Annotated in this window: 426 protein-coding genes, 2 tRNA genes, 4 pseudogenes, 3 CRISPR repeat arrays and 1 riboswitch (1 of these 436 running past the window's edge); of the genes and pseudogenes, 177 read left to right on the plus strand and 255 right to left on the minus strand. The window is 72.5% G+C overall.

Annotated features, from left to right (window positions below; genetic code table 11):
- Nucleotides 1–52: 52 nt before the first annotated feature.
- On the plus strand, nucleotides 53–1099 hold the full coding sequence (locus tag QP090_RS00765; RefSeq protein ID WP_285936456.1) for an AraC family transcriptional regulator: 1047 nt from the start codon (nucleotides 53–55) through the stop codon (nucleotides 1097–1099).
- Here the strand turns inward: QP090_RS00765 and QP090_RS00770 are convergent.
- Nucleotides 1069–1635, minus strand: coding sequence for a VOC family protein (locus QP090_RS00770; RefSeq protein WP_285936457.1), 567 nt, complete (start codon nucleotides 1633–1635; stop codon nucleotides 1069–1071). The genes QP090_RS00765 and QP090_RS00770 overlap by 31 nt on opposite strands.
- Nucleotides 1551–2516, minus strand: coding sequence for an LLM class flavin-dependent oxidoreductase (locus QP090_RS37490; RefSeq protein WP_349666463.1), 966 nt, complete (start codon nucleotides 2514–2516; stop codon nucleotides 1551–1553). The genes QP090_RS00770 and QP090_RS37490 overlap by 85 nt, the downstream gene beginning before the upstream one ends.
- Between QP090_RS37490 and QP090_RS00780 the strand changes: the two genes are divergently transcribed.
- The gene (locus QP090_RS00780; protein WP_285936459.1) at nucleotides 2397–2726 is read left to right on the plus strand and encodes a hypothetical protein; all 330 of its coding nucleotides are present in this window, start codon (nucleotides 2397–2399) and stop codon (nucleotides 2724–2726) included. The two genes, QP090_RS37490 and QP090_RS00780, sit on opposite strands and share 120 nt — an antisense overlap.
- Nucleotides 2716–3027, plus strand: a complete 312-nt coding sequence (locus QP090_RS00785; RefSeq protein ID WP_285936460.1) for a nuclear transport factor 2 family protein — start codon at nucleotides 2716–2718, stop codon at nucleotides 3025–3027. Before QP090_RS00780 ends, QP090_RS00785 begins: the two co-directional genes overlap by 11 nt.
- Here QP090_RS00785 and QP090_RS00790 read toward each other — a convergent pair.
- Entirely contained in the window at nucleotides 3014–3760 is a 747-nt protein-coding gene (locus QP090_RS00790) for a glucose 1-dehydrogenase (protein ID WP_285936461.1), read from the minus strand. The genes QP090_RS00785 and QP090_RS00790 overlap by 14 nt on opposite strands.
- Nucleotides 3761–3875: 115 nt before the next feature.
- Nucleotides 3876–4505, minus strand: a complete 630-nt coding sequence (locus tag QP090_RS00795) for a serine hydrolase (protein WP_285936462.1) — start codon at nucleotides 4503–4505, stop codon at nucleotides 3876–3878.
- A 156-nt stretch (nucleotides 4506–4661) separates the two neighbouring features.
- On the opposite strand from QP090_RS00795, the gene QP090_RS00800 reads away from it, so the two are divergent.
- Nucleotides 4662–4735: transfer RNA gene (locus QP090_RS00800), tRNA-Pro, on the plus strand.
- Nucleotides 4736–5264: 529 nt separating this feature from the next.
- Nucleotides 5265–5516: a hypothetical protein gene (locus QP090_RS00805; RefSeq protein ID WP_285936463.1), complete on the plus strand. Its 252-nt coding sequence runs from the start codon at nucleotides 5265–5267 to the stop codon at nucleotides 5514–5516.
- 300 nt (nucleotides 5517–5816) lie between these two features.
- On the opposite strand, the gene QP090_RS00810 is transcribed toward QP090_RS00805, so the two are convergent.
- A complete protein-coding gene (locus QP090_RS00810; protein ID WP_285936464.1) occupies nucleotides 5817–6233 on the minus strand; it encodes a hypothetical protein in 417 nt (138 codons plus the stop codon).
- 630 nt (nucleotides 6234–6863) lie between these two features.
- Between QP090_RS00810 and QP090_RS00815 the strand changes: the two genes are divergently transcribed.
- The 7 genes from QP090_RS00815 (at nucleotide 6864) to QP090_RS00845 (ending at nucleotide 16225) form a co-directional block, all read left to right on the plus strand.
- Entirely contained in the window at nucleotides 6864–7862 is a 999-nt protein-coding gene (locus QP090_RS00815; RefSeq protein WP_285936465.1) for a hypothetical protein, read from the plus strand.
- Nucleotides 7859–9700, plus strand: coding sequence for a S9 family peptidase (locus QP090_RS00820; RefSeq protein WP_285936466.1), 1842 nt, complete (start codon nucleotides 7859–7861; stop codon nucleotides 9698–9700). Before QP090_RS00815 ends, QP090_RS00820 begins: the two co-directional genes overlap by 4 nt.
- A 54-nt stretch (nucleotides 9701–9754) precedes the next feature.
- Nucleotides 9755–11008 (plus strand): MFS transporter, encoded by a 1254-nt coding sequence (locus QP090_RS00825; RefSeq protein ID WP_285936467.1) that lies wholly within the window; start codon nucleotides 9755–9757, stop codon nucleotides 11006–11008.
- Between the two features lie 1483 nt (nucleotides 11009–12491).
- Entirely contained in the window at nucleotides 12492–13070 is a 579-nt protein-coding gene (locus QP090_RS00830) for a hypothetical protein (protein ID WP_285936468.1), read from the plus strand.
- A 260-nt stretch (nucleotides 13071–13330) separates the two neighbouring features.
- Entirely contained in the window at nucleotides 13331–13651 is a 321-nt protein-coding gene (locus QP090_RS00835; protein ID WP_285936469.1) for a hypothetical protein, read from the plus strand.
- Between the two features lie 81 nt (nucleotides 13652–13732).
- Entirely contained in the window at nucleotides 13733–15502 is a 1770-nt protein-coding gene (locus QP090_RS00840; RefSeq protein WP_285936470.1) for a relaxase/mobilization nuclease domain-containing protein, read from the plus strand.
- A gap of 267 nt (nucleotides 15503–15769) precedes the next feature.
- Entirely contained in the window at nucleotides 15770–16225 is a 456-nt protein-coding gene (locus tag QP090_RS00845; protein ID WP_285936471.1) for a hypothetical protein, read from the plus strand.
- Nucleotides 16226–16353: 128 nt separating this feature from the next.
- Nucleotides 16354–18577: a CRISPR direct-repeat array (repeat unit 29 nt; unit sequence GTTCTCCCCGCGCGAGCGGGGGTGGTCCG).
- A 32-nt stretch (nucleotides 18578–18609) separates the two neighbouring features.
- On the opposite strand, the gene QP090_RS00850 is transcribed toward QP090_RS00845, so the two are convergent.
- The 7 genes from QP090_RS00850 to QP090_RS00880 form a co-directional block, all read right to left on the minus strand.
- Nucleotides 18610–19074, minus strand: a complete 465-nt coding sequence (locus tag QP090_RS00850; protein ID WP_285936472.1) for an NUDIX hydrolase — start codon at nucleotides 19072–19074, stop codon at nucleotides 18610–18612.
- Nucleotides 19075–19081: 7 nt separating this feature from the next.
- Entirely contained in the window at nucleotides 19082–19687 is a 606-nt protein-coding gene (locus tag QP090_RS00855) for an AAA family ATPase (RefSeq protein WP_285936473.1), read from the minus strand.
- 23 nt (nucleotides 19688–19710) lie between these two features.
- Nucleotides 19711–20463, minus strand: a complete 753-nt coding sequence (locus QP090_RS00860; protein WP_285936474.1) for a hypothetical protein — start codon at nucleotides 20461–20463, stop codon at nucleotides 19711–19713.
- Nucleotides 20464–20520: 57 nt separating this feature from the next.
- Nucleotides 20521–21357, minus strand: coding sequence for a hypothetical protein (locus tag QP090_RS00865; protein WP_285936475.1), 837 nt, complete (start codon nucleotides 21355–21357; stop codon nucleotides 20521–20523).
- On the minus strand, nucleotides 21354–22331 hold the full coding sequence (locus tag QP090_RS00870) for a radical SAM protein (protein WP_285936476.1): 978 nt from the start codon (nucleotides 22329–22331) through the stop codon (nucleotides 21354–21356). Before QP090_RS00870 ends, QP090_RS00865 begins: the two co-directional genes overlap by 4 nt.
- A gap of 95 nt (nucleotides 22332–22426) precedes the next feature.
- A complete protein-coding gene (locus QP090_RS00875; RefSeq protein ID WP_285936477.1) occupies nucleotides 22427–22606 on the minus strand; it encodes a hypothetical protein in 180 nt (59 codons plus the stop codon).
- A complete protein-coding gene (locus tag QP090_RS00880; protein WP_285936478.1) occupies nucleotides 22599–23012 on the minus strand; it encodes an ATP-binding protein in 414 nt (137 codons plus the stop codon). Before QP090_RS00880 ends, QP090_RS00875 begins: the two co-directional genes overlap by 8 nt.
- Nucleotides 23013–23214: 202 nt before the next feature.
- On the opposite strand from QP090_RS00880, the gene QP090_RS00885 reads away from it, so the two are divergent.
- Entirely contained in the window at nucleotides 23215–24096 is an 882-nt protein-coding gene (locus tag QP090_RS00885; protein WP_285936479.1) for a helix-turn-helix domain-containing protein, read from the plus strand.
- A 1-nt stretch (nucleotide 24097) separates the two neighbouring features.
- On the opposite strand, the gene QP090_RS00890 is transcribed toward QP090_RS00885, so the two are convergent.
- Nucleotides 24098–24943 (minus strand): DUF6879 family protein, encoded by an 846-nt coding sequence (locus QP090_RS00890; protein WP_285936480.1) that lies wholly within the window; start codon nucleotides 24941–24943, stop codon nucleotides 24098–24100.
- A gap of 215 nt (nucleotides 24944–25158) precedes the next feature.
- On the opposite strand from QP090_RS00890, the gene QP090_RS00895 reads away from it, so the two are divergent.
- The 7 genes from QP090_RS00895 to QP090_RS00925 all read left to right on the plus strand — a co-directional run bounded on the left by QP090_RS00895 (nucleotide 25159) and on the right by QP090_RS00925 (nucleotide 31479).
- The gene (locus tag QP090_RS00895; RefSeq protein WP_285936481.1) at nucleotides 25159–25452 is read left to right on the plus strand and encodes a hypothetical protein; all 294 of its coding nucleotides are present in this window, start codon (nucleotides 25159–25161) and stop codon (nucleotides 25450–25452) included.
- A 101-nt stretch (nucleotides 25453–25553) separates the two neighbouring features.
- On the plus strand, nucleotides 25554–26429 hold the full coding sequence (locus QP090_RS00900; RefSeq protein WP_285936482.1) for a DUF2637 domain-containing protein: 876 nt from the start codon (nucleotides 25554–25556) through the stop codon (nucleotides 26427–26429).
- The gene (locus QP090_RS00905) at nucleotides 26429–28420 is read left to right on the plus strand and encodes a toprim domain-containing protein (protein ID WP_285936483.1); all 1992 of its coding nucleotides are present in this window, start codon (nucleotides 26429–26431) and stop codon (nucleotides 28418–28420) included. Before QP090_RS00900 ends, QP090_RS00905 begins: the two co-directional genes overlap by 1 nt.
- A gap of 27 nt (nucleotides 28421–28447) precedes the next feature.
- Nucleotides 28448–29338, plus strand: coding sequence for a hypothetical protein (locus tag QP090_RS00910; protein ID WP_285936484.1), 891 nt, complete (start codon nucleotides 28448–28450; stop codon nucleotides 29336–29338).
- Nucleotides 29339–29356: 18 nt separating this feature from the next.
- The gene (locus tag QP090_RS00915) at nucleotides 29357–29656 is read left to right on the plus strand and encodes a superinfection immunity protein (RefSeq protein WP_285936485.1); all 300 of its coding nucleotides are present in this window, start codon (nucleotides 29357–29359) and stop codon (nucleotides 29654–29656) included.
- 111 nt (nucleotides 29657–29767) lie between these two features.
- Nucleotides 29768–30301 (plus strand): hypothetical protein, encoded by a 534-nt coding sequence (locus tag QP090_RS00920; protein WP_285936486.1) that lies wholly within the window; start codon nucleotides 29768–29770, stop codon nucleotides 30299–30301.
- A gap of 387 nt (nucleotides 30302–30688) precedes the next feature.
- A protein-coding gene (locus QP090_RS00925; RefSeq protein WP_432763023.1) for an IS5 family transposase occupies nucleotides 30689–31479 on the plus strand; the annotation gives its coding sequence in 2 pieces (ribosomal slippage) (nucleotides 30689–31004 and nucleotides 31004–31479; 792 coding nt in all).
- A gap of 46 nt (nucleotides 31480–31525) precedes the next feature.
- Here QP090_RS00925 and QP090_RS00930 read toward each other — a convergent pair.
- Nucleotides 31526–32341, minus strand: coding sequence for a DUF3592 domain-containing protein (locus tag QP090_RS00930; protein ID WP_285936488.1), 816 nt, complete (start codon nucleotides 32339–32341; stop codon nucleotides 31526–31528).
- Between the two features lie 154 nt (nucleotides 32342–32495).
- Here QP090_RS00930 and QP090_RS00935 point away from each other — a divergent pair, with 154 nt between their 5' ends.
- A complete protein-coding gene (locus QP090_RS00935) occupies nucleotides 32496–32750 on the plus strand; it encodes a dihydrofolate reductase family protein (RefSeq protein ID WP_349666464.1) in 255 nt (84 codons plus the stop codon).
- 288 nt (nucleotides 32751–33038) lie between these two features.
- Here the strand turns inward: QP090_RS00935 and QP090_RS00940 are convergent, their stop codons facing one another.
- Complete coding sequence (locus QP090_RS00940) at nucleotides 33039–33449, minus strand: heavy metal-responsive transcriptional regulator (RefSeq protein WP_285936490.1); 411 nt, start codon at nucleotides 33447–33449, stop codon at nucleotides 33039–33041.
- A gap of 90 nt (nucleotides 33450–33539) precedes the next feature.
- On the opposite strand from QP090_RS00940, the gene QP090_RS00945 reads away from it, so the two are divergent.
- Nucleotides 33540–34559 carry an organomercurial lyase gene (locus QP090_RS00945; RefSeq protein ID WP_285936491.1) on the plus strand — a complete coding sequence of 340 codons (1020 nt, stop codon included), beginning with the start codon at nucleotides 33540–33542 and terminating at the stop codon, nucleotides 34557–34559.
- 312 nt (nucleotides 34560–34871) lie between these two features.
- Here QP090_RS00945 and QP090_RS00950 read toward each other — a convergent pair whose 3' ends face one another.
- Entirely contained in the window at nucleotides 34872–35210 is a 339-nt protein-coding gene (locus tag QP090_RS00950) for an ASCH domain-containing protein (protein WP_285936492.1), read from the minus strand.
- Nucleotides 35211–35303: 93 nt separating this feature from the next.
- Nucleotides 35304–35867, minus strand: a complete 564-nt coding sequence (locus QP090_RS00955; RefSeq protein ID WP_285936493.1) for a TetR/AcrR family transcriptional regulator — start codon at nucleotides 35865–35867, stop codon at nucleotides 35304–35306.
- An 88-nt stretch (nucleotides 35868–35955) separates the two neighbouring features.
- Between QP090_RS00955 and QP090_RS00960 the strand changes: the two genes are divergently transcribed.
- Nucleotides 35956–36342, plus strand: coding sequence for a nuclear transport factor 2 family protein (locus QP090_RS00960; RefSeq protein WP_285936494.1), 387 nt, complete (start codon nucleotides 35956–35958; stop codon nucleotides 36340–36342).
- Nucleotides 36343–36358: 16 nt separating this feature from the next.
- Nucleotides 36359–36577, plus strand: a complete 219-nt coding sequence (locus QP090_RS00965) for a hypothetical protein (RefSeq protein WP_285936495.1) — start codon at nucleotides 36359–36361, stop codon at nucleotides 36575–36577.
- Between the two features lie 74 nt (nucleotides 36578–36651).
- Here the strand turns inward: QP090_RS00965 and QP090_RS00970 are convergent, their stop codons facing one another.
- Nucleotides 36652–36783 carry a hypothetical protein gene (locus tag QP090_RS00970; protein ID WP_285936496.1) on the minus strand — a complete coding sequence of 44 codons (132 nt, stop codon included), beginning with the start codon at nucleotides 36781–36783 and terminating at the stop codon, nucleotides 36652–36654.
- A 33-nt stretch (nucleotides 36784–36816) separates the two neighbouring features.
- Between QP090_RS00970 and QP090_RS00975 the strand changes: the two genes are divergently transcribed.
- Nucleotides 36817–37482 (plus strand): tyrosine-type recombinase/integrase, encoded by a 666-nt coding sequence (locus QP090_RS00975; RefSeq protein ID WP_285936497.1) that lies wholly within the window; start codon nucleotides 36817–36819, stop codon nucleotides 37480–37482.
- Between the two features lie 958 nt (nucleotides 37483–38440).
- Here the strand turns inward: QP090_RS00975 and QP090_RS00980 are convergent.
- Together QP090_RS00980 and QP090_RS00985 are read right to left on the minus strand one after the other, a co-directional pair.
- Nucleotides 38441–38842, minus strand: coding sequence for an ATP-binding protein (locus QP090_RS00980; protein WP_285936498.1), 402 nt, complete (start codon nucleotides 38840–38842; stop codon nucleotides 38441–38443).
- Nucleotides 38839–39165: a hypothetical protein gene (locus QP090_RS00985; RefSeq protein WP_285936499.1), complete on the minus strand. Its 327-nt coding sequence runs from the start codon at nucleotides 39163–39165 to the stop codon at nucleotides 38839–38841. The genes QP090_RS00980 and QP090_RS00985 overlap by 4 nt, the downstream gene beginning before the upstream one ends.
- 198 nt (nucleotides 39166–39363) lie before the next feature.
- Here QP090_RS00985 and QP090_RS00990 point away from each other — a divergent pair, with 198 nt between their 5' ends.
- On the plus strand, nucleotides 39364–40170 hold the full coding sequence (locus QP090_RS00990; protein WP_285936500.1) for a helix-turn-helix domain-containing protein: 807 nt from the start codon (nucleotides 39364–39366) through the stop codon (nucleotides 40168–40170).
- Nucleotides 40171–40186: 16 nt separating this feature from the next.
- Entirely contained in the window at nucleotides 40187–40408 is a 222-nt protein-coding gene (locus QP090_RS00995; protein WP_285936501.1) for a DUF397 domain-containing protein, read from the plus strand.
- Between the two features lie 100 nt (nucleotides 40409–40508).
- On the opposite strand, the gene QP090_RS01000 is transcribed toward QP090_RS00995, so the two are convergent.
- The 11 genes from QP090_RS01000 to QP090_RS01050 form a co-directional block, all read right to left on the minus strand.
- Entirely contained in the window at nucleotides 40509–41996 is a 1488-nt protein-coding gene (locus tag QP090_RS01000) for a hypothetical protein (RefSeq protein WP_285936502.1), read from the minus strand.
- A 5-nt stretch (nucleotides 41997–42001) separates the two neighbouring features.
- Nucleotides 42002–42769, minus strand: a complete 768-nt coding sequence (locus QP090_RS01005) for a hypothetical protein (protein WP_285936503.1) — start codon at nucleotides 42767–42769, stop codon at nucleotides 42002–42004.
- A gap of 14 nt (nucleotides 42770–42783) precedes the next feature.
- Nucleotides 42784–43188, minus strand: coding sequence for a hypothetical protein (locus QP090_RS01010; protein ID WP_285936504.1), 405 nt, complete (start codon nucleotides 43186–43188; stop codon nucleotides 42784–42786).
- Nucleotides 43189–43215: 27 nt separating this feature from the next.
- Nucleotides 43216–43626 (minus strand): DUF4913 domain-containing protein, encoded by a 411-nt coding sequence (locus QP090_RS01015; RefSeq protein WP_285936505.1) that lies wholly within the window; start codon nucleotides 43624–43626, stop codon nucleotides 43216–43218.
- Between the two features lie 97 nt (nucleotides 43627–43723).
- Nucleotides 43724–45541: a type IV secretory system conjugative DNA transfer family protein gene (locus QP090_RS01020; RefSeq protein ID WP_285936506.1), complete on the minus strand. Its 1818-nt coding sequence runs from the start codon at nucleotides 45539–45541 to the stop codon at nucleotides 43724–43726.
- Complete coding sequence (locus QP090_RS01025) at nucleotides 45538–46986, minus strand: hypothetical protein (protein ID WP_285936507.1); 1449 nt, start codon at nucleotides 46984–46986, stop codon at nucleotides 45538–45540. The genes QP090_RS01020 and QP090_RS01025 overlap by 4 nt, the downstream gene beginning before the upstream one ends.
- Before the next feature lie 14 nt (nucleotides 46987–47000).
- A complete protein-coding gene (locus QP090_RS01030) occupies nucleotides 47001–48479 on the minus strand; it encodes an SCO6880 family protein (protein ID WP_285936508.1) in 1479 nt (492 codons plus the stop codon).
- A complete protein-coding gene (locus QP090_RS01035) occupies nucleotides 48466–49863 on the minus strand; it encodes a hypothetical protein (RefSeq protein WP_285936509.1) in 1398 nt (465 codons plus the stop codon). The genes QP090_RS01030 and QP090_RS01035 overlap by 14 nt, the downstream gene beginning before the upstream one ends.
- Nucleotides 49863–50603, minus strand: a complete 741-nt coding sequence (locus QP090_RS01040) for a DUF8175 domain-containg protein (RefSeq protein ID WP_490393310.1) — start codon at nucleotides 50601–50603, stop codon at nucleotides 49863–49865. Before QP090_RS01040 ends, QP090_RS01035 begins: the two co-directional genes overlap by 1 nt.
- Nucleotides 50600–50938, minus strand: a complete 339-nt coding sequence (locus tag QP090_RS01045; RefSeq protein ID WP_285936511.1) for a hypothetical protein — start codon at nucleotides 50936–50938, stop codon at nucleotides 50600–50602. Before QP090_RS01045 ends, QP090_RS01040 begins: the two co-directional genes overlap by 4 nt.
- A gap of 32 nt (nucleotides 50939–50970) precedes the next feature.
- On the minus strand, nucleotides 50971–51453 hold the full coding sequence (locus QP090_RS01050) for a hypothetical protein (RefSeq protein WP_285936512.1): 483 nt from the start codon (nucleotides 51451–51453) through the stop codon (nucleotides 50971–50973).
- 428 nt (nucleotides 51454–51881) lie between these two features.
- Here QP090_RS01050 and QP090_RS01055 point away from each other — a divergent pair, with 428 nt between their 5' ends.
- The 3 genes from QP090_RS01055 (at nucleotide 51882) to QP090_RS01065 (ending at nucleotide 53503) form a co-directional block, all read left to right on the plus strand.
- A complete protein-coding gene (locus tag QP090_RS01055) occupies nucleotides 51882–52178 on the plus strand; it encodes a helix-turn-helix domain-containing protein (protein WP_285936513.1) in 297 nt (98 codons plus the stop codon).
- A gap of 18 nt (nucleotides 52179–52196) precedes the next feature.
- Nucleotides 52197–53189, plus strand: coding sequence for a C40 family peptidase (locus QP090_RS01060; RefSeq protein WP_285936514.1), 993 nt, complete (start codon nucleotides 52197–52199; stop codon nucleotides 53187–53189).
- A gap of 92 nt (nucleotides 53190–53281) precedes the next feature.
- Complete coding sequence (locus QP090_RS01065; RefSeq protein ID WP_285936515.1) at nucleotides 53282–53503, plus strand: helix-turn-helix transcriptional regulator; 222 nt, start codon at nucleotides 53282–53284, stop codon at nucleotides 53501–53503.
- A gap of 123 nt (nucleotides 53504–53626) precedes the next feature.
- Nucleotides 53627–54326: a CRISPR direct-repeat array (repeat unit 29 nt; unit sequence CGGGCCACCCCCGCTCGCGCGGGGAGAAC).
- A 21-nt stretch (nucleotides 54327–54347) separates the two neighbouring features.
- Here QP090_RS01065 and cas2e read toward each other — a convergent pair.
- The 10 genes from cas2e to QP090_RS01115 all read right to left on the minus strand — a co-directional run bounded on the left by cas2e (nucleotide 54348) and on the right by QP090_RS01115 (nucleotide 67596).
- The gene (gene cas2e, locus QP090_RS01070; protein ID WP_285936517.1) at nucleotides 54348–54653 is read right to left on the minus strand and encodes a type I-E CRISPR-associated endoribonuclease Cas2e; all 306 of its coding nucleotides are present in this window, start codon (nucleotides 54651–54653) and stop codon (nucleotides 54348–54350) included.
- 10 nt (nucleotides 54654–54663) lie between these two features.
- Nucleotides 54664–55581, minus strand: coding sequence for a type I-E CRISPR-associated endonuclease Cas1e (gene cas1e, locus QP090_RS01075; RefSeq protein WP_285936518.1), 918 nt, complete (start codon nucleotides 55579–55581; stop codon nucleotides 54664–54666).
- A gap of 53 nt (nucleotides 55582–55634) precedes the next feature.
- Nucleotides 55635–56279 carry a type I-E CRISPR-associated protein Cas6/Cse3/CasE gene (cas6e, locus tag QP090_RS01080; protein ID WP_285936519.1) on the minus strand — a complete coding sequence of 215 codons (645 nt, stop codon included), beginning with the start codon at nucleotides 56277–56279 and terminating at the stop codon, nucleotides 55635–55637.
- The gene (gene cas5e / locus QP090_RS01085) at nucleotides 56276–57100 is read right to left on the minus strand and encodes a type I-E CRISPR-associated protein Cas5/CasD (RefSeq protein ID WP_285936520.1); all 825 of its coding nucleotides are present in this window, start codon (nucleotides 57098–57100) and stop codon (nucleotides 56276–56278) included. Before cas5e ends, cas6e begins: the two co-directional genes overlap by 4 nt.
- The gene (cas7e, locus tag QP090_RS01090) at nucleotides 57097–58296 is read right to left on the minus strand and encodes a type I-E CRISPR-associated protein Cas7/Cse4/CasC (protein ID WP_285936521.1); all 1200 of its coding nucleotides are present in this window, start codon (nucleotides 58294–58296) and stop codon (nucleotides 57097–57099) included. Before cas7e ends, cas5e begins: the two co-directional genes overlap by 4 nt.
- A 31-nt stretch (nucleotides 58297–58327) precedes the next feature.
- Nucleotides 58328–58909, minus strand: coding sequence for a type I-E CRISPR-associated protein Cse2/CasB (casB, locus tag QP090_RS01095; RefSeq protein ID WP_285936522.1), 582 nt, complete (start codon nucleotides 58907–58909; stop codon nucleotides 58328–58330).
- Between the two features lie 110 nt (nucleotides 58910–59019).
- On the minus strand, nucleotides 59020–60546 hold the full coding sequence (casA, locus tag QP090_RS01100) for a type I-E CRISPR-associated protein Cse1/CasA (protein WP_285936523.1): 1527 nt from the start codon (nucleotides 60544–60546) through the stop codon (nucleotides 59020–59022).
- Between the two features lie 281 nt (nucleotides 60547–60827).
- Nucleotides 60828–63656: a CRISPR-associated helicase Cas3' gene (gene cas3 / locus QP090_RS01105; RefSeq protein ID WP_285936524.1), complete on the minus strand. Its 2829-nt coding sequence runs from the start codon at nucleotides 63654–63656 to the stop codon at nucleotides 60828–60830.
- Nucleotides 63657–63839: 183 nt separating this feature from the next.
- A CRISPR array of direct repeats spans nucleotides 63840–65459; the repeat unit is 29 nt; unit sequence GTTCTCCCCGCGCGAGCGGGGGTGGTCCG.
- Nucleotides 65460–65769: 310 nt separating this feature from the next.
- Entirely contained in the window at nucleotides 65770–67116 is a 1347-nt protein-coding gene (locus QP090_RS01110; protein WP_285936525.1) for a tyrosine-type recombinase/integrase, read from the minus strand.
- A gap of 297 nt (nucleotides 67117–67413) precedes the next feature.
- A complete protein-coding gene (locus QP090_RS01115) occupies nucleotides 67414–67596 on the minus strand; it encodes a hypothetical protein (protein WP_285936526.1) in 183 nt (60 codons plus the stop codon).
- 104 nt (nucleotides 67597–67700) lie between these two features.
- Between QP090_RS01115 and QP090_RS01120 the strand changes: the two genes are divergently transcribed.
- On the plus strand, nucleotides 67701–68081 hold the full coding sequence (locus QP090_RS01120; protein WP_285936527.1) for an Imm32 family immunity protein: 381 nt from the start codon (nucleotides 67701–67703) through the stop codon (nucleotides 68079–68081).
- Here the strand turns inward: QP090_RS01120 and QP090_RS01125 are convergent.
- Nucleotides 68071–68679, minus strand: a pseudogene (locus tag QP090_RS01125) (transposase); the annotation flags it as partial. The gene QP090_RS01120 and the pseudogene QP090_RS01125 sit on opposite strands and share 11 nt — an antisense overlap.
- Nucleotides 68680–68741: 62 nt before the next feature.
- On the opposite strand from QP090_RS01125, the gene QP090_RS01130 reads away from it, so the two are divergent.
- The 4 genes from QP090_RS01130 to QP090_RS01140 all read left to right on the plus strand — a co-directional run bounded on the left by QP090_RS01130 (nucleotide 68742) and on the right by QP090_RS01140 (nucleotide 70497).
- The gene (locus QP090_RS01130; protein WP_329520252.1) at nucleotides 68742–68945 is read left to right on the plus strand and encodes a hypothetical protein; all 204 of its coding nucleotides are present in this window, start codon (nucleotides 68742–68744) and stop codon (nucleotides 68943–68945) included.
- A gap of 171 nt (nucleotides 68946–69116) precedes the next feature.
- Nucleotides 69117–69392, plus strand: a complete 276-nt coding sequence (locus tag QP090_RS37595; RefSeq protein ID WP_432763024.1) for a GIY-YIG nuclease family protein — start codon at nucleotides 69117–69119, stop codon at nucleotides 69390–69392.
- Between the two features lie 18 nt (nucleotides 69393–69410).
- A complete protein-coding gene (locus tag QP090_RS01135; protein WP_285936528.1) occupies nucleotides 69411–69533 on the plus strand; it encodes a hypothetical protein in 123 nt (40 codons plus the stop codon).
- Between the two features lie 622 nt (nucleotides 69534–70155).
- Nucleotides 70156–70497 (plus strand): hypothetical protein, encoded by a 342-nt coding sequence (locus QP090_RS01140; RefSeq protein ID WP_285936529.1) that lies wholly within the window; start codon nucleotides 70156–70158, stop codon nucleotides 70495–70497.
- 890 nt (nucleotides 70498–71387) lie between these two features.
- Here QP090_RS01140 and QP090_RS01145 read toward each other — a convergent pair.
- From QP090_RS01145 to QP090_RS01165, 5 genes are all read right to left on the minus strand, one after another.
- Nucleotides 71388–71723, minus strand: coding sequence for a helix-turn-helix domain-containing protein (locus tag QP090_RS01145; RefSeq protein WP_285936530.1), 336 nt, complete (start codon nucleotides 71721–71723; stop codon nucleotides 71388–71390).
- 141 nt (nucleotides 71724–71864) lie between these two features.
- On the minus strand, nucleotides 71865–72635 hold the full coding sequence (locus QP090_RS01150) for a sulfite exporter TauE/SafE family protein (protein ID WP_285936531.1): 771 nt from the start codon (nucleotides 72633–72635) through the stop codon (nucleotides 71865–71867).
- Nucleotides 72632–73237 carry a rhodanese-like domain-containing protein gene (locus QP090_RS01155; protein WP_285936532.1) on the minus strand — a complete coding sequence of 202 codons (606 nt, stop codon included), beginning with the start codon at nucleotides 73235–73237 and terminating at the stop codon, nucleotides 72632–72634. The genes QP090_RS01150 and QP090_RS01155 overlap by 4 nt, the downstream gene beginning before the upstream one ends.
- A gap of 46 nt (nucleotides 73238–73283) precedes the next feature.
- Complete coding sequence (locus tag QP090_RS01160) at nucleotides 73284–74654, minus strand: MBL fold metallo-hydrolase (RefSeq protein ID WP_285936533.1); 1371 nt, start codon at nucleotides 74652–74654, stop codon at nucleotides 73284–73286.
- A 159-nt stretch (nucleotides 74655–74813) separates the two neighbouring features.
- The gene (locus QP090_RS01165) at nucleotides 74814–75083 is read right to left on the minus strand and encodes a metal-sensitive transcriptional regulator (protein WP_285936534.1); all 270 of its coding nucleotides are present in this window, start codon (nucleotides 75081–75083) and stop codon (nucleotides 74814–74816) included.
- Nucleotides 75084–75369: 286 nt separating this feature from the next.
- Between QP090_RS01165 and QP090_RS01170 the strand changes: the two are divergent.
- Both QP090_RS01170 and QP090_RS01175 read left to right on the plus strand, forming a co-directional pair.
- Nucleotides 75370–75962, plus strand: a pseudogene (locus QP090_RS01170) (ATP-binding protein).
- Nucleotides 75963–76596: 634 nt separating this feature from the next.
- Nucleotides 76597–78528, plus strand: a complete 1932-nt coding sequence (locus tag QP090_RS01175) for a WD40 repeat domain-containing serine/threonine protein kinase (RefSeq protein WP_285936535.1) — start codon at nucleotides 76597–76599, stop codon at nucleotides 78526–78528.
- 190 nt (nucleotides 78529–78718) lie between these two features.
- On the opposite strand, the gene QP090_RS01180 is transcribed toward QP090_RS01175, so the two are convergent.
- The 4 genes from QP090_RS01180 to QP090_RS01195 form a co-directional block, all read right to left on the minus strand.
- Entirely contained in the window at nucleotides 78719–78919 is a 201-nt protein-coding gene (locus QP090_RS01180) for a hypothetical protein (protein WP_285936536.1), read from the minus strand.
- A 132-nt stretch (nucleotides 78920–79051) separates the two neighbouring features.
- Nucleotides 79052–80827 (minus strand): N-acyl-D-amino-acid deacylase family protein, encoded by a 1776-nt coding sequence (locus tag QP090_RS01185; protein ID WP_285936537.1) that lies wholly within the window; start codon nucleotides 80825–80827, stop codon nucleotides 79052–79054.
- Nucleotides 80828–81108: 281 nt separating this feature from the next.
- Complete coding sequence (locus QP090_RS01190; RefSeq protein WP_285936538.1) at nucleotides 81109–81780, minus strand: TetR/AcrR family transcriptional regulator; 672 nt, start codon at nucleotides 81778–81780, stop codon at nucleotides 81109–81111.
- Entirely contained in the window at nucleotides 81780–82055 is a 276-nt protein-coding gene (locus tag QP090_RS01195) for a hypothetical protein (protein ID WP_285936539.1), read from the minus strand. The genes QP090_RS01190 and QP090_RS01195 overlap by 1 nt, the downstream gene beginning before the upstream one ends.
- A gap of 383 nt (nucleotides 82056–82438) precedes the next feature.
- On the opposite strand from QP090_RS01195, the gene QP090_RS01200 reads away from it, so the two are divergent.
- The 3 genes and pseudogenes from QP090_RS01200 to QP090_RS01210 all read left to right on the plus strand — a co-directional run.
- Nucleotides 82439–82576, plus strand: coding sequence for a hypothetical protein (locus QP090_RS01200; RefSeq protein ID WP_285936540.1), 138 nt, complete (start codon nucleotides 82439–82441; stop codon nucleotides 82574–82576).
- Complete coding sequence (locus tag QP090_RS01205) at nucleotides 82573–83427, plus strand: SDR family NAD(P)-dependent oxidoreductase (RefSeq protein ID WP_285936541.1); 855 nt, start codon at nucleotides 82573–82575, stop codon at nucleotides 83425–83427. The genes QP090_RS01200 and QP090_RS01205 overlap by 4 nt, the downstream gene beginning before the upstream one ends.
- Nucleotides 83428–83596: 169 nt before the next feature.
- A pseudogene (locus QP090_RS01210) lies at nucleotides 83597–83941 on the plus strand (response regulator); the annotation flags it as partial.
- Here QP090_RS01210 and QP090_RS01215 read toward each other — a convergent pair.
- From QP090_RS01215 to QP090_RS01225, 3 genes are all read right to left on the minus strand, one after another.
- A complete protein-coding gene (locus QP090_RS01215) occupies nucleotides 83862–84023 on the minus strand; it encodes a hypothetical protein (protein ID WP_285936542.1) in 162 nt (53 codons plus the stop codon). The pseudogene QP090_RS01210 and the gene QP090_RS01215 sit on opposite strands and share 80 nt — an antisense overlap.
- Nucleotides 84020–84631, minus strand: coding sequence for a class I SAM-dependent methyltransferase (locus QP090_RS01220; protein WP_285936543.1), 612 nt, complete (start codon nucleotides 84629–84631; stop codon nucleotides 84020–84022). Before QP090_RS01220 ends, QP090_RS01215 begins: the two co-directional genes overlap by 4 nt.
- A gap of 298 nt (nucleotides 84632–84929) precedes the next feature.
- Entirely contained in the window at nucleotides 84930–85055 is a 126-nt protein-coding gene (locus tag QP090_RS01225; protein WP_285936544.1) for an SRPBCC family protein, read from the minus strand.
- A gap of 57 nt (nucleotides 85056–85112) precedes the next feature.
- Between QP090_RS01225 and QP090_RS01230 the strand changes: the two genes are divergently transcribed.
- From QP090_RS01230 to QP090_RS01270, 9 genes are all read left to right on the plus strand, one after another.
- Nucleotides 85113–85259 (plus strand): hypothetical protein, encoded by a 147-nt coding sequence (locus tag QP090_RS01230; protein WP_285936545.1) that lies wholly within the window; start codon nucleotides 85113–85115, stop codon nucleotides 85257–85259.
- Nucleotide 85260: 1 nt separating this feature from the next.
- Nucleotides 85261–87384, plus strand: coding sequence for a KedN5 family methylcobalamin-dependent radical SAM C-methyltransferase (locus tag QP090_RS01235; protein WP_285936546.1), 2124 nt, complete (start codon nucleotides 85261–85263; stop codon nucleotides 87382–87384).
- 7 nt (nucleotides 87385–87391) lie between these two features.
- Complete coding sequence (locus QP090_RS01240; protein ID WP_285936547.1) at nucleotides 87392–87886, plus strand: hypothetical protein; 495 nt, start codon at nucleotides 87392–87394, stop codon at nucleotides 87884–87886.
- A 155-nt stretch (nucleotides 87887–88041) separates the two neighbouring features.
- Nucleotides 88042–88491: an NUDIX domain-containing protein gene (locus QP090_RS01245; protein WP_285936548.1), complete on the plus strand. Its 450-nt coding sequence runs from the start codon at nucleotides 88042–88044 to the stop codon at nucleotides 88489–88491.
- A gap of 391 nt (nucleotides 88492–88882) precedes the next feature.
- Nucleotides 88883–89059 carry a hypothetical protein gene (locus tag QP090_RS01250; RefSeq protein ID WP_285936549.1) on the plus strand — a complete coding sequence of 59 codons (177 nt, stop codon included), beginning with the start codon at nucleotides 88883–88885 and terminating at the stop codon, nucleotides 89057–89059.
- A gap of 119 nt (nucleotides 89060–89178) precedes the next feature.
- Nucleotides 89179–90690, plus strand: coding sequence for an aKG-HExxH-type peptide beta-hydroxylase (locus QP090_RS01255; protein ID WP_285936550.1), 1512 nt, complete (start codon nucleotides 89179–89181; stop codon nucleotides 90688–90690).
- A 54-nt stretch (nucleotides 90691–90744) separates the two neighbouring features.
- Complete coding sequence (locus QP090_RS01260; RefSeq protein WP_285936551.1) at nucleotides 90745–91968, plus strand: aldo/keto reductase; 1224 nt, start codon at nucleotides 90745–90747, stop codon at nucleotides 91966–91968.
- A gap of 52 nt (nucleotides 91969–92020) precedes the next feature.
- Nucleotides 92021–92929 (plus strand): hypothetical protein, encoded by a 909-nt coding sequence (locus tag QP090_RS01265; protein WP_285936552.1) that lies wholly within the window; start codon nucleotides 92021–92023, stop codon nucleotides 92927–92929.
- An 18-nt stretch (nucleotides 92930–92947) separates the two neighbouring features.
- Nucleotides 92948–93670, plus strand: coding sequence for a hypothetical protein (locus QP090_RS01270; RefSeq protein ID WP_285936553.1), 723 nt, complete (start codon nucleotides 92948–92950; stop codon nucleotides 93668–93670).
- A gap of 86 nt (nucleotides 93671–93756) precedes the next feature.
- On the opposite strand, the gene QP090_RS01275 is transcribed toward QP090_RS01270, so the two are convergent.
- The gene (locus tag QP090_RS01275; RefSeq protein WP_285936554.1) at nucleotides 93757–94461 is read right to left on the minus strand and encodes an alpha/beta fold hydrolase; all 705 of its coding nucleotides are present in this window, start codon (nucleotides 94459–94461) and stop codon (nucleotides 93757–93759) included.
- 330 nt (nucleotides 94462–94791) lie between these two features.
- Between QP090_RS01275 and QP090_RS01280 the strand changes: the two genes are divergently transcribed.
- The 3 genes from QP090_RS01280 (at nucleotide 94792) to QP090_RS01290 (ending at nucleotide 99310) form a co-directional block, all read left to right on the plus strand.
- The gene (locus QP090_RS01280) at nucleotides 94792–97446 is read left to right on the plus strand and encodes a DUF4132 domain-containing protein (protein WP_490393313.1); all 2655 of its coding nucleotides are present in this window, start codon (nucleotides 94792–94794) and stop codon (nucleotides 97444–97446) included.
- 97 nt (nucleotides 97447–97543) lie between these two features.
- On the plus strand, nucleotides 97544–98500 hold the full coding sequence (locus QP090_RS01285; RefSeq protein ID WP_285936556.1) for a threonine ammonia-lyase: 957 nt from the start codon (nucleotides 97544–97546) through the stop codon (nucleotides 98498–98500).
- 303 nt (nucleotides 98501–98803) lie between these two features.
- Nucleotides 98804–99310, plus strand: a complete 507-nt coding sequence (locus QP090_RS01290; protein WP_285936557.1) for a GNAT family N-acetyltransferase — start codon at nucleotides 98804–98806, stop codon at nucleotides 99308–99310.
- Between the two features lie 8 nt (nucleotides 99311–99318).
- Here the strand turns inward: QP090_RS01290 and QP090_RS01295 are convergent, their stop codons facing one another.
- Nucleotides 99319–100881, minus strand: coding sequence for a class I adenylate-forming enzyme family protein (locus QP090_RS01295; protein ID WP_285936558.1), 1563 nt, complete (start codon nucleotides 100879–100881; stop codon nucleotides 99319–99321).
- 57 nt (nucleotides 100882–100938) lie between these two features.
- Nucleotides 100939–101742 (minus strand): SAM-dependent methyltransferase, encoded by an 804-nt coding sequence (locus QP090_RS01300; RefSeq protein WP_285936559.1) that lies wholly within the window; start codon nucleotides 101740–101742, stop codon nucleotides 100939–100941.
- A 170-nt stretch (nucleotides 101743–101912) separates the two neighbouring features.
- On the opposite strand from QP090_RS01300, the gene QP090_RS01305 reads away from it, so the two are divergent.
- Nucleotides 101913–105197: a S8 family serine peptidase gene (locus tag QP090_RS01305; protein ID WP_285936560.1), complete on the plus strand. Its 3285-nt coding sequence runs from the start codon at nucleotides 101913–101915 to the stop codon at nucleotides 105195–105197.
- Nucleotides 105198–105271: 74 nt separating this feature from the next.
- Here QP090_RS01305 and QP090_RS01310 read toward each other — a convergent pair whose 3' ends face one another.
- Both QP090_RS01310 and uppS read right to left on the minus strand, forming a co-directional pair.
- The gene (locus QP090_RS01310) at nucleotides 105272–106768 is read right to left on the minus strand and encodes an oxygenase MpaB family protein (RefSeq protein ID WP_285936561.1); all 1497 of its coding nucleotides are present in this window, start codon (nucleotides 106766–106768) and stop codon (nucleotides 105272–105274) included.
- Nucleotides 106769–106770: 2 nt separating this feature from the next.
- Nucleotides 106771–107490, minus strand: a complete 720-nt coding sequence (gene uppS, locus QP090_RS01315) for a polyprenyl diphosphate synthase (RefSeq protein WP_349666465.1) — start codon at nucleotides 107488–107490, stop codon at nucleotides 106771–106773.
- A 350-nt stretch (nucleotides 107491–107840) separates the two neighbouring features.
- Between uppS and QP090_RS01320 the strand changes: the two genes are divergently transcribed.
- Nucleotides 107841–108308: a hypothetical protein gene (locus QP090_RS01320; protein WP_285936563.1), complete on the plus strand. Its 468-nt coding sequence runs from the start codon at nucleotides 107841–107843 to the stop codon at nucleotides 108306–108308.
- A gap of 103 nt (nucleotides 108309–108411) precedes the next feature.
- On the opposite strand, the gene QP090_RS01325 is transcribed toward QP090_RS01320, so the two are convergent.
- Nucleotides 108412–109875 (minus strand): MFS transporter, encoded by a 1464-nt coding sequence (locus QP090_RS01325; RefSeq protein ID WP_285936564.1) that lies wholly within the window; start codon nucleotides 109873–109875, stop codon nucleotides 108412–108414.
- A 188-nt stretch (nucleotides 109876–110063) separates the two neighbouring features.
- Between QP090_RS01325 and QP090_RS01330 the strand changes: the two genes are divergently transcribed.
- Together QP090_RS01330 and QP090_RS01335 are read left to right on the plus strand one after the other, a co-directional pair.
- Nucleotides 110064–110516 carry a MarR family winged helix-turn-helix transcriptional regulator gene (locus tag QP090_RS01330; protein WP_285936565.1) on the plus strand — a complete coding sequence of 151 codons (453 nt, stop codon included), beginning with the start codon at nucleotides 110064–110066 and terminating at the stop codon, nucleotides 110514–110516.
- 130 nt (nucleotides 110517–110646) lie between these two features.
- Complete coding sequence (locus QP090_RS01335) at nucleotides 110647–111192, plus strand: RICIN domain-containing protein (protein ID WP_285936566.1); 546 nt, start codon at nucleotides 110647–110649, stop codon at nucleotides 111190–111192.
- Nucleotides 111193–111378: 186 nt separating this feature from the next.
- Here the strand turns inward: QP090_RS01335 and QP090_RS01340 are convergent, their stop codons facing one another.
- Nucleotides 111379–112896: a flavin-containing monooxygenase gene (locus QP090_RS01340; protein WP_285936567.1), complete on the minus strand. Its 1518-nt coding sequence runs from the start codon at nucleotides 112894–112896 to the stop codon at nucleotides 111379–111381.
- Nucleotides 112897–113108: 212 nt separating this feature from the next.
- Here QP090_RS01340 and QP090_RS01345 point away from each other — a divergent pair, with 212 nt between their 5' ends.
- Nucleotides 113109–114611: an MFS transporter gene (locus tag QP090_RS01345; RefSeq protein ID WP_285936568.1), complete on the plus strand. Its 1503-nt coding sequence runs from the start codon at nucleotides 113109–113111 to the stop codon at nucleotides 114609–114611.
- Nucleotides 114612–114687: 76 nt separating this feature from the next.
- On the opposite strand, the gene QP090_RS01350 is transcribed toward QP090_RS01345, so the two are convergent.
- Complete coding sequence (locus QP090_RS01350; RefSeq protein ID WP_285936569.1) at nucleotides 114688–116100, minus strand: phytoene desaturase family protein; 1413 nt, start codon at nucleotides 116098–116100, stop codon at nucleotides 114688–114690.
- 251 nt (nucleotides 116101–116351) lie between these two features.
- Nucleotides 116352–116900, minus strand: coding sequence for a P-loop nucleotide/nucleoside kinase family protein (locus QP090_RS01355; protein WP_285936570.1), 549 nt, complete (start codon nucleotides 116898–116900; stop codon nucleotides 116352–116354).
- A gap of 91 nt (nucleotides 116901–116991) precedes the next feature.
- Here QP090_RS01355 and QP090_RS01360 point away from each other — a divergent pair, with 91 nt between their 5' ends.
- Nucleotides 116992–118119, plus strand: a complete 1128-nt coding sequence (locus QP090_RS01360; RefSeq protein WP_285936571.1) for an MFS transporter — start codon at nucleotides 116992–116994, stop codon at nucleotides 118117–118119.
- Between the two features lie 8 nt (nucleotides 118120–118127).
- On the opposite strand, the gene QP090_RS01365 is transcribed toward QP090_RS01360, so the two are convergent.
- Nucleotides 118128–118844, minus strand: a complete 717-nt coding sequence (locus QP090_RS01365) for a hypothetical protein (protein ID WP_285936572.1) — start codon at nucleotides 118842–118844, stop codon at nucleotides 118128–118130.
- A gap of 168 nt (nucleotides 118845–119012) precedes the next feature.
- On the opposite strand from QP090_RS01365, the gene QP090_RS01370 reads away from it, so the two are divergent.
- From QP090_RS01370 to QP090_RS01380, 3 genes are all read left to right on the plus strand, one after another.
- Complete coding sequence (locus tag QP090_RS01370) at nucleotides 119013–120212, plus strand: sensor histidine kinase (protein ID WP_285936573.1); 1200 nt, start codon at nucleotides 119013–119015, stop codon at nucleotides 120210–120212.
- Nucleotides 120209–120880 carry a response regulator gene (locus tag QP090_RS01375; protein ID WP_285936574.1) on the plus strand — a complete coding sequence of 224 codons (672 nt, stop codon included), beginning with the start codon at nucleotides 120209–120211 and terminating at the stop codon, nucleotides 120878–120880. The genes QP090_RS01370 and QP090_RS01375 overlap by 4 nt, the downstream gene beginning before the upstream one ends.
- A 139-nt stretch (nucleotides 120881–121019) precedes the next feature.
- Nucleotides 121020–121415 carry a DUF2255 family protein gene (locus QP090_RS01380; RefSeq protein ID WP_285936575.1) on the plus strand — a complete coding sequence of 132 codons (396 nt, stop codon included), beginning with the start codon at nucleotides 121020–121022 and terminating at the stop codon, nucleotides 121413–121415.
- A 56-nt stretch (nucleotides 121416–121471) separates the two neighbouring features.
- On the opposite strand, the gene QP090_RS01385 is transcribed toward QP090_RS01380, so the two are convergent.
- Entirely contained in the window at nucleotides 121472–122248 is a 777-nt protein-coding gene (locus tag QP090_RS01385) for a class I SAM-dependent methyltransferase (RefSeq protein WP_285936577.1), read from the minus strand.
- A 101-nt stretch (nucleotides 122249–122349) separates the two neighbouring features.
- Here QP090_RS01385 and QP090_RS01390 point away from each other — a divergent pair, with 101 nt between their 5' ends.
- The 6 genes from QP090_RS01390 (at nucleotide 122350) to QP090_RS01415 (ending at nucleotide 128757) form a co-directional block, all read left to right on the plus strand.
- Nucleotides 122350–122589 (plus strand): hypothetical protein, encoded by a 240-nt coding sequence (locus QP090_RS01390; protein ID WP_285936578.1) that lies wholly within the window; start codon nucleotides 122350–122352, stop codon nucleotides 122587–122589.
- 18 nt (nucleotides 122590–122607) lie between these two features.
- The gene (locus QP090_RS01395; RefSeq protein WP_285936579.1) at nucleotides 122608–123573 is read left to right on the plus strand and encodes an RNA ligase family protein; all 966 of its coding nucleotides are present in this window, start codon (nucleotides 122608–122610) and stop codon (nucleotides 123571–123573) included.
- 42 nt (nucleotides 123574–123615) lie between these two features.
- Nucleotides 123616–124509: a phosphotransferase family protein gene (locus QP090_RS01400; RefSeq protein ID WP_285936580.1), complete on the plus strand. Its 894-nt coding sequence runs from the start codon at nucleotides 123616–123618 to the stop codon at nucleotides 124507–124509.
- A 304-nt stretch (nucleotides 124510–124813) separates the two neighbouring features.
- Nucleotides 124814–126094, plus strand: a complete 1281-nt coding sequence (locus QP090_RS01405; protein ID WP_285936581.1) for an ArsB/NhaD family transporter — start codon at nucleotides 124814–124816, stop codon at nucleotides 126092–126094.
- A gap of 761 nt (nucleotides 126095–126855) precedes the next feature.
- Nucleotides 126856–127806: an acyl-ACP desaturase gene (locus QP090_RS01410; RefSeq protein WP_285936583.1), complete on the plus strand. Its 951-nt coding sequence runs from the start codon at nucleotides 126856–126858 to the stop codon at nucleotides 127804–127806.
- A 99-nt stretch (nucleotides 127807–127905) separates the two neighbouring features.
- Complete coding sequence (locus QP090_RS01415; protein WP_285936584.1) at nucleotides 127906–128757, plus strand: DUF72 domain-containing protein; 852 nt, start codon at nucleotides 127906–127908, stop codon at nucleotides 128755–128757.
- 132 nt (nucleotides 128758–128889) lie between these two features.
- Here QP090_RS01415 and QP090_RS01420 read toward each other — a convergent pair whose 3' ends face one another.
- On the minus strand, nucleotides 128890–129321 hold the full coding sequence (locus tag QP090_RS01420) for a cold-shock protein (RefSeq protein ID WP_285936585.1): 432 nt from the start codon (nucleotides 129319–129321) through the stop codon (nucleotides 128890–128892).
- Between QP090_RS01420 and QP090_RS01425 the strand changes: the two genes are divergently transcribed.
- Nucleotides 129232–129438 carry a hypothetical protein gene (locus tag QP090_RS01425; RefSeq protein ID WP_285938634.1) on the plus strand — a complete coding sequence of 69 codons (207 nt, stop codon included), beginning with the start codon at nucleotides 129232–129234 and terminating at the stop codon, nucleotides 129436–129438. The genes QP090_RS01420 and QP090_RS01425 overlap by 90 nt on opposite strands.
- A 142-nt stretch (nucleotides 129439–129580) precedes the next feature.
- Here QP090_RS01425 and QP090_RS01430 read toward each other — a convergent pair whose 3' ends face one another.
- Nucleotides 129581–132652, minus strand: a complete 3072-nt coding sequence (locus QP090_RS01430) for an ATP-binding protein (RefSeq protein ID WP_285936586.1) — start codon at nucleotides 132650–132652, stop codon at nucleotides 129581–129583.
- 317 nt (nucleotides 132653–132969) lie between these two features.
- Between QP090_RS01430 and QP090_RS01435 the strand changes: the two genes are divergently transcribed.
- The 3 genes from QP090_RS01435 to QP090_RS01445 all read left to right on the plus strand — a co-directional run bounded on the left by QP090_RS01435 (nucleotide 132970) and on the right by QP090_RS01445 (nucleotide 136012).
- A complete protein-coding gene (locus QP090_RS01435) occupies nucleotides 132970–134169 on the plus strand; it encodes a cytochrome P450 (RefSeq protein WP_285936587.1) in 1200 nt (399 codons plus the stop codon).
- Complete coding sequence (locus QP090_RS01440) at nucleotides 134166–134999, plus strand: SAM-dependent methyltransferase (RefSeq protein WP_285936589.1); 834 nt, start codon at nucleotides 134166–134168, stop codon at nucleotides 134997–134999. The genes QP090_RS01435 and QP090_RS01440 overlap by 4 nt, the downstream gene beginning before the upstream one ends.
- 131 nt (nucleotides 135000–135130) lie before the next feature.
- Entirely contained in the window at nucleotides 135131–136012 is an 882-nt protein-coding gene (locus QP090_RS01445; protein WP_285936590.1) for a GNAT family N-acetyltransferase, read from the plus strand.
- A gap of 13 nt (nucleotides 136013–136025) precedes the next feature.
- On the opposite strand, the gene glpK (QP090_RS01450) is transcribed toward QP090_RS01445, so the two are convergent.
- A complete protein-coding gene (glpK, locus tag QP090_RS01450) occupies nucleotides 136026–137543 on the minus strand; it encodes a glycerol kinase GlpK (protein ID WP_285936591.1) in 1518 nt (505 codons plus the stop codon).
- Between the two features lie 30 nt (nucleotides 137544–137573).
- A complete protein-coding gene (locus QP090_RS01455; protein WP_285936592.1) occupies nucleotides 137574–138413 on the minus strand; it encodes an MIP/aquaporin family protein in 840 nt (279 codons plus the stop codon).
- A 283-nt stretch (nucleotides 138414–138696) separates the two neighbouring features.
- On the opposite strand from QP090_RS01455, the gene QP090_RS01460 reads away from it, so the two are divergent.
- Both QP090_RS01460 and glpK (QP090_RS01465) read left to right on the plus strand, forming a co-directional pair.
- Nucleotides 138697–139449 carry an IclR family transcriptional regulator gene (locus QP090_RS01460; protein WP_285936593.1) on the plus strand — a complete coding sequence of 251 codons (753 nt, stop codon included), beginning with the start codon at nucleotides 138697–138699 and terminating at the stop codon, nucleotides 139447–139449.
- Nucleotides 139450–139481: 32 nt separating this feature from the next.
- A complete protein-coding gene (gene glpK / locus QP090_RS01465) occupies nucleotides 139482–141017 on the plus strand; it encodes a glycerol kinase GlpK (RefSeq protein WP_285936594.1) in 1536 nt (511 codons plus the stop codon).
- A gap of 169 nt (nucleotides 141018–141186) precedes the next feature.
- Here glpK (QP090_RS01465) and QP090_RS01470 read toward each other — a convergent pair whose 3' ends face one another.
- On the minus strand, nucleotides 141187–142938 hold the full coding sequence (locus tag QP090_RS01470; RefSeq protein WP_285936595.1) for a glycerol-3-phosphate dehydrogenase/oxidase: 1752 nt from the start codon (nucleotides 142936–142938) through the stop codon (nucleotides 141187–141189).
- Nucleotides 142939–143028: 90 nt separating this feature from the next.
- Between QP090_RS01470 and QP090_RS01475 the strand changes: the two genes are divergently transcribed.
- The 10 genes from QP090_RS01475 (at nucleotide 143029) to QP090_RS01520 (ending at nucleotide 152358) form a co-directional block, all read left to right on the plus strand.
- Entirely contained in the window at nucleotides 143029–143796 is a 768-nt protein-coding gene (locus QP090_RS01475; protein WP_285936596.1) for an IclR family transcriptional regulator, read from the plus strand.
- A 162-nt stretch (nucleotides 143797–143958) separates the two neighbouring features.
- On the plus strand, nucleotides 143959–144783 hold the full coding sequence (locus QP090_RS01480; RefSeq protein WP_285936597.1) for an SAM-dependent methyltransferase: 825 nt from the start codon (nucleotides 143959–143961) through the stop codon (nucleotides 144781–144783).
- Between the two features lie 44 nt (nucleotides 144784–144827).
- Nucleotides 144828–145148 (plus strand): DUF397 domain-containing protein, encoded by a 321-nt coding sequence (locus tag QP090_RS01485; RefSeq protein ID WP_285936598.1) that lies wholly within the window; start codon nucleotides 144828–144830, stop codon nucleotides 145146–145148.
- Between the two features lie 154 nt (nucleotides 145149–145302).
- Nucleotides 145303–146154 (plus strand): helix-turn-helix domain-containing protein, encoded by an 852-nt coding sequence (locus tag QP090_RS01490; protein ID WP_285936599.1) that lies wholly within the window; start codon nucleotides 145303–145305, stop codon nucleotides 146152–146154.
- Nucleotides 146155–146156: 2 nt separating this feature from the next.
- A complete protein-coding gene (locus QP090_RS01495) occupies nucleotides 146157–146354 on the plus strand; it encodes a DUF397 domain-containing protein (protein ID WP_285936600.1) in 198 nt (65 codons plus the stop codon).
- A gap of 432 nt (nucleotides 146355–146786) precedes the next feature.
- Complete coding sequence (locus tag QP090_RS01500) at nucleotides 146787–147350, plus strand: ATP-binding protein (protein ID WP_285936601.1); 564 nt, start codon at nucleotides 146787–146789, stop codon at nucleotides 147348–147350.
- A gap of 67 nt (nucleotides 147351–147417) precedes the next feature.
- Complete coding sequence (locus QP090_RS01505; protein ID WP_285936602.1) at nucleotides 147418–148944, plus strand: FAD/NAD(P)-binding protein; 1527 nt, start codon at nucleotides 147418–147420, stop codon at nucleotides 148942–148944.
- 15 nt (nucleotides 148945–148959) lie between these two features.
- Entirely contained in the window at nucleotides 148960–149397 is a 438-nt protein-coding gene (locus tag QP090_RS01510; RefSeq protein ID WP_285936603.1) for a hypothetical protein, read from the plus strand.
- Nucleotides 149394–150674: an FHA domain-containing protein gene (locus QP090_RS01515; RefSeq protein ID WP_285936604.1), complete on the plus strand. Its 1281-nt coding sequence runs from the start codon at nucleotides 149394–149396 to the stop codon at nucleotides 150672–150674. The genes QP090_RS01510 and QP090_RS01515 overlap by 4 nt, the downstream gene beginning before the upstream one ends.
- Nucleotides 150675–150744: 70 nt before the next feature.
- The gene (locus tag QP090_RS01520) at nucleotides 150745–152358 is read left to right on the plus strand and encodes an MFS transporter (RefSeq protein ID WP_285936605.1); all 1614 of its coding nucleotides are present in this window, start codon (nucleotides 150745–150747) and stop codon (nucleotides 152356–152358) included.
- Between the two features lie 75 nt (nucleotides 152359–152433).
- On the opposite strand, the gene QP090_RS01525 is transcribed toward QP090_RS01520, so the two are convergent.
- Together QP090_RS01525 and QP090_RS01530 are read right to left on the minus strand one after the other, a co-directional pair.
- On the minus strand, nucleotides 152434–153702 hold the full coding sequence (locus QP090_RS01525) for an MFS transporter (protein WP_285936606.1): 1269 nt from the start codon (nucleotides 153700–153702) through the stop codon (nucleotides 152434–152436).
- Nucleotides 153699–154181, minus strand: coding sequence for a MarR family winged helix-turn-helix transcriptional regulator (locus tag QP090_RS01530; protein WP_285936607.1), 483 nt, complete (start codon nucleotides 154179–154181; stop codon nucleotides 153699–153701). Before QP090_RS01530 ends, QP090_RS01525 begins: the two co-directional genes overlap by 4 nt.
- Nucleotides 154182–154348: 167 nt before the next feature.
- Between QP090_RS01530 and QP090_RS01535 the strand changes: the two genes are divergently transcribed.
- On the plus strand, nucleotides 154349–155251 hold the full coding sequence (locus QP090_RS01535) for a universal stress protein (protein WP_285936608.1): 903 nt from the start codon (nucleotides 154349–154351) through the stop codon (nucleotides 155249–155251).
- Between the two features lie 99 nt (nucleotides 155252–155350).
- Complete coding sequence (locus QP090_RS01540) at nucleotides 155351–156127, plus strand: crotonase/enoyl-CoA hydratase family protein (protein WP_285936609.1); 777 nt, start codon at nucleotides 155351–155353, stop codon at nucleotides 156125–156127.
- A gap of 26 nt (nucleotides 156128–156153) precedes the next feature.
- On the opposite strand, the gene QP090_RS01545 is transcribed toward QP090_RS01540, so the two are convergent.
- From QP090_RS01545 to QP090_RS01555, 3 genes are all read right to left on the minus strand, one after another.
- Nucleotides 156154–156477, minus strand: a complete 324-nt coding sequence (locus QP090_RS01545) for a nuclear transport factor 2 family protein (protein ID WP_285936610.1) — start codon at nucleotides 156475–156477, stop codon at nucleotides 156154–156156.
- 77 nt (nucleotides 156478–156554) lie between these two features.
- Entirely contained in the window at nucleotides 156555–157505 is a 951-nt protein-coding gene (locus tag QP090_RS01550) for an NAD(P)-dependent oxidoreductase (protein WP_285936611.1), read from the minus strand.
- Nucleotides 157506–157668: 163 nt separating this feature from the next.
- Entirely contained in the window at nucleotides 157669–158256 is a 588-nt protein-coding gene (locus QP090_RS01555; protein ID WP_285936612.1) for a TetR/AcrR family transcriptional regulator, read from the minus strand.
- Nucleotides 158257–158307: 51 nt separating this feature from the next.
- Here QP090_RS01555 and QP090_RS01560 point away from each other — a divergent pair, with 51 nt between their 5' ends.
- The 3 genes from QP090_RS01560 to QP090_RS01570 all read left to right on the plus strand — a co-directional run bounded on the left by QP090_RS01560 (nucleotide 158308) and on the right by QP090_RS01570 (nucleotide 160069).
- Nucleotides 158308–158742, plus strand: coding sequence for an SRPBCC family protein (locus QP090_RS01560; RefSeq protein ID WP_285936613.1), 435 nt, complete (start codon nucleotides 158308–158310; stop codon nucleotides 158740–158742).
- 65 nt (nucleotides 158743–158807) lie between these two features.
- The gene (locus tag QP090_RS01565) at nucleotides 158808–159533 is read left to right on the plus strand and encodes a 2OG-Fe(II) oxygenase (RefSeq protein WP_285936614.1); all 726 of its coding nucleotides are present in this window, start codon (nucleotides 158808–158810) and stop codon (nucleotides 159531–159533) included.
- A gap of 8 nt (nucleotides 159534–159541) precedes the next feature.
- The gene (locus tag QP090_RS01570) at nucleotides 159542–160069 is read left to right on the plus strand and encodes a type 1 periplasmic-binding domain-containing protein (RefSeq protein WP_285936615.1); all 528 of its coding nucleotides are present in this window, start codon (nucleotides 159542–159544) and stop codon (nucleotides 160067–160069) included.
- A 37-nt stretch (nucleotides 160070–160106) separates the two neighbouring features.
- Here the strand turns inward: QP090_RS01570 and QP090_RS01575 are convergent, their stop codons facing one another.
- Entirely contained in the window at nucleotides 160107–161264 is a 1158-nt protein-coding gene (locus QP090_RS01575) for a DUF2637 domain-containing protein (protein WP_285936616.1), read from the minus strand.
- Nucleotides 161265–162106: 842 nt separating this feature from the next.
- Between QP090_RS01575 and QP090_RS01580 the strand changes: the two genes are divergently transcribed.
- Both QP090_RS01580 and QP090_RS01585 read left to right on the plus strand, forming a co-directional pair.
- On the plus strand, nucleotides 162107–162466 hold the full coding sequence (locus QP090_RS01580) for a histone-like nucleoid-structuring protein Lsr2 (RefSeq protein ID WP_285936617.1): 360 nt from the start codon (nucleotides 162107–162109) through the stop codon (nucleotides 162464–162466).
- Nucleotides 162467–162481: 15 nt separating this feature from the next.
- A complete protein-coding gene (locus tag QP090_RS01585; RefSeq protein WP_285936618.1) occupies nucleotides 162482–162811 on the plus strand; it encodes a histone-like nucleoid-structuring protein Lsr2 in 330 nt (109 codons plus the stop codon).
- A gap of 69 nt (nucleotides 162812–162880) precedes the next feature.
- Here the strand turns inward: QP090_RS01585 and QP090_RS01590 are convergent, their stop codons facing one another.
- From QP090_RS01590 to QP090_RS01600, 3 genes are all read right to left on the minus strand, one after another.
- Complete coding sequence (locus QP090_RS01590; protein WP_285936619.1) at nucleotides 162881–163768, minus strand: M56 family metallopeptidase; 888 nt, start codon at nucleotides 163766–163768, stop codon at nucleotides 162881–162883.
- On the minus strand, nucleotides 163765–164133 hold the full coding sequence (locus QP090_RS01595; RefSeq protein ID WP_285936620.1) for a BlaI/MecI/CopY family transcriptional regulator: 369 nt from the start codon (nucleotides 164131–164133) through the stop codon (nucleotides 163765–163767). Before QP090_RS01595 ends, QP090_RS01590 begins: the two co-directional genes overlap by 4 nt.
- Nucleotides 164134–164279: 146 nt before the next feature.
- Nucleotides 164280–165287 (minus strand): hypothetical protein, encoded by a 1008-nt coding sequence (locus QP090_RS01600; RefSeq protein WP_285936622.1) that lies wholly within the window; start codon nucleotides 165285–165287, stop codon nucleotides 164280–164282.
- Between the two features lie 176 nt (nucleotides 165288–165463).
- On the opposite strand from QP090_RS01600, the gene QP090_RS01605 reads away from it, so the two are divergent.
- Nucleotides 165464–166297 (plus strand): DMT family transporter, encoded by an 834-nt coding sequence (locus tag QP090_RS01605; protein WP_285936623.1) that lies wholly within the window; start codon nucleotides 165464–165466, stop codon nucleotides 166295–166297.
- Between the two features lie 5 nt (nucleotides 166298–166302).
- On the opposite strand, the gene QP090_RS01610 is transcribed toward QP090_RS01605, so the two are convergent.
- On the minus strand, nucleotides 166303–166653 hold the full coding sequence (locus QP090_RS01610) for a hypothetical protein (protein WP_285936624.1): 351 nt from the start codon (nucleotides 166651–166653) through the stop codon (nucleotides 166303–166305).
- Between the two features lie 54 nt (nucleotides 166654–166707).
- Between QP090_RS01610 and QP090_RS01615 the strand changes: the two genes are divergently transcribed.
- Both QP090_RS01615 and QP090_RS01620 read left to right on the plus strand, forming a co-directional pair.
- A complete protein-coding gene (locus tag QP090_RS01615) occupies nucleotides 166708–167337 on the plus strand; it encodes a hypothetical protein (protein WP_285936625.1) in 630 nt (209 codons plus the stop codon).
- Between the two features lie 9 nt (nucleotides 167338–167346).
- Nucleotides 167347–167898, plus strand: coding sequence for a hypothetical protein (locus QP090_RS01620; RefSeq protein ID WP_285936626.1), 552 nt, complete (start codon nucleotides 167347–167349; stop codon nucleotides 167896–167898).
- Nucleotides 167899–167909: 11 nt separating this feature from the next.
- On the opposite strand, the gene QP090_RS01625 is transcribed toward QP090_RS01620, so the two are convergent.
- From QP090_RS01625 to QP090_RS01640, 4 genes are read right to left on the minus strand one after another with little or no spacing between them, the layout of a single operon-like run.
- On the minus strand, nucleotides 167910–169322 hold the full coding sequence (locus QP090_RS01625) for a DUF4132 domain-containing protein (RefSeq protein WP_285936627.1): 1413 nt from the start codon (nucleotides 169320–169322) through the stop codon (nucleotides 167910–167912).
- A 35-nt stretch (nucleotides 169323–169357) separates the two neighbouring features.
- Nucleotides 169358–169747 carry a hypothetical protein gene (locus tag QP090_RS01630; protein WP_285936628.1) on the minus strand — a complete coding sequence of 130 codons (390 nt, stop codon included), beginning with the start codon at nucleotides 169745–169747 and terminating at the stop codon, nucleotides 169358–169360.
- Nucleotides 169748–169778: 31 nt separating this feature from the next.
- A complete protein-coding gene (locus QP090_RS01635; protein ID WP_285936629.1) occupies nucleotides 169779–171350 on the minus strand; it encodes an FAD-dependent monooxygenase in 1572 nt (523 codons plus the stop codon).
- A gap of 2 nt (nucleotides 171351–171352) precedes the next feature.
- The gene (locus QP090_RS01640) at nucleotides 171353–172315 is read right to left on the minus strand and encodes an MBL fold metallo-hydrolase (RefSeq protein ID WP_285936630.1); all 963 of its coding nucleotides are present in this window, start codon (nucleotides 172313–172315) and stop codon (nucleotides 171353–171355) included.
- 254 nt (nucleotides 172316–172569) lie between these two features.
- On the opposite strand from QP090_RS01640, the gene QP090_RS01645 reads away from it, so the two are divergent.
- The 4 genes from QP090_RS01645 to QP090_RS01660 are packed head-to-tail and all read left to right on the plus strand — an operon-like array spanning nucleotide 172570 to nucleotide 175837.
- Nucleotides 172570–173970, plus strand: a complete 1401-nt coding sequence (locus tag QP090_RS01645) for a hemolysin family protein (RefSeq protein WP_285936631.1) — start codon at nucleotides 172570–172572, stop codon at nucleotides 173968–173970.
- Nucleotides 173967–174986 carry a CNNM domain-containing protein gene (locus tag QP090_RS01650; protein WP_285936632.1) on the plus strand — a complete coding sequence of 340 codons (1020 nt, stop codon included), beginning with the start codon at nucleotides 173967–173969 and terminating at the stop codon, nucleotides 174984–174986. Before QP090_RS01645 ends, QP090_RS01650 begins: the two co-directional genes overlap by 4 nt.
- 58 nt (nucleotides 174987–175044) lie before the next feature.
- A complete protein-coding gene (locus tag QP090_RS01655) occupies nucleotides 175045–175278 on the plus strand; it encodes a helix-turn-helix domain-containing protein (RefSeq protein WP_285936633.1) in 234 nt (77 codons plus the stop codon).
- Between the two features lie 4 nt (nucleotides 175279–175282).
- Nucleotides 175283–175837, plus strand: coding sequence for a Clp protease N-terminal domain-containing protein (locus QP090_RS01660; RefSeq protein ID WP_285936634.1), 555 nt, complete (start codon nucleotides 175283–175285; stop codon nucleotides 175835–175837).
- A 93-nt stretch (nucleotides 175838–175930) separates the two neighbouring features.
- On the opposite strand, the gene QP090_RS01665 is transcribed toward QP090_RS01660, so the two are convergent.
- The 3 genes from QP090_RS01665 to QP090_RS01675 all read right to left on the minus strand — a co-directional run bounded on the left by QP090_RS01665 (nucleotide 175931) and on the right by QP090_RS01675 (nucleotide 180058).
- The gene (locus tag QP090_RS01665) at nucleotides 175931–176539 is read right to left on the minus strand and encodes a hypothetical protein (RefSeq protein WP_285936635.1); all 609 of its coding nucleotides are present in this window, start codon (nucleotides 176537–176539) and stop codon (nucleotides 175931–175933) included.
- Between the two features lie 48 nt (nucleotides 176540–176587).
- Nucleotides 176588–177430: an LLM class flavin-dependent oxidoreductase gene (locus QP090_RS01670; protein ID WP_285936636.1), complete on the minus strand. Its 843-nt coding sequence runs from the start codon at nucleotides 177428–177430 to the stop codon at nucleotides 176588–176590.
- 123 nt (nucleotides 177431–177553) lie between these two features.
- Nucleotides 177554–180058 (minus strand): DEAD/DEAH box helicase, encoded by a 2505-nt coding sequence (locus tag QP090_RS01675; protein WP_285936637.1) that lies wholly within the window; start codon nucleotides 180056–180058, stop codon nucleotides 177554–177556.
- 173 nt (nucleotides 180059–180231) lie between these two features.
- On the opposite strand from QP090_RS01675, the gene QP090_RS01680 reads away from it, so the two are divergent.
- The gene (locus QP090_RS01680) at nucleotides 180232–181110 is read left to right on the plus strand and encodes a hypothetical protein (RefSeq protein WP_285936639.1); all 879 of its coding nucleotides are present in this window, start codon (nucleotides 180232–180234) and stop codon (nucleotides 181108–181110) included.
- Between the two features lie 130 nt (nucleotides 181111–181240).
- Here the strand turns inward: QP090_RS01680 and gnd are convergent, their stop codons facing one another.
- Nucleotides 181241–182665: an NADP-dependent phosphogluconate dehydrogenase gene (gene gnd / locus QP090_RS01685; RefSeq protein WP_285936640.1), complete on the minus strand. Its 1425-nt coding sequence runs from the start codon at nucleotides 182663–182665 to the stop codon at nucleotides 181241–181243.
- Nucleotides 182666–182819: 154 nt separating this feature from the next.
- On the opposite strand from gnd, the gene QP090_RS01690 reads away from it, so the two are divergent.
- Complete coding sequence (locus tag QP090_RS01690; protein ID WP_285936641.1) at nucleotides 182820–183578, plus strand: HAD family hydrolase; 759 nt, start codon at nucleotides 182820–182822, stop codon at nucleotides 183576–183578.
- Entirely contained in the window at nucleotides 183571–185976 is a 2406-nt protein-coding gene (locus QP090_RS01695; protein WP_285936642.1) for a glycoside hydrolase family 65 protein, read from the plus strand. Before QP090_RS01690 ends, QP090_RS01695 begins: the two co-directional genes overlap by 8 nt.
- A 78-nt stretch (nucleotides 185977–186054) precedes the next feature.
- Here QP090_RS01695 and soxR read toward each other — a convergent pair whose 3' ends face one another.
- The 9 genes from soxR to QP090_RS01740 form a co-directional block, all read right to left on the minus strand.
- The gene (soxR, locus tag QP090_RS01700) at nucleotides 186055–186615 is read right to left on the minus strand and encodes a redox-sensitive transcriptional activator SoxR (RefSeq protein WP_285936643.1); all 561 of its coding nucleotides are present in this window, start codon (nucleotides 186613–186615) and stop codon (nucleotides 186055–186057) included.
- A 161-nt stretch (nucleotides 186616–186776) separates the two neighbouring features.
- Nucleotides 186777–187364 carry an HdeD family acid-resistance protein gene (locus QP090_RS01705; protein WP_285936644.1) on the minus strand — a complete coding sequence of 196 codons (588 nt, stop codon included), beginning with the start codon at nucleotides 187362–187364 and terminating at the stop codon, nucleotides 186777–186779.
- Nucleotides 187357–189906, minus strand: coding sequence for an ATP-dependent Clp protease ATP-binding subunit (locus tag QP090_RS01710; RefSeq protein ID WP_285936645.1), 2550 nt, complete (start codon nucleotides 189904–189906; stop codon nucleotides 187357–187359). Before QP090_RS01710 ends, QP090_RS01705 begins: the two co-directional genes overlap by 8 nt.
- A 142-nt stretch (nucleotides 189907–190048) precedes the next feature.
- The gene (locus QP090_RS01715; RefSeq protein WP_285936646.1) at nucleotides 190049–190621 is read right to left on the minus strand and encodes a DUF421 domain-containing protein; all 573 of its coding nucleotides are present in this window, start codon (nucleotides 190619–190621) and stop codon (nucleotides 190049–190051) included.
- A 155-nt stretch (nucleotides 190622–190776) separates the two neighbouring features.
- Nucleotides 190777–192594, minus strand: a complete 1818-nt coding sequence (locus QP090_RS01720; RefSeq protein ID WP_285936647.1) for a phosphoenolpyruvate carboxykinase (GTP) — start codon at nucleotides 192592–192594, stop codon at nucleotides 190777–190779.
- A 178-nt stretch (nucleotides 192595–192772) separates the two neighbouring features.
- On the minus strand, nucleotides 192773–193816 hold the full coding sequence (locus QP090_RS01725) for an ABC transporter ATP-binding protein (protein WP_285936648.1): 1044 nt from the start codon (nucleotides 193814–193816) through the stop codon (nucleotides 192773–192775).
- Nucleotides 193813–194574: a molybdate ABC transporter permease subunit gene (gene modB / locus QP090_RS01730; RefSeq protein WP_285938538.1), complete on the minus strand. Its 762-nt coding sequence runs from the start codon at nucleotides 194572–194574 to the stop codon at nucleotides 193813–193815. The genes QP090_RS01725 and modB overlap by 4 nt, the downstream gene beginning before the upstream one ends.
- A 107-nt stretch (nucleotides 194575–194681) precedes the next feature.
- Nucleotides 194682–195452 carry a molybdate ABC transporter substrate-binding protein gene (gene modA / locus QP090_RS01735; RefSeq protein ID WP_285938539.1) on the minus strand — a complete coding sequence of 257 codons (771 nt, stop codon included), beginning with the start codon at nucleotides 195450–195452 and terminating at the stop codon, nucleotides 194682–194684.
- Nucleotides 195453–195481: 29 nt separating this feature from the next.
- Nucleotides 195482–195889, minus strand: a complete 408-nt coding sequence (locus QP090_RS01740; protein WP_285936649.1) for a TOBE domain-containing protein — start codon at nucleotides 195887–195889, stop codon at nucleotides 195482–195484.
- Between the two features lie 178 nt (nucleotides 195890–196067).
- Here QP090_RS01740 and QP090_RS01745 point away from each other — a divergent pair, with 178 nt between their 5' ends.
- Together QP090_RS01745 and QP090_RS01750 are read left to right on the plus strand one after the other, a co-directional pair.
- Nucleotides 196068–197072 (plus strand): alpha/beta hydrolase, encoded by a 1005-nt coding sequence (locus QP090_RS01745; protein WP_285936650.1) that lies wholly within the window; start codon nucleotides 196068–196070, stop codon nucleotides 197070–197072.
- A gap of 116 nt (nucleotides 197073–197188) precedes the next feature.
- Nucleotides 197189–197860, plus strand: a complete 672-nt coding sequence (locus tag QP090_RS01750) for a hypothetical protein (RefSeq protein WP_285936651.1) — start codon at nucleotides 197189–197191, stop codon at nucleotides 197858–197860.
- Nucleotides 197861–197955: 95 nt separating this feature from the next.
- Here QP090_RS01750 and QP090_RS01755 read toward each other — a convergent pair whose 3' ends face one another.
- The 13 genes from QP090_RS01755 to QP090_RS01815 form a co-directional block, all read right to left on the minus strand.
- Nucleotides 197956–198159, minus strand: a complete 204-nt coding sequence (locus tag QP090_RS01755) for a hypothetical protein (protein ID WP_285936652.1) — start codon at nucleotides 198157–198159, stop codon at nucleotides 197956–197958.
- 150 nt (nucleotides 198160–198309) lie between these two features.
- Nucleotides 198310–199683, minus strand: a complete 1374-nt coding sequence (der, locus tag QP090_RS01760) for a ribosome biogenesis GTPase Der (protein WP_432763025.1) — start codon at nucleotides 199681–199683, stop codon at nucleotides 198310–198312.
- Nucleotides 199684–199844: 161 nt separating this feature from the next.
- Nucleotides 199845–200507: a (d)CMP kinase gene (cmk, locus tag QP090_RS01765; RefSeq protein WP_285936654.1), complete on the minus strand. Its 663-nt coding sequence runs from the start codon at nucleotides 200505–200507 to the stop codon at nucleotides 199845–199847.
- Nucleotides 200508–200702: 195 nt separating this feature from the next.
- On the minus strand, nucleotides 200703–201794 hold the full coding sequence (locus QP090_RS01770; protein WP_285936655.1) for a prephenate dehydrogenase: 1092 nt from the start codon (nucleotides 201792–201794) through the stop codon (nucleotides 200703–200705).
- 52 nt (nucleotides 201795–201846) lie between these two features.
- The gene (aroH, locus tag QP090_RS01775) at nucleotides 201847–202209 is read right to left on the minus strand and encodes a chorismate mutase (RefSeq protein WP_285936656.1); all 363 of its coding nucleotides are present in this window, start codon (nucleotides 202207–202209) and stop codon (nucleotides 201847–201849) included.
- A 115-nt stretch (nucleotides 202210–202324) separates the two neighbouring features.
- Nucleotides 202325–203056, minus strand: a complete 732-nt coding sequence (locus QP090_RS01780) for a pseudouridine synthase (RefSeq protein ID WP_285936657.1) — start codon at nucleotides 203054–203056, stop codon at nucleotides 202325–202327.
- Nucleotides 203053–203658: an SMC-Scp complex subunit ScpB gene (gene scpB / locus QP090_RS01785; RefSeq protein WP_285936658.1), complete on the minus strand. Its 606-nt coding sequence runs from the start codon at nucleotides 203656–203658 to the stop codon at nucleotides 203053–203055. Before scpB ends, QP090_RS01780 begins: the two co-directional genes overlap by 4 nt.
- A complete protein-coding gene (locus QP090_RS01790; RefSeq protein ID WP_285936659.1) occupies nucleotides 203651–204607 on the minus strand; it encodes a segregation and condensation protein A in 957 nt (318 codons plus the stop codon). Before QP090_RS01790 ends, scpB begins: the two co-directional genes overlap by 8 nt.
- 103 nt (nucleotides 204608–204710) lie before the next feature.
- Entirely contained in the window at nucleotides 204711–205577 is an 867-nt protein-coding gene (locus QP090_RS01795; RefSeq protein ID WP_329522485.1) for a ParA family protein, read from the minus strand.
- A 160-nt stretch (nucleotides 205578–205737) separates the two neighbouring features.
- Nucleotides 205738–206661: a site-specific tyrosine recombinase XerD gene (gene xerD / locus QP090_RS01800; RefSeq protein WP_285936660.1), complete on the minus strand. Its 924-nt coding sequence runs from the start codon at nucleotides 206659–206661 to the stop codon at nucleotides 205738–205740.
- A 265-nt stretch (nucleotides 206662–206926) separates the two neighbouring features.
- Nucleotides 206927–207595, minus strand: coding sequence for an NUDIX domain-containing protein (locus QP090_RS01805; RefSeq protein ID WP_285936661.1), 669 nt, complete (start codon nucleotides 207593–207595; stop codon nucleotides 206927–206929).
- Nucleotides 207592–209349, minus strand: a complete 1758-nt coding sequence (pyrG, locus tag QP090_RS01810; RefSeq protein ID WP_285936662.1) for a CTP synthase — start codon at nucleotides 209347–209349, stop codon at nucleotides 207592–207594. The genes QP090_RS01805 and pyrG overlap by 4 nt, the downstream gene beginning before the upstream one ends.
- Before the next feature lie 264 nt (nucleotides 209350–209613).
- On the minus strand, nucleotides 209614–211338 hold the full coding sequence (locus tag QP090_RS01815) for a coiled-coil domain-containing protein (RefSeq protein WP_285936663.1): 1725 nt from the start codon (nucleotides 211336–211338) through the stop codon (nucleotides 209614–209616).
- A gap of 271 nt (nucleotides 211339–211609) precedes the next feature.
- Here QP090_RS01815 and pip point away from each other — a divergent pair, with 271 nt between their 5' ends.
- The 9 genes from pip (at nucleotide 211610) to ehuA (ending at nucleotide 219687) form a co-directional block, all read left to right on the plus strand.
- Nucleotides 211610–212584 carry a prolyl aminopeptidase gene (gene pip / locus QP090_RS01820; protein WP_285936664.1) on the plus strand — a complete coding sequence of 325 codons (975 nt, stop codon included), beginning with the start codon at nucleotides 211610–211612 and terminating at the stop codon, nucleotides 212582–212584.
- 555 nt (nucleotides 212585–213139) lie between these two features.
- Nucleotides 213140–213679: a diaminobutyrate acetyltransferase gene (gene ectA / locus QP090_RS01825; protein WP_285936665.1), complete on the plus strand. Its 540-nt coding sequence runs from the start codon at nucleotides 213140–213142 to the stop codon at nucleotides 213677–213679.
- 60 nt (nucleotides 213680–213739) lie between these two features.
- A complete protein-coding gene (ectB, locus tag QP090_RS01830; RefSeq protein WP_285936666.1) occupies nucleotides 213740–215002 on the plus strand; it encodes a diaminobutyrate--2-oxoglutarate transaminase in 1263 nt (420 codons plus the stop codon).
- Between the two features lie 43 nt (nucleotides 215003–215045).
- Nucleotides 215046–215441, plus strand: a complete 396-nt coding sequence (locus tag QP090_RS01835) for an ectoine synthase (RefSeq protein ID WP_285936667.1) — start codon at nucleotides 215046–215048, stop codon at nucleotides 215439–215441.
- Nucleotides 215438–216346 (plus strand): ectoine hydroxylase, encoded by a 909-nt coding sequence (gene thpD / locus QP090_RS01840; RefSeq protein ID WP_285936668.1) that lies wholly within the window; start codon nucleotides 215438–215440, stop codon nucleotides 216344–216346. Before QP090_RS01835 ends, thpD begins: the two co-directional genes overlap by 4 nt.
- Nucleotides 216347–216474: 128 nt before the next feature.
- A complete protein-coding gene (gene ehuB / locus QP090_RS01845) occupies nucleotides 216475–217368 on the plus strand; it encodes an ectoine/hydroxyectoine ABC transporter substrate-binding protein EhuB (RefSeq protein WP_285936669.1) in 894 nt (297 codons plus the stop codon).
- 6 nt (nucleotides 217369–217374) lie between these two features.
- Nucleotides 217375–218091, plus strand: coding sequence for an ectoine/hydroxyectoine ABC transporter permease subunit EhuC (gene ehuC / locus QP090_RS01850; protein ID WP_285936670.1), 717 nt, complete (start codon nucleotides 217375–217377; stop codon nucleotides 218089–218091).
- Complete coding sequence (gene ehuD, locus QP090_RS01855) at nucleotides 218091–218777, plus strand: ectoine/hydroxyectoine ABC transporter permease subunit EhuD (protein ID WP_285936671.1); 687 nt, start codon at nucleotides 218091–218093, stop codon at nucleotides 218775–218777. The genes ehuC and ehuD overlap by 1 nt, the downstream gene beginning before the upstream one ends.
- Nucleotides 218764–219687, plus strand: coding sequence for an ectoine/hydroxyectoine ABC transporter ATP-binding protein EhuA (ehuA, locus tag QP090_RS01860; RefSeq protein ID WP_285936672.1), 924 nt, complete (start codon nucleotides 218764–218766; stop codon nucleotides 219685–219687). The genes ehuD and ehuA overlap by 14 nt, the downstream gene beginning before the upstream one ends.
- 61 nt (nucleotides 219688–219748) lie before the next feature.
- On the opposite strand, the gene QP090_RS01865 is transcribed toward ehuA, so the two are convergent.
- A complete protein-coding gene (locus tag QP090_RS01865) occupies nucleotides 219749–220402 on the minus strand; it encodes an HD domain-containing protein (protein WP_285936673.1) in 654 nt (217 codons plus the stop codon).
- Between the two features lie 105 nt (nucleotides 220403–220507).
- Here QP090_RS01865 and QP090_RS01870 point away from each other — a divergent pair, with 105 nt between their 5' ends.
- The 5 genes from QP090_RS01870 (at nucleotide 220508) to QP090_RS01890 (ending at nucleotide 227377) form a co-directional block, all read left to right on the plus strand.
- The gene (locus tag QP090_RS01870) at nucleotides 220508–221509 is read left to right on the plus strand and encodes a GlxA family transcriptional regulator (RefSeq protein ID WP_285936674.1); all 1002 of its coding nucleotides are present in this window, start codon (nucleotides 220508–220510) and stop codon (nucleotides 221507–221509) included.
- A gap of 122 nt (nucleotides 221510–221631) precedes the next feature.
- Nucleotides 221632–222801: a thiolase family protein gene (locus QP090_RS01875; RefSeq protein WP_285936675.1), complete on the plus strand. Its 1170-nt coding sequence runs from the start codon at nucleotides 221632–221634 to the stop codon at nucleotides 222799–222801.
- Entirely contained in the window at nucleotides 222801–223220 is a 420-nt protein-coding gene (locus QP090_RS01880) for a Zn-ribbon domain-containing OB-fold protein (protein WP_285938542.1), read from the plus strand. Before QP090_RS01875 ends, QP090_RS01880 begins: the two co-directional genes overlap by 1 nt.
- A gap of 2 nt (nucleotides 223221–223222) precedes the next feature.
- Entirely contained in the window at nucleotides 223223–224371 is a 1149-nt protein-coding gene (locus QP090_RS01885; protein WP_285936676.1) for an NAD(P)H-dependent flavin oxidoreductase, read from the plus strand.
- 105 nt (nucleotides 224372–224476) lie between these two features.
- Nucleotides 224477–227377, plus strand: coding sequence for a hypothetical protein (locus tag QP090_RS01890; protein WP_285936677.1), 2901 nt, complete (start codon nucleotides 224477–224479; stop codon nucleotides 227375–227377).
- Here QP090_RS01890 and QP090_RS01895 read toward each other — a convergent pair.
- A complete protein-coding gene (locus tag QP090_RS01895) occupies nucleotides 227367–228254 on the minus strand; it encodes a Vgb family protein (RefSeq protein ID WP_285936678.1) in 888 nt (295 codons plus the stop codon). The two genes, QP090_RS01890 and QP090_RS01895, sit on opposite strands and share 11 nt — an antisense overlap.
- 97 nt (nucleotides 228255–228351) lie before the next feature.
- A complete protein-coding gene (locus QP090_RS01900; protein ID WP_285936679.1) occupies nucleotides 228352–228753 on the minus strand; it encodes an ATP-binding protein in 402 nt (133 codons plus the stop codon).
- 147 nt (nucleotides 228754–228900) lie between these two features.
- Here QP090_RS01900 and QP090_RS01905 point away from each other — a divergent pair, with 147 nt between their 5' ends.
- The 3 genes from QP090_RS01905 (at nucleotide 228901) to QP090_RS01915 (ending at nucleotide 230528) form a co-directional block, all read left to right on the plus strand.
- The gene (locus tag QP090_RS01905; protein ID WP_285936680.1) at nucleotides 228901–229755 is read left to right on the plus strand and encodes a DUF5753 domain-containing protein; all 855 of its coding nucleotides are present in this window, start codon (nucleotides 228901–228903) and stop codon (nucleotides 229753–229755) included.
- Entirely contained in the window at nucleotides 229752–229952 is a 201-nt protein-coding gene (locus QP090_RS01910; protein WP_285936681.1) for a DUF397 domain-containing protein, read from the plus strand. The genes QP090_RS01905 and QP090_RS01910 overlap by 4 nt, the downstream gene beginning before the upstream one ends.
- 141 nt (nucleotides 229953–230093) lie before the next feature.
- Complete coding sequence (locus tag QP090_RS01915; protein ID WP_285936682.1) at nucleotides 230094–230528, plus strand: ester cyclase; 435 nt, start codon at nucleotides 230094–230096, stop codon at nucleotides 230526–230528.
- A gap of 4 nt (nucleotides 230529–230532) precedes the next feature.
- Here QP090_RS01915 and QP090_RS01920 read toward each other — a convergent pair whose 3' ends face one another.
- From QP090_RS01920 to QP090_RS01960, 9 genes are all read right to left on the minus strand, one after another.
- Nucleotides 230533–231789, minus strand: coding sequence for an MFS transporter (locus tag QP090_RS01920; protein WP_285936683.1), 1257 nt, complete (start codon nucleotides 231787–231789; stop codon nucleotides 230533–230535).
- Nucleotides 231786–232319 carry a GNAT family N-acetyltransferase gene (locus tag QP090_RS01925; protein WP_285936684.1) on the minus strand — a complete coding sequence of 178 codons (534 nt, stop codon included), beginning with the start codon at nucleotides 232317–232319 and terminating at the stop codon, nucleotides 231786–231788. The genes QP090_RS01920 and QP090_RS01925 overlap by 4 nt, the downstream gene beginning before the upstream one ends.
- A gap of 136 nt (nucleotides 232320–232455) precedes the next feature.
- On the minus strand, nucleotides 232456–232881 hold the full coding sequence (locus QP090_RS01930) for a peptidase inhibitor family I36 protein (protein ID WP_285936685.1): 426 nt from the start codon (nucleotides 232879–232881) through the stop codon (nucleotides 232456–232458).
- Nucleotides 232882–232886: 5 nt separating this feature from the next.
- Entirely contained in the window at nucleotides 232887–233282 is a 396-nt protein-coding gene (locus QP090_RS01935) for a peptidase inhibitor family I36 protein (protein WP_285936686.1), read from the minus strand.
- Nucleotides 233283–233388: 106 nt separating this feature from the next.
- Nucleotides 233389–234444 carry an SGNH/GDSL hydrolase family protein gene (locus QP090_RS01940; protein ID WP_285936687.1) on the minus strand — a complete coding sequence of 352 codons (1056 nt, stop codon included), beginning with the start codon at nucleotides 234442–234444 and terminating at the stop codon, nucleotides 233389–233391.
- Nucleotides 234445–234600: 156 nt separating this feature from the next.
- Nucleotides 234601–235164 carry a hypothetical protein gene (locus QP090_RS01945; RefSeq protein ID WP_285936688.1) on the minus strand — a complete coding sequence of 188 codons (564 nt, stop codon included), beginning with the start codon at nucleotides 235162–235164 and terminating at the stop codon, nucleotides 234601–234603.
- Between the two features lie 76 nt (nucleotides 235165–235240).
- Nucleotides 235241–235741, minus strand: a complete 501-nt coding sequence (locus tag QP090_RS01950; RefSeq protein WP_285936689.1) for a GNAT family N-acetyltransferase — start codon at nucleotides 235739–235741, stop codon at nucleotides 235241–235243.
- Between the two features lie 59 nt (nucleotides 235742–235800).
- On the minus strand, nucleotides 235801–237918 hold the full coding sequence (gene uvrB, locus QP090_RS01955; RefSeq protein WP_285936690.1) for an excinuclease ABC subunit UvrB: 2118 nt from the start codon (nucleotides 237916–237918) through the stop codon (nucleotides 235801–235803).
- Between the two features lie 101 nt (nucleotides 237919–238019).
- Nucleotides 238020–239198, minus strand: a complete 1179-nt coding sequence (locus QP090_RS01960) for a sensor histidine kinase (RefSeq protein WP_285936691.1) — start codon at nucleotides 239196–239198, stop codon at nucleotides 238020–238022.
- A gap of 194 nt (nucleotides 239199–239392) precedes the next feature.
- Between QP090_RS01960 and QP090_RS01965 the strand changes: the two genes are divergently transcribed.
- The 3 genes from QP090_RS01965 to QP090_RS01975 are packed head-to-tail and all read left to right on the plus strand — an operon-like array spanning nucleotide 239393 to nucleotide 242090.
- A complete protein-coding gene (locus QP090_RS01965; protein WP_285936692.1) occupies nucleotides 239393–240406 on the plus strand; it encodes a hypothetical protein in 1014 nt (337 codons plus the stop codon).
- A complete protein-coding gene (locus QP090_RS01970; protein WP_285936693.1) occupies nucleotides 240406–241110 on the plus strand; it encodes a hypothetical protein in 705 nt (234 codons plus the stop codon). Before QP090_RS01965 ends, QP090_RS01970 begins: the two co-directional genes overlap by 1 nt.
- Complete coding sequence (locus QP090_RS01975) at nucleotides 241107–242090, plus strand: inositol monophosphatase family protein (RefSeq protein ID WP_285936694.1); 984 nt, start codon at nucleotides 241107–241109, stop codon at nucleotides 242088–242090. The genes QP090_RS01970 and QP090_RS01975 overlap by 4 nt, the downstream gene beginning before the upstream one ends.
- Here QP090_RS01975 and QP090_RS01980 read toward each other — a convergent pair.
- The gene (locus QP090_RS01980) at nucleotides 242080–243303 is read right to left on the minus strand and encodes an ArsB/NhaD family transporter (RefSeq protein WP_285936695.1); all 1224 of its coding nucleotides are present in this window, start codon (nucleotides 243301–243303) and stop codon (nucleotides 242080–242082) included. The genes QP090_RS01975 and QP090_RS01980 overlap by 11 nt on opposite strands.
- 89 nt (nucleotides 243304–243392) lie before the next feature.
- Here QP090_RS01980 and QP090_RS01985 point away from each other — a divergent pair, with 89 nt between their 5' ends.
- A complete protein-coding gene (locus QP090_RS01985) occupies nucleotides 243393–249326 on the plus strand; it encodes a WD40 domain-containing protein (RefSeq protein WP_285936696.1) in 5934 nt (1977 codons plus the stop codon).
- A 72-nt stretch (nucleotides 249327–249398) separates the two neighbouring features.
- Here QP090_RS01985 and coaE read toward each other — a convergent pair whose 3' ends face one another.
- The 6 genes from coaE to polA form a co-directional block, all read right to left on the minus strand.
- Nucleotides 249399–250001, minus strand: coding sequence for a dephospho-CoA kinase (gene coaE, locus QP090_RS01990; protein WP_285936697.1), 603 nt, complete (start codon nucleotides 249999–250001; stop codon nucleotides 249399–249401).
- A 13-nt stretch (nucleotides 250002–250014) separates the two neighbouring features.
- Nucleotides 250015–250536: a GNAT family N-acetyltransferase gene (locus tag QP090_RS01995; protein ID WP_285936698.1), complete on the minus strand. Its 522-nt coding sequence runs from the start codon at nucleotides 250534–250536 to the stop codon at nucleotides 250015–250017.
- Nucleotides 250537–250591: 55 nt separating this feature from the next.
- The gene (locus tag QP090_RS02000; RefSeq protein ID WP_285936699.1) at nucleotides 250592–252553 is read right to left on the minus strand and encodes an endonuclease/exonuclease/phosphatase family protein; all 1962 of its coding nucleotides are present in this window, start codon (nucleotides 252551–252553) and stop codon (nucleotides 250592–250594) included.
- 168 nt (nucleotides 252554–252721) lie between these two features.
- Nucleotides 252722–254224: a 30S ribosomal protein S1 gene (gene rpsA / locus QP090_RS02005; protein ID WP_285936700.1), complete on the minus strand. Its 1503-nt coding sequence runs from the start codon at nucleotides 254222–254224 to the stop codon at nucleotides 252722–252724.
- A gap of 238 nt (nucleotides 254225–254462) precedes the next feature.
- A complete protein-coding gene (locus QP090_RS02010; protein ID WP_285936701.1) occupies nucleotides 254463–255617 on the minus strand; it encodes a polysaccharide deacetylase family protein in 1155 nt (384 codons plus the stop codon).
- A gap of 411 nt (nucleotides 255618–256028) precedes the next feature.
- Nucleotides 256029–258725 carry a DNA polymerase I gene (gene polA / locus QP090_RS02015; protein ID WP_285936702.1) on the minus strand — a complete coding sequence of 899 codons (2697 nt, stop codon included), beginning with the start codon at nucleotides 258723–258725 and terminating at the stop codon, nucleotides 256029–256031.
- Between the two features lie 44 nt (nucleotides 258726–258769).
- Here polA and QP090_RS02020 point away from each other — a divergent pair, with 44 nt between their 5' ends.
- Entirely contained in the window at nucleotides 258770–259189 is a 420-nt protein-coding gene (locus tag QP090_RS02020) for a PaaI family thioesterase (protein ID WP_285936703.1), read from the plus strand.
- A 247-nt stretch (nucleotides 259190–259436) separates the two neighbouring features.
- Entirely contained in the window at nucleotides 259437–259979 is a 543-nt protein-coding gene (locus tag QP090_RS02025; RefSeq protein WP_285936704.1) for a DUF4352 domain-containing protein, read from the plus strand.
- 73 nt (nucleotides 259980–260052) lie between these two features.
- On the opposite strand, the gene QP090_RS02030 is transcribed toward QP090_RS02025, so the two are convergent.
- From QP090_RS02030 to QP090_RS02055, 6 genes are all read right to left on the minus strand, one after another.
- Nucleotides 260053–260859 (minus strand): ABC transporter ATP-binding protein, encoded by an 807-nt coding sequence (locus tag QP090_RS02030; RefSeq protein ID WP_285936705.1) that lies wholly within the window; start codon nucleotides 260857–260859, stop codon nucleotides 260053–260055.
- Nucleotides 260849–261589 carry an ABC transporter ATP-binding protein gene (locus QP090_RS02035; RefSeq protein ID WP_285938543.1) on the minus strand — a complete coding sequence of 247 codons (741 nt, stop codon included), beginning with the start codon at nucleotides 261587–261589 and terminating at the stop codon, nucleotides 260849–260851. Before QP090_RS02035 ends, QP090_RS02030 begins: the two co-directional genes overlap by 11 nt.
- Nucleotides 261590–261636: 47 nt before the next feature.
- Complete coding sequence (locus QP090_RS02040) at nucleotides 261637–262788, minus strand: branched-chain amino acid ABC transporter permease (protein WP_285936706.1); 1152 nt, start codon at nucleotides 262786–262788, stop codon at nucleotides 261637–261639.
- Nucleotides 262785–263753: a branched-chain amino acid ABC transporter permease gene (locus tag QP090_RS02045; RefSeq protein ID WP_285936707.1), complete on the minus strand. Its 969-nt coding sequence runs from the start codon at nucleotides 263751–263753 to the stop codon at nucleotides 262785–262787. Before QP090_RS02045 ends, QP090_RS02040 begins: the two co-directional genes overlap by 4 nt.
- Before the next feature lie 123 nt (nucleotides 263754–263876).
- Nucleotides 263877–265052 carry a branched-chain amino acid ABC transporter substrate-binding protein gene (locus QP090_RS02050; RefSeq protein WP_285936708.1) on the minus strand — a complete coding sequence of 392 codons (1176 nt, stop codon included), beginning with the start codon at nucleotides 265050–265052 and terminating at the stop codon, nucleotides 263877–263879.
- Between the two features lie 329 nt (nucleotides 265053–265381).
- Nucleotides 265382–265972 (minus strand): ANTAR domain-containing response regulator, encoded by a 591-nt coding sequence (locus QP090_RS02055; RefSeq protein ID WP_285936709.1) that lies wholly within the window; start codon nucleotides 265970–265972, stop codon nucleotides 265382–265384.
- Between the two features lie 124 nt (nucleotides 265973–266096).
- Here QP090_RS02055 and QP090_RS02060 point away from each other — a divergent pair.
- The 3 genes and pseudogenes from QP090_RS02060 (at nucleotide 266097) to QP090_RS02065 (ending at nucleotide 267064) form a co-directional block, all read left to right on the plus strand.
- Nucleotides 266097–266170, plus strand: a tRNA-Leu gene (locus QP090_RS02060).
- Nucleotides 266171–266279: 109 nt separating this feature from the next.
- Nucleotides 266280–266351, plus strand: a pseudogene (locus QP090_RS37600) (hypothetical protein); the annotation flags it as partial.
- Nucleotides 266352–266437: 86 nt separating this feature from the next.
- Nucleotides 266438–267064, plus strand: a complete 627-nt coding sequence (locus QP090_RS02065) for a helix-turn-helix domain-containing protein (RefSeq protein ID WP_432763033.1) — start codon at nucleotides 266438–266440, stop codon at nucleotides 267062–267064.
- A gap of 132 nt (nucleotides 267065–267196) precedes the next feature.
- Here QP090_RS02065 and pyk read toward each other — a convergent pair whose 3' ends face one another.
- Nucleotides 267197–268630, minus strand: coding sequence for a pyruvate kinase (pyk, locus tag QP090_RS02070; RefSeq protein ID WP_285936710.1), 1434 nt, complete (start codon nucleotides 268628–268630; stop codon nucleotides 267197–267199).
- Nucleotides 268631–268738: 108 nt separating this feature from the next.
- On the minus strand, nucleotides 268739–269293 hold the full coding sequence (locus tag QP090_RS02075) for a type 1 glutamine amidotransferase domain-containing protein (RefSeq protein WP_285936711.1): 555 nt from the start codon (nucleotides 269291–269293) through the stop codon (nucleotides 268739–268741).
- A 69-nt stretch (nucleotides 269294–269362) separates the two neighbouring features.
- Between QP090_RS02075 and QP090_RS02080 the strand changes: the two genes are divergently transcribed.
- The gene (locus tag QP090_RS02080; protein WP_285936712.1) at nucleotides 269363–270073 is read left to right on the plus strand and encodes a DUF6597 domain-containing transcriptional factor; all 711 of its coding nucleotides are present in this window, start codon (nucleotides 269363–269365) and stop codon (nucleotides 270071–270073) included.
- A gap of 60 nt (nucleotides 270074–270133) precedes the next feature.
- Here the strand turns inward: QP090_RS02080 and QP090_RS02085 are convergent, their stop codons facing one another.
- Nucleotides 270134–270403, minus strand: coding sequence for a metal-sensitive transcriptional regulator (locus QP090_RS02085; protein WP_285936713.1), 270 nt, complete (start codon nucleotides 270401–270403; stop codon nucleotides 270134–270136).
- 59 nt (nucleotides 270404–270462) lie between these two features.
- Between QP090_RS02085 and QP090_RS02090 the strand changes: the two genes are divergently transcribed.
- On the plus strand, nucleotides 270463–271899 hold the full coding sequence (locus tag QP090_RS02090) for a pyridoxal phosphate-dependent decarboxylase family protein (protein ID WP_285936715.1): 1437 nt from the start codon (nucleotides 270463–270465) through the stop codon (nucleotides 271897–271899).
- A gap of 130 nt (nucleotides 271900–272029) precedes the next feature.
- On the opposite strand, the gene QP090_RS02095 is transcribed toward QP090_RS02090, so the two are convergent.
- From QP090_RS02095 to gltB, 4 genes are all read right to left on the minus strand, one after another.
- Nucleotides 272030–272923, minus strand: coding sequence for a hypothetical protein (locus QP090_RS02095; RefSeq protein WP_285936716.1), 894 nt, complete (start codon nucleotides 272921–272923; stop codon nucleotides 272030–272032).
- Nucleotides 272924–273020: 97 nt separating this feature from the next.
- On the minus strand, nucleotides 273021–273596 hold the full coding sequence (locus tag QP090_RS02100; protein ID WP_285936717.1) for a GNAT family N-acetyltransferase: 576 nt from the start codon (nucleotides 273594–273596) through the stop codon (nucleotides 273021–273023).
- A 109-nt stretch (nucleotides 273597–273705) separates the two neighbouring features.
- Nucleotides 273706–275169 carry a glutamate synthase subunit beta gene (locus tag QP090_RS02105; protein WP_285936718.1) on the minus strand — a complete coding sequence of 488 codons (1464 nt, stop codon included), beginning with the start codon at nucleotides 275167–275169 and terminating at the stop codon, nucleotides 273706–273708.
- Nucleotides 275170–275184: 15 nt separating this feature from the next.
- Nucleotides 275185–279741: a glutamate synthase large subunit gene (gene gltB / locus QP090_RS02110; RefSeq protein ID WP_285936719.1), complete on the minus strand. Its 4557-nt coding sequence runs from the start codon at nucleotides 279739–279741 to the stop codon at nucleotides 275185–275187.
- A 102-nt stretch (nucleotides 279742–279843) separates the two neighbouring features.
- Between gltB and QP090_RS02115 the strand changes: the two genes are divergently transcribed.
- Nucleotides 279844–280017 carry a hypothetical protein gene (locus QP090_RS02115; protein WP_285936720.1) on the plus strand — a complete coding sequence of 58 codons (174 nt, stop codon included), beginning with the start codon at nucleotides 279844–279846 and terminating at the stop codon, nucleotides 280015–280017.
- 135 nt (nucleotides 280018–280152) lie between these two features.
- On the opposite strand, the gene QP090_RS02120 is transcribed toward QP090_RS02115, so the two are convergent.
- The 16 genes from QP090_RS02120 to QP090_RS02195 form a co-directional block, all read right to left on the minus strand.
- Nucleotides 280153–281391, minus strand: coding sequence for a hypothetical protein (locus tag QP090_RS02120; RefSeq protein ID WP_285936721.1), 1239 nt, complete (start codon nucleotides 281389–281391; stop codon nucleotides 280153–280155).
- 73 nt (nucleotides 281392–281464) lie between these two features.
- Complete coding sequence (locus QP090_RS02125; protein WP_285936722.1) at nucleotides 281465–282271, minus strand: hypothetical protein; 807 nt, start codon at nucleotides 282269–282271, stop codon at nucleotides 281465–281467.
- 69 nt (nucleotides 282272–282340) lie between these two features.
- Nucleotides 282341–283042, minus strand: a complete 702-nt coding sequence (locus QP090_RS02130) for a VIT1/CCC1 transporter family protein (RefSeq protein ID WP_285936723.1) — start codon at nucleotides 283040–283042, stop codon at nucleotides 282341–282343.
- A 10-nt stretch (nucleotides 283043–283052) separates the two neighbouring features.
- On the minus strand, nucleotides 283053–284417 hold the full coding sequence (lgt, locus tag QP090_RS02135) for a prolipoprotein diacylglyceryl transferase (RefSeq protein WP_285936724.1): 1365 nt from the start codon (nucleotides 284415–284417) through the stop codon (nucleotides 283053–283055).
- Nucleotides 284418–284477: 60 nt separating this feature from the next.
- Nucleotides 284478–285266: a DsbA family protein gene (locus QP090_RS02140; RefSeq protein WP_285936725.1), complete on the minus strand. Its 789-nt coding sequence runs from the start codon at nucleotides 285264–285266 to the stop codon at nucleotides 284478–284480.
- A gap of 188 nt (nucleotides 285267–285454) precedes the next feature.
- Nucleotides 285455–286231 (minus strand): DsbA family protein, encoded by a 777-nt coding sequence (locus QP090_RS02145; RefSeq protein ID WP_285936726.1) that lies wholly within the window; start codon nucleotides 286229–286231, stop codon nucleotides 285455–285457.
- A 70-nt stretch (nucleotides 286232–286301) separates the two neighbouring features.
- Nucleotides 286302–286796: a vitamin K epoxide reductase family protein gene (locus QP090_RS02150; protein ID WP_285936727.1), complete on the minus strand. Its 495-nt coding sequence runs from the start codon at nucleotides 286794–286796 to the stop codon at nucleotides 286302–286304.
- 202 nt (nucleotides 286797–286998) lie between these two features.
- Entirely contained in the window at nucleotides 286999–287811 is an 813-nt protein-coding gene (gene trpA, locus QP090_RS02155; protein ID WP_285936728.1) for a tryptophan synthase subunit alpha, read from the minus strand.
- Complete coding sequence (gene trpB, locus QP090_RS02160; protein WP_285936729.1) at nucleotides 287808–289046, minus strand: tryptophan synthase subunit beta; 1239 nt, start codon at nucleotides 289044–289046, stop codon at nucleotides 287808–287810. Before trpB ends, trpA begins: the two co-directional genes overlap by 4 nt.
- Before the next feature lie 186 nt (nucleotides 289047–289232).
- A complete protein-coding gene (gene trpC / locus QP090_RS02165; protein WP_285936730.1) occupies nucleotides 289233–290054 on the minus strand; it encodes an indole-3-glycerol phosphate synthase TrpC in 822 nt (273 codons plus the stop codon).
- Nucleotides 290055–290188: 134 nt separating this feature from the next.
- Complete coding sequence (locus QP090_RS02170) at nucleotides 290189–290731, minus strand: DUF2752 domain-containing protein (protein WP_285936731.1); 543 nt, start codon at nucleotides 290729–290731, stop codon at nucleotides 290189–290191.
- Between the two features lie 36 nt (nucleotides 290732–290767).
- Nucleotides 290768–291430: a winged helix-turn-helix transcriptional regulator gene (locus QP090_RS02175; RefSeq protein WP_285936732.1), complete on the minus strand. Its 663-nt coding sequence runs from the start codon at nucleotides 291428–291430 to the stop codon at nucleotides 290768–290770.
- Nucleotides 291427–292062, minus strand: a complete 636-nt coding sequence (locus QP090_RS02180; protein WP_285936733.1) for a Trp biosynthesis-associated membrane protein — start codon at nucleotides 292060–292062, stop codon at nucleotides 291427–291429. Before QP090_RS02180 ends, QP090_RS02175 begins: the two co-directional genes overlap by 4 nt.
- Nucleotides 292063–292065: 3 nt before the next feature.
- Nucleotides 292066–292455 (minus strand): phosphoribosyl-AMP cyclohydrolase, encoded by a 390-nt coding sequence (gene hisI / locus QP090_RS02185; protein WP_285936734.1) that lies wholly within the window; start codon nucleotides 292453–292455, stop codon nucleotides 292066–292068.
- Nucleotides 292456–292599: 144 nt separating this feature from the next.
- Nucleotides 292600–292806, minus strand: a complete 207-nt coding sequence (locus QP090_RS02190) for a cold-shock protein (protein ID WP_018657218.1) — start codon at nucleotides 292804–292806, stop codon at nucleotides 292600–292602.
- A 254-nt stretch (nucleotides 292807–293060) separates the two neighbouring features.
- Nucleotides 293061–293756 carry a TIGR03085 family metal-binding protein gene (locus tag QP090_RS02195; protein WP_285936736.1) on the minus strand — a complete coding sequence of 232 codons (696 nt, stop codon included), beginning with the start codon at nucleotides 293754–293756 and terminating at the stop codon, nucleotides 293061–293063.
- 170 nt (nucleotides 293757–293926) lie between these two features.
- Here QP090_RS02195 and QP090_RS02200 point away from each other — a divergent pair, with 170 nt between their 5' ends.
- From QP090_RS02200 to QP090_RS02210, 3 genes are all read left to right on the plus strand, one after another.
- Nucleotides 293927–295903: an ABC transporter ATP-binding protein gene (locus QP090_RS02200; RefSeq protein ID WP_285936737.1), complete on the plus strand. Its 1977-nt coding sequence runs from the start codon at nucleotides 293927–293929 to the stop codon at nucleotides 295901–295903.
- On the plus strand, nucleotides 295900–297687 hold the full coding sequence (locus tag QP090_RS02205) for an ABC transporter ATP-binding protein (protein ID WP_285936738.1): 1788 nt from the start codon (nucleotides 295900–295902) through the stop codon (nucleotides 297685–297687). Before QP090_RS02200 ends, QP090_RS02205 begins: the two co-directional genes overlap by 4 nt.
- Nucleotides 297688–297811: 124 nt before the next feature.
- Nucleotides 297812–299068 (plus strand): hypothetical protein, encoded by a 1257-nt coding sequence (locus tag QP090_RS02210; protein ID WP_285936739.1) that lies wholly within the window; start codon nucleotides 297812–297814, stop codon nucleotides 299066–299068.
- On the opposite strand, the gene QP090_RS02215 is transcribed toward QP090_RS02210, so the two are convergent.
- Nucleotides 299058–300308 (minus strand): FAD-dependent monooxygenase, encoded by a 1251-nt coding sequence (locus tag QP090_RS02215; protein ID WP_285936740.1) that lies wholly within the window; start codon nucleotides 300306–300308, stop codon nucleotides 299058–299060. The genes QP090_RS02210 and QP090_RS02215 overlap by 11 nt on opposite strands.
- Before the next feature lie 114 nt (nucleotides 300309–300422).
- Between QP090_RS02215 and QP090_RS02220 the strand changes: the two genes are divergently transcribed.
- The 5 genes from QP090_RS02220 (at nucleotide 300423) to QP090_RS02240 (ending at nucleotide 305784) form a co-directional block, all read left to right on the plus strand.
- Nucleotides 300423–300995 carry a TetR/AcrR family transcriptional regulator gene (locus QP090_RS02220; protein ID WP_285936741.1) on the plus strand — a complete coding sequence of 191 codons (573 nt, stop codon included), beginning with the start codon at nucleotides 300423–300425 and terminating at the stop codon, nucleotides 300993–300995.
- A 102-nt stretch (nucleotides 300996–301097) separates the two neighbouring features.
- The gene (locus QP090_RS02225) at nucleotides 301098–301430 is read left to right on the plus strand and encodes a hypothetical protein (RefSeq protein WP_285936742.1); all 333 of its coding nucleotides are present in this window, start codon (nucleotides 301098–301100) and stop codon (nucleotides 301428–301430) included.
- Nucleotides 301431–301468: 38 nt separating this feature from the next.
- A complete protein-coding gene (locus QP090_RS02230) occupies nucleotides 301469–302647 on the plus strand; it encodes a winged helix DNA-binding domain-containing protein (protein ID WP_285936743.1) in 1179 nt (392 codons plus the stop codon).
- Nucleotides 302648–302664: 17 nt separating this feature from the next.
- Nucleotides 302665–303822, plus strand: coding sequence for an acyl-CoA dehydrogenase family protein (locus QP090_RS02235; protein ID WP_285936744.1), 1158 nt, complete (start codon nucleotides 302665–302667; stop codon nucleotides 303820–303822).
- A 90-nt stretch (nucleotides 303823–303912) separates the two neighbouring features.
- The gene (locus QP090_RS02240; RefSeq protein WP_285936745.1) at nucleotides 303913–305784 is read left to right on the plus strand and encodes an APC family permease; all 1872 of its coding nucleotides are present in this window, start codon (nucleotides 303913–303915) and stop codon (nucleotides 305782–305784) included.
- 57 nt (nucleotides 305785–305841) lie between these two features.
- Here QP090_RS02240 and QP090_RS02245 read toward each other — a convergent pair whose 3' ends face one another.
- Entirely contained in the window at nucleotides 305842–306366 is a 525-nt protein-coding gene (locus QP090_RS02245; RefSeq protein WP_285936746.1) for a hypothetical protein, read from the minus strand.
- A 506-nt stretch (nucleotides 306367–306872) separates the two neighbouring features.
- Here QP090_RS02245 and QP090_RS02250 point away from each other — a divergent pair.
- Nucleotides 306873–308135, plus strand: coding sequence for a YeeE/YedE family protein (locus QP090_RS02250; RefSeq protein ID WP_285936747.1), 1263 nt, complete (start codon nucleotides 306873–306875; stop codon nucleotides 308133–308135).
- Nucleotides 308136–308245: 110 nt separating this feature from the next.
- On the opposite strand, the gene QP090_RS02255 is transcribed toward QP090_RS02250, so the two are convergent.
- From QP090_RS02255 to QP090_RS02295, 9 genes are all read right to left on the minus strand, one after another.
- On the minus strand, nucleotides 308246–309091 hold the full coding sequence (locus QP090_RS02255) for an ATP-grasp domain-containing protein (RefSeq protein ID WP_285936748.1): 846 nt from the start codon (nucleotides 309089–309091) through the stop codon (nucleotides 308246–308248).
- A gap of 9 nt (nucleotides 309092–309100) precedes the next feature.
- Complete coding sequence (gene hisF / locus QP090_RS02260; protein WP_285936749.1) at nucleotides 309101–309865, minus strand: imidazole glycerol phosphate synthase subunit HisF; 765 nt, start codon at nucleotides 309863–309865, stop codon at nucleotides 309101–309103.
- Nucleotides 309862–310581: a bifunctional 1-(5-phosphoribosyl)-5-((5-phosphoribosylamino)methylideneamino)imidazole-4-carboxamide isomerase/phosphoribosylanthranilate isomerase PriA gene (gene priA / locus QP090_RS02265; protein ID WP_285936750.1), complete on the minus strand. Its 720-nt coding sequence runs from the start codon at nucleotides 310579–310581 to the stop codon at nucleotides 309862–309864. Before priA ends, hisF begins: the two co-directional genes overlap by 4 nt.
- Nucleotides 310582–310633: 52 nt before the next feature.
- Complete coding sequence (gene hisH, locus QP090_RS02270) at nucleotides 310634–311275, minus strand: imidazole glycerol phosphate synthase subunit HisH (protein WP_285936751.1); 642 nt, start codon at nucleotides 311273–311275, stop codon at nucleotides 310634–310636.
- Nucleotides 311272–311442, minus strand: coding sequence for a hypothetical protein (locus QP090_RS02275; RefSeq protein WP_285936752.1), 171 nt, complete (start codon nucleotides 311440–311442; stop codon nucleotides 311272–311274). The genes hisH and QP090_RS02275 overlap by 4 nt, the downstream gene beginning before the upstream one ends.
- Before the next feature lie 2 nt (nucleotides 311443–311444).
- Nucleotides 311445–312038 carry an imidazoleglycerol-phosphate dehydratase HisB gene (gene hisB, locus QP090_RS02280; protein ID WP_285936753.1) on the minus strand — a complete coding sequence of 198 codons (594 nt, stop codon included), beginning with the start codon at nucleotides 312036–312038 and terminating at the stop codon, nucleotides 311445–311447.
- Nucleotides 312035–313138, minus strand: a complete 1104-nt coding sequence (locus QP090_RS02285; RefSeq protein ID WP_285936754.1) for a histidinol-phosphate transaminase — start codon at nucleotides 313136–313138, stop codon at nucleotides 312035–312037. Before QP090_RS02285 ends, hisB begins: the two co-directional genes overlap by 4 nt.
- On the minus strand, nucleotides 313135–314442 hold the full coding sequence (gene hisD, locus QP090_RS02290; protein ID WP_285936755.1) for a histidinol dehydrogenase: 1308 nt from the start codon (nucleotides 314440–314442) through the stop codon (nucleotides 313135–313137). The genes QP090_RS02285 and hisD overlap by 4 nt, the downstream gene beginning before the upstream one ends.
- 101 nt (nucleotides 314443–314543) lie before the next feature.
- A complete protein-coding gene (locus tag QP090_RS02295) occupies nucleotides 314544–315356 on the minus strand; it encodes a PhzF family phenazine biosynthesis protein (RefSeq protein WP_285936756.1) in 813 nt (270 codons plus the stop codon).
- 351 nt (nucleotides 315357–315707) lie between these two features.
- Here QP090_RS02295 and QP090_RS02300 point away from each other — a divergent pair, with 351 nt between their 5' ends.
- Both QP090_RS02300 and ybaK read left to right on the plus strand, forming a co-directional pair.
- Nucleotides 315708–316418 carry an LON peptidase substrate-binding domain-containing protein gene (locus tag QP090_RS02300; RefSeq protein WP_285936758.1) on the plus strand — a complete coding sequence of 237 codons (711 nt, stop codon included), beginning with the start codon at nucleotides 315708–315710 and terminating at the stop codon, nucleotides 316416–316418.
- Nucleotides 316419–316505: 87 nt separating this feature from the next.
- A complete protein-coding gene (gene ybaK / locus QP090_RS02305; protein ID WP_285936759.1) occupies nucleotides 316506–317018 on the plus strand; it encodes a Cys-tRNA(Pro) deacylase in 513 nt (170 codons plus the stop codon).
- Here ybaK and QP090_RS02310 read toward each other — a convergent pair.
- Nucleotides 316902–317504 (minus strand): hypothetical protein, encoded by a 603-nt coding sequence (locus QP090_RS02310; protein WP_285936760.1) that lies wholly within the window; start codon nucleotides 317502–317504, stop codon nucleotides 316902–316904. The two genes, ybaK and QP090_RS02310, sit on opposite strands and share 117 nt — an antisense overlap.
- Nucleotides 317505–317703: 199 nt before the next feature.
- Here QP090_RS02310 and QP090_RS02315 point away from each other — a divergent pair, with 199 nt between their 5' ends.
- Nucleotides 317704–318402, plus strand: a complete 699-nt coding sequence (locus tag QP090_RS02315) for a DUF6882 domain-containing protein (protein ID WP_285936761.1) — start codon at nucleotides 317704–317706, stop codon at nucleotides 318400–318402.
- A 34-nt stretch (nucleotides 318403–318436) separates the two neighbouring features.
- Here the strand turns inward: QP090_RS02315 and dnaE are convergent, their stop codons facing one another.
- Nucleotides 318437–321967, minus strand: coding sequence for a DNA polymerase III subunit alpha (gene dnaE / locus QP090_RS02320; protein WP_285936762.1), 3531 nt, complete (start codon nucleotides 321965–321967; stop codon nucleotides 318437–318439).
- Nucleotides 321968–322413: 446 nt separating this feature from the next.
- Here dnaE and QP090_RS02325 point away from each other — a divergent pair, with 446 nt between their 5' ends.
- Genes QP090_RS02325 through QP090_RS02335 form a run of 3 tightly spaced genes read left to right on the plus strand, consistent with a single transcriptional unit; the run spans nucleotide 322414 to nucleotide 323917 of the window.
- Entirely contained in the window at nucleotides 322414–322785 is a 372-nt protein-coding gene (locus QP090_RS02325; protein ID WP_285936763.1) for a chorismate mutase, read from the plus strand.
- 53 nt (nucleotides 322786–322838) lie between these two features.
- Nucleotides 322839–323606 (plus strand): AzlC family ABC transporter permease, encoded by a 768-nt coding sequence (locus QP090_RS02330; RefSeq protein WP_285936764.1) that lies wholly within the window; start codon nucleotides 322839–322841, stop codon nucleotides 323604–323606.
- On the plus strand, nucleotides 323603–323917 hold the full coding sequence (locus QP090_RS02335; RefSeq protein WP_285936765.1) for an AzlD domain-containing protein: 315 nt from the start codon (nucleotides 323603–323605) through the stop codon (nucleotides 323915–323917). The genes QP090_RS02330 and QP090_RS02335 overlap by 4 nt, the downstream gene beginning before the upstream one ends.
- A gap of 99 nt (nucleotides 323918–324016) precedes the next feature.
- On the opposite strand, the gene QP090_RS02340 is transcribed toward QP090_RS02335, so the two are convergent.
- The 3 genes from QP090_RS02340 to QP090_RS02350 are packed head-to-tail and all read right to left on the minus strand — an operon-like array spanning nucleotide 324017 to nucleotide 326135.
- Nucleotides 324017–324946, minus strand: coding sequence for an RluA family pseudouridine synthase (locus QP090_RS02340; protein WP_285936766.1), 930 nt, complete (start codon nucleotides 324944–324946; stop codon nucleotides 324017–324019).
- Nucleotides 324946–325773, minus strand: coding sequence for a signal peptidase II (locus QP090_RS02345; protein WP_285936767.1), 828 nt, complete (start codon nucleotides 325771–325773; stop codon nucleotides 324946–324948). The genes QP090_RS02340 and QP090_RS02345 overlap by 1 nt, the downstream gene beginning before the upstream one ends.
- Nucleotides 325746–326135, minus strand: coding sequence for a TraR/DksA family transcriptional regulator (locus QP090_RS02350; RefSeq protein ID WP_285938544.1), 390 nt, complete (start codon nucleotides 326133–326135; stop codon nucleotides 325746–325748). The genes QP090_RS02345 and QP090_RS02350 overlap by 28 nt, the downstream gene beginning before the upstream one ends.
- An 828-nt stretch (nucleotides 326136–326963) precedes the next feature.
- Between QP090_RS02350 and ileS the strand changes: the two genes are divergently transcribed.
- Together ileS and QP090_RS02360 are read left to right on the plus strand one after the other, a co-directional pair.
- A complete protein-coding gene (gene ileS, locus QP090_RS02355; protein WP_285936768.1) occupies nucleotides 326964–330146 on the plus strand; it encodes an isoleucine--tRNA ligase in 3183 nt (1060 codons plus the stop codon).
- A gap of 88 nt (nucleotides 330147–330234) precedes the next feature.
- Nucleotides 330235–331023, plus strand: a complete 789-nt coding sequence (locus QP090_RS02360; protein WP_349666467.1) for a DUF1707 SHOCT-like domain-containing protein — start codon at nucleotides 330235–330237, stop codon at nucleotides 331021–331023.
- Nucleotides 331024–331130: 107 nt separating this feature from the next.
- On the opposite strand, the gene QP090_RS02365 is transcribed toward QP090_RS02360, so the two are convergent.
- The 19 genes from QP090_RS02365 to mraZ form a co-directional block, all read right to left on the minus strand.
- A complete protein-coding gene (locus tag QP090_RS02365; RefSeq protein WP_285936769.1) occupies nucleotides 331131–332810 on the minus strand; it encodes a hypothetical protein in 1680 nt (559 codons plus the stop codon).
- Nucleotides 332811–332961: 151 nt separating this feature from the next.
- Nucleotides 332962–333927 (minus strand): DivIVA domain-containing protein, encoded by a 966-nt coding sequence (locus QP090_RS02370; RefSeq protein WP_285936770.1) that lies wholly within the window; start codon nucleotides 333925–333927, stop codon nucleotides 332962–332964.
- 49 nt (nucleotides 333928–333976) lie between these two features.
- Nucleotides 333977–334261 carry a YggT family protein gene (locus tag QP090_RS02375; RefSeq protein ID WP_285938546.1) on the minus strand — a complete coding sequence of 95 codons (285 nt, stop codon included), beginning with the start codon at nucleotides 334259–334261 and terminating at the stop codon, nucleotides 333977–333979.
- 21 nt (nucleotides 334262–334282) lie between these two features.
- On the minus strand, nucleotides 334283–334819 hold the full coding sequence (locus QP090_RS02380) for a cell division protein SepF (protein ID WP_285936771.1): 537 nt from the start codon (nucleotides 334817–334819) through the stop codon (nucleotides 334283–334285).
- 105 nt (nucleotides 334820–334924) lie between these two features.
- Nucleotides 334925–335674: a YggS family pyridoxal phosphate-dependent enzyme gene (locus tag QP090_RS02385; RefSeq protein WP_285936772.1), complete on the minus strand. Its 750-nt coding sequence runs from the start codon at nucleotides 335672–335674 to the stop codon at nucleotides 334925–334927.
- A complete protein-coding gene (gene pgeF / locus QP090_RS02390; protein ID WP_285936773.1) occupies nucleotides 335674–336402 on the minus strand; it encodes a peptidoglycan editing factor PgeF in 729 nt (242 codons plus the stop codon). The genes QP090_RS02385 and pgeF overlap by 1 nt, the downstream gene beginning before the upstream one ends.
- Nucleotides 336399–337883 carry a cell division protein FtsZ gene (gene ftsZ / locus QP090_RS02395; RefSeq protein WP_285936774.1) on the minus strand — a complete coding sequence of 495 codons (1485 nt, stop codon included), beginning with the start codon at nucleotides 337881–337883 and terminating at the stop codon, nucleotides 336399–336401. The genes pgeF and ftsZ overlap by 4 nt, the downstream gene beginning before the upstream one ends.
- Before the next feature lie 495 nt (nucleotides 337884–338378).
- Nucleotides 338379–339152: a cell division protein FtsQ/DivIB gene (locus QP090_RS02400; RefSeq protein WP_285936775.1), complete on the minus strand. Its 774-nt coding sequence runs from the start codon at nucleotides 339150–339152 to the stop codon at nucleotides 338379–338381.
- A gap of 55 nt (nucleotides 339153–339207) precedes the next feature.
- Nucleotides 339208–340605 carry a UDP-N-acetylmuramate--L-alanine ligase gene (gene murC, locus QP090_RS02405; protein ID WP_285936776.1) on the minus strand — a complete coding sequence of 466 codons (1398 nt, stop codon included), beginning with the start codon at nucleotides 340603–340605 and terminating at the stop codon, nucleotides 339208–339210.
- Nucleotides 340606–340678: 73 nt separating this feature from the next.
- Entirely contained in the window at nucleotides 340679–341770 is a 1092-nt protein-coding gene (gene murG, locus QP090_RS02410; RefSeq protein ID WP_285936777.1) for an undecaprenyldiphospho-muramoylpentapeptide beta-N-acetylglucosaminyltransferase, read from the minus strand.
- Nucleotides 341771–341885: 115 nt separating this feature from the next.
- On the minus strand, nucleotides 341886–343145 hold the full coding sequence (ftsW, locus tag QP090_RS02415; protein WP_285936778.1) for a putative lipid II flippase FtsW: 1260 nt from the start codon (nucleotides 343143–343145) through the stop codon (nucleotides 341886–341888).
- A 2-nt stretch (nucleotides 343146–343147) separates the two neighbouring features.
- Complete coding sequence (gene murD / locus QP090_RS02420) at nucleotides 343148–344626, minus strand: UDP-N-acetylmuramoyl-L-alanine--D-glutamate ligase (RefSeq protein ID WP_285936779.1); 1479 nt, start codon at nucleotides 344624–344626, stop codon at nucleotides 343148–343150.
- A complete protein-coding gene (gene mraY / locus QP090_RS02425) occupies nucleotides 344608–345669 on the minus strand; it encodes a phospho-N-acetylmuramoyl-pentapeptide-transferase (protein ID WP_285936780.1) in 1062 nt (353 codons plus the stop codon). The genes murD and mraY overlap by 19 nt, the downstream gene beginning before the upstream one ends.
- A complete protein-coding gene (locus tag QP090_RS02430) occupies nucleotides 345666–347090 on the minus strand; it encodes a UDP-N-acetylmuramoyl-tripeptide--D-alanyl-D-alanine ligase (RefSeq protein WP_285936781.1) in 1425 nt (474 codons plus the stop codon). Before QP090_RS02430 ends, mraY begins: the two co-directional genes overlap by 4 nt.
- Entirely contained in the window at nucleotides 347087–348628 is a 1542-nt protein-coding gene (locus QP090_RS02435) for a UDP-N-acetylmuramoyl-L-alanyl-D-glutamate--2,6-diaminopimelate ligase (protein ID WP_285936782.1), read from the minus strand. Before QP090_RS02435 ends, QP090_RS02430 begins: the two co-directional genes overlap by 4 nt.
- An 81-nt stretch (nucleotides 348629–348709) precedes the next feature.
- Nucleotides 348710–351025, minus strand: a complete 2316-nt coding sequence (locus tag QP090_RS02440; protein ID WP_285936783.1) for a peptidoglycan D,D-transpeptidase FtsI family protein — start codon at nucleotides 351023–351025, stop codon at nucleotides 348710–348712.
- A gap of 22 nt (nucleotides 351026–351047) precedes the next feature.
- Nucleotides 351048–351911, minus strand: a complete 864-nt coding sequence (gene ftsL / locus QP090_RS02445; protein WP_285936784.1) for a cell division protein FtsL — start codon at nucleotides 351909–351911, stop codon at nucleotides 351048–351050.
- Nucleotides 351908–352885: a 16S rRNA (cytosine(1402)-N(4))-methyltransferase RsmH gene (gene rsmH / locus QP090_RS02450; protein WP_285936785.1), complete on the minus strand. Its 978-nt coding sequence runs from the start codon at nucleotides 352883–352885 to the stop codon at nucleotides 351908–351910. Before rsmH ends, ftsL begins: the two co-directional genes overlap by 4 nt.
- A 245-nt stretch (nucleotides 352886–353130) precedes the next feature.
- On the minus strand, nucleotides 353131–353562 hold the full coding sequence (mraZ, locus tag QP090_RS02455; RefSeq protein ID WP_285936786.1) for a division/cell wall cluster transcriptional repressor MraZ: 432 nt from the start codon (nucleotides 353560–353562) through the stop codon (nucleotides 353131–353133).
- A gap of 503 nt (nucleotides 353563–354065) precedes the next feature.
- On the opposite strand from mraZ, the gene QP090_RS02460 reads away from it, so the two are divergent.
- From QP090_RS02460 to QP090_RS02470, 3 genes are all read left to right on the plus strand, one after another.
- The gene (locus QP090_RS02460) at nucleotides 354066–355070 is read left to right on the plus strand and encodes an AAA family ATPase (RefSeq protein WP_432763026.1); all 1005 of its coding nucleotides are present in this window, start codon (nucleotides 354066–354068) and stop codon (nucleotides 355068–355070) included.
- Between the two features lie 72 nt (nucleotides 355071–355142).
- Complete coding sequence (locus tag QP090_RS02465; RefSeq protein WP_285936788.1) at nucleotides 355143–356540, plus strand: DUF58 domain-containing protein; 1398 nt, start codon at nucleotides 355143–355145, stop codon at nucleotides 356538–356540.
- Nucleotides 356537–359080 carry a transglutaminase TgpA family protein gene (locus QP090_RS02470; protein WP_285936789.1) on the plus strand — a complete coding sequence of 848 codons (2544 nt, stop codon included), beginning with the start codon at nucleotides 356537–356539 and terminating at the stop codon, nucleotides 359078–359080. The genes QP090_RS02465 and QP090_RS02470 overlap by 4 nt, the downstream gene beginning before the upstream one ends.
- Before the next feature lie 132 nt (nucleotides 359081–359212).
- On the opposite strand, the gene QP090_RS02475 is transcribed toward QP090_RS02470, so the two are convergent.
- From QP090_RS02475 to QP090_RS02500, 6 genes are all read right to left on the minus strand, one after another.
- A complete protein-coding gene (locus tag QP090_RS02475) occupies nucleotides 359213–359581 on the minus strand; it encodes an SCO2097 family morphological protein (protein ID WP_432763005.1) in 369 nt (122 codons plus the stop codon).
- Nucleotides 359582–359755: 174 nt separating this feature from the next.
- Nucleotides 359756–361009 (minus strand): DNA polymerase IV, encoded by a 1254-nt coding sequence (locus tag QP090_RS02480; RefSeq protein WP_285936790.1) that lies wholly within the window; start codon nucleotides 361007–361009, stop codon nucleotides 359756–359758.
- Nucleotides 361010–361022: 13 nt separating this feature from the next.
- Entirely contained in the window at nucleotides 361023–361790 is a 768-nt protein-coding gene (locus tag QP090_RS02485; RefSeq protein WP_285936791.1) for a methyltransferase domain-containing protein, read from the minus strand.
- A 50-nt stretch (nucleotides 361791–361840) separates the two neighbouring features.
- A complete protein-coding gene (nusB, locus tag QP090_RS02490) occupies nucleotides 361841–362257 on the minus strand; it encodes a transcription antitermination factor NusB (protein WP_285936792.1) in 417 nt (138 codons plus the stop codon).
- A 169-nt stretch (nucleotides 362258–362426) separates the two neighbouring features.
- Nucleotides 362427–362984 (minus strand): elongation factor P, encoded by a 558-nt coding sequence (gene efp / locus QP090_RS02495; protein ID WP_285936793.1) that lies wholly within the window; start codon nucleotides 362982–362984, stop codon nucleotides 362427–362429.
- 35 nt (nucleotides 362985–363019) lie between these two features.
- Nucleotides 363020–364099 carry a M24 family metallopeptidase gene (locus QP090_RS02500; RefSeq protein ID WP_285936794.1) on the minus strand — a complete coding sequence of 360 codons (1080 nt, stop codon included), beginning with the start codon at nucleotides 364097–364099 and terminating at the stop codon, nucleotides 363020–363022.
- Between the two features lie 175 nt (nucleotides 364100–364274).
- On the opposite strand from QP090_RS02500, the gene QP090_RS02505 reads away from it, so the two are divergent.
- Nucleotides 364275–365768, plus strand: coding sequence for a flavin monoamine oxidase family protein (locus QP090_RS02505; protein ID WP_285936795.1), 1494 nt, complete (start codon nucleotides 364275–364277; stop codon nucleotides 365766–365768).
- 87 nt (nucleotides 365769–365855) lie between these two features.
- On the opposite strand, the gene QP090_RS02510 is transcribed toward QP090_RS02505, so the two are convergent.
- A complete protein-coding gene (locus QP090_RS02510) occupies nucleotides 365856–366902 on the minus strand; it encodes an LLM class F420-dependent oxidoreductase (RefSeq protein WP_285936796.1) in 1047 nt (348 codons plus the stop codon).
- Between the two features lie 65 nt (nucleotides 366903–366967).
- On the minus strand, nucleotides 366968–367633 hold the full coding sequence (locus QP090_RS02515) for an enoyl-CoA hydratase-related protein (protein ID WP_285936797.1): 666 nt from the start codon (nucleotides 367631–367633) through the stop codon (nucleotides 366968–366970).
- Nucleotides 367634–367768: 135 nt separating this feature from the next.
- On the opposite strand from QP090_RS02515, the gene QP090_RS02520 reads away from it, so the two are divergent.
- Nucleotides 367769–368344 (plus strand): TetR/AcrR family transcriptional regulator, encoded by a 576-nt coding sequence (locus tag QP090_RS02520; protein WP_285936798.1) that lies wholly within the window; start codon nucleotides 367769–367771, stop codon nucleotides 368342–368344.
- A 30-nt stretch (nucleotides 368345–368374) separates the two neighbouring features.
- On the opposite strand, the gene aroQ is transcribed toward QP090_RS02520, so the two are convergent.
- The 9 genes from aroQ to QP090_RS02565 all read right to left on the minus strand — a co-directional run bounded on the left by aroQ (nucleotide 368375) and on the right by QP090_RS02565 (nucleotide 379919).
- Complete coding sequence (gene aroQ / locus QP090_RS02525; protein WP_285936799.1) at nucleotides 368375–368830, minus strand: type II 3-dehydroquinate dehydratase; 456 nt, start codon at nucleotides 368828–368830, stop codon at nucleotides 368375–368377.
- Complete coding sequence (gene aroB, locus QP090_RS02530; protein ID WP_285936800.1) at nucleotides 368827–369903, minus strand: 3-dehydroquinate synthase; 1077 nt, start codon at nucleotides 369901–369903, stop codon at nucleotides 368827–368829. Before aroB ends, aroQ begins: the two co-directional genes overlap by 4 nt.
- Nucleotides 369900–370403: a shikimate kinase gene (locus QP090_RS02535; protein WP_285936801.1), complete on the minus strand. Its 504-nt coding sequence runs from the start codon at nucleotides 370401–370403 to the stop codon at nucleotides 369900–369902. The genes aroB and QP090_RS02535 overlap by 4 nt, the downstream gene beginning before the upstream one ends.
- Nucleotides 370404–370417: 14 nt before the next feature.
- Nucleotides 370418–371596, minus strand: a complete 1179-nt coding sequence (gene aroC, locus QP090_RS02540; protein WP_285936802.1) for a chorismate synthase — start codon at nucleotides 371594–371596, stop codon at nucleotides 370418–370420.
- Nucleotides 371597–371666: 70 nt separating this feature from the next.
- Nucleotides 371667–374006, minus strand: a complete 2340-nt coding sequence (locus QP090_RS02545; protein ID WP_285936803.1) for a hypothetical protein — start codon at nucleotides 374004–374006, stop codon at nucleotides 371667–371669.
- A 101-nt stretch (nucleotides 374007–374107) separates the two neighbouring features.
- A complete protein-coding gene (locus tag QP090_RS02550) occupies nucleotides 374108–374728 on the minus strand; it encodes a nitroreductase family protein (RefSeq protein ID WP_285936804.1) in 621 nt (206 codons plus the stop codon).
- 17 nt (nucleotides 374729–374745) lie between these two features.
- On the minus strand, nucleotides 374746–375660 hold the full coding sequence (locus tag QP090_RS02555) for a sulfotransferase (RefSeq protein WP_285936805.1): 915 nt from the start codon (nucleotides 375658–375660) through the stop codon (nucleotides 374746–374748).
- Nucleotides 375657–376931: a DegT/DnrJ/EryC1/StrS family aminotransferase gene (locus QP090_RS02560; protein WP_285936806.1), complete on the minus strand. Its 1275-nt coding sequence runs from the start codon at nucleotides 376929–376931 to the stop codon at nucleotides 375657–375659. The genes QP090_RS02555 and QP090_RS02560 overlap by 4 nt, the downstream gene beginning before the upstream one ends.
- Nucleotides 376932–376964: 33 nt before the next feature.
- A complete protein-coding gene (locus QP090_RS02565; RefSeq protein WP_285936807.1) occupies nucleotides 376965–379919 on the minus strand; it encodes a type 2 lanthipeptide synthetase LanM family protein in 2955 nt (984 codons plus the stop codon).
- A gap of 390 nt (nucleotides 379920–380309) precedes the next feature.
- On the opposite strand from QP090_RS02565, the gene QP090_RS02570 reads away from it, so the two are divergent.
- A complete protein-coding gene (locus QP090_RS02570) occupies nucleotides 380310–381182 on the plus strand; it encodes a family 3 encapsulin nanocompartment shell protein (RefSeq protein WP_285936808.1) in 873 nt (290 codons plus the stop codon).
- A 450-nt stretch (nucleotides 381183–381632) separates the two neighbouring features.
- Here the strand turns inward: QP090_RS02570 and QP090_RS02575 are convergent, their stop codons facing one another.
- From QP090_RS02575 to QP090_RS02620, 10 genes are all read right to left on the minus strand, one after another.
- Nucleotides 381633–383177 (minus strand): MFS transporter, encoded by a 1545-nt coding sequence (locus QP090_RS02575; protein ID WP_285936809.1) that lies wholly within the window; start codon nucleotides 383175–383177, stop codon nucleotides 381633–381635.
- Nucleotides 383174–384808, minus strand: a complete 1635-nt coding sequence (locus tag QP090_RS02580; RefSeq protein ID WP_285936810.1) for an AMP-binding protein — start codon at nucleotides 384806–384808, stop codon at nucleotides 383174–383176. The genes QP090_RS02575 and QP090_RS02580 overlap by 4 nt, the downstream gene beginning before the upstream one ends.
- Before the next feature lie 87 nt (nucleotides 384809–384895).
- Entirely contained in the window at nucleotides 384896–387871 is a 2976-nt protein-coding gene (locus QP090_RS02585; protein WP_285938548.1) for a glycine--tRNA ligase, read from the minus strand.
- A 40-nt stretch (nucleotides 387872–387911) separates the two neighbouring features.
- Nucleotides 387912–388742, minus strand: coding sequence for a phytanoyl-CoA dioxygenase family protein (locus QP090_RS02590; RefSeq protein WP_285936811.1), 831 nt, complete (start codon nucleotides 388740–388742; stop codon nucleotides 387912–387914).
- A gap of 41 nt (nucleotides 388743–388783) precedes the next feature.
- Nucleotides 388784–389389, minus strand: coding sequence for a prepilin peptidase (locus QP090_RS02595; protein ID WP_285936812.1), 606 nt, complete (start codon nucleotides 389387–389389; stop codon nucleotides 388784–388786).
- A 90-nt stretch (nucleotides 389390–389479) separates the two neighbouring features.
- Nucleotides 389480–390175 (minus strand): SseB family protein, encoded by a 696-nt coding sequence (locus QP090_RS02600; protein WP_285936813.1) that lies wholly within the window; start codon nucleotides 390173–390175, stop codon nucleotides 389480–389482.
- A gap of 58 nt (nucleotides 390176–390233) precedes the next feature.
- A complete protein-coding gene (bar, locus tag QP090_RS02605) occupies nucleotides 390234–391340 on the minus strand; it encodes a barbiturase (RefSeq protein WP_285936814.1) in 1107 nt (368 codons plus the stop codon).
- Between the two features lie 88 nt (nucleotides 391341–391428).
- Nucleotides 391429–392379, minus strand: a complete 951-nt coding sequence (locus QP090_RS02610) for a carbamate kinase (protein WP_285936815.1) — start codon at nucleotides 392377–392379, stop codon at nucleotides 391429–391431.
- Nucleotides 392380–392452: 73 nt separating this feature from the next.
- On the minus strand, nucleotides 392453–393625 hold the full coding sequence (locus QP090_RS02615) for a pyridoxal phosphate-dependent aminotransferase (RefSeq protein ID WP_285936816.1): 1173 nt from the start codon (nucleotides 393623–393625) through the stop codon (nucleotides 392453–392455).
- Between the two features lie 124 nt (nucleotides 393626–393749).
- Complete coding sequence (locus QP090_RS02620; protein WP_285936817.1) at nucleotides 393750–395237, minus strand: MFS transporter; 1488 nt, start codon at nucleotides 395235–395237, stop codon at nucleotides 393750–393752.
- A gap of 62 nt (nucleotides 395238–395299) precedes the next feature.
- Here QP090_RS02620 and QP090_RS02625 point away from each other — a divergent pair, with 62 nt between their 5' ends.
- Nucleotides 395300–396292, plus strand: a complete 993-nt coding sequence (locus QP090_RS02625; RefSeq protein WP_285936818.1) for a helix-turn-helix transcriptional regulator — start codon at nucleotides 395300–395302, stop codon at nucleotides 396290–396292.
- 22 nt (nucleotides 396293–396314) lie between these two features.
- Here QP090_RS02625 and QP090_RS02630 read toward each other — a convergent pair whose 3' ends face one another.
- The 8 genes from QP090_RS02630 to QP090_RS02665 all read right to left on the minus strand — a co-directional run bounded on the left by QP090_RS02630 (nucleotide 396315) and on the right by QP090_RS02665 (nucleotide 405183).
- Nucleotides 396315–396920, minus strand: coding sequence for a response regulator transcription factor (locus QP090_RS02630; protein WP_285936819.1), 606 nt, complete (start codon nucleotides 396918–396920; stop codon nucleotides 396315–396317).
- The gene (locus tag QP090_RS02635; RefSeq protein ID WP_285936820.1) at nucleotides 396917–398140 is read right to left on the minus strand and encodes a sensor histidine kinase; all 1224 of its coding nucleotides are present in this window, start codon (nucleotides 398138–398140) and stop codon (nucleotides 396917–396919) included. The genes QP090_RS02630 and QP090_RS02635 overlap by 4 nt, the downstream gene beginning before the upstream one ends.
- 65 nt (nucleotides 398141–398205) lie before the next feature.
- Complete coding sequence (locus tag QP090_RS02640) at nucleotides 398206–399033, minus strand: ABC transporter permease (RefSeq protein ID WP_285936821.1); 828 nt, start codon at nucleotides 399031–399033, stop codon at nucleotides 398206–398208.
- A complete protein-coding gene (locus QP090_RS02645; RefSeq protein WP_285936822.1) occupies nucleotides 399030–399959 on the minus strand; it encodes an ABC transporter ATP-binding protein in 930 nt (309 codons plus the stop codon). Before QP090_RS02645 ends, QP090_RS02640 begins: the two co-directional genes overlap by 4 nt.
- A gap of 185 nt (nucleotides 399960–400144) precedes the next feature.
- Entirely contained in the window at nucleotides 400145–401488 is a 1344-nt protein-coding gene (locus QP090_RS02650) for an APC family permease (protein ID WP_285936823.1), read from the minus strand.
- Nucleotides 401489–401623: 135 nt separating this feature from the next.
- Nucleotides 401624–402952, minus strand: coding sequence for a helix-turn-helix domain-containing protein (locus QP090_RS02655; RefSeq protein ID WP_285936824.1), 1329 nt, complete (start codon nucleotides 402950–402952; stop codon nucleotides 401624–401626).
- A 91-nt stretch (nucleotides 402953–403043) separates the two neighbouring features.
- The gene (locus QP090_RS02660) at nucleotides 403044–404132 is read right to left on the minus strand and encodes a dihydrodipicolinate synthase family protein (RefSeq protein WP_285936825.1); all 1089 of its coding nucleotides are present in this window, start codon (nucleotides 404130–404132) and stop codon (nucleotides 403044–403046) included.
- A gap of 28 nt (nucleotides 404133–404160) precedes the next feature.
- Nucleotides 404161–405183 carry an NAD-dependent epimerase/dehydratase family protein gene (locus QP090_RS02665; protein ID WP_285936826.1) on the minus strand — a complete coding sequence of 341 codons (1023 nt, stop codon included), beginning with the start codon at nucleotides 405181–405183 and terminating at the stop codon, nucleotides 404161–404163.
- A gap of 151 nt (nucleotides 405184–405334) precedes the next feature.
- Between QP090_RS02665 and QP090_RS02670 the strand changes: the two genes are divergently transcribed.
- Nucleotides 405335–406711 carry an MFS transporter gene (locus QP090_RS02670; RefSeq protein ID WP_285936827.1) on the plus strand — a complete coding sequence of 459 codons (1377 nt, stop codon included), beginning with the start codon at nucleotides 405335–405337 and terminating at the stop codon, nucleotides 406709–406711.
- Between the two features lie 71 nt (nucleotides 406712–406782).
- On the opposite strand, the gene QP090_RS02675 is transcribed toward QP090_RS02670, so the two are convergent.
- Nucleotides 406783–408180 (minus strand): acyl-CoA synthetase, encoded by a 1398-nt coding sequence (locus tag QP090_RS02675; protein ID WP_285936828.1) that lies wholly within the window; start codon nucleotides 408178–408180, stop codon nucleotides 406783–406785.
- Between the two features lie 52 nt (nucleotides 408181–408232).
- On the opposite strand from QP090_RS02675, the gene QP090_RS02680 reads away from it, so the two are divergent.
- Nucleotides 408233–408799 (plus strand): uridine kinase family protein, encoded by a 567-nt coding sequence (locus tag QP090_RS02680; RefSeq protein ID WP_285938549.1) that lies wholly within the window; start codon nucleotides 408233–408235, stop codon nucleotides 408797–408799.
- 52 nt (nucleotides 408800–408851) lie between these two features.
- Nucleotides 408852–409211 (plus strand): nuclear transport factor 2 family protein, encoded by a 360-nt coding sequence (locus QP090_RS02685; protein WP_285936829.1) that lies wholly within the window; start codon nucleotides 408852–408854, stop codon nucleotides 409209–409211.
- Between the two features lie 132 nt (nucleotides 409212–409343).
- Here QP090_RS02685 and QP090_RS02690 read toward each other — a convergent pair whose 3' ends face one another.
- Complete coding sequence (locus tag QP090_RS02690) at nucleotides 409344–409778, minus strand: ATP-binding protein (protein WP_285936830.1); 435 nt, start codon at nucleotides 409776–409778, stop codon at nucleotides 409344–409346.
- Between the two features lie 96 nt (nucleotides 409779–409874).
- Between QP090_RS02690 and QP090_RS02695 the strand changes: the two genes are divergently transcribed.
- The 4 genes from QP090_RS02695 (at nucleotide 409875) to QP090_RS02710 (ending at nucleotide 412073) form a co-directional block, all read left to right on the plus strand.
- Complete coding sequence (locus QP090_RS02695) at nucleotides 409875–410690, plus strand: Scr1 family TA system antitoxin-like transcriptional regulator (RefSeq protein ID WP_285936831.1); 816 nt, start codon at nucleotides 409875–409877, stop codon at nucleotides 410688–410690.
- Complete coding sequence (locus QP090_RS02700) at nucleotides 410687–410884, plus strand: DUF397 domain-containing protein (RefSeq protein ID WP_285936832.1); 198 nt, start codon at nucleotides 410687–410689, stop codon at nucleotides 410882–410884. The genes QP090_RS02695 and QP090_RS02700 overlap by 4 nt, the downstream gene beginning before the upstream one ends.
- Before the next feature lie 184 nt (nucleotides 410885–411068).
- Nucleotides 411069–411701: a cysteine hydrolase family protein gene (locus tag QP090_RS02705; RefSeq protein WP_285936833.1), complete on the plus strand. Its 633-nt coding sequence runs from the start codon at nucleotides 411069–411071 to the stop codon at nucleotides 411699–411701.
- Between the two features lie 6 nt (nucleotides 411702–411707).
- Nucleotides 411708–412073 carry a hypothetical protein gene (locus QP090_RS02710; protein ID WP_285936834.1) on the plus strand — a complete coding sequence of 122 codons (366 nt, stop codon included), beginning with the start codon at nucleotides 411708–411710 and terminating at the stop codon, nucleotides 412071–412073.
- 174 nt (nucleotides 412074–412247) lie between these two features.
- Here the strand turns inward: QP090_RS02710 and QP090_RS02715 are convergent, their stop codons facing one another.
- The 3 genes from QP090_RS02715 to QP090_RS02725 are packed head-to-tail and all read right to left on the minus strand — an operon-like array spanning nucleotide 412248 to nucleotide 416763.
- Complete coding sequence (locus QP090_RS02715; protein WP_285936835.1) at nucleotides 412248–412913, minus strand: class I SAM-dependent methyltransferase; 666 nt, start codon at nucleotides 412911–412913, stop codon at nucleotides 412248–412250.
- Nucleotides 412914–412924: 11 nt separating this feature from the next.
- Entirely contained in the window at nucleotides 412925–414724 is a 1800-nt protein-coding gene (locus tag QP090_RS02720) for a hydantoinase B/oxoprolinase family protein (RefSeq protein ID WP_285936836.1), read from the minus strand.
- Entirely contained in the window at nucleotides 414721–416763 is a 2043-nt protein-coding gene (locus tag QP090_RS02725) for a hydantoinase/oxoprolinase family protein (protein WP_285936837.1), read from the minus strand. Before QP090_RS02725 ends, QP090_RS02720 begins: the two co-directional genes overlap by 4 nt.
- 138 nt (nucleotides 416764–416901) lie before the next feature.
- Between QP090_RS02725 and QP090_RS02730 the strand changes: the two genes are divergently transcribed.
- From QP090_RS02730 to QP090_RS02740, 3 genes are all read left to right on the plus strand, one after another.
- Entirely contained in the window at nucleotides 416902–417276 is a 375-nt protein-coding gene (locus QP090_RS02730) for an FKBP-type peptidyl-prolyl cis-trans isomerase (protein WP_285936838.1), read from the plus strand.
- 111 nt (nucleotides 417277–417387) lie between these two features.
- Nucleotides 417388–418359: an ABC transporter ATP-binding protein gene (locus QP090_RS02735; protein WP_285936839.1), complete on the plus strand. Its 972-nt coding sequence runs from the start codon at nucleotides 417388–417390 to the stop codon at nucleotides 418357–418359.
- Nucleotides 418356–419174, plus strand: coding sequence for an ABC transporter permease (locus tag QP090_RS02740; RefSeq protein WP_285936840.1), 819 nt, complete (start codon nucleotides 418356–418358; stop codon nucleotides 419172–419174). The genes QP090_RS02735 and QP090_RS02740 overlap by 4 nt, the downstream gene beginning before the upstream one ends.
- A gap of 46 nt (nucleotides 419175–419220) precedes the next feature.
- Here QP090_RS02740 and QP090_RS02745 read toward each other — a convergent pair whose 3' ends face one another.
- Together QP090_RS02745 and QP090_RS02750 are read right to left on the minus strand one after the other, a co-directional pair.
- Complete coding sequence (locus QP090_RS02745) at nucleotides 419221–420135, minus strand: carbon-nitrogen hydrolase family protein (protein ID WP_285936841.1); 915 nt, start codon at nucleotides 420133–420135, stop codon at nucleotides 419221–419223.
- A complete protein-coding gene (locus QP090_RS02750; RefSeq protein WP_285936842.1) occupies nucleotides 420132–420860 on the minus strand; it encodes an SRPBCC family protein in 729 nt (242 codons plus the stop codon). The genes QP090_RS02745 and QP090_RS02750 overlap by 4 nt, the downstream gene beginning before the upstream one ends.
- A gap of 218 nt (nucleotides 420861–421078) precedes the next feature.
- On the opposite strand from QP090_RS02750, the gene QP090_RS02755 reads away from it, so the two are divergent.
- Nucleotides 421079–421933, plus strand: coding sequence for a polysaccharide deacetylase family protein (locus tag QP090_RS02755; protein WP_285936843.1), 855 nt, complete (start codon nucleotides 421079–421081; stop codon nucleotides 421931–421933).
- A 5-nt stretch (nucleotides 421934–421938) separates the two neighbouring features.
- Nucleotides 421939–422313, plus strand: coding sequence for a YqhG/Tai3 family protein (locus tag QP090_RS02760; protein ID WP_285936844.1), 375 nt, complete (start codon nucleotides 421939–421941; stop codon nucleotides 422311–422313).
- Here the strand turns inward: QP090_RS02760 and cutA are convergent.
- The 5 genes from cutA to QP090_RS02785 form a co-directional block, all read right to left on the minus strand.
- A complete protein-coding gene (cutA, locus tag QP090_RS02765; protein ID WP_285936845.1) occupies nucleotides 422300–424711 on the minus strand; it encodes an aerobic carbon-monoxide dehydrogenase large subunit in 2412 nt (803 codons plus the stop codon). The two genes, QP090_RS02760 and cutA, sit on opposite strands and share 14 nt — an antisense overlap.
- A complete protein-coding gene (locus tag QP090_RS02770) occupies nucleotides 424708–425241 on the minus strand; it encodes a (2Fe-2S)-binding protein (RefSeq protein WP_285936846.1) in 534 nt (177 codons plus the stop codon). Before QP090_RS02770 ends, cutA begins: the two co-directional genes overlap by 4 nt.
- Nucleotides 425238–426158 carry an FAD binding domain-containing protein gene (locus tag QP090_RS02775; protein WP_285936847.1) on the minus strand — a complete coding sequence of 307 codons (921 nt, stop codon included), beginning with the start codon at nucleotides 426156–426158 and terminating at the stop codon, nucleotides 425238–425240. The genes QP090_RS02770 and QP090_RS02775 overlap by 4 nt, the downstream gene beginning before the upstream one ends.
- A 7-nt stretch (nucleotides 426159–426165) precedes the next feature.
- A complete protein-coding gene (locus QP090_RS02780) occupies nucleotides 426166–427626 on the minus strand; it encodes a uracil-xanthine permease family protein (RefSeq protein ID WP_285936848.1) in 1461 nt (486 codons plus the stop codon).
- Between the two features lie 169 nt (nucleotides 427627–427795).
- Entirely contained in the window at nucleotides 427796–429640 is a 1845-nt protein-coding gene (locus tag QP090_RS02785; protein ID WP_285936849.1) for a PucR family transcriptional regulator, read from the minus strand.
- 221 nt (nucleotides 429641–429861) lie between these two features.
- Between QP090_RS02785 and QP090_RS02790 the strand changes: the two genes are divergently transcribed.
- From QP090_RS02790 to QP090_RS02805, 4 genes are all read left to right on the plus strand, one after another.
- Nucleotides 429862–430797, plus strand: coding sequence for an oxamate carbamoyltransferase subunit AllH family protein (locus tag QP090_RS02790; RefSeq protein ID WP_285936850.1), 936 nt, complete (start codon nucleotides 429862–429864; stop codon nucleotides 430795–430797).
- Nucleotides 430798–430920: 123 nt separating this feature from the next.
- Nucleotides 430921–432447 carry an AllF/FdrA family protein gene (locus QP090_RS02795; protein WP_490393311.1) on the plus strand — a complete coding sequence of 509 codons (1527 nt, stop codon included), beginning with the start codon at nucleotides 430921–430923 and terminating at the stop codon, nucleotides 432445–432447.
- Nucleotides 432448–433878 (plus strand): YlbE family protein, encoded by a 1431-nt coding sequence (locus QP090_RS02800; RefSeq protein ID WP_285936852.1) that lies wholly within the window; start codon nucleotides 432448–432450, stop codon nucleotides 433876–433878.
- Nucleotides 433879–433939: 61 nt separating this feature from the next.
- Complete coding sequence (locus tag QP090_RS02805; protein ID WP_285936853.1) at nucleotides 433940–435175, plus strand: DUF6986 family protein; 1236 nt, start codon at nucleotides 433940–433942, stop codon at nucleotides 435173–435175.
- A gap of 34 nt (nucleotides 435176–435209) precedes the next feature.
- Here QP090_RS02805 and QP090_RS02810 read toward each other — a convergent pair whose 3' ends face one another.
- Genes QP090_RS02810 through QP090_RS02825 form a run of 4 tightly spaced genes read right to left on the minus strand, consistent with a single transcriptional unit; the run spans nucleotide 435210 to nucleotide 439049 of the window.
- A complete protein-coding gene (locus QP090_RS02810) occupies nucleotides 435210–435803 on the minus strand; it encodes a nucleotidyltransferase family protein (RefSeq protein ID WP_285936854.1) in 594 nt (197 codons plus the stop codon).
- A 39-nt stretch (nucleotides 435804–435842) separates the two neighbouring features.
- Complete coding sequence (locus QP090_RS02815; protein ID WP_285936855.1) at nucleotides 435843–437030, minus strand: XdhC family protein; 1188 nt, start codon at nucleotides 437028–437030, stop codon at nucleotides 435843–435845.
- A complete protein-coding gene (locus QP090_RS02820) occupies nucleotides 437011–438156 on the minus strand; it encodes a vWA domain-containing protein (RefSeq protein WP_349666468.1) in 1146 nt (381 codons plus the stop codon). The genes QP090_RS02815 and QP090_RS02820 overlap by 20 nt, the downstream gene beginning before the upstream one ends.
- 2 nt (nucleotides 438157–438158) lie before the next feature.
- Nucleotides 438159–439049: an AAA family ATPase gene (locus QP090_RS02825; RefSeq protein ID WP_285936856.1), complete on the minus strand. Its 891-nt coding sequence runs from the start codon at nucleotides 439047–439049 to the stop codon at nucleotides 438159–438161.
- Nucleotides 439050–439177: 128 nt separating this feature from the next.
- On the opposite strand from QP090_RS02825, the gene QP090_RS02830 reads away from it, so the two are divergent.
- The 5 genes from QP090_RS02830 (at nucleotide 439178) to QP090_RS02845 (ending at nucleotide 442513) form a co-directional block, all read left to right on the plus strand.
- On the plus strand, nucleotides 439178–440542 hold the full coding sequence (locus QP090_RS02830; protein WP_285936857.1) for a sulfite oxidase: 1365 nt from the start codon (nucleotides 439178–439180) through the stop codon (nucleotides 440540–440542).
- Between the two features lie 10 nt (nucleotides 440543–440552).
- Nucleotides 440553–440699 carry a hypothetical protein gene (locus tag QP090_RS37500; protein ID WP_349666469.1) on the plus strand — a complete coding sequence of 49 codons (147 nt, stop codon included), beginning with the start codon at nucleotides 440553–440555 and terminating at the stop codon, nucleotides 440697–440699.
- Nucleotides 440700–440843 (plus strand): hypothetical protein, encoded by a 144-nt coding sequence (locus QP090_RS37505; RefSeq protein WP_349666470.1) that lies wholly within the window; start codon nucleotides 440700–440702, stop codon nucleotides 440841–440843. It begins immediately after the preceding gene.
- 1 nt (nucleotide 440844) lies between these two features.
- Nucleotides 440845–441486 (plus strand): hypothetical protein, encoded by a 642-nt coding sequence (locus QP090_RS02840; protein WP_285936858.1) that lies wholly within the window; start codon nucleotides 440845–440847, stop codon nucleotides 441484–441486.
- 97 nt (nucleotides 441487–441583) lie between these two features.
- Nucleotides 441584–442513, plus strand: coding sequence for a D-alanyl-D-alanine carboxypeptidase family protein (locus tag QP090_RS02845; protein ID WP_285936859.1), 930 nt, complete (start codon nucleotides 441584–441586; stop codon nucleotides 442511–442513).
- 77 nt (nucleotides 442514–442590) lie between these two features.
- Here QP090_RS02845 and QP090_RS02850 read toward each other — a convergent pair whose 3' ends face one another.
- The 6 genes from QP090_RS02850 to QP090_RS02875 all read right to left on the minus strand — a co-directional run bounded on the left by QP090_RS02850 (nucleotide 442591) and on the right by QP090_RS02875 (nucleotide 447194).
- The gene (locus QP090_RS02850; protein WP_285936860.1) at nucleotides 442591–443052 is read right to left on the minus strand and encodes a PH domain-containing protein; all 462 of its coding nucleotides are present in this window, start codon (nucleotides 443050–443052) and stop codon (nucleotides 442591–442593) included.
- Nucleotides 443045–443920, minus strand: coding sequence for an ATP phosphoribosyltransferase (gene hisG, locus QP090_RS02855; protein ID WP_285936861.1), 876 nt, complete (start codon nucleotides 443918–443920; stop codon nucleotides 443045–443047). Before hisG ends, QP090_RS02850 begins: the two co-directional genes overlap by 8 nt.
- A gap of 329 nt (nucleotides 443921–444249) precedes the next feature.
- A complete protein-coding gene (gene ribH, locus QP090_RS02860) occupies nucleotides 444250–444726 on the minus strand; it encodes a 6,7-dimethyl-8-ribityllumazine synthase (protein WP_285936862.1) in 477 nt (158 codons plus the stop codon).
- Entirely contained in the window at nucleotides 444726–445952 is a 1227-nt protein-coding gene (locus QP090_RS02865; RefSeq protein WP_285936863.1) for a bifunctional 3,4-dihydroxy-2-butanone-4-phosphate synthase/GTP cyclohydrolase II, read from the minus strand. The genes ribH and QP090_RS02865 overlap by 1 nt, the downstream gene beginning before the upstream one ends.
- Entirely contained in the window at nucleotides 445949–446596 is a 648-nt protein-coding gene (locus QP090_RS02870; protein WP_285936864.1) for a nicotinamide mononucleotide transporter family protein, read from the minus strand. Before QP090_RS02870 ends, QP090_RS02865 begins: the two co-directional genes overlap by 4 nt.
- Nucleotides 446583–447194 (minus strand): riboflavin synthase, encoded by a 612-nt coding sequence (locus QP090_RS02875; RefSeq protein ID WP_285936865.1) that lies wholly within the window; start codon nucleotides 447192–447194, stop codon nucleotides 446583–446585. Before QP090_RS02875 ends, QP090_RS02870 begins: the two co-directional genes overlap by 14 nt.
- An 81-nt stretch (nucleotides 447195–447275) precedes the next feature.
- Nucleotides 447276–447406, minus strand: a riboswitch (FMN riboswitch).
- 339 nt (nucleotides 447407–447745) lie between these two features.
- Between QP090_RS02875 and QP090_RS02880 the strand changes: the two genes are divergently transcribed.
- Nucleotides 447746–448186, plus strand: a complete 441-nt coding sequence (locus QP090_RS02880; protein ID WP_285936866.1) for a hypothetical protein — start codon at nucleotides 447746–447748, stop codon at nucleotides 448184–448186.
- Here the strand turns inward: QP090_RS02880 and QP090_RS02885 are convergent.
- From QP090_RS02885 to fmt, 5 genes are all read right to left on the minus strand, one after another.
- Nucleotides 448177–448839, minus strand: coding sequence for an HAD-IA family hydrolase (locus QP090_RS02885; RefSeq protein WP_285936867.1), 663 nt, complete (start codon nucleotides 448837–448839; stop codon nucleotides 448177–448179). The genes QP090_RS02880 and QP090_RS02885 overlap by 10 nt on opposite strands.
- Nucleotides 448836–449507, minus strand: coding sequence for a ribulose-phosphate 3-epimerase (gene rpe, locus QP090_RS02890; RefSeq protein WP_285936868.1), 672 nt, complete (start codon nucleotides 449505–449507; stop codon nucleotides 448836–448838). The genes QP090_RS02885 and rpe overlap by 4 nt, the downstream gene beginning before the upstream one ends.
- A 12-nt stretch (nucleotides 449508–449519) precedes the next feature.
- Nucleotides 449520–450536 (minus strand): phosphatase PAP2 family protein, encoded by a 1017-nt coding sequence (locus tag QP090_RS02895; protein WP_285936869.1) that lies wholly within the window; start codon nucleotides 450534–450536, stop codon nucleotides 449520–449522.
- A 149-nt stretch (nucleotides 450537–450685) separates the two neighbouring features.
- Nucleotides 450686–452104: an RsmB/NOP family class I SAM-dependent RNA methyltransferase gene (locus QP090_RS02900; protein ID WP_285936870.1), complete on the minus strand. Its 1419-nt coding sequence runs from the start codon at nucleotides 452102–452104 to the stop codon at nucleotides 450686–450688.
- On the minus strand, nucleotides 452104–452407 hold the 3' portion of the coding sequence (gene fmt, locus QP090_RS02905; protein ID WP_285936871.1) for a methionyl-tRNA formyltransferase. Its footprint extends 662 nt past the window's final position; the window shows 304 of its 966 coding nt (coding positions 663–966); its start codon lies beyond the right edge, outside the window — the gene reads right to left on this strand; the stop codon is at nucleotides 452104–452106. Before fmt ends, QP090_RS02900 begins: the two co-directional genes overlap by 1 nt.

Consider the following 452407-nt stretch of genomic DNA (forward strand, 5'->3'; position numbering starts at 1 on the left):
CGCCAGCCGGGGTGAATGGCGACACCGGACCGTCTGTTGATAATTTCGGACCATGCCGCCGGAATCGCAGCAGCCTCCCCCGCCCTGGGAGTTCCGGCGCGGCCCCGCCGCCGCCGCGATCCTGCTCCGGACCGGCGCGGCGCACGGGCTCTCCGCCGAAGCGTGCCTGCGCGGGTCCGGGCTGAGGCCCGGCGACCTGGGCGGGGACGCGGGCGCGATCGAGGCGCGGCAGGAGCTGGCGATCGTCCGGAACCTGCTGGCGGAACTGGGAGACCGGCCCGGCCTCGGCTGCGAGGCGGGTGCGCTGCACACCCTCGGCACCACCGGCGTCCTCGGCTACGCCCTGCTCTCCAGCCCGACGCTCCGCGCGGCGATCGGCCTCGCGCTGCGCTACCTGGCGTTGAGCCCGTCGTTCCTGCGGCCCGCGCTGCGCGAGGACGGCGGGCGGGCCCGGATCCTGCTCGACGACCGCGACCTCCCCGGCGACGTCCGCGCCTTCCTCGTCGAACGCGACCTCGCCGCGATCGGCGGGCTGCTGCCGGTGCTGTTCGCCGGGCGGCTCCCCGCCGCGTCGGCCGAGCTCGAGGTGCGGGTGCCGGCCAGCCCGCAGCTCCGCGCGGCGGTCCCCGTCGCGCGGATCCGGTTCGACCGGCCGCGCAACGTGGTGACGTTCCCCGGCGTGCTGCTCGACGAGCCGCTGCCCGCCGCGGACCCGGACATCGCCCGGGTCTGCCGGGATCAGTGCCGCGAGCTGCTGGACCGCCGCGGCGGGCGGCAGGGCTCCGCCGCGGCCGTCCGCGGGCGGCTGCTGGCCCGCGCCGCGGCGCCGCCCGGCATGGCCGAGATCGCCGCCGAGCTGGGCGTCACGCCGCGCACCCTGCACCGGCGGCTGGCCCGCGAAGGCGCCTCGTTCCGCGCCCTCCGCGACGAGGTGCGCCGTACCCTCGCCGCCGAGCTGCTGGTCACGACCGGGCTGACCGTCGGGCAGGTGGCCCGCCGGCTCGGCTACGCCGAGACCGCCGCGTTCACCCACGCGTTCTCCCGCTGGCACGGCGTCCCGCCCAGCCGCTACCGGGACTCGGCCGCCAGGCGCCCCTGAGCCGACGGCGCGACCGGCCCGGCCGTGTCCGCGGCGGTCACGGGCGGGCCCGCCCGGTCACGTCTGCGGAGAAAGGGCCGCCAGCGGTTCGGTGCCGGACCAGTCGTGGCCCCAGTAGCCGTCGGCGGTGATCTCCTCGGCGGTGTAGTGCGCCTCGTCGACGAGCATGCCCTCGGTGCCGTACTCGATGTCCCAGCCGCCTGGGTGCGCACGGAGAACGAGACCATCTTGTCGTTGGTGTGCCGGCCGAGCGTGGAGGAGATGGAGAAGCCCCGCTCGCGCACCCGGTCCAGCGCCGTCTCGACCGCGTCGAGGCCGTCCACCTCGACCATGAGGTGCACCAGGCCCGGGTCGCCCGCGTAGGGCGCGGGGCACACCGCCAGGCTGTGGTGCCGCTGGTTCACCCCCATGAACCTGACCCCGCGGGGTGGCGCCGCCCGGTCGCCGCCGCTCAGCCGGATCGCGCCGCGCGGCAGGAACCCGAGGACCTCGGTGTAGAAGGAGACCGTCTCCTCCATCCGGGTCGTGGGCAGCACCAGGTGGCCCATCCCCTGGGCGCCGGTGACGAACCGCTGTCCCCGGCCGGTGCGGACGGGCGATGGTCCAGGATCGGTCCGAAGAACACCTCGACCGGGGTCCCGGCCGGATCGTCGAACGCGATCGCCTGCTCCACGCCGCGCTCGGCGGCCTCGGTCTCGAGCGCGCCGGCGTCCCGGCCGCCGCGCTCGGCCTCGTCCCGCATGGTCTGGACGAGGCGGCGCAGGTCGTCGCCCGCGACGCCGAGCGGCTGGAGCCCGTCGCCGAGCCGCCCGGCCCGGCGCGCCGCGGCGGGCGAGTGCCCGCCGATGAGAACGGGGTGAGGTAGGTCGGGTTGGTCAGCCCCGCCTCGCGCGGCGCGGACCCGTCGATCACCTTGGCGAACGGGACGGCCCGGTGGCCCGGCACGAACGCGTCCCTGACGATGACGTCCTTGCCGCCGGTCCCGCGCAGCCCGACCACGTCCCACGAGTCCTCGACGATCTCGTAGTCCGAGCGCGGCAGGATCAGGTGCAGCGAGACCGGCGGCTGCACCGCCTCGCCCCCGGCGTCGCCGAGGAACCCGCCAAGGAAGATCCAGTCGCAGTGGTCGGTGCCGGAGGAGAACTGCCAGCGCCCGTTGAGGACGTAGCCGCCGCCGACCGGCCGCGCGACGCCCATCGGCGCGTACGGGGACGCGATCCAGGTGTCGGCGTCGCCGCCCCAGACCTCCTCCTGCACGCGCGGGTCGGCGAAGGCCATCTCCCACGGGTGCACGCCGATGATGCCCGCCACCCAACCGGTCGCACCGTCCGGGCTCGCGATCTTCATGACGGTCTCGGCGAACTCGCGGGTGGCATTCGTGCCCGCCGTACCGGGCGGGCTGGAGCAGCCGGATCACGCCGGCCTCGCGCAGCACCTCGGCCGCCTGGTCGTCACCCCCCCCGGGGACGTCGAGCACAGGCTGGAGGCCGTCCGCGCGGCGGGCGCCACCGTGGCGAGCGCCGGCCTGGCGTCCCGCTCGCCCGACCACTACCTCGAACAGCTGGAGGCGCCGCGCATGCTGGACGACGAGGCCGGACTGGCCTTCGGGAGCACCGATGACGGCTGACGACGACCGCCTGGCGTCCGTCGAGGCTCGGCTGCGCGCACTGGAGGACGAGCTGGCGATCACCCGGCCGGTCTGTCGTACGGGCCGACGGTCGACGGCGGCGACGCCGACGGCGTGGCCTCCCTCTGGGATCTACGACGTCGACGAGCTACTCATGACCGGGCGCGGGGAGATCGCCGCGATCGTCGGGTCGACCGCCCACCAGCGCCAGATCGCCGGCGGCTGCGCGCACCTGGTCGGCGCCCCGCACGTCACGGTCACCGGCGACGCGTCCGTCCTCCGCCCGGTCACCCGGTGGTGAGGCCGCCGTCCACGGCGAACTCGGTGCCGGTGATGTAGGAGGACGCGGACGAGACCAGGAAGAGCACCAGCCCCGCCACGTCGTCCGGCACCCCGGCCCGCTTGAGCGGGATCCGCTCGAGGCGTCCCTCGCCGCGCTCGCGGTTCGCCTCCGCCACCATCGGCGTGTCGACCGCGCCGGGATGCACCGAGTTCACCCGGATCCCGTCGCCGGCCAGGTCCAGCGCCGACGACCTGGTCAGCCCGCGCAGCCCGAACTTCGACGAGCCGTACGCCGCATGCCCCGCGATGCCGCGCAGCCCGGCGGTCGAGGAGATGTTCACGACCGCCCCGCCGCCCGCCGCGCGCAGCGCCGGGACGACCGCCCGGATCCCGAGGAACGGTCCCATCAGATTGACCCGGAGGATCCGCTCGAACCGCTCCTCGGTCTCCTCGTCGACGGGCGCGGTCCGCCAGATCCCGGCGTTGTTGACCAGGGCGTCGATCCGGCCGAACGCCTGCAGCGCCCGCCGCACCACCTCGTCCCACCCCGCCGCCGATGTGACGTCGTGCCGGACGAACAGCGCGGCCTCCCCGATCGACGCGGCCGTCTCGCCCCCCTCCCCTTCCAGCAGGTCGGTGAGGACGACGCGGGCCCCGGCCGCGGCGAGCAGCCGGGCCTCCGCCGCGCCCTGCCCCCGGGCGGCCCCGGTGACGATGGCGACCTTGCCGTCCAGGCGGAGTTCAGGGGTCATGGCTGCTCCTCAGCGTCGATTCCGGATCAAGGAAATCACCCACCGGACCAACCGGGCCAGAACCAAGCCTCCACCCCGACACGTTCGCAACCGCCAGGTTCCAGCACACCGCCGCCTACCCCGCGGCCCGGTGGACCTGCCGAGTGAGGGTGGTCAACCGGGCCGACGCCGTTCGGAACGACGTCCCCGCCGGATGCAGCGTCAGCACCACCACGATCCGGTCGCCGACCACCCCGCTGGTGTGCAGCACCGGCCGCCCCAGCCCGAGCCCCGGCGCCGCACGCCCGTCCGGCTCCTCCCCGAATCCCGCCCACCCCTGCTTCACCGCCCACGGCCGCCCGAGCGCCCGCGGGATCCCGAACGTCTGGTCGAACCCGTCGCTCCCGCACGGCGTGGCCCTCTCCAGATGCCCCATGACGAGCTCCCGGTCCCGCTCGGACGCCTCGTCCAGCACATACCGATACATGCGCACCACGTCGGCCGCACTGACCGCCGTATACCCCCAGAACCCCGGCCATTCCGCCGGAGGCGGCGCGGTCTCGGCCAACCCCGCCCGCGCCACCATCCGCTCGATGATCTCCCCCTGCCCACCCCGCCGCCACAGCTCGCTGGCCGCCGCGTCATCACTGGACCGCAGCATCGGCCCGAGCAACCCCTCGTCCCGCCCCGACCGCAGATGATCCAGCGCGATCAGGACCTTCACCACCGACGCCGACCGGAACCGCCGACGCTCCCGATACCCCACCAGCGTCTCCCCGGCCCCGCGATCAAAGACCGCATACCCCGCCGACACCCCCTCCACCGGCCTCACCGCCATCCCCACCGGACCTCCAGCCACCAAACCCTGTGCGTACGACCCCGCAGACTGCGCTAGAGTAATCACGCCTGCTGCGGCAGGCACCGGGACGTAGCGCAGTTTGGTAGCGCACTTGACTGGGGGTCAAGGGGTCGTGGGTTCAAATCCCGCCGTCCCGACCGGGTAAGCGCAGGTCAGAGGCCAGTTCTCCATCACGGGGAGCTGGCCTTTCGCTTGTTCGTTAGTCGTTCGTTAGTGGACGAACCCCCGCCACCCGGCCTCCAGAAGGTTCACACAGGACGCCACGACATACACAGGCCCAAGATCCACTCGCCATGTGTTCCAACTCCCAGGCCCGGGCACCCTGCTGCATACCCCCACGACATCAGGCCACACCACCACCAAAGGGCCAGTTTCAACACAAGCCAGCGCAACCGCCGTCCCCGTGCTCACAGCCTCATGCTGACCGCCACTCAGCCAGAGCTACACGCAGGGCAACATCAAAGCGACACTCGTCGGGCAAGGACAGTCCGCGCAAGCCCAGAGTCATCGACGACGACCCGCACATCTCCGCGACCTGGTTCCGCACCCACCGGTGGGCCCCAGCCCGCGACGCAGCCTGGCTCGATTTCAAGCCTCGCATCCACGACCTCCGGCACGCCCACGCCTCGTGGCTCCTGACTTGAGGCGCGGACCTTCAGGTGGCAGGTGGTCAAGGAACGCCTTGGGCACCTCAAGCTCGCGACCACGGGGAAGTACCTCCACAGCCTTCCGACAGCCGATGAGACCGCCCTCTCTGCATTGGGCAAGATCCGTAGCGCTCCGATGGCGAAGGAGCAGGGGGACGACTCCGCAGATCGAGTGGCCGCCAACGCCGAGATCTCCCGGCTGCGTGCCATCATCGCGGATCTGACGATCGCGCAGCACGTCGACCAGGGGCGGAACCTACGCCCCGCGTAATCGACCGAGAGCGCATAAGGGCCAAGGTCGAAGCAGGTCCCGTACCAGGTGTCGCGATCAGCGAGGGGCCGGTTCCAAGTTCACAGGAACCGGCCCCTCGATCTGAGGTGATCCACGAAGTGGTACTCGCTTCGCGGGCCAGTCATGCGTGTAGGCCCTGGTTCCAGCAGTTTCTCTTCCCCACCGTAGTCAGACCGACCGACTTGTCGACCGGCTCGGAAGTGCCCGGCAGCGCATCGCCCGACCTCCGGCGGATGAGTGACAGCACGAGTCGCATCCTTCCCCTTCGGTCAGGTCAGGTCAGGTCAGTGTGGACGCGGAGAAGCCCAATATTCTTGGGCAGAGGACGCTGATCGCCTGACGTACGGAGAGCATGTTGATCGGACAGCGGAGTAGTGGGCGCGGTCCGTCGGCTTCAACGACGTGGGTCGGGCCGTAGGGCCAGGGCCCCGCCAGCAGTGTGGTCAGCCGGTCGCTGGGCCAGAGCCGGATCGTCTCATGCACGACGTCGGCGTCTTCACCAGGCGCGGCAAGCCAGATGATGGTCGGGTCCTCGGCGGTGTGGTGGGTGCTGGCTGTCCTGGCCAGATGTTCGAGGTGCTCGATGGCCTCCTCCAAGCTCGCGGCTGTTTGGAGACGCGAGGTAAGGGGCCCGATCAGTTTGTGGTCGAGCTCGCCGGCGAACAAGCGGTCGAGGTCGGTCTCCGTCGTGATCACCCGGACAGGGGCGGTGGACATCAGGGTCTCGACCAGGACCGCTCGCAGGACGCCGTCGGTACCGGGTCCGATGAATCCTGTTCCCTGTGGGTGTCGGAAGGTTTCCGCGAGCGGTTCTCTGGTCGCCTCTGTCTCGCTCTTGGGCGGGAGCGTGCCGGAGCGGCGGACTGATCTACCGATCCCCCGGCACCCGTCGCGTCCGCGTATGCGGTCCCGGCCCCTCAGGGACGAGACCGGCCTCGGCGTGACCACCAGTAGCGCGAGGACCCTTGCGGAGGCGCGGAGCCTTCGAGAGGCGCCGCGCCTTGGCGCCTGGAGATTCGGTGCGGTCGCGTGTGATCGGTCGGTCATAGCGCCCCCTGGTTCTACGTTGATCGGCGATCAAGATCAAACCGGGAGAACGACTCGGAGCAGGTGAGCGAAACTCATCATGACGAGAAGTGATCGATTCAACGCGAGCCAAGCTCCGCGCCCTGACGCCCCGAAAGCCCGATGGCGTAGCCGAATCGCCTCCAATCCAGTTCCCTGAGGGCAGCGGTGGTGACTTCCGCTCACTGTTACGAAACGCTCACCTAGGGCATGTCACTGTCCGGACTTGAATCGCTACGCTGTGCGTCTGGAGGTGGTTTGGTGAGTGATCCAGCCGAGCAGGTGGCGAGGCGGCTACTGGAAGGCATCGTGCCGGACCACTCCCTCGCCTCCTACTTGCAACTGACGGCACACGGTGCCTGCCTGCGCGAAGAGGCGGCGGACCTGTTGGGAGGTGCTGAGCAAGTGGACGCCTTGCTGGGTGCGGAGTTGGCATATCTGAAGCCCGCCGGGGCCGGGTTGCCACCTTGTGTGGTGCCGGCGCCTCCTGACCTGGCATTGCAGGGCACTCTGGCCGGTCTGTCGCGTCGGTTGGTGGCCGAGCAGGAACGGGTGCTGGACGGGCAGCGGCGGATGGCTGAGACGCCTCCGTCGGCTGGAGCGTCCGCGGACGGGCATGTGGACCGGCTGGTGCGAATCCTCACGGATCGCTCGGAGATCAGCGAAACCGCACGTGGACTGCTCAGCGCGGTCCGGCGGGACTGGCTGACGCTGGAGAACCACATGGTCGAGAGGCCGCTGGACGAATCGGCCGCGATGCCGCCCCCGCCATCGCTCGACGACCGGGTCAGGTGCCGGACGATCTACGAGGCCGCCTGCACGGAGAGTCCACTCGGGGCCCGGCTCATCGAGATCAACGCTCGGGCAGGGGAGGAGGCCCGGTTCGTTCCGAGGATCGGGATGAAGGCGAAGATCGCCGACGAGGCGATCGCGATGGTCCCGCTGACACCGACGGGAGCCTCAGGCGCACTGCTGATCCGGTCGTCGGTCATCGTCGGAGCACTGCGCGAGTACTTCGAACTGCTCTGGGAACGCGCGATCCCCATCGGCGCCGCACATGCCGGGACACCCTTGTCGCCCGTCCAGACGGTGATCCTCAACCTACTCGCCCAGGGCATATCGGACGAGTCCATCGCGCGACAGGTCAGTATGGCCGTTCCGACGGTGCGGCGGCACATCGGAGTCATCCGCGAACACCTCGGGGCGGAGACCCGTTTCGCGGCCGGAGCCGCCGCTGTCCGGCGCGGCTGGGTCAAGTGACCAGCGAGAACACGGAGAGCAGAACTGTGCACGAGTATCCGGACTTCGTCCCCCGCCAGCGCTTTCAGCCCACCCTCGCGCTCTCACCCGACGCGCAGACGGTCGCCTACTCCAGCAATGCCGGGGGGAACTTCGACCTGTGGGTCGTCCCGAGTGCCGGCGGTGAAGCACGACAGGTGACCCGCCTCACCGATCAGACGGTGCGGAGGATCGCGTGGGCGCCGGCCGGGAAGAGTCTGGTGTTCGCCGCCGACCGTGAGGGAGACGAGCAGTATCGGCTCTACCGGGTCGGACTCGATGACGAGACTCCAACAGAACTCGCACCGGGCCCGGACTGCCAGCGGGTACTGGCCTTCGATCCTTTCGACGAGTCCGGCCGTTTCTTGGTCTACGCCGCCAACGATCGTGATCTGACCGTTCAGGACCTCCTCGTACGTGACCTGAGCGACGACGTCGAACGCCGGATCGTCCCGCCGCAAGGCGTGATATTCGAACCGGCGGGGATCTCTCCGGACGGCCGCTGGGTCCTGACCGCGGGATTCCGTACCAACAGCGATATCGCCGCATACCTGGTCGACCTCACCGACCCGGATTCGACCGCCGTCTGCGTGACGGCCGAGCACGGGCGGGGCCTTTTCATCCCCGGCCCCTGGGCGCCGGACTCGACCGGGTTCTATCTGCGCACCGATGTGTGGGGCGAGTTCACCTGCGCCGCCCGCTACTCACTGCTCGAAGGCGCCCTGGAGCCGGTCGCCCAGCACGACTGGGACGTCGAGCACGTCGATGCGGCGGGCGAGACACTCCTCTGGTCGGTCAACGAGGGCGGACGATCCATTCTGCACGCCCGCAGGCGGGACGCCGATCTTGCGTTCCCCGCACTCCCCCAGGGCGTGATCACCAGCGTCGCCCTCGCTGCCTCCGGCGACCTAATCGTCGTGCTGATCGACTCAGCCACCCGTCCCAGCGAGATCGGGGTCCTCGGCCCTGCCGCGGGCTTTCGGTACCTCACCGACGCCACACCGGCCGCGTTCCACGTCGTCGACCCTGTGGAACCCGAGGTGATCACCTATCCGGCGTCCGGCGGACGCCAGGTCCCCGCGCTGTTCTACCGCCCCAGGACACCGGGCCCGCATCCTGTCCTGCTGTCGATTCACGGCGGCCCGGAACGGCAGGAACGCCCGGTTTACGTGTGCTCCGGCCTCTACCAGTACCTGCTCGCCCAAGGCATCGCGATTTTCGCGCCCAACATCGCCGGTTCCACCGGCTACGGGATCACCCATCAGAGCCTCATCCACCGCGACTGGGGCGGCATCGACCTGGACGACCTCGGCCATGCCCTCCGCCACCTCCACACCGACCCCGGCATCGACGCCGACCGCATCGCCGTCATGGGCGGTTCCTACGGAGGATTCGCCGCCCTGTCCTGCCTGGCCCGCCTACCTCACTCGTGGATCGCCGGCGTCTCCCTGTGCGGGCCGACCAATCTCGTCACCCTCGCCCGCGCCTGCCCACCCACCTGGAAGGCCTACGTCGCCGCAGTTCTCGGAGACCCCGACGCCGACACCGCCCACCTCACAGAGAACTCGCCCATCACCCACGCCGACGTGGTCAGCACACCTCTGTTCATCCTCCAAGGCGCCCGCGACCCCCGCGTACCGAAAACCGAATCCGACCACTTCGTCACCCGCCTCCGTGACCGGGGCGTCGACGCGCGCTACGACGTCTACCCCGACGAGGGCCACGGATTCACCAACCGGAACAACGAACTCAAGGCATACGGAGACATCGCCCAGTTCTTGAGTGGCCACCTATCTCTCAATAGCGCCGAGCGGCCATAGATATCAACTTCGCCAGTCGGTAATCAAGTGCGCTCAACGAATAGGTGATAATTGATGCCTGGCGCCACATCCCCCTGGCCGTTGCTCAAGGACCCAACGGTCGCGCCACTGTTCCTCGCGCGCCTCGTCTCGTGCGCCGGCGTGGGGTTCGGGCAAATTGCGCTCGCCTGGGGCGTCATGGACATGGGGTACGGTGCACGCGGTCTATCGATCGTCCTGGCCTGCAACTCGATCCCTGCCCTGCTCATCATCTTCGGCGGGATCGCCGGTGACCGCTTCCCAAGACACCAAGTCCTCGTGGTGGCAGAGATCATCGCGTTCACGGCATGGCTTGTCCTGGGCATATCATTCGCTACGAACCAGGCGCCTTTCTCCTTCATCTGTGTCCTCGCCACCATTGCAGGTATCGCTCTGGCGATATTCCTCCCGACCATCCGTGGAATTATCGCCGATCTCCTCCCGAGCGAGAATCGCCCAGCCGGCAATGCCCTGATCGACCAGACCCAATCAGCCGGTCTCCTCATCGGTCTGCTCACATCCGGACTGCTGGTAGCGACCGCCGGCCCCGGCTGGGCTGCCTCCGCACGGGGAATTCTCTGCGGCATCGGAGCCATCCTCCTCAGCCGACTCAACACACAACGTCCGCAGCAGACCACCGGGCTCCAACGAGAGCTTTGCGAAGGATGGCAAGAATTTCTGACGTATCCCTGGGTCTGGATCATGACCCTGCATTACACCGCCGTCACCATCGCCCTGGTCTGCTACCTGAAGATCGCCGGCCCCCTGTACACATCTCATGGAAACGGCGGCGCATGGGCTTGGGGGGTCATCAACTCCTGCGAAGCACTAGGAGCCCTCTTAGGGGGACTGGTCGGTGCGCTCTGGAGGCCATCTCGCGCGATCTTCATAGCCGCGTTCACCCTAGTGTTCGCGTCGCTCCCCATGTTGTTGATGGGAAGCGGTTCACCATGGCCGCTCCTAGCACTGATCACCGTCATCTCCGGGGTGTCTCAGGCCATCTACTACGTCTTCTGGACAACCACACTCCAAGAGACATTTCCATCAGAAGTCCTGGCTCGCGTGAACGGATGGAACATCATCGCCAGCTGTGTACTCATGCCTGTCACCCTGCTGACGGCCGGCCCGCTGGTAAAATCATTCGGCCCGGAGATAGTCGCCCTCACCTCCGGCTGCCTCATCATCATCGCCACACTGACGACACTTATATTCCTACGCTCGACTCTCCGCACCCCGACCGCACCCAAGACTTATCGAGAGCAACTGCAATCGCTCTCCTCATCTCCCTGATGTCACCACATTCACGTTCTTGATGCTGTGCGGTCACTGGGCGGACCTGGCGTGGACGCCGGAGACAGCGCTCACCCGCAGGCTCGGACTGAGATCAGCAAATTCGGGTTTGCTACCATCACCCTCGTAACACCCCCTACGAACATTAGGCCGAGAACACCTGAGACTTGCTCGGCGACCCGTGCAAATCAGCCTTTTCACATGCGGAAATGTTCGAAATCAGCGACTTCATGAATCCGAGCCTATAGATCCAGGAAATTCCATCGTTTACTCTGTTCGCGTGCAGCCAATCTGGCTCAATCTCCGTGAATAGGCAGCGGTCTGCAGCAGGTAGCCGATGCCATTTACTCATAGGCGACGCGAACGTGAAGCATGCGCGGTGCCTCAGGGCGGTAGCTGGGCTGCAGCATCAGGATCTGGCCACGTGCGGGCGAGGTAGATCTGATCTATGAGGCCAACAAGGCGACGCAGGTGTTTCTTGGCTTCCCAAGGAAGGCAAGTGATCGCTTCCTCTAGCACGTCCCGGGGATAGTCTCCGCAGCAGGCCAGCTCCCCACAGTGGTCAGCCGACTTGGTAAGCCCAGACCTGGCCAGACGTTCCCAGTCACGTAGCGCTCGACCGATGGTGCCGGGAGACAGCCTGCGGTGTTCGACCTCTGTGATGGCTATCAGGACCCTTGCCGGCACCCCGTGAACATGATGAAGAGCTGCATGATGGGACGTACAGAGAGCCGAATCCGACCGGACGTTCATCGGCCGTCTACGCGGCATCGGCCCTTCGTGAAGTGATCATCCACCAGATTGTGGCATACGACCACTCCCGTGCCTACTGCCCGATCGACACAATTCCTGAGAACGAACCAGATCCCGCTCAGGCAGGATGAAAGACGCGTTTGCGCAGGAGCGGGGGACCCCGATCTGCCTAACACCTGGCACCTGGGAGCGAGCACCGACTACCGGATCGAACTCGCTGCCCGCAGGGTCCTAGTCATCGGCACAGCCGAGATCCTCAACGGCTGAGACGTGTCTGTCGACGTGCTCAACGAGGCGATGCTCAAGCACGGGCCAGACGATCCGACGTGGCGGAACGTCGAACTGACCGGCCCCCCTGGCCGAGCGTTCTAGCGGCGGTCGGCGAGGCTCCACGCACGGTGGCGGGGCCTCCACCAGGCGCCCAGCGACAACGTTGCTGACTCTCATCGACATCACGGTCTCCACAGCAACGGCAATCGTCGCTCGAACCAGCGCACAACGTTCCTGCGTCTCGCGGTCACAGCCAGCCGTTGGTCTCTCGCTGGCATGTGAGGGCGGAATGGAATTTCAGACACGCCGCTGGTGACGGTGGCGTCAGCTTAGGTGCGCGTACAGTATGGAGCGCAAACAGCCTTAGACAACGCCAGACGTCGCCAGAAGCTGTTCGGAGTTGCGAGAGAAGGGAGACCACACATGGTCAGACTGCAGGTTGAACCCGGAGGGCGTCCACATGGACGATCGTCAGACAGGCATCGACGAGAACGTAGAGCGGGTTGCCGCTGAACTGCGCGAGAGCGTTCGCGCGCTGAATCACTTGACCGCTGGTCCGCCTGGGTTGACGCGGCCCAGCACGGTGTACACGGCCCTGGGGAGCCTGACCGAGGCGGCCTACGGTCTTGCTCAGGCCTCTGAGCAGTTCGACCGCTTTCTCGATGCGGAGCTTTCGGCGGGAAGGCTCGGGCACGACCGCGGCGAGAAGGACCTGGTGCCGGCCATGCTGCGCGCGCATGACGCGTTGGCCGAAGCTGGGGAGCGGACGTCCGAACTCAGCAATTCCTTCGCGCGTGCCCAGGTCGCGCTCAACGCCATCCGCCCACGCACAGCCGACGCGGACGTGGCTTCACAGATCTCCAGGGAGGTTGAAGCGGCGGCAGTCGATCAGCCCCGTCCCACCGTCACCGAGGCACCGGCGGCCGGGGCGGACTTCCCGGTCGGGATCGATGACGCTCTCCGAGCCGGCCGAGTAGGGCAGGACTCTCCGGACAAGCACCCAGACCAGCGGTCCCAGGGATCCCGCCGCACTCCCTGAACTGTCGACGGTCCCTTGACCCGCGCTGGCTGGAGCTTCCTCACCGGAGCTCCGCTGGCGCGGGGCAAGAAATGGAAATCGTGTGCTTATGCCGCCGGACCGGGGCGCGTGTCCAGCGGTGCGGGTGGGATCGGGCGCGATCTGGAAGGGGGCCTGTGGCCGGAACCGGTGGGAGCGAAGCAGGTCGGGCGGGGAGAGGCACGCGGCGGAATCGCCGAGCGCATCATGTCTCTCGGCGGGGCCGTGCAGTGAGGTTCGCATTGTCAGACGAGGAGTATGCGATCGTGTCCGCTGCTGCGGAGCGGGAGTACCTGGCCAACGGCGCGTATGCGGCGTTGGTGGTGCTGGCTGCTGCGCGTGGTTCGGCGAGGCCTGAGCATGCGGTGCTGCGGGAACTGCTCGCTTCGGTGATGCATGCGTCGGGGCAGGTTCGGCGGATCGGGGTGAACCTCAACCAGTCCGTGGCCGCCTTGCACTCGGGTGAACTGTCGGCCCGGCTGGAGTGGTACGCGAGCGCCGCTGCCCGGAGCGTGGCCAAACTCGACGATCTCGCGGACGAGGTGCGGGCGCGCCTTGGGTGACGGGTTCGCATGGGCGTTCGCCTACCTGCACTCCGCTGCGTCGGTGGTTGGTTGATCGGGAAGGTGTTGCGGGGCGTCCGAGTGCAGGGGCTCGTCCGCTACCTGTACGGGCCCGGGGACACCGGCGAGCACCGCGATCCGCACATCGTTGCGGGGTTCTGGACCCCTGCAGAGCTGGAGCCTGCCCTGCTGGAGGACGGTCGGCGGGACTTCCGCAGGCTGGACGGGCTGCTGAGTCAGCCATTGGCGTTGCTCGGAGACCGGAACTACCGCAAGCCCGTCTGGCATCTACCGGTGCGCGCCGCACCCGAGGACCCGATCCTGACCGATGGCCAGTGGGCCGAGATCGCGCGGGAGATCATGGCGCGAACCGGCCTGGCCGCCGACGGAGACGACGACGCCGTCCGGTGGATCGCGGTCCGCCACGCCGACGACCACATCCACGTCGTAGCCACGCTCGCCCGCACCGACGGTGTCCGCCCGGAGATTTGGAACGACGGCTATCGGGTCCGTGACGCCTGCCGCGCGGTCGAGGAGCGGTACGGGCTTCGGCGGACGGCGCCGGCCGACCGGACGGCGGCCCGGCGCCCCAAGCGTGGGGAGAACGAGAAGGCCCACCGGTACGGGCGGGACGAAGCACCGCGGACGATCCTTCGGCGCCACGTCCAGACCGCAGCCGCCGGTGCTCGGACCGAGGAAGGGTTCTTCACCGGCCTCAAAGCGGAAGGGGCCCTGGTCCGCCGGCGCTACAGCTCGCATGATCCGTCCGAGGTCACCGGTTACGCCGTCGCGCTGGCGGACGACCTGAACCCTGCCGGGGAGCCGGTCTGGTTCGGCGGCGGGAACCTCGCGGCCGATCTCACCTTGCCGAAACTGCGTCGCCGGTGGGCCCCGCCATCCACGCATAGCTCCAGCAGCCGTCCGGTTTCTGGACGGCACTTGTCCGGCACGTCCGCTCGCGCGTATCTGCGGACGGTCGTCCGGGAGGCGGCGGACGGGTCACGGACGGCGGACGAGTTTCTCGGACGGCTGGAAGCGGCAGGCATCCTGGTCCGCCGTCGCTTCAGCCACATCGATCCCGAACAGCTCACCGGCTACGCCGTCGCGCTGCCCGACCAGCCCGAGTCCGACCACACTGCCCTCTGGTACGGCGGAGGCCGCCTGGCCCCCAACCTCACACTGCCCCGACTTCACCAACGCTGGAACACCGACCCGTCCAGCACAAGCGAAGCAGACCTTACCTCCGAGGAACGCCAAGCGTTCTACGACGACGCCGCCCGCGCGGCCTCGTTCGCCACCGCGCAGATCCGCCGCCACACGGTGACCGACCCGCACGCCGCCCAAGACGCCTGCTGGGCCGCATCCGACCTCCTGCACGTCGCAGCCAAAGCGACCGGCAATCCGCATCTGCGACGCGCCGCCGACGCCTACGACCGCGCCGCCCGCGCCCCCTACGGCCGCACTCCCCAGCCCACCCCCGCCGGGAACGGCTTGCGCACCAGCGCCAGGCTCCTGGCCATCGCCGGACGCATCACCACCCCCGCCACCGCGGCGACCATGGTCCTTGTCACCACCCTGATCACCCTGCTCGAAACCATCGCCCAACACCACGCCACCCACCAACGACAACCACAACAAGCCGCCACCCGCACAGCCGCCCGTCACCTGAGCGACCTCACCCAGGCCCCGGCGGGCACCCCAACCTGGCTCTCCAACCCCGCACAGGCCCCCAGCCCGATGCAGCTCGCGATGGCGGACTTCCCGGCCCCATGGGCCCCCGCGCACACGACCAGCACTGCGCGGACAACAGGCCCCAAACCCGGCACAGCGCCAAGGCGTAAGCCCGGCTGAGCAACCGCTCCATCGCCAGCACATTCGGACGTCGACCACTCCGAAGAACCGACGGCCACCCATCAAGGATCTGGGCCGCGTTGCCCCCCCGGTAGCAGCCTCGTGGCTCGCTGAGCTTCACATCCTCACAAGATGAGGCGTCCACCAGGCGCGTCCACTGAACGACTCTCATCCATCAACTAAAGTTTGTGGTCCGGCATTGTGTTGCCCGGCCGAGGGCACCTATCGGCGTGAGCAGCCGTATCTCAGAGAATCGGGTGGACGAGCATGACATCGATTGCAGAGGTCCCGCCCTCCGCCGCACTGGCGGACAAGGTCGAATGGCTGATCCAGAACATGTGGCCAGCCGGCGCCCCCGCAGCACGCAGCAACCTGGAGGCCGCAGCCGCCATCGCCGACACCACCGGCGAGGACATCTCCTCCACCACCATCTGGAAACTCCGCACCGGCCGCCAGGACAACCCCCAGATGAAGACCCTCACCGCCCTGGCCACCTTCTTCCACATCCCCTTCGGCTATTTCGGCTTCCCCACCGAAGCCACCCCGATCGAAGAAGACCTGACCTTCACGGCCCTACGCCACCACGTCCAGAACGGGACCGTCCGCCACGACGTACTGCGAGCCCTCCTCGACCTCACCCCACACACCCGCGCCATCGTCGACGAGATGATCCTCTCTGCCGCCCGATCCGACCAGGCACCTCGCACCCCACCTGGCGACTGAGACATCCATATATCCGCCACCAACAAAACCACCCGAGCACGTAGGCTCAACCCGTGCCACACCACCACGAACCAATCCGGCCAGGTCTCAAAACGGTAACGCACCTCTAAAGCTGCAGGTCGCGAAGTGTTCTCCCCGCGCGAGCGGGGGTGGTCCGTTCTACGAGTCGGCGGTGCTCGGGGCTGACCCGTTCTCCCCGCGCGAGCGGGGGTGGTCCCCGTGGGAGAACTTGGCCGGGTCGTTGAAGGCGGTTCTCCCCGCGCGAGCGGGGGTGGTCCGAAGGACCACGCCGCTCGCGCGTGGCGGCTACGGTTCTCCCCGCGCGAGCGGGGGTGGTCCGAGAAAGGGCATGTCGTGGGTCTCATCATCTTCGTTCTCCCCGCGCGAGCGGGGGTGGTCCGTACGGGGACATTGTCAGGCGAATGGAGGCGGAGTTCTCCCCGCGCGAGCGGGGGTGGTCCGATGATCCCGGACATGATGTCCTGTGAGGCCACGTTCTCCCCGCGCGAGCGGGGGTGGTCCGTCCACCAACATGTTGTAGAACTCCGTGAGAACGTTCTCCCCGCGCGAGCGGGGGTGGTCCGGTCGGCGCCGAGTCGCTCGGCGAGACGGCCGGGTTCTCCCCGCGCGAGCGGGGGTGGTCCGCTGGGCGCCGGGACGGGACGGTCAACGCCCGGGTTCTCCCCGCGCGAGCGGGGGTGGTCCGTCGGCGTCCGCGATCGCCTTCGGGACCGGGCCGTTCTCCCCGCGCGAGCGGGGGTGGTCCGCGGCGGGGACCGACCTGGTGCCGGTCCGCGCCGTTCTCCCCGCGCGAGCGGGGGTGGTCCGCGCGCAGGCGCGCGCGAGGCTAGCGGAGCGTCGTTCTCCCCGCGCGAGCGGGGGTGGTCCGGCTGTGGCGCGGTCGAAGGGTGAAGAGGGCATGTTCTCCCCGCGCGAGCGGGGGTGGTCCGTGGATATCGAGGGGCCATAGCTCAGTTGGCAGGTTCTCCCCGCGCGAGCGGGGGTGGTCCGCCTTGTTTGCGGCGGCGGCCTTCGCGCCGCCCGTTCTCCCCGCGCGAGCGGGGGTGGTCCGCTCACGATGCGCACGTCCACGGTCATGTCGTTGTTCTCCCCGCGCGAGCGGGGGTGGTCCGACCGAGCAGCAGGCCGGCGTGGACGAAGAGGAGTTCTCCCCGCGCGAGCGGGGGTGGTCCGATCACCTGCGAGGCGGACCAGACACCGTTCGCGTTCTCCCCGCGCGAGCGGGGGTGGTCCGCGGCAGGCCGTCGCCTACGAGGTGCTCAGGTCGTTCTCCCCGCGCGAGCGGGGGTGGTCCGGATGTGCTCGCGGCGCAGCGCGCGGCGGTCGAGTTCTCCCCGCGCGAGCGGGGGTGGTCCGCCCCACCTGACCGTCCTGAGAGCCGTCCTCATGTTCTCCCCGCGCGAGCGGGGGTGGTCCGGGAGCAACTGATCATGGGTGGGTTCCTCGACCGTTCTCCCCGCGCGAGCGGGGGTGGTCCGGCCGAGGAGACGGCGTTTAGCAACACGAGGTAGTTCTCCCCGCGCGAGCGGGGGTGGTCCGTTCGGGCATCCCCGGCGGGATGGGCGCTCCTGGTTCTCCCCGCGCGAGCGGGGGTGGTCCGACGCGGCGCCCGCGCACGGGGACGATGCCGCGGTTCTCCCCGCGCGAGCGGGGGTGGTCCGGCACTGGATCGCCTGGAGGACTGCGGGTTAGGGTTCTCCCCGCGCGAGCGGGGGTGGTCCGAGTTCATCCGCGCGCACGGCACTCTCTACCTCGTTCTCCCCGCGCGAGCGGAGGTGGTCCGCTCGGGCAGGAACACGAGATTCGGCCGTTCCCATTCTCCCCGCGCGAGCGGGGGTGGTCCGTGGCGTTCGTTGGCGGACTCGTCGTTCTCGCCGTTCTCCCCGCGCGAGCGGGGGTGGTCCGCTAGTGCTCCCGGATCTGCCCGAGCTGGAGGAGTTCTCCCCGCGCGAGCGGGGGTGGTCCGGTCATCCGGGGCACGGTGGACCGGACCCGGGAGTTCTCCCCGCGCGAGCGGGGGTGGTCCGAGGCGCGCGCAGGAATGCGAGAGCGTTTCGCGGTTCTCCCCGCGCGAGCGGGGGTGGTCCGGCGCGCGGGGAGGACCCGCCCTCCTACCGCCGGTTCTCCCCGCGCGAGCGGGGGTGGTCCGCGTAGCGATCACCGGAGGTGCAGGGCGTGGTGTTCTCCCCGCGCGAGCGGGGGTGGTCCGGGTAGGGAGTGTGGCGCGGGTCGTGTTCTCGGGTTCTCCCCACGCGAGCGGGGGTGGTCCGGGCCGTCGGAGTGCCACCCCGGAGCGGCTCCAGTTCTCCCCGCGCGAGCGGGGGCGGTCCGCTCTTCATTTTGGGTCTCTAGGAAAGGGACCGTTAGCGCCAGCCGACTGTGCTGAACGGGACACCCCGGCGGTAAGCCGCCAGCCCTTCCACGGTGTAGGGATAGGTGCCCTCTGGGAGAGCCTCAAGCGGGAACCATCCGATCGCCGAGCACTTGTGCGGCTCGGCGTTGTAGGGCTCACCCTTCCACTGCCGTGCGGCGAAGAACACTCCCACCCGGGCGTCGCCGAGACGGTTGCGGTAGTGGATCAGATGGGCGAACCCGAGGTCGGACTCAGCGATGTGGACGCCGATCTCTTCCCGTCCCTCACGGACAGCGGCGTGGGTGATCGTCTCGTCGGCTTCGAGCTTGCCGCTGGGCAAGTTCCAGCAGCCGTCGGCGTACCCGGTCCCCTCGCGCTGGGCGAGCAGCACCTTGCCGTCGCGGACCAGGATCAGCAGGGCGTCCACGATCGAGGTGTACGGAGCCGGCTTGGCCTGTGCGTTGGCTGGGGTCATAGGCCGGTCAGGTTAGCGTGCTGATCAGGCCCTCCGTCGCCAGACGCGCAGAAATCCACTCGACGCGGGCCGCGGTTTTTCGTCCCGGGGGAATGACGATCGGGTTGAGCCCTGCGGCTTTCAGTTCGGCGCGTAGCAGTTCGTCGAGCTCGTCTTGCTGGTCGGCGACCTTGTCTCTGAAGCGGTCGCCGTGCTGGCGGGGGTTGAAGGTGTCGACGGGGTAGAAGACCGCGTCGTACAGGTGTGAGGTGGCGCGGCAGAGGTTGGTCATGGCCTCCAGGACGTCCCTGTCTTTGGGGGGCAGGAGCATCCGGGCGTAGGCGACGACATTGATCAGGGTCTTGTCGCAGATGAGAAGGTGGTGGTGGCGGGCGGCGCGGAGCTGCGCGGTGAGCTGCGCGCCAAGCGCATCCAGCTCGGCCACGACGTCGAAGGTGCCGACGTGGTGGAGAACGATCTCCTCCATGAACGGGCTGATGCGCGCGGGTTCACCAGTGCAGGTGACGTGGATGCCGCGTTCGCGGTAGTGGCTGGTGAGGGCGTGGACGAGCGTGGTCTTGCCGGTGGCGTGCGTTCCTTCGACGGCGATGACCGTGCAGTCGCGTATCGACACAGGGCCTCACAGGGGGCGCGGGCTCACAGGAGCGCTTGGAAGGTGGGGGACTTCGGCCAGTCGATGCCGTGGCCGGTGAGCTGGTCGTGCAGGATGCGGTTGACATTGACAGTGCCGGTCCAGTGCAGACGACCGGTTGCGCGTGCGGCGACGTAGGCGGCCGATAGTCCGTGACGCAGATTCAGCACGGTGATGCGTTCGCGCGCTTCGGGGTCCTGGTCGCCGAGCCATCCGTCGCGGTGCAGGGCGGTCATGGACTGCCGGGCCAACTCGGGCTGGGTGACGTCGAGGGCCAGTTCGCCGCAGACGTCCACCAAGCGGCGGCTGGTCCCGGCCAGCACATTGCCGACGTCGTAGCGGGAGTCCACCACCGTTCGTTTCGCCAGGGCGGGGGTGTTCTTGCGGTCGTGCCAGCGCTCCCGTAGTGCCTGGACCGACGCGAGTGGCCGCTCGCTGGCGTTGCGCAGAATCGCTAGATCGCTGGAGACCTGGTGCCCGATGATGAGGTCGGCCTTCTCCAGCATCGTCGTGATCGCCTGGTCCGCCGAGTGGATCAGCTCCTGTGTCTGCCCGGGACCGGATACGTAGAAGCTGGTGAACGCGAACTCCTCCGGCGGTGGGCTGGGCGTCTTCGGCAGGTGCAGCCAAGTGATCGACCAGCAGAACGGAACGTTGCCATCCGGGATTCGGTAGTTCTTGGTCCACTCCACGTCCAGCGAGGCGGCCAGTAGGTGACCGTCTCGCTGGACGGTAGCGGGCGTGCGGTAGGTGATCACGTCAGGGCACCTTGTTGGAGGAGCGGGGCTTCATCGGGAGGAACACCGGTTCTTCGTTCATGGGGACGCCATCGAGTGAAACCGCTGAGTGGGGAAGCAGTCTCCCGCGTTGGTCTCAAGCACCACTCCGACATCGAGGTCCTGCGGCCACTCGTACAGCCCCAGGTGCCGCGCGGCGATCAGTGCGGAGGCGAGGGCACGTTCGACCGCGCACACGGCGAGCCATTCCAGCGTCACACGCCGGTGGCCGCACTGTCCGGTGAGCGTGTCCAGGGTGAGATGCGGCTTGATGGTCCGCGAGAAGTACCCGAGCGTCAGCCCCGCGGCCTTGGCCTGTCGCTGAAGGTGTTCAGTGTCTGTGCTGCTGAGGCCGTCGCCGGGAAGGTCGTGGGCGGCGTCAACGAAGGTGGTTTCACCGCGCAGGCGACCGCTGCGGTGCGGCCACTCGGCGATGAGGGCGTGGACGCCCCGCCCGAACTCGTTGTCGCCCCGCGGCGCGTCCGGACGCACGGCGGTGCTCGCCGCCCGGAGCACGTCCAGGTCGGGCAGGAGTCCGTAACCGATCAAGAACTGCGCGAGCCGCCGAGCGCGCAACAGGTCCAGGTCCGCGAGGCGCACCAGCTCGGCGGTCTCGTCAGGGGTGAGCGCGGCCAGCGCGCGGAATCCGAGCTTCATGCGATTGCTGGCGTTCTCGGCCTTGCTGCGGTGCAGCCGCAGGTACACGACGGCATAGGAGACGGGAACGGAGCGGCCGTCGCTGTCGCGGGCGCTGCAGGTCGCCGTTGACGTCAGCAAGCGCCGCTTCGTGCGCGACGTCTGCCCGGACCCGTAGGGGTCCTCGGGCCAGCACATGTTGGTGAACCCGCCGTTCGGCACGTCCGCGGGCTCGATCATCGGTCGCCCCTCGCGCAGGTCATGATGCTGTCACCGAGGTACTTGCGGACGTGGTTCTCCTTGTAGGGGTACCGCTGCCAGATGTCGGTGATCGGTTCGTGGAACACGTTGCCCAGCGGCATCCACAGGTCCGGCTGGTTGTAGACGGGCCAGGCGCGGGTGACGCCGTTGGGCTCGATGACGAGCATGTGCCCCTCGGTCTCGGCGGTCCAGGGCGTCATCCGCACCGCGGGGGTCCATGCGTGGGTGGTGCGCAGTTCCATGAGCCGGGCGAAGTGGTCGCGGGCCTCTTCCACGGTGATGAACTCGTTCTCGGGCAAGTCGAGGGCGTTGCCCTTGCGCAGGGGGAGGATCAGCTTGAGCTTGCCCACGTCCAGGACGTCGGCGATCTGCAGCAGGTAAGGCAGGCCGTGAAGGACGGAGCGCAGCGCCACCGTGGAGAAGGAGATCGGGATGCCTGCCTCACGGAAGGCGTTGACGCCGGTCATGACCTTGTCGTAGTCGCCGCGGACGCGCTGGAAGGTCGAGCGCGGTCCGTCGAAGCCGATGTTGGCGAAGGCGATCTTCCCGGCGAGCTTGGGCGCGACGTCCACGCCGCGGGTCGCGTTGGTCGGCAGGCCGATGATGAAGCCGTCGGTGAAGATCTCGACGATGTCGGTCAGGTCGCGGCGAAGGAGCGGTTCGCCGCCGGACAGGAACACGCGCTGGACGCCGGCGAGATTGCTCGCGGCGCTCTCTAGGTCGGCCAGCGTCGGGTCGCGCATCTGCATCGTCTCGGAGCAGAAGTTGCAGTCGAAGTCGCATCGCTTGGTGATCTGGAGGATGACCGACATCGGCGCGGTGGCCTGGTCGACGAGAGCGGCGAGGTCGGCGTCCGGGGAGAGCGTGAAGTGGTGGCCGTCGGTGAAGCGGATGGGGCCGGTGTGCTCGGCGGTGTTGCGTGCGGGGATGGGAGGCATTCCAAGCGTCGTCATCAGGGCACTCCAAGGTGTGGTGGCCTCCGGGCGGCGGCGGGGTGTAGGGACCGGCGAGGTGTAGCCGGCCGCCGCCCGGTGGATTCCGTGGGGACCTACTCCTCCTCGTTGAGTTCTTCGATGTTGAGCTCGGCCATGGCGCGGATGACCTTGATGGCGTCGGGCAATAGGCCCTGCTGCGCCATCGCCTGCTCGTAGGCGCCGTGCGCGACGTCCAGCGCGGCATGGACGGGTATCGGGGGTGGGTCGTTGATGTGGGCACACTGTTCAGGCATGAGGCACCTCCAGCACCGCGAACACCCACTTGCCCGTGCCTGCCGGCCGCCAGCCGTAGTGGGCCGCCAGCTCATCCACGATGAGCAATCCGCGTCCGTCCTCTGCTTGCAGGTCCAGTGGCCTGCGGCGCGGCGGCTCAGGAGCTGGATCCCAGACCTCGATCGTCAGGGTGCCGATGACTTCCTCGCAGATCCGGACCTTGAAGGCGCGGTGCTTCCGGGCGTTGATCGCGTTGGTGACCAACTCCGAGATCACCAGGAGGAAGTTGCCGGCCTGCTCCTCGCTGAGGCCCCAGGTGATGAGGGCGCGGGCGGCGGCGTGGCGCGCGATGCCGGCCGCCGCGGGCGTCGACAGAAACTCGCGCTCCATCAGGAACTCTTGAGTCTCTTGCGCTGCTGCGGTCATCGGTGGCTCCCACATCGCAACCCGGGGCGTCCTGCCGCCACCTGAAGGCGGAGCGAACGTCTGTGTCACCTGACACTGACGCCGAGTGGGCCGGGCGGGCTACAGGTTTGACTGTCTTTGACTCCGCCTGCTCGCAGCCGCGGTCAAAGACCGTCAAAGGTCCGCAGCGCTACATGGCCGATACGTCAGGATCGATCACACGATGCCGTCTTCACCGTCCTCTTCAGCGCAGGCAGCCCGCGAGCGCCTGGGCGAGCAGCTCCGTGAGATGCGTGCTGCCGAGCGGATCAGCGGGGTGGACTTCGCGCGCCGAGCTGGGTGGCGTGATTCCTCGCTCGTCAGCCGCACTGAGCGGGGGCAACGCCCCATCACCGTCGAGACCGTCCGCTTGTGGTGCCGGGTCTGCGAGGTTCCCGACCATCGGATGGCCGAGCTCCTGGCTGAACAGGCCAGCGTCGCGCGCATGTGGGTCTCGCTGCGCGAGCATCATGACCTCGGCCTCGACGCGCGGCAGAAGGCCACGGTCGGCGACCTGTACTCGCGTATCGACGCCGAGTTCAGCTACCAGACCAAGGTGCTTCCGGGTCTGTTGCAGACCAAGGACTACATGACCGAGATGCTGCGCGGGGTACGCCGAGACCGCAGGCTGGAGCTGGACGATGTTGCCGACGCGGTCGCCACCCGCATGGATCGGCAGCGGAACCTGCACCGGCCCGGCGTCCGGTTCTGGTTCCTGTTGGAGGAGACGGTGCTGCGGTACCTGTACTGCGCTCCTGCTGTACACCGCGCGCAGTTGGAGTACCTGATGGGGGCGATGCGGTTGCCGTCGGTGTATGCCGTGGCGATCATCCCGATGAACTCCGGCCGGCGGGGAATCCGAGCGCGGGAGTCGTTCGAGATCGACACCTTCCCCAATGGCTCCGTCGAGGCTCAGGTGGAGTTGCTGTCAGGGCTGTTGACTCTCACTCATCCCGAGGACGTCGCGCTGTACCGGCGGGCGTGGGACGACCTGTTCGGCCTCGCCGTCATCGGCAAGGAGGCCAGGGCGTTGATCCGATCGGCCCTGGCCGCCCTCGACGGCTGACCTACTCGGGCTTGAACTCGGCGTGTGGAGTCGCCCGGTTCCACGCCGTCTCGAAGGACCCGGCGATATCGCGGGCGACGCGCGGGTCGGAGTTGAAGGAGTAGACGCGCGGGTTGGAGTCGTCGCCACGCTGGAAGTTCCATCGGATGACACGGTCGTCGAACACCCAGCAGTCAGCGGCGGGCACCAGCAGGTCTGCGGCCTGGTCGCGCCACAGCCATCGGATGTCCTCGCCCACCGCGATATTCGCGTGAGTGACCGCGTGCTCCCACTTCATGTACTCCGACATCGGCCGGGAGATGATGCGGACACGCCGCCAGCGAACCCCGCGGCGGGTGGCCTCACGAACGATGTCCCCGAACTCTTCGAGATCGTGATCGACGACGGCGATGTCCCCGGACTCGCGCCACTCCTCGAAACGGGCGGCCTCGGTGACGTCGTAGGCGTCCCTGCATTCGAAGCGGATCACCGACCGCTCAGCGGCGGCGGCCAGAGCGGCGAAGTCATGGGGGCCGGCGCCCTCCCGGCCTTGCTCGTACTCATCGTCGATCGCCTCGCGGATCGCGGGGAACAGCCGGTCAGGCACCCATACGTCGGTCTCGTCCTCGCCCTTGCCCACGTCCTCGCTGAGACGCTGGGTCGTGCCCGGATCGGCCACCGCCTTTCCTCGGACGTAGAGGCCGCCGGGAGTTCGCCACACGGCAGGGCACTCCGCCTTGTCGGAGTCAGGGTCTCCACCGACGAAGTCCACCTCGGAAGGATCGATGTGGTTCTGATCCATGGCGTGGGTCCTCTCTCGTAACGGCGCTTCCACTAGGAACCTCACGCGGGGCTCGGTCGCGGTCAATGTACTCGGGAGCCCCGGCCGGTATCTCGGATATACGACCGGGCACACAGAGCGCAGCCATGACTTCCCAGGCCAGTATCCGCCTCACTTCGACACTCCCTGAAGAATCTCGACACGCCGTGCGTTGACTTTAATTGATCACAGCCCAAACGTGATGCATCATCTACTCATAGCCTTTAGTTGATGCACTCAGAGCTGACGGCATCGGGGGAACGATGGGGAAGTTGGTCACGACTGCACAGGATGACCTGGTCGTACGTCGAGCGCACCTGCTGCGGTTGCGGTTCGAGCTGGTGCGGCTCGGGGTCGCGGTCCGGGTGCGCAGAGCACGTCAGGGACGATTGCGGTTGCGGATACGCCACTCGGGGTGGTCGGAGACGGTTCTGTGCGCGGGCGCCGATGACGCGTTCGCCTTCGTGACGGCTCACGGCCGCCTGCTCGGTCCGGCTGAGGATGCCCGCGTGGTCGCCCGGTTGCTGGTGTGGATGGCTGAGCGGCGTCAGCGATGAGCTGGCCTCATCGCCTGCACTCCCCCGCTGCCGGGTCCGGTGCGCCCGGTGGGCTTGAAACGGCTCTCGTCGGAACGGCGGTCACGGGCTCGGCTCGGACAGTGGGAGTGGTTGCGGGGACGGTCGCTCCGCTGGTCGTGGGGTTGGCGGTGCTGGGCGGGCTCGGGTCGTTCGCGACGGTGCGGGGCATGGCCGGCCCCTACTTCGGCGATCTGGCGTGGATCGTCCCAGTCGGTATGGACCTGGGGATTCTCGTGCTGCTCACCTGGGACCTGCTGATGGAGTACCTCGGCCTGCCATGGCCGGTACTGCGGTGGGTGGCCTGGGCGTACATCGCCGGCACCGTGATGGTCAACGTCGCCGCCGCACAGGGCGACCTAGCGGGCAGCGTGATGCACGCGGCCATGCCCGTCCTGTTCGTCACCGTCGTCGAAGGCGTCCGGCATCTGATCCGTTGGTGGGCTGGGCTCGCGGCCGGCGACCGGGTCGAACGTGTCCCGCGGATGCGCTGGATCCTCGCGCCGCTCTCCAGCCTGTCGCTCTGGCGCCGCATGGTCCTCTGGCACGTGACGTCCTACCAGCAGGGACTGGAGCTGGAGCAGCGTCACCTGATGGCCGTCTCCCGCCTCCAAGAGGAACACGGCCGGTGGCGCTGGCGCTGGCGCGCGTCCCTCGCCGAGCGCCTCGCCCTGCGCCTGCCACCCGGCGGGGCCAACGCGCCCCGCGACCAAGGCTCCGTCCCGGACCGCGCCGACAGCAGGGACAGCGAAGAACGGAACGCCGAGTCGTCCCATGCCCGTCAGGACGAGTTGATGGCCGCCGCGCGCAGCCTCCTCGACGAGGCCGACCGGGAAGGGGTACGGCTCAGCCGGGACCGTCTCGGCAAGCGTCTGCGTGAACTCGGCTTCACGGTCGGCAACGGTCGGCTCGCCGAGATCAACAGCGCCCTCCGTAGGGAACCCACGGAGAGCAACTGATGACGACACCGTCCGCACCGGACGAGGAAGCACGCCAGGCCGAAGAGCGGCAGCGTCGAGCCGAGATCCTTCACGGCATCTCCGAACACGAGCTCGGCCGCCTGCACGCTGGGGATCTTCCCTGGGAGCAATGGCTTGCGAGCGCGCATCGGCACGGGCACCTCGGGTTCGCGAACACGTTGTTGATCGGTGCGCAAAGGCCGTCCGCCACCGACGTCCGCTCGTACGAGGAGTGGAAAGCGCAGGGCCGCCAGGTGGCGCGGGGTGAGACGGGGATGCGGATTCTCTCGCGTGGTGGGATGCCCCGACCGGTGTTCGATATCGCTCAGACCAGCAGGTCCTCTCAAGGTCCGGCGGCCTCGCTGACACCTGCTCAGGTAATGAAGCAACTTCACCGCCTTGCCGCGGGCCTTGAGCTCTACGTCGATCGTGACCAGAGCTGGACGTACACCGGTCGCCCGGAACGACGAATCGTCATCCCCGCCGAACTCGACGACGAGCAAGCCACGACCCTGCTCGCTCACCAGCTCGCGCACATCCTCCGACGCGGCGACCGGCCGGACCCGGCCGGCGAGGAACCGACCGCCTGTCACGGTGTGCGGCGCGTACGAGCCGACTCGATCGCCTACCTGGTCCTGGCCCACCTAGGGATGGACACTTCGCACCTGTCGTTCCCGCCCGTCCAAGGGTGGGCCGGCACGGACCCACGCGCGAATCCGCAGGCTGCACTCAAGACGGTCTGCGAGGACGTCCTGTCCGTGGCCGGCCGGACACGCCGACATTTGGACACCTTGCCGTCGGCCAGCGAGCCCAGCCGAGCAGGCGGTGAACCGAACGTCGTCCAGCTCAGCCCCGGTTCGAGCGACTCGACCAGCCCTTCGGTTGATGCCTTGCTAGCGGTTCACCTGGACGCTCACGCGTTCTACGAAGAGCACCTGCCCGGAAGCTGGGCGCCTTCCTATCTTGCAGAGCGAGGTTTCACCGTTGATATCCAAGCGCTCTGGCAACTCGGGTACGCGCCGCAGGACCGGCACTCGCTCATAGATCACCTGCGCGGGCTGGGGCACTCGGACGAGACCGTCATCGCGGCGGGACTGGCCAGGCGAGGCCGAGATGGTGAGCCGTACGACGTCTTCCGCGATCGGATCCTGTTTCCGCTCAGGAATCCGGACGGGGCGGTCGTCGGGTTCATCGGCCGGAGACCCGACGAGGGTCCTGGTCCCAAATACCTCAACAGCCCGGAGACGTCCGTCTTCCGCAAGAGCGAGCTGCTGTTCGGGCTGTACGAGGGCCGCGGCCGTCTCGCTCGCGGCTCCCGCCCGATCATCGTCGAAGGACCGCTCGACGCGATCGCGGTCGACCTCGCCGCACCGGGCAACCCCGTGGCCGTCGCCTTGTGCGGGACGGCGATCACCACCGCCCACCTCGACTCCCTCGCCCGTCATACCGATCTGAACACGGCGGGCGTCGTCCTCGCTCTGGACGGCGACCACGCGGGCGAAACCGCGACACTACGCGCCTGGACGACGTTGGCCCAGGTCACCGGACCGGTCGAGGTGTTGTGTCTCTCCAGTGACGTAGACCTGGCCGACATCCTCCACGACCAAGGGTGTGCGGGCGTATGCGAAGCGCTACATTTGATGGTTCCGCTTGCGGACCTGGTGGTCGACGCGAGCATCGAGCGGTCCGGGGGGACGCTTGAGTTCGCCGAACATCGGTTGGCGGCGGTCCGCGCGGCGACCTCGCTGATAGCTCGGATGCGAGCACCGCAGATCGCCAGGCAGGTCGCCCGCGTCGCGACCCGCACCGGCCTGGACACCACGACCGTGACCGCCGCGCTCGCCTCCGCCATCAGCCCCGACATGGCAAGCGACCCCACAACCGCCGCCGAGGACTTCCCCTTACCGCCGCTCGCCGGCCCGACCCTCGACCCTGCCGGCACCCGCACCCCCCATCGCGCGAACCAACCCCAACAGCAGCGCAGACGATGACAAGATCACTTTGACCCGGAGACCGGCATGACCACCGAGCAGCATCCTGACCCCATCGCCGAGGGATTCACCCACAGCGGCCAGCGGATGGTCCAGATCGTGGCGCTGGCGGCAGTGGTCCAACAGACCTGCACCCAGTACAAGGACCGGTTGAGGGCGGCGAGGGAAACACGCGAGGCCGAAGCCGAACAAGCAGCAACACGGGACCTCAAAGCGGCGTTCGAGGAAGCCCGCTCCCGCTGGGCGCCGGCCCACGACCGCCAGTGGCTCCGCGACGCGGACCTCCTTCACGTCGCGCAGGCCTGGGGCGCGGCCGTCCCCTATGCCGCCGACCACACCTCGGCGGCCTCGGTCGTGGCCAAATGCGAAGAACGGCTCCGCGGTCTTCACCCGCACGCGATGAGCCACTACGACCGATTCCGAGAACACGGCCAAGACCCGCTCAGCGCCATGAGCAACGCGGGAACTTACTTCACCCGGAACCCGAATGTACGGACCGGCGACCCGGCACCCCGCCGCCCAGAACTGCCGGAAGGAACCGAACCCAACTGGCCCGCCACCATCCACACACCAGACCGCACTGAGCCAGAAGAAGCCCGGCAGGAACAGCGCGCCCGAAAGATCATCGACGAGCTCGGTGAACGCCTCCGCATCCAAGGACGAGACGTCGACCCAACCCAGATGCGCACCGTCCTGGAGGTCACCACCAACCTCCCCGACCACATCATCACCAAGGCGACTGGCCCGACCGTCCGCCCCTATCCGAGGCCATCGCCCCAGGCCGGTCCGGCAGCCGAAGACTTCCCGCACACCATCGACCAGGCCCTGGCGATGGCAGCCAAACAACCCTTCGAAGAAGCCTCCACCAGGAAATCACCGCCCCAGTCACAAGACCGGAACCGGCGCCGCAACCGCTAAAGCGGCAGGAGACAACCCATGGAAACGATCACTTCAACCCCGTACTTCCCACTTCTCCTCGTCGGAGCCCTGGTCGGCATCGCCGTGCTTCCGACCTTCATCGCCATCGTCCGAGGCGTGGACGAGATCATGCTGATCATCCTGTTCAACGTTCTCGCCTGCGCCACCGTCCTCGGCTGGCCCATCGCCCTGGTCATGGCCATCAAATGGCCCCGGCGCCGAGACTACGAAACACCTCCGCCTCGCCATCCCCGCCCGCCACGAATTCAATCCACTCCGCCGCACGAATACTGGTGGACACAAGAACGCCAACAATAGATTCAGGAGTTCTTCCTCCACGCGTTAACCACCATCATGCTCGGGGCGAGCACGAGACCGGGTGTGGCCACACAGGCGTGAGCTGCGATCATTTGGGAGATCTTGGTCCCCATGGCGAACTGGCAGGACCGCGCACACACGGCAGCACCCTTGCCGGCCGGGCTGATCACCGGCGCCGGTCTCACGATCCTCCTTGGCGCAACCGTCCTGACCATAGGCGGACCACTGCGCACCGCGCTGCTGATGACCGTCGCGATCGGACTGTTCACGGCGGTCGTGGTGACAACGACCAGGAGCTGGACCGAACACCGCGAGCGCGCCGTGGCGGGCGCGCACCATCGTGCGCAACGCATCGCGATGGCACAGGCTCTGCGCACCGGACAACCACCCGACAACCCGGCACTCGACGCCCCCCTTTTGGCCCTCATCGAACACCACCAACAACAGCGTCACCGAATGCGCCGCTGGCGCCCCCTCGCTCTCACCTTGTTCATCGTTTGGCTGGGAACGGTTCTCTACCTAGGACTCTTCGGCTGGGCATCGCTGACCCCATTCCTCGCCACACTCCTAACCGTCGTCTCGATCAGTCGCCGCCAGCGCAACAGAGAACGCCATCTCGAACAGCGGCTCCACTCACGCGCCTAAAGATTGTGTCTCGCGTGGGTGGTCTGTGGACTGCGGGATAACCCGGGACCGTGTCGTCAAATCTTGCGCTCCGGTTGGTGCCGGACGAGTTGTGAGAGCTGGTCGAGCCGTTGGTTCCGGGGTTCGTGCCGCGTCGTCAGGGTGGCGGAACGGCCGGTCGGCCGGGACGGCTCCCCGGGGCGCTGACCTGAACCACATTCCCGAATGCGACACATGCCCACTATTTGTGGATTGTCTGGGTGAGGCTGCCAGCCGTGGTGATCGCGTTGGAGAATTTGGCATCTAGAGTGCTTAGAGCTCGTAACACGATCTTGTTGATGTGGGCTGGTTGGGCGTTACCGGTGTGACGATTCGGCCGTTCGTGATGGTGTGGGTACTCGACCGTGGATTGTGGACGATGAGTTGTGGGCGTTGATCGAGCCGTTGTTGCCACCGTGGCCGGAGCGGTCTCCGGGGCCTCGGCCGGTGTCGGACCGGCTCTGTCTGCAGGGCATTCTGTTCGTCCTCTACAACGACATAGCCTGGCAACTTCTGCCGTTGGAGCTGGGCTTCGGCTCTGGACAGACGTGCTGGCGTCGCCTGGACCGGTGGCAGAAAGCAGGGGCTTTCGACCGGCTGCACCGGGTCCTGCTCGCCGAGCTGAACGCGGCCGGCAAGCTCGACTGGTCACGGGCCTGCGTGGATGGTTCTCACATCCGCGCGAAAAAGGGGGCGCCGACACCGGTCTGTCGCCGGTCGACCGGCGGAAGACAGGCAGCAAGCACCATCTGATCTGCGACGGACGCGGCACCCCACTGAAGGTCATCACGACCGCGGCGAACGTCAACGACGTCACCCAGACCCTCGCCCTGGTCGACGGCATCCCGCCCGTCACAGGGCGCCCCGGCCACCCCCGGCGCCGACCTGAATCCCTGCTCGGTGACAAGGGCTACGACTCCAACACCCACCGCGACGCACTGCGGAACCGACGCATCCTGCCTGTCATCTCACGCAAGGGATCCCCGAACATCAAGGGCATCGGCAAGCTCCGCTACGTCGTCGAGCAGACCTTCGCCCTGCTCCACCAGTTCAAGCGGCTCGCGGTGCGCTGGGAACGCCGCACCGAACTCCACGACGCCTTCGTCTCCCTCGCCTGCAGCCTGATCTGCTTCAGGCGCCTCAAGCAGTGCCGGTCATGAGCGGTGGTACCAGTTCAAGAAGTGCTCGGCACGCGCGCGTACGGAGTCAGGCACGCAACGCGATGAAGAGCTGGTACCCGGTGACCCCAAGCCCGCCGCAGGCCATACCGAGGCCCACGACTGCCATCAGCGCCATCATGACCTGGCCGTACAGGGACTGGCGGGCGGAGGCGCGGCTGGGGTTGCGCGGGTCGTAACTGAGCTCCAGTTGCTGCCCGCCAGTCGGCTCCCGGTAGAAGTGCAGCCCGCCGTCCTGGTCCACATACCGGTACACCTTGGTTTTGTCGGTGTAGTGGTCGAGTTCGGCCATCACCGTGATTCCGTGCTTGGGGAGGCGCAGCGCGTCGTACAGGCCTCGTCCCAGCGCCAGGGCCATGAATGCCCCCGCGCACGCGAAGAGTTGAAAGAACGGCAGCGCGATCGCCCATGCCGGCTCACGGAGCACCGCCACTGCCACATCGATCACCGCGAAGACCGCGATCACGGCGACAACGAGATCGCGCTTCGAGGGCCTTCGGGGGTGCCCAGCAGGCACTTCGGTGATCAGATCTTCGCCGTCGACGCGTGGTCCTTCGGCCGCTCTCTCGGGCAGGCGGGCCCCCAGGGCGGCGCAGAACGCGGTCACGGCAGCGGCGCTGGCATCGTGAACCGCGTACACGGCAGGAGGGCGGTCGGCCTCTGCAGTCGTCAGTACGACCTCGAACGAGCGGTCGAGGCTGCGGACCGCTTCGATGGCGTCCAGTGGAATTCGTGCCACGCGCCCGTCCTGTTCCCACTGCACGTAGTCGAGTCCGTCTCCGAAGCGGGCGGTGGCACTGCTGCCGCGCAGCACAAGGGATGGGAGGGCAGGCGTCGTCGTCATGTGCATATGACGGCTGAGATCAACAAACGGTTGCCCACCGTCGTGGCAGGCGCACGCCACAGCCTTGGGGCAGAAGGCGGCTCCACTCAGCACTGGGGCATCTTGCTCCCTGGCACCACCGGGCCACGGCGATGATCCAGAAGCAAAGTCACGCATGCTGAAGGCCAAGCCGGGGGGTGAGCTGCAGGTGCACGGGAGCGGCGCCCTGGTCCGGTGGCTGCTGGCCAACGATCTGGTCGATGAGATGACTCTGATCGTGATCCCGGTGATCGTTGGCCTGGGCGCGAGACTGTTCCCGGAGACCGGTCCGGATCTTGCGCTCGACCTGGTCGAGTCGCGGGTCGACTCCAGGGGCGTGACGATCCAGGTCTACCGGCCGGCCGGTCGCCCGCGGTATGCAACGGCTTGAGGTCCCTGACCACCGAACCACGCTGTCTTGACACCGCAGGAGATGATCTTCAGATGCAGTACCTGGTTTCCGTGATCGATGACAAGAGCGATCCCGGCAGCACGGACAGGCGGCCTGCCATCAGCGCGTTCAACGAACGACTTATCGCACCGCCGAGACCGCCTACCTGACCCGCCGCCGCGATCAACTGCGATAGCACCCGCCGATCCCGACCAAAACCCCGCGCAGCAGCGCCGACCCCGGGGCGCCCTGCCGATGCATTCCGCAACCTGTCGGGGTACCGGTAGGTCAGGTACTCGCAGCGGGGGCGGTGAGGATGGTGCATACCTCACCGCTTCCGCAGTTCGCCGGGTCCGTGGCGGCAGCCCGGCGTTTGAGTGCTCGCAGAGCGTCCCGGGCTTGGCCGAGTTCGACCAGGCGCTGCTCGACCTGGGCCAGGTGCTGGTCAATGAGGTCGGTGACATGCGCGCACGGCGCTTGACCGCCGTCGCGGATCGCCAGGACGCCGCGGATCTCGGCGAGGCTGAGCCCGGCGGCCTGGGCGTCGCGGATGAACGCCAGCCGCAGAACGGCTTCCTCGGGGTAGTGGCGGTAGCCACCGGAGGTGCGGGGCGGCTCCGGGAGCAGGCCGGCGTCCTCGTAGAACCGGATGGTCTTGGCCGTCACCCCGGCCTGGGCGGCGAGCACTCCGATGCGCATCCTTGAAGCCTACACTGGACCTTCCAGTGCACTGGAAGCTTTATCTTTCCAGAGGAAGCACCCGAACGCTGCCCGCCGGAGGAGACGATCGTGCTGGAACTGACCGTGCTGACCGTGCCGGACTGCCCGAGCGAGCCCGTCCTGGTCGACCGGCTGACCCAGGCCCTGGACGGCCGCCCGGACGCGCCGATCATCCGGCGGGTGGTCGAGACCGAGGCGGATGCCGCCCGCTGGGGGATGCGCGGCTCCCCGACCCTGCTGATCAACGGGGTCGATGTGTTCGCCGCCCCGAACACCCCGACCAGCGTGTCCTGCCGCCTCTATCGGGATGAGACCGGGTCGACCGGCGGCGCCCCCTCGATCGCCGCGCTCGGTGAGGCGCTCCGGCACGCTGCGCAGACCCCGATCCCCGCGGCGCTCGCGCAGGCGGCCGGCCGGTCCGGGCTTGGTCGCGTCGCCCCCGTCGAAGGAGGACTGCGGGCGGTCCACCAGCGGGTGCTGCGAGCCTTCACCGAGACCGGCCGGCCACCTGCGCAGGCCGACCTCGACGAGGCCGCCGCCCCGTACGGCACGAGCGGCGCCGAGGTGATGGCACAGCTGCACACCGCCGACTTCCTGCGCCTGGACGCCGCGGGCGCGCTCACCGCGGCCTACCCGTTCTCCCCGACCCCAACGGCGCACCGAGTGCAGATCAGCGGCGGCCCCGAGGTGTTCTCGATGTGCGCGATCGACGCGCTCGGCATCGCCGCCATGGTCGGCCAGGACGTCACGATCCGCACCACCGAACCCGGAACCGGCACGCCGATCACCGTGACCGTGCCCGCCGATGGCCAGACTGTGGTGTGGGAGCCCGCTGACGCGGTGGTCTTCTACGGGCAGCAGCAGGCCGACTGCGGCGACTGCTGCTCGGCCGGACCATCGGGTGAGGCGGCCGCGCCGTCGGTGGCCGCGGACGTCTGCTGCGGCTACATCAACTTCTTCACCAGCACCGACGCCGCCCAGGCCTGGGTGGACGACCACCCCGAGATCTCCGGCCGACTCCTGCGCCAGCGAGAAGCGTGGGAGATCGGCGTGCACATCTTCAGCCCTCTCCTGAAACCGACCCCCTGACCAAATCGACAATCAGGGATTGTCGCACCGGTATCGGCCGGGCGACGCGATTCTCGTGGCGGGACAGGAGGCTGCTGGTCGAGTCGGCCCCCAGCGTCGTCGCCGACCTGGCCCGCCGGATCGAACTGATCACGTTCACCGTTGTTGGGAGGGCAGACCAAGTATGAGAGAAAGGGACAGCCATGTCGCTGACCAGGACGATCACACAGCCCCGCCCAGCGCGCCGCACGGCCACGATGGGTGTGCTCCGGAGCTGACGATGGCCCGACGCGATGCGCGGGCCATACGTCGTGGTGGCAGGTCGATGGTGTCTCAGGCGGTGGCGGGCTGGAGGAGTTCGATCTCGACGGCCAGCACATCGAGGGCTTCCTTCTCGGGGCCGTAGATGCGGCGAATGTTGGCCAGTTGCTGTTCGCGGGGGCTGTCGGGGTTGACGTTGGCCGCTCCTTCGACGTCGAGCATCTCCTCGAAGCTGGCGTAGCGGGCCACCCGCTTGACGCGGGTGAAGGCGTCGTCGCGGCCGCAGACGAACCCGATGTGGTCGCCGGCCTTCATGTTCGCGGTCCTGGCCGCAGCCGCCGAGTTCGAGGTGGAACTGCGCGCCGAGCGCCAGACCGAGGGGATCGCCGCCACCAGGCGCCGCGAGGCCACCGGCGTCATGCTGCCCGGCAAGAAGAAGACCGGCCGACCCCGCGTCATCTGCCGTCCGGTGGCACCCCCCTGTAGGCATCCCGGCCGCGCGGGTCACGGGGCGATGACGCATTCGGCCAGTTCCCGCGCGGCGGCCGCTGGGTCGGTGCCGGGGCGGGTCGCCCCGGCGGCGAGGGTGCCGTCGATGAGGAGCAAGAGCTGGTCGGCGCCGCGCTCGGGCCGTGGGTGCCCAAGCGCGACCAGTTCGCGCTCCAGGAGGTCGTGAACGAGCCGCCGGTAGTCGCGGGTGATCTCGTGCGCAGGGTGGTCAGGGTCGGTCAGGGCGAGGTCGGCAGCCAGGTAGCGACAGCCGTGGAACCCGGGCGTCGCAGTGATCTCGCCGAGCCGGTCGAACACGGCCAGCAGACGCTCGCGCGGGTTGTCGCCGGCGGCGTCCATGGTGCGCCGGTAGTCGGCGGCGTCGTCGCCGGCGGCGGATCTGAGGACTTCGACGATCAGGCCGTCCTTACCGCCGAAGTGCTCGTACAGCGATCGCCTGGCCACGTTCGCCGCCTTGAGTAGCGCGTCCACGCCGACATTCACGCCCTGGCTGTAGATCAGCTGGTGAGCGGCCTCCAGTAGTCGCTCTCGCGGGCCCGGTTGTGTGCGAACGCTCATGAAGGCCAGGCTCCCATGGATTGACTAGTAGATCAACCGGTCGATATACATGTGCAGACCGATCGATCTATCTACATCTGGAGGGGTTGTGCCTTTCCGTACCACCGCCGAGGTCATCGACCGCTTCAACCGCGCCTTCGTCGACCGCGACCGCGACCTTCTCACGGACCTGATCGCCGAGGACTGTGTGATGGAGTCCGTCCAGCCGGCCCCCACCGGGGAACGCGTCACAGGCCGCCAGGCCTGCCTGGACTGGTGGAGCGTGCTCGTGGACGACCGCACCAGCCAGTTCGAACCGCAGGAGGTCGTGGTCGCGGGGGAACGGGCGACGCTCCGCTGGAACTACCGCTACGGCCCCGGTCCCTCGGACTGGGTCAGCGGAGTGAACCTCATGCACGTGCGCGACGGCCAGATCATCGAGGCTCTCGGCTACAGCAAGACCGCCAGCGAAGTCCCGCTGGCCACCGACAACTGAAGGACAGGATCCCCTCATGCGCAGTTACCACGTCAACAGCGGGGCCGGGATCCCCGGTCTGTCGATCAAGGATCATCCCGACCTCCAGCCCGGTCCCGGACAGATGCTCGTCGCGGTGCGCGCCGCGTCCCTCAGCTACCGCGAGCTGATGATCCTGCGCGGCGACTACGTGCTCCCGGTGAAACCGGATGTGGTGCCGGTCTCCGATGGGGCCGGCAAGCTCATCGTCGGCTGATTCACCCCCCTGCCCCGGCCCACCCGGGGCAGGCTCCCTCCCCCGGGCGAACGCCATCACTGCCCCTTTCGCGCCTACTTGATCTGCTCTCCTACCTCTCCCGCGTCCGCCAGTTCCTCGCCTGGCTCCCGGCCGCCGAGCTGTCCGGCGACCCGTTCACCGACGCCGGCGCCCGCGACGGCGCCGCCCGCGACTACCGCACCCACCTGCTCACCGTCGCCAACCGCAAGCCCTCCACGGTGAACGCCCACCTGACCGCGATCGACGACCTGTTCCGCCGCGCCGGGATCGGGCCCGCCGCCGCCAAGCGCCAAGACCGGCCGAGCGCCGCACCGCGCGCCCTGGACGGCCGGGACCTCACCCGCTACCTGCGCGCCTGCGAACGCGCCGCACTCCGCGACCGCGCGATCGCCTTCACCGAGATGTACGCCGGAACCCGCGGCGGCGAGACCGTCGCCCTGGACCTCGACGACCTGCGCCTGTCGGCGAAAAAGGGCACCGTGATCGTCCGGTTCGGCAAGGGCGGCCGCTACCGCGAGATCCCCGCCCACCCCAAACTCCTGACCGTCCTGCAGCAGTGGCTAACCCTCCGCGCGACCTGGCCCGGCTCCCTCGACAGCAACGCGCTGTTCCTCAACCACCACGGCGGCCGCCTGTCGGTGCGCGGCGCCTACGCCATCCTCGTGGCGATCGCCGACCACGCCGACCTGGACATCGGCGTCGACGCCGCCTTCACCCCGCACGCCCTGCGGCACACCGCCGGGACCACGATGGTGCGCGCAGGCACCGACATCGTCATCGTCGCCGAAATCCTCGGCCAGTCCCTGGAGACCACCCGCCGCTACAGCCTGCCCACCCAGCAGGACAAGGAACAGGCCGTCCTCCACATCCCCGTCGACGAGTAGCCACCGCGACGTCCCCACTGACGTTTACGCGACCGACTGCTGACGCTGAAGCGACCGATGCACTGACATCCCGCGCTCAGAACCGCTGACGCTCAGGCGACCGACGACAGCTGTCACCGGTGGGCGCGGTCGGTCGGGGTGGTGCGGCGGCGGCCGGTGCGATGCGGCGGAGCTTGGCGTGGACAGCCTGGATCGCGGCGCGGGCCGTGGCGGAGGTCTGGGCGTCGGCGGCGTCTCGGCGGGCTGCGGCCTCGGCGACGCGGGCGGCGGCCTGGGCGCGGACGGCGGCGACGAGATGCTGGTGGCTGGGTGCGGTGACCGGGGGCCCTCGGCGAGCCATGCGGGGAGCGGTCCCGGACCCATCCTGCGACGTGATGGAGGCCGCCCGGCGAGAATGCGTACAGCCACGGGTCGTCGCTGGGGCTTGTGGTTCAGCGAGTACAGGACGTCCCCCGGGGTCCATCCGGCATCCCACCACGGGCTGAGGATGTGCCATTGGTGCCTGGCAGTCAGCCGTGACAGCGTTCGGTCAGCGCGCATGGCGGCGGCAAGCGGGGCGGCGGCTCTTCGCCGCCGGCACCCACAGCGCGGAAGGCGCGTCAACGACCTCGACGTGCAGGCCGGGACCGTGGGTCGCCGTCGGGGAGAGGCGGCGTTCGTCCGGTCCCGGCCTGGGCCGGTCGGGCATAGCACCGGGGGATGCCGGCGTGGACGTGGGGGAGGTCCACGATGCCCGACGTGTGATCACTGCCCTGACTCGCCAGGCAGCAGTTTCCAGATGCTGATCGTCATGGTCTCGATGGCGACGGGTTGGGAAGGGTGCGGACGTACTCGCGAGCGTCATGTCGTTGAGCCCCGGAGCGATCGGGTGGGGTGGGGCCGCGAGATGGAGCTCCCGGTCGAGTCGGTCTTGGGCTCGGCGTGCGGACGGTGCCGTGGTTGTTCGCCAGGCCCGGAGTCAGATTGCGGGGAGGCTGAACCAGAAGCGCAGTCCAGGGCCGGGGGTTAGGCGCTGGAACCCGTAGTCGGTGGCCAGTGTCTCGATGAGGAGCAGACCTCGGCCATCAAGGGCTGTCTCGTTGTCGGGGGCATCGCTGTGCCTCCGCACGTGGGGGACGGTGGCGGCGCCTTCGTCGATGACGTCGATGTGCAGGTGGCTTCCGTCGGTGGTGGCCCTGACTTCGATCTTGGTGCTGGTGGTGTGCTTGATCGCGTTGCTGAGCGCCTCTGTGAGCAGCAGCGCCGCGTCTGTTTGGGCAGGGTGGGCGGATCCGATCAGGTCGTTGAGCCATCGGCGTGCGGCTTTGGCTTCGGAGGGGTCGGCGGCGAAGACGCGCGAGCCCAGGTGCTGCGCGGTCATCGGGTGATGATGTCGATGAGGCGGAGGGCGGCGCCGACCACGTCATCGGTCGAGTGCCAGTGCCCTCCGTGCCAGGCATAGAGCCACCGTCTGTTGCTCTCGGCCGCTCCGACGGCGATCCGCGTCCGCGGTCGCTTGATCATGGGGACCAGCAGTACGGCTTCCGAGCGACCGGGGTGCAGCAGCAGCGAGGTGTGGCTGCGGGCACCCAAGGCCAAGGCGAGCGCGCCGAGGTACTCGAACCGGATGAGATGTGGGCTGCGCTGTTGGACGTTCAGGCGTTGGCGGTCGGGATTGTGGAGTTGGATCAGTTGGGGTTCCATCACCGGGCCTCCTCGGGCAGATTTCGGACACGCTGCGTAGGCGAGTCGCTACACTGCTGACTTTGGACCGGTCATGGTTCAAAGTAAAGGCTCTAGATTGAACTAGTTCTTTAGAACTTGTTCAGTGGCGGCGACGAAAGGGGATGTTCCATGGCGAATAGGGTGAGCCCGACGGTGCGGCGGAGGCGTCTCGCGGGGGTGCTGGCGCGACTGCGGGCCGACTCCGGCTTGACCCGCGAACAGGTCGCCGACTACGTCGGTATCGGCGCCGTCACCATCACCCGGATCGAGAGTTGCAAGACCCCCGCCAAGCCCGCCGACGTGGCGATGATGGGCAAGCTCTACGAGCTGGGTGAAGAGGAGACCGAGGCGCTGGTGGCTCTCGCCCGCCAGGCGCGCAAGCGGGGTTGGTGGCAGCAGTACGGCGATGCGTTCCCGGCCTGGTTCGAGGTGTACGTCGGCCTGGAGGAAGAGGCGTCGAAGATCCGTTCGTGGCAGCCCGAACTGGTTCCCGGCCTGCTCCAGTCCCCCGGATATGCCCGAGCGCTGATCCTGGCGGAGCCGGAGGTCCCTGTCGAAGAGGAGATCGAGCGGCGGCTCGCGGTCAGGGCCAAGCGGCAGGACCTCTTGAGCGCCGTGGATGCTCCGCAGATGCACGTGGTCGTGAGCGAGGGCGCGCTCCGGCAGAAGATCGGAGGGCCCGAAGTGATGCGGGAGCAGTTGCGACGGCTGGGTGCCGCTTGCGATCAGGACTCGATGGCGATCCAGGTCCTGCCGTTCGACGCCGGCGCGCATCCGGCCATGCAGAGCGGGTTCCACCTGCTGTCGTTCGTCGAGCCGGATCCGACGGTCGCACACATCGCATATCGGACGGGCGGCCTATATTTGGAGCAGCCATCCGAAGTAGACGTCTACGAGGATCTTTTCGACCGGTTGTGCGCGAAGGCGCTCGACGCTGAAGCGTCCCGCACGCTGATCGAAAGGATCGCCGCTGAGATGTCCTGATCACGGAGGACACCTGGTGGATCTCGACCCGCACGAGCCTGCGCCGACAGCCTGGCGTAAGAGCAGCCACAGTGGCCAAGGCGACGCCGACTGTGTCGAGGTCGCCGAGACCGGATGGCACGTCGCAGTCCGCGACAGCAAAGCCCCACAGGGTGCGAAGCTGTTCCTATCTCGCCGGCAGTGGTCGGACCTGCTCACCGCGATCCGCTCCAGTACTGGGAGCGGCGAGGGTAGGTGACTCAGCGCGCGAGCCCCTCGCTCGGCCACACCTTCGCCCAGGTGCTGGTGCGGAGCTCAGAGGCCGCGATCTGACCGGTTGATCCGGCGGGGCCTGCCGCTCATATTCCGGCCGGCTTCCCGCTCTTTGGCATGCGGTTGGACCGTGCGGTGGTGGGAGACAGCGCATCGATCGCCGGTGTGGTCGCAAGGGATTCCGCCATCGGGGCAGGGAAGTCGGTCGCGGCCAGGCTGCCTGGGTGTTGTTGGGCGGGTGTCGTGTTGCGGTGGAGCAGAAGTGCGATCTCCTGCTCGACGGTTCCGTTCTTCGCGCTGATGGTTTGGGCGACTTCTCCAAGGGTGGTGATCGTGTGTCGGCTTTGGACCGTCAGAGCGTTGTACAGGGTGAGGAGTTCACGGACTCGGGCGGACGAGCGCAGGGAGGATTGGTTGGGCGGGCTTCTACGTAGGACGTCGAGGACGGCGATGTCGTTGACGGCGGTGCGGTGGTGGTCGGCGATGGTGGCGTAGGTGTCGATGGCCTTGAGGGCGGCGGCGCTGATGTGGGTGATGTCGGTGATGGTGGGGGCGAGAAGTTCAGGTGGGGTGAGCCGGTAGGAGGCCCGGGGGCCTGGGGTCCAGTCGGGGGCTTGGTAGACGAGGCGTCCGAGGCGGACGACGAGGTCGGAGGTGTCCAGGACGGGGCCGGTGGCGGGGGTGCCGTACTGGCCGGTGAAAGCGGTCCAGCGCCGGGAGATCGTTCTCCATTTGGCGCCGGTTCTCCGAGTGGTGATCGCGGCTCGGTCGAGCGCGTCGGCGTGGTCATGTTCGTTCAGGTCGCGCATGCGTAGGGCCAGCTGTTTGATGATGCGGACGCTGATATCGCAGGTGATGGCGGCGGATCTGGACAGGTAGCGCCACGTCGATACCGAGCTGGAGGCGGTGACGCCGGGATCGCTGAGGCGTTGCAGGGTGGTGCGGATGCCGTGGATGAGGTCCTCGCCGACGGCGGGTGGAGTGCGTTCGGGAACGCGTTGGAGAGAGATAGCGGAGACCGGGGCGTGATCGTTTCGCCGACCGAAGGTGTGGGAGAGGAGCGCGGCTTGGACGAGGGGCGCGGCGGCTGTCGAGTGGGGGGCGTCCATGTGTCGGGCGACGTATGCGGCGGTCGCGGTGTGGTCGCTGAGCATGTGAAGCAGGGATCGGGCGGTGTCGGTAGCGGCCATGACGGCGGCGTCGGGCGTGGCGGTGGCGGTGGTGAGGAGGTCCAGGCCGCAGCCGAGCGCGATGGAGCCGGCACGGAGGTGTTCGGCCAGGGGCGCGGTGGGTGGTTCGCTTTCTGCTGGGGTACCGAGGGCGCGTTGGGCTTGTCTGACCAGGATGCTTGTTCGGCGGGCGGCGTCCCGTACGCCAGTTCCTTCGGTGTACGGGACGCCGAATCCGATGGAGATCCGGTCGGTGTAGCGGGCCAACACGCCCGTGAGCCGGGCTAGTTCGGCGGATGTGTCGGCTTGGCGCGCTTGCGCTGGGGCGTCGGGCGCTTGGAGTGCGCGTCTGACTTCGTTCAGGTGGTCGGCGGCGATCGAGGCCATGTCTCCGAAGGTGGCCATGGACGCTACCGGAGGTCGTCGCGGAGCCGGCCGACGTGCAGGGCTGCTTGGAGGCACGCGAGCTGGTCGTCGGGGTCGCCGGCGAGCTCGGCGGCGCGGACCAGATTCCGGGCCGCATTGGCGGCCAGGTCGTGGAGGGCGTCGGCGGTCGGCGTCGCGTCGGTGACCTGTGGCGACGTGCCTCGCAGAATCGGTGCCTGGGTGAGGGCCTGGCGGGCTTGTGTCGCGTGTTCCTCGGCCATGCCCCAGGCGATGAACCCGTCGGGTGTGCGGTCGGCGAAGGCGGTGATGACGCGTTCGGCGTAGGCGAGATCGTTGAGGGTCTCGTTGAGGATTTCGGCGAACCAGGTGCCGCGTACGTCCTCGTGTTCCGGCTCGGTGTTGCTGGTCATGGCGTTCTCCTGTGTGTGGATGTGCGGATCCGGACCACGCGCGGTGGACGGCCCGACACGGGGCCTATGCGGTGCGGTGCGGCGCGGGCCCTGTTGGCGGAGGGCTGTTCCTCGCGCTTGTGGGCCGAGCTGGTGGTGGACGTGCACGGCGATCTCGTCGGCGTAGAGCTCGTGGCCGGTGGCGACGGCTTCGGCGAAGTCGATGCCCTGAGCCGTCGCGAGGTGCTCCATGTCGCAGAGCAGTCCGCTGATCAGCGCCTTGGTGTATGAGGCATCGCCGTCCAGGGCCGACATCTCGTTGCGGAACACGTCCTGCTCATACGCGCGGAGCGCGTGCGCGGCATTGTCGACGTGCAGCGCGTTGGGGCAGGTGTCGCGCATCTCGCTTCCTCAGCTCAGCTCAGCGCGGTGTGGACGTGGCCGACATGCTGGGCGGCGGCGAGGCAGGCGATGCGGTCGGCAGGGTCGGTGACCTTGTTGACCGTGCCGAGCAGGGCCCGGGTCACCGCGGTGACGAGTTCGTCGACCCGTCTGGCGAACTCGCGGTGGTCGTCGCCGGCGGGCGGATCAGCTCCGTCGGGATAGGACACCGAGGGTGCTTGGGAGAACGCCCACCAGGCGTCGGTCGCCTCTGCCAGCGCTGTGGCATAGGCCGGATAGGACTCGTCCGGCGCGATCTGCGTCAGCAGCAGGATGGCCCGCTCGATCAGCTCAAGGCCGACGAGCGTGGCCGTGATCATCGCGGGCAGCGAATCGGCCGTCTGGAGCTGCCTGGTGACATAGGCGATGTGATCGTTCATGGAAATCCTCCACGGGTGGGTGTGAGTTCAGGAGCCGGCCAGCCAGCCGGTCGGCAATGGAGCGACCGCCGCTTTGTGCGGGTCCAAATGCTCGGCTTCGGTGCATTGGTAGAAGGGTCCACGAGGGCCGAGCAGGATGGGGAGTTGGTGGTCGAGGTGGTCTCGGTACCAGAGGCTGATGCCGGTGGCGCCTTGTAGGCGCATCGCCTCCCACGAGTACCAGAGGGAGGTGAGGCGAGAGATGGCTTCGGCGTGCCGCCACCATTGCGCACACCAGCGGAATTCACCACCGAGGGTGCGCCGGTACATCGGGATGAAGTGGCAGGTCAGCCACGCGTCGATGGTCGGGTAGCGAGGTTTGGGCTGATCGGGTGCGGTGCCCTGAGAGGCATTGTTGCCCGGCACGTTCTGCTGGTCCTGCTGTATCTCGGTCGACATGCTTCTCCTTGGTCAGGGTGTTCAAGGGTGACTCCTTTCTTTGCTGCGTGGATACGGGTTCGATCGCGCTCAGGTCCGATAGGCGCAGCGGATCAGGTCATGGTTCTTCCTTGTGCACGTCGATGGTCCGAGGCCGGTCGTGGTGGCGGCGGGCGCCGTCGGCGATTTGTGTCTCGGCGGCTTTGATGGCGCGGTTGATGGCTGCGGTGTGGGGTCCGCGGTACCAGGGGCGGAGGTGGATGAGGGCGGGTTTGGTGCCGGTGGCCAGGAGGAGTGCGGTGCCGGTGGGGAGGGCGCGGATGTCTGCGGCTTCGAGGATTTCTTGGCGGCGTAGGGAGATTTGTTCGCTGGTGCGGCCGTCGGCGTGGGTGAGGGATCGGACGGGGACGTCGTGTTGTCCGGTGAGGGTGGCCAGGTCGCGGGTGAGGCGGGGTGAGTCGATGCCGGCGCCGATGATTTTGCGGGTGGCGGCGCCCCAGAGGGCGGCCATGCCGGGTTCGCCCCAGACGGTGATGCCTTGTTCGTAGGACTGGAGGATGGTGACGGGGATGATGCCGCGTGAGCCGAGGTGGGAGTAGAGCTGGGGGAGGTCGGCGATGCGGCAGATGTTGGCGGCCTCGTCGAGGGCGACGACCAGGGGCGGGTCGAGGCGTCCGCCGGCTTGTTCGGCGTGATGTTCGGCGGCGCGCATGGTGGTGTCGGTGAGCGCGGCGATCAGCGGCGCGGCGGCCGACAGCGACTTGGACAGTAGGTAGAGGGTGTCGCGGGAGGTCGCGAACGCGCCGGGGTCGAATACGGGCAGGTTCTTGTTCGGGGTGACCCAGGTGAGGATTTCCTGGTCGCGGAGGCATTTCGCGGCGGTGCGGGCGGTCTGGTAGATCCCGTCGCGGGTCTCGACGGCGCCGTTCTGGGTGCCTTTCAGCGATGAGGCCATGAGGTCGAATCCGGCGTCGTGCAGGAGTTCGATGGGGGTGGGGACGGCGGGTTCGTCGAGCCATCCGGCGACGTGGTGCAGGGATCGGGCGGAGGTCGCGGCGGCGAGGAGGAGGGCACAGAGCAGGTCTTGGGCGGCGGGTCCCCATAGGTCTTTCTTTTGTCCGTCGTCGACGGTGAGGACGAAGTGTCCGGCGAGGCGGTGGGCTTCTTCGACGGTGCGTAGTTCGGCGAGGGGGTTCCACCACCATTCCTGTGGTTGGTAGGTGATGTGTTGCGGGTCGAACAGCCAGATCCGTCCGCCTGTTCGTTTGGCGCGCAGGGTCGCGATCGCCGACCAGAGATCGGCTTTGTTGCTGGTGGCGATGACGGGGCCGGGTGCTGACAGGACGTGCGGGATGCTCTGGGTGGTGGTCTTGCCCGACCGCGGCGCCATGAACGCCACCACCGTGTCCTCCCACGAGGCGAACAGCGTCTCCCCGCCCTGCCGGCCCCGCTGGAAGGCCTCGCCCAGCACCAAGCCGACGTCATCGGGCGCGAGCCGATTTGGCTTTGTGTCGTGCAGCGAGCGGCGCAAGGCGACCGCCTTGCTTGCCGATGCTGCTGGCTTGAGGGCGTCCAAACCTGGGTTGTCGGCAAGGGCCGCTATGGGGTCTCCGGGCTGAAGGAGGTGGGACGCCGTGCGCAGCCATACCGTCCACACGACCCCGACCAGCCCACACACGAGAACGAGCAGCACGAACATGACGAGCGGTGTGGAGGTGCCCGGCCACAGCGCATGAGTTTGTCGGCGTGCGAGGGCCACCGCGAAGTCGGTCCCGAAGACCATGACGTGCCCGCCTGCCACGAACGCTGCGATTCGGGCGGCGGCCCAGACGATCCAGAGGAGGCCGATCGGCGCCCAGCAGCCGGCCAGGATCATCCATCCGCCGGTCGCGCCGGTGTGCCAGATCGACGGGCGGGGCCCCAGCGCCCGGGTCATGTGTCGCCTCTGATGGCCTGGTCGGTGTCGTAGAGCCGTTTCTCCGCCCCGACCAGCGACAGCTCGACCGGGATCCCGAGACGTTCACCGGTCTTGATCAGGTACTTGCCGCGTCCGGGATGGCGGATGCCGGGCTGCCAGGAGTCCGGCGCGGACCAGGAGGTGACCAGGTGCTGCTCGGGTCCGGTGAGCGGGGTGATCTCGTGGACGCGGACTAGCTCGCGCGGTGGCAGCCCGGCCAGCACGGTGATCGCCGAACGGTCGGCGAAACCCCGGGCCTTGGCGCGATCCTCCTCGGTGGCCATGGCGTCCAGGTCGGCGAGCGAGTGCGTGACCATGATCGAGGCCATGCCCTTGGCGCGGTTGAGGCGGGTGAGCGCGTCGGCGTGCTCGACCAGCCCGGGTGCTCCGCGCAACGCCCGCCAGAGTTCGTCCATCACCCCGAGGTAGGAGCGGCGCGGGCCGGCATGGAGGTCGGCGAGCGCGGCGGCGGCGTCGACCATCCCGAAGGCGTACGCCCAGGTGCACAACATGGCCGCGGTGAGCAGCTTGTCCCCTGCCGCTCGTACGCGGGAGATGTCGACGCTGATCGCGGGCGCGTCCAGGTCGAGAGGCCGGGTGGTGGGGGCGTCGAAGACGCCTGCCAGGGATCCGTTGCACAACAGGTCCAGAGTGAAGACCAGCTCGCTGGTCCGGTCCCGGTAGGTGTCGACCGCGTCGGTTCTGGCCGCCGACCGAAGCTCGGCGGGTCCTTCCTCCAGCACCCGCAGGACGTCGGGGACCGTCGGCTCGTGCTCCAGCCGTCGGTCCAAAAGATCGACCGCGCGGCCGAGTACGACCTCCTCGGCGTTGGTGATCCGGGACTCGCGGACGAGCGTGCACAGCGCCATGAGCAGTGCCAGCCGCCGTCCCCGCACCTCCCACCGCAGAGCCTCGCCGCGGACGCCGGTCTGTGTGCGCAGGACGTGGCCGAGCGGCCCGGCGTCGAGCGGGTTGATCCGGTCGACACCGCGGCCGACGCGGATGACCTGTCCGCCCAGATAGTCGACCAGCATCGTGTAGTCCGGCTTGGTGTCTCCCAGCACGATCGGCGTCGTTCCGGTCGCGACGGCACCGGTCACCAGGCGTTTGACCAGGGTGGACTTTCCCGTTCCGGGCTGCCCGAGAACGAACATCCCCGGATTGGTCACCAGCCCCGCGCGCATCCACGCCAGCGGGTCCAGGCACACGACCTCGCCCCAGAGTTGGTGACGGCCGATCGGTGTCCCCACCGTGGGCGTTCCCGATCCCGCGGTGAACGGGTACAGACCGCAGGCCTGCATCGTGGTCGCCTGGAACTCCGGAGACGGCTCAACGTGCATCGCCCGCCCGCCGCCCGGCTGTTTCCAGCCCCACGCGGGCGCCAACGCCTCCGACATCGCCTCGGCTTCGACACTTCGGATCATGGTCAGGTCCTCGTTCAGTGGATGAGGCGGTGGGCGAGTTCGGGTGGGCAGATTCCGCACGGGAGGGTGGTGGCGAAGCCGGTGGCCTGCCCGCCCCAGAGGCGACGGAGTCGGATCTTTGCCGACTCGGCAGCGGCCTCCACGTGCGCCGTGGCGCGGTCGAGGTGGGCGGGATCGGTGACGGTGACGGTCGCGTAGAGCGAGATGAGGCAGACCCCGGCGCCCATGGCCTCTTCGGCGGCAGCCTGGCGGGCGCGGGCGGAGTCCCAGGTGTCGCGCGCTGTCTCGTCGCGTCCGGTACGGCGCCGGAACTGGGCTCGGAACGCCGCGGCGTTCACCTCCTGCTGGAGAGTGCGGCTTGCCGCAGCGGCGGGCAGCACCCGGTACTGCAACGTGACGCGTTTGGGGAACGGCCCGGGGGCGACAAGGCGGGCCAACACGTCCGAGCGGACGTTCTGACGTGGCGGTTCGTGCCAGGCCCAGGACACGCTGGTGCCGCCGTCGTGCTCGTAGTGGCCGGTGTGCTCGGTCGCGGCGACGGGGCCCGCGTCGCACCAGCCGAGAATCTCCTCGGAGCCGTGCTGGGCGAGCAGCCGGTCGACCTCGCCACGGGCGTGCGGGTCGAACGCGGTACGGACCGTTCCGGCGATCTCCGCAGGGCTCGCCCGCCCCAGCACCATCACCCCGCAGCCGGCCAGGGAGGAGGACAGCCCGTCCAGGGTGCGCCCGAGGTCGCCGACCGCGTCCATCAAACCCTTGGGCGACGAGGGTGACAGCCGGGGGGCGAAGGTGATGGAGACCCGGGTGTCGACGTCGGCTGCCGCCGCGGGTGCGCTGCTCACCAGCTCTTTGATGATCTGAACGGCGGCGCGGGGCGCGGTGGGGACCAGGGCCCGGCCTACCGTGTCGGCCAACGTCGAGCCAGGATCTGGCGCGGTGTCCACCGTGACGGTCACCCAGCGGACCATCGGGAGGTGGCCGAGGGAGGCGAGCCATCCGCCCCAGGACGCGACCCACGAGTCTGCGTCGGTGCGGTCGGCGAGCCAGGTCGATGCGGGGACGACTCGCATGGTCGCGGTGAGCAGCCCGGTGCGGCGGTCCCACACGATTCCGTACCGGCCGCCGTAGCCGTCCTCGGCGCTGAGCAGCGTCAGCGGGGCCAGCACCCCGGGGAGCTGGAAAGCACGCGGGTGGTCGACCACCACCCCGGCGCGGTACTGGTGACGGTGCAGCCGACTCCCCCACCACCAGCGGCATCGCGCCAACAGCAGCCGCGCCACCGGTACCCCGCCAACACGCACCAGGCCCAACGCTGCAGCGATCAGTGCGGGCGGGAGGAGATACAGCAGCGCTTCCGGTACCAGCGCGGCGGACGCGATCACCACCATCGCCGTGCCGAGGGCGATGAACGTGGCCGTGGTGTCCATTCCCAGCAGGCCGATGCCATGCCGGCGACGCCACCCTCCGTAGGTGCGGACTTCATGCCCCACCACCGCCACCTCCTCCTGCGTCGGTGGCGCCGGTCGGGCCGCCGGCCTCGCCGGTGCCGCTGGGTTTGTTCAGCCACCGGATCATGTCCGGGCCTCGGCGACGTTCTCGGTTCCATGTCTGGACCATGGCCGGGCCGACCGGCTCGCCGCTTCCGCCCTGCTGGCCGTTAGGAGAGCCCGCGTCGCCGCCGTCGCCTCGTCCGGCGGGGTGGTCACCGCCCGCAGGCTGATCACTCCCGCTGGGAGCGCCGTGCTCGTCAGACGAGGGGGTCGGAGCGGTGGGCTGGTCTGTTGCGGAGGCGTCCGGGGCACCGTGCGCGGGCTGTGCTCCGGACGGCCCTTCACCGTGGGCGCCTTGCCCGAGTTGCTGGTTCAGGAAGTCGGCGTGCTCCCCGGCCGAGTTGCCTTGGCCTCCGCCGGACCCACCGCCTGCGCCGAAGGAACGCAGAGCACCGAGCGCGGTCGCCCCACCCAGGACCGCGGACAGGATGCCGGCGCCGTTGCTGGACTCGGGGCCCCCGGTGGTCCAGTCGAAGAACTTCAACAGCACCGGAAAGGCGATGAGGCTGATCAGCATCATCGCGAACCCCATCAGGACGGCCTGGAGGTCCTTGCCGTCACCGATGAGCACGAACGCGGTCGCGTACACCGCCGCGGCCGCCGCCTTGTAGAAGATCAGGGCCAGCCCCCAGCCGGTGACCTTCTTGAACCACGGCCGGGTCGCCGAGGTGATCATGCCCGCCGCGGCCAGCGGGAGCACCCCGGCGAGGATGATCAACGCGGCCTGGCGGAACAGCAGCAGGATCGCCTGGACGATGCCAATGAGCAGGGCGGCCAGGCTCATGATGACCACGACCCCGGCGGGTATCCCGCTGGGCAGAGTGACGATCTTGCTCATGCGGTCGGCGAAGTCGCCCTGGGAGGCGGCCTCCAGCACCCATTCGGACCAGGTATCGCCCCACTGCAGCAACTGATCGGGCAGCAGGACCCCGATCGCGGTGACCGTCGCCAGCACCACCAGTCCCCCGCCAGCGTCGATCAGCGGATCGGCCTTGCGTGCCAGCGTCATCTTCCCGGCCACGATCAGCAACGCCATCATCGCGACAGCGATCGTGATCGGCTGCATGAGCTGGTGCATCAGGCCGACCGCGGACTCGTTCTCCAGGTCCGGCGACGGCGACTTCACCCACCAGGAGGCGGTGTTCGACACGAACCAGCCCACCGCGGACTGGAACGCCTTGGCCATCTCATCCAGGACGTTCCCGCCGATCATGGCGGGGATATCGGGCATCGGCGGCCCGAACGGGTGACCATCGCCCTTGTCCACGTTCTGCACGCACTGCGGATCCAGCACCGACGCGCACGGCGCCGGCCGGAGCAACGTCATCAGCGGCCCCCTTGGGGGAAGCGGATGAAGCCGTCCAGCGACTCGACCGGATAGGCCGAACCGCCCCAGCCGCCACCCAGCGGCGCGACCGCCCGCCAGTCGCCCTCGCGCCACTGCACCCCGATCCTGGTGGCGGCGCGAACGGTCGAATCGCTGTCGCCGGGACCGGCCGACACCAGATCCAAGTTCGCGGTGTCGGGGGTGTAGCCGAGCCAGCGGAATCCCTCGATCACCACCGATGCCCGCTCGGGCACCGGGGCGGGTTCACGCTGCTGGTCGTAGACGCTTCGGGTGGAGGCCAGCAGCGCGTCGACGCCAGGCCCGACGACCTGTTCATTGATCGTCGGCTCGGACACCCCCGAACCCCACAGCGCATTCGCCCGCACACTGATGTGGATCGCGGCCAGCAGCGCCCCACGCGGTGTGCGGGAGAACCCCAACGCCAACCCATTGCGCGTGTCATGCGGCCCCTCTTCAGCCGAGCGCGGCAGTCGCACCCCCTGGTAGTCGTCCCAGATCAAACCGTCCAGGGACAGCGTCGGAGCGGGCTGTAGCTGAGAGACAGGCTGAACGGGGAGCCGGATAGGGGCCGACCTCATCCGGTCAGTGGCCGTACACCCGCCGGTGTGCAAGGCCGCATACACCAGGACGCCGCCCGCCAGAGCCACGACCGCGACGCGCCTGGTCTTCGGCGACCCCATGCCGCGAAGGTTGAGAGGGCCCATGCGCCGGTTCCTCATTTGAAGAACACCCCCACGATCGGAGCGGCGGTGGCAGCCAGGCTCAGCCCGCCCAGCGCCCACGGGACTCCGGTGGCGCCGTCGGCGGCGAACGCTGAGCGGTTCTTACGGCCGATCGCCATCTGCCCGGCGCAGATGAGCAAGCCCGCGAGACCGCAGATGACCACGCCCCATTTGCCCCACGAGAGCAGGACGTCCATCTTCGTATCGAGGCCGGGCGGAGGAGAAGGCGGCGGATCAGGGATCTTCACCGGCGGCGAAGTGTCGTGCGGGAAGGACATTGGCAGGGCCTGCAAGCGTGGGAACGAGAGTGAACCGAGCGAATTGATCGGCATGACGCCTCCATCGATAGTGAGGGGGTTGTTCGTCAGTGGCAGGGGCGGCAGTGGGCCAGCTCCCAGACGGTCTCCAGCACCTCGCGAACCTTTCGCGGCAACGGGACGGTCGCCGGGTCGTCGATGAGGCGCAACTCGGGGACGAACGGCATCCGAACGACCCCGCACACCCGGTCATGCAGCAGCCCGAACCGCGCCGCCGCGTCCTTGGGCTCAGGGCCGGCACCGTCCGCGACGATGACCAGCGCGGCGATGTGTCCATCGCCCTGACCGCGCGCGGCGTCGATCGCGGTCACGGCGCGGGTCGCGTGCCAGGCAGCCGACACGGTGTTTCGGGCGACCAGCACCACCGGCCCCTCGGCTCGCACATATGGACGGCCCTCGCGCAGCAGCCCGGCCACCGCACCCATGTCCCGCGCCGGACACATCAGCCGCGCCAGCGTGCTGACCCCCGCGCCACCGTGCGCGCCGACCAGCACCGTCCCGCCCGACCGCCCGTCACCACGGCCGTGCATCGGGGGCGGCTGTTGGGCAGGTCGGCCCGTTGGTGGTCCGCCGGCCCACGCAAGGTCACGGCGCTGCCCGCCCGGCATGGTGCCCGGACGTCCAAGGCCCCCGCTCGGTGACGACCCGTCCGAGCTCCCGGTGAACTGGTTCCGCAACGCTCTGCCCGGATCTCCGGGCATTGGGGCCGGCATGACCCTGGTCGATCCGTCCGGCATGGCGTGTTTCGGATTGTGTGGTCTGTGGTGTGGAAACACCGCGAACCCCCGATCTGCTGCTGTGAGTGGTGTGGCGATCACCGTACGTGGCATAATTACGGAGCGCAAGCATCGTCAAAGATGTTGGGCGCGTGTCATGAACTCGAAGAACGTGCTTCCGCCGCACCCGTTCGCCACACTGAGAGGGACCTACCGTGACCCACACCCCAGGAGCCGGCACCATGACCGAGCAGCCCACCGGACGCGACCCCGACGTGCTCACCACGGCCGAACTCGCGACCAGGCTCGGTCTGTCGGCCCAGACCGTCCGCCGGATGGCCAACGCCGGGCAACTGCCCGCGCTCAAGACCGGCAAGGACTTCCGCTACTCCTGGGAAGCGGTCCGCCAAGTGCTGCGGCAGCCCCACCACGAACCGGGGACGCCCACCGATGACCTGCAAGACCAACCGAAGAGGGGCGCCGGCTACCGCGCCCAACGCCGCGCCCGCACCGGCGCCGAAACCACCGACCAGAAGTAACCACCCCGGACGGCCTGCATGCTGAAGGCCGTCGCCTGCACGAGTGCCGCCGCTCTCACGCTCCCGCTGGCGCTGCTCTTCCCAGTGGCCGCCGGATCCAACTCATCAGAAACCACCGCGGCGGCGGGCGCGCCGACCGTGTCCGCAAAGAACGAGATTCCGTCCGACTACCTGCGCTGGTACCAGGACGCCGCACAGACCTGCCCTGGCCTGCCATGGAACGTGCTGGCCGCGATCGGCAGCGTCGAATCCGACCACGGCCGCTCCCAACTGCCTGGCATCCACTCCGGCGTGAACTCAGCCGGGGCCGGCGGCCCGATGCAGTTCTTGGCCGCAACCTGGGCGACCTACGGCATCGATGGTGACCACGACGGCCGCGCCGACCGCTACAACCCCGCCGACGCCATCTACGGCGCCGCCCACTACCTGTGCGCCAACGGCGCAGGCGAGGGCGGCAAGCGCCTCTACAACGCGATCTTCCGCTACAACCACGCCGACTGGTACGTCCGGAAAGTCCTAGCCCAAGCCGCCAAGTACGCCGCCGCCAAAGCCGCCGATGTGGTCGCCACCGGCCACGCCGGCACCGCCGTCCGCGCCGCGCTGCATTGGCTAGGCACCCCCTACTCGTGGGGAGGCGGCGGACCTGCCGGACCCAGCTATGGCACCGCCCAAGGCTCCGGCATCAAGGGCTTCGACTGCTCCGGGCTGACCCAACACGCCTGGGCCAAGGCTGGCATCCGCCTCCCACGCATCGCCGCCGACCAGTTCAACGCCGGACCCCACATCCCCCGCTCGCGCCTGCAACCAGGGGACCTCGTCTTCTTTGCCACCACACCGGCCAACCCGCACACCATCCACCACGTCGGGATCTACCTCCCCCAAGGCCGCATGATCCACGCACCACACACCGGCGACGTCGTCCGCATCTCCCGCTTCGCCGGCAACCCCTACCGCGAACGCGAATATGCAGGCGCCACCCGCCCAGGCCCACTTCAGACCCATCAGACCTAGCCATCCCGCAGGCCCGCCCGTCCCCCACGGCCACCGACGAACTCGAATCAGCGACCCATCACACGCGCCAGGAGACACAGCCCGTGCAATCCATGAAGTACACCAACCTCGCCGAACTCCCCACCGTCGTCGACATCAAGACCGCAGCCAGTGCCCTCGGCCTCTCCCGCACATACGCATACGAACTCGCCAAGAACAACCAATTCCCATGCCGCATCATCCGCATCGGCTCCACCTACCGGGTGCCCACAGCCGACCTCCTGAGCCTGCTCGGCGTCGACCGGCTCCGCATGGATCACGCGAACACCGAATAGCCGAACCTCCGGGGGCCGTGGCACTCGCCACGGCCCCCTCATCACACCCAACCGATGATCCTCCGACACACCCCGCACGCGCGGGGAGAATGGAGCGAGCTGCACCCGGAACTCGGCGTTGAACGGGCCACCCCCGCTCGCGCGGGGAGAACGGACCGGGCTGGGGACGGATCACGCCGCGTGCCGGGCCACCCCCGCTCGCGCGGGGAGAACGAGGTCGACGGCCGCGGGGAGGCCAAGGATTTCGGGCCACCCCCGCTAGCGCGGGGAGAACGATGGTCATGCTCGGGTCCCTCCTAGATAGGGAGGGCCACCCCCGCTCGCGCGGGGAGAACGGCTGGGGGTCCTCAGGAGGCCCGGCCGGGGGCGGGCCACCCCCGCTCGCGCGGGGAGAACTCCTCGGCCAGCATCGCCTCGTAGAGCTCGACCGGGCCACCCCCGCTCGCGCGGGGAGAACTCCCCGCTCGCGGTGTACTCCTGGGCTACGGCCGGGCCACCCCCGCTCGCGCGGGGAGAACTTCGAGCTTGATGCTTTCCATGGTTTTGCTCCCGGGCCACCCCCGCTCGCGCGGGGAGAACCCAGAATCCCCTTAAAAGCTCTTCGACTGTTTCGGGCCACCCCCGCTCGCGCGGGGAGAACCAGCTCGGCTTACAGAAAGGGCAGCGGCGGTTCGGGCCACCCCCGCTCGCGCGGGGAGAACCGCCGCCTACGTCGCCAAGCACGGCCGCGAACCGGGCCACCCCCGCTCGCGCGGGGAGAACGGTCGTCCTCCCTCATTCATCCGCCACTCGAACGGGCCACCCCCGCTCGCGCGGGGAGAACACTTCGCGACCTGCAGTGTTGTCAGGGGTTTACTGTTTCGTTATCTGGTTCGGTGGGGTTGAGGGCGATGAGGGTGAGGCCGTCGAAGTCGATGGGTGTGCGGCGGCGGTGGCCGGCAGTGTGGAGTGTGAAGCCTTGTTCGTTGGCGTCGGGATGCAGGAGGAGGGCGGCTCCGTCGCCGATGGATGCGGCGATGGTGGTCCAGAGTTCGGTGCGGACGCGTGCGGAGAGGGTGCCGACGTAGAGGCCGGGCATGGGCTCGATCATCCAGCGGGTGAGGGCGCCGCGTAGGTGGTCGGGGATCGCAGTGGTGGCGATGACGGTCATGGTCGCCATGTCACTCGTGTCCGTAGTTGGTGCCGCCTGCGAGGCGCCCGAAGTCGGGGTCCCACAGGTCGACGAGTTCTTCGGCGGCTTCCTCGGCGTCCTCTTGGCGGGTGCCATCGTCGGGATCCAGAAGAGTTTGGATGTCGGCGACGATGCGCGGCAGCAGGCGGAACAGGCGCAGGCCGTCGCGGAACGAACGGCGGGCCTGGCCGTCGGGGTCGGTGGAGTCGTGGAGGGCGAAGGCCAGCGGGAGGGTGAGTTCGGCCTTGTAGAGATCGGCGATGTCATAGACGAAGGAATGCGAGGTGCCGGTGTGGACGAACCCGAGGCCGGGGGTGCAGCCGATGGCGTTGATCGCGGCGTGGGCTATGCCGTAGAGGCAGGTGTTGGCGGCTGAGAGGGCCCGGTTGACGGGGTCCTGCGCGTCCCAGTCGTCGGGGGCGTAGGAGCGTTTGAAAGGGCGTACACCGTTCTGCTCGGCGAGCATCCGGTACAGCGCTTTCATGCGCTGCCCTTCCAGGCCGCGCAACTGGGCGATGCCGGCGTCAGCCGGGACGGTGTCGCCGAACCGCTGGCGGTACATGCGCCGTGCGACGGCGGCGCGCTGGGTATCGTCGCTCCACGCGCGAACCTGGGTCTCCAGCCACCGGGTGGGCAGGGAGTCTGCGACGGACGCGGCATAGCAGCGGACTCCGCCGGCCCCGGTGCAGATGACGGTGGTGCCATGCCGTGCGAGGGTCGACAACGCGCGGGTGGTGATCGACACGCCTGGACCGAGCAATAGGCAGCCGAGGGCCGCGGTGGGCAGGGCGACGCGGTGAACGTCGTCGCCGAGCTCGAAACGGGCTGTGACGCCGGTGTCGTCCTGCACGATGCGCGCGATGTCGATGTAGAGGAACGACAGCGAATCGCCGATACGGGGCAGCATCGCGGCAGTAGGCGCGGCCAAGCGCTGGCGAGCGTTACGGGGAGATCTAGTGCTCATGATGCGGGGGCGATGGTGAGGAGCCCGCAGCCGAACGATTTGCCGCGGCCGATGCCCGTGCGGATCCGTTCGAGGAGCATCTTGGGGTCGGTGACAGTGGCGGTGCCGTCGAAGCGGGTGCGGGCGTGGGTGAGGCGGGTGTTGTCGCCGCGCTTGCCGGTGACCTGGCCCAGCGGGCTGCTGTACATGCTGTGCAGGACGAGCCCGGCGGTGTCGGCCTGGCGCTGCCACCACTGGTCGGCGTCGGCGCCGTTCAGGGGGACGACCTGTTTGGGGCGTCCGGCTGTGGTGTTCTTGCCCAGCTTGCGGGTGGCGTTAGCGGTGATCCGGTAGTGGACGTTGGCGCCTTCGCGTAGGCCGTCCAGGAGGGGGGTCAGGTTCTTGGTGCGGGCCGCGCCGTAGGCATCGGGCAGGTGCTGGAGGGCGGGTTCGATGGTGCTCTGGACCAGGATGGTGAATCCGGCGGGCTGCTCTTCCAGCCGGAACAGGGCGGCGGCCTGACGGCGGGCTTCGGGCCCGAGGTCGTCGGGGAACAGGCTCATGATGCGCTGGTGCAGTTTGACGACGTCACGAAGGTCGCCGTGCACGGCGCGGTGTCGGGGGTCGGGGGCGATCTGGGTGATCCACAGGTCGGTGCTCATGCTGGTCCGCTTCCGATGGACGGATCGGGGTTCAGGTGCCGGTTGAGACGCTTGAGGTAGTCGATGCCCAAGCCCGCGCACTGTTCGGCGGGCAGGTTCAGGTGCCGGCGGTAGACGGGACGGGTCCGGTATTGCCGGTTGTGCGGTGAGAAGGAGACCGGGTCGTCCTGGGCCTCGGTGTAGACCTGGTCGGAACCTGTGGTGTTCGGGTCCTCGGGCCAGGCGTCGGCGGTGAACGGGGTGTCCGCACGGAACTCGACGGTGACGATCTGGTCCCGGGTCGGTGCCTGACGTGCGAGAGGCAGGTCGATCAGGCCGGTGGCCGGGTCGTCGTGAAGTGCGGCCAGCAGCAGAGGGGCATTGGGTGGGCAGGATCGGCGGCCCAGGTAGGGCGGCCAGACCGGGGCGCGCAGGGCGTCGGCGCAGGTGTCCAACAGGTCGGGACGTGGCGCGGTGACGGCGACGGCGAACGCGGCGTCCTGAAGGTAGAAGCGGTTGGAGACCAGGGTGGCGGTGTCGGCGGAGCGGCGTTTGCCTTCTGCGGTGATGACGGTGAGCGGGCGGGGCATTCCTCCGCCGACCGTGTGGAAGTCGCGCAGCAGGGTTCCGGGGCGGTCGATCCGCACCGTGAAGCGCAGCTCGGCCAGTTCGCCCAGAGGCTGGTCGCGGTGGCGCCCCAGGGCCGCGGCGATCATCCCGATGAGGCCGGACCGGGTGGGCGCCCGGGAGGTGTCGCGCTGGTTGAAGCGCGAGCGTTCTCCCCAGGACTGGAGCGGAGCGCTGAGGTGCAGCAACAGCCCTGTGGTGGACGGGGCGGTCACACCGTTTCCTTCACCGCGAGCGCACTGTCGAGGGCTCCGTCGATCAGCTCGTCGAAGGACTTGACGCGGTCCCCGAGGCCGTCGGTGTCGGCGGTGGACAGCGTCGACAGCGTCGCGTGGGCGCTGTGGCGCAGCCCGCCGGTCCCCAGCAGAGTCTGTGCGGCGGCGGCGTAGGTGCTGAGCGCCTTGACCGAGGGGTCGCTGTGGCCGCCGGAGTGGTCGGCGCGGACGGGCTTCTCGAAGGCCGCCGCATGGGAGAGCGGACGGTCGGTCCGGACGGCCAGGTGTGCCAGGTGGGGGATGGTGTTGGGGGCTGTGGAGTTCTTCTTGGCGTGCGGAAGTGACAGCAGTCCGGCCCGGATCAACGCGGCGGCCAGTTCGCGGGTGTCGGCGAGGTCGCCGCCAAGGTTGGTGTGCAGGTCGCGCAGGTCCAGGACGATGTAGCGGTAGAGCACTCCGGCGCTGTGTTCGGCCTGGCCCATGTGGGCGCTGCCGGTGGTGTCTCCCCAGGAGTCGGTGACGTCGTCGACCGCGCTGAAGTAGTCGATCTCGGTGTCGGTGGCGTGGGTGGTGAAGGAGTGGGCGACCTGGACGGCGCCGTCGACCTTGGCCTCGTCGACCTGGGCGAGCATCCGGCCGAACAGGCTGATGATCCCGTTGCGGCTGCGCAGCACCGCGTCGACCTCGGCGCCGGGGATGACGGAGTGCTTGCGCTCGAACTTGGCGGGGTCCTTGGCCTGTTCGAGAACGTCCCGGTGCGTGATGGCCAGTTCAGCGAGTTCGGCGATGCCGGTACTGGGGATGTAGATCATCGCAGCCGTGGCCCAGGCGTCCGAGAGGCCATTGGACGGCTCGTCCGCGTCCTTCTTCTTTTTCGGTGCTTCGGCGCCGACGCTGCTGGCGATCGCCGTGTGGCGTCCGGCGCGTTCGGCGAGGTCGGCCGGCCAGTCGTGCGCGTTCACCAGGTGATCGGCCAGATACTCGGGCAGGCGCCGGGTGCGCAGGGCGTTCTGGCCGAGGGCCTGCTGTAGGTGCAGGCGCATGGCGCGCTTCCAGCACTGGCTGCTAACCCGGGTGCGCTCCCGGTCTCCCCACTTCACGGTCTTGATCGCGTTGTTGTCGTCGCGGTTCAGGTTCGCGAACGGGACGGGCTGGATGATGTGCGCTTCGAGGTAGCGGCCGGGGATCGTGGTCATGGGTTGCTCCTGTGAACGAGTCTGGAATTGGCTATTCGGAGTCGTGCTCTTCGCCGTCTGCGGCTTGTGCGGCCTCACGTTCGGCTGCGTACCGGGTCCGATAAAAGGACTGCAACCAGCGGCGCGTGACCTGGTCGCGGTAGTCCTCCCAGTCGCACAGGTCCAGCAGCAATTGCGCCCAGTCCACCGCCGACGGGCGGTCGGACAAGACCCGGACCGCCGAGGGCAGATGACGGTGCACGCCGTCGACGCTCTGCCGGGTGAGCAGGCTCAGACGTGCCTCAACTGCTTGTTCGCGCAGCACGCGGCCGACGCCCTCGGCAAGACAGGTACCGAAATTGCGCTGCGAGGGGCCACCGGCGCCGCGCGCTTGGGGCGGTAGTGAGGCGATCATCGCCGCGACCGCGTAGTAGGCGCGCTCGCTGCTGTCGCGACCTCGCGGTACCCGCCAGGCGATGGCTTGGTGCATCCGCTGGCATCGGTCCATCGGGCGGCCCAGTCCGCTGCGGAGAGCGGCGCGTTTGCCGGGATCTTCGCACAACCGCAGAACGTCGGTGACGAAGTCCTGGGCATGGTCATATCTGGTCTTGGACGGTTGTTCCTGAGTGGTCATGAGGTCCTGCCGAGAGGGATCGGATGTGCTGAAAGCAGGTCCCGGCGCACCGAGATCAGGCATGTGCGCTGGAGGATCGGTCCTTGGCGGGAGGGGAGGCCGTGGGCAGGTCAGTCCTTGCCCTTGGGCTTACGGCGACCGCCGTACAACTCCACCCGGGCGTGCTCGATCGCGCGGGCGCTGCGAACGTCGCGGACATGGTCCTGCGTGACCTGGTCGAACGTGGTGCTGGCCGCGTTCAGGAACGGCTGCCACGGATTCAGGTACTCCTGCCGGCGCATCCGGCCCCAGAAGATCTCCTCCGCAGCCGGCCAGTAGCCGGCGGCGGCATGCTCCGACCACGCGCACGGGCCGAGCTTGGTGTCGGTGACCGCGGCCCACGCCCGTTTGACGGCGAGGTCGAGCCGCCGCCCGTACAGCTCCCCGGCGTTACGCAGATCACCGATGCGCCGGGCCGCGGCGGGATCGTCGTCCCAGATCCGGAAGAACAGCGGCGGGGTGGTGGCCGAGACGAACTGGACGTCCTTGGTCTTGCCGTCCTGCTCGAAACCCAGCGCCCGCACCTTGAACGTCCCGAGATCGTCGATGGTCTCGAACACCTCGGGGCGTCGGGCGTGTTGCGGCTGGGCGGTACCGGTGGTGTCCAGTTGCAGGAGTCCGTCCAGGTCACGCCAGAGCGCGCGCCCTGCGTCGGCCGGACGCGAGTAGGGGTTCCCCTGCTTGCTGATCTGTTGGATCACGTAGGCATCGTGGGTCGAGGGCTGCTTGTGGCGGCGTCCCCAGGTGACATAGGCGTCGGTGACGTGGGCGCCGGTGGCATCGGGGACGAGCAGCAGCGCGTGCTGCCAGCCGCCGGTCAACCGGGAACACGGCCCGGGATACGCCTCGGGTTGCCTGGGCGGCGCCAACGGGTCGGGGAGGTCGGGCAGCTCCCACGGACATAGGTCGTCCTGGGGCTGCAACCCCGGCGGCGGGAGCGTCAGACCGGCCAGCAGCGTCTCTAGTAGCGAGTCGCCCTCAGGATGGTAAGACAGGCTCGATCGCAGCGGCCCCGCCGACACGTCCGCCGCGGTCGTGTCCGCGTGGGTGCGTGTCCCGCATCGACCCGAAGGCCCGTAGTACAGCCAGACGAGCAACGCGGCGAGGGCGTCGGCTGCCGGGATCGGTACCGGTGTGGCATCCCAGTGATGGCCGAACCAGACGGCGTTATTGCCGGCCGGTCGGCCCACGGCGACCTTGTTCACCCCGGCGCTCTTGGGACACACCTCGGGATCGGCCAGCCGCGGGTCCTGGAGGAACGGACGGTCAGGGTCGAAGAGATCGAACCTGCCGGTCAGACCTTCGAAATAGCCGCCGACCGCGTCGGGGTCCAGAGGCGCACCTTGAAGGTCTTCCCGGCGGTCCCGCCAGTCGTCCTCCCCCGCGTCCAATCCTGTGATCCGCGCCGTCATCGCGTACAGCAGGCGGTAGGTGGCCGATAGCGCGGGCGGTGGCGTGATGGTCAGCGCCTGGATCTCGTGCGCGTGGATGAGCAGGTCCTTCAAACCGACCTTTGAAGGACGTTCGGGATCCGGATCCTTCCAGCGGACCTCGGCCCACCGCTCGGTGGCCAGATCGAAACTGGGTCGCTGCACCATGGAACCTCCCCTTCTCCGATGAGATGACCGACCGGTAACCTGATCACCGGCGGCGAAAGTCGTCTCGAATGCGTCCGCTCCCCTGAAGCAGACGGCCCGGCACGACGACGGGCGCCGCCAACGATGTTGAGAAATCCCTGTTCAGCGGGGGTGAGCCGCCTGTCTGGGGCAGGAATGCGTGGCTCAGAGAACAAGTCCCTGCGAAAGCGGGGGTGTGCCGAGACTCCCGGAACGACGCGTCCGGGGGTCTCGGTTTTCAAAATGTAGCAAGCCTGTATGGGCTAGAGCACGTGAAATCCACGAACGGAGTCGTATTGGACCGGTCCTGACCGCATACGGCCATACCAGTGCCCATCGGAGCCACGCCTCATCGGCAGCAGCCTCCACTCGCCGAGCACCGAATTCCTTGTCCAAGCGTCGGGCAGATCCAGAAACTCGGCATCGCCGCCGGTCCATGTCCCCGGCACCGGGATCATGTGCCGGGCGATCAGCCGGGCCTCGACAGAGGTCACCCGTGATCCACCGTTCAGCCCGGGGACGGGGATCTTGCCCTCTTCATCCAGCGTCCAGCGGCCCGACTCCTGCTCGTAGGCGCACACCAGCCGCGCCGAGTCCGCCCCGAGACGGGTGGTGATCAGCGCTGTGCCGACCTCGGCCTGAGCGTTGCTGAGCTTCCACAGGTCGTCGCGCAGAGGAGTGCTGTGGGGCGGCTTGATCGCCACCAGGCCTGAGAGTGCCCCCTCGGCCGCCTCGGCGGCCAGCCGCTCGTCGTCCGCCGCCCGGATCCGCGCCGCGGTGGGTTCCTCCGGAGAGGCCACCTGGGCGAAGTCATCGGCGTAGACGGCGTCCACAAGTTCCTGTACGGCGCCGGGGATCTGGATCGGCTTCCCGTCCCGCTCCTGAAGAAGCCGGCTCGTGCGGTGCAAAAGCGACTCGTCGTAGACCTCACCCCACTCCGTCGGCACCGTGAAAGCGCCCTCGGCGTTCACCGGGTCCAGAATCACGATCTGGGGATCGGCGCCGACCCAGCCGGGGCGCCGTTCGAGGTGCCGGTCTCCCCGCTTGTCACGGTGCCGCTGGCACCTGCCCGATCGCTGCAACAGCAGCGCCATCGGCGCCAGGTCCGTGATGAGAAGGTCGAAGTCCAGGTCCAGTGACTGTTCGATGATCTGTGTGGAAACCAGAACCGTGCGGGGACGAGCACCGTCCTTACCGAAATCGGTTTCGCAGCGATCGGTGATCTCGGCTCGGTCACCGGCCCGGAACCTCGAATGCAGCAATCGCAGAGCAGGCGGCTCCGCACCGGACTCTTTCAACCTGCCGAACCACTCGGCCAGCCCTCGATACGTTTCCTGCGCTTCGCCCACGGTGGTGCAGCACACCAGGACACAACCTCGGTCACCGTTCACGACCGGCGCCAGCAACTCCCGGATGATCGAGGACCGATGGCCTGGATGCTGAATATCTGGGCCACGGCGCACCGGCAGGACCTCGAATCCGAGTTGCCGTTCCCGTTCGCTCAGCACCTCCCGCGGTTCACTGACCTCTCCGGAGACCGCGTCGGCGAAAAGCCATCCCGGATAGCAAGGCCGCAGCTCCGCCGATGTCTCGTGGCCACCTCCGCGCAGATACGCCTCCACCAGAGACCGTGCGGACGAACCCGTGAGCGTGGCCGACAACAGCACCACCGGGGCCTTCAGCGCCCCCAGCCACTCCAACAGCCGCAGCAGCAGGGAATGCATCCAGGCGTCATAGGAGTGGGCCTCGTCGATGACCACGACCTTGCCCGCCAGCGCCAGTAATCGCAGAACGTTGTACTTCACCGGCAGGACACCCGTCAGGCCCTGGTCGATGGTGAAGGTGCTCAGCGGAGCCAGCAGCCCACGTCGGCTCGCGTGCAACCACTGCGTCGCCTCCAGCGAGGCGCCCTTGGTGGTGACCACCCTGTCGCCATCGGCGGCCGAAGCCGCCGCGTTGCCGGCCGCGTCCGAAGACAACCACGCCATGCTGTGCACACGAGTCAATGCGGCGTCCTCCAGCAAGGCCCGCCCGGCGAACGCCGATACCCGCTTGTGTATCGCATCCGTCGTCGCCATCGTCGGCAAGCAGAAACCAAGCCCGCCCACCCCGCACGCGCGAGCCAACACAGACGCCGCGTGCAAGGCGACCTCGGTCTTGCCGTCCCCCGGCGGCGCGGTCACCAGCAGCAGCCCCGGCCCCTGCACCAACTCCGGCAATCCGCTGACGACCGAGGACTGCAACGCATTGGGCTCGAGATCGAAGAGCTCCTGGAACGTACGTTCGGCGAACACCGCACGCCCGAGCCCAGCGTCCCGCACCGTCTGCGGGGCATCGGCCACCGCACGCTCCCAATGCGCACGCACCTCCACTGGCGAAGCGCCCCACCCCTGAGCCGGGATCCGGGCAGAGATGAACTCCTCCTGGCTCGCCAGCCAGTCCGCGACGATCACGATCCCGATCACCACGACCGCGACCGGCACATCAAGACGCTCGCGCAGCGGCTCGTGGGCGCCGGTCAGATCCTCAAGCACTCGCGCGTGGGCCCGGCACTGCTCCTCCCACACGCCATCGCCCACCCCTTCCCGCGCCCGAGGATTCTTCAGTTCCTGGCGTCTCAACGCGGCACAGAAACGCCCGTGATGCCCCCCGAGAAGCTGAGCGATCTGATGACCCACATCGCGCCGGGCCGTCTCGCCGGCCGGATAACCCAGCGCCCTGAAGATCTCGACCAGCACCCACTGCGACACCTCGTCATGCCGCAACCCCCGGACCGGGCCGGAGTCCCCGTACTCCGGAGACTCAGTCACCAACTTCCGGTGAAGGTCCTCGACCAGCACCTGGAACGACGGCGACACCTTCCCGATGTCATGCAGGCCGGCCCAGAAACAGACCAGCCTCCTCATGTCGGCCAACGGCGGCCCATCACCGCCACCAGGCCGAAGCACGGCGATCCCCTCGACCCACACGTCCCACAACGCACCAGCGATCGCGGCGGTATCGACCAGGTGGCAGATCAGTGGATAAGGAGCGGGCAGCCCGTTCTGCTTACCCCACAAGCGGGCATCAGCAGCCGGCGGCTGAGGTGACACGTGACCATCAGACGACATTGGGCATGCTCCAAGACGGTTCCGATCTGTGACGACGCCACTACATCACCCGCCACCGACAAAACCGCCCCCAGCACGTAGGCTCGACCCGTGCCACACCACCACGAACCGATCCAGCCAGGTCTCAAAACGGTAACGCACCTCTAGAGTCGCAGGTCGCGAAGTGTTCTCCCCGCGCGAGCGGGGGTGGTCCGTTCGGGTCGCCTGCGTGGTCCCGGGTGGGGGCGTTCTCCCCGCGCGAGCGGGGGTGGTCCGACGAAGACGGCGAAGGCGACGGCTGTGCGGGCGTTCTCCCCGCGCGAGCGGGGGTGGTCCGACGTAGAGAAAGTCCTCATTCAGTCCCGTGACGTTCTCCCCGCGCGAGCGGGGGTGGTCCGACCGCCGCGCTGGCCGCGCTGACCGACCTGTCGTTCTCCCCGCGCGAGCGGGGGTGGTCCGGGCAAGGGCACCGTCATGACGCCGGGCCGGGTGTTCTCCCCGCGCGAGCGGGGGTGGTCCGGCTTCATCGGCCTCACGCTGAGCCTGTTCGAGGTTCTCCCCGCGCGAGCGGGGGTGGTCCGTTGAGACTGATTACCTCTTTCTCGGTGCCGAGGTTCTCCCCGCGCGAGCGGGGGTGGTCCGTCGATGCGCGCCGTATCGAGGTCCTGATCGCGGTTCTCCCCGCGCGAGCGGGGGTGGTCCGAACTCCTCAACGCCAACCAGCGAGCGCACTGGGTTCTCCCCGCGCGAGCGGGGGTGGTCCGCCCCAACCGAGGAACCGTTCGTCTTGGCCGCCGTTCTCCCCGCGCGAGCGGGGGTGGTCCGAGACTGAGACAGAGGCCGGGAGTTCGCGCTCCGTTCTCCCCGCGCGAGCGGGGGTGGTCCGATCGGAAGCTACGCGAAGTCGATCGTCGCCGCGTTCTCCCCGCGCGAGCGGGGGTGGTCCGTCGTGGGAGGCGTCGACCGCGGCGTGGTATTCGTTCTCCCCGCGCGAGCGGGGGTGGTCCGGTGCGACCGGGGGTTCACTGGGTCGCGTCGGCGTTCTCCCCGCGCGAGCGGGGGTGGTCCGCACGAGGTCCTGGCGGCCGCCGTCGCGGTCGCGTGTTCTCCCCGCGCGAGCGGGGGTGGTCCGCTGTACAGCCTCATGTGTTCTCTGGGCAACGGGTTCTCCCCGCGCGAGCGGGGGTGGTCCGTCGGTGCGCTGGCTCGGCTCAAAGAGTGCATCGTTCTCCCCGCGCGAGCGGGGGTGGTCCACCAGGGTCAGCACGGGCGTCACGTCGGCGCCGGTTCTCCCCGCGCGAGCGGGGGTGGTCCGCCGGACACGTCCGCTCGTCGAGCTTGGCCAACGTTCTCCCCGCGCGAGCGGGGGTGGTCCGTCCTTGTAGGCCGCGGCCCAGTCCACGGCCGCGTTCTCCCCGCGCGAGCGGGGGTGGTCCGGTCAATCATGAACTGGACACCGGCAAATACGTGTTCTCCCCGCGCGAGCGGGGGCGGTCCGTCCTGGGAGCGCAGCGCCACCGAAGTGGCGGGGTTCTCCCCGCGCGAGCGGGGGGTGGTCCAAGGGCAGACATCGGAGGCGCCTTGTCGCCATCGTGTTCTCCCCGCGCGAGCGGGGGTGGTCCGCTCTGCGACCACGCGTCCGTGGGCGTGTTGCTGTTCTCCCCGCGCGAGCGGGGGTGGTCCGGGTGTCGCCGTGGCCGAGAAGCATGAACGCCGGTTCTCCCCGCGCGAGCGGGGGTGGTCCGACCGGGAAGGGAACCTGACGTTGCGCTACATGGTTCTCCCCGCGCGAGCGGGGGTGGTCTGAGGTTTCCCCCGTTCCACGGCCAACTCAGGTCACGTGGCCGTGAAACGGGGGAAGCTCAGATTGCCGTCGATCTTGTTGCGTAATCTGCGGCGCGGCGCCACGACGCCGCACCTGAAAGCCAGCGCCAAGGTGAAGCACGGTGAGGCCATGCCGCGGCACGTCGGCATGGCCACCGCCAGCGACCATTTCGGAGGTGGGAGAGCCTGAGCAGGCCTCCCCACGACTCGCGCGGGCCTTACAGACCCCGCTATCGTCCCCTGGCCAGGTCAGACTCAGGAGGAGGAGGCTCCGTACAGAGCGCTCCATAGGTCAGTTCTTCGAGCGTTCACGACTGCGGATCTTGTTGAAGGCGTTGAGGGCCGTGTCGTCGGCGTCGTCGAGGGTGTGGAGGTATCGCTCGGTGGTGGAGATCGAGCCGTGACCGAGGCGCTCCTTGACCACCTGGAGATCGGCCCCGCCGGCCAGGAGCCATGATGCGTGGGCGTGGCGGAGGTCATGAATGCGGACTTCGATGTCGAGGTCGGCTTGTTGGAGCGCGGGTTTCCAGATCTGGTTGCGGAACCAGTTGGCCGGGATGTGTCCGTCGGTGTCCCTGATGCGGGGCTGGCGGGGCTGGTCCTTCCCACCGGCTCGCCGGTGGGCGCGATAGGCGGCTACGGCCTGCCTGCAATGTGTGCATCGGCACTTCGCCGCGTTGTAGGCGCTGAGTGTGCCATGACGGTAGCGGTGCCCTTTCTCGTTCTCTTCGGTCCAGCCCAGGGTCTCTGTGACGGCGTCGATGTAGGGGTGACGCTTGGAGGGGGTGTCGGGCCGGTAGACGAATAGAAGATCGTCCCGGCCTAGTTTTGCTGAGTCGAAGTGCTCCTGAAGTTTGTCGGCGATCTGCGTGCTGAGCTTGAAGCGCCTCCACTCCTTGTCCTTGGGGTAGTCCTTGACCAGGAAGCGTCGGCCCTCGGGGTGGAACTTGGGATTGAGTTCCACCACGACCCTGCTGACGGTCAGGATCCGGGCCTTGACCTTGAGGTCTCCCGCCCGCAACTCGGTGAGCTCGCCCCAGCGCAGACCGGTCTCGATGGCGGTCTCGACAAGGAGCTTGGCGTCCGCGTCTGGCAGCGCTCGGTACAGCTCGTCGAACTGGTCCGGATTGATGATCTCCAGCGGCTTGACCGGAACGGTAGGCGTCCGGACGCCCTTGCACGGATGGATGTACGTGACCTGATCGTTCAGCGCCGTGGAGAAGATCGCGCTGAGCACCACCTTGTTGTACCTGATGGTCGCCGGGGAGACCCCGGCCTGCTTCATGCACTTGATCCATACTCGGATGTGTTCGGGAAGGATGTCCATCATCCGCATCGACCCGAACTCGGGCATGACGTGCTTGTAGATCGAGTAGTGATAGCTCTGCATCGTTGTGGGTTCGACCTCGTGGTTAGGCAGCCACGTCTCCTCGACGTACTTCCTGAAGGTCTGCCGGCCTCGCTTGAGGTTCAGATCCCTCCCCTTGCCGGCCTCCGCCTCGGCTCGCTGCCAGGCCTTGTCGGCCTCCTTCTTGGACGAGAAGGTGCCCGCCGACGCGATCCGCCCCTTGAGGTCTTCGTAGCAGGCCGTGTAGCGAGGCTTCCCCTTGCCGTTCACCCGCTTGAACGAGTAGCCCATCACCACTCCCCCGAGTGATCGTTTGTTAGTGGCTCGTTAGTGGACTCCGCCTCACTAGGTGGCATCCAACACCACCTCACATCACACAGACTATGCCTCTGACCTGCATCTTTGCATTGATCACCAGAGTCTGTCGAGGGTGAAGTGAACGCCCATAATCCACTGGGGGTCAAGGGGTCGTGGGTTCAAATCCCGCCGTCCCGACCGGGTAAGCGCAGGTCAGAAGGGCTTCGGAGATCATTCCGGAGCCCTTTTTCGATCTTGGAAGTCGATGGGGAGCCGAACGGGGAGCCACCGTCACGCGACTGTCGCGGACTTCTGGGTCTTCCTCTTCGTCGGCTCGGCCTTGCTCGCGCCGAACACGGTGTTGATCGCCTCGGCGCCCTTGGTGATCACCGGCCTGAGCTGGTGCCGGTAGACCTCTTCGGTGACCGCCGTCCCGGAGTGCCCGCACAGATCGGCGATGTTCTCGATCGGCACTCCGCTGTCACTCAGACCGCGTTTGAGATCTGCTGTGAAGCCGTAGGACTGGCAGGGCGATCCGCCTTGGTGATCAGTAGGATCGGCAGGTAGGAGGGCATGTGATGTTGCAGGTTCTGTACAGCGGGGAAACCAGGGAGCTTGAGCTCTCCGGGACGCGTCGAGGGCTCCTGGCGTTCGGGCAGCTGCTGCGGGGGAAGGCTGGAAGCTGTGATCTCTCGGAGAACCGGCACCCCTCTCCCTACGAAAGGTCGCTGTCCGAGATCGCGTTCCGGGAGGATCCGGAGCGCGACACCGCTTCGATCGTCACGGAGGACAGGATCCTGAGGATCCAGGGAGGGCGGGAAGCTCTCAACCTCCTCGCCGACAACATCGAAGACTTCGCCTCCGAGGCAGATGCAAGCGATCATTGCCACGTCGACTCCCCGACCTGCGACCACATCGCGCCAGAGTCGGCCCCTCTGGTGATTGCGTTCATGAGGTGAGCGGAGAGCTCTCGGCTGCACGGCGGTCACAGGCCTCAGTGCGAGAGAGTGATCGTGGGCCTGGTCTGGTTGCCGGTCGGCCTCGGGTGAGGCGGCGGACCATGATGCCGATCATCGCCCAGCGGATCATCGTCTCCGAGTGGGCGGGGCTGGTCTCATAGTCCCTGGCGAGGCGCCGGTGGGCGGTAAGTCACGAGAAGGTGCGCTCCACCGCCCACCGCTTGGGCAGGACCTGGAAGCCGCGCTGGTCAGGATCCTTGCGGACGATCTCCAGCTCACGGCCGAGGATCTGGGCGGTCCAGTCGACCAGACGGCCGGCGAAGCCCTGGTCGGCCCAGACCTTCCGGACCCCGGGGTGGTCGAGCCTGGTCCACAGCAACGGCCGCTTCGCGCCGTCGCGGTCCTGGATGCTCGCCGCGACGACGTGGACGGCCAAGAGCAGGCCGAGGGTGTCGGTGACCATGAACCTCTTGCGGCCCTTCACCTTCTTACCCGCGTCGAAGCCCCTGGTGGCAGCGGGGACGGTATCGGCGGTGCGGACGGACTGCGAGTCGATCAAACCCGCGCTGGGCTCCGCGTCGCGACCGTCAGCTTTACGGCGCCCTCAGCGAACTGGGCTATCCGCAGGTCTCGGCTCGTGAGCAGATCATCCCGAGCCGCGTGCCCACTGACGCGAAGGCGAACGCGCTGGAGATCGGCCCTGAGCGGACCGTCATCGAGATCACGCACGTGGGCGTGACAGCCGAAGGACGGGCGGTCAAGGTGACCATCGCCGTTGCCCCCGTCCACTACCTGACTGCCGGGTACGAGCTCCGCTCACCTGACACCCGGAGGTCGCAAACCGATGATCACGCGTCGCGTTGAGGAGCGCGCCCGGACGCCCGCCGCGATGGCCGAGCTGCCCGCGTTCGTGTACGAACTAATCTCGCTGCACGACTCCAGAGGGATCGTATGCCTAGAAATATTCCAAAAGGCTTATAAAGAGTACTGCAAACTAAGCGAACGCGATGATGTGCTCCGCCGACGCCTCCAGGCATTCCGGGCAGAACTTTAGGCAAAACATGTGCGAAAGGCGTCAACTCCCCCACGCGACCTAGCTCTCAACACCTTCGCAGGCGCATCCGTTACCACTACCGCGGCAATGCCTACGGATCCACACTCCGGCTCTCGCTCGGATGCCTGCTGGGGCTGGAACTGCGGCGAGTCGGAAGCGGTACGCGACTAACCTTCGCCCAGATGGGAGAAGCCACTCTCACGGAGTGGATGCACGAACACGCCCAGGTCTGCTGGATCAAGCACCCCGAGCCATAAACAGTCGAGTCAGCACAGATGACACAGCTGAACCTGCCGCTGAATCTCGACCAGAACCGTCACAACGCCTTCCATACTCAGCTCGCGGCGCTGCGTGCTGAAGTACGCCAGCGAGCACGCGGGTTGCCCATCACCAGGTGAGAGGCCCGACTAAGCCCGCTCGCCGATCATGGCTACGGCACCCCGCCCCCAAGTTAGTCCGAGACCGTTCACCTTGATCACCTCCAGGCTCTCTCCCTTCGGCGAGGCGACACCAGCAGGCGAAGCGCCCCCAGCAAGGGATTAGCCTCTTGTGGTCAGAGTACAACCTTGCACGCCAGGGACAGTGTCGATCCTGCCCTACGCCGTGATAGGCACCTAGTGAATCATCTAAGGACTCAGCTAGCAGGGACACCGGGAGCGGCGAATGTCGCACAATGTGCGCCCACATTTCCGAGACGGGAAATGGGTTAGGGGCTACCGAAGAAGGAACCCAGGCCGGCAATCAAACGTCCCCGGGCCAGGCGATGGCGACGACATCGTATTGCGCCTTGCTATTATCATCGTCGCACTGGTCGTGGCAGTCCCAAGTTTGGGCTTCACAGTCAAGTATCTATCGTCGAAATCAACAAAAGGGTCCCAGGCTCAGACACCCACCAATGCACTATCAGTAGCGGCTAGGAATAACTTCAATCGAGCCGAAGCCGCATTGACAACACACCACCTCAGGACGAAACTCTCAGTGCGATTCGACAGTGACTGCGCGAGACATTCAGAAGGTGAGATGCATGAATACTTCCGATCCAACCCATGCAAGTACCTGGCACGGGCATACATGCAAATCGGAGAAGGAGGTCAAAATCTGGCACTCGCGGCACTCTCGTGGGTGGAAATGCCTAATGTCGATTTGGCTTCCAACTTGAACCATCTTGTCGACGTAGATGTCGGCAATATAATCGAGCTTTCGCGCGAGACAAAGAAATTCGAAAAAATAATCTATGACGAACGCACCTATATATCTGGAATCAAGGGCACCTTCGTCTGGAGCGTTGAAGTGAAACCCGTTTTTCAAACAGTATCCGACTCTCTGATTAATCAGATCATCACAGATACTAGACAATCTTAGCGGTCAATAATTCGGCCCGCACGCGCAGCTGGCTCGCAGGCCGGAATTTGAGGCCTGGCTCGAAGCTAGCCGATGCAGGCAGGCGGGTATCGCCCGTCTGCCACATCCAGGCTACGGGCGCGCCCCAACGCAAATCGAACCGTCCACCTTGAGGACCACACGGGGACCACACGCGATGCGTCGCGGCGAACACAACCCTGGTCACAGCACTTCACACACACGTTCGAGAGTTGCTTTGAGGTGCACATACCATTTCCCCCGCAGTCCTGGGGGCCAAGGGGGCGTGGGTTCAAATCCCGCCGTCCCGACCGGGTAAGCGCAGGTCAAAGGCCAATTCTCCATCACGGGGAGCTGGCCTTTCGCTTGTTCGTTAGTCGTTCGTTAGTGGACGAACCCCCGCCACCCGGCCGCCAGAAGGTTCACACCGGACGCCACGACATCGACAGGCCCAAGATCCACCCGCCATGTGTTCCAGCTCCCAGGACCGGGCACCCCGCTACGCGCCCCACCGAATCACGCCACGCCACCACCAACCGGCCACTTTCAACACAAGCCAGCACAACCGCCGATCCCGGCGCTCACAGCCCCCAATGCTGACTTGCCCCTCAGCCAGAGCCACACGCTCAACTGCGCTCACCCCACAGGGACCCGGGTCCAAAGCGCCGCCACCTCGCCCGTCCAGAGCAAGCCGGACAACGCCCGATCAGCGTCAGCAGCCAACATTGCTGTTGTCGCAGGCGATCAGCGCGGGGGCGATGACGAGACCACATGCACGACGCAGAGCTTCTCGAAGCCATCCAGGGCGCGCGAAAACGTACGCAAGGATGGCGGCCGTCGAGGGGCCGTGCGTGGCACACGGCCCCTCTCGGTGACATGGCCTGCCCAGGTGCTCAGGAGATCTGGCTACGCACCTGGTTCGCCTCGAGCAGGTTCAGAAGTCCGGCTGTTGGAACGCGATAGACGGTGCCGATTCGGATGACACGGCAGGGAAATTTGTTTCGCTTGGCGAGGTCGTAGGCGCATGTTCGGGAGAGGCCCAGTGCTCTGGCCGCCGTCATGATGCTGACGACGGTGGGAGTTCGGCGAGATCGGTGTACTTCATGGTTGCACGATCGTGTCTCCAGACTTATGGGCGGCGAGAAGCTGGCGAGTTCAAGCTGGATGTGGAACTCGAGATCAGGCTGCCGTCGATCGCGGGCGCCACTGACGCCCGCGACTGAGCTCACGACAATTCCACGTGATCGCCGTCCGCCTTCAACGTGATCCTCCGTAGTCGCAGTTCGTCCGACCGCACCGAGCCGCGGTGCTCATTCCGGAAGGCTGTGCCCGGAGCGCGGGGTGCTCGTGGTCGTGCGTCGGGACGTGGGTCAGGTGAAGGCGCCGGCGGCGGTGATGGGGGCCAGGATCAGGATGGTCCAGGCGAACCAGCGCCGCACCCGGTCGGCGTCCAGTCGTCCGGCGAGCTTGCCTGCGGCCAGGGAGGCGAGCAGCGCCGCGCCGGCGAAGGCGAGCATGATCGTCCAGTCCAACTCCGCGGCGGTGCCGGCATGCCCAGCGAAGGCGGCGATGGAGTTGATGACGATGATGACCAGGGAGGTGGCGACCGCTTCGGCGGCGGGCAGGCCCAGGAGCAGGGTGAGGGCGGGGACGACGGCGAAGCCGCCGCCGACGCCCAGCAGTCCGGTCAGCAGTCCGATACCGGCTCCGGTGGCCAGGGCGCGGGGCAGGCAGCGGCGGCGGTTGACACGGCCGCCGGTGGCCCGGCAGGCGCCGCCGGTGCTCTCGCCGCCGCGAAGCATCCGCATGGCGATGACGATCATGACCAGTGCGAAGGCCGGAAGCAGTAGCCGGTCGGGTAGGCCGCGGCCCACTGCCGCACCGGCCAGTGCCGCCGGCACGCCACCGGTGGCGAAGACCACGGTGACGGGCCAGCGCACCTGTCCTTTTCCGAGCCGTGGGACCAGGGCGCCGAGGCTGGAGACGGTGACCACAACCAGCGCGGTAGGAATGGCCACCGTCATCGGCTGCCCGGCCCCGTAGACCAGCACCGGTACGGCCAGGACCGATCCGCCGGCGCCCAGCAGGCCCAGGGTGGCACCGACGATGAGCGCGCCCGCGAGCACCAGGGCGAGGGTCATGCCCGCTCCTGGCTCTCACCGCCGGTACCGCGGGAGCGGAGCTTGGCCAGGGAGTGGTCGAGGTCGAAGCGCGGGCCGCGGTTGTAGGGGAGTTTGGCCAGTGCCATGCCCATGGCACAGGTGTCGGTGACGGCGGCGAAGGCCAGCCCGGCGCCGATCGCACCGGCCAGGAAACGGGCCCGTGGCCAGCGGAGGCTGGCGGCGATGGAGGACGCGACGATGCCGCCGGCGACCAGGCGGACCTGGCGCTCAAGTCCCCACCGCGGCCTGCCGTCGAGGCGGGTGGTGGGGCCGGCCGCGGCGGTCCAGGCGTTCATTCCGCCGGCCAGGATCTGCGCCTGGTCCAGTCCGGCGCCGGTGAGGACGCCGTATGCGCGGGTGGCGCGGCCGCCGGTCTGGCACACCAGCAGGATCGGGCCGGCCGCGGCAGCGGTGATGCGCTGCGGGTGGGTCTCGATCTGGTCCAGGGACAGGTTGAGGGCGCCGGGGATGTGAACGGCGGCGTATTCGGCGGGGGTGCGGACGTCCACGACCTGAATGGCGGGGTCGCCGTGCAGGAGGGCCTGTGCGGCGGATACATCGAGGTTGGGAGTGGAGGTCATCAAAGGGGTCCTTCGCGTGAGAGGTGGTCAAGATTCAAGATTTTGGTCAGGTGGCTGCCGCGGTGGACCGCAGGTCGGCCACGCCGGCGCCGGTCAGCACGATCGGCCTGTAGCCGGCTCGCAGCAGCAGGCTGGCGGCGATGGCGGCGCGGCGGCCCGAACCGCAGGCCACCAGCACGGGCCGGGCGGGGTCGAGTCCGGCGGGAATGCCGTTGGTGACCAGGTCGGGCAGGAAGCGGTGGACCGCGCCGGGGTAGGGGGTGGCGCGCTGCTCGCTGGGCATCCGCACATCCAGTAGTTGGGCGGCGGGCTCGGCGAGCCGGGCGGCGAACTCGGACAGTTCCAGCAGTTCGAACCCCTTGGTCGCGGCCGGCCCGGGATCGTTGATGACGCCCTGGACGCTGTCGATGCCGATCTGGGCGAGCTGGGTGACCGCCTGGCGTACCTGCGCACCGGGCGCGGTCTCATCTGCCTCGCCCTCGGTGTCAGCGCCGGTCCCGGCGACGAGGATGATCGGTGCCTGATAGGGCAGCAGCCAGCCCGCCCAGCTGCCGAAGTCGTCGGCCAGCTCGATACCGAGCGAGCCGGGCAGCATCCCGGCGGCCTGCTCGGCCCGGGGGCGGATGTCGACCAGGTGCGCGCCATCGGGCGCCTGGCCGGGGCCGATCAGCGGTGGGGCGGCGGCGGGCTGGGGCGGTGCGCCCAGGGTGTTGGCCGGTCCCATGTGCTGGTAGAAGGCGGGGATCGGCATCGGCTCGGCCAGCAGCCGGTCGGCGAACTGTTCGGCGTCGTCTATGGCCAGCAGCGGATTGCCGGTGTTCTCGGCGGCGATGGTGGAGGTGTAGCGTCCCGCGCCGCTGGAGGTGCAGAACGACCCCTGGCCATGGGTGGGCAGCAGCTCCACATGACCGGGGAGCCCGGCCAGGCGGCGCAGTGAGCGGTGCTGGTGCCGGGCCAGAGTACGGGCGCGTTCGGGCCCGAGCAGGTCGGGCCGCCCGGCTGAGGACACCAGCAGGCTGCCGCCGGAGAACACCGCGGCCGGCTCGCCCTCGATCAGCACCAGGTAGGAGGTGTGCTCGGGCGTGTGGCCGGGGGTGTGGATCGGGCGCAGCGACAGTCCTCGCCCGCCGGAGATGTCCTCCAGGTGGAAGGCCGGGGTGTGCCGGTAGGCGGGGGCCGCGGCGGCGGGCAGCACGAGCTCGGCGCCGCTGCGCAGCGCGGCCTGCGGGCCACCGGAGACGTAGTCGTTGTGCAGGTGGGTCTCGGCCACGAACCGCAGCTCGACATCGCGCTGGGCCGCGGCCTCCAGGAACCGGTCGATGTCGCGCTGCGGGTCGACCAGCACCCCCTGCCCCTGGTGGATCAGCAGGTAGCTCTGGTCCCCCAGCCCTGGGGTCCGGAACGAAACGATCTCCATGATTCACCTTTCCTCAATACCCGGGGGGGTATGTGCCGGTCATGGCTCCGCCCTGGCCGGTAGCCCCGGCAGGGCTTGGCGGTGGCGGAGGTGTCAGATCAGGTGTGAGCGCCGGGACCGGGCCCTCGGACCCGCCCCGGAAGGGTCACGACCGCGAGGTCAGGACAGGGCCAGGAACAGGCGTTCCAGGTCGGCGATGTCCATCGGCGGCTCCTCGCCGCGCTGCTGGGCGGCCTGGCAGTGCTGCAGCCCGCTGGCCACGAGCTTGAACCCGGCCCGGTCCAGGGCCTTGGAGACCGCCGCCAGCTGGGTGAGCACCTTGGTGCAGTCCTCGCCCGCCTCGATCATCGCGACCACGCCACCGAGCTGGCCCTGGGCCCGGCGCAGCCGCACCAGCGCATCACCGGCCAGCTCCTGATTCATCTGCATGCTTCCCCCTAATCACCCACAACATACCCCCTGGGGTATGTGACCAGGCAAATTGATGTGTCTGGTCACACATCACCCACCACCGCGCAGCGGGTCCACTCCGGCGGTGACTTCCGGGGGCACCGAGGCGGAGGTCACCTCCCTGTCGGCACCCCGGCACCCCGGCACCCACCATGGACATCCGCCCCCTCTTATCAAGCAGGGCGAGACAGGACGATCGACACGGTCGACGACGATCCTCGCGGACCAGGCCGCCATGACTGAGCGACAAGATGGCGGGTGACCGATGAGCAGCCAGAGCGAGCGGCCGGCCAGGCCCAAGCGCCGCTCGTTCACCGCGGCCTACAAGGCTGGGGCCAACCCCAACATCCTGCCCGCCGCCGTTTACACCCTGGCCAAATGCGAATGGATCAGGCATGGGCATCCGCTCTGCCTGATCGGTGACTCGGGCACCGGCAAGTCCCACCTGCTTATCGCGCTGGGCACCGAGGCCGCCATGGTCGGCTTCCGGGTCAAGTACGTGCTGGCCGCCAAGCTGGTCAACGAACGGGTCGAGGCCGCCGACGAACCCCAGCTCAACAGACCATCACCCGCTACGGCCGCGTCGACCTGCCCTGCATCGGGGAGCTGGGCTACATGGAGCTCGACAAACGCGGCGCCGACCTGCTCTTCCAGGTACTCACCGAACGCGCGGAGAGGGCCAGCGTCGCGATCGCCTCCAACGAGAGCTTCGGCGGCTGGACCAACACCTTTACCGACCCCCGTCTCTGCGGCGCCATCGTCGACCGTCTCACCTTCAACGCCACGATCATCGACACCGGCAATGATTCTTTCCGGATGGCCCAGACCCGAGCCCGCCAAGCCACCGAACTCGCCTGACTGAAGGATCCAAACGATGGCCCCGCTCCTCCGGCCCGACCGACGACCCGGCCGGACGGGTCAGCGCTCCACCAGCGCCCCCGCGCCCCTCAGCCTCCCGCGCACGTTCCGCGACCGGTAGGCACCAGCGATCCGTCAGGGTGCCGCCCGACCGTCCAAGGTGCCCGCCGGCTGCTCCCCATCGCGCGAGGGGAGACGCAACAGCTCCAAGCCTTTGGATTCCCCCCACCCGGGCATCCCTACTGGACAGCTGAGACGCTGGCCAGGATGGCGCTTCGGTATCCGAACTCGACCTCACGCCGTGGGCTACGGCGGATTCTGTTCCGCCGGCGGTTTCCAGTCGGCTGTGCTCTCCCCAGTGTTCGTGGGCCTAGACCAATCCGATTCCAGCTCCCGCCGCATCGAACTGGGCGTGCGGTCCTTCCGCACCCAGCTCACCGACGCCGGTCACCGCCGGTATTCGGCTTCTCCCGCCCAGGGCTCGCCAGGTCTGGGCGGGACGACGATTCCAGACAACTGATACCGCGACCTGGCGGTTCCGGGCACCGCCGGGGTCACAATCGGGCCGTGACGGTACCGGACAATGTGATCGATGTGGTTGTGTTCGGCTGTGATGCAGGGTGTTGGGAAAGTCGTGATCGGCCGATACCGGCTGGTGGAGATGCTGGGCGAGGGCGGGATGGGCGCCGTCTGGCGCGCGCACGATGAGCGGATGCGCCGGGACGTGGCGCTCAAGCAGCTCAAGCTCCCCCTGAGCCTGGACGCCGACTTGCGTGAACAGCTGGTGGCGCGGATGGCGCGGGAGGCGCGGTCGATCGGGATGCTCAAGCACCCCGGCGTCGTGACCGTTTATGACCAGTTCCACGATGAGGACGATCTGCCCTGGATCGTGATGGAGCTGGTGGAGGGCAGTTCCCTGGCCGCCGTCATCAGCGACGAGGGTCCGCTGGACGAGGTGTGGGCCGCCCGGATCGGCGAGCAGGTCGCCGCAGCGCTGGCCGCCGCGCACCGGGCGGGGATCGTGCACCGGGACATCAAGCCCGCCAATATCCTGATCGAAGGCCGGCGGGCTGTGGTCACCGACTTCGGGATCGCCGCCGTCCCCGGAGAGGTCACCCTCACTGCCACCGGCGCCCTGGTGGGCACCCCGGCCTATCTGTCGCCTGAACAGGTCAACGACCGCCAGGCCACCTCCGCCTCTGACATCTGGTCCCTGGGCGCCACCCTGTACGCCGCCGTCGAAGGCCGTCCCGCCTTTAGCGGCGGCACCCTCGGGGCGCTGCTTCTGGCCGTTTCCCAGGGTGAACCCGCCCCCACCCAGCGCGCTCAGCGCCTGGCATCCATTCTGCGCGACCTGCTGAACCGTGATCCCGAGCGGCGTCCCACCGCCGAGGCCGCCGCCACCGCTCTCGCCGCATTGGCCGCGCCGCAACCGGCCACCCCGCAACCAGTTGCCGCTGCATCAGCCGGCACCGCACCAGACCTGGCGAGCCTCGCCCTCGTAACACCTTTCCCCCAGCCCTCGCGCCGCGCCTTCCTGGTCACGACGAGCACCGCCGCTCTCGCGCTGGCCGTCCCCGTCGGCTACCTCCTCACTCGCGACCGGCGGGCTGAACGGCCCCGCGGGAACCACACTCCCGCCCCCGCTGGCCCAGCCTCTCTCGGTCGTCCCCTCACCGGTCACAGCGGGCCAGTCAGCGGGGTGGCCTTCAGCCCGGACGGCAGGACTCTGGCCACCGCGAGCGATGACCAGACGGTACGGCTCTGGGACGTGGCCACCCGCACGCCCCACCACCAGGCCCTCACCGGCCACAGCGGCGCCGTTCGCGCGCTGGCGTTCAGCCCCGACGGCAAGATCCTGGCCACCGGGGGCGACGACAAGACGGTGCGGCTTTGGGACATGGTCACCCGCGCCCCTCTCGGCAAGCCCCTCCCCGACCACTTCGATTCCGTCTGGTCGGTGGCGTTCGGCCCCGACGGCAAGACCTTGGCCACCGGAGACGGCGACGGGACGGTGTGGCTGTGGAATCTGGACACCCGCAAGCACCACGACGTGCCCCTCGTGCACAGCAACGGCGTCGGCGCATTGGCGTTCAGCCCGGACGGCAAGACCTTGGTCGCCGCGAGCACCCAGGTGATGATGTGGGACGTGGCGATCCGTAGGCCCGTCTACCAGCCGCTCAAGGGCGACAGCCACGGTGTCGGTGCGGTGGCGTTCCACCCGGACGGCAAGATCTTGGCCACCGCAAGCCACTTCCAGGCGGCGCGGCTGTGGAACACGCGCACCCGCAAGCCCATCGGTGACCCCCTCGTGGACAGAGGCGCCGCCGGCGCGGTGGCCTTCAGCTCCAATGGCAAGGTCTTGGCCACCGCGAGCGATGACGAAACGGTGCGGCTGTGGGATGTGGCCGCCCGAAGGCCCCTCACCCGGCCCCTCACCGGCCACACCAACACCGTCGAGGCGCTGGCGTTCAGTCCCGACGGCAGGACCCTCGTCAGCGCAAGCGCCGACCACACCGTGCGGCTGTGGGACGTGGCACTCGTGAACCAGAGCGCACCAGTCTGATGGTGCACCGAAGCCCGCCGTCGGCCCCGGACTCGTGGGGTAACGCCGGTCCGCCTCGGTGAGGTGACCGGCGGCGACGGCACCCACTACCGCGGGAACCTGGCCTACGACCTGGTCAAGACAGCCGTCAATCGCCTGGCACTGGCCCAGGCCGAGGAACTTCACATGGCCGCAGCTCGGTGAGGTCGCCTCACCGCAGGCCGGCTTCGATGTCGCTCTCCACCAGCAGCTTGGAATCGGCGCCGGGGAGCGCTCGGTAGAGCTGATCGAACTGCTCGGGGGTGATGATGTCCAGCGGCTTCTCCGGGACGGTGGGAGTCCGCACGCCCTTGCCGGGATGGAGGTAGCTGACCTGGTCGTTGAGCGCGGTCGTGAAGATCGCGCTGAGCACCACCTTGTTGTACCTGATGGTGGCCGACGAGACGCCGTTCTCACCTGCATGTTCACAGTCGATCGCGTGATCTGTCCAGGATGATGTGAACGATCATCATTCAGGGGGTTGATACCCGGCCGGATCCTCTGCCTACGCGACGGTGGCCGGGTCGACCCGGCCCCTCGCCTCGCCGGCGCGAAGAAAGCGGCCGGTGCGACGCTGGCCGAGGCCGCCTGCCGCGGTGCCCTGGCCGAAAGCGTACTGTCCGGCGACCAGGACCGCGGTCACGGCATGGTCGTTGCGGTTGACCATCCGCGACAGGTTCCCGAACGGTTCGAACGGGTCCTCGGCGTAGGCGTCGAGGGAGTCGTCCAGGCGGGCAGGGTCGATGACGACCAGGTCGGCGCGGTCTCCTTGGCGCAGCCGGCCTGCGTCCAGGGCGAACCAGTCGGCCAGTTCCCCGGTCAGCCGGTGGACGGCGTGTTCGAGGGCCATGAAGGGGCGGCCCGCCTGCTCGGCGTCGTGGACGCGGCGCAGGAAGCGCAGACCGACGTTGTAGAACGCCATGTTGCGCAGATGGGCACCCGCGTCCGAGAAACCGATCTGAACCCCCGAGTGTGCCGCCACCTTGTCCAGACGCTCGGGCCGGTGGTTGGAGATCGTGGTGCGCCAGCGGATCGAGGTGCCATGCTCCAGGACGAGGTCCAGGTAGGCGTCGACCGGGTGCTGGTCACCGCGTTCCACCGCGACCTGTCCGAAGGACTTGCCGACCAGCGAGGGGTCGGGGCAGGCGACGATCTCGGCATCGTTCAGGTCCCGATGCCAGACCCGGGGGGTGAACCGCTTGGCATAGTCGCGCTTGAACCACTGGCGGTAGCCGGGGTCGCGGAGCAACTCGTCGCGTTCGGCCTGCTCCCGCAGGTGCAGCGCGGCGGCGCCGGCGCCCAGCTCCTCGAAGATCACCAGGTCGATGCCGTCGGCGTACACCTCGAACGGCACCGGCAGGTGTTGCCAGCGGAAGTCACCGCCGAGGAGGTTCACCGCGCTGGCCGCCGGCGGCATGAGGTGGATGACCGCGGGGTTCGACTTGACGTCCGCAGCGGACAGCAGACTCGTCTTGAGCGGTTTGCGTACGGTTCCGATGCTGCCGAGCAGGAATCGTCCGATGTCGCTGGGCGACCCCACGTCCGGCGCAGCCTGCAGGATGCGGCCCCGGGCCCGCAACAGCCGTGTGAGCCGGCGCATCTCGTTGCTCTTGGCGTAGGTGGAGGGCAGGGTTCGCGACCGGCACCGTTCCCCGTCGAGTTTGTCGAACAGCAGCCGTTGTGCCGACATCCCCACGAAGCCTGCGTCCAGTGCTTCTCGGAGCATCTCCACCATGCGCCCGAGTTCTGCGGGAAGGGGCCGCACGTCGTGCCGGGTCGCGCGGGCCAGACCCATCACCGCGGCGCGGATGTCGGAGTGCCCGATGAAGGCCGCGACGTTGGGTCCCAGCGGTAGCTCCTCCAGCGCCTCGGCGTACTCCGCGGCGTTCGACCAGGACCGTCGCCTGGAGAGCATGTCGATGACATGCCGGCGCGGGATGGCCTCGACGCGTCCGAACAGGTCCCCCGCGTCCTCGGGGGTGACGTGGACCGTGGAGAGCGAGCAGGAGCCGAGCAGGACGGTCGTCACCCCGTGCCGCAGGCTCTCGCTCAGTTCCGGAGCGGCGAGGATCTCGGCGTCGTAGTGGGTGTGGATGTCCACGAGCCCGGGCAGGACCCACTGTCCGGAGGCGTCGATCACCCGCGGGCAGCCGTCCTCGTCCAGCGGCTCCGAGCTGACCGTGCCGACCTTGCCGGCGACGATACCCACGTGGCGCACCGCGGAGGGGGCTCCCGTCCCGTCGAACCATCGGCCGCCCCGCACCACGACGTCGTACTTCATGTGTCCTCCTCGGTTTGCCATCCTGCTCTTGTTCGGGTCAGCCACGGGCCGTGTACGCGGTGCCCCGGGGCAAGCGCGTCCTGACCGGGTCATGGGTGTCTGAGGGCGGCATACGACGGTGCGCTCCGGTCGGAGTCCGCGATCTAAAACGACACCGGGCAGGCGCCCCCCGCGGCGTCCTTTGGTGGGACGGTGCGAGCCGAGTTCGACGGTGAACGCTGCCCCGATCCGATCGCGCCGGCTCGGCCCAGTCGACACCGCTCGCCCCGAACCTGATCGTCTCAAGGGTCATCGGGCGGCTCCGCGGGTGTGGTGCCTGCGGCATCGTTCGGGACGGTGCCGTAGATCGTGCGCAGCCAGACCGTCGTCAGCGCTTGGATGTGCTGTTCCCTGGAGAGCCGGCCACCAAGGACGACATGCTCCAACGCTCGGTCATTGAGGTCGAGCAACACGATGGCCAGTGCAGTGGCGTCCGCTCCTTCCGGGGCGTTGCCGGCCTCACGCTCGGCCCGGATCATGTTCGCCACCGGCTCCACGAAGGACTGCCGGTCCGCCCCCCAGAGGCTTCTGACCGTCTCGTCGATCGCGCGCGTCTCCAGTACGGCCCGATAGATGTGGCGGTGCTCGTCCACCGCCTCGAAGAGGCGGCGGATCACGGTCTCGATACGCCACTCGGGGCTGCCCTCCCGGCCCACGAGCACGGCCGCGGCGGACTGGATGTCGTCGTACAGCTCCCCCGCCAGCGAGGCCACAGCGTGGACCTTGTTCTCGAAGTAGAAGTAGAAGGCGGACCTGGTCACACCTGCTCGGCGGGCGATGTCCGCGATGTTGACCGCCTCCAGACCGTTCTCCTGGAGGTGCTCCTTCAACGAGGCCAGCAGCGCCTCACGCCGCTGCTCCCCGCGGCCTGGTGGCCTCCGGTCGAGCCTGTCCGCCCGGTCCGCGGCGACCATCAGACCCGGCCCACCAGGACCGGCGCCCCGGGCCTGGCCGCGCGGTACCTCCCGCACGGCGGCTCCTTCGTGCGCAGCTCGTGCTCGTAGACGAAGTAGTCCCCCCGTCGGGTGTGACGCGGCGAGTCCACCCTGTGCGCGGTGAACCGCCGTTCGTCGGCGGTGATCATCGTCTCCAACTCCTCGGTCGGCGGAAGCCCGCAGAACCCCGCGCGGTACGCCGCGACCAGGCGGGCCTGATACTCGACCAGCGGGCATGAGCTGGGCGAAGCCAACAAAAGCAAGATCGTCGATATCCGGCCTGAAGATCCGTTTGTAAAGCCGGATGTGGTCGTTCGGTGCGCTGATGGTGGGGCCCGTCGCGTCGATGTGGACGTGTCGATTGCAGCAAGCGCTACGCACTGCTACGCCCGCTTGTTTTGCCGAAGGCCCAATTACCTCCGATTCGACCGGGGTCTCGAAGCACAGGTCTGGCGCGCCGCGGTCGCCGAGCATCTTTCCGGTGGTCAGCCCACTGATTCCAGCGCCGATCACTGCGGTGATGGGAAGCGGCACGGAGCCTCTTTTGCGTGCAATCTATGACGAAGGTGACAGTCGTCACGGTAACGGCTATTTTTGACGCACGTCAATTAATGTCGACGTGCGTTAGGAGATCACGATGGGTGACCTGCGCAACGCGGTGATGGTCGGCGGAGCGTCCGGGCTCGGCCGGGACGGCGCCCAGGCCCTGGCCGCGAACGGGCGCGCCGACCCCGACCCCGACCTGCACGCCCACGTGACGCAGGCGTTCGCATGAGTGCCCCGCGATTCGCCGGCGCCTCCGCGATCGTGACGGGAGGGGGTTCCGGCATCGGCGCGGCAATCGGCAAGGCGCTGGTCGAGGCCGGGGCCCACGTCGTGCTCGGCGACCTCGACGAGCAGGCCGCCAAGGCCGTCGCGGCTGAACTGGCCGGTCCCGGAACCGCCCGCGGCGTCGCGCTCGACGTGACCGACGCCGCAGCGGTACGGCGGCTCGTCGAAGAGGTGGCCGCCCAGCACGGCGGGCTGGACCTGATGTTCAACAACGCGGGAATCTTCATCGGCGGCGAGACAGAGCAGATCTCGCCGGCACAGTGGAACGCGATCATCGACGTCAACATCCGGGGTGTCGTCCACGGGGTCACCGCTGCTTACCCGCTGATGATCCAGCAGGGGAGAGGCCACATCGTGAACACCGCGTCGATGGGCGGCCTCATGGCGGCCGGCCTCCTCACCGGCTACGCGATGACCAAGCACGCGGTCGTCGGCTTGTCGCTGGCACTGCGGTCCGAGGCCGCCGCGCACGGCGTCGCCGTGACCGCCATCTGTCCCGCCGCGGTGGACACCCCGATCCTCGACAAAGGCGCGATCGGCCGGTTCCACGGCCGCGACTACTTCCTCAAGGGCCAAGGGGTGCGGCGACCGCTCGCCCCGGACGTGCTCGCACGCCGGACGCTCGACGCCGTCGCCGAAGGCCGCGCGCTGCTCGTGACCCCGCGCGCCGCTCACATCGCGTGGCTGATCGGGCGGCTGGCCCCTGGTCTCGTACAGCGCATGTCGATCCGCTTCGTCGCCCGGCAACGGTCCATGCAGGCGGCACGCGCGGCTCTCCCGCAAGAGAACCCCTGAGCGGCCGATGGGTTGGGTCAGTCGAGTCGACACAGAGAACTCGCAGGTCAGAGCCATGGTGATTCATGTCCCCTTATCCCCCTCCTCAGCTACTCGTCAGCCGGTACGGGCCACGCGCGCAGCCGGTGACGCACCGACCGGGCCTGGCGCTGCGGCAGGAGGTCAGGGCCTGCGCGTCGTGGTCATCGAGCCCGGCTTCGACACCGCTCTGGAACTTCTGAGCATCGACACCTACGACATCGCCGTCCTCGACCGCGACATCCCCGGACCGTCCGGTGACGAGATCGCCGAACACATCGTCGCCTCCGGCAGCGGCATGCCGATCCTCATGCTCACCGCAGCCGACCGGCTCGACGACAAGGCCACCGGTTTCGAACTCGGCGCCGACGACTACCTCACAAAACCCTTCGAACTGCAAGAGCTCGTCATGCGGCTCAGAGCACTCGACCGCCGGCGTGCGTACAGCAGGCCACCGATGCGGGAGATCGCAGGAACAGCAGCCGGGCCGCCGCGTCCACGCCCACAGCGTCGATCACCCCCGCGACATCGCCGTCACGCGTCTCGGTGGCGGCCAGCAGGCGTTCGACGTCCTTCATCGCCCTCCCCCCTCCCGGACTCCGACGTAGAGCCCACGGCCGGACCGGAAGGCGTCATGGGCGGTGTACTCGGCCTTCAGGCCGGCCCGGCGGAAGGCCGCCGCGTAGTCCTCCGGACGGAACAGCGTCAGGCGCTGGACGTGGACGAAGCTCCTGATGCCGTCCTGTCCGGCCACGGTGTAATGCGTCTCCTGGCGGGCGGCGCCGCCGTCCCGGGTCGACAGCGAGACCCGGGAGATCGTCCGGCCTCCGCCGCGGACGACGTCGTCGGCTATGTGGCCGTCAAGGAACCGGCCGGGCGTCCACCACGGTTCGACGACGAGGACGCCGCCCGGCGTCAGGTGCGCGGCCATCCGTTCGAGCGCCGCGTCCAGTTCGGCGGCCGTGGACATGTAGCCGACCGCGCTGTACAGGCAGCACATGGCGTCGAAGGCGCGGCCGAGCGCGAAGCCGCGCATGTCGCCGGCGTGCACCGGCACGCCGGGCAGTTTGCGGGACGCGACGGCGCGCATTCCCGCCGCGAGGTCGAGCCCGGCCACCTCGCCGAACAGCGCCCGCAGCGCCACCAGGTGCTCGCCGGTGCCGCAGGCGACGTCGAGCAACGACACCGCGTCCGGACGGCGCGCGCACCAGCGCCGCGACCGCCGCCGCCTCGGCGGCGTAGTCCTTGCCCAGGCCGCGGTAGACGAGGGCGTAGATCTCACTCATCGCCATGCCGTAGGCGGCGTTGTCAGCGGCTTCGAGGGTGGTGCCGTCCGGCATGGTGGCCCTCCGCGTCACTGTCGCACGTCCCTGCCAGGCTAAGTGGTCACTTTATTTTTGCCTAGCACCGGTGACATGGACGTGACCGCCGCAGCCGCCACATCCTTCCCCGCAGTGGTCATGAGCGGGGAAGACCCATCGCGTTCAGCCCATGGCCTGGGCGTACTCGTCCCTGAGTTCGGCCTCGCGGTCCCAGACCGACCAGCCGACCTCGCGGCCGTCGAGGTGCACCTCCAGCACGTCCAGGACGGCGTGCCAAGCGGAGCCCATCGCGGCGGCCTGCCTCGGCTACGTCCAGTCGCGGGTCGGACGGGCGACCAGGAACTGATGGATCTGCGCTTCTCGCTCCGCGAGCCGCGCGCCTACCAGTCCACGCCGGACGAGATCATCGGGCTCGCGCGCGCCCACGGCATGACGCCGCGCCGGCGGTTCGGGCTGGGCGTCTGGCAGTGGTACTCGTTCGGCCGGGACTGACATGGACGCGCGACCGCCCAGGAAGATCGCCCTCGTCCAGCAGGGGATCTGGGAGACGCCGCTCGAATCGATGCCGCTCGCCTGCGGCTACCTGAAGGCGGCGGCGCTGGCCGACGACCGGATCCGCCGCAAGGCCGACCTGCGGATCTTCAACTTCAAGGGCGGCGCGACCGCGCCCAGCATGGCCTTCGAGCTGTTCCGGGACGGTCCGCCGGACGTCCTGGCCTGCTCGGTGCTCGGCTGGAACCAGCGCACCTTCGGGGCGCTCGCCGAGACGTTCAAGCAGCTCGCCCCCGGCGGCTGGGCCGTCTTCGGCGGGACGCACGTCGCCCATCAGGCCGAGCGGGTGTTCGCGCTGTGCCCCGGCGTGGACGTGGTGGTGAACTGCGAGGGCGAGTTCGCCTTCCGGGATCTGCTGACGGCCAGGCTGGACGGCGTGCCGCCCACCGAGCTGGGGCACGTGACCGGGATCTCCTACCGGGACCGGACGGGCGCCGTCCGCACCACGCCGGAACGCCCCCGGATCGACGACCTCGAGCTGATCCCGTCGCCGTTCCTGACCGGGGCGATCGACCTGACCGACGCCGACGGCCGGTTCCGGTACGACGTGGCGCTGATGGAGTCCAATCGGGGCTGCCCCTACAAGTGCGCCTTCTGCTTCTGGGGCGGCGCGGTCGGGCAGAAGGTGCGGGCGTTCTCGCGGGAGCGGCTGCGCGCCGAACTGGAGCTGTTCGCCGGGCACAAGGTGCACACCATCGTCCTGTGCGACGCCAACTTCGGGATGCTGCGGAGCGACCTCGACTTCGTGGAGGACATGATCGAGGTACGCGACCGGTTCGGCTACCCGCGCGCGCTGGAGACGTCCTGGGCGAAGAACAAGTCGAAGCTCTTCTACGAGATCGTCCGGCGGATGAAGCGGGCCGGGCTGAAGAGCTCGTTCACCCTGGCGCTTCAGACCCTCGACGACGAGACGCTGGGGCACATGGACCGGCGCAATATGAAGGTCAACGAGTGGGAGGAGCTCACCTCCTGGCTCGGCGACGAGGGCATCGACTGCTACGCCGAGCTGATCTGGGGCGCGCCGGGCGAGACGCCCGAGTCGTTCATGGCGGGCTACGACCGGCTCGCCGACAGGGTGACGCGGATCGCCGTCTACCCGATGCTGCTGCTGCCGAACACCCGGTACAGCGAACGGAAGGCCGACTACGGGATCGTGTCGGTCCGCGGTGACCGGGACGACTTCGAGTACGTCCTGGCGACCGGCTGGGTGAGCTTCGCCGAGAACCAGCGGATGCACCGCTTCCTGTTCTGGGCGCGGGTCGTCGCCGAGATGGCGGTGCTGCGGCACGTCTGGCACGGGTTGCGGCGGCTCGCCGGGATCCGGCAGTCCGCGGTGCTGAAGAGCCTGGACTCCTGGTTCGGAGAGGCCGACGACCCGTCCGCCGAACCGATGCGGGAGGCGATGCGCAGCGCGGTGTTCGGCGCGGGGGACTTCGGCGCCGGAGTCGCGTTCCTCTACACCGACCCCGCGGCCAAGCGGCTGCTGCGCCGATGGTGGACGGAGCGGATGACGCCGCTGCTGCCGCCGGAGGCGGCGCCGGTCATCGAGGATGATGTTCCGCTACGACCTGCTGACGATGCCGCTGGTGGGCGACGACGCCGCGCAGGCGGAGGGGACCGTCGCCGTGCGCGGCGAGGTCTACCACGTGCGGCGCGGCGTGCGGCTCGCCCACGACGTGCCGGCGATCACCGCCGCGCTGCGGGCCGGGGCGACTCCGGATCCGCTGCCCGGCCCCGTCACCATCGACCTGTACTACCGGGCGCACGCGGAGACCGCGGTCAACTCCACCAACCACGAGATCATCGTCCATTACCTCGGAATGCCCCTGGCGGAGATCACCGAGAACGCCGCGGCGGACGCCGGCGACTCGTATCGCTGAGCCTGCGCCATCGGCCGCGTCCGCGGATCAGTACACCAGGATCGTCCTGCCGAGAAGGGGCGGAAATCCGTCCTGACCAGGGAAGTGTCACTTCCCGACCCGGCCGGCCTCACCCCCGCAAACCGGTCCCGAGAACTACGCTAAGTGGTGTTCAGTCGACTTATCGTCATCACCCTCGGAGGTGACCGTTCGATGTCCATCACCACTCGCTGGATCGGCGGCTTGACCGCGGCCACGGCCACGGCCGCGGCCGCTGCACTCGCCGTCCCCACCGCCGCCCTCGCCGCACCCGCCGCGCCCGCGACGGCCGCGACGACGGCCACCGCGTCCGCGACGACGGCCGCGGCGGCCCGGGCGCGGGTCCGCGTGACCGGCGCGTCCATCAGGGGCACCACGCTCCGCGTGACCGGCACCGTCTTCTGCTCGTCCCGGAGCCACTGGGTCAGGCTCGTCGTCATCGCCCAGCAGCCCGGCGGCCCCACCGTCGGGTGGAGGCCCCTCAAGTCGCGCGGTGAGACCCGGGTCCGTTGCGACCGCCATTTCCACACATGGTCGACCCTCCACTCCTCCCGGGCCCCTGGCGCGAGGGGCAACTGGCGGCACGGAAGGAGGGTCCACGTGACCGGCACGCTGCTGGTCCCCGGCGACACGTTCCACTTCTCCGGCGAGGCCACCCCGAGGCACTGACCCTCACCGCACCCGTGCGGCCGCTCCCCGGACCCGCCAGTTCCTGACCCCCTGCCGCACCACGGCAGGCGCCCCCCGCCTCCACTCCACCTCCCCGCCGACGGGCCACCCTGCGGCCGGCGGTTCCAGCCCGGCTCCTCGGATACCGTGCGCGGATGAGCGCGACCATCAACGTCAGGGTCACCGGCGTCGTCGTTGAGGACGACGCGATCCTGCTGCTCGATCAGGACACCGGCTGCGGCCGGTCCTGGTCGCTGCCGGGCGGGAAGGTCGAGCCCGGCGAGCCCCTCGCCGACGCCCTGGTCCGGGAGGTGCGCGAAGAGACCGGTTTGGCCGTCGAGGTGGGACGGCTGCTGTACATCTGCGACCATCTGCCCGGCGACGGGACCCACGTCGTGCACATCACCTTCGAGGCCCGGCGGGTCGGCGGCACTATCGGCGACGTCGTGGCGGACGCGGACACCCGCCCGATCCGGGGCGTTGAGATGGTGAGGCTGGCCGACCTGCCCGCCCTGGGGTTCAGCGACCGGTTCGCCGGCCTGGCCGCGGACGGGTGGCCGGGCGCCGGATCCTACATGGGGCCCAAGACCAACATAGGGCTGTGAGGAAGCTCGACGCCCAGGACGATCGGCCTTCTCTGCCTCTCCACTTCCGGACGGCTCGAGAGACCGCTTCTTTCAATAACAGGACTCTCCCGGCCAGCCCGCATTGGCTCGGGGTGATGTCCCGGTGGCGCCCCGTTGCTTGACATTGGCGCTCAACGGGTGAGCGTGGCGGTGTGGGTCCGGGAAAAGACAGGGGCGCAGGCCGACCGGCGTCCTCGGCAATCCTTGATTCGGTATTTCGCGATCAAGAGCGAGCTTGATCGGCTCGATCACAACGGATATACCATCGTTGACACCGCGGGAATCCCAATGTTAAAACTAGTTCCGTCAAGGCCTTCCGAGCAGTTTGTTCAAATCGGAAGTACTCGTTACAGGAACGGAGATTATTTCCATGCCGAACCCGGCCGATGACCGCCCCGAACAGGTGAACACGGCGCTGGACAAGTTGCGTGACCGCGCCAGCCTGACGGACGAAGAGCTGCGCGCCCTGCAAACACACATCGACGAGCTCGAATCGCGTATCTCCACGAGCTCGCACCATCACGACCTCCATGCCGTGGAGGACTAGCAAGACCGTCCGCAAAGCAAACGCGGTGCATGTCGTTCGAGTTGAGGTGACCTCCCGAGCCGTCTCGTCATTCGTGAGGTCACCTCGCACCCCTGGTCAGGTCACATGAAGGGCGAGCCATGAGTGCGGAGATCGCCGATGGGGGCACGAGCGGGCCTACCGACAAGCTCGACGCCCTGCTCGCGCAACATCCTTTTGGAAATGCCGACTACATCACCCGTCAACTGCACATCTGCTACATGCGCCGGCTCGGCAAGATCTCGCCACGCCTGCCGTCGGCCGGAACGTTGCTCGACGCCCTGAACCGGGCCGGTCCTGCACAGCGACATCGGGTGATCGGTGACACCGTCGTTCGCTGTGCGGTCAACCATGCCCTGCGGCAGGTCGAGGCCGGCACTCCGTATGGCATGCCCCTCCAGCAGTGCGGAGAACTGTTCGAAGAGGCGGCCGACCATCTGGCCGACGGGAAGCCGGTCCTCCTTCGGTCGGCGCCCGCGAGTCGACTGAGTCCCGACCTCGAGCAGACGTTCGTCTGGAGCGATCTGCGCGGCGACGACCGCTTCTCCCGAGCATTCCGGGATCTCGTCGACGACAACTACGGTGAGCGTCCCTGCACCCTCGAAGAAGATGAGCAAGCGGTTCTGGCACAAGCGGTTCGCATCCTTCAGGACACCGTTCCAATGGTGTCGCGAAGCACACTGCGACACACCCACCTTGTCGCCATCTTTCCCGAAGACGGGCCCTTCGCCAGGGTCAACTCGAGTTCCGAGTTCAAACTCAGCGGCACAGTATTCCTGAACCGGAAGCTGCTTTCCAATCCCTGGAGAGTGGCCGAGCATTTGTTGCATGAAACGCTACATCAGCAAATGTACGACTTCCGGCACGGGCACACTCTGCTCGTCGAAGACGTGCACCGCGAAGATGCGCCTACATTCTGTTCGCTGTGGAACCTGCCGGACAAGAACAACTGGAATATCTACCGCGGTCTTGCGGCGTTCCATGTCTACGTCCACCTCGGCCTCTTCTTCACCTTGGCCGAGGAGCGCTCCGCCCACCTCCAAAAGATTCACGGCCCGCCCGCGGGAATAACCGGCCGGCGGAAGGCGACGACCCGGGCCCACTACCTGGCGGAGCAGATCAGGGCGGTGTGCTGGGACGAAATGGGAGAGGCCGGCAAGGAGTACGTCGAGTGGTTCGACTCCGTCCTGACGGTATTCGATCCGGCTCCGCCTCCGAGCGACTCCTACGTGCACCTTCTGCTGGATCGCTACGAGCGGGAGGCACGCTCGGTCGAGCGGCTGAGCGCGTGCGGCCCCGACCTGTCCGACCACCTGTCGGAGCTCGCCAGGATGGAGATCGCGGGTGCGAGGTCCGCGCTTGCCGCGATCGAAGCGGGAGAGGCCCTCCAGCGGCTCGATGACGCCACGGCGGAGCTCTTCGATGCGGAGGGGCGTCTTCCGATCAGCGAATCCAGGACCCGGTTCACCGGCATCCGCTCCGTCGTGGCCGGCGCGATCCTCCAGGCCTCGCACGACGGCTACACGCTGTCGGAGTCACGGGTGCCGGACGCGATCGTCCGCCAGATGGTCGAGACCTCGAGTCAGCGCCTGAAGCCGCTGCTCGACGCTTGAAGCCGCTGCTCGGCGTGCCGGCGTTGGCCTGGTCGAGAAGGGAGGGCAGGCGCCATGTCCACTTCACGGAGACCCCGACGATCCCGGCACCCGACGCTGAACTCCGTCCTCGAGAAGCTCCAGCACGGCGTCGACCTCACTGAGGGCGAGCTGTCGCTGCTGAAGGGTCAGCTCGACGACCTGGAGCATCGCGCCCAAGACCAGGCCGTACGGCGAGCCGAAGCCCACGGGCCTGCTCCGGCAGCAGATCCTGATGTCAGGGACGCCTACAGCGAACGGCTCGCCGGTCACGCAACTCCTGAAGGAACCACAGAGTTCGCGTCCCGCTTCGGTGCGGGGACCGTCGATTTCTATCGACCGGCGCAAGGGCTGTCGCTGTCGACCATCGGAATCGGCACCCACCTCGGCGCAGCGGACGAGGAGACCGACGCGATGTACGCCGGTGCCGTCCGGGCAGCACTGCGCACGGGCGCCAACCTGATCGATACCTCTCTCACCTACCGCCGGCAGAGGTCGGAACGCGCGACCGCCACCGGCCTACGCCGGTTCATCGACAACGACGGCGGCGACCGCGAACAGGTCGTCGTCTGCACGAAAGGCGGATACCCGCTTTCCGAGTGCGTCACTCCGGGCGCACTCGAGCCGACGGAGGTGGCGGGCGGCGTTCATTCCATCGCTCCGGCGTTCCTCGCCGACCAGATCAGGCGCAGCCGGCAGAACCTGGGACTGGAGACCATAGACGTCTACTACCTGCACAATCCGGAGACCCAGCTCAAGCACGTCGGCGGCTCCGAGTTCATGAGACGCATTCGGGCGGCGTTCCACCAACTGGAATGCGCAGTCTCCGATGGTTCGATCCGCTACTACGGCACGGCGACGTGGGACGGGTACCGCAGCGGTCTGCTGTCATTGCCCGCGCTGGTGGCGGCCGCCCGTGAGGTCGGCGGAGACGGCCATCACCTCCGGTTCCTCCAACTCCCCCTGAACCTCGGGATGCAGGAGGCGCTGACCCACCCGGCGGAGGGCGGCGGCAGCGTGCTGAAGCTCGCCGCTGAGTCCGGCATCACCGTGATCGTCAGCGCCTCGCTGCTCCAGGGCCGCCTCGCACGGGACCTGACCGCGGATACTCCGCCGTCCCGGTCCGGCCTCCGGACCGACGCCCAGCGCGCGATCCAGTTCGCGCGATCTCGCGCCGGCGTGACGTCCGCGCTGGTCGGAATGCGAAGCGTGGCGCACGTGGCCGAGAACCTCGCGCTGGCGCGGGACACAGCCGGATGAGTGCGATGACGAGCGTCCAGTGCGGCTCGGGCGGGACCAGATGCGAGTCCTGGTGACGCCCTCCGACATGGCACGGCTCGCCATCGTCCTCGATCTCGAGTCCTCACGGACCCAGGTCATTCAGGTCCGGCCGCAGTTCGTGGACCCCACCGTCACGGACCGCCCTCCGTGCCGCCCGTTCGGGGTGACGTGGAGTCCTGAGGAGCTGTTCATCGCCAACAACCGGCAGCTACTGATATTCGACCACGCTCTGAACTACGTGCGGTCGTCCACCGTCCGCCTACAGATCAACATTCATCAGCTCGCCTTCGGCAAGGGACGGGTGTGGGCTGTCAGCCCGTGGACCAACTCCCTGATCGGAGCCCCGACGGGTGCCGGCGTCGAGGCCATCGAGTTCGACCTCTCCCGCAACGTCCTGGTCCCCTATCGCCGGCGTGAGGGCCGCCCATCCGCGGATGAACATCACTTCAACTCCATACTCTGGGCGGACGGGCATCTGTTCGTCGCAGCGCACGCATTCGGAGAAGGCAGCTTCATCAACCGCTACGACGCGGAGACACTGCGGTTTCAGAAGACACTTCACGGAGCAGGCCATTCGATTCACGGATTGGCCCGCCATGAGGGCGAGCTGTTCTGGGTCAGCACCATGACCCAGGAGATCCGCTCCGACCGCGGATACCGCCTGTTCTTGCACAGGCCGGGCTACCCTCGTGGGTTCGCCATGACGGCAGAGTACTTCGTCGTCGCGATATCCCAGTGCCGGGGACGCGGCCGCCGTCATGCGGGCAACTCCTGGATACAAGTCATCGACCGCAGGCAGGGCCGCACGGTGCACGAGACCGAGCTGCGCGACACGGGCGGCATCAATGACCTCCGCCTACTGAGCGAATACGACTACGCGCACCGCGTCCCCCCATTCCCGCTCCTCGCCTTCCCGACAGCACAACCGTCCAGCGGATGATCGGTCAGGGAAAGGGCAATGACCATTATTGAGCCTCCGGAGCTGACTGAGATCCGCGCCTGGTGGAAGCGAGGCATCAGCGTGTGCGACCACTCGCGCGCCTTCACGATCGCCGGAAGCCGGTGCGACCAGACCATGCCCCGAGGGATGGACAACCCGTACTGGGAGATCGTCCGCAACCTGCCGTCCATCAAGACGGACTGGTACGGCGTCACCCCCTACAGCCGCCCCGACCAGCTCAGCGTGGGCCATCGCGGGCGCCTCACCAAGCGGTTCTCCTGGTCGATCCCCTCGCCGGGCGACGTCGCGTGGCTGGAGCAGATCCTTGACGGCCGCGGCGTCGTCGAGATCGGCGCCGGAGCCGGCTATTGGGCATGGCAGGCTCGGCAGGCTCGGATCGACGTCGTCGCCTACGAACCGCAGGAACCGGCGGACAACCATGACGTGCACGGACGGGTGTACACCGAGCTTCGGCGCGGCGGGCACGAGGCTGCGGCGCTCCACCCGGACCGGGCGCTGCTGATCTGCTGGCCGACCAACGACGCGCCCTGGGCATCGGAGGCGCTCGCCGCCTACGCGGGCGACACGCTGATCTACATCGGCGAAGGGCCAGGGGGCTGCTGTGCGGACGACGGCTTCTTCGAGAAGATCGACGGTGGTTGGACCGAGGTGGACACCAGCACGCATCACGTCAGCTGGTGGGGAGTTCACTGCGGTATGACCGCTTATCGCCGTGGGTGAGTTGGATGCGGGTCGGGGAGTGGCGTCCCGCCCGGCTGGAGGAACCGGGCGGGACGGATGTGCGGCGGCGCGGGGCGCCGCGCCTGTCACCCGGCGGTGAGGGTCTCCGCCGCCTGGGCGATGACGGCGGCCACGGCGGCCGGGTTGGAGACATAGACCGCGTGGCTTCCCGGGGTCTCGGTGACGGTCGATCCGGCCCGCTCGGACATGGCGCGCTGGGCAGGCGGCGGGATCATCCGGTCGTCGGTGGCGACCAGGTACCAGGACGGCTTGGTCTGCCAGGCCGGTGCGGAGACCACGCCCCCCAGCGCGTCGACACCCCACGGAACCTGCGAGTCGGCCATGAACGCCGCCTGTGCTTCAGGCAGATCCGCTGCGAACGCCGCGGCGAATTCGTCCCGGTCCAGGAACAGGAACCCGCTGTTGGGCGGCAGGATCGGCGGGACCGGTGCGCCGGGCGGCGGGTCGGCGATCAGCGAGTTGACCGACTCGCCCTTGTCGGGCGCGAAGGCCGCGATGTAGGCCAGCGCGGCCACGCCCGGGTGGTTTCCGGCCTCGGTGATCACGACGCCGCCGTAGGAGTGCCCGACCAGAACGGCCGGGCCGTCCAGGCCGTCGAGGACCTGGTGGGTCGCGGCGACGTCGCCGGCCAGCGACAGGGTCGGGTTCTGCACGACGGACACCCGGTACCCGTCGGCGGTCAGGCGGTCGTAGACCCCCTGCCAGCCAGAGCCATCGACGAACCCGCCGTGGACCAGCACGACGTTCTTCACTTCCGGACCTGCGTTCACGGTGGTGCCTCCTTCGCCCGAGTTCGGGCCCCGGGCTCCATGGGAGATGGCCGGAACGCTAGACCGGCCGAAGATGCATCGATTACATCAAATGACGTAGTCCGAGCGGCGGGCCGCATCTGCATCCCGACGGTGCGGGCACTCTGGAACATCGGCGGCCTCGCGATGCTGGTGGCGGTGAGCATGGCGCGGGTGGGCCGGATCGGGAGGCCGTCGGGTCGCGGCTGGTTGTCGGTGGGTCGGTCTAGGGTGACCCGCATGCACGGTCAGCCCCCCGCCATTGGCGACGAGAACGTTCTGGTGATTCCCGATGAGCTGCGCGGGGAACTCATGCCCAGACGCGGTGGAACGCCGCCGATTCAGCTCCCTGAATTGGACCGGTCGGCTGCCGAGCAGGTGAGAGCGCTACTGGAACGGGCGAAATCCGATGTTGAGGAGAAGCTCGCCCATCCCCGCAGCGATCCTCACGCGGTGAAGGCGGCGCGGGGATATCTGGCCGGAGAACCTGATCCGCTGGGAGCCGCGGTCGTCGCATACGCCGTCCTCCAGCGGCGAACCGGCGAGGGTGACGGCAGGGACGCCACCTGGTTGTGGATCGATGCCTGGACCGCTGAGCATGGGCTGGCCTTCGCCGCCTGCGCATGCGCGGAGGTGGACGGACTGGCCCTCCCCTGGGGCGATAAGGGCGCCGAGCACGGGGTGCAGGCCGATAAGTGGAGCAGCGAGGACGCCTACTGGGCGACCGGTCCGGCCGGGAAGCGGATGCGGTCGTTGCTCGCGGTCGCCGACGAGGCCGACTACGCCGAGGCCGTCGAGCGGCTGGCCGGCCATCGCCGGACGCCGCAGCAGCGCCGGGTGGTCTCGTTCCTGGTGCCGACGCGGCAGGACTGGGTGGACGAGTGCTGCGCCGAGCCGCCCGCACACGCCGCTTATCACTCCCATGGGGCGGAGCTGCTCCTGTGCTCGCTCGGTTCCATGAAGCACGTGGCCCGGCTCCGCGGCCGGGGCGCGGCCCGGTTCGACGACCATGAGCGGCGGGTGGGCGTTCTGCTCACCGCGGTGGACGGGGTCGGTCCGGGAATCGCCCCGCTCCTGGCGGACGCGGTGGACGACGCACACGAACTGACCGATCACGGCTATCGCCGCTATCTCGTCGGAGCGGGCCTCGACGAGGCGGCGCGCGCGGCGATCTTCCAGGTGCTGGCCGTGCTTCCCACCGACGAGGCGTTCCGGATCGTGTCCGAGCGGCTCATGATGCCGAGGGCGTTGCCCGCGCTGGTCACGATGCTGGAGCGGTTCCCGGCGCGTGGCCTGCGCCTGCTCGCGGAGTCGGCCGCCAGCGGGGACGACCGGGCGAGACTCTCGGCGCTCCTGGTGGCCGGGCATCTGCGGGCGCGGCCCGAACTGGCCGAGCGGCTGCCGGAACTGGGCGAGCACGTCCGGGCGGCGGTCGAGGCCGCCCAGGCGTCCCGGGTGGCGGAGGCGGACGCGGACGCGGTCCCCAAGGGGCTTCGCAAGGGCGGCAAGCAGGAGGCTCCGCCTTGGGCTCCGACGGCGGTGCTCCCGCAGATCCTGCTGCGGGGACGAGAACGGGCGCTGCCGGACGCGGCGGTCACGCATCTGCTGGAGGCCCTGGGCAAGGCGAGCCCGAAACGCGCCGCGTCCGCCGCGGTCGGTGCCGCGCTCGGCGAGCTCGACCCGGGCTCGCTGGCGGAGTTCGGCTGGGCGCTGTTCGAGCAGTGGCGCGCTTCGGGCGAGGAGACGCGCATGGGCTGGGCGCAGCTACGCTGGACCGGCGACGACGAGACGATGCGGCGGCTGGGCGCGCTGGCGCGGTCCTGGACCGGGCAGGACGGGATCAAGGTGCCGTTGAACGGGCTGGAGGTGCTCGCCGGGACCGCGTCCGACGTCGCCATCCTGCAACTCCAGCTGGTCGCGGACAAGGCCCGGCCGAAGAGGTTGAAGAACAAGGCCGGCAAGCTCCTCGCCCAGGCCGCCCAGGCGCGGGGGCTGACCATGGACGAGCTCGGCGACCGGATGGTGCCCGACTTCGGCCTGGACTCAGCGCCGGCCACCGGGGAGGCGGCTGGCATGACGCTCGACTACGGCCCGCGCGCCTTCCGGGTGAGCTTCGACGAGCAGCTGCGGCCGGTGGTGATCGACGACGCGGGCAAGCTCCGCAAGGCGCTGCCGAAGCCCGGCGTCAAGGACGACCCGGAGCTGGCCCCCGCCGCCCACCGTGCGTTCGGCGGGTTGAAGAAGGACGTGCGCGCGGTCGCCGCCGACCAGATCCGGCGGATGGAGCGCGCCATGGTCGCCGAGCGGCGGTGGGCTCCGGCGGAGTTCCAGCGGCTGTTCGTCGACCATCCGCTGATGTGGCACCTCGTCCGGCGGCTCGTCTGGCTGCACCGGGAGGGCGGGAAGGACACCGCGTTCCGGTTGGCGGAGGACCGCACCTTCGCCGACGTGGACGACGAGGTCTGGACCCTGCCCGATTCCGGCGCAGTCCAGATCGCCCATCCCCTGCACCTGGGCGACGGACTCCAGGTATGGGGCGAGACACTCGCCGACTACGAGATCCTCCAGCCGTTCCCGCAGGTCGGCAGGCCCATCGACGCGTTCACCGAGCAGGAGCGCACCAGCGGCAGGCTGGACCGGTTCGCCGACGTCGAGGTCGGCGTCGGCGGTCTGCTGCGGCTGTTGCAGAGCGGGGACTGGAAGGGCCTCGCCGGAGGAGACAACGGCGTCAAGGACGAGCTCGTCCGGCAAGCACCGGGCGGTCGCGTGATCATCCTCACGGTGAACCCCGGCATCGCGCCCTGGGCACCGGCGGCCGATGACAAGCAGACCCTCACGGCCGTCCGGATCGCCGCATCCGAAGCGGACCGTCCCGGTGCCCCGAAGGTCGGCTTCGGCGACCTCGACGCCATCACCGCCTCGGAGCTGCTGTTCACCTTGACCTCTCTCGCGCCTCCCGCCTTGTGAAGGCCGCCGGTGCCCGTTTGATGGGCAGTGCCTGATGTTCTGATAGGCGGCACCTGCCGCCTCCCCCATCCGCACCCGCTGGAACGGTGGCAACGGCATGTCCGACAGCTTCGTCGACGTCGGCCGGATCGAGAAGGCCGCGGCTCTCATCGACCCCGTCTTCCGCGACACCCCGCAGTTCCCGGCGCCCCGGCTCGGCGACGAACTGGGCTTCGAGGCGTTGCTGAAGGTCGAGACGATCAACCCGATCCGCTGCTTCAAGGGCCGCGGCACCGACTTCCTCGTCCGGACGAGCGACCCCGGCGAGGTCCTGGTGTGCGCCTCGGCCGGGAACCTCGGCCAGGGACTCGCCTTCGCCGCGAGCGGGCGGGGGCTCACGGCCAAGATCTTCGCCGCCGGCTCCGTCAACCCGCGGAAGCTCTCGGCGATGCGCAGGTTCGGCGCGAGCGTCGGCCTCGTCGACGGCGACTTCGACGCGGCCAGGGACCGTGCCGCCGAGGAGGCCGCCCGGCACGGCTGGAAGCTGGTGGAGGACGGCAGCGACCCCCCGCTGGCCGAGGGGGCCGGCACGATCGCCGTCGAGCTGACCCGCGCCGGCGCCCGGCCGGTCGACCACGTCCTGGTGCCGACCGGCAACGGTTCCCTGGCCTGCGGGGTGGCCGCCTGGTTCAAGGCCGTCTCGCCGTCCACCAAGGTCATCGCGGTCGGCGCGGCCGGGGCGCCCGCGATGGAGCACGCCTGGCGCACCGGCGACACCACTCCCGGCGGGCCGACCACGACCCTCGCCGAGGGCCTGGCCGCCCGGGTGCCCGCGGCCCGCGCGGTACGGGCGATGCGGAGCACCGTCGATGACTTCGTCCTGGTCGATGACGGTCAGCTCGTCGAGGCCGTCCGGCTGCTGGTGCGCACGACCGGCCTGGTGGCCGAGCCGTCCGGCGCCGCCGCCGTCGCCGCCGCCGTCGCTCTGCGCCGCGACCTCGCGGGCGCCAACGTGGCCATGGTGATCACCGGTGCGAACATCGCCCCCGGCCTGCTCCCCGGCCTGCCCGACTGAACGCCTCGGAGTGGGCGATGATGGAGGCCCCATGGATGCCCCGGTCGACGTCGTCGCGGCCAACCCGCGCCGCTCGCGCGCCCGGCGCCGGCTCTCGAGCCTCCGGCACGGCGGCGGACCCTCCCGCCATGGAGAGGCTGCTATGATCTTGGCAGCTGCCAGAGCCTCCTGGGTCGGATAGAGACCGATCCCGGGAGGCTTTTCCGCGTTCGGCCGGCGCCACCCGTTCTGCGAGCGCGCCCGCCGAGCGGCCCCCGCGCAATCTCCCGGCGGCCCCGGTTCCGCGACCCGCGAAGGAATCCCATGCCCGAACTGTCCGTTCGTCCTGCCCACGATGCCGATCGTTCCGTGATGGAGCGCCTGTGGTTGATGTTCCAGCACGACATGTCCGAGTTTCGCGGCCTGCTCCCCTTCCCGGACGGGACGTTCCGCAGCGAACGGCTTCAGGCTGCGCTGCACGACACCGACTGGGCCGCGTACCTGCTGACGAGCGCGGAGCGGCCCGTCGGGTTCGCCCTCGTCCGCGGCCTCACCGGCGGCAGACGGGTGCTGAGTTCCTTCTTCGTCGTGCGCGGTGCGCGCAGGACCGGGATCGGGCTGCGCGCCGCCCAGGAGGTGATCGCCGGACATCCGGGTCGGTGGGAGATCGCCTTTCAGGACGACAACGCGACCGCTGTGCGCTTCTGGCGCCGCGTCGCCACGGCGGTCGCTCCGGACGCTTGGACCGAGGAACGCCGGCCGGTGCCGACGCGGCCTCAACTGCCGCCCGACGTATGGATCTCGTTCGAGGTATCGGGCATCCGGCCCTGACCCCGTTGTCAGAGGCCCGGCAGGTGGCGTTCCTTCAGCAGGGCCTTGTGGATCTTGCCGACCGGCGTCAGCGGGACCTCGGCGGTGATGACGAGCTGCCGGGGGACCTTGTAGTCGGCCAGCCGGTCCCGGCAGTGGTCGATGAGCTCCTCCGCGGTGGGCGGCTCGGCGCCCGGGTGCGGCACCACGTAGAATCGGCCGATCTCGCCGAGCACCCCGTCCGGCACGCCGATTCCGGCGGCCATCGCGACCTTCGGATGCGCGGTCAGCACGTTCTCGGTCTCCACCGGGTAGACGTTGAAGCCTCCCTGGATGTACATCTCCTTCTTCCGGCCGCGTAGCACCAGATGCCCGTCCGGCTCCATGGCGACCATGTCCCCGGTGGCCAGCCAACCGTCCGGCAGGAAGACCTCGGCGGTCTCGGCCGGCATGTCCCAGTAGCCGGAGGCCGCGCAGTCGCCGCGGACCTGGAGTTCGCCGACCTCCCCCGGCGGCAGGACGGTCCCGTCCGGTCCGGCCACCCGGGCCTCGAAGCCGCCGATGACCACGCCCAGGGTGCGGGAGATCGTCTCCGGGTCGTCGTCCGGCCGCGACAGCACGCACGCCCCCGAGGACTCCGACAGCCCGTACAGCCCGTACAGCGGGGCCCCGGGGAACGCGCGCCGGATCGCCTCGGCCAGCGCCGGCTCCACGTTGGACCCGCCCGCCAGGCAGAGCCGCACGGACGAGAGGTCGTAGCCCGGGAAGTCGTCGCGGCCGAGCATCAGCACGTACATCGTCGGCACGGCGCTCAGGAAGGTCACCCGATGGCGCTCGATCGCGCGCAGTGCCGCCTGCGGGCCGAACGCGGGCAGCAGCGCCACTGATCCGCCGCTGACCAGCGCGGCCATGATGGTGCAGGTGATGCCGCCAACGTGGTTGAACGGGAGGTGCCCGAGCTGCACGTCGTCGTCGCGCATCGCGAAGTGCTCCGCCTGCGCCGTCGCCGACGCCAGGATGCTCCGATGGGTGATCACCGCGCCTCTGGGGCGTCCCGTCGTCCCCGAGGTGTAGAGGATCATCAGCGGATCGTCCGGCGCCACCTCCCCGCGCGCCGCCGCCAGCGCCGCGGGGTCCGCCGGAGCCGCGGTCAGCTCGCCGAACGGCGTGCTGCCCGGGAAGCCCGTGCCGAAGAACACGTAGTCGCCCACGTCGGGTGCCTGAGACCGGAACCCCTCGAAGAACGCCGCGAAGTCGAAGCCGGGGACGGCACCGACGCTGATGACCATCCGGGCACCGCTCTGGCCGAGCATGTGGGACAGCTCCCGCTCCCGGTAGCGCACGTTGAGCGGGACGACCACGGCGCCGATCCGCGCCGCGCCGAAGAACGCGGCCAGCCACTGCGGCGTGTTGAGCGCCAGCAGCCCGATCCGGTCGCCGCGCCCGATCCCGCGGCCCAGCAGCCCGGCCGCGACCCGGTCGGTCAGCTCGTCGAACTCGGCGAACGTGATGGTGTCGTCGCCGTCGTGCAGGAACGCCTTGTCCCGCGCCGCCGCGTCCTCGAGCGCGGCCCCGATCGTCCTCGCCCGCATGTCGCCTCCCACGCCGATTGCCTCACGACCATTGATCGGGAGCCGTCCGCCGATGCCTCAGGACTTGCGGCCGACGCCCGCGTAGAACCAGATCGGCAGGGCCTCTTGCATGCTGACCGGACGCTCGGGGCGCCACAGCGGGGCCCACACCAGACCGGGATCGAGCAACTCGAAGTCGCCGAACAGGGCGGTCACCTGCTCGCGGGTGCGTGCCGTGCCGGGCGCGGACGTCTGCTTGTAGACCTCCACGACCTTGGCGACCACGTCGGGAACGCCGTCGGCCGAGGCATGGGTCAGCGTCAGGTGGCTGCCGGGCGCCAGCGCGTCGCGCAGCTCGGCCATGATCGCCGTCGGATCGTCCGCATCGGGGACGAAGTGCAGGGTCGCCACCAGCAGCAGCGCCACCGGCCTGCTGAAGTCCAGCGATCGGCGGACCTCGGGATGGTCGAGGATCTCCCGGGGACGACGCAGGTCGGCCTGGACCATCCTGGTGCCCGCCGAGTCGGCGAGCAGCGCCCGTCCGTGCGCGACCACCTGCCCGTCGTAGTCGACGTAGACCACCCGGGCGTCGGGGTTCACCGACTGCGCGATCTGGTGCACGTTCTGCTGGGTGGGCAGGCCGGTGCCGATGTCCAGGAACTGGTCGATGCCCTGCTCGGCCAGGTACCGCACCGCACGTCCGAGGAAGGCCCGGTTCTCTTTGATCAGCGTCACCAGGGTGCCGTCGGCCACGATCGCCTCTTCGGCGCGTGCACGGTCGGCCTCGTAGTGGTCCTTACCGCCGAGATAGTAATCGTACATCCGGGCAATATTCGGGACACCCGGATCGAATTCCCCCAGTCGAGGCCGCTCGCCTGACACCGTTTCTCCTCACCGCCGCGCACGCATTACCCCTACGCCTACAGGCTATGCCGTCCAGCGATCCTTTTTCATTCCGGCATGAGCCGCCTTCCGGCGCGGAAAATGCAACCGCAGTGGGGGCTTTGGACAAGAGGTAGCGACGGATCTTCATTACTCCCCCACGGAGTGAGATGAAAGTGAAGCGAAGGGTGACGGTCACGGCCGTCGCCGTCCTGGCCGGTGCGGGAGTTCACGTCCTGCCCCCAGCCGAGGCGCAGCAGCAGGGCACGCGAACCGGGACCGCCGGCGTCGACGAGGTGACGCTCGTGACCGGGGACGTCGTGCGGGTGCGAGGGGGCGGTCCGGCGCCCTCCGTGCTGGGGATCCGCCCCGGTAAGGGGCGTGAGCGGACGACATTCCAGAAGATGCTGGTCGGCGGGCACCGCTACGTCATCCCGTCCGACGCGGCGCCGCTGGTCGGGCGGGGCCGGCTCGACCGGCGGCTCTTCGATCTCGGGCTGCTGACCCGCGAGGGGTACGGCGACGCCCGCCGCGGGGACATCCCGGTGATCGTCGAGCGGGGCGGGAAGCGCACGGCGATCGCGGGGGCCACGAAGGTCACCGGCCTGCCGGCGCTCGGCATGGAGGCCCTGCGGGTCGACAAGAAGAACGCCGGAACGGCCTGGACCTCGCTCACGGCGGCGGGCCTGCGCGCCGGCGGAGCGGTCACCCGCGTGTGGCTCGACGGCAAGCGCCGGGCACGGCTCGACAAGAGCGTGAAGCAGATCGGCGCCCCCGCCGCGTGGGCGAAGGGATGGGACGGCAAGGGCAGTACCGTCGCCGTCCTGGACTCCGGATACGACACGGGCCACCCCGATCTCAAGGGCGTCGTCGTCCAGTCGCGGGGATTCACCGGCCAGGGCGCGGGCGACGTCCAGGACAGGTTCGGCCACGGCACCCACGTGGCATCGATCGTGGCGGGATCGGGGACGGCGTCGGCGGGCCGCTTCCGCGGAGTGGCGCCCGGCGCGAAGGTCGCGGCGGGCAAGGTCATCGACGACTCCGGATCCGGGTACGACTCGTGGATCCTCGCCGGGATGGAGTGGGCGGCCACCGAGGTCAAGGCCAGGGTCGTCAACATGAGCCTGGGCGGCCCCGACTCGCAGGGCGGCGATCCGCTGGAGCAGGCGGTCGACACGCTCACGGCCCGTACCGGCGCGCTCTTCGTCGTCAGCGCGGGCAACGACGGTCCGGGCGAGCGCACCCTGGGATCCCCGGGCACCGCGGACGCCGCGCTCACCGTGGGCGCGGTGGACAGGGACGACTCCCTGGCGGAGTTCTCCAGCCGCGGGCCGCGGCTGGGCGACTACGCGGTCAAGCCCGACATCACCGCGCCCGGAGTGGGGATCGTCGCGGCGCGGGCGAAGGACACCGTTCTCGACGAGCCCTACGACGACAACTACGTGCGGGCCTCGGGCACGTCCATGGCCGCACCCCACGTCGCGGGCGCGGCCGCGATCGTCGCCGCGCAGCATCCGGACTGGCCGGCGGCGCGGCTGAAGGCGGCGCTCATGAACACGGCCGGACCCACCAAGGGGGCGTCCGCCTTCCGGCAAGGCGCCGGACGCGTCGACGTCGCCCGCGCCGTCGGCCAGTCCGTGGTGAGCACCGAGGGCACGCTGTCGGAGGTCCAGCGCTACCCGCACGCCGAGACCACGTACCGCACGATCACCTACGAGAACTCCGGTGACCGGCCGGCGGAGCTGACGCTCCAGGTGGACGCGCCCGGCAAGGTGTTCCGCCTGGACCGCCCGACCGTGACCGTGCCCGCCAAGGGCCGGGCCGACGTGCGGCTCGCCATCGGCGGACCGGACGCGCCCAAGGGCGCTCACAGCGGCACGGTCGTCGCCACCTCCGGCACGACTGCCGTCCGCACGGTGGTCGGCGCCTACCTCGAGCCAAAGGCCCACGACGTCACCTTCAAGGCGATCGACCACGACGGTCAGGACACCGGTGAGCTTCTCACCGTCCAGGACCAGGACTCCCCGTACAACGAGTTCGTCATCTCCGACGGAACGACCAAGTACCGCTTCCCCGAGGGCCGCTACAACGTCTTCGGCAGTATCGCGACGGCGGTCAAACCCGATGGGTGCCGCGACAGCACACTCGCGCACCAGCCCATCGCGTTGACCCGGGATCGGTCGGTGGTGCTCGACTCGCGCGCCGCCGTGAAGCCGGTCAGTGTGACGCTCGACGATCCCTCTGCGGAGATGGACGAGGTCTACGATCTCGGCTTCGGGTATGCCGGCGGCGCCGTCAAGTACGAGTACAACCCGGAGAGCAACTGCCCCCTCTCGCACCGCTACCTGCTGCCCGTCAAGCAGAGCGGCCTCGCCTATTTCAGCCACACGGTCTGGGAGAGAAAGGGCTCGACGGACGAGACGCCCAGCCCCTACCAGTACGCCGTCTACGACTACCGGCGCGGTGAGTTCCCGGCCGACCCCTCGTACAGCGCGCGTGCGGCCGACATGACGACGGTCCGGGCCACCGTGCGCGGGCTCGCCGCCGAGTCGGCCGCGAGCCTCGCCATCGGCGCGGCGTTCCCCGAGCTCGCCTCCCCCTGGATGGTGGGGAGCCGCGTGCACGCCCCCGGCACGATCACGCTTCACCTCACGCGCAATCCCGACTTCCGATGGTGGTCGATCCTGGAGGGGCTGGGCTCGGATGACGAACACGCCGGGACGTTCACCGGTTACGCCCCCATGACCCTCGCCGGTCCCTCTCACCGTGTCACGTTCGGATCGGCGGTCATCGGGCCGGCGTTGCACGATCCGGTCTTCGGCGGGGACGGACAGACCCCGAACGCCGAACGGACCGGGGACGTCGTGCACTACGCGCCGGCCGGCTTCTTCAGCGAGTCGGGTCACGGCGGCTTCGGAGACGAGGCCGCCGCCAAGGGCGGCCTCGAGCTGAAGTCGGGCGGGAAGGTCATCAAGACCGCCCCGTTCGAGTCGTACGACCTGACCGCCGCCGTTCCCCCTGGCGAGGCGGAGTACGAGCTGACCGCCGACGCCCAGCGGGACGTCCCGAACGCCAAACTGTCCACCAGGGTGACGGCCACTTGGAAGTTCCGGTCCGGTCACGCGGCGCAGAGCACATCGTTGCCGCTGCGCGCCGTCCGCTTCGCGCCGCAGGGACTCGACGACCTCAATCGGGCGGCCGCGGGCGAGCCGACCGTCGTCTCGCTGTGGACCGACAGCAATGACGGCTCCCCCACCGGGGACGTGACCGCGGAGGCGTCCTTCGACCGCGGCCGCACCTGGCGGAAGGTCCCGGTGAAGCGCTCCGGCGACCGCCGGACTCTGACGATCACCGGGACGCAGCCGGGGACGGTCTCCCTGCGGGCCGCCGCGACGGGCCCGTCCGGCTCCACGGTCACCCAGACCGTCCTCGACGCCTACGCGGTGGGCCGCTGACGGACGCCGGCGTCCCCTCCGGTTGCCGGAGGGGACGCCGGACGGCGGCCGCGCGCCGATGGGCGGCGGGCCGGTCAGGACTGGGCGAGCAGGGCGTCGTAGGCGTTGGAGGGCCGCTGCCCTGACATGAAGGCCAGGAACTCGCGGACGAACTCGCCGCGCGAGTAGCGGCCGCCGGCGTCCGGGTCGGCGCCGGCCAGGTCGCGCTCGAAGGCCCTGCGGAACAGCGTCCGGTACTCGGCGGCGTCGATGGACTGGTCGCCGTCGGAGTCGGCGACGTCGAACAGCACCTCGGCGACCTTGATCAGCGCGGGTCCGGCCAGGGACGCGGCGGTCGCGGCGTACTCCTGGCGGGTGATGCGGCCGTCGCCGTCGGCGTCCAGCGCCCCCAGCAGTTCGCGCCACCAGTCGGCGTAGGCGTCGTAGAGCCGCGTCTCGTCGCGTTCGCCCAGGTCGAGCCGGGTGGCGATCTCCCGGGCCATGGCGGCCAGGTCGGGCCAGTCCAGGTGGCCGTCCCCCGTCTGGTCCAGCACCTCGGCGAAGAAGCGATCGGCCGATCGGGCCGCCGGACCGCCGGAGCCGGCGTCCTCAGGGTCGGGGGTGAGCAGGCGGAACAGGGCCGCGGCCTGGGACCTGCGGCGGTTCAGCGCCGCCAGCGCGCCGGCGGCGGCGCCGGACCCCTGCCCCGGGGCGGGGTCCAGGATGCCCATCAGCGTGTCCGTCCGGGTCCAGGACTGCGGGAGCAGGCGCGTCGCCACGCCGGAGCCGAGATGGACGCCGCGGCTCAGCGCCTGCGCGCCGGGCAGGTCGCCCAGCCCCGCCTGCCGGCGGAAGGACTCCGGCAGGGACGCCATGATGACCGCGGCGGCCACCGGTCCGGCCACGGTGCGTCCCACCGCCCAGACCGCGGGTCGGCCGCGCAGCAGCGGCGGCGGGGGCACCTGGGCGAACAGCCGGAAGAGGATGACGCGGATCGCCTCGGTGTTCTCCAGCCCCCGGGCGAGCATGTCGTCGAAGTAGGGCCAGAACTGGCGCAGCGTGAGCGGCAGGTGGTCGGCGTCGCCCTCCAGCAGCGCCAGGAACGCCCGGAACTCGGCGTACAGCTGTTCCATCGTGGGTCCGTCCAGGGACTCGCCGCTCAGCCGGGACATCGTGAGCGTCGATTCGAACAGCGTGGCCACCACCCATGCGCGCGCCTCGGGGTCCATCGCGTTGTACGGGCGGCCCTGGGCGTCGTCGCCGGAGATGCGCGCGTGCATGCGGTTGAGCCTGGAGACCTCCCGGTCGCGGACTCCGGTATCGGCGTCCAGGATCCGCTGCGTGCTGGTCAGGGTGTTGCGCAGCCGCCGCCACGGATGCGCCACGAAGGTGGAGTTGTCGAGCAGTGCGGCACCGATCTGCGGGTGCGCCGCCTCCAGTACCGTCGCCCGGACCACCGCCAGGCCCCAGCGGGCATCGTTGCAGTACCCGTGCAGCAGTGAGTGCGGCCCGAGAAGGGCGCTGTCAGGGGTGGCCGGTTCGCCGGAGGCGGCGGTGGCATGTGAGCCGGCGGTGGCTGTCGTGTCGCTCATCGCTATCCCTCGTCCGTGGTGGCCGGCACCGTGACGTCGCCGAAGCGGCGCCTGCGCTGCCGGTAGGCGGTCAGGCACTCCCAGAAGTGCGCCGCCCGGAAGTCGGGCCACAGCACCTCCGGGAAGACCCATTCGGCGTAGGCCACCTGCCAGAGCATGAAGTTGGAGATGCGCTGCTCTCCCGAGGTGCGGATGACCAGGTCCACATCAGGGGTGTCGGGGTGCGGCAGGTGGCCGGCGAAGTTGGCCTCGGTGACGTCCTCGGCCGGGACCCGGTCGCGGATGAGGGACCGGGCGGCCTCGACGATGTCGCGGCGTCCCCCGTGGTCGAACGCCACCGTGAGCGTCATCCGCTTGTTGTCGCGGGTCAGTTCCATCAGATCGGTGATGTCGCGCGTCAGCGTCGGCGGGATCCTGGGGTCGCCGACGCCCAGGAACCGGCAGCGGATCCCCCGCGCGTGCAGCGCCAGGGCGTGCTTGCGCAGCGTCCGCCGCACCAGCCACATGAGGTGGTCGACCTCGTCGCAGGGACGGCGCCAGTTCTCCGTGGAGAAGGCGTACAGGCTCAGCCATTGGACCCCGCCCGCATGGGCCGCCTCGATCACGTCGATCACGGCGGCTTCCGCCGCCTGGTGCCCGGCCGACCGAGGCAACGACCGTTGTGCCGCCCACCGGCCGTTCCCGTCCATCACGCACGCCACATGACACGGCACACTCGACACAGTCGCACGACCTCCACCACTGGCTGCGGACCGCCCGTCCTGGCCCGCAGAACCCCCGATACACGACGCTCCCCGGCCCCCGGCGCCGAGGAGCTCGCGCGCCGGGGGCCGGGACTCCGGTACGGACAATGCCCTCACATCAAGATCGTTACTCTATGAAGTAAAATAGATCCGAAAAGTGAGATCCTGGTGGTCAAATCGGAGCCTGGACGGTCAAGTCCGTGCCATCCGCGCGGAGGTACGGCCCGTGCGTGGAGTATCAGGCGGCGACGTTGTTGTGTGCCCCAGAGGCCCTTACGATTCGCCTACGATCCGCACCCGCCGGATTCCGCACCGGGAAGGAACCACCGATGACGACGGACGGCTCGGCCGCCAGGATCCCGCACGCGGATGTGCTCCGGGAGGTCGCGCGGCTGGGAGGGATGATCGATGAGGATTTCGAGCCGGATGACCGGCGGGTGCCCACACCGCTGGGAGATCGGCCCGTCCCATCGCCGATCCAGGCGCTCCTGTCGGTCGTATGGCCGGAGGGGCGGGTCCGGCCGCCGCGCCGCGGTGCGCGCTTTGTGACCTATGAGGACGGCGACGCGTACGAAGTCACGTTCCCCCAGCTCGTGGACGGGGATCCCGTGGCGCCGGACCGCGCCTGCTTCATCATCGCGTTCAACGAGTCGACGCAGTACCACTGGGTCATCGATCTTGACGATGCGCACCCTGACGACCCCTGGGTGCACCAGGTGGACCACGACTTCCATGACGCGGAGTTCGATGGCCCCGAGCGGCTGTCCCAGATGCTCGCCGCCCTCCAGATCCCCTGACCGGGCTCGCGCAGGAGTCGATGGGCCGCGGTCGCCATGACCGAGGGGGTCCGGTCGTCGCCGTGGGCGGTCCCTCGGTCATGGCGGAGCCGGGCCGGAGCCGTCAGTTGTCGATCCTGGCCTGCTCGGGCACGGGCGCGGTGGCCGCCCCGGCGGCCTGCCGGGCGCCGGCGACCTTGCGGGCGGCCGGGATGACGGCGGCGATCAGGGCGGAGACGAGGGCGATGCCGCAGCCGATCATCAGGCCGGCGCGGAAGCCGTCCTCGGAGGTGAGGGCGTGGCCGCCCATCGTGATGGTCATCTGGGACAGGACCACGCCGATGACGGCGGCGCCGACCGAGGTGCCCAGCGACCGCATGAGGGCGTTGAAGCCGTTGGCGGCGGCGGTCTCCGACAGCGGGACGGAGCTCATGATCAGGGCGGGCATCGCGCCGTAGGCGAGGCCCACCCCGCTGTTGATGATCATGATGGAGAGCATCAGGCCCCACGCGGAGCCCATCAGCGCCAGCGCCGCGCCGTAGCCGGCGGCCAGCACCAGGACACCGCTGATCAGGGTGAACTTCGGGCCGCGGACGTTGGTGAGCTTCCCGCCGAGCGGGGAGACGAGCATCATCATGACGCCGCCAGGCGCCATCCACAGGCCCGCCGCGAACATCGACTGGCCCAGGCCGTAGCCGGTGGCCTTGGGGAACATCAGCAGCTGCGGCACGATCAGCATCGAGGCGTACATGCCGAAGCCGACGAAGATCGACGCGAGGTTGGTGAGCAGCACCCGGGGGCGGGCCGTGGTGCGCAGGTCGACGATCGGTTCGCGGCTGCGCACCTCCCACCCGCCCCAGGCCAGCAGCACCACGACGGCGGCGGCGAACAGGCCGAGCGTGGTCGCCGAGGACCATCCCCAGTCGGCGCCCTTGGAGACCGCCAGCAGCAGGCAGACCAGGCCGACGCCGAGGCCGATCGCGCCGGGCGCGTCGAAACGCTGGCCCTTGGCGCTCGGCGGCACGCTCGGGATCATGAACCAGATGAGGGTCGCGACCGCCGCGGCGAGCACGGCCGATCCCCAGAACAGCACGCGCCAGCTCGCGTACTCGGCGATCGCCGCGGCGATCGGCAGGCCAAGGCCGCCCCCGATGCCCATGGAGGCGCTGACCAGCGCGATGGACGAGCTGAGCTTCTCCTGCGGGACCACGTCGCGCAGCAGCGCGATGCCGAGCGGCACCATGCCCATGCCCATGCCCTGCATGCCGCGTCCGATGATCATGGGGACGACCGAGGACGACAGGGCGCACACCACCGAGCCCACCACCAGCGGCACCGAGCACGCCAGGAGCATCGGGCGCTTGCCCACCAGGTCGCCCAGGCGGCCGAAGACCGGCACGCAGACGGCCGCCACCAGCAGGGTGACGGTGATCACCCAGGTGGCGTTGGACGGCGTGGTGTGCAGGATCCGCGGCAGCTCCGCGAGGAGCGGGGTGACCAGCGTCTGCATGATCGCTGCCGTGATGCCGGCCAGGGCCAGCGTGGTGACCACGCCGCCGGCTCGGGCCGTGGTCTGTGGGGCGTCCATAGGACTCCTCGGCTATCTGTCTCGGTGAAGGGCGGCTCAGGGCATGCGTCGGAATCGACCATGTGCATGGCACATGCGAGATGCAGCGTACACATACTGTGGCCGGCGCATATCATCCTGGGAGGACGGGCCGGGCCCAGGACGTCGGGCACCGGCGCGAGGGCGGCGAGGCGGGAGGCGGAAGTCACATGGTCGGGTTCGAGCCCCTACACGAGGTCGAGTACGAGCAGATGCTGCTCAGCCGGCACGAACTCCTGCACCACCGGCATCACATGCTGGAGCGCAGCGCCTACGTGCTGCTCAGCCGCATCCGCGTCCAAGGTCCAATGTCGATCGGGGAACTGAGCGACGCCTTCGGCCTCGACGCGTCCACCCTCAACCGGCAGACCGCCGCGGCGATGCGCGGCGGCCTCGTGGACCGCATCCCCGACCCCGGCGGGGGCATCGCCCGCAAGTTCCGCATCACCGACAAGGGCGCGCGCATGCTCGACGATGAACGCGAGAGCGTCATCAGCGGCCTGGGCAAGGTCATGGCCGACTGGTCGGACGACGACATCGCCGCGTTCGCGTCCTATCTGAGGCGCTTCAACACCGACATCGAACGCCTCGCCGGACGCCCCTGGCCCCGCCCCTCGGCCTGAGCGCGGATCGTCCCGGTACACCTCCATGCGGTTCACCTGCCGAAAGCAGACACAGTGTCACCGTGTCATTACTATTCGCATTGAAGGTGTTCACCTTCCCCACGAACGGAGAAGTCCAGTGCGAGTTCACATGGCACGTTCGACCGTCGTCATCAGCGCCCTGCTCGCCGCCCAGGCGGCCCTGCCGGGCGCCGGTGCCCACGCCCGGGAACTCCCCTTGACCGCCGCTGCCCCCGCGGCCGCCCCTCTCCCTCCCAAGGGCATCTACCTGCTCGGCAACTACAACAGCAGCCTGTGCCTGTCGGTCCCCGACCGGCTGGCCGAAGGGGCCAAGACCGCCCAGACGCCCTGCTCCGCCCCCGCCCCTGACCCGAGGTGGACGCTCACTCCCGTGGCGCCGGCCGGCAACTACACCATCACCAACGTGGTCAGCAAGAAGTGCCTCGCCGTCCCCGCTCCTCCCGCCGGAGCGCCCGCGATCCAGCAGACCTGCGGCAACTACGCCTCGCAGGTGTGGACCCTGCTTCCCGAGGGCCCCGGTGGCCGGCTTCGGAACCTGGCCAGCAAGCTGAACCTCTCCGTCGCCGGAGCCAGCCGCGCCCCCGGCGCCCCGGTGATCCAGACGCCTCCCTCCTCCGACCCGAGCCAGGTCTGGACCTTCAGGCCCGCAGCCTGAGGAGCCGGCGCGGCCTCGTGCCTGCAACCGCCCCGCTCAAGTGCCGGTCACCTGGGTGAGGTCGACGCCGCGAGCGCCGGGTCCGGGCACTGGGCGGCGTAGATGGGCCGGCGCCCGGCGGGCAGGATGGCCCGCCGGGCGCCGGAGCACACCCGCGCCAGGCGGACACCTGCTCGCCGGTGGGAGTCATGGCGTCCTCTCAGCGGGTGCGGAGTAGCTGTAGTCGTCCAGCGGGAAGGTGCGGCTGGCGCGAACGGCCTGCGCGGCACTGGTGGGACGCAGGTAGGGCGTGTCGCCGTGGTGGTCGTAGTAGTAGCTGTTGGCGGTGGCGCAGTCGCCGGTGGACCAGAGCGATCGGGACAGCCGTTGCCGCATCCGCTCGGTCCAGCGCTCGGTGGGCTCCGACCTCACCTCCACGGCGGTGGCGCCCCTGCGGCGGGCCTCGGCGAGGACGCGGACGATGTGCTCCGAGGTGGTCTCGACGAGCTGGTGCCATGTGCCGCCGACCCAGCCGTACGGGCCGAACATCATGAAGTGGTTCGGCAGACCGGGGATGCTGACGCCCTCGTACGAGACGAGCCGGTTGCCCGCGTAGAACGTGGCGAGGTCGAACCCGTCCCGGCCGCGCACCGGGGTGCGGCGGAAGTTCTCCGGGTCGCTGGCCAGGCGGAACCCGGTCGCCAGCACGATCGCGTCGACCTCGCGCTCGCGCCCGTCCCCGGTGCGGACGCCGCCGGGGGTGATGCGGTCGATCGGGTCGGTGATGAGCGAGACGTTCGGCCGGTTGAACGTCCGGAGGTAGGTGTTGGACACCGACGGGCGCTTGCAGCCGAGGCCGTATCCGGGGGTCAGCCTGCGCCGGGTGTCGGGGTCCTTGACCTGGGTCCGATACCAGACCGACCTGGCCAGCCGCGCGGCGCCGTGCGCGACGAACGGCCTGCGCTGGTGCCCGACCACCAGGTCGATGAGCACCAGCTCCACACCGCGGGCGGCCACCCGCCGGACCGCGTCCTGGACGCGCGGGGCGCGCTGGAACAGCCGCCGCAGCGGGCGCGGGACCGCCGCGTCGGGCTTGGGCCCGACCCAGATCGGCGTGCGCTGGTAGACGTCGAGCCGTCCGACCCGCGAGGCGATCTCAGGGATGAGCTGGACCGCGCTCGCGCCGGTGCCGACGACCGCGACCCGCTTGCCGGTCAGGTCGTAGTCCGCGTCCCAGCGGGAGGAGCGCAGCAGCGTCCCCTTGAAGCCGTCCACGCCGTCGATGTCGACCGGTTTCGGGTCCACGAACGCCCCGATCGCGCTGACCACGAACCGGGCGGTCACCTCGCCGCCGCCGGCGAGCCGGAGCCGCCACAGGTGCCCGTCCTCGTCCCAGACCCGTGCGGCGACCTCGCTGTTCAGCCGCACGTGCGGGCGGACGCCGTGGCGGTCGGCGAGGCGGTCCACGTACCGCTTGACCTCGGCGCCCGGCGCGAACACCCGGCTCCAGCGCGGATTGAGCTCGAAACTGAACTGGTACGCCTGCGCGGGCACGTCCACGCCGATCCCGGGATAGGTGTTGTCGCGCCACGTCCCGCCGATGTCCCCGGCCCGTTCCAGAACGACGTAGTCGTCGATGCCGGCCCGCCGCAGCGCGATGCCCATCCCGATCCCGCTCAGCCCCGCACCGATGATCGCGACTTCGGCGTCCGGCGTTCCGGTCATGAGCGGCCTCCCGACCTGTTGGACACAACGTCCAATATTTGCGGTGCGCACCGGACGCCGTCAAGACGTGACGCCGGCCGGGCCGGATCCGCCTCGGGTTCCGGGGTCGCGGGCGGCGGCCGGCGGCGCGCCGACCCGGGCGAACGACCGGCGCTCGCCGAGGCATAGGCTGGTGCCTCCCTCCCTTGACCGATGCTCGTCGGGGAGGATCCATGGAGGGCAGGCGCTGGGCGGTGCTGGCGGTCCTGTCGGCCAGCCTTCTGATCATCGCGATGGACGCGACGATCCTGAACGTGGCGTTCCCGTCGCTGGTGGCCGATCTGCGGCCGAGCGCGATCGAGCAGCTGTGGATCGTGGACGCCTACGCGCTGGCGCTGTCCGGGCTGCTGATCACGGCGGGCGCGCTGGGCGACCGCTGGGGCCGCAGGCGGCTGCTGATCGTGGGGTTCGCGGTGTTCGCCGCGGCGTCGCTGCTGGCGACGGTGGCCACCGCTCCATGGCTGGTCATCGCGGCCCGGGCGCTGCTGGGGGTCGGCGGGGCAGCGATCATGCCCTCGACCCTGTCGATCCTGCGGGTGGTGTTCACCGATCCCCGGGAGCGGGCGCTGGCCTTCGGGGTCTGGACGGCGGTGATCGGCGCGGGGATGGCGCTCGGCCCGATGGTGGGCGGGCTGCTGGTGCAGTGGCGCGGCTGGCATGCGGCGTTCCTGGTCAACGTCCCGTTCGCCGCGGTCTCGATCGTGTTCGGACTGTGGCTGCTGCCGGAGTCCCGCCATCCGCGCGAAGGCTCCTGGGACTGGTGGGGCGTGGCGCTGTCACTGGCCGGGATGGTCTCCTTCGTCGCCGGCGTCAAGCTCGTCTTCGGCCACGATCTGGCGACCGGGCTGCTCCTCCTGGGCGCTGGGGCACTGCTGCTGGCGCTGTTCACACGCCGTCAGCTCCGCATCCCGTATCCGCTGCTCCAGGTGCGGCTCTTCGCCGACCGCGCCTTCTCGGTGGCCGCCGCGACGGTGTCCCTGGGCCTCATGGGGCTGGTGGCGGTGCTGTTCCTGTTCAGCCAGTGGTTCCAGTACGTGCACGGCCACCGGCCCTTCAGCGCCGGGGTGATGCTGCTGCCCGCCCCGATCGCCCTGCTGGCGGCCCCGCTGTTCACGACCCGGCTGCTCGACCGGTTCGCGGTCCGCAAGGTGCTGGGCTCGGCCATGTTCGTGGCCGCGGCCGGACTGGCGCTGCCGGGCGCGGCCCTCGTGGCGGGCGGGCTCACCTATCCCTGGATCGCCGCGTGCCTGGCGCTCAACGGCGCCGGACTCGGCGTGGCGGCGACCATCGCGTCGTCCACACTGATGTCGACCTCGCCCGCATCGGAGTCCGGCGGTGCCGCCGCCGTCGACGAGACCGCCTACGAACTCGGCGGGGCCTTCGGCGTGGCCGCGCTCGGCAGCCTGGCCGTCGCCCTCTACCGGGACCGGCTGCCGCCGCTGCCGGTCTCGGCCGCCGACAGCGGCCTGATCCGCGGCTCCATCGGCGAGGCCGCCACCGTGGCCGACCGGCTCGGCGGGACGGCGGGCGGGCGCGTCCTCGCCGCCGCCGGCGACGCGTTCACCTCCGCCACCGGCCTGACCAGTGTCGCGGGGGCCGTCCTCACCGCCATCGCCGGACTCATCGCCTGGCGGCTGCTCCCCGAAGGCTTCCGGCTCCTGGACGATCCGCACTGAGCCCGTCCCGTTCCAAGGCGAGCCCGCGGAATGGGCCTCCACGGACACCTCGCCCCTGGCCGCCGTCCGCCCCCCTTCAGCGCAGGGCGCGGAGCGCGGCGCGGGCCGCGTTGTATCCGCACATGCCGTGGGCTCCGGCCCCGGGCGGCGTGGCCGCCGAGCAGAGGTAGATGCCGGGAGCGCCCGTCGCATAGGGGTCGAAGCCCGGACGGGGGCGGAACACCAACTGCGCTGGGTCGTTCGCACCGGTGAGGATGTCCCCGCCGACGTAGTTCGCGTTGTGGCGGGCCATGTCGGTCGCGGAGCGCACGTACGTCGCCTGGATGCGGTCGCGGAAGCCCGGGGCGAACCGTTCGATCTGCGTGATGAGCGCCTCGGTCGCGTCGCCGGTGTAGCCCGCTGGCACGTGCGCGTAGGCGTAGAGCGGGTGCACGTCCCCGGCCGACCTCGTCCCGTCCGCGAGGTACTGCTGTCCGACCAGCACGAAGGGACGCTCGGGCATCCGCCCCGCGTTCACCCGCTTCTCGGCGGCGGCCATCTCCTCGAAACCGCCGCCGAGATGGACGGTCCCGGCGCGCCGGGACGGCTCGTGCGTCCAGGGCACCCCCCCGGCCACCGCGAAGTCGACCTTGAAGGCTCCGGGACCGTGGCGGAACCGCCGGTAGGCGCGCTGGACGCGGCGCGGCATCCGGTGCCCGGCGATCCGCAGAGCCGCTCGGGGCGAGGTGTCGAGCATGACGACGTCGACGCGTCCGAGCTCGTCGACCGACCCCACCGTGCGTCCGGTCTCGAAGGTGACGCCGTGCTCGCGGGCCCGGGCCAGGATCGCGTCGCGGATCGCCGCCGACCCGCCTTCGGCCGCCGGCCACCCGTAGGCGTGCGCCGCCGTCGTGAGCGCCACGCCGATGGCGGACGACATCAGGGTGCCGAACGGGCGGAGGGCGTGAGCCGCCACCCCGCCGAAGAGCGCCCGCGCCTGCGGCGTCCGCCAGCGGTGGGCCAGCACGGCGGCGGGGAGCACGGCATGCGCGCCGAAGCGGGCCAGGCTCAGCGGATGCCGGGGGACGTGCACCATGGGCCGGAGGAACTCCTCGCTGATGGCGTCGAAGCGCTCGGTGAGCGGACCGAAGACGCCTCGCCATGCCGCCTCGTCCTGGCCGAGCGCGGACGCCGTCTCGTCGACCGACCGCCACAGCGTCGCGCCCCGGCCGCCGTCCAGCGGGTGGGTGAACTCGGCATCGGCCCACCGGTAGGCCAGCCCCGCCCCGGTGAGGTCGAACCGGTCGACGAAGGCGGAGCCGAGCAGCAGCGGGTGGAAGCCGGCGCACTCGTCGTGGGTCAGTCCCGGAAGGGTGAGCTCACCCGATCGGAGCCCGCCGCCGAGGGTGTCCGCCGCCTCGATCACCCTCACCCGCACTCCCCCGGCGGCGAGGGTGAGGGCGGCGGCGAGTCCGTTGGGCCCGCTGCCGACCACGACCGCGCTGGTCACCGGGCCACCGCCTCGGACCGCCCGGTGCGGGCCCCGAACGGCTCGACCGGTTCGTCGAGCGAGAAGACCGCAGTGTTGGAGGACAACGCATTCCATCCGAGCGGGAAGGCCGGCAAGGCGGCCATCTGGACGGGGACCGTGCGGCCCCCAGCGATGAGGATAGGGGTCCTGCCGGACGTACCCGTGCGCACGGGCCGGGCCTCGCGGAGGGGCCGTCAGGTCCGCCATGCTCCGGTGCCGGCGGCGCGGGCTCAGCCGCCGGCGAAGGCGACGATCTCCGCCAGGTCCGGCCGGTAGCCGTCACCGGTGTCGACGGTCAGGGCGGGGACGTCCAGGGAGATCGGGACGAAGGAGTCGGTCGAGCGCCGTCCGGCACTGATCGCCTCGAGCAGCTCCCGGTCTCCGTGCGCGGCCCGGTGGGCGTCGTCGGCCACGCGCCGGGCGATGCGGTCGTGGGCGACGGCGGCCGGGACCGCGCAGCGGATGACGCGGAGGTCGGCGACCCCGGCGAGGGGTTCCAGGTTCGGACGCCAGAGCCGGTCCTGGTAGGCGGCCTCGGCGACCACGGTCACCCCGGCCTTCAGCAGCGCGGTCAGGACGTCGAAGAAGACCACGAGGGTCGGCCGGTTGAGCGGGTCGTCCCCGGCCGGGTCGAATCCGGGTGCGGCCAGCACCATGCCCTGCTTGATCTCGTCGCGGACGACCGCGGGGCAGCCGAGCGCCTGCGCGAGCCGGTGGGCAAGGGTGGTCTTGCCGGTTCCGGGTGGTCCGCTCACCACGATCAGGGTCGGCTTGGTCATGAGGCAGTGTGGCAGTTCAGGACCGTCGGTGGCGCGTGGCACGATGCTGCTCGTTCGGCGACCGGGGGTGGAGGGTGCGGGTTTGAGGTCGTTGCCGCGGCCTGTGAAGGCGCTGCTGTGGGTGCGGGTCCTCAACCAGCTCGGGGCGTACGCCCTGGCGTTCTTGGCGGTGCTGGCCGGTCCGGACCGGGCGGCGGTGACGCTGGCGGTCTTCGGGGTGGCCGCGCTGATCTCGCGGTGGGCCGGGGGCCTGCTGCTGGATCGGCTGTCGCCCCGGACGTTGATCGCGTCGGGGTTGACCGCCACCGGCGCCGCGCTGCTGGTCCTGGCCGTCGCCCGGACCCCGGCGCAGGTGGTGGTCGCGGTCGCGCTGGTCGGGCTGGCCTTCGAGGTCTACGAACCGGCGTCCCAGGAGCTGCTGGCCCGCCTCACCGAGGGCGACCGGCGCCAGGACGCCTATGCGCTGCTGGGCACGTCCCTGGTCGCGGCGGGTGCGGGCGGAGGACTCCTCGCCGCGATGTTGCTTCCGCTGGGCGTGCGGTGGCTGATGGTCGTGGACGGGGCGACCTGCGTGGTGGCGGCGGTCGTCGCGCTGGCGTTCCTGGGACGGGAGGCCGCCCAGGTGACCGCGGAAGGCCGGGCGCCGGGACGCTGGCGTCCTCCGGTGCTGCTGCTGAGGCTGACGGTGGCGGGCACCGCGTTCGCCTACGGCTACCTGGCCGTCCTGATGTTCATGCCGTTCGTGCTGTTGCAGCGGGGCGCCCCGGCCTGGCTGCCCGGCGTGACCCTGACCGGGTCGGCGCTGCTGGTGCCGCTGGTCGCCCGGCTGGCCCGCAAGCCGGTGACCGCCCTGCCGCACACGGTGGTCCTGGCCGTGGGCACGGCGCTGTTGGGCGTCCTGGTCCTGGCGATGGTGCTCGGCCACGGTGTCGGGCTCACCGTGGCGTCCTACCTGGCCTGGGTGGCGGTGAACGGTGTGCTGCTCGGCCGGTGGCAGGCGATGATCGCCGACATCGCGCCGGCGGCCGACCGGCCCCGCTGGTTCGCCTTCCACGGCTCGTCCTGGGGCATCGCCCAGCCCGCCGTCCCCGCCGTCGCGGCCGTGGCCGCCGGCATCGCCGGAGGCACCGGTGCCGCCGCGTTCGCGACCGCCGCCGTGGCCTTCCTCGCCGTGCCCCTCCTGCTGGCCACCGTCCCCCGGGCCGTCTCCTCTGAGTGATCAGCCGGTCAGCCCAGCGACGAGACGGCTCCGAGGACGGCCGCCAGCGCGGTGGCCGCCGCGAAGAGGGCCACTGATCGCCGGGTGGGGCGGGGGCCGTCGAGCAGGATCTTGAGGCCGAGGGGCGCGAGCGCCGCGCACAGCCCGGCCGTGGCGATGATCGACAGTGGGGTGGTGCCCTTCAGCACTCCCAGGGGGAGGGCCGAGGTCGGCGCCAGGGCGAGGCAGCGCGGCCACCCGAGGACGCCGGCGCGGAATGCGCCCGCGGCCAGCACCGCCCAGCCGAGCATGATCGTGAACGAGGCGTACTGGAAGATGTGGAATCCCTGGTAGGAGTCGGCGACCGCGGCGGTGGCCGCCGACAGGCCCTGGGCGTCGACGAGCCCGAAGGCCAGATGGTCGACGCCCGCGTGGAAGGTGCGTGCGAACAGGCCGACCAGGGCGAGTGTGCCGCCGGACGCCGCCCAGGCCGGCCGGACCGCGCCGATCCGGACGGCGAGGGCGGCGACGGCGGGGAACAGGACGACGGTGCCCGCGGCGAAGGCGCTGTAGGAGACGGTCATCAAGGTCGGATGCTCGTCGTAGGCGGCGAGCTGGTCGGGGAAGAAGAAGTGGAATCGGGCGCGCAGCAGCACTCCGGCGAGAAGCAGGGCGGGTCCGAGGATCAAGGAGGTCCCGGCGAGCCAGCGGCCGGGGAACGCGTACGCGTCATTTCCTGAGGTCATGGCCATACGGTGCCGGGTGCGCGCCGCTCGGCGAATCGGCCCGGCGTGGACATTCGCCGGTCCCCCCTGGGCGGACCCGGCCCGGCGGATCGGCGTCCGCCGTCGGCCCCAGGGATGATCCACAGTGGTCTGATGCGGCTGGTGACCTGTGCGGTTAGCGTGTGGCCCGTGGATGAACCCGGCTTTGAGACCTGGCGGCTGCGCCGTGCGCACCTGCGTGCCGTCGACGGTGCGGGGGCGGTCGCGCTGGCCCTGCTGGACGTGGTGGTCGCCGGGAACATGCTCAAGGACCGTCCGGGGTCGACGCCGGCGCTCGCGGCGTCCTGCGCGACCGCGCTGGTCCTCGCGGTGATCGTGGCGGCGCGCAGGTCCGGGCCGGGACGCGCGCTGCAAAGCGCGGTGGTCGTCTCGGTCGTCGCGGCGGCGGCCGGTGTCGTGTGGGATCCGTTCCTGGCGCTCGCGCTGACGCTGTACCTGGTCACGGTGGTGCGGCCCGCGCACCGCTCGGCCCGTGCGCTGGGGGTGTGCCTGGCCGCCGCGACGGCGGCCATCTGGATCGGGCAGATCGTGCATCCTCGGTTCGGTCCGCTGCCGGCGGCCGGGTGGACGGCGGCCGCCTGGGGGTCGCTGGCGGGCTCCTGGGTGATCGGCCGTCAGGTACGGGGCCGCAGGTGCGACGCTGCGCGGCTTGCCGCGCAGCGGGCCCATCAGATCGTCGTCGACGAGCGGCTGCGGATCGCCCGCGAGCTGCACGACGTGGTCACGCACGGGATGGGGCTGATCGCGGTCAAGGCCGGGGTCGCCAACCATGTCGCCGCCGTCCGGCCCGACGAGGCGCGGGAGGCGCTGCGCGTGATCGAGGCCACCAGCCGCGGGGCGCTCACCGAGATGCGCCGCCTGCTGGACGTTCTGCGCCGGGACACCGGCCATGACGGCGATCTGACCCCGCCGGGCCTGGCCGGGCTCGCCGAGCTGGCCGGGCTCGCGTCGGCGTCCGGTGTCCGGGTCGAGCTCGCGGTCACCGGCGATCACGATCTTCCCGAGGGGCTCCAGCTCGCCACCTACCGCATCGTGCAGGAGGCTCTCACCAACGTGGTCAAGCACGCCGCCCCCACTCGATGCCGCGCCACGGTGCGGGTGACCTCGGACCAGGTGGGCATCGAGGTGGCCGACGACGGCCCGCACCACGCGCCCGCGCCCGCACCCGCGCCGGTGGACTCCGGTGGGCACGGGCTCGTCGGGATGCGGGAGCGCGTCGCCATGTACGGCGGACGGTTCACGGCCGGGCCGCGCCCCGAGGGCGGGTTCGCCGTGGCGGCCGTCCTGCCGTACGGCCCCGTCCGGCCCCCCGGGAAGGACGGCCTGTGACCGGGCCGGTGCGGGTGCTGGTCGCGGACGACCAGGCCCTGCTGCGCGGCAGCTTCCGCGCGCTCATCGAGACCGCCCCCGGCCTCACCGCCGTCGGCGAGGCCGCCACCGGCGCCGAGACCGTCGAGCTCGCCCGGACCCTGCGGCCCGATGTCGTCCTCATGGACGTGCGCATGCCCCGCATGGACGGGATCGAGGCCACCCGCCAGATCAGCCGGACTCCGGAAACGGCGGACGTGCGGGTCCTCATCCTCACCATGTTCGACCTGGACGCCTACGTCTTCTCCGCCCTGCACGCCGGTGCCGCCGGCTTCCTGCTCAAGGACACGCCGCCCGCCGACCTCCTCGCCGCCGTCCACACCATCGCGGCCGGGGAGTCCCTGCTGGCCCCCACCGTGACCCGCCGCCTCATCGCCGAGTTCACCCGCCACCCGCGCCCCGGGCGGCCGGTGCCGCGCCGCCTCGAACACGTCACTGAGCGGGAGCGCCAGGTCCTCACGCTGATCGCGCGCGGCCTGTCCAACACCGAGATCGCCGAGCACCTGCACCTCAGCCTCGCCACCGTGAAGACCTACGTGGGCCGGCTGCTCGGCAAACTCCAGGCCCGCGACCGCGCCCAGCTAGTCATCGTCGCCTACGAGACCGGCCTGATCACCGCCGCCCGCTGATCACCGCCGAGCCGGCCTCGAGGCCCGCTTGGCGAAAACGGGCGCGGAGGATGGCCGCCATTGACCGAGTATCGGCCGCCTTCGGGTACCCCCTGACGCAATGCACACCACGACGACGACAGGTGAGGGAGACGTGCCGATGACAGCGCCGACGACGGACTGGACGAGCGACGAGCTCGCCAGGATCGAGAACACCGACGAACTGGAGATCGCGCCGATGCTGGACGACGGCTCGCTGCGGCACCCGACGACGATCTGGGTCGTCCGTGCGGGCGACGACCTGTACGTCCGGTCCGCGAACGGGACGGACGGCGCCTGGTACCGCGGCGCCCAGGAGCGCCACGAGGGCCGTATCGAGGCGGGCGGCGTCGGCAAGGAGGTCACCTTCGTCAACGCCGACGGCGACGCCGATCTCAACGACCGGCTCGACGCGGAGTACCGCGCCAAGTACCGGGGGTACGACCCGCGCTATGTCGATCCGATGACCACTCCCGAAACACGCGCGGCGACGCTCCGGCTCGTGCCGCTCTCCTAGCTGGTGCCGCGTCACGCAACGTTCGCCCGGGCGGCTTGTCGGTGAGGGCAGGCGCGCTATGCACGGGTGGCCTCGAAGGTCCACACGTCGTCTGCCGCTGTTGGTGCGGTACCTGCTCGATAGCCGCCGTGGACGCTGACATTCGCGAAGCCCGCCTGGTGCAGCATGGCTGTGAACTCGGCCAGCCCGAACCACAGGAGGGAGAAGATCTGAAGCTCGGTGCGTGTCAGGGTGCCGTCCCTCCAGGCTTCGTAGCGAAGCCAGCGGGTGGTGCGCTGGGCCACCGGGTCCACGTGCGTGCGCCAGGTGGTGAGGGTGACGAGATCGGTGCCACTCCACTGGTGGGGGACCGGTCCGTTGTCGGGGGCTGTGCCCGCGGACGGCGGTTCGATGTCGACGATCAGCCGGCCTGCTGGAGCCAGGTTCTCGTGTATGGCGGTGAGCGCGGTCTGCGCGCTTTCACGGTCGGGAAGCAGGGCGAAGGACCCGGTGGGGATCACGATCGCTTCGAAGGCGCCGGGGTCGTGGTGCGTGGTCATGTCACCCTCGAAGACATCGGCCTTCACACCTCGCTGGGCACAGTTGACGCGGCACTGTTCCAGCATGGAGACCGACGTGTCGTAGCCGCGCACGGTCAGGCCCTGTTCGAGCAGGGGGATCAGGATTCGGCCGGTGCCCACGGCGGGTTCCAGGATGGGGCCGGACACGTTCCGCAGGCGGTCGGCGTAGAACTCGACGTCTCCGAACGAGGTGCCGATCGGCTTGTCGAGTTCGTAAAACAGGGTTGCCAGCGGTCCGTAGCGCCAGGCGGTGTCGTCGAAGCCGGTGTCCATGTGTTCCTTCGGTGACGCTTCAGGCAGACAAGAGTGCTCTGTTCAGTATCTTGTGGGCCTACTGCTGTAGCGCCGTCCGGGAAACCAGCGAGTATGCGGGCATGGCCGCACCGTGGAAGACCTCCCGTGATCCGGACTGCACGGCCAAGAAGGCCCGCGTCGAACACCTCTACGCGATCGCCGATGGTGAGGTCATACCCGAGGACGGTAAGCCCAACGCCGTCTTCTGCATGGATGAGTTCGGCCCGCTCAATCTGATGCCTCACCCGCCCACGAACCGCGTCGACGCCGGGGCCCCTGCCCCGGGTTGGGGTTCCGCACCCCACGACAAGATCATGTGATCCGGGTACCGTGATCGCGTGCGCTTCCGCCCCTTCCCCAAACTCGGTGAACACCCGCCCGCGCACGCGCCGGGCGGGACCTACAGGGCGCTGGAGAAGATCCACGGCGCGCAGTTGGTGCTCGGCCTGCCGGCCGGGGGCGACCGCCGCGGCCTGCGCGTCGGGAAGCGGAAAGCGTGGCTGGGGGACGACGAGCCGTTCTTCGGCTGGCAGTTGCTCCGCGTCGAACTGGCCGAGGCCGCGCACGAGATGCGGCGGCAGGTCGGCCCGGAGTCGCTCGGCGGGAGGGATCTGGTCGCCTACTGCGAGCTGTTCGGCGGCGGCTACCCGCACCCGGACGTGCCCGCCCGGCGGGTGCACGCCCCCGTGCAGACCGGGGTCTGGTACTCCCCCGGCGCGCACGTCGCCGCCTTCGCGATCCTGCTCGCCGAGCCCGGAGCGGCGGACGGTGAGCTGCTGGCCCCGTCGGAGACGGCCGGGATCGCCGCGCGCTCGGGGCTCCTGAGCCCGCCGGTCGTCGGCACCGGCACGCGGGCCGCGATGTCGGCGCTGCCGGTACGGCGTCCGACGGCGGTCCCGGCGGCGCTCGGCCTGCCGCCGGTCGAGGGCAACATCGCCGAGGGCCACGTCCTGTGGCCGGACAGGCGCAGCACTTTGTCCTCGCTCGCCGCCTCCAAGTACAAGATCCCGGAGATGGCCGAGAGCCGGTTCGACGAGTCGGCGCCGCACGATCCCGGCCGGGTCATGGCGGCGCCGGACCTGCTCGGGCTGGTGCCGTCGCTGGTGAACCCCGCCAGGATCGCCAGCGCCGCCTCCAAGACCGGCCGTCATGATCGTGCGGCCCTGCTGGAGGAGGTGGTGCTGGACGTCCTCGCCGACCTGGAGTCCGCGCTGCCCGCCACGATCAAGGCGCTGCGCCCCGAGGAGCTCGACGCGCTGATCCGCCGCATCGACGCCCAGGCCCTCACCGTCGACCAGGGCTGAAATCGACTTGGCCGAAGTGGTGGCCCCGGGGAGACTGGCGCGGTGATCTCTTCATCAGTGCAGGTCGGTGACGTCGGCTTCTGGGGTCCGCACGTCGCCGGGATCCTGGAACGGCACGGCCTGCCGGACGCCGCGCCGGTGGCGGGCTTCAACCCGACCTATCCGACGTTCCTCTGCGGGGACGTCGTGGTGAAGCTGTTCGGCGGCTCGCCGAACTGGCGTGAGGCGCACAGCGCCGAGCGAGCGGCGCTGGACCGGCTCTCCACCGAGCCGGAGATCCTCACGCCCGGCCTGCTGGGCTGGGGGAGCCTGTCCGGCGAGTCGTGGCCCTACCTGATCAGCGGGCTGGTCCCGGGCGTCGCCTGGCATCACGCCGGGCTCTCCGCGCCGGAGCGGCTCTCGGCCGCCGCCGAGCTCGGCGGGCAGGTCCGGCGCGTGCACGCGCTGCCCCCGCCGGACGGCCTGCCGCGCCCGGACCTGCGCGGCCTCGATCTGACGGCGGCCCTGGTGCGAAGCTCGCTCCCGCCGCACCTCGTCGCACAGGCGGACGACTTCGTCGAAGGGATCGGGATCGGCGTTCCCGTCTTCGTCCACGCCGACCTGGTCGCCGCCCATGCGTTCGTGCGGGACGGCCGGCTGACCGGCGTCATCGACTGGGGCGACGCGGTGGCGGCCGACCCCTATCTGGAACTGGCCCAGATCCACCGCGACACCTTCGACTGCGACAAGGCGCTGCTGCGGGCCTTCCTGGACGCCTACAACTGGCCGGACGACGCCGGCTTCCCCCGCCGTGCGCTGGCGTTCGCCCTCTTCCGGCAGGCCCACGGGCTGACCCAGCACCACTCGATCGACGTCTTCGTGCCCGTCGCGGCCCGCTTCCCGCTCCAGGACATCGCCACGCTCGACGACCTGGCGACCGAGCTCTTCGGCGTCTGAGCCCCTCGGGTCGCGCGTTCCGTCGAGGCGCGGCCGTCGGCGGGGACCGCGCAGCCGGTGTCCCCACGCCCCGGGATGCCGTTAGAGTCGTGGACTGGTGAGCCGGGAAGTCTGGTCGGCGTGTCCCTACCCGACCGACTCCGAAAGACGGCGACACGCCGATGGCGAGCCCCCTCACCGCCCTCGCGGCCCCCCCTTTCCCTGCCGTGCCGTTCGCCGGCGGCATGCGCGCGGGCCGGGCCGGCGTGCGCGGGACGGGTCCGGCCGGCGGCGCCCCGCCCGTCCCCTCCGACCGGGAGACTCCTTGACCGCCGCGTCCGCTGTCGCCATCTTCGTCGTCGCCTACATCCTCATCGCGTCCGAGCGGATACCGCGGACCGCCGTCGCGCTGGGCGGCGCCGCGCTGATGATGCTGCTGCACATCACCGACGCGCGGAAGGCGTTCTTCTCCGAGGAGACCGGCGTCGACTGGAACGTCGTCTTCCTGCTGCTCGGCATGATGGTGATCGTCTCGGTGCTGCGGCAGACCGGGGTCTTCGAGTACGCGGCGATCTGGGCCGCCAAGCGCGCCCGCGGCAGGCCCTACCGGCTGATGGTCATGCTGGTGGCCATCACCGCGCTGGCGTCGGCGCTGCTGGACAACGTCACCACCGTGCTGCTGATCGCCCCGGTCACGTTCCTGGTCTGCGAACGCCTGAACCTCAAGGTCGTGCCGTTCCTGATCGCCGAGGTGATGGCGTCCAACATCGGCGGCACCGCCACCCTGGTCGGCGACCCGCCCAACATCATCATCGCCGGCCGGGGCGGCCTGACGTTCAACGACTTCCTGGTCCACCTCGCGCCGCTGATCGTGCTGCTGATGGTGGTGTTCTGCGCGCTGTGCCGGTGGCTGTTCCGCTCGGCGTTCGACTACGATCCGCGCCGCGTCGCCGAGGTGATGGCGCTCGACGAGCGCGCGGCCATCACCGACCGGCGGCTGCTGTGGCAGGGCCTCGGCGTGCTCGGCGTCGTGGTGGCCGCGTTCGTGCTGCACCCGGTGCTGCACTACGAGCCCTCCGTCGTGGCGCTGCTCGGCGCCGGGCTGCTGGTCGCCGCCACCAAGGTCACCACCGAGGACGCGCTGCGCGAGGTCGAGTGGCCCACCCTGGTGTTCTTCGCCGGGCTGTTCGTCATGGTCGGCGGCCTGGTCGAGACCGGCGTCATCGGCGGCATCTCGCGGGCCGCCGCGGACGCCACCGAGGGCAGGCCCGGCTTCGCCGCCATGCTGCTGCTCGGCGCGTCCGCCGGGCTGTCGGCGATCGTGGACAACATCCCCTACGTCGCCACGATGAGCCCCATCGTCGCCGACCTGGTCCACCAGCAGGGCGCGGGCGGCGGCCACGTCCTGTGGTGGGCCCTGGCGCTCGGCGCCGACCTCGGCGGCAACGCCACCGCCGTCGGCGCCAGCGCGAACGTCGTCGTCCTCGGCATCGCCGCCCGCAACGGCCACCCCATCAGCTTCTGGCACTTCACCAAGTACGGCCTCGTCGTCACCGTGGTCACCGTCGCCCTGTGCGTCCCCTACCTGTGGCTGCGCTACCTGTGAGCCCGGACGGCGACTGGGCACCTCGTCTCAGGGCCTTTCCCTCGATCACGAGAAATGCTCACCCTAAGTAGATTATTGATTGCTGTGCGTAATTTTGGGTAAGTGTGCGGCAGAGCTCTCACGGTGGGAGCCGACGCATCTCACACGATCGGGAACCCTCGCCATGAACGTGACATGGACGTCCGCCCTCGCTTCCGGCGCCCTCCTGGCCTGCGGCGCGGTCCTGGCCGCCGCCCCCGCCCAGGCGGCCCCACTCCGCCCGGACATCTCCGCCGGCACCTGCCATGAGGGATCGGTCCTCTATTTCCAAGTGGGGTCGAAGGGATATCGCGAGTTCAAGTGCATCAACGGCAGGACGCAGGCGACCGGCCGGTACCTTCCGACTTCCAGTGTCGGCACCGGGCTGCCTTGCAGTCCTGAAGGCGCAGGGGCGATCAAGCCCGCTCCGGGGATCAGTTTCAGGGCCTGGGTGTGCGAGCAGGGCACGTGGGCGCCCAAGTCGTGACCCCGAGGACCGCCCACCCTCCCCGCGACCGGTCCGCGCGGACCGGTCACCGGTTCGGATTCGCCTGCGGGGTTGTCAGTCGAATGACAAAGCGCGGGGCCCGAGACGAACAATAACGACAAGAGCGGCGCGAACGGCATTACTACGATGAGCGCCCGAGGGTACGTTGCCCGCGCAACCTCCGGAGTGGACGGCCGCATCCGCGATCGTCCGCTCACCGTGCCCCCGCCTCGTCGTCCAGAATGAAGGGTCGGGCATGTCGATCGCGCCTGTTTCCAAGTCCGAGCTGGAGCTGTTCCTGGAGCTCGAGCCGACGGTCGAGAGGGAAGTGAACCGGCACGTCTCGATGGCCGAGGAATGGTTCCCGCACCAGTACGTCCCGTACAGCGAGGGCCGTACCTACTCGGGCGTCATCGACGGCGAGGACTGGGAGCCCGGCGACTCGAAGGTGTCGCCGGAGTCCCGGGAGGCGCTGCTGGTCAACCTGCTGACCGAGGACAACCTGCCGGGGTACCACTTCGCGCTGCGGAGCGTGTTCGGGCAGGACGGCGCGTACGGCTACTGGACCAACCGGTGGACCGCCGAGGAGAACAAGCACGGCATCGTGATCCGCGACTACCTGACGGTGACGCGGGCCATCGACCCCGTCGCGCTGGAGCGCGCCCGGATGAAGCACCTCCAGGTCGGCTACGCGATGCCGCACGGCCAGGACATGCTGCGCGGCGCCACCTACGTCGCCTTCCAGGAGCTGGCGACCCGGGTCTCGCACCGCAACACCGGCAAGGCGTCCGGCGATCCGCTGTGCGAGCGGATGATGGCGCGGGTCGCCAAGGACGAGAACCTGCACATGATCTTCTACCGCAACTTCATCGGCGCCGCGTTCGAGGTGGACCCGAGCCGGGCCGTCCGCGCCGTCGCCGACGTGGTGACCACGTTCGAGATGCCGGGCAACACCATCGACGGGTTCATGCGCAAGTCCGTCGCGATCGCCAACGCCGGCATCTACGACCTGCGGCTGCACCACGACGAGGTGCTCCAGCCCATCCTGCGCACGTGGGGCGTCTTCGAGCTCACCGGCCTGGACGCCGAGGCCGAGCAGGCGCGCGAGAGGCTCGCCGCGTTCCTGGACGGCCTCGGCCGGGCCGCGGCCAAGTTCGAGGAGCGCCGCGCCGAACGCCTCGCCCGCAAGGCCGCCCGGCAGGGCTGACCAGCAGGGCTGACCGGGCCGGTCGCGGGACGGCCGGTCCGGGTGGCGGTGCCGCGGCCGTTTCGTGAGGTCCGGGCATCCTTCGGTAGCGTCGCGGTCATGCGGCTTCATGTGGGATGCGCGATGTGGACGCACGCGCCATGGCAGGGGCGCTACCTGCCCCATCCGCTCCCTCCCCGGGAGCGCCTGCGGTCCTATGCGACCTGGTGCAACGCGGTCGAGGGGAACACGACCTTCTACGCGACGCCGGCCAGGAGCGCGGTGGAGTCGTGGGCGGCGCAGACCGCGTCCGACTTCCGGTTCGTGGTCAAGCTGCCCAAGACGATCACGCATGAGCGGCGCCTGGGAGACGTCGGGGAGGAGCTCGGGGCGTTCCTGGCGGCGATCGAGCCGCTCGGGCCGCGGGCCGGCGCGCTCTGGGTGCAGCTCCCCGGCTCGTTCGGGCCGGGCGACCTCGGGGTGCTGGCGGGCTTCCTCCGGCGGCTCCCCCGGTCGTACCGGTACGCCGTCGAGGTCCGCCATCGGGCGTTCTTCGACGACGCCCGGTCGGAGCGGCTCCTCGAGCGGGTGCTCGGCGGCGCGGGCGCCGAGTGGGTCCCGTTCGACACCACCACCCTCTTCCAGAGCCCTCCGACCACCGACGCCGAGCGGGACGCGTGGACGAAGAAGCCGCGGGTGCCGCGCCGGTCGCTCGCGCTCACCGACCGGCCGATCGTCCGCTATCTCGGCCGGGACGACACCGCGCGCACGGTCGAGGGGTGGCGGCACTGGGCCGGCACGGTCGCCGAATGGCTGCGCGAGGGCCGTTCACCGACCGTTTTCATCCATACCCCCGACAATGCCGAGGCGCTGGCGCTCGCCCGCCGCTTTCACGGCGACGTGCGGGCACTGGTGCCCGGGATCGACCCGCTGCCGGAGCCGGAGCCGACCGAGCCGCCGACGCTCTTCTGACCTCGCGCCGGGCGGCCTGCCATTCAGCGGGCCATTCACGGCGGCTGGAAATGCGCCGACCACCGAACGGCCCGGACGGAGCAGGCGCGGGCGGAACAGCCGGGCTGGAACGGCCACGGGTGGAACGGTAGGTCAGCCTTCGACCCAGCCGTGCTTCTTGGCGACGGCGAGGATCTCCGTGCGGAGCCGGACGATCTGGGCGGCGGTCAGCTCGGGACCCGCCTCGAGCATGAGTTCGGTGAACTCCTGCCTGAACTCGGAGGCGGAGAGCACGTCGCACATGCCGTCGTCGAGCGGCGGGACACCGAGGACGACGTCCTTGTCGACCTCACGCGCGGCGGCCGGCTCGCCCGCCGGCTCCTTGTTCGACACGTGCACGGCGAACGCCTTCAGCCCGCGGCTGCTCTCGGTCACCTCGAACTCGACCGGGGTTCCCGGGGCGAACAAGGATTTATCGTCACAGAGTTCATTGGCGTGAACGAATACATCGTCGCCATCACCTTCCTGCACGATGAACCCATAACCGCGGACATCATCGAACCGGAGAATTCTTCCCAACCGCATACCAAAGAACCTCTCATGCCACACAACCACTCCAGAATGATCCGCTATCGTATACAAGGAACTGACGCCTCGGCAAGCCGGCCCGAAAAGCCGGAGCCTTCCGTTCAATCCCGGTGATCTCGGCATCCTGGCGGGCTCTTTCCCCTACCTCCATACCGGACCACTCGCAGCTCTCGACCGGCGGAACGGCGTCCACGCCCTATTTCTGCGGCCCGGCGGCGAGCATCCACATCGGTGCGCGCCGTCCTGCGGGGCCGGGTCAGCCTCCCAGCTCGCGCAGGGCGTCCCGGGCGCGCCGCTCATCCTCGGGGCGGTCGAGTTCGCCGAACGCGTCGGCGCACCACTCGAGCTGCGTACGGGCGTCCTGGACGCGGCCGAGCGCGCGGTAGCTGCCGGCGAGGCGCATGCGGCAGGCGGCTTCGGCGGCGACGGCCTCCTGCGAGGTGAAGAGCGTCGCGGCGCGGTGCAGGCGTTCGGCGGCCCGCTCGTGCTCCCCGAGCCCTTGGTGGGCGCAGCCCCACTGCTCGTGGAAGTAGGCGGTGCCGAGGGTGTGCCCGATGCTCTCGGTCAGCCGCAGGCCCTCCTCGCACAGCGGCGGTAGCCGGTCGTAGCGGCCCGCCGCCAGTAGCGCGCGCACCAGGGAGTAGAGCGCGACCCCCTGGTAGGCCGGTTCCTCCAGGGTGCGGGCGGTGGCGAAGGCGTCCTCGCCCGCCTCGACGGCCTCGGCGTGCCGGCCCGCCTGGCTGAGGACCAGGCCGAGGACGCGGAGGCTGCCGAACGCCACATGCGCGTCGCCCGTCTCGCGGGCGATCTCCAGGGCGGCGGCGGCGTCGCGTTCGGCGGTGTCGAGCCGGCCAAGGACCTGGGCGCTGTAGGCGCGCAGGCTGAGGGCACGGGCCAGGTTGCGGCGACTCTGCACCGAGTCGGACGGACCGGAGCGAAGCGAGGACCGCCCGACGACCCGACGGGGGTCTGGGGGTCGCCCCCCAGGAGAGCCCAAGTCGGACGGACCGGAGCGAAGCGAGGACCGCCCGACGACCCGACGGGAGTCGGGGGGGCGCCCCCCAGATGAGCCCGAGTCGGACGGGGACCAGTCGGTGATGCACTCGTCGATCATCGGTAGCGCGGTGGCGGGGCGGCCGCGGTCGGCGGCGATGACCTGGGCGGCCCGGAGCCGGGCGTAGGCGGCGGCGTCGGTGTCGCCCTCGCGGGCGGCGGACGCCATGACCGCGCGCCAGAGGTGCTCGGCCTCCCGGTGGTGGTGCTGGAGGTGCAGGTGCGAGGCCATCCGCGTGACCAGGCCGGTGGCCAGGCGGAACCGGCCGGCGGCGCACGCGGTCTCGACGATGGTGCGGAGGTTGGCCAGCTCGCTGTCGAGCCACGCGGCCGGGTCGGGCGCGATGAGCCGCGCTACCAGGTCGTCGACGATCACCGAGCGGGGCTCCAGCCGCTCGGGCGCGGGGAAGTACGGGTCGCGCGGGATGAGGGCGTCGGCGGCGTCGACGAGTTCGAGCCATCCGGCCGTCAGCCGCTCCAGCGCGGGCTCGGCCTGCGCGTCCTCGGCGAGCCGCTCGCCCGCGTAGTCGCGCAGCAGGTCGTGCAGCCGGTAGCGGGGCTGCCCGGTCCGGTCGACGCCGGCGGCGACGAGCAGGCTGCGGTCGACGAGGCCGTCGACGATGTCGGCGGCGGGCCGCTCGGCGAGAAGGATCTCGACGACCCAGGGCGCGACGTCGTGCGGCCCGGCCAGCGCCAGCATCCGGAAGGTGCGGCGGGACCGCGCGTCCAGGGCCCGGTAGCTGGCCTCGATGTGGGCCCGCACCGCGGTCGTCCCGGCGACCAGGTGGTCGAGCCGGCGGCCCTCCTCCAGCAGCAGCCCGGCCATGTGCGCCAGCGGCCAGGCGGGACGGGCGGCCAGCCGCGCCCCCACCATCCGCAGCGCCAGCGGGAACCCGTCGCACGCGGCGACCACCTGGCCGGCCGCGGCCCGGTCGGCCTCGACCCGGGACCGGCCGATGATCCGGCCGAGCATGCGCAGGCCCTCGGCGGGCGGGAGCCGTTCCAGGTCGGTCAGGTGGGCGCCGTCCACACTGGGGGACCGGATCCGGCTGGTGATGATGATCGTGCAGCCCGGGGTGCCGGGCAGCAGGGGCCGCACCTGGTCGGGCGAGGCCGCGTCGTCGGCGACGACGAGGATCCTCCTGCCCGCCAGCCGCGAGCGGTACAGCGCGGCGCGCTCGTCGAGGCTGTCGGGGATGTCTGCGGGGGCGACGCCGATGGCACGCAGGACCTCGTTGAGGACGGCGGCGGGATCGCGCGGCGACGAGGACGCCCCGGCGAGCTGCACGTAGAACTGGCCGTCGGGATAGGAGCCGGCGACGGCGTGCGCGACGTGCAGGGCGAGCGTCGTCTTGCCCAGGCCGGGCGCGCCGCTGATGTGCGCGATCGGCGGGGCGGCGGCGCCGGGACGGGCCAGCAGGTCCCGGAGCCGCGCGCCCTCTGTGCCGCGTCCGGTGAAGTCGCGGAGGTCGGGCGGGAGCTGCTGGGCCAGCGGCGGCGCGGCGGCCCGCACCGCCGTTTCCGCCGCGGAATGCGGCGGCGGCCCGGGCCGTTCGGCCAATTCGGCGTCGTCGACTTTGACGCGGTGCCACATCCGCTGCAAATCCGGCCCGGGTTCGGTCCCGGTCTCCTGGACGAGAATGTCGCGCGCGTCGTCGTAGGTCTTCAGCGCCTCGGCCTTGTTCCCCGAGCGGTACAGGCTCAGCATGAGCCGCGTCCACAGATGCTCGTTGAGGGGTTCGTCGGTCAGCCACGAACGGATCTCGGAGACCAGGCCGCGGGCGCCGCCGAGGCCGAGCCGGAGGTCGGCGAGCGCCTCGCGCGCGGCCCGGCGTTCGTCCAGCAGGCCCGCGGCGACGCCCGACAGGGCGGGGGTCGCGGGGAGGTCCGCCAGCGGCGGGTCCCCCCACGTCCCGAGTGCGCGCCCGTACATCTCGGCCGCGAGCTCGCGGTCGCCCCGGCCGCCCGCCTCCTGCGCCTGGCGGGCCAGGTCGCGGAAGGTCAGCAGGTCGAGGGCGTCGCCGTCGAGGAGCCGCAGCCGGTAGCCGCCGTGGCCGCGCGGCAGCCGGTCGTGGGTGAGGATCCGGCGCACCCCGCTGACGCATGTCTTGACCGCGCCGGTGCCGTCGGGGGCCGCCTCGGGGTGCCAGAGCAGCTCCTTGATCCGCTCGGTGCCGAGCGGGCCGTCCATCTTGAGCGCCAGAACGCAGATCGCCGCGCGGATCAGCGGTTGCGAGACCGTGATGGGCGTCCCTTCGTCGGTGTGCGTTTCCAATCGCCCGAGAACCCGTAACTCCACTGCTCTCCCCCTTGAGCCGCCCGTGCTCTGATCATTCCGAAATCGCGCGGGAGGGGAAGAGGATCGGGAAGCGCGCGAGACCGGATGTGGCCATTGGTCAGGGAGAGTCAAGACGCACTTTGCCCACTACCTGCATGATCATCGCCGGGGCGGCGCGGGCGGGGCGCCGGGCGGGTGCCGCCGGTGCGCCGCGCGGGCCGCGCGCTGACCTTGCGCTCACCTTCGGCCCCTAGCGTCGGCGGCACCACCGGCGTCGCGTCCACCGTGGGCCGGTCCCTTCGTGAGAGGTGAGGATGACCACGACGCTCCCCCCGTCCATGGGCGACTTCGGCCGCACCCGCTTCGAGCTCGACCCGGCGTTCGGGCGGCTGCGGCGTGACGGACCGGTCGCCCGGGTCCGGCTCCCGGACGGGGGGCTCGGCTGGCTGGTGACGGGCTGGGAGGAGGCCCGGCGGGTGCTGGCCGACCCGGCCTTCAGCCGGGAGCTGGCGGTCGGCCGGTCGACCGGGGCGCAGCGCCGCGAGACGTTCATCACCGACATCGACCCGCCCGAGCACACCCGCGTCCGCCGCAAGGCCGTGCGGGCGTTCACGCACCGCCGGGTGCAGCTGCTGCGCCCCCGGGTCGAGGAGATCGTCGACGAGCTGCTCACCGCGATGATCGAGGCGGGGCCGCCGGCCGACCTGGCCGCGGCGTTCTCGCTGCCGCTCCCGGTGACGGTCATCTGCGAGCTGCTCGGCGTCCCGGCGGAGGACCGGATGCGGTTCCAGGGCTGGTCGGACGCGTTCCTGTCGGTCAGCGCGTACACCCCCGAGGAGGTCCGGACCGCGCACGCCGCGCTGGACGCCTATCTGACCGCGCTCATCGAGGAGCGCCGCGCCGCACCCGCGGACGACCTGCTGTCGGCGCTGGTGCACGTCCGCGACGAGGAGGGCGGGCTCACCGAGGACGAGCTGGTCAACCTCGGGGTGGGGCTGCTGATCGCGGGCTACGAGACCACCGCGAGCCAGATCACCAACCTCACCTACACGCTGCTCACGCGCGAGGAGCACTGGCGGCGGCTGCGCGCCGACCCCGGTCTGGTGCCGACCGCGCTGGAGGAGCTGCTCCGCTTCGTCCCGCTCGGCTCCGACACAGGCATGCCGCGGATCGCGGCCCGCGACGTGGAGCTCGGCGGCATGGTGATCGGCGCGGGCGACACCGTCCTGGTCGCCAGGCCCGCGGCCAACCGCGACGAGAAGGTCTTCGACGACCCCGAGGCCCTCGTCCTGGACCGCACCGACAATCCGCACCTGGCGTTCGGGCACGGCATCCACCACTGCCTGGGCGCGCACCTGGCCCGCCTCGAACTCCAGACGGCGATCGGCGCGGTCCTGCGCCGCCTGCCCACCCTGCGGCTGGCGGTGCCGCCGGACGAGTTGCGCTGGAAGACCGGACTGAGCGTCCGCGGGCTGAACGAGCTGCCGGTGACCTGGACCCGCGAGAACGCATGAACGCGTCCGTCCCGGTCCACCGGCCGCCGCCGCTGTGGGCGGGCCGGCGGCGGGCCCTCTTCACCGAGGCCAACGCGGCGCGGATACAGAACTACCTGCTCGGAGGCAAGGACAACTACGCGGTCGACCGCGACCTCGCCGAGCGGATCCTCGCGGTCCAGCCGCACTGGGCCAACGCGGCGCGGGCCGGCCGGGCGTTCACCGACCGGGCCGTGCGGGCGCTGCTCGCCCGGGGCGTCCGCCAGTTCATCGACGTCGGCTGCGGCCTGCCCCTGCTGGAGAGCGCCGAGCACGGGATCGCGACGCGTCACGCCCCGTCCGCGCGCGTCGTGTACGTCGACCACGACCCGATGGTGCTCGCGCACGCGCGGGCGCTGCTGTCCCAGGACGCCGAGGTCGCGGTCATCGACGCCGATCTGCGCAGGAGGGGCGCGCTGCTCGGCGGCGCCTTCGGCTGCGGCCTGCTCGACGAGCGCGAGCCGATCGCGGTGCTGCTCACCTCGGTCCTGCACTTCCTCACCGAGGCCGACCGGCCGCACGACCTCCTCGCCGAGATCCGGGACGTGGTCGCCCCGGGCAGCGCGCTGGTGATCTCGCACGCCACGGCCGACTTCTCCCCCGAGCCGTCGCGCGAGGCGGCCCGGCTGTTCAGCGAGGCGTCCTCCTGCCCGCTGGTCCTGCGCGGCGAGCAGGAGATCGGACGCTACTTCGGCGACTTCGAGCTGGCCGATCCCGGGCTGGTGCCGACCACCCTGTGGCGCCCGAAGGGGCCGGCCAGAGGCGCGCACCAGGCGCTGATGTACGCGGGCGTGGGCATCCGGGCGTCCTGACGGACGGAGCCGGACCCCTTCGCCCCGGGGCGGGAGGACGCGCCGGCGGCGGACCGGACGCGCGGCCCCGGGGTTGCGGGCGCCAGGGCGGGCGATTAGGTTCGCCGGGCCGTCCAGCCTCCGGAGACACCATGTCGCTTCGCATCACCCCGCTGATCGACCCGGAGCGGGCCCTGTCCTGGCACCGACTGGCGTGGCTGGCCTCCGCGTCCGGCGGGGCCCCGGCGGGGGCGGCGTTCCTGCGGCTGTTCACCACGCCCGGCCAGCGGCACCTGGCCGAGCTCCAGCTCGACGTCCATCCGGCCGAACGGCGCGCCGGGGTGGGTTCAGGACTCCTGGAGCGGGCGGTGACGGCCGCCCGCGACGACGGCCGCCGCTGCGTCATCGCGCAGGCGGACCCGGGCTCCCCAGGGCAGGGGTTCCTGGCGGCCCGCGGGTTCCGCGAAGTCCTGACGCTGGTCCACTCCCGGCTGCCGCTGGCCGAGGCCGATCCCGCCGCCCTCACCGCGATCGCCGGCCGCCCGCACGCCGGCTACCGGCTGACCGAGTGGGACGGCACGGTCCCGGACGATCGTGCCGCCGCCTTCGCCGCCTCCCGCTCCGCCATGGACGACATGCCGGTGGGCGACACCGACTACGGCACCGTGGACTGGGACGTCGACCGCGTCCGCGCCGCCGGGGAGGCCATCGCCCGGCGCGGGGACCTGCTGCACACCATCGCCGTCGTCGACGAGTCCGACGGCGCCCTCGCCGGGTTCACCGAGCTGGTCGTCCCCGGGAACGGGACGAGCGACGGCCAGCACTACGGCACGGGCGTCCTCCCGGGGCACCGCGGCCGTGGCCTCGGCCTCTGGATGAAGGCCGCGTCGATCCTGCACGCCCGCCGCAGGCATCCGCGCCTGAGCGGGCTGCTGACCGACACCGCCGAGGAGAACGCACCCATGCTGGCCATCAACGGCGCCCTTGGCTACGTCCTGACGCACACCGTCGTCCAGTACCAGCTCGACCTCTAACCCGGGTCCCGGGTCAGGGGACGTCGACCCAGTCGAGGGTGCGGGTCACCGCCTTCTTCCAGCCGGCGTAACCGGTGGTGCGCTGCTCGTCGTTCCAGGCCGGGGACCAGCGCTTGTCCTCGTTCCAGTTCCGCCGCAGTTCGTCGGTCGACGTCCAGAAACCGACGGCGAGGCCGGCGGCGTAAGCGGCGCCGAGCGCGGTGGTCTCGGCGACCACCGGCTTGGACACCGGAACACCCAGGATGTCGGCCTGCATCTGCATGCACAGCTCGTTGGCCGTGACCCCGCCGTCCACCCGCAGCACATCCAACGCCACCCCCGAATCCTCCCGCATCGCCTCCACGACATCCCGCGACTGGTAACAGATCGCCTCCAACGTCGCACGCGCGACATGCGCATTGGTGTTGAAACGAGACAGCCCGACGATCGCGCCCCGCGCATCCGACCGCCAGTACGGAGCGAACAACCCGGAAAACGCGGGCACGAAGTACACGCCCCCGTTGTCGGCGACCTGCGCCGCCAGTGACTCGCTCTGCGCGGCACCGGAGATGATCCCGAGCTGATCGCGCAGCCACTGCACCGCCGACCCCGTCACCGCGATCGACCCCTCCAACGCATACACCGGCGCCTGATCACCGAACTTGTAGCAGACCGTCGTCAACAGGCCGCTCTTGGAGCGCACCAGCTCCGTACCGGTGTTGAGGAGGAGGAAGTTGCCGGTGCCGTAGGTGTTCTTGGCCTCTCCCGGCGAAAAGCACACCTGCCCCACCGTCGCCGCCTGCTGATCCCCCAAGATCCCGCTCAACGCCACCTCACCCCGCAACGGACCATCGGACCTCGTGACGCCATACAGCTCCGAGGTCGAAGACGGCCTGATCTCCGGGAGCATCCGGCGCGGGATACCGAAGAACGACAGCAACTCGTCGTCCCAGTCCAGGGTCTCCAGATCCATCAGCATCGTGCGGCTGGCATTGGTCGGATCGGTGACGTGCACCCCGCCGTCGGTCCCGCCGGTCAGGTTCCACAACACCCAGGTGTCCATGTTCCCGAACACCGCCTCACCGCTCTCGGCGGCCTCCCGCACCCCCTCGACATTCTCCAGAATCCACTGGATCTTCCCCCCGGAGAAATACGTCGCGGGCGGGAGCCCGGCCTTCCGGCGGATGACGTCGCCGCGGCCGTCGCGGTCGAGTTCAGCCGCGATGCTGTCGGTACGGGTGTCCTGCCACACGATCGCGTTGTAATACGGACGCCCAGTAACCCGATTCCACACCAGAGTGGTCTCACGCTGATTGGTGATCCCGAGCGCCACGAGATCAGAATGGCCCAGATTCGCCTTGTTCAGCGCAGTCTCGATCACCGCGCGGGTCCGCTCCCAGATCTCGGTGGGGTTGTGCTCGACCCACCCCGCCCGCGGCAGGACCTGCTCATGCTCCAACTGATGCCGCGCCACCTCGTTCCCGCCATGATCGAAGATCATGAACCGGGTGCTCGTGGTGCCCTGATCGATCGCGCCGACGAAATCGGCCATGCGTGTCACCTCGTCCTCTCGGGCGTGCGGTCAGGCGGTCTTGAGGTCGGCCGCGGGCTCGGTCCCGGGCTTGGCGGGGACGGCGTCGCCGGGCTCCTCGTCCGGCAGCCAGCGGCCGATGAGCGCCTGGTAGAGCCCGGCGCCGAGCACGCCGCCGACCAGCGGGCCAAGGATCGGCACCCAGAAGTACAGATCGCCGTACTGGTCCCGCCACGCGCCACCGTAACCGGTGAAGAACGAGGCCAGCCGGGGCCCGAAGTCGCGCGCCGGGTTGATCGCGTAGCCCGCGTCGGTGCCCCAGGCCATCCCGATCGCCACCACGGTCAGCCCGATGAACAGCGGCGCCAGGTTCGCCGCGGGCGGGGAGTTGCGCAGGTCGGTGAGGGCCAGGACCAGGAAGAGCAGGATCGCGGTGCCGATCACCTGGTCGCGGAAGGCGCCCCAGGTGTGCACCGGCAGCTCACCATTGCCCGGCAGGGTCGAGAACACGCCCTGCGTCTTCACGGTATGGCCCGGGTCGACCTTGGCCAGCACCTCGGTGTAGTTCCACCGCACCAACAGCGCCGCAACGAACGCCCCCAGCGTCTGCGCCAGCATGAACGGCGCCACCTTGCGCCAGGAGAAGCCCTTGAACACCGCGAGCGCGAGGGTGACCGCCGGGTTGAGGTGCGCCCCGCTGATCCGTCCCGCCACGTAGACGCCGAGGGTGACGCCGAGGCCCCACCCCCAGGCGATGCTGTCGTGGTCGCCGATGTCCCCCGCCGCGACCTGCGCCACGACGCCCACACCGAACAGGATCAGGATCATCGTCCCGGCGAATTCGGCGGCCAGTTCGGCCGCCGGCCCGGGGATCTTCCGTCGCTCCGTCACGCTTCCTCCTCGAGGGGTGGTGTCCGGCGCGCGCGCCGGAGGGCCCGCCGCGAGCCAGACGTGACCCACCTCACGGCTGCCCCGGACGGTAAATCGCCACAGAACGCCGGTCAAGGAACAAGTGCCGACAATGTCGAATGGTGGTTCGTGTGAGCAGAAGGTAGTACCCTCCACCGCTGTGTCCCCCCTCACACTCGGCCGCGCCGGGCCGCGCGGACAGGAGCGTTCGCCGCCCAGAAGCCGACATTGTCGAACCGATGTCGGCGTGGTTACCCTGACCGGCGTGCCTGGACCAGTGCAGTCGATCGAACGGGCCGCCGCCATCCTGCGGCTGCTCGCCCGCGGCTCGGGCCGGCTCGGGGTCGGCGAGATCGCCGGTTCGCTCGGCCTGGCGCGCGGCACCGCGCACGGCATCCTGCGCACGCTCCAGCGGGTCGGCTTCGTCGAGCAGGACGCGGCCACCGGCAAATACCAGCTCGGCGCGGCGCTGCTGCACCTCGGCACCAGCTACCTCGACGTCAACGAGCTGCGCTCCCGGGCGATCAACTGGGCCGACGCGCTCGCCGCGCGCAGCGGCGAGGCGGTCCGGATCGGCACCCCCCTCGACGGCCAGGTCCTGGTCGTCCACCACGTGTTCCGGCCGGACGACACGTTGCAGACCCTCGACGTCGGCACCCTCATGCCGCTGCACGCCACCGCGCTCGGCAAGGTGCTGCTCGCCTACGACGCCGGCGCCGTCGCCGAGCTGATCCCGTTCAGCCGCCGTACGATCACCTCGCCGCGGGCGCTCGCCCGCGCGCTGGCCGAGGTCCGGGAGACCGGATGGGCCGCCGAGGTGGAGGAGTTCACCGTCGGCGAGGCCGGCCTGGCCGCGCCGATCCGCGGCTACGGCGGGCTGGTCGTCGGGGCCATGGGCGTCTCGGGCGCCGTCGAGCGCCTGTGCGACGCGCAGGGCCGGCCCCGTTCACAACTCATGACCTACGTGCGCGACGCCGCGCGCGCGGTCTCCCGCGACCTCGGAGCCTCCCGTTGGTGAGGCCCGCACGACGCCTGCGGAAGTAGGGACCCATGGCAGAGCGCTACGTGATGGCCCTGGACCAGGGCACGACATCGACGCGGTGCATCCTGTTCGACCGGAACGGCCGGCTCGTGTCGGTCACCCAGCGCGAGCACAAGCAGCACTTCCCGAGGCCCGGCTGGGTCGAGCACGACGCCATGGAGATCTGGCGCAACCTGGAGCGGATCGCGCCGGAGTCCATCGCCCAGGCGGGCGCCACCCCGGACCAGGTGGCCGCGCTCGGCATCGCCAACCAGCGCGAGACCACCGTGCTGTGGGACCGCCACACCGGCCGGCCGATCGGCCGCGCCATCGTGTGGCAGGACACCCGCACCGACACGCTCGTCGACGAGCTGTCGCGCGCGCCGCTGGCCGAGACCATCCACGAGCGCTGCGGCATCCCGCTGGCCACCTACTTCTCCGCCCCGCGGATCCGCTGGCTGCTCGACCACACCCCCGGCCTGCGCGAGCGCGCCGAGCGCGGCGACGTGCTGTTCGGGACGATGGAGAGCTGGCTGATCTGGAACCTGACCGGCGGCCCGGCCGGCGGCAGCCATGTCACCGACGTGACCAACGCCAGCCGGACGCTGCTGATGGACCTCACCACGCTCGACTGGGACCAGGGCCTGCTCGACTTCTTCGGTGTGCCGCGCGCGATGCTGCCCGAGATCTGGCCGTCCACCGCGGTGTACGGCGCGGCCACGCACGTGCTGCCCGGTGTCCGCATCGCGGCGGCGCTCGGCGACCAGCAGGCGGCGCTGTTCGGGCAGACCTGCTTCGCCCCCGGCGAGGCCAAGTGCACCTACGGGACGGGCAGCTTTCTGCTCCTCAACACCGGGACCGCGCCGGTCCGCTCGACGCACGGCCTGCTGACCACCGTCGGCTACAAGATCGACAACGAGCCGGCCGTGTACGCCCTGGAGGGCTCGATCGCCATCACCGGTGCGCTGGTCCAGTGGTTCCGGGACGGGCTCGGCATCATCGGCAGCGCCCCCGAGATCGAGACGCTCGCCCGCACCGTCGACGACAACGGCGGCTGCTACATCGTGCCCGCCTTCTCCGGGCTGTTCGCGCCGCACTGGCGCAGCGAGGCGCGCGGCATCATCGTCGGGCTGACCTCCTACATCACCAAGGGGCACCTGGCCCGCGCGGTGCTGGAGGCGACCGGCTGGCAGACCCGCGAGGTGGTGGACGCGATGAACGCCGACTCGGGACTGGCTCTCAAGGCGCTCAAGGTGGACGGCGGGATGACCGCCGACAACCTGCTCATGCAGTTCATCGCCGACGTCCTCAACGTGCCGGTGGTGCGCCCGATGGCCGCCGAGACCGTGTCGCTCGGCGCCGCCTACGCGGCGGGGCTGGCCGTCGGCTACTGGCCCGACCTGGAGGGGCTGCGCCGCAACTGGCACCGGGCGGGCCAGTGGCAACCGGCTATGGACCCCGTGCACCGCGCCAATGAGTACGACAACTGGCGGCGGGCCGTCGAGCGCACCTTCGACTGGATCCGGCCCTCCCGGCAGCACTCCCCGGAGGGCACCGGCGCCTAGGCCGTGTTTCAAAGCCCGGCCCGGCGTCCTCGCCTAGGGCTCGGACACCGACCGTGCTTGGGCGAGCGCGACATCGCTCCGCGATCTGACCGGTGGGGCTCGCCTCCGGCTTCGCCCCACCGGCCAGGCAACGCGCTCGCGCGACGACCGAGGCAATTTGAGACAGGACCTAGGCGATCTTCTCCGGACGTCCCGTCCTGCCCGCGTCCCCGGCGGCCCGGGGATCCTTGCGGGCGCGCAGCCACACGTTCGCGGCGGCGAGGTCGTCGGGCTGCTCCTGCGCCTCGCGCTCGGCCTCGACCAGCCGGACGTAGGTGGCGGCCTCGCGGGCGGTCCGCTCCGCGTCCCAGCCGAGTACCGGGGCCATCAAGGAGGCCGCCACCACGGCGGACTCGGTGCCCCGGTCCCTGGACTCGATCGAGATCCGGGTCCGCCGCGCCAGCACGTCCTCGACGTCGCGCGCGCCCTCGTGGGTCGCGGCGTACACGACCTCCGCCCGCAGGTAGCCGTCGCCGCTCGGCAGCGGCTCGGCGAGGGACGGGTCGGCCGCGATGAGGTCCAGCACCTCGTCCACCAGCGTCCCGTACCGGCGCAGGAGCTGCGCGACGCGGCGGACGGGCAGCCCGGCGGCCAGCGCCAGCGCGGACCGGCGGTTCCACAGCGCCCGGTACCCGTCCGCGCCGACGAGCGGCACGTCCTCGGTCACCGACGCCGGGACCGCCGCGCCGTCCAGGCCGCGGACGGCCTCGTCGACGGCGTCCTCGGCCATCACCCGGTAGGTGGTGTACTTGCCGCCCGCGATGACGACCAGGCCGGGCACCGGCGTCCCCACCAGGTGCTCGCGGGACAGCTTGGCGGTCTGGTCGGACGCGCCGGACAGCAGCGGGCGCAGCCCCGCGTAGACGCCCTCGACGTCGTCCTTGGCGAGCGGCTCGGCCAGCACCCGGTTCGCGTGCTCCAGCAGGTAGTCGATGTCGGCGGCGGTGGCCGCGGGGTGGTCCTTGTCGAGGTCCCAGTCGGTGTCGGTGGTGCCCACGATCCAGTGCCGGCCCCACGGGATGACGAACAGCACGCTCCGCTCGGTGCGCAGGATCAGCCCGCTGGAGGAGTCGATCCGGTCCCGCGGGACGAGCAGGTGAACGCCCTTGGACGCGCGGACGCGCACGCTGCTCGCGTCGGCCAGCGCCTGCGTCTCGTCCGTCCAGACACCGGTCGCGGCGACGACCTGCCGGGCCCGCACCTCGATCTCGGCGCCGGTCTCCTGGTCGGCCACGACCGCGCCGGTGACGCGCTCGCCGTCGCGCAGGTAGCGGACGACCTTGGCCCGGTTGGCGACCAGGGCGCCGTAGGAGGCGGCGGTGCGCACCAGCGACATGGTGTGCCGGGCGTCGTCGACCTGCGCGTCCCAGTACTGGACCGCCCCGACAAGCGCGCCCGGCTTGAGGCCGGGCGCGACCTTCAGCGCGCGCCGCTTGGTGAGGTGGCGGTGGTGGGGCAGGCCGCGCGAGGCGCGCCCGGCGGCGCCCATCGTGTCGTACAGCAGGACGCCCGCGCCCACGTACGGGCGCTCCCAGACGCGGTGGCTGAGCGGGTAGAGGAACGGGACGGGGCGGACCAGGTGCGGCGCGAGCCGCCGGACCATCAGGCCGCGCTCGCGCAGCGCCTCGTGCACAAGGCCGAAGTCGAGCATCTCCAGGTAGCGCAGGCCGCCGTGGATGAGCTTGCTGGCCCGGCTGGACGTGCCCGCCGCCCAGTCCCTGGCCTCGACCAGGCCGACGCTCAGCCCCCGGGTCGCCGCGTCCAGGGCAGCGCCGGCCCCGACCACCCCGCCGCCGACGACCAGCACGTCGACCTCCCCGCCCGCCGCCAGCTCCCGCAGCGCGCGCGACCGCGCGGCGGGTGAGAGTTCTACCGCTTTCACGGACCAGCTCCTCGTGACGGAGTGACGACCTGACTGCGATTCGGAATGCCGTACGACAATGTCGAACAATGTACACGCTAGGCTGAAGGGGTGCCAGGGAGAATCCAGTCGGTCGAGCGGGCCGCGACGATCCTGCGACTGCTGGCCTCCGGCCCCCGGCAGCTCGGCGTCGTGGAACTCGCCGACGCGTTGCGGCTGCCCAAGGCCACGGTGCACGGCATCCTTCAGACGCTCCAGCACGTCGGGTTCGTCGAGCAGGACCGGGCCGGCGGCAAGTACCGCCTCGGCGCCACCCTGCTGCACCTCGGCAACAGCTACCTCGACGTCAATGAGCTGCGCACCCGGGCGCTCAACTGGGCCGACTCGCTGGCCTCGCGGGCCAGGGAGAGCGTGCGGATCGGATCGCTGCACGAGGGCCGGGTGCTGGTCGTGCACCACGTCTTCCGCCCCGACGACAGCCTCCAGACCCTCGACGTCGGGGCGCTGCTGCCGATCCACGCGTCCGCGCTGGGCAAGGCGCTGCTGGCCTTCGACCTCCAGGCCGACACGCTGCTGGCCGACCTCGACACCAAGACCTACACCCGCCACACCATCGCCGCCAAGGACGACCTGGTCGCCGACCTCGACCTGGTCCGCGCCCGCGGCTGGGCCTGCGACATCGAGGAGCTGATCGAGGGCGAGGCCGCGATCGCGGCGCCGATCCGCGACGACCGCACCGTGGTGGTCGGCGCGATCGGCGTCTCCGGCGCCATCGAGCGGGTCTGCGATCCGGCCGGGCTGCCGCGCACCGACCTGGTGGCGGCCGTCCGGGACGCGGCCCGCGCGGTGTCCCGCGATCTGGGCGCCCGCCGCTGGTGATCCCGGCCGCGTTCGACATTGTCGACCCGGTTGCGAAATCCAGGCCCCCGGCTGAACCCGCCCGATCCTCCGCCCGACAGCCGGACAGTCCGGTTCATGATTCATAAACTCTGCTGCACAGGTTGCCCGCGCACCACCCCCGCGACGAGGCGAGGACGCTACATGAGCGAACCGGAGAACGTCCCGCCGGACGTCGATCTGGACAAGGCGAGCCCGGCCCGGCTGTACGACTACTTCCTGGGCGGCAAGGACAACTACCCCATCGACCGCGAGGCCGCCGAGCGGATCCGCGCGGTGGTGCCCGAACTGGAGGACATCGCCTGGGCCAACCGCGGATTCCTCCAGCGGGCCGTGCACCGGCTCGCCGCCCTGGGGATCCGGCAGTTCATCGACGTCGGGGCCGGGCTGCCGACGCAGAACAACACCCATCAGGTCGCCCAGGCCGTCGACCCCGCCGCGCGGGTGCTGTACGCCGACAACGACCCGATGGTGCTCGCGCACGCCCGTGCGCTGCTCGCCGGCTCCCCCGACACCGCGGCCATCACCGCCGACCTCCGCGAACCCGAGGAGCTCCTCGGGCAGCCCGCCGTCCGCGAGCTCATCGACTTCACCCAGCCGGTCGCGCTGCTGCTGGTGGCGGTCCTGCACTTCATCGGCGACGAGGACGACCCGCGGGGGCTGATCGGCCGCTACCTGGACGCACTGCCCCCCGGCAGCTACCTGGCGCTCTCGCACGGCACCGCCGACCACCAGGCGCCGCAGGCGCTCAGGGCGATCGACGGCGTCTACTCCAAGGCCACCGCGAACGCCTTCTTCCGCACCCGGGACGAGATCACCGGATTCTTCGACGGCCTCGAGCTCCTGCCCCCGCACGAGGGCTCCGCCCCCGGGGTGGCCTTCTCCGGGGACTGGGGCGCCGACAACCCCGAGAGCTCCGACAACGACGGTTCCCGCTGGGTGTACTGCGGTGTCGCGAGGGTGCCCTGAACCGTCCAGGCCGTAACGTCGTACGGCCACGAGAGGAGACCCTGATGACCGAAGACCCCAAGGCCCGGGGCGTGCCCGCGCGCAAGCCCACCGTCCAGGAGCTGGGCCTCGACCCGGACGCCCTGCACTGGCGGCGGTCCGCTGCCGGGACGGCGGACGGCGGCACGGCGCCCGATCCCACCTCACCCGATCCCACGGCGTCCGGCGTCGAGGCGTCCGGCGTCGAGGTCGCGTTCGCCGGCGCGTGGGTGCTGCTGCGCACCAGCGGCGATCCCGGCGCGCTGATCTCGGTGTTCGACCACCACGAGTGGGACTGCTTCCTCGCCGGGGTGAAGGCGGAGGAGTTCGACCGCGCCGCGTCCTGACCCGTCCGACCCCGCCCGTCCATCCCCGCCCGTCCGTTCTTGGTCCCTTGCTTCCGCACCATTCGGAACGCCCGACCGGGCCACTGGAATTTGTGATTCACAAATTGGGAGGCGATATGCTGGCCAGAGCGCGCTGTCAAGAGGGAGGTGACGCGTGACCGAGGACGCCCCCGGATCCACCATCGCCAAGCGGCGGCTGTCCCGCCTGCTCACCGAACTGCGCCTCGACGCCGGATACACCGCCAACCAGGTCTGCGACCGGCTCAACTGGGGACGCGGCAAGGTCGGCCGGTTCGAGGCCAACCAGTGGGTCCGCCCCGAGCTCAGCGACATCCGCGACATCGCCCGGCTCTACGGCCAGGTCGACGGCGACCTCGCCGAGCTGGAGAACCTCGCCGGGCTGGCCCGGCGGCGGGCCTGGTGGCGCGACCACTCCGAGGTGTTCAGCAACGAGTTCTGCGGGTTCGAGGCCGACGCCTCGGCCATCCGCGTGCTGATGCCGCTCGTCCTGCCCGGACTGCTCCAGACGCCGGCCTACATCCAGTGCCTGATGGCCTCGGGCACGCGGCCGGCCGAGTGGCAGAGCCAGGCCCGGGAGGCGCGGCTGCGGCGGCAGGCGATCCTGAACCGCGACGACGGCACCGCGCCCACCCTGACGGCGCTGATCACCGAGGCGTCGCTGATGTACCGGTGGGGCACTCCGGCCGACCGGCGCGCGCAGGTCGCGCACCTGGCCGAGATGAGCCGGCGGTCCAACATCGAACTGCGGCTGCTGCGCTTCGACAACGGGCCGCACCCGGGCATGTCGACGCTGGTCAACATCTTCGACTTCCCCGGGAACGAGCCCGCGATGGTCTATCTGGAGAACGACGCGGCCATCCAGGAGATCAACGAGCCCAAGAGCGTGGAGGACTATGTAAGGATCTTCAGCCGCGTTCGCGAGGCGGCGCTCTCACCCGAAGCCACCACCGACTACCTCGAAGAACAGACCAACAAGCTGGAGTAGACATGGACCCGTCTCAGGCAAGGTGGTTCAAGGCCACGTCCAGCACCGGCAGCAACGGCGGCTGCGTCGAAGTCGCCGACCTCGGCTCCGCCACGGGACTCCGTGACAGCAGGACGCCCGAGGCCGGTGCGCACGTCATCGACCGCGGCGCCTTCCGTGCCTTCCTCTCCGATGTGAAGGCCGGACGCTACGACCGCTAGCTGAGTCGCCGGACCACCCACCGGACGATCCCCCGGGGCTGCATCCCCGGGGGATCGTCATGTGCGGCCCGTCTCAGGCGTGCCCCACCGTACAGGGACACCCTGACAGACATCCGGCCTCTGACGACAGATGCGGTCAAGACCCCCAAGACTGTGCATTTCGTACCACTTTGCCCGCTCCGGTGCGCATTACCGCTGCATCGCGGGCACCTTTCTGCCCGAAGAGCTTGTTCCGTCCCGCCATGGCTCTTAATCTGTGAATCGCAGATAGCGAGTCACGAACCTTGGATGCACATGTCGCGAATGAGGACCGGCGGGCCCGCGCTCGGCCCGTCCGGCGCCGGGGCCCTGCTCCGGCGTCCACCCGGAGCCGCCTGACCGATGTGCGGAACCCCCCACCCTTCCAGTCCCGTCACGGTCAGGAGCAGCACGATGGCTGTGGTTCCCATCGAACGGCCCATGCGCATGCCCTGCCCGTCCGCCCTCGGTCCCCGCAGCGACGACCGGCGCCGGCTGCGCGCCACGCTCGAACTGGAGGCGCTGGCCTCGTCGGTGCCCGCCGCGCGCCACTTCGTCGGCGCGACGCTGCGCGGCTGGCGGCTGGCGGAACTCGCGGACGACGCGACGCTGGTGGTCACCGAGATCGTGACCAACGCCTACCAGGCCCTGATGGAGGCCACCGGGGAACCACTCCCGGTCCTGACCGGCGCCCACCCGGCGCCCGCGGGCGGGCATGCGGCGACCGGCGGTCGCGGGGGCGCCGCCGGGCCGCGCCCGCCTGTGATCACGATGCGGCTCGGGCTGGCCGGGGCGGTGCTGTCGATCGAGGTCGAGGACGGCATCGCGGCACTCCCCCGGCGGTCGGACGCCGGCGACTACGACGAGAACGGGCGCGGCCTGCTCCTGGTCGGCGCCCTGGCCGACCGGTGGGGCTGCCGCCGCGCCGAGCGGCATCCCGGCAAGGTCGTCTGGGCCGAGCTGCCTCTTCCGTCCTGAAAATCGTTCCCATCGTGGGATAAAGTGTCGTCCGCTCTGCTCGAAGTCACGCTTGGGGGACGTCGCTGTGCCCGATGCCCGGCCCTTGGGTGATCTCTCGCCCGAACTGCTCGGATCGTCGGTCTGGCCCGACCGGGCCGTGCTGGAGGCGGGCATTCCCGTCTACGACGTACCGCTGGTGTCGGTCGGCGGCGGGCTCGGCTCGTTCACCCTGGTCGACGCGCTCCGGATTCAGGGCGCGCCGGCGTCGTCCCTCCGGGTGCTGTCCAATCTCGACACGCCGTGGCAGACGTGGGCCTACCTCAGCCGGGTCTCGCAGCTCCCGCCCCGCGAGCGGATCCGCTCCGATGCGGGCGCGCGGCCCGACAACATCTGGGGCTTCCCGTCGTACGCCCTGCACGAAGCGTGGCGGGACCGGTCTCCCCGGCTGCTGTTCCAGGTGCTGACCGAGCCCGTCCTCACCGACTTCTTCAGCCCGCGCGCCGAGACGGTGTTCGCCACCCTCGAACGCGAGGCGGCGCGGATCTCCTACGCCGCGATGCTCGCCAAGGGGCAGGTGCGGATGGTGCGCCGCCGGGCCGGCGACGGCTACTTCACCATCCTCACCCCGCCGGCGGGCGCGACGCCGACCAAGCGGATCGCGATCCGCTCGCGGTTCGTGCACCTGGCGGTCGGCTACCCCGGGCTGCGGTTCCTGCCCGACCTCCAGGAGTTCCGCGAGACCCACAACGACTACCACCGCGTGGTCAACGCCTACGAACCGCACGAGCACGTGTACGAGTTCCTCAAGTCGCGGCCCGGCGTGGTGGTGGTGCGGGGCGCCGGGATCGTGGCGTCCCGGGTGCTGCACCGGCTGATGGACGACCGCGAGCGGTACGGGTCGCAGACGCAGATCGTGCACATGTTCCGCACGTTCGTGTCAGGGGCGCACGGGCCGGGTCCGTGGATGCGGCGCCGGGGCGGCGACGGCTGGGCCTACCAGGCGTTCACCCTGCCCAAGTCCGCGTTCGGCGGGCAGCTCAAGGCGCGGATCAGGCGGGCGGACGGCGCCGGACGGGCCGAGCTCATGAAGGTCATCGGCGGTACCACCACACCCCGGCTGCGGCCGTGGCAGGCGCAGATGCGGGCCGGGCGGGAGGGCGGCTGGTACCACCCGGTCCAGGCCGTCGTGGACCGGGTCGAGCCCACCCCGGACGGCCGGCTGGCCAGCCTCACCAGCAGCGACGACGGCACCCGCGCCCGGCACGTCTCCGACTTCGTCATCGACTGCACCGGGCTGGAGGCCGGCGTGCCCGAGCACCGGGTGCTGGCCGACCTGCTGGAGCACGGCGGCGCCCGGCGCAACGGCGCGGGCCGCCTCATGGTCGGCGAGAACTTCGCGGTGACCGGAACGGAGAACGGTGACGGGGTGCTCTACGCGTCGGGCGCGGCCACGGCGGGCAACCACTTCCCGGCGGTCGACAGCTTCCTCGGCCTCCAGACCGCCGCGCTGGACATCGCCGCCGACCTCGCCGGGCGCGGGTTCTGCGCGCGGCTCGGCCCGCTCAGGTCGACCGGGCAGTGGCTCCGGTGGGCCTCCGGCCGTCCCGTCTGACCAAGGAGACGCACCGTGATCCCCACCCTCGCCGGACGGTTGCAGACGCGGGTCCTCGTGCTGGCCACCGTCGGCGTGCTGCTGACCGCGGTGATCGTCCCGGTGCTGCCGGGCACCGCGGGCCCGCTCTCCGGGACGTACCGGACGGCCTACCTGATCCTCCTCGCGGTCGCCGTGGCGGGGCTCGGCTGGGAGCTGCTCTACCACCTGCTGATGCAGTTCCGGTGGGACAAGGACTGGCCGACGCTGTTCGGGCTGGTGACCGTCGTCCCCGAGGGCCTGCTGATGTGGTTCCTGCTCGACGCCGGGCTGGTGCCCAGGGTCCACGGGGTGGCCTTGTCCACGTACGCGACCATGCTCGGTTTCGTGTGGATCGGGCAGTGGCTGTTCGTGAACGGCCCGATCCGGGTGGTCCTCGTCCAGTGGCGGCTGCGCGGCGGGCGGGTGCTGTGAACCGGGCGGAGGGACGCCTGGTACTGCCGCTGCCCGGCGACGGCCTGGTCGCGCACGAGGCCGGGTTGTCGCTGGTGTGCGCAGTACCCGGCGCGTCCACGGCCCACCTGGTCGACGGGTTGCTCGACGCGCTGGCCGAGGTCGCGGCGGCGGACGGCGACGGCGAGCGGGCCGGCCGGCTGCTGGTCCGCCGGGCGGCGCGGATCCTCGCGGCCGAGCGCGGCAGCCGGCCGCTGGCGTGCGCGGTCGCCGGGCCGGCCGGGCACGGCGCGGTCGCGGTGCTGGCCAGTGGTGCCGCGACGGCGCGGGTCGTGCCGGTACGGGACGCGGAGATCCGGATCGGCGGCGATCCGGGCGCGTCGGCGGACCGGATCGTCGGCGGGCCGGTGGCCGAACTGGAGCTGATGCTGCCGGGTGCCGGGCCGGCCGATCCGCGGCTGCGGCTCGGATCGGGGGTGGTCCGGGGCGGCGGGCTGCGCGAGGTGACCGTCCGAGAACCGGAGGCGACGCCGCGGGCCGAGCCGCGGAACGGGCCGCGGAAGGAGCCGCGCGCGGAACCGCATGCGAAGCCCCGTACGGGTCCTCGTGCGGAGCCGCTGCGCACCCGGATCGACCTCGTCCGGCCTGAGCCGCCGCCCGCCCCCTCGCCGCCCGCCCCCTCGCCGCCCGCCCCCTCGCCGCCCGCCCCCTCGCCGCCCGCGCCTTCGCCGGCCGCGGTGGACGGGCCGGGTGCGGAAGAGGGGACCGAGAGTCCGGACGAGCCGGTCAGCCTGATCCGGCAGCGTCCCAAACGCCGGGCGAGCGGACCGCGGGTCCTCGGCGTCAACTGCAAGAACCACCACTTCAACGACCCGCGTGCGGCGTACTGCGCGGTCTGCGGGATCTCGATGCTCCAGATGACGCTCGCCCCCTTCCACGGGCCGAGACCGCCGCTCGGCGTCCTGCTGTTCGACGACGGGCACACCATCCCGCTCGACGACGACCAGCTCATCGGACGCGAGCCCGCGCGCGCGCAGGAGGTGACCGGGGGGCGGGCGCGTCCGGTCCGGCTGACCGACCGGGACGGGTCGATCTCGCGGAGGCACGTGCTCGTCGCGCTCCAGGAGTGGCGGGTGAAGGTGGTCGACCTCGGCTCGGTCAACGGCACCGCGCTCAAGAAACCCGGTGAGCAGGAGTTCCAGCGGCTGCCCCCCGAGTCCGCCGTGGTGCTGCCGCCGGGCTCGACGGTGCGGGTCGGACGGTCGCGCACGTTCCGGTTCGAGTCCAACCGGGAGTGACCCCGATCCGCACGTTCACCCGATGACACGGCCGCGGTCCTCCCCGAGCCCACCCCCCGAAAGGATTCACATGCGAACACGGTCCGTGGGCGGAATCGACTTCGCCCATCCGCTGGCCTTCTGGTCCGGCTTCATCGCCTGCGTCGCCGGTGTGGTCCTGCACCTGCCGATGTACCTGGACGCCGCCGACATGCATTACCACATGGCGGACATGCCGATGGACGCCCCGATGATCACCGGGATGGCGCTGATCGTGGTGGGCCTCGCGGCCACCACGTACGGGCTGGTCCCGCGCGATCTGAAGGCGGCCCGGCAGGCGGGCGAGGTGCGGATCCGCGGAGCGTGGGACGCGCGGATCCGGCCCGCGCACATCGGCCTGATCCTGGTGATGACGACCGCGGTGACCATCGACGCGATGAAGCCGATCACGCTGTCGTTCGTCGCGCCCGGGATGGGCAAGGAGTACGGGCTCAAGTCGGCCCTGAACCCCGGCGGGGACCTCCCGGTCGCGCTGCTGCCGTTCTTCGGGCTCACCGGGACGGTGATCGGCTCGTTCCTGTGGGGATGGCTGGGCGACCGGATCGGGCGCCGGTCCTCCATCCTGCTCGCCGGGGTGCTGTTCGTGACCACCGCGGTCTGCGGCGCGATGCCGTCCTTCGCGTGGAACCTGGCGATGTGCCTGCTGATGGGGCTCGCCGCCGGCGGGATGCTGCCGATCACCTTCTCGCTGCTGGCCGAGATGATCCCGGGCCGGCACCGGGGCTGGGTGATGGTGCTGATCGGCGGCGACCTGGCGCTGGCGTACGTGCTCACCAGCTGGCTGTCGTCCTCGCTGGTCCCGCACTACTCGTGGCGGATCCTGTGGCTGGTCGGGATGCCCTCCGGGGTGCTGCTCATCCTGCTGAACCGGTGGATCCCCGAGTCGCCGCGCTTCCTGCTCGCGCACGGCCGGGAGGCCGAGGCCCGGGAGATCATGGTGCGGTACGGCGCGGCGGAGGCGGCGACCGCCGAGGTCGAGGTGGAGGAACGGCCCGCGGCGCACGGCGGCGGATTCGGCCCGCTGTTCCGCGGGCGGTTCGCCGGGCTGAGCACCGCGGTGGTGGTCCTCGGGCTCGGCATCGGGCTGGTCACCTACGGGTTCCAGCTGTGGATCCCGTCCAACCTCCAGAAGCTCGGGCTGGCGCAGCAGACCGCCGACCGGGCGCTGCGGGACTCGGCGCTGCTCGGGCTTCCGCTGGTCCTCATCGCCGCCGCGCTGTACGGGCTGTGGAGCGCGAAGAAGACCATCATCCTGCTGACCGCGCTGGTCGCGGCGGCGCTGACGGCGTTCTCGGTGGCGGGCGACTCGCTCGCGGAGAACCGCGCCTGGCTGTACGTCCTGCTCGCCGGGCCGATCGTCGGGACCGCCACGATCGGCGCCGTCCTGGCCGCCTACAGCTCGGAGGTCTACCCGACCCGGATCCGGTCCCGCGGGTCGGGGCTGTCCGCGGGGGTCGGCAAGCTCGGCGGTGTGGTGGTCACGATCGTGCTGGTCGCCGGGGCCACGGTCCCGTCCATCGGGACGACCGCGCTGCTCGGCGCGATCCCGCTGGCCCTCGCCGTCATCGTGGTGATCCTGTTCGGCGTGGAGACCCGGGACCGGGCGCCGGACGGCGGCGGGGCGCCGGCGGTCGCGGACGCCTGAGCCAGGCCGGGCGGCGGCGGGGACGGGGAGCGGCGCGGGGCCGGGTGCGGGGACGCGGCCGGGCGGGGCGGCGGGTCAGGAGGGGGATCCGCCGCCCGCCTCGGCCGCCTCCGCGACCTCCGCGCCGGGGTCTCCGTCTGCCGCCCGTCCGTCCGTCTCGGCCTGCCTGCGCTCGGCCCGGGCGAGGTCGTGGTGCCCGGTGCGCAGGATCACCACGCCCGCCAGGATCGCGGCGGCGCCGACGGCGAACGGGACGTGCACGTTGGTGTGCTCGGCGAGCCGGCCGGCCGCGTACGGGGCCAGGCCGCCGCCGATGAAGCGGACGAAGCCGTAGGCGGCCGAGGCGATGGGACGTTCCACCGGCGCGACCATCATCACCGCCTGCGTGGTCACGGTGTTGTTGACGCCGATGAACACCCCGGCGACGATCACGGCCAGGATCAGCGTGGTCTGCGAGTCGGTGAAGATCGCGATGACCAGCACGTCCAGGGCGAACAGCACCAGGTTGCCGTACAGGGTGCGGGCGAGCCCGAACCGGCGTTGCAGCCACGGCGCGCCGAACACCGAGAAGACCGCGACGAGCAGCCCCCAGCAGGTGAAGACCAGGCCGAGCTGCATGGCCTCCAGGTGCATGGGGAACGGCGCGTACCCGAGCACGGTGAAGAAGCCCCAGTTGTAGCAGAGCGCGGTGAGGCTCATGATGAGCAGGCCGCGGTGCCGTAGCGCCTTGAGCGGGTCGGCCAGCGAGGTCTTGGCGGCGGGCCGCGGCTGCGGCTTGACGAGCACGAGGGTGGCGGCGAGCGCGATCGCCATGAGCACGGCGACGCCGTAGAACGGGCCGCGCCAGCTGATCTCGCCGAGGGCGCCGCCGAGCAGCGGGCCGACGGCGATGCCGAGGCCGAGCGCGGCCTCGTACAGGATGATGGCGCCGGCGAACCCGCCGCTGGCCGAGGCGACGATGACGGCCAGCGAGGTCGCGATGAACAGCGCGTTGCCGAGCCCCCAGCCGGCCCGGAAGCCGACGATGCCGCCGATGCTGCCCGAGGTCCCGGCCAGCGCGCTGAACACCACGATCAGCACCAGCCCGGCGACCAGGGTGCGCTTGGCGCCGATCCGGCTGGACACCCAGCCGGTCACCAGCATCGCGACCGCGGTGACCACCAGGTAGCTGGTGAACAGCAGCGTCACCTGGCTCGGCGAGGCGTCCAGGTCGGCCGAGATCGCGGGCAGGATCGGGTCGACCAGCCCGATGCCCATGAACGAGATCACGCACGCGAACGCGACCGCCCACACGGCCTTGGGCTGGCGGAAGGGGCTCTGCGCCGCCCCGGGGGTCTGGTTCATCCATCGCTCCTGGAGGTCGGGGGGTCCGCGGGCGGTCTCGCCCCCGGGCCGTGGGTGAGGCCGGTGAGCCGGTTCAGCGCCGGCAGTGCGGCGGCGATGGCCTCGCGGTCGCCGGCCGGCAGTCCGGCCAGCAGTGCGGCCAGGTCCCGGGCCTGGGCGGCGCGGCGGCCCGCCAGCTCCGCGCGGCCGGCCGTGGTGACGCGGACGACCACGGCGCGGCCGTCGGCGGGCAGCGGGCCGCGTTCGGCGAGCCCCTCCCGTTCCAGCCGGGACACGAGCTGGGTCATGGCCGGTTGGGTGACGCCCTCGAACACGGCCAGCTCGGTCACCCGTCGGGGGCCGAACCGCTCCAGGGTCGCCAGGGTGGACACTGCCGTCATCGACCGGTCGCGGGGAAGCGCGAGGGAGCGCATCAGCGAGACCACCCGGCCGAGGCCCGCGGCCAGCTCCAGCTCGTCGATCTCCGGCGATTGATCCATAAGTTCCTTATATCAGCGACTTGTATAAGTTGCCTATGCTTCATCCGTAGACAATCCAGAACGCCCCGACGCATCCCTGCACGTCCCTGCACGTCCCTGACCGCCGGCGGTCTTTCTTTGTCCGCCGCTGAGTTTTCGGTCGGCCCCGCCCGGCTAGGACTGCCCAGGTGGGAGACCCGATGGAGGCCGAGGGCCCGGACGGCGCGCCCGCGCCGGTGACGGTGGGGACCGACGGCTCCCCCGAGGCCGACGAGGCCGTCGCGTGGGCGGCCGACGAGGCGGCGCGATGGCGCCGCCCGCTTCGGATCGTGTTCGCGCTGGACACCTGGCCGTTCAACGACGAGTACGCCTCGCCCGAGCTGAAGGCCGAGGCGGCCGGGCTGGGGCAGGAGGAGCTGAGGCTGGCGCGTCGCGTCGCGCAGGCCAGGCAGCCGGACGTCCCGGTGACCTCCGCGGTCCTGCACGGCGCCCCGCTCCACGTGCTGCAACTCGAGGCGGAGCGGGCCTCCACCCTGGTCGTCGGGCACAAGGGGGCGGGCGGGTTCGGCGGGATGCTGGTCGGCTCGACCGCCGCCTTCCTCGCCGGCCGGACGGCGGGCCCGCTCGTCGTCGTCCGCGGCGTCCACGACGGGGCCGCCGGGACCGGGCACGACGAGGTCCTCGCCGGGACCGACCTGTCGGACGCCTCGCTCGACGCCCTGCGGTACGCCGCCGAGGCCGCCGCGCAGCGCGGGGCGCGGCTGCGCGTCGTGCACGCCTACCGGGTCCCGCCCGCGCTCGTCCGGATCGTGTCGCCGCTGGACCTGGCGGGCGTGGAGGAGCGCGCGCGGGCCGCGCTGAAGGCGGCGTGCGCCCCCGTCCGGACGCGGCACCCCGACCTCGCGGTGACCGAGACGGTCGTCCGCGACCATCCGGTGAGCGCGCTCTCGGCCGCCTCGGCGACCGCCGACCTGGTCGTGCTCGGCTCGCGCGGCCGCGGCACCATCACCGCGGCGCTGCTGGGCTCGGTCGGCCACGGCGTGCTGCGCCACGGCGGCTGCCCCGTCGCCATCATCGGCGCCCGCCCCTGACGCCCCCCTCCCTCACGGCCTTCCTCAAAGCCGCCGCGTCGGCGTCGACACCGGTGGGTAGGGTGCGTCGACGCCCCCGACGCGAGGAGAGCGAACGCGATGAGCACCGAGACGGTCCTGGTCCAGCGCGACGGCCCGGTCACCCTGGTCGGCATCGACCGTCCCGAGCGCCGCAACGCCGTCGACGGCCCGACCGCCGCCGCGCTCGCGGACGCCTTCCGCGCGTTCGACGCCGACCCGGACGCGGCGGTGGCCGTCCTGTACGGGACGGGCGGGACGTTCTGCGCGGGCGCCGACCTCCGGGCCCTCGGCACCGACCGGGGCAACCGGGCCGCGCCGGACGGCGACGGCCCGATGGGGCCGACCCGGATGCGGCTGTCCAAGCCGGTGATCGCGGCGGTCGAGGGCCACGCGGTGGCGGGCGGCCTGGAGCTGGCGATCTGGGCCGACCTGCGGGTCGCGGCGCAGGACGCGGTGTTCGGGGTCTTCTGCCGCCGGTGGGGCGTCCCGCTGATCGACGGCGGCACGGTGCGGCTGCCCCGGCTGATCGGGGAGAGCCGCGCGATGGACCTCATCCTCACCGGCCGCCCCGTGGACGCCGACGAGGCGCACCGGATCGGCCTCGCCAACCGGGTCGTGCCGACCGGGCGGGCGGTGGAGGCTGCGCGGGAGCTCGCCGCGCACCTCGCCGCGTTCCCCCAGACGTGCCTGCGCGAGGACCGCGCCTCAGTGCTGGACCAGCACGCTCTGGACGAGGGCGGCGCGCTGGCGTCGGAGTTCCGGCACGGCGAGATCTCGCTCGCCGCGGGCGCCCTCGACGGGGCGGCGCGCTTCGCCTCCGGCGCGGGCCGGCACGGCTCGTTCGACCGGTCCTGACGCCGGCGCCCCCGCCCCCGCCCGCGTCACCGCTCGAACGCCTCGGCGACCGCGAGGCTGTCCTCGTACATGTGGTGCCGTGTGAGCAGGCCGTTCTCGACGGTGAGGTGTAGCGCGAACGTCATGGCGAACTCCCTGCCTGTGGTCGTGACGTGCTGCGTGCTCGTCCCGGTCAGGACGGCGTCGGACCCGTCGACCAGGATCTCGCCGACCGTCACCGCGCCCTTGCCGGGCGGGCAGACGTCGCCGAAGACGCGGTGGTGCGCGGCGACCTCCTCGGGGTCGCCGCCCGCGCTGACGCGGAGGAACTCCTCGACGACGGCCCTGGTGGCTACGGCGCCGGTGGGCACGTCCGGCTGTGGCGGGGAGCCAGGCGGCGCGAGCGCGCTCGCGCACGGCGCTCGGGCCGGTCGGGCACGGGCCGGCCTCAGGGGACCAGGTTGCGGAGCGGCTCCCCTGAGGCCAGGCGGCGGGTGTTGTCGGCGGCGATGTCCACGCAGCGGTCCATGGTCTCGGCGGTGAGCCAGGCGACGTGCGGGAGCGCCACCACGTTGTCGAGCCCGAGCAGCGGGTTGGCCGGGTCGATGGGCTCGGCGGCGAACACGTCCAGCCCGGCGGCGCCGAGCCGGGTGCGCAGCGCCTCCACCAGCGCCGGCTCGTCGACGACCCCGCCGCGCGAGGTGTTGACCAGCACCGCGCCGGGCCTCATCAGCGCGAGCCGCCGCGCGTCGATGAGCCGTTCGGTGGACGCCGTCAGCGGCAGGTGCAGCGAGACGATGTCGGACTCGGCGAGCAGCGCGTCCAGCGGGCGCCAGCCGGGGTCGGCGGCGGACCCGGACGGGCTGTGCCAGACCACCGCGGCGCCGAGCGCGACCAGCGGCGCCTCCAGCCGCCGCGCGATGGCGCCGTGGCCGACCAGGCCAACCGTCCGCCCGCCGATCTCGCCGACCCGCTCGGGCAGCGTGGTGTCGATCGGCCAGCCCGCGCCGCGCCGGGTGGCGGCGTCGAGCGGCACCACCCGGCGCAGCGCGGCCAGCATCAGCGTGAGCGCCGCCTCGGCGACGGCGGGCGCGTTGGCGCCGGGCATGTTGGCGACCGCGATCCCGGCGGCGCGGGCCCGGTCCAGGTCGATGGTGTTCACCCCGGATCCGAGCTTCTGGATCAGCCCGAGCCGCGGGGCGCGGGCCAGGTCGGCTGCGGTGATCGGGCGCAGCACGTGCCAGAGCGCGTCGGTCTCGGGCAGCAGCGCGGCGAAGCGCTCCTCGTCGTGCTCGGCGCACCACCGCACGTCGAGTCCGTCCAGGCGGGGCTCGAGGCGGGCGCGCAGGACGTCGGTGGGCGCGAAGTGGAACAGCACCCTCGGCGCGGCGGTCACCACTGCCCCCAGGGTCCGAGCCCGGCGGTGCGCCCGCACCCGTCGCTTTCTCGTTCGAACACACCTGAACCTAACATTCGGTTCGTTTCGGCCAGGGCGTCGGCCGTCGGGATGGGCGCGGCGCCGACCGGCAGTACCCCTGGAGCCCCCGGAGCCGTCTTCAGACTCACGGGAAGGCGAGATCGATGAACTCGTCCACCATCCAGTCGACCTCGGCGCGCTCGCCCGTGGCCAGCAGGTCGAGCAGCGCTCCGCGCGCGAAGGCCAGCAGCGCACGTGCGCGGGCCCGGGCGCGCGGATCCCCGGGCGGCAGCCCGCGGGCGACCAGCTCGGTGCCGGGCTCCAGCCAGGTATCCACGATCCCGTCCAGCAGCGGCGCGGCGCCGGACCGCCCGGCGAGCGCCGCGCCGTACAGCTCGAAGAACAGCCGTTCGTGCGGGGCGAGGGCGGGGTCGCTGAGCAGCCGCCAGAAGGCGCGGGCCACGTCGGCCGGCTCGGTCGCCTCACCTGCCTCGCCCGCCACCTCCTCCTCCAGCCGGGCCAGCGCCGTCCGCTGCCGCCGCTCGACGGCCCGCACGACCTCGACCAGCAGCCGCTCCTTGGAGCCGAAGTGGTAGATCAGCATGCGGTGGCTGGTGCCCGCGCCCGCGGCGATGCCGCGCAGGCTGCGGTCGCCGACGCCCGCCTCGGCCAGGTGCTCGACCACCCGCTCCAGCAGCGCCGCCTTCGCCTCGGGCCGGGTCGATTCGATCATGTACCGTATGGTACATGTACCACACGGTACAGACTGACGGAGGAGGGCGGGATGCAGGAGATCGAGGTGACCGCGCGCTCGGCGGCGGACCCCGGCGCGGTGTACCGGCTGCTGCTCGACGGGGCGCGCTGGCCCGAGTGCTCCCCGCTCGGCTCGTTCGAGCTGGAACGGCCCGGCGAGACCGAGCGCGAGGGCATCGGCGCGATCCGCGTGTTCACCACCGGGACGGTCAAGAGCCGCGAGCAGGTCGTCGAGGCCGTCCCCGGGCGGCGGTTCGGGTACGTGCTGCTGTCCGGCCTGCCACTGGTGGGCTATCGCGCCGACCTCCTCCTCACCCCCGACGGCGACGGCACCGTCATCTCCTGGCGCTCCCGGTTCCGGCCCAGGTACACCGGCACCGGCTGGCTCTTCCGGCTGTTCCTCGGCGGCGTCATCCGGCGGCTCGTCGCCGGGCTCGCCGCGACCGCGGGCGCCCCGCGAACGTGACGTCGGATTTCCGCCAAGCGTTCGCGGCCCGTCCGGTGTTCTCCAGGGAGACGGAAGGAGACACCATGACCACCGTGATGGCGGCCGACCCGGGCGAGCGGGTCGAGGGGGCCGACTGGGCCGCGCTCGCAGGCGAGGTGAACGAGCACGGGTGCGCGCTCACGCCCCCGGTCCTCACCCCGGACGAGTGCCGTGAGATCGCCGCGCTCTACGACGACGCGGGGCGGTTCCGCTCGACGGTCGACATGGCCCGCCACCGGTTCGGGCAGGGCCAGTACCGCTACTTCGCCCGCCCGTTCCCCGAGCCGGTCCAGCGGCTGCGGGAGGCGTTCTACCCGCGCCTGCTGCCGATCGCCCGCGACTGGGCGGCCAAGCTCGGACGCCCCGCGCCGTGGCCGGACACCCTCGCCGAATGGCTGGAGATGTGCCACGCCGCCGGGCAGGCCAGGCCGACCCCGATCCTGCTGCGCTACGGCGCGGGCGACTGGAACGCACTGCACCGCGACCTGTACGGCGAGCTGGTGTTCCCGCTCCAGGTGGTGATCGGCCTGGACGTCCCGCGCGCCGACTACACCGGCGGCGAGTTCCTGCTGGTCGAGCAGCGTCCACGAGCCCAGTCGCGGGGCACGGTCACGGCCCTGGAGCAGGGCCGCGGGCTCGTCTTCACCACCCGGGACCGCCCGGTGCGCTCGACGCGCGGATGGTCGGCGGCACCGGTCCGGCACGGCGTCAGCACGGTCCGGTCCGGGCGGCGGCGCACCCTGGGCCTCGTCCTGCACGACGCGTCCTGAGGAGGGACATGCCCTCGAGAACACCGCTGGTCCGGCACGCCGGGACCGGCACGGGGCCGGCGCCCGAACCGCACACCGCCGCCGAGCTCGCCACGCTGCTCGAGCTGCTCGCCGGACGGCGGCGTCCCCGTATGGAGGCCGTCACCATCGGCCACGGCCGCGACGCGGCGTCCCGCGGCGCGGCGGACGCCTTCGGCGACGCGTGGCACGCCCGGGGCGGGCACGTCCTGGCCGTGGTCGACTGGCCGGAGACCGCCGCGTCGTGGCTACGGCCCGCGCGGCGGTTCTGCGCGGGCGAGCCCGACGCGTGGGTGGTGGCGGGCGCCGCGCCGGGCTGGGCCCAGATGAGCCGCCGCCTGCGGCACAGCACCGCGTGGGACCCGGACCGCACCTACGGGTTCGCGTCCCTGGGCCTCGCCGCGCTGGTGACGCTCGCGGGACCCGGCACGCTGGACGGGCTGCGCGGCGCCGCGGCGGACGGCGGAACCTGGCGGATCGGCGGCGGTCTCATCGTGCACCGCCCGAACCCCGGCTGATCCGGCCCGAGGCGGTGCCGCCCGCCGGCGCCCTCCTTCACACCCGCCAGGAGGTGACCAGGTCGTCGAGCGCCGCCTGGTCGTAGACGATCCCGCGGGAGGCGAGCTCCTGGGCGACCAGCTCGCCGTCGCCGTCGTGCCGGGCGAGCAGCCGGTACACCGCGTACGGGAACCAGTGGTTGTCGCTGATCCGCCGGATCTCGGCCTCGTCGCAGCGGTAGCCGTCGGCGGTGACGTCGGCGAGCGTGGCGGCGACGTCGCCCTGGTGCCGCTCGAGGATCTCGATCACGATGGCGCGCAGGTTCTCGGGGCTGATCTCGCGCAGCGCCGAGGAGACCGGCTCGTCCAGCGCGGTGGCGCCCAGGCCGCCGTGGCCGTTGAGCCCGGACGCCGCCGCCGCGGCGACGACCGCGGGCCCGGGGGCCGGCGCGACAGGCGCGGGAGCCGAGGCGGCCGGAACGGGCTCGGGCTCGGGCGGCGCGGCGGGCGCCGCGGGAGCGGCCTGGGCCGCTTGGGCGGCCTTGGCGGCGGCCCGCGACTTGGCCCGCGCGGTCCCGGCGGCGGCCTCGGCCAGCGACTGGGCGGCGGCGCCGTTCAGCCGTCCGGACTCGATCGCCTTGTCGGGACGGAGCGGCACCTGCGGGAACGGCCCGGTGGACCGCAGCGGCATCAGCGTGACCTGGTGCAGCGTCACCGGCGGCGCGATGGCGCGCTGCTCGGCGACATCCTCCTTCGCCTCGGCCTCCTCGTCCATCGACACGTAGCGGTGCAGGGTGCGCAGCAGGACGAACAGGCCGAGCATCGACACGATCGGCGGCACCGCGGCCGTCGCCTGGTAGGAGAACTGCCGCTGGCCGACGTGCCCGACATTGAAGATGAGGCTCGCGGTCCAGCCGGCGAGCGCGATGGTCAGCGGCAGGCAGAAGTCCAGCCAGCTGAGCAGGTGCTTGCGGCGCAGCACGAAGGCGTCGATCGCCAGCAGGAACAGGCCGAGCTCGCCGACGATGATGAACAGGTCGACCAGGAGGGGGAACGACTCGGCCTTCCAGCCCCTGAGGCCGTGTTCGAGCGCCCAGTGGTACAGCCCGGCGTAGGACTGGGCGAAGCCACCCGCCGTAGCGGTCAGAACCGCGGTGGCCATGAGCGCGATGGCGCCCCAGCGGGTTATCGCCTGTGCCCGGTTCGCGACGGTCATACGGGGTTGCTCCCAGAGTCTGAATTCGTATGGTCGGCGGATTAGCAGACGAGACTATCGATTCTTCCGCTCTCGGGTGACGAGAATGCTGGAGAGAGCGGTGTGACCGCCTCCAAGCCGCCGAAGGGTGGGTTCACCCGGCCTGGTCGCGGGCGCGCCGCCGGTGGTGACGGACCGGAATCGGATCGATACGGCATCGGCATCCGATTCGGCCCTCGCCGCCGACGCACCGCACGACGGGCCGCGCCGGGCGGTTCGATGGGCCCGGCGGCGGGCCGGCGCTGCTGACATCGCGTCAAACAGTAGTCCGGCACAATCCGGAGAGGGGATCCGGCGGTATCGCCCGCCCTCCGGCCGCGCCGGGCGTCCCGGATTACCGGGCCGCTGCGCCTGACGCAACAACCGATTGTGCCGCACATAGTTCTGTCCCCGCGACCGCAAGTCGGCGGGCCCGCTTCTCTCCGGCGGGCGGCTCAATGCCCGCCGCGTCCGCCCGGCCGGCCCGCCCCGGCGCGGCAACGGCGGGAAACCGGAACACGGCACCGCGAAAACGTCGCCACCGGCATCGGAGCCTGACATCGGGCAGGCGAACCCGAAACGGTTCATACTCGAACACCTTCACCGATGCGGGCGGCGGCGGCGCCGTCCGCCGTCAATTTCGCGCGCCGCGGCGCGCCCCGCGGACTTCGCCCGGGAACGCGCCGGGCGCCCGCGCACGGCGGGACGCGCGGAACGCATGGGCGGGGACGGGCCGGCCGCGCCGCCCCATGGCCTCACCAGCGCCCGGAATCCGCTACGGTCAAGGTCGCCGCGTTGGCCACGGGAAGGAAGACACAGTACACATGGCCGAGAAGGTCATTCGCGTGGACGACATCGACGGCTCCGAAGCGAGCGATGTCGCAAAGCGAGACTTCGAAGTCTTGGGTCGGACGTTCACGATCGACTTGAGCGATGACAACCACAAGCGTCTACATGAGATGCTCGACACTCTGGCGCCGTTCATCGAGAACGCCGCCGAGGTGAAGCCCGCCGGGAAGGGCCGTAAGTCCGGCCGAACGGCGAAGATCAAGGGCTACACCAACGGCGACGTCCGGGAGTGGGCATTGAACGAAGGCGTCGAACTCTCCGAACGTGGCAAGATATCCGATGAGGTCTATGCTGCATTCATCGAGACCCATCCGGACGCCAAGCCGGACGCATAGCTAGGGAGTCCCCGCATGGCACAGAAGGTCGAAGTCCTACTCGTCGACGACATCGACGGTGGAGAAGCTGATGAGACGGTCAGTTTTTCCCTCGATGGCACCACTTACGAGATCGATCTGAGCAAGAAGAACGCCGCCAAGCTCCGTGAGGGACTCGGCCCGTTCGTGTCCAGCGCGCGCAAGGCCCGCAAGACCCCCGCCCGGGGCGCCCGGGGCGCGCGCACGACCAACAGCCGCGAGCGCTCGGCCGAGATCCGCGAGTGGGCCAAGAACCACGGCATCAAGGTCAATGAGCGCGGGCGCATTCCCGCCCATGTGATCGAGCAGTACGACGCCGCGCACTAGCGGGAACAGGGGATACCCCTGGACGGAGGGGCCTGGTGGGTCGTCCACCCGGCCCCTTCGCGCGCCCGCTCACAGGAACGGGAAGGTCAGCCCGAGGGCCTTGTCGATCTGAAGGGCGGTCGAGGCCAGCACGCTGGTGACCAGGCCCGCGCAGACCACCACGACCGGTCCGGAGACCGTGTTCTTGGGGGGCGGCTCCCCGAGCAGGGCCTGGACCCGCTGCACGACGCCCGAGCCCGTGACCCCGGCGAACGGGCCGTACGCCGGGAACTCCCCCGGCGGGCGGGTGAGCGCCACCCGCGCGATGGTGCGCGCCACCAGGCCGCGGTCGCCGACGCACTCGGCGGTGTCCTCGTCGGCCCAGCGCTCGACGGCGAAGCGCAGCCGCTCGTCCAGCCGGCCGAGCGGCAGCACCGCCGCGGCGAGCGACCCCGCGGCCAGGTAGCGGTGGTGGGAGTGCCGCAGGTGCGAGCGCTCGTGCTGGAAGACCACGCGCAGCTCCTCGGGTGTGAGCATCGCCAGCAGCCCGCGCGACACCACCACCCCGCCGCCGCGTCCGGGCACCGCCAGGGCGATCGGGGCGTCGGTGTCCAGCGGGCGCCGCGTCGCCGCCCGTGCCGAGCGCAGGTCAGCCGTCCAGCCGGCCACCAGCCGCCAGACCAGCACCGCGCCGCCGGCGGCGAGGGTCAGCGCGGGCAGCCCCACCGCGCTCGGCAGCGGCCGGTCGTCGCCGAACAGCGCCCATTCGGGCAGCCAGGTGGTGAAGCCGGGCGCGAGGCCGGCCAGGTAGTTGACGCCGACGAACACCACCGTGCCCGCGACGGCCAGCACCGTGGTCACCGCGACGGTCACCAGCAGCCGGGCCGACCAGGCCGGATGCAGCGGCGGCGCCGCGTGCCCGAGCGCGGTCGCGAGGGCCAAAGTCACGGCGGCCGGCAGGAACGTGATCCAGTTCATGCGCCCGGTCCCAGGCCGTCCCGCCCGAGGATCGACCGCAGCAGCCGTTCCTCCTCGCTGCTGAGCGTCTGGACGAACCGGCTCAGCACGCCGGACGGGTCGCTGGCGTAGCGGAGGTGGTCGTGCATCCGGTCGGCGACCAGGCGGGACTCGTCGACCGCGAGCCGGTAGGTGAAGAAGCGGCCCTGCCGCTCGCGGGTGACCAGCCGCTTGTCGTACAGGCGGAAGAGCACCGTGTTGACGGTGGTGTAGGCGGGCTCGCCGTCGAGGCGGGCGCGGATCTCGGCGGGGGACAGATGGCCGTCCGCCGCGGCCAGCGCGGCCAGGACCTCGGCCTCCAGTTGGCCGAGCTGTCGTCGAACCACAGGAGCAGCCTTCGCTGATTCGGGGACGGCGGACGCCGATGGGTGCACCACCCTACCCGGACCCTCTATTACAACCGTAGTAGAACGGCCGCCGGCAGCCGTGACCCGCCATCTGTGCGCGCCGTCCGCGGCGGTGGGCCGGCCGGTCAGTCGGCGGCGAGCTCCAGGTCGTGGCCCGCGCGCACGGCGCCGGCGACGCGGTCGCGCAGGGCCGTCTCGGCGCGGCGGGCGTCGTCGGCCAGGCCCTGGATCTCGGCGCCGGCCAGATCGTCCCCCGCGGTCCCGGCCAGCAGCTCGCGGTAGCGGGCGTTCTGCTCGGGCAGCCGTTGCAGGACGAGCGACTCGTGGAAGGCGTCGTCGGCCTCGCGCGCCCGCTGCGCGTACGCCTCCAGCGCCTCGATCCGCCGGGTGACCGAGCGGACCGACGTCTCCAGGGCGCGGTCCTGCGGTCTCAGCAGGGCGCGGACGGCCGGGGTGAGCCGTTCGGGCTGCTGCGCGCGGCGTTCCCGGCGCAGCCGCGTGTGCTCGGCCAGCGCCCGCGCGATCGCCCACTCCTCGCGCGGCAGCACCACGGTGTTGTTGACGCCGTCGAGCAGGCCGGCGGCCTGCGCCTCGGAGCCGAGGACGCTCTCGACCGCGCGCTGCGCCCGGACCAGGAGGCGGGTGGCGGGCCGGTCGAAGTCGCCGGGCAGCAGGTAGCGGCCGTGGTGCTCGCGGGCGGCGCGGGCCGGGGCGGGCTCGCCCATGTGCCGCAGCGCCCCGATCCCCCAGCCGGTGAAGCCGGCGGCGGCCAGCAGCGCGGCGGCCTCGACCTGGCCGAGCAGCAGCAGCGCGATCTGCACCGCCGGGGTGAGCATCATCGTCAGCACCGGCAGCCTGCCCCACCGCAGGACGCCGCCCATCAGGTCCTCCTCGTCGAGCGACGCGGCGAAGAACACCCTGATCCAGCCGCCGGGGAGCACGCCGTAGAAGAACGCGAACGTCGGGACCCAGACGAGGCGTCCGGCGAGCGCGGCGGCGCCGAGGGCGGGCGGGGACGGCGGCGGCAGGCAGGCCGCCACCAGCCCTTCGGGGGGCCGGCCTTCGAGCAGCTCGCGGTCGCCTGCGGGGAGTTCGGGGTCGAGGACGAAACGGGGGTGGTCCTGGTCGTTCACACGTGCCCTCCCACCTGTCGGGGTGTACGCCGGCCCGTGACTCCGTCCCTATCACGGCGGACGGGACCGGCTCCAGGGACGTCACGAACTCCGGTCAAGGGACCGGTCGCGGAACGTCCTTTCGAGTTCGCCTAAATCCATGGACGTCCCGCCCGGTTTCAGGTGAAGTGCCGGACATGACCGTCGCACTCGCCGTGATCCTCGCCGGAGTCCTGCACGCCACCTGGAACGCCATCGCGAAGGGCGCCGCCGACCACGCCGTGTCGTTCGCGGTGATCGCGCTGACGCAGACGCTGCTGACCCTGCCCGTGCTGCCGTTCACCGGCCTGCCCGACGCGGGCGCGTGGCCGTGGCTGACGGCGTCGATCGTCGTGCACGTGGTCTACATGGGGCTGCTGCTGAAGTCGTACGAGCTGGGCGACTTCAGCCAGGTCTACCCGCTCGCCCGGGGCAGCGCGCCTCTGGTGGTCGCGCTGGTGGCGGCGACGCTCTTCGGCGAGCGGCTGTCGTGGCCGCAGTTCGCCGGCGTGGCGGCGGTCTGCGGCGGGCTCGGCGTGCTGGCCTTCGCGGCGGGCGGACGGCGCGACCCGCGCGCGATCACCGCGGCGCTGCTGACCGGCGCGTCGATCGCGGCGTACACGGTGCTGGACGGGGTCGGGGTCCGCGAGGCCGGGGGCGCGCTGCCGTACACGACGCTGCTGTTCGCGGTGCAGGCCCCGATCACCGTCGCGATCGTCGCGGCGATGCGCGGCCGGCGGCTGGTCACCGCGCTGGACCGGCGCCAGTGGCTGCTCGGCCTCGGCGGCGGGGTGTTCGCGATGGCGGGGTACGGGATCGTGCTGTGGGCGCAGACCCGCGGGACGCTGGCGTCGGTGGCGGCGCTGCGCGAGACCGGGGTGATCTCGGGCGCGGTCATCGGGGCGGTGTTCTTCTCCGAGCGGCTCGGCGCCCGCCGCGTCGCCGCCGCCTGTGTCGTCGCCGCGGGCGTCGTCCTCATCACCGCGCACTGAACGGGTCAGCCGCTCGAGGTGCAGCCGTATTGCAGCAGTCTTCCCTCCACCCGCACGGGGTGGCCGGCGGGAAGGGGTGTTCCCTCCAGCGCGGGGATGTCATCGGCGGCGTCCGCGCGGATGAGGCCGCCGCGTTCCTCGCCCTCACGCAGATCGCGCGTCTGGGCGAGGTGTCCGTCCTGGTAGACGCGGAGTTCGAGGACGTCGGCGCCGTACTCGGCTGCGGCGTCCTCGGCGGCGATCTCGGCCAGGGCGCGCGCGAGGTCGTCCGGCGCGTTCAGCACGTAGGAGCGGCTGACCATGTCGCCGTTGTTGTTGACCATGTCCGCCCGGTGCAGGAAGTAGAAGCTGTACATGCCCGGGGACCATAGCGGCCCCGTCCGTCGGTGCCGGATGGCATGATCCCCGCCATGGCAGCCGAGAAGACCGAGACGGTCCCGTCCGACGAGCTGGAGCGGTGGGCGCGAGCGGGACGGCCCGGAGCCGCGCGCAGGCTCGGGCACCGCCTCTGCGTGCAGGTGGACGCGACGATCCTGATCAGCCCCGACACGACGCCGGACGGCGAGCGCTGGCTCCGGCGGGCGCTGGATCTGGACCCCCACGACGGCCTCGCGGCGGTGCTCCTCGGCGGGCTGCTGCACCGGCAGTGCGATACGGCCATGCGGGACGGCGTGTGGCTCGAGGAGCCCGGCGACGACGACGAGCAGGCGGCGCTCTGGCTGGCCGCGCTGCGCGAGCGGTGGACGGAGGCCGAGCAGTGGTACCAGCACGCCCTGGCGCTGGAACCCGGCGACGGGGCCGCCGCGGCGGGGCTGGCCCACATGCTCACCGACCGGCTGACGGCCCTGGAGGACTACCGTTCGGAGTTCATCGGCGATGACGTGTTCGGGGCCGACGACATGCTCGACGCGAGGATCCTCTTCGAGGACGCGGGCGAGGACGCCGAGGCCGCCGTGCGGGACGAGGCGGCGCATTGGGCCCGGCGCGCGCTGCTGGCCTTCGCGCTCGGCGACGCCGCGGGCGGGGCCGCGCGGCAGTAGCTGCGCGTCGTGGAGTTCGCGCCGCAGGACTACTGGTCGGCGGTCCAGGCCGTGACGTCCCCCCTGGCGGGCGTCGATCTGGAGCCGGCGGAGCGCGCGTGCCGGGAGGCGGCCGAGGCCGGGGACCCGGAGGCCGTCTACAGCCTGGCCCTGATCCTGGACGCCACCGGACGGGAGGCCGAGGCCGACGACTGGCTGGCGCGTCCCGCCGCACGCCCCGTCCCGGCCGAGCTGGTGGCTGAGGGTGGCGACGGTCCCGAACACGTGTCGCTGCCCGCGCTGCGCCTGGCCAAGCGGCTCAGCGGGCAGGCGGCACGCCGCTGGGCGACCCGCGCGGTCCTGCTCGCGAAGGACCGGATGCTCTACCGCTGCATGGATCGCTACACCAAGCTGCTGGACGGCCCGGACGACGGCGCCGACGTCCGCGCCGAACTGGAGCGCTGGCTCGCCGCCGGGCACTCCGAGGCGGGTTTCGCGCTGATGCTCCTGCACCGGGTGCAGGGCCGTCCCGAGGAGGCCGAGCGCTGCCGCGTGCGGGCCGTGGAGCTGCGCGGGGAGTGACCGCCCATCGGTCAGCGGCGGCGGAGCTGGGCGGTGATCGTGGGGTCGGTGATCGCCGCGTCGTCGGCGAGCAGCAGCGCCTTCGACAGGATCAGCGAGAGCCTCCGGTCGCCGTCGGACGGCAGGAACCCGGGGTCGTCGCGGCTCCGGGAGGCGACCACGCACAGGTACGTGTCGTCGGGCCGCATCCGGATGTTCCCCGAACCGAGGTGGATGTCGTAGGTGCGCAACGTCCCGCGCACCCGCAGGAACCGGTCGGTCAGCTCCATCCGGTCGGCGGCGCGCAGCCCCGGCAGCAGCCCGGCGAGGACCTCGCGGCGGCGTTCGGCGGTCTCGGTCAGGTCGCCGAACGCCGCCGCCCGCCACGCTCCGGCCGGACGGCGCTCGGCGCCCGTGTCGCTCCAGCCGGGGTCGGCCGCCACCGAGCACGCGGCGACCCACGTCTCGACGTCCCGCATGGCGTCGGAGAAGACGCGCGGTGGGACGGTCTCGAGGTCCACGTGGTGCCAGTCGGCGTCCTCTCGCCGGTAGAAGCGGACCTGGTCGGTGGCGAAGTGGCCGTCCTCGATCTCGTCGACGTAGAAGCGGGCCTGCCAGCCGCCGTCGGCGAACGCGCCGGAGAGCTCGTCGCGTTCGATCCACGACTCGGCGCGGCCGTCGGAGGTCCAGGCCCAGCGGCCGGCACGGACCAGCGGCCCCAGCGCCGGCTCGCTCAGCAGGTGGGCGGCGAAGCGGTTGGAGTACGAGCGGGTCTCGCGCTCGGCCGGTGCGATCAGGTGCACGGACCGGAACACCTGGTCGAACGGCTGCCTGGCCGGGTCGGCGCCCAGCGCGGCACGCCAAGCGCGGACCTCGTCCGACCCGGCGTCGACCGGGTGCCAGAGCCGCGCCGTCGCCCCGCCGGCCAGGGCCACGCGAGTGCCGTCGACGGTGGTCAGCGCCCAGCCGTCGCCGTCCCGTGCGGGAAGCCCGGTGAGGGTGGCCCCCTCCCCTGTCTCGACCTCCCAGACGAGCCCGCAGGCGACCGCGGCGGACAGCGGATGCGCCAGGATCTCGTCCCGCCACCGCGCGAGCGGCCAGCGGTGACCGGCCGGCAGCATCGCCTCGAAGGCGGCCCGCTCCCTGTTTAGGGCCGCGGTCACATGCCGGACGAGGAAGTCCCAGTCGAACGGACCGCAGCGAAGCGAGGACCGCCCGACGACCCGACGGGGGTCTGGGGGTCGCCCCCCAGGAGAATCGGAGTCGAACGGACCGCAGCGAAGCGAGGACCGCCCGACGGGTCGACCGGGGTCCGGCGGTCGCTCGGCGGTGGTGGAGTGGTTGACGGTCACGGTGCCAGGTGGGGCGACGGTGATGGTGGCGGTGACGCCGTCGCCGAGGTCGCGGTCGAGTCGGCCGGTGCGGTCGAGGCCGAAGGTGGGCATGGAGCGCCGCGGGGCCGGGACCGGTTCGCGCGGTGTCATCCGCCGACCAGCTGGACGAGCTTGATGAAGACCACGTCGGGGTCGCCGGCCAGGTCGATCTCGTCGTCGAGCCCGTCGAGCTGGCAGCCCCCGACCAGGACGAAGAAGCCGTTGCGGGTGAAGGCGCGGCAGGCGGCCTCGGCATGCGGCTCCCATGCGACCGGCCCGGTGCGCGGCAGGCCGCGCCGCAGTGCCCGTTCGGCCGCGGGCGGCTCGACCAGGGGGCTGACGTCGGCGGTGCGGCCCGCGTTGAACCGCGCGACCTCCTCTCTGACCCGCAGCGTGATCAGCTCGCGCAGGGTGAGGCGGGTGGGGACGTCCGGGAGGCCCATCGTCTCCCGTGCCGGGGACGCCCCCCGCTGGTCGCTGATCGTCAAGGTGCCCATGGACGGAGACGGTAGAGGACGCCTCCGACACTCAGCCAGTGGGTCCGGTGGAACCGAGCGCGGTGCGGAGGGCGGCGGTCACCGCGTCCGGCGCCGGGCCGGGCAGGATCGCGGCCAGGTGCGCGTCGGGCCTGATCAGCCAGCCCTCGCCGGGCCGCAGGCCGATCGCCGAGGCCAGTTCGCCCGACGGGTCGAGGTCGGACGCGTTCAGGACGTTCAGCGGCACGTCGGCGGCGGGGGCGAACCCGCCGGACGCGAGGAGGAGGGTGAAGCCGTCGCGCAGCAGCCGCCGCAGCCGGGTGACACCGAGGCGGCCCGGGACCCGCAGCGGCGCGTCCGGGACGATCACACCGGGGGCGGCCGGCATGAGCGCGCCCCTGGCCGGGCGGCCGGTGGGCGGGCGGGTGGGCTCGGGGGTGGTCAGCGGCGACGCGGTGTACCAGAACGGCTCGGCGAAGCGTCCGGAGTCGATGTCGCCGGCGGCGGCGGGGTCGGCGGCGGCCCGTTCCAGCACGGTCCGCCGCCGGGCCCGCTCGGCCCCGGTCCGCGGCACGAGGAACCGCATCGTCGCCGCCGTGACCTCCAGGTTCTCCAGCGCCGCCGCGTGCCGTTCGGCGTGGTAGGACTCCAGCAGCGCGGGCGGCGCCCAGCCGCGCAGCACGAACGCGATCTTCCAGGCGGCGTTCTCGGCGTCGGCCACCCCGGAGTTGAGGCCGCGCGCGCCGAACGGGGCGAACAGGTGGGCGGCGTCGCCCGCGAGCAGCACCCGGCCGGTGCGCATCCGCTCGGCGACGCGGGAGTGGAAGCGGTAGACCGAGCTCCAGTCCGTCTGGTACGGGCGGTTCCCGATGACCTGCCGGATCCGCCGGTCGAGGCCGCCGTCGGCGCGCTCGTCGGCGAGGGAGAAGCCGGGCGGCACCTGCCAGTCGATGCGGTACCGCGAGCCGGGGCAGGGGTGGATCAGCACCTGCCGGCCCGGGTTCCAGGGCGGGTCGAAGTAGAAGCGGCGCTCGTGCTCCCAGCCGGGCAGGTCGGCGCGGAGGTCGACGATCAGGAACCGGTCGTCGAAGCTCTCCCCCGGGAAGCGGACGCCGAGCGCGCCGCGGATGCCGGGCCGCGCCCCCGAGCACGCGACCACGTACGACGCACGGTATGTCTCGCCCGTCCGGCAGCGCACCGTGACGCCGTCGACGTCCTGGGCCAGTCCGGTGACCTCGCGGCCCCGGCGGACCTCGATGAGGGGGTTGGCGGCGACGCGCTCGTCGAGGATCTCCTCGGTGCGGGTCTGGGAGAGGTTGACGCACGGCGGCAGCGTGCCGGGGCCCGCGAACCGCCACGAGAACAGCTCGCGCTCGCGGTGGTAGGTGCGGGCGGTGGTCCAGGCCAGGCCCTCGTCGGCGATGGCGTGCGCGCCGACGGCGGCCCAGATGTCCAGGACGTCGCGCTGCTGGCAGATCGACCGGGATCCGACCGGGTCGCGGGCCGGGAGCTGTTCCAGCACGAGTACCCGCACGCCCCAGCGGGCCAGCAGCAGCGCGGCGGTCTGCCCGACCGGGCCAGCGCCGATCACCACGACCGGCGCGGCGGTCCTCGCCCCGTCCATGCTCAGTCCTGCAACTCGGCCCAGACCCGCCGGTCGCGTTCGGCGGTCCAGATCCGGGGCCGTTCGACGCCGTCGAGCTCGTCCCAGAGGCGGGAGACGTCGAACGGCAGGCAGTGCTCGAAGATGGGCCAGCCGCCGTAGCCGGGGGCGAGCGCGGCGTGCACGGCGGCGAAGGCGTCCTTGAGCGCGCCGCCCCGCGCGCGGACGCCGCGCACCTCGCGGATCATCACCTCGAGGAAGTCGCGGGTCTGCGCGACGGCGGCGCCGACCGCGTCCCGCCCGTGCGCGACGGCGCCGCGCCCGCCGACGAGGGTCTCGGCGCCGAACGCGCCGACGCGGTCGAGCGTCCCGGCGGCCCAGTCGCGGTGGAAGGCGTCGCCGGTGTAGAGGGCGGCCTCGGTCTCCACCAGGTCGCCGGCGAACAGCACCCGGTGCCGGGGCAGCCAGGCCACGATGTCGCCCTCGGTGTGGCCGCGCCCGCAGTAGGCCAGGTCGAGGTCGCCGCGGTCGCCGCCGAGGTCGATGGTGAGGGTGTCGGAGAACGTCAGGGTCGGCCGGGTCAGGCCGGGGATCGTCTCGGGCCGCTTGAACAGCCGGGGCATCCGCGCGTGCTCGGACTCCCAGTCCTGCGCACCGCGCTCCTCGACGAGCGCCCGGGTCCGGTCGTGCGCGATGATCACCGGGGCGCCGAACGCGCTCGCGCCGAGGGTCCGTACCGCGTGGTAGTGCGACAGCACCAGGTAGCGGATCGGCTTGTCGGTGTGCGCGCGCAGCACCGCCAGCCAGTCGCGGGCCGCCGCCGGGGTCGCCAGCGCCTCGAAGCAGACCAGGAAGTCCTCGCCCTCGACGGCCCCGATGTTCGGGTCGCCCTCGGCGGTGAGCGCGTAGACCCCGTCGGCGAGGACCTCCAGGGTCTTCGGCTTGTCGGCCAGGTCGGCGGACGACGCGAACGGTCTGGACATCATCGTCCCCCTTGATCGTGGACGCGGCGGCGCCGCCGTCCCCTCCCATTGGAGCATCGCCGGGCGGGACGATCCAGGTCTGGCGCGGGCGCGCAGGCTCTCCCGGGTTCCGGGGTAGGAAGGATCTTGGGTGGGAAGGTAGGGAGCGCACCCGTGCGCGCGGCGGGACCGCGCGGAAGGAGAATCGTGCCCGGGGACACCCCGAACGACCATCGCGGCGCCCGGACGACCGCCGGGCCGCGACCGCGGTGAACGCGGTGCTGGGCCTGGTGGCCGTCCTGCTGCTGACCGCCGCGACCGGCTACTTCGTCGCGCAGGAGTTCGCCTTCGTCACCGCCGACCGGCTCGCCCTGGACGAGCAGGCCCGGGGCGGCGACCGCGGCGCCGCCCGCGCGGTGCGGGTGATGGAGCGGTTGTCGTTCATGCTGTCGGGCGCGCAGCTCGGCATCACCGTGACGGCCCTGGTGGTGGGGTTCATCGCCAAGCCCGCACTGGCCGACCTGATCGCCCCGCCGCTGCGCGCGGCCGGGGTGCCGGGCGGCGCGGCGGGCGGGATCGCGGTCACGCTCGGGTTCGCGCTGGCCACCGTCGTCCAGATGGTGTTCGGCGAGCTGTTCCCCAAGAACCTGGCGCTGGTCAAGGCCGAGTCGATGGCCCGCGCGCTGGCCTCGTCCACGCTGGTGTACATGACGGTGACCGCGCCGCTGATCAGGATGTTCGACGCGTCGGCGAACCGGCTGCTGCGGGCCGCCGGGATCGAGCCGGTGGAGGAGCTGCACCACGGCGCGACGCTGGAGGAGCTCGGGCTCATCATCGGCGAGTCCGGCGAGGAGCTCCAGGCCGGGCACGCCGACCTGCTGGAGCGGGCGCTGGTGTTCTCCGAGCGCACCGCCGAGGAGGTGATGGTGCCGCGCGTCGACGTGGTGACGGTCGCCGCCGACTCCCCCGCGAGCGCGCTGAGCGAGGTCATCACCGCGAGCGGCCACTCCCGGTACCCGGTGGTCGGCGCGGGCGTCGACGACGTGATCGGCGTGGTCGGGCTGGACGAGCTGGTGCTGCTCACCCCCGAGGTGGCCGAGAGCACCCTGGTGCGGGAGATCGCCCGGACGGCGACGCTGCTGCCGTCCACGCTGCCGCTGCCGGACGTGGTGGCGCGGCTCCAGTCCGGCGGGGTGCCGCTGGCCCTGGTGGTGGACGAGTACGGCGGCTTCGCCGGACTCGTCACCTGGGAGGACGTCGCCGAGGAGCTGGTCGGTGAGATCACCGACGAGAACGAGGCGGGCGAGGACCTGGCGATCCGCCGGGGCGAGTGGTGGACCACCGACGCGGGGCTGCGGATGGACGAGGTCGCGCACGAGACCGGGATCTCGCTCCCCGAGGGCGACTACGAGACGGTGGCCGGGCTGCTGCTCCAGCGGCTCGGCCGGGTCGCCGAGCCGGGCGACGTGGTCGCGGTGGACCTGGCCCCGGCCCGGCTGGACGAGCCGGCGCGCAGGGCCGTGGTGGAGGTGCTGTCGGTGCACCGGCACGTGCCCGAGCTGATCAGGATCCGCACCGTCGAGGACGACGAGCCGGACGGCGACGGCTCCAGCGGGAGCGGCTCCGGCGGGAGCGGCTCTGCCGGGAGCGGCTCCGGCGGCGCGGGGAACGGGAGGTGAACCTGTCGGTGGGGGCGCCGCTCACGCTGGCGCTGCTGGCGGGCAACGGATTCTTCGTCGCCTCGGAGTTCGCGCTGGTGGCGGCCAAGCGGCCCCGGCTGGAGCGGGCCGCCGCCGAGGGCAGCCGGGCGGCGGCGTCCGCGGTGGCCGGGATCGGCGAGCTGTCGCTGATGCTGGCCGGGGCGCAGCTCGGCATCACGATGTGCTCGCTCGGCCTCGGCCTGGTCTCCGAGCCGGTGATCGCCGAGACGCTGGCGCCGGCGTTCCACGCGGTCGGGCTGCCCGGCGCCGGGGCGCACGCGGTGGCCTTCGTGCTGGCGCTGGCGCTGGTGACGTTCCTGCACATGGTGGTCGGGGAGATGGCGCCCAAGTCGTGGGCGATCGCCCGGCCGGAGCGGTCGGCGATGATCCTGGCGCCGCCGTTCCGCGCGTTCACCGCCGTCGTCCGGCCCCTGCTGGCGGCGCTGAACTCGACCACCAACCTGCTGCTGCGCATGGTGGGGGTGCATCCGCGCGACTCGGCCCAGGTGTCGCGGACCCCTGAGCAGCTCCGGCTGCTCGCGGTGGAGTCGCGGCGGCTCGGGCTGATCGAGGAGACCGATCTCAACCTGCTCACCGCCGCGCTGGACGCGCCGCGCGCGCCGCTCGCCGATCTGGTGATCCCGCTCGGCGACATCGTCTCGGTCGCGGCGTCGGCGACCCCGCAGGAGGTGATCGACACCGCCGCGCGGACCGGCCGCACCCGGATGATGCTGCGCGGTCCCGGGAACGGCGGCCCGGCGCGGATGGTGCACGTCCGGGACGCCTACCTGGCCCGCGCCCGGGACCGCCGGACGCCGGCCGGGGCGCTCGCGCACCCGGTCCCGACGCTGCCGATCGGCGCGCCGGTCGGCGACGCGGTGACGACGCTGCGCGCCCACCACAGCCATCTCGGCCTGGTGCAGGGCACCGACGGCCGTCCCGCCGGACTGATCAGCCTGGACGACCTGCTGACCACCCTACTCACCCCGGCCTGACCACCCATTGGCGTCAACCATTGTTGACACGCTCGCCGTGTCAACTTATATTGACACCATGAGCGATGGAGTGACGCTCGCCCAGGAGGCGGGCAGCCAGGATCCCGCGGTCGGACTGCGGGCCGTGCGGGCGCTGCGGGAGCTGGCCGAGCGGCTGGAGGCCCTCCAGGTCGCCCGCGCCCGCGACCGGGGCTGGTCCTGGCAGGAGATCGCGGTCTGCCTCGGTGTGAGCAGGCAGGCCGTCCACAAGAAGCACGGCGGCGGCCGGCGGATCCTCAAGAAGGAGCGGTAGCGCGATGTTCGAACGCTTCACCACCGACGCCCGGAACGCGGTCACCGGTGCCCAGCACGTGTCCCGCGAGCTCGGCGACCGGCACATCGGCACCGAGCACGTCCTGCTCGCACTGCTGGAGGGCTCCGGTCCGGCCGCCCGCGCGCTGAGCGGCCGGGGCGTGGACGCCGCCGGGCTGCGCGTCCACCTGGCCCGTACCCGGGGGCGCGGCGGCGACCCGCTCGACCCCGCGGCACTGAAGGCCATCGGCATCGACCTGGAGGCCGTGCGGGAGGCCGCCGAGGACAGCTTCGGCGAGGGCGCGCTCGACACCCCCGCCGGGTCCCGTCCCGGACGCAAGGGCCACACGCCCTTCACCCCCGACGCCAAGAAGTCGCTGGAGCTGAGCCTGCGGCACGCGCTCCGGCTCAAGCACCGGCATATCGGCAGCGGGCACGTCCTGCTCGGGCTGCTGCACGACCCTGGCTTCCTGTCCGTCCGGCTGCTGGCCGAGGCGGGCGTGGACGTGGCCGGGCTCCGCGCCGACGTCACCCGGCTGACCACCGCCAACGCCGCCTGACCCGCCCCTCCCCCGCGCCGGACCGGGCGGCCCCGGGCATGCTCGGGGCCGCGTGGTGCCGCGAAATCACTCGGGGAGGGGGAGCTCCCGCGGTCATCCGCCGAGCTGCCGGGTGAGGGCCGCGACGCACGCGCCCCTCCGGCCGGGGTCGCCGGGGAAGCGCCGGCGGCATTCCGGGCCGATCCAGCCGGGTGCCTGCGCGGGCGGACGGGCCGCGGTCTCGCGCGGCGGATGCTGCCGGGGCCGGGGAGCACGGGACACCGGACGGTGCCGCGGGCGGTGACGCGGCTGGGCCCGGCTCGCCGGCGGCGAGCGGCGCCCGGTAGCGGGCACCCGGGTGGGCGCCCTCGTGGACGGGACGGCCCGCGCCGGGGCGTTCCCTCGCGCCGGTCCCGAGCCGGCCGGCACCGGGCCGGCCGGCATCGGGCGAACCCGCCGGGGCGCGGCCGTCGGCCCTCGCTGCTCCGGCGACGCGGTCGCCTCGGCGACGCTCGGGGTGGCGGCGGGAGGCACCGGCGCGGTCCGGGACGCCGCCCAGCTCACGCCCAGACCGAAGGCCCCGGCGACCAGTGTCAGGCCGGTTCCGAGCAGGAGCCTGCGGCCCCTGCGGCGCCCGGCCGGTCTGGGAGCGGAACGCAGGTAGCCGGCCGGCGGGAGGCCGCGAGGATCGGACGCTCCGTCGTCATCACCGTCCGTGCGCATCCGGGCACGATATGGCATCGGCCCGCGCGCCCGGGCCAACTCGCGCCATCAGCGCCCGGCGAGTCGCTCAACGACCGGGGCGAGGCGCCCGGCGAACGCCGACGGGACCGTGACGTAGGAGATGCCCAGCTCATCGCGCCTGCGCTCCAGCCGGTCGGCCATCTCCCGGGGCGTCCCGGCCAGCAGCGCGATCGAGCCGGCCTCCGCCAGCTCCGCGAAGCCGACGCCCATCCGGGCGGCCAGCCAGTCCGGCACCTCGTCGCCGACCACGTGCACGCTGGTGCACAGCTCGACCCGGCCGAACCGCTCGCCCGCCGCGTCCCGGACGGTCCGCACCAGCCGGGCCAGGCCGGCCTCGCCGGTGAGCGGCGGGACGCCGAAGGCGACCGTGTCGGCGCGGGCGGCGGCGAGTTCGAGCATCCGGGGCCGGGACGCGGCGACGAGCACGCGCGGCGGGCGCCCCGTCCCGGCGAAGGCCCCCGGCGGCGGGGCGGCGACCGCGTCGATCACCCGCCCCACCCGGGCGACGCGCTCGGCGGCGCCGCCGTACGGGACGCCGAGCAGCTCGGCGTCGGCCTCGCCGCCCGGCCGCCCGGCGCCGACGCCGAGCTCGAAGCGGTCGCCGGTGGCGAAGGCGAGCGAGGCGGCCTCCCAGGCCACCAGGTTCACCGGGCGGGCCGCGGCGGACAGCACGAAGGTGCCGACGCGCAGCGTGGTCGTGGCGGCGGCAGCGGCGGCGAGCGCGATCGCGGGCGCCGGGGTCGCGACGGTGTCGGCGGTGAGGAACGTGGCGTAGCCGAGGTCCTCGGCATGGCGGGCGAGCGCGGCCCAGGCGGCGCCGTCGCGGGCGCCGCCGGCCATCACCCCGAAACGGAACGGGCGGTCGGACATGGGGACCTCCTTGTCGGGGACTCCATTTGAGTGAGTACTCACTCATTTGTCAAGCCGGACCCGCGCCGGGCACCGCCCGGAGGCGGCACGGCGGGGATCGGGAGGGGAGCCGGGGAACGCGGGTCAGAGCCGGTCGACCGCGACCACCCGCACGAGGGCCTCGCCCGCCTGGTCGGAGCCGGCCAGGTCGACCTCGGCCCGGATCCCCCAGTCGTGGTCGCCCGCCGGGTCGTCGAAGACCTGCCGGACCCGCCACAGCGCGTCCTCGGGGACCTCCTCGATCTGGAGCAGCTTCGGGCCGCGCGCGTCGGGGCCGGTGAACAGCTCGTCGTGCTCGGCGAAGTAGCCCTCCATCGCCTCCCGCCAGCCGTCCGCGCCGAGCTCGGGGTCGAGCTCGCCGAGGTCCCAGTAGCGGCCGAGCGCGGCCAGCTCGACGCGGCGGAACAGCGCGTTGCGCACCAGGACGCGGAAGGCGCGCCCGTTGGCGGTGACCCGGGTGACCCGCTCCTCGATGACCGCGTCCGGGTCGTCGGAGGGGTGCGCGAGCTGCTCCCACTCGTCCAGCAGGCTGGAGTCGACCTGCCGGACCAGCTCGCCGAGCCACTCGATCATGTCGATCAGGTCGTCGGTCTTGATCGACTCGGGCACCGTCTGGCCGAGCGCCTTGTAGGCCCCCGACAGGTAGCGCAGCACCAGGCCCTCACCGCGGGCCAGCTCGTAGTAGCCGATGTACTCGACGAACGTCATCGCCCGCTCGTACATGTCGCGGACGATCGACTTGGGCCGCAGCGGGTGGTCGCCGACCCACGGGTGCCCGGCCCGGTAGATCTCGTACGCGGCGTCCAGCTCCTCCTCCAGCGGCTTGGGGTAGTCGACGTCCTGGAGCAGCTCCATCCGCTCCTCGTACTCGATCCCCTCGGACTTCATCTCCTGGACGGCCTCGCCGCGCGCCTTGTTGAGCTGGGCCGCCAGGATCTGCCGCGGGTCGTCCAGCGTCGCCTCGATCACCGACAGCACGTCCAGCGCGTACGAGGGCGAGGACGGGTCGAGGATCTCGAAGGTGGCCAGCGCGAAGGTGGACAGCGGCTGGTTGAGCGCGAAGTCCTCCTGGAGGTCGACGGTGATCCGCGCGTACCGGCCCTGCTCGTCGGGCTCGTCCATCGTCTCCACCACGCCGCCGGCCAGCAGCGACCGGTAGATGGCGATGGCCCGGGAGATGTGCCGGCGACGCGCGGCCGGCTCCTCGTGGTTGTCGGTGAGCAGCCGCTTCAGCGCCTGGTAGGCGTTGCCCGGCCGGGCGATCACCGACAGCAGCATCGCGTGGCTGACGGTGAACCGGGACCGCAGCATCTCGGGCTCGGCGGTCTGGAGCTTGACGAAGGTCTCCTCGTCCCAGCCGACGAACCCCTCGGGCGCCTTCTTGCGCTGGACCTTGCGCCGCTTCTTCGGGTCGTCGCCCGCCTTGGCGAGCGCCTTCTCGTTCTCGACCACGTGCTCGGGGGCCTGCGCCACCACGAACCCCACCGTGTCGTACCCGGCGCGGCCCGCCCGCCCGGCGATCTGGTGGAACTCGCGCGCCCGCAGCCGCCGCACCCGGTGCCCGTCGTACTTGCTCAGCGCGGTGAACACCACGGTGCGGATCGGCACGTTGACGCCGACTCCGAGCGTGTCGGTACCGCAGATGACCTTCAGCAGCCCGGCCTGCGCCAGCCGCTCGACCAGCCGCCGGTACTTGGGCAGCATCCCCGCGTGGTGCACGCCGATGCCGTGCCGGACGAACCGGGACAGGTTGCGGCCGAACTTGGTGGTGAACCGGAACCCGCCGATCAGCTCGGCGATCCGCGCCTTCTCCTCCTTGGTGCACACGTTGATGCTCATCAGCGCCTGCGCCCGCTCGATCGCCGCCGCCTGGGTGAAGTGCACCAGGTAGATCGGCGCCTTCCGCTCGGCCAGCAGCTCCTCGATCGTCTCGTGCAGCGGGGTGACCCGGTAATCGTAGATCAGCGGGACGGGCCGTTCGGCCGAGGTCACCAGCGCCGTCGGACGCCCCGTCCGGCGGGTCAGGTCCTTCTGGAAGAAGCCGACGTCGCCGAGCGTCGCCGACATCAGCAGGAACTGCGCCCGCGGCAGCTCCAGCAGCGGGATCTGCCACGCCCACCCCCGCTCGGGCTCGGCGTAGAAGTGGAACTCGTCCATCACCACCACGCCGACGTCGCTGTCGGCGCCGTCGCGCAGCGCCATGCTCGCCAGCACCTCGGCGGTGCAGCACACGATCGGCGCATCGGCGTTGACGCTGGCGTCGCCGGTCATCATTCCGACGTTCTCGCGGCCGAACATGTCGCACAGGTCGAAGAACTTCTCCGACACCAGCGCCTTGATCGGCGCGGTGTAGAACCCGACCTGGTCCTTGCCGAGCGCGGCGAACAGCGCCCCGGCCGCCACCAGGCTCTTGCCCGACCCGGTCGGCGTCGAGAGGATCACGTTGGCGCCCGACACCACCTCGATGAGCGCCTCCTCCTGCGCGGGGTACAGCGTGATGCCGCGGCCGGTCACCCACCGTTCGAACGCCTCGAACAGCGAATCGGGGCCGACGTCGTCACCGGAGGGAAGCTCATCGATAAGGCTCACCCCTCCATCCTGCCCGTGTTCGCCGGGTGCGTGGACCAGGGAGCCCCCGACGCCCAGAGACCGCTCCGGATGACCGCGCGGCCGGACCTGGCCGGGCCCGGGAAGGGCAGCGCCTTATGTCCTTTCTGTCGGCTATAAGTACGACACCGAATTGATCACCTGGAAGGACCCGCATGGCCGCTGACGACGACCGCGACGCCCACCCGTCCCAGAACGGCCACGCCTGGGCGCCGCCCGACCCCGCCGAGCAGCCCGCGGTTCGGCCCGCGCGGCCCGACGGACGGCCCGTGCACGACGCACAGCCCGGATGGCCGCCCATGGACGGCGCACAGCCCGGGTGGCCGCCCATGGCGGGCGCCGTACCGCCCGCGCCGGCGACGTCGGCCGCGCGCTCCCCCGGGCTGCTCATCGGCCTGTCGGCCGCGGGCTCCGTGCTGATGGCGGGCGTGCTGCTCACGGGCGCGATCGTGCTGTATCCGGGTGAGGCGCCGCCCCTCCGCCCGGCGGCGGCCCCTCCGTCGCCGTCGCCGTTGGCGCCGCCGATCAACGAGCCGAGGCGCACGCTGGAGCCACCGCGGGCCGTCTCCGGCTACGAACGGCAGACCGGCAAGAAGGACCGCCGGGCCGCCGCGGAGCTGCGCGCGACGATCGAGGACGTGGAGGTGCCGGGCCAGGAGGTGAGGACCTTCGGCGCGGCCGGCGCCAAAGCGATCAAGTCGGAGCTCTACTCGAACGGCGCGGGCCGGACGCTGCACCTGCTCGGGCTCGACTTCGTCGCGCTCGGCCGGACCGGGGTGGGCGGCTTCTACGATCCGCCCTCCGATGTCGACCAGATGCTCGGCGTCTTCGGCGCCACCACTCCCGTCGACCGCCCGGCCGGGCGGTACGGCGGCGTGCTGCGCTGTAGCAAGGGGCTCCAGCAGGGCAGGCAGTGGGCCGCGGTCTGCATCTGGTCGGACCGCTCGGTGATGGGCATCGTGATCGCCCCGCTGCTGCCGCCGGACCGGCTCGCCCCGATCGCACTGCGGCTCCGCGAGGCCGCCGAGCACTGAGCGCCCCGCGCCGGAACCGGACCTCCGGCCGGCACGAACTGCTCGCCGGATCGAGGGGCGGCCCGGCTCACCCTGTCGCCCGCGCGGACCGCCCCGTCCCGCCCCGTCCTGTCGGCCCGGCCGGGCCGGGTTAGGCCTCGACTTCGGTGCGGTCGCCGCCCCAGAGGGTGTGGAAGGAGCCGTCGCGGTCGACGCGGCGGTAGGTGTGGGCGCCGAAGAAGTCGCGCTGGCCCTGGGTGAGCGCGGCGGGCAGCCGGCCGGCGCGCAGCGAGTCGTAGTAGGCGAGCGCGGTGGAGAACCCCGGAACGGGGATGCCGAGCCGGGCGGCGGTGGCGACCACGTTCCGCCAGGCGTCCTGGGCATCGGCGAGGGCCTCGGCGAAGTGCGCGTCGGTCAGCAGCGTCGGCGTGGACGGGTCGGCCTCGTAGGCGGCGCGGATCCGGTCGAGGAAGCGGGCCCTGATGATGCAGCCGCCGCGCCAGATGACGGCCATCGCGCCGGCGTCGATGTTCCAGCCGTACTCGGCGCTCCCCGCCTGGATCTGGTGGAACCCCTGTGCGTAGGCGACGATCTTGGACGCGTACAGCGCCCGCTCGACCTGGTCGGCGAAGCCCGGCTCGGCCGCCGTGGCGCGCTCCGGGCCGGGCAGCCCCTGGGCCGCCTCGCGCAGGTCGGCGTGGCCGGACACGGACCGGGCGAAGACCGCCTCGGCGATGCCGCCGACCGGGACGCCGAGGTCCAGCGCCGTCTGCACCGTCCAGCGGCCGGTGCCCTTCTGCTCGGCCTGGTCCAGCACGACGTCCACGAACGGCTTGCCGGTCGCGGCATCGGTGTGCGCGAGCACCTCGGCGGTGATCTCGATGAGGTACGACTCGAGCCGGCCGGTGTTCCAGGTGGTGAAGACGTCGGCGATCTCGGCGGGGGCCAGGCCCGCGCCGTGCCTGAGCAGGTCGTAGGACTCGGCGATGAGCTGCATGTCGGCGTACTCGATGCCGTTGTGCACCATCTTGACGAAGTGCCCGGCGCCGTCCGGCCCGACGTGGGTGCAGCAGGGCGTGCCGTCGACCTTGGCCGCGATGTCCTCCAGCAGCGGCCCGAGGGCCCGGTAGGACTCGGCGGAGCCGCCCGGCATGATGCTCGGCCCGTTCAGCGCGCCCTCCTCACCGCCCGAGATGCCGGCGCCGACGAAGTGGATGCCCTGGTCGCGGAGCGCGGCCTCGCGGCGGCGGGTGTCGGCGAAGTGCGCGTTGCCGCCGTCGACGATCATGTCGCCGCGGTCCAGCAGCGGCGCGAACTCCTCGATCACCGCGTCGGTCGGCGCGCCCGCCTTCACCATGATCACCAGCCGGCGGGGCCGTTCCAGCGACGCCACGAACGCCTCGGCCGTCTCCGCGGGCAGGAAGGTGCCCTCGTGGCCGAACTCCTCCACCAGGGCCTTGGTGCGGGCCGCGGTGCGGTTGTGCACGGCGACGGGATGCCCGTGCCGGGCCAGGTTCCGGGCCAGGTTCCGGCCCATGACCGCCAGCCCGGTGACCCCTATGCGCGCCTTGTCCATTGGATCTCCTCCTCGTGTACGCCGTACCCAGCTTCTTCGCCGGTCAGCGCCCGGCTGTTGGTTGAACTGGGGGGCGCATGTACTTGTTCCGGAAGGGAACGGACCTCCATGGTGGAGATCGGACAACGAAGTCGATCACACCCGGGGGGACGCGATGCTTGGACTGCCGGACGGGGCCACGGCCTGCCTGTTCGATCTCGACGGGGTGCTGACCCGTACCGCCGCGGTGCACGCCGCCGCCTGGAAGAAGATGTTCGACGGCTTCCTGCGTGACCGGGCGGACCGCGAGGGCGTCCCGTTCGTCCCGTTCGACCCGGTCAAGGACTACGGGCGGTACGTCGACGGCAAGCGCCGCGAGGACGGCACCCGCTCGTTCCTGGAGTCGCGCGGCATCACGCTGCCCCCGGGCGGCCCGGACGATCCACCGGAGGCCGAGACCGTGCGCGGGCTCGGCGGTCGCAAGAACCGGCTGGTCCTGAAGATCATCCAGGACCGCGGCGTGGACATGTACGAGGGCTCGATCGGCTACGTGCGGGCCGCCCGGGAAGCCGGGCTGAAGACCGCGGTGGTGTCCTCCAGCGCCAACACCGTCCAGGTGCTGGAGACCGTCGGCATCACCGGGCTGTTCGACGCCCGCGTGGACGGCGTGGTGGCGGCCGAGCGGAGCCTGCCCGGCAAGCCCGCCCCGGACATGTTCCTGGCGGGCGCCCGTGAGCTGGGCGTCCCCGCCGCCGCGGCCGTCGTCTTCGAGGACGCCCTCGCGGGCGTCGAGGCGGGCCGAGCGGGCGGCTTCGCGTATGTGGTGGGCGTCAACAGGGTCGACGGGGACCATGCCGCCGCGCTCGCCGAGCACGGCGCGGACGTGGTGGTGGCCGACCTCTCCGAACTGCTTGGGGGATCAGAAGGTGAGTGAAGCAGAGAGTCCGGCCCCGAGCGACCGGCCCGTCTACCAGGTCGAACCGTGGTGCGTGCGGGAGCCGGAGCTGCGGCTCGACCGGCTGGCGCAGAGCGAGTCGGTGTTCGCGCTGTCCAACGGGCACCTCGGGCTGCGCGGCAACCTCGACGAGGGCGAGCCGCACGGGCTGCCCGGCAGCTACCTGAACTCGTTCTACGAGCTGCGCCCGCTGCCGCACGCCGAGTCCGCCTACGGGCTGCCCGAATCAGGCCAGACCGTCATCAACGTGACCAACGGCAAGCTGATCCGGCTGCTGGTCGACGACGAGCCGCTCGACGTCCGCTACGGCCGGGTGCACCACCACGAGCGCGTCCTGGACTTCCAGGACGGGACGCTGACCCGGACCGTCGAGTGGACCTCGCCCGCCGACCGCAGGGTGAAGGTGACCTCGGAGCGGATGGTCTCGCTCACCCAGCGCGCGATCGCGGCGATCTGCTACGACGTCGAGCCGGTCGACCAGCCGATCCGGGTGGTCGTGCAGTCCGAGCTGGTCGCCAACGAGGAGCTGCCGCACCTCGGCAAGGACCCCAGGGTCTCGGCGACGCTGGAGTCCCCGCTGGTCAGCGAGGAGAACGTGGCCAACGGCACCAAGGTGCTGCTGCTGCACCGCACCCGCAACAGCGGGCTGCGGATGGCGGCCGGGATGTCGCACCACATCGAGGGCCCGGAATCGCTGGCGGTCGACACCGAGAGCTCCGACGACGTCGGCCGGCTGACCGTCGCGACCCGGCTGGAGCCCGGCCAGCGGCTGCGGATCGTGAAGTACCTGGCCTACGGCTGGTCCAGCCAGCGGTCCCGCCCCGCGATGCACGACCAGGTGGTGGGGGCGCTCGCGGGCGCCCGGCAGACCGGCTGGGACGGGCTGCTGGAGGAGCAGCGCCAGTACCTCGACGACTTCTGGTGCGGCGCCGACGTCGAGGTCGACGGCGACGCCGAGGTGCAGCAGGCGGTGCGGTTCGGGCTGTTCCACATCCTCCAGGCCGGTGCCCGCGCGGAACGCCGCATGATCCCGGCCAAGGGCCTCACCGGGCCCGGCTACGACGGGCACACGTTCTGGGACACCGAGACGTTCGTCCTGCCGGTGCTCACCTTCACCCAGCCCGACGCCGCCGCCGACGCGCTGGCGTGGCGGCACATGACGCTGCCGCTGGCCCGCGAGCGCGCCACGCAGCTCGGGCTGGCCGGCGCCGCGTTCCCCTGGCGGACGATCCGCGGGCAGGAGTGCTCGGGCTACTGGCCGGCCGGCACCGCGGCGTTCCACATCAACTCCGACATCTCCGACGCCGTGGTCCGGTACGTGGACGCCACCGAGGACATCCGGTTCGAGCGCGAGGTCGGCCTGGAGATCCTGGTGGAGACCGCGCGGCTGTGGCGCGGCCTCGGCCACCACGACGTCGAGGGCGTCTTCCGCATCGACGGCGTGACCGGGCCCGACGAGTACAGCGCGGTGGGCGACAACAACGTCTACACCAACCTGATGGCGCGCCGGAACCTCCAGGAGGCCGCGGCGATGGCGATGCGCCACCCCGACCTCGCCGAGCGGCTGGAGGTGACCACCGAGGAGGCCGCGTCGTGGCGGGACGCGGCGGCGGGGATGCTGATCCCCTACGACGAGCGGATGGAGGTACACCCGCAGAACGAGGGGTTCACCAACCACGCCCGCTGGGACTTCGCGGCGACCAAGCCCGAGCACTACCCGCTGCTGCTGAACTACCCGTACTTCGACCTGTACCGCAAGCAGGTCGTCAAGCAGGCCGATCTGGTGCTGGCGCTGCACCTGTGCGGGGAGGCGTTCACCGCCGAGCAGAAGGCCCGCAACTTCGAGTACTACGAGTCGCTGACGGTGCGCGACTCCTCGCTGTCGGCGCAGACCCAGGCGGTGGTCGCCGCCGAGGTGGGGCAGCTCGAGCTGGCGCACGACTACCTCGGCGAGACCGCGCTCCTGGACCTGCACGACATCAACGGCAACACCCGCGACGGGCTGCACATCGCCTCGATGGCCGGGGGGTGGAGCGGCCTGGTCGCCGGGTTCGGCGGCATGCGGGCGGGCGGCGGGCGGCTGCGGTTCGCGCCGCGGCTGCCCGGCGGGATCACCCGGCTGGCCTTCCGGCTCCGCTACCGCGGCAACCGGGTGAAGGTCACCGTGACCGCCGAGTCGGCGGTCTACGAGCTGCTGGACGGGCCGGGCCTGGAGCTCCGGCACCACGGGGAGGAGTTCATGCTGGCCGACAAGCCGGTCGAGCTGCCAATCCCGCAGCCGACCAGCGGGCCGCCGCTGTCCCAGCCGGCCGGCCGCGAACCGGCGCCGCGCCGCATCGACCCGCATGGCGGCGACGCCCGCCACCGCTCCCGCTGACCCGTCCCGAGGCCCCGCCGCGGGCCCCCGCCGCGTCATGGCGGCGGCCCGGTGCGCGGACCCGACGGGCGAGCGGGGTCAGCCTGGTGCGCCGCAGTCAATGTCGCAGGCGAGGGCCTGCGACTCGGTGGCGGTGGCGGTGGCGGCGACGGGGACGGGGGCCGGGCCCGATCGGCCGAGCGCGCGGTTGACCAGCAGCCGGCGCGGGCCGGGGCCCTCGTCGCCGAGCCGGTCGTAGGGGTTGGCGAGCGCGCACTTGCTGATGGACAGGCAGCCGCACCCGATGCAGTCGGTGAGGCTGTCGCGCAGGCGTTCGAGCTGGGCGATGCGGTCGTCCAGGGCGCTGCGCCAGTTCTCCGACAGGTGCGCCCAGTCCTGCACGGTCGGGGTCCGCTCCTCGGGAAGGGCGTCCAGCGCCTCCCGGATCTCGCTCAGCGGGATACCGACCCGCTGCGAGACCCGGATGAACGAGACGCGGCGCAGGGTGTCGCGGGTGAAGCGGCGCTGGTTGCCCACCGTCCGCCGGCTGCTGATCAGTCCCTTGGACTCGTAGAAGTGCAGCGCGGACACCGCAACGCCGCTCCGCTCGGCGAGCTGGCCCACGGTCAGTTCGTGAACGCGATGCTCCAGGCGTGTCATAGGGGCATCCTATTCACACCTCAACTCTCATTGAGGTTTCGGGGTGCGGACGGAGCCTCTGACCGTGCCCCGGAATACCCCGGGAACCGTCCCCCGGACCACCCCGGGAGCCGTCCCCGGGACCTCCCCAGGACGGGGCGTCCCGGGGACGGACCCGGCGGTCAGGAGTGGGTCGGCGTGGCGCCGCCCATCCCCCGCTCGGCCTCGCGCCGGCGGTCGCCGCCCAGCCGGCGCAGCCGGAACGCGGCGCCGATCAGCACCGCGCCGAACAGGATCGAGAAGAGGCCGATCAGCCAGACGACGGCGAGGGCGCCCGACACCGGCCAGGCGAACAGCAGCACGCCGAACACGACCGAGATCACGCCGGTGACCGCGTACAGCCACTCGCCGTGGACCTCCTTGCGCAGCGCGATCGCCGCGATGATCTCCATCACGCCGGTGATCACCGCCCAGGCGGCGATCAGCATCAGCAGCGCCAGGCCGGTGATGCCCGGCCACACCAGCGCCGCGATACCGAGCACGACGCCCGCCACGCCGGACACCGCGCGCCAGGCACGGGACGCGCCGGGACCGCCGCGGACCGCCTCCGCCAGCGCCATCACCCCGTCCACCAGCGCATACGCGCCGAACAGGACGACCAGGGCCAGCACCGTGATACCCGGCCAGACCCAGGCGACGACGCCGAACAGCACGGCGAACGCGCCGCGCAGCGCCAGCACCCACCAGTGCCGGGTGATCTGATCAAACATCACTGCCTCCCGAGGACTCGTCGGCGCCGCCGCCCGTGGCGGCGCCGCTGCGGACATCGATCTCCAGCACGTCCCCGGACCGGTCGGCGACGACGGTGTCGCCCTCGTCGATCCGGCCGTCCAGCAGCATGCGGGAGAGCCTGTTGTCCAGCTCCCGCTGGATGGTGCGGCGCAGCGGGCGGGCGCCGAACTCGGGCCGGTGGCCCTTCTCGGCGAGCCAGTCCTTGGCCGCCTCGCTGACCTCCAGGCCGACGTCCTGGCCGTGCAGCCGGCGCCTGGTCCGGTCCAGCAGCAGGTCGACGATCCGGCGGAGCTGCTCGCGGTCCAGCCGGGTGAAGATGATCGTCTCGTCGATCCGGTTGAGCAGTTCGGGCCGCAGCGTGTGCAGCAGCAGGTCCATGACCTCCTCGCGCAGCTCGGGGCTGTCGCCGCCGGACTCCAGGATCATCTGCGCGCCGATGTTGCTGGTCATGATGATCACGCAGTTGCCGAAGTCGACGGTGCGGCCCTGCCCGTCGGTGAGGCGTCCGTCGTCCAGCATCTGGAGCAGGATGTTCATCACGTCCGGGTGGGCCTTCTCGATCTCGTCGAGCAGCACCACCGAGTGCGGGCGGCGGCGCACGGCCTCGGTGAGGTGGCCGGCCTCCTCGTAGCCGACATATCCGGGCGGGGCCCCGATGAGGCGGCTGACGGTGTGCTTCTCCTGGAACTCGCTCATGTCGATGCGGATCATGTGGTCGGTGCCGCCGAACAGCACGTCGGCCAGCACCCGGGCGAGCTCGGTCTTGCCGACGCCGGTCGGGCCGAGGAACAGGAAGCTGCCCTGCGGCCGGTCCGGGTCGGCGAGGCCCGCGCGGGCGCGGCGCACGGCCTCGGCGACCGCGTCGACCGCCTCGTCCTGGCCGACGACCCGCTCGTGCAGGTGCTCCTCCAGCCGCAGCAGCCGGTCGCGCTCCTCCTCGGTGAGCTGGGCGACCGGGATGCCGGTGCGCCGCGACACCACCTCGGCGACGTCGACCGCGGTCACCTCCGGGACGTCGTCGTGGCCGCCACGGGCCGACTCCAGCTCGGGCCGGAGCCGCTCGATCTCCTCGCGGATCGCGCCGGCGCGGGCGAAGTCCTCGCTCGCGACCGCCTGGTCCTTGTCGCGGTGCAGGCCCTCCAGGCGCTGCTCCAGCTCGCGGGCGTCGTCGGCGGGCGACAGCGAGCGCAGCCGCACCCGGGCGGCGGCCTGGTCCATCAGGTCGATCGCCTTGTCGGGCAGGAACCGGTCGGAGACGTAGCGGTCGGACATGCGCGCCGCGGCGTCGACGGCGTCGTCGGTGATGCGGAGCTGGTGGTGCGCCTCGTAGGTGTCGCGCAGCCCGGCGAGGATCTCCACGGTGTCCTCGACGCTCGGCTCGGGCACCAGCACGGGCTGGAAGCGCCGTTCGAGCGCGGCGTCCTTCTCGATGTTCTTGCGGTACTCGTCGATCGTGGTGGCCGCGACGACGTGCAGCTCGCCGCGGGCCAGCGCGGGCTTGAGGATGTTGGCGGCGTCCATGCCGCCCTCGGCGGACCCGGCGCCGACCAGGGTGTGCACCTCGTCGATGAAGATGATCAGCTCGTCGGAGTGCGCGCGGATCTCGTCCACGACCTTCTTGACCCGCTCCTCGAACTCACCGCGGTACTTGGACCCGGCGACCATGCCGGTCAGGTCCAGCGCGACGACCCGCTTCTCCTTGAGCGGCTCGGGGACGGCGCCGTTGACGATCCGCTGGGCGATGCCCTCGACGATCGCGGTCTTGCCGACGCCCGGCTCGCCGATCAGGCACGGGTTGTTCTTGGTGCGGCGGGTCAGCACCTCGATGGCCTGCTCGATCACCTCCTCGCGGCCGACGACCGGGTCCAGCCGGCCGTCCCTGGCCTCCTCGTTGAGGTCGCGGCCGTACTCGTCCAGCGTCGGGGTCTCGCTCTGGCCGCCGCCGCGGGCCGGGCCGGACGCCACGCCGGGCTGGTCGGGGCGGCGCAGCACCGCCTCCTGGATCTCGTTCGCGGACACGCCCTGCGCGGCCAGCAGCCGGGAGGCCGCCGAGTCCTGGTTGGCGGCCAGGGCGAGCAGCACGTGCTCGGGCCCGATGTAACTGGCCTCCAGCGCCCGCGACACGCGCTGCGCGTCCAGCAGCGCCCGCTTGGCGGCCGGGGTGAGGGTGGACGGCGTCTCCCCCGGCCCCCGGTCGCTCGCCAGGTCGGCGATCCGGGCCAGCAGCCCGTCGGGCTCGGCGCCGGCCGCGCTCAGCAGGCCCCGCGCCGGGTCGGTCTGCGCGGCGGCGCCGAGCAGGTCGACCACGTCCAGGTCGGGGGCGCCGCGCTCGCCGGCGCGGTGCAGCGCCTGGCCGAGCAGCTCGCGGCCGGTCTCGCTCAGCAGGCGGCCGATGTCGACCCGCTCGACGCCGCCCGAGCGGGGCGGCCACGATTCCGGGGCGCCGAACATGCGCCCCTTCAGGTACTCGAATCCGCGGAACGGGTCGTCGAACATCGAGCCGAACGGCGTGCTGGCCACAATGGTCCCCCCGAGGTCGGTCCGTCCCCCGGCGTCGCGGCCCGGAGAACCTCTACCCCACTGCTAGCCGCGCGCCGCTCCCGGCAAGACCACGACCACCCCCAAACTGGGCAAATTTCCCCCAGATTGGGGCATCCACGGGTCAGTCGCGGCGGGCGGCGAGGGCCTCGAGGTGCCGCTCGATCCGGTCCAGCCGGTCCCGCAGGTCGGTGATGTCGCCGTACGAGGCGGACTGCTCCAGGCGGGTCAGCCGCACCAGCAGGGCGCCGCCGGGTTCGAGGGTGACCAGCCGGGTGTCGTTGACGTGGTCGCCGCCCTGCTCCTGGATGGCCTGGTCGACGTTCTCCTGGAGCATCCCGAGGCGGGTCAGCACCTTGTGGTCGTACTCGCCGTCCCGCGCCAGGACGCTCGGCCGGCCGCGCACCACCCGGCCGAGCGCGGGCATCCACGCGGCCACCCGGACGGTGATCGAGTTGGCCGCGACCAGCACCGCGGCGCCGAGGACGCCGCCCCACAGCGAGTTGTCCGGGCCGATGATCGCGTTCTGCACGACGTTGGAGAGCAGCAGCATGACCACGAAGTCGAACCCGTTGAGCTGGGCGAGCTCCCGCTTGCCCGCCAGCCGCAGCAGCACCACCATCGCCAGGAAGACCCCGACCGTGCGGACGATCTTCTCGTCGACCGGGATGCCCATCGAGAACAGGTCATGCCACATCGCCCGCACCTCACCGTCGCGTCGCCGCCGTCACCGCGGCGGCCGAACCCGCCGCCGCACGCCGACACAGTGCCAGTCCCGGGCCGGAACGGCGGCGGGACCACGCCGCGCACGGCGTGGTCCCGCTGTCGTCCCTGCGGCCCGTGGCCCCCGGGTCAGTGCCCCAGGCGGTTCACCAGGGCGTTGTACTCGTCCCACAGCTCGCTCGGCAGGTGGTCGCCGAAGGTGTCGAAGTGGCCGGGTACCAGGGCGGCCTCCTGCTTCCACACCTCGGTGTCGACCGACAGCAGCGTGTCCAGGTCGGCCGGGGCGATCTCCAGGCCGTCGGTGTCCAGCGCCGCCTTGGTCGGCAGCTGCCCGATCGGGGACTTGACCGCGTCGGCCTGCCCGTTCAGGCGCTCGACGATCCACTTGAGCACGCGGCTGTTCTCGCCGAAGCCGGGCCAGATGAACTTGCCGTCGGCGTTCTTGCGGAACCAGTTGACGTAGTAGATCCGCGGCAGCTTCTCCGCGTCGGTGGACCTGCCGATCTTCAGCCAGTGGCCGAAGTAGTCGCCCATGTTGTAGCCGCAGAACGGCAGCATCGCGAACGGGTCGCGGCGCAGCTCGCCGACCGTGCCCTCGGCCGCCGCGGTCTTCTCCGAGGCGATGTTGGCGCCGAGGAACACGCCCTGCTGCCAGTCGAACGACTCGGTGACCAGCGGCACCGCGCTGGCCCGGCGCCCCCCGAACAGGATCGCCGAGATCGGCACGCCCCGGGGGTCCTCCCACTCGGGCGCGATGATCGGGCACTGCCCGGCCGGGGTGGTGAACCGGGCGTTCGGGTGCGCGGCGGGGGTGCCGGTCCCGGGCGTCCAGTCGTTGCCCTTCCAGTCGGTCAGGTGCGCCGGCGCCTCGTCGGTCAGGCCCTCCCACCACACGTCGCCGTCGTCGGTGAGCGCGACGTTGGTGAAGATGCTGTTGCCCCACAGCGTCTTGACCGCGTTGGCGTTGGTGCTCTCGCCGGTGCCGGGCGCGACGCCGAAGAAGCCGGCCTCGGGGTTGATCGCGTAGAGCCGGCCGTCCTCGCCGAACCGCATCCACGCGATGTCGTCGCCGATCGTCTCGACCTTCCAGCCCGGGATGGTCGGCTCCAGCATCGCCAGGTTGGTCTTGCCGCACGCGGACGGGAACGCCGCGGCCACGTAGCGGGTCTCGCCCTCCGGCGGGGTCAGCTTCAGGATGAGCATGTGCTCGGCCATCCAGCCCTCGTCACGGGCCATGGTCGAGGCGATGCGCAGCGCGTAGCACTTCTTGCCCAGCAGGGCGTTGCCGCCGTAGCCGGACCCGTAGGACCAGATCTCCCTGGTCTCGGGGAAGTGGGTGATGTACTTGGTGGAGTTGCACGGCCACGGCACGTCGGCCCGGCCCTGCTCCAGCGGGGCACCGACCGAGTGCACGGCCTTGACGAACGAGCCGCGCTCCTCGATCAGCCGCAGCGCGCCCGCGCCCATCCGGGTCATGATCTTCATCGAGACCGCGACGTAGGCCGAGTCGGTGATCTCCACGCCGAGCTGCGAGATCGAGCCGCCGAGCGGGCCCATGCAGAACGGCACCACGTACATGGTGCGGCCCTTCATGCAGCCCTCGAACAGCTCGCCGAGGGTCGTCCGCATCTCGGCGGGCGCGACCCAGTTGTTGGTCGGCCCGGCGTCCTCGGACTTCTCCGAGCAGATGAACGTCCGGTCCTCGACCCGCGCGACGTCGGTCGGGTCGGAGGCGGCGTAGAAGCTGTTGGGGCGCTTGGCGGGGTCGAGCCGTTTGAACGTGCCCTGCTCGACCAGGAGGCCGGTGAGGCGCTCCCATTCGGCGTCCGAGCCGTCACACCACTCGACGCGGTCGGGCTGGGTCAGCTCGGCGATCCCACGCACCCAGTCAGTCAGGTCGGTGTGACTGGTCGGGGCCTGGTCGAGGCCGGGGATCCGGTTGGACACGGGGCAACTCCTTCAGCGATTCGCAGGATCTTTGCATGATGAACAAGACCGTGCGTTTTTGCCATTTGGTCTGGACCAATCGCGCCCTCTTTTGGGCCTTCCCGAAGGGTTTTGTGATTGATATCACTTGGATACCGGGCCCTGACCCCGGACACGGCCCATCCGGGCCCGCAGCCTTTCAAGCTGGGTAAACATGCGTCTCGGTGGCCTTGACAGCTGCCCATACCAGGCTGCCCTCCGCCAATCCGAGCTCCGCCACCGCTCCCGGCGTCACATCGGCGGACGCCGCGAAGGGCGGCCCGTCCAACTGGACCCGGACCCGATCCCCCTGCCGTTCGATCGCTGCCACCCGGGCCCGCCACAGATTGCGCGGGCTGCCGTCGGGCCGGGTCCGGTACAGCGCGACCGCCGATGGCGCGAAGGCCAGGAAAACGTCACCAGTCAGAGAGTCCACGGTGTCGAGCTTGCCGGCGCCGTCCTCGATCGCGACGGTCCCGCCGTCGGCCCGGCCCCGGTACAGGTTCAGCCCGACCAGGCGCGCGACGTAGTCGGTGCGCGGACGGCGGGCGACCTCGGCGGGCGTGCCCCGCTGCACCAACCGTCCCCGCTCCAGCACCACCAACCGGTCGGCGAGCACCATCGCGTCCAGCGGATCATGCGTCACCAGCACGGCCGCGCCCTCGAACCCGGCGAGGTGGCGGCGCAGCGCGGCGCGGATCTCCAGCCGGGTGTGCGCGTCCAGCGCCGCGAGCGGCTCGTCGAGCAGCAGCAGCCCCGGCCGCACCGCGAGCGCGCGGGCCAGCGCGACCCGCTGCGCCTGCCCGCCCGACAGCGCCCGCGGACGGGACGCGGCGTGCCCGGCGAGGCCGACCCGGTCCAGCCACTCGGCGGCGATGCGGCGCGCGTCGCGGCGGCCCGTCCCCTGGCAGCGCGGCCCGAAGGCGACGTTGTCGAGCGCGCTGAGATGCGGGAAGAGCAGGTAGTCCTGGAACACCATGCCGATCCCGCGCCGCTCGGCCGGCAGCGGGCGCAGATCGGCGCCGTCCACCCGGATGTGCCCGCCCGCCATCGCGACCAGGCCCGCCAGGGCGCGCAGCGCGGTGCTCTTGCCCGCGCCGTTCGGCCCGAGCAGCGCCACCACCTCGCCGGGGGCCGCAGCGAGTTCGAGGTCGAGGTCGAACGCGCCGCGCCGCACCACCAGCCGCGCGTCCAGCCCGCTCACGAGGCGCTCACCCACCGGTCGCGGAGCGCGGCGAGCACCACCACCGAGACGGCGAGCAGCACCAGGCTGAGCACGATGGCGGCCTGCGGGTCGGTCTCCAGCGCGAGGTAGACGGCCAGCGGCATGGTCTGCGTCCGGCCCGGGAAGTTGCCCGCGAACGTGATCGTCGCGCCGAACTCGCCGAGCGCGCGGGCCCAGCACAGGATCGCCCCGGCCGCGACGCCCGGCGCGACCAGCGGCAGGGTGACCCGGCGGAAGATCGTCCAGCGGGTCGCGCCGAGCGTGGCGGCGGCCTCCTCGAACCGCAGGTCGGCGGCGCGGAGCGCGCCCTCGACGCTGATCACCAGGAACGGCATCGCCACGAACGTCTCGGCCAGCACCACACCCGCCGTGGTGAACGGCAGCGTCAGGCCGAACGCCGAGTCCAGCCATCCGCCGACCAGGCCGCGGCGCCCGAGCACCAGCAGCAGCGCCACGCCGCCGACCACCGGCGGCAGCACCAGCGGGACGGTGACCAGTGCCCGCACCACCCGCGCGCCGGGGAACGGGACGCGTGCCAGCAGCCACGCCAGCGGCACCCCGAGCAGCAGGCACAGCACGGTCGCCAGGGTGGCGCTCACCAGTGACAGCCTCAGCGCCTCCAGCACCTGCGGCTCGGCCAGCCGCGTCCCGAGGGTCGACCAGGGGGCGCGCACCAGCAGGCCCACGAGAGGCAGCACCAGGAACGCCAGGCCCGCCAGAGCGGGCAGGAGCAGCATCCACGGCGGGCGTCCCGGCAGCCGGTCGGCGCCCGCACCGGCGCGCCGCTCCCGCCGCTCGGGCCGCTCCCCCCGCTCAGGGCGGCCCGGACGGCCCGGCCACCGGCTCACGGCGACTCGAAGCCCGCCCCAGTCAGCACCGTCCGCCCCTGCTGGGACAGCACCAGCCGGACGAACTCCCCGGCCGGCCCCGGCTGGGGCGCCTTGGCGAGCGCGGCGATCGGATAGTCGTTGATCGCCTTGGCCGACTCGGCAAACTCGATGCCCTTGACCTGCGGCGACGCGGCCTTCACATCGCTGCGGTAGACCAGGCCGGCGTCGGCCTCGCCGAGCCTGACCTTGGTGAGCACCGCCTTGACATCCTGCTCCTGCGACACCGGGCGGATCGTGACGCCGGCCGCGGCGGCGGCCTTCTTGGCGGCGGCCCCGCACGGGACCTGTTCGGCGCACAGCACCACCTTGAGCGTGGGCCCGGTCAGGTCCGGCAGCCCGTGGATCTTGCCGGGGTCGTCCTTGGGGACGGCGATGACCAGGCGGTTGCGCGCGAACACCCGGGGCGGCCCGGACGCGGCGCCGTCATCGGTCACCGGCTTCATCGTGGCCGGACTCGCGGCGGCGAACACGTCGGCGGGGGCGCCCTCGGTGATCTGCTTGGCGAGGGTGGAGCTGCCGCCGAAGTTGAACCTGACCTTCAGCCCCGGGTGCGAGCCCTCGAACGCCGCGCCGAGGGCGGTGAAGGTCTCGGTGAGGGACGCGGCGGCGAACACGGTCAGGGTCCTGCCGCCCGATGCCGGCGACGCCTCGCCGTCGCCGGTGTCGCCGCAACCGGTCACGGACGCCAGGGACAGTGCGGTGACGGCCACCGCGATGCGCTTCAGCACGGTTCTCCTCTGGGGGGCGGGGGGGATCACCCGGGATCGGACACCTCGACGACGACGTTGGTGGACTTCACGACCGCCTCGGCGACCACGCCGACCTCCAGCCCGAGCTCGTCGGCGGCCTCCCGGCTCATCAGCGACACCACCCGGAACGGGCCGGCCTGGATCTCCACCTGGGCCATCACCCCGTCGCGGACCACGTCGGTCACGATGCCGCGCATCCGGTTGCGCGCGGAGGAGAACCGTTCGGCCTGGTCGGACGCGGCGCCGGCGCGCGCCTGGGCGCGGACGAAGGCGGCGAGGTCGGCCCCGGGGACGCGGCGGTGCCCGTGCCCGTCGCGGGCGGCGGTGAGCCGTCCGCCGTCCACCCAGCGGCGGACGGTGTCGGCGCTGACCCCGAGCAGGGCCGCGGCCTCACTGATCCTGAACGTCGTCACGGAGCAGAAGCATAGACCTTCGCAGATTCGAGGCACACACCGCCATCCGTCCCAGATTTGCTAGGCATAACGGCCCGACACCCTGGCGAACACGGCAACAGAATCAGGTTCGGTTCAGCCCTTCCGGTCCCGCCGGACCGATGCCACCATCGTGGGAGGACGACCGGAAGGCGGAACCGTGACCCGAGCACAGCCGACGACGACCCTGGTGATCGACCGGCGCGGAACCGCGAGCCTGCGCTCGCGCGCCGTCTCGGCGGGCGTCCGCCGGCTCGTCCGGCCGCGGCTGACCAAGGTCGCCGGACTGCCGATCGACGAGCGGGCGCTGCGTCGCGCCGCCGCCCTCGACAGGCTGGCCGCGCGGGCCCGCCCGGCCCGCGGCACCCACTGCGAGAAGGTGCGCTTCGACGGCTTCGGCGCCGAATGGGTGCACGGCCCGGGGGTGCCGCCCGGACGCGGCAAGGTCATCCTCTACCTGCACGGCGGGGGCTGGATCTGCTGCGGCCTGAACACCCACCGCCGGATGGTCTCGCGGTTCAGCGCCGCCGCGGGCGTGCCGGCCCTCTCGGTCGACTACCGGATGATCCCCGCCGTCCCGTTCGAGAAGGAGGTCGACGACTGCGTCACCGCCTACCGCTGGCTGCTGGAGGAGCGGGGGATCCCGGCCGGGAACATCGTGGTGATGGGCGACTCGGCGGGCGGCCACCTCACCTTCGCGACCGCGCTGCGCGCCCGGGACGAAGGGCTCCCGCTGCCGGCCGCGCTGGTCGCCCTGTCCCCCATGCTCGACATGGACCTCACCGCCAAGCTCGCGCACGCCAACATGGCACTGGACCCGTCCGCGCCGGGCCCGCTGCTGGAACGCCTCGTCGAGGGCTTCCTCGGCCATCTCGACCTCGCCGACCCGGCGATCTCACCGGTCCGCGCCGACCTGGGCGGCCTGCCCCCGGTGCTGCTCACCGCCGGCTCGACCGAGCTGCTCTACTGCGACTCCGAGCTGATGGCGCGGCGGCTGGCCGAGGCCGGCGTGCCCACCACCCTCCAGGTCTGGGACCGCCAGATCCACGTCTTCCAGATGTTCGGCCCCCTGCTGCCGGAGTCCCGCGCGGCCATCGACGAACTGGGCGCGTTCGTCCGCGGCGCCTACCCGCCCGCCTCCGGCCAGGCCGCCGTGGACGACTGACCCCAGGCGAATTCATTACTCATGCCCCATTCCTCCTGATGTGTGCTTGGAGCGATCCGCTCCGGGTAAAGGGGACTCCAAAACGGCGACACGTTCGCCGGGCGGGAGGACCGATCATGACTGGGAGCAGGCGAGTACCGCGTACCCGGGGCGCCGTCAGCGGGACCCTGCTGGTGCTGCTCGGGCTGTGGGGCGGGCTGCTGCCCTTCGCCGGGCCCTACTTCGGCTTCGGCTTCGCCCCCGACCGGACCTGGGTCTACGACACCGACCGCCTCCAGCTCAGCGTGGCCCCCGCGGTCGCGGCCGGGCTGGGCGGGCTGATCGTGCTGTTCGCCGCCGGCCGCGCGCTCGCGATGCTCGGCGCGTGGGCGGCAGTGCTCGGCGGCGTCTGGTTCGTGGTCGGCGGCCCCGTGGCCACCCTCTGGGACGTGCCCGGTGTCGGCGGCCCGCTCGGCACCGGAGAGGAACGGCATCTGGCCGAGCAGCTCTCCGGCTTCGCCGGGCTCGGCGTCGTCGTGGTGTTCTTCGGCGCGCTCGCGCTCGGGCGCTTCAGCGTCGCCGGCGCACCGGAGCCGGAGGGGTACCACACGGGCCCGTGGGAGGAACGCCCGCCCGGAGACGCCGCGCGCCCGTCCGGTACCACCCAGCCGATCGCCCCGGTGCACGGACGGTACGGGCGCACCTCACAGCAGGACCCGCAGCCGGGCGGTCCCTTCGGGACGCCGCCCGGCACGAGCGGGCCGCCCGACCAGCGTGTGGCGGGCGAGCACGGCGGCCAGCACCGGTGACCGCGCAACTCCTCGGCGGCCTCTGACGGCCTCTGACGGCCACGGCGGCCCCGACAGCTCGGCCGGGGGCGTCCAAGCGGCTCGCCCGCGGCGGCCTATCGGTTCCGGCCGCGCATGTTCCGGACGCTCTTGGTGGTCTCGTAGCTGCCCTTCTCGTCGTCCAGGCGGACGTCGTCGCGGTCGGTGAACATCGCGACGAAGCCGATCAGCAGGCCCACGCCGCCGATCCACGGCTCGCGCCAGACGAAGCTGAGGGCCAGGCAGGCCACCGCAGCGGAGATGAACAGCAAGAGCTTCACGTCGCACCCCTCGACCCGGACCGTCCGTGCACTCGTTGCTCGGGCAACAAGCAAGCGATAGCTTATAACCATCGCCGTGGACAGCATCCTGACATGCGGCGGCCCGCCCGGGAAAGACTCCCGGACGGGCCGTCCACCGCGACGCCGCGGCTACTTGCGCTTGCCGCGCTTCTCGCGGATCTTCATCGTGATGTCCAGCGGAGTGCCCTCGAAGCCGAAGTCCTCGCGGAGCCGCCGCTCGATGAACCGCCGGTAGCCCTCCTCCAGGAACCCGGAGGTGAACAGCACGAACCGCGGCGGACGCACCCCCGCCTGGGTGGCGAACAGCACCCGCGGCTGCTTGCCACCGCGCACCGGGTGCGGATGCGAGTTGACCAGGTCGGCGAAGAACTGGTTGAGCTTGGCGGTCGGCACCCGGTGGCCCCAGCCGTCCAGGGCCGTCTCCAGGCCCGGCACCAGCTTCTCCATGTGCCGCCCGGTCTTGGCCGAGATGTTGACCCGCGGCGCCCACCGCGCGTTGTGGAGCTGCCGGTCGATCTCGCGGTCGAGGTAGTGCCGGCGCTCCTCGTCGAGCAGGTCCCACTTGTTGTAGGCCATCACCAGCGCCCGGCCCGAGTCGATCACCATCGAGATGATCCGCAGGTCCTGCTCGGCCAGCGGCTCGTCGGCGTCGACCAGCACCACCGCGACCTCGGCGCGCTCCAGCGCCGACTGGGTGCGCAGCGTCGCGTAGAAGTCGGCGCCCTGGTTCTCGCGGTGCCGCCGCCGGATCCCGGCGGTGTCGATGAACCGCCAGACCTTGCCGCCGAGCTCGATCTCCTCGTCGACCGGGTCGCGGGTGGTGCCCGCGACCGAGTCGACCACCGCGCGGTTCTCCCCCGCGAGCTTGTTGAGCAGGCTCGACTTGCCGACGTTGGGCCGGCCGAGCAGCGCCACCCGGCGAGGACCGCCCACCTCGCCGAACGTCTCGGGCGGCGCCTCCACCGGCAGCGCCTCCAGCACCGCGTCGAGCAGGTCGCCGCTGCCGCGGCCGTGCAGCGCGCTGACCGGGTGCGGCTCGCCGATGCCGAGCGACCACAGCCCGGCCGCGTCGGCCTCGGTGCCGGCGTCGTCGACCTTGTTGGCCACCAGCACCACCGGCTTGCCCGAGCGCCGCAGGATCTCCACCACGGCCTCGTCGACATCGGTGGCGCCCACGGTCGCGTCGACCACGAACATCACCACCTCCGCCAGGTCGACCGCCAGCCGCGCCTGCTCGGCGATGGCCGCGGCCAGCCCGGTGGCCTCGGGCAGCCAGCCGCCGGTGTCGACCACCGTGAACCGCCGCCCGCTCCAGTCGGCGTCGTAGGCGACCCGGTCCCGGGTCACCCCCGGCACGTCCTCCACGACCGCCTCACGGCGGCCGAGGATCCGGTTGACCAGCGTCGACTTGCCCACGTTGGGCCGTCCCACCACCGCCACCACCGGCGCCGGCGGCAGGTCCCGCTCCAGGCCGTCCGCGTCGTCGAACGCGCCGGCCGCCATCTCGATCTCGTTTTCGCTCACGTGTTCCCCGCGTGCTTCCGGGGCGCTTTCAGGCGCCGTCTTCCCTCGTCGCTCGTCGCTCGCTCGTCAGTCCAGACGACGCCGCGCCCCTCCAGCCCGCTCGAGCCCGGCACGCCCCGGCTCGGGGACGGCCCGCATGCTCACGTCCGCTCTTTCGCGAGGCGGACGACCGCCTCGACGACCTCGCCGAGCCCGAGCTCGGTCGAGTCGATCTCGTGCGCGTCCGCGGCCTTGGCCAGCGGCGACGCCGTCCGGGTCGAGTCGAGCCGGTCGCGGCGCGCCTGCTCGGTGCGGGTCACGGTGACCGTGACGCCCGGGTCGGCGGCCAGGTCCTTGGCCCGCCGCTGGGCGCGCGTCTCCTCGCTGGCGGTCAGGTAGACCTTGACCGGGGCGCCGGGCACGACGACGGTGCCGATGTCGCGGCCCTCGACCACGATGCCGCCGGCACCGATGATCTCGCGCTGGAGCTCGACCAGCCGGGCCCGGACCGCCGGGACGGAGCTGACCGCGCTGACCGCGTTGGTGACCTCGCGGGTGCGGATCGGCTCGGCCACGTCGGTGCCGTCGACCGTGATCGTGGGGCCGTCGGGGTCGGTGCCGGAGGCGATGACCGGCTCGGCGGCGCGGGCGGCGACCGCCTCGGCGTCCTCGACCGCGACATCCTGCCGCAGCATCCACCAGGTCATGGCCCGGTACATGGCGCCGGTGTCGAGGTACCGCAGTCCGAGCGCGCGGGCCACGCCCTTGGACGCGCTGGACTTGCCCGACCCGGAGGGGCCGTCCATGGCGATGACGAGCGTCACGATCGCTTTTCCCTTCGCATGTTCGAATGCCCGCGAACCGGCCGGCGGGCGCGCGGGCCCGCGGCCCCGGACGCGCCGGTGACCGCGTGTCCCCCGATACGAGCCCCAACGTGCCAGGTTACCGGCCCCCGGCCACCGCCACGGCCGAACGACCCCAAGATCACCGGTACCGGACGGGGCCGGGCCGGGCCCGGCTCAGCCGGGGACCGACCAGCCGCGGGCGCGCAGCTCGCCGGCGAGCCGCTCGGCCGCCGCGGGCTCGACCGCCAGCTCCAGCACGCCGAGCGGGCGGCCGGGCGAGTGCTCGATCGTCACGTCCTCGATGTTGACCCCGGCGATGCCCGCCGCCTGGAAGATCATCGCCAGCTCGCCGGGACGGTCCGGGATGACCACCGGGACCACCGCGTAGGGCGACGGGTCGCCGCCGTGCTTGCCGGGGATCCGCGAGTGCCCGGCGTTGCCGCGCAGCAGCAGGTCGGCGACGTGGGTCGCGGCCTCCTCGCTGCCGTCGCGCAGCAGCGACGCCGCGACCGCGAGGTCGGTGGCGACGGCCTCCAGCACGTCGGCGACCGGCTCGGAGTTGGCCGACAGGATGCCGATCCACAGCCGGGGGTCGCTGGCGGCGATCCGGGTGACGTCCCGGACGCCCTGCCCGGCCAGGCCGAGCGCGACGTCGCCGGCACCGGTCAGCCGGGCCGCGACGGCGGCCGAGACCACGTGCGGGCCGTGCGAGACGAGCGCGACGGCCCGGTCGTGCTCGCCGGCCTCGACCACGGCGGGCTCGGCCCCGCAGGCCCGCGCGAGCGCGGTGACCGCGGTGACCGCGGCGTCCGACGTCTCGGCGGCCGGGCACAGCGCCCAGGGCCGGCCGAGGAACAGATCGGGACGGGCCGCGGCGGGTCCCGACCGCTCGCTGCCGGCGAGGGGGTGGCCCGCGACGAACGTGGCGAGGTCGCAGCCGAGACCGGCCGCCTGCTCGAGCGGCAACGCCTTGACGCTGGCGACGTCGGTGTAGACGGCGGCGAGACGGCGCTTCTGCGCGTCCAGCAGGGTGACGGCGACGGCGGCGGGAGGGACGGCCAGCACAGCCAGGTCGGCGGGAGTCCCCGGGCCGCCGTCCGGCAGCGCCTCACCCGCGCCGAGCTCGACCGCCAGCCGCAGCGCGGCCTCATCGCGGTCGCTCAGCAGCACCTCGGCGCCGCGCTCGCGCATGGCCAGCGCGATCGAGGTCCCGATCAGCCCGGTCCCGACGACGATGATCCGCCCTGGAATGCCCTGTTCAGCCACCCGGCAAGCCTAGGGCCTGTCTCAAAGTGCCGCAGCCGCCGCGCGGGTCCCGCTACTGGGCGATGTCGATACGCAGCGCGGTCGCGCCGCGCAGGTAGACGTGCTGGACGTCCGCGCGCGGCAGGTCGGTCTCGATGTGGGCCATCAGCCGGATCACCCGGGGCAGCGCGTGCGGCACGGCGATCTCGCTCGCGCACAGCAGCGGCACCTCGTGGAAGCCGAGCTTGCGGGCGGCCAGCGCCGGGAACTCCGCCGTCAGATCGGGGGTGGCGGTGAACAGCACGCTGATCACGTCGTCGGTGGTCAGCCCGTTGCGGCCCATCACCTCGCTGACCAGCTCGGTCGTCGCCGCCAGGATCTGCTCCCGGTCGTCGGCCTCAGTCTGGGTCGCTCCCCGTACCGCACGTACCGCCACTGTCGTCCCTCCCACGCTCTCCGACCACACCGAAACGGCCCGCCGGTCAGGTCCCCCGGCGGGCCGGTGCCCTACAGGCCGTGCCCTACAAGCCGTGCCTCTACAGGCGGTGCCTCTACAGTCCCACCGCCTTGTACAGCGCGCCGATCTCCTTCACGTTCAGCGCACGCATGCCGCCCGGCTTCAGCGACGCGAGCTTGATCGGCCCGAACTGGATCCGGGCGAGCTGCTGCACCGGGAAGCCGACCTCCTTGAGCAGCCGCCGCACGATGTGCTTGCGGCCCTCGTGCAGGGTGATCTCCACCAGCACCCGGCGGCCGACCTGATCGAAGATCTTGAAGTCGTCGGCCTTGGCAGGGCCGTCCTCCAGCTCCACGCCCATCCGCAGCCGGCGGCTGAGGTCGCGCGGGATCGGGCCGTGCACCTCGGCCAGGTAGGTCTTGAACACGCCGTAGCTCGGGTGGGTGAGCCGGTGCGCGAGCTCACCGTCGTTGGTGAGCAGGATCAGGCCCTCGGTGTCGGTGTCGAGGCGGCCGACGTGGAACAGCCGCTCGGGCACGTCCACGAAGTCGGCGAGGGACTTGCGGCCCCGCTCGTCGGACATGGTGCTGACCACGCCGAGCGGCTTGTTGATCGCGTAGTAGCGCATCTCGGAGCGGGTCTCGACCCGCTGGCCGTCCACGTGGATCACGGCGGTCTGCGGATCGACCCGCTCGCCGAACCGGAAGATGGTGTTGCCGTTCACCGTGACCCGGCCCTCGCCGATCAGTTCCTCGCAGTGCCGGCGGCTGCCGATCCCGGCCTCGGCCAGGACCTTCTGGAGCCGTACGCCCTCTTTGTCGTTCACTTTTCCTCGATGATGTCGTCGGGCAGGTCGTCGGGCAGGTAGGGGGCGAGGTCGGGCAGCTCGTCCAGGTCGCGCAGCCCCAGCCGCTCCAGGAAGTACCCGGTGGTGCGGTAGAGGTGCGCCTGTGACTCGGGGTCCTGGCCGGCGTCCTCGATGAGGCCGCGCAGCGTCAGGGTGCGCATCACCCCGTCGCTGTTGACCCCGCGGACCGCCGAGACCCTGGCCCGGCTCACCGGCTGGCGGTAGGCCACCACGGCGAGCGTCTCCAGCGCGGCCTGGGTCAGCCGCGCCTGCTGGCCGTCGGTGACGAACCGCTCCACCACCGGGGCGCAGACGTCCCGAGTGTAGAACCGCCAGCCACCGGCGACCTCCCTCAGATCAAACCCCCGGCCCTGCCCGGTGTATTCCTCGGCCAGCTCGCGCAGGGTGGCGGCCACCTCGCGGCGGGGCCGGTCGAGCAGTTGGGCGAGGGTGATCTCGGCCACCGGCTCGTCCACCACGAGCAGGATCGCCTCGATCGAGGCGCGCAGCCCGGGGCCCTCGTCCTGCGGGACGTCCGCCTCCGTCCGGACGGGCTCGTCCTCGCCGGGTCGTTCAGTCATCGTCCTCGTCTTCCTGCGGGTCGCGGCGCGGCTCGCGCTCGCCCGTGCCCTCGTAGTCGTCGCCGACCTCGATGTCGCCGTCGTCGGTGCCGGTCCAGGTGATGTGCAGCTCGCCGAGGGGCTCGGGCTGCTCGAACACGACGGCCTGCTCGCGGTAGAGCTCCAGCAGCGCCAGGAACCGCGCGACGACCTCGTAGGTGCCCTCGGCGTCCGCGGCCAGCACCCGGAAGGTGGTCACCCGCAGCCGGCGCAGCCGCTCGATCACCAGGGCGGCCTGCTCCTTGACGCTGGCCTTCGGCTGGTACATGTGCTCGACCGACACCGACGGCGGCTCCCGCGGCGTGAACGCCTTGCCGGCCAGCCGGGCGAACTCCTCGGGGCCGAGGCCGAGCAGCACCTCGGGCAGCAGCCCGGCGAACCGCGGCTCCATCGGCACGATGCGGGGGAACCGGCGGCCCTGCTCGGCCATCCGCCCGGCGAGGTACTGCGCGACCTCCTTGTAGGCGCGGTACTGGAGCAGCCGCGCGAACAGCAGGTCGCGGGCCTCCAGCAGCGCCAGGTCGTCCTCGTCGTCGACCTCGCCGGACGGCAGCAGCCGCGCCGCCTTGAGGTCGAGCAGCGTCGCGGCGACCAGCAGGAAGTGGCTGGCCTGGTCGAGGTCCCATTCCTTGCCGTAGGAGCGGATGTGCGCGATGAAGTCGTCGGTGACCTTGTGCAGCGACACCTCGGTGATGTCGAGCTTGTGCTTGGAGATCAGCCCCAGCAGCAGGTCGAACGGGCCCTCGAAGTTGTCGAGGTGGACCCGGAAGCCGCGGCCCTCCTCGGCGCCGGGCTCCTCGGCGCCGGGCTCGCCGCCGGACGGGGTCCCGGCCCCGGGCGGGGCCTGGTCCGCGTCACTCTCGCCGGCGGAGGACGTCCCCCGTCCCGCCTCATCGGGCACTGTGCTCACCGGCCACATGGTCCCACGTCCCGGGGCCGCTCGCACCGCGCGCGATCACATCGCGTGACGTCCCCGGCGGGGCGGGGCGGTCGCCGCGGCGGCGGGACGGGCCTCAGTCGCCCGTGCTCCAGCGGCCGAGAACCTCGCGGGCCAGACCACGGTAGGCGTTGGCGCCCATCGAGTTGGGGTCGAAGTAGGTGATCGGCTCGCCCGCGACGGTCGCGTCCGGGAACCGCACGGTGCGGTTGATCACGGTGTGGAAGACCTTGTCGCCGAACGCCTCGACGATGCGGCCGAGGACCTCGCGGGTGTGCAGCGTGCGCGAGTCGTACATGGTGCCGAGGACGCCGTCGATGGTCAGCTCGGGGTTGATCCGCCCCTGCACCTTCTCGATGGTCTCCATCAGCAGCGCGACGCCGCGCATCGCGAAGTACTCGCACTCCAGCGGGATCAGCACGCCCTCGCTGGCGGCCAGCGCGTTGACGGTGAGCAGGCCGAGTGAGGGCTGGCAGTCGATCAGGATGTAGTCGAAGTGCGGGATGGCCGACTTGAGCGCGCCCGCCAGGATGTACTCGCGGCCCACCTCGTGGACGAGCTGGACCTCCGCGCCGGACAGGTCGATGTTGCTCGGCAGCAGCTCCATGCCCTCGACGCCGGTCTCGATGACCACGTCCTCCCACTCGGTGTCGCGCTCGAGGAGGAGGTTGTGAATGGTCATGTCGAGCTGGCGCGGGTCGCCCTTGCCGAGCCCGACCGACAGGGCGCCCTGCGGGTCGAAGTCGACCAGCAGCACCTTGCGGCCGTACTCGGCCAGCGCCGCGCCCAGGTTGATCGTCGTGGTGGTCTTGCCGACCCCGCCCTTCTGATTGCAGATCGACACGATCCGCGCCGGTCCGTGCTCGGCGAGCTGTTCGGGCTCGGGGAACACCGGCACGGGTCGCCGAGTCGGCCCGAGGGCCCGACTCGGATCGGTCTCTATGGTGGCAGAGGACAGAAGGACTCCCTCTGCAGCCTTAGTGCTGGTCACCAGATCCCTCCCCGGCGGCCCGAAAATGCCATCCAGTGGGGGGACTCTATGGCTTGACACCTTGCGTCTCAAGCCGACGCGCGCCGATGGTCGCGATTTGTCGGAGCCCCGGTCAACCCCGTGCCCGTGGATGCGAGGTCGCGTAAACCTCGCGCAGCAACTGGACCGTCACCAGAGTGTAGACCTGCGTGGTCGTCACCGACGCGTGCCCGAGCAGCTCCTGCACGACCCGCACGTCGGCGCCGCCGTCGAGCAGGTGGGTGGCGAACGAGTGCCGCAGCGTGTGCGGCGAGACGTCCGACAGCTTGGCCCGCTCGGCGGCGGCCCGCAGCACCATCCAGGCGCCCTGCCGGGACAGCCGCCCGCCGCGCGCGTTGAGGAACAGCGCGGGGCCGCCCCGCCCGGCCCGGCCGAGCTCGGGACGGGCCCGCACCAGGTACGCCTGGACGGCGTGCCGGGCGTAGTCGCCGATCGGCACCACCCGGGTCTTGCCGCCCTTGCCGGACACGCGGGCGAACCCGTCGCCCAGGTCGAGGTCGTCGACGTCGAGGCCGACCGCCTCGGAGATCCGGGCCCCCGACCCGTACAGCAGCTCCAGCAGCGCGCGGTCGCGCAGGCCGCGCGCGGTGTCGGAGCCTGCGCCGGCCTCGCCCGCCGGGCCGGCCGCGGCGGCCAGGAGCCGTTCGACCTCGTCGAGTGAGATGGCCTTCGGGAGCCGCCGCGGCGGGGTGGGGGGCTTGACCTCGCGGGCCGGGTCGGCGGGGGCCATCCCCTCGCGCAGCGCGAAGCGGTGCAGCCCCCGGACGGCGACCAGCGCCCGCGCCGCCGAGCCCGCCGACAGCGGCGGGTGGTCGGCGTCGCCCTCCCGCAGGCCCATCAGGAACGCCCGCACGTCGTCCTCGGTGATCTCGCCGATCGCGGCGCGGCCCCGCCCGTCCAGGATCTCGACGTAGCGGCGCAGGTCGCGGCGGTAGGACGTGAGGGTGTTGGCGGCCAGGCCGCGCTCGACGGCGAGGTGCCCGAGGTAGGTGCGCACGGCGGAGTCGAGCGCGGGCCCCGGGCCGGTGTCGCGGGCGGGGGGCGGTGCGGCGCTCCGGCGGGTCGGGCGCGGGGTCAGTGCGGCACCTCTTCCGGACGGGCGGCGGAGTGGGACGTGCCCATCATGCCCGTTCCGGAGCCGGCGGGAGTGGCCATCGGCGACCCGGCCCCGTACCCGCTCCGCACCCGCTCCGCCGCGGACACCGGAACGCCCCCTGCGGTCGGCAGGGGGCGTGCTCGGGTAGGGCGCTCCGGGCGCCCGGTCACCCCTCCGGCGCGTCCACGGGCCGCAGGTCGCGAAAGCCCCGGGCGCGGGCAACGTGCGCGGCCAGGATCCCGGTGACGGCGATCATGTTGTGGATCTCGCCGGCCAGGACCTTGCCGACCGCCTCGTCGAGCGGGACCCACACGACCGGCATGTCGGCCTCCTCGTGGACCCGCTCGAAGTCGATCTCGGCCGCGGGCACCTCGGTCAGGTCCCGGGCCAGGAAGATCCGGACGCGCTCGTCGGACATGCCCGACGACGGGAACACGTCGGCGAGGGTGTCCCACCGTCCGGCCCGGTAGCCCGCCTCCTCCAGCAGCTCGCGTTCGGCGAGCCGCTGGAGCGGCTCGCCCGCGACGTCGCGCAGCCCGGCGGGCGCCTCCCACAGCAGCCGGCCGACGGGGTGCCGGTACTGGCGCAGCAGCAGGACGCGGTCGTCGCCGTCGAGCGCGAGGACGCCGACCGACCCGAGATGCTCGATCACATCGCGGCCGACGACCTCGGTGCCGGCGCCGCGCGGCATCCGCACCCGGTCGCGCCGGACGTTGAACACGTGCCCCTCGAACACGGTGCTCCCGGCCACGACCTCCCACCGCTCGGGCCGGTCGCGGACGTCGCCGGGGCCGAGCGGCCGGCCCCCGTCCGGGTCGCGCCCGGGGTCGCTCACGGGGCGGTCACCGGGCCGGTGCCGCCGGCGGTCCGGCTCGCGGTGCCCCGGTGCGTCTCGGCGTACTCGATCGCGGCGGCGGCCAGCCCGGTGAACAGCGGGTGCGGACGGGTCGGGCGGGACAGGAACTCGGGGTGCGCCTGCGTGCCCACGAAGAACGGGTGGACCTCGGCCGGCAGCTCGACGTACTCCACCAGCCGGCCGTCGGGCGACAGCCCGCTGAACCGCAGGCCCGCCTTCTCCAGCTGCTCGCGGTAGGAGTTGTTGACCTCGTAGCGGTGCCGGTGCCGCTCGGACACCTTGGGCTCGCCGTACAGCCCGCGGACCACCGAGCCCTCGGCGAGGTCGGCCGGGTAGAGGCCGAGCCGCATGGTGCCGCCCATGTCGCGCTCGCCGGCGACCACGTCGACCTGGTCGGCCATGGTGGCGACCACGGGGTGCCCGGTGGTGGCGTCGAACTCGCTGCTGCCCGCGTCGGCGAGGCCGCCGAGGGACCGGGCCGCCTCGATGACCATGCACTGGAGGCCGAGGCAGATGCCGAGCAGCGGGATCAGGTTCTCGCGGGCGTACCGGATCGCGCCGAGCTTGCCCTCGATGCCGCGGACCCCGAACCCGCCGGGGATGAGCACCCCGTCGACGCCGTCGAGCTCGCGCCGGGCGCCCTCCTCGGTCGCGCAGCGGTCGCTGGCGACCCAGCGGATGTTGACCTTGGCGTCGTTGCCGAACCCGCCGTGCCGCAGCGCCTCGGTGACCGACAGGTAGGCGTCGGGCAGGTCGATGTACTTGCCGACCAGCGCGATGGTGACCTCGCGGGCGGGCCGGTGCACGTGCCGCAGCAGCTCGTCCCAGGCGCCCCAGTCGACGTCGCGGAAGGGCAGGCCGAGGCGGCGCACCACGTAGGCGTCCAGGCCCTCGGCGTGCAGCACCTTCGGGATGTCGTAGATGCTGGCGGCGTCGACGGCCGAGACCACGGCCTCGCGGTCGACGTCGCACATCAGGCTGATCTTGTGCTTGAGCCCGTCGGTGATCGGCCGGTCCGAGCGGCACACGATCGCGTCGGGCTGGATGCCGATGGACCGCAGCGCGGCCACCGAGTGCTGCGTCGGCTTGGTCTTCAGCTCGCCGGACGGGCCGATGTAGGGCAGCAGCGACACGTGCAGGAAGAAGCAGTTGTCGCGGCCGATCTCGTGCCGGATCTGCCGGACCGCCTCCAGGAACGGCAGCGACTCGATGTCGCCGACCGTGCCGCCGACCTCGGTGATGACGATGTCGACCTCGGCGTCGGCGTCGCCGTCCTGGGCCGGGGCCCCGCCGGCTCCGCTCGGGTAGGGCGCGGCCATGCCGCGGATCCGGTCCTTGATCTCGTTGGTGATGTGCGGGATGACCTGGACGGTGTCGCCGAGGTACTCGCCGCGCCGTTCCTTGGCGATCACGCCGGAGTAGATCTGGCCGGTGGTGACGTTGGCCGAGCCGTGCAGCCGGGTGTCGAGGAACCGCTCGTAGTGCCCGATGTCGAGGTCGGTCTCGGCCCCGTCGTCGGTGACGAAGACCTCGCCGTGCTGGAACGGGTTCATCGTGCCGGGGTCGACGTTGAGATAGGGGTCGAGCTTCTGCATCGTGACCCGCAGCCCGCGCAGGGTGAGCAGCCGGCCCAGGCTGGACGCCGTCAGTCCCTTGCCGAGGCTGGAGGCGACACCGCCGGTGACGAAGAGATGCTTGGTAGGACGTGATCTACCAGTGGCTGCCGAAGGCAAGTAGGACTCCCGTGGTCGTTGCGAGGCGGACGTTAACCGCACTGTCCACGGGCCACCAGGATAACAGCCGCGTGGTGATGCCCCGTCCGGGTCGTGCGCCTCCCGGGGGCGCCGATCCGCCCGGTCGGACTCCGGGCGGTCCGCCGCGCCGCCGAACCGGCCGCCGCCGCGCGCGGCACGCCGTCGATCCGGATACCGTCCGGGCCGCCCCGCGGGCCCCCGCCCGGGCCGGTGCGGCCGGGCGGAGGGCCCGCGGGGCGCCGGTCAGAGCCTGGGGGCCGTCGCGGTGGGCATGATGGTGCGGAGCTGCCGGGTGAGCTCGTCGATGAGCGAGCGCGCCTGGTCGGCGGCGGTACGGGCGGCGTCGCGCTCCTGCGACAGCTCGGCGATCGCGGCGCGCTGCTCGGTGACCGCCTGCGCGAGCTGGTCGACCCACTGGTCGCGCTCGGAGAGCTTCTCGGCGACCGCGTCGCGCTCGGCGGCCATCTGCCGCACCCCGGCGGCGGCCTTGTCGCGCTCGCGGCCGGCCTGGTCGGCGCGGCCCCGGGCCAGGGTCAGCTCGGACTCGGCCCGCGCCTGCGCCTGGACGGCGACCTCGCGGCCCCGCTCGGCCGCCTCGCGGGCCCGGTCGGCCGCCTCGCGGCCCTGCGCGCTGCCGTCGCGCTCGCGCTCGGCCTTCTTGGCGGCCTCCAGCGACTGCGCGGCGGTGTCGAGCGCCTGCTGGCGCTCGTTCTCGGCCTCCTTGGCTCGGCGCTCGGCGTCCTGGCCCCGGCGGTCGGAGTCCTGCGCCCGCCGTTCGGCCTCCTGGGCGCGCCGCTCCAGCTCCTGCGCGCGGCGCTCGGCGGCGTCGGCGCGGCGGCGGGTGTCGTCGGACTCCTTGCCCGCGGCGGCCACGGCGTGCTGGAGGTTCTGCGCGGTCATCTCGGCGTCGGTGACCTTGGCGCGCAGCCCGGCCAGCTCGCCGTGCGCGGTCTCCAGCGCGCGGGACAGCTCGCCGGCCTGCTCGGCCATCCGGTCGCGCTCGCCCTCGACGTTCCGGCGGGCGCCGACGGCGTCCTCGACGGCGCGCAGCGCGTCGTCGCGGGCCTCGCTCATCGCGTCGCGCTGGGTGATGGCCTGCCGGACGGTCGCCTCGGCCTCGGAGATGCGGCGCTCGACCTGCTCGACCTGCGCCTGCGCCTGCTCCATCTGCGCGCGGGCCTGGTCGGCCTGGCCGCGGGCCTGGTCGGCCTGCACCCGGGCCTGCTCGGCCTGCCCGCGGGCCTGGTCGGCCTGGACGCGTCCCTGCTGGGCCTGGTTCCACGCGGCGGCGGCGTCGCGCTGCGCGGTCTCCTTCTCGGCCTGCACGGCGGCGATCTGCTGGACGGCGTCGTTCTGCACCTCGGCGGTGCGGCGCTCGGCCTCGGCGACCTGGCGCTCGGCCTCGACGGCGCGGCGGTCGGCCTGCTCGGCCTGGCCGCGGGCGCGCTGCACCTCGCCCCACGCCCCGGCGGCGTCGCGCTGGGCCGACTCCTTCTCGGCCTGGAGGGCCGAGTACTGCGCGGCGGCCTCGTTCTGCGCCTCGCCGATGCGGCGCTCGGCCTCGACCGCGCGGCGGTCGGCCTGCTCGGCCTGGCCGCGGGCGCGCTGCACCTCGCCCCACGCGGCGGCGGCGTCGCGCTGAGCGGCCTCCTTCTCCGCGTGGACCGTGGCGACCTGGGACGCGGCGTCGGTCTGCGCCTCGCTGACCTTGCGCTCGCCGGCGGCGAGCGCGTCGCCGATCAGGTCGGCCATCTGGCGCAGCCGCTCGACGATGTCCCAGGGCTGGGCCTCGGGCTGGTCGCCCTCGGGACGGGTGGCCTCACCCGGCCCCTTGGCCATCTGGATCGGCTGCTGCGCGGCAGAAACGGGCACGTCGGGCTTGGGGCCGGCGTCCCGGCCCATCGGGGGCCAGGGCGAACCGGCGTCCTGGACGCCGCGCGAACCACCCGATCCGTTCAGTTCGCTCACTTGTCTCCTCGCCTGGCGGCCCGAAGCCGCGTTCGCGGGGCTGGCACGGTCATCGTGTTCGCTTCACTCCTCGCCTCGCGGCTCGTCGCTTCGCTCACGAAGGCACTCTAGTGCCGACGCGTAGAGCGTTTGCCCAGTTTGGGGTTTAGTTTCGCGACCCTCATCTCGTGTTCGCGCACTTGGGAGCCAGGTTCACCCCCGCTGCGGAGCGCCCGGCCGCGATGATCGTCACAGCCTCCCCGGGACGCCCCGGGTGAAACAATCACAGCTCATGGAGCTTCGCACCCTGTATCCGCCGATCGAGCCGCACGAATCCGGGCTGCTCGACGTCGGCGACGGCAATCAGATCCACTGGGAGGTCTGCGGGAACCCCGACGGGAAGCCCGCCGTGTTCCTGCACGGAGGGCCCGGTGGCGGCAGCAGTCCCGAACATCGCAGGCAGTTCGATCCGGAGGCCTACCGGATCGTACTGTTCGACCAGCGCAACTGCGGGCGGAGTATTCCGCACGCGAAGGACCCGGGCGTGTCGCTGGAGGACAACACCACCTGGCACCTGGTCGCCGACATGGAGCGGCTGCGCGAGCATCTTGGCATCGAGCGATGGCTGGTGTACGGGGGCTCGTGGGGCAGCACGCTGTCGCTGGCGTACGCGCAGGCGCATCCGGACCGGGTGAGCGAGCTGGTGCTGCGCGGCATCTTCATGCTGCGGCCGTTCGAGCTGTACTGGTTCTACCAGGAGGGCGCCTCGCTGGTCTTCCCCGACCTGTGGGAGCGGTACGTGGAGCCGATCCCCGAGGACGAGCGCGAGAACCTCATCGAGGCGTTCCACGAGCGGCTGAACTCCCCCGACCGCGAGGTCCGGGTCGCGGCGGCCCGTGCCTGGTCGACCTGGGAGGGGTCGACGATCACGCTGCGGCCGAATGCCGAGCTGGCGGACGGGTTCGGCGAGCCCGACTACGCGGTGGCGTTCGCCCGGATCGAGAACCACTACTTCGTCCACGGCGGGTTCTTCGAGGAGGACCAGCTCCTGCGGGACGTGGACGCGATCCGGCACATCCCCGCGGTCATCGTGCAGGGCCGCTACGACATGTGCACTCCGGCCGCCACGGCCTGGGACCTGCACCGGGCCTGGCCCGAGGCGGAGTTCCACATCGTCGACGACGCGGGGCACGCCTTCGACGAGCCGGGGACGCTGCACCACCTGATCGAGGCCACCGACCGGTTCGCCGGCCGCCCGCGGTCCTGAGACGTCCTCCGCCCCCGGGGCCCGGCGCCGCCGGGTCCTGGGGTCCGGGGGACCGGGGGGCCCAAGGGTCTGACCGAAAACCCGCTGAACCTTTCCTAAGGGATAGCTGACACTTACCTGTAGGCGGGTCCATTCACCCCTTGCGCGACGGCGCCGCTGCAAATCAGACCGGTGCCCGCCGGGCCGCTCCGCCGCCCGTCCGACCCCCGCCATACCCCGCGACCTCGTCGGACACAGCGTGACGCCCGTCGCCCTCGAGTCGTTGTCCGTTAAATTGTGTGATTCACATCACACAAACGAGACACAAAAAGTCTCGCCAATCGATGACAAATCACTAAAGTGACCCCCAAACTGGGCCGCAGGACACTTGCGGATTATTCCGGCAATCACCCCTGCGTATCCGCCGGAACGGCGGCATCGGCGGCCCCTTCCAGGGTGCGGACATGAACCCGGATTTAGTAAGCGAACTGTCATACCCGCTGCCTGGGCCCTCAAACATTCCGCAGATAACAATCGATACCGGACTCTCAGGCAAGTTCGCTAAGTTGCCTGGACATGGCCACGCAACCCCTGGAATCCAAGACCCGGCGGGACGAACCGACGACCGGCGTGCAACTCCAGGAGCCGAGCCTCAAGGACGGCCCCGAGCTCTGGCGGCTCGCCCGCGACTCACAGGTGCTGGACGTCAATTCGCCGTACAGCTACACGCTGTGGTGCCGCGACTTCGCCGACACCTCGGTGGTCGCACGCGACGGCGGCAGGCCCTGCGGGTTCATCACCGGCTACGTCCGCCCGGCCAGCCCTGACACGTTCTTCGTGTGGCAGGTCGCGGTGGACGTCGAGCATCGCGGCCAGGGCCTGGCCCGCCGGATGCTGGACCGGCTCGGCGACCGGCTGGCCGCCCGCGGCCACCGGTTCATGGAGGCGACAGTGACGCCCGGCAACGCCGCGTCCACCGCCATGTTCGCCTCGTTCGCCCGCGACCGGGGGTGCGAGCTCGCGCGCTCCCCCCTGTTCGGCTCCGAGCTGCTCGACGGGCACGAGCCCGAGGTGCTGTTCCGCATCGGGCCACTGCCCGCGCCAGCCGGGGACTAGAGAGCGCACCGCTCCACCGCCATCCACCTCGTTCCCACCCCAACCTGCCGGAGGCAGACCATGGACGTTTTCGCTCGCCTGGAATCGGAAGTCCGCGGCTACTGTAGGGGCTGGCCCACCGTGTTCAGCACCGCGCGCGGCAGCCACATCACCGATGAGGACGGCCGCACCTACCTCGACTTCTTCGCCGGGGCCGGCACCCTCAACTACGGGCACAACAACCCGCAGCTGAAACGCCGGCTGATGGAGTACCTGGAGCGCGACGCGATCGTCCACGGCCTGGACATGTACACCACGGCCAAGCGCGAGTTCCTGGACCGCTTCAACGAGACGGTGCTGGCCCCGCGCGACCTGGACTACAAGATCCAGTTCCCGGGCCCGGCGGGCAACAACTCGGTGGAGGCCGCACTCAAGCTGGCCCGCAAGTACACCGGCCGGGAGAGCGTGGTCAGCTTCACCAACGCCTTCCACGGCATGACGCTCGGCGCCCTCGCGGTGACCGGGAACTCGATGAAGCGGAACGGCGCCGGAGTCCCGCTCGGGCACGGCGTGGCGATGCCCTACGACGACTACCTCGACGGCCGCACCCCGGACTTCCTGCTGCTGGACACCATGCTGGACGACAGCGGCAGCGGCCTGGACAAGCCCGCCGCGGTGATCGTCGAGACGGTGCAGGGCGAGGGCGGCATCAACGTGGCCACCCCCGAGTGGCTGCGCGGCCTGGCCGACTTGTGCCGCCGGCACGACATCCTGCTCATCGTCGACGACGTGCAGATGGGCTGCGGGCGCACCGGCGCGTTCTTCAGCTTCGAGGACGCCGGGATCACGCCGGACATCGTGTGCCTGTCCAAGTCGCTGAGCGGGTACGGCCTGCCGCTCGCGGTCACGCTGATGAAGCGCGAGCTGGACGTGTGGGAGCCCGGCGAGCACAACGGCACCTTCCGCGGCTTCAACCCCGCGTTCGTCACCTCCGTCGCCGCCCTGGACGACTACTGGACGGGCGAGGGCATGGAGAAGCAGACCCTGGCCAAGGGCGAGCAGATCGAGCGCGGGCTGAACGAGATCGCGGTCGCCCACGCCGGCGCCGTCGAGGGGGTCCGCGGCCGGGGCATGGCCTGGGGCCTGGTGATGAAGGACGCGGAGACGGCGCCCCTGGTGTGCGCCGAGGCGTTCTCCCGCGGCCTGCTCATGGAGACCTCCGGCCCCGAGAGCGAGGTGGTCAAGCTGCTGCCGCCGCTGACCACCTCCGAGGCCGACCTGAACCGGGGCCTGGAGATCATCGCCGAGTCGGTGGACACGGTCCGCGAGTCCGTCACCGTCTGACCGGCCCCGCGACCGGTACGGAAAGCAGCGAAAGAGGAGTTCCATGATCGTTCGTTCCCTCAACGAGATCGTCGGCACCGAGCGCGACGTGCAGGCCGAGACGTGGTGCAGCCGCCGGCTGGTGCTGGCCAAGGAGGGAGTCGGTTTCTCGCTGCACGACACGGTGCTGTACGCGGGGACCTCCACCGAGATGTGGTACGCCAACCACATCGAGGCCGTGTACTGCATCGAGGGCGAGGGCGAGCTGGTCGACCGGGACACCGGCGAGAAGCACCGGATCGAGCCGGGCGTCATGTACCTGCTGAACGGGCACGAGCACCACACCCTGCACGCGCACACCGACGTGCGCACGGTCTGCGTCTTCAACCCGCCCTGCACCGGCAGGGAGGTCCATGACGAGAACGGGGTCTATCCGCTGCTCACCGAGGAGGACGCATGAGCATCATCGAGTCGCACCCGACTCTCGGAGACGCCTATCCCACCCGCAAGTCGGCCGAGGCCGCACTGCTGTACCGCCAGGACCCGGTCGTGGTCGGCGGCCCGCAGGACGGCCCGATCGACGGCGCCACGCTCGAGGCGTTCGAATCCAACGGCTTCCTGTCGGTCGACCAGCTGCTCGCGCCGGAGGAGGTCGAGGACTACCGCGCCGAGCTGCGCCGGCTGTCCTGCGACCCGGACGTCCTGGCCGACGAGCGCACGGTGACCGAGCGGGGCTCGGACGAGGTCCGGTCCATCTTCGAGGTGCACGCGCTCAGCGAGGTCTTCGCCGAGCTGGTCCGGGACCCCCGCGTGGTCGGCCGGGCCCGGCAGATCCTCGGCTCGGACGTCTACGTCCACCAGAGCCGGGTGAATTACAAGCCGGGCTTCACCGGCAAGGACTTCTACTGGCACTCCGACTTCGAGACCTGGCACGCCGAGGACGGCATGCCGCGGATGCGCGCGGTGAGCATCTCGATCGCCCTCACCGAGAACTTCGTCCACAATGGCGGGCTCATGATCATGCCCGGGTCGCACAAGACGTTCGTGGCGTGCGTCGGCGAGACTCCCTCCGATCACTACAAGGACTCGCTGCGGGGTCAGGAGATCGGCACGCCCGATCCCAACAGCCTGTCGATCCTGGCCGACAAGCACGGCATCGAGCTCTTCACCGGCACCGCCGGCTCGGCGACCATGTTCGACTGCAACTGCATGCACGGATCCAACGGGAACATCACCCCGTTCCCCCGGTCCAACATCTTCATCGTGTTCAACAGCGTGGAGAACGCCTGCATCGAGCCGTTCTCGGCGCCGGCTCCGCGGCCCTCGTTCATCGGCGCCCGCGATTTCGCCCCGATTAGCCCCTGAGACCCTGTTCGGCCCTGAGGTTTCTGGCCATACTTACCGACCACCCGTAATCGACCATCTCGACCCCGCGCCCGCGGGGGGCTCCCGGCCCCCGCGGGCGCGGCGGCACCCTCCACAGGAGTTCAACGATGACTTCCTCGAGACGTGACTTCCTCCGCACCACCGTCCTGCTGTCCGCCGCCGTGCCGCTCGTCGCGGCCGGCTGCTCCACGACGGATCCCGATACGGAGAAGGCGGGCGGCGGGACCCTGGCCCGGGCCACCAAGGACAAGAAGATCGTCGTCGGCTTCGCCCCGGAGCCGCCGTACGGCTTCAAGGACAAGTCCGGCAAGCTCACCGGCGAGGCGCCCGAGCTGGCCCGTGCGGTCTTCAAGGAACTCGGCATCGACAACGTCGAGGGAGTCCAGGTCGACTTCGGCGGCCTGGTCGGGGGGCTGAAGGCCAAGCGGTTCGACGTGATCGCGGCCGGCATGTTCATCACGCCCGAGCGCTGCGCGGAAGTGGCGTTCGCCGACCCCGAGTACGTGGCCAAGAGCGCCTTCCTGGTGCCCAAGGGCAACCCGAAGGGCCTGCTCAAGGCGGAGGACCCGGGGAAGAAGGGGGCCAAGGTCGGCGTCCTCACCGGCGCGGTCGAGGGCGGCTACGCCGAGAAGCTCGGGGTCAAGAAGGACGACATCAAGACCTTCGACAGCCCGGCCAACGCGTTCGAGGGCCTGAAGGCCAAGCGGATCGACGCCATCTGGCTGACCCGCATCTCGCTGGCCGACCTGATGTCCAAGCACCAGGGCGAGGCCTACGAGGTCACCGAGCCGTTCGTCCCGGTGATCGGCGGCAAGGAGCAGTTCGGCGCCGGCGCGTTCGCGTTCCGCAAGGGCGACGCGGACCTGCTCAAGGCGTTCAATGATCAGCTCACCAAGCTCAAGCAGGCCAACGGCCTGCTGCCGATCATCCAGCCGTTCGGGTTCAGCCAGGCCGAGATCCCCGGACCGGGCGACACCTCGGCCAAGTTCTGCGCGGGCTGATCCGCGGTGTTCGATGTCCTCGACAGCCATGAGGAGCTGCTGAAGGGCGCGTGGATCACCATCCAGCTGACGGTCGGCGGCAGCCTGCTGGCCTTGGTGCTGGCGGTGCTGTTCGGGATGGCGGGCGTCTCGTCCAGCCGCTGGGTCCGTGGGCTCAACCGGGTGTACGTGGAGTTCTTCCGCGGCACCGCCACGCTGGTGCTGCTGTACTGGTTCTTCTACGCGCTGCCCCTGGTCGGATTCAAGTTCGCGCCGATGTTCACCGCGATCATGGCCCTCGGGCTCAACGTCGGCGCCTACGGCGCCGAGGTCGTGCGCGGGGCGATCATCTCGGTGCCGAAGGCGCAGTACGAGGCGACGATCGCGCTCAACCTCACCCCGACGCAGCGGATGATCCGGGTGATCCTCCCGCAGGCCGTGTCGCTGATGCTGCCGCCGTTCGGGAACCTGCTCATCGAGCTGATGAAGGGAACGGCGGTGGTGTCGCTGATCACCATCGGCGACCTGACCTTCCGCGGCAAGGAGATCCAGCAGAGCACCGGCGAGACCGCGTGGACCTTCTTCTGGATCCTGGTGTTCTACTTCGTGATCGCGCAGGTGCTTCAGTTGTTCGTCCGCTTCGCCGAACGCCGGGTCGACCGGATGCTGGGCCGCCGGCCTTCGCGTGACACCTCGCTGGCCACGGTCTCGGCCAGCGCCGCCGGGACGGGGGTGGGTGGCTGATGGAGTGGGACTGGCAGTACTCCGGCGACATCATGCCCGACCTGCTGGACGGGCTGAAGTACACGATCATCGCGACCCTGCTCGGCTACGTCATCGCGCTGGTGCTCGGGCTGGTCTGGACGCTGCTGCGGCGGGCGCCCAACCCGGTCGTCCGCCAGACGGTGCGGTGGGTCACCGAGTTCATCCGCTGCACCCCGCTGATCCCGCAGCTGTTCTTCTTCTACTTCGTGATCCTGCCGCAGGTGGCGCCGGCACTGCACACGGTGCTGCCGTTCATCGACTTCCAGGAGCCGATCGCGGCGGGTGTGATCGCCCTCGGCGTGCACTACTCGACCTACACCGCCGAGGTGTACCGGGCGGGCATCGCCGACGTCCCGCGCGGGCAGTGGGAGGCGTGCACCGCGCTGAACCTGCCCCGCTCCCGGGTGTGGACGGACGTGATCCTGCCGCAGGCGATCCGCAAGGTCATCCCGACGCTCGGGAACTATCTCATCGCGATGTTCAAGGACTCGCCGATGCTGCTGGCGATCCAGGTGGTCGAACTGCTCAACGCCTCCTTCCAGGTCGGCGCCAAGAGCCTGAAGTACCTGGAGCCGATCACCATCGTCGGCGTGCTGTTCGTGATCGTCAGCGTCATTTCCTCGATTCTCGTCCGTCGCCTGGAGAGGCGCTATGCCACAGTCTGACACCGCCCCCGAATCCTCCGAGCCCAAGGACGAGGCCCCCGCCCCGTCCCTGGAGAAGGCCACCGGCCGCACCGGCGCCGACGGCGTCCCGGCCGGCAAGGACCCCAAGCCGATCGACGCGGCGCCGCTGCCCAAGGGCGGTGCGCCGGGCATCACCTTCGAGAAGGTGGTGAAGCGGTTCGGCAGCAACGTGGTGCTCCGCGAGCTCGACTTCACCGTGGCGCCCGGCGAGCGGGTCACGCTCATCGGGCCGAGCGGGTCGGGCAAGACCACGATCCTCCGCCTGCTGATGACGCTGGAGACGCTGAACGAGGGCGTCATCTGGATCGGCGACCAGACGCTGTGGCACATGGACCGCGGCGGGAAGCGCGTCGCGGCCAACCAGAAGCACCTGCACGAGATGCGCAAGCAGGTCGGCATGGTGTTCCAGCAGTTCAACCTGTTCCCCAACATGAACGTGCTGCGCAACCTCACCGAGGGACCGCGGCGGGTGCTCGGGGTCTCGCAGGACGAGGCGGTCGAGCGGGCCCGCGAACTGCTGGAGCTGGTCGGCCTCGCCGACAAGCTCAACGCCCATCCGACCCAGCTGTCGGGCGGGCAGCAGCAGCGGGTCGCGGTCGCGCGGGCGCTGGCGATGCAGCCCAAGGTCCTGCTGCTGGACGAGGTCACCTCGGCGCTCGACCCCGAGCTCGTCGTCGGCGTGCAGGACCTGCTGCGCGACATCGCCAACGCCAGCGACATCACGCTGCTGTGCGTCACCCACGAGATGAACTTCGCCAGGGACATCTCCAACCGGGTCCTGATGTTCGACCAGGGCCAGATCGTCGAGGAGGGCCCGCCGGAACAGATCTTCGGCGAGCCGTCCGAGCAGCGCACCCGCGACTTCCTCCAGGCGGTCCTGGCCTCCTGACCGCACGGTGCGCGCCGCGCCGCCTCCCCGTCACCTCGGGGAGGCGGCGCGTCGTCGTCGGTCAGGCCACGCCGGGCCACGCGGCGGCGATCACCCGCCGCCACTCCGGCACCGGGGTGCCCGGGTGGGCCTGGCCCAGCAGTCCGGACGGGAAGGTGAACAGCGGCGCCTTGGCCGGGTTCCGGACGGCCTGGTCGACGATCGCCTCGGTGAGCAGCTCACCGCAGCCCAGCCGGGGGAACGCCGCGTGCACCCGTTCGGCGAACCCCTCCGGCAGGTGGCGGGCGCCGAGGCCGGTGACGTCGGCCCCGGCTCCGGCGTGGGTGAGGGCGATCTCCGGCCGCATCCGGGACGCGATCCCGTTGCTGGTGTGCAGGGCGATGGCCTCCCAGACGGTCCGCACCCGGTCGGCGGGCAGTCCGAGCTCGGTGAGGAACTCCCCGGCGGCGTCGGCGCCGTCCACCTCGAAGCGCTGCTCGCGGTCGCCGCGGCCGGTCAGCCCGACGTCGTGCAGGATGCAGGCGAGGTAGAGCAGTTCGTCGTCGTAGTCGGTGCCGGGGCGCAGCCCGAGTCCCTCGCCCACGGCGCGCCCGAACAGGTACGTGCGCACGCTGTGGTTGGCCAGCGTGGGCGACTCGATCTCGAAGACGAGCGCGTCCGCCTGCCTGGCGGCGTCGGTGTCGGGAATGCCGAACTCGGCGAAGTGGTCGGCCACGGCGGGCCTCCTTCTGGTCGGGACTGGCGGGCTCGCCTCGATCCTCCGGCGGGCGCGGACCGTCCGGCCAGTGGCCGGGACGCCGATGTCCGCTATGTTCTGGCCATGCACGTCGTCGCCGTCCTCGCCCTCGACGGGGTGGTGCCGTTCGATCTGGCGGTGCCCGGCCAGGTCTTCGGGTCGGCCGTCACCCCCGGGGGCGCCCCGCTCTACGAGACGCGGGTGTGCTGCGGGCCGTCCGGCGCGGCGACAGCGGCGATGTTCGGGGCGATGCGGGTGGAGTCCCGCTGGGGCCTGGACGAGCTGCGCGCGGCCGACACGATCGTGGTCCCCGGGCACGACCCGTTCCTGCCCGATCCGCCCCCCGAGGTCCTGGACGCGCTGCGCGCGGCGTCCGCCCGCGGCGCCCGGATCGCCTCGATCTGCGTCGGCGCGTTCGTGCTCGCCGCGGCGGGCCTGCTGGACGGGCGCCGCGCCACCACGCACTGGATACACGCGGCGGCGCTCGCCCGCCGCCATCCGGCCGTCGAGGTCGATCCGGCGGTGCTGTTCCTGGACGACGGGCCGCTGCTCACCTCGGCGGGCGTCGCGGCCGGGATCGACCTGTGCCTGCACCTGGTGCGCCGCGACCACGGTTCGGCGACGGCCGCGCGGACGGCCCGGTACATCGTGATGCCGCCGCAGCGCGACGGCGGGCAGGCGCAGTTCATCCGGCACGAGGACCCGCGCGACGTCGGGGCGGCGCTCCAGCCGACGCTGGCCTGGCTGGAGGCCAACCTGCACCGGCCGCTGACGCTCGGCGACATCGCCGGGCAGGCGGCCACGAGCGTCCGCACGCTGACCCGCCGGTTCCACGACCAGGCGGGTACCACGCCGCTGCGGTGGCTGTCGCGGGCGCGCGTCCACCGCGCCCAGCACCTGCTGGAGACCACCGGCCTGCCGGTCGAGCGGGTCGCCGCCGAGGCCGGGTTCGGCTCGCCGGTGACGCTGCGGGCGCACTTCGCCCGCACGGTCGGTGTCTCCCCGCAGGCGTACCGGGCCGCGTTCCGGGCGCGTCCGGACTCTGCTCCGCACACCCCTCCGGACTCCGCTCCGGACCCGCTCTGAACGCCGTCCCCGCCGCTTCCGGCGTGATCACCGGCACCGGGCCAGCCCTAGAGAAACCGAACGGCGCTCGGTAGCGTGGCGGGGACGGCACCGCGGGAGGGACGCGCACGTGAGGTTGATCCATGGGTGACGGGGCGGCCATCGCCGGCCTCGGCATGACCGAGCTCGGCAAGGTGTACGGGCGCAGCCCGCGCCGGCTGGCGGCCGACGCCGTACGGCTCGCGGTCGCCGACGCCGGCCTCGCGCTCGGCGACCTGGACGGCCTGCTGGTCAGCCACGGCCTCGGCGGCTCCCCCGGGATCGAACTGGCCGACACCCTCGGCCTGCGCGACCTGCGGCTGCTCACCCACATGAACGCGTTCGGCGCCACCGCGGGCGCGATGGTCTCCTACGCGGCGATGTCGGTGCTCAGCGGCGCCGCGTCCACGGTCGCGTGCGTGTTCTCCGACGCGCCGCTCAAGCCGAGGCAGTCGGCCGGATCGGCCTACCAGCGGGACGCGCCCGAGTGGTATGGGTTCGGCGGCATGACGGCCGCGCTCGGGTTCCGCAGCGTCAACGCCTTCTACGCGCTGGCCGCGCAGCGGCACATGGCCCGCTACGGCACCACCAGCGAGCAGCTCGGCGCGATCGCGGTCAGCACCCGGGAGTGGGCGGCGCGCAACCCGCTGGCCCAGATGCGCGATCCGATCAGCCTCGCCGACCACCAGGCGTCCCGCTGGGTCGCCGAGCCGCTGCACCTGCTCGACTGCTGCCTGGTCTCCAACGGCGCCGTCGCGGTCGTGGTGACCGGCGCCGCCCGCGCCCGCGACCTCGCCCGCCCCCCGGTGCACCTGTGGGGCTGGGGGCAGGGCCATCCCGGGCACCGCAAGGAGCGCGGCAGCGAGTTCGGCCTCACCACCGGCGCGGTCTCGTCCGGGCGGAGCGCGATGACGATGGCCGGGGTGACCGCGGCCGACGTCGACGTGTGCGAGCTCTACGACTGCTACACCTACACGGTCCTGGTGTCGCTGGAGGACTACGGCTTCTGCGCCAAGGGCGAGGGCGGCGCGTTCGCCGCGTCCGGCGCGCTCGGGCCCGGCGGGACGCTGCCCACCAACACCGGCGGCGGGCAGCTCTCGGGCTACTACATGTGGGGCATGACGCCGCTGTCGGAGGCGGTGGTCCAGGCGCGCGGGGACGGCGGGGAGCGTCAGGCCGTCGCCAACGACGTCATCCTGGTCAGCGGGAACGGCGGCATCCTGGACCACCACGCCACGCTGATCGTCAGCCCGCACGAGAGGGGCACCGCGTGATGGACATCGGCGTGCTGCGCCGCGACGGCCGCACCGACCCGTTCTTCGACGGCACCGCCGCCGGGCGGCTGGTCGTCCGGCGGTGCGCGGCGTGCGACCGCTGGCTCGCGCCGGACGCCGGGGGCTGCCCCGGCTGCGGCGACGAGGACCCGGGCTGGGCTGAGGCGTCCGGCGCGGCGACCCTGGTCACCTGGACGGTCACGCACGGCCGCCCCGCCGGGGACGGCACCGTCCCGCCCCCGGCCGTGCTCGCGCTGGTGGAGCTGGCCGAGGGGCCCTGGCTGCACGCCCGCCTGGACGCCGCCGACCCGGCGGCCCTGCGCGGGCGGCTGCGCGAGGGCCTGCCGCTGACGGCGGTGTTCGTGCCCACCGAGCAGGGCGAGGCGCACCTTCTCTTCCGGCCCGAGCAAGGGGACTGACCATGCGCACCGACATCTGCGACACCCTCGGGATCGAGTTCCCGCTCTTCGCCTTCAGCCACTGCCGCGACGTGGTCGCCGCCGTCACCAACGCCGGCGGCCTCGGCGTGCTCGGCGCCGTCGCCTACACCCCGGACCGGCTCGAGGAGGAGCTGCGCTGGATCGACGACCACGTGGGCGGGCGCCCGTACGGGGTCGACGTCCTGGTTCCCGCCAAGATCGACGAGTCGGCCGAGCGGGCCGGCCGCGGCGAGGGCGGCCTCGACACGATGCTCGCCGCCGTCCCCGAGGAGCACTGGCGGTTCCTGTTCGGCCTGTTCGAGAAGTACGGGGTGCCGCTGCCCGACTTCGAGAAGGCCAAGCGGGCCGGATCCGGCCGCGGCGGCACCCAGGTGACCAGGGAGGGCGCCGCCGAGCTGATCGAGGTGTCCCTCGCGCACCCGATCGGGCTCATCGCCAGCGCGCTCGGCACGCCGCCGCCGCTCATGGTGGAGAAGGCCAAGGACGCCGGCGTCCCGGTCGCCGCGCTGGTCGGCACCGCCGAGCACGCCCACCGCCAGGTCGCCGCGGGCGTCGACCTGATCGTCGCGCAGGGCGGCGAGGCCGGCGGGCACACCGGCGAGATCTCCACCATGGTCCTGGTCCCCGAGGTCGTCGACACCGTCGCGCCCGTGCCGGTGCTCGCCGCCGGCGGCATCGGCACCGGCCGGCAGATGGCCGCCGCGATGGCGCTCGGCGCCTCCGGCGTCTGGTGCGGCTCAGTCTGGCTCACCACCGAGGAGGCCGAGACCGCGCCCGCGGTCAAGGAGAAGCTCCTGGCCGCCACCTCCCGCGACACGATCCGGTCGCGGTCGCGCACCGGCAAGCCGGCCCGGCAGCTCGTCTCGAAGTGGACGCAGGAGTGGGAGGGGCCCGGCAGCCCCGGCGCGCTCGGCATGCCGCTCCAGATGATCATCTCGCAGGGTGCAATGATGCAGATCGACAAAATGGCCGATTCCGGCAACCCGGGGGCCCGTGAGCTGGCCAACTACTTCGTCGGCCAGATCGTCGGGCAGATGAACACCGTCAAGCCCGCCCGCCAGGTCGTCTACGACATCATGACGGAGTTCGCCGAGGCCATCGGCCGCCTGAACGCCCTCACCGAGGGCTGATCCCGCGCCCGCGGCTGTGGAACTTGACATGTTCGGACCGCCGATCGGGTCCTAGGCTCCCGGATAGCGACACCCGACCCGTCCCCGGCGACAGGTACCCCAGCAGTGAGCAATCCCAGCCCCGACGACCCCGGACGCGGCCTCTTCGCGCTCTTCGACTGGCTCACCAGCCGGATGCCCTGGCGCCTGAACGCCCGCCCGTTCCCGGTGATCGTCCTGGACGCCGAGGCCGGCGCCGGGCCCGCGGTCCCCGAGGCGTTCGTCGAGGAGCTCAAGCACGCCGCGGCCGAGATGGCGCTGCCCGTGGTGTCCCCCGTGCTCACCGACAGCGAGGGCGACGGCGACGCCGCCGAGCTCACCGCGGCGATCGCGCTCATCGACCGCCTGTCCCAGCCGCTGACCTGGAGCAACACCCGATCGCAGTTCGGCCGGTTCCGGTTCCCCCGCGCCGACCTCGTCCAGTCCTTCCAGGCCGCCGCCCGCCAGGACGGCGAGAACGACCCGCCCTACCGCCGCTCCCCCGTCTCCGCGGTCGCCGTCTGGAACGAGCGCGCCGGGCTCTTCCGCTGGCCCGGCGACACCCTGCGCGCCCCCGCCTGGTGGTCCACCGTCGGCGGCTCCCTCCTCGCGGTCGTCGCCGTCCTCGCCGGCGGCATCGCCGACCAGACCAACCGCAAGCCGCTGATCACGGCCGCGGCGCTGGTCATCGCGCTGCTCCTATTGCTGGTCGGACTCACCACCCGCCGGCTCTGGCTGCCGGTGCTGTCCCGCCTCGGCTGGGGCAGCCGGTACCGCTGGTTCGCCAGCACCTCGTTCTTCGCCGTCCTCGGCGACGGCGACGAGGACGGCGACGACCTCGGCTTCGAGGGCCGCATGCACCGCGTGTTCGACCGGCTGACCAAGCCGGACGCGGCCCGGTTCCTCCTCCAGATGAAGACCTTCGCGCTGCTGGAGGACATGCGGCACAACCACCGCCGCTTCGCGCCCAGCCTGCGCGGCTTCAAGCGGCCCGCGCCGCCGGTGGTGTTCCTGTCCGGCGTCGGCAGCCGCAACGGCGGCGTCCACGTGCTGTCGTCCATGAGCGACATCCGCGCCCGGCGCAGCGAGTTCCCGCCCCTGGTCGTCATCGCCACCATGGCCCCCGGGCACGGCGGCGCGCTCGGCGGCCCCGCCGGCGCCGGCGACCCTCCCAAGGACCGCTACGAGCAGTGGCGCTCGTCGCTCGGCACCGCGCAGAGCCCCAGCGAGGCGGTCCCCCTCCCGTGGCTGCTGCGCATCCCCGTCGGCGGGGACCCCCGGGCGGAGCGGTCCGGCGACGACGCCCCCGCCTTCCTCGTCCGGCGCCGTCCCCGCTGGACGTGGCTGTGGTCCTGGCGCAGCCTCGTCACCGCAGCCGCCCTCGGCGCCGTCGCCGCGACCTACGCCCAGGTGCATCTGCGCTCGACCTACTGCCACGTCGACCTCGCCTTCAACCGCAATACCGACACCCGCCTGCGCGGCACCGGCACCGACCGCGAATGCATCGGCGTCTCCACCGACGGCACCCGGTTCGAGCGGACGCACGACAGTGTCACGCTGGCAGGCGAGCGCCGGCTCCCGAACCCGAACAACAAGGGCGCCGGCCTCACCCTCGCCGACCTGCAACGCAAGATCCACGAGGAGAACGAGAGGATCCTGAAGCGGCCGGACCCGTACGTGACGCTGATCTATGCGGGCGTGCTGGCCGCGCCGGAAGGACAGGACGACCGGACCGTCAGCAGCATCGAGGAACTCGCGGGCGCCTACCTGTCGCAGATGCGCAACAACGACCAAGGCGCCAACAAGATCGACAACCCCCTGAAGGTGCGGCTCCTGCCCGCCAACACCGGCCAGGACATGAAGTACGCCGTCCCGATGGCCGACCTCATCCTCCGCCTGGCCCGCAACGACCCGACCGTCGTCGGCGTCGTCGGGATCGGCCGCAACACCAGGAACTCCGAGACTGCGATCAACGATCTCGTCGGCAAGGGCCTGCCCGTCGTCAACACCGTCAACTCCTCCGACGCGCTCCCCCGGCAGGGGCTCCCCTTCTACGGCCTCGCCGCCACCAACCAGGACGAGGCCGCCGCGACCACCCGGGTACCGAAAGGCGACCGGGCCGGACGCGCCCTCATCGTCCGCCGCAAGCCCGGCCCGTCGGGGGACCTCTACAGCAAACAGATCGCCGACGACGCCATCGAGGCGCTCAAGCTCGATCCCCAGCGCGACGACGACGTGGTCGACTACACCGACGACAGCGACATCGGCAACATCGTCCAGGGCAAGTGCACCGGCGCCCGCACCGCACCGTACGGCCTGGTGTACTTCGCCGGCCGGGCCGAGGACCTCCCCGGCCTGATGAACGGCCTCGTCCTCGGCGAATGCGCCGGCGGGAAGAAGAAGCTGAGCATCCTGGCGGGCGACGACGTGACCAAGATCAGGTTCGGCAACAGCACCGACGACAACCAGGTAGAACTGCCCCCAAACGTCACCGTGTACCACACCGCGTTCGTGTACCTGCCCACGCTGCTCACCGCGAAGACGAGCCGCGTGAACGCGTTCTTCAAGCTGACCGACTCGCTGCTGGGCATCGGCGGCAGCAAGGTGAGGGAGGACGAGCCGCTCCTGGCGGACGGCCAGATGGCCCTCGGATACGACGCGGTCGTCGCCCTGAGCCAGGCCGCGCAGAACGCCTTCAGCGCGCTGCGTCCCGGCAAGGGCGGGGGCGACCCGATCCCCGGCAGCAGCCGCGTCACCTCCGGCTCGGTACTGCTGGAGCTGCGCCGCCTGCGCGTGCCCCTGGCCGCCACCGGCGACATCGACTTCAACGGCTACCCCGACCCCGGCCACCAGGGGCTGACGCTCCTCAAGGTCGCGCCCGACAAGAAGGGGACGCCGGAACGCACCCTGGTCTGCGGCAAGATCAACGGCGATCGGCGCATCCCCGGCCTGAAGCCGTGCCCGACCTGGGCCGAGGTCATGAAGTGAGGCGGGCCGCCGTCCCGATCTCCAGGGCCGTCCAGACCGCGCCGTCCGGACCCGCCGCGATGCCGTGCGGCTCCGAGGACGGCGTCGGGAGGTCATAGCCGGTGACCTCGCCGCTCAGGGTGACGCGGCCGATCCGGTTCCCGCCCCACTCGGTGAACCAGCAGGCGCCGTCCGGACCCGCCGCGATCGCATGGGGCTTGGCGCCACGGTCGGGAAGCGGGAACTCCCGGATCTCGCCGTCCACGGTGATCCGGCCGACCTGCCCCGCCCCGATCTCGACGAACCACAGGGCGTCGTCGGCGCCGCGGGCGATACCCACCGGGGCGGCGCCGCCGGTCGGCAGCGGGTGCAGCACGACGTCGCCGCCCACGCTGATGCGGCCGATCGCGTTCGCCTGGTTGAGGGTGAACCACAGCGCCCCGTCCGCGCCCGCCGCGATCATCGAGGGGTAGCCGCCCGCGACCGGCAACGGGAACTCGGTGAACTCGCCGCCGGTCGTGACGCGGCCGATCCGGTCGGTGTTCATCTCGGTGAACCACAGTGCGCCGTCCGGGCCCGCCGCGATGCCGTACGGTCCGCTGCCGGGCGTCGGAACCGCGAACCCGGTGACGTCGCCGCCCGTGCTGATCCGGCCGAGGTGGTGGTCGCCGGTGCGCGCGAACCACAGCGCCCCGTCAGGGCCGGGCGTGATGACGGTCGGCGAGCATCCGGGCGGGCCCGCCGGATAGCGGTCGAGCCCGCCGTCGACGGCGAGACGCACGATCTCGCCGCTCTTGTGCAAGGTGAGCCACAGCGCCCCGTCGGCCCCGGCCGCGATGCCGTACGGCTCGCCTCCCACCGGGAACTCTTGGACGGACGGCTGGCCGGTGCGCTGCATGGGAAGTGCCTCTCGGACGTCGGGTCTGTGATCTCTCTACCAGAGACCGCCGTCACCCTGCTGCGTGCCCGTGCCGGACGCAACTCCTTTTCCGTGCTCAGCACGGCGGCGGACCGGGGAACCGCATCCACACCGTCGTCCGCTGCCCGTCCGGCCGTATCCCCCAGCCCAGCGTGAGCGCCTCGATGATCCGCAGGCCCCGGCCGTCCTCGGACATCGGATCGTCGCGCGGGCACGGCCGCGCCCCGCCCGCGCCGTCGTCGGTCACCTCCGCGAGAACGTCGCCGCCCGCCGTCGCGAACGTCACCGTGACCTTCCCGCCGCGCCCCGACGCCGTGTGCTCGATGCCGTTGGTGAACGCCTCGTTCACGCACGTCTGGACGTCGTCGAGCGAGGGATGCCCCGCACCGAGCGCGTCCCGCGCGAACATCCGGACCTGCGCCGCAGACCGCTCCACCCCCGGAAGCGTGAGCGACGCGATCACCTCACTGGATGCCATCAGTGTCCCTTCGCCGAGGGACCCAGGTTCATCGCAGCGCGCGAGCGGGACAACACGTTCCGTGGCCTGCGCGAATTCCAGAAACTGGAATTTCAGCGTTGGCCTTTCACCCGCCCACCCGACTGCGGGGCGTGACAGTCTGACCACATGCCGGAAGCATCCCCCTCCACCGTCCGCCTCCGCAAGATCGGCAGAACGCTCCGAACGATCAGGGAGGAATCGGACCACACCCTCAAGACCGCGGGCCGCCTCCGCGAACGGTCCAGCTCCTCCCTGAGCCTGATCGAGAACGGCAACCAGCCCCTCCGCCTCCGCGACCTGGCCTTCATCCTCGACCGCTACGCCGTCCCCACCGACCTCCGCGCCGCCCTGCTGACCCTCGCCGAACAAGAACACCAAAGCGGCTGGTGGGACACGTTCAAGGACGTGGTCACCCACGGAGGTCGGGACCGCGCGACCCTAGAGGATTGCGCCTCACTCATCGTCTCGACCGAGACCACCTTCATCCCGGGCCTCCTTCAAACAGAAGAATACGCATCGGCGGTGATTCGCGGCATCAGGACTTCGCATTCACCGAGCACCCTGAACCGCTATGTGGAATTTCGCCTGGCAAGGCAAGGAATTCTGCGACGGGCTGAACCGGCGACCTTCAACGTCATCATCGACGAGGCGGCCCTCCGCCGGGTGCGGGGCGGACGTCACGTCATGCGCGCCCAACTCAGAAGGCTGCTCAACGATTCGGAGCAAGACCATGTGTCGATCCACGTCTCGCCACTGACGGCCGAGGCCGGCCCGGACTACGCTGGGGAGTTCCAGCTTACGGACATAGGATCACCTCCGATCCTCAGTGTGGTGCGCGCCGATCACCTGACCAGCCAATGGACCGAAGAGGATGATGCAGCGACCACTCAGTACCGGGAAGTATTCGAGCAGATTCGTTCATCAACGCTACCCGAGTCAGCCTCACAAGACCTGATCCACCGAATAGTGTCAGAGCTATGAAGGATGTGGAGCGGGTCGATGTCGTATGGCGCAAGAGCAGTCGAACCGGTTCTCAGGGCAACGACTGCGTCGAGGTGGCGCGGCCTCACCACATGGTGGCCGTGCGCGATTCCAAGGATCCGGACGGCCCCGTCCTCTCCTTCGGCCCGCGGGCTTGGCGGGAGTTCGTGAGCGGCGTCAAGGCGCAGAGCCTCTAGCCTGCCGCAAGGCCCGGCGACGCGCCGGCGTCACGATCCGAGGGGCTGCCTCGTCATCACTACCGAGACGCCGGTTCCCCATGCCAGGCGTCCCGTTGTGGGCGTCCATGACCGCACCGGCTCGACCTCGGGAGAGACGCAATGTCCACAGCCCAGGAAGCACGCAACAAGGAGACGTACCACCACTTCCACAGCGCCGTGAACAGCGGCGATCTGGAGGTCATCTCGAAGGCGATCGACGAGTTCATCCACCCGGACGGACGGTTCCACACGGCGGAGCGGACCGGCGTGGCCGCGGTGCCGGCGCAGAAGCGCATCTGGGAGACCCTCCTGCGCGCGTTCCCCGACATCCACGTCACGGTCGAGGACCTGATCGCCGAGGGAGACAAGATCGTCGCCCGGCAGACGGTCACCGGGACCAACTCCGGTGAGTACCGGGGCATGCCCCCGACCGGCACGTCCGTCACCTACAACGAGATCTTCATCGCCCGCTTCGCCGATGGCCGGATCACCGACTTCTGGGGAGTCGTCGACCTCTACTCGCAGCTACGGCAGCTCGGCCACATCCAGGCGTAGTCCCTCACCGGGCCCCTGCTGGTCGGCGCTGTCGGCCGCTTCGTGCCGTGACCGTGAGGGTGACGGCGGTCATCACCGACAGGAGGGCCCAGGCCGGGGTGAAGCTGTGGGTGAGGTCCTTGAGCAGGCCGAGGACGGGCGGCGCCAGAATGACGGCGATCTGGGTGACGGCCATGGCCAGACCGAGGGTGGCCCCGGTCCTGCCCGGTGGCGCCGACTCGGCCACGTAGGCGACCCAGGGCCCGTACCAGCCGATCCCGAAGAACCCGAGCCAGATGAACAGCAGGCAGGCCGCCGCGGGCGAATGCCCGAGGGGCGTCATCAGTGCGATCATCCCTGCGATCACGGCGGCCATGCAGGCCATGACGCAGGTGTAGCGCCCGGACCCGCGGCGGTCGCTCCAGGCGGCCAGGCAGACGCGGCCGGCGGCGCCCGCCCCCTGGACCGCCACGAGGACGAGGGCCGCGGGCCCGGCGCCCAGGGACGTGGTGTCGTGGAGGTACAGCACGGTCAGCACGCCCACGCCGCTGTGCACCGAGACCAGGCTCGTCCCGGACAGCAGGATCTTCACCATGGACGGTTCCCGGAGCATCCGCGCCCAGGTGCCGAGCCGCGCCGCCGGCGAGGCGTGCGGCTCGGTCCCGTGCGGAGCGCCAGGGGCGGGCGGACGGCGGTAGAAGGTGATGAAGACGGCCGCTCCCGCGAGCGCGACGAGCCCGCCCACCACGAGCGTCGCCCGCCAGCCGAAGGCGTCGGCGAGGAAGGGCAGCGCGGCAGCGGCCAGCACGCCGCCCAGCGGCAGGCCCGCCTGGCGGATGCCCATCGCCAGCCCCCGCTGGGACGCGTCGAACCAGGACGCCACCGACTTGCTCCCGCCGGGCTGGACGGTGCTGTATCCGGCGCCGACGATCAGCAGGACGAGGAGCAGGGCCGCGTACCCCGGCGCCGCGCTTCCCAGGAGCAGGGCGGCGGCGACCACGCAGGCGCCCGTCCCGACGACCCAGCGTTCGCTGTGGCGGTCCAGCAGTTCCCCGGCCACCAGCAGCCCGGCCAAGGGGACCGTCTGGGCCGCCGAGAGCAGCAGCCCGAGCTGGGCCGTGCTCAGGTCCAGGTCGCGCTGAAGGTGGACGCCCATCGCCCCGATGCCCTGCACGAAGAAGCCGGAGGCGGCCTGGGTGAAGGTGGCGATGCCGAGGATGACCCACCGGTACCGCTCAGGGGTGACGCGGCCGACCTCCTGGCCGGGCCGGACGTCCGTCACGGGCGCCAGTACAGCGCGGGGTCGGGGTGGTCGTCGAAGCCGAGTTCGCGGTAGAGCGGTTCGCCGCCGGTGGAGGCGTACAGGTCCACCCGGACGACGTCGCGTCCGCGAAACCAGTCGAGCAGGCCCTGCATGACGGCGCGGCTGTATCCGCGCCGCCGGTACTCCGGGGCGGTGACGACGCCGATCACGTGCCCGATCCGGCCGTTCCGCGAGTGCGGGCCGGGGAACCACTGCTCGATGGTGCCGATGCCGCAGGCGGCGAGGCCGTCGTCGCCGTCCACGACGAGGATCTGCGCGTCGTCGTCGGTCAGCTTCTGCTTCAGAACCCGGCCGAGGGCGTCCCGCCAGTCGTCGCCTGCCGAGGAGGGGTTGAAGAACTCGCCGCCGAGGGTCTCGAACAGCATCGCCCGCAGCCGGACGAGCTCCGGGACGTCGTCCTCCGCCGCCTGCCGCACCCGCCAGGCATGGGAACCCTCCGGCGGACGCGGGCTCGGGGCGGACGGGCCGGTCAATGGTCGATTCGACATGGCCGGATTATTGCAAGAAGTTCGCAACTACGACAAGTTCGCATCAACCTCTCTCCGTCGGAGGCCAGACCAACGTCCGGCTCATCGAGCCGCCCCCCGGGCGCGGGTGCGCCGGGGGGCGAGCCATGACAGCCGGTCAGTTCACCCACTTGTGGGAGCGCATGAGCTGGCCCTCCCACACCGAGTTCCGCTGGCCTGCGCTGAGCGTCCCCCAGTAGTAGGTCTCGTTGTAGTTGTTGAGGGAGTAGATCCGGACCTTGCTGTACGCGCCGGTGTATCCGTTGTTCCAGTACGAGGCCACCAGGAAGGGCAGCCCGTTCATCCGGCACTGGACGTCGCCGCCCTGCCAGTCCGGGTCGTCCCCGTCCCAGGCGCACTTGGTGCCGGTGCCGTCCTTGTTGCTCCAGACGCAGAAGTCGCCCTTGGCGCACGAGCCCTGCCACGCCGCCGCGGCCTGGTGCTGAGCCGCGGCCGCGGGGGCGGCCATGGCGGAGGCGGGGGCGGCGACGACCGCGAGGCCCGCGACCACCGCGCCGGTGAGGCCGATACGAGTCCGGTTCATCGTCGTCACATGTCCACCCAGTGGTGCGAACGGAATTCGAGGTCGACGTTGTAGACCTTGGCCGTCGGCGGAAGGGGGTCGAGCACCCGGCCGGAGTAGTTGGCGTACTTGTAGAACTGGACCTGGTCGTAGCTGCCGACGCGGCCGTGGTTCATCAGCGACTTAACCTTGAAGCCGTACGGCTTGCACTGAACGGCACCGGCCTGCCAGTCCGGGTCGTCCCCGTCCCAGGCGCACATCGTGCCGGTGGCGTTCGCGCCGCTCCAGACGCACACGTCCCCGAGCTTGCAGTCGGCGGCCGAGGACGTCCCCACGTCCGCCAGGGCCGCCGCGGGCGCCAGGACCACCGCCGCCGCCCCTGCGGCGGCGAGACCGGCGATCCCGATCCGGATTCTGTTCATGAGAAACCCCGTCTCCATCGTCGCCCGGGATCTTCCGGGCCGACGTGGGAGACGCTAGAGCCGCGGGTTATCGTTCTCTTATCGATGCGTTATCCGGGCGGCGGGGTCAGCGGGGCTCGGCGAGGGGGCGGCCGGGGCCCTTCTTGATCTGCGCTATGAACAGGCCCGCGAGCGCCTCGTGGCCCTTGACGGTCGGGTGGAAGCTGCGCGGCTCGGCCGCCAGCGCCGACAGGCTCACCGCCAGCCCGTTCATGTACGGGTCGGTGCTGCCGACCTCGTGCCCGGCGAACGCGCTGTAGGCGTCGACGAACTCCACGCTGCCCGCGCCGTGGGCGGCGGCGATCCGCTCGTCCGCCTCGGCGGCGGTCTCCCGGACCAGCTCCCCCAGGTCGTGCGTCCGCGCGTTCAGCCAGCGCTGATCGGCCACGGTGATGTTGTCGCCGTCCACGCCGGACACCTCGGAGAACGCGCGCGGGTACGCCATCATGATCACCCGGGCGCGGGGGGCGCGCCGGGTGATCTCGGTGACCAGGTCGGGCAGCGTCTGGCGAAGCGTCGCCATCCGGGTCGCGATGTCGGGGCCCTGGCCCTGGCAGCCCTTGCTCCACGGCAGCTTCACCACGCAGCCGGCCAGGATCTTGGAGAACCCGATGTCGTTGCCGCCGATGCTGATCGTCACCAGGCTGGTCCCGGCGCCCAGCCGGCCGAGCTGCGGCGGCTCGCCGCCCTTGCCCTTCAGGACGTCGCCGGTGGTCGCGCCCGAGCAGGCCCAGAACGACCCGCCGCCCGCGAACCCGAACGCCGTGGAGACCTGGTGGTAGTACGCCTTGGACGTGCGGTGGCAGCGGTCCAGCGGGTTCTGGTCGGCGGCGCCGGCCTCGGCGCCGACCCCCGAGGAGTAGGAGTCGCCGAGCGCCACGTACGCACCGCGCGTGGCCGCCGCGACCGGGTCGACCGGCCGCCCGGCGGGCTCGGCCGGGTCGGCGTGCGGCTCGCGGGCCGGCTTCCGGCAGCCGCCGCCGAACACCTCGCAACGCGTCGCGGGCATCGCCACCAGCGTCCCGACCACCAGGACCAGCAGGAGCACGAGCACCGCGAGGGCCGACCCCCGTTCACCGAGACGCGCGCGCACCCGTCCCGGCCATGACCGCGGGCTCGCCATCGCCCCTCCCCCTCGTTCGTCCCCTGACGACGGACGTCTCCGGAGCGTCCCGGGTTCCCGCCTTTACATTGTAGATCACAAACTCGGGGGCGGGACGGGCCGGGGAGCCGTCGTCCGAAAGGACCACGATACTGGCGGGCCACGACCGCACGACGCCTAGCAGAGCGTGCGCTTCACCCTGCTCCGGAGCTGCGGAACGCTGGAGTACACACGGCGCGGATCCGGTGAGGCAGAGGCGCTGGGCCCGTCCTGCGCGCTGCTCCCCCGGGCGGTGGACTGCGGGTCCGGCATGCGCTCATGGCCCAGGTAGACCTGACCGTTCCCTTTGAGGAGCCCGGGCCAGAACGGCGGCCCAATGTCGCTTCCACTGCCTTTGAACGTCGTGTGGAGCTGGTAGCTCTGATCTGGGCGGAACACCGCCATCGACCGGCCGGGGGGCCGGTTCTTCAGCAGCGGCCCGACCAGGATCTCGGCGTAGTTCCCCCGCACCTGCGGCGCGTCCATGACGAACGCAACCTCTGAGCCGTCCTCGCGGGAGTGGAGGATGAACCTCAGCGGAGGGTGCCCGTCGCACCATGCGGCCACGATGAGGGGCCGCCCGGCGCCGTCCAGCGTCATCCCGGCGTCGCCGTAGACAAGAGGGCTGCACGCCGTCACTGCCCCCGCGCCGCCCAGCAGCAGCGCCGCCGCCGTCACCCTGCTCCACGCCCGTCGTCCCATGCCCGTACGACGCCGCGCCCTGCGGACGGGTTCGTGGCCACCGCCGGAAGAGCGCCGCGGGGCGTCCGGAACGGTGTCAGCGGGCGGTGGGGGCCCACATGACCAGGCGCGGGCCGAGGTCGTGCAGGCCCGCGTCGATCTCGGCCGCCCACAGCGCCCGCAGCCCGGGGCCCCAGCGCTCGCGGGGCAGCTCGGCGAAGCCGCGCCGGGCGTACCAGGGGGCGTTCCACGGGACGTCCCGGAAGGTCAGCAGGCTGACCCCGGGCGACCCGGCCTCGGCCGCCCGCGCCCGCACCGCGCCGAGCAGCCGGCCGCCGATCCCCCGGCGCACGTGGTCGGCGTGCACGGAGATCTGCTCCAGGTGGACGGCCCCGTCGAGCTCGTCGACGACGGTGTAGGCCAGCGGGGGATCGCCGGCGACGAGGATCTCGGCGCCCCGCTCCGCCATCTGCTCCACCACGGTCGGGCCGGGCGGGAACACGATGCCGAGGGGGGCGAACAGCCCGTCAGCGGACTCCTCGATCGCCGGCAGGAGGGGAAGGTCGCCGACCGCCGCCGGCCGCGGCTCCAGGTCCATGGCGCGATGGTACGCCGCGCCGCGTCCGCCCACGACCGTATTCCGGGAGGCGGCGCCGGTCACCTGACGCCGGCCTCCTTCATGTCGCGGAGCTCGCGCTTGAGCTCCTTGATCTCGTCGCGGAGCCGGGCGGCCAGCTCGAACTGGAGGTCGACGGCGGCCTGGTGCATCTGCTCGCTCATCGACTCGATCAGCGCCTCCAGCTCCTCGCGGGGGCGCTCGCCGACCAGATCAGCGGCGTGCCGGCCGGCCTCGCGGGCGCGGGAGCCGAGGCCGGGGACGGGGGCCTTGCCGCGGCTCTGCTGCCGCCCGCCGCCGCCGATCAGGGTCTCGGTGTCGGCGTCCTCGCGGACGAGCGAGTCGAGGATGTCGGCGATGCGCTTGCGGAGCGCGGTGGGCTCGATGCCGTGCTCGGTGTTGTAGGCCTGCTGCTTGGCGCGGCGCCGGTTGGTCTCGTCGATCGCCCGCTCCATCGACGGGGTGACGGTGTCGGCGTACATGTGCACCTGGCCGGACACGTTGCGGGCGGCGCGGCCGATGGTCTGGATCAGCGAGGTCTCCGAGCGGAGGAAGCCCTCCTTGTCGGCGTCCAGGATCGCCACCAGCGACACCTCGGGCAGGTCGAGGCCCTCGCGCAGCAGGTTGATGCCGACCAGGACGTCGAACTCGCCCGCGCGCAGCTCGCGCAGCAGCTCGATGCGGCGCAGCGTGTCGACCTCACTGTGCAGGTAGCGGACCTGGATGCCGAGTTCGAGGAGGTAGTCGGTGAGGTCCTCGGACATCTTCTTGGTGAGCGTGGTCACCAGGATCCGCTCGTCGCGCTCGGTGCGCAGCCGGATCTCGTGGATGAGGTCGTCGATCTGGCCCTTGGTGGGCTTGACCACGATCTCGGGGTCGATCAGCCCGGTCGGGCGGATGACCTGCTCGACCACGTCGCCCTTGACCCGGTTCATCTCGTACGAGCCGGGCGTGGCCGACAGGTAGACAGTCTGCCCGATGCGGTCGAGGAACTCCTCCCACTTCAGCGGGCGGTTGTCCATCGCCGACGGCAGCCGGAAGCCGTGCTCGACGAGCATCCGCTTGCGGGAGGCGTCGCCCTCGTACATCGCACCGATCTGCGGGACGGTCTGGTGCGACTCGTCGACGACCAGCAGGAAGTCCTCGGGGAAGTAGTCGATCAGCGTGTTGGGCGCGGTGCCGGCGTCGCGGCCGTCGATGTGCCGGGAGTAGTTCTCGATGCCCGAGCAGGTGCCGATCTGGCGCATCATCTCGATGTCGTAGGTGGTGCGCATCCGCAGCCGCTGCGCCTCCAGCAGCCGGCCCTGCCGCTCCATCGTGGCGAGCGTGTCCGTGAGCTCGGCCTCGATGCCGCCGATCGCCCGCTCCATCCGCTCGGGGCCGGCGACGTAGTGCGAGGCGGGGAAGACGTACAGCTCCTCGTCCTCGGTGATCACCTCGCCGGTGAGCGGGTGCAGGGTGGCCAGCTTCTCGATCTCGTCGCCGAACATCTCGATCCGGACGGCGAGCTCCTCGTACTGCGGGATGATCTCGACGGTGTCGCCGCGGACCCGGAAGGTGCCCCGGGTGAACGCCAGGTCGTTGCGCGAGTACTGCATGCCGACGAGCTGCCGGAGCAGGTCGTCGCGCTCGATCGTCTGGCCGACGCGCAGCCGCACCATCCGGTCGACGTACTCCTGCGGGGTGCCGAGGCCGTAGATGCACGACACCGACGCCACCACGACGGTGTCGCGGCGGGTCAGCAGCGAGTTGGTCGCCGAGTGCCGCAGCCGGTCGACCTCGTCGTTGATCGAGGAGTCCTTCTCGATATAGGTGTCGGTCTGCGGGATGTATGCCTCGGGCTGGTAGTAGTCGTAGTACGAGACGAAGTACTCGACGGCGTTGCCCGGCATCATCTCGCGCAGCTCGTTGGCGAACTGCGCGGCCAGCGTCTTGTTGGGCTGCATGACCAGCACCGGCCGCTGGAGCTTCTCGACCAGCCAGGCGATGGTGGCGGTCTTGCCGGTGCCGGTGGCGCCCAGCAGCACCGAGTCCTTGACGTCACGCCCGACCCGGTCGGTCAGCTCGGCGATCGCCTGGGGCTGGTCGCCCGCGGGCGTCATCTCGGTGACGACCTCGAACGGCGCCACCCTGCGCCGCAGATCGGTGATCGGCCGCATCCTCGCCCCTTCCCTGCCGCTCCCCCGCGGACCGCAGCGGCCCGCCTCACCACTCTATTCAGCGGGTACGACAATCCTGACGGGGAGGGCATTCCCCGAGGTCACAGCGCCGGAGCGGTCCCGTCGGAGGGCGCCGGCAGCGGGATCCGGGCGCGCAGCGCGTACCCGCCCTCGGCGCTCGGCCCGGCCTCGAAGAAGCCGCCCAGCCCGTTGACCCGCTCGCGGAGCCCGACCAGGCCGTTCCCGCCGCTCGGCAGCCCGTGCTGGGGGGCGCCGCCGGAGGCGCCGTTGGTCACCTCGACCTCGACGGCCTCGGGCAGGACGCGCAGGTCGATCCGGGTGTCGGCGGCGGCGGCGTGCTTGTGCACGTTGGTCAGGGCCTCCTGGACCAGCCGGTACACGGTGCGGCCCACCGTGGCGGGCATCGGGCGGTCCTCGCCGCGGACCGACAGGTCGACGCGGAGCCCGGCGGCGCCGGACTGGCCGATCAGCTCGCGGACGTGCAGCAGCGTCGGGGCGTCCTGCGGGAGGGCCTCCTCGCCCTGCCGCAGGACCCCGATCACCTGGCGGAGCTCCTCCAGCGCCTGCCGCCCCATGTCGCCGATCACCCCGGCCGTCTCGGCGGCCCGCTCGGGATCGCGGGCGGCGATCGCCTTGAGCGCGCCCGCGTGGACGACCATGACGCTGACCCGGTTGGCGACCACGTCGTGCATCTCCCGCGCGATGCGGGTGCGCTCCTCGCCCCGGGCCCGCTCGGCCAGCAGGTGCTGCTCGCGCTCCAGCCGCGCCGCGCGCTCCTGGAGGGTGGCCACGAGCTGCTTGCGGGCGCCCATGTAGAGGCCGAGGAGGAGCGGAACGGTGACGAAGGTCACGCCGAAGAGGGCCTGGGCGAGGAACGAGACGTCGTCGGACGTCGGCCCGGGGAAGATCAGGAAGAACAGGTAGCCGAGGACGGCGAGCGCCCACACCGTCCGGCGGGACGCGGTGTAGGCGCCCAGCGAGTAGAGGACGACCAGCGCGGCGAACGCGCCGCCGCCGGTGGCCGTGCCCCAGATCAGCAGGAACACCATGAGCGCGACCGGGTGGGCGCGCCGCACCACCAGCGCGAGGCCGAGCACCACGCTGGCCGCGGAGACCGCCGCGGTGGGGAGCCAGAACCTCCCGTCGGCGAGCGCCAGCCAGGCCCCGTCGAGGGCGGCCAGGCCGAGGGCGAGGGAGACGTCCAGCGCGCGGGATCGTCTCGTCGGCCAAGCCGCCGACCACCAGGCACGCAGGGGCATGCCAGGAGCCTATAGCGGTCCGGCGCCCCGGCATCCGGTCCACCGCGACGGGCGGACACGGCGGCGCACCGCGTCATCGTCGGGGCATCGGGCCCTCCGGCTCCGGATCGTCCGCGCCCGTGCGCGAACGGTGGTCTGGAACGGGCCCTGTGGTTACGATGACGGCGCCGACAAGGACGGGGACAACGCTCACCATGACCCGATTCGCCACCTGGTTCGGGAAGAACGCCGACGCCGTCATCGCTCTGGTCCTCGCCGTGGTCGTCGCGGTGATCGGCCTCGGCGTGGACCTGCCGAACGAGGCGGAGATCACCAACAGCGCCATCCTCGCGGTGATCGGCCTGCTGGCCACCTCGGTGCTGCGCGACCGGGGCCGCCGCATCCCTGTCGAGGCCGAGGTGCGCGACACCCTGCGCGCGTCGTCGGCGACGCTGGACGGGCTGAGCGACCGCCTGGGCGATCTCGACCGGCTGGAGGGCGTGGTCTCCGACACCAAGCGGGCGCTGGACGAGACCGCGGTGGTGCGGGTGATCAGCGGCGCCGAGGTGGCGCGGGTCCTGGCCGACGCGCGGCGCGAGACCGACCGGTGGTTGTTCAAGGGCGGCACCGGCACCTACATCCGCGCCAAGACGCTGCCCGAGTGCGTGGCGACGGCCCGCCGCGAGCGGCGCACGCTGCTGTTCCGGCTGGAGATCATCGACCCGACCCACCCGGAGGTCTGCGAGGCGTACGCGCGGCACCGCCGCTCGGTCGCCGACGGGCCGGACGCCACCGGCGAGCCGTGGACGCTGGAGCGCACCCGCAAGGAGGCGTACGCGACGATCCTGGCCGCGTGCTGGCACAAGCAGCGGTTCGGGATGCTCGACATCGACATCGGCCTGTCCAGGACGATGACCACGCTGCGCTACGACCTGGCCGCGTCCAAGGTGGTGGTGACCCGCGACGACCCGCGCGGCGAGGCGCTGGTGGTCGACAGCGGCAAGTTCTACTACGGATGGGTCAGCGCCGAGCTCCAGACCAGCCTCGACCAGGCGCGCCGCGTCCCGATCGAGCAGGCCCGGCTGGCGCCGCTCGACGACGAGCCGACCGTCGAGGAGGTGCGCAAGCTCTTCGAGGTGATCGGGATCGACCTGCCGCAGGGCTGCACCGACCGGGACATCATCGAGATCATCCGCAAGGCGCTGCGGGCCCGGGACCCGTACGAGTGATGCGGTACGAGGAGATCCGGGGCGAGATCGCGGCGGGCACCGCGGCCGGGACGCTGCCGGGCTGGGCCCGCCGGGTGCTCGCCGACGTCGCCGCGGGCCGGTCCCGCATCGCCGCGGTGCGGCACCCGCTCGGGTTCCTGTGCCTGCCGGTGGAGCGCAGCGGCGAGTTCGGGGTGTGCCTGCACCTGTGGTCCCCGGAGGTGCGGCCCGCCCCGCCGACGACGTCCGAGCTGCACTGCCACAGCTGGGAGCTGCTGAGCTTCGTCCTGTACGGGACGGTGCGCAACGTGCGGGTGCGGGTCGACGACGCCGGTCCGGGCGGCGACCCGACGCACCGGGTGTTCGAGGTGGTCAGCCGCGACGACGTCGACGAGCTGCGCGCCACCGGGCGGGGCGTCCGCTACACCTCCTGCGGTTCGGCGGCGCACCGCACCGGCGAGTCCTACGCCCTGCCCGCCGGGATCTTCCACAGCACGCTCATCGAGGGGGGCCGGGACGCCGCGACCGTGGCACTCGGCCGCCGCACGCCCGGCGGCGGCGACCTGTCGCTCGGGCCCCTCGGCACCCCGGGGCACCGCGTGCGGCGCTCGCGGTGCGACCCCGGCGACACGGCGCGCGCCGCCCTGCGCGCGGCCCGGCTGATCACCGCCGAGCACGGCCCGGCCCCGTCCCACCGACAGAGCGCGACTGGAGAGTCCCGATGAGATCCAGCTCCCCCTCGCCCGCCCCGCCGGTCGACCTCGCCGAGGCCCGCCGGGTCGCGGTCGAGGCCGCCGAGGCCGCCGGCGACCTGCTCCGCGCCGGGATGGCCCGCCCCCTGGAGATCCGGCCCAAGGGGACCGCCGGGGACGTGGTGACCGAGCTGGACCTGGCCGCCGAGGCGCTGATCCTGCGGCGGCTCCGCGCGGTGTACCCGGGGCACCGCGTCATCGCCGAGGAGTCGGGGGTGAACGAGGGGACGGGCACCGGCGCCGGCGCGGACGCGGGCCTGGTCTGGCTGGTCGATCCGCTCGACGGCACCAACAACGTCGCGATCGGGATGCCCGTCTACGCGGTCGGGCTGGCACTGTGCGCGGGCCCGGTGCCGGTGCTCGGCGTCGTCCACGACCCGGTCACCCGGCGGACGTGGTCGGCGGTGCGGGGCGAGGGCGCGCGGGGCCCGGACGGCGCGCCGCTGCGCCTGGCCGCGGCGGCCCGCGCGGGCCGCGCCGACAATCCCGTCCTCGCCTGGACGCAGGGGCACGAGGTCGGGCGCGGCGATCCGGTCGTCCTGCCGCTGCGGACGGCGGTGGAGGCGCGCTGCGGGCGCCTGCTCCAGCTCTGGGCGCCGCTGGTGGCGTGGGTGATGCTGGCCCGCGGCGACATCGACGGCATCGTCGGCTACCGGCCCGAACTGGTCGACCTGCCCGCCGGGGCGCTGCTGGCGAAGGAGGCGGGCGCCGAGTTCCGCGCGCTGGACGGCGGCCCGTACGAGCCGAGCATCGACCTGCCCCCGGCCGAGCGCGGGTTCGTCGCGGCGCGTCCGGCGCTGCTCGAGCGGCTACTGGAGACCACCGCCCAGGCGTGCCGTCCGGCCGCCGCGGGCACCGGGAGCACCGGAGGCACCGAGGGCACCGGCGGCTCGGCGGGCGCGGGCGGCTCAGATGGCGCCGCTCAGGGCGGACGGGTCCGGCTCACCCGGTGAGGAGCAGCGCCGCGACGGCCGCGGCGCAGCCGAGCACGGCCAGGGCCGTCCCGGTGAGGACGAACTTGCGCATCGGCACCCGCACGTCCCAGCGGCGGCACCACTCGAACCACAGCAGCGTCGCGAGCGACCCCCACGGGGTGATGACGGGGCCCACGTTCGTCCCGATCAGCAGCGACAGGAGCTGGTCGCGGTTGCCCGCCGGGACCGCCGACTCGCCCGCGACGTAGGCGGGCAGGTTGTTCAGCACGTTCGCCAGGCCGCCGCCCGCGAACGCCGCACGCAGCGCCCCGCCGAGGCCGTCGTCGGTGCCGACCAGCGCCACCATCAGATCGTCGAGCCCGTACCGCTCCAGCGTCGGGACGACCAGGAACAGCGCGGTCACGAACACCATGAGCTGCCACGGGACGAGCGCGGGCCGCAGCGCCGACCGGTCGCGCACCGCGAACGCGGCGACGGCGACGAGCGCGGCGGCGGACGCGGCGACCCCGAGCTGGACGCCGGTGTGCACGCCCGCCAGGATCGCGCCGACGAACAGCAGGCACGCCAGGCCGGTCGCCGAGAACAGCACCCGGTCGCGCACCGGCGCCGGGACCGGCGGATCGTAGGTGTCGGCGCCGCGCATCCGGCGCCGCCAGAAGAAGACCCACAGCAGCGCCATCGTGACGGCTAGCACCGCGAGCTGCGGCGCCCACATCCGGGCGGCGAACGCCGGGGTCTCCAGGGCCACCTGGTCGGCGGCGAGCAGGTTGGTCAGGTTCGACACCGGCAGCAGCAGGCTCGCGGTGTTGGCCAGCCACACCGTCGTCATGGCCAGCGGCAGCGCGGCGATCCGCGCGGACGCCGCCAGCGCCAGCATCACCGGGGTCAGCAGCACCGCGGTCGTGTCGAGGTTGAGGAAGACGGTGTTGACCGTCGCGAACGCCACGCACAGCAGGAACAGCGCGGCGTAGCGGCCGCGCCCGGCTCGCGCCATCCGCTGCGCGATCGCGTCGAAGACGCCGGCCTCCTTGGTCAGCTCGGCGAGCACGATGACGGCGAACAGGAACAGCAGCAGCGGCGCGATCCGGCCGAGGCTCGCGCGGGCGGTCGCGGCGGGCAGCATCCCGGTGGCGACGAAGACCAGGCCGAGGGCCAGCAGCCCGAGGCGGATTCGGTCGAGGACGCTCAGGGCGCGCGCCGCGCGTCTGAGGAGGTCGCCGGGGAGAGCCACCGCGTCATGATCCCATAAGCGCCCCGGCCGCTCCCCCGGCTCCGCCGCACGGGCTACGCGAGGCCGCGCGGGCGCGCGATACTGACCGCATGACACCCTCCGGCGGCCAGTCCGGGCAGGAACGCCCGACCGATCTGTTCATCAGCTACTCCCCCGCCGACGAGCGCTGGGCGTCGTGGATCGCGTGGCAGCTGGAGGCCGCCGGGCATCGCACGATGATGCAGGCGTGGGACTTCGTCCCGGGCACCAACTTCATCGACTTCATGGACCGCGGGCTGTCCGAGGCCAAGGTCGTGGTGGCGGTGCTGTCGAGCAACTACCTGCGCTCGCGGTACGGCCGGATGGAGTGGATGGCGGCGCTGCGCGCCGACCCCGACGACCCGGCCCGCAAGCTGGTCACGGTGCGGATCGAGGACTGCCCGATCGACGGGCTGCTGTCCACCATCACCTACGTCGACCTGGTCGGGATCGACGATCCGGGCGACGCGCGGACGCTGCTGATGCGCCGCGTCCAGGAGGCCCTGGCCGGGCACGCCCGCCCGCTGGACGGCCCGGGGTTCCCCGGCGGCGGTCCCGGTCCCGTGCCGCCCGGCGGGTCCGGCCCGGCCCCGCTGGTCGGACGCGTCGAAGGCAGCACCCGTCCCGGCGGCGGTCAGGGGCCGGGCGGGCACGGCGCGGGCGGAGGTCCGGGGCGGGGGACGCGGCTTCCCGAGGCCACCGGCGAACGGCCCGTCCGGCGCGCGCCGGTGGCGGCGCCCGCGTTCCCCGCGGACGACGCCGAGCGGCGCGAGCCCCGCGAGCACGTGAGCGTGCTGCACATCTCGGGGCCCCGGTTCGGCCGCACGCTCGCCGAGCCGGGCGAGCCGACCACCGCGTCCGAGCTCCAGGACCGCATCTGGAGCGACGTGACGCGGCTGGCCGATTCGGGCGTGCCGCGGCCCGACCTGCTGGTGGTCACCGGCAACCTCACCCACTCGGGCAGCCGCAAGGAGTTCGCCGAGGCCCTGTCGTTCCTCACCAGCCTGCGCGCGCTGCTCGGGCTGGAGGCGCAGCGGGTGGTGATCGTGCCGGGCACCCACGACGTGACCCGGGCGGCGTGCCAGGCGTACTTCTCCAGCTGCGAGGCCGACGACATCGACCCGCAGCCGCCCTACTGGCCGAAGTGGCGGCACTACGCGGGGCTGTTCAAGGAGCTGTACCAGGGCCTGGACGCGCTGATCTTCGACAGCGCGCAGCCGTGGACGCTGTTCCCCGTCAACGACCTGAAGGTCGTCGTCGCCGGGCTCAACTCCACGCTGCCGCAGAGCCACCGCGAGGAGGACCGGTACGGGCGGGTCGGCCAGGCGCAGGCCGCGTGGTTCACCGAGCGGCTCCGGCACTACGAGGGCGAGGGCTGGCTCCGGCTCGCCGCCGTGGAGCACACCCCGGTCGCCGGGGAGCCCGGCGCGCTGCGCGACCCCGACACCGTCGACACGCTGCTCGGCGGGCACGTCAACGTGTTCCTCCAGGGCACCGGGTCGGAGCTCGGCGCGGTGCCGCTGCTGCCGTCCGGCGCGCCGTCGGTGCCCGCGCTCGGGCCGGGCCGCCACCAGGTCGTGGTGGTGCGCCGCGACGGCCTGGACCGCTGGATCCCCGAGGAGGCGACCCGCCGCGGCCCCGAGCACCTCGGCCGCGACTGGGCCCGGGTCACCGGGACGTTCCCGCCGCCCGTCCGGTCCCCGGCCGGCCCGCCCGGCCGGGCGCCCGAGATCGGCCCCGGCGCGGGCGGCCCCGGAGACGCCCCCGGCGGCCCCGACCCGGCCGACCCGATGACCGACGCGACCGGGCAGCTCCTCGACCGGCTCACCGAGGCGTGCGAGACCCGGTTCGAGCGCGCGAACATCCGCCGCATCGTCCCGGCCCCGCTCGCCGGCGGCCGGACCGACCCTCCGCACCTGCTCCTCACCCACCTGGAGGACGGGTTCGTCCGGCAGTACCGGATCGGCGCGCACGTCGGGCGGGTGACCGAGCCCGACGTCGACGCGTTCGTCCGGCACGTCCACGCCGACGGCGCCGACCACGGCTCCGAGCTGGTCTACCTCGGCCCGGCGCCGGCCCGGTCGCTGCGCGAGGACGCGCTGCGCCGCGGCATCCGGGTGCGCAGCCTCACCGAGTTCCAGGGGCTGCTCGACCTGTCGGAGTACGTGACCGCGCAGACCGGGCGGCTCGCCGCGGGCGGCCTGTACCCGCCGGCGCTGTACGTCCGGCAGCGCTACCGCGAGCTCGACCGCGCGGGCCAGGACGCCGACGTCCGGGACGACGCCGTCGGCGAGATGCTCCGGATGCTGGCCGCCGACCACGGCCGGTTCCTGCTGCTGCTCGGCGACTTCGGGCGCGGCAAGACGTTCGCGCTGCGCGAGCTGGCCCGCCGCATCCCCGCCGAGCTGCCGCACATCATCCCGATCCTGATCGAGCTGCGCGCCCTCGACAAGGCGCACTCGGTCGACGGGCTGGTCGCCGCGCACCTGGCCAACCACGGCGAGGAGCTGATCGACCTCAAGGCGTTCCACTACATGCTGCGGCAGGGCCGCATCGTGTTGCTGTTCGACGGGTTCGACGAGCTGGTCACCCGGGTCACCTACGACCAGGCCACCGACCACCTCGACACGCTGCTGCGCGCCGCGCAGGACAAGGCCAAGATCGTCGTGGCCGGCCGGACCCAGCACTTCAAGTCGCAGGCGCAGGTGCTCACCGCGCTCGGCGAGCGGGTCGGCGTGCTGCCGCACCGCCGGGTCCTCGGGCTGGAGGAGTTCACCCCCGGCCAGGTCCGCTCGTACCTGGTCAACCGGTACGGCGACGAGGACGCCGCCGACGCGCGGCTGCACACCCTGGCGGGCATCCAGGAGCTGCTCGGGCTGACCGCCAACCCGCGGATGCTGAGCTTCATCGCCGACCTGCCCGAGGAGCGGCTCCGCGCCGTCGCGCAGGCCCGCACGACGGTCAGCCCCGCCGACCTCTACCGCGAGATCCTCTCGTCCTGGCTGGCGCACGAGGCGGGCCGCGTCCGGCACGCCGGCGGTCCCTCCGGGCTGACCGCCGACGACTTGTGGCAGGCGGTCGGCACGCTCGCGCTGCGGCTGTGGGAGAGCAACGAGCAGTTCCTGCGGCTCGCCGAGCTCGCCGACGTCGCCGACACCCTCACCGGCCTCGCCGACGGACGGCTGTCGCCGCACCAGGTGACGCACGCGGTCGGCGCCGGCAGCCTGCTGGTGCGCACCGCCGAGGGCCTGTTCGGGTTCATCCACGGGTCGGTGGTGGAGTGGCTGGTCGCCCGGCACGTCGCCGCCGAGTTCGCGAACGGCGCCACCGCGCCCGCCGCGCTGGCCCGCCGCGCCCTGTCCCAGCTCACCGTCGACTTCCTGTGCGACCTCGCCGACACCCGCGCGCTCCAGGAGTGGGCCGCGGCGGTCCTCGCCGGCCCCGAGGCCGACGACGTCGCCCGCGCCAACGCCATCCGCGTCACCACCCGGCTGCGCACCCCCGCCCGCACCGACCTGCGCGGCGCCAAGCTCGCGGGCGAGGACCTGTCCTACCGCGACCTCCAGGAGGTCGACCTCACCGGCGCCGACCTGACCGACGCCCAGCTCGTCGGGGCCAACCTGTCCCGCGCCGTGCTCCGCGACGCGTCCCTGGCCGGCGCGCGCCTCGACGAGGCCCGCCTCAACGGCGCCGACCTGCGCGGCGCCGACCTGTCCCGCGCCCGCCTGGCCCGCGCCGACCTGCGCGACGTCGCCGTGGAGGGCAGCCGCTGGACGCGGGCCGCGCTCATCGACGCGCTCCTCCCCGACCGCATCGCCGCGGCGCCCGAGCTGCGCGAGGCCGCCATCGCGCCCGGACGGCCCGTCGACATCCAGGTCGCCCCCGCCGCCGTGGGCGTCCCGTACGGGTTCCACTTTCAGACCAGCCGGCTCCCCCAGCCGCTCGCCTACAGCCCCGGCGGGTCGGTCCTGGCGGTCGGCAGCGAGGACGGCGGCGTCCTGGTCTGCGACGCCGTGACCGGGGTGCCGCTGCGCACCCTCCAGGGCCACCGCGACCGCACCTACGCGGTCGTCTTCGACGCCACCGGCACCCTCCTGGCCACCGGCTCGGCCGACGGCGCCGTCCGCGTCTGGGACCTCGCCACCGGACGCTGCGCGCACACCCTCCCCGTCCACCCCGACGGGGTCTGGCCCCTCGTCGTCAGCCCGGGCGCGCGCGACCGGGGCCCCGGCGGGCACGGCACGCTCATCGCCGCGGGCGCGTCCGACGGGACGGTCCGCGTGTGGGACGCGGCGACCGGCGCCCTGCGGCACGAGCTGCCCGGCCACACCGCGCCCGTCTACACCGCCGTCTTCGACCCGTCCGGCACGTCGCTGGTGACCGGCGACGCCGGAGGTGTCCTGCGCGTCTGGGACCTGGCCACCGGCGAGCTGCACCGCACCCTCACCGGGCACCGCGGCGCGGTGTTCCGCGCGGTGTTCCACCCCGACGGGACGCTGCTGGCGGCGGGCGACGAGGCGGGCGTCGTCCGGCTCTGGGACATCGGCACCGGCGAGATCCGCAAGGAGCTGCTCGGCCACACCGGCCGCGTCTACGCCATCGCGTTCCACCCGGACGGCGACCTCCTGGTCACCGGCGACACCGACGGCTCGGTCCGGCTCTGGGACGGCGATCGTCCCCGAGCCTCGCTCTCGGGCCACCGCGGCGCCATCTACCAGGCCACCTTCAGCCCCGACGGGGGCCGCCTCGCCACCGCCGACAGCGCCGGGTCGGTCCGGCTGTGGGACCCCGCGACGGGCCGGCAGCGGCTCGAACTCGCCGGGCACCGCGGCGCGGTCTGGCCGTTCGCGTTCCGCCCCGACGGCGCGCAGCTCGCCACCACCAGCAACGACGGCACCGCCCGGGTGTGGGACGCCGAGACCGGCCAGAGCCGGGTCGTGCTGCGCGGCCACGGCCGCCGCGTCACCGGCGTCTGCTTCAGTCCCGACGGCAGCCTGCTCGCCGCCGCCGGCAACGACGGCCTGGTGCGGCTCTGGGAGCCCCGCACCGGGCGGATGGTCCGCGAGCTGCGCGGCGTCGCCGACAACCTCACCTCCGCCGCGTTCAACCCCAGGGGCGCGCAGCTCGCCACCGCCACCAACGACGGCGGCGTGCACCTGTGGCAGCCCGGCACCGGCACCTTCGAGCGCGAGCTGAACGTGGAGACCGACCACGTGTGGACGCAGGCGTTCGACCCCACCGGCGACGTGCTGGCCACCGCCAACGACGACGACAGCGTCCGGCTCTGGTACTGGACGACCGGACGCGAGATCGTCAACCTCTCCGACCACCACGGCCGGGTCCGCTCGATCGACTTCGGCCCCGGCGGCGACCGCGTCGCGACCGGCTGCGACGACGGCCTGGTCCGGCTCTGGAACGCCCGCACCGGCGCCCTGGAGGCGACCCTCAGCGGCCACACCGACCGCGTCTACACGGTGACGTTCGACCCCGCGGGCGGCGTCCTCGCCAGCGCCAGCAACGACGGCACCGCCCGGCTGTGGGACACCGCGACCGGCCAGACCCTGCACACCCTGACCCGGCACACCGGGCGCCTGTGGACCACCGCGTTCGACCCGTCCGGCACCCTCCTGGCCACCGCCGGCGACGACCTGGCCGTCCGGCTGTGGGACCCGCGCACCGGCCGCCACCTGCACACCCTCGAAGGGCACACGCGCCGCGTCTGGTCGTCGGCGTTCAGCCCGGACGGGGCGCTGCTGGCCACCGCCGGCGACGACGGCGCGGTCATCCTGTGGGACGTCGCGGACCGGGACGCCCCCGCCCGCCGCGCCACCCTCCTCGGGCTGGCCGAGGGCTGGGCCGCGCTCACCCCCGGCGGACGCTACAAGTGGGAGGGCGCCGCGACCGCCGAGTTCTGGTACTCGATCGGGATGTGCCGGTTCGAGCCGGGCGAACTCGACCCGTACCTCCCCGAAGTGCGCCAGCTCCCCCTGGAGGCCGACCTCTGACCCCACGGCGCCGCGCCCCACGGCGGCGCGGCGGCGCGGCGGCGCGGCGCACGGCCCAGGATCGCGGCGCGGTCAGCCGGCGGCGGCCCGGCCCGCCAGGTCCTCCCACAGCGCGTCGATCCGTGCCTTCAGCTCGTCCAGCGTGCCGGAGTTGTCGATCACCACATCGGCGACGGCGCGGCGCCCCTCCCGAGTGGCCTGCGCGGCGATCCGGGCCCGCGCGGCCTCCTCCGTCATCCCGCGCCGAGTGGTGAGCCGGTCGAGCTGGACCTCCACCGGGGCGTCGACGACCACCACCACGTCGTACATCTCCGCCAGCCCGTTCTCGGCCAGCAGCGGCACGTCGTACACCACGATCGCCTCGCCGGACGCGGCGTCCATCAGCTCCTGCATCCGCTCCCCCACCAGGGGGTGGACGATCGCGTTCAGCGCCGCCAGCCGCGCGGGGTCGGAGAACACGATCGCGCCGACCCGCTCCCGGTCGAGCCCGCCGCCGGGGAGCAGCACCTCCGCGCCGAACTCGGCGGCGACGGCGGCCAGCCCCGGCGTGCCGGGCTCGACCACCTCCCGCGCGATCTGGTCGGCGTCGATGACCAGCGCACCGCGCTCGCGCAGCCGCGCCGACACCTCGCTCTTGCCCGAGCCGATTCCACCGGTGAGTCCCACTTTCAGCACGGGCCCACCGTACTCAGACCGGCGGCCTCGCGGGAACCAGGGCCTTGCGCATGTGCACCAGCGTCAGGTGCGCGGCGACCCGCTCACGGTGCGTCTCGGCGTACCCGAGCCGCCGGTACAGCCGCAGGTTGCCCTCGCTGAGGTGCCCGGTGAACAGCACGCACGCGTCGGCGCGTCCGGCCACCTCGTCCTCGAGCGCGCGCAGCAGCCGCCCGCCGATCCCCCGCCCCTGCATGTCGGGCACGACGACCAGCCGCCCGACCAGGCAGGTGCGCTCGCTGAACTGGGCGCGGATCGCGCCGACCAGCCGGCTCCCGCGCACCGCCTTCAGCGTGACCGCGTCGCCCGTCAGCACCGTGCGGAGCTGCTCGTGCGACTCGACCAGCGGCGGGATGAACGGGTCCCCGTAGAGCTGCGCCTCGGCCAGGTACGCCGCGCGCTGCACGGTGAGGATCTCGCCCGCGTCCTCCGGGGCCGCCCGCCCGACCGCGACCGCCGGCTCCGCTCCCGCCGTTCCCGGCTCGGATGTCGTCACTCGCGCCCTCTCGCTCATCGCGGTGGCGCCGGCCGGGGACCGCCCGGCCGGCGCGTCACTGCCCGATCCGGACCGTCACCGCGACCGGATAGTGGTCGGACGCCTGCGACCGCGGCACCTCGTAGTCGGCGAACAGCAGGTCGTCGGTCCCGAAGATCCAGTCGTTGCGGGTGCCATCGGCCCTCGTCGGGGACGCGTCGCCGCCGAGCGCGGCACTGCGCATCTCCGAGTCGAGCATCCGGCCGATCTCCGGGCTGTCCGAGGAGGCGTTGAAGTCGCCGCCGATGATCGTGCGGGGGGCGCCGCCCCAGGCGCGCAGCAGCGCGGCGACCTCGCGGCTCCGCTCGTCGCCGTGGTCGGAGCCGCCCTCCAGGTTGGTCGACCAGACGTCCATCGTGGTGGAGCCGACGGCGAGCCGGGCCCACACGTAGCCGCGGATCTGCGACCAGTCGCCCTTGGGCATCCGGCCCGTCCCGGACCGGCGGACCGGCAGCGAGGTGAGGATCGCGTTGCCGAACTGGCCGTCGGCGGCCGGGCCCCACAGCAGCTTCATGCCGAGCCGCCGCGACAGCCACACCGCCACGTCGGTCGTCCCCGACAGCAGCGACCCGCGCCCGGCCTCCTGGAGCAGGACGACCTGGGCGCGCTGCCCCTCGATCGTCCGGGCGATGTCCTCGGGGTCGAGCCGGCCCTTCTGGTTCACCGCGTCGTGGATGTTGTAGCTGAGCAGCCGCACGTGGCCGGGGGCCGGACCCGCCTTGGCCGACCCGCTCGGCGCCGCGACGGTGAAGACCAGAGTGCCGAGCAGCAGCACCAGCGCGGCGGCGCCGGCGGTGAGCGCCCGCAGCGGCGCTCGGGCGGGCAGCGGCCCGCCGCGGGCGGCGGCGATGGCCGCCAGCGCGCCGAGCAGGATCCCGGCCAGGCCGGGCAGCACGTTGTTGGGCAGCGGCAGCGGCTCGATCGCGCTGACCTGGTACGGAATCAGGATCAGCGCGACCAGCAGCCCGCCGGTCGCGGCGGCGACGTCGACCCGCCAGACCGGGCCGCCGGCTCCGGCGCGGCGCAGCGGCGCCCGGCAGGCCACCGCCAGCAGCCAGGCCGACAGCACCTGGCCGACGATCACCACCGGGACGACCTCGACGCCGGAGACCGCATAGGTCCCGGCGATCGCACCGGCGCCCACGCCGAGCACGGTGCCGCCGAGCACGCACACTCCGCCGGGGACGGCCCGCACGGCGAGCCCGGACGCCAGGAACGCCAGCGCCAGCCCCTGCCCGACGACCACGATGATGTGCGCGGCCGTCAGCGACTGCCAGCCGGACGAGGCCACGAACGCCGGGCTCGACAGCACCAGCACCTGAAGGGCCAGGAACGGCCCGAACGCGGCGGCGCCGAACGCGTCCCGCCAGGAGACGCCCGGCGCGGTCACCGGCCCGGAGACCAGCTCGCGGTAGAGGGCGGCGGCGCCGAGGCCGACGAAGGCCAGGCACACCGCCCACGGCCCGATCCCGGACCGCCAGACCGGGTCCCAGGTGGCGAAGGCCATCCGCACCGCGCCGTCGGCGGCGAGGCCCGCGACGGTCGCGGTGGCGAAGCCCACCCCCGACAGGCCGCGGGCGCCCTCGTACAGACCCGCCACCGCGATCATCCCGATGGCGGTGCCGACGAGCGCCAGCCAGGTCTGCGGGGTGAGCGCCTGGGCGAGCAGCCGCACCAGGAACAGCCCGCCGACCCCGATCAGCAGCAGGCCGCGCGGCCCGGCCGTGCGGCGGATCAGCGGGGCGGCGAACCCGGCGAGGTAGATGACCAGCACGGCCGCGCCGGCGGCGCCGATCCCGGCGTCACCGGCCAGGTGGTCGAGCTGGGAGAGGGAGAAGCGCAGGGTCTGCGCGAGCACCGCCACCGTGATCGCGATCAGCGCGAGCCGCGCGGGACCCTGCGGGACGATGGAGGCACCGGCCGGCGCGGAGCCGCCGGTCCTGGTGCCCGCGTCTGTCGTGGCGTCTGTGCTGGCCAATTGAACGAATGCTCCAGGGGGACGAGCTGAGGACGAAAAACAGATCACGGCCGGAGGACGATCCAGGGGATCGGCCTCCGGCCGTGATCATAGAGTCACCGGCCGCCGCGCGCGGGGAACTTCGCCGAGTCCCCGCGCGGACGGCGCGCGCGTGTGGTCAGTGGGAGATCACTGACCGCCGGAGAGCTTCTCCCGCAGCGCGGCGAGGGCCTCGTCGGTGGCCAGGGCGCCACCGGTGGTCTCGCTCTCCCCGCCGCCGGAGTAGGAGGTCTCGCCGCCGCCACCGCCGCCACCGCCACCGGTGCTGGCGGCGGGAGCCGACTCGGCCTCCGCCTCGGCCTTGCGGGCCTCTTCGATCTGCTTGCGGTGCGCGTCGAAGCGGGTACGCGCCTCGGCGTACTGCCGCTCCCAGGTCTCCCGCTGCTCGTCGAAGCCCTCGAGCCACTCGCCGGTGTCGGAGTCGAAGCCCTCGGGGTACTTGTAGTTCCCCTGGTCGTCGTACTCGGCCGGCATGCCGTACAGCGTCGGGTCGAAGTCCTCTTCCTCGACGCCCGCGGCGGACTCGTTGGCCTGCTTGAGCGACAGGCTGATCCGGCGCCGGTCGAGGTCGATGTCGATGATCTTCACGAAGATCTCGTCGCCGACCTGGACGACCTGCTCGGGGATCTCCACGTGGCGCTCGGCCAGCTCGGAGATGTGCACCAGGCCCTCGATGCCCTCCTCGACCCGGACGAACGCGCCGAACGGCACCAGCTTGGTGACGCGGCCGGGCACGACCTGGCCGATCTGGTGGGTGCGGGCGAACTGCTGCCACGGGTCTTCCTGGGTCGCCTTGAGCGACAGGGAGACGCGCTCGCGCTCCATGTCGACGTCCAGGACCTCAACCGTGACCTCCTGGCCGACCTCGACCACCTCGGACGGGTGGTCGATGTGCTTCCAGGACAGCTCGGAGACGTGCACCAGGCCGTCGACGCCGCCGAGGTCCACGAACGCACCGAAGTTGACGATCGAGGACACGACGCCCTTGCGGACCTGGCCCTTCTGGAGCGTGTTGAGGAAGGTCTGGCGGACCTCGCTCTGGGTCTGCTCCAGCCACGCGCGGCGGGAGAGCACCACGTTGTTGCGGTTCTTGTCGAGCTCGATGATCTTGGCTTCGAGTTCGCGGCCGACGTACGGCTGGAGATCCCGGACCCGTCGCATCTCGACCAGCGACGCGGGCAGGAAGCCGCGCAGGCCGATGTCGAGGATGAGGCCGCCCTTGACGACCTCGATGACGGTGCCGGTGACGATCCCGTCCTCGTCCTTGATCTTCTCGATCGTGCCCCAGGCGCGCTCGTACTGCGCGCGCTTCTTGGACAGGATCAGCCGGCCCTCCTTGTCCTCCTTCTGGAGGACAAGGGCCTCGACGTGGTCTCCGACGGTGACGACCTCGTTGGGGTCGACATCGTGCTTGATGGAGAGCTCACGGGAGGGGATGACACCTTCCGTCTTGTAGCCGATGTCGAGGAGGACCTCGTCTCGATCGACCTTGACAACGGTGCCTTCGACGATGTCGCCGTCGTTGAAGTACTTGATGGTCTCGTCGATCGCGGCGAGGAATGCTTCCTCTGAACCGATGTCGTTGACCGCTACCTGCGGGGTGGTCGAGGTGGCCTCGGTGCTACTCGTCATGTGTCGGCTGGCTCCGGATACGGACATAGAAGGTGTCTGGTCAATGCGCGGAGGGCCGGGTCCGCCCTGTCGAGGACCGGAAGGGGACACGAAACCGCCGCGTCATAATGAACCGAACCATGTCGACGACCTGACCGAGCGCGAGCCTGCTCCGTCCGAAGCACACGCAGACCCACAACGCAGCGATCAGGATATGGGACCAGGAGCCCCTGGTCAATCCGGGCCACGCCGGGACCGGTCAGTAGGACCGCGCCTGAGCCCGGTAGCCCTTGCCCAGCCGCCGTTCCCGGCTCTTGGGGAAGGTCACGGCGCGCGGGTCGCCGTCGGAGGTGTAGCGCCGCTCCGGATGCGCGTCGAGCTCGTCCAGCCAGGCGGTCGAGCAGAACGTCCGGCAGTCGTTCTCCTTGATCTTCCCCTCGGACCGCACCCGGGTGATCGCGAACCGGTCGAAGTCCTTGTCGAACGGCGACTCCGACGGCTTCCAGCCGGCCAGGAGGACGCCCTGGAAGTCGTACCGGCCGTCCTGGCGCTGCGCCCACGCCCGCTTGTGCGGGATGGCGCCGAACGGATAGGCGAACGTGGTGGCGTGCGCCCCGGTCAGCGAGACGATCTTGTCCTCGATCCCGCCGATCTCGTCCTGGACCCGCTTCCTGGACATCGTCGACAGGTCCGGATGGGTGACCGTGTGGTTACCGATCTCGTACCCGTGCCGCGTGAGCCACGCCAGCCCGGCGGCGGCCCGGTCGCCGAGCAGGAACAGGTCCTCGTTCAGGTAGAACGTCGCCACCGGCCGGAACCCCGGGTACCGCCGGGCCACGTCCTGGATGATCGCCACGGCGGTGTCCGGCGCGGGCCCGCCCTGCGCGTCCAGCCCGAACTGCCCCGGGGTGCTGTCGTCGAACGTCAGGACCACCGGGTGCCGCCCGGCCGGGACCGCGTCGAACCGCCCGGCGACGAACTCGGCCGCGGTGACGGGCACGTAGCCCTCCTCGGCCAGCCGGGTCAGCTCGTCGCGCAGCTCCTTGGTCGAGCGGTCCAGCGACAGCTCGGGCTTCTTCATGATCCGGTGGTACATGAGGACCGGGACCTCGCCGAGCTCGTCGGCCTTGACCGCCACCGCCCCGGGCGCGGCGGGCGGGATCGGCGCGGACGCCTCCGCCGAGGCGGAGGGCGAGGGCTGCGGCGGGGCGCTGGAGGAGGGCGGCGCGGACGCCGTGGACATCGCGGGCGCGGGCGCTCTCGTCGCGCTCGGGGCCGGCGTGCTGGGCGAGGTGGCCCCGGAACGCGCCGCCGACGCGCCCGCGTCCCGCCCGCGGCGGGTGCCGGGCAGGGTCAGGCCGATGATCACGGCGCACACCACGACGATCCCGGCGATCTTGTGCAGGAGTGGCACGATCCTCCCGTCGATCTTCAAGCGAAACGGCAGGGACAGCGTACGACGCACCGACTTGAGGGCACATGTCCGAGACCGTGATGGATGCCTGATCTCCGGAACCGCCCGGCCCGGTCCCCGGGAGCGCCAAAAGGGCGCGGGCCGCCGATTCACGGCTCTCGCGCCCTGAGAGGGCGTGTGCGCGGCTTCGGGGAGCGAACGCTCCCCCGCTGTCGTTCCGCGCGTCGCAGAGCCTCCGCGGCCCTATCGGCGCCGCCCTGCCCGCCTCCCGGCCCGCCGGTCCTGCCCGGCTCCCCCGTCCTGCCCGTCTCCCCGGCCCGACCGGCTCCCCGGCTCGACCGGCTCCGTCCCGGCCGCCTGGGCCGGACGGAGCCGGATGCGCGCACGAGGCTCGCCGACCGGGCCGTCGCGCTAGTGGGCGGCGTCCTGCCAGGTGCGGCCGGTGCCCATGGAGACGCCCAGCGGCGCGCGGAGCGCGTAGGCGCCCGCCATCTGGTCGCGGACGAGCGCCTGGAGCTCCTCCAGCTCGCCCGCCGCGACCTCGAAGACCAGCTCGTCGTGGACCTGGAGCAGCATCCGCGACTTCAGGCCGGCCTCCCGCAGCGCCCGGTCGACGTTCAGGCCCGCGACCTTGACGATGTCGGCGGCCGACCCCTGGATGGGAGCGTTGAGCGCCATCCGCTCGGCCATCTCGCGGCGCTGCCGGTTGTCGGAGTTGAGGTCGGGCAGGTAGCGGCGGCGGCCGAGGATGGTCTCGGTGTAGCCGTCCTGCCGGGCCCTGACGACCACGTCCTGGAGGTAGTCGCGGACGCCGCCGAACTGCTGGAAGTACTCCTCCATGAGGCCGCGCGCCTCGTCCGGCGAGATCCGCAGCTGCTGGGACAGCCCGTACGCCGACAGCCCGTACGCCAGCCCGTAGTTCATCGCCTTGATCCGGGCCCGCAGCTCCGAGTCGATCTGCTCGGGCGGCAGGCCGAACACCCGGGACGCGGTGATGGTGTGGAAGTCGGCGCCGGACCCGAACGCCTCCAGCAGCGCCTCGTCCTCGGACAGGTGCGCCATGATGCGCAGCTCGATCTGGCTGTAGTCGGCGGTGAGCAGCGACTCGAAGCCGTCGCCGACGACGAACGCCTCGCGGATCTGCCGACCCTCGGCGGTGCGGATCGGGATGTTCTGGAGGTTCGGGTCGGTCGACGACAACCGGCCGGTCGCGGCGACCATCTGGTTGAAGGTGGTGTGGATGCGCCCGGCGTCGTCGGCCATCGGGATCAGCGAGTCGACGATGCTCTTGAGCTTGGCCACCTCGCGCCAGCGCAGGATGTGCTCGAGCACCGGGTGCCCGTCCTTGGCCAGCAGGTTGGTCAGCGCCTCGGAGTCGGTGGTGTAGCCGGTCTTGGTGCGCTTGGTCTTGGGCAGCCCGAGCTCGTCGAACAGCACCCCCTGCACCTGCTTGGGCGAGCCGAGGTTGAACTCGTGCCCGACGGCGTCGTGCGCGGCCTGCTCCATCTCCTTGACCTGGCCGCCGAGCGAGGCCGACAGCCCCGCGAGGTGGTCGGCGTCGACGGCGATGCCGGCCCGCTCCATCCCGGCCAGCACGCGCACCAGCGGCAGCTCGACCTCGTGCAGCAGCGCGGTCGCGCCGCGCTGCTCCAGGTCGGCGTCGAGCACGTCGGCGAGCTCGGCGACGGCGCGGGCCCGGACCGCCAGGTCCTGCGCGGCCTCCTCCTCGCCGGAGCCGTCGAGGGTGAGCTGGCCAGTGTCCTCGGTCTCGTTGCGCAGCTCGCGGTGCAGGTAGCGCAGTACCAGGTCGGCCAGGTCGAAGGTGCGCTGGCCGGGCAGCGCCAGATAGGCGGCCAGCGCGGTGTCGCTGGTGAGGCCGTCGAGCTCGAGCCCGCGGGCCGCCAGCGCCAGCATCGGCCCCTTGGCCTCGTGCAGCGCCTTGGGCCGCCCGGGATCGGCCAGCCACGCCGCCAGGGCCCGCTCGTCGGCCTCGTTCAGCGCGGACGGGTCGAGCGTGACCGCCGGGCCCTGCCGGGACGCCAGCGCCAGCGCGGTGATCTCGCCGGTGCCGCGCCCCCAGGCGCCGGTCACCGCGACGCCGATCCTGGACGCGGCGGTGCCGTTGGCCTCCAGCCAGCCGCCCAGCGCGCCCGGCTCCAGGGTGTCGAACTCGACGTCGAAACCCTCGTCGGCCTCGGGCTCGGCGGTCGGCAGCGAGGCGTACAGCCGCTCGCGCAGCACCTTGAACTGGAGCGAGTCGAACAGGGTGTGGACCTCCTCCCGCTCCCACTGCCCCATGACGAGCTGCGGCGGCGCCAGCTCGAGGCCGACCTCGCAGTCGAGCTTGTTGAGCTGCTGGTTGCGCAGCACCGCGCCGAGGTGCTCGCGCAGGTTCTCGCCCGCCTTGCCCTTGATCTCGTCGACCCGCTCGACGAGCCGGTCGAGACCGTCGTACTTGGCCAGCCACTTCGCCGCCGTCTTCGGCCCCACGCCGGGCACCCCCGGCAGGTTGTCGCTGGACTCGCCCACCAGCGCGGCCAGCTCGCGGTACCGCGCGGGCGGCACGCCGTACTTGGCCTCGACCGCGGCCGGGTCCATCCGGGCCAGCTCGGACACCCCGCGGATCGGATAGAGGATGGTGACGTGCTCGTCGACCAGCTGGAACGCGTCGCGGTCACCGGTGACGATCAGCGTGTCGAGACCGGCGGCGGTGGCCTGGACCGACAGCGTGGCGATGATGTCGTCGGCCTCGAACCCGGCGACCGACAGCCGCGGGATGCGCAGCGCGTCCAGCACCTCGAAGATCAGGCTGACCTGGCTGCGGAACTCGTCGGGGGTCTTGGCCCGGCCCGCCTTGTACTCCACGTACTGCTCGTGCCGGAACGTCGGCTCGGACCGGTCGAACGCCACCGCGATGTGCGTCGGGCGCTCGTCGCGCAGCACGTTGATGAGCATCGAGGTGAAGCCGTACACCGCGTTGGTGGGCTGCCCGTCGCTCGTCGAGAAGTTCTCCACCGGCAGCGCGAAGAACGCCCGGTAGGCCAGGGAATGCCCGTCGAGCAGGAGAAGCCGGTCTTGCTGGTCAGGGGTCGCTGCTTTGGTCACCACACGAGGACTCTAGTCTGCGCGTACGACAGTTCGAGGGAGGCTCAATGACACAGGAGCAGCCGGATCACGCCGGCCGCTTCGGCGACGTCCACGGTGATCTCGCGAAGGCGATGGGGATCGAATACCTGGAGGCGGCGCCGGAACGGGTGGTCGGCCGCATGCCGGTCAAGGGCAACACCCAGCCGTACGGGCTCCTCCACGGCGGCGCCTCGTGCGTCCTGGCCGAATCGCTCGGCTCGGTCGGCTCCGCGCTGCACGCCGGCCCCGGCCGCATCGCGGTCGGCATCGAGATCAACGCCACCCACCACCGGTCGGCCACCGAGGGCTGGGTCACCGGCGTCGCCACCCGCGCGCACGGCGGCCGCACCCTCGCCAGCTACGACATCGTGATCACCGACGAGGCCGACCGGCGGGTCTGCACCGCCCGCCTGACCTGCATGCTCCGCGACCAGCCCCCCGCCTGATCCACTTTCTCTTTGCGGGCGACGGCACGGGGTGGGTAGCGTGGGCGCCAGCGGCCCGGGACCACCGAGTAGACAACGTACGGACCCGAGAGGGTCCGCACGGCCCCAAAGGTGGTCCCGGGCCAATGCTCCGCCCCGGGCCCGGCACCGCGCATGGCACCGGTCACGCGCCGTCGACGGTTGCGGTTGGATTGCGAAACCGATCACCCCGTTCACCCCGCGCGCGACGCCCACGTACGTTCGGCCCATGCGTCTACGTGCCGCCGTCACCGGCGCCGCGCTCCTGCTGACCGCGCTGCCGGGCTGCTCCGAGTCCCACTCCGACTCGGGCCCCGGCTCCTCCGGCTACGTCCTGCCGTCCGAGAAGGTCCGCGAGAGCGAGACCGCCCTACGGGGCAAGACCGGCCGCAGTGCCGACATGCGCTTCACCGTCATCGGCTTCCGCGAGGGCATGACCGAGGTCATGGGCACCCACACCGCGATGGAGTCCAAGGGCGCCTTCACGCGCGTGCGCGTCCTGGCCGTCAACGAGGGGCGCGACATCCAGGTCTTCGACACCTGGAAGCAGCGGCTGCTGACCGGCGACGGCAAGACCGTCACCCCCGACGTGAACGCCACCATGGTCAAGCGGCAACCCGAACGGCTGTCGGTCGGCGCCGCGATGCGGGCCGAGTTCGACCTCTGGTTCGACGTCCCCCGCGGCGTCAAGACCCGCGGCGTGCGGCTCTACGGCTCCCCCACCGTCGGCGCCGTCTCCGACCCGCCGGCCGCCGAGATTACGCTCCCCTGAACGTCGCGCCGGCCCCGAAGACCGCAGTGAGGGCGGCTTCGGGACCGGCGCAGCCAAGGCCCCGGAGGCCCGCCTACCCGGCGGCCTCCGGCGGACCGTCCTTCTTCTGAAGGTCCGGAGCGCCCTCCTCAGACGGCGGAGCGCCCTCAGGCGACGGCGTGTCCTCCCGGACGTCCGATCCCCCACCCAGATACGCCGCGCGCACCTCCGGGTCGTCCAGCAGCTCCGACGCCGGGGCGGACTTCACGACCCGGCCCGTCTCGAGCACGTACGCCCGATGCGCGATCTGCAACGCCTGCTGGGCGTTCTGCTCCACCAGCAGCACCGTCACCCCGCGCCGGTTGATCTCCTGGATGATGGTGAAGATCTGCTGCACCAGCATCGGCGCGAGCCCCATCGACGGCTCGTCCAGCAGCAGCACCTTCGGCTTGGCCACCAGCGCCCGCCCGATCGCGAGCATCTGCTGCTCGCCGCCCGACATCGTCCCGCCCGCCTGGCCCTTGCGCTCGGCCAGCCGCGGGAACAGCTCGTACGCCTCCGCCAGCTCCTTGGCCGGACTGTCCTTGCGGGCGTAGGCGCCCATGAGGAGGTTCTCCTCCACCGTCATGCCGGGGAAGATGCCCCGGCCCTCCGGCGCCTGCCCGATGCCCGCGACCACCCGCCGGTGCCCCGGCATCCGGCTGATGTCCTCGCCGTCGAACACGACCGAGCCCGCCGACAGCGGACGCAGCCCCGACACCGTCTTCAGCGTCGTGGTCTTCCCCGCGCCGTTGGCGCCGATCAGCGTGACGATCTCACCCTCGTCGACGGCCGCGGTGATGCCCTTGAGCGCCGCGATCTTTCCGTAGTGGACGTGAATGTCCCGGATCTCAAGAAGCATCGGCCGGAGCCCCCAGGTACGCCTCGATCACACGCGGGTCGTTCTGCACCTCGGCCGGCAGCCCGTCCGCGATCTTCTGCCCGAAGTCGAGCACCGCGACCCGGTCGCTGATCCCCATCACCAGGCTCATGTCGTGCTCGATCAGCAGCACGGTGACGCCCGTGTCGCGGATCGTGCGGATCAGCCCCTGCAACGCCACCTTCTCGGCCGGGTTCATCCCCGCCGCGGGCTCGTCCAGCAGCAGCAGCTTCGGCTCCGTCGCCAGCGCACGCGCGATCTCCAGCCGCCGCTGGTCGCCGTACGGCAGGTTCTTCGCCGCCTCGCCGCCCCGATGCGGGATGCCGACCAGCTCCAGCAGCTCCCGCGCCCGCTCGCGGCCCTGGCGCTCCTCCCGGCGATGCCACGGCATCCCCAGCGACGCCCCCACGAACCCGGTCCGATGGTGCGCGTCGGCGCCCACCATCACGTTCTCCAGCGCGGTCATGTTGTGGAACAGCCGCACGTTCTGGAACGTGCGCGCCACCCCCAGCTTCGTGACGGCATAGCGCTTCATGCCATCGATCCGCCTGCCGTCGAACACCACTTCGCCCGTGGTCGGACGGTAGACGCCCGTGGTCACGTTGAACACCGTGGTCTTGCCGGCGCCGTTCGGCCCGATCAGCGCGAAGATCTCGCCCCGCCCGATCCGGACGTCGACCTTGTTGAGCGCCACCACGCCGCCGAAGCGCATCACCACATCGCGCAGCTCCAGCACCGGCGGCGGACTCTTCGCCTCGCTCACTTGCCCACCTCCGCGCTCGTCCCGGCGGACTCCGGACCGGCCACCTCGGCGCCCATACTGCCCATCCCGCCGGTCCCCTCGGCCAGCTCGGCCTTGCGCCGGCGCGACGGCCACAGCCCCTCGGGACGGAAGACCATCATCAGCACCAGCACGAACCCGAAGATCAGCATCCGGTAGTCCTTGAGCTCCCGGAACCGCTCCGGCAGCCACGCCACCACGAACGCCCCGAGGATCACCCCCGGGATGTTGCCCGAGCCGCCGAGCACCACTGCGGCCAGGATCAGCGCCGACACCAGGAACTCGAAGTTGTTCGGATTGATCGAGCTCTGCTTCGCGGCGAACACCACGCCGCCGCTGCCGCCGATCGCCGCGCCGATCGCGAACGCCGCCAGCTTGAACTTGAACGTCGGGACGCCCATCAGCTCCGCCGCGTCCTCGTCCTCGCGGATCGAGGCCCACGCCCGTCCTACCCGGCTCCCCTCCATCCGCTTGACGAACACGATCGTCACGATGATGAACAGCAGCAGCAGGTAGTAGTACGGCCGCGAGTCCAGCAGCCCGTACTTCAGCGGCTGGACGCCCAGGATCTCGAACTCCGACAGCGTCGGCGGGTGCGGGATGTCCTGGATGCCCCGCGGCCCGTTGACGTAGGAGCTGTTGGCGGCCGTCCGCTTGACGATCTCACCGAACCCGAGCGTCACGATCGCCAGGTAGTCGCCCCGGAGCCGCAGCGTCGGCGCCCCGAGGATCACACCGGCGAGCGCCGAGAACAGGATCGCCAGGACCAGCGTCTCCCAGAAGCTCCACCCGTACTTGGTGGAGAACGAGGCGATCGTGTAGCCGCCCACCGCGTAGAACGCCACATACCCAAGGTCCAGCAGGCCGGCCATGCCGACCACCACGTTCAGGCCGAGCGCCAGCAGCACATAGATCGCGATCTGGTCGCTGAGCATCGTCGGCCAGTCGCTGCCGCCCGGCGCCATGAACGAGCCGATCGCCTCGCTCGGCAGGAACAGCGCGCCCACCACCAGCAGCAGGTACACCGGCCAGCGCACAATGCCGGACGCCGACGCCCACCGGTCCCGGATCTCGTCGAACGACCATCCGGCGGACCGGGCGCCGCCGTCGTCCTTCTTCGTCAGGTTCATGCGCGCGCCCGCTGGAGAGACTCACCGAGGATGCCGGTGGGACGGAACATCAGGACCAGGATCAGCACGGAGAACGCGACCACGTCCCGCCACTGTGAGCCGAAGAGGCTCGCCCCGTACATCTCGAACAGGCCGAGCGAGAACCCGCCGACCAGCGCTCCGCGGAGGTTGCCGATACCGCCGAGCACCGCCGCCGTGAACGCCTTGATGCCGAGCAGGAACCCGGTGAGGTACCAGGCCTGCTCGAACCGCAGGAAGTACAGCGCCGCCGCCACCCCCGCCATCACACCGCCGACCAGGAACGTCACCGACACCACCCGGTCGATGTTCACGCCCATCAGCACCGCGGTCTCGGGATCCTGCGCCGTCGAGCGGATGCCCCGGCCGAGCTTGGTCCGGTTCACGAACTGGTCCAGCGCGACCATCATCAGCACCGCGCCGACGAACACGATCAGCTTGTCGTTGCTGACCTCGATCGGGCCGAGGTCGATCACCGTGCTCCGGTCCACGAAGTGCTCGTTCAGCGGCAGCTTGCCGCCCTCCTTGGAGGTGCCGAACACCCACCGGATGATGACCGTGCCGAACAGCTGCTGGATCAGGATCGACGCGCCGATCGCGGAGATCAGCGCCGCCAGCCGGGACGCGCCCTTCTTGCGCAGCGGCCGGTAGGCCAGCACTTCCAGCAGCATCGCCCCGCCGCCGGACACCAGGCCCGCGACCACGGACATGAGGACCGCAAGGCCGATCAGGCCGAGCCCGCCGGCGCTGTTGACGCCCAGGGTCTGCACCGTCCACAGGGCGGCGAACGTGCCCACCATGAAGATGTCGGCGTGCGCGAAGTTGATCAGCCGGAGGACGCCGTAGACCATCGTGTAGCCCAGCGCGACCAGCGCGTAGATCGCGCCGAGCGCCAAGCCGTCGACGGTGGACGGCCAGAATTGGTTAATGAAGTCGTCGAACGCCATTGGTCGCCTTTGAAAAAAGGAGCGGGAGCGCTCGTGGCGCTCCCGCTCCCGCGCCGTCAGGGGCCCCGGAACCGGGGGGCACCGGACCGGGCGGCCGATACACCGCGCCGGACCGCCGCTTCGCTACGAGACCTGCGCGTCCTTACTGCTGCCGAGCAGGGGCAGCTTGTTGCCCTTCACCTCGTAGACGAAGATGTCCTGCGCCGCCAGCTCGCCCTTGTCGTCGAACTTGATCGGCTTGCCGACACCCTGGAAGCTCAGGGTCTTGAGGAAGGTGTTGATGTCCTCGGTGGAGGTCTTGCCGGCCTTGACCGCCTCGATGAACGCCGTCGCCGCGTCGAAGCCCTCGGTCGAGTAGATCGCGACCTCGGAGCCGAACTTGGTCTTGTAGTCGGTGGCGAACTTCTTGGCCTTCTCGTTGGTCTTGCCCTCGGCGTCGATCAGGCAGCCGCAGCTCAGCAGCGCGCCCTGCGCGTTCTTCTCGCCCGCGCCCTCGATCAGGCCGGTGGCCAGCGAACCGTCGCCCGACATCATCTTGCCGGTGTAGCCGGCCTCCTTGAGCTGCTTGAACAGCCGGCCCGCGACCGCGTAGTACCCGCCGAAGTAGACCAGCTCGGGCTTGAACTGGACGATCTTGTTGACGGTGGAGGAGTAGTCGGTCGCCTTGTCGTCCACCGCGTCGGACTGGACCTGCACGCCCTTCGGCTTGACCGCGTTGCCGACGTTGTCGGCCAGGCCCTTGCCGTACTCCTGGTTGTCGGACACGGTGAAGACCTTCTTGGCCTTCAGCGCCCGGAGGGCGAACTCGCCCACGCCCGCGCTCTGCACCGCGTCGTCGGCCACCACCCGGTGCCAGTACTTCCAGCCCTTCTCGGCCAGCGTGATCTGCGTCGCCGAGGGCGTGACGCTCGGGACCTTCGCCTCGTCCAGGATCGGGTTGGCGCTCTGCGACTCGCCGGAGAACGCCGGGCCGATCAGGCCGGCGATCTTGTCCTGCTTGATCGCGCCCTGGACCAGCGTGGTCGCCTGCTCCGGCTTGCCCTGGCTGTCGTAGGTCTTGAACTTGATCTTGACCTTGGGGTTGGTCGCGTTGTACTGCTCGAAGGCCAGCTCGGCGCCCTGCTTGGGCGGGATGACCAGGCCCGAGTTCTCCCCGGTCAGGTCCCCCATGAACCCGATGGTGACCTCGTCGCCGCCACCCCCGCCGGAGCCGCCGTCGTCACTGCACGCCACCAGGCCGAGCGCGAGCACCGCGCTCGCCGCCGCCGCGACGGTGACCCTCATCTTGTTGCGCCGCAAGGTGCCCAACCTTTCCATCCGGATCCGGGAGAGGATCGGGTACGAGTTTTGCCCGACACCGAATCTCGGAAGGAGGAAACGGTCAGCCGGGGACCAGGTATGTCGTACACCGACTGCCTAGCCCAGATCAGCACCCCCGGATAGAAGGGTTACTCGTTCGTTACGGCTCCGTGCCCATCCGGTCCCCCGTGCCGCCAGGCACAATGACCCACGGTGACCGATTCCGGCGCACGCCGGCGCCCGTGCGCGACCCGATCGTCACGATCGGTGATATTTTCGGTCCGCCGGTCCCGCGCCCCGGCCCTGAGGCCCCGCTCCACGCCTGTGCGTCAGCCCGCGGCGGGCTCGTCCTGCCCGGCTCCGCCACCGGTGGCACCCGCGACGACCGCCTCGGCGACCGCGCGCATGGAGAGCCGGCGGTCCATCGAGGTCTTCTGGATCCAGCGGAACGCGTCCGGCTCGCTCCAGCCGTTCGCCTGCTGGAGCAGCCCCTTGGCCCGCTCGACCACCTTGCGCGTCTCCAGCCGGTCCTGGAGCCCGGCGACCTCGGCCTCCAGCGCCCGCATCTCGGTGTAGCGGCTGACCGCCATCTCGATCGCGGGCGCGAGGTCGGTCTTGGTGAACGGCTTGACCAGGTAGGCCATCGCGCCCGCGTCGGTGGCCCGCTGCACCAGCTCGCGCTGGGAGAACGCGGTGAGGATGACCACCGGCGCGATCCGGTCGGCCGAGATGCGCTCGGCCGCGGAGATCCCGTCGAGCACCGGCATCTTGACGTCGAGGATCACCAGATCGGGCTTGAGCTCGGCGGCCAGCCGGACGGCCGTCTCGCCGTCCCCGGCCTCGCCGACCACCTCGTAGCCGTCCTCCTGAAGCATCTCCTTGAGGTCGAGGCGGATCAGGGCCTCATCTTCTGCGATCACAACTCGCCGAGCGCTCTCCGTCACGAGCACGAGACTACCGGGACGGGCTATCCTGGTCTCCGGCAGGTCGGCAACATCACGAGGGCTGCCCTAGCACCACAAATGTCCACTTTGTGGATAGAAAGCCCCGATATCCCAATCGGTAGAGGATGCGGTCTCAAACACCGTTCAGTGTGGGTTCGAGTCCCACTCGGGGCACCCTCCATCTCACGACCCCCACCACCCCCGGCCACCGGCTCGCGCACGCCGGAGCGGAACTCTCCGCAGCGTCCCCGAAACTGTCAGTGGTCGGCGCGACGATGCGGGCATGTACGACGCGGCGATCGTCAATGAGGCTCTGCGGCTGTCCAGAGACGGGTTCTCCGACCGCACGATCGCTCAGATCTGCGGCGTCTCCGTCGCGGCGGTGCGCAAATGGCGCTACGGGACGAGGCGGGGCAGCCGTGATCCCGCATTCCCGGAGCGGTGGGACGGACGCGTCAAACGCGACTGCCCCGCTGCTTCGGGCGCCCGCTCGACCGCCGGAAATACGCGTATCTGCTCGGCGTCTACCTGGGCGACGGTCACATCGTCGCCACGGTCAAAGGCTGCTTCCGCCTCTCCCTGAGCTGCTGCGCCGGCTGGCCGGGACTCGTCGAAGCCGCCGCCTGTTCGATGGCCGCGGTCCTGCCGCGGTCCAAGGTCCACCGTCGCCACGTCTCCGGCGCCGTCGACGTGAACAGCCAGTCCAAGCACTGGCCGTGCCTCTTCCCCCAGCACGGGCCTGGGAAGAAGCACGCGCGTCGCATCGCGCTGGAGGCGTGGCAGCAGGAGATCGTCGACGAGTTCACCGAGGAACTCGTCCGCGGGCTGATCCACTCGGACGGCTGCCGCAGCCTGAACCGGGTCAGGCGGCCGCTCAAGGGCGGCGATCGCTTCTACACCTATCCGCGCTACACCTTCACCAACAAGTCGCCGGACATCCAGCGGATCTTCACGGCTGCGCTGGATCGGCTGGACGTGCCCTGGAGGCAGATGAACGCGATGAACGTCAGCGTCGCACGGAGGGCGGCGGTGGCCCGGTTGGACGAGTTCGTCGGGCCGAAGTACTGAGCGGCGCCCCCGGTGTCCGGAGTGATCTCGAATTGAGATCATCCGGTGATGGAGCGGGGCCCGGCGCGGGACGGGGCGTGGAGGGTCGCCCCGTCCGGATCGGCGCCGGATCGGCGCCGGGGCCGCGGTGGGTCAGTGCTGGTTCATCGTGATGGCCTCGCCGATGCGGTGGACGCGCAGGGCGTTGGTGGAGCCGGGGGTGCCGGGGGGCGAGCCGGCGACCACCACGACGCGGTCGCCCTTCTGGCAGCGGCCGATCTCCAGGAGGGCCTGCTCGACCTGGCGGACCATGTCGTCGGTGTGGTCGACCTGGGGGACGATGAAGGTCTCGACGCCCCACACGTGGGCCAGCCGGCCGCGGACGGCGGGCACCGAGGTGAAGGCCAGCAGCGGGATGGGCGAGCGGTAGCGGGACAGCCGGCGCGCGGTCTCGCCCGACATGGTGAAGGCGACCAGGCCCTCGGCGCCGACGATGGCGCCGACCTCAGCCGCGGCGCGGGCGATGGCGCCGCCGACCGTCTCGGGCATCCGCTCGAGGGTGTGGGTGGCGTGCAGCGCGGCCTGCTCGGCGGTCTCGACGATGCGGCTCATCGTGCGGACGGACTCGATGGGGTACTGGCCGACGCTGGTCTCGCCGGAGAGCATGACGGCGTCGGCGCCCTCGAAGACGGCGTTGGCGACGTCGGAGGTCTCGGCGCGGGTGGGGCGCGGGGCGGAGATCATCGATTCGAGCATCTGGGTGGCGACGATGACCGGGCGGGCCTTCTCGCGGCACAGTTCGATGGCGCGCTTCTGCACGATCGGGACCTGCTCGAGGGGGAGCTCGACGCCGAGGTCGCCGCGGGCGACCATGATGCCGTCGAAGGCGGCGACGATCTCGGGCAGGAGGTCGACGGCCTGCGGCTTCTCGATCTTGGCGATGAGCGGGACGCGGACGCCCTCCTCCTCCATGATCTGATAGCAGATGTCGGCGTCGGCAGGGGTGCGGACGAAGGACAGGGCGACCATGTCGACGCCGAGGCGGAGCGACCAGCGCAGGTCCTCCTCGTCCTTGGCGGTGAGGGCGGGCACGCTGACGGGGACGCCGGGGAGGTTGAGGCCCTTGTTGTCGGAGACCATGCCGCCGACCGTCACCCTGGTGCGCACGCGGGGGCCGTCGACCTCGACGACCTGGAGGGCGACGCGGCCGTCGTCGATGAGCACGCTGTCGCCGGGGCCGACGTCGCCGGGGAGGCCCTGGTAGGTGGTGGAGACCTCCTTGCGGGTGCCCGGGACGTCCTCGGTGGTGACGGTGAACTCGTCGCCGAGGGTGAGCCGTACGGGGCCGTCCGGGAAGCGGCCGATGCGGATCTTGGGTCCCTGGAGGTCGGCGAGGATGCCGACGCCGCGGCCGGCGGCGTCCGCGGCCGCGCGGATGCGGTGGTAGACCTCCTCGTGGCCGGCGTGCTCGCCGTGGCTCATGTTGAGCCGGGCGACGTCGACGCCGGCGTCGACGAGGGCGGCGATCTGCTCGCTGCCGGAGCAGGCGGGACCGATGGTGCTGACAATTTTCGCTCGACGGGTCACGTGCACAACGGTACTTAGTTACCTGCCAGTACTGATATTCGTGCAGGATGCGGTCGTCCAAGGTTCACCGATTGGTCTAGCTCAACGGTCTAGACCACCGGTGCGCGGTCAGTCCGCGAAGACCCGGACGGCGGCCTCGCCGAAGGCGTCGAGATCGTCCGGGCGGCGGCTGGTGAGGAGGGTGTTGGGGCCGCTCTCGCAGATCTGGACCGCCTCGTCGACCCAGGTGGCCCCGGCGTTCCTCAGGTCGGTGCGCAGGCTCGGCCAGGAGGTGAGCGTCCGGCCGCGGACGACGCCCGCCTCGATCAGGGTCCAGGGCGCGTGGCAGATGGCCGCGACGGGCTTGCCGGCGTCGAAGAACGCCTTGACGAACGCGACGGCCTCGGGCTTCATCCGCAGGTAGTCGGGGTTGGCGACGCCGCCGGGCAGGACGAGCGCGTCGAACTCGGTGTGGCCGGAGACGTCGACGGTGGTGTCGACCGAGAAGGTGTCGGCCCGGTCGAGGTGGTCGTACCCCTGGATGCGGCCGGACTGGGTGGAGACCAGGCGCGGGGCTCCCCCGGCCCGCTCGACGGCCTTCCACGGTTCGGTGAGCTCGACCTGCTCGGTGCCCTCGGGCGCGCACAGGAAGGCGATCGTCCTGTCCTTCAGCTCCGTTGCCATCGGGTGCCCCCTCTATCTCGGTCGGTCCTCCCTGGACCTGCCCTGTTGCGGGGGTGGTATGCAGGGGGCGTGAACCCCAGCGGCTATCGGGAGGTTCCGGCGCCGCAGTGGCCGGGCCTGGTGTGCGTGTGGACGGCGGAGCTGCGGGCGGACGCGGCGGCGCCGTTCGTCCAGCGGGTGGTGCCCGACGGCTGCGTCGACCTGGTCTGGTGGTGGCGGGACGCGCAGGTGCGGGTGGCGGGTCCCGACACCGGCCCGGTGCCGGCGGTGATCGAGCCGGGTGACGCGCTGGTCGGGGTGCGGTTCGGGCCGGGGCTGGCGCCGCCGGCTCTGGGCGTGCCCGCCGACGCGGTGCGGGACGGGCGGGTGCCGTTGCGCGAGTTGTGGGGCGCCGAGGCCGATCGGCTGGGGGCGGCCATGGCCGGGGCCGCCGATCCGGGGGCGGTGCTCGCGCGGGCGGCGGCGGCACGGGCGGCGGCGGGCGGGGCCGGTGATCCTCTGGTCCCGGCGATGGTGGCGGGGCTGGCGCGGAGCCCGGTGCGGGCCGTCGCCGATGATCTCGGCCTGGGGGAGCGGCAGTTGCGGCGCAGGGCGCTCGCGGCGTTCGGGTACGGGCCGAAGACGTTGCAGCGGGTGCTGCGCTTCCAGCGTGCCCTCGGCATGGCGCGGGCGGGGCGGCCTCTGGCGGACGTGGCGTACGCGGCGGGCTACGCCGATCAGCCGCATCTGGCGCATGAGGTCCGTGCTCTGGCCGGGGAGCCGATCCGCGCGCTGCTGTGAGCAGCGGGCCGCGTCGATCGCCCCCGTCCCGGTGACGGAGGACGGGGCGGGGCCGGCCGGTCAGGCCAGGGACAGGAAGAGCTTCTCCAGCTCCGCGTCGGTCATCGGGGGCTCGCCGCCTTGCGCGCGCACCGTCTGGCAGTGCCGCATGCCGCCGGCGACGAGGCGGTATCCGGCGCGGTCCAGTGTGCGGGAGACCGCGGCGAGCTGGGTGAGCGCCGCCCGGCAGTCCTCGCCGGCCTCGATCATGTTGATCACTCCGGCGAGCTGGCCCTGGGCCCGGCGCAGCCGGACCACCGCATCTCCGACCATTTCCGGCTTCATCTCCATACGGGAACCATACCCCTGAGGGTATAGGCCCCGCCCGATTCGTGATCTTCACTGGCCGGATGAGCGATCCACTCGACGAACAGCCCCTGGCCGCGGCGGCACTCAACGTGGTGGCACGGGCGGCCGGGCCCTACCTGGACTCCCTGGCGGAACGGCGCGTCCACGACCGGGACCGGGACGCGCTGATGGACGAGCTCGACGGGCCTCTGCCAGAACGCGGGGACGGCACGCTGGCGAGCGTGGAGCGGCTGCTGCGGGTGGGCACGGAGACCGGCACCCACTCGACCGGCCCCCGGTTCTTCCACTACGTGGTGGGCGGTTCGACGCCCGCGGCGATGGCCGGCGACTGGATCACCTCGCTGCTGGACCAGGCGTCCGGGCTGTGGCCCGCCTCGCCGTTCGCGGCCCGCACCGAGACGATCGTGCTGCGGTGGCTCAAGGACCTGTTCGGCCTACCCTCCTCGTACGGCGCGGTCCTGACACCGAGCGCGACGCTCGCGCACGTGACCGGGCTGTCCTGCGCGCGGTACTGGTGGGCGGAGCGGCACGGGGCGGACGTGAGCGCGCACGGGCTGGCCGGGCTGCCGCGGATGCCGGTGTTCAGCAGCGGGCTGGTGCACGTCAGCACGCGCAAGGCGCTCCAGATCATCGGCTGCGGGCGCGACACCCTGCGCACGTTCGCGCGCGACGACGCGGGACGGATCGACCTGCCCGCGATGGAGGCGGCGCTGGCCGCGCTGGACGGCGCCCCAGCGGTGATCGTCGCCAACCTCGGCGAGGTGAACGGCGGCGACTCCGACCCGATCGCCGAGATGGCGGGTCTCGCCCGGCGGTACCGGGCCTGGCTGCACGTCGACGGCGCGTTCGGCCTGTTCGCGGCGCTGTCGCCGCGCACGGCGCACCTGGCGCGGGGCGTCGAGCTGGCCGACTCGGTGACCTCCGACGGGCACAAGTGGCTGAACGTGCCCTACGAGAGCGGGTTCTCGTTCGTCCGCGATCCCGCGCTGATGAGCGCGGCGTTCGGCGCGATGCCCGCGGCGTACCTGCCGGAGGCCGACGACGAGAGGATCAGCTACAACATGCTGGGCCCGGAGTCGTCGCGGCGGGCGCGGGCGCTGCCGATCTGGGCAACGCTGCGCGCCTACGGCCGCGAGGGCCACCGGGAGATGGTGGAGCGGCACCTGGACGTGGCGGCCCACCTGGGCGCGCTGGTCGAGCGGTCCCCCGACCTGGAGCTGCTCGCGCCGGTGCGGCTGTGCGTGGTGTGCTTCCGCTACCGGCCGCCGGGCGTGCCCGAGGACCGGCTGGACGAGCTGAACGCGCGGCTCGGCGAGGCACTCCTCGCCGACGGCCGGGTGTATGCGGGGACGTCGGTGTTCCGGGGCATGACGGTGTTCCGGCCCGCGTCGCTCAACTGGCGCACCACGCCCGGCGATGTGGAGCTGCTGGTCGAGGTCGTGCGCGAGCTGGGCCCCGCCGTCCGCGCGGCCCTCTGACCGGCCGCCCACGGCGTCCGCGCGGCCCTCTGACCGGCCGCGGCACCGCCGCCCGCTCCCGGCCCGTCCCCCGGGCGCCCCGGGCTCCGCCCCGGCGCCCGCGGGACTCCTCCGGCGTTCCGGGGGCGGGTCAGAGCGGGACCTCGTCGAGGCGGAGCCGCCTCTCGATGCCGCCGAGGCCCCGGACCAGGAAGCGGACGTCGGGGTCGCCGGTGAGGCAGGGGCTGCCGTCCAGGGCCTCCAGGTAGGCGCGGACCTTGGGGTAGGGCGTGCCCGTGCGGGCCTCGTCCCACGAGCCGAGCACGCGCAGCGCCTCCAGCGACAGCCCGGCCAGGTTGGCGCCGGCCCGGCGCAGGTCGTCGGCGCGGCTCGCGACGCGCGGGTGGCCGAGCAGGACCCGGGTGGCCCGCTCGTCGGCGACGTTGTACATGAGCAGCAGGTGCTCGCGGTCCATGTTCAGCTCGGCGCCGGCGGGGAGCGCGCCCTCCTCGGCCCGCGCCAGCGCGGCGGGCTCGCCCAGCACGGCCAGGGAGCGGCCGAAGACGGGGCCGACGCCGAGCCGGGCCACCTCGGGGAACCGCTCGACGGTCGGGTCGACGAACATCCGGGCCCCGGGCAGCCACACCGCGCAGTGCCCGTCGTGTCTCGGACCGGTCCAGGACGGGTCGGGCGTGCCGTGCAGCACGCCCGAGCCGGTCGTGCGGTCGCGCACGTACAGGTCGACGGCGCGCGTCTCGGCGGCGATGCCGACCAGGGTGTAGGCGTGCCGCAGCGTCTCGCAGGCGGCGAGGCAGTCGTCGAACGGCTCGCCGCGCTGCGCCGCGGTCAGCTCCAGCACCGAGGGCAGCAGCCGGGGCACCGACTGCTCCTCGGCGGCGGTGCCGGGCCCGGCGATGCCGGAGATCCGCGCGAAGATCCGCTCACAGCGGGCGGTCAGGTGCGCGGCGGGCTGCTTGCGCGGATCGCCCGACCGGCCCCGCGGACGGCTGCTCCTGTACTGTTTGCGACCGTGTGACTTCGGCATATGACGGACGGTACGCGAATGAACACGCAGCCGTACCCCGCTCCGGGAAATCCCGCCGGGCCTCGGGAGGGCGCCGGGGCGGGCGCCGGCGGGACCGTCAGCGCGCGCCGGGCCAGGGGCCGGGCGGACGGTGGTCGAGGGCCTCGGACCTGGTCTGGACGTCGTGCACCCGGAAGCCGCGCGCCTGGTAGTTGCGCAGCGCGGCGGGGGCGTCGTTCGAACAGGTGTGCAGCCACACTCGTTCGGTGGGCTTGCGGCCGGGCCAGCGATCGGCCAGGTCCCAGGCGCGGGCCGTCCCGGCGGTGAGGAGCTGCCCGCCGAGCCCCCGTCCGGTGAAGGCGCCCAGCAGGCCGAAGCAGGCGATCTCGACCTGCCCGTCCGGCTGCGGGTCCAGCTCGGCGAACCCGGCGGGCGTCCCCTTCAGGTAGGCGATCCAGGTCTCGACGCCGGGCCGGTCGAGCCAGTTGTGCCACTGCTCGTACGACCAGCAGAGGCGGTCGGTCCAATACCAGTCGCCGCCGACCGCGGTGTAGAGGAAGCGGCTCAGCTCGGGGCTCGGCACCTCGGCGCGGACGACGCCCGCGGGGTCGGCGGGCGGCCGGGCCGGGCGCAGCTCGGCCGGATCCCGCTGTTCCAGGTACCAGGTGGTCACGTCGGTCTGCCGGACGGGCATGTGGTCCCCCCACATACGAACCGCCGCGCCCGGCGCCCGGGTGAACGGGCGGCGGGACGCGGCGGGAAGGTGTCTGATCGCCGATCAGGCTAGCGGATCGGACGGGCCGTCAGGCCATCGGACGGGCGGTCGGCGGGATCGGGTAGGGCAGCGTCGTCCGCCCGGTCAGGAACGCGTCGACGCCGCTGGCGGCGGCGCGGCCCTCGGCGATGGCCCACACGATCAGCGACTGGCCGCGGCCCATGTCGCCGGCCGCGAACACGCCGCCGACAGTGGTGGCGTAGGCGTCGTCGCGGACCACGTTGCCGCGCTGGTCGAGCTCGACGCCGAGCTGCTCCAGCAGGCCCTCGCGCTGCGGGCCGAGGAAGCCCATCGCGAGAGTGACGAGCTGGACGGGGATCTCCCGCTCGCTGCCCTCGACCGGCGCGAAGCCGGTCTCGGGGCCGCCGACCTCCACCAGCCTGATCGCGCGCAGGTTCCCGTCGGCGTCGCCGACGAACTCGGTGGTGGACACCGCGTAGACCCGGTCGCCGCCCCGGCTGGCGAGCTCCTCGTGGGCGCTCTCCATCTTGAACAGCATCGGGTACGTCGGCCAGGGCTGCGAGCCCGGCCGCGACGACGGCGGCATCGGCATGATCTCGAGCTGGGTGACCGACGCGGCGCCCTGCCGGAGGGCGGTGCCGACGCAGTCGGCGCCGGTGTCGCCGCCGCCGATGACCACCACGTCCTTGCCCGCGGCGGAGATCGGCGAGACCTCCAGGTCGCCCTCCTGCACCTTGTTGGACGGCGGGAGGTACTCCATCGCCTGGTGGACGCCGTTCAGCTCGCGGCCGGGGACGGGCAGGTCGCGCCAGACGGTGGCGCCGCCGGCCAGGACGACCGCGTCGTTGGCCGCGCGCAGCTCGTCGCCGGTGATGTCGACGCCCACGTTGACGCCGGCCTTGAAGTCGGTGCCCTCGGCGCGCATCTGGGAGACGCGCCGGTCGAGGTGCCGCTTCTCCATCTTGAACTCGGGGATGCCGTAGCGGAGCAGGCCGCCGACGCGGTCGGCCCGCTCGTACACCTTCACCTCGTGCCCGGCGCGGGTGAGCTGCTGCGCGGCGGCGAGGCCCGCGGGCCCCGAGCCGACCACCGCGACCCGCTTGCCGGTGCGGACCGCGGGCGGCTGCGGGCGCACCCAGCCCTCCGCCCAGGCCCGGTCGATGATCTCGACCTCGACCCGCTTGATCGTCACCGGGTCCTGGTTGATGCCGAGGACGCAGGCGCTCTCGCACGGGGCCGGGCACAGCCGGCCGGTGAACTCGGGGAAGTTGTTGGTCGCGTGCAGCCGCTCGATCGACTCGCGCCAGTCGCCGCGGTACACCAGGTCGTTCCACTCGGGGATCAGGTTGCCGAGCGGGCAGCCCTCGTGGCAGAACGGGATGCCGCAGTCCATGCAGCGGCTGGCCTGCTTCTCCAGCCGGTCTGCGCCGAAGTCCTCGTACACCTCCGACCAGCTCTTGATCCGCACGTCCACCGGGCGGCGCTCGGGGAGCTCCCGCGCCACGTTCAGGAAGCCCTTCGGGTCGGCCATGGGTGGGTCCCCCTCTCAGCTCTGCGCGGCGGCCATGATGGCCTCGTCGACGTCGCGTCCCTCGGCCTCGGCCCGTGCCATGGCCTCCAGCACGCGGCGGTAGTCCCGCGGCATGATCTTGGTGAATCGGGCGCCGGCGGCGTCCCAGCCGGCCAGCAGACCGGCCGCGACGACCGAGCCGGTCTCGGCCAGGTGCCGCTCGGTCAGCGTCGCGACGAACGCCAGGTCGTCGCCGTCCAGCGGCTCGAGGTCGACCATGTCGGGGTTGACCCGCTCGGGGATCAGGTCGAGCACGTAGGCGATGCCGCCCGACATCCCGGCCGCCAGGTTGCGGCCGGTGCCGCCGAGGATCAGCGCCCGGCCGCCGGTCATGTACTCGCAGGCGTGGTCGCCGACGCCCTCGACGACGGCGACGGCGCCGGAGTTGCGGACGCAGAACCGCTCGCCGACCACGCCGCGGGCGAACAGCTCGCCCGAGGTGGCGCCGTAGAGGATCACGTTGCCGCCGATGATCTGCTCCTCGGCCGCGAACGACGCCTCGGCCGGGGGACGCAGCATCAGCCGCCCGCCGGACAGGCCCTTGCCGACGTAGTCGTTGGCGTCGCCGACCAGCCGCAGCGTCACCCCGCTCGGCAGGAACGCGCCGAACGAGTTGCCCGCCGAGCCGGTGAAGGTGACGTCGACGGTGTCGTCGGGCAGCCCGCCGCCACCCCACTTGCGGGTCACCTCGTGGCCGAGCATCGTGCCGACCGTGCGGTTGACGTTGCGGATCGGCAGGTCGAGCCGGACCTTGTCGCCGAACGCCAGGGCGCCCTCGGCGAGCTGGATCAGCGTGTTGTCCAGTGCCTTCTCCAGCCCGTGGTCCTGGGCCGCGACCCGGTGCAGGGCCGCGTCGCGGGTCCCGTCCGGGGCGTGCAGGATCGGGGCGAGGTCCAGCCCGGACGCCTTCCAGTGGTCGACCGCGCGGTGCGCGTCGATCAGCTCGACGTGCCCGATCGCCTCGTCCAGCGACCGGAATCCGAGCGCGGCCAGGTACTCGCGGACCTCCTCGGCGATGAACTCGAAGAAGTTGACCACGAACTCGGGCTTGCCGGCGAACCGCTGCCGCAGCACTGGGTTCTGGGTGGCGACGCCGACCGGGCAGGTGTCCAGGTGGCAGACCCGCATCATGATGCAGCCCGACACCACCAGCGGCGCGGTCGCGAAGCCGAACTCCTCGGCGCCGAGCAGCGCGGCGACGATCACGTCGCGGCCGGTCTTCATCTGCCCGTCGGCCTGCACCACGATCCGGTCGCGCAGCCCGTTCAGCAGCAGCGTCTGCTGGGTCTCGGCGAGGCCGAGCTCCCAGGGCGCGCCGGCGTGCTTGAGGGAGGTGAGCGGCGAGGCGCCGGTGCCGCCGTCGTGCCCGGAGATCAGCACCACGTCGGCGTGCGCCTTGGACACCCCGGCCGCGACCGTGCCGACCCCGACCTCGGCGACGAGCTTGACGTGCACGCGCGCCGCGGGGTTGGCGTTCTTCAGGTCGTGGATGAGCTGGGCGAGGTCCTCGATGGAGTAGATGTCGTGGTGCGGCGGCGGCGAGATCAGCCCGACGCCCGGGGTGGAGTGCCGGGTCTTGGCGATCCACGGGTAGACCTTGTGACCGGGGAGCTGGCCGCCCTCGCCGGGCTTGGCGCCCTGCGCCATCTTGATCTGGATGTCGTCGGCGTTGGTGAGGTACTCCGAGGTCACCCCGAACCGGCCGGAGGCCACCTGCTTGATCGCGCTGCGCCGCAGGTCGCCGTTCTCGTCCGGGACGAACCGGATCGGGTCCTCGCCGCCCTCGCCGGTGTTGGACTTGCCGCCGATCCGGTTCATCGCGATCGCGAGGGTCTCGTGCGCCTCGGCGGAGATCGACCCGTAGGACATCGCGCCGGTGGAGAACCGCTTGACGATCTCGGCGGCCGGCTCGACCTCGTCGATCGGCACCGGGGTGCGGTCCGACCCGTCCAGCCGGAACAGGCCGCGCAGCGTCATCAGCTTCTCGGCCTGTGAGTCGACCTTGGCGGTGTACTCCTTGAAGATCTCGTAGCGGCGGGTGCGGGTGGCGTGCTGGAGCTTGAACACCGTGTCGGGGTTGAACAGGTGCGGCTCGCCCTCGCGGCGCCACTGGTACTCGCCGCCGATCTCCAGCGTGCGGTGCGGCGCCTCGTTGCCGCCGGCCGGGTAGCCGCGCTCGTGCCGTTCGGCGACCTCGCGCGCGAGGACCTCGAAGCCGACGCCGCCGAGCCGGGAGGTGGTGCCGGTGAAGCAGCGGGCGATGACCTCCTCGCCGAGCCCGATCGCCTCGAAGATCTGCGCGCCGGTGTAGGACGCGACGGTCGACACGCCCATCTTCGACATGACCTTGAGGACGCCCTTGCCGTACGCCTTCACCAGGTTGCGGGCGCCCTTGGCCGGGTCGACGCCGGCGATGTCGCCGCCGCGGGCCAGGTCCTCGACGGTCTCGATCGCCAGGTAGGGGTTGATCGCGGACGCGCCGTACCCGATGAGCAGCGCCATGTGGTGGCACTCGCGCGCCTCGGCGGTCTCGATCACCAGGCCGACCCGGGTGCGGGTCTTCTCCCGGATCAGGTGGTGGTGCACGGCGCCGGTGAGCATCAGCGCCGGGATCGCGGCGTGGGCCGAGTCCGAGCCGCGGTCGGACAGCACGATGATCCGCGCGCCGGCCGCGATGGCCCGGGACACCTCCGAGCAGATCTCCTCGAGCCGGGCCTCCAGGGCCTCGCCGCCGCCGGACACCTCGTACAGGCCGTGCACGACGTGCGCGGCCAGGTGCGGCAGCGACCCCTCGTCATCGATGTGGATGATCTTGGAGAGCTCGTCGTTGTCGAGGATCGGGGTGGGCAGCACCAGCCGCCGGCACGAGTCCGGGCCGGGCTCCAGGAGGTTGCCCTCCGGGCCGAGCGTGGACTGGAGTGAGGTGACCAGCTCCTCGCGGATCGCGTCCAGCGGCGGGTTGGTGACCTGCGCGAAGAGCTGCTTGAAGTAGTCGAACAGCAGCCGGGGCCGCTCCGACAGCACCGCGATCGGAGTGTCGGTGCCCATCGAGCCGATCGGCTCGGCGCCGCTGGCGGCCATCGGGGCCAGGATGATCCGCTGCTCCTCGAGCGTGTACCCGAAGATCTGCTGCCGCTTGACCAGCGTGTCGTGCGTCGGGATCTCCCGCTCGCGCTGCGGCAGCTCCTCGAACCGGACCAGGCCCTCGTGCAGCCACTGCTCGTAGGGGTGCTCGGCGGCGAGCTCGGCCTTGACCTCGTCGTCCTCGACGATCCGGCCGGCCTCGGTGTCGACCAGGAAGATCTTGCCCGGCTGGAGCCGGCCCTTCCGCACGACCTGGTCGGCGGGGATGTCCAGCACGCCCGCCTCGCTGGCCAGGACGACCAGGCCGTCGCGGGTCACCCAGTAGCGGCCGGGCCGCAGCCCGTTGCGGTCCAGGACCGCGCCGACCACGGTGCCGTCGGTGAAGCTGACGCTGGCGGGGCCGTCCCACGCCTCCATCAGGGTGGAGTGGAACTCGTAGAACGCGCGCCGCGCCGGGTCCATCTCGGCGTGGTTCTCCCACGCCTCGGGGATCATCATCAGCACCGCGTGCGGCAGCGACCGGCCGCCCAGGTGCAGCAGCTCCAGGCACTCGTCGAACGAGGCGGTGTCGCTGGCCACGATGTCGATCACCGGGTAGATCCGGGACAGGTCGCCCGGGATCAGGTCGGACCGGAGCAGCTCCTCGCGGGCCCGCATCCAGTTCCGGTTGCCCTTGACGGTGTTGATCTCGCCGTTGTGCGCGATGAACCGGTAGGGGTGGGCCAGCTCCCACGCCGGGAAGGTATTGGTCGAGAACCGCGAGTGCACCAGCGCGATGGCGCTGGTGAAGCGGCGGTCGGACAGGTCGGGGAAGAACGGCTCCAGCTGCGGGGTGGTCAGCATCCCCTTGTACACGATGGTGCGGCTGGACAGGCTCGGGAAGTACACCCGGACGTCCTGCTCGGCGCGCTCGCGCATGCAGAACACGGCGCGGTCGAGCCTCAGCCCGGTCTCGCCGGCGTGCGGGCCGTCCGCGGCGGGGGCCACGAAGAACTGCGCGAAGTAGGGCATGACCCGGCGCGCGGCGGGCCCGGTGAAGGCGGGGTCGTGCGGGAGGTCGCGCCAGCCGAGGGGGGTCAGGCCCTCCTCGGCGCAGAGCGCCTCGATGTGGGCGACCGCCGCGGCGCGCTCGGCGTCGTCGGTGGGCAGGAAGGCGATCCCGGCGGCGTAGGAGCCGGCCTCGGGAAGCGCGAAATCGCAGACCTCGCGGAAGAACGCGTCCGGGATCTGGAGCATGACGCCGACGCCGTCGCCGTCGTCCGGCTCGGCGCCGACCGCCCCCCGGTGATCCAGGTTCTTCAGGACGGTCAGGGCGTTCTGAACGATGTCGTGGCTCTTTCGACCGTGCAGGTCCGCCACCATGCCGACGCCGCAGGCGTCGTGCTCGTTGGCCGGGTCGTACAGCCCCTGGTTCTTGGGGGCGCCCGGCGTGAGGGCAGCAGCAGCCATCAACCCTCCCGTCGTCTTCGTGTCACTGCTTCGATGTCAGTGCAGTCGCGGGACGACGTTGGCCCTGCTGCGGTGAGATGACATTACATCACTGTCGGGATCATGCCCGACTCGACCGGATCGCGAAACTTCTTCGCCTCGATCGCCTGTGCGTCATCTCTGAGTGGTTTAGACCAGGATACCGACGACGTCTCCCGGCAAAACGTCCTGACCTCGGTGATCATCCTCACCGATAGGGGACGTTTACCCTGTGACACCCAAAACGTGCACGAATGATGCACCGATCCACGGCGCCGGGGCGGCGGTGCCGCTGGGCGGCGGCCAGGTCGCGGAGCGATGCCGCGCTCGCCCGAGGGGGGTCGGCGTCCGAGCCGCCAGGCGAGGAGGCCGGGCCGGGCTTGGAAGCACCGGCTAGCCGGTGGTGGTGCGGGCCGCCCGGCCGAGGACGGCGGGCGACTTGCCGCCCTCGATCAGCAGCGACAGCAGCGTCTCGTCGCGCTCGTCGCCCTTGCCGTCGAGGCGCTGCGCCCACGCCACCACCGCGAAGTGGCCCATCGCCAGCCCGCGCGCCATGCCGTACCCGCGGCCGAACCGGTCCAGCGGCGGCCCAGCGGGCACCGGCCGGACGAATCCACCGCCCCGTCCACGGCCCAGCGCGTCCACGACCCGGTCGGCGTCCGCCGCCGCGGCCAGGTTGAACACTGTGACCGACAGGGCATACCCCCGCTTGGTGTCGGCGTAGACACCGCGGCCCGCCTGCGAGCACCCGCCCGCGCGCAGCGACGTGGCGGTGCCGGTGCCCCAGACCGCAGCGGCGCAGTCGCCGTCCAGCCGCTTCTCGCGCAGGGTCGGCCGCGCCTTGCCGTCCAGCCCCGAGATCGCCGCGGCGGACGAGGGGAACAGCTCCCCCACCGTCAGCGGCGCGGTGTCGGCCGACCGCCGCTCGATCGCCCGGTAGGCGGCGGCGGACGGCGAGCTGGAGTAGGACGAGGGGGACGGGCCGCTCGCCGCGGGCTGCCCCATCGTCGTGCCCCGCCCCGGATCCTGGACGGCCGCGCCCTTCCCGTCCTTCCCGTCCGAGCCGGTCACCGCGACCAGGACGAGAGCGAGGACCACGATCACGCCCAGCCCGGCGGCGGCCCCGAAGTACAGGCGCGGCCCGGTCGGACCGCCGCCGGAACCGCCGCGCCCACCGGGCCGCCCGCCGTTCTCAGCCGGCCGCTTGCCACCCTTGCCGCTCTTCCCGCCCCGGCCGGACGCCTTGCCGCCCTTGCCGCTCTTCCCGGACCGGCCCGGCCGCCCGCCGCGACCGCCCCGGCCCGGCCCGGCGCCGCCGCGCCCCTCGGGCTCCGGCCCGTGCTCCGGCTCCGGCCCGGCCGGTTCATCGGCGTCGTAGGGCTGCTCGTAGGGGTCGTAGGCGTCGAACGTCTCCTGCTCCGGGGCGGCGTACCCGGCCTCGTCCCGAGGAGCCGGGCGGCGACGGCGTTCGGGACGCCCCCCGCGAGGGGCGCCACCGCGCGCGGGCGGCGTGCGGCGGGACGATCCGCCCCGCCGCGCGGATCCGCGCGGGGCCGGCTGCCGCTCGCCGCCACGGGGCGCCGCGCCCCGGCGGGGACGGCCGGGGCGGCGGCCGGGCTCGTCGTGCTCCACGGGGGAATCTACCGCCCGCGGGCCGGACGCCCGGCCGGTGCCGCCGGGGCCGGGTGCGGGGCCCGCTCGCCGATCAACTGAAACGCCCCCACACGAAGTCGGCGGGCTTCTCGATGGCCAGGCTCGCATCGATCATCTCGTTCAGCGAGGCGGGCTGCGCGCCGCCGGCCCGCTGCACCCAGGTGACCACCGCGTAGTGCCCGAACGTCTTGGCGTAGGCGGCACTGAACCCGGAGCCGAACGCCGGCGCGCCCGGCGCGGTCAGCGGCAGCACGAACCCGGCGCCGGAGTCGCGGTCCAGGTCGCGCAGGACCTGGTGGACGCCGTCCTCGTTCTCCATGTTGATCAGGAAGAACTGGCCGGCGTACTTCTTGTCCGGGCTGACGTAGGCGCCGCGCACGATCTGCGTGCAGCCGTGCCGGGCGAGGTCGGCCTGGAGCCGCTGGCCCCAGGTGACCGCCTTGCAGTCGCCCGAGACCTGCGAGCCGGCCAGGCCGAAGGTGAACTTGCCCGACTTGACGGTCTTGGCGTCGGCGGTGAACGCCTCGCCCTCGGTGACCGGGCGCTGGTCGGCCGCGCGCCGCGCGATCTTGCTCATCCCGTCGCCGTCGTAGTCCGGGGTGTAGGCGGTCGGCAGCGCCTGCTTGCCGTTGCCGGTCTTGCCCGCGGGAGCCTCGTCGTCGTCGCCCCCGGTCATCAGGACCATGCCCGCCACCACCGCGGCGATCACGACCGCGACGGCCGCGGCGCCGTAGATCAGCAGCTTGCCGCCGGGACGCTTCCCGCCGGATTCGCGGCCGGGCTTGTCCTCCGGCCAGAAGTCCTGGCCGCCGTCCTGCCGATCCGCCTGAGAGGACCCTGTGTCACGCGCCTCGATCACAGCCGGGAGCCTATCGGGCCGACCACCTCTCGCGCGCCCAAAAGGTCGATTCATCCAGATTGGCCGGCGTCACGCCCCGCCGCCACCGCCGATGAGCGCGCCCACCCCGTAGGTCATCGCCGCCGCGGCGGCGCCGAACCCGAGCTGCCGCGTCCCGCTGAACCACCAGGCGCGGGCCGTCACCCGCGACACCAGCGCCCCGGCCGAGAACAGCCCCAGCCCGGCGACCACCGCGGCGGGCCACAGGCTGGTGGCGCCGAGCAGGTACGGCAGCACCGGCAGCAGCGCGCCCAGCGCGAACGACAGGAAGGACGAGCCCGCCGCCAGCAGCGGCGACGGCAGGTCGCCCGGCGCCACGCCGAGCTCCTCGCGGGCGTGCACCTGGAGGGCCTCGTCGGGGTTCTTCGAGAGCTGCCGCGCGACCTCCGCCGCCACGTCCGGGTCGACCCCGCGCGACTCGAAGACCTCGGCCAGCTCGCGCGCCTCGGCCCCCGGGTGCCGCACCAGCTCCAGCCGCTCGATCTCGATCTCGGCCTCGGCGAGCTCGGACTGGGAGGCCACCGAGATGTACTCGCCCGCCGCCATGGAGAACGCGCCCGCCGCCAGGCCCGCCAGGCCGGCCAGCAGCACCACCTTCTGGCTCGCCTGGCCGCCCGCGATCCCCGCGATCAGCGCGAAGTTGGAGACCAGCCCGTCCATCGCGCCGAACACCGCCGGCCGCAGCCAGCCGCCCGTGACGTCCCGGTGCTGGTGATGGATCTCCGCGGCCACGCCCGTCCCCTCACTTGGGGTCCGTGACGGACCCCCCCTTGCCCGCGCTCGCCGCGGTGCCGCCCTCGCCCTCATTCTTCCCGGCCCCGTTCACGGCCCCGTCCCCAGGGTCGCCCTCGGCCTCCGGCTCGGGCTTGCTCTCAGGCTCGGGCTCGGGCTCGGGCTCGGGCGTGGCCTCCACCTCGGGCTCGGCCTTGGCCTTGGCCTTGGCCTTGGCCTCCGGCTTGGCCTCCGGCTTGGCCTCGGCGTCCGGCTCGGGTTCCGGGACCACCTCGGGCTCGTCCTCCACCTTCGCCTCGGGCTCCGGCTCGGATTCCGTGGCCGCCTCGGGCTCCGGCTCGTCCTCCACCTTCGCCTCCGGCTCCAACTCCGGCTCCGGGTCCGGCTCCGGCTTGTCGTCGGCGGTGGCCTCGTCCTTCGGCCCGGGCTCGAGCTCGGGCTCGTCCTTCGGCTTGGTCTCCGCGGGTTCCTCGGCGGGCTTCTCGAGGACGACGGCGTCCGCGGAAGTCGCGGCGTCGCCGGTCTCCTCCGCGGGACGGCCGACGTTCTCGGGACCGGTGCGGTTGCGGGCCCAGTAGAGGTAGCCGACGGCCCCGACGAAGACGATCAGGGCCGTCCAGTCGTTGAGGCGCAGCCCGAGGATCTGGTGGGCGTCGTCGATGCGCAGCCACTCGATCCAGAACCGGCCGACGGTGTAGGCCGCCACGTACAGCGCGAAGGAGCGGCCGTGGGTGAGCGAGAAGCGGCGGTCCGCCCAGATCACCAGGATCGCGACGCCCACGCACCACAGCGACTCGTACAGGAAGGTGGGGTGGTAGGTGGCGATGTCGGCGTACTTGGGGTTCAGGCTGCCGTCGGAGAGCCGGGGCCGGTGCGCCGGGTCGATCTTCAGGGCCCAGAACGTGTCGAGCGGACGGCCGTACAGCTCCTGGTTCCAGTAGTTCCCCCAGCGGCCGATCGCCTGCGCGAGCACGATCCCGGGCGCGACGGCGTCGCCGAGCGCCAGCACCGAGATCCCGCGCCGCCGGCAGCCGATCACCGCGCCGACCGCGCCTAGCACCACCGCGCCCCAGATGCCGAGGCCGCCCTCCCAGATCTTCAGCGCGTTGATCGGGTCGTGGCCGTCGCCGAAGTAGTGCTGGTAGTCGGTGGCGACGTGGTAGACCCGCCCGCCCACCAGGCCGAACGGCACCGCCCAGACGGCGACGTCGATGATCACACCGGGGGCGCCGCCCTTGGCGGCCCAGCGCCGCTCGCCCAGCCAGACCGCGACGACGATGCCAATGATGATCATGATGGCGTAGGCGCGCAGCGGGATGAACCCGAGGTGCCAGACGCCCTGAGAAGGACTCGGGATGAAGGCGAGCGGCTGCATGAGCGATGACGTTACCGCCTCCGGCGAGTGGGGGCCGCACGTCTCCCGATCACCGCCCGGTCAGGACGGGGCGCCCCCGCCCGGGGACTTCCGGCCGGCGTCCTCGATCGCCTTCCTCAGTGCGTCCGGAGACGCGAGCACCTCGCCGGACAGCTTGGCGCCGTCCAGGGTGAGCCACGGGGTGGCGGTGACCCCGGCGCGCTCGGCGTAGGCGGTGGCCCGGTCGACCTCCGCGGTCTTCTGCGCCTTGTCCACGCAGGTGGTGAAGGGGGCGCCGGAGATGCCGACGGCGCCGGCCCAGGTGATCAGGTCGGGGTCGGCGAAGCCCTTGTCGCCCTCGGCCGGCTGGTGGGCGTAGATCTGGTCGTGGTACTGGATCCAGCGGTCGGCCGGGGCGCACGCCGCCGCGTTCGCCGCGCGCCGGGAGTTGCCCGACAGCGGCTCCTGCTGGAAGAGCTGGAACGGCCGGTAGACCGTCTTGACCTTGCCCGCGGCGGCCAGCTCCTTGATCGTCGGGCCCTGCTTGTCCTCCAGGTCCTTGCAGATCGGGCACTGGAAGTCCTCGAAGATCTGGAGGACCGGCCGGGCGACGCCGGGCCGGGCCATCACCACCGCCCCGTCGGACTGCCTGGACGTCGGCGCGAGGGCCCCGGTGTAGGCGGGGGCGGGCTTGCCGCCGCCGCCGTCCCGGGTGAGGACCACCACCACGATCACCACGACCACCGCGGCGGCGGCGACCGCGCCGACCACGACCAGCAGCAGCCGGCGCCGCCTCTCCCGCGCCGCCTGCCGCGACCGCTCCGCCGCGAGCCGCTGCCGTGCCGAACGATCCCTGCCGGGCTTGCTCATCGATCCCCCGATCGGCCCCATCACCCTGCGTAACCGCAGGTACGAGGGTAGGCCGGGGGCGGGGCGGGCGGCGGGTGCCGCGCCGCCCCGGGCGGGAACGGCGCGGACCACCGCGCGGATCAGCGGTCAGGCCGGTGAGGCCGGCAGGTCAGCGGGCCGGCCGGTCAGCCGGTCGGCGGCTCAGCGGGTCACTTGCCGGACGCGCCGGTGATCACGGCCTCCAGGGCGCCGGGCGACATGATCTCCTTCTGGAGGTCGAGCTGCCTGCCGTCCAGGAAGACCGTGGGGGTGCCCTCGACCTTGCGGGTCTTCAGGGCGTAGTCGGTCATCGTGTCGACCTGGGGCTTCTTCTGCATGTCGGTCACGCACTTGTCGAACCCGGCGTCGGTGATGCCGACCTCCTTGCCCCACCGGACCAGGTCCTTGGGCGCGAAGCCCTTCGAGCCCTCGGCCGGCTGGAACTCGAACAGCGCGTCGTGGTAGGAGACCCACTTGTCGGCGGGGACGCACAGCGCGGCGGCGGCCGAGCGCAGCGAGTTGGTCTTGACCGGGTCCTGCTGCCCGCCGAACAGGTGGAACGGCCGGTAGACGACCTTGACCTTGCCCTCGGTGGCCAGCTTCTGGATGGTCTTGCCGCTGCTCTTCTCCATCTCCTGGCAGATGGGGCACTGGAAGTCCTCGAAGACCTCCAGGAGCGGCTTGGTCACGCCGGCCTTGGCCAGCACGATCGACCCGTCGGCCTCGCGGGTGACCGGCGGCAGCGCGCCCTTGTGCGCGGTCGCGTGCTGCATGCCCTTGTCCCGCTGGTCCATGATGATGACGACCGCCACCACCACGACCGCCACCGCGACCACCGCGCCGAGCACGATGGTGAGCAGCCGCCGCTGCTTGTCCCGCGCGGCCTGCCGCTTGCGCTCTACGGCCAGGCGTTCCCTCGCGGACCGCTCCCGTGCGGCCTTGCTCATTGGCACTCCTATGCGGTGATGGTGGCCGCGCCCGAGCGGCGCGATCCGGACCGGCGGTGCTGCTCGGCCGCTAGTCGACCTGGCCGATCCGCCGGAACTCGTCGACCAGGACGAGGATGAACAGCAGGATAGTGAGGATGTGCACCCCGGTGCACCACAGACAGATCTTATGCAGCACCGCGAGTTCCACGGTCACCAGGTAGACCACGAACAGCACGCCGACCGCGGCGCTCGCGAGCCGTCCCCAGCGCAGCGCGGGCAGTCCGGAGCGGAGCGCCCACGGGGTGATCAGCGCCGCGAACGCGACGAAGAACAGCAGGCCGAGGAGCGGCAGCGGGATCCCGGCGAGCTCGGAGTAGCTGCTGGTGGTGACGGCGTGGCAGTCGACGCTGCCGGTGGCCGAGCAGAGTAGCGCGACGTCGGCGTCGTAGTGGCTGACGGTGAGGTAGACCGAGATGCCGAGCCCGGCGAGGGTCAGCAGCCAGGCGAGGGCCTGGAACCACAGCGGGCGGGACGGTTCCGCGGTCGTCTCGCCGCCGTCCCGCGCCGTTATCTCTTGCGTCATCGTGATCCTCCCGGGCCGCCGCGCGGCCTGATCCGCTGGGCCGGGCCGGGCACGGCCCGCCGCCGGCGAACACTCAGCCTACGGGAGAGCGCCCGCGGGGCGGCCCCGAACCGGACGGCCCCGGCGGCGAGTCGCGTGAACGCCCGGGCCCGGCCGGGCCGCCGTGCCGGACGGGGCGTCCGGCACGGCGGCCCGTACGGGTTCAGCCGCGCTTGCGGACGCCCTCGGCGAGCTCGGCGGTCAGGTCGCGGACCCCGGCCAGCCCGGCGCGCTCGTCGGGCGCGTCGAGCAGCCGGCGGATGAACGCCGAGCCGACGATGACGCCGTCGGCGAAGCGGGCCACCTCGGCCGCCTGGACGCCGTTGCCGACGCCGAGGCCGAGGCCGACCGGCAGCGCCGATCCGCTCTTGGCCAGGACCGTGCGGGTGCGCTCGACCAGCCGCGGGGCGCCGGTGTCGATGGCGGTGCGGGCACCGGTGACGCCCATCAGCGAGGCGGCGTACACGAAGCCCCGGCAGACCTCGGTGATCTTCTCGATCCGCTCGTCGGTGGAGCTGAGCGCGACGAGGAACACCTTGTCGAGGTCGTGCGCGTCGGCGGCCTCGAGCCAGGGGCCGGCCTCCTCGGGGGTGAGGTCGGGGGTGATCAGCCCGGCGCCGCCGGCCGACTTCAGGTCGCGGGCGAACGCGTCGACGCCGTAGTGGTCGACCGGGTTGTAGTAGGTCATCACCAGGGTCGGGACGCCGGTGGCGGCGACGGCCTCGACGGTGCGGAACACGTCGGCGACGCGGATGCCGCCGAGCAGCGCCTGGTGCACCGCGTCCTGGATGGTGGGCCCGTCCATCATCGGGTCGGTGTAGGGCAGCCCGATCTCGATGGCGTCGCAGCCGGCCTCCACCATGGCGGTGGCGGCGGCGATGGCGCCCTCGTAGCTGGGGAACCCGGCGGGCAGGTAGCCGACGAGCGCGGCGCGCCCCTCGGCCGCGGCCTTGTCGTAGGCGTCCTGGACGCTCATCGGCCCTCACCCTCCGGCATCAGGCCGAAGTACTCGGCGGCCGTGTGCATGTCCTTGTCGCCGCGGCCGGACAGGCACACCAGCAGGGTGCCGTCCGGGCCGAGCTCCTTGCCGAGCTTGATCGCGCCGGCCAGCGCGTGCGCGGACTCGATCGCCGGGATGATGCCCTCGGTGCGGCACAGCAGCGCGAACGCCTCCATCGCCTCGGCGTCGGTGATGGGCCGGTACTCCGCGCGGCCGGTGTCATACAGCCAGGAGTGCTCGGGGCCGACGCCGGGGTAGTCGAGCCCGGCCGAGATCGAGTGCGACTCGATGGTCTGGCCGTCGTCGTCCTGGAGCAGGTAGGTGCGCATGCCGTGGATGACGCCGACCGAGCCGCCGGTGATCGTGGCGGCGTGCCGGCCGGTCTCCACGCCGTCGCCGGCGGCCTCGAACCCGCAGAGCCGGACCGAGGCGTCGGGGATGAAGGCGTGGAAGGCGCCGATGGAGTTGGATCCGCCGCCGACGCAGGCGACGACCGCGTCGGGCAGCCGGCCGGTGAGCTCCAGCACTTGCTCGCGGGCCTCGACGCCGATGATCCGCTGAAGCTCGCGGACCATCATCGGGAACGGGTGCGGGCCCATGGTGGAGCCGACGCAGTAGTGGGTGTGGTCGACGGTGGCGACCCAGTCGCGGAACGCCTCGTTGCAGGCGTCCTTGAGGGTGCGGCTGCCGGCCTTGACCGGGACGACCTCGGCGCCGAGCATCCGCATCCGGGCGACGTTGAGGGCCTGCCGCTCGGTGTCGACCTCGCCCATGAAGATCGTGCACTCCAGGCCGAGCAGCGCCGCGGCGGTCGCGGTGGCGACGCCGTGCTGGCCGGCGCCGGTCTCGGCGATCACCCGCCGCTTGCCCATCCGCTTGGCGAGCAGCGCCTGGCCGAGCACATTGTTGATCTTGTGTGAGCCGGTGTGGTTGAGGTCCTCGCGCTTGAGCAGGATCCGGGCGCCGCCGGCGTGCTCGGCGAACCGCGGGGCCTCGGTCAGCAGGCTGGGCCGGCCGGCGTAGTTCTTGAGCAGGTCGGCCAGTTCGGCGGTGAACTCGGGGTCCTTGCGCGCGGTCTCGAACTCGTGGGTGAGCTCGTCGAGCGCGGCCATCAGGGCCTCGGGGGCGAACCGCCCGCCGTACAGGCCGAAATGGCCCGTGACGTCGGGCACGGGCACGGCGGGGCCGCCGCGCGCGGGGTCGGTGGTCATGAGGGAGAACGTCCTGTCGTGCGTGTGGATGGCTGGCTGTCTGTCAGTGGGACGTGGGCCAGCCCCGCCATCGTTCGCGCAGTGTCGTCTCCGGCCCCCGCCGGGGGCCCGCCTCCGTCGGCGGTTCCTTCCGCATGGCCGTACTTTACTCGTTTCCGCTGCTCGCCCGGACCGCCCGCGCCCGGCTCAGCCGCTCTGGCGCAGCGCCGGGTGGGCGCCCGCGGCGACCAGGTCGGCGACGGCGGCGCGCGGGTCGCCGCCGACGACCAGGCTCTCGCCGACCAGGACGGCGTCGGCGCCGTGGGCGGCATAGGCGAGCAGGTCGTGCGGACCGCGCACACCGGACTCGGCGATCTTGACGATGTGCTTGGGGATCAGCGGCGCCACCCGGCGGAAGACCTCCCGGTCGACCCGGAGGGTGCGCAGGTCGCGGGCGTTGACCCCGACGACCTTGGCGCCCGCGTCCAGGGCACGCGCCAGCTCCTCCTCGTTGTGCACCTCGACCAGCGGGAGCAGGCCGATCGACTCGGCCCGCTCGACCAGCGACACCAGCGCGTCCTGCTCCAGCGCGGCGACGATCAGCAGCACCACGTCGGCGCCGTAGGCGCGGGCCTCCCAGAGCTGGTAGGAGGTGACGACGAAGTCCTTGCGCAGCACCGCGACGCCGACGTTGGCGCGGACCGCGGCCAGGTCGTCGAGGCTGCCGCCGAAGCGGCGGCGCTCGGTCAGCACGCTGATCACCTTGGCGCCGCCGGCCTCGTAGTCGCGGGCCAGCGCCGCCGGGTCGGCGATCGCGGCCAGCGCGCCCTTGGACGGGCTGCTGCGCTTGACCTCGGCGATCACCGACACACCCTGGCCGCGGAGCGCCGCCAGCGCGTCGATGGGGGGCGCCGCCGCGGCGGCGCGCTCCTTGAGGGCCTCGAGCGAGACCTCTCGCTGCCTTTCGGCGAGATCGGCCCGGACGCCTTCGATGATCTCGTCGAGCACGCTCGCGCTCTGCTCGCTCACGCCTGGGCCCCCTATTTTCCGGTCGATCCGTGCACCGATCGTAGCCGCACCGGCGGCCGGGCCTCGCATCCGGGAGGGGGGTCAGCGCCTCCCCGGCGGGACGCGGGGCGCGGCACGGCCGGACGGTCCGGGCGTCACGGGGCCAGCACGTGCGCGAACGGCAGGTTGCGGACGATCCCGTAAGCGAGCAGGACGCCGACGGCCACATGCGCGGTCGCGGGCCGCAGCAGCGCCGACCTCATCGGGAGGCCCCGCGCGGTGCGCACTGCCCACCGTCCCCACAGGTAGGCCGCGACGGGGATCAGCAGGAACAGGAGCTGGTTGGAGCCGAACGCGGCTCCCACGTGCCCGTGCGCGAGGTCGTTGACCATGCGTAGCCCCCCGCATCCGGGGCAGTACAGGCCGGTCAGGAACAGAAAGGGGCAGGTCGGGTAGTGGCCCGGCCGGTGGGGGTCGACGTTCGCCACCACGGCCGTCCCCGCGAGGACCCCGCCGAGCACCAGCGCCGGGGCGAGCCGCATCCAGACCCCGCGGCCTCCCGGCCCGTCCGGCCGGCCGCCCGGCCGCCCTCGCGGCGGGCCCGGCCGGTCGAGGGCGCCGTGGGACGCCTGCGGGCCGGGCGGGTGCTGTGCCCGGCCGTGAGCTGGGACGTCGTCGTGCGCGGGTACGCGGGTCACGGCCTCCAGCCTAGACGCCGCGCCCCGGATCAGGGTTCAGGCGTCCAGGACGTATCCGACCCCGCGCACGGTCCGGAGGGGGTTGTCGGCGCCGAGCTTGGCGCGGAGCTGGGCGACGTGGACGTCGACCGTGCGGCTGCCCGCGCCCGCGCCGGGCCCCCAGGCGGCGCCGAGGAGCTGCTCGCGGGTGAAGACGCGGCCGGGATTGGCCATCAGGAACTCCAGCAGGTCGAACTCGGTGACGGTGAGGCCGACGTCCCGCTCGCCGACCAGGGTCGTCCGGGCGCTCGGGTCGAGGATCACCGGGCCGGCGCGCAGCAGCCCCGGCGCGTCGGCCTCGCCGCTCCGGCGGAGCGCGTCGCCGACCGCGGCGACCAGCACGCGCGGGCCGAACGGGCGGGTCACCCGGCGCTCCCCGAGGTCGCCGACGGCCGGGTCGGGCCCGGCCACGACCACGACGACGGGGGCGGCGGGCGCCGCGCCCGCCACGCGGCGGTAGAGATCGGCGGCCCGTGCCGACACCGACAGGTCGAGCACGATGACGTCGGGGCGGATCCGCGCGGCGGCGGCGGGCGCCCGCACCGGGTCGGTCTCGATCTCGACCTCGTAGCCCTCGCGGGCGAGGTAGCGGCGCTCCAGCTCGGCGACGGGCGGTTCGTGCTCGACCACCAGGACCAGCCCGCCGCCCTCGGCGCTCACCGGCGGGATTCCCGCGCCGCCGTCGGGTCCTCTCCGCGGTCGAGGGACTTCCACAGGCTGGACGGGTCGTCTGGGACGTCCGCGGAGGACCCGCCCCCGGCGCCGCCCGGCCCGCCCGGCCCGCCGTCGTGGGACGCGGCGGGGGCCTCCCGCTCGTAGCGGGCCGACATCCCCGGCCAGCGCGTCCCGCGCACCAGGGCGATCAGCCCGGCGATCATGAGCAGCACTCCCCCGGCCACCGACACCGTCCACCACAGGTTGACGTCGGCGGCGGGCCGGGAGCCCAGCCTCAGCAGCGCGCTCTTCTCACCGGCCACCGACACCACGTGGGCGTGCCGGACCGCGATGGCGGAGCTGTAGACGACGCCGGCGCCGAACAGCGCCAGCAGGACCCCGACGCCCGCGCGGACGCGTCCGCGGGTGGCGAACAGCGCCGCCAGCCCGGCGAGCCCGGCCCAGCCGAGCGCGCCCGCGGCGCCGCCGAGATCGCGTCCGGTCAGGTCCTGCACGAACGGCGTGATGGCCTCCCTGGCCTTGACGCTCGCCCAGGGGCGGCCGGCGGCCAGCAGCGCGAGGCCGGCTCCGGCCGCGCAGATCAGCGCGGTCAGGCCGCGCTCACGCCCGGGGGACACCGGTCATTCACCCTCGCCGGTCGCGGGCCGTTCGCCGACCACGGCGTCGAGCACGTCGGCGTCCCAGCAGGTGCGGTCGCCGGTGTGGCAGGCGCCGCCGACCTGGTCGACCTTCACCAGCACCACGTCGGCGTCGCAGTCGAGGGCGACCGACTTGACCCACTGCTGGTGGCCCGAGCTCTCGCCCTTCACCCAGTACTCCTGGCGGCTGCGCGACCAGTAGGTGCAGCGGCCCGTGGTGAGGGTGCGGTGCAGCGCCTCGTCGTCCATCCAGCCGAGCATGAGCACCTCGCCGGTGTCGTGCTGCTGGGCGATGGCGGGGACGAGGCCGTCGTCGGTGCGCTTGAGACGGTCGGCGATCTTGGGGTCCAGATTGGACGGGCGAGCGGACATGGATCCATTGTGCCGGGTCGCCCGCGCGATCCGGCACGGCCCCGCCGCCCGGCCCCGTCCCCGGCCCGCTTTTCCCTTCCGCCGGGACGCGAAAGGGCCCGCCTCCCCGGGGAGAGACGGGCCCTGACGTACGGCTAGGGGGTGTTACAGGGGGACGACCTGGTCTGCCTGCGGACCCCGGTTACCCTGTGTCACCTCGAACTGGACGCGCTGATTCTCGTCCAGCGTGCGATACCCGGAGGACTGAATCGCCGAGTAGTGCACGAAGACGTCCGGTCCGCCGCCGTCCACGGCGATGAAACCGAAACCCTTTTCGGCGTTGAACCATTTCACGGTGCCCTGCTGGGGCATGTCTTTCTCCTTGCGGCAAAACATGGGCCCACACCTCGTGGGCCCAGCGCGGTCACTGCGGAACGCCCTCGCCTACCGGTACGGTCCCCGGAAAAGCCAAAACGCCCGCTGCCATCAGTCCGCGGGCGTCTGGACAAACGATCGAGAACCACGACTGCAACCGACGGGGCCACCGTATCACCGGTTCCCCGCAAAGCGGAGGGGTCGCATCCCTCACGATTCACCTCTCGGCGAACCACGGCGTTACCGGCCCATTAAAAGCCCCAACCCGACTTCGTCAGGGTCTTGACAGAGTCCGTGGGCCCGGTCACGCGGACCCGCGCCACGCCCGTCCGGCCGAGGGCCCAGAGCACCAGTTCCCCTACGGGGCCGTGCACGCGCACTGGACCGGCCGCGCCGCCGGAGGCGCCCCGCCGGGCGCCGGAGACGTGAAGGCTCCGCCCGTCCGGCTGGACGAGGGTGACGTCGACCGGCACTTTCTTTAGGACAAACCGGGCAATTTTAATCCTTCGCCACAGCAGTTCCTCGAGACCCGCGGGGAGCGTCCTCGACTCCCAGTCCGGACGCGCCCGGCGGATGTCCTCGTGGTGAACAAAGAACTCCACCGCGTTGGCGATTTTGTCCACGACCGGAACCGCGAAGGGCGACGACTTCGGCGGCCCGCGGCGAATCCGATCGACCAGCCGGTCGAAGGGCACCTTCCGCGCCGTGCGCCGCCGGACGCGCTCTGTGTAGAAGGCCAGCGGCGGCACCAGTATTCCGGGAGCGGCGTCAAGGCGGCCCTCTCGGACAACGAGGTGAGCGGCCAGGTCCGCCGTGTTCCAGCCCGCGCACTCGGTCGGGGCGCCGGGACCCGCCTCGGCAAGGGCCGCGCACAGGAGCAGCCGCTCGCGGCGCGCCGGGTCGATGCTCCGGGCCGGTCGGCCGGACTCGTCGGCGGGCGTGCTCATACGCCGATCGTAAGCCGTGCGGGGGCCGACCGGAATGACCGGTGCGCGGCCGTACGGGAATAAGCGCCCTTATCGGATGGTAGGCATATTCAGCCCCCGTATCCCCGCGAACCGGCACGCGGGGAGCCCCCCTGGCGCGCGCCCGCGCCCCCCGTGATCGAGGAGAATCCGTGCCATCAGGTTCCAGACGCGTCAGCCCGCACGTCCTGAGGGAGGGCGGGCGCGTGCTGTGGGTCGCGGTCAAGGCCGAGCCGACGGTCTTCACGGTGTCGGTGCTCGCCAGCGCGCTCTACGCGGCCATGACGGTCGCCACCGCGCAGGTCCTCGGCTGGGTGACCCAGGACGTCATGCTCCCGGCGTTCCGCTCCGGGCACACCACGGCCGGGGCGCTGTCGGGGGCCGCGGCGGCGATCGTCGGAGTCGCGCTGTTCAAGGCGCTCGGCGTGGCGGGCCGCCGGTTCTACGCCGGGCTCATGCAGTACCGCATGCAGGCCCGCTACCGGCGCGAGGTCACCCGGCAGTACCTGCGGCTGCCCCTGGCCTGGCACCACCGGCACCCGACCGGGCAGCTGCTGTCCAACGCCAACGCCGACGTGGAGGCGGCCTGGGCGCCGATCGCGCCCCTGCCGATGGCGGTCGGCGTGGTGGTCATGCTGCTGATCGCCGCGGTGTCCATCCTGCTCACCGACACGGTGGTGGCGATCGTCGGCTTCCTGGTCTTTCCGGCGATCGCGCTGCTCAACGTGGTCTACCAGCGCAGGCTCTCACCGGTCGCGACCCGAGCCCAGCGGCTGCGCGCCGAGGTCAGCGAGGTGGCGCACGAGAGCTTCGAGGGCGGTCTGGTGGTCAAGACGCTCGGCCGCGAGGAGTCCGAGACCGAGCGGTTCCGCGCGGGCGCGGAGGCGCTGCGGGACGCCAACGTGGCGGTCGGGCGCATCCGGGGGCTGTTCGACCCGGTGCTGGAGGCGCTGCCGAACCTCGGCGTGCTCGCCGTCCTGCTGATCGGGTCGGCGCGGCTCCAGTCCGGGGCGATGACGGCGGGGGACCTGGTGCACGTCGCCTACCTGTTCACCCTGCTCGCCTGGCCGATCCGGGCGCTCGGCTGGGTGCTGGCCGAGGTGCCGCGCAGCGTCGTCGGCTGGGAGCGGGTGCGGGGCGTCCTGGACGCCGGGGGCTCGATGCCGTTCGGCGGACGGGCCCTGGACGAGGACAAGGCGGCGGCGCTGGAGGTCCGGCGGGTCCGCTTCGGGTACGAGGCGGACGGCGACGGTGCCGACGAGGACCTCGGCACCGAGGCGACCGGCGAGGGCCGCGCGCAGGGGAGGCAGGTCCTGCGCGACGTGTCGTTCACGGCCGCCCCCGGGCGCACGATCGCGCTGGTCGGGCCCACCGGGTCGGGCAAGTCGACGCTCACCTCGCTGCTCGTCCGGCTCGTCGACCCCTCGGACGGGTCGGTGCTGCTGGACGGCCTGGACGTGCGGGACGTGCGGCAGGGGGGCGTGGCCGAGACCGCCGCGCTGGTCCCCCAGCAGACGTTCCTGTTCGACGACACCGTCCGGGACAATGTGGCGCTCGGCCTCGACCTGCCGGACGAGCGGATCTGGGAGGCGCTGCGGCTCGCCCAGGCCGATGGGTTCGTGGCGGCCTTGGCCGACGGGCTCGACACCAGGGTCGGCGAGCGCGGCGCGACCCTCTCGGGCGGGCAGCGGCAGCGGCTCGCGCTGGCGCGCGCCCTGGTCCGGCGGCCCCGGCTGCTGGTCCTGGACGACGCCACCTCCAGCGTCGATCCGCAGGTGGAGGCGCGGATCCTGCAAAGCCTCCGGGAGGCGCAGGCCGCCGAGGGCGGCGGCGGCGCCACCGTGATCGTCGTCGCGTACCGCAAGGCCACCATCGCGCTGGCGGACGAGGTCGTCTTCCTGGAGCGGGGCACGGTGGCCGCGCAGGGCTCGCATGCGGAGCTACTGGAGCGTTCCGAGGGGTACCGCGAGCTCGTGAACGCCTATGAGCGCGCCGAGGCTGAGCGGGAGGCAGAGGCGCGGGAGGCGGAACTGGAGACGGGCGGGTTGGAGACGGGCGAGCTGGAGACGGGCGAGCGGCGTCCGGCGGGGCAAGAGGCGTTCGAGGGCGGGGAAGGGGCGTTGGCGTGACGACGACGACATTGAACGAGGTCGCCGCCGACGAGGGGGCGCTGAGCACGCTGCGGCGCGGCCTGCGGCTGAGCCCGGAGTTCCGGGCGGGGCTGACCGGGACCCTGCTGCTGGCCCTGGTGGCGACGGCGGGACGCGTCGTCGTCCCGATCGCGGTGCAGCAGACCCTCGACAAGGGGCTGAGCGACACGGGCGCCCCCCACACGGCGTTCATCCGCACGGCGGTGCTGCTGTGCGCCGTGGCGGTGCTGGTGACGGCGGTGAGCGCGTACGCGATGAACGTGCGGCTGTACAAGACCACTGAGGGCGGGCTCGCGGCGCTGCGGGTCAAGGCGTTCCGGCACGTGCACGACCTGTCCATGCTCACCCAGAACGGGGAGCGGCGCGGCGCGCTGGTGTCGCGGGTGACCGGCGACGTCGACCAGATCAGCCAGTTCATGCAGTTCGGCGGACTGATGATCATCGTGTCGCTGGGGCAGCTCGCGGTGGCCAGCGTGCTGATGCTGGTGTACTCCTGGCCGCTGGCGCTGCTGGTGTGGGCCGCGTTCCTGCCGCTGACGTTCGCGCTGCGCCGCTTCCAGCGGCTGGTGTCGGCCGCCTACACGCGGGTCCGCGAGCGGATGGGCGACCTGCTGGCCGCGGTCAGCGAGTCGGTGGTCGGCGCGCCGGTGATCCGCGCGTACGCGTCGGAGGAGCGCACCGCCGAGCGGGTGGACGCGACCGTCGACGAGCACCGCAGGGCGCAGACGCGGGCGCAGGGGCTGGTCGCGATGACCTTCCCCACCAGCGAGATGGTCGCCGCCGCCGCGACCGCCGCGGTCGTGGTGGCGGGCACGCTGCTGGGGGTGGGCGGGCACCTGACGGCCGGCGAGCTGGTGGCGTTCCTGTTCCTGGTGACGCTGTTCGTCAGCCCGATGCAGACCGCCACCGAGACCCTCAACGAGGCGCAGAACGCGATCGCCGGATGGCGCCGGGTGCTCGGGGTGCTGGACACCGTCCCCGACGTCGCCGACCCCGGCGAGGCGGGCCAGACGCTGCCGCGCGGCCCGATCGAGGTGCGCTTCGAGGAGGTCGGGTTCGCCTACCCGGGCGGGCCGCCGGTGCTGCACGGGGTGAACGCGGCGATCGCGCCGCGCAGCCGGGTCGCGATCGTCGGGCAGACCGGGTCGGGCAAGACGACGCTCGCCAAGCTGCTGACCCGGCTGATGGACCCGGTGTCCGGCCGGGTCCTGGTCGACGGCGTCCCGCTGGACCGGGTCCGGTTCTCGTCCCTGCGGGAGCGGGTCGTGATGGTGCCGCAGGACGGGTTCCTGTTCGACGCGACGCTGGCCGACAACGTCCGGTACGGCAGGCCCGGCGCGACCGACGGCGAGCTGGCCGCGGCGATCGCCGAGCTCGGGCTGGCCGACTGGCTGGACGGGCTGCCGCGCGGCCTGGACACGCCGGTCGGGCAGCGCGGCGAGTCCCTGTCTGCGGGCGAGCGGCAGCTCGTCGCCCTCGCCCGCGCGTACGTGGCGGCCCCCGACCTGCTGGTGCTGGACGAGGCGACCTCGGCTGTCGACCCGGCCACCGAGGTGCGGATCCAGCGCGCCCTGGACGGGGTCACCCGGGGCCGTACCGCGATCTCGATCGCGCACCGGCTGTCGACCGCGGAGGCGGCCGACGAGGTGATCGTGTTCGACGCGGGCCGGATCGTCCAGCGCGGGCCGCACGCCGAGCTGGTCGCCGTCCCCGGCGTGTACGCCGATCTGCACCGGTCCTGGATCGCGCAGCGCTCGATCTGAGCCGCGCCGGGCGCCCGTCCGCGGTGCGCCCGGCGTCGGTTTCCGGGGCGGTCCGGACTTTCTGCTGTGACGACCTGGGGTAAAGCACTTGCCCGTTATCTGGTCGAGTGCGCATTCTGCTGGGGTGAGCAGCTATGAGGTCGTCTTGGAATCAGCGGGCACGCTGCACGGGCAGCTACAGCGCGGCCTGGGCCGTGCCGCCCGGCGCGCGGCGGACGAGCCGGGCGCGGGCGAGTACGTCTACGACTGCGTCCGCCGGGATCCGCGCTGGGATCCGCAATGCGAGGATCGGGGGCTCTACTACGCCCGGCTGATGGTGGACCTGGAGTTGCCGGTCGGGCCGGTCGCCGAGCACCTGTTCGATCCGGCCGACGCCACCGACGACGGCGACTGGCGGGCGCAGCTCGCCCTGGACGTGCTGGCCGACCTGGTGCGGCTCAGCCGCCGCGAGGCGGCCCTCGTGCTGCGCCAGTACGCCGACGAGGGCGCCCAGTGGTTCGACGCGCTCGACGCCCTGGCGGGGCTGCGCGACCCGTCCCTGACGCTCGGCCTGGAGGGCCTGGTGGCGGCGCGGTGCGACGACGTCGAGCTCGACCTGCTGGTGGCGGGGCCGCGCAACCCGGTGGTCGAGACCTGGGCGGCGGGGCAGCCGCGGATAGCCCAGGCCCTGGAGCGGCGCCGGGGCGCCGCCCTGGGCCGCCGTCCCGGCGCCGCGTCGGGACGGCGGGCCGAGCGCAGCGAGACCGAACTCCTCCAGCTCGCCAGGGGCCGTGACAACGACGCCGTGGCGGCCATCTTCGAGCTCGGGCGCAGACGCGCCCTCGGCCTGCTCGACCTGGCCGAGGAGCTGCTCCCCCAGCGGCCCAGCAGATTCGGCGGCGCGGTGTGCCGGGCGCTGTGCGAGTACGGGCCCGAGGCGCTCCCCCGCGCACGCGCGTGGGCGACCGCGCGCGGCGGCTGCGCCGACATGGGGCTGCGCATCCTCGCCCGCCACGGCACCCGGCAGGACATCCCGCTGCTGATGAGCGAGCTGCGCGCGGCGCTCGACCGGCGCGACTGGTCCGCCGCCGCCGGGCCGATCGAGGGGCTGGGACGGCTGCGCGCGGGCGAGGCCGTCCCGCTGCTGAAGTCCGCCTGGACCGAATCCGCCTACGCCTACCTGCGGCCCCGCGTCCTGACGGCGCTGACCCGCACCGCCCCGCACACCGCCGAGTCCTACACCGTTGAGGGGCTGTGGGACTGCGAGGAGAAGGTCCGCGACGAGGCCGCCCGGTTCGCCCCGCTGACCGACGAGACCCGGATCCGCCTCCAGCGGCTCCAGCACGACGCCGCCGAGGACCATGAGGTCCGCGCCACCTCCGCCGCGCGGCTCATGACCTAGGGGCCCCCGCCCCGGCCCGGCGGACGCCGTCGGCGGCGAGCTCTGACAGGTTCATCGCCGCCGCACGGCGCACGGCCGGGATCTGCCCGGCCCCCCGCAGCAGCAGGTTGCGGACCCACCGCTGGGACGAGCCGTCGAGCGTGGCGGCGCGGGTCAACCGGTCGGTGAAGGCGACCACGCCTTCGGCGACCGGACGGCGCGCGGCCTCGTAACCGTCCGGCCCGGCGCCGGGCCGGAGCGCGGCGGTGAGCCGCCCGGCGAGGTCGGCCGCATCCTGGATGCTGGTGTTCATGCCCTGGCCGCCCAGCGGGCTGTGCACGTGGGCGGCGTCCCCCGCGAGGAAGATCCGGCCGTCCCGGAAGCGGTCGGCGAGACGGCGGTGCACCCGGAACCGCGAGCTCCACTCGACCTCGGTCACCCTGGCCCGGCTCCTCATCGGCCCGCGCGCGTCCAGGATGGCCCGCACGTCGTCCAACCTCAGACGCTCGGGCGCCGGGCCAGTGACGGCGGCGACGACCCGGGTGCGACCGCCCGGCAGCGGCGCCACGATGGCGGGCCCGGCGGGCGCGAGGAAGACCGCGGCCTCCTCGCGGCCGAGCGCCCACTCCATCCGCACGTCGGCGAGCACGAACGACAGGGGGTAGGCGGAGCCGGTGAAGCCGATGCCCGCGTGCTCGCGCACGGCGCTGTGCATCCCGTCGGCGCCGACGACGTAGCGGGCGCGGATCGTCTCGCCGGACGCCATGGTGGCGGTGACGCCTCCGGCGTCCTGCTCCAGGCCCGTCAGCTCGCAAGGGCGGTGGACCCGGCCGCCGAGCGCGGTGAGCCGGTCCAGGAGCACCGCCTCGGTGACGTACTGCGGGACCATCAGCATGTAGGGGTGCGCCGTGGGCAGGCCGCCGAGGTCGATCGCCAGCAGGATGCGGTCGCGGTCGCGGATGGTGAAGCGCGGCACGATCAGCCCGCGTCCCACCAGCTCGGCGCCGGCACCGAGGCCGTCCAGGACCTCCATGGTGCGGGCGTGCACGACGATGGCGCGTGAGGTGGTCCCGCGCTCGGCCAGGCGGTCGACCACGACGGCGTCCACGCCGCGTGCGGCGAGGCCGGCGGCGAGCGCCAGTCCGGCGGGGCCCGCGCCGACGATCAGCACGTCGGCGCTCGTGGGGAGTGGGGCGGCCGGGGCGGCCCCGGCGGGGCGGACGGCCGGTTCCGGGATGCGGGGGCCGTTCTGGGTGGACATGGCGTCCTCCTTCGTCGACGTCCGTTGGCCAACAGCAGTTTGCCAACGGCTGTTGACCTCAACGCTAACCGCCCGCCGGACGTTTGCCAACACCTGTTGGCTATCCTTGTCCGGATGGCCTTCACCCAGCGCTCCGACCAGACCCGCACGGCGATCCTGACGGCGGCCCGGCGCCGCTTCGCCGCCGACGGCTTCGAACGCGCGACCATCCGCGCCATCGCCGCCGACGCCGGCATCGACCCGTCGATGGTCATGCGCTACTACGGCAGCAAGGACGGGCTGTTCGCGGCGGCGACCGACATCGACCTGATGGCGCCCGACCTCGGCGCGGTCCCCCGCGACCAGGTCGGGCAGACTCTGGTCCGGCACTTCGTCGAGCGGTGGGAGGGCAGCCTCTCCGACGAGATGCTGATCGTGCTGTTCCGCTCCTCCGTCACCAACGACATCGCCGCCGAGCGGATGCGCACCGTGTTCGGCGTCCAGGTCGCCGGGGCTCTCGCCCCCGTGGTGGCCGACCCGGCCGAGCTGCCCGCGCGGGCCGGGCTGGTGTCCACCCAGCTCCTCGGGGTGGCGCTGTGCCGCTACATCCTGTGCCTGCCCCCGCTCACCGGCCTCGGCGCGGACGCGCTGATCGCCAACATCGGTCCCACCGTCCAGCGCTACCTCACCGAGCCGCTCCCCCGGTGACGGGACGGGCGCGCGGGTCACCGCCTGGTACTACTTTCCGGCCCCGGACGTTCGGTCTCAGGGAGGGGGGCCGGCGGGACGGCCGCCCGTAGACTCGGTGCCATGATCTCCCCCGTCCGGCGGAAACTGGCCCTGCTCCCTCTAGTGCTGCTGCCCCTGGGCACCGTGGCCGCCTGCGGCGGCGAAGGCAGCAAAACCGACTGCGGCGCCCGCTCCTGCACCATCACCTTCGATCGCGGGGTGGACGCCAACGCCTCCATCCTCGGCGTCAAGGCCGAGCTGATCGGCGTGGACGGCCGCTCGGTCACCCTGAAGGTGGCCGGGCAGCGGATCACCGTGCCGGTCGGCGAGAACGAGCAGGCCGACGGCTTCGACGTCTCGGTCCAGTCGGTCACCAAGGACCAGGTGGTCGTGAAGATCGCCAACAACGGCTGACGCCCGGACCGTCGTCCCCCCCGCGTAGGCTCCCGCGCATGATCGAGATCGACACCGCGCAGCGGCGGGCGCGGCTCGGCCGGCGGCACCGGCTGGCGGCCGGCGACCGCACCGACGACGTCCGCGAGATCGTCCGGTCCATGGTGGCGCTGCACGCCAGCGACCCGGCCTCGGTCTTCCTGGCGGTCGCGGCGCGCAGCGTCACGGCGGGCCCCGGCGCGGTCGAGCGTGCCCTTTACGACGACCGGTCGCTGCTGCGGATGCTGGCGATGCGGCGGACGATGTTCGTGGTGCCGGCCGAGTTCGTCCCGGCCGTGCAGGCGTCCACCGCCGACGCCCTGGCGGCCAGGCAGCGCCGCACCTACTCCCGGTTCGTCGAGCGGGCCGGCGTCGTCGACGGCGACGCCGCCGCCTGGTTCGCCGACGTCGAGGAGGCGGCCCACCGGGCGCTGCTGGCCCGCGGCGAGGCGACCGGCGCGCAGCTCAGCGCCGACGAGCCGCGGCTGCGCACCCAGGTCGACACCTCGCCCGGCAAGCCGTACTCGCGCCCGACCGGCATCACCACCTGGGTCCTGCTGACGCTCGGCTGCGCGGGGCGCATCGCGCGCGGGCGCCCCAACGGGTCGTGGTCCAGCAGCCAGTACCGGTGGGCGCCGATCGAGACCTGGTTCCCCGGCGGCATCCCCGGCACGCCGCCCGCCGAGGCGCGGGCCGAGGTCGCCCGGCGCTGGCTGCGCGCGTTCGGCCCCGCCCCCCTGTCGGACCTGAAGTGGTGGACCGGCTGGAGCGCCGGCGACGTCAGGAAGGCCGTCGCCGCGCTGGACGTCGTCGAGGCCGGCCTCGGCGGGACGACCGGGCTGGTGCTCGCCGACGACACCGAGCCGGTCGCGCCCGCCGAACCGTGGGCGGCGCTGCTGCCCGCGCTCGACCCGACCCCGATGGGCTGGCAGGACCGCGGCTGGTTCCTCGGCGGACACGGGCCCGCCCTGTTCGACAAGACCGGCAACATCGGCCCGACCGTATGGTGGGACGGCCGCGTCGTCGGCGGCTGGGCCCAGCGCGCCGATGGCGAGATCGCGGTGCGGCTGCTGGAGGACCCGGGCGCCGAGGCGAAGGCGTCGATCGAGGCCGAGGCCGCCCGCACCACCGCGTTCTACGCCGACGTCCGCGCCGTCCCCCGGTTCCGCACCCCCCTGGAACGCGAACTGACCGCCTGATCCGCGAAGATGTCGGCATGCCCGCCGAACGGATGCTCCCGAGCCCCGAAGCCGAAGACCTCATCGCCCTGACCCGCGACCTCGCCCGCAGGGAACTGGCGCCGCGCGCCGCCGCCGCGGAGGAGGCCGGTGCGTTCCCCCGCGAGATGTTCCGGCTGCTCGGCCGGGCCGGGCTGCTCGGCCTGCCCTACCCCGAGGAGGACGGCGGCGGCGGCCAGCCGTACGAGATCTACCTCCAGGTGCTGGAGGAGATCGCCTCGGTGTGGGCGTCGGTCGCCGTCGGCGTCAGCGTGCACACCCTGTCGTGCTTCCCCCTGTCGGCCTACGGCGCCGGCGAGCAGCGCGAGCGGCTGCCCGCCCTGCTGGCCGGCGACCTGCTCGGCGGCTACGCGCTGTCGGAGGCGCATGCCGGGTCCGACGCGGGCGCGCTCAGCACCCGCGCCGTCCCCGAGGGCGACCACTACCGGATCACCGGCACCAAGACGTGGATCACCCACGGCGGCGAGGCCGACTTCTACGTCCTCTTCGCGCGCACGTCCGACGACGGGGGCCGCGGCATCTCCTGCTTCCTCACCGAGGGGCGGATGCCGGGCCTGACCTTCGGGCCGCCCGAGCGCAAGATGGGCCTCACCGGGTCGACCACCGCGCAGCTCCACTTCGACGGCGCCGCCGTGCCCGCCCGGTGGCGGCTCGGCGCCGAGGGGCAGGGGTTCCCGATCGCGCTGTCGGCGCTCGACTCCGGGCGGCTCGGCATCGCGGCGTGCGCGGTCGGGCTGGCGCAGGGCGCCCTCGACCACGCGGTGTCCTACGCGACCGGTCGCGAGCAGTTCGGCCGCCCGATCATCGACAACCAGGGGCTCTCGTTCCTGCTGGCCGACATGGCGGCGGCGGTGGAGTCGGCGCGCGCGACCTATCTGGACGCCGCCCGCCGCAAAGACCGCGGGCTGCCGTTCGCGCGGCAGGCGTCGATCGCCAAGCTCGTCGCGACGGACGCGGCGATGAAGGTGACGGTCGACGCGGTCCAGGTGCTCGGCGGCTACGGGTACACCCGCGACTTCCCGGTCGAGCGGCACCTGCGCGAGGCGAAGGTGATGCAGATCTTCGAGGGCACCAACCAGATCCAGCGGATGGTCATCGGCCGGCACCTCGCCGCCGACGCCCGGAAGCGGCGCTGACCGCCCCGCGTCCGGGATCGGCCGGCCCGCCCCCGACCGCGGACCTCCCCTGACCTCCGACCGGGCGTAGCCGGGCGGGGACGCGGGTAGGTGATCATCGCCTGGCGGACGCGACGGGGGGCGCGCGTGGTGGAGGGCGGGACGGGGGACGGTGCGGCGCGTCCTCCCGCACGGGCGGCGCCGCGGGTCCCGCCGCACCGCGGGGAGGGCGACCGCGAGCGGCTCACCGCGTTCGGGGGGCTGGCGGCGCTGTCGCTGGACGCGTTCAGCTCCGTCGCGTACGGGCCGGAGGCGATCGTCCTGGTGCTCGTCGCGGCGGGGGCCGCCGCACTGCGGTTCACGCTGCCGGTCGCCGCCGTGATCGCGGTGCTGCTGGTGGTGCTCGTGGTGTCCTACCGGCAGGTCATCGCCGTCCACCCGGACGGCGGGGGCTCCTACGCGGTCGCCCGCAGGGACCTCGGGCAGCCCGTCAGCCTGCTGGCGGCGGCGAGCCTGCTCGTCGACTACGTCCTGACGGTCGCGGTGAGCCTGTCGGCGGGCGCGGCCAGCATCGCCTCGGCCTTCCCGGTCCTGTCGGGGCACCTCCTGGAGATGGCGCTGTGCGGGCTGCTGGTGATCGCGGGGGTCAACCTGTGGGGCATCGCCGAGAGCGCGCGGGTGCTGATGCTCCCGATGGCGGCGTTCGTGGTGCTGATCCTCGGGATCGTGGCCGCCGGGCTGGTCCGCGGGCATCCGGCGGCGGTGGTCGGCGGGGCGCGGCCGGTCCACGCCGTGGAGGCCGTCGGCATCGTGCTGATCCTCAAGGCGTTCTCGGCCGGCTGCTCGGCGCTGACCGGGGTGGAGGCGATCGCGAACGGCACCCCGGCGTTCCAGGAGCCGCGGGTCCGCCGCGCGCAGCACACCGAGATCATGCTCGGCGTGCTGCTCGGGGCGATGCTGCTCGGCCTCGCCACCCTGATCACCCGCGACCACGTGGCGCCGCGCGCGGGCGTCACGGTGCTCGCGCAGCTGTCGGCCGGGGCGTTCGGGGCGGGCTGGCTGTACTACGCCGTCAACCTCGTGACGGCGCTGATCCTGGCGCTGGCGGCCAACACCAGCTTCGGCGGGCTCCCGGTGCTGTTCAGCCTGCTGGCCCGCGACCACCGGCTGCCGCACCTGTTCGCGCTGCGGTCGCGGCGGCCGGTGTTCCGGTTCGGGATCGTGACGCTCGCGCTGTTCGCGGCGGTGCTGCTCATCGTGGTCGACGCGGCCACCGCGCGCCTCATCCCGCTGTACGCGATCGGGGTGTTCATCGGCTTCACGATCAGCCAGACCGGGCTGGTGCGGCACTGGTGGTCCACCCGCCCGCCGCGGTGGGCGGCGCGGGCCGCGCTGAACGGCGCCGGCGCGGCGATGACCGCGACGGCGACGGCGGTCTTCCTGGCCAGCAAGTTCACCGAGGGCGCCTGGGTGGTGGTGGTGATCATCCCGCTGGTGATGCTGCTGTTCGCCCGGATCCAGGCGTTCTACCGCGCGGTGGACCGCGAGATCGGCGCGGACCTGGTCGCCGCCCCGGCGCGGAACCCCGCCGAGGTGGTGATCGTGCCGGTGGCCGGCATCGACCGGCTGACCGGGCAGGCGCTCGGGGCAGCGCTGACGCTCGGGCTGGAGGTGATCGCGGTCAGCGTGCACACCGAGGCCGACCAGGCGGCGGCGTTCCGCGAACGATGGGACCGATGGGACCCGGGGGTGCGGCTGGAGACGCTGACCAGCCCGCAGCGGTCGCTGATCAGGCCGATCATCACGTTCGTGCGCGAGAAGCACAGCGACCGGCCGGTCGCCGTGCTCGTCCCGGAGGTCGAGCCGCGGCGCTGGCGGTACCGGCTCCTCCAGGACCCGCGCCCGGCCATCCTGGTGACGCTGCTGCGCACCGAACTCGACGTCATCGTCTGCACCTACCCGTACCGGCTGACGACGCGCTGAGGCGGACGCCAGGGCGAGGCGGGCGCCCCAGGGCAAGGCGGGCCCGCCGTCCGGAGATCAGCCGGCGGCGGCCCGGGCCCTGCCCGCCGAACGGCGGCGGGTCACCGCGATGACCGCGATGGCGAGGACCGCCGGGCCCGCGACGCCGACCGCGCCCAGGAACGCCAGGCCACGGTAGGTGCGCACGGTGCCGTCCGGGGTCACCAGCAGCCCGCCGCCCTCGCCGCGGCAGGTGAGCCGGGCGGGGCCGGTGAGCGGGGCCTTGAACGTCGCGGTGTAGCGGTAGCCCGGATGGCCGGCGGCGCTCCAGGAGTTCTCCCGGGTGAGCCTCAAAGGCCCGGACGCCCCGGCGAGCGCGACCGCGCACCTATACGGGCTGGAGGCGTGCTCGCGCACGTAGACGAAGTAGGTGCGGCCCTCGGCCAGCCGCACGGTCACCCCGATCCGCGGGTCGCCCGACACGACGGGCCCGTCCGCGGCCTCGACGTCCTCCCAGGTGCAGGCGAGCACCCCGAGGAACCCGGCGGAGGCGGCCAGCAGCAGCACGGCGGGCAGGGCGTACCAGCCCGCCCTGGGCCGCACCGGAGGAGGGTGCGGCCGGCCGGACGGCGGGGGCCCGGGAGGCGCAGGTCCCGTCGGCGTGTTCGGCCCGGCCCACATCTCGGTCCTCCCCGTTCTCCCGTACGGAGAAGATCCTGCGGCGCTGCTCTGTCGCCGACACGATCCCAGAGAACCCCGCCCGCCGCCAGACGGGCCCGCCCGCACTGACCGGCCCGGCGCGGCGGGCCGGTGACGTCCCGTCCGGGAAGCGAAGAGGGGCACGTGCCGAACCCGCCCGACCTCCCGCTGGGGACCCCGGCCTGACCGGCGGGTTTCGCAACCGGGTATTCTGACCGGCATGATCGGGTTTACGACGGGGCTGCGCATGGTGCTGTTCACCATGGCGCTCACCTGTGTGGACGACGCGCTGTGTCGCCGCTGACGCTCCCGCCCGACCCTTCCTGACCCGCCGCCACCGCGCGTGCGCGCCCTGCCCGCGCCCACCTCCGCGTCCGGCCGGGTCACCCCCACTCCCCCTGGAGCCCCTCGTGTCGACGACACTTCCCTTCCTGCGCCCGCCCTCCCCGGCCGTCACCTCCGTGCCCGCCCCCGTCCCCGAAGACCTCCAACCGGTCCGCCGCGCGCCGCTGCTGATCGCCTCGCTCGGCTCGCTCGCCCTCACCGGCTACGTCTGGGCCGAGCACGGGGCCAAGCAGGGCGTGCTGCTGCTCCTCGGGCTCGGCCTCGGCATCGCGCTGTTCCACTCCCGGTTCGGCTTCACCTCCGCGTGGCGGCAGCTCGTCGCCGTCGGCAACGGCACCGGCCTGCGCGCGCACGCCCTGCTGCTCGGCACCACCGCGACCCTCTTCGCGCTGATCATCGGGACCGGCACCGGGCTGTTCGGGACGGCGCCGCAGCCGTCCGGCGGCGACCTCGGCGTCGCACTGCTCGCCGGGGCGTTCCTGTTCGGCATCGGCATGCAGCTCGGCGGCGCCTGCGCGTCCGGGACGCTGTTCGCGGTCGGGTCCGGCCAGTCCACCATCCTGCTGACGCTCGGCGGCTTCATCGCCGGCTCGATCCTGTACTCGTGGCAGTTCGACCTGGTCGACGACCTGCCGTCGGTGCCCGGCGTGCTGCTGTCGGACCACCTCGGCTGGTTCGGCTCGTGGGCGGTCACCCTCGCCGCGCTCGCCGGGATCGTCGCGCTGACCCGGGCGGTCCAGGCCCGCCGCACCCCGCCGCCGGTCGGCGCGGTGCCCACCGCCCGCGGCCCGGTCCGCGCCGTCCGCGGCTCCTGGCCGCTGCTCGCCGGGGCGCTGGTCCTGGCCGTGCTGGGCGGCGCGGTGCTGCTGGTCTCCGGCGGAGCCTGGGGCATCACCAGCGCGTTCGCGCTCTGGGGCGCCAAGTTCCTCCAGTTCATCGGCCTGCACCCGGAGACGTGGAGCTACTGGGAGCAGCCAAAGCAGGCGCAGATGCTCGCCGGGCCGGTGCTGGCCGACAAGACCAGCCTCACCGACATCGGGATCATGCTCGGCGCCGCCGTCGCGTCCGCCGCGGGCGGCGCCTGGACGCTGCACCGCGGGATGCCCTGGCGCACCGCCGTCGCCGCCGTCCTCGGCGGGATCATCATGGGCGTCGGCGCCCGCCTGGCCGGCGGCTGCAACATCGGCGCCTACCTCGCCGGGATCGCCTCCGGCAGCCTGCACGGGTGGCTGTGGGGCGCGGTCGCGCTCGCGGGCACCTGGGTCGGCCTGCGCGCCCGCACCCTGTTCGGCCTCGCCAACCCCGCCCCCAAGGACAGCGTCTGCTGACCCCGCCTCCTCCCGGCCCGGCCCGAACGGGTCGGCCCCGCCGAACCGGCCGGTGGCGGCGGCACGCCGGTCGACCGCGCCCGCCGCTCGGCTCCGGCCGGGACGGACGGTCAGAGGCGGGCGGCGACGGCCCCGGCCAGCCGGTCGGCGGCGCCGGGGCCGAACTGGAGGTAGAGGTTGGGCTCGGCGAGTTCGAGCTCGATCACCACCGGCGACCCGTCCGGGCCGGGGACGAGGTCGACGCGGGCGTAGAGGAGGTCGGGGCCGCCGGGGACGGCGGCCAGGGCCCATTCGGCCACCGCGAGCTGCTCGGCCGTCGCCTCGGCGGCGGTGACCTGCCCGCGGGGGCCGCCCGGGACGACCGGGCCCTCGACGCCGGCGCCCGCCGTGAGGATGGGCGCCTTGCGTCCCGCGTGGCTGAACGCGCCGTCCAGGAACACCAGCGCGGTCTCGCCCTCGGTGTCGATGGCCGACAGGTACGGCTGGACCATCGCGGTCCGGCCCCCCTCGCGCAGCGACCGCAGGTGCGCGCGGGCCGCCGCCTCCTCGCCGGGACCCCAGCGGGCCGTGTCGCGGCACCCGATGGAGACCGCGGGCTTGACCACGTACTCGGGCCACTCGGCGGGGACCCCGGACGGGTCCCACAGCGTCGGCACGACCGGAACTCCCGCGTCCGCGAGCTCGCGCAGGTAGCGCTTGTCGGTGTTCCAGCTCAGCACGTCCACCGGGTTGAGCAGCCGGGGAAGCCCCCGCGCCCAGGCCAGGAACTCGTCGCGGCGAGTGGTGTAGTCCCAGGTCGACCGGATGATGACCAGGTCGTGGGACGACCAGTCGGCCGGGCCGTCCCAGACGACCGGGTCGGCGGCCAGGCCGGCCCGGTCGAGGGCCTTGATCAGGGCTTGCGCGTCGTCGCTGCCCTCGGGCAGCCACGAGCAGGTGGCCAGGGCGATGGTCACGGGGGGGTCCTAACGGACGGGGTGGCCCCCGGCGCGGAGGGCGTCCTTCACCTCACCGATCTTAAGGTCGCCGAAGTGGAAGACGCTGGCGGCCAGGACGGCGTCGGCGCCCGCGTCGACGGCGGGCGCGAAGTGCTCCAGGGCCCCGGCGCCGCCGCTGGCGATGACCGGCACCGACACCGCGGCCCGGACCCGGCCGAGCATCTCCAGGTCGAAGCCGTTCTTGGTGCCATCGGCGTCCATCGAGTTGAGCAGGATCTCGCCGACGCCGAGCTCCTCACCGCGGCGGGCCCAGCCGACCGCGTCGATGCCGGTCCCCTTGCGGCCCCCGTGCGTGGTCACCTCGTAGCCGGACTCGGTGCCCGCGTCCGTCCGGCGGGCGTCGACCGACAGCACCACGCACTGCGAGCCGAACCGGTGCGCGGCCTCGCTGAGGAACTCGGGACGGGCGATCGCGGCGGTGTTGACCGACACCTTGTCGGCCCCCGCGCGCAGCAGCCGGTCGATGTCGTCCACCGCCCGGACGCCGCCGCCGACGGTGAGCGGGATGAACACCTCCTCAGCGGTGCGCCGCACCACGTCGTAGGTGGTGGAGCGGTCGCCGCTGGAGGCGGTGATGTCGAGGAAGGTCAGCTCGTCGGCGCCCTCGGCGTCGTAGCGGCGGGCCAGCTCGACCGGGTCGCCCGCGTCGCGCAGGTTCTGGAAGTTGACGCCCTTGACCACCCGCCCGGCGTCGACGTCCAGGCACGGGATCACCCGCACGGCGACACTCACTTGACCGCCGCCAGCGCCTCTTCGAGGGTGAACGCCTCGGCGTACAGGGCCTTGCCGACGATCGCGCCCTCCACCCCGTCCGGCACCAGCGCGGCGAGGGCGCGCAGGTCGTCCAGGGACGAGACGCCGCCGGAGGCGACCACGGGCTTGCCGGTCCGGGAGCAGACCTCGCGGAGCAGCTCGACGTTCGGGCCGCGCAGCGTGCCGTCCTTGGTCACGTCGGTGACCACGTAGCGGGGGCAGCCGTCGTCCTCCAGGCGGGCCAGGACCTCCCACAGGTCGCCGCCCTCGCGGGTCCAGCCGCGGGCGGCCAGGGTGGTGCCGCGGACGTCCAGCCCGACCGCGATCCGGTCCCCGTGCGAGGCGATGATCTTGCGGCACCAGGCCGGGTCCTCCAGCGCGGCGGTGCCGATGTTGACCCGCGCGCAGCCGGTGGCGAGGGCCGCCTCCAGCGAGGCGTCGTCGCGGATGCCGCCCGACAGCTCGACCTTCACCTCCAGCCGCCCGGTGACCTCGGCGATCAGCTCGCGGTTGGAGCCGCGCCCGAACGCGGCGTCCAGATCGACCAGGTGGATCCACTCGGCGCCCGCGGACTGCCAGGCCAGCGCGGCGTCCAGGGGCGCGCCGTAGGACGTCTCGGTGCCGGCCTCCCCCTGGACCAGGCGGACGGCCTTGCCATCGGCGACGTCGACTGCGGGAAGGAGCGTCAGAGTCATGCGAGGACCTCATCGGGGCTGGTGACAGGGACTCGCGCCACGGCGGGCGCGTTCAGGCGAGGGTGGAGAGCCAGTTGCCGAGGACCTCGGCGCCGGCGTCGCCGGACTTCTCCGGATGGAACTGGGTCGCGCACAGCGCCCCGTTCTCGACAGCGGCGACGAACGGCCCGCCGTGCTCGGCCCAGGTGACCAGCGGCGGGGTGAGCCGTCCGGCCGGGTCGGGCTCCAGCTCCCAGCGGCGCACCGCGTAGGAGTGCACGAAGTAGAAGCGGGTGGCGGCGTCGAGGCCGCGGAACAGCACCGAGTCCTCGGGCGCGGCGACGGTGTTCCAGCCCATGTGCGGCAGGACCGGCGCGTCGAGCCGCTCGACGGTGCCGGGCCACTCGTCGCAGCCCTCGGTGGTGACGCCGTGCTCGACGCCCTTGCCGAAGAGGATCTGCATGCCGACGCAGATGCCGAGGACGGGCCGGCCGCCGGCCAGCCGCCGCCCGATGATCTGCTCGCCGCGGATCGCGCGCAGCCCCGCCATGCAGGCGGCGAACGCGCCCACGCCGGGGACGACCAGGCCGTCGGCGTCGAGCGCGGCGTCCCAGTCGGCGGTCACGGTGACCTCGGCGCCGGCGCGGGCGACCGCCCGCTCGGCCGAGCGCAGGTTGCCCGAGCCGTAGTCGAGGACGACGACGCGGGGGGTCACAGCCACATCACCCCCGCCGTCGCGGCCAGCACCGCGAGGACCAGGACGATCAGCGCGGCGATCTTCAGCCCCTGCTTGACGAAGCTGTAGACGCCCATCAGCAGGAACACCGCGACCGCGAAGACCACGACGTTGCCATAGGTGAAGTGCAGTCCGCCGATGTCCACGGCTACAGGGCTCCCTTGGTGGACGGGATGCCGTGCACCTTGGGGTCGAGGGCGACGGCGTCGCGCAGCGCGCGGGCCAGCGCCTTGAACTGGGCCTCGACGATGTGGTGCGCGTTGCGCCCGTACGGGACGTGCACGTGCAGGGCGATCCGCGCGTTGGACACGAACGACTCGAAGATGTGCCGGGTCATCGTGGTGTCGTACTCGGGCCCGATCATCGGGGCCATGCCCGCAGGCTCGGCGTGAACCAGGTAGGGGCGGCCGGACACGTCCACCGTCACCTGCGCGAGCGCCTCGTCCAGCGGGATCGAGACGTCGGCGAAGCGGTGGATGCCCGCCTTGTCGCCGAGCGCCTGCCGGAACGCCTGGCCGAGCGCGATCGCGGTGTCCTCGATCGTGTGGTGGCTGTCGATGTGCAGGTCGCCGGCGGTCTTGACGGTCAGGTCGAACGACCCGTGCTTGCCGAGCTGGGCCAGCATGTGGTCGAAGAACCCGACGCCGGTGGCGACGTCGACCTGCCCGGTGCCGTCGAGGTCGATCTCGACCAGGACCTGGGTCTCCCCGGTCCCGCGCTCGACTCTGCCCTTGCGCGTCACAGACTCTCCTTCAAAGCGGTGCGGAAGGCGGCCATCTCGTCCGGGGTGCCGACGCTCACCCGCAGCCACTCGGGCGGGCCCACCTCGCGGATCAGCACGCCCCGCTCCAGCAGGGCCTCCCAGACGCGGCGCCGGTCGGGGAACGTCCCGAACAGCACGAAGTTGGCGTCGGAGTCGGCCACCGTGAGCCCCTCGGCGCGCAGCCACGCGACCAGGTCGTCGCGCTCGCGGCGGAGCGCGCCGACGGTGCCGAGCAGCTCGTCGCCGAACGCGACGGCGGTGCGCGCCACGGCCTGCGTGACCGACGACAGATGGTAGGGCAGCCGGACCAGCAGCAGCGCGTCGAGCACGGCGGGGTCCGCGGCCAGGTAGCCCAGCCGCGTCCCGGCCATCGCGAACGCCTTGGACATCGTCCGGGTGACGATCAGCCGGGGGCGGCCGGGCAGCAGCGACAGCGCCGACGGGGTGCCCGCGCGGCGGAACTCGCCGTAGGCCTCGTCGACCACCACCATGCCGGGCGCGGCGTCCAGCGCGGCCTCGATCGCCTCCAGCGGCAGGGCGGTGCCGGTCGGGTTGTTCGGCGAGGTGAGGAACACCACGTCGGGCCGGTGCTCCTTGATCGCCGCGACGGCCCGCTCGGGTTCGAGCCCGAAGTCCTCGGCGCGGTGCGCGTCGATCCACCGGGTGCCGGACACCCGGGTGATCGCCTGGTGCATCGAGTAGGACGGCTCGAAGCCGAGCGCGCTGCGGCCGGATCCGCCGAACGCCTGGAGGATCTGCTGGATGATCTCGTTGGACCCGTTCGCCGCCCACACCTGCCGGGCGGTCAGCGCGGCGCCGGGCGGGGCGCCGTCCAGGCTCTCCCGGTTCAGGAAGGCGGCCAGGTCGCCGCGGAGCGCGACCGCGTCGCGGTCGGGGTAGCGGTTGAGCGACCCGGCCACGTCCATGACGGCCGCGCCGAGCGCCTTCACCAGCCGCTCGGACGGCGGGTAGGGGTTCTCGTTGGTGTTGAGGGCGTAGGGAACGTCGAGCTGGGGCGCGCCGTAGGGCTTCTCGCCGCGCAGGTCGGCGCGGATCGGCAGGTCGTCCAGCGAGGTCACGACGGTACCTGCCCGCCGAACCGCGCCTTCAGGGCGGTGCCGTGCGCGGGCAGGTCCTCGGCTTCGGCGAGGACGACCACCCGGGCGGTGGCCTCGGCGAGCGCGGCCTCGTCGTACTCGACCACGTGGATCCCGCGCAGGAACGACTGCACCGACAGCCCCGAGGAGTGGCAGGCGCAGCCGCCGGTCGGCAGCACGTGGTTGGACCCGGCCAGGTAGTCGCCGAGCGACACCGGCGCGTGCGGGCCGACGAAGACCGCGCCGGCGTTGCGGACACGGGCGGCGACCCCGCGGGCGTCGGCGGTCTGGATCTCCAGGTGCTCGGCGGCGTAGGCGTCGACGACGCGCAGCCCGGCGTCGATGTCGTCGACCAGCACGATGCCGGACTGCCGGCCGGCGAGCGCCGCGGTGATCCGCCCGGCGTGCCGGGCGGCGGCGGCCTGGGTCCTCAGCTCGGCCTCGACCGCGGCGGCGAGCTCGGTGGAGTCGGTGACCAGCACGGCGGCGGCGAGGGTGTCGTGCTCGGCCTGGCTGATCAGGTCGGCGGCGACGTGCGCCGGGTCGGCGGTGCGGTCGGCGAGGACGGCGATCTCGGTCGGGCCGGCCTCGGAGTCGATGCCGATGACGCCCTTGAGCAGCCGCTTGGCCGCGGCGACGTACACGTTGCCGGGCCCGGTGACCAGGTCGGCGCGGCGGCACTCGGCGGTGCCGTGGGCGAACATCGCGACCGCCTGCGCGCCGCCCGCCGCGTAGACCTCGTCGACGCCGAGGAGCGCGCAGGCCGCCAGGATCGTCGGGTGCGGACGGCCCCCGAACTCCTTCTGCGGCGGCGAGGTGACGGCGAGCGAGCCGACGCCGGCCTCCTGCGCGGGCACCACGTTCATGACCACGCTGGAGGGGTAGACCGCCTGCCCGCCCGGCACGTACAGGCCGACGCGGTCGACCGGGACCCACCGCTCGGTGACGGTGCCGCCGGGCACCACCTGGGTGGTGACGTCGGTGCGGCGCTGGTCGCGGTGGACGAGCCGGGCCCGCCGGACGCACTCCTCCAGCGCGTCGCGGACGGCCGGGTCGAGGGTGGCCAGCGCCCGGTGGATCACCGGCACCGGCACCCGGGCGGACTCCAGGTCGACGCCGTCGAAGGCCCTGGTGTGCTCCCGCAGCGCCGCCGAGCCGCGATGGCGCACGTCCTCGCAGATGGGCCGCACCTTGTCCAGGGCGGCCTCGACGTCCAGTTCGGCGCGGGGCAGCACACTGCGCAGGTCGCCGGGGAGCGGGCCGCGCAGATCGATACGGGAGATCACCCGAACAGTCTACGGAGTGGGACAGGCGCCCCGTGCACCATCTCACCAGCCGAGACGCCCGCTGGGAGGCCGCGGGCACCCGCCCTCGGGGCCCGCCGGGATCACACCGTGAGGGTGCCGTCCAGGACGATCACGGCCGTACCCGAGAGGATCACCCGGTCGCCGCGCAGGGCGGTGCGGACGTACCCGCCGCGAGCGGACGCCTGGTAGCCGACCAGGGCGTCCCGTCCGAACCGCTCGCTCCAGAACGGGGCGAGCGCGCAGTGCGCCGAGCCGGTGACCGGGTCCTCGCCGTCGCCGAGCAGCACCCCCGCGGCGAAGAAGCGGGAGACGAAGTCGTGCGCCTCCCCCGGCCCGGCGGCGGCCGTGACGATGATCCCGCGCGCCTCGATCCGCCCGAGGGCGGCGATGTCGGGGGCCAGGTCGCGGACGGCGGCCTCGCCCGCCACCTCCACCAGCAGATCGTTCTGGGAGGTGCGGCCGGTGCGGAGGGCGGCGGTGCCGAGGGCGGCCGCCAGCCCCGCGGGGGCCTCGGCGGGCTCGGCCGGGGAGGCGGGGAAGTCCATCTCCAGCACGCCGCCGGAGTCGCGGGTCACGGTGAGGACGCCGCTCTCGAGCGTCCGGAAGCGGATCGTCCCGCCGGCCGGGACGGCTCCGGTGGCGAACAGCGCGTACGCGCTCGCCATGGTGGCGTGCCCGCACAGCGCCACCTCCGTCAGCGGGGTGAACCAGCGCAGCTCGAAATCGGCGTCCGGCGCCTCGATCGGGCGGACGAACGCGGTCTCGGAGTGCTTCATCTCCATGGCCACCCGCTGCATCCACCCGGGGTCGGCCTCGTGCTCGAGCATGCAGACCCCGGCGGGATTCCCGCTGAAGGGGCGGTCGGTGAAGGCATCGACGACGAGCATTCTCATGGTCCCGACCCTAGGCCGTGTTTCAAAGCCCGGCCCGGCGTCCTCGCCTGGCGGCTCGGACACCGACCTGGCTTGGGCGAGCGCGACATCGCTCCGCGATCTGGCCGATGGGGCTCGCCTCCGGCTTCGCCCCACCGGCCAGGTAACACGCTCGCGCGACGGCCGAGGCACTCTGAGACAGACCCTAGCCGCGGCCCGGCGCGCACGGCAGGGCCGTTCCGCGGAAGTGGCCCGGTTCCGGGACGGAACTTCAGATGGTGACAATCCGGCCATTTCAAGATCATCGAGCGCCGCGTACCCTGGCCGTGAGGGGCGCGCGCCCGGATCGTCCCCCCGAGGCTGGGAGTCACCGTGACCGACCGGCTTGCACTGTTCCCGCTGGGCACGGTGCTGTTCCCGGGACTGGTGCTCCCGCTGCACCTGTTCGAGGACCGCTACCGCCTCCTGGTCCGCGACCTGCTCGCCCGCCCCGAGCCCCGCGGCATCGGAGTGGTCGGCATCGAGCTCGGCCACGAGGTGGGCGAGGGCGCGGCGCGCCGGCTCGCCGAGGTGGGCTGCGTCGCCGAGCTGACCGAGGTCGTCCCGCACCCGGACGGCCGGTACGACATCGTGACGGTCGGCAGCCGCCGGTTCCGGCTCAAGGAGATCGACCGCACGCTGCCCTACCTGCGGGGCGAGGTCGAGTTCCTCCCCGAGGAGCCCGGCGCCGAACCCGAGAGCGCGGCCCGCCGGGCGCGGCACCAGTTCCGCCTCTACCGGCAGCGGCTCGGCATGATGGGCATCGGCGGCGCCTCCGGGCCCGGCTCCGGTCCCGAGGGGGACGAGGGCGCTGAGGGGAGCGGACCCGACGGGCTGCCCGCCGACCCGGTCCGGCTGTCGCACTTCATCGCGGCCTCGATGGTGCTGGACGGCCACGAGAAGCAGCGGCTGCTGGAGGCCGAGGACGCCACCCTGCGGCTGCACGCCGAGCGCGAACTGCTGGCCCGCGAGAACCGGCTGCTCGACGTGCTGCCCGCCGTTCCCGCCGGCCAGTTCCTGGACGGCTCGTTCACCTCCAACTGAGCATCCCGCCCGGTCCGGGCCCGCCCGGTCCGCGGCCGGTCCGGTCCGCGGCGCGGGTGATCATGATCGCGGGGCAGAATGGTCGGCATGAGCGCAGCCAAGCCCACGGGGAGTAAGGGGACTCCGGCCACGGTCGCCGCGGCGGAGGCCGAGATCGACTACACCCTGCACAGCTACGAGACCGCGGCCCCGTCCGCCGCGGCCGACCCGGGTTCGTACGGCCGGGCCGCCGCCGACGCCCTCGGCGTGCGGCACGAGCGCCTCTTCAAGACGCTGCTGGCCGACGTCGACGGCGCCCTCACCGTGGGCGTGGTCCCGGTGTCGGCGACCCTGGACCTGAAGGCCCTCGCGGCGGCCACCGGCGGCAAGCGGGCCCGGATGGCCGACCCACGCGACGCCGAGCGCGCCACCGGGTACGTCGTCGGCGGGATCAGCCCGCTCGGGCAGCGCAGGCGGCTGCCGGCGGTGGTGGACGCCTCGGCGTCAGGGTTCGCGACGGTCTACGTCTCGGCCGGGCGGCGCGGGCTCCAGATCGAGCTCGCCCCCGCCGACCTCGTCCGGATCACCGGCGCCGGCCTCGCCGACATCGCCCGCGGGTAGGCGCTTGATGAACAGCTCCAGCAGCCCGTACGCGGCGACCGCCAGCAGCGGCCAGAAGACCAGGACACCGGTGGCGCGCAGGTCGGCCGGCCCGGTGACGACACGGCCGTCGGGCGCGCCGCGCACCGCGGTGTGGAACCCGCCGAGGCCGATCTGATGGCCGACGCGCCACGCCAGCACGGACGCGACCGCGCCGCCGACCGCGAGGCCGAGCAGCAGCGGGACGTCGTTGTCGCGCCCGCCGCGCAGATAGGCGAGCGCGCCGCAGCCGACGCCGGCCGCGGCGGCGATCAGCGCGAAGCGGGCGTCGATCCCGATGGGGGCCTGTCCCTCGGGGTCGGCGAGCAGCGGCCGGCCCTGGATGACCACGAACCGCACCGCGGGGACGACCGCGTACCACAGCAGCCCGGCGAGCGGGCCGAGCAGCGCCACGACGGCGCTGGTCACCACCCAGGTCCGCAAGGCCCTCCCGGTCGGTCGCCGCACCTCGTACGCTCCTAGCTGGAAGGTGCTGCCCGGCGCAGCACGATCATGTTCCCGACCCGTCCTCCGGCCGTCCGGGGGCCCGCCCCCGGAGACACACCGACGACGAAAGCCTAGCCTGCCCAGGTCAACCGAACGACACGTGCCCCGAGTCCGATTCACGCCCCCGAACGGCCCTATTTTCTGGGATAATGTGCCCGACATGTCCGGATTCAGCTCCGCGTTCGAACGCCTCGGCGCCGCCCTCGCCGCGGTCGTCCTCCAGCAGCAGGAGACTCTCGCCGAGTTCCTGCCGCGCGAGGACTGGAGCGCCGATCTCACCGCGCGCACGTACGCGAGCGGAGGGGTCTCGGTACGGGTGTCGCTGCTCGGCAGCTACGCCGCCCGCGAGCGCACCTGGCTGTGGGGCTGGGCCAACCCGCAGTTCGGCGACGACCACCCGGCGGTCGGCCCGACGATGGTCATCCGCCGGCTCGGCGAGCGGCTCGGCATCCCCGAGTTCACCACCCCCGAGGTCGACCTGTCCTGGTACGAGGGGCCCGCGGGGCACGGCGGCGAGCTGATCGCGATGGCGGCCGGCGGGGTGCTCGGCGGCGGCGGCTACATCGGCGCCGGCTACGACGGCGGCTCGGCCTACCTGCACGTCGACGACGCGCAGGCCCCGCCCGCGCCGTGGGACCCGGTGCCGGTGCCGCGGCTGCTGATGAACGCGGTGAGCCTGTTCCCGCACGAGCCCCGGCTCACCCTCGCCCGGCTGCTCAGCCACCACCGGATCCCCTACCGGGAGGCCGACGGCCGGATCGAGCTCCGGCTCCCCGGCGGCGGCACCGCCCGCGCCCACTTCGACGGGCTCGGCCGGTTCGTCGACTGGGAGGCCGAGCTCAGCCCCGCGGCCCTCTGAGCCCGCGGCCCGGTGGACGGGCGGGCGGCGGGGCTCAGCCCAGGCAGGACGGGCCGAGGAGCTGCTTGAGGTCGCCCATCAGGGCCGGGGACGGCGCGACGCGGAGCTTGTCGTCGAGCCGCACCACGGTGATGCGGGGGCCGTTCTGGAGGTGCAGGTGGACCTCGGCGGAGCCGGGGTGGGTGACCAGCACCTCCTTGAGCCGGGACACGACCGGCGGGGTGCAGCGGCCGATCGGCAGCGTCACCGCGAGCGGACCACTGGCGTCGGTGACGGTCAGGTCGGGCTGGACCACCTCCATCGCGATGATCTTCGCGACGTCCTCGCGGCGGTCCAGCCGGCCCTTGACCACCAGCACGGTGTCCTCGGCCAGCAGGGTGGAGCAGAGCTGGTAGGACGAGGGGAAGCACATCACCTCGATCGACCCGCCCAGGTCCTCCAGCTGGAACATGGCCCACGAGTTGCCCTGCTTGGTGACCTTGCGCTGAAGTCCGGACAGCAGCCCGGCCACGACCACGACCTGCCCGTCGGGACGTTCCCCGCCGTTGAGGACGGCGATGGTGCAGTCGGCCTCGCGCTCCAGGATGTGCTCGACGCCGAGCAGCGGGTGGTCGGAGACGTACAGGCCGAGCATCTCGCGCTCGAAGGCCAGCAGCGTGCTCTTCTCCCACTCCTCGCTGTCGGGGATGACCACGGCGAACGCGTCGTCGCCGCCGTCGTCCTCCAGCGCGCCGAACAGCGAGTCCTGGCCGACGGCCTCCTTGCGCTTGATGTCGATGACCGAGTCGATCGCCTGCTCGTGCACCATCAGCAGCGCCTTGCGCCGGTGCCCGAGCTCGTCGAACCCGCCCGCCTTGATCAGCGACTCCACCACGCGCTTGTTGCACACGATCGGCGGGACCTTGCTGAGGAAGTCGTTGAAGTCGGTGTAGGCGCCCTTCTCCTTGCGGGCCGCGACGATGCCGTCCACCACGTTGGTACCGACGTTGCGGACCGCCGAGAGGCCGAAGCGGATCTCGGTGTCGCCGAGCGGGGTGAAGTCGGCCTCGGAGGTGTTGACGTCGGGCGGCAGCACCTTCAGGCCCATCCGGCGGCACTCGTTCAGGTAGAGCGCGCTCTTGTCCTTGTCGTCGCCGACCGAGGTGAGCAGGCCCGCCATGTACTCGGCCGGGTAGTTGGCCTTCAGGTACGCCGTCCAGTACGACACCAGCCCGTACGCGGCGCTGTGCGCCTTGTTGAAGGCGTAGTCGGAGAACGGGACCAGGATGTCCCACAGGGTCTTGACCGCCTCGGCGGAGTAGCCGTTGGTCTTCATGCCCTCGGAGAACGGCTTGAACTCCTTGTCGAGGACCTCCTTCTTCTTCTTGCCCATCGCGCGGCGCAGCAGGTCGGCCTGGCCGAGCGTGTACCCGGCGACCTTCTGCGCGATCGACATGACCTGCTCCTGGTACACGATCAGGCCGTAGGTGGTGCCGAGGATCTCCTCCAGGGAGTCCTTGAGCTCCGGGTGGATCGGGGTGATCTCCTGCTGGCGGTTCTTGCGGAGCGCGTAGTTGGTGTGCGAGTTGGCGCCCATCGGGCCGGGCCGGTAGAGGGCGCCGACCGCCGAGATGTCCTCGAAGTTGTCCGGCTTCATCAGCCGCAGTAGCGACCGCATCGGCCCGCCGTCGAACTGGAACACGCCGAGGGTGTCGCCCCGGCCGAGCAGCTCGTAGGCCTTGGGGTCGTCCAGCGCGAGGCCGAGCAGGTCGACGTCGATGCCCTTGTTGAGCTTGATGCCCTTGAGCGCGTCGTCGATGATCGTCAGGTTCCGCAGGCCGAGGAAGTCCATCTTCAGCAGGCCGAGCGTCTCGCAGGTCGGGTAGTCGAACTGCGTGATGATCGCGCCGTCGGCGTCGCGGCGCATCACCGGCACGTGGTCGGTGATGGTCTCGCCGCTCATGATGATCCCGGCGGCGTGCACGCCGGTCTGCCGGATCAGGCCCTCCAGGCCCTGCGCCAGGTCCATGATCTGCTTGACGTCGGGCTCTTCGTCGTAGAGCTTGCGCAGCTCGCCGGCCTCGCCGTGCCGGGGGTGCTTGTCGTCGAAGATGCCCGACAGCGGGATGTCCTTGCCCATCACGGCGGGCGGGAACGCCTTGGAGATCTTGTCACCGAGCGCGTAGGGGAAGCCGAGGACGCGGCCCGCGTCCTTGATCGCGGCCTTCGCCTTGATGGTGCCGAAGGTGGCGATGTAGGCGACCTTGTCCTCGCCCCACTTCTCGGTGGTGTAGCGGATCACCTCGGCCCGCCGGTCTTCCGGGAAGTCGATGTCGATGTCGGGCATCGACTCGCGTTCGGGGTTGAGGAACCGCTCGAAGATCAGCCCGTGCGGGATCGGGTCGAGGTCGGTGATCCCCATCGCGTAGGCGATCAGCGAGCCCGCCGCGCTGCCGCGGCCCGGCCCGACCAGGATGCCGTTCTCCTTGGCCCACATGATGAAGTCGGCCACGACCAGGAAGTACGACGGGTAGCCCTTGCCGAGGATGACGCCCATCTCGTAGTCGGCCTGCCGCTGGTACCCCTCGGGCAGGCCGCCCGGGAACCGCCGCTCCAGGCCCTTCACGACCTCCTTGCGGAACCAGGTCTCCTCGGTCTCGCCGGCCGGCACCGGGAACCGCGGGCTCAGGTCGCGGTACTCGAACATGCCGGCGGGGTCGACCCGCTCGGCGATCATCAGGCTGTTCTTGCAGCCCTCCAGCCACGCCTCGGACGAGTCGATGGAGCGCATCTCGTCGGCGGTCTTGAGGTAGTAGCCGCTGCCGTTGAACCGGAACCGGTCGGGGTCGGCGAGCTGCTTGCCCACCTGCACGCACAGCAGCGCGTCGTGCGCGGTGGCCTCGCTCTCGTGCGTGTAGTGCGAGTCGTTGGTGACCACCGGCGGGATGTTCAGCTTCTTGCCGATGTCGAGCAGTCCCTGGCGGACCCGCTGCTCGATGTCGAGCCCGTGGTCCATCAGCTCCAGGAAGTAGTTGTCCTTGCCGAGGATGTCCTGGAAGGTGGCGGCGGCCTTGAGCGCCTCGTCGAACTGGCCGAGCCGCAGCCGGGTCTGCACCTTGCCGGACGGGCAGCCGGTGGTGGCCATCAGCCCGTCGGCGTGCTCGGCGAGCAGCTCCTCGTCCATCCGCGCGTACTTGAACACGAAGCCCTCGGTGAAGGCGCGGCTGGAGAGCTTGAAGAGGTTGTGCAGCCCGGTCCGGTTGCGCGCCCACAGCGTCTTGTGGTTGATCAGCCCGCCGCCGGAGACGTCATCGCGCTTCTGGCTGGGCTCGCCCCACTGGACCTTCTTCTTGTGGTAGCGGGACTCGGGCGCCATGTACGCCTCGATGCCGATGATCGGGACGATCCCGGCGGCGGTGGCCTGCCGGTGGAAGTCGTAGGCGCCGTGCATGTTGCCGTGGTCGGTCATCGCGATCGCCGGCATCTTCTGCCGGTCGACCTCCTCGAACATCTGCTTCAACCGGGCGGCCCCGTCCAGCATGGAGTACTCGGTATGAACATGCAGATGAACGAACGAGTCGGCCATGCGTGCTGCGCCTCCTGCTTGTCGCATGCGACCGCCCACGTGCGGTCGGCACGTGCGGTCGGTGTCTCGGTCCCGGGGGAAGATCGCCGTCCCGGACGCGCTCCGGGATGACGCGGTTCTGAGAGCCTAACCCGGGTCGCCCGCAGCCCGGGCCCCGACACTCCGGATGCCTCTTTTGCCCCATCGGTCCCATTACGGTCGGCATCCGCCCGGACGCCGTGCGGGGCCGAGCCCGCCGCACCGGCCGCTCGTCTCACGGAGCGGGACGGGCGTCCCACGAGTTGACGGAACCGCGCCCCGTCCCCTTACGATCGGCGGACAGACGACCCCGGTGCCGGTCAGGCGCAGTCCGGCGCACGGAACCCGCCTCCTCGCGGAGCGCCCCGGCCCCGGCGCACGGACGGCACCGCCCCGGCCGGGCCGCCCGCCAGAGAGGGAAACCCCACATGCCCGACCCGACGCTCGACGACGGCGCGCTGACCGTGCCCCTCGCCCCGCTCGACGACCTCACCACGCTGGACGCCGCGCGCGCCGCGATCGACGACATCGACGCCGCGCTGGCCGTCCTGCTGGAGCGCCGGGCCGCGGTGGCCGGCGTCGTCCAGCGGCTCAAGCCCGTCGGCGGCTTCGCCGGGCGCGACCCCGAGCGGGAGCGCGCGATCGTCGCGGCGATGGCCGGGCGCGCGCCCGCGCTCGGCGCGGGGCGGCTGGCCCGGATCGTCGACGTGATCATCGAGGCGGGGCTGGAGGCCGCGGCGGAGGCACCCGCGGGCCCGGCGGCCGAGCCCCCGGCGGGACGCGCCCCCAGCGACGCCTGACCGGACGGGACCGCCCCCGACCCTCCGGAATCGTCCGGATATCGTCCGGTGGCATGACAGCGAGGGAGACCGCCCCGGAGGCACCCCGCCCGCCCGGCGGGCCGGACGGGGCCGCCACGGCGGACGGGCCGGACGAGACGGACGGGGCCCACGCGGCGGCCGTACGGGACGGCCTGGGCGTCGGCCTCGCTGTCGGCCTCTCCGGGTTCGCGTTCGGCGCCGCCGCGGCCACCGCCGGCCTGTCGGCCGCCCAGGCGTGCGTGCTCAGCCTGCTGGCCTTCACCGGGGCCTCGCAGTTCGCGCTGGCGGGCGTGATCGGCGGAGGCGGCGGCCTGGTCGCCGGGACGCTCGGCGCGGTGCTGCTCGGCGGGCGCAACGCGCTGTACGGGCTGCGGCTCTCCGGCCTGCTGCGGGTCCGCGGCGCCCGCCGGCTGCTCACCGCGCACGTGGTCATCGACGAGACGACCGCCGTGGCCACCGCCCAGCCCGGCCCCCGGACGGCCCGCACCGGCTTCCACGTCACCGCGGTCAGCCTCTACCTGACCTGGAACCTCACCACGCTGCTCGGCGTGCTCGGCGCCGCCAGGCTCGGCGACCCGGGGACGTTCGGACTGGACGTGCTCGGCCCCGCGGCGTTCCTCGCGCTGCTGTGGCCGCGGCTCACCGCCGGCCGCGCCGAGCTGCGCGTCGCCGCCGCCGCCGGGGCGATCGCGATCGTGGCGACGCCGCTGCTGCCCGCCGGGGTGCCGGTCATGCTCGCCGCCGCCGCGGCGCTCGCCGGGTTCGTCCCGGCCGGTCTGGGAAGGCGGGCCCGCCGGTGAGCGTGTGGATCGCGGTCGTCGCGACCGGGCTCGGCTGCTACGCGCTGAAGCTGGGCGGCCTGGTCGCCCCGCGGCGGGTGCTGGACGACCCCCGGGTGCGCCGCTTCACCGAGCTGATCCCGGTGGCGCTGCTCACCGCCCTGATCACCGTCCAGGCCCTGGCGCCGGACGGCCCGTCCCTGGAGTTCGACGTGCCGCGGCTGGCCGGGCTCGGCTCCGCCGTGGCCGCGCTGCTGCTGCGCGCCCCGTTCCTGGTGGTGCTGGCCGTGGCCGCCGCGGTCGCCGCCGGGCTGCGCCTGGCCGGCCTGTGACCGCCCCTGCGGCGGGTCCCGGCGGCGCGTCCCGGCGGGGGCCGTCCAGGACGGGCCGGACGGGACGGACGGGACGGACGGGACGGACGGGACGGCCGGTCAGGACTCGTCGGTGACGATCTCCAGGGCGCGGGCCAGGTCGTCGGGGTAGGGGCTGACGAACTCGACCCGCTCCCCCCGGGTGGGGTGCTCGAAGCCGAGCCGCGCCGCGTGCAGCCACTGCCGCTTCATGCCGAGCCGGGCCGCGAGCGTCGGATCGGCGCCGTAGGCCATGTCGCCCACGCAGGGATGCCGGATCGCGGACATGTGCACCCTGATCTGGTGCGTGCGCCCGGTCTCCAGGTCGACGTCGAGCAGCGTCGCCGCCCGGAACGCCTCCACCGTGTCGTAGTGCGTCACCGACGGCTTGCCACCGGCCACCACCGCGAAGCGCCCGTCACCGGCGGGATGCCGGTCGATCGGGGCGTCCACGGTGCCGCGGAACGGGTCGGGGTGACCTTGCACCAGCGCCTGGTAGCGCTTGTCGATCCGGCGTTCCTTGAACGCGCGCTTGAGCCGGGAGTAGGCGATCTCGCTCTTGGCCACCACCATCGCCCCGGTCGTGTTGGCGTCGAGCCGGTGCACGATGCCCTGCCGCTCGGACGCGCCACTGGTGGCGATCGTGTGCCCCGCCCCGAGCAGCCCGCCGAGCACGGTCGCGCCGGTCCAGCCGGTGGTGGGGTGGGCGGCGACGCCGATCGGCTTGTCGACCACCACGATGTCGTCGTCCTCGTAGAGGATCGACATGCCCGGCACCGGCTCGGCGACCGGGACCGGCGCCGAGGGCGGCGGCGGGATCGTCACCTCCAGCCAGGTCCCGGCGTGGAGCCGCTCGGACTTGGCCACCTGCCGGCCGTCGAGCAGCACCTCGCCGGCGGCGATGATGTCGGCGGCGCGGGCCCGGGACAACCCGAACAGCCGCGCCAGCGCGGCGTCGACCCGCTCCCCCTCCAGCCCGTCGGGCACGGGGAGGCTGCGCACGTCGCCCATCAGGACGCCTCCTTCGGGGCGGAGCCGTCCTCGACCGGACCGTCCTCGCCCCTGCCGTCGTCCTTGAGCACGTCCTTGACCGGCACGTCCTTGACCGGCGGATCCTTGACCGGCGGGTCCGCGGCGGGGACCGCGCCCTTGACGGACGCGTCCTCGGCGGGTTCCCGGCCCTCGGTCCCCTGGGCCTCGGCGCCCTGGTCCTTGGCCGGAGCGTCCGCGGCAGGCTCGTCGGCAGCGGGCTCGTCGGCGGCGGGCTCGTCGTCCTTGCCGGTGATCCGGGTGCCGTCGATCTGGAGGCCGCGCGCGGCCAGCAGGACCGCGAGCACGCCGCCGCAGACGATCGCCGAGTCGGCCAGGTTGAAGACCGGCCAGTGCGGAAGCTCGATCCAGTCGACCACATGGCCCTTGAGCGGCGCCGGGGCGCGCAGCATGCGGTCGGTCAGGTTGCCGAACGCGCCGCCGAGCATCAGCCCGAGGCACACCGCCCACGGCAGGCTCCGCAGGTTGCGCGCGGTGCGCAGGATCGCGACGACCACCCCGCAGGCGATCACCGTGAAAACCAGGGTGTAGCCGGCGCCGATCGAGAAGGCCGCCCCGCTGTTGCGCGTCTCGCGCAGGGTCAGCAGCCCGCCGAGCAGCCGGACCGGCTCCTCGCCCTGGAGGGTGGCCACGACGACGCTCTTCGAGACGACGTCGAGGGCGTAGGCGGCCAGCGCGATGGCGATCAGTACGGCGATGCGGCGCGGCCGAGGCGATCCCGTGGACCCCTCGGCCTCGCTCTGAGATTTCGTTGAGTCGCTCAGCGACGTTCCTCGCGTTGTTTGCATGTCACACACAGGGTCGCACGAGGGAAGGCCTGCAAGCGCGCCTTGCCGACAGGCCGGCCACACGACTCGCAGATTCCGTACGTGCCCGCGTCCATTCGCTGGACGGCCCGCTCGTTCTGGGCGAGCAGGTCCTGTGAATTGTAGGACAACGCCAGATGGTGTTCGCGCTCGTAGGTCTTGGCGCCCGCGTCGGCCTGGTCGTCGCCGGCCCCCTCGTTGGAGTCGCCCTCGGCGATCTGGCTGGCGGACGCGGCGATCTCGGTGCGCAGGGCGCCGATCTCGCGCTCCAGCCCGGCCCGCACCTCGTCCAGCTCGGTGCCGGTCCAGCGGTCCTCGCCCTCGCGGACCGGGAAGCTCGCCACGTCGGCCGTCTTGACCTGGGCGGAACCGGCGGAACCGGCGGAACCGGCGGCCCCCGCCGCGGCCTGGACGGCCGGGTCCTTGGCCTTCGGCGCCGATCTCGCGGGTTTGGCGGCGGGTTTGACGGCCGTTTTCGCGCCTCCCTTGGCGGTCTTGGCCTTCGGTTTGGCCTTGGCCTTCGCGGCGGCCTTACCCGGGCCCTTGGCGGCGGACCCGGTCCGGCCGGACGGCGCCTTGGCCGAGGGCTTCTCGCCCCTCCCCGCGCCGGCCGTGTCGGCCCCCCTCGCGCTGATCTCCTCGACGGGCAGTGCGGGCAGCATGAGTCCCCTTCCGCGAACGACCTGGGTGCATTACAGCCCGCATATGCCCGGTGACCACGCGGACAGAAACCCCCGCGGTTGCACAATCTCGGAAATGACCTGTACCGAGCCCCGTGCCCGCGCCGTCCCCCACCGGGCCGAAAACGGGAGGAGAGCGGCCCCCGGGTAGGTTAATCTCGGACCAGCAGTCGCATCGGCAGGCCGTGAAGGGGACACCTGCCGCCGCACGCGGCCATGAGCGACCCGGGGACGGTGCGAGCCCGGGGGCCAGCCCGGCGGTCTGATCACCCCTGAGCCGCTGGAAGAAACGCCCCGCGGGGCGCGGTAGACCCGGCAGCCGGTGCCCGAACGAAGCGGATCGCGCCCCGGGGCCACTGTGCCCAGGGCCCGGGGGTCGCCCCGGGCGCGAGGGACGCGGTCAAGGAGGGTGGTACCGCGGGACCCCTGCCCAGGGCGTCTCGTCCCTCCGGTCCACGTGCAGTTCCACGTCGATCCGGAGGTCCGACCACCGTGAGCCGCCAGTTCCGGCCCCTGCCCGCGCAAGTCGATCTGCCCGCCCTGGAGCGGGACATGATCCGCCGCTGGCAGGAGGGCCAGGTTTTCGAGCGGTCGCTGGAACGCACCGCGTCCGGACCGCAGTGGGTCTTCTACGAGGGCCCGCCCACCGCCAACGGCATGCCCGGCGTCCACCACGTCGAGGCCCGCGTCTTCAAGGACGTGTTCCCGCGCTTCAAGACCATGAAGGGCCACCACGTCCCGCGCAAGGCCGGCTGGGACTGCCACGGCCTGCCCGTCGAGGTGGCCGTGGAGAAGGAGCTCGGCCTCACCGGCAAGAAGGACATCGAGGAGTACGGCGTCGCGGAGTTCAACGCGCGCTGCCGCGAGTCGGTGCTCCGGCACGTGGACGCCTTCGAGGAGATGTCCGAGCGGATGGGCTTCTGGGTCGACACCGACCAGGCGTACCGCACCATGGACGCCGAGTACGTCGAGGCCGTCTGGTGGTCCCTCAAGACCATCTTCGACAAGGGGCTGTTGTTCCGCGACTTCCGCATCACCCCGTACTGCCCGCGCTGCGGGACCGGGCTGTCCGACCACGAGCTGGGCCAGCCCGGCGGGTACGAGACGGTGTCCAGCCCCTCGGTGTTCGTGCGGATGCCGGCCACCTCGGGCCCGCTCGCCGAGCTGGGCGCGGCGCTGCTGATCTGGACCACCACGCCGTGGACGCTGGTCTCCAACACCGCCGTGGCCGTCCACCCCGACGTCACCTACGTCGCCGCGCGCCCGGCCGGGTCGGACGAGGTCCTCGTCGTGGCCGAGCCGCTGCTGGAGCAGGTCCTCGGCGAGGGCGCCGAACGCCTCGCCACCTACAAGGGCGCCGAGCTCGAGCGCACCTCCTACCAGCGGCCGTTCGACCTGGTCGACATCCCCGACGCGCACTACGTGGTGCTGGGCGACTACGTCACCGTCGAGGACGGCACCGGCCTGGTCCACCAGGCGCCCGCGTTCGGCGCCGACGACATGACGGTCTGCAAGAGCTACGGCATGCCGATCGTCAACCCGGTGGGGCCCGACGGCCGCTTCCTTCCGACCGTCCCGCTCGTCGGCGGGACGTTCTTCAAGAACGCCGACGAGACGCTCACCGACGACCTGCGCGCGCGCGGGCTGCTGTACCGCGGCGGCCACTTCGAGCACAGCTACCCGCACTGCTGGCGCTGCCACACCGCGCTGCTGTACTACGCGCTCCCCGCCTGGTATATCCGCACGACGGAGATCAAGGACCGGCTGCTGGAGGAGAACGCCAGGACGAACTGGTTCCCCGAGACGGTCAAGGACGGCCGGTACGGGGAGTGGCTGCGCAACAACGTCGACTGGTCGCTGTCGCGCAGCCGCTACTGGGGCACGCCCCTGCCGCTGTGGGTGTGCGGTGAGGACGAGACGCACATCACCTGCGTCGAGTCCCTCAAGGAGCTGGGCGAACTCGCTGGGCAGGACCTGTCCGCCCTCGACCCGCACCGCCCCTACGTGGACGACATCACGCTCCCCTGCGCGCAGTGCGGGGGCGAGGCAAAGCGCGTCCCCGACGTGATCGACGCCTGGTACGACTCGGGCTCGATGCCGTTCGCGCAGTGGGGCGCCCCGCACCGCAACAACGACGTCTTCGAGGCGTCCTACCCGGCTCAGTACATCTGCGAGGCGCAGGACCAGACGCGCGGATGGTTCTATTCGCTGATGGCGGTCGGCACCCTGGTGTTCGACCGGTCCGCTTACGAGAACGTGCTCTGCCTCGGCCTGATCCTGGCCGAGGACGGCCGCAAGATGAGCAAGCACCTGGGCAACGTGCTCCGGCCGATCCCGCTGATGGACCAGCACGGCGCCGACGCGGTGCGCTGGTACATGCTCGCCAGCGGCCTGCCGTGGGCGTCCCGCCGCGTGGGGCACGCCGCGCTGGAGGAGATCGTCCGGAAGGTGCTGCTCACCTACTGGAACACGGCGTCGTTCTTCGTCCTGTACGCCAACGCGGCGGCGGCGCAGGGCCGCGCGTGGACGCCGGACCGCCGCGGCGAGGCGCCCGCCCCCGCCGACCGGCCGCTGCTCGACCGCTGGGCGCTGGCCGAGCTGCACCGCACCGTCCGCGAGGTCGACGAGGCGCTCGAGCGGTTCGACACCGCGGCGGCCGGGCGGCGCCTCTCCGAGTTCGTCGACGACCTGTCCAACTGGTACGTGCGGCGCTCGCGGCGGCGGTTCTGGGAGGGCCCGGAGACGCCCGGCGGCGCCTCCGCGTTCGCGACCCTGTACGAGTGCCTGGAGACCCTCACCCGGTTGATGGCGCCGATGGTCCCGTTCATCACCGACCACGTGTGGGACGTCATCCGCCCCGAGGACGGCCCCGGTTCGGTGCACCTGACCGACTGGCCGGAGGTGCGCGCCGACCTCCTCGACGCCGACCTGACCGCGCAGATGGCGCTGGTGCGGCGGCTGGTCGAGCTCGGCCGCTCGGCCCGCGCCGCCAGCGGCGTGCGGACCCGGCAGCCGCTCGGCCGGGCCCTGGTCGGCGCGGCCGGCTGGGCGTCGCTGCCCGCCGAGCTGCGCGGCCAGATCTCCGACGAGCTCAACGTGCTGGCCTTCGAGGAGCTGTCCTCCATCGGCGGCGACCTGGTCGAGTACGAGGTGAAGCCCAACTTCCGCGAGCTCGGCAAGCGCTTCGCCAAGGACACCCCGACGGTCGCCAAGGCCGTCACCGGGGCCGACCCCGCCGCGCTGGTGCGGACGCTGCGCGCCGACGAGGCCGCCGAGGTGGAGGTCCCCGGGCTCGGCCCGGTGCGGCTCGCGCCCGGCGACGTCATCGTCACCGAACGGCCGCGCAGCGGCTGGGCGGTCGAGAGCGCGGCGGGCGAGACCATCGCGCTCGACCTGACCGTGACGGCCGAGCTGCGCCGCGCCGGGCTCGTCCGCGAGGCCGTCCGGCTCGTCCAGGACGCGCGCAAGGCGTCCGGCCTGGACGTCACCGACCGGATCGCGCTGTGGTGGGAGGCCGCCGGCGACGACCTGGCCGAGGCGCTGCGCGCGCACGGCGGCGAGGTCGCCGCCGAGGTCCTGGCGACCGAGGTCGCCGAGGGCCGCCCGGCCGACGCGCCCGAGACGCGCCGGGACGACGAGCTGGGCCTGGCGTTCTGGCTCCGCAAGGCGACCTGACCGCGCTGCCGAGCGCGGCCGGGGCGCGGCCGGGCGGCCGGGGGCCATTTCGCGACACATCGTGTTTGCGATGATGGATGATGGGGGCGTGAACCTTCCAGAACCCCCTTCACCGTCCGAACCGGAGACCCCGGCCGCGGCTCCGGCCGAAGGCCCGTCCGGGGCCGCCGCGCTGCGCGCGTCGGACGCCGACCGGGACCGGGTGTCCGACACCCTCCGCGAGGCCCTCGCGGAGGGCCGCATCACCCCGGAGGAGCACGCCGAGCGCATCGACGCGGTCTACCGGGCCAAGACCTACAGCGAACTCGAACCGCTGCTGAGCGACCTGCCCGGCGCCGGTGACGCCGTCCCGGGCGCCCCGAAGGTCCGGCTCCGCAAGGACGAGCCCACGCTGCCGCCCCCGGCCCCGCAGTCGACCGCGATCGTGGCGGTCTTCGGGGCGGCCGAGCGCAAGGGCCGCTGGCTGGTCGAGCCGCAGACGACCATCACGTGCGTCTTCGGCGGCGTGGAACTGGACCTGCGGCAGGCGGTGCTCACGCAGCGGGAGGTCGGCCTCACCATCAGCTGCGTCTTCGGCGGCGTCGAGATCACCGTCCCGCCCGGCGTCCGGGTGGTCAACTCCAGCGTCGCGGTCTTCGGCGGGCACAGCCTGCCCGACGACGACCCGCTGGAGCCCGACGCCCCGGTGATCAAGCTGTCCGGGATGGTGCTGTTCGGCGGCGTCAACGTCACCCGCCGCGAGCCCGACGCGCCCCGGCCCGACCGCCGGGCCGCGCACACCGAGCATGTCCGGGGGATCCGCGACTCGCACCGCAGGCACCTTGAGGACCTGCGGCACGACCGCCGCGAACAGCGCCGGTCACCTCGCGACCACTGACCGGCGCCCGGCGGGCGCCGGTCCGGTGCGCGGACGCGTGAACGCCGCGCGGCCGTGACCACCGGGGATCCGGGATCACGGCCGCGTCGAGCGGGTCGGGCCGGTGGTCAGTCGCGGGCCCGCTCGCGGTCGGGCTGGCAGACCAGGCACGGGGTGCAGCCGCGGGCCTTGGCCTCGGCGCGGGACAGTGCCTCGAGGTCGTCGGCGTCGTCGCCGATGTCCTCGATCAGCGCGCAGTCGGTGCGGTGGTAGCGCTTGGTGCCGCTCAGGATGCGCACCTGCGGGCCCTCGTCGTCGGCCTCGCCCGCGTCGTCGGCCGGGGCGTCGTCGGCCTCCTTGGCCGGGGCGTCGCCGCCGGCGTCGGGCGTGCCGTCGTCCGGACCGGATCCGGACATCTCGGCGGGCTCGTCGCCGTCGCTCGCGGCGGGGCCGGTACCGGCCGCCGGGGACACCGTCGCCTCGGACCCCATCGCCTCGGACCCCGTGGTGCCGGACTCCGTGCTGCCGGACTCGGCGGCGCCGGACTCGCCCGACTCGCGCGGACGCGGGGCCGCCGGCGAGGCCGTGCCCTCATCGCCCGGCGGGTCGTCTCCGAACCCTCCGGACGACGCGGACGCGGCCGTGGCGACGCGTTCGCCCGCCGGACGGGTTCCAGGCTCGGTCTCGGCCTTCTCCGCCGTCTCCGTGGCGGCAGGGGCGTCCGCTCCGGCGGCCGGGGTCGCCGCCGCGTCGCCCGCGACGGGCAGGTCGGCCGGCTTTGGCTTCGCCGCCGGGGACCCTCCGGGGAGACCCCACACCGACGGCAGCGCGTCGGACCCGCCGGGCTCGGCGCCGGATTCCACCGGCGCGGACGACGGCGACGCCTCGGACCCGGCGGACCGGGAGCCGTCCGGCCCCTCGGTCCCGGACGGCTTCACCGAGCCGGGCTCGACGGACGTGAACGGCGAGGTGATGGTCGAATCGGCGGACGCGGGCGGGATGCCGCCCTTCTCGTCCGCCCCGGGCCGGCCGCCCTCGAACTCCGCGGTCGTGCCGGGCCCGGTGGGGCGCGCCGGGGCGGGCTTGGCCAGCCCGGCCAGGCCGCCGGCGGCCGAACCGGACCGCTCGGCGGAACGTTCGGAGGCAAGCCCGGCGGGCCGCTCCCCGGAACGCTGAGCGGGTCGCTCGCCGGAACGCTGGGCGGGGCGCTCGGAGCCGCTCCCGGCCACCGCTCCGGCCGCCGCCTTGGCGGGTGCCGCCGGGACCGCGACCGCGGCGCGCGCCGCCAGTGCGGTGTCGGGCAGGCAGGCGGTGCAGGAGCTGAAGCCCTCTTCCTTGGCCTCGGCGTAGGTCAGTTCTTCGGTTTCCCGCCCGGCGAGTTGCCGGCAGGTGTCCAGGTGGTAACGCTTGCGTCCCCGTACGACGTGCACCAGCGCGTCCTCGGGGACGTCGGCCGGCGGGGCGGGGATCTCGACCTCGTCGTCGGCCGCTTCGGCGGCGTCCCTCGTGCCGTCGGCGGACCTGGCGCGTGCGGCGGCGACGGCCGCGCGCTCGGCCTTCTTGGTCTTCTTCTTGGTCTTGCGGGCGGCGCCGGAGGACGTCGCGCCCGGGCCCCAGAGGTCTCGGCGGCGCAGGAACACCCCGATGGCCAGGCACAGTGCGGACACGATGCTGACGGCGATCGAAATGTAGATCACCACCAGCGCGTCCAGGCCGAACACCTGCGCGCTGTCTCCGTTGCCGGCGACGATTCCCGCGACCAGCAGTGCGATCGCCGCCACCACGAGGACGCCACTCAGGATGATCACAGGGTCTCTCCCCCTCTACAAGCCGCATGCCCCCAGGCCGTCGTCCCGGCTCGGAGGTCACCGCCGACGCTTCCGAAACGGCGCCGGGATGGCGGCGGTGCCATCCGCGGCGCGGCGATCGGAGAAGACACTATCGCCTGCGGGGCGGGCCTTAGCGCCTCTCGTGCGGCGGGGTGTCGCCGACGTGGAACGCGCCGGTGGCCGAGTGCTGAACCTGCTGCGCGTGCTGCACCGGCTCGGCGGGCGGCGGGAAGGGCGAGGGGCCGGTGGGGACGCCCTGGCCAGAGAGGCCGTTGCGGTTCTCGGGGGCGTGGGGAAGCGCGTTCTGGGGGCCGGTCGGGGGGCCTGACTGCTGTCCGACGGGCTGGCCGATGGGCTGCTGCTGACCGCCGGACTGCATGGAGCCGCCGGGGACGGCCGGGAAACCGCCGGTCTCGGTGCTGCCCGCCTCGAGGTCGCGGAGCTGGCCCTCGAGGTAGACCTTCAGCCGGCTGCGGTACTCGCGCTCGAACGCGCGCAGGTTGTCGACCTCGCGCTCGAGCTCCTCGCGCTGCTGCACGAGCGATCCCATCACCTGGCGGTGCCGCTCCTGCGCGTCGCGGTCGAGGGCCTCGGCGCGGGACCGGGCCTCGCTGACGATCTGGTCGGCCTGCCGGCGGGCCTTGCCGAGGATCTCCTCGGCCTCGCGGCGGGCGCGGCCCAGCGTCTCGTCGGCCTCGCGGCGGGCGTCGGCGATCGCCTGGTCGGCGGTCTGCTGCGCCAGCGCGAGCACGCGCGCCGCGGTGTCCATGTTGTCCTCGCCGGTCGGGGCGGCGGACATGCCGAGGCCGCCGAGGGCCGGCTCGGGCTCGGGCTTGGGCTGCGGCTCGGGCCGGGGGGGCTCGGGGATCTGGGCGACGTCGGGCTTGGGCTCCACGATGGGCGCGGCCATGGCGGGGACCTTGCCGCGCAGGCACTCGGCCAGCTTCGCGCGCAGCTCCTCGTTCTCCTGGATGAGACGGTCGAGCTCTCCCTCGACATCGTCGAGGAAGGCGTCCACCTCCTCCTCGTCGTAACCCGGCCTCAGCCTGGTCGTACTGAACTGCTTGTTCCGCACATCTGCGGGTGTCAGCGGCATGTTCGTCTCCTTGGCGCGCTTGGAGTCTGTCCCGAAGGACGGTATCCGATCAGAGCCTCTGCACGAAGATGATCATTACCCAGACCACAAGGATGAGGACCGTGAAACTGAGGTCCAACGCCACGTTACCCAGACGTATCGGCGGGATGAAACGCCTCAGCAGTTTCAGTGGCGGGTCGGTGATGGTGTACGTCGCCTCCGCGATCACCAGCACCACTCCAGTGGGCTTCCATGACCGGGCGAACGACTGCAGGACTTCGAGGATCAACCTCCCGATCAGGAAGAGGAGGAAGATGTAGAGCAGTGCGCTCAGCACGGATCCAACGATTGTCACGGACACTCTCGCATGTGGCTGTCAGCTTTGGTTGAAGAACCCTCGTTCTGCCATCCGGGCCTTGTCCTCGGCTGTCACCTCCACGTTGGCCGGTGACAGCAGGAACACCTTGTTGGTAACACGCTCGATGCTCCCGTGCAGTCCGAACACGAGACCCGCCGCGAAGTCGACCAGACGCTTGGCGTCGCTGTCCACCATCTCGGTCAGATTCATGATCACCGGGGTGCCCTCACGGAAGTGCTCCCCGATGGTCCTGGCCTCGTTGTAGGTTCTGGGGTGCAGCGTAGTGATACGCGCAAGGTCGGTGGTACCCGACTCGTAGAGCGCCACGGAGCGTCGCTCGGTGGCGGACGCTGCGTGATGATCAAGATCGCCGTCCGCGGTCTCCTCACCTCCGGTAAGCTGACCGGCGGATTCGTCGTCGCGACGCCGTCCCTGGCCGGGATCGGCCTCCTCGTCGTACGGGTCGTACTCGTCATAGTCGTCGTACTTGGCGTTGTAACGGTCGTCCTCCACGAGGCCGAGGTAGACCGCCATCTTGCGCATCGCGCTGGCCATACGTCCCTCCGTCGTCCTGTGGCCGCGGCACCCGGCGCGTCGGCGCCGCCGTCGGACTCTCCGTCAGTGCGACCTGCCGTTTCAGCAGGTACCACTGGGGGGACATTACCTGACGATTGCCCGCCGGCCGCCGAGCAACGCCGTACCGATCCGCAGGTGTGTCGCGCCACACGCGATCGCCTGTTCCAGATCGCCGCTCATCCCGGCCGACAGCACACCGGCCCCCGGGTGCGCCGCGCGCACCGATTCGGCGACCTGCGCGAGACGTTCGAAGGCGGGCAGCGGGTCGGCGTCCAGCGGCGCGACCGCCATCACCCCGCCGAGTTCCAGGCCCTCCGCAGCGGCGATCGCGTCGGCGAGTCCGAGCGCGTCGGCGGGCGCGGCGCCGCCGCGGCCCCCCACCGCGCCGGGCCCGTCCGGACCGTCCGGGTCGTCCAGCGAGACCTGTACCAGGCAGCGCACCGTGCGCCCGGCCCGCTCGGCCGCCGACGACAGCGCGGTGACCAGCCTCGGGCGGTCGACGGACTGGACGACGGCGGCGTAGCCGGTCACGGCCCGCGCCTTGTTGGTCTGAAGCCGTCCGACGAAGTGCCAGGTGAGCGGGAGGTCGGCGGTCTCGGCTGCCTTGGGCCGGGCCTCCTGGTCGCGGTTCTCGGCGACGTCGGTGAGGCCGAGCCCGGCGAGCAGGCGCACGTCGGAGGCCGGGAAGGTCTTGGTCACCGCGACCAGCGTGACGCCGGCGGGGTCCCGTCCGGCCGCGGCGCAGGCGGCGGCGACGCGCTCGCGGACGTCGGCGAGGTTGGCGGCGAGCTCGTCGCGCCGCGCGCCGGGGGCGGCGGCGTCTTCGTGGTTCATCAGGAGGTTTCCTTGAGCCAAACGTGGCCGGCGAAGCGGCCGGTGCGGCCGTCGCGGCGGTAGGAGAAGAGTCCGGGGGTCTCGATGGTGCACCGGGGGTCGATCCGGACGTCGGTGACGCCGCCGCCGGCGAGCTGCCCGGCGATCCCGGCGCGGAGGTCCAGGCCAGGGGTGCCCTTGCGGGTGGTGGCGTGCGCGGCGGGGACGGCGGCGGTGACCTCGTCGCGCATCCCAACCGGCACCTCATAGCAGCCGCCGCAGGCCGCGGGGCCGATGGCCGCGGCGACACGGGCGGGGTCGGCGCCGTGCTCGCACATCAGCTTCAGCAGGGCGGGGACGACACCAGCGGCCGTGCCCGGACGGCCCGAGTGCGCGGCGCCGACGACGCCCGCCACCGGATCGGCGAGCAGGACCGGCGCGCAGTCGGCGACCAGCACCGCCAGGACCAGCCCGGGAACGGTCGTGACGATCGCGTCCACCGGGGGGATCTCGGCGCCCGCGGTGACGAAGGCCACCTCGGCGCCGTGGACCTGCCGCATCCATACGGTGCGGCCCGGGTCGACGCCCAGCCCGGCCGCGGCGCGGGCCCGGTTGTCCCGGACCGAGGCGGGGTCGTCGCCGACCGCGCCGCCCAGGTTGAGCGAGTCGAAGGGGGCGGTGCTCACGCCGCCGGCGCGTCCGGTGAACCCGGCGCCGACGCCGTCGCCCAGGGTGACGCTCGTGATCACTTGAGGAAGTCGGGCACGTCGAGGTCGTCGTCCTCGTCGAACACCACCGGGCGGCGGCGCTGCCCGGTGGACGGGCCGCTCTCGCCCTCGCCGGCGTGCACCCGCGAGGGAGCCGTCTCGCCCGGCGCCCGGGGCGCGGGCGGGCGGGGCGCGGAATCGCCGGGACCCGGTGCGCCGCCCTCGCGGCCGACGGACGCGGCGGGCTGCGGGACCGGCGACACGGGCGGGCCCTCGGCCCGGACCGCCTCGTCGCGCGGCGCGGCGCCGCGGCCCGGGCCGCGGTCGTCGGAGCCCGGCCCGCCGGGCTGCGGGCGCTCGGCCTCGGGACGGTGCGGGCCGCCGGGCTGCGCCGCGGCGGCCTGGGCCACCGACTGCTGCGGCCCGGTCGAGCCGACCGGCTCGGTGCGGCCGACCCGGCTCGGGATCGGGTTGAGCGACGCGGGCGGCGGGGGCGGGCTCGCGGGCGGCGGCGGGGTCGGCCGCGGCGGCGGCGGGACCCTCTTGGCCTCGGGTTCAGGGGCCGGCTTCTCGGGTCGGCCCTCGTCAAAACCCGCCGCGATCACCGTGACCCGGACCTCGTCGCCGAGCGCGTCGTCGATGACCGCGCCGAAGATGATGTTGGCGTCCGTCGCGGCGGCGTTGGACACCAACTGCGCCGCCTCGTTGATCTCGAACAGGCCGAGGTCGGAGCCGCCGGAGATGGACAGCAGCACGCCGTGCGCGCCGTCGATGCTGGCCTCCAGCAGCGGACTGGAGATCGCCATCTCGGCGGCGGCCACCGAGCGGTCGTCGCCGCGCGCCGAGCCGATGCCCATCAGCGCGGACCCGGCGCCGGACATGACCGACTTCACGTCGGCGAAGTCCAGGTTGATCAGGCCCGGCGTGGTGATCAGGTCGGTGATGCCCTGGACACCGGACAGCAGCACCTGGTCGGCGGCCTTGAACGCGTCCAGCACGCTGACCTGGCGGTCGGAGATCGACAGCAGCCGGTCGTTGGGGATCACGATGAGGGTGTCGACCTCGTCGCGCAGTGTCTCTATTCCCGCCTCGGCCTGCATCGCGCGGCGCTTGCCCTCGAAGCTGAACGGGCGGGTCACCACCCCGATGGTGAGGGCGCCGAGGGACCGGGCGATGTTGGCCACCACGGGGGCGCCGCCGGTGCCGGTGCCACCGCCCTCGCCCGCGGTCACGAACACCATGTCCGCGCCCTTGAGGACCTCCTCGATCTCCTCGCGGTGGTCCTCGGCGGCCTTGCGGCCCACGTCCGGGTTGGCCCCGGCGCCGAGCCCGCGGGTGAGCTCGCGGCCCACGTCGAGCTTGACGTCGGCGTCACTCATCAGCAGCGCCTGGGCGTCCGTGTTGATAGCGATGAATTCGACGCCCTTGAGTCCCTCTTCGATCATCCGGTTGACGGCGTTGACGCCGCCGCCGCCGATTCCGACGACCTTGATGACCGCGAGGTAATTCTGCGGTGCTGCCACGACGAGGGGCCTTTCCGCTCGCTCTATCCGACCGGCCGGACCGGTCTGCCGACCAGTGCCGCTGCGGTGTACCTGACCTGGGTGTGCTTATGGCGGGAATCGGGGCGGTACGGACCACCCTCAACCCTCACCCTCAACTTGAGGCTTACAGTTATGTCAACCTGAGGACTGATACGGACAGTAGGGCGGCCTTACCGTCAGGGTCAACTAACCTGCCCTGAACTGAATCGGCGTGTCGCGAGAGCACCAGTTGCCCTGGTTGGCGCTGGAACATCTCCCCTACACCACTCCGCTCGGCCCGCCGCCCGCCCGATCCGGGCCGACCGTTCAAGCGTGCCTCATCGGGCGGCCGGAATCCCCGCGACACACGCACCGGATCGGACCGAATGGACGTTCTTCCCCGGCGCCCCTCTCGAGGCCGCCACCGGAAGAACGTCCGGACCGTCCCGCCCGTGCCCGAGGACGGTGCCGCGCGGTGGCGCGCCGGAGCGCGGGTCACTGCGTGGTGACGACCTCGGGTGAACTCACGTCGATGGTACGGGCTGCGCGCCCCGCCGCCGTACGCTGCAACGCGTCGAGCAGCCGGATCTTCTCCGCGGACCGTTCGGCGGGCCCCCAGACCACGGTCAGGTCGCCCGACAGCCGCAGGGTCACCGACTCCGGGCTGGACGCCTCGACCTCGCTCAGCCGCCGGTGCAGGCGTCCGGGCAGGTCGGTGAGCACGCGCAGCGCCGCGAGGGTCGCCGGGTCGGACGGTCCCGGGGACGTGACGGTCAGCACCGGGAGGCCCGCCGGGCGGGCCGTGCCGTCGGCGACGGTGACGCCGTGCCGGTCGAGCCGGTGGTAGCGCCCGCCGCGTTCCACCATGACCAGGGGGACGCGGTCGCGCACCACGATCCGGACCGTCGCCGGCCAGTGCCGCTCGACCTCCGCCGACTCGACCTCGCGCAGCCGCTCCACCCGGCCGCGGATCTCGTCCGTGTCGAGCCGCGCCATCGGCAGCCCGAGCCGTATCCCGGCCGCGGCCACCACCTGGTCGCGGGTCGCCAGCCGGGTGCCTGACACCTCGACCTCGCGCACCACCAGCAGCCGCGACCCGAGCAGGACCCAGGTCACCGCGCCGAGCACCGCCACCACCAGCAGGGTGACGAACACCACCTTCCAGCGGTCGCGCGCGCGGCGCCCCGCGGACGGCCGGTGGCCGCCGTCCCGGTCGCCGGACGGCGCGACCTCGCCGGTCGCGGTCCGGCTCGTGCCCGCCTCCGTCATGGGTCCAGCTTGGCAGTGATCACGGCGGGCGCGGAGCGCCCACGCCCGGCGCCACTCAGGAGGCGGCCAGCCGCTCCAGGATCAGCGGGCCCAGCCGGGTCACGTCGCCCGCGCCGAGCGTGACGACCACGTCGCCGGGACGGGCGAGCCCGGCCGCCGCCGCGGGCACCTCGTCCCAGACGGGCACGTACACCGAGTCGGTGGCGGCGGGGATCCGCTCGGCGACCAGGGAGCCGTCCACCCCGGGCTCGGGGTCCTCCCGCGCGCCGTAGACGTCGAGCACCACCGCCGCGTCGGCCAGCCCGAGGGCCGCGCCGAACTCGGCCGCGAAGAACCGGGTGCGGCTGTAGAGGTGCGGTTGGAAGACCGCGACGAGGCGGCCCCCGCCGGCCAGGTCGCGGATGGCCTCCAGGTCGGCGCCGACCTCGGTGGGATGGTGCGCGTAGCTGTCGAAGACGCGGACCCCGCCCGCCTCGCCCTTGAGCTCCAGCCGGCGCATCGCCCCGCCGAAGGCGGCCAGCCCCGCGCGGACGGCGGACAGGTCGACCTCGAGGGCCTGCGCGACCGCGACGACGGCGGCGGCGTTGAGCGCGTTGTGCCGTCCCGGGACGTTCAGCGTCACCTCGCCGACCCCGTCGATCTCGAACCGCGAGCCGAGCCCGTCGGGGGCGAAACCGGTGACCCGCAGGTCTGCGCCGGGTGCCCGCCCGTAGGTGCGGACGGTCAGGCCGCGCGCGCGGGCGCGCTCGGCCAGCTCCATCGCGACCGCGTCGTCGGCGCCCGCCACCAGCGTGCCGCCCGGCTCGATCCGGTCGACGAACCGGGCGAAGTTCTCCTTCACCATCTCGAAACCGCCGTAGTTGTCGAGATGGTCGGCCTCGACGTTGGTGACGACCGCGATGTCGGGCGCGTACATCAGGAACGAGCCGTCGCTCTCGTCGGCCTCGGCCACGAACGCCTCGCCCTTGCCCTCGTCGGCGCCGAGCCCGGTGGTGACGAGCTGGCCGCCGATGCAGTAGGACGGGTCGGCGCCGGCGTGCTGCAACGCCACCGTCAGCATCGAGGTGGTGGTGGTCTTGCCGTGCGTGCCGGCCACCGCGACGCCGCGCCGGCCGGCCATCAGCGCGGCCAGCGCGGCCGAGCGGTGCAGCACCCGCAGCCCGCGCTCGCGGGCGGCGACCAGTTCCGGGTTGGCATCGCGGATCGCGGTGGAGACCACCACCGTGTCGGCGTCGCCCACGTGCGCGGCGTCGTGGCCCACGTGGACCTCGGCGCCCAGCCCGGCGAGCTGGCCGAGCAGGTCGGAGTCGCGGGCGTCACTGCCCGACACCGCGATGCCGCGCTTGAGCATGATGCGGGCGATGCCGGACATGCCCGCCCCGCCGATCGCGATGAAGTGGACCTTGCCGAGCTCGCCGGCCGGCACGACCTCAGCAGGACTGATCAGACTCATCGGGTGGCGCTCGTCCCCTCGCTCGCCCCGTGCGGCACGACCGCCGCGCGCGGTGCCGAACGGGCGGCCCGGCTCACTGGCGGCCCGCCGCGCGGACCACGTCGTACACCATCTGGGCCAGGGCCACGTCGGCGTCGCGGCGGCCCATCCGGCCGGCCGCCTCCGACATGTGCGCCACCCGGCCCGGGTCGGCGAGCACCGGCAGCAGGTGCTGCCCGATCCACTCGGGGCTCAGCTCGGCGTCGTCGACCAGCAGGCCGCCGCCGCCCTGCACGATCGGCTCGGCGTTGAACCGCTGCTCGCCGTTGCCGATCGGCAGCGGCACGTACACCGCGGGCAGCGCCACCGCGGCCAGCTCGGCGCAGGTCATCGCGCCGGCGCGGCACATCGCCATGTCGGCGGCGGCGTAGGCCAGGTCCATCCGGTCACAGTAGGGGATGGTGACGTACTGGGGGCCGCCCGCGACCGTGTCGGGCTCCTCGGTGTTCTTGGGTCCGACGATGTGCAGCACCTGGATGCCGGCCTGCCGGAACGCCGGCGCGGCGGCCACCGCGGCCCGGTTGAGCGACCGGGCGCCCTGCGACCCGCCGAAGATCAGCAGGGTGGGCAGGTCGGGCAGCAGCCCGAAGTAGGACCTGGCCTTGTCGCCCATCGCGAGCCGGTCGAGCGTGGCGACCTCGCGGCGCAGCGGGATGCCGACGAACGTGGCGTTCGGCAGCGGCGAGTCGACGTGCGAGACCGCGACGTGGTCGGTGAACCGGGAGCCGAGCTTGTTGGCCAGGCCGGGCTTCGGGTTGGCCTCGTGCACGATGATCGGCACCTTGCGCTTGCGCGCCGCCAGGTAGCCGGGGGTGGCGACGTAGCCGCCGAACCCGACCAGGACGTCGGCCTGCGCCTGGTCCAGGACCGAGGCGGCGGCGTTGATCGCCCCGCGCAGCCGGCCGGGGACCGACAGCAGCCGGGGGGTCAGCGTCCGCGGCAGCGGCACCGGCGGGATCAGGGCGAGCTCGTAGCCCCGCGCCGGGACCAGCCGGGTCTCCAGGCCCCGTTCGGTGCCGAGGCAGGTGATCCCGACACCGGGGTCGTTGCGGCGCAGCGCGTCGGCCAGTGCCAGGGCGGGCTCGATGTGTCCGGCGGTGCCGCCGCCGGCCAGGACAACCCTCATGCTCGTTGACATCTCCTCAGCGTGTTCGTCGGTGCGGTGCCGCGGACCCCGCGGCCCGTGCCGCGCGTCCGCGCGGTCGACGGGCGCCAGGCCGTCCGGCACCCCGGAGGGGGGCTCAACGTCGTGCCAGGCCCAGCCAGCTTAGAGCCCGCAGGACCGGTCCGGGGCCGCGTGCGGCCAGCGCCTGCCTGGCGCCCGGCTCGCGTTTGGCGAAAGCGAGCATCATGCCGAGCGCGATCAAGGTGGGGATCAGCGCCGAGCCGCCGTAGGAGACCAGCGGCAACGGGATGCCTGTGATGGGAAGCACACCGATGACCGCGCCGATGTTCACGATCGCCTGCACCACCACCCAGGCGGTGGCGCCGGTCGCGGCGAGCCGGGTGAACGGGTCCTTGACCCGGCGGGCGATCCGCAGCCCGGCGTAGGCCAGCAGCCCGAACAGGCCGAGCACCACCAGCGTGCCGACCAGCCCGAACTCCTCCCCGACGATCGCGAAGATGAAGTCGGTGTCGGCGTGCGGCAGGAAGTCCCACTTGGCCCTCCCCTCCCCAAGCCCGGTGCCGAACCAGCCGCCCGAGGCCACCGCGAACAGCCCCTGGGTGCCCTGGTAGTTGGTGGTGAGCTGGTTGCCCGTCGGGTCGAGGAAGCCGGTGAGCCGCTCCAACCGGTACGGCTTCGCGACGATGAGGATCGACACCAGCAGGCACACCAGCCCGACGATGCCGATGAACAGGCGTCCGGGCGCGCCGACCACCCACAGCAGCGCCAGGAAGATGGTGAGCAGCACCAGCGTGGTGCCGAGGTCGTTGCCGAGCATCACCAGCAGCACCAGCAGGCTGGCGCCCGGCAGCAGCGGGACCAGCAGCGGGCGCCATTCGGTGAGCTGGCCGAGCCGTTCCTTGCGGGCCAGCAGGTCGGCGCCCCACAGCACCAGGGCAAGCTTGGCCGGCTCGGACGGCTGGATCTGGAGCGGGCCGAGGCTGATCCAGCGGGTCGCGCCGCCCGCGCTGCGGCCGAGGCCGGGCACCAGCACCAGGGCCAGCACCACCACCGACAGCAGCAGCAGCGGGTAGGCCAGGGCGCGGAAGGTCTTCACCGGGAGCCGGGAGGCCAGCCACATCCCGGGCAGCCCGATCGCCATCCACATCGCCTGCTTCTGGAACAGGGCGTAGGCCGAGCCGGTCGCCTGGAGCTGCTTGACGCTGGACGCCGACAGCACCATGGTCAGCCCGAGCGCGAGCAGCATCACCGAGCAGCCGAGCACCAGGTAGTAGGAGGTGAGCGGGCGGTCGAGCAGCCCGATCGCGGCGACCACCTGCTCGCGCGGCCCGGACCGCCTCGGCTGCGGCTCCTCGGCCGGTGCGGCGGTCGTCATCGCTACCGCGGGCTCGGGGAGTCGTCCCCAGTGCCGGACGGCCCCGGCGCGGCCAGGCGCCGCACCGCCGCCATGAACGCGTCGCCGCGGGCCGGATAGTTCGCGAACATGTCGAAGGAGGCCCCGACGGGGGCGAGCAGCACGGTGTCGCCCGGGCGGGCGAGGCCGGCGGCGTGGCTGACGACGCGGTCCATGGCCCCAGTGTCGGTGTCCGCCATGTCCACGACCGGGACATCCGGCGCGTGTCGCGCGAGTGCCTCCGCGATCCGCTGCCGGTCGCGGCCCATCAGCACCACGCCGCGGAGCCGGGCGGCGCAGGAGGCGACCAGGTCGTCGACGTCCAGGCCCTTCAGCAGGCCGCCCGCGATCCACACGACGGGATCGTAGGCGGCCAGCGACGCGGCGGCGGCGTGCGGCTGGGTGGCCTTGGAGTCGTTGACGTAGGCCACACCCCCGATGTCGGCGACGTGCTGGATGCGGTGCGGGTCGGGCACGAAGGCCCGCAGCCCCTCGCGCACCGCCTCGGACGGCACCCCGAACGCGCGCGCCAGCGCCGCCGCGGCGAGCGCGTTGGCGACATTGTGGGGCGCGAACGGGCGCACGTCCTCCAGCGCGGCCAGCTCGGCGGCCTCGTTCCGCGGGTCGGCGGTCAGCGCCCGGTCGACCAGCAGGCCCTCGACGACGCCGAGCAGCCCGGGGGCCGGGGTGGCGAGGGTGAAGCCGACACGGCGCGCGGACCCCTCCGACAGCGCCGCCGCGGCCGGGTCGTCGGCGTTGTAGACGGCGATCGTGCCGGGCGCGTAGATCTTGGCCTTGGCGCCGACGTAGGCGTCCATGGTGCCGTGCCAGTCGAGGTGGTCGGGCGCGATGTTGAGCACCGCCGCGGCGAACGGCACCAGGCTGCTCGACCAGTGCAGCTGGTAGCTGGACAGCTCGACCGCCAGCACGTCGTAGGGTCCCCGCCCGTCCGCGGACGGGCCGCCCCCGGTCCCGGCGGTGACCGCCTCCACGATCGGCGTGCCGACGTTGCCGACCGCGATGGCGCGGTGCCCGGCGGCGGTGAGCATGGACGCCAGCATCCGGACGACCGTGGTCTTGCCGTCGGTCCCGGTGATCGCCAGCCACGGCGCCGCGCCCTCGGGACGCAGCCGCCAGGCCAGCTCGACCTCGCCGAGGATCTCGACGCCGGCGCCGGCCGCCGCGGCCAGGAGCGGGACGTCCGGCCGCCACCCCGGGGACGTGACGACCAGCCGCGTCCCGGCGGGGAGGGTGTCGCCGTCACCGAGCCGCACGGTCACACCGAGGGCCGCCAGCCCGGCGGCGTGCTCGCGGGTGGCCGCGTCGTCGCGCGCGTCGACGATCGTGACGCGGGCGCCCCGTCCGGCCAGGGCGCGGGCGGCGGCGCGGCCGGAGACGCCCAGGCCGGCCACGCAGACCTCGAGTCCGGCCCACTGGTCGCCGTTCACTTCTTGGGCATCCATTCCAGGTAGAACAGGCCGAGGCCGATCGCGGTGAACAGCGCCGACATCAGCCAGAACCGCACGACGATGGTGGTCTCGGCCCAGCCGGACAGCTCGAAGTGGTGCTGGAGCGGCGCCATCTTGAACACCCGTTTGCGGGTCATCTTGAACCCGCCGACCTGGATCACCACCGACAGGGTGATCATCACGATCAGCCCGCAGAGGACCGCCAGCAGGAACTGGGTGCGGGTGAGGATGGCCAGGCCGACCAGCACGCCGCCGAGGGCCAGCGAGCCGGTGTCGCCCATGAAGATCTTGGCGGGCGGGGCGTTCCACCACAGGAACCCGAACACGCCGCCGAGGACCGCCGCGGCGACCACCGCGAGGTCGAGCGGGTCGCGGACGCTGTAGCAGTTGGGGGCCAGCGCGAAGTCGTAGCAGCTGTTGCGGAGCTGCCAGTTGCCGATGATCACGTACGCGGCGAGCACCATGCCGGCCGGGCCGGCGGCCAGGCCGTCCAGCCCGTCGGTGAGGTTCACCCCGTTGGACATCGCCGCGATCAGCAGCAGCGCCCACACCACGAACAGGTACGGGCCGATCGAGGGGCCGAAGTCGCGCAGGAAGGACAGATGCGGGGAGGCGGGGGTGATGTCGTACCCGTTGGGGAAGTTCAGCGACGCGATCGCGAAGATCACGCCGACCAGGATGATGCCGATCATCTTGGCGCCGCTGCGCAGCCCCAGGCTGCGCTGCTTGAACACCTTGATGTAGTCGTCGACGAATCCGACGAACCCGAGGCCGGTCATCAGGAACAGCACCAGCAGGCCCGACACCGTCGGCACGTTCGTCGTGACCAGGTGCGCCACCGCGTACCCGACCAGCGACCCGACGATGAAGACCGTGCCGCCCATGGTGGGGGTGCCGCGCTTGTTGAGATGCGCCTCCGGGCCCTCCTCGCGGATCATCTGGCCGTAGCCGAGCCGGTTGACCACCCGGATCCAGAACGGGGTGCCGACCATCACGAAGACCAGGGCCACCCCGGCGGCGATGATGATGTTGGTCATGCCGGGTCACCTCCGAGGATCCCCTCGGCGACCCGTTCCAGCCCTGCGACGCGAGAGCCCTTCACCAGCACGACGTCCCGCGGCCGGAGCCGCTCTCTGAGCGCGGTTACCGCCGCGCCGACGTCATCCACCTGTACGCACTCTCCCGTCCATGACCCCACCTGCCCGGCCCCATCGGCCATCGGCGCCGCGTTGGCGCCGACCACCACGAGGCCGGCGATCCCGCTGCGCGCGACATGCTGCCCGATCTTGACATGTTCCGCCACAGAGGAGGCACCGAGCTCGGCCATCTCGCCGAGCACCGCGTAGGCGCGGCGCCCCCTGGCCATGTGCCCGAGGACGTCGAGCGCGGCCCGCGTCGACTCGGGATTGGCGTTGTAGGCGTCGTTGACCACCGTCACGCCGTCCGGCCGCTCGGTGACCTCCATCCGCCACCGGCTGGCCGGGCGCGCCCGGCACAGGCCCGCGGCGATCTCGTCCAGGCCGAGCCCCGCCGCGCGCGCCGCGGCGGCGGCGGCCAGCGCGTTGACGACCGCGTGCGAGCCGTGCAGGCCGAGCTCGACCTGCGCCGTCCCCTCCGGGGTGACCAGGGAGAACCTGGGCCGTCCCGCGTCGTCCAGCCGCTCGCCCTCGGCCCGGACGATCGCGTCCGGCGACCGGCCGAACGTGACGATCTCGGCGGGCGTGCGGGCCGCCATGGCCAGCACCAGCGGGTCGTCGGCGTTCAGGACGGCGGTGCCCTCGCGCGGCACCGCCTCGGCCAGCTCGCCCTTCGCGCGCGCCACCGCCTCCTGGCTGCCGAACTCGCCGATGTGCGCGGTGCCCACGTTGAGGACCACCCCGACGCGGGGGCGCGCGATGCCGGCGAGGTAGGCGATGTGACCGATGCCACGCGCGCCCATCTCCAGCACCAGGTACCGGGTGCCGGCGTCGGCGCGCAGCACGGTCAGCGGCAGCCCGATCTCGTTGTTGAACGAGCCGACCGGCGCGACGGTCGGCGCCGCCGCGCCGACGAGCTGCGCGATGAGGTCCTTGGTGGAGGTCTTGCCGGCCGAACCGGTGACCGCGATGACGGCGGCGTCCGGCAGCCGGGCCAGGACGCCGCGGGCCAGCAGCCCGAGGCCCTCCTGGGCGTCGCCGACCACCACGGCCGCGCCGGGCGGCCCCGGGGGCCCGCCGGGCTCGTCCGGGAGCGTCTCGACGGGCCGTTCGGCGAGCACCCCGGCGGCGCCCGCGGCGAGCGCGGCGGCGGCGAAGTCGTGCCCGTCGGCGTGCTCGCCGCGCAGTGCCACGAACAGCGCGCCGGGTTCGGCCGCGCGGGAGTCGATGATCACGGGGCCGCTCACCACGGCGTCCGGACGGCCTCCGCGCAGCACCCCGCCGGTGATCTCCGCGATCGCCGACAGCGGTAGTGGGATCACGCCTGCGTCCCGTCCCCTCTCACGTTCCGCCCGGTCAGCGCCTCGCGCACGACCTCGCGGTCATCGAACCAGAACACCTCGCCGGCCACGTACTGCCCCTGCTCGTGGCCCTTGCCCGCGACCAGGACGACATCGCCGCGGCGGGCCCGGCCGATCGCCAGCCCGATCGCGGCGGCGCGGTCGGGTTCGACCACGATGTGCGCGCGCTGCGGCTGCGGCACCTTGAGCCCGCCCTCGACCATAGCGGCGAGGATGCACAGGGGGTCCTCGGACCGCGGGTTGTCGTCGGTGAAATACGCCATGTCGGCCAGCCGCGCGGCGGCCTCGCCCATCAGCGGGCGCTTGCCGCGGTCGCGGTCGCCGCCGCAGCCGAGCACCACCGCCAGCCGGCCCTCGGTGACCGGGCGCAGCGCGGTGAGCACCGCCTCCAGCGCGCCGGGCTTGTGCGAGTAGTCGACCAGGGTGACGAACTCCTGGCCCTCGTCCACCCGCTCCAGCCGCCCGGGCACGCCCGGCAGCGCGGCGACGCCGTGCACCGCGGTGGGCAGCCCGATGCCCGCCTCGACCAGCGCCACGATCGCCGAGAGCGCGTTGGCCACGTTGAACGGCCCGGTGAGCTGCACCGCCCCGTCGGCCTCGATGCCGCCGGGGCCGACGACGCGGAAGACGCTGCCGTCGGCGCCCACCCGGACGTCCTCGGCCCGCCAGTCGGCGGCCGGGTCGCCGGTGGCCGAGAACGTCGTGGTCGGCACCGTGGCGATCTCCAGGAGCTCCCGGCCGTAGTGGTCGTCCAGGTTGATCACGCCGACCCGGCTGTACTCCGGCGTGAACAGCCGGGCCTTGGCCAGGAAGTAGTCCCGCATCGTCGGGTGGTAGTCCAGGTGGTCCTGGGACAGATTGGTGAAGATCGCCACGTCGTAGTGCGCGCCGCCGACCCGGCCCTGGGCCAGCGCGTGGCTGGAGACCTCCATCGCGCCGGCTCCGATGCCGCGCTCCCGCATCATCGCGAAGATCGCGTGCAGGTCGGTGGCCTCGGGCGTGGTCAGCGCGCTCGGCAGCCGGGTGTCGCCGATGCGCATCTCCACCGTGCCGACCACGCCGGTGTCGATCCCGGCGGCGCGGAGCCCGGCCTCCAGCAGGTACACGGTGGTGGTCTTGCCGCTGGTGCCGGTGACCCCGATGAGGGTCAGGTCGCGGGCGGGCTCCCCGTACACCCAGGCGGCGGCGTCGCCGAGGCTCGCCCGCGCGTCCTGCACGACCAGGACGGGCAGGCCGGTGGCCGAGGCGTCCTCGTACCCCGCGACGTCGGTCAGGATCGCCGCCGCGCCCGCCTCGGCGGCCTGCGCGGCGAACCGCGCGCCGTGCACGCGGGTGCCGGGCAGCGCGGCGTACAGGTCGCCGGGCCGCACCGCGCGCGAGTCGTGGGTGATCCCCGAGACCGCCGCCTCCTCGCCCGGCGCGGCGTGCTCGCTCCACTCGATGCCGAGGAGCGCCGCGAGCCCGTTCAGCGGACGGGCCTGGTTCGTCGTCGGGCGCATGGCGTTTCTTTCGGTGCGGGTGGAACGGGATTGGTGGTGCACGGAAGCTGGACTCACGGCGAGTGAGGGTACTCGCTGCGGTCAGTCCCGGGCGTGGATCTTGACGATCGGCGATTTGCTCCCCGTCGGCGGGATCTTGCGGGTCTGCAACGCGAAGCTCATCACGTCCCGGAAGACCGGGGCCGCCGCCTCGCCACCATAGTGGCTGCCCCGCTTGGGATCCTGCAGGACGACCTGGACGACGAGCCGCGGATTGTCGGCCGGCGCGAACCCGGCGAACGAGGCGGTGAAGCCGCCGCCCTTGTAGCAGCCGCAGCGCGGGTTCAGGTTCTCGGCGGTTCCGGTCTTGCCGGCCACCCGGTAGCCGGGGATCTGCGCCAGCGGCGCGGTCCCCTCGTTGGTGGTGACGCCCTCCAGCATGTCGCTGATCTGCCGGGCCGTCCCGGCGCTGATCACCTGCTTGGTGGCCGGCGCGGCGGCCGGGGTGAACGAGCCGTCGCCGGCGGTCGTGCCGGCGATGAGGTTCGGCATGACGCGCACGCCGCCGTTGGCGATCGTGGCGTACACGCTGGCCATCTGGAGCGCGTTCACCGAGACCGACTGCCCGAACGCGATCGCGTAGCGGTCGGTGCCCGACCACTTGTCGGGCGGTTGGAGCTGCCCGGCCGTCTCGGCGGGCAGGCCGACGCCGGTCGGCTGCCCGAACCCGAAGTCGCGCAGGAACTGGTAGAGCGTCTCCTTGCTGATGCTGTCGCTGGCCTTGATGGTGCCGACGTTGCTGGAGGTGGCCAGCACCCCCGCGAACGTCAGGTGCTGCACCTCGTGCGGGTGCGAATCGTTGAAGACCCGGTCGGCCTTCCCGATCCGGTCGGGGACGGTGAAGGGCGTGTCGGGGCGCACCCCGCCCTTCTCCATCACCGCGGCGGCTGTGACGACCTTGCCGGTGCTGCCCGGCTCGTACGCCTCCTGCACCAGCGGGCTGCCCCACCGCTCGGGCGGCGATTTGCCGAACTGGTTCGGGTCGTAGCCCGGGGCCGAGGCCATCGCGAGGAGCTGGCCGCTGCGCGGGTCCATCACCACCACGCTGCCGCCGCGCGCGCCGCGCTTCTTGACCTGCTGCTCGATCGCCTGCTGCGCCTTGAACTGGATGTCGCGCATCAGGGTGAGCCGCAGCCCGCGGCCGGGCACCGGGGGCCGCTTCTGGTCCTCGCCGAGCGGGATGTGCTGCCCCTCGGGGCTGATCTCGACGCGCTGCTTGCCGTCCCGGCCGGCGAGCTGGTCGTTCAGCGCCGACTCCAGCCCGGCGCCGCCCTCGCCCTGCTTGTTGACGAACCCGACGACGCCCGCGGCGAGCGAGTCGTTGGGGTACTGCCGGCGGTACTCGGGCTCGGTGCCGATGCCGAGGAACTTCCACGCGGTGACCAGCCGGGCCTGCGCCGGGCTGATGCCGTGCGCGAGGTAGACGAACTGCGTGCCGGGGGTGCTGATCACCTTCATCACGTAGGCCGGGTCCAGGCCGAGGGTCGGCGCCAGCGCGTTGACGATCGCCTGCCGCTTGTCCGCCTTGATCACGTGCGGGTCGGCGAAGACCGACCGCGCCTCCACCGTCATCGCGAGGGGGTTGCCCTGCGCGTCGGTGATGTCGCCGCGGACCGCGGGCAGGGTGATGTCCTTGAGCCGCTGTTCCATCGCCTTCGCGCTGTACTTGTCGGACTCGATCGTCTGGAGCTGGACGAGCCGTCCGGCGAACAGCGACAGCACGAACGCGACGACCAACAGTGTGACATTGAGCCGCTTGAGCGGGTCGCGGCGGTGGAACGGGACGCGGGGACGCGGAGGGCGCGGCTTGCGCGGCGGGGGCCGCCGGGACGGCCCCGAGCCGGTGCCGGGCCCGCGCGGGCCGCCGGGACGGGCCGCGGCGGCGTCGCCGCGGCGGGTCTTCGGCGGCGCGGTCATGCCCGACGCCGCCCGGCGGGAGCGCTCGCCGCCCTTGGCCTTGGCGTCCTTCTTCCCGGACTCCTTCGCCTTGGCCGCGGGCTTCGCGGCCTTCACAGGCTTCGCGGCCTTCACAGGCTTCGCGGACTTCGCGGGCTTCGGGGCGGCCGGTTTCCCGGCGGTGGTCTCCTTGGTGTCCTTGCCCTTGGCCGGCTTGCCGGTCGCGCCCCCCTTGGCGCCCTTCCCCCGCTGCGGGGGGACGGCGCCACCACGGGCCGGTCGCCGGGCGGTGCTGCCGCCCGGCGACCGTGGAGGGTTGCCCGTTTTACGCCCGGACGCGCGCGCCGCGCCCGGGCCGCTCTTCTCTTCCGGCCCCGCCGTCCCGCGGGGACCGCGTCCCTGGCCGCCGCGCTTCGGGCCCGTGGGCGGCCCGCCGGGCCCGCGTCCAGGACGCTTGGTCACGATGCACCCCGCTCCGCCCCGTTCACGGCGAACCGCCGCCCGGCCGCGCGGTGGCGCCGCCGGGGGCGCCGGGCGTGGCCGGGGCGGGCGAGGCGGGAGACGCGACGCCGTCGCCGGACACGACCGCGCCCGGGACGCCGACGACGCCGGCCGCGCCCGCCGCGGCGGCGGCCCCGTTCGGCGCCTGCGCGCCCGGGTCGCCGATGGTCTTGCCGGTGCGGCCGTCGATGAACGCCGGCGCCTCGGCCTGGTGCCAGTTCTGCCCCCTGGCCTTGGTGTCGAGCCCTGCGGGCGACTCCTCCCGCGCGATGTCGCTCTGGAGCGCCTGGCGCTGCTGCTCGAGGAGCTTGTTGCTCCGCTGGAGCCGGGTGAAGGTGAAGGCGTCCTCGGCGAGGACGGTGTTGAGCAGCAGCAGGCTGACCAGCGCGCCGCCGAGCAGCCCCACGATGAGCAGCACGAACGGAGTGCGCGGCGGCGTCGTCTGGCGGACCGTCGGCCGCGCCGGGCGCGCCCCGGCCCGCGACCGCGCCCCGGCCGCCTTGCCCGCCTTCGCGGGCTTGGGGGCCTTCGCGGGCTCGGCGGGCCTCGGCGGCGCCGTCGTCTTCGTGGCGGTCTTCGTGGCGGTCTTCGTGGCGGTCTTCGCCGTGGTCTTGGCGGTCGCCGGGGCCTTGGCGGGCTTCTCCGGCGTCCTCTTCTTCTTTGCGGGCTTGGCGGGCTTGACCGGCTTGGCGGCCTTGCCGGCGGCGCGCTCGGGCGGCCGGCGGTCCGCGGGCTTGCGGTCCGCAGGCTTGCGGTCCGCTGCCGGGCGCTCGGCGGGCCTGCGCTCGGGGCGGGCCTTCGGCGTGGACGGCGCGGTTCCCGGCGGGCGTCTGGTCGTCGTGGTCATGTCGCCTCCCGGACCCGCTCGGCGGCGCGCAATCGCACCGACCCGGCCCGTGGGTTGGTCGCGGTCTCCCCGTCCGTCGGCAGCTCGGCCCCGCGCGTCAGCAGCCGGAACCTCGGCTGGTGTCCGGGCAAGGGGACGGGCAGGTCGGGCGGGGTGGTGTCGGCCACTTGGGCCGCGAGGACCTGCTTGGTGATGCGGTCCTCGAGCGAGTGATAGCTGAGCACGACGATCCGGCCGCCGACCGGGAGGGCGGCCAGCGCCGCGGGCAGCGCCCGGCGCCAGGTGTCGAGCTCGCCGTTCACCTCGATGCGCAGCGCCTGGAAGGTGCGCTTGGCCGGATTGCCGCCGGTGCGGCGGGTCGCGGCGGGAATCGAGGTGCGCACCAGGTCGGCCAGCCGCCTGGTGGAGTCGAGCGGGGTGTGCTCGCGCTCGCGCGCGATCGCGGAGGCGATCCGCTGGGCGAACCGCTCCTCGCCGTACTCGCGCAGGATGCGGGCGAGCTCGGCGGGCGGGTAGCCGTTGACGACCTCGGCCGCGGTGAGGCTCTGGGTGCGGTCCATCCGCATGTCGAGGGGGGCGTCATAGGAATAGGCGAAGCCGCGGCCGGCCTCGTCGAGCTGGGGGGACGAGACGCCGAGGTCGAACAGCGCGGCGTCGACCGCCGGCACGCCGAGCCGGTCGAGCACCGACGGCAGCTCGTCGTAGACGGCGTGCACGAGCGTCACCCGGTCGCCGAACGGGGCGAGCCTGCGGGCGGAGCGCTCCAGCGCGGTGGTGTCGCGGTCGAGGCCGATCAGCCTGAGTCCGGGGTGGGCCCGCAGCATGGCCTCGGCGTGGCCGCCCATGCCGAGGGTGCCGTCGAGGTAGACCGGGGCGCGGCCGGTGATCTGCACGGCGGGCGCCAGCAGTGTCAGGACGCGGTCGAGCATGACCGGTACGTGACCGGATTCGGCCGCGTGGTCACCCACGTCCATGGTCCACCCCCTCGTACTGCCACCTCGCTCGCGGACTTGTGGCATCGCCGTCCGGACCGTTTCCGCACCCCCGGCGGCGGCCTCGCCCGGCCAGGTCCCCATCCGCTGCCCTGAGGAAGTCACCGCGTAAACCCGCGGGGGGTCGCCGTCTGGCACCGGGGAAGCTGCGCCAGCTGGCTCGGAGAGCGGCTGGAGACCTGGCCGAACGTGGGCCAGAGCCGGTCATCGGACCGACGAGTCGTTTCTCAGAGGATCCCTGGCAACACCTCCTCCGAGACGTCGGAGAACGCCTGCTCCTCTTCCTCGAGGTAGGTCTCCCACGCCTTCGTGTCCCAGATTTCCAAGCGTGTGTTGGCTCCGATGACCGTGCAGTCGCGCACCAGTCCCGCGTACGCGCGCAGCGGCGCTGGGATGGTGACGCGTCCCTGCTTGTCGGGAACCTCGTCGGACGCGCTGGCGAAGAAGACCCGGCTGTAGGCGCGCACCGCCTTCTCGGTGACCGGCGCGCTGCGCAGAGCCTCGGTGATGCGCTGGAACTCTGCCATGGGGAAGACGTACAGGCAGCGCTCCTGGCCCTTCGTGATCACCAATCCCCCCGACAGCTCCTCGCGGTACTTCGCCGGCAGGAACAGTCGTCCCTTGTCGTCGAGACGCGGTGAATGGGTGCCGAGGAACACCGGCCCCACCTCCCGCGCCGCGGGGGGCGCTCCGGCTCCCCACGGCGCCCCACTCTACTCCACTCTTCCCCACCGTCAACAAGGAAAACACGCTGCGCCGGACGTGATCGTCAACAAAGCGCCAGGTCAGCAGGGGTGGGGCGGAGTGGGGCGCGCGAGGGCGCCGCCGCGCGCCGCTCAGGCGGGACCGCCGGCGACGCCGCCGCAGTCCGCCGGGCGCGTCCCGTCCGCAGCGTTCCGGACGGGACGGTGGGGGAAGGTGGGGCGGCCGGTCGGCCGTGGCGTCGATCTCGGTGCAGCACAATGGGCACCCGTTCCACTTCGACATCGCGGCGGCCGTCCCGACGACGTACTGTCGTTCGGGCGGGCACGGAAGCGCCGCGCCGGCTCGCGGGAGGGCCCCGTGGCGGGGCAGATCCTGGGGACGAGCCGGTCAGCACACCACGCGGCCGGAAGGCTGAGGAGGGTTGCCGGTGGCAGTAGGCACGCACGGAGAGTCGTTCATGGAGACCGACCCCCCGTCGCCCCCCGGTTCCGCGCCGCACGGCGGTACGGGCCTCGGGCTCGAAGGGCTGGCGCAGGTCGCCGGCAAGATCCGCGAAGCGGTCGAGTCGGTCATCGAGGGCAAGAGCGCGGTGGTCCGGCTGGCGCTGACGGTGCTGCTGGCCGAGGGGCACCTGCTGATCGAGGACGTGCCCGGGGTCGGCAAGACGATGCTCGCCAAGTCGCTCGCGCGCTCGATCGACTGCTCGGTGCGGCGGGTGCAGTTCACCCCCGACCTGCTGCCGAGCGACATCACCGGGGTGAGCGCCTACAACCAGGAGCAGCGCGAGTTCGAGTTCAAGCCGGGGCCGGTGTTCGCCAACATCGTGGTCGGCGACGAGATCAACCGGGCCTCGCCGAAGACGCAGTCGGCGCTGCTGGAGTGCATGGAGGAGCGCCAGGTCACCGTCGACGGCACCACCTACGCGCTGGACCGGCCGTTCATGGTCATCGCCACCCAGAACCCGGTGGAGATGGAGGGCACCTACCCGCTGCCCGAGGCGCAGCGCGACCGGTTCACCGCCCGGATCTCGATGGGCTACCCCGACCCGGCCGCCGAGCTGGAGATGCTCGACGCGCACGGGCGGTCCTCCCCGCTCGACCGGCTCGGCCCCGTCGCGCACGACGCCGACGTCCGCGAGCTGATCGAGGTGGTGCGGCACCAGCACGTCGCCCCCGCCGTCCGCCAGTACGCGATCGACCTGGTGACCGCCACCCGGGGCCACCCCGAGCTGCGCCTGGGCGCCTCGCCGCGGGCCACCCTGCACCTGGTGCGGGCGGCGCGGGCGTACGCGGCGCTCGACGAGCGCGACTACGTGCTGCCCGACGACCTCCAGGACCTGGCCGTCCCGGTGCTGGCCCACCGGCTCCTGCCGACCGCCGAGGCGCAGGTCGAGCGGCGCCGGCCCGAGCACGTGGTCGCCGAGCTGGTCGCTCGGCTGCCGGTACCCTCCCTCAGACAGTGATCACCCCGGGCGCGGTCCGCCACCGGACCGTTCCCGGGACCTGACCGCGACCGTCCCCCCAGGAAGTGACCGTTGAGAAGAGCGCTTGCCGGTCTGACCACCCGAGGGCGGTCGTTCGTGGCCGCCGGGGCGACCGCGATCGTGTGCGCCTTCGCCCTCGGTGAGCGCGACCTGCTGCGCGCCGGGGTCCTCGTCCTGGCGCTGCCGCTGCTGTGCACGCTGGCCGTCTCGCGGACCCGCTACCGGCTGGCGTGCGCGCGGCGGCTCACGCCGTCCCGGCTGCCGGTGGGCCACGAGGCGCAGGCGGACCTGCGGCTGGAGAACGTGTCGCGGCTGCCGAGCGGGCTGCTGATGGTCGAGGACCAGGTGCCGTACACGCTGGGCGGACGGGCCCGGTTCGTCCTCGACCGGATCGAGCCGCAGGGCTCGCGGCAGCTCAGCTACCGGATCCGGTCCGACGTGCGGGGCCGCTACCGGGTCGGGCCGCTGATCGTCCGGCTGGCCGACCCGTTCGGGATGGTGGAGCTGGTCCGGTCGTTCAGCCTGGCCGACACCCTGACGGTCACGCCCGCGATCGTGCCGCTGCCCGCGGGGCGGCTGGCGGGCGCGTGGACCGGCGGCGGCGAGAGCCTGGCCCGGACGGTCGCCACCGCGGGCGAGGACGACGCGGCCCCGCGCGAGTACCGGCACGGCGACGACCTGCGGCGGGTGCACTGGCGCTCGACCGCCAGGTACGGCGAGCTCATGGTGCGGCGCGAGGAGCAGCACTGGCAGAGCAGCGGGACCCTGTTCCTCGACACCCGCCGCGCCGCGCACTGGGGCGAGGGGCCCGGCGGGTCGTTCGAGCAGGCGGTGTCGGTCACCGCGTCGGTCGGCGTGCACCTCGGCCGGGCCGGGATGGGCCTGCGGTACGTGACCGACGGCGGCGAGGCGCTGCCCTCGTCGGTGTCGTTCGAGAGCGCCTTCGAGGGGCTGCTCCTCGACGCGCTGGCGGTGGCGCAGGTGTCGGGCGCGCGCTCGCTCACGGCGGGGCTGGCCGCGCTGCGCGGCACGCTCGGCCAGGGGCGCGACGGCGACGGGCTGGTGGTGGCCGTGTTCGGCGTGCTCAAGCCGGACGAGGCCCGCTCGATCGCGGCGGCCCGGCGTGGCACCGCCACCTGCGTCGCGATCCTCGTCGACCCGTCCGCCCCGGCCCGCCCCGGCCGGAGCGGCAAAGCGGGCGAGACAGGCGCCGCGAGCGAGACGGGCGCCGCGAGCGAGACGGGCGGGACGGGCACGGCGGAGGGCGACGGCGCGGCGGCCTCCGGCAGCACGGAGGATCCGGCGGCGCCGGCCACGAGCGCCCGCACCGCGCGGCTGCTGCGCGCGGGCGGCTGGCGGGTCGCGGTCGTCCGCTCCGCCGCCGACCTCGCCGGCGCGTGGGCGCTGGCCGACCAGGCCACCGAGGACTTCGCCAGGGACGGTTCATGAGGGTCCGCATGACGATCGTCGCCGGGCTGGCGACGCTGGCCGGCTCGGCGGGGCTCTACCCGCTGTTCTCCGGCGGAGGCTGGTTCGTCCACGCGCTCGGCGCGGTGGTCGCGGTCATGGCGGGCGGGATGCTGGTGCGGCGGTTCCGGGTGCCCGCGGTGTTCAGCGCGTTCGGCGGCGTGGCCGCGCTGCACCTCTACCTGACCGCGGTGCACGTCCCGGGGGCCGCGTGGCTCGGCGTCATCCCGACCCCGTCGTCGGAGCGCGCGCTCGCCGACCTGATCGGCGACGGCTGGCAAGCCGCCAACCAGTACGCCGCGCCGGTGCCGCTGGTACCGGGCATCTCGCTGCTGGCCGCCGCGGGCGTCGGCCTCGTCGCCGTCCTGGTCGACCTCCTCGCCGTCCGGCTCCGCCGGGCCGCGCCCGCCGGGCTGCCCCTGCTGGCGATGTACAGCGTGCCGGCGGCGGTCCGCGAGGACGACGTGAGCTGGCTGGCGTTCGGCCTGGGCGCGCTCGGGTTCCTGGCCCTGCTGATGAGCGACTCGCGCGAGCAGGTCGGCGGGTGGGGCCGGGCGGTCTTCACCCCGCGCTGGTCGGAGGAGGTCCCGATGGCCGGGGCCGGCGCGCCGCAGGACGGGCCGGCGCGGGGCGAGCGTCCCGACTCCAGCGCCCTCGCGGCCAGCGGCCGGCGGATCGGAGCGGCCGCCGTCGCGGTCGCGGTGCTGCTGCCCGCAGCCGTCCCCGGGATCCATCCGCGCGGCCTGTTCGGCATGGGCGGCGGCGGCGAGGGCGACGGCGGGCTCCGGACCGTCACCACCCCCGACCCGCTGGTCAGCCTCAAGCGGGAGCTGGCCCGCCAGGACGACTCGGTCGTGCTCACCTACCGGAGCGACGACCCGGCGGGCCCCGACTACCTGCGGTTGTACGCGCTGGACCGGTTCGACGGCGACCGGTGGACCTACAACGCCCTTCAGAGCAGCGAGGAGGACCGGCTGGCGGGCCGCACCCTGCCGGCCGCGCCCGGCCTCGGCGCCGCCCCCTCCCACGTGGTGAAGACCAGGGTGCAGGTGCGTCCGGAGGTCAAGCGCATGACCTTCCTGCCCGTGCCGTACGCGCCGGCCCGAGTGTCGATCAAGGGCGACTGGCGGGTGCACCCGGCCTCCCTGATGGTCTACTCGCTGCGCGACTCGGCGGGCGGCCGGTCATTCACCGTCGAGAGCATCCGCGCGCAGCCGAGCGGCGCCGAGCTCGCCGCGGCGAGCTCGGCGCCCAGCGACATCCTGGACCAGTACGCCAGCGTGCCGGGGAACGTGCCCCCACAGGTCAAGGCGCTGGCGCGCGAGGTCACCTCGGGCGCGACGACCGGGTACGGGCAGGCCGTCCGGTTGCAGCGCTGGTTCACCGAGAAGGGCGGGTTCCGGTACGACCTGGCGGCCCAGCCGCCGCAGCACGGCGGTGAATTGGCCGACTTCCTGCTGCACAACCGGCGGGGCTACTGCGAGCAGTTCGCGGCGGGCATGGCGGTGATGGCCCGGGTCCTCGGGATCCCGTCCCGCGTCGCGATGGGCTACACCCCCGGCGAGCAGAACCGGGCCGGCGAGTGGACGGTGCGGTCCCGCGACGCGCACGCCTGGCCCGAGCTGTACTTCGAGGGCGCCGGCTGGGTCCGGTTCGAGCCGACTCCCGCCGGGCCGGCGGGCCAGGGCACCGCCGTCGCGCCCGCCTACAGCGAGCCGTCCAGCGACGCCCCCGGCCGGGAAGCGGGGCAGGAGAACGCGCCGAAGCCCGGGTCGCCGTCGTCGGAGCCGGAGCCGGGCACCCCCGGCTCGGGGCCCCGGCACAACCAGGACCTCGGTCCGGCCGACGGCCCGGCGGCGGAGCCGGTCATCACCGACGACGACGGCGGCGGCGGATTCCCGATGGCGTGGCTGGGCGCCGCGCTGCTCGTCGCGCTGATGCTCCTCTCGGTGCCGCTGGTGGTGCGGCTGCTCTCCCGGCGCCGGCACTGGGCCGCCGTCGCCCCGCGCGGCAAAAAGCCCCGCCGGGACGCGCCGCCCCGCCGGCGCGGTCCCTCCCCCGGCATCGGCCGGGACCCCGATCCGGCCGATGCCGCGCACGCGGCCTGGGGGGAGATGCGGGCGGACGCCCTCGACCACGGCCTCGACTGGCGGGCCAGCGATTCGCCCCGCGCCGTGGCGCGGCGCCTGGGCGAGCTCCTCGAGCTGGACGACCCGGGCAGCGGTGCGCTGGGCCGCATCGCCCACGCCGAGGAGCTGGCCCGCTACTCCCGGTCGCAGCAGGCCGTGCCGCCCGAATCGCTCAAGGCGGACGTGCGGACCGTCCGCGAGGCGTTCGCCGCCTCGGTGGGCCGCGGCACCCGCTTGCGCGCCCGGCTACTCCCCCCGTCGACGGTCGATCTCACCTTCTCGGTCCTGCGCGGCGCCGGCGGCCGGACCCTGGAGGCCGCCAACCGGCTGGACGACCTCGCCGGCCGCCTCGGCCGCCGCGTCCGCCGGAAGGACCGCGGCCACCCCGAGTGACGGCCCGCTGGGGTCGCCCGCAAAGCAGAAGCCGTGCCGGATCGGAGATCCGGCACGGCGTGGGGAGGACGTGTACGCGAGGGGGTGGGGGCGGGGTCTTCCCACCGTGCGCTCAGGGGAGCGCCGGCGGGGTCACTCGCCCTCGGTGCGGCGGCGCCAGCGTTCCTCCATGCGTTCCATGAAGCCCGCCTTGGCGGACCGGGATTGGCGGTCACCGCCCTCCGGGGCGGATTCGGTGCCGATTCCGGTCATGCGTTTCCAGCTCGTCAGCGCCCAGACGCAGCACACCACCATGAGCAGGAAGCCGGTCACGCTGATCGCGACGGTGACCGTTCCGGCGTTCATGACGAGGCCGGCCATCAAGGTGCAGACGCCCACGAGGAAACCGAGGGCGGCCTTGACGATCCGGCGTTTGTAGTGCACCTGAGGGTTGGTCGAGCGGACCGCGTGAGCGAACTTCGGATCCTCGGCGTACAACGCCTGCTCGATCTGGTCGAGCATGCGCTGCTCGTGATCAGAGAGCGGCACGGCGCCTCCCAACGACAGCCCCGCGACGGGGTATCCGATGCAGGACAGGAACCTCAACGGTGATATGCCCAGAATACGAGGCCGGACGAGCCTGCGAAAGCGAACGGCCGACCGCGGCCCTCATACCGGTCGTCCCACCGCCGTGTTTCATCGTCTCCCGTCCCCGCTGTCACGTGCGTCGCGCCGGACGAGCGCGGCAGGGCGAACCGTGCCGCGGCCGAACCGGTGCGCCGCCTGGTCCATCGCCCGCTCGGCCTCACGCCAGCCGCTCTCCGGCTCATCGAGGGCGAGCTGGCGGGGGGCCTGGTCGGCGGGGTCCAGATTCTCCACCCGTACCCCGACCAGACGGAGTCGTACCCGCTCCAGCCCGGCCGCCTCGTAGAGCTCGCACGCTGTGATATAGATCACACGGGCCAGATCGGTGGGTTCCCGCAGGGTGCGGGCCCGCGTGATCGTCGTGAAGTTCGCCATCCGTAGTTTGACGCTCACCGTCCGGCCCGCGTTCCCGCTCTCGCGCAGCCGCGCGCCGACCCGCTCGGCCAGCCGCAGCAGCTCGCGGCGGATGATCTCGGGGTCGTCGACGTCGGACTCGAACGTCTCCTCGGCGCCGATGCTCTTGTCCGGCGTGTGCGCCACCACCTCGCGGGGGTCGCGCCCCCAGGACAGCGCGTGCAGATGGGCGCCCAGGGCGTTGCCCAGCTCGCGCTGGAGGGTGCCGGAAGGGACCTGGGCGAGCTGCCCCACCGTCCGCAGGCCCAGGCGGTTCAGCGCCTGCTCGGTGCGCTCGCCGACCCCCCACAGCGCCGCGACCGGAAGCGGGTGCAGGAACTCCTGGACGCCGTCCGCCGGCACCACCAGCAGCCCGTCGGGCTTGCAGTGCGTGGAGGCCAGCTTGGCGACGAACTTGTTGGCCGCCACGCCCACCGAGCAGGTGATGCCCTGCTGGTCGCTGACCTGCTCGCGGATGAGCCGGGCGATCTCGGCGGGACGGCCGAGCCGGCGCAGCGCCCCGGTCACGTCGAGGAACGCCTCGTCCAGCGAGAGCGGCTCGACCAGCGGGGTGACGGTGCGGAAGAGCTCGAACACCGCCGCGGAGACCCGGGCGTACTTCTCGTGGTCGGGCGGCAGCACCACCGCCCGCGGGCACAGCCGCCGCGCCCGCGTCATCGGCATCGCCGAGTGGACGCCGAAGCCGCGCGCCTCGTAGGACGCCGCCGCCACCACGCCGCGTCCGCCCGCGCCGCCCACGACGACCGGCCGGCCGCGCAGCTCGGGCCGCTCCAGCAGCTCGACGCTGACGAAGAACGCGTCCATGTCGACGTGCAGGATGCCGCATCCGGCGTCGTCGGCCGGGGGTCCGGGCTGCGGTCCCGGCCGGTGCAACTGCTGCTTGCGGCTCATCGGCGGGGGGCTCTCACTCGGCCGGCTTGTCCGCCAGCAGGTGCAGCTGCGTGGCCAGCTCGCGCAGCACGGGGTGCACCGCCGCGACGGACTCCAGCGCGATCAGCGCCTCCGCGGAACCGGCGTCGCAGTCGAGCAACCCGCTCGGCACCAGGTCGGCGAAGATCCGGACCCCGTGCAGCTCGCCGACCCGCAGGCCCGCGCCGCGCACCAGCGACGAGAGGGACTCCCGAGTGAACCGGCGGGGCATCCGATCATGGTCGCCCCACCGCCCCGCCGGGTCGGTGAGGACCCGGCGGGCGTCGTCGAACTGCCCGGCCACCGCCCGGTGCAGCGCCGCCGCGACCTGCCCGGCGACCAGCACGCTGACCGCCCCGCCCGGACGGACCGTGCCGGTCAGCGCCGCCATCGCCGCCGCGGGGTCCTCCACGTACTCCAGCACGCTGTGGCACAGCACCAGGTCGGCCGAGTGCGGCCCGAGCAGGTCGGGCAGGTCGCTCGCGTCGCCCTGAAGGGCCCGCACCACGACGCCCGACTCGTCGGCCCGGCGCTCCAGCGCGGCCAGCGCGTCGGGGTTGGCGTCGACCACGGTGACCCGGTGGCCCAGCTCGGCGAGCGGCACCGCGAACCCCCCCGTGCCGCCGCCCACGTCGACGACCTCGCTCGGCCCGGCCTCCGAGGCGATGCGGTCGAGAACGGTGCGCAGCGCGTCCCACAGGACGGCGTCGCGCACCCGCCCGGTCCCCCGCAACCGCTTGTGCTGCTGGGCGGCCACGGCCACCCTCCTAACGTCGGTCCGTTCTGCCCGCTCGGCCCCCACCCTAGCCGGGCCTAAAGCCCGAGCGACGGCTTGAGCTGCTGGATCCGGGAGAGCAGCCCGTTGACGAACCGCGGGGACTCGTCGGTGGACAGCTCGCTCGCCAGCCCGACCGCCTCGCTGACCGCCACCCCGTCCGGGACGTCGTCGACCCAGAGGATCTCGTAGGCGCCCATCCGCAGGATGTTGCGGTCGACGACCGGCATCCGCTCCAGCGTCCAGCCGGTCGCGTACGTCGCGATCAGCTCGTCGATCCGCTCCCGGTGCTCCTGCACGCCCTCGATCATCCGCACCGCGTGCGGGTACTCGGCGAGCTCGTCCTGGTTGGGCCGCCCTCGCGCGGCCAGCACCTCGGTCGGCCGCTCCTCCCGCAGCTCGGCCGCGAACAGGATGTCGAGCGCCAGCTTCCGCGCTTTGGTCCGCGCGCTCATGGCTTCGCCGTGCTCATGGCGCCGCCTCCGGCGACGCGGCTCGGGACCGCCACACGCGGCGACTTCCCTCGTCGCTCCGGTCGCAAGCTCCCTGCACTCCTCAGTCCAGCCACCACGCGGCCCCTCGCGCCCATGGCACCGCCTCCGGCGACGCGGCTCAGTGCCGGCATCAGCCGCGGCCGAGGTACTCGCCGGAGCGGGTGTCGACCTTGACCTTCTCGCCGGTGGTGATGAACAGCGGCACCTGGATCTGCGCGCCGGTCTCCAGGGTGGCGGGCTTGCTGCCGCCGGTGGAGCGGTCGCCCTGGAGGCCGGGCTCGGTCTCGGTGATCTGGAGGACGACGGCCGCGGGCAGCTCGACGTAGAGCGGGTTCTCGTCGTTGAAGGCGATCACCGCGTTCTGCTCGGGGAGCAGGTAGTCGGCGGCGGAGCCGACGGTGGCCTCGGGGATGTGCGGCTGCTCGTAGGTCTCAGTGTCCATGAAGACGAAGTCCTCGCCCTCGCGGTAGAGGTACTGCATCTCGCGCTTGTCGACGGTGGCCACCTCGACCTTGGTGCCGGCGTTGAAGGTCTTGTCGACGACCTTGCCGGAGAGCACGTTCTTGAGCTTGGTCCGGACGAACGCGCCGCCCTTGCCTGGCTTGACGTGCTGGAACTCCAGAACGGTCCACAGACCGCCGTCGAGGTTCAGCGTCATGCCGTTCTTCAGGTCGTTCGTCGTCGCCACTGCGTCCTTCTCCTGATCGCGGGCCCGCCCGTACGTCAGAGTACGAGCAGCTCCTTGGTCGTCTCGGTGAGAAGCTCCGGACCGTCCGCGCGGACGACCAGCGTGTCCTCGATGCGGACTCCGCCCCGGCCCGCGAGGTAGACCCCCGGCTCGGCGGTGATCGGAACTCGGTCCGTCAGCTTACCGGTCTTGTCGTACCCGAGGAGCGGGGCCTCGTGGATCTCCAGGCCGACGCCGTGGCCGAGGCCGTGGGAGAACGCCGCGCCGTGCCCGGCCGCGGCGATGATGTCGCGGGCGGCGGCGTCGACCGCCCTGGTCTCGGCGCCGGGGACGGCGGCGTCGACCGCGGCCTGCTGGGCGTGCCGGACCAGGTCGTAGACCTCGCGCTGCCAGGCGGCGGGCGCACCGATGGCGACGGTGCGGGTCATGTCGGCGTGGTAGCCGCCGTACCGGGCGCCGAAGTCCATGGTCACCAGGTCGCCGGGCTCGATCGCCCGGGTGCCGGGGTGGTGGTGCGGGACGGCGCCGTTGGGGCCGGACGCGACGATCGACTCGAACGCGGGGGCCTCGGCGCCGAGGTCGACCATGCGGCGCTCCAGCGCGATCGCGATCTCACGCTCGGTCACGCCGGGTGCGATCTCCGGGAGGACGGCCTCGAACGCGCGGTCGGTGATGGCGCACGCCTCGCGCAGCAGCGCCAGCTCCTGCTCGTCCTTGACGGCGCGGAGCTGCTCGACCGGGTGGCCGAGCGGCTTGAACCCGATGCCGTCGTCCTCGGCGGCGAGCTCGGCGTGCGCCTCGACCGTCAGGTCGTGCGCCTCGAAACCGAGGACGCCGGTGCCGGAGTCCGCGGCGAGGGTGGTGAGCGCCGCGGCGGTCCGCCGTTCGACGAGGACGTCGAGGTCGGGGCAGGCCGCGCGGGCCATCTCGGCGTAGCGGCCGTCGGTCGCCAGGACGGCGGCGCCGTCGGCGAAGACCAGCAGCGCGGCGTTGGAGCTGTCGAGGCCGGTCAGGTAGCGGACGTTGACCAGCCGGGTGACCAGCAGCGCGCCGGCGTCACGGCCGGCGATCAGCGCGGCCAGCCGGCGACGGCGTTCGGTGTGCGTCTCCCCCATGGTCAGGACTCTAGTTCATCGGCGGGGAGCGCTCCGGCGGCGGGAGACCGCCGTCTCGGACCGGTCACAGAACATGAAGAACTCTCGACTTTTGCCCGCCGGGGTCCCTACCTTGTGAGCCGTTTCCGCCTCCCGCCCGGCCTCTCGTCCCCCGCCTCCCCCAGGAGGGATCCCCTTGACCGGACTCAGCCGCCGCAGACTGCTCGGAACCGGCGCGCTCACCGCCGCCGCGGGCGCCGCGACGTCCGCCGTGCCCGCCTCCGCCTCGTCCTCCGCCCCCTCCGCCCGGGGCGCCACCGCGTCCGCCGATGTGGTGGTCGTGGGCGCCGGGCTCTCCGGGCTGGCCGCCGCCCGCGACCTGGTCGCGGCCGGCCGATCGGTGATCGTCCTGGAGGCGCGGGAGCGTCCCGGCGGGCGGGTGTACGGGATGCCGCTCGGCGACGGCACCACCAACGAGGGCGGCGCCGAGTTCATCGGCCCCACCCAGGACCGCATCGCGGCCCTGGCGAAGGACATGGGCGTCGCCACGTTCCCCACCTACAACACGGGCAAGAACGTCTACTACCGCGACGGGAAGCGGACCCTGTACGCGACGGACGGCGTCCTCGGGGCGGTGCCGCCCGACTGGGGCGTGATCGACCTGGAGCTGGCGCTGCTGTCGCTCGGCGACATGGCCAAGAGCATCCCGGTGGGCGAGCCGTGGAAGGCGCCCAAGGCCGAGGAGTGGGACGGCCAGACGTTCTACTCGTGGTCGCGGTCCCACTCGCTGAGCAGCGGGGCGCGGTTCCTGATGGACGCGTTCGCCAGCTCCACCCTGTCGGTGCGGTCGCGGGACGTGTCGCTGCTGTACGTGCTCAACTACGTCGCCTCGGCGGGCAACGAGGGCAACCCGGGGAACGTCGACCGCCTCATCAACACCAGGGGCGGCGCCCAGGAGACCCGGTTCGTCGGGGGCTCGCAGGAGATCCCGATCCGGCTGGCGGCCGAACTCGGCGCCAGGGTGCACTACAACGCGCCGGTGCGGAGCGTCGCGATCGCGGACGGCGGCGTCACCGTCACCGCCGACGGGATCACGGTGTCGGCCAAGCGGGCGGTGGTGGCGATGTCCCCCGCCATCGCCGGGAAGATCGCCTTCTCCCCGGTGCTGCCCGCGAGCCGGGCGCAGCTCATGCAGCGCTACCCGATGGGCTCGATCGCCAAGTTCGTGGCCGTGTACGACACCCCGTTCTGGCGGGCGGACGGGCTCACCGGGCAGGCGATCGCCGACAGCGGGGCGATCGACGCGACGTTCGACAACACCCCGCCGGACGCCTCGCGCGGCATCCTGATGGGCTTCATCAACCAGTCCAACATGCGCCGGCTCGACGCCGCGCCGCCGGACGAGGTGCGGGCGGCGGGGCTGGAGGCGTTCGGGAAGCTGTTCGGCGACAAGGCCAGGACCCCGGTGCGGACGGCGTTCCAGCGCTGGGACAACGAGGTGTGGAGCGGCGGCGGTCCGGTCGGGTTCGCGCCGCCCGGCGTGCTCAGCGACTACGGCACGGCGCTGCGGGCGCCCTGCGGGCCGGTGCACTGGGCGGGCACCGAGACGTCCGGCTTCTGGACGGGCTACATGGACGGCGCGGTCCGTTCGGGCGAGCGGGTCGCCAAGGAGGTCCACGCCGCGCTCTGACGGCGCGCAGCGCGCCACGCGCCCCCGCGGCGCGCCGTCCTTCCAGCGCGGCCGGAGGGGCGGCGCACCGCTCGCGGGCGGGACGCGCTAGGCGTCGGCGGCCATGTCCTTGATCTTCTCGATCAGGGCCAGCCGGCCCTTGTGGTCGCCGGCGATCGGGGTGATGTTGAGCGTGGAGACGCCGGACTCCTTCATCGCGGCGAGCCGGTCGCGGACGTGCCCCTCGGAGCCGATCAGCGACATCTTCTCCAGCAGCTCGTAGGGCACCTTGGCGGCGGCCTCGTCCTTCTTGCCGGCCAGGTAGAGGTCCTGGATCTCCTCGGCCTCCTTCTCCCACCCGTAGCGGCGGCAGAGGTCGTTGTAGAAGTTGCGGCCCTTGGCACCCATGCCGCCGATGTAGAGGGCGGCCATCGGGCGGCCGAACTCCAGGTAGCCCTGCACGTCCTCGCCGATGGCCAGGGCCGCCTGGCCGACCACGTCCAGCTCGCCGAGCGCCGGGTCGCGCTTGGCCCTGCCCGCGGCCAGCGAGGCGCCCCACACGTCGGCGGCCTTCTCGGGCAGGTAGAAGATCGGCTCCCAGCCGTTGGCGATCTCGGCGGTCAGCTCGACGTTCTTCGGGCCGATCGCGGCGACCAGGACGGGGATGTCGGCCCGCACCGGATGGTTGATGATCTTGAGCGGCTTGCCCAGCCCGGTGCCCTGCCCCTCCGGGAGCGGCATGGAGTAGTACTTGCCCTGGTGCTGGAGCCGCTCGCGCCGCCACACCTGGCGGCAGATCTCGATGATCTCGCGGGTGCGGCCGAGCGGGGCGTGGTAGGGCACGCCGTGGAAGCCCTCGATCACCTGCGGGCCGGACGCGCCGATGCCGAGGGTGAACCGGCCCTCGGAGACGTAGTCCAGGCCGGCCGCCGTCTGCGCGAGCGCGGTGGGCGTGCGCGAGTAGATGTTCAGGATGCCGGAGGCGATCTCCAGCCGCTCGGTCTTGGCGGCGATGTAGCCCATCTGGCTCACCGCGTCGAAGCTGTACGCCTCCGCGACGTACACGATGTCGAGGCCGGCCTTCTCGTAGTCGCCCAGTTCCTCGACGGTCTCCTTGAAACCGCCCGAGTAGCTCAGGGCCATCCCGATGCGCATCCGGCATCCCTTCCATAAAACCGAATTAGATTCCAGTTGAACGTAACGTAGTCGCGGCGGTGCCGTCAGGCCAGGGCCGGTCCGCGCAGCGCGGCCAGCGCCGGCCGGTACAGATCGGCGCGGATCCTGGCCACCACCTGGCCGTTCTTCGGCGCCAGCCCGGCGGCCAGCTCGATCGCGGCGGGCAGCACCGCCTCCTCGGCGGCGGTCCGCGCCACGATCCCGGCGGCCTGCGCCTCCTCGGCCGCGTACCGGCGGCCGGTGACCATCGCCTCGTGCGCGGCGGCGGGGGCGAGGCGGGCCCGGATCAGCGCGTTCATGCCGGGCGTGAAGGTCATCCCGAGATCGACCTCGGGCAGGCAGAAGTAGCCCCGGCCGGTGCGCATGACGGCGAGGTCGTGGGCGAGGACGAGCATGCCGCCGCCGGCGAAGGCGTGCCCGTTCACCGCGGCGACCGTCGGGAGCGGCAGCGACAGCAGCCGGGCGTACAGGCCGTTGACCCTGCGCAGGTACTCCTCGAGGTGGTCGCCGTTGGCGCCGAGCCACTCCAGGTCCAGCCCGTTGGAGTAGAACCTGCCGGTCCCGGTGGTGACCAGCGCCCGCGGCCCCTGCTGCTTCTCGACCTCGTCGAGGGCGCCGTCCACGGCGTCCAGGAGGTCGGGACTGAACCGGTTCTCGCCGGCGTCGAGCCGCAGGACGAACACGTCGCCGTCGCGCTGGAGGTCGATCACGCAGGTCTCCTTCGTCTGTGCCTGACCCGACCTTACTGGTCGGTAGTAGACGAGCGTCCGTCCCGGCCACGCTTTGCTATGACGTCCGTCATGGTCAAGGCGAAGTGCTTATGATGAATGTCATAATCAATGGTCATGGGCACGGACAGCCGGGAACGCATGGTGCGCAGCGCCGCCTACCTCTTCCGCGAGCGCGGTTACAGCGGGACGGGGTTCCGCGACGTCATCGCGCACAGCGGCGCGCCGCGCGGGTCGATCTACCACCACTTCCCGGGCGGCAAGGTGCAGCTCGCCGAGGAGGCGGTCCGCTACGCCGGCGACTTCCTCAACGCGGGCATCCTGGCGGCCACCGAGGGCGGCGACGCGGCGTCCGCCGTGGACGCCTTCGTCGGCTGGTGGCGGCAGGTGCTGATCAAGAGCGAGTTCCGGGCCGGCTGCCCGGTGGTCGCGGTCACCGTGGAGTCCCACGAGGAGGCGCCGCAGCTCGCCGCCGCCGCGGCGGCGGTGTTCGACCGCTGGCAGGACACCCTGGCCACCGGGCTCGGCAACGCCGGCGTCCCGGACGACCGCGCCGCCCGGCTGGCCCGGCTGATCGTGGCGGCGGTGGAGGGCGCGACCATCCTGTGCCGCGCGCACCGCGACGTCCGCCCGCTCGACGACGTGGTCACCGAGCTGAAGGAGATGACCCGCGCGGCCGTCCGGGACGACTGAGCCCGCGCCCCCGCCCGCCGGGACGCGCGGTCACGCGGTGGGAGGGGTCTCCTCGGCGAGGAGGGCGGCGACGGCCTGGAGCGCCAGCACGTACGAGAGCATCCCGAACCCGGCGATCGTGCCCGTGGCGACGCCCGCGACGACGGAGGTGTGGCGGAACTCCTCGCGCGCCGCCGGGTTGCTGATGTGCACCTCGATCAGCGGCGCGGTGCGCTGGGCGAGCGCGTCGCGCAGCGCGTACGAGTAGTGCGTGAACGCGGCGGGGTTGAGCACCACCGGGAGCCGCTCGTCGGCGGCCTCGTGCACCCAGCGGAGCATCTCGGCCTCGTCGTCGGTCTGCCGCACCTCGACGTGCAGGTCGAGGCGGCGGCCGGTGTCGCGGCACAGCGCGGCCAGGTCGTCCAGCGTGGCCGCGCCGTACACGTCCGGCTCGCGGGTGCCGAGCCGGCTCAGGTTGGGGCCGTTCAGCACCAGCACGCTCTTCATCGGCTGATCTCCCGGTAGGCGGCGGCGAGCAGCGTCTCGGCCGGGCCCTCCAGGCGGCCCGGCTCGGCCAGGCCGTCCAGGACCACGAACCGCAGCGTCGCGCCGCGCGACTTCTTGTCGATGGTCATCGTGGCGCGCAGCTCCGACCAGGCGTCGGCCGCGTAGGCGACGGGCAGGCCGACGGAGGTGAGGATCGCGCGGTGCCGGTCGACGACGTCCTGGCCGAGGCGCCCGGAGAGGCGGGCCAGCTCGGCCGCGTAGACCATGCCGATGGCCACGGCGTGGCCGTGCCGGAACCGGTAGTCCTCGGCCTTCTCGATCGCGTGCGCGAGGGTGTGGCCGTAGTTGAGGATCTCGCGGAGGCCGCTCTCCCTGAGGTCGTCCGCCACCACGTTCGCCTTGACCCGGACGGCCCGCTCGATCAGCTCGCGGGTGTGCGGGCCGTCGGGGCGGGCGGCGCCCGCCGGGTCGGCCTCGACCAGCTCCAGGATCCTGCGGTCGGCGATGAAGCCCGCCTTGATCACCTCGGCGAGGCCGCTGACGTAGTCCTCGCGCGGCAGCGTGACCAGCGTGGCCAGGTCGCAGAGCACGCCGGACGGGGGGTGGAAGGCGCCGACGAGGTTCTTGCCCTCGGGCAGGTTGATGCCGGTCTTGCCGCCGACGGCCGCGTCGACCATGCCGAGCAGCGTGGTCGGGACCGGCACCACCGGGACGCCGCGCAGCCAGGACGCCGCGGCGAAGCCGGCCAGGTCGGTGGTGGCGCCGCCGCCGACCCCGACGACCGCGTCGGTGCGGGTCATGCCGAGCTCGGCGAACCGGGACCAGAGCCCGGCCAGGACTCCGCTCTCCTTGGCCGCCTCGCCGTCCGGGACGGGCAGCGCGTGCACCGCGTACCCGGCCTTCTCCAGGACCCCGCACACCGGGCGGGCGATCTCGGGGAGCCCCTCGGCGTGCACGACCGCGACCGTGCGGGTCCGGCCGCCGAGCAGGCCGGGCAGCTCGCCCAGCACACCGCTGCCGACGACGACGTCATAGGGGTCGGCGCCCCCGACGTGGACGCGCGTCTCAGTCACGGGAGCTCCTTGACGATCTCGTCGGCGATCTCGTCGGGGGTGCGGCCGTCGGTGTCGACGTGGACGGTGCCGAGCCGCTCGTAGACGGGGAGCCGCTCCTCCAGCAGGGCGCGCAGCCGGCTGCGGGGGTTGAGCACCAGCAGGGGCCGCGCCGACGCCAGCCCGACGCGCTTGACCGCCTCGGCCAGCCCGACCTTGAGGTAGACCACGGTGTGGCCGGCCAGCAGCTCCTGCGTCTCGGCCGACAGCACCGCGCCGCCGCCGAGGGCCAGGACGCCGTCGTGCTCGGCGAGCGCGGCCCGCACGGCGGCGTGCTCCAGCTCGCGGAAGCGCTCCTCGCCGTCGTCGATGAAGATCTCGCCGATCGGCTTGCCCGCCGCGGCCTCGGTGTCGGCGTCGGTGTCGCGCAGCACGACGCCGAGCCGCTCGGCCAGCGCGGCGCCGACGGTGCTCTTGCCCGAACCTGGCGCCCCGATGAGGACGGCCCTGGGTTGCGTCATCTCTGGCCGGCTCTCTACTTGATCGTCAGGGAGGACAGGTAGCCCCGCGCGTTGCGCGCGGTCTCCTCGACCGAGTCGCCGCCGAACTTCTCCAGCGCGGCGTCGGCCAGCACCAGCGCCACCATCGCCTCGGCGACCACGCCGGCGGCGGGCACCGCGGTGACGTCGCTGCGCTGGTTGATCGCCTTGGCGGGCTCGCCGGTCTTCACGTCGATGGTGTCGAGGCGGCGCGGCACGGTCGAGATCGGCTTCATCGCGGCGCGGACCCGGAGCGCCTCGCCGGTGGTCATGCCGCCCTCGACGCCGCCGGCCCGGTTGGTGCGGCGGCGGACGCCGTCCGGGGTGGCGTCGATCTCGTCGTGCGCGCGGGAGCCGGGGCGGCGCGCGGTGGTGAAGCCGTCGCCGAGCTCCACCCCCTTGATCGCCTGGATGCCCATCAGGATCCCGGCGAGCCGGGCGTCGAGCCGCCGGTCCCAGTGCACGTGGCTGCCGAGGCCGGGCGGGAGCCCGTAGGCGAGGACCTCCACGACGCCGCCGATGGTGTCGCCGGCCCGCTTCAGCTCGTCGACGTGCGCGACCATCGCCGCGGACGCCGCGGCGTCGAAGCACCGCACCGGGCTGTCGTCGACGGCGGCGAGGTCGCCGGGGCCGGGCAGCAGCCCCTCGGGCGCCTCGATCTCGCCGAGCGCGATCACGTGGGAGAGCACGTCGACGTCGAGCGCCTGCTTCAGGAACGCCTTGGCGGCGGTGCCGAGCGCGACCCGGGCGGCGGTCTCGCGGGCGCTGGCCCGCTCCAGCACCGGGCGGGCGTCGTCGAAGCCGTACTTCTGCATGCCGACCAGGTCGGCGTGGCCGGGGCGCGGCTGCGACAGCGGCGCGTTGCGCGCCTGCGCGGCCAGCGTCTCGGCGTCGACCGGGTCGGCCGACATCACCGTCTCCCATTTGGGCCACTCGGTGTTGCCGATCTGGATCGCGACCGGCCCGCCCTGGGTCACCCCGTGCCGGACCCCGCCGAGGATCGTCACCTGGTCCTGCTCGAACTTCATCCGGGCGCCCCGCCCATGCCCGAGCCGGCGGCGGCGCAGTTCCTCGGCGATGTCGCCCGAGGTCACGCGCACGCCGGCCGGCAGGCCCTCCACAATCGCGGTGAGGGCCTGGCCATGGGACTCCCCCGCGGTCAACCAGCGCAGCATGGGGACGATCCTATTGACTCCGTGCACCCGCCGGGCACGTGTCCACCTTGTGAGAACCGGGCGACCGCCGTCACAGTGGCTTGATCACCTCAGCGGCGGCCCGCTGGGCGAGGGCGACACGCTCGGCGCCCGGCATGCGCTCGGACGGATCCTTCGGAGCGAACGCCACTTCCACCAGCACGTTACGGACACGGAACACCACACGCCCCGGCGTCCCGTCCTCCACGTAAGCGGCGAACGCCTGCTCACCCAGACCCGTCACGGCGCGGAAGTACTTCTCACCGCCTCCGCTGATCGGCTCCTCCGCCCGCGAGTTGAGGTGCAGCTTCAGGTAGGCCCGGGTCGCGGCCTGTACAGCCTCGTGCGACGACCGCCCCGGGAAGGGCGTCGCGACGACGCTCAGCGCCCGGTGCTCGGACTTCCACACGCATCCGGACGCCTCCGGCTTGTCGAGCGACCCCAGCGGACCTATATCCCTGGTCACGCTCACATCGGAGTCTGTCTCGGCCTTGCCCTTGACGATCTGTTCCACCATCCCCGTGGGGATCAGGGCGCATCCCCCGGGGAGCTTCGTCTTGGCAGGGGCGGCGCCCGGCGCCGGGGGCGCGGCGACCTTCGGGGACCGCACATGGGCTCCGAGGGCCCGCGCGGCGTCGGACGCCGCCCGCAGCACGGGCTTCATGTCCCCCACCCGCTCGAGGTCCAGTCCGTCGTCCTGGTACTCGACGCTGCCGACGGCGTTCCCGAACCTAAAAACGATCTTCGTGTCGAGGCCGGTGACCAGCGCCACGGCCTCGTCGGCCAGGCCCGTGACCGGCCGCTGGCGGGTCTCCTCGGAGGCGGCGGGAAGCCGGTCGACCGCCCGCGCCGCGGGGGTGTTCTTGACCCAGGGCCCGCTCCGGGTGACCCGGTCGGCGATCCGGATCTCCTCATCGTTCAAGGTGCCGGAGGCCGTGGTCCCGCTTCCGGGCGGTGAGGCCGGTGAGGTCTCCTCCAGTTCCAGATGGAGCGAGACGTTGAGGGTGCGGCGGTTGCGCTCCCCCAGCCGCGTGGTCCATGCGCACGTCCCCTGGTCGCCGTTCTCGTTCATGTCGGCGTGCCCGACGACCGCGTCGACCGTGGCGGAGGCGATACCGCAGTTCGAGGGGAGCGAGGTGATGAGCGGACGGGCCGGGACGGGGTCGGGCGCCGCGGGCAGCGGGGCCCGCTCCGCCGGGACGGCCCGCAGCGCCTTCGCCGCCTCGGCGGCCACGGTGTAGGCGGCCCGGACGGCCCGGTCGCCGGACATGGCCGGTTCTCCGTTCTTGGTTCCCGAGTAGACGACCTCGACCACCACGTTCCGATCCCGGAAGACCACCCTCCCAGGTAGGTCGTCGGCGTCGTTGAGCGATCCGCCGAGTACGCCGAACGCCTGCTCCCCCGGGCCGGTCAGCGCATGGAACTCCTTCGGCTTGTCCAGGGCCGCCGATTGGTGCCCCTCTCGCGTCAGCCGGTGCCATTGCAGGAACCAGCGGGACGCCGCACGGGCGCCGTCACCCGGTTCCCGGTCCGGGACGGTGCCAACGGTGACCATGAGGGTCCGGCTCTGCCCCGATACGTCGAGCACCTGCCATTCGCACGAGTCGGTCCTCGCTCCGGACACTCCGTCCAGGAGCGTTCCGTTGCCACGGGAACGGAACGCCCCCCTGGCCACCTTGTCGAGCGTCCTCCCCGGAACGAGGTCGCAGGGACGCGGCACCCGCGTGATCGCCGGAGGACCCGGCGGCGGCGCGCTCGCCGGAACGGGCCGTGCGGGCAGCTTGAGCCCGGTGGCCACTTCCGACGCGGCCGTGAGCGCGCCCTTCATCGCGTCCCGCTCGGACATCGGCTGGGGGATGCGCTTCCCGGCGATCTCGCGCTGACCCCCGTACAGGATGGTCACCGGGGTGCCGCCGGCCTGGAAGACGACCTCGGCCACTCCATCGTGCCTGCGGACGGAGTACCGGGCGAGCGCCTGGTCGTCTCCGAGGCCCGCGAGGACCTTCGGCGGCCGGGGGCTCATCGCGAAGGCCGGGTCGGCGGTGGTGGTGGCCAGGATGCCGCTCATCGCGACGCCGTCGGTTCCGGCCGCGACTCTAAGCCGCCACTCGCCCCGGCGTGAGGAGTACCAGGAGCACTTTTCGAGCCGGTCTTGTCCGCCGGGCACCAGGGCGTCGACGGTGGCCTTGGACACCCCGCAGCCGCCCGTCATCGGCCCTCGGGCCGGCGAGACTGGGTCGGACCGCACGGGCAGCGCGGCCAGAGCGCCCTCCGCGAGACCGCTCGGCTCGTCCGCGGAGAACCTGGCGACGACGAGCGTGATCACCAGGAGCAGCGCGGCTGCTCCGGCGACGGCCGCAGTGAGGCGGCGGGCCTTCGGCGGGAGGGGCATGGACGCTCCGTGGGAGGAGATCGGACGGTCATCCGGCTATGACACGCCCAGCCAGGTGAAAGTTCGTCCGTTCCGATCACGGCCCCGGGTCCCGGGCGGGATCACCCTCCGGACTGCGGCTCGTCCCACGACTCGTAGCGGACGAGGTCGCCGAAGGGTTTGCGGAGGGTGCGCAGGCGGGCGGCATCGGTGCCGTCCTCCGCGCCGGGCTCGGGGTGGCCGAGGGTGATCAGGCCGACCACCGCCACCTCGTCCGGGAGGCCGACCAGCTTCTTCAGCTCCTCGGACCGGCGGACGGTGGAGAAGCCGGTGACCAGGCCGGCGTCGATCGCGGCGAGCTGGATCAGGGTCAGCAGCGCGCCGGCGTCAACCCACCAGTACGGCGCGGGCCAGAGCATCTCCTCGCCGTCCACCAGCTTGTCGGGCTTGGTGTAGCGCTCGTGGTAGGCGTCCTCGCTGACGCCGAGCACCATGAGGACGGGCGCGACCGAGAGCCAGCGGGGCAGGCCCCGCTGCACGTACCAGTCCTCCTCGGCGATCTCGGCGATCCGCTCGCGGGTCGCGGGCCCGGTGACCACGAGGAGGCGGTGGCCCTGGCTGAAGCCCGCGCTCGGCGCCCGCCGGACGAGCCGGGCGATCGCCGCGACGGTCTCGGGGTCGACCGGGTCCGCGCTGTAGCGGCGCACCATCCGGCGCCGCCGCAGTACCTCGCTGAAGTCCATCGGGTCCTTCCTGTCGGTCACGGCCCGTGGGGGGCCGGGGTGAGCGGGTAGCCGTAGCGGGCCAGGAGCGGGGCGGCGATCACGGTGGCGAGCGCGCGGTCGCGGCGCGGCTGGGTGCGGACCCACGCGTCGTCGGCGCGGACGCGGACGGGGCCGCGGTGCAGCCGGTCGGGGTTGCCGGTGACGGTGTGGTTGACGCCGAGGTCGGCGACGCCGTCGGCGCCGACGGGCGGGTCGCCGTCCAGCCCGGCCCGCTCCATCACCCGGCGCAGCTCGTCCCGGGGCCGCGCGGCGAAGTCCTCGTAGCGGAGCCGCTGGTAGCGGGACGGGAACGCGCGGCCGACCCGCTCGGACGCCAGGTTGAACCCGACCCAGTAGCCGGTGCTGCGCACCGGGCCCATCGGCGGGATGTACCGCTTGGCGCGCCGCCACGACTCGGCGGTGGCCCGCGGATCGCGGACCACGTGCAGGATCCGGGCGTCGATGCCGGGCGCCCCGCACAGCGCCGCGGCCTCGGCGGGGAACTTCCCGGTGTCGATGATGAGCCGGGCGCCCGACTCCTCGGCGATCGCGCCGTACAGCCGGACCAGGTCGCCGACGGCCGGGTGCGGGGCGGCGGCCCCGCGGGCCTCGGCCAGCCTGCGGCCCGTGTGCCGGGTGCGCAGCGCGGCCTGCTGCCGCCGGACGGCGCGTTCGGCGTGCGGGGCGGGCTCGTCGCCGGCGAGCCGGTCGAGCACCCCGGTCCACAGCGGGCACGCGTCGACGTCCCGGCCGCATCCGCACTGGGTGTTGGTGCCGCGGCCGAGGACGCCGTTGGTCCACAGGTAGCGCAGCTCGCCGGTGTGCAGCGCGCCGTCCACCTCGCCCAGCAGGTTGCCGAGCAGCGTGGTCCCGCTGCGGCACCAGCCGGTGACGTACAGGACGCGGATCACCGCGGCCGTCCGGACCGGGCCCCCATCACCTTGCCGACGGCGCGGACGAGCTGGTCGCGGTCGCGTTCGGTCAGGTTCGCCGACAGCGGGATGTCGACCGACTCGTCGAGCCGCGCGGCGGTGACGGGGAACTCCGCGCGGGCCCGGTCGGCGTCGGGGAACAGGAAGCGCCAGTTCCAGAAGGCGCGGACGTTGGTGTCGCCGGGATCGCCGAGCGCGCGCGCGTCGATGCCCTCGGCGCGGAGCGCGGCGGCCGTCCAGGCGGACGCGCGGGCGTCCGCGCCGGGGATCCGGAACACCAGCGCCTCGCCCAGGTAGGCATGGTCGTCCACGGGACGGCGCAGCGCGATGCCCGGGACACCGGCGAGCCGCTCGGCCACGTCGTCGTAGTTGCGGTGGTGGGCGGCCAGCCGCTCGGGCAGCCGGCGCAGCATCGAGCGGGCCAGCGCGGCGCGGATCTCGTCCATCCGCAGCCCGAAGATCGGCATGGCCAGGTCGTCGACGGGCGGCGGCCGGCCGTCGTAGTGCCGCGCCATCCGGCCTTCATAGGCGCCGGAGTAGACGACCGCGCGGGCGTGAACGTCCGCGTCGCCGGTCACCAGGAAGCCGCCCTCGCCGGTGTTGAGCGACTTGTCGGACTGGGTGCTGAACGCGCCGACGGCGCCGAACGTGCCGAGCGGGCGTCCGCGCAGGCTCGCGCCGAGCGCGGGCACCGCGTCCTCGACCACCGGCACGCCGTGCTCGCGGGCGACCGCGCAGACCGCGTCCATGTCGGAGGCGAACCCGCGCATGTGCACCACGACGATCGCCCGCACCTCCGGGGTGAGGCGGCGCCGCAGGTCGTCGACGTCCAGGTGCAGGTCCTCGTCGCACTCGACGAACAGCGGGCGGTGCCCGGCGAGCAGCACGGCGCTCGGCGTGGCCGCGAACGTGAACGCCGGGCAGGCGACCAGCGACCCGGGCGGCAGGTCGAGCGCGAGCAGCCCGAGCGCGATGGCGGTGGTGCCGCTGGCGCAGGTCAGGGCGTGCGGGGAGGAGAAGAACGCGCACAGGTCGCGTTCGAGCCGGCCCGTCTGCGTCTCGGCGTACGGGCGGTGGTCGTAGCGGAAGTACAGGCGGGACCGGATCGTCGCGAGGGCGGCGTCCAGGTCCTCGTCGTCGATGAAGACGTCGCCTTTGTCGTAGGTGGGCCAAGGGTCGGTGCGGACCGGCTCGGCGCCGTCGATGGCGAGCAGGCCGGGCTGCACTCCGGGCTGGACGTCAACGGTCATGGCGTCTCCTCTGCGGGGAACAGGAGCGGGGGGTCAGGGGCGTCCGCGCGGGGGCGCCAGCACGAGGACGGACGGCACGACGTCCGGCCGGGCCGATCGCAGCAGCCCGTACCCCACGCCGGCGAGGCCGGCCAGTAGTCCGGGCGCGGGCGCCGGCAGAGCGGTACGCCAGGGACCCGCCGGGCGGCTGGATGCGGGGGTGCTCACCAGGGGGGCGTCCGCCAGGGAGCCGTCCAAGGCGGTGAGCAGTTCGAGGTGGCCGGACGTGCCGTGGCAGAGCGAGTCGTCCAGCGGCGGCGGGTCGTTCCGTACGAGCACGGCGAGTTCTTCCAGTGACCGCTCCAGACGTTGCCGTACGGGGATGGACTCGTAGACCGGGCCGTCGCGCAGCTCCAGGCGTGCGAGAGCGGACCCGGTCGCGCCCTGGCACCAGCCCGTGTCGGTGCCCGGACTCTCCTCGGCGGCGACCAGTGCCCGCGCGCGGGACGCATATCGGGCATCCGGAGCGAGCGCGTGCAGGCGGGCCAGGGCGACCGCCGCGCCGGACGCGCCGTAGCCGAAGCCCGGCTCGGTGAGGTCGGCCTCCAGCAGTCGCTCGGCGGCGGTCCGCGCCACGTCCAGGGCGCGCGCGCTGGGAAGCGCGGCGTGCAGGGCGAGCGCGGAGAGCAGGGTTCCGGCAGCGCCTTCGAGGACGTCCGGTGCGGCGGCGGGCGGCGGCGGGGTCAGCAGCGCGTCGCGGGCGAACTCGGCGAGGCCGGGCCGGCCGTGGACGGCGGCGGCATGGGCCAGGTGGTAGACGGCGCCGGGCCCGCCCTCCAGTCCGGGCCGCCGGGACGCGGGCAACCAGGCCGCCTCGCGGCAGCGGTGCACGACCTCCTCGGCGACGCGCACCGCCAGGTCCCGGGCCCAGGCGTCGGGGACGGCGGCGGCCAGGTATGAGAGGAACAGCCCGATCCCGGGCAGCCCGCCGTAGAGGTCGAGCCCTGCGGGCGCGAGCCGGCGGGACCCGGCGTCGACGACCTCGACCGTGACCCATCCGATCCGGTCACCGGCGCGAACGGCGGTCTCGTCCAGCCGCCGGGCGATCCGGACCGCCTCGTCCAGCGCCGTCCCGCCGCCCGTGGTCGGGCGGGGGCCGGGGGCCGGAGCGGGCCGCGGGGTGGGGTGCGGGGCGTCCTCCAGGACGGAGAGGCTCGCGTCGATGACGTCCGTCTGGGCCGCCAGGTCGTCCGGCCCCATCTCCGCGAGGCGTGCGGCGATCTCCTCCAGCGGCGAGACCGTGAGGACGCCGGGCAGGCGGGTGCCGTCCTCGAGCCACACGTCGTGGTGCCCCGGGCGGATCTCGAAGACCGGGACCTCGCCGCGCCACAGCGCCGCCTTCTCGGCCGCCACCAGCGCGTCGCGGTGCGGCACGCCCGGCCAGCCCGCCGCCAGCCGGTCCAGGCCGCGTTCGCGGGCGGCGGCGTCGCGGAGCGCGTCCGGCCGCCAGCTCTCCAGCAGGAGCCTGACGTAGAGGAACGTCGAAAGCTGGATCAGCCGGACCTGCACGTCCGCGCAGCCGTCCAGCGGCCCGCCCCGCGCGAGCAGGCCGGGTCCCGTCGCGGCGAGGCGCCGGTAGGCGAAGGTGTACCCGGCGACGAGGTCGTCGCGGTGCCGGCGCGGATCGGCGGTGCTCCCGTCCGGCAGGCGGAGCCGCCCGGCGGGCGGCGGGACCGTCCGGTACCCGAGGCCGACCCGCATCCGGTCGGTGCCCGGGTCCTCGACGATCGGCGTCGGGATGAGCGATCGGCGGACGGCGGCGGTGCCGAGCGGGCTGATGTCCACGCCGAACGGGCGCTCGGTGCCGACGTCGGGCATCACCAGCGGTCCGGGGAGCAGCCCGGTGCGGAGCACCGACCCGTCCAGCCGCCCGGCCGCGGGGTCGCCGAGCCGCGCCCGCTCCAGCATCGGCCGGGTCCGCTCGGTGTGGAAGAGCGCCTCGAGGTCGATCACCACCGGGTCGGCCCCGGCCGCGATCACGTTGTCGGCGTGCAGGTCGTAGCCGTGCACGGCGTGGGTGAGCGCGAGCAGCGCGCCGATCCGCCAGAAGTAGCCGGGCAGCCCGGCCTCGGGGCACGGCTCGGCGGTGATGTACTCGCTCCAGCCGCGGTCGCCCCGGTCCAGCAGCACGGGACGGCGCAGCGCGTGCGCGGGGGCGGCGGCGTTGAACCAGCCGAGCAGGCGGTCGAAGCACAGGTCGACGGCCAGGCTGCGCGGCTTGTAGACCACGGTCGCCCGCTCGAACCGGACGAGCGCGACGCTGCGCCCGCCCCGGTGGGTCTCGGCCGCGCCGAACGCCACGTCGACCAGCGGTCCGAGGGTCCGGCCGTCCCGGTCGTCGTGCGCGGCCCGGCCGTCCCGGTCGGCCCGGTCGTCCTGCGGGTCCGCCGTGCCGAAGGCGGCGGCGAGGGCGTCGAGGTCGGCGGTGAGGTCGCGGGCGAAGGCCAGGCGCGCGGCCACCCAGTCGTCGAGCATCTCGACGACCTGCCGGGCCAGCACCGGGTAGGCGGCCCAGACCGCCAGCGCGGACGCGGGGTCGCGGAGGCCGCGGGTGAACGCCGCGTACCGCTCCTGCGGGGTCGCGCCGCCCTCCGGCCGGTCGCCCGCGCGGACGGCGGCGAGCTCGCGGGCCAGCGCGGGCTGGACCGCCATCGTGAGCCAGCCGAGCGGGGGCTCCCGGACGAGCACGCCCGGCAGGCCGTCCGGGCCGTCCGGGCCGAGGTCGGTGAGCAGGCATTCGCGGAGCGTGCGGCGCGCGTCGGCGATCAGCGGGCGGGCCGCCTCCAGCAGGCCGAGGTCGGCGGGGAGCCCGGCGCCGTCGGCGGGCGACTCCCAGGCGATGCGGAAGCGGCGGTGCCACTCCGGCTCGGCGGGTCCGGGCGCCTCCGCCCCCCGGACGGCGCGCTGCCAGGGGATGCCCGCGTCGCGGCGCGCGGGCGCCGTGGTCACCGGGCTCATCCGCGGTCGCCCGGAGCCTCGGTCCCGGCGGTCCCGGCCGCGGCGGTCCCGGCCGCGCGGGCGGCGCGACGCGGGCAGTGGGGCGCGGGACGGTCCGCGGGACGGGAGCCCGTTCCGAGTACCTCGTCCAACACCGGGTCCACCCATTCGTCGCCGTCATTATCCAGATGCGGCACGTCCACCACCTCGAACGGGAAGAAGTCGATCGCAGGGCCGTTCTACCATGATCCATTTTTTCGGACAAGATTCCGGGGGGACCCTTTTCTTCGGGCCGCACATTGCTTACTCTCCAACAGCGAGGTGCAAGATCGGCATCACGTGAATATCGGCCGGCCCGAGATCCGGGACGGACGCCGCAAGCTTGGCTGATGGGAGTTCTGCGTGCTGGACTACCTCATCGACGACCCCGCACTGCGGGCGCGGAGCCTGGGCGAGGAACTCGCCGTCGCGGTCGCCCGCGCGAACGGCGGCGACGCCGCGATCCGGGTGCGCACCCCGCTGACCACCCTGTTCCCCCTGGCCTCCACCCGCCCGCGGCCCACGGTCCGCGAGCAGACCAAGGGCGGGACGGTCGCCGACGAGGCCCTGCGCTACGTGCGGGAGGGCCGGGACGAGGCCGGCGGCGCCGAGAGCGGCACCCGCTACCGCACCACCCCCGAGGCCGCCTTCCGGCCCACCGTCGCCAAGGCCGAGCTGACCGAGATCTCGGTGCGCGTCCCGGTGCCGGCCGAGGTGTGCTCCGATCCGGCCCTGCTGGCCAGGTTCGTCGAGCACCGCGTCGTCGTCCGGCTGTGCACCGTCGAGAACGAGGTGCTGCTGCACGGCAGCGACGACGGCGCGATCCCCGGCCTGCTCCGCCTGGACGGCCTGCGCCACGTCTCCGCGCCCGGCCAGGGCGACGGCGACGCGCGAGCCGGCACCGTCCTGGACGCGCTGATGACCGGGTGCGCCGAGGTGGAGGAGACGGGCGGCTCATGCGACGGGCTGGTGATGCACCCCGCGCTCTACTGGCGGCTGGTCGGCGCCGGCGCGCTCCCCTCGCTGGACGCGGCGGGCCTGCGCATCACCCGGACCCGCATGATCGAGCGCGACCGGGTGCTGCTGGGCGACTTTCGCGCGGGCATCACCCTGCTCGACGGCGAGGTCTCCACGGTGACGCTGAGACGGTCCGGTGAGGAGGCCACCATCACCGCCTCGATGCGCCTCGGCCTGGCCGTGCACCTGCCCCAGCACTTCGTCCTGCTGGGCCTCTGAACCGCATCCCCTCCGGGCCTTCAGGCCCCCCGCCGCCCCGGAGTCCCGACCGGCGGGACTCCGGATCCGTCACAACGTGGAGGTGAGCCATGACCACCCCTCCGTGGTAAACCCGCCGTGGCCATCGGCACCTGCGACGAGTTCGGAGGTGAACGCATGCGCACGAACACGTGGTAAACCATCGCCCGCATAATGCGGATCATCCGACCCCCGTGGAGGTGGACAAATGCGCACGATGCCTTGGTGAGTCACCATTGATCGCCGAATGATGCGACCGGACGGGCCCGGGAAATGAAAATGCGCCCTTCCTGTTCAGGTGCGGCTTCCGCAATTTCCGCACCGATGGGAACCTGTCGCACATCGGCGATGCGAGCGCCGCATTGACGTGATCGGCGCCCCGTCGCCCGCGGCTCCCCCGGAGCCGCGGGCGACGACCGTTCGGGCGCCCGCTCAGTCCTCGTCCACGGCTTCGCCGGCCCGCTCGGCGGCGTCCCGGCCGGCGTCATGGCCGGGCTCCCCGGCGGCGCGTCCGCCGGGTGCGGACGGGATGGGAGAGGCCGCGCCCGCGAGGGCCGTGGCCACCAGGAAGGCGGCCAGGCCCGCCCAGGCGACGCGGAACGCGCCCTCCGCCGGGTCGTGCAGCACCGCCGCCAGCGCGCCGATCCCGACCGCCGCCCCGGCGGACCGGGACAGCATGACGAGCGCGCTGCCGCTCCCGAACCGGTCCGGCGGGACCTCGGCCATCGCGAGCGGCCCGATCGCCACCGACGCGGCCGCCATCCCGGCGGTGCCGACGACCAGCGCGGGCAGCAGCACGACGGCGTACCCGTCCGCGCCGGTGAGCGGCCCGGCGAGCAGCGGCCAGCACCAGCCCGCCGCGCCGACCAGCCCGCCCGCGACGATGATCCGCCTCGAGCCCACCCGGCGGACCAGCGGGCCGCTGCCCCAGGAGACGACGGCGGACGTCAGGGGCCCGGGGGTGAGGGCCGCCCCGGCGGCCAGCGCCGAGTACCCCCAGCGCTCGGTCAGGAACAGCGCAACGCAGAGCACGACCGCGAACTGCGTGACGCTCAGCAGGGCCATCGCCGCGTTTCCCGCCGCGGTCGGGCCCGCCCTCAGCAGCGTGAAGTCGGCGGCCGGACGCGGATGCCGCAGCGACCTGCGCACGCCCCAGGCGGTGAGCGCCAGGCCCGCGCCGAGCGGGCCGAGGACGCCGCCGTCCGTCCAGCCCCGGCCGGGGCCCTCCACCAGGCCGAGGACCAGCGCGGCGATACCGCCCGCGAGCAGGACGATCCCGATGAGGTCGGGCAGCCCCCGGCCCCCGGTCCCCGTCCCGGCCCCCGGGCCCGCGCCGCCCGCTCCGCCGCGGGCGGGGGCGCCGGACCGGATGCCGAGCGCGCCGCACGCCAGCGCGAGCGCGCCGAGCGGCAGGTTGATCAGGAAGATCCAGCGCCAGCCGCCGAGGGCCAGCAGTGCCGAGCCGAGTGCGGGCCCGCTCGCGCCGGCCACCCCGCCGACCGCGCCGAGCAGCCCGAACACGTGGCTCGGCCGGCCGGGGAACTCGCTCAGCCCGACCGAGATCGCCTGCGCCACCACCGCGCCGCCGCCCACGGCCTGGAGCATCCGGGCCAGCACCAGCCCGAGCGGCCCCGGGGCCAGCGCGCAGGCGAGCGAGCCCGCGGTGAACACCGCCAGCCCGCCGAGGAAGATCCGCCTGGCGCCGAGCCGGTCGGCCAGGCCGCCCGCGGGCAGCAGCACCGCGGCGAACACCACGGTGTACCCGGTGATCGTCCAGGACAGCCCGGCCAGCGTGCTGCCGGGGAAGGCGCGCAGCAGCCGCGGGATCGCCACGCTCACGATGTTGTAGTCGATCACCGCCATCCCGTTGGCGAGGATCACCGAGGCGAGCGCCAGGGCCCGCCGCCGCCGCGCGGCGCCGGGCCCGCCCCGGCCGGGTGATCCGGCCGGGGCGGACGGTGCGGCGCCGGCGCTCACCTCGGTCCGGCGGCGGCCTTCCGGGCGGCCAGGTCCTCCTCCAGCGCGCGCTTGCGGACCTTCCCGGTCGGCGTCTTGGGCAGCTCCGCGACGACCTCCAGGCGGTCCGGCTCGTACCCCGGCGTCATCCGGGCCTCGCGCACCAGCCGCTGGAGGTCCTCCAGCGCGGGCGGCTCGCCGTGCGGGACGACGACGGCGACCACGGTCTCGCCGAGCAGCGGCTCGGGCTCGCCCACCACGGCGACCTCGGCGACCCGGGGGTCGGCGCGCAGGATCTCCTCCACCGCGACGGCCGGGACGTGCAGCCCGCCCTTGTTGATCATGTCCTTGGTGCGGCCGATGATCTTGAGCCCGCCGCGGCCGTCCCGCCGGGCCAGGTCCCCGGTGACGAACCAGCCGTCGTGCAGCGCCGCGGCGAAGACCTCGTCGGCCCCCTCGTACCCGAGGCACAGGTTGGCGCCGCGGACCTCCAGCCGGCCGGGCTCCCCGTCCGCGACCTCGGCGCCGTCCTCGCCGACCAGCCGCATCTGCATCCACTCGACCGGGCGCCCGTCGCTGTGCGCCGCCCAGTCCACCGGGTCGTCGGCGCCGCTGATGGTCACGCCGCCGTTCTCGGTCATCCCCCACAGCGAGCGGACCGGGAGCCCGAACGTCGCGTAGAACCGGCCGGGCAGGCCGGGCGGGATCGGCGTCGACCCGGTGACCATGTGCCGCAGCGCGTGCCGCCGCGGGCGCTCGCGCTGCTCCTCGACGAGCTGGTCCAGGACCGCCGGGGTGAAGTACGCCGCGGTGATCCCGTACCGCTCGGCGAGGTCGAGGAAGTCGGCGGGCCGGTACGCGTCCGACCACACCGACGCCGCGCCGACCAGCAGCGGCGACAGGAGCCCGTACAGCCAGCCGCCCTGGCCGCCGATGATGCACGGCGTGGAGAGCACGTCGTCCGGGCCGAGCCCGAGCGGATCGGTGTAGGACCGCGACATCGCGTACAGCGTGTTGAACGAGTGCCGGACGCCCTTGGGCCTGCCGGTCGTCCCGGAGGTGTACATGATCTGGAAGACGTCGTCGCCGGCCGGCCGGCGGTCGCCGAGATCCACCGCGGGCGCCGACAGCAGGCTCTCGAACCCGACCGCTCCCTCCGGGACCTCGTCCCCGACGACGATCTGGTGGCGCAGGCCGGGCAGGCGCCCGCGCATGCCGGCGATGGCGGCGGCCACCTCCAGGCCGCGCACCGTCCCGAGCGACACGACCGCGCAGGCGCCGCTCTCGCGGAGGATCCACTCGGTGTCGGCCGCGCCGGTGGCGATGAAGTACGGCACCACCACGGCGCCCGCGCTCGCGCAGCCGAGCGCGAGCACGGTCGCCTGCCACTGGTTGACCACCTGCATCGCCACCCGGTCGCCGGGGCCCACCCCCAGCGCCACCAGCCCGGAGGCGCAGCGGCGGGCGGCGTCGGCCAGCCCGGCGTAGGAGAGGGTGACGTCCGGGCCGTCACCGGTCTCCCAGAACCGGCTCACCACCGCGGTCCGGTCCGGCGTGTCCCGCGCCCACCGGTCGAGATCGTCGAGGAACGTCTCGTCCCGCCACCAGCCGCGCTCCCGGAACAACGCCCGATCCTGGAAGTTTGTCACCATCAGCCCCTTCCGTACCCGATCTCTTGATCATGACCAGGGACGGGCCGCAGGGACAACGGCCAGTGTTGACGAACTCGGGCGCCCCGCCTAAGGCAGCTCGCGCCAGTCGATGACGCCCCCGACCAGGTCGCGCACGGCGGCGAGGAGGCCGAGCCGGTTGGCCCGCAGCGCCGGGTCCTCTGCCATGACCATCACCTCGTCGAAGTAGGTGTCGATCGGCGCGGCGAGCGCGAGCGCGGCGGCGGTGAACCCGGGCAGCGCGGGCCGCTCGGGCAGCTCGTCCCGGACCCGGATGAACGCCTCGTGCAGCGCGCGTTCGGCGGGCTCCTCGAACCGGGCGGGCTCGTACGCGGGCGCGGTGCCGCCCGGGACGATGCGCAGGACGCGCTGCAAGGCGGTCGCCAGCCGCTGGAAGCGGGCCTCGCCGAGCAGCTCGCCGAGGTCGGCGGCGGCCCGCTCGGCGTGGGCGGGCGTCCCGGCGTGCGGGAGCACGGCCCGGACGACGTGCACCGGATGCCCCTCGTCCAGGAGGGCCTGCTCGAGGCGGCGGGCGACGAAGCGCTCGGCGTCCGCGAGCGCGTCCGGGGTCACTTCGACCGGCTGGTGCCGCGCCGCGATCGCCAGGCCGTCGCCGACGGTGACCGCCGCGAGGCGCGGCTGGGCGCGCAGGATCGCGGTGAGCCCCAGCGCGGCGCGGCGCAGCCCGAACGGGTCGGAGCTGCCGGTCGGCGCCGACCCGACCGCGAACAGCCCGGCGAGCAGGTCGAGCCGGTCGGCGACGGCCAGGAGCGAGCCGGGCACGCCGGACGGCGGCGCGTCGCCGGCGGAGCGCGGCAGCTCCATCTCGTACAGCGCCCGCGCCACCGCCTCGTCCTCGCCCGCGCGGCGCGCGTACTCGCGGGCCATCGTCCCGGCCAGGCTGGACAGCTCGATCACCATGGACGAGGCGAGGTCGAACTTGGCGAGCTCGCCCGCCCGCCGCACCACGGCCGCGTCGGCGCCGGTGAGGCCGGTCCGGCCGGCGAGTTCGGCCGCGATGGCGCGGATCCGGCCGGCGCGGTCCGCCATCGAGCCGAGCCGGTCGGTGAAGGTGAGCTTGCCGAGCCCCCGCCCGATCTCCTCCGGAGTGCTGCGCAGGTCCTGCTGGAAGAAGAACGCCGCGTCCTCGTAGCGGGCGCGGAGCACGGCCTCGTTCCCGGCCCGGACGGCGTCGCGGTCGCACTCGCCGTTGGCGACGGTCACGAAGTGCGGCAGCAGCCGGCCGCCCTCGTCGCGCACCGGCAGGTAGCGCTGGTGCTTGCGCATGACGGTGGTGAGGATCTCCTCGGGCAGCTCCAGGTAGCGCCCGTCGAACGAGCCGAGGATCGCGACCGGCAGCTCGACCAGGTCGACGATCTCCTCGACGAGCGCGCGCTCGCCTGCGAAGTCGACCGTGCCGCCGGCGAGGCGCGCCAGCGGCCCCGCGGCCTGGGCGACGCCCTCCCGACGGCGTTCGGCGGACGGCTCGACGCCGTGGGCGCGGAGCGTCGCGACCAGGTCGGCGGCGGCCGGCACCGGGACCAGGGGCTCGTCCGCGGTGCGGTGCACCCGGGTGGTGCGGCCCGCGGTCATGCCCGCCACGGTGAACGGGACCTCGTGCTCGTCGAGCAGCGCGACCAGCCAGCGGATCGGGCGGGCGAACGACAGGCCGGGCGCGTTCCACCGCATGTTCTTGCCGGCGCGGAGCCCGGTGACGATCGCGGGCAGCACCGCGGCGAGCACCTCGGCGGCGGGGCGCCCGGTGACCTTGCGGACGTACCCGGCGTACTCGCCGCCGGCGACCGTGACCGTGCCGACGCCCGCCGGGTCGATCCCGTGGCCGCGTGCGAACCCCAGCAGGGCCTTCGTCGGAGCGCCCTCGCCGTCGTAGGCGGCGGCGACCCGCGGCCCCTTGACGACCTGCTCGGTGTCGGGTTCGCGCGGCTCCACCCCGGTCACCACCACGATGACGCGGCGCGGCGTCGCGTATACGGCGGTCCCGGACGCGCCGGTGTACAGCCCGGTCTCCTCCAGCGCCCGCCGGACCCGGCCCGCGACCTCGTCGGCGGTGCGCGCGACCTCGTGCGGCGGCAGCTCCTCCACCCCGATCTCCAGCGCGAACGTGCCGGGCGCGGTGATCTCGGGCGGCGCGGCGGGCGCGGCGGCCTCGGCCGGGCGCGCGGACGCGTCGCCGAGCGGGTGCTCCAGCTCGGCGCGGCGCTCCACCCACAGCTCGGCGACCTCGTGCGCGAGGCCGCGCATGCGGGCGAACGCGCGGGCCCGCTCGGTGGTGCCGATCGCGCCGCGCGAGTCCAGGACGTTGAAGGCGTGCGAGCACTTCAGCACATGGGTGTGCGCGGGCACCGGCAGCCGCGCGTCGATCAGCCGCCGCGCCTCGCCCGCGTACGCCTCGAACAGCTCGCGGGCGGTCCCGATGTCGGCGTCGTCGAGGTAGAAGCGGCTCATCTCGTACTCGGCCTGCCCGAACGCCTCCCCGTAGGTGACCCCCGGCGCGTACTGGATGTCCTTGAAGTGCGCCACGCCCTGGAGCGCCATCATGATGCGCTCCATCCCGTAGGTGATCTCGACCGACACCGGGTCCAGGGTCAGCCCGCCGGACTGCTGGAAGTAGGTGAACTGGGTGATCTCCAGCCCGTCCAGCCACACCTCCCAGCCGAGCCCCCACGCGCCGAGCGCCGGGGAGGCCCAGTCGTCCTCGACGAACCGCACGTCGTGGGCGCGCAGGTCGACGCCGAGCGCGGCCAGGCTGCCGAGGTAGAGCTCCTGGGCGTCGCCCGGCTCCGGCTTGAGGATCACCTGGAACTGGGTGTGGGTCTGGAGCCGGTTGGGGTTGTCGCCGTAGCGGGCGTCGTCGGGCCGGACGCTCGGCTCGGCGTAGGCGACCCGCCACGGCTCCGGGCCGAGCACGCGCAGCGCCGTGGACGGGTTGAGCGTGCCCGCGCCGACCTCGGTGTTCATCGGCTGCGCGACGAGGCAGCCGTGCCCGGCCCAGAAGCCGGTGAGCCGGATCAGCGCGTCCTGCATGGTCAGCACGGGGGTGGTTCTCCTTCGGGGTGGGATCCGCTCAGCCTACGGGGGCCGCGCCCCCGGGCCCGGCCGGACCGGCCGCCAGCCCCCGCCGGATCGCCGCCTCGACCGGCGACCCGCCGCCGCGGACCGGCGCGGCGGGCGCCAGCGGCGGCTGCGCCATGAAGCGCGGCCGGCCGCCCCGGTGCGGCTGCGCGGCGTGGACGAGGAACGGATGGCACAGGTAGACGTCGCCCGCGCGGCCGGTGGCGAGCGCGACCGGCCGGTGCTCGGTGGCCTGGACGGCGCGTCCGGCCAGCTCCATGAAGCCGAGGCCCGCGTCGCCGGCGGGCTCCAGGATCGGCGGGACGTCCAGATGGGAGCCCACTCGGATCCGGGTGGGCGCCTCGTCCTCGCCCACGTCCGACAGCAGGAACAGCATCAGCAGCGCCCGGCCCCTCGACGCCACGTTGACGCGGTAGGACATGAAGTCGGCGGGGTCGTCGCCGGGGAAGCTCGCGTCGATGTGCCAGCCGTCGTCGCCGGGCGCCTCCTCGCTCGGGAAGCGCACCGGGAAGGTGCCGAGGCTGCCGCGCGGTTCCCAGCGGCCCGCGCCCACCAGCGCGTCGAACGCGGCGTGCAGCCGGGGCGTGTTCGCGGCGCGGCGGAACGGCTCCTGGGCGTAGTCGCCGAGGCGGACGACGGAATGCGTCCAGGTGGAGGGGTCGTCCGGGTCGCAGCCGGTGTCGCGCCAGAGGACGTCCCGGCACTCGGCGGCGAGCTCGCGCGGGAACGCCTCGTCCACCCGCACGAAGCCGTTCTCGACGAACGACGCGACCTCGGAGGCGGCAAGGGAGGTCACAGGGGTCTCAGGGGTCTCGGAGGTCATCAGGTCAGCATGCCGACCGGCGTCGCGTCTGGACAACCGGTTTACGGCGCGTGGACGAGCACCGCCGCCAGCGCCGCCGCGAGCATGTACGGGCCGTAGGGGACCATCGTCTTGCGCCCGGCGCGGCGGAGCAGCAGCAGGACGACCGACACCACCCCGCCGAGCACGAACGTCCCGTACATGCCGAGCAGCCACGCGTCGGCGCCGAGCCAGCCGAGGTGCAGCCCGAGCGCCCCGGCGAGCTTGACGTCGCCGCGGCCGAGCGCGTCCGGCCTGATCACCCACAGCACCGCGAACAGCAGCCACAGGGCCGCCATCCCGATCAGCGCGTGGACGTACCGCGCGCCGCCCCCGGCGGTGAACGGCGCGGCGGCGCCGAGCAGGACGGCACCGGTGGCGTAGGAGCCCAGCGTCAGCGGGTCGGGCAGCGTCCTGGTCGCCAGATCGGCGATCGCCAGCGCGCTGCCGGCGGCGCCGAGCACCAGGAAGGCGGGCAGCTCGGGGCGGGCGCCGATCCGCCAGGCCAGCGCGGCGAGGACGGCGGCGCACACGAGTGCGGCGACGGCCGGGCGCCGCCTGAGCGCGGCGATCCACTCGGCGCGCGGCGGCCGGGCCGTTATGGGCGGCGCTGCTCGGGGGGCCTCCACGCGGCCGACCCTACCCGCCGCACCGCTCGCCCGAGCACGGTCGGCGTCCGAGCCGCCGGGCGAGGAAGCCGGGCCGAGCTTGAAACATCCTCAGCGGCGGACGATGCTCAGCTCGACGCCGCCGACGACCCGGCCGCGCAGCAGCTCGGCGAGCCGGTCGGAGACGCGCCGCACGGTGGCCTGCTCGTCGTGCCCGGGGACGACCGCGAAGCGGACCGCCAGCTCGGCCTCGACTCCGGCCGACACCCGCACGCCGCTGACGGACGCGTCGGCCCCGAAGGCGGCCTCGATCGCGGCCAGCACCTCCGGGTCCTCGTGCGGCGGCGGGACCGGGCGGCCCTCGGCCAGCAGGTGCAGCCGGATGCCGTCGACGGCGAGCGGCACCGGGCCCGCGACGTCGAGGACCAGCGCGTGCGCGCCCTCGTCGAGCGCGGCCAGGCACGCCTGCCGGGCGTGCACCGCGACCGGGCGGGCGTCGGCGCGCCACGCCCGCATCGCCGCGGCGGAGGTGAAGGCGGGCACGCCGCGGCGGCCGTCGTCGCCGACCAGCGTGGGCAGCGCCATGTCGCTGGACTTCTCGCGGCGGAGCTCGCCGGGGGCGACGTCCTCCTCCTCGGTGAGCACCGCGACGACGGGCACCAGCAGCCGGGCGCCGGCGAGCCGCTCGAGCACGGTGTGCACGGCGACCCGTCCGGCCGCGTACCCGGTGAGGGCCTCGCGCAGCCTCGGGTCGGCGGTGCCGTCGTCGGCGGGGAACTGGGGTTCGGGAATGGTCAGACCGGACACGGCAGAGAGGCTATAACCTTCCACGACCGCTCAGGGTGTCCGGCCGGACACTCTCCGCTCACCCGAGGTCGGCGATCGCCGCGACCGTCCCCCCGCCCGAGGGGCCCTGGTGCACGGCGGCGACGGAGACGAACACGGCCGGATCGCCGGTGACCGCGGCGGCGACGCCGCCCACGCACGCCTTGATCTGGCGGTGCCAGTGCACGTCGGAGTCGTCCAGCATGATGTTGCGGCGGCCCCGGACCGAGCCGGACGGGTCGGCCTCGCACTTGATGAAGACGTTCACCACCCGCCCGTCCAGGTCGCCGGGATGCGGGCGCTCGGGCAGGTCGAGGCCGGCCGAGCGGATCGCGTCCCAGACGCCGTCGGCGTCGAGTGCGTCCTTCATCACACCGTGCCCGGCCCGGTACCGGCCGCCGATGCCGCGCACGTTCCCGACCACCACGATCTGGGCGCGGTCCAGCTCCACCCCCGACGAGCACGACGCGACCGAGGAGTACAGGGACAGGTCGCGGTGGATCGCGCCGGCCTCGGGCGGGTCGATCTCGCCGAGCGCGACGGCGATGCCGAGCGCGGTGGTGGAGTTGGACACGTCCATCGAGGCCAGCGTGTCCTCGGTGACCACGTCGTGGCCGCGGGCCCTGGCGTCGTTGATGGTGTCGAGGGTGAGCAGCGGCGTCTTGGTCTGCACGTAGTGCACGTCGGCGGGATCGTCGATCCCCGCGGTCTTCATCGCCGCGCGCACCCCGGCGGCGACGGTCTCCACCATCGCGGGCCGGCCGATGTCCTCGGGCCGGATGATCTCGCTCATCGCGACCCCGACCGACAGCCGCGGCTCGGCGGTGCGCGGCGCGGTGTCCGGATCGGTGGTGGCGAACACGGTGGCGTGCGGGCTGAGCACCCCGTCGGTGCCGCCCGACCACACCAGCGGGACCTCCGCGATCTCGGCGGCCGAGCGGGTGCCGCGCGCGAGCAGCACCTCGCGGAACGCCCGGTCGGCCAGCAGCCTGGTGTAGTCGTTGACGCCGCCGTTGCCCTCGGTCTTGCCGACCACGGCCAGCACCCGGTCGGCCTCCAGCACGCCGTCGTCGATCAGCCGGGCCAGGCCGGAGGCGTCGGTCACGCTCTCGATGGGGATCTTGCGGACTTCGATCGGGTCGGGCACTTCGCCGCTCCTCGCTGCTCGTCCTCGCTGCTCGTCCTCGTCCGTCCCTGCGCGCCGCCGGGGCGGCGGCCGTCGCCGGGGCGGCCGGTCACTCCTCCACGACGGTGCCCGCGGCACCGCGGGCGGCGTCGCCGATCCGGTGCAGCGACGTGATCGCGGCGCGGGCGCCGCCGGCCGCGACGAACCGCCGCACCGCCTCCACCTTGGGGCCCATGCTGCCACCCGCGAAGTGCCCGGCGGCGGCCAGCGCGCCGAGCTCGGCGACGGTGACGCGGCGCAGCGGGCGTTCGCCGGGGGTGCGGTAGCCGACCATCACGTGCTCGACGTCGGTCGCGATCACCAGCGTCGCGGCGCCGAGCCGGCGGGCCAGCAGCTGCGCCGCCAGATCCTTGTCGACGACGGCCTCCACCCCGCGCAGCGCGCCGTTCTCGCGGACCACCGGCACTCCCCCGCCGCCCGCGGCGACCACGACGTGCCCGGCGGCCAGCAGCAGCGCGGCGGCGTCCGCGTCCAGGATCTCCAGCGGCTCCGGGGAGGCGACCACGCGCCGCCAGCCGCGGTCGCCGAACGACCGCCAGGACTGGCCGAGCGCCATGGAGCGCCGCGCCTCGTCCGCCGGGAAGTAGCGGCCGACCGGCTTGACCGGGTCGGCGAACCCCCGGTCGGACGGGTCCACCAGCGTGCGCGTCACCACCGTGGACACCGGGCGGGCGGCGCCGCGGGCGGCCAGCGCCCGCTCCAGCGCGTTCATGATCAGCACCCCGACGGTGGCCTGGGTCTGCGCCCCGCACCAGTCCAGCGGCACCGGCGGCACCACGTGCGCGGCGAGCTGGTTCTTGATCAGCAGGTTGCCGACCTGGGGGCCGTTGCCGTGGGTGAGCGCGACCCGCGCGCCGGCCGCGACCAGCTCGGCGACGTGCTCCATCGCGCCCTGCACCGCCGCGGCCTGCGCCGCGGCCGACGCGCTGCCGTCCGCGCCGGTCATCGCGTTTCCGCCGAGCGCGATGAGGACCGGCCCGGCACCGCCGCCGCTGTTCACGGAACGACGGTATCCGCGGAACGGCCGCCGCTCATGGGCGTAATCCGCCCAACCGGGCCCGGGTCTTCGGCAACTATCCCAGGTGGCGCAGCCGCTCGACGGCCTCGTCGATGACGTCGTCCTTCTTGCAGAACGCGAACCGGACGAAGTGGGCGCCGGCCTCGGCGTCGTCGTAGAAGACCTGCGTCGGGACGGCGACGACGCCCGCCTTGCCCGGCAGCGCGCGGGCCAGCTCCATGCCGTCGGTGAACCCGAGCGGCCGGATGTCGGCCTGCACGAAGTAGGTGCCCTGCGGCCGGAACGTCTCGAAGCCCGCCGCCTCCAGCCCGGTGATGAGCCGGTCGCGCTTGCCCTCCAGGGACGCCCGCAGGTCCTCCACCCAGGCCAGCTCGTTGCGCAGCGCGTACGCGGCGGCCCGCTGGTAGGGGGCGCTCACCGCGTAGGTGACGAACTGCTTCACCGTCTGGACGGCGCGGATGTGGGCGGCGGGGGCGGTCACCCAGCCGGTCTTCCACCCGGTGACCGAGAACGTCTTGCCCGCCGAGGACACCGACACCGTCCGCTCGCGCATGCCGTCGAGCGTGGCGAGGGGGATGTGCTCGGCGCCGTCGAAGGTCAGGTACTCGTACACCTCGTCGGTCACCGCGACCAGGTCGTGCTCGCGGCACACCGCGGCGATCACCTCCAGCTCGGCGCGGGTGAAGACGGTGCCCGCCGGGTTGTGCGGCGAGTTGACCAGGATCAGCCGGGTGCGCGGCCCGACGGCGGCGCGCAGCTCGTCCGGGTCGAAGGTGAACCGGCCGCCGGACGGGCGCAGCGTGACGGCCCGGCGCTCGGCTCCGGCGAGCGCGATCGTCGCGGCGTAGGAGTCGTAGTACGGCTCGAACACGATGGCCTCGTCGCCCGGTCCGGCCAGCGCCAGCACGGACGCGGCGACGCCCTCGGTGGCGCCGACGGTGACGAACACCTCCGCGGCCGGGTCGTACTCCAGCCCGTACCGCTCCAGGCGCTGCGCGGCGACGGCCGCGCGCAGCTCCGGGACGCCGGGGCCGGGCGGGTACTGGTTGCCGCCGGACCTGATCGCCGCGACGGCGGCGTCGAGCATCGCGGGCGGCCCGTCGGTGTCGGGGAATCCCTGCCCGAGGTTGATCGAACCCGTCGAGGCGGCCAGCGCGGACATCTCCGCGAAGATCGTCGTCCCGAATCCCTGCATGCGCGATACCAGCGGCTCTCCCACGCCGTCCATCTTCCCCGCTCGCCGCCGCGGTGCCCACCCCGCCCCGGGCGGCGGCGGGTCTCAACTTGATCACCGGTCGGTGCGGGCGCCGTCCCGGGGCGGCGGCGCGCGGGGCGATGTGGGTGGGCGCGGGTCACCCGCTGTGCGCGGCCGTGGTCCGGGGAAGCAGCAGCATCAGTGCGGCGGCCAGCAGGTAGAGCGCGATCTCGACCGGCAGTACGGCCGCGAAGGCGTCGCTGAACCCCGGTAGCCGGGCGGCATCGGCGGCATGGCCGTCCAGGACGGTGAAGAAGAGGGTCCCCACGGCGGCGACGCCGGCGGCACCACCGATCTGGTTCACCGTCGAGAGAACACCCCCGGCCGCGCCGGCGTCCTTGCCCGGGATGCCGGCGAGGACGACATTGACCAGGATCGGCGCCGCCAGGCCCAGCCCGAGACCGCCGATGAACAGTGCCGGCGCGAGCATCCAGTACCCGGGGTCGTGACCATCGCGGACGATGAACCACAGCAGCGCCTGCGACGCGGCCAGGGCCGACGATCCGCCGACCAGCAGCGCCCGGCCCGCCTTGGCGGCCATGGCGACGCCGAGGCCGGAGGTGAGGATGGACCCGATCGCGTAGGGAAGGATCACCAGACCGGTCTGCCAGGCGGTGCGTCCGGTACCGGCCTGAAGGTAGATCGACAGCGTCAGGAAGAACGCACCGACGGCGCCGAAGAAGAACACCGAGGCCATCAGTCCCGCGCCGAAGCTGCGCACCCGCAGCAGCGCCGGGTCGAGCACGGGCTGACCACCGCGCCGCACAACCGAGTGCTCATGGGCCAGGAACCCGCCCAGCAGCAGCACCCCGGCCGCCATCAGCGCGAAACCCCACCACGGCCAGCCCCAATCACGGCCCTGGACCAGGGGCAGCAGCACCAGGATCACACCCAGCGTCAACAGCACCGCGCCCATGACGTCCAGCGCCGCCCGGTGCCGGCTCGTGGATTCCGGCAGGACGCGGGACCCCAGCACGAGCGCGACGGCCGCGATCGGCACGTTCACCCAGAAGATGGTCCGCCAGCCCAGCCCGAACAGGTCCGCGTCGACCAGGAACCCGCCCATCAGGGGCCCGGCCACAGCGGCCAGGCCCTGGACCGCCCCGAACGCACCGAACGCCTTGGCCATCCCGGCGGGGTCGAACGAGGAGCGGATGATCCCGAACACCTGCGGGACCATCAGGCCACCGGCCAGGCCCTGGAGGACGCGCATGCCGATCAGCATCGACGGGCCCGTCGCCAGCGCGCACGCCGCGGACGCAACGGCGAAGACCGCCAGGCCGGCCAGGAACATCCGGCGGCGGCCGTAGTCGTCGCCGAGCCTCCCGCCGGTGATCAGACCCGACCCCATCGCGAGGACGTACCCGGCCAGCATCCACTGCAACTGGGCCTGGCTCGCGTGGAACTCGGCCGCGATCGCCGGCGCGGCGACCGTGACGATCGTGACGTCCAGCAGGTCCATGAACGAGGCGAACAGCACCACGAGCAGGGCGATCCCGGCGGCCCTGCCGGCCAGCGCACCTGGTCGGGGATCCCCGCGGGAGGCAGTGTGGGAAGCGGTGTGGGAAGCGGTGTTTGAGCTCATGGGCCACACCGTGACAGCAGAAGCGGACGCCGAATGGCCGCTTCTTGGCCGACGATGGGTCCATGGCCACAACGTCCTCGCGCCTACTCAGCCTGCTGTCCCTGCTCGGGGCCCGCCCGAACCGGTCCGGGCGGGACCTGGCCGACAGGCTCGGTATCAGCACCCGCACCCTGCGCCGTGACGTGGAGAGCCTGCGCGAGCTGGGCTACCCGGTCCAGGCCCTCAAGGGCCCCGACGGCGGCTACCGGCTCGGCGCCGGCGGCCGGCTCCCCCCGCTGCTGCTCGACGACGAGCAGGCCGTCGCCGTCGCCGTCGCCCTCCAGACCGCGCCGGCCAGTGTGGCCGGCATCGACGACGCCGCCGCCCGCGCCCTGACCAGCATCAGGCAGGTCATGCCCGCCCGCCTCCGCGCCGAGGTCGACGCGATGCACCTGACCGCCATCGGCAACTCCTGGGAGTTCCCCGCACCCCCCATCGCCCCGGACACCCTCAAGGCCGTCGGCTACGCCGTCCGCAACGGGCACCTGCTGCGCTTCGACTACCTCACCCCCGACAGCCTCCGCCTCCACCCGAACGACCCCGGCTTCACGCCGCCGCTACGGGTCGAACCCCACCACCTCGTCATGTGGGCCGGGCGCTGGTACCTCGTCGCCTACACCCCCGCCACCGAAGCCTGGGGCATCTACCGCGTGGATCGCATCCACGCCCACGCACCCACCGGGACCCCGTTCCAACGCCGCGAACTCTCCGAACCCGACGTGGCCCGCTACGTGATGACCAGCCACGACAGAGGAGACACCCCGGCCCGATGGCCATGCCTCGGCACCGTCCTGATGGAGCTGCCCCCCGACGTCGTCGCCCGTTGGGCACCCGGCGGCTCCGTCATCGAGTACGTCGCCCCCACGCAGACCCGCATCACCCTCGGCGCATGGTCCTGGGCCGGGGTCGCCGGCCTGCTCGCCACCTTCGACGCCGACATCACCGTCATCGAGCCGGGCGAACTGAGGGACGCCTGCCGCACGCTCGCCCGGCGCTACCGGCAGGCCGGCGAGTAGATCCGGGGTGGGATCCGGCGGGTCAGATCCAGCCCATGTCCTGGGCGGCGCGGACGGCGGCGAGGCGGTTGGACTCGCCGAGCTTGGTCATCGCGGTCGACAGGTAGTTGCGCACGGTGCCCTCGGACAGGTGCAGCAGGGCGGCGATGCGGGACGTGGGGGTGCCGGCGCCGGTCAGCCGGAGGATCTCGCGCTCCCGCGCGGTCAGCGGGTTGTCGCCCGCGGCCATGGCGCTCGCGGCCAGCTCGGCGTCCAGGTAGCGGCGACCGGCGTGGACCTTGCGGATCGCGGCGGCCAGCTCCTCGGTCGGGGCGTCCTTGGCGACGAAGCCGCGCACCCCGGCGGACATGGCGCGGCGCAGGTACCCCGGGCGGCCGAAGCTGGTGAGGATGCACACCGCGCAGCGGGCCCCGGCGGCGCTCAACTGCTCGGCGACGGTGAGGCCGTCGGCGCCGGGCATGTCGATGTCGAGCACCGCGACATCGGGGTCGAGCGCGGCGACGGCGCCGGCGACCTCGTCGCCGCGGCCGACCTCGCCGACCACGGCCAGGTCGTCCTCCAGGCCGAGCAGCGCGGCGACGGCGCCGCGGATCAGGTGCTCGTCGTCGGCCAGCAGGATGCGGATCACGCCGTGCTCCCGGCCCGCTCGGCGCCGGCCGCCGGCAGCGGGACGACGGCGCGCAGCAGGAACCCGTCGCGGCCGTCGCGGGCCGCGGTGAGGTCGCCGCCGACGACCGCGACCCGCTCGGCCAGCCCGGTCAGGCCGGAGCCCGCGCCGCCCTCGGCGTCGCCCGTCCCGTCGTTGCGCATCTCCAGCACCACCGATCCGCCGTGGGAGGCCAGGGCGATCGCGCAGTGCCGGGCCTCGCTGTGCTTGATCACGTTGGTCGCGCCCTCCCGGATCACCCAGGCCAGCACCGACCGGACCTCGGGCGGCAGGGCGGCGGGCGGGGCGGCGGCCTCGCAGCGCACCCCGGCCGCCTCCAGCACCGCGCGCACCCCGGCCAGCTCGGCGTCCAGCTCGACGGCGCGGTAGCCGCGGACGGCCGAGCGGACCTCGCGCAGCGCGTCGCGGGCGGCCTGCCGGACGTCGGCCATCTCGGCGCGGGCCCGCGCCGGGTCGGGCTCGGACAGCCGGATCGCCAGCTCGCTCTTCACCGCGATCAGCGACAGGCTGTGGCCGAGGAGGTCGTGCAGGTCGCGGGAGAACCGGAGTCGTTCCTCGGTGACGGCGAGCCGGGCCTGCGCCTCGCGCGCGGCGTGCGCCTCCTGGTGGAGGTCCCAGATGCGGCGCTGGTAGAGGTTGATGAAGATCAGGAGCCAGCACAGCCCGGCGAAGCCGGCGAACACCGCGGGCACCAGGTACCAGTGCCGCAGGTCCCAGCCCGGCGATCGGTCGAGGCCGACGGCGACCGCGACGAGCACCGTGCCGAACGCCGCGGTGCCGAGGCACAGCAGGATCTGGCCGCGCCGGCCCGGCACCGACAGCGCCACCGTCGCCGCCCAGAAGACCGGGATCACGCAGAAGACCGGGCTGCCCAGCATCATCAGGCTGAGCAGGCCCGCCGACACGGCGCTCAGCACGATGTCGCGCCGGGACGCCCCGCTGCGCATGCTGCCCTGCACCAGCCGCGAGTAGAGCCACAGGAACAGGCCGAGGCCCACCGCGGCCAGCGCCGTCACCGGGACGGGCACCTTCCCCGAGGTGTGGCCCTGCACCAGGCCGACCACCGCCGGCGAGATCACGCCGAGCGCGGCGATCAGGAAGGACCGGTAGGTCACCTTCCGGTACTCCTCGAATCCGCTGGCCGCGCGCTCTTCCAGCTGCGCCGACGTCGGCGTGCCCATATCCCGTCCCTCCCCCGGGGCGCACCCTATCCGCTGCGCCCGTGCCCGCCGGCCCATCGTCTCGGTCACGCGCGCCTGGGCTCCCAGCGGAACCAGCGGGCGGCGAGCAGGCGGCCGACGACGATCCACGCGGCGAGGACGGCGAACGAGCGCGCGCACGCCTCCCAGCCTCCGAGGAGGCCGACGCCCAGATGCGGGCCGTAGGCGACGAAGTCCTGCCCGAAGTAGGCCGTCCGGACGATCTCCACGACCGGGGACAGCGGCAGCAGCCGCAGCGCCTCCTGGGCCGCGGCGGGCAGCGCGTCCAGCGGGAACATCACGCCCGCCCCGCCCATGCAGGCGAACATGATCGGCAGGACGGTGAGCGCGGCCATGTCGCTGTTGGGGGTGAGCCCGGACACCGCGAAGGCGAGCAGCGCGAAGACCGCGACGCCGCCGCCGAGCCCGGCGAGCAGCAGCAGCGGGTCGGCGGGGAACCGGCCGCCGAGCGCGGCGCCGAGCAGCACCAGCAGGGCCCCCGCCTGGACGGCGTACATCACCGCGGCGGTGAGCACGCCGCCGCCGAGGATCTCGGAGTCGGAGAGCGCGGTGCCGCGCAGCCGCTTGAGGGTGAGGTCCTCGCGGCGGGCGGTGAGCCCGTTCACCAGGTTCATGAACACCGCGAAGACGACGAAGAAGGCGAGGTGGCCGGTGCCCTGGAGCAGGGCGCCGTCCACGCCCTCGATCGGCTTGCCCTTCATCGGCACCAGCATCGCGGCGAACAGCAGCGGCAGGCCGGCGACGGTGAACAGCGCGCTGCGGTTGCGCCACAGCAGGGTCAGGTCGAGCCGGGCGACGCGGGCCAGGGGCGCCAGGCCGGGGGGCCGGATGCCGGCAGGTCGGGCGAGGGTCACTGGTCCGCTCCTTCGGCCGTGCTCAGGAACACGTCCTCCAGCGAGGCGCTGCGGGCGTGCAGGCCGTCGAGCGCGACGCGCCGCCCGTCGGCCCAGCGCAGCAGGTCGTACAGGCCGGCCTGGAGGCCCTGGCCGGTCACGGTGTAGGTGGCGACGGCACGGCCGCCGTCGACCTCGATGCCCGCGCGGACGCCGCCGAGGGCGGGCAGCTCGGCCACCTGGAACCGCTCGGGCAGCCGGAAGCTGATCCGGTCGCCGTGGCCCGCGACGACCTCGCGGACCGTCCCGGCGAGCTCGATCCGGCCGCGGTGCATGATGGCGAGCCGGTCGGCGAGCCGCTCGGCCTCCTCCAGGTAGTGGGTGGTGAGCAGGACGGTGGTGCCGGCGTCGACCACGTCCCGGACGATCGTCCAGGTGGCGCGGCGGGCCTCGGGGTCCATGCCGGTCGTCGGCTCGTCCAGGAACAGCACCTCGGGACGGCCGAGGAGGGCGAGCGCGAGGTCGAGCCGCCGCTTCTGCCCGCCGGAGAGCTGCCGGACCCGCACGTCGGCCCGGTCGGCGAGGCCGGCCGGGCCGATCACCTCGTCCGGGTCGCGCGGGCGGGGGGTGAAGCCGCGCCAGTGGGCGACGGTCTCGGCGACGGTGAGGTCGCCGAAGAAGCCGCCCTCCTGGAGCATGATCCCGATGCGGGGGCGGACGTCGCGGCGGTCGCGGTGCGGGTCGCGGCCGAGGACCCGGACGGTCCCGGCGTGTGCGGGCCGGTGGCCCTCGAGGGTCTCCAGAGTGGTCGTCTTGCCCGCGCCGTTGGTGCCGAGGAGCGCGTACAGCTCGCCCTCGCGGACGTCGAACGAGATCCCGGCGACGGCCTCGAACCCGCCGTACCGCTGGTGGAGGCCGGTGACCTGGATGGGTGGGCTGGTCTGCATGGTTCCAGCCTCGCGACCGCGGGCACGGCCCGGTAGACGCGGCTGTCACCGGCTCCGGCGGCACCTGTCAGGCGTGCGCCGTGACAGGTGTCATCTCCGCAGGCCGGGGAGCCGTGGCTCAGGCCGAAACGGGCGGACGGGTCAGTTCGGTCGGTCGGTGCCGGCGGCGGGGCGGGACGGCGGGGTCAGCGGGCCGCGCGGCGCTGCCGGACGGCCGCGAGCACCAGCCCCGCGACCAGCCACACGGCGCCCACCACCTTGGCGGACGTGGTGGCCAGCACGATGATCCAGATCGTGACGGCGGCGCCGACCACCGGCACCACCAGGTGCGGCAGCCAGGCCCGGCTCCCCCGCCGGACGACGAAGTAGCCGACGACCGAGGCATGCAGCAGCGTGAAGGCCGCCAGCGCGCCCATGTCGACGATCGAGACCAGCAGGTCGAGCCCGTCGGGGCGGCGCGCCGCCCACACCGACACGACCAGGGTGAGGCCCGCGGTGGCCAGCAGCGCGGTCCGCGGGACGCGCGAGCGCGCGTCCACCGACGCGAGCGCTCGGGGCAGGCCCCGTTCGCGCGCCATCCCGTACAGCAGCCGGGACGCGGCGGCGACCGCCGTCATCGCCGAGAACGCCGGGCCGACGCCCTTGACGACGGAGAACGCCGTGGACAGCCACGTCCCGATCGCCGAGTCGGCCATCGTGTAGAACGCGGTGCCCTGGTCGGCCGGGTGGTCGGCCAGCTCCTGCGGCGTCACCGGCATCAGCAGCCCGGCCAGGTAGGTCTGCACGACGAACAGCAGCCCGGCCAGCCCGAGGCAGAACAGCACCGCCCGCCCGACCTGCCGGGGGTCCCCGGCGTTCTCCTCGGCGAACGAGGCGATCGCGTCGAATCCCAGGTAGGACAGGACGGCGACGGAGACCGCGCCCATCACCAGGGTGAGCGAGCCGCCGCCCGTCCCGGTGAACGGCGAGGCCCACGGCCGGGCCGGGCCGTGGGCCGCGAGGACCACGAGCGCGGCCACGACGAACACCGCCAGCAGCACGATCTCCACGACGATCACGATGAAGCCGATCCGGGCCGCGACCCGGACCCCCGCGAGGTTGAACGCGGTCGTCGCCACGAACGCGACCAGCGTGAACACCCACGCCGGGACCGGCGGCACCAGCGCGTGCAGCGCGATCCCGCAGAACAGGTACGCCACCGACGGGATCAGCAGGTAGTCGAGCATCGCCATCCAGCCCGCCAGGAATCCGGCGGGCCGGCCGAGCCCGGCGCTCGCGTAGGCGAACACCGATCCGGCGTTCGGGATCTCCCGCGACATCCGCGCGTACGAGAACGCGGTGAACCCCATCGCGACCGTCGCGACCGCGTACACGGCGGCGACCGCGCCCACGCTCTTGGCGTCGAGGACGCCGTACACGCCCACCGGCGCCATCGGCCCGATGAACAGCAGCCCGTACACGACCAGGTCGCGCGGCGACAGGCTGCGGCTCAGCCCCTGGGTCTGCGTGCGGTGCCCCTGCGCCTCCATGCGGTCTCCCCCGGGTCCGGTCCTGCTCGGTCCGGGGGGCGTGCTGGCGACGGTCATCAACCTACCGAGCGGCGCGGGCGACCTCCCGCAAGGCAGGCCGTGAACGGCCCGCGTCTCCTCAGAGCGCGGGCGATCTCAGAGCTTGAGGCGGTAGACCACCGGGGGACGGCCGCTGCGGCCGGCGGTGTGCACGCTGCCGACCGGCTCGGCGACCCCGGCCCGTTCGAGCCGCTTCAGCAGCCGCCGCGCCGAGCCCTCCTCGATGCCGAGCCCCGCCGAGACGTCCTTGGCCGTCAGCTCCCCGGCCCCGCCCACCGCGCCGGTGCCGCTCGCCGCGTCCGTGCCGCTCGCTCCGTCCGCAGCGTTCTCCGCGTCTGCGACGCCGCCCGCGGGACGCAGGCCGCGCAGCCGTTCGAGGGTCTCCTTGCGGACGCCGACGCGCCGCGCCACCAGCGCCAGGCTGACCCCGGCCCGCCCGCCCAGGGCGTCCTCGGCCGCCGGGGCCGGGCCGCTGAGGACCAGGTCGGTGTGGTCGGCCGTCGCCACGACCGCGGTCGCGCCGACGTCGCGGGCGCGGGCCAGCGCGCGGCGGGCGCGGGCCTCGGCCTCCGCCGCGGTCGCGCCGAGCCCGAGGCCCGTCCGCGCGCCCGCGCCGCCCATCCCGAACAGGCCGTCCGGGGGCAGCCGGGTGAACTCGGCGGTCAGCTCCTCCAGCGGGCCCCGCGTCATGATCAGCATGTGCGTGCGCTCGTCCACCCGGGCGAGGCTGCCGCCGAGCGCGGCCACCCGGCGGCGGAGCTGCCCGGCCGCGCCCGGACCGGCGCCGGGGCCGGGCTCGATCAGCCCGATCGCGACCTGCGCGTCGCTGCTGCGCGCGTCGCTGACCCGCAGCACCAGCGTGCGCAGCGCCTCGAGGGTGGAGTGCCGGGACGGCTGGAGCCGCAGCACCGGGAGCGTCGGTTCCAGCGCCTCGTACGCCGACCGCAGGCAGGTGATCGCGATCGTCGACCCGTGCGCGTGCGCGTCCCGGTGGAATCCGACGAAGTCGTCGTGGGCGAGGCCGGGCCGGTGCTCCAGCACCCGGAGCCGCCCGGTCGGCAGCCGCGCCTCCCGCATCGTCTCCTCGACCTGGTCGCGCGGGAGGGTGTCGATGCTGGCGCCGGAGACGTCGTGGCCGAGGCGCAGCAGCTCCACCAGCCCGCGCAGCAGGGTCGCGCCCGTGTAGGAGACGTACTCGGCCGGACGGTCGAGCAGCCCCTCGCCGCGCGCGATCGTCCAGGGCACGATCCCGGTGAACAGCAGCGCGTCGGCGTCGTCGTGCACCGACCGGACCAGCCCGGCGGTCTCGTCCTCGTGCCCGTAGGGCAGCGGCAGGGCGCGGACGCCCTCGGTCTCGGCGCAGACCGCGGCGACCCGTTCGACCAGGTCGCCGGGCCCGATCAGGCCGACGCTGACGGCTGCCACAGCGCTTCCTCGTCGACTCCGGGCCCGGTGCCGGGCGCGGTGGTCCCGCCGCCGCGCGGGGCGGGCGGCGGGACCGCTGGACCGTGTGAGCTCATCCGACCTCGGCCTGGGGGACGTGGGGGACCCGCGCGGCGCCGTCCCCGTCGTCCGCGCCGTCGAGCAGCTCGGCGAGGGCGCGCGGGTCGCGCAGGTGCGGGTACGCGCGCCACACCCTATCGATCTCCGCCTCCTGGCCGGGCGACACGTCCTCGTCCGGGTCCAGGCAGCGGCGGTGGGCCATCACGCCCTCGCGGATCAGCACCTCGTGGATGCCGGGGACGCAGCCGTGGAAGCCGTTCGCCGCGTCGAACACCGCGGCGTTGGCGTCGGTGAGGTCGGCGCCCACCCCGAGCAGCTCGGCCGGGACGGGCGCCCCGGAGCGCGCGATCTCGCCGGTGCGGCGGACCAGCTCGACGGCGGCGGCCGTCCAGACGGCGAACTGCCCGAGCAGCCCGCCGGCGCAGCGCACCGTCCGGACCCCGCCCGCCGTGCGGACGCGGAACGGGGTGACGAGGTCGGCGACGATGTTGTCGTCGTTGCCGGTGTAGAGGGCCACGTCGCCGTCGCGTCCGGCCGCGACCAGGGCGTGCACGACGTCCTGGGTCTTGTACCGGTCGAACGGCGCGACCTTCACGGCCCGGACGGTCCCGATCTCGAAGAACCGCCGCCAGAAGCCGCGGGAGAAGATCCGGCCGCCGACGGCGGGCTGGAGGTAGAAGCCGAACACCGGCAGGATCTCGCCGACCGCGGCGACGCCCGCGAGGATCTCGTCCTCGGCCGCGTCGCCCCACGCCGCCATCGACACCAGCCCGAGGTGGTAGCCGAGGCCGGCGGCGATCTCCGCCTCCCGCACGGCGCGGTCCGTCGGGCCGAGGATGCCGGCGATCCGGACGATGTCGCGGTCCGCGCGGTCCAGTTCCTCGGCGGCCAGCGCCAGCACCGGCTCGTAGAGGCCGACGGCCGGGTCGTGGATGGCGAACTGGGTGGTGTGCACCCCGACGGCCAGCCCGCCCGCGCCGGCGCCGAGGTAGTAGCGAGTCAGCGCCCGCTGGCGCGCCTCGTCCAGTCCGAGCCGCTCGTCCAGCGCCAGCGGGTGGGCGGGGATCGCCAGGCCGCCGTGCAGCAGTCCCGTCACGTCCATGGGTGGTTCCTCTCTGGTCGGGGGGCGCTCAGAACGCGCCGGCGCGCTGCTGGAACTGGGTGGGCTTGCCGTGGCTGGGCCCGCCGGCGGCGATCCAGGCGGCGGTCCAGTCGATCATCCGCTCCAGCGGGACGGTCGGGTAGCCGAACCGGCCCGTGCACTTGGCGGCGTTGCTGAGCAGCGCGGTCGCCGCCTCGGTGCCGGTGATCTCGGGCCCGCGGTCGAACCGGCGGCCGAACTCCTCCGCCAGCCAGCGGATCGAGACGGTCTCGGGGCCGGTCAGGTTGAGGACGTCCGGCGGCGAGTCGCAGTGCAGCAGCGACCGCAGCGTGATCGCGTTGACGTCGCCCTGCCAGATCACGTTGGCGCAGCCCATCGTGACGTCGACCGGCTCGCCGGCGAACACCCGGGTCGCGACGTCGTGCAGGACGCCGTAGCGCAGGTCGATGGCGTAGTTGAGGCGCAGGATCGACATCGGCGTGCCGTTCACGGCGGAGAAGTGCTGGAGGAGCCGCTCGCGGCCGAGGCACGACTGGGCGTACTCGCCCGCGGGGTCCGGCGCGTCCCCCTCCAGCGCCCCGCCGGACGCGAGGGGGGCGAGCGGGTACACGTTGCCGGTGGAGAACGCGACGATCCGCGAGGAGGGGAACCGCTCGGCGACGCGGCCGGGCAGGTAGGTGTTGAGCGCCCAGGTCGTCCACGGGTCGCCGCTGGTGCCGAACTTGCGGCCGACCAGGTAGACGATGTTGGCCGCGTCCGGGAGGTCGCGGAGCGCGGCCTCGTCGCTCAGGTCGGCGGGGAGCACCTCGACGCCGGCGGCCTCGAACTCGGCGCGCACCGCGGGGTCGCCAAAGCGGGAGACCGCGATGACCCGCCGGGCGCGGCCCCGGTCGGCGGCGAGCCGGGCCATCCGGGACAGGCTGAGGCCGAGCTTGCCGCCCGCGCCGAGCAGCAGCAGGTCGCCGTCCAGCTCGTCGAGGTCACCGACGAGCGCGGGGGTCGGTTCGTACAGGTGCCGGTCGATCGCGGCCAGCTCATCAGTTTCAAGCATGAGCGAAACCTAGCAGGCACTCGGAAAAACCCGCCACTGGTCCCCAAAAGTTCACAATGACCCCTTGACCACGCCAAAAACGGCACTCTACGCTCGGCGCCGTCCGAGATAAGAGTTTCATGCAGGTTCATAACCTGGAAAGAGAGGCGTGATGAGCCAGAGCCTCGCTGGACCTCCGGCACCCGCCGGGGAGGGATCCGCCGGGGCGCCCTCCGCCCGGCGCACGCGCAAGGCCGTGTTCGGCGCGTGGCTGGGCTTCTTCGCCGACCTCTTCGACATCTACCTGCCGGTGATCGCGCTGGCTCCGGCCAGCGCCTACTTCGCCGCGACCGGCGTGTCGGAGAGCACCCAGTCGGCGATCTCCGCGGCCGTGTTCGCCGCGACGCTGGTCGGCCGGCCGCTCGGCGCACTGCTGTTCGGCAACCTGGCCGACCGGATCGGCCGCCGCCGGATCACCGTGATCTCGGTGACCGGGTTCGGCGTCACCACCCTGGCGATCGGGCTGCTGCCCGGCTACCAGCAGATCGGCATGACCGCGGTCGTGCTGCTCATCGCGCTCCGCTTCATCGACGGCGTCTTCCTCGGCGGCGAGTACTCCTCGGCGACGCCGCTCGCCCTGGAGGCGAGCCCGAAGCACCGGCGCGGCCTGTACGGCGGCGTGATCGCCACCGGCTTCCCCGTCGCCTACTGCTCGATCGCGCTGCTCACCTTCGGGCTGCTCCAGATCATCCCGGCGGGCGGCATCGACAGCCCGTACGTGCAGTGGGGCTGGCGGATCCCGTTCGTCATCGGCGCCGCGATCTCGGTCGGCTTCGCCTGGTGGTACGCCCGCAACGTCGAGGAGTCGCCGGTCTTCGAGACCGCGCCGGACGAGCCGGACACCCCGGCCAAGACCCCGGTCCGCGAGCTGCTGCGCGGGCGCACCGGCCGCGACTTCCTCCAGGTCTTCGTGCTGACCACCGGGATGTGGTTCACCTCCTACATGCTGACCGCGGTGCTGCCCGGCCTGATGAAGACCCAGGCGGGGCTGAGCCCGACCCAGGTCACGTTCACCCTGATCATCGCCAACGCGCTGGTGGTGCTGGTCTACCTCGGCGGCGGGCTGCTGTCGCAGCGGCTCGGCCGGCGCCCGCTGCTGATCGCGGGCGGGCTGCTCTGCGCGATCATCGTGCCGGTCCCGTACACGATGATCGCGGGCGGCAGGGTCACCTCGTTCGGCGGCGTGCTGGTCCTCGCGGTCGCGATCACCCTGCTGATCAGCGTGCCGTGGGGCTGCCTGACCACCTACCTGAACGAGCGGTTCCGCACCGGCGTGCGCGCGTCCGGCTACGGCCTCGGCTACAGCCTCGGCATGGTCGTGCCCGCGTTCTACGCCTTCTTCCAGACCGGGCTCGGCCAGGTGATGCCGCACCGGTACACCGCCGTCGCGCTGCTGGTCCTCGGCGGCCTGCTCGCCGTGACCGGCGCCCTGCTCGGCCCGGAGACCCGCGACGTGGACATGACCGCCGAGTCCGCCGAGGCGGCCTAACCGTCCTGCCGCGATACCGCGCCGCCCTCACGGCCCAGGCCGGAGGGCGGCGCGGCGCGTTCCGGCGCGGGTCAGGCCAGGCCCGCCAGGCGGGTCTTGACGACCTTGCCCATCGCGTTGCGCGGCAGCCCGTCCACCAGGTGGACGACCCGGGGCCGCTTGTGCGCCGACAGCCGCCCGGCGACGAAGTCGATCAGCTCCCCCTCGGTCGCCCCGCCCGCCACCACGTACGCGGTCACCTGCTCGCCGAGATCGGCGTGCGGGGTGCCGATCACCGCCGCCTCCCGGACGCCCGGATGCGCGAGCAGCGCGTTCTCGACCTCCCCGGCCCCGATCCGGTACCCGCCGCTCTTGATCAGGTCGGTGGACGCGCGGCCGACGATGCGGTGCCAGCCGTCCGGCCCGATCACCGCGATGTCGCCGGTGCGGAACCAGCCGTCCGCGGTGAAGGACTTCGCGGTGGCCTCGGGGCGGCCCAGGTAGCCCTCGAACAGCATCGGCGCCCGGACGTGCAGCTCGCCGGGCGTCTCCCCGTCGGCCGGGACCGGGCTCCCGTCCTCGGCGGCGAGCCGGGTCTCCACCCCCGCCAGCGGCGTCCCGACGTGCCCGGGGCGGCGGTCGCCGTCCGCGCGGGCGCTGAGGGTGATGAGGGTCTCGGTCATCCCGTACCGCTCGACGGGACGGTGCCCGGTGAGGCCCTCCAGGCGGTCGAACACCGGCACCGGCAGCGGCGCGCTGCCCGAGACCAGCAGCCGCGCACCCCGCATCGCCCGCGCCGAGCCGGGGTCGTCGCACATCCGGGACCACACGGTCGGGACGCCGAAGAACAGCGACCCGCCCTCGTCGCGCGCGGCGGCGTACGCCTCCGGCCCGGGCCGTCCGGTGTGCACCAGCGGCGAGCCCACCCGCAGCGGCCCGAGCACCCCGAGGATCAGCCCGTGGACGTGGAACAGCGGCAGCCCGTGCACCACGACGTCGCCCGGCGTCCACGCCCACGCCTCGGCCAGCGCGTCCAGCCCCGCCGCGATCGCCGCCCGCGAGATCAGCACGCCCTTCGGCGGCCCGGTCGTCCCGCTGGTGTAGAGGATCAGCCCGGCCGGACCGGGCTCGCCCGAGGGCGGGGTCCCCCCGCGCGGCAGTTCGTCCACCGGGACGAACGCGGGCTCGCCCTCCCGCTCGTCGCCCCTGGCGCCCAGGATCAGCCGGGCCCCGGAGTCACCGAGGATGTGCGCGCGCTCGTCCGGTCCCGAGTCGGGCGGGATCGGCACCACCGGGACCCCGGCCAGCAGTCCGCCGACCACCGCCGCGACGGTCTCCAGCGACGCGGTCGCGTGCACCGCGACGGCGTCCGCGCCCTTCACCTCCGCCGCGACCGACGCCGCCCGGACGAACAGCGCCTCCCGCGTCAGGGACCGCCCGGCGACCCGCACCGCCGCATCGCCGCCCGCACCGCCGAACAGGTCAGCCATCGGTTCCGCCTCCAACTCGTCGACTCCTGGAAGTATGCCGTCCGTGCCGACCATGACCTATGCCGAGCTCGCCGAACGCCTCCTCGCCCTCCCGCCCTCCTGCGGGCCCGCGCGCGTGGTGGCGATCGACGGCCCGAGCGGCGCGGGCAAGTCGACCTTCGCCGGACGTCTCGCCGGGGCGCTCGGCGGCGCGCCCCTCGTCCGCTCGGACGACTTCCGGGTGCCGTGGGACGCCGACCCGCTCACCTGGTGGCGCCCGCTCGCCGAGACCGTCCTGACGCCCCTCGCCGCCGGCGAGCCCGGCCTGCTGAGCCGCTACGACTGGCACCGCGACCGCTACGGCGTCCCCGAGAAGGTCCCGCCCGAGCCCGTCCTCATCGTCGAGGGCGTCGGCGCCGCCTGGTCCGGTTCGCCCGCCGCGTACCGGATCTGGATCGACGCCCCGCGCGCCCTGCGCCGCGCCCGCGCCCTGGACCGCGACGGCCCCGAGTACGGCGCCGCGTGGGACGGCTGGACCGTCCGCGAGGAAGACCACTTCCGCGCCGACCGCACCCGGACCCGCATCGACCTCGCCGTCGACGGCACCCGCCTCACCGGCCCGGCCTTCACCTGCCGATGAGTTCGGCGGACGCCGCGAGTCACCACCCCGAACCCACCACAAGGAGCCGAGCATGTCGAACACCGACGTCGTCCGCGCGCACTTCGAGAGCTACCTCGCCCAGGACCGCGCCGCCTCGGAACGGCTGACCGCCCCCGACTTCCGCTTCACCAGCCCGCAGGACGACCGCATCGACCGGGCAGCGTTTTACGAACGCTGCTTCCCCACCACCGGGCGCCTGACGTCCCAGAAGCTGCTGGAGGTCGTCCCCACCGGGGGCGACGACGTGTTCGTCCTCTACGAGTACGAGCTGAAGACCGGCGAGCGGTACCGCAACACCGAAGTGATCACCGTCCGGAACGGCCAGATCACCGAGGTCCAGGTCTTCTTCGGCGGCCGTGTTTCTCAAGCCCGGCCCGGCGTCCTCGCCTAGGGCTCGGACGCCGACCGTGCTTGGGCGAGCGCGACATCGCTTCGCGATCTGGCCGGTGGGGCTCGCCTCCGGCTTCGCCCCACCGGCCAGGTAACGCGCTCGCGCGACGGCTGAGGCACTTGAGGACAGCTCCTAGGCACGCAGGCGCGCCCAGACCCACTTGCCATACGGCTCGGTGCGCAGCACACCGCACTCGGACGCGAGGGCCTCGACCACCGGCAACCCCCAGCCGCCGTTGTTGTCGAAGTTGCCGGGATCGAGGTCCAGCGCCTCCAGGGTCAGCTCCACCACCGGCCGCGTCCGCGGCATCTCCCCGGCGGAATCCCAGACGCCCAGCAGCACGGCCCCCTGTTCCCGCGCGAACCTGACCCGGACCTCCCGTCCGGGCGCGGCCCGCACCGCATTCGCGACCAGCTCCCCGGCGATCAGTCGGACGTCGTCCACAAGCCGCGCCAGACCCCATTCGACCAGCCGGAACTCGACCAGGCATCGCACCTGCCCCGCCACCGTGAGCGCGGCCGTGCAGGTCATGTCCAATTCGCCGGATGTCAATGCGTCAATGCCCATCCCGACCCTCCTGTCTGCCGTTTCCCAGACAAGAGTCACGCTCCGCAGTTAGCCTGTCGCGTATCGTTGACACATCAGATACACCCAAGGGGCAAAATGAGCCTCATAGAATCGCTGGACCCCGACACTTCGTTCCGCCACTGGATAGCCGCTGACCTGCGCTTCTACCGCGAAAAGGCCGATCTATCCCTGTCACAGATGGGACGGATCATTGGTTGCACCCGGCACACTGTGTCGAACATCGAGCATGCCCGTGACGGATTCAACCTGAATGATCACCAGGCCGGACGGGCCGACGCCTTCTTCGGCCTCAACCATCACTTCGCTCGCCTGGTCCGGTACAGCCGATCCGCTCATGATCCCGACTGGTACACCGAGCATGTCGGCCTCGAAGCCAGGGCATCCTTGATCAGAATCTTCGAGCTTGCCGTGATCCCCGGTCTCCTCCAGACACCGGACTACGCGCACGCACTGCTCACGGCGGGACGCACGCCCGATATCGGGGATCAGGTCGCCAAGCGAATGAATCGGCAGAAGATCCTCACGAAACCCACGCCTCCTGAACTGTGGGTTCTCCTTGCCCAGAGCGTCCTGACACTTCCGGTCGGCGGCCCGGTGATGATGCGCGTCCAACTCGGCCATCTCCTGGAAATGGGAGGACTCCCGAACGTAACGATCCGTGTCGTCCCCGATGAAGAGGGCGCTCACCAGGGACTCGCCGGCGCCTTCAAACTCCTCACGGTCAACGGCAAGGACGTGGTGTACACGGAAGCCAACGGCGGTGGAAGACTGGTGCAGGGAGCTTCGGAGATACAGACGTTCGCGAGATGGTACGACCGCATCGGCGCGCAGGCACTGTCCGAACGCTCTTCACGGAGTTTGATCGAGCGGGTGATGGAGGCTATGAAGTGAGCACAACCCCCCGATGGCGGAAGTCGAGCCGCAGCGGCGTGAATCAGAACACCGACTGCGTCGAGGTCGCCGCCCTCCCCCAGATGATCGGTGTCCGGGACAGCAAGGCGCCGGGCGCCGGGCACCTCGCTCTCGCCCCCGATCACTTCGCCCACCTTGTGGCCCGCGTCAAGCGCGGCGAGCTGGACGGCTGAGCGCCTCCACAACTCGTGGTTGTCCGCCGTCGGCGTGTCGGTTGTTGGACACCGCCTGACCGGTTCCGGTTCCATGAGCGTCGCCAAGGCGATCACGACACCCCCCGCCGCAGCGCAGCGCCCGGTGGCCCCGCCCGGCGAGTCGTCTCGTGCGCCAGAACACGCTCGTTCCCCAAGGAGAGACATGACCGCCACGCCCCCGCCGCTGCATCCACGGACGACGGCACTGCTCGTCATGGACTACCAGCCGGGAATCCTGGCCTCGCTCCCCGGGCAGCCCGAGCCGCAAGAGCTACTGTCGCGGGTGGCCGGTGCCGTGGCCGACATGCGGAAGTACGGCGGCACCATCGCCCACGTCCGGGTCGGGTTCACCGAAGCCGACTGGGCGGCGATCCCGCCCGCCAACACCACGTTCTCCTTCATCGGCCGGCAGCGCCTCATGCACCACGCGGACCCTGCCACGGACTTTCACGGCCAACTCGCTCCCGAGCCCGGCGACATCACCGTCCGCAAGACCCGTTTCGGCGCGCTGTCCACGACGGACCTCGACCGGCAACTGCGGGAGCGCGGGATCACCACGCTGGTCCTCGCCGGCATCAGCACCAGCGGCGTCGTCCTGTCCACCGTCACCGACGCCGCCGACCGCGACTACCGGCTCTACATCCTGTCCGATGGCGTGGCCGACTCGGACCCGCACGTCCACCAGACCCTGATGACCGGCGTCTTCCCGCGGCTGGCCAACATCATCGACACCGCCGAACTACGCTCGCTCCTCCAGCAGGACCAGCCCGGACCGACAGCCGACGATGGGGCATAACCGCCGATGATCAGCGACCCCCAGGGCCCGCCGAGCGCCGTCGAGCGCTGGCAGGAGTACGTGGACGTGCACGACTTCCTGGATCAGGTCCGCCTGCGACCGAACATGTGGCTGACCGGCGGCTCACTCCGGCAACTGGAGTCCATCCTCATCGGCTACCGCGTCGCGCTCGGTGTGCACGCCATCGACGAGCCCTTCCCCTTCTGGCCCGGTGAGGGCTTCGCCCGATGGCTCCTAGAGCGGCACGGCATGTCCGGCGCCATCGGCTGGGCCGCGGAGATCGAGCGCCGGACGCCGGACGGTTCCACGCCGGTCGACGAGTTCTTCCGGCTGCTGGACGAGTACCGGAGCGACATGGCAGAGCATGCTTGATCAAGGCGGCGAGGGTCCGGCCGCGGGCCCCGTCCAGGTACGCGGACGGGGCGTCGACCTCTGGCGATGCGGTCGAGCCATTCGGTGAGCAGCGCGCCCCGCGGGTCCCCCGGGCCCGACCGGATTCCGCCAGTGGTGCCGGGACGTGCTCAAGCCGGCCTGACGGATGGACGGTCAGAGCGGGGAGGCGAGGATCCAGCCGCGGGCCTCGTCCAGGTAGCGGTCCAGGCGCAGGCCGGACGCGGCCAGTACGGCGGGCAGCTCCTCGTCGCCCAGGTGCCGTGAGGTGAAACGGTGCGTCCAGGTGCGGTCGCCCATGCGGTACTCGATGGCGGCCGACAGGATGCCGGGCTCGGGGCGGCTGACGTCGTGCATCCGGTAGCGGACGCCGTCGCGCTCCCAGGTGGACGGCGCGGCGGTCGCGAACATCTCGGGGCTCTCGCGCTGGACGATGACGTGGCCGGACGGGGCGAGGTGCCTGCGGCAGGCGTCCAGGAGGACGCGGCGGTCGCCGTAGCCGATCAGGAACGACATCAGCAGGACCGCGTCGAAGGTCTCGGGCAGCGCGAGGTCCTCGATGCGGGAGCGGACCGTCCGGGCGCCCTCGATGCGGGCGAGCATGGCCGCGGAGTCGTCGACCGCGACGACCGGGTGGCCGAGGTCCAGGAGGGGGTGGGTGACGCGGCCGGTGCCGGCGCCCAGCTCCAGGATGGACGCGCCGTCCGGGATCGCGGCGTGGACGAGCGCGGCGCTGGCGGTGTCTGGGGGCAGCGCGGCGTAGAACTCCACCGCCGAGCCGTCGGGGGCGATGTCGCCGGGGCCGGTGCCGCTCGCTCGCATGGCGTCTCCGTTCAGTCGAGGTCGGCCGAGGTCCGGCCGCCGGACAGGGTGGGGTAGCCGGGGCCGCGGTCGAAGAACGGGGCCGGGCCGCGTTCGGCGCGCAGGCGGGCGCGGAGGTCCGCCGTCGCGGCGGGGTCGCCGACGACCACACCGTAGTCGTCGCGGGCGCCCCGGACCGAGACCTTGCCGTCGCGGACGTCGGCGGCGACGCGGGCCGGGTCGCGGTCCAGCGGGTCGCCCCAGCCGCCGCCCCCGGTGGTGCGGATCCGGATCACCTGCCCGGCGCGGACGGGGTGGTCGTCGACCAGGCCCTCCATCTCCTCGCCGTCGATGTCGACGCGGAAGGGGCGCCCGGCCCGGCCCCCGTTGACGCCCCAGCACGCCAGGATCGCGCGGTCGGCGATCGACATGTAGCTGGCGTCGCGGAGCATCCGCAGCCGCTTGTCGTAGCCGAGGCCGCCGCGGTGCTCCCCCGGCCCGCCCGAGTCGACGGCGAGGCCGAGGCCCTCCACGACGAACGGCCAGCGCGCCTCGGCGAACTCGGCCGGGATGTTGCGGGAGTCGGGGACGACGTGGATGGTGTCCTCGCCGTCGGCGTAGTAGCGGCCCCCGGAGCCGCCGCCGAGCACCTCGCGCATCAGGTACGGGCCGCGGTCGTCCTCCCCGTACACGCCGGTGTAGCGGATCGTCTCCTGGTCGGCGGGCATCCGGCCGCCGGTGGCCTTGGCCAGGACGCCCGCCAGCACGCCGAGCAGCCGCAGGATGACGAACGTGCGGGCATTGGTCGGCGCCGGGAACACGGGCGTGAGCAGGGTGCCCTTGCCGGGGAACCGCATCTCGATGAGCGGCACCACGCCCTCGTTGACGTCCAGCTCGGCGGCGCGCTCGGGGGTGTCGGCGAGGTTGCGCAGGACGGGCGCCAGCCACTTCTTGAGGAAGACCCCGTCGGCGTAGTCGCCGGCGTGGTTGATCGGGCCCTTGGCCTGCGGGGACGTCCCGGTGAAGTCGATGACCAGCGGCACGTCCGCGGCCTTGTCGACGGTGAGGGTGATCCGCTGGGCGTGCAGCCGGGGCGGGTCGACGCCGTCGTGCTCGGCGTAGTCCTCCCAGGCGAACACGCCGTCGGGGATCTTGGCGAGCAGCTCGCGGCGGAACGTCGCGGTGGTCCGGTCGATGATCGCGTCGAAGCACGCCTCGACGTCCGCGCGGCCGTACCGGGCGAACAGCTCGCCGAGCCGCCGCGCGCCCATCAGGCAGGCCGAGCACTCGGCGTCCAGGTCGCCGGCGAGCGAGTCGGGCATCCGCGAGTTGCGGGTCATGATGCGCAGCGCCGCCTCGTTCGGCACGCCCCGGTCATACAGCTTGATCGGGGGGACCATCAGGCCCTCCTCGAAGGCGCTGCGCGCATGGCCGGGCATCGAGCCGGGCACCGCGCCGCCGATGTCGTCGTGGTGGCCGAACGCCTGGACGAACGCGACCACCTCGCCGCCGTCAAAGACCGGGACGGTGACGCACAGGTCCGGGAGGTGCCCGATGCCGCCCTCGGACAGGTACACGTCGTTGTGGAAGTACACGTCGCCGGGCCGCATCGTGCCGAGCGGGAAGTCGCGGGCGATCGGCTGCACCAGCGCGGAGTAGGAGCGGCCGGTGAGCTTGCGCAGGCGGCGGTCGTGGATCCCGGCGCGGAAGTCGTGCGCGTCCCGGATCATCGGGGACCGCGCGGTGCGGGCGATGGCGGTCTCCACCTCGCGCTCGACCGACCCGAGGGTGCCCTCGACGATCTCCAGCAGGACGGGGTCGGGGGCCGTCATCGCCGGACCACCACCAGGTTGCCGAGGCCGTCCACGCGGGCGCGGAAGCCGGGGTGCAGCGGGAGGGTCGAGCCGAACTCCTCGATGACGGCGGGGCCCTCGACCTCCGCGCCGGGCGGGAGCTTCTCGCGCCGGTACACCGCCGCCTCCGTCCACGCGTCGAAGTAGACCTCGCGGAGGCCGGCCGGCGCCGCCGCCCCGGACCCGGCCGGGCGTTCGCGCAGGCGGGGGCGGGTGATGGGGCCGATCCCGGAGACCCGCAGGTTGACCCATTCGACGGGGTGCCGGCCGGCGGCGTCGCGGTGGCCGTAGCCGTACAGGGCGGTGTGGGCGTCGTGGAAGCGCCGGACGACCTCCGCGCGGAACGCCTCGCCGACCGGCCCGTCCGGCGCCGGGACCCGCACCTCGAACGCCTGGCCGTAGTAGCGCAGGTCGGCCGAGCGGGCGAAGCGGCGGTGCCCGTCCGGGAAGCCCTCGCGGGCCAGGGCGTCGCCGGCCTCGCGTTCCAGGTCCGCGTAGACCCCGCCCAGGTCGGACGGGTCGAGCTCGGCGTCGCGGACGACGCGGGTGCGCACGTGGTCGTTCTTGACGTCGACGGTGAGCAGCCCGAACGCCGACACGTTGCCGGGGTTCTCCGGGACGACGGCGGCGGGCAGGCCGAGCACGTCCAGCAGGCGGCAGGCCAGCAGCGGCCCGGACCCGCCGAACGCGACCAGGGGGTAGTCGCGCACGTCCAGGCCGCGTTTGACGGTGATCTGCCGGATCGCGTTGGCCTGGTTCCAGGCGGAGATCTCCAGGATCCCGGCGGCGGCACGCTCGGGGGTGAGGCCGAGCCGGGCGGCGAGGTCGCCGATGCCCGCGCGGGCCGCCGGCACGTCCAGCGGCACCTCGCCGCCGAGCAGGTGCGGCGGGATCCGGCCGAGCACGACGTGCGCGTCGGTGACGGTCGCCTCCGTCCCGCCGCGCCCGTAGCAGAGCGGGCCCGGGTCGGCGCCGGCGCTGCGCGGGCCGACCTTCAGCGCGCCCTCCGGCGAGATCCACGCGACCGAGCCGCCGCCGGCGCCGACCGTGACGATGTCGATCATGGGGATCTTGACCGGGTGCCGGCCGATCGACCCCTCGGTGGTGAGGGTCGGCTCGCCGTCCAGCACGACCGCGACGTCGGTGGAGGTCCCGCCGCCGTCCAGGGTGACCACCGACCCGTGCCCGCTGCGCGCCACCACGAACGCCGCGCCGAGCGCGCCCGCGGCCGGGCCGGACAGGACAGTGGTGATCGGCTGGCGCGCGACCTCCTCGGCCGACAGGACGCCGCCGTTGCTCTTCATGACCAGCAGGGGCGCCGGGGCCGCCGCCCCGATCCGGGCCAGGTAGCCGTTCATCGCGGGTTTGACGGCGGCGTCCACGAGGGTGGTCACCGAGCGTTCGTACTCGCGGTACTCGCGCAGCACCTCGCACGACAGCGACACCACCGCCTCGGGGTGCTCGCGGCGCAGCACCTCGCGCATCGCCAGCTCGTGCGCGGGCGCCGCGTAGGAGTGCAGGAAGCACACGCCGATCGCGCGGATCCCCTGATCGCGGAACCAGCGGGCCGCCTCGGCCGCGCCCGCCTCGTCGAACGGGCGCAGCTCGGCGCCGGTGTGGTCGAGGCGCCCGCCGACCGTCCGGACCCGGTGCACCGGGACGATCCGCGGCGGCTTCACCCAGAAGTAGCTGTTGCCGTACCCGTCCGGGACGCTCTGCCGGGCGATCTCCAGGATCGCGCCGAAGCCCTCGGTGGTGATGAACCCGAGGTCCTCGATCCGGTCCTCCAGCAGCCGGTTGGTGGCCACGGTGGTGCCGTGCGACAGCGCCGCGACGTCCGCCGGGCCGGCGCCCGCGAGGCCGAACACCTTGGCGGTGGCCGACGCAAATCCGCGCGCCGGGTCCGCGGGCGTCGAGGGGGTCTTGGTGGTGATGATCTCCCCGGTGTCCTCGTCCAGGGCGACGACGTCGGTGAACGTCCCGCCCGTGTCGATCCCGATCCGCAGCCGACGTGCCATGCCAAGGGTCTACCGGCCGCGGCGCCCGGCGGAAACGTCGCAACCTGCCAATCGGGCGGGGCCTCTTTGGGCAGACCGCTTTGCCGTTAGGCTGAACGGCGTTCATCCGACCCACCGACGACCTGCTGGAGCCCGCACATGGCGCTAGAACGGCCCGAGATCGACTTTCCCGAGGGTCAGCCGCCCGGCTACCTCGACATCACCGACATCACCGAGGGCGACGGCCCGGAGGCCACCAAGGGCTCCACGGTGGCGATGCACTACGTCGGGGTGGCCTTCTCCAGCGGCGAGGAGTTCGACGCCTCCTGGAACCGGGGCAGCACGCTCGACTTCGAGCTCGGCGCGGGCCGCATGATCAAGGGCTGGGACATGGGCATCCCGGGGATGAAGGTCGGCGGCCGGCGCAAGCTGGTCATCCCGCCGCACCTGGCCTACGGCGACCGCAGCCCGAGCCCGGCGATCAAGCCCGGCGAGACGCTGATCTTCGTGGTCGACCTGGTCTCGGTGAGCTGACGCTCACCGGCTCGGCCGGCGGCCTCAACGGCGGGCAATCGGGGGGTGAAATTCTCCCCCGATGCCCGCCTTAGCCGTTTCCGGGTGGAGACCGTTCGGTATCAGCCGTGCATGATCCGGGCGCGCGGGCTGACCAAGCAGTACGGGCCGAAGACGGCGGTCGACCATGCCGACTTCACCGTCGTGCCCGGCCGCGTCACCGGGTTCCTCGGGCCGAACGGCGCGGGCAAGTCCACCACGATGCGGATGATCCTCGGGCTGGACCGGCCCACCGCGGGCGACGTCACCGTGAACGGCCGGCACTACCGCGAGTTCGCCGCGCCGCTGCACGAGGTCGGCGCGCTGCTGGACGCCAAGGCCGTGCACGGGGGCCGCAGCGCCTACAACCACCTGCTGTGCCTGGCGCAGAGCAACGGCATCCCGCGCCGCCGGGTGGACGAGGTCATCGCGCTGGTCGGCCTCCAGACCGTCGCCAAGAAGCCCTCGCGGGGGTTCTCGCTCGGCATGGGCCAGCGGCTCGGCATCGCCGGCGCGCTGCTCGGCGATCCCGGCATCCTGATGTTCGACGAGCCGGTGAACGGGCTGGACCCCGAGGGCATCCTGTGGATCCGCACGCTGATGCGGCGGCTCGCGTCCGAGGGCCGCACCGTGTTCGTGTCGAGCCACCTGATGTCGGAGATGGCGGTCACCGCCGACCACCTCGTGGTCATCGGCCGGGGCCGGATCCTCGCCGACACCGGGATGCGGGACTTCATCGACGCCAACGCCACCAGCCACGTCCGGGTCAGGTCGCCGCAGCTCGGCGAGCTGGAGCCGCTGCTGGCGGCGCGGGGCTGGCGGGTGGAGAGCGACCCCGACCTGAGCCTGCGGGTGTACGGGGCCGGTTCCGCGCAGGTCGGGGACATCGCCGCCGACCACGCGATCCGGCTGCACGAGCTGGGCATCGTCCAGCCGTCCCTGGAGGAGGCGTTCATGCAGCTCACCGAGGACACCGTCGAGTACCACGCCGGGCTGCCCGAGCCCGAGACGCCGCCGGGGACCCCGCCGGACGCCGTGCCGCCCGGCGGCGGGGGCCGGGGATGACCGCCGCCGCGGCGCCCGCACCCGCCGCGCCGGTGCGGAAGGCGTCCTTCGGCAACGTGCTCCTGTCCGAGTGGACGAAGATCCTCACGGTCAAGTCCACGTTCTGGACGCTGCTGGCCGGCGCGATCATCGTGATCGGGTTCTCGGCGCTGTGGGCGCTGGCGTTCACCACCTCCTACGACCAGCTCTCGCCGGCGGACCGGGCCACCCTCGAGCCGACCACCCCGATGCAGATCGCGTTCTACTTCGGCGAGGTGGTCTTCGGCGTGCTCGGCGTGCTGGTGATCACCACCGAGTACGGCACCGGGATGATCCGCACCTCGCTGACCGCGATGCCGCGCCGCGGCCACTACCTGGCCGCCAAGGCGCTGGTGCTCGGCGGCGTGGTGCTCGTCGCCGGGATGGTGGTCTCGTTCGCCTCGTTCTTCGTCAGCCAGGCCGTCCTGATGGCGCAGGACCTGAACGGCTCGCTCGGCGACAAGGGCGTGCTGCGCTCGGTGATCGGCGGCGGGATCTACCTGGCGCTGATCGCGGTCATGGCGCTCGGGGTCGGCACGCTGCTGCGGCACACCGCGGGCTCGGTGGTCGCGGTGTTCGTGATCCTGTTCATCCTCGGCATCGTCGGCAACTTCCTCCCCGGGCGGTGGGGCGAGACGGTCAACAAGTACCTGCCGTCCAACGCGGGCGCCGCGATCCTGTCGCCGGGCACGCCGGGCAACTCGCTCAGCCCCTGGACGGGGCTCGGGCTGTTCGCGCTGTACACGGCGATCGTGCTGGTGGTCGCGCTCGTCCTCTTCGAGCGCCTGGACGCCTGAGCCCGAGTTGCCCGAGCCCCGCGCCGGCCGTGCGGCCGAGCCCGGGCTAGCCGTGCGGGCGCTGACCGTGCGGGAAGGCTGTGGACGCCTCGCCGAGGAGGTCGGCGGCGTGCTCGCGGTACAGCTCCAGGTTGCGTTCGGCCAGGTGGTCGAAACCGTGCGGCACCGACGAGCCCGGCGTCAGCGACGCCATCGCCGCGTCCGGGTCCAGGCGCGCGGCGGCCCAACCCTCGTGCGAGGCGGCGCGCGCGACGACCTCGGCGATCGGCGTGACGACCATCGAGTTGCCGAAGTAGAGGGTGCCGGCCGGATCGGCCCCGACGGCGTTGGCGGCCACCACGTACACGTGGTTGTCGTACGCGCGGGCGCGGCAGGTCAGCTCCCAGATGTCGGCCGAGCGCAGCAGCGCGGACGGGCGGCAGACGATCTCGGCGCCGCGCACCGCCTGGATCCGCCACAGCTCGGGGAAGTCGCCGTCGAAGCAGATCGCCATGCCGATCCGCCCGAGCTCGGTGTCCACGACGCGGACGCCGGTGCCGGACGTGGCCCAGCCGCCGTGCCGGACGTCCTCGACCCGGAACGGGTGCGTCTTGCGGTAGACCCCGAGGACGTCCCCGCCCGGCCCGATCAGGACCGCCGCGTTGTGCACGGTCCCGGGCGCGGCGCCCCGCTCGTAGGTGCCGGCGCACAGGTGCACGCCGAGATCGCGCGCCGCCTCCTGGAGCGGCTCGGTGACGGGCCCGGGCACCGCCGAGACCAGCCCCCACAGGTCGGCGGCCGGGATCCCCGGGTTGAAGCCCGTGGTGCACGACTCGGGCAGCACCACCAGCTCGGCGCCGGAGCCCGTGACGCAGCGCGCCGTCCAGGCCACGGCCTTGTCGAGGTTGGCCCGCACGGTCGCGGCGGTGAGCGGTCCCGGCTCGGGCGCGAACTGCACCGCCGCCGCGGTGAAGGGCCTCATGCCGGACGTCCCGCGCGCCGCCCGCCGCGGCCGAGCGCGTAGCCGATGGCGACACCGGCCAGCGCGATCCCACCGCCCGTCGCGAACGCGGCGACCATCGGCCAGGGCGCGGTGCCGGCGGCGGGCGCCCGCCCTGGAGGCGGGCCGCCGGACGCGGCCGTCACCGGCGCGGCGGCGACCGGCGCGGCGGTGGGCGAGGCGAGCGCGGGCGAAACGGCGGCGGGGACGGCGGCGGACTCTGCCGCGGCGGGCTCGGCTGCGGGCGCCGCACGTTCGGCCTCCGGACGGGCCAGGTCCGCGGCGACGGCGGCGAAGAACTGCCCGGCGGTCCGCTTGGCGACGCCGCCGAGCATCCGCTGGCCGACACCGCCGATCATGCCGCCGACCGCGGCGTCGGCGTCGTAGTCGACCCGGGTCGAGCCGGCTCCGGCGCCGTCCGACAACCGCACCCGCACGGTGGCGTCGACGGTGCCGGGCGCGCCCTGGCCGCGGGCGCGCAGCACGAACGAGCGGGGCGGATCGGGGTCGGCCAGCTCGACCTGGCCGACATAGGTGCCCTGGACGGACGCGACGCCCGCCGACACCGTCATCCGGTAGGTGTCCGGGCCGGTGGGCTCCAGCGCGTGGCATCCGGGGATCGTTCTGGCCAGCACCGCGGGGTCCTGAAGCGCCTCCCAGACGCGCTGGACCGGGGCGGCGACGGTGGCACTGCCGGTGACCTGCATGGTCCGACCCTAGGGAATGGCGCGCCCCGGCCGAACGGCAAGAAGTGCCGAGTACACGCCGAGGATTGGGCAGTTCACCGTCCGAGCGCCCCGGCATGATCAGATATGTCGGGAAGATTCCGCGCCGTTCGCCCGAACCCCCGCCGGGCCCGGCGCGTCGACCGGAGAGGACCCCTGCCATCCCCGGCGAGCCGGACACGAACAGGAGAACATCGCTGATGCGAGCGAAGATGCCCGTGATCGCCACCGTGGGCGCCGTGGTGCTCGGCGTCGCCGCGGGCGGGTGGCCCGCGCTGGCCGCGCAGACGGGCGACTCGGGCCCGTCGGCGGAGGCCCGGTTCGGCGCGGTGCTCGCCGACCGGCAGTGGCCCGCGCCCGCGCCCGGCTCGTGGACGCCGCCGGAGCCGGCCAAGGACGGGCTGCCGCCGGTCGTCTCGCAGATCAAGACGCAGGACCGGGTCGTCTTCCTCACCATCGACGACGGCTACACCTACGACGCCGAGTTCGTGAACCTGGTGCGCAGGGAGAAGGTGCCGATCCTGACCTTCCTCACCTCCCGCTACATCCGGGGCGAGGGCCAGTACTTCCTGGCGATGCGCAACGCCGGGTCGCCGATGGAGAACCACACCATCAGCCACCCCGACATGAAGTCGCTCGGCCCCGAGGCCCAGAAGAAGGAGATCTGCGAGTCGTCCGACAAGATCGGCGCGCAGTACGGGCGGCGGCCCGAGATCTTCCGGCCGCCGTTCGGCAGCTTCAACGAGGCCACCCGCAGGGCCGGCAAGGAGTGCGGCATCAAGTCGTTCCTGCTATGGTCGGCCGAGTACTACAACGGCACCTCGGGGCCCGGGGTCGGCTTCAACGGGTTCGCGCGCGGCGACGGCGGCAAGGGCTTCAAGCCCGGCGACATCATCCTCATGCACTACCGCACGGGCCTCGCGGGGCAGTTCAAGACGATGCTCGGCTGGATCAAGCAGCAGGGCTTCCGTCCCGCCGCGGTGCAGAACTACCTGCCGCGCTCCTTCGGCGGCAACGCCCCCGACGCGCCCGGCCCGGCCGGCACGCCCGAGTGAGGCCCGTGCCGAAGGGCGCGGTCCCGGCCGTGCTCCTCGCCCTGGTGACGGCGTCGTGCTCGCCGTCCGGCAGCGCGAAGGACGACGTGTCCGCCGCGATGGACGCCTTCGTCAAGGCCGCCCGGGACGGGGACGTCAAGGAGGTCTGCGGTCACATGGCCAAGGTGTACCGGGACGGCGGGTGCGAGCAGAACTGGTCGGACCGGGCGTTCCTGGCGACGCTCGGCAAGGCGGGCGTCAAGGTCGGCAAGGTCGACGAGAAGGCGGGCGAGGCGACCGTCTCGGTCACCGTGCCCGGCGCGGGCGGACGGCCGCGCACCAGCGACTGGGAGCTGGTCAGGGTCGACGGGGACTGGCAGATCGCCCTCATGGGCCGTTGACCGCGCGGGTGCGCAGCGCGGGGTCGTGCTCGGCGCGGCGGCGCAGGTCGAACAGCTCGTCCGGGGAGAGCGGCATGGCGTCCACCCGGAGGCCCTCGGCGTCCTCGACCGCGGAGGCGATCACCGCCGACACCGGGATCACGCCGGCCTCGCCCGCGCCCTTGACGCCGAGCGGGTTGAGCGGCGACGGGGTCTCCAGGTGGTCGGTCTCGATGTGCGGCACCTCGGTCGCGTACGGCATCAGGAAGTCCATGAACGAGGCGTTCAGGAGCTGCCCCGACGCGTCGTACACCATCCGCTCGTAGAGGGCGCCGCCGATGCCCTGCGCCACTCCCCCGTGGATCTGGCCCTCCACCACCATCGGGTTGATGAGCCGCCCGCAGTCGTGCACCACCGCGTACCGCAGCACCCGCACCTCGGCGGTGTCCGGGTCGACCTCCACGATCGCCGCGTGCGCGCCCGCCGCGAACGTGGACCGGACCGGCGAGTAGTAGTCGCGGCCCTCCAGCCCCGGCTCGTCGCCCGCCGCGACCGGCGGCTCGGACGGCGACCCGCCCACGGCGAACTGGGTCGCGGCGGCGGTCTGCTCGTCGAAGGCGTACCGCAGCGGGTTGGACAGCACCGCGACCGTCCGCAGCGGCACCGACGCCGACCGGTCGCCGCGCACGTGCACCTCCCCCTCGGTGATCTCCAGATCGGACGGGTCGGCCTCCAGCGCCTCGGCGGCGATCCGCAGCGCCTTGGCGCGCACCTTGCGGCAGGCGAGCGCGATCGCGTTGCCGCTCATCACCGCGGCGCGGGACGCGAAGGTGCCGACCGCGTACCCGAACCGGCGGGTGTCGCCGGTCGTGACGTGCACGTCGGCGATCGGCACGCCGAGCTCGGTGGCGGCGATCTGCGCGAACACGGTCTGGTGGCCCTGCCCCTGCGAGGTCAGCCCGGTCGACACGTGCACCCGCCCGGCCGAGTCGATCTCGACGTGCCCGCCCTCGTACGGGCCGACGCCGGTGCCCTCGACGTAGCAGCCGAGCCCGACGCCGATCCGGCGGCCCCGCGCCGCCGCCTCGGCCCGGAGCGCGCCGAAGCCGTCCCAGCCGATCAGGTCGCGCACCTTGCGGAGCAGCCCGGGGTAGTCGCCCGAGTCGTAGATCAGCGGGCGGCCGTCCTGGAACGTCAGGCCCTGGTCGTAGGGGAATTCGTCCGGCTGGATGAAGTTGGCCGCGCGCACCTCGCCGCGGTCGAGGCCGAGGTGCCCGGCGATGCGGTCCATCGTCCGCTCCATGCAGAACACGCCCTGCGGACGGCCCGCGCCCCGGTACGGGGTGACGATGAGGGTGTTGGTGTAGAGGCTGACGACCTCGGCCCGGTACGCACCGATCTTGTACGGGCCGAGGAGCTGGGTGGAGGTGACGATCGGGATGACGATGCCGTACGGGGTGTAGGCGCCGTGGTCGTGCCGGATCCGCACGTCCAGCCCGAGCACCCGGCCCGCGCCGTCGAACCCGACCCGCACGTCGTGCAGCTGACCGCGCTCGTGCGCCGCCGCGACGAAGTGCTCGCGCCGGTCCTCGGCCCACTTGACCTCGCGGCCGAGCAGCCGCGCCGCCCACGGGACCAGCACCTCCTCCGGCCACGGGTGGACGATCTTCACGCCGAACCCGCCGCCGACGTCGGGCGCGACGACCTCGACCTTGCCCGCCGGCAGGTCCAGCCGCGCCGCGATCGCCGCGCGCACGCTGGTGGACGCCTGGGTGGAGGTGTAGACGCGCAGCGACCCGTCGTCGGCGTCCCAGCGCGCGCAGACGCCGCGTCCCTCCAGCGGGGTGGACGCGCTGCGCTCGATCGCGAGCCGGAACTCCAGCACGTGCGGGGCCGCGTCGATCGCCGCCGCCGCGTCGCCGTTCTCCTGGAGCAGCACCGCGCCGACGTTGCCCGGCACGTCGTCGTGCACCAGGTCGCGGGCGGCCTCGGCGTTCTCGATGCCGACGACGGCGGGCAGCCGCTCGTACTCGACCCGGATCAGCCCGGCGGCGTCCTCGGCGAGGTAGCGGTCGGCGGCGACGACCATCGCGACCGGCTCGCCGACGTGCCGGACGACGTCGCGGGCCAGCGGCCGGGCCGTCCGCCCGTGGGTGAGCGCGGGATGCGGGAGGAGCACCGGCAGCGGCGCCCCGACCTGGTCCGGCAGGTCCTCGAAGGTGTAGATCGCGACGAGGCCGTCCACGTCGAGCGCGCCGGTCACGTCGATGTCGAGGATGCGGGCGTGGGCGTGCGGGGACCGGACGAACGCCGCCGCGAGCGCGTCACGGCCGAGATCGTCGAGGAACCGGCCGCGCCCGGTGAGCAGCCTCGGGTCCTCGCGGCGCGCGACCGGCTCGCCGAACATCCGCGTGCTCACCGTCCGCCCTCCCCTGCCTCGCCGGCCGGGGGCCCGCCGGACGCGGGATCGGCGGCGATCAGCTCGGAGGCGCGGCGGACCGACCGGCGGATGTTCTGGTAGCCGGTGCAGCGGCACAGGTTGCCCGAGATCCCTTCGAGGATCTCGTCGTCGGTGGGGCGCGGGGTGTCGCGCAGCAGCGCGGTCACGGTGCACAGGAAGCCGGGCGTGCAGAACCCGCACTGGAGGCCGTGGCATTCCTGGAACGCGCGCTGGACGGGCGACATCTCCCCGTCCGGCGCGGCGAGGCCCTCCACGGTGGTGACCTCGTGGCCGGAGGCGGTGACCGCGAACATCAGGCACGACCGCACCGGCTCCCCGTCCAGCAGCACCGTGCAGCATCCGCACACGCCGTGCTCGCAGCCGACGTGCGTGCCGGTCAGCCCGAGCCCGTGCCTGAGCAGGTCCGACAGCAGCCGCCGCGCGGGCGCGCGGGCCGTGCGGCGCACCCCGTTGACGGTCAGCTCGATCTCGAAGGTCTCCTCCGTCATCGGCCCTCCCCGGCCCGGTCGATCGCGTCGGCGGTCGCGGCCCGCAGCGCGCGCCCGGTCAGGACGCCCGCCAGGTGCCGCCGGTAGTCGGCGCTCGCATGGATGTCGGACTCGGGATCGACCCGCTCGCGCGCGTACGCGGCGGCGTCCTCCCAGTCGCCGCCGCCCGAGACCGCGTCCGCGCCCGCGCAGGCCGCGGTCAGGTCGAGGACGAGCGGAACGCCCGCGACGCTCAAGTACCCGGCGCGCGCCGCCGCGACCCGCAGGCCCGCGTCGAGGGTGACCGTCGCGGCCACCCCCACCAGCGCGTAGTCGCCGTGCCTGCGGGCGATCTCGACGAACGCGGTGCCGGTGCGCGGCGGCAGCGCCGGGAAGAACGCCGACACGGCCAGCTCGCCGGGGAGCAGGGCCGGCTCCAGCGGGCCGAGGAAGAACCCGCCGGCCGGGATCGTCCGGCGCCCGGCCGCCGAGGCCGCCTCCACCGAGCCGTCCAGCAGGGCCAGGACGGCGGGCAGCTCGGCGGACGGATCGGCGTGGGCCAGGCTGCCGACCACGGTCCCCCGGTTGCGGACCACCGGGTGGGCGACGTGCGCCAGCGCCCGGCGCAGCAGCGGCTGGACGGCGGCGGCCTCGGCCGAACGCCCGACCCGGGCGTGCCGGGCGAGCGCGCCGACCCGCACGCCCGCGCCGGTGACCTCGAGGGTGTCGAGCTCCGCGACGCGGTTGATGTCGACGAGGCGCTCGGGCGCGGCCAGCCGCATGTTGAGCAGCGGGATGAGGCTCTGCCCGCCCGCCAGCACCTTGCCCACGCCCCCTCCGCCGGTGTCGCTGCCGGTGCCGGGTGCGGCCGGGGCGAGGGCGGCGAGGGCCTCGGGGAGGGTGCGCGGGGCGCGGTAGGCGAAGGGCGGCGGCTTCACGGCGGCGTCAGCCCGCGTCCGTCGTGGGCGGGCGCACCGGGCCGCCGATCTCCCGTTCGTCCGGCGCGATCATGCCCCCGCCGGTGCCGTCCGGGCCCCGCCGGGCACCGGCCACGGCGTTCAGCGCGTGGTACCCGACCAGCACCGCGACAGTGCCGAACGCGATGCCCTGGAGCGGGAAGTCATCGGTGATCTTGAGAGTCACGTCGCCGATGGCCAGGATGACGGCGGCGGCGACCGGGACCAGGTTGACCGGGTCGGCGAAGTCGACCCGGTTCTCGATCCAGATCTTCGCGCCGAGCAGGCCGATCATCCCGTACAGCACCACGGTGATGCCGCCGAGCACGCCGCCCGGCGTCGCCGCCACCAGCGCCCCGAACTTCGGGCACAGCCCGAACGCGATCGCCACCACCGCCGCCACGTAGTACGCCGCCGTCGAGTAGATCCGGGTGGCGGCCATGACGCCGATGTTCTCGGCGTAGGTGGTGGTGGGCGAGCCGCCGACCCCGCTGGCCAGCACCGTGCCGAGCCCGTCGGCGGCGATCGCGCGGCCGAGCACCGGGTCCAGGTCGTCGCCGGTCATCGCCGCGACCGCCTTGACGTGCCCGGTGTTCTCGGCGATCAGCGCGATCACGGCGGGCAGGGCGAGCAGGATCGCCGAGGTCTTGAAGTCGGGCGCGTGCAGGCTCGGGAAACCGAACCAGTCGGCGCCCTTGATGCCGGTGAAGTTCACCCGGTCGTGCGGGAACGCGGTCGCGACGCAGTACGGGCCCTCCTTCGCGCACGGCCGGCCCGCCGCGTCCAGCAGGTTCTGGCCCGGCAGCACCGAGGTGATGCGGCCCGCGACGTTGTCGAGCACCCACGACAGGACGAACCCGAAGACCAGCGCCAGCAGGATCGACACCCGCGCCCAGAAGCCGCGCAGCAGCACCGTGCACAGCACCGCGAACGCCAGCGTCAGCAGGCCCGTCCACTGGTCCTGCGGCCAGTAGGTGTTGGCGACCACCGGCGCCAGGTTGAACCCGATCAGCATCACCACCGCGCCGGTCACCACCGGCGGGAACACCCGCTGGACCACCTCGCCGCCGAGCACGTGGATGAGCACCCCGACCGCGACCAGCACCGCGCCCGCGACCAGGATCGCGCCGGTCACCGTGGCGCTGTCGCCGCCCGCCGCGCGGATCGCGGCGACCGCCCCGACGAACGAGGCGCTGCTGCCCAGGTAGCTCGGCACCCGCCCGCGCACGATCAGCAGGAACAGGATCGTCGCGACCCCGGACATCATGATCGACAGGTTCGGGTCCAGGCCCATCACGACCGGGAACACGAACGTCGCCCCGAACATCGCGACCACGTGCTGGGCGCCGATGCCCGCGGTCCGCGGCCAGGTCAGGCGCTCGTCCGGCCTGACCACCTCGCCGGGGGGCGGGGTCCGCCCGTCGCCGTGCAGCTTCCAGCCCATCACCATCGGGGCCCTCCTCCGGGGCTGTACCCGAGCGGCGGCCTCCCGCTGCGGCCGTGCTCATGCGGGCAAGGTAGATCTACCCAGGTGGGCGGGCATCGGCGACAACTGCCAAACCGCGGGTCCACGTTTGGGAGGTAAGAGCGGGGGATGTCACGGCCCGGGCGGCGGGCGCTCAGATCCCCCTCATCCGCAGCACGTGCAGGGCGAGGGTCAGGTTGAGCCGCAGATGCGCGTCCTCGGTGAACCTGCCGAGCATCCGCTCCAGCTTCCCGATCCGATAACGGAGCGTATTGTAGTGGAAGTGCAGCCGCCGTGCCGTCTCGGCCACGTTGAGGTTGGTCTCCAGCAGCACCTGAAGGGTGCGGCGCAGGTCGACCAGCTCCGGCTCGTCGTCGGCGGCCAGCACGCCCAGCGTCTCGCGGACGAACGCGTGCAGTTCGGCCGGGTCCGACACCAGGCTGAGCAGCCGGTACACGCCGAGCTGGTCGAAGTGCGCGCGAGCCCCGGCGCCGTGCAGCTGCCGCCCGACCCGCACCGCCTTGACCGCCTGGTCGTAGGCCTCGGGCAGCGCGGCGGGCGAGGTCACGGTGCGGCTGATCCCGGTCGAGAAGGTGCGCCGCACCGCCAGATGCTCGGCGAACACCGCCGCCGCCTCCTTGACCAGCGTTTGGACCGGTCCTGCGGCGGCGCCCTCGAGATCGTCGCCGTCCACCCCGATGACCGCGACGACCTCGTGCGCGAAGCTGGCGACCGCCGCGCCCCGGTCGTGCCGGCGCACCGCCGTCGTCCAGGCGGCGGCGAGCCGCTCCTGGGCCGTCCGCTCCTCCGCGCCCCGCCCGCTGCGCGCACCGCCCGCACCACCGGTGCCGGACGCGTCGGCGTCGGCGCCGCGTCCCCGGGACACGGCCTCGCCGCCGGGCGCCGCGGCCACGGCGCCCCGGGCCCGTCCGCCCGGTTCGGCGGCGCGGGGCCTGGCCTCCGCCTCCGTCCCGCGCGGGCGCCCGTCCAGCTCGGCGACGACCACCATCACCGGCCGGTCCAGGTCCCAGCCGAACCCGTCGCAGTGCGCCACGACCCGGTCGTCGTCGCCCGCCCGGCCGGCCAGGATGTCGCGCAGGAAGTCGGCCCGGTACTTGCTCTCGACCGCCGCGACGGCCTGCTGCTTGGTGACCACCAGCGCGGCGACGGTCGCGGCGCGCTCCAGGATGCCGAGATCGGTGCCGCGCAGCGCCGCGCTCGGGCTGAACGCGATGATCCGTCCGTGGTCGAAGCCGCCCGCCACCACCGGCACCACCAGGTGGTCGCCGGTGCCGTGCGCGCCGCCGAGGCCGCAGCCGCCGCGCCCGCACGCCGCATGCCGGCCCGCGTCGAACGCCCGCATCGCCTGCACGTGCTCCTCCGGCCCGGCGCCCGCCACGACCCGCTGCTCGCCGTCCAGGACGACGACCGCGACCTCCAGCAGGGCGGCCACCTCGTCCACCACCTCCTGGAGGCCGCCGCCGCACAGCACGATCTGCACCAGCGCGCGGTGCACCTCCTCGGTGCGGGCGAGCACGGCCGCCTGCCGGTTGAGGATGTCGGTCAGCACCTGGTTGAGGATGTCGTCGAAGCCGACGTCGTTGGGCAGCAGGATCAGCGGGAAACCGCGCCGGTCCGCCTGCGCGATCATCTCCGCGGGCAGCGTCTCCAGGTACCGGCCCAGCTTGATCGCCAGCGCCGCCAGGCCGCGCTCGTCCAGGTCGGCGACCAGGTTGTCGAGCGACTGGGGGGTGTTGCGCAGGGGGTAGCCGGTGGTCAGCAGCAGCTCGTTGGGCTTGACCCACGACAGGATGTCGGGGACCTCCATCACGTTGAGCCGCTGGACGATGCGGCCGAGGCCGCTCCGGCCCGCGATGAGGCGGGCACCGTTCAGGGTGGAGACGCCGAGAACCTCGCCGACCGAGAGGCCGTGGGTCAGTGTTCCGGTGCTAGCGAGCCGGAGGGCCGGTGGGCCCGGGTCCGCGCTGGTGTCACTCATGCCAGGGGTCACCTCGCCTTTTGGTGCGTACATCGCCCGAAACGGCGTGATCGCTACCGCTTTCTGATCAACCCTGACAACAAAGACGAACGATGACAACCATCCTTGGCAGCTTTCTCCATACGACCTGTCGCGCGCCGCGGTCTAACGTCCCACCAGAGGCCGGGGACCCGACGGCGGACGGCCTGCGACCGGCATCGACAGCGGCTTCGGGAGGACCAGTGACCGCCCTCGTTCGCGAGCCGATCCCGCTGACGGCACGGCCGGGACCGCGTCCCCCCGCCGCCGGCGCCGCGAGCCTCATGCTGCGCCCGGTACTCGACCCGCCACGCCGCCCGGCGCGGGTGATCGCGGTCTTCCCGACCGCGGTGTACCTGGAGCTGCGCGGCCCCGAGGAGCCCCGGGTGGTCGCGGTCGTCACCTCCGACGCGGTGCGTCCGCCGAACGCCGTCGTCGTCGTGGCCGAGCGCCGGGACCGTCCCTTCCACCGGATCCGCGAGGGCCTGGAGGCCTGGGTCGGCGACGGCCGCGTCGAGGCGGCCGGCCTGCACGTGCGGGTCCGCCGCTGGTGGGCCCCCTCCCCCGCGCTCGGCACGATGTCGCCGCCGGCCCTGGCGCGCGGCCTGCGGTCGCTGGAGAACTCCCTCACCGCCGCCGGGATGACCGGGGGCGGCCTGGCCGGCCACCCCGACCCGCTCCAGCTCGCCGAACGCTGCGCGGCCGGCGACCTGGCGGGCGCGGTCGAGGCCGCCGAGCGCATCGTCGGCCTCGGGCCCGGCCTCACCCCGAGCGGCGACGACATCCTGTCCGGCATGCTGGTCTCGCTGCGGCTGCTCGGCGGCGCCGTCCGGCCCGGCGGCACGGCGGTGTGGCTGGCCGACTGGCTCGGCGCGGCGGTGACCGCCGACGCGGGCACCCGCACCACCGCGCTGTCGGCCACCCTCCTGCACTGCGCCGCGGCCGGCGGCGCCGGCGCCGAGGTCGCCGCCGTCCTGCGCGGCGTCGCCGGTCACGAGGCACCCGCCGCGGCGGTCCGCCGGCTGCTGTCGGTCGGCCACACCTCCGGCGCCGACCTGGCCTGGGGCGTCCTGGCCGGCTCCCGCGCCACCCTCGCCCTCGCCTCCGCCACCGAACACTCCCACCGGGCCACAGCATGAGCCGAGCGGGGAGCACATGAGCGAGGTGGAGGGGCGCGGCGCCGCCTGGACTGACGAGCGACGAAGGAGCAAGGAGGGAAGGCGGCGCCCAAAAGCGCCCTGGAGCCGAGCGGGGAACACAGCATGAGCGAGGTGGAGGGGCGCGGCGCCGCCTGGACTGACGAGCGAGGAACGGCAGGAGACACAGATTGGGTTGAGGTTCGGCGGGGGGCCTACCGCGACTCGGTTTCGCTGATGCGGGTGAGCCGGAGCATCGTGGGGCGGGACGGGGTGACCGAGGCGATGGCCGCGATGGGCACCGGGCTCAACCTGGAGGTGCTGGCCCGGATGGGGTTCGCGGTGCCGGGGGGCACGGGGCCGGGCGACCTGGTGGTGGCAATCCGGGCGGGCGCGGAGGAGGCGCTCGACGGGGCCAGGGACGCGCTGGACGGGCTGCTGCGCGGACGCGAGCCGGCGGCGGACGGCGCCGGGCTGTTCGGGGCGCCGCCGCCCGCGCGGACGACGGCGTCGGCGGCGTCGCGGACGGACGCGGGCATCGCCCTGCTGTCGGTGCCGGGCCCGCATGTGGTGCCCGAGGCGATGGACGCGCTGAACGCCGGCCTGAACGTGATGATCTTCAGTGACAACGTGCCGGTCGGCCAGGAGGTCGCGCTCAAGGAGGAGGCGGCGCGGCGCGGCCTGATCGTAATGGGGCCGGACTGCGGGACCGCGGTGGTCGGCGGCGCCGGGCTGGGGTTCGCGAACGCGGTGCGGCCGGGCCCGGTGGGCATGGTGGCGGCGTCCGGCACGGGCGCGCAGCAGCTCATGTGCCTGCTGGACGCGGCGGGCGTCGGGGTGAGCCATGTGCTCGGGGTGGGCGGGCGTGACCTGTCGACCGAGGTGAGCGGCCGGTCGTCGCTGGCCGCGCTGGCCGCGCTGGACGCCGATCCGGCGACCGAGCTGATCATGCTGGTGTCCAAGCCTCCGGCGCCGCGAACCGCGGATCTGATCCGGGAGGCGGCGCGGCGGCTCGACACCCCCGTGGTGTTCGCGCTGCCGGCGCCCGGCGAGGACGATCTGACCCGGGCGGCGGAACGGGCGCTGGCGGCGCTCGGCCGGCCGGTGCCGGAATGGCCGCGCTGGCTCGCGTCCGGCCGGGACGGGGCGGGACGGGGCGGACGGGGCGGCGAGAGCGGGCGGGCGCTGCGCGGGCTGTTCGCCGGCGGGACGCTGCGCGCCGAGGCCGAGGCCGTGGCGCGCGACCTGCTCGGCTGGGACCTGGAGGCGGGCGGGCACCGGCTGGTCGACTACGGCGACGACGCCTACACCCGGGGCCGCGCGCATCCGATGATCGACCCGACGCTGCGGCTGGAGGCGCTGGCCGACCAGGCCGCCGATCCGGGCTGCGGGGTGCTGCTGCTCGACGTGGTGCTGGGGTTCGGCGCCGACCCCGATCCGGCGGGCGCGCTCGCGCCCGTGCTCGCCGCGGCGCTACGGGACCGTGGCGACCTGGCGGCGGTGGTGTCCCTGTGCGGGACGCCGGCCGATCCGCAGGACCGCGACCGGCAGGCGGCGGCGCTGTGCGACGCGGGCGCGGACGTGTTCGCGTCCAACGCCGAAGCCGCCCGGCACGCGGTGCGGGCGGTGGCGGGGGCCGAGGGGGAGGCGTAGATGGGTGGGACCGGGCAGCGGCTGGGCGGTCTGCTGAACCGCGAGCCGCGGGTCGTCGCGGCGGGCGTCGGGGTGCTGGCCGACGCGCTCGTCCAGCAGGCCGTGCCGGTGGAGGGCGTCGACTGGAGACCGCCGCCCCCGGGCACCGAGGCGGCGCTGGCGGCGGTGCTCGGACGCCCCGGGCAGGCCGCGGCCGACGCGCTCGCCGTGGGGCGGATGCTGACCGCGCGGCCGGAGCTGGTGGACGTGCGGCCCGCCGGGGAGGTCCTCGGGCTGGAGCCGGGCACGTTCCTGCACGCGGGACCGCCGCTGGAGTGGGAGCGCGCGTCCGGGCCGATGCGGGGCGCGCTCATCGGGGCGATGCTCCTCGAAGGGCTCGTCGCGACGCCGGAGGAGGCGGCCGGCGCCCTCGCGCGCGGTGCCGCGACGCTCGACCCGTGCCACCACCACGGCACGGTGGGGCCGATGGCGGGCGTGGTGAGCCCGTCGATGTGGATGCTGGTGGTGCGGGACGCCGAGCACGGCGGCACCGCGTACTGCTCGCTGAACGAGGGCCTCGGCAAGGTGCTGCGGTACGGGGCGTACGGGCCGGAGGTCATCGAGCGGCTGCGCTGGATGGGCGCCGGGCTGGGCCCGCTGCTGCGCGAGGCGGTGCGCCGGCACGGCCCGGTCGACCTGCTGTCCATCATGGCGCAGGCGCTCCAGATGGGCGACGAGCTGCACAACCGCAACCGGGCGGCGACGGCGCTGCTGGTGCGCGAGCTGGCGGCCGACCTCGCCGCCGCCGACGCGCCCCGCGACCGGGTCGCCGAGGTGTTCCGGTTCGCGGGCGGCAACGACCACTTCTTCCTCAACGCGGGGATGGCGGCGGCGAAGGCGGCGGCCGACGCCGCGCGGGGCGTGCCCGGGTCCGGGCTGGTGGTGGCGATGGCGCGCAACGGCACCGATTTCGGGATCCAGCTCTCGGGCACCGGCGACCGCTGGTTCACCGGGCCCGCGGGCGTCCCCGACGGGCTGTACCTGGGCGCGTACGGGCCGGACGACGCCAACCCCGACATCGGCGACTCGGCGATCACCGAGACCGCGGGGATGGGCGGGTTCGCGCTCGCCGCCGCGCCCGCGATCGTGCGTTTCGTCGGCGGCGAGGTGCCGGACGCGGTGGCGGCGACGCAGCGGATGTACGAGATCACCCTGGCCGAGCACCCGGCGCTCCAGATCCCGCTGCTGTCCTTCCGGGGCACCCCGGCCGGGATCGACGCGACCCGGGTGGTGCGGACCGGGATCCTGCCGGTCATCGACACCGGCATCGCGGGACGGGAGGCGGGCACCGGGCAGGTCGGCGCCGGGCTGGTCGAGCCGCCGGCCGAGGTCTTCACCGCCGCGCTGCTCGCGCTGGCCGAGGACGGGAGCCGCCCGGAGCCGCCGCGGTGAGCGGCCGATCGGGCCGGGCCGGGACTCCCCATGGGGCCCGATCTTGGGGGATCATGGCGGGGTGAACTTGAGCGTCTCCTCGATCGACGACCTGTCCGCGCGCGTCTCCGCCGTCCGCGACGAGCATCGGCTGCACTTCCCGGGGGCGGCCACCGGACGGCAGCCGGTGCACACGGTGTACATCCCGGCCGACCGGTTCGCGCACTCGACGCCCGCCGAGTACGGCGCCGAGGCGCTGCGTCTCCTCAACACGCACACGCCGGGCGCCGGGTCGTTCGGCGGGGCGTTCGGCATCGACCCCGAGATCGCCGGGCTGGTCCGCGAGCGGGTGGCGGCCAAGCTCGCGCACGAGCCGGTCGAGGACGTCCGCATCGACTTCGAGGACGGCTACGGGACGCGTCCCGACGCCGAGGAGGACGCGCACATCGGGCAGGTGGTCGAGGAGATCGGCACCGCCTACCAGGCCAAGACGCTCCCGCACTACTGGGGGCTGCGGGTCAAGTCGTTCGCCGACGGCGGCCACGAGCGCGCGATGCGGACGCTCGACGGGTTCCTCACCGCGCTGCGCGACCGGCTCGGCCGGCTGCCCGGCGGGTTCACCATCACCTTCCCGAAGGTGGTGATGGCCGAGCACGTCGCGCTGTTCGTGGAGTACCTGGACCGGCTGGAGACCTCGCTCGGGCTGCCCGCGGGCATCCTGCGCTTCGAGGTGCAGGTGGAGACGGCCGAGGCGATCATCGACCACGAGGGCCGGACCGGGCTGCGCGCCATCGCCGGCGCCGCCGGCGGCCGGATGACCGCCGCGCACTTCGGCGTGTTCGACTACACCGCCGCCTGCGGGCTGCCGCCCGAGGAGCAGCGCCTCGACCATCCCGCGTGCGACTTCGCCCGGCACGTGATGCAGGTCGCGTTCGCCGGCACCGGTATCCGGCTGTCGGACGGCTCCAGCAACGTGATCCCCCGCAACGACGGCCCCGACGAGGTCAACGAGGCGTGGGCGGTGCACGCCGCGCAGGTGCGGCACTCGCTGCGGCACGGCTTCTACCAGGGCTGGGACCTGCATCCGGCGCACCTGCCGAGCCGGTACGCGGCCGTCTACGCCTTCCACCTGTCCGGGGTCGACGACGTGATCGGCCGCGTCCGGGCCTGGCAGGAGCGGGCGGCGGTGGGCGGGCACGGGGTGGTGGACGAGCCCGCGACGGTCCGGGCCCTGGTCGACCGGCTGCGCCGCGCCGTCGACTGCGGCGCCCTCGACGAGAGCGCGCTCCCCGAGGGGACGCTCCCCGAGAGCGCCTGACCGCGCCGGTCAGCGGCCCCGGCCGAAGACCCGGTCAGCGGGCGTCCTGGCCCCTGAACTCGGCCAGGTCGCCCGGGGTGTCGATGTCGTCGGGCGCCGCGACCCCGTCGCACGGGACGTGCGTGACCAGCCCGGGGTTGGCGCGCAGGAACGCGCGCGCGCCGACGTCTCCCGCCGCTCCCCCGGCCACGGCCGCGAAGTGCTCGGCCCCGATGAGCACCGGGTTGCGCGGCTTCCCGCCGTAGGTCGCGACCGCGACGCGGGCGCCCGCCTCGTACGCCTCGATCAGCCGCGCGACGGCGGCGGAGGTGATCCGGGGCTGGTCGACCAGCGCGACGATCACGGCGGGGCAGGCCGGCGGCAGCGCGGCGAGCCCGGCGCGCAGCGACGAGCCCATGCCGGTGCGCCACTCGGCGTTGGGCACCACGACCGCGCCGATCACCTCGATCTGCGCGGCGCCGGACACCACCAGCACCGGCGAGCAGCCCCCGCTCCGCAGCATGTGCACGCCCCGGTCGACCAGGCGCTCGCCGTCCAGCTCCACCAGGGCCTTCGGCCGGCCGAGCCGGCTGCCCTCCCCCGCGGCCAGCAGCAGGCCGGCCGGGGGCTCCTCACCGTGCAGGGTCATCGACCGAGGGTAGCCCTCCTCACCCGGACCGACCAGCGTTTACCGGGGGCCGTCAGGTGCCGCGCCGGTCCCGCCGCCGGTCCCGGCGCCGCCGCGGACGCCGGCGTGGATGCGTCCGCCCGTCTCGGTGAGCGGCCGTCCGGAGCCGCCCCAGCGGAACTGGACGAGCTCGGCCGCGATGGACACCGCGGTCTCCTCCGGGGTGCGGGCGCCCAGGTCCAGCCCGATCGGCGACCGCAGCCGGGACAGTTCGGTGCCGGTCAGGCCCGCCTCGCGCAGCCGGGCCAGCCGGTCCCGGTGGGTGCGCCGCGAGCCCATCGCGCCGACGTACCCGGCGGGCGTGCGGAGCGCGACCTCCAGCAGCGGGACGTCGAACTTCGGGTCGTGGGTCAGCACGCAGATCGCGGTGCGGGCGTCGATGCCCGCCGCGGCGTCCTCCCGGACCTCCTCCAGGAACCTGTGCGGCCACTTCACCACGACCTCGTCGGCCTCGGGGAACCGCTTGGCCGTCGCGAACACCGGCCGCGCGTCGCAGACCGTCACGTGGTAGCCGAGGAACGCGCCGACGCGGGCGACGGCCGCCGCGAAGTCGATCGCGCCGAACACCAGCAGCCGGGGCGGCGGTGCGAAGGAGTGCACGAAGACCGCGAGGTCGTCCAGCCGCCGCTCGCCCTCGCGCCCGTAGTGCCGCTGCCCGGTGCGGCCTTGGGCGAGCATGCCGCGCACGTCGTCGTCGGCGGCGGCGTCGAGCCGGGCCGCGTGCGGCTCGCCGGGCGCGAGGCTGCCCGCCGACCGGTCCGCCCACACCACCCGGCGGGCGCCGACCCGGCCCGGACCGGCGACCACGGTGGCGACCGCGACCGGCTCGCGCGCCTCGATCGAGGCCGCGACCGCGGCGAACTCGGGGAAGGCCGCGGGGCCGACCGGCTCGACCAGCACGTCCAGGATGCCGCCGCAGGTCAGCCCGACGGCGAACGCGTCGTCGTCGCTCACCCCGTACCGGCGCACCACGGCCTGGCCGCTCTCCAGCACCGACCGCGCCAGCTCGTACACCGCGCCCTCGACGCAGCCGCCCGACACGCTGCCGGCCACCTCCCCGGCGGCCGACACCGCCATCGCGGCGCCGGGCTGGCGGGGCGCGCTGCGGAAGGTGTTGACCACGGTGGCCAGGCCGAACGTCTCGCCGGCCGCGTACCAGCCGGCGATGTCACCGAGCACGTCGCGCATGTGCGCTCCCCCTCACGCGTCCGCCGCCGATCAGGCGGGCCAGGTCCTCAAGGGCGGCCAGGCTGTGCCCGGAGGTGAAGTCGTCGACGTGCGGGAGCGCCGCGGCCATCCCCGCCGTGAGGGGCTCGTACCCGGGACGGGCCCGGTGCGGGTTGGCCCACACGACCCGGTGGGCCAGCCGCCGCAGCCGGGCCATCTGCTCGCCGAGCAGCCCGGCGTCGCCGCGCTCCCAACCGTCGGAGGCGATCACCACGATCGCGCCGCGGGCCAGGCCGCGCTGCCCGAACCGGTCGAGGAACTCCTTGAGCTCCGCGCCGAGCCGGGTGCCGCCGCTCCAGTCGGGGATCGCCGCGGACGCCGCCGCCATCGCCGCGTCCGGGTCGCGGTGCCGCAGCTCGCGGGTGAGCCGGGTGAGCCGCGTCCCGGCGCTGAAGGCCTCGACCGACCGGCCGCCGGACCGGACCGCCGCGTGCGCGAACCGCAGCAGCGCGTCGGCGTAGGGCCCCATCGAGCCGCTGACGTCCACGATCAGCACCACCTTGCGCGGCCGGGTGCGGTGCGCGCGGTACCGGGGCGGCGCCGGCTCGCCGCCCCGGCGCAGCGTCTCCCGGACAGTGCGGGCCGGGTCGGGACGGCCGGTGGGCGCCGGCTCGAACCGGCGCGACCTGCGCCGTTCGGTCGCGGCGTCCAGCAGCGCGATGAGCCGTCCGACCTCGGCCCGCTCGGCCGCGCCGAGCCGCGCCACGTCACGGTCGCGGAGCACCTCCACGTCGCTGGCGGCGGCGGTGCCGACCTCCGGGTCGTCCGCGCCGTCCGGCGCGGGAGGACGGGCCCCGTCGGTGAGCGTGCGGCGCAGGGTCGGCGGGGGCGGCGCGGGACGGCCGGGCCGGGCGGTGGCGCCGGAGAAGTACGCGGCGAAGCAGCGGTCGTAGCGGGGCAGGTCGGCGGGGTCGGCGCACAGCGTGAGCCGGCCGGCCCAGTAGACGTCGGCCGGGGCCAGCACGTCGAGGTGGTCGAGGGCGCCGAGCATCGCCCGGACCCGTTCGGGGTCCGCGGGGCAGCCGGCGGCGCGCAGCGTCCGGGCGAAGCCGACCATCGTCTCGGTGACGTCCCGCCCGGCGTCCACGGTCAGCCCCCGTCGAGCAGCGCGCCGAGCCCGGCCGCGCGCACCCGCTGCTGGTCCTCGCGGTACTTCAGCACGGTGCCGAGCGTCACCGCGGCGGTGCCCGGGTCGAGGTCGCGGGCGCCGAGCGCGACCAGGGCCTCGGCCCAGTCGAGGGTCTCGGCCACCCCGGGCGGTTTGAGCAGGTCGGCGGCGCGCAGCCGCTGGGCGGCGCGGGCGACCTGCCCGGCGAGCCGCCCGGCCGCGTCCGGGAGGCGCCGCCGGATGATGGCCACCTCGCGGTCGAAGGTGGGGTGCTCCAGCCAGTGGTAGAGGCAGCGGCGCTTGAGCGCGTCGTGGACCTCGCGGGTGCGGTTGGAGGTCACCACCACGGCGGGCGGCGCCTCGGCCCGGACGGTGCCGAGCTCGGGCACCGAGATGGTGAAGTCGCTCAGCACCTCCAGCAGGAACGCCTCGAACTCGTCGTCGGCCCGGTCGACCTCGTCGACCAGCAGCACGCTCGGCGTGGTCTCCAGGGCCTGGAGCAGCGGGCGGGCAAGCAGGAAGCGCCGGTGGTACAGCTCGCCCTCGAGGCGGGCGACGTCGGTGACCCCGGCGGCCTCGGCGGCGCGCAGGTGCAGGAGCTGCCGGGGGAAGTCCCAGTCGTACAGCGCCTGCGAGGCGTCCAGGCCCTCGTAGCACTGCAACCGGATCAGCGGCGCGTCCAGCACCGCCGCGAGGGTCTTGGCCAGCTCGGTCTTGCCGACCCCGGCCTCGCCCTCCAGGAACAGCGGGCGGCCCATCCGCAGCGCCAGGAAGCACGCGGTGGCCAGGCCGTCGTCGCAGAGGTAGGCGTGCCGCTCGAGCAGGCCCGCCAGCTCGGCGGGCGAGGCGGCCGTCGTCCGAATGTGCGCCACACGACTCAGGCTACTCAGCGGACCACTCGCCTCACATGGGCGGACCAGACCGAATTTGTCGCACAATAATCCGTTTAACTCAGTAGGGAAAGTTGACTTTCACGGCCGCCCTCAGCAGCATCAGGGGCATGGATCGCGACCTCGCCGACGAGCTCGTCCACCCACCCGCGCCCACCCCGGGAGGGCCCGACCGGCAGGCCGACGCGCTGACCCGGCGCGGGCTGCTGCGGCTCTCCGCGGGCGCCGCCGGCGCCGGGCTGGGCGCCGCCCTCACCGGAACCGCCCGCGCCACCGGAACCTCCCGCGCCACCGGGCCCGCCGGGCCCGCCGCGACCGCCGCCGGGGGCCGCCCGGCGAGGCTCGCGACCGCGCCGTCCGAACCGTCCACCGCGTCGACCGTGTCCGGCATCGTCAAGCCGCTGCCGCCCGAGCTGTTCGTCCCGCAGGGCACCAACGCCGAGATGCGCTGGGAGGCGATGCGCGGGCAGGGCCCGGTCACGCCGGTCGACCGGTTCTTCGTCCGCAACCACGTCTCCACCCCGCTCATCGACGCCCGCACCTGGCGGCTGAGGCTGTGGGGCACCGGGCTGCGCGGCTCCCCCGGCGAGGACCGCCCGATCGAGTTCTCCTACGCCGACCTGCTCGCCATGCGCGCCGAGACCGTCACCGCGTTCATCGAGTGCACCGGCAACGGGCGCAGCCTGTTCACCTCGCAGCAGGGGCAGGCGGTCTCCGGCACCGCGTGGAGGCTAGGCGCCGTCGGCGTCGCGCACTGGCGCGGGGTGCGGCTGTCGGCCGTCCTGGAACGTGCCGGTATCACCCGCCGGGCAGTGGACATCATGCCCCGCGGCCTCGACCCTGAGTACGTGGACAACGGTGAGGACCTCGGCCACGTCCGGCGCCCGCTCCCGGTCGCCAAGGCGCTCGAGGACGTGCTGCTGGCGTACGAGATGAACGGCGCGCCGCTGCCGCCCGACCACGGGCACCCCGTCCGGCTCGTCGTGCCGTCCTGGGTGGGCATCGCCTCGATCAAGTGGGTCGGCGACATCCAGGTGTCCGACACGCCGCTCTCCTCGCCGTGGAACACGCGCTTCTACCGGATGTTTGGCCCCGGACACCCGCCCGAGGGCAGCGCCCCGCTCACCCGAATGAACCTCAAGAGCGCGTTCGAGCTGCCGTGGGACGCCACCCTCCGCGCGGGCCGCACGCACGTCCTGCACGGCCGGTCGTGGTCGGGCGGCGGGCGGGTGCGCGCGGTGTCGGTGAGCGCGGACGGCGGCGCGACCTGGCACCGCGCCCGCACCCGCGGCCCCGTCCCCGCCCGGGGCTGGGTGCGCTGGGAGTTCCCGTGGCGGCCGGCGGCGCCGGGCCGGCACGAGCTGCTCGCGCGGGCCTCCGACGAGACCGGCGCCGTCCAGCCCGCCACCGTGCCGCACAACACCCTCGGTTACCTCTTCGGTGCGATCGCCCGCCATCCAGTCACGGTGAAGTGAGGATCCCCCCATGGCACTCTGGAAGCCGGACTCGACCTTCTACGCCTCCCCGCGCGACGCGGTCGCGGCGCCTCCCGAGAGCCGCCGCGTGTACGTGACCAACTCGCTCTACGGCTCCTGGGACGACCAGTTCTATCCCGACGGCGTCGGCGCGTGAATGGCCAAGCTCGACTCCACCGCCGGCGGCCTCGCCTTCGACGAGCGGTTCTTCCCGCAGGGCGACGCCTGGCGCGGGCTGCGTCCGCACCAGACCCGGCTCCAGGGCGGGGACGCCTCGTCCGACTCCTACTGCTACCCGTGACGTGAGGGACGGATCGCTCGCCGCCCTCGTCGCGCTCGGCGCCTTCCACGGGCTCAACCCGGGCATGGGCTGGCTGTTCGCCGTCGCGCGCGGCCTCCAGGAGCGCAGCCGCGCCCGCGTCATGCAGGCGCTGCCGGCCATCGCCGCCGGGCACGCCGCCTCGGTCGGCGCCGTGGCCGTCCTGGTGGTGCTGACCCGCTCGGTGGTCGCGACCCAGGTGGTCGCGATCGCCGGCGGCGCGCTGCTCGTCGGGTTCGGGCTGTGGCACCTGCTGTCGCGGCGGCACTTCCGGTGGGTCGGGATGAAGCTGTCGCTCCGGCAGCTCGCCGGATGGTCGTTCCTGATGTCGTCGATGCACGGCGCCGGGCTGATGCTGCTGCCGCTGCTCACCTCGGACGCCCCGGCCGGGCAGGGGCACGGCCACGGGCACGGGTTCGGCGCGGCGTCCGGGAGCGCGCTCTCCACCGGCGTGTTCGTCACCGGCGTCCACACCCTGGCGATGTTCGCCGTCGCTGGCGCCATCGCCGTCACCGTGTACGAGGTCGTCGGGCTCGCCGTCCTGCGGCACGCCTGGTTCAACCTCGACCGGGTCTGGGCCGTCGCGCTCATCGGCGCCGGGACCGCCACCCTCATCACCGCCTGACCGCTCCCCCAATTCTTGGCCATGCCGCCCGGCGGCGCTTGCCGCCACCCCTGCGAACTGCGAATCTCCTACCGCCAACGAGGTGAACGGGGACGTCATGAGGTCAGCACACCGGACCGCGGCGGCGGTGCTCACGGCCGCGCCGCTCCTGCTCGTCCCCGCACCGGCCGCCGCCCGAGCGGGCACCGCCCCAACGGGCACACCCGCCGCGGGCACGGCCACCACGGGCACCTCCACCACGAGGACGGCCGCAGCCGGCCCGTCCGGCATCGGCGCCAGGTCCGCCTACCTCGTCGACGACCGGACGGGCCGCGCCCTGTGGGCCCGCGCCGCCGGAACCAGGCGGCCCATCGCCAGCCTCACCAAGGTCATGACAGCGCTCGTCGTGCTCCGCGCGGGCCACCTCGACCGGACCATCACCATCAAGAGGAAGCACATCGCCTACGCCCGCCGCCACGGCGGCACCACGGCCGCGCTCCGCGCGGGCGACCGGCTCACCGCCCGCCAACTCCTCTACGGGCTGATGCTCCCCTCCGGCTGCGACGCCGCGTACGCCCTCGCCGACGCCTACGGGCCCGGCCGGCGCGGCTTCGTCGGCAAGATGAACGGCACCGCCCGGCGGCTCGGCCTCACCCGCACCCGCTACGCCAACTTCGACGGCCTGCCGTGGCCCACCGCCCGCTCGACCTCGTCCACGGCCCGCGACCAGGTGCGGCTCGGCCGCGCGGCGATGAGGCGGGCCGACTTCCGCGCCGTGGCCGCCCGCCGCACCTACCGGCTCGGCGCGACCCGCGGCCACCACGCCTACCGCTGGACCAGCACCAACCGCCTGCTCGGCTCGTACCGGGGCGCCACCGGCGTCAAGACCGGAACCACCAGGGCGGCCGGCCACTGCCTGCTGTTCGCCGCCCGCCGAGGCGGGCGCACCCTGGTCGGCGTGGTCCTCGCCAGCTCGGCCGCCCGGGAGCGGACCCGCTTCACCGACGCCACCAAGATCCTCAACTGGGGCTTCCGCACCCGCCGCTAGCCCGCCCCGCCCGGCCGGACGAGATCGTCGGGCCGGGCGGGGCGGGCAGAGCGGACGGGGCAGGCGGGGCCGCGGCCTCAGGCGCCGGGGCCGGGGCCGGGGCCGGTGGTCTCGCCATGTCGGACGAGGAGGGCCCTGAGCTCGGCGAGCTGCCCGGCGCAGCGGTCGCGCTCGGCGCCGTTGAGGCCCATCGCGCCGAGCGAGGTGCCGTCGGCCAGGTCGAGAGTGGGCCACGGCTCGCCGACGGTCATGTCGGCGTCGACCACCTCGGGCCACTCCAGCCGGCGGGTGCGGAACGCGTTGACGACCGTCAGGCCGGACGCGTCGGCCGCGACGCGGCAGCGGGCCAGCATGTGCAGCACCCAGGCCGCGCCCAGCGCGAACAGCACCATCAGCACCCGGTCGAACAGCTTGAACTGGGGCGCCACCACCACGGCGAGCACGACCATGCCGAGCACCACCACGCCCGCCGTCGCGTAGGCGACGATCCGGGTGGTGCGCGGGCGCCACACCACCGGAAGCGCCGGCGCGTCAGTCAACGATCTTGGAGATGGGGATCTCGAGGATGTCGTGCGCGCCCGCGGCCTTCAGCGCCGGGATCAGCGTGTTGACGCCGCGCTTGGCGACCACGGACTCGACCGCGTTGTGGTCGCCGCCCGCGAGCGAGGTGACCGTGGGCGAGGACATCGACGGCATGATGTCGAGCACCGCGCGCAGGTCGGCCTGGGCGACGTTCAGCTTGAGCAGCACGTTGCCGCGGGCGCGGATGGCGCCCTGGAGGAGCAGCGAGACGTCCTCCATCGCGGCGCGCTTCTCCGGGTTCTCGTACGCCTCGCGGTTGGCGACCAGCTCGGTGTAGCTGGTGAGCAGCGTGTCGAGGATGCGCAGGCCGTTCTTGCGGAGCGAGGAGCCGGTCTCGGTGAGGTCGACGATCACGTCCACGATGTCGGGGACCTTGGCCTCGGTGGCGCCGTAGGACGGGACGACCTTGGCCTTGACGCCGTGCTTGTCCAGGAACCGGGCGGTCATCGCCGGGAACTCGGTGGAGATCCGGACGCCCTCGGGCAGGTCGGAGACCTTCTGCCAGGGCGCGTCGTTCGGCACCGCCATGATCACCTTGACCGGGTCGGAGGTGGCCTTGGAGTACTGGAGCTCGCCGAGGCTCACCACGTCGGCGTCGGTCTCGGTGATCCAGTCGCGGCCGGTGATGCCGAGGTCGAACAGGCCCTGCTCGAGGTAGGTCGGGATCTCCTGCGGGCGCAGCACCCGCACCCGGTCGATGCGCGGATCGTCGATGGAGGCGCGGTAGTCGCGGTCGGACGCGCGCCGGACGGTGAGGTCGGCGGCGTCGAACAGCGCCGTGGTCGCCTTCTCGAGGGAGCCCTTGGGCAGGACGAGAGACAGCACGATGAAGCCTTTCGGTGGGATCGGTGGGAATCCGGGACGTGCGGAGCTCGGATGCGCGGGTCGCCGGGGGCCTGCGCCCCCGTGGCCCCGCTAGAAATGCTCCGGCGCGCGCCCGGCGTGACCGTGATGCCGCGGACCTCGCAGGGTCAGTGCCGTACAGCGTGCGGTCACAGTCGCCTCCCGTCCCGCTCGACGTCCTCACCCCCCGGCCGGGCGGTGATCACTACCCGGCCCTCCGGACGGCACCGTCCGGGGCGGATCTCCACGTCAGATCCTACGCCGTACCCGCAGGTGCTCGGCCTCACCCCCGCCGATCGGGCCCCGGCGGGTCACCGGTCCCGCAGCCGGCGCAGGGTCAGCGCCGTGTCGAGCGCCGCCACCGCGGCCTCCCAGCCCTTGTCCTCGGAACTCGTGGGCAGCCCGCTGCGCTCCAGCGCCTGCTCGACCGTGTCGCACGTCAGCACACCGTTGCCGACCGGGGTCGCGGCGTCCAGCCCGACCCGGGTCACGCCCGCGGTGACCGAGTCGCACACGTAGTCGAAGTGCGCGGTCGCGCCGCGGATCACCGCACCCAGGCAGACCACGGCGTCCAGGTCGCGGGCGAGCTGCTGCGCGACGACCGGCAGCTCCAGCGCGCCCGCCACCCGCTCGACCACCGGCTCGTCCACCCCGCACGCCTTGGCCGCCTCGAGCGCGCGCTCCAGCAGCCGGTCGGTGATCTGGCCGTGCCAGCGGGTGCACACGATGCCGAGCGTCAGGCCGCGCGCGTCGACGACGCGATCCTCGGGACGTCCCGCCCCGCTCATCAGAGGCCCTCGATCCGGTGTCCGAGACGGTCGCGCTTGACCGTCAGGTAGCGGCGGTTGTGCTCGGTGACCACCGAGGGCAGCGCCTCGCGGCCGAGCACCTCCAGGCCGTAGCCCTCCAGGCCGCTGAGCTTGGCGGGGTTGTTGGTCAGCACCCGGACGGACCGGACGCCGAGGTCGCGCAGCATGTGCGCGGCGTTGGAGTACTCGCGGGCGTCGGCGGGGAGCCCGAGCTCCAGGTTGGCGTCGACGGTGTCGGAGCCGGTGTCCTGGAGCGCGTACGCGCGGAGCTTGGCCAGCAGGCCGATGCCGCGGCCCTCGTGGCCGCGCAGGTAGAGCAGCACGCCGCGGCCCTCAGCGGAGATCCGCTCCATGGCCGCGTCGAGCTGGGTGCCGCAGTCGCACCGCTCGGAGTGCAGGACGTCGCCGGTGAGGCACTCGGAGTGCGCCCTGACCAGTACGTCGCCGCCGTCGCCGAGGTCGCCGAGGACCAGCGCGACGTGCTCGCCGCCGTCGACGTCGCCGGAGAACCCGACCGCGCGCCACTCCCCGTACCGGTTGGGCAGCCGGGTCTCCACGACCCGCCGGACCATGGGCTCGTGCCGCTTGCGGTGCTCGGCGAGCTGCTCGATCGAGATCAGCCGGAGCCGGTGCTCCTTGGCGAACACCTGGAGCTCGGGCAGCCGCGCCATGGTGCCGTCCTCGTTGACGACCTCGGCGAGGACGCCCGCGGGGGCCAGCCCGGCGAGCCGGGCCAGGTCGACGGCGGCCTCGGTGTGGCCGCGGCGGCGCAGCACGCCGCCCTCGCGGTAGCGCAGCGGGAAGATGTGGCCGGGCCGCACCAGCTCGCCCGGCACGGTCGCCGGGTCGCTCAGCGCGCGGATCGTCCGCGCCCGGTCGGCGGCGGAGATCCCGGTGCTGACCCCGTCGCGGGCGTCCACGCTGACGGTGTAGGCGGTCCGCATCCGCTCGGAGTTCTGCGCGGTCATCAGGGGGATCTGGAGCCGGTCGAGGTCGGCGCCCTCCATCGGGACGCAGATCACCCCGCTGGTGTGGCGGATCGTGAAGGTGAGCAGCTCGGGCGTCGCCGCGCCGGCGGCGAAGATGATGTCGCCCTCGTTCTCCCGGTCCTCGTCGTCGACCACCACGACCGGCCGCCCGGCCGCGATGTCGGCGATCGCGTCCTCGATGGAGTCGAAGATCCCGTCGGTCGTACTGGGGCTCACAGGGCCACCGCCTTGTTCCGTGGGTTCGGCGCGCCGTGCGTCCGGGACTCCCGGAGCCAGTCGCGGAACCCGATCATCACCATCAGGAAGAAGATGCCGTAGACGGCACCGGAGACGTACAGCCCGGACTTGAAGGCCAGCGGGACGCCCACCAGGTCGACCAGGACCCAGATGACCCAGAAGTCGACGAGGGCGCGGCTCTGCGCGAACGTCGCGACCGCGCTGCCGACGAAGATGTAGGCGTTGGCCCAGGGGGACCAGGCGACCTGGAGCCAGTCCAGGTGGGTGAACAGCTCGGCGACGACGACCGTGCCGCCCACCAGCGCGGCGAGCAGCACCACCCGCTCGCGCACGGTGGCCTGCCGGACCAGCAGGCCGCGGTCGGCGCGCCGGCCGCGCGTCCACATCGTCCAGCCGTACGCCGCCAGCAGGCAGAACAGCACCTGCTTGAGCGCGTTGCCGGGGACGTGCGCGTGCAGCGAGGCGGCGAGCAGCAGCAGCGCGCCGGCGAGCTGGACGGGCCAGGTCCACAGCGTCCTGCGCATCGCGAGCCAGACGACGGCGAGCGAGAGCGCGTTGCCCGCCAGGTCGGTCCACAGGATGTGCTCTCCGAAGAGGGAGAAGCTCGCGTCAATCCAGCCCATGGGGGGTCTCCCGGTCGCCGATCATGCGCTCGACGTACTTGGCCACCACGTCCGCCTCGAGGTTGACCGGGTCGCCGGGACCCTTGTGGCCGAGCGTGGTGAGCGCGAGCGTGGTCGGGATGAGCGCGATGCTGAACCGGTCGGCCCCGGCCTCGACCACGGTGAGGCTGATGCCGTCGACGGTGATGGAGCCCTTGTCGACCAGGTAGCGGGACAGCCCGTCCGGCAGGCCGATGGTGACCAGGTCCCAGCGCTCGCCCGGCTCCCGCGAGATGATCTCGCCGACCCCGTCGACGTGGCCCTGCACCAGGTGCCCGCCGAGCCGGTCCGACAGCCGCACCGGACGTTCCAGGTTGACCTTGGAGCCGGGTTCCAGCGCGCCGAGGGCGGACTTGCCGAGGGTCTCCTTGATGACGTCGGCGGTGAAGGTCTCGTCCTTGACGTCCACCACCGTGAGACAGACGCCGTTGACGGCGATCGAGGCGCCGTGGACGGCGTCGCGCGTGACGAGCGGTCCGCGGACCGTGACGGTGACCGAGTCGCCCTGCGGCTCGATCGCCACGATCTCGCCGAGTTCCTCGACGATGCCGGTGAACATCTCCCGGGCCTCCTCATTCGCGGGTGCGAACGGGCTCCGGGGGACGTGCCATGGGTGCGGCCACCCCAATGCAGGGGCCTACAGCGCGCTGCCTCCCATCCGGACTTTCACCGTCGGTCCCGGAGTTCCACCGGGTCAACCGGCCGATGGCTTCGGCCGGGTCGCGGACTGTCACCGCCGGTTCGGAATTGCACCGACCCCGGAGCACGCGTTTCACTGCTTCGCAACCAGTGTGCCATGCCGTGCATTCCCGTTCCCATGTGAGACTGCCCACGGCCACATTTGGCCAAACAAGCGCTCGCTAGGTTTTTCGGGAGCGGGCATCCCCCGGACACACCCGGCACGTCCGGCCCGCGTCCGGGCCGCGTCCGGCGCTGGCCGGCGGCGGACGCGGGCACGGCGGGCCCGGGCGGCGCGGCCCCACCGTTTCGTCCGCCATTCGTTGCGCACCGGAACTGCCCGCGATAATCAGCGAATAGCCAAGGGATAATCCGCCTTTATAGAGTCGGCCGATGTCGAATTCCACGCCCGCTCACCGAAGGAGTTCCCCCATGACCTGGACGACGAGGACGGCGGCGCTGGCACTGGCCGCCGCGATCCCGGCGGGCGCCCTCGCGGCCCCCGCGATGGCGCAGGCCGACGCCCCGCCGGCGCCGGCGCCGGCCGCATCCGCGCAGGCCGTGCAGCTGAAGGGGTGCGGCACCCACCTCAGCAAGCCGGCCAGGATCAAGCCCGGCAGCCGGTACAGGGTCGCGGCGAAGGCCGAATCCACGACCGCCTGCAACGGGACCTGGAAGTTCCGCGCGACGATCCAGGTGTACGTCAACAAGCACTGGAAGGACTTCACGGCGAAGAAATGGACGGGCCGGGACCGGGTCACCCTCGTCAAGAACTGCCCGACGGGGAAGAAGCACTCCTTCCGCACCAAGATCTACGTCACGCACGGCGGCACGTCGACCCATAAGAGCAAGACCGTCCGCCTCTACTGCTGACCGCCTGAAGGAGGCGCGGCACCGGAGACGCTGAGCCCCCGGGCCGTGGCGCGGACGGAGGTGAGGTCGGGGACGACCAGGTCGGCCCCGCCGAGCTCGGCGGGATCGTGGCTGGTGCCGACCGCCAGGACGGTGGCCCCGGCGGCGCGGCCCGCCGCGATGCCCGCGGGCGCGTCCTCCACGACCACGCAGCCGGCCGGGTCGACGCCGAGGCGGCGGGCGGCCAGCAGGTAGCCGGACGGGTCGGGCTTGCCGTCCGCGACGTCCTCGGCGGTGACGGCGACCCGTGGCAGCGGGACGCCCGCGACCGCCGAGCGGGCGGCGAGCAGGCCCCGGTCCATGGACGTGACGATGGCCCAGGGCAGGCCGCTCATGGCGGCCAGCAGGTCCAGCGCGCCGGGGAGCGCGGTGATGCCGTCGGTGTCCGCGGCCTCGAGGGCGTCGAGCCGCTCGGTGGCCGCACGGACCTCGGACGCCGGCAGGAACTCGGCGACGCGGTCGGAGGTGCGGCGGCCGTGCGCGCCCGAGAGGTAGGCGTCGGCGTCGATGCCGTAGCCGGCGGCCCAGCGGCGGGCCGCGCGCTCGACGACGGGGGTCGAGTCGACCAGGGTGCCGTCCACGTCGAACAGGACGGCGGCGCAGGGCACGATCACCCGGTGGCCGCCCCTTCGGCCTGGGCCCGCAGCTTGCGGACGGCCTCGGCCGGATCCTCGGCGCCGTAGACGGCGCTGCCCGCGACGAACACGTCGGCGCCGGCCTCGGCGCACCGCTCGATCGTCGCGGCGCTGACGCCGCCGTCGACCTGGAGCCACACCGGCAGATCGCGGCCCCTGATCAGCTCGCGAGCGCGCCGGACCTTCGGCAGCACCACGTCGAGGAACGGCTGCCCGCCGAAGCCCGGCTCGACCGTCATCAGCAGCAGCATGTCGATCTCGCCGAGCAGGTCCTCGAAGCCCTCGACGGGCGTGGCCGGGTTGACGCCGAGCCCGGCGCGGGCCCCGGCGGCGCGGATGGTGCGCAGGGTGCGGACCGGCGCCTTGGCGGCCTCGGCGTGGATGGTCACGCTGCCGGCGCCGGCCTCGGCGTACTCCGGCGCCCAGCGGTCCGGGTCCTCGATCATCAGGTGGCAGTCGAGCGGGAGCGGGCTGGACTCCAGCAGCGACCGCACGACCGGCAGGCCGAGGGTGAGGTTCGGCACGAAGTGGTTGTCCATCACGTCGACGTGCACCCAGTCGGCGGCGTCGGCGATCTTCGCGACGTCGTCGGCGAGCCGGGAGAAGTCGGCGGACAGGATGCTGGGAGAGATCTGCGGAGGAGCCATGATGTGCCGATTCTATGGCCGCTGCCCGGCGCGTTCCCCACCCGCCCGGGTGACGGCGCGCGTGATCCCGCCGGCCCCGCCGGTGGCCCCGCCGGTGGCCCCGCCGGTGGCCCCGCCGGTGGGGCGGCCCGCCGGGCGGGCGGCCAGCCGCAGCCGGACGAACGTCTCCGGCGCCCCCGCCGCGATCCACAGCCCGAGCAGCGCATGGACGGCGAATCCCGGCACCGGCCGGGTGCCGAGGAACAGCCCGAGGGTGTAGATCGCCAGCGCGCCCGCCAGGCCCGCGGCGAGCGCGGCCGGCCGCCGCCACCACCCGTCCGCCGGACGGAACCAGCCGCGCCGGGCCAGCAGCGACAGCCCCGCGAGAAGGCCGAACAGCCCGCCGGACGCCGCCGCGCACTCGTCGAGCGTGAGGGGGTGGACGCCGCCGCCCGCTGCGGCGATCGCGCGCTCCCACGCGGCGGGCCACGTCCAGTCGCGCAGCGCCTCCAGCGCCGCCTGCGCGCCCGCCAGGAAGCCGGTCGAGACGGCGAGGGCGAGCGCGAGCTGGACCCCGATCGGACGCCGCGCCCACCAGGGCACCAGGAGCGGCTCCAGCACCAGCGCGGCGGCCAGCAGCGCCGCGCCGATCGCCCAGCCGGCCAGGACCTGCCCCGGCGAGTGGACGCCGAGGTAGACCCGCGACGCCCCGATCAGCACCACGACGGCCGCGGCGCCCGCCCACACCGGCCGCCGCCGGACCCGCGCGGCGGCCATTCCCCAGGCCACCACCGAGTTCTGCGCGTGCCCGGACGGCATCCCGAACGAGTCGATCGGCTCCCGCCCGATGACCGACGGGTCGGTCCAGTACGGCCGGGGCGCATGGAACACCAGCTTCAGCATGGTGTTGAGCACCGACCCGAGGGACAGCACCACGGCGATCCGCGCGCCCGCGCGAGGGCTCACGCACCAGTAGACGATCATCAGCAGCGGCGCGTAGAACGCGGCGCTGCCGAGGAACGACATCAGGTGCATGAAGCCGGTAAGCACGAGTCTCCCCAGACGTGTCGGTCCTCCGCGAGACCCTCGAGGCTACGAGGGAACACTCGGGGGACGTCCGCGCAACACGTAAAGGTTCCCTGCCTCGGCCGGGGCCACGGCGGGAGGGCACCGGCGGGAGACCGCGGCGGAGGCCGGGCTCAGCGGCGCCGCAGCAGGGCCAGGAACATCGCGTCGGTGCCGTGCCGGTGCGGCCAGAACTGCGCGTACGGGCCGTCGCCGACACCGGTCAGCGTGGGCGCGACGGCACCGAGCACGGCCGGGGCGTCGAGGCGTTCGACGTCCGCACGGCCGCGCAGCACGTCGTCGACCACCACGCGGGTCTCGGCCATGTGCGGCGAGCACGTGACGTACGCCACCACGCCGCCCGGCCGGACCGACTCCAGCGCCGACGCCAGCAGCGATCGCTGCAACGGCCCCAGCTCGGCGACCGACTGCGGGCCGCGGCGCCAGCGAGCCTCGGGACGGCGCCGCAGCGCGCCGAGGCCGGTGCAGGGGACGTCGAGCAGGATCCGGTCGAACGCGCCGGGCCGCCACGCGGGGACGGTGCCGTCGGCGACGATCACCCCCGCGCGGTCGTCGACCGCGCGTCCGACCAGCCCGGCCCGGTGCGGCTGGGAGTCGGCGGCCAGCAGCCGCGCGCCGCGCTCGGTGGCGACGGCCGACAGCAGGCCGGCCTTGCCGCCGGGTCCGGCGCACAGGTCGGCCCAGCGGGCGTCAGTCCCGTCGAGCGGCGCGGCGGCGAGGGCGAGCGCGACGAGCTGGCTGGCCTCGTCCTGGACGGCGGCGCGGCCGTCGCGGACGGCGTCGATGGCGGCCGGGTCGCCCTCGGGCAGGACGGCGGCGTACGGCGAGTAGGGGGCGGGCTCGGCGCCCGCGTCGCGCAGCTCCCGCGCGGTGGCCCGGCCGGGCCGGGCGACGAGGGTGACGCGGGGACGGGCGTTGTCGGCGGCGAGCAGCTCCTCGATCTCGTCCCGGTCGGACCCGAGGGCGTCGCGCAGCGCGGACACGATCCACTTGGGATGGCTGTGCGCGACCGACAGCCGGGTGGTCGCGTCGGCGGTGTCCGGCGCGATGATCGCGAGCCAGCCGTCGAGGTCGCGGGCGGCGACCTTGCGCAGCACCGCGTTGGCGAACTTGGCCTGGCCGGGACCGCTGACCGAGCGGGCCAGCTCGACCATGGTGCCGACGGCGGCGTGCGGCGGGATCCGGGTGGCGAGGATCTGGTGCGCGCCGAGCCGCAGCACGTCGAGCAGCGGCCCGTCGACGCGGCGCAGCTCGCGGTCGCTGCACAGCGCGAGGACCGCGTCGTAGGTGCCGCGCCCGCGCAGCGTGCCGTAGGTCAGCTCGGTGGCGAGGGCGGCGTCGCGCCCGGTGAGCCCGCGGTCGCGGAGCCGGGCGGGTAGCAGCAGGTTGGCGTAGGCGTCGCGGGTCTCCACGGCGCGGATCACGTCGAACGCGGTGCGCCGGACGAGGTCCTGGGGGCGGCCGGTGGCGCGCGGCCCTCCCGGCCTGCGGTTGTGATCGCGGTCACCGCGACGGCTGCGGGTGGGCGGCATCAGTGGAACCCGTCCTTACCAATGAGGTTGACGCCGCGGACCCAGTCGGCGGCGGCCATCCGGCGCTTGCCCTGCGGCTGGACGTCGCCGAGGGCGACCGGGTGGGTGGCGGTGCCGACCAGCACCTGGTCTTTGCCGGCGCGCAGCTCGCCGGGGGCCAGCCGCGCGCCGCCCGCCGCCTCGGAGCCGGACGGGCCGGAGCCGCCCGCCTCGGGCACCGGCCGGACCGGGCCGAGCTTGACCCGGGCGTCGCGGAACATGGTCCACGGGCCGGGCGCGGGCGTGCAGGCGCGGATCAGCCGG

Source organism: Actinomadura xylanilytica, assembly GCF_030283145.1.
In the GTDB taxonomy this organism is placed as follows: Bacteria; Actinomycetota; Actinomycetes; order Streptosporangiales; family Streptosporangiaceae; genus Spirillospora; species Spirillospora xylanilytica.

Excerpts from the sequence above, each read along its gene's own strand:
- QP090_RS00765 (WP_285936456.1), top strand. The coding sequence starts at position 53 with ATGCCGCCGGAATCGCAGCAGCCTCCCCCGCCCTGGGAGTTCCGGCGC.
- QP090_RS00780 (WP_285936459.1), top strand. The coding sequence starts at position 2,397 with ATGATGCCCGCCACCCAACCGGTCGCACCGTCCGGGCTCGCGATCTTC.
- QP090_RS00785 (WP_285936460.1), top strand. The coding sequence starts at position 2,716 with ATGACGGCTGACGACGACCGCCTGGCGTCCGTCGAGGCTCGGCTGCGC.
- QP090_RS00790 (WP_285936461.1), bottom strand. The coding sequence starts at position 3,760 with ATGACCCCTGAACTCCGCCTGGACGGCAAGGTCGCCATCGTCACCGGG.
- QP090_RS00825 (WP_285936467.1), top strand. The coding sequence starts at position 9,755 with ATGCCTGGCGCCACATCCCCCTGGCCGTTGCTCAAGGACCCAACGGTC.
- QP090_RS00830 (WP_285936468.1), top strand. The coding sequence starts at position 12,492 with ATGGACGATCGTCAGACAGGCATCGACGAGAACGTAGAGCGGGTTGCC.
- QP090_RS00845 (WP_285936471.1), top strand. The coding sequence starts at position 15,770 with ATGACATCGATTGCAGAGGTCCCGCCCTCCGCCGCACTGGCGGACAAG.
- QP090_RS00850 (WP_285936472.1), bottom strand. The coding sequence starts at position 19,074 with ATGACCCCAGCCAACGCACAGGCCAAGCCGGCTCCGTACACCTCGATC.
- QP090_RS00865 (WP_285936475.1), bottom strand. The coding sequence starts at position 21,357 with ATGATCGAGCCCGCGGACGTGCCGAACGGCGGGTTCACCAACATGTGC.
- QP090_RS00870 (WP_285936476.1), bottom strand. The coding sequence starts at position 22,331 with ATGACGACGCTTGGAATGCCTCCCATCCCCGCACGCAACACCGCCGAG.
- QP090_RS00875 (WP_285936477.1), bottom strand. The coding sequence starts at position 22,606 with ATGCCTGAACAGTGTGCCCACATCAACGACCCACCCCCGATACCCGTC.
- QP090_RS00880 (WP_285936478.1), bottom strand. The coding sequence starts at position 23,012 with ATGACCGCAGCAGCGCAAGAGACTCAAGAGTTCCTGATGGAGCGCGAG.
- QP090_RS00885 (WP_285936479.1), top strand. The coding sequence starts at position 23,215 with ATGCCGTCTTCACCGTCCTCTTCAGCGCAGGCAGCCCGCGAGCGCCTG.
- QP090_RS00895 (WP_285936481.1), top strand. The coding sequence starts at position 25,159 with ATGGGGAAGTTGGTCACGACTGCACAGGATGACCTGGTCGTACGTCGA.
- QP090_RS00905 (WP_285936483.1), top strand. The coding sequence starts at position 26,429 with ATGACGACACCGTCCGCACCGGACGAGGAAGCACGCCAGGCCGAAGAG.
- QP090_RS00910 (WP_285936484.1), top strand. The coding sequence starts at position 28,448 with ATGACCACCGAGCAGCATCCTGACCCCATCGCCGAGGGATTCACCCAC.
- QP090_RS00915 (WP_285936485.1), top strand. The coding sequence starts at position 29,357 with ATGGAAACGATCACTTCAACCCCGTACTTCCCACTTCTCCTCGTCGGA.
- QP090_RS00920 (WP_285936486.1), top strand. The coding sequence starts at position 29,768 with ATGGCGAACTGGCAGGACCGCGCACACACGGCAGCACCCTTGCCGGCC.
- QP090_RS00930 (WP_285936488.1), bottom strand. The coding sequence starts at position 32,341 with ATGACGACGACGCCTGCCCTCCCATCCCTTGTGCTGCGCGGCAGCAGT.
- QP090_RS00935 (WP_349666464.1), top strand. The coding sequence starts at position 32,496 with ATGCTGAAGGCCAAGCCGGGGGGTGAGCTGCAGGTGCACGGGAGCGGC.
- QP090_RS00940 (WP_285936490.1), bottom strand. The coding sequence starts at position 33,449 with ATGCGCATCGGAGTGCTCGCCGCCCAGGCCGGGGTGACGGCCAAGACC.
- QP090_RS00955 (WP_285936493.1), bottom strand. The coding sequence starts at position 35,867 with ATGAGCGTTCGCACACAACCGGGCCCGCGAGAGCGACTACTGGAGGCC.
- QP090_RS00965 (WP_285936495.1), top strand. The coding sequence starts at position 36,359 with ATGCGCAGTTACCACGTCAACAGCGGGGCCGGGATCCCCGGTCTGTCG.
- QP090_RS00980 (WP_285936498.1), bottom strand. The coding sequence starts at position 38,842 with ATGACCGCGCAGCACCTGGGCTCGCGCGTCTTCGCCGCCGACCCCTCC.
- QP090_RS00985 (WP_285936499.1), bottom strand. The coding sequence starts at position 39,165 with ATGGAACCCCAACTGATCCAACTCCACAATCCCGACCGCCAACGCCTG.
- QP090_RS01000 (WP_285936502.1), bottom strand. The coding sequence starts at position 41,996 with ATGGCCACCTTCGGAGACATGGCCTCGATCGCCGCCGACCACCTGAAC.
- QP090_RS01005 (WP_285936503.1), bottom strand. The coding sequence starts at position 42,769 with ATGCGCGACACCTGCCCCAACGCGCTGCACGTCGACAATGCCGCGCAC.
- QP090_RS01010 (WP_285936504.1), bottom strand. The coding sequence starts at position 43,188 with ATGAACGATCACATCGCCTATGTCACCAGGCAGCTCCAGACGGCCGAT.
- QP090_RS01015 (WP_285936505.1), bottom strand. The coding sequence starts at position 43,626 with ATGTCGACCGAGATACAGCAGGACCAGCAGAACGTGCCGGGCAACAAT.
- QP090_RS01020 (WP_285936506.1), bottom strand. The coding sequence starts at position 45,541 with ATGACCCGGGCGCTGGGGCCCCGCCCGTCGATCTGGCACACCGGCGCG.
- QP090_RS01025 (WP_285936507.1), bottom strand. The coding sequence starts at position 46,986 with ATGATCCGAAGTGTCGAAGCCGAGGCGATGTCGGAGGCGTTGGCGCCC.
- QP090_RS01035 (WP_285936509.1), bottom strand. The coding sequence starts at position 49,863 with ATGACGTTGCTCCGGCCGGCGCCGTGCGCGTCGGTGCTGGATCCGCAG.
- QP090_RS01040 (WP_490393310.1), bottom strand. The coding sequence starts at position 50,603 with ATGAGGAACCGGCGCATGGGCCCTCTCAACCTTCGCGGCATGGGGTCG.
- QP090_RS01045 (WP_285936511.1), bottom strand. The coding sequence starts at position 50,938 with ATGCCGATCAATTCGCTCGGTTCACTCTCGTTCCCACGCTTGCAGGCC.
- QP090_RS01050 (WP_285936512.1), bottom strand. The coding sequence starts at position 51,453 with ATGCACGGCCGTGGTGACGGGCGGTCGGGCGGGACGGTGCTGGTCGGC.
- QP090_RS01055 (WP_285936513.1), top strand. The coding sequence starts at position 51,882 with ATGACCGAGCAGCCCACCGGACGCGACCCCGACGTGCTCACCACGGCC.
- QP090_RS01060 (WP_285936514.1), top strand. The coding sequence starts at position 52,197 with ATGCTGAAGGCCGTCGCCTGCACGAGTGCCGCCGCTCTCACGCTCCCG.
- QP090_RS01065 (WP_285936515.1), top strand. The coding sequence starts at position 53,282 with ATGAAGTACACCAACCTCGCCGAACTCCCCACCGTCGTCGACATCAAG.
- cas2e (WP_285936517.1), bottom strand. The coding sequence starts at position 54,653 with ATGACCGTCATCGCCACCACTGCGATCCCCGACCACCTACGCGGCGCC.
- cas1e (WP_285936518.1), bottom strand. The coding sequence starts at position 55,581 with ATGCTGCCCCGTATCGGCGATTCGCTGTCGTTCCTCTACATCGACATC.
- cas6e (WP_285936519.1), bottom strand. The coding sequence starts at position 56,279 with ATGAGCACCGACCTGTGGATCACCCAGATCGCCCCCGACCCCCGACAC.
- cas7e (WP_285936521.1), bottom strand. The coding sequence starts at position 58,296 with ATGACCACGATCCCCGGCCGCTACCTCGAAGCGCACATCATCCAGCCC.
- casB (WP_285936522.1), bottom strand. The coding sequence starts at position 58,909 with ATGACCACTCAGGAACAACCGTCCAAGACCAGATATGACCATGCCCAG.
- casA (WP_285936523.1), bottom strand. The coding sequence starts at position 60,546 with ATGGTGCAGCGACCCAGTTTCGATCTGGCCACCGAGCGGTGGGCCGAG.
- QP090_RS01110 (WP_285936525.1), bottom strand. The coding sequence starts at position 67,116 with ATGGGCTACTCGTTCAAGCGGGTGAACGGCAAGGGGAAGCCTCGCTAC.
- QP090_RS01120 (WP_285936527.1), top strand. The coding sequence starts at position 67,701 with ATGTTGCAGGTTCTGTACAGCGGGGAAACCAGGGAGCTTGAGCTCTCC.
- QP090_RS01135 (WP_285936528.1), top strand. The coding sequence starts at position 69,411 with ATGACACAGCTGAACCTGCCGCTGAATCTCGACCAGAACCGTCACAAC.
- QP090_RS01140 (WP_285936529.1), top strand. The coding sequence starts at position 70,156 with ATGCATGAATACTTCCGATCCAACCCATGCAAGTACCTGGCACGGGCA.
- QP090_RS01150 (WP_285936531.1), bottom strand. The coding sequence starts at position 72,635 with ATGACCCTCGCCCTGGTGCTCGCGGGCGCGCTCATCGTCGGTGCCACC.
- QP090_RS01155 (WP_285936532.1), bottom strand. The coding sequence starts at position 73,237 with ATGACCTCCACTCCCAACCTCGATGTATCCGCCGCACAGGCCCTCCTG.
- QP090_RS01160 (WP_285936533.1), bottom strand. The coding sequence starts at position 74,654 with ATGGAGATCGTTTCGTTCCGGACCCCAGGGCTGGGGGACCAGAGCTAC.
- QP090_RS01165 (WP_285936534.1), bottom strand. The coding sequence starts at position 75,083 with ATGCAGATGAATCAGGAGCTGGCCGGTGATGCGCTGGTGCGGCTGCGC.
- QP090_RS01185 (WP_285936537.1), bottom strand. The coding sequence starts at position 80,827 with ATGAAGTACGACGTCGTGGTGCGGGGCGGCCGATGGTTCGACGGGACG.
- QP090_RS01190 (WP_285936538.1), bottom strand. The coding sequence starts at position 81,780 with ATGGTCGCCGCGGACCGGGCGGACAGGCTCGACCGGAGGCCACCAGGC.
- QP090_RS01200 (WP_285936540.1), top strand. The coding sequence starts at position 82,439 with ATGGGTGACCTGCGCAACGCGGTGATGGTCGGCGGAGCGTCCGGGCTC.
- QP090_RS01205 (WP_285936541.1), top strand. The coding sequence starts at position 82,573 with ATGAGTGCCCCGCGATTCGCCGGCGCCTCCGCGATCGTGACGGGAGGG.
- QP090_RS01215 (WP_285936542.1), bottom strand. The coding sequence starts at position 84,023 with ATGAAGGACGTCGAACGCCTGCTGGCCGCCACCGAGACGCGTGACGGC.
- QP090_RS01225 (WP_285936544.1), bottom strand. The coding sequence starts at position 85,055 with ATGGGCTCCGCTTGGCACGCCGTCCTGGACGTGCTGGAGGTGCACCTC.
- QP090_RS01230 (WP_285936545.1), top strand. The coding sequence starts at position 85,113 with ATGGATCTGCGCTTCTCGCTCCGCGAGCCGCGCGCCTACCAGTCCACG.
- QP090_RS01235 (WP_285936546.1), top strand. The coding sequence starts at position 85,261 with ATGGACGCGCGACCGCCCAGGAAGATCGCCCTCGTCCAGCAGGGGATC.
- QP090_RS01240 (WP_285936547.1), top strand. The coding sequence starts at position 87,392 with ATGTCCATCACCACTCGCTGGATCGGCGGCTTGACCGCGGCCACGGCC.
- QP090_RS01245 (WP_285936548.1), top strand. The coding sequence starts at position 88,042 with ATGAGCGCGACCATCAACGTCAGGGTCACCGGCGTCGTCGTTGAGGAC.
- QP090_RS01250 (WP_285936549.1), top strand. The coding sequence starts at position 88,883 with ATGCCGAACCCGGCCGATGACCGCCCCGAACAGGTGAACACGGCGCTG.
- QP090_RS01255 (WP_285936550.1), top strand. The coding sequence starts at position 89,179 with ATGAGTGCGGAGATCGCCGATGGGGGCACGAGCGGGCCTACCGACAAG.
- QP090_RS01260 (WP_285936551.1), top strand. The coding sequence starts at position 90,745 with ATGTCCACTTCACGGAGACCCCGACGATCCCGGCACCCGACGCTGAAC.
- QP090_RS01270 (WP_285936553.1), top strand. The coding sequence starts at position 92,948 with ATGACCATTATTGAGCCTCCGGAGCTGACTGAGATCCGCGCCTGGTGG.
- QP090_RS01280 (WP_490393313.1), top strand. The coding sequence starts at position 94,792 with ATGCCCAGACGCGGTGGAACGCCGCCGATTCAGCTCCCTGAATTGGAC.
- QP090_RS01285 (WP_285936556.1), top strand. The coding sequence starts at position 97,544 with ATGTCCGACAGCTTCGTCGACGTCGGCCGGATCGAGAAGGCCGCGGCT.
- QP090_RS01290 (WP_285936557.1), top strand. The coding sequence starts at position 98,804 with ATGCCCGAACTGTCCGTTCGTCCTGCCCACGATGCCGATCGTTCCGTG.
- QP090_RS01295 (WP_285936558.1), bottom strand. The coding sequence starts at position 100,881 with ATGCGGGCGAGGACGATCGGGGCCGCGCTCGAGGACGCGGCGGCGCGG.
- QP090_RS01305 (WP_285936560.1), top strand. The coding sequence starts at position 101,913 with ATGAAAGTGAAGCGAAGGGTGACGGTCACGGCCGTCGCCGTCCTGGCC.
- QP090_RS01310 (WP_285936561.1), bottom strand. The coding sequence starts at position 106,768 with ATGAGCGACACGACAGCCACCGCCGGCTCACATGCCACCGCCGCCTCC.
- QP090_RS01320 (WP_285936563.1), top strand. The coding sequence starts at position 107,841 with ATGACGACGGACGGCTCGGCCGCCAGGATCCCGCACGCGGATGTGCTC.
- QP090_RS01325 (WP_285936564.1), bottom strand. The coding sequence starts at position 109,875 with ATGGACGCCCCACAGACCACGGCCCGAGCCGGCGGCGTGGTCACCACG.
- QP090_RS01330 (WP_285936565.1), top strand. The coding sequence starts at position 110,064 with ATGGTCGGGTTCGAGCCCCTACACGAGGTCGAGTACGAGCAGATGCTG.
- QP090_RS01335 (WP_285936566.1), top strand. The coding sequence starts at position 110,647 with ATGGCACGTTCGACCGTCGTCATCAGCGCCCTGCTCGCCGCCCAGGCG.
- QP090_RS01340 (WP_285936567.1), bottom strand. The coding sequence starts at position 112,896 with ATGACCGGAACGCCGGACGCCGAAGTCGCGATCATCGGTGCGGGGCTG.
- QP090_RS01345 (WP_285936568.1), top strand. The coding sequence starts at position 113,109 with ATGGAGGGCAGGCGCTGGGCGGTGCTGGCGGTCCTGTCGGCCAGCCTT.
- QP090_RS01355 (WP_285936570.1), bottom strand. The coding sequence starts at position 116,900 with ATGACCAAGCCGACCCTGATCGTGGTGAGCGGACCACCCGGAACCGGC.
- QP090_RS01365 (WP_285936572.1), bottom strand. The coding sequence starts at position 118,844 with ATGACCTCAGGAAATGACGCGTACGCGTTCCCCGGCCGCTGGCTCGCC.
- QP090_RS01380 (WP_285936575.1), top strand. The coding sequence starts at position 121,020 with ATGACAGCGCCGACGACGGACTGGACGAGCGACGAGCTCGCCAGGATC.
- QP090_RS01385 (WP_285936577.1), bottom strand. The coding sequence starts at position 122,248 with ATGGACACCGGCTTCGACGACACCGCCTGGCGCTACGGACCGCTGGCA.
- QP090_RS01390 (WP_285936578.1), top strand. The coding sequence starts at position 122,350 with ATGGCCGCACCGTGGAAGACCTCCCGTGATCCGGACTGCACGGCCAAG.
- QP090_RS01410 (WP_285936583.1), top strand. The coding sequence starts at position 126,856 with ATGTCGATCGCGCCTGTTTCCAAGTCCGAGCTGGAGCTGTTCCTGGAG.
- QP090_RS01415 (WP_285936584.1), top strand. The coding sequence starts at position 127,906 with ATGCGGCTTCATGTGGGATGCGCGATGTGGACGCACGCGCCATGGCAG.
- QP090_RS01420 (WP_285936585.1), bottom strand. The coding sequence starts at position 129,321 with ATGCGGTTGGGAAGAATTCTCCGGTTCGATGATGTCCGCGGTTATGGG.
- QP090_RS01435 (WP_285936587.1), top strand. The coding sequence starts at position 132,970 with ATGACCACGACGCTCCCCCCGTCCATGGGCGACTTCGGCCGCACCCGC.
- QP090_RS01440 (WP_285936589.1), top strand. The coding sequence starts at position 134,166 with ATGAACGCGTCCGTCCCGGTCCACCGGCCGCCGCCGCTGTGGGCGGGC.
- QP090_RS01445 (WP_285936590.1), top strand. The coding sequence starts at position 135,131 with ATGTCGCTTCGCATCACCCCGCTGATCGACCCGGAGCGGGCCCTGTCC.
- glpK (WP_285936591.1), bottom strand. The coding sequence starts at position 137,543 with ATGGCCGATTTCGTCGGCGCGATCGATCAGGGCACCACGAGCACCCGG.
- glpK (WP_285936594.1), top strand. The coding sequence starts at position 139,482 with ATGGCAGAGCGCTACGTGATGGCCCTGGACCAGGGCACGACATCGACG.
- QP090_RS01480 (WP_285936597.1), top strand. The coding sequence starts at position 143,959 with ATGAGCGAACCGGAGAACGTCCCGCCGGACGTCGATCTGGACAAGGCG.
- QP090_RS01485 (WP_285936598.1), top strand. The coding sequence starts at position 144,828 with ATGACCGAAGACCCCAAGGCCCGGGGCGTGCCCGCGCGCAAGCCCACC.
- QP090_RS01495 (WP_285936600.1), top strand. The coding sequence starts at position 146,157 with ATGGACCCGTCTCAGGCAAGGTGGTTCAAGGCCACGTCCAGCACCGGC.
- QP090_RS01500 (WP_285936601.1), top strand. The coding sequence starts at position 146,787 with ATGGCTGTGGTTCCCATCGAACGGCCCATGCGCATGCCCTGCCCGTCC.
- QP090_RS01520 (WP_285936605.1), top strand. The coding sequence starts at position 150,745 with ATGCGAACACGGTCCGTGGGCGGAATCGACTTCGCCCATCCGCTGGCC.
- QP090_RS01525 (WP_285936606.1), bottom strand. The coding sequence starts at position 153,702 with ATGAACCAGACCCCCGGGGCGGCGCAGAGCCCCTTCCGCCAGCCCAAG.
- QP090_RS01530 (WP_285936607.1), bottom strand. The coding sequence starts at position 154,181 with ATGGATCAATCGCCGGAGATCGACGAGCTGGAGCTGGCCGCGGGCCTC.
- QP090_RS01540 (WP_285936609.1), top strand. The coding sequence starts at position 155,351 with ATGAGCACCGAGACGGTCCTGGTCCAGCGCGACGGCCCGGTCACCCTG.
- QP090_RS01555 (WP_285936612.1), bottom strand. The coding sequence starts at position 158,256 with ATGATCGAATCGACCCGGCCCGAGGCGAAGGCGGCGCTGCTGGAGCGG.
- QP090_RS01560 (WP_285936613.1), top strand. The coding sequence starts at position 158,308 with ATGCAGGAGATCGAGGTGACCGCGCGCTCGGCGGCGGACCCCGGCGCG.
- QP090_RS01565 (WP_285936614.1), top strand. The coding sequence starts at position 158,808 with ATGACCACCGTGATGGCGGCCGACCCGGGCGAGCGGGTCGAGGGGGCC.
- QP090_RS01570 (WP_285936615.1), top strand. The coding sequence starts at position 159,542 with ATGCCCTCGAGAACACCGCTGGTCCGGCACGCCGGGACCGGCACGGGG.
- QP090_RS01575 (WP_285936616.1), bottom strand. The coding sequence starts at position 161,264 with ATGACCGTCGCGAACCGGGCACAGGCGATAACCCGCTGGGGCGCCATC.
- QP090_RS01580 (WP_285936617.1), top strand. The coding sequence starts at position 162,107 with ATGGCCGAGAAGGTCATTCGCGTGGACGACATCGACGGCTCCGAAGCG.
- QP090_RS01585 (WP_285936618.1), top strand. The coding sequence starts at position 162,482 with ATGGCACAGAAGGTCGAAGTCCTACTCGTCGACGACATCGACGGTGGA.
- QP090_RS01590 (WP_285936619.1), bottom strand. The coding sequence starts at position 163,768 with ATGAACTGGATCACGTTCCTGCCGGCCGCCGTGACTTTGGCCCTCGCG.
- QP090_RS01605 (WP_285936623.1), top strand. The coding sequence starts at position 165,464 with ATGACCGTCGCACTCGCCGTGATCCTCGCCGGAGTCCTGCACGCCACC.
- QP090_RS01610 (WP_285936624.1), bottom strand. The coding sequence starts at position 166,653 with ATGTACAGCTTCTACTTCCTGCACCGGGCGGACATGGTCAACAACAAC.
- QP090_RS01615 (WP_285936625.1), top strand. The coding sequence starts at position 166,708 with ATGGCAGCCGAGAAGACCGAGACGGTCCCGTCCGACGAGCTGGAGCGG.
- QP090_RS01625 (WP_285936627.1), bottom strand. The coding sequence starts at position 169,322 with ATGCCCACCTTCGGCCTCGACCGCACCGGCCGACTCGACCGCGACCTC.
- QP090_RS01630 (WP_285936628.1), bottom strand. The coding sequence starts at position 169,747 with ATGGGCACCTTGACGATCAGCGACCAGCGGGGGGCGTCCCCGGCACGG.
- QP090_RS01635 (WP_285936629.1), bottom strand. The coding sequence starts at position 171,350 with ATGGACGGGGCGAGGACCGCCGCGCCGGTCGTGGTGATCGGCGCTGGC.
- QP090_RS01640 (WP_285936630.1), bottom strand. The coding sequence starts at position 172,315 with ATGATGTCCAGACCGTTCGCGTCGTCCGCCGACCTGGCCGACAAGCCG.
- QP090_RS01655 (WP_285936633.1), top strand. The coding sequence starts at position 175,045 with ATGAGCGATGGAGTGACGCTCGCCCAGGAGGCGGGCAGCCAGGATCCC.
- QP090_RS01660 (WP_285936634.1), top strand. The coding sequence starts at position 175,283 with ATGTTCGAACGCTTCACCACCGACGCCCGGAACGCGGTCACCGGTGCC.
- QP090_RS01665 (WP_285936635.1), bottom strand. The coding sequence starts at position 176,539 with ATGCGCACGGACGGTGATGACGACGGAGCGTCCGATCCTCGCGGCCTC.
- QP090_RS01670 (WP_285936636.1), bottom strand. The coding sequence starts at position 177,430 with ATGTCCGACCGCCCGTTCCGTTTCGGGGTGATGGCCGGCGGCGCCCGC.
- QP090_RS01680 (WP_285936639.1), top strand. The coding sequence starts at position 180,232 with ATGGCCGCTGACGACGACCGCGACGCCCACCCGTCCCAGAACGGCCAC.
- gnd (WP_285936640.1), bottom strand. The coding sequence starts at position 182,665 with ATGGACAAGGCGCGCATAGGGGTCACCGGGCTGGCGGTCATGGGCCGG.
- QP090_RS01690 (WP_285936641.1), top strand. The coding sequence starts at position 182,820 with ATGCTTGGACTGCCGGACGGGGCCACGGCCTGCCTGTTCGATCTCGAC.
- soxR (WP_285936643.1), bottom strand. The coding sequence starts at position 186,615 with ATGACACGCCTGGAGCATCGCGTTCACGAACTGACCGTGGGCCAGCTC.
- QP090_RS01705 (WP_285936644.1), bottom strand. The coding sequence starts at position 187,364 with ATGTTTGATCAGATCACCCGGCACTGGTGGGTGCTGGCGCTGCGCGGC.
- QP090_RS01715 (WP_285936646.1), bottom strand. The coding sequence starts at position 190,621 with ATGTGGCATGACCTGTTCTCGATGGGCATCCCGGTCGACGAGAAGATC.
- modB (WP_285938538.1), bottom strand. The coding sequence starts at position 194,574 with ATGCTGCTCCTGCCCGCTCTGGCGGGCCTGGCGTTCCTGGTGCTGCCT.
- QP090_RS01750 (WP_285936651.1), top strand. The coding sequence starts at position 197,189 with ATGACTGGGAGCAGGCGAGTACCGCGTACCCGGGGCGCCGTCAGCGGG.
- der (WP_432763025.1), bottom strand. The coding sequence starts at position 199,683 with ATGGCGGCCGGCGCGTTCGACGACGCGGACGGCCTGGAGCGGGACCTG.
- scpB (WP_285936658.1), bottom strand. The coding sequence starts at position 203,658 with ATGACTGAACGACCCGGCGAGGACGAGCCCGTCCGGACGGAGGCGGAC.
- pip (WP_285936664.1), top strand. The coding sequence starts at position 211,610 with ATGGAGCTTCGCACCCTGTATCCGCCGATCGAGCCGCACGAATCCGGG.
- ectA (WP_285936665.1), top strand. The coding sequence starts at position 213,140 with ATGGCCACGCAACCCCTGGAATCCAAGACCCGGCGGGACGAACCGACG.
- ectB (WP_285936666.1), top strand. The coding sequence starts at position 213,740 with ATGGACGTTTTCGCTCGCCTGGAATCGGAAGTCCGCGGCTACTGTAGG.
- QP090_RS01835 (WP_285936667.1), top strand. The coding sequence starts at position 215,046 with ATGATCGTTCGTTCCCTCAACGAGATCGTCGGCACCGAGCGCGACGTG.
- thpD (WP_285936668.1), top strand. The coding sequence starts at position 215,438 with ATGAGCATCATCGAGTCGCACCCGACTCTCGGAGACGCCTATCCCACC.
- ehuB (WP_285936669.1), top strand. The coding sequence starts at position 216,475 with ATGACTTCCTCGAGACGTGACTTCCTCCGCACCACCGTCCTGCTGTCC.
- ehuD (WP_285936671.1), top strand. The coding sequence starts at position 218,091 with ATGGAGTGGGACTGGCAGTACTCCGGCGACATCATGCCCGACCTGCTG.
- ehuA (WP_285936672.1), top strand. The coding sequence starts at position 218,764 with ATGCCACAGTCTGACACCGCCCCCGAATCCTCCGAGCCCAAGGACGAG.
- QP090_RS01870 (WP_285936674.1), top strand. The coding sequence starts at position 220,508 with ATGCACGTCGTCGCCGTCCTCGCCCTCGACGGGGTGGTGCCGTTCGAT.
- QP090_RS01875 (WP_285936675.1), top strand. The coding sequence starts at position 221,632 with ATGGGTGACGGGGCGGCCATCGCCGGCCTCGGCATGACCGAGCTCGGC.
- QP090_RS01880 (WP_285938542.1), top strand. The coding sequence starts at position 222,801 with ATGGACATCGGCGTGCTGCGCCGCGACGGCCGCACCGACCCGTTCTTC.
- QP090_RS01885 (WP_285936676.1), top strand. The coding sequence starts at position 223,223 with ATGCGCACCGACATCTGCGACACCCTCGGGATCGAGTTCCCGCTCTTC.
- QP090_RS01895 (WP_285936678.1), bottom strand. The coding sequence starts at position 228,254 with ATGCAGCGCACCGGCCAGCCGTCCGTCCAAGAGTTCCCGGTGGGAGGC.
- QP090_RS01900 (WP_285936679.1), bottom strand. The coding sequence starts at position 228,753 with ATGGCATCCAGTGAGGTGATCGCGTCGCTCACGCTTCCGGGGGTGGAG.
- QP090_RS01905 (WP_285936680.1), top strand. The coding sequence starts at position 228,901 with ATGCCGGAAGCATCCCCCTCCACCGTCCGCCTCCGCAAGATCGGCAGA.
- QP090_RS01910 (WP_285936681.1), top strand. The coding sequence starts at position 229,752 with ATGAAGGATGTGGAGCGGGTCGATGTCGTATGGCGCAAGAGCAGTCGA.
- QP090_RS01915 (WP_285936682.1), top strand. The coding sequence starts at position 230,094 with ATGTCCACAGCCCAGGAAGCACGCAACAAGGAGACGTACCACCACTTC.
- QP090_RS01925 (WP_285936684.1), bottom strand. The coding sequence starts at position 232,319 with ATGTCGAATCGACCATTGACCGGCCCGTCCGCCCCGAGCCCGCGTCCG.
- QP090_RS01930 (WP_285936685.1), bottom strand. The coding sequence starts at position 232,881 with ATGAACCGGACTCGTATCGGCCTCACCGGCGCGGTGGTCGCGGGCCTC.
- QP090_RS01935 (WP_285936686.1), bottom strand. The coding sequence starts at position 233,282 with ATGAACAGAATCCGGATCGGGATCGCCGGTCTCGCCGCCGCAGGGGCG.
- QP090_RS01940 (WP_285936687.1), bottom strand. The coding sequence starts at position 234,444 with ATGGCGAGCCCGCGGTCATGGCCGGGACGGGTGCGCGCGCGTCTCGGT.
- QP090_RS01945 (WP_285936688.1), bottom strand. The coding sequence starts at position 235,164 with ATGGGACGACGGGCGTGGAGCAGGGTGACGGCGGCGGCGCTGCTGCTG.
- QP090_RS01950 (WP_285936689.1), bottom strand. The coding sequence starts at position 235,741 with ATGGACCTGGAGCCGCGGCCGGCGGCGGTCGGCGACCTTCCCCTCCTG.
- uvrB (WP_285936690.1), bottom strand. The coding sequence starts at position 237,918 with ATGCGGCCGATCACCGATCTGCGGCGCAGGGTGGCGCCGTTCGAGGTC.
- QP090_RS01960 (WP_285936691.1), bottom strand. The coding sequence starts at position 239,198 with ATGCCCCTGCGTGCCTGGTGGTCGGCGGCTTGGCCGACGAGACGATCC.
- QP090_RS01965 (WP_285936692.1), top strand. The coding sequence starts at position 239,393 with ATGACCCGATTCGCCACCTGGTTCGGGAAGAACGCCGACGCCGTCATC.
- QP090_RS01970 (WP_285936693.1), top strand. The coding sequence starts at position 240,406 with ATGCGGTACGAGGAGATCCGGGGCGAGATCGCGGCGGGCACCGCGGCC.
- QP090_RS01975 (WP_285936694.1), top strand. The coding sequence starts at position 241,107 with ATGAGATCCAGCTCCCCCTCGCCCGCCCCGCCGGTCGACCTCGCCGAG.
- QP090_RS01985 (WP_285936696.1), top strand. The coding sequence starts at position 243,393 with ATGACACCCTCCGGCGGCCAGTCCGGGCAGGAACGCCCGACCGATCTG.
- rpsA (WP_285936700.1), bottom strand. The coding sequence starts at position 254,224 with ATGACGAGTAGCACCGAGGCCACCTCGACCACCCCGCAGGTAGCGGTC.
- QP090_RS02020 (WP_285936703.1), top strand. The coding sequence starts at position 258,770 with ATGACACAGGAGCAGCCGGATCACGCCGGCCGCTTCGGCGACGTCCAC.
- QP090_RS02025 (WP_285936704.1), top strand. The coding sequence starts at position 259,437 with ATGCGTCTACGTGCCGCCGTCACCGGCGCCGCGCTCCTGCTGACCGCG.
- QP090_RS02030 (WP_285936705.1), bottom strand. The coding sequence starts at position 260,859 with ATGCTTCTTGAGATCCGGGACATTCACGTCCACTACGGAAAGATCGCG.
- QP090_RS02035 (WP_285938543.1), bottom strand. The coding sequence starts at position 261,589 with ATGCGCTTCGGCGGCGTGGTGGCGCTCAACAAGGTCGACGTCCGGATC.
- QP090_RS02040 (WP_285936706.1), bottom strand. The coding sequence starts at position 262,788 with ATGAACCTGACGAAGAAGGACGACGGCGGCGCCCGGTCCGCCGGATGG.
- QP090_RS02045 (WP_285936707.1), bottom strand. The coding sequence starts at position 263,753 with ATGGCGTTCGACGACTTCATTAACCAATTCTGGCCGTCCACCGTCGAC.
- QP090_RS02075 (WP_285936711.1), bottom strand. The coding sequence starts at position 269,293 with ATGGCAACGGAGCTGAAGGACAGGACGATCGCCTTCCTGTGCGCGCCC.
- QP090_RS02085 (WP_285936713.1), bottom strand. The coding sequence starts at position 270,403 with ATGGAGATGAAGCCGGAAATGGTCGGAGATGCGGTGGTCCGGCTGCGC.
- QP090_RS02090 (WP_285936715.1), top strand. The coding sequence starts at position 270,463 with ATGAGCGATCCACTCGACGAACAGCCCCTGGCCGCGGCGGCACTCAAC.
- QP090_RS02095 (WP_285936716.1), bottom strand. The coding sequence starts at position 272,923 with ATGCCGAAGTCACACGGTCGCAAACAGTACAGGAGCAGCCGTCCGCGG.
- QP090_RS02100 (WP_285936717.1), bottom strand. The coding sequence starts at position 273,596 with ATGCCCGTCCGGCAGACCGACGTGACCACCTGGTACCTGGAACAGCGG.
- QP090_RS02105 (WP_285936718.1), bottom strand. The coding sequence starts at position 275,169 with ATGGCCGACCCGAAGGGCTTCCTGAACGTGGCGCGGGAGCTCCCCGAG.
- gltB (WP_285936719.1), bottom strand. The coding sequence starts at position 279,741 with ATGGCTGCTGCTGCCCTCACGCCGGGCGCCCCCAAGAACCAGGGGCTG.
- QP090_RS02115 (WP_285936720.1), top strand. The coding sequence starts at position 279,844 with ATGCCCGACTCGACCGGATCGCGAAACTTCTTCGCCTCGATCGCCTGT.
- lgt (WP_285936724.1), bottom strand. The coding sequence starts at position 284,417 with ATGCAGCCGCTCGCCTTCATCCCGAGTCCTTCTCAGGGCGTCTGGCAC.
- QP090_RS02140 (WP_285936725.1), bottom strand. The coding sequence starts at position 285,266 with ATGAGCAAGCCCGGCAGGGATCGTTCGGCACGGCAGCGGCTCGCGGCG.
- QP090_RS02145 (WP_285936726.1), bottom strand. The coding sequence starts at position 286,231 with ATGAGCAAGGCCGCACGGGAGCGGTCCGCGAGGGAACGCCTGGCCGTA.
- QP090_RS02150 (WP_285936727.1), bottom strand. The coding sequence starts at position 286,796 with ATGACGCAAGAGATAACGGCGCGGGACGGCGGCGAGACGACCGCGGAA.
- trpA (WP_285936728.1), bottom strand. The coding sequence starts at position 287,811 with ATGAGCGTCCAGGACGCCTACGACAAGGCCGCGGCCGAGGGGCGCGCC.
- trpB (WP_285936729.1), bottom strand. The coding sequence starts at position 289,046 with ATGACCACCGACCCCGCGCGCGGCGGCCCCGCCGTGCCCGTGCCCGAC.
- hisI (WP_285936734.1), bottom strand. The coding sequence starts at position 292,455 with ATGTCCGCTCGCCCGTCCAATCTGGACCCCAAGATCGCCGACCGTCTC.
- QP090_RS02190 (WP_018657218.1), bottom strand. The coding sequence starts at position 292,806 with ATGCCCCAGCAGGGCACCGTGAAATGGTTCAACGCCGAAAAGGGTTTC.
- QP090_RS02195 (WP_285936736.1), bottom strand. The coding sequence starts at position 293,756 with ATGAGCACGCCCGCCGACGAGTCCGGCCGACCGGCCCGGAGCATCGAC.
- QP090_RS02215 (WP_285936740.1), bottom strand. The coding sequence starts at position 300,308 with ATGTCCACCCAGAACGGCCCCCGCATCCCGGAACCGGCCGTCCGCCCC.
- QP090_RS02220 (WP_285936741.1), top strand. The coding sequence starts at position 300,423 with ATGGCCTTCACCCAGCGCTCCGACCAGACCCGCACGGCGATCCTGACG.
- QP090_RS02225 (WP_285936742.1), top strand. The coding sequence starts at position 301,098 with ATGATCTCCCCCGTCCGGCGGAAACTGGCCCTGCTCCCTCTAGTGCTG.
- QP090_RS02230 (WP_285936743.1), top strand. The coding sequence starts at position 301,469 with ATGATCGAGATCGACACCGCGCAGCGGCGGGCGCGGCTCGGCCGGCGG.
- QP090_RS02235 (WP_285936744.1), top strand. The coding sequence starts at position 302,665 with ATGCCCGCCGAACGGATGCTCCCGAGCCCCGAAGCCGAAGACCTCATC.
- priA (WP_285936750.1), bottom strand. The coding sequence starts at position 310,581 with ATGACTCTGACGCTCCTTCCCGCAGTCGACGTCGCCGATGGCAAGGCC.
- QP090_RS02295 (WP_285936756.1), bottom strand. The coding sequence starts at position 315,356 with ATGAGAATGCTCGTCGTCGATGCCTTCACCGACCGCCCCTTCAGCGGG.
- ybaK (WP_285936759.1), top strand. The coding sequence starts at position 316,506 with ATGAGCGCAGCCAAGCCCACGGGGAGTAAGGGGACTCCGGCCACGGTC.
- QP090_RS02315 (WP_285936761.1), top strand. The coding sequence starts at position 317,704 with ATGTCCGGATTCAGCTCCGCGTTCGAACGCCTCGGCGCCGCCCTCGCC.
- dnaE (WP_285936762.1), bottom strand. The coding sequence starts at position 321,967 with ATGGCCGACTCGTTCGTTCATCTGCATGTTCATACCGAGTACTCCATG.
- QP090_RS02325 (WP_285936763.1), top strand. The coding sequence starts at position 322,414 with ATGCCCGACCCGACGCTCGACGACGGCGCGCTGACCGTGCCCCTCGCC.
- QP090_RS02330 (WP_285936764.1), top strand. The coding sequence starts at position 322,839 with ATGACAGCGAGGGAGACCGCCCCGGAGGCACCCCGCCCGCCCGGCGGG.
- QP090_RS02340 (WP_285936766.1), bottom strand. The coding sequence starts at position 324,946 with ATGGGCGACGTGCGCAGCCTCCCCGTGCCCGACGGGCTGGAGGGGGAG.
- QP090_RS02345 (WP_285936767.1), bottom strand. The coding sequence starts at position 325,773 with ATGCAAACAACGCGAGGAACGTCGCTGAGCGACTCAACGAAATCTCAG.
- QP090_RS02370 (WP_285936770.1), bottom strand. The coding sequence starts at position 333,927 with ATGCCGCTGACACCCGCAGATGTGCGGAACAAGCAGTTCAGTACGACC.
- QP090_RS02380 (WP_285936771.1), bottom strand. The coding sequence starts at position 334,819 with ATGGCCAGCGCGATGCGCAAGATGGCGGTCTACCTCGGCCTCGTGGAG.
- QP090_RS02385 (WP_285936772.1), bottom strand. The coding sequence starts at position 335,674 with ATGAACCACGAAGACGCCGCCGCCCCCGGCGCGCGGCGCGACGAGCTC.
- QP090_RS02400 (WP_285936775.1), bottom strand. The coding sequence starts at position 339,152 with ATGACGGAGGCGGGCACGAGCCGGACCGCGACCGGCGAGGTCGCGCCG.
- murC (WP_285936776.1), bottom strand. The coding sequence starts at position 340,605 with ATGAGTCTGATCAGTCCTGCTGAGGTCGTGCCGGCCGGCGAGCTCGGC.
- murG (WP_285936777.1), bottom strand. The coding sequence starts at position 341,770 with ATGAGGGTTGTCCTGGCCGGCGGCGGCACCGCCGGACACATCGAGCCC.
- ftsW (WP_285936778.1), bottom strand. The coding sequence starts at position 343,145 with ATGACGACCGCCGCACCGGCCGAGGAGCCGCAGCCGAGGCGGTCCGGG.
- murD (WP_285936779.1), bottom strand. The coding sequence starts at position 344,626 with ATGGATGCCCAAGAAGTGAACGGCGACCAGTGGGCCGGACTCGAGGTC.
- mraY (WP_285936780.1), bottom strand. The coding sequence starts at position 345,669 with ATGACCAACATCATCATCGCCGCCGGGGTGGCCCTGGTCTTCGTGATG.
- QP090_RS02435 (WP_285936782.1), bottom strand. The coding sequence starts at position 348,628 with ATGCGCCCGACGACGAACCAGGCCCGTCCGCTGAACGGGCTCGCGGCG.
- ftsL (WP_285936784.1), bottom strand. The coding sequence starts at position 351,911 with ATGACCACGACGACCAGACGCCCGCCGGGAACCGCGCCGTCCACGCCG.
- rsmH (WP_285936785.1), bottom strand. The coding sequence starts at position 352,885 with ATGGACGTGGGTGACCACGCGGCCGAATCCGGTCACGTACCGGTCATG.
- QP090_RS02460 (WP_432763026.1), top strand. The coding sequence starts at position 354,066 with ATGGAGACCGACCCCCCGTCGCCCCCCGGTTCCGCGCCGCACGGCGGT.
- QP090_RS02470 (WP_285936789.1), top strand. The coding sequence starts at position 356,537 with ATGAGGGTCCGCATGACGATCGTCGCCGGGCTGGCGACGCTGGCCGGC.
- QP090_RS02475 (WP_432763005.1), bottom strand. The coding sequence starts at position 359,581 with ATGCTCGACCAGATCGAGCAGGCGTTGTACGCCGAGGATCCGAAGTTC.
- QP090_RS02480 (WP_285936790.1), bottom strand. The coding sequence starts at position 361,009 with ATGAGCCGCAAGCAGCAGTTGCACCGGCCGGGACCGCAGCCCGGACCC.
- nusB (WP_285936792.1), bottom strand. The coding sequence starts at position 362,257 with ATGAGCGCGCGGACCAAAGCGCGGAAGCTGGCGCTCGACATCCTGTTC.
- QP090_RS02500 (WP_285936794.1), bottom strand. The coding sequence starts at position 364,099 with ATGGGGGAGACGCACACCGAACGCCGTCGCCGGCTGGCCGCGCTGATC.
- QP090_RS02510 (WP_285936796.1), bottom strand. The coding sequence starts at position 366,902 with ATGCGCATCGGGATGGCCCTGAGCTACTCGGGCGGTTTCAAGGAGACC.
- QP090_RS02520 (WP_285936798.1), top strand. The coding sequence starts at position 367,769 with ATGGGCACGGACAGCCGGGAACGCATGGTGCGCAGCGCCGCCTACCTC.
- aroQ (WP_285936799.1), bottom strand. The coding sequence starts at position 368,830 with ATGAAGAGCGTGCTGGTGCTGAACGGCCCCAACCTGAGCCGGCTCGGC.
- QP090_RS02535 (WP_285936801.1), bottom strand. The coding sequence starts at position 370,403 with ATGACGCAACCCAGGGCCGTCCTCATCGGGGCGCCAGGTTCGGGCAAG.
- aroC (WP_285936802.1), bottom strand. The coding sequence starts at position 371,596 with ATGCTGCGCTGGTTGACCGCGGGGGAGTCCCATGGCCAGGCCCTCACC.
- QP090_RS02545 (WP_285936803.1), bottom strand. The coding sequence starts at position 374,006 with ATGCCCCTCCCGCCGAAGGCCCGCCGCCTCACTGCGGCCGTCGCCGGA.
- QP090_RS02550 (WP_285936804.1), bottom strand. The coding sequence starts at position 374,728 with ATGGACTTCAGCGAGGTACTGCGGCGGCGCCGGATGGTGCGCCGCTAC.
- QP090_RS02560 (WP_285936806.1), bottom strand. The coding sequence starts at position 376,931 with ATGACCGTTGACGTCCAGCCCGGAGTGCAGCCCGGCCTGCTCGCCATC.
- QP090_RS02580 (WP_285936810.1), bottom strand. The coding sequence starts at position 384,808 with ATGGTGACAAACTTCCAGGATCGGGCGTTGTTCCGGGAGCGCGGCTGG.
- QP090_RS02585 (WP_285938548.1), bottom strand. The coding sequence starts at position 387,871 with ATGCAGGACGCGCTGATCCGGCTCACCGGCTTCTGGGCCGGGCACGGC.
- QP090_RS02590 (WP_285936811.1), bottom strand. The coding sequence starts at position 388,742 with ATGACCTCCGAGACCCCTGAGACCCCTGTGACCTCCCTTGCCGCCTCC.
- QP090_RS02615 (WP_285936816.1), bottom strand. The coding sequence starts at position 393,625 with ATGGACGGCGTGGGAGAGCCGCTGGTATCGCGCATGCAGGGATTCGGG.
- QP090_RS02620 (WP_285936817.1), bottom strand. The coding sequence starts at position 395,237 with ATGAGCTCAAACACCGCTTCCCACACCGCTTCCCACACTGCCTCCCGC.
- QP090_RS02625 (WP_285936818.1), top strand. The coding sequence starts at position 395,300 with ATGGCCACAACGTCCTCGCGCCTACTCAGCCTGCTGTCCCTGCTCGGG.
- QP090_RS02635 (WP_285936820.1), bottom strand. The coding sequence starts at position 398,140 with ATGGGCACGCCGACGTCGGCGCAGCTGGAAGAGCGCGCGGCCAGCGGA.
- QP090_RS02645 (WP_285936822.1), bottom strand. The coding sequence starts at position 399,959 with ATGCAGACCAGCCCACCCATCCAGGTCACCGGCCTCCACCAGCGGTAC.
- QP090_RS02650 (WP_285936823.1), bottom strand. The coding sequence starts at position 401,488 with ATGGAGGCGCAGGGGCACCGCACGCAGACCCAGGGGCTGAGCCGCAGC.
- QP090_RS02660 (WP_285936825.1), bottom strand. The coding sequence starts at position 404,132 with ATGGACGTGACGGGACTGCTGCACGGCGGCCTGGCGATCCCCGCCCAC.
- QP090_RS02665 (WP_285936826.1), bottom strand. The coding sequence starts at position 405,183 with ATGCTTGAAACTGATGAGCTGGCCGCGATCGACCGGCACCTGTACGAA.
- QP090_RS02670 (WP_285936827.1), top strand. The coding sequence starts at position 405,335 with ATGAGCCAGAGCCTCGCTGGACCTCCGGCACCCGCCGGGGAGGGATCC.
- QP090_RS02675 (WP_285936828.1), bottom strand. The coding sequence starts at position 408,180 with ATGGCTGACCTGTTCGGCGGTGCGGGCGGCGATGCGGCGGTGCGGGTC.
- QP090_RS02680 (WP_285938549.1), top strand. The coding sequence starts at position 408,233 with ATGACCTATGCCGAGCTCGCCGAACGCCTCCTCGCCCTCCCGCCCTCC.
- QP090_RS02685 (WP_285936829.1), top strand. The coding sequence starts at position 408,852 with ATGTCGAACACCGACGTCGTCCGCGCGCACTTCGAGAGCTACCTCGCC.
- QP090_RS02690 (WP_285936830.1), bottom strand. The coding sequence starts at position 409,778 with ATGGGCATTGACGCATTGACATCCGGCGAATTGGACATGACCTGCACG.
- QP090_RS02695 (WP_285936831.1), top strand. The coding sequence starts at position 409,875 with ATGAGCCTCATAGAATCGCTGGACCCCGACACTTCGTTCCGCCACTGG.
- QP090_RS02705 (WP_285936833.1), top strand. The coding sequence starts at position 411,069 with ATGACCGCCACGCCCCCGCCGCTGCATCCACGGACGACGGCACTGCTC.
- QP090_RS02710 (WP_285936834.1), top strand. The coding sequence starts at position 411,708 with ATGATCAGCGACCCCCAGGGCCCGCCGAGCGCCGTCGAGCGCTGGCAG.
- QP090_RS02715 (WP_285936835.1), bottom strand. The coding sequence starts at position 412,913 with ATGCGAGCGAGCGGCACCGGCCCCGGCGACATCGCCCCCGACGGCTCG.
- QP090_RS02720 (WP_285936836.1), bottom strand. The coding sequence starts at position 414,724 with ATGACGGCCCCCGACCCCGTCCTGCTGGAGATCGTCGAGGGCACCCTC.
- QP090_RS02725 (WP_285936837.1), bottom strand. The coding sequence starts at position 416,763 with ATGGCACGTCGGCTGCGGATCGGGATCGACACGGGCGGGACGTTCACC.
- QP090_RS02730 (WP_285936838.1), top strand. The coding sequence starts at position 416,902 with ATGGCGCTAGAACGGCCCGAGATCGACTTTCCCGAGGGTCAGCCGCCC.
- QP090_RS02735 (WP_285936839.1), top strand. The coding sequence starts at position 417,388 with ATGATCCGGGCGCGCGGGCTGACCAAGCAGTACGGGCCGAAGACGGCG.
- QP090_RS02740 (WP_285936840.1), top strand. The coding sequence starts at position 418,356 with ATGACCGCCGCCGCGGCGCCCGCACCCGCCGCGCCGGTGCGGAAGGCG.
- QP090_RS02745 (WP_285936841.1), bottom strand. The coding sequence starts at position 420,135 with ATGAGGCCCTTCACCGCGGCGGCGGTGCAGTTCGCGCCCGAGCCGGGA.
- QP090_RS02750 (WP_285936842.1), bottom strand. The coding sequence starts at position 420,860 with ATGCAGGTCACCGGCAGTGCCACCGTCGCCGCCCCGGTCCAGCGCGTC.
- QP090_RS02755 (WP_285936843.1), top strand. The coding sequence starts at position 421,079 with ATGCGAGCGAAGATGCCCGTGATCGCCACCGTGGGCGCCGTGGTGCTC.
- QP090_RS02770 (WP_285936846.1), bottom strand. The coding sequence starts at position 425,241 with ATGACGGAGGAGACCTTCGAGATCGAGCTGACCGTCAACGGGGTGCGC.
- QP090_RS02780 (WP_285936848.1), bottom strand. The coding sequence starts at position 427,626 with ATGGTGATGGGCTGGAAGCTGCACGGCGACGGGCGGACCCCGCCCCCC.
- QP090_RS02785 (WP_285936849.1), bottom strand. The coding sequence starts at position 429,640 with ATGAGTGACACCAGCGCGGACCCGGGCCCACCGGCCCTCCGGCTCGCT.
- QP090_RS02795 (WP_490393311.1), top strand. The coding sequence starts at position 430,921 with ATGAGCGAGGTGGAGGGGCGCGGCGCCGCCTGGACTGACGAGCGAGGA.
- QP090_RS02800 (WP_285936852.1), top strand. The coding sequence starts at position 432,448 with ATGGGTGGGACCGGGCAGCGGCTGGGCGGTCTGCTGAACCGCGAGCCG.
- QP090_RS02810 (WP_285936854.1), bottom strand. The coding sequence starts at position 435,803 with ATGACCCTGCACGGTGAGGAGCCCCCGGCCGGCCTGCTGCTGGCCGCG.
- QP090_RS02815 (WP_285936855.1), bottom strand. The coding sequence starts at position 437,030 with ATGCGCGACGTGCTCGGTGACATCGCCGGCTGGTACGCGGCCGGCGAG.
- QP090_RS02830 (WP_285936857.1), top strand. The coding sequence starts at position 439,178 with ATGGATCGCGACCTCGCCGACGAGCTCGTCCACCCACCCGCGCCCACC.
- QP090_RS37500 (WP_349666469.1), top strand. The coding sequence starts at position 440,553 with ATGGCACTCTGGAAGCCGGACTCGACCTTCTACGCCTCCCCGCGCGAC.
- QP090_RS37505 (WP_349666470.1), top strand. The coding sequence starts at position 440,700 with ATGGCCAAGCTCGACTCCACCGCCGGCGGCCTCGCCTTCGACGAGCGG.
- QP090_RS02845 (WP_285936859.1), top strand. The coding sequence starts at position 441,584 with ATGAGGTCAGCACACCGGACCGCGGCGGCGGTGCTCACGGCCGCGCCG.
- ribH (WP_285936862.1), bottom strand. The coding sequence starts at position 444,726 with ATGAGCGGGGCGGGACGTCCCGAGGATCGCGTCGTCGACGCGCGCGGC.
- QP090_RS02870 (WP_285936864.1), bottom strand. The coding sequence starts at position 446,596 with ATGGGCTGGATTGACGCGAGCTTCTCCCTCTTCGGAGAGCACATCCTG.
- QP090_RS02875 (WP_285936865.1), bottom strand. The coding sequence starts at position 447,194 with ATGTTCACCGGCATCGTCGAGGAACTCGGCGAGATCGTGGCGATCGAG.
- QP090_RS02880 (WP_285936866.1), top strand. The coding sequence starts at position 447,746 with ATGACCTGGACGACGAGGACGGCGGCGCTGGCACTGGCCGCCGCGATC.
- rpe (WP_285936868.1), bottom strand. The coding sequence starts at position 449,507 with ATGGCTCCTCCGCAGATCTCTCCCAGCATCCTGTCCGCCGACTTCTCC.
- QP090_RS02900 (WP_285936870.1), bottom strand. The coding sequence starts at position 452,104 with ATGCCGCCCACCCGCAGCCGTCGCGGTGACCGCGATCACAACCGCAGG.